This is a genomic window from Pseudomonas sp. GNP014 (assembly GCF_054344005.1).
This window is the reverse complement of the sequence record NZ_JBTGUS010000001.1, coordinates 5,175,468-5,629,495: the sequence shown is the minus strand read 5'-3', so window position 1 is coordinate 5,629,495 and position 454,028 is coordinate 5,175,468. Positions and strand designations below refer to the sequence as shown.

The following is a 454,028-nucleotide window of genomic DNA, read 5'->3' as shown; positions in this document are numbered from 1 at the left end:
TACTGTGCGGTGCGCAGTGTCAGGTAGCGGCATGAAGCCCGCAACTTCCTGATTTTTATAGTGGGTGCCGGAGAGTGGAGTCGTGCAGAATGCAAGCCTTGTCAGTCGAAAGGCTGTCACGCAATGCTGGCATTATGACTCTGTTACGTGTTGCCAGCAGCTTTGGTATCGTCGTCACGAACCGCATTCTGTATGATCTGCAAGAACTTGCGGCTCGTCGCATAGAGCTCAATGGCGCACATGACACAGCAGGGCCTGGCAAAGGCTCTTTAATGGAGTTTAGAGGAATCGCATGAAAGCTATCGTTACTGGCATTACTGGGCAAGACGGCGCCTACCTGGCGGAATTGCTGCTGGAAAAGGGTTATACGGTGTACGGCACCTACCGTCGGACCAGTTCTGTCAATTTCTGGCGCATCGAGGAGCTTGGGATTGAAAAGAATCCCAACCTGCATCTGGTCGAGTACGACCTGACCGACCTGTCGGCCAGCATCCGTCTGCTTCAGACCACCGAAGCGACCGAGGTCTACAACCTCGCGGCCCAGAGTTTCGTAGGCGTGTCTTTCGATCAGCCGCTGACTACCGGCGACATCACTGGTATGGGCTGTGTGAATCTTCTGGAAGCGATCCGTATCGTTAATCCGAAGGTGCGCTTCTATCAGGCTTCGACGTCCGAAATGTTCGGCAAGGTGCAGGCGATTCCTCAGGTTGAAAGCACGCCTTTCTACCCGCGCAGCCCTTACGGCGTTGCCAAGCTGTACGCTCACTGGATGACCATCAACTACCGCGAGTCCTACGGTATCTTCGCGACCAGTGGCATCCTGTTCAACCACGAATCGCCACTGCGCGGCCGTGAGTTCGTGACCCGTAAAATCACTGACTCCGTTGCCAAGATCAAGCTCGGCCTGCTCGACAAGATGGAACTGGGCAACCTCGACGCCAAGCGCGACTGGGGCTTTGCCAAAGAGTACGTCGAAGGTATGTGGCGCATGCTGCAGGCCGATGAGCCGGACACCTTCGTATTGGCCACCAACCGTACCGAAACCGTGCGTGATTTTGTCACCATGGCCTTCAAGGCTGTCGGCATTGATCTGTCCTGGAGCGGCGTTGCAGAAGACGAGCAGGGTACTGATGCGGCCACCGGTAAAGTGCTGGTCACGATCAATCCGAAGTTCTATCGCCCGACTGAAGTGGAACTGCTGATCGGCAATCCGGCCAAGGCCAAGGCCGCCTTGGGCTGGGAGCCGAAAACCACGCTGGAAGAGCTGTGCCGCATGATGGTGGAAGCTGACCTGCGTCGAAATGAAAAAGGATTTTCGTTCTGATGAGTATTGCCGGTAAACGCGCGCTGATTACAGGTATTCAAGGTTTCACTGGGCGGTACATGGCTGCTGAGCTTCAAGCCAGCGGGTATGAGGTGATAGGGCTGGGATCCCAGCCTTCGGATGAGCCTGGATACTTTCAGGTTGATCTGGCCGACGGTACTGCTCTGCGTGACGTGCTGGCAACTATTCAACCGGATGTCGTCATCCATTTGGCGGCGTTGGCGTTCGTCGGGCATGGTGCTGCCGATACTTTTTATCGGGTCAATCTGATAGGTACGCGGCACTTGCTCGAAGCCATTGCGGCGTGCGGCAAAGTGCCTGACTGCGTACTGCTCGCCAGTAGCGCCAATGTCTACGGCAATGCCTCCGCCGGACTGTTGAGCGAAACCACGGCGCCTGCGCCGGCCAACGATTACGCCGTCAGCAAGCTGGCCATGGAATACATGGCCAGTCTCTGGCACAACCGCCTGCCGCTGGTGATCACCCGGCCGTTCAACTACACCGGCGTCGGCCAGGCTGAAAGCTTCCTGTTGCCGAAAATCGTCGCCCATTTTCGTCAGCGTGCTGACAAGATCGAGCTCGGCAATCTGGATGTCTCGCGGGATTTCAGTGATGTCCGGGCAGTGGTCAAGGCTTATCGCGGTCTGATCGAAGCCCGGCCTTTGGGGCAAACGGTCAACGTGAGTTCTGGCAAAAGCCACTCGCTTCGTGAAGTCATCGACATGTGTTCGGCGATCACCGGTCACCAGATCGAAGTGGAAGTTAATCCGGCATTTGTCCGCGCCAATGAAGTAAAAATCCTGTGCGGTGACAATTCCCGTCTTTGCGAACTGGTCAAAGGGTGGGATACACCCGGTCTGGACCAGACGTTGAGCTGGATGCTTTCGGCGGAATAAAATGAAGCTAGTCCTGTCTGTCGAGCCGATCCGCTTTCCGCTGACCGGCATCGGCCGCTATACCTATGAACTTGCGCTGAGACTTCAGCAAAGTCCTGAAATCACTGATCTGCAATTTTTTGCCGGTCGACGTTTTTTGCCTGAGCTGCCGACCGCTGCCAATGAATCCGGCAGTGGTTATGGCTTGAAGCGTGCGGTACAAAAGAACTTTCTCGCCGTAGAGGCTTATCGGTTACTGATGCCGATGCTGCGCAAGGCAGCCCTCAAGGGACATGGCGATTTTCTGTATCACAGCCCCAACTATTATTTGCCGCCCTTTGCTGGTCGAAGTGTGGCGACCTTTCATGATCTTTCGCCCTTCACCTGGGCCCATTGCCACGCGCCGCAACTGGTGCGTTATCTGCAAAAAGAACTGAAAACCACGTTGGTGAGGGCTGACGCGCTGATCACCGATTCGGAGTTCACTCGCCAGGAACTGGCGAGTTATTTCTCTTGGCCGGTCGAACGTATTCATACCGTGCCCCTGGCGAGTTCTCCAGAGTTCTACCCGCGGCCGCTCGAAGCGTTGCGCAGTGTTCTGGCTCGGCATGGTCTGGAGCCGGGTGGCTATACACTTTTTGTCGGCACCATCGAGCCGCGCAAGAACATCGAGACATTGCTCGTGGCCTATAGCCGCTTGCCGCTGGCGGTACGAACCCGTTGGCCGTTGATCCTTACCGGCTACCACGGTTGGCGCAATGACACGATTCACGAAAAACTTGAAAGCGCCAGGCGCGAAGGCTGGGCGCATTACCTCGGGTTCGTTCCCAGCGAAGACTTGCCTGTACTGTTTGCGGGCGCACGCCTGTTCGCCTTTCCATCGCTCTATGAAGGTTTTGGTCTGCCCGTTCTGGAGGCCATGAGCTCCGGTGTGCCGGTGGTCTGCTCCAATAGTTCCTCGTTGCCTGAGGTGGCGGGCAACGCCGCTCTGATGTGCGCCGCAATGGATGTCGATGAGCTGACGCGCTTGATCGAGCGAGGGCTGACTGATCAGGCCTGGCGTGAAATCGCCGTCGTCAATGGAATGAAACATGCCCAAGGCTTTTCCTGGGAGCGTTGCGCCAGAGAAACCTTGCAGGTCTATCGAAAGGTAATCGACGGAAAATGATCAAGGTTCTGCACTTTTTCAAAACCTACTATCCGGAAACGATGGGGGGCATCGAGCAAGTCATCTTCCAGATAGCCCAGGGCGGTGCCGAGCATGGATTTTCGTCCGAAGTGCTGTATCTCAGTGAGCGGGGCGCGGCGCGCAACGAAACGGTTGGTAATCACATTACCCATCGTTCAAAGCTTGATCTGCATGTCGCTTCGACCGGTTTCTCCCTGTCTGCGTTCAAGGACTTTGCCGAGTTGGCGAAAGCGGCGGACGTGGTGCATTTCCACTTTCCCTGGCCGTACATGGATCTGGTTCATTTTGCGACCCGCCATGGCAAGCCCTCAGTGGTCAGCTACCACTCCGATATCGTCAAGCAAAAGACCCTGCTCAAGCTGTATCAGCCGTTGATGAACCGCTTTCTTTCCAGTGTGGATTGTATAGTGGCGTCGTCGCCGAATTACGTGCAAAGCAGTCCTGTGCTGTCTCGGTTTCGCGACAAGGTCGAGATCATTCCCTATGGTCTGGATGCGAAAACCTATCCGGACGTTAGCGCTCAAAAACTCTCGGAGTGGCGTGCAAGGTTGGGTGACAGGTTTTTCCTTTTTGTCGGTGCTCTGCGTTACTACAAGGGTCTCGACGATTTGCTTGAGGCTGCCCGGATCACTGGTTTTCCGGTGGTAATAATGGGACAGGGGCATCAAGAGGTCGAGCTTAAGGAAAAGGCATCGCGTCTTGGCTTGAGGAGTGTGCATTTTGTCGGTGGCTTGGATAACGACGACAAGGCTGCATTGTTGACGCTATGCCATGGTTTTGTGTTCCCTTCGCATCTTCGTTCGGAATCGTTTGGGATCTCTTTGCTTGAGGCTGCCATGTATGGAAAACCTTTGATTTCTTGTGAAATCGGATCTGGCACTACGTTCATCAACATAGCCAATGAAACCGGTCTGGTGGTTGCGCCGAGGGATTCTTCGGGGCTGGCCCAGGCCATGAGCAAACTTTGGCATGACCCTGTTCTCGCCGGTGAGTTGGGCCAGCGTGCCAGGCAGCGTTATCTGGAAATCTTTTCGGCGGATGAAATGGTCAAGTCTTACGCCGCTCTTTATCGAAGGATCTGCAACAAATAAGTGTCGCGACTTTTTATATCTTGGCTCGAGTACCCTGAAACAGGCCAGTTCACTCGCTGTTTTTGTTTGGGCGCGAAGGCATATTTTTGCCTGAAATTCTGAGCTTTGTCAGTAACTCAGTGACAGCGGCCCTACTGTCACTGAGTTCACCCCCCCCTCAGTTGTTACTGGTGGGAGGCATTATATTGAACAGGACCACGGCACCATCCGCGCGGGTAAGGGATGGCGGGCCTAAAAGCTTAATGAAGTCCTTGATGAGCGCGTCAGCGCCATCGGTGTATCCGCGCTTATCGATATAAATGGCAGAAAATCCCATCTTTCGAACCGCGTCGAGTTGCTCCGATGCTGACTTTTGCTCAAGCGCTCGATAGTACAGGTCACCCTCACGCCCTTTCATCCCGCCAAAGCTCCAGCGCAACTGTTCAGAGTTGAAAAAGGCCGAGCTTAATGAGTAAACGGATAACAGGTTCTTAGGACCGGATTCTGGGAATCCGAAGTAGGGGAGCTGGTAGATAGCAGACTTTGCAGGAAGTTTGCTCTCTATCTCCTTGATGAACCCTGAGTCAATATCATAGGTCGCAAATGCACTATTCACAATTGTGCGGTAGGACACTGGGGTTTGGTCAAGGAAGCCAATTATTAATATTGCAGCGGAGAGGGCCAGTGGCGCGTATTTCAGTTTTAAGAGTTTTTTACTCTCGTTGAGTGCTAGCGCCAGTGCCAGCAGGCAGCCAAAGTTGACGAATATCGCTATGCGATCCCAACCCCTGATGGCTGGTGTTACCAGCATCGCGAAGACAACGCTAAAACCGCCCGGTGAGGCTATGAGCAATATAGCCAGTACGGCGATTGCAGCGAGGCTTTTCCGTGGATCGACACCTTTGCCCGCAAGAGCCTGGCAAACAGTAAATATCGCTACCAGAAGCCCCAGTATGCCGACAATACCAACCGATGATGTGGTGTTGGAAAGGGGGAACGTACGTTGATAAGTACGAGTGTAGTCAGCAAGGGCGGCGATTCGGTGATCCGGTTGGGGCAAGAGCAGGTGAATCGTTTTCAGGCTGAACAGTTCAGATTCCTGAGCAAAGCGCTGAGCGACTTCCGGATTCGCTTCACGAGTGAAGCGTTCGACGATATTAGGTGCAAGATTGGCCAGTACCCCTATGAAAATGACTAGGGTAAATAGTCCGCCTGTGATAATCGGCTTGGCACTGTTGCCACGAATACTGCCGTGAATTGCGCTGACTATCAGCAGTATTGCTCCAAAGAATGCGAAATAAACTCCAAATGAACTGAGAATTGCGGCGACAAAAAACAACGACAAAATACTGCTGATTTTCCTCGGGTTAAAAAGCTCTTCCCCGGCTGAAATCTTGTGACCGTAGTAGAAAAAGAGTGGAACGCTGAAGTACCAGGTGTAAAAAAGGTGGCCATAAAAGAAGCGGGCAAAATGGAAGGGGGCAAAGGAAAAAAGCATGGCAAAGCATGCAGCATAAGAGCGGTGAATCTGAAAGTATCTAAGAACGGAAAATGAGACTAGAAACGCTATTGGAAAGCTCAACAGGAAATAAAGATTTACGGCGGATACAGCGGACCCGCTGATTTTCCCCAGGATTTTCAGTATCAGGAAACTTCCAGCGTCAGAGCCGGGGTAGTCCAGGAAATTCGAGCCAAAGGGGAATCCGCTTCGCGGATTATCAAATATCCAGCCTTCAATGGCTCTTTGTGCTAGCCAGTCGCTCGCCAGGCCATCGCCTGAATAGATGTAAGGCTTGTCCAGAGATATTGGCAGGAAGTGAGGCCAGCCAAATAAAACGAGGCATGCAAGCGCTACAGAGGCCAGGCTCCCGGCGACAAGGCACTTCCACTCTTTGCGACATACAGATAATAGGTTGCTCCGGTTCATACAATTCACTTTGTAGAAAAACTGTTGGGGGTGTCAGGCGGTGCCGTCCTTTCACCGTGATGCTTTAAAGGCTGGGGAGGTAATCTCGCCGTGGCGTACCCGGGAAATCGTATTCAATTCAGGCGAAGAGGTAATGACCTCTTCGCCTGAATTTCAAGTCGTGGGCTCGATCTGCGCTGACAGCTAGTCAGCGGCTCTGTTTGACGATCTTCACCCAGTCCAGTCTGGCCGAGAGGCCGTAGTAGTTGTCGTCAACCTCAGAAACGAACTCGATGACGTTTTTGCCGGTTTTGAGCAGGTCGGGATTCAGATCCCCTCCGAAGCCGCCGTCCGCATTCCATTGCACCGGAATCGAGGTGCCATTTACCAGTACCTGCATCCCGCCACGAATTTTTTCGTTGGCGAACGCGTTGAACAAGCCGCTGATGCTGTAGGCGCCGGGCGTTGGCTGCAAATCAAAGATCAATGACGCGCGAGGGGCATTTTTCCAGACTGATGAGGTGTGGGAGAAGCGTTTGGCTTCCCATTCAGTATTGCGCCAACCTGAGCCGGATATAGGTGCATCGAGGCTCCACCAGCGGCCGAAATCGTTGAGGTACTCATCCTTGTGTTCTTGGCTGCGAAATTTGAAGAAGTCGAGCCAAGGTGTCGTATCGGTCAGGCCTCGCAGGCGCGCGGTGATTGGCAGCGTGTTCGAAGCAAGATTGCGGCGATAGGTCTCCAGCTCCGGGCTGACGGGCGTTATTTTCCCTTGACCAACTACCACGGTGACAACCTCGGCATTAGAGAGCTTTTTGCTTGCTTGTTGCGGGGTAGGTTCGATGCCCGGGCCGCCGGTGGGGGTTGGGTAGTCGAATGTCCAGCCATCAGCGGTTTGTGTGCATTTTCCCTTGCGTAATAACGAGTCTGACTGTTGCCATTCGCCGCTAGGCATGTAGCAAACCTCAAGTGTGTCTACCGGTTTTCCATAGATATGGAAAAGTACAGACGAGAGGTTTGGATTCAGAAACATCCAGTCATGGTTTAGTTCGTTAGAATAATCAAGAATGATCAATGTTTTATTGGCGGCATTGCCATTAAAGTTTTCGACAATGTCCCTCAGTACCGTTTGTTGTCTTTTCGAAATATCGATGTAGTGCTGGAACTGAAACAACTGGGCAGCCAGGCCGGTGTAAAAAAGGATGGCGGCCAGGACAGCGCTGGTGATTTTCGAGTAGCGATCAACCGCAACCAGCAGCGCCAGGAAGAACAATGTTGCGCCAGGCGCCGCGTACAGGAATGTCCGCTGGCTCACTGACATGTGGGCAAGGTTGAAGATGAAAGGCAGGTAGCCCAGGCAAATCAGCAAAAGGCCAACGACGATCATGCGACTCAGCGTGGACCAGCTTCTTCCGCTTTCATCTGCTGTAGTCAGGGTAGTCGACATGCGGGCGACGCACTGGATCAGCGCCAGTAACGCCAGTGTGGCGATGGCGAGATACCAGTAGCTGCTGATTTCGGTGAGGGTAATCCTGATGGCATCGATCCAGCCGCCGACAATGCTGTGCCCCAGGCCCAGCGTGAAAATTTTGCTGTAATGGCTTTTCAATGACGTCAGGGCACTGTCACCCACCACTGCGCCTTGATAAGTCTGCACCAGTGGCGCTGTGTGGATGACGTAGGCAATGTAGGCGAGGGCGCCGGCGGCCCAGATTACGTACTGCGCAAAAAAGCGTTTGATGTGTGGAATCAGTCCCTTGAAGCCGAGTTGGATGAAGATCACCAGCGCTGGCGTGGCTGCCAGCAGCAGCGAAACTTCATACATTGCGCAGCCGGCAGCCAGCAGCAGGGTGGCCAGGGTACTGAGTGCAAAAGAGCGCACCCGGCTAGGCTGATCAAGTGCCTGTAGAAAGACGACGCTCGCCAGCAAGACCAGGCTCAAGGCCCAGTTGATGTGAATCGATCTGAACGACAACTGCATGGTGTCGGCCGGGAAAACGATGACCAGAATACTGGCCAGCATGCCCCACTTGAGTGCGCCAGTGACTCGCGTGGTGATGACGCTGAGCGACCAGCCTTTGATCACCAGAGCGATGATCAGCAATACGTGCCAATAGTTGAACGTGTCGGGATCAAGAAAATAGCCCACGGCGTGTGGGAAGATGGTCAGCGGGCGCAACGCATGCGCTGGCATTGCGCTGGATACATCGGTCAGGAAAAACACGCCGATTCGGCTGAACAGTCCAATGACGCCCCATTCTTCGAGGAGGCCGGTCAGTGCGAAACCAAAAGGCAGCCACATGAAGAATACTGTCAGTATCGCCGGCCCCAGATGGGCCAGCCAGGTCAGCGTTTTTCTATGCCGTAACGACGACGTCGGCGTGAACGCCAGTTTAGAAGATGTCATGGGGCGCCTGTTAATCCTTCGCGGGCTTTGTTTTGTGAGTTGCCTTAAGAACGATTTTGTTTAAAAGGTAACTTGAGGGTAGGAGCAGCAAGATGACGAGAATCGGGGCAATCGCCTTGTGCAGGTGCAAGTGCTCGACCAAAAGGTTAAGGAGCAGTGCGCCAAAAATGTATTGCACAAGATAAATGGTCGGATAAATGAGCATGCCAAGCAGCGAGTGTTCGACCTTGAATACCACTTTTGAGTTGAAAAAGTAGGCGAAGACGATCCCGGCCACGTAAGCAATTGCATAAGCTATCTGATAGTCGATCAGATAACTGAGCAATAAATAAAGGCAGTAAGTCAGTCCGGTATTAAGTCCGCCGCCGATCAGAAAACTGATCCAGCGGCGAACTTGCGGATTGTTTTTCAGTGTATTCACAGTGGGGATTTTTTTGCGGTCAGCTTGGTGAACTCTGAATAGTCACGGATGTAGTCGTCCGCTTCGTAGTAGTCGGAGGTGAACACCAGCAAGACCGCGTCTTCAGAATATTTGTACTGAATGCCCCAGATCAGTGGTGGCAGGTAGATGCCTTTGTTCGGGGCGTCCAGCATGACTTCTGCACGGTTGGTGCCGTCATCCACGACCACGGCGCAACTGCCTTTCACGCAAATCAGAAACTGGTGGCATTTGTGGTGAGCGTGCTCGCCACGGGTTTTCTGGCTTGGAACGTTGAAGACCAGGAAGTAGCGCTTGGGCGTGAAGGGGATTTCCTTGTGGAATTCACCGACGGAGAGATCGCCACGCATGTCCGCGATGTATTTGAAGCGGTGAGTGGTGACATCGCCCACGCCGAGGCGGACAACTGCGTCTTCCTGCTCTTGCGGCTTTTGTGTCGGGGTTTTGCTGGCATCGCTGGAGGCGGAATTTTCCACGTAGCCGGTGATGCGCGCCGGAGAGCCGGTAACGATGGCGTACGGTGGCACGGATTTGGTCACGACCGCACCTGCGCCAACCATGGCGCCGGTACCGATGGTGATGCCAGGCAGAATCACTGCGCCGCCGCCAATCGAGGCGCCGTCCTGGATGACTGTCTGCGAGAACGACTCGGGGTAGACCTTGGAGCGCGGAAACTTGTCGTTGGTGAACGTGGCGTTCGGCCCGATGAACACGTCGGAGCCGATGCGCAGGCCGTCCCACACGTACACACCGGATTTGATGGTAGTGCGATCGCCGATGACCACATCGTTTTCGATCAAGGAGTGCGAACAAACGTTCACGTCGTCGCCGATCACTGCGTCCGGGAACACCACCACGTACTGCCAGATGCGCGTGTTTTTACCGATGTTCTTGCTTTTTACGTCAGCGCTGGCATGGATGAAAGGCTCAGACACTTGGGTTCTCCTTGTTATCGAGTTTCATGCAAACGATCGCCAGAGGCCGTTGTTTGCTGTTTTCGTAGGCGCGCCAGGCATATGTGCCCACCAGGCCTATCCCGAGTAGATTCAGTGTGCCGAGCAGCAGCACCACCGACATGGTCGCGGCATAACCTGGCACTTCAATGGCACCTGACAGTTTTGCAACGATCACCATCAAGCCGATAAACAGCGAAATCAGCGAGCCCATCGCGCCCATGCGCGTCAGCAGGCGGATCGGGTAGTCGGTGAACGCGAACACGCTGTCCATCATGTATTCGAGTTTTTTCTTGAAGGTCCAGGCCGACTTGCCTTCGAGTCGGGTCTGGCGCTCGTACTCGATAAACTTGCGGCGAAAGCCCAGCCAGAAAATCAGGGCGATCAGCGACGAGCGCGATTCGTTCAGTTGCAGCAGTTGTTCGCGGAAGGCTTTGTTGCAGCCGAAGATGTCGACGCCGCCCTTGGGCATGTCATGGACCACCAGGCGGCGGTACAGGCCCCAGAAAATCGACGAGGCCATGCGGCTCGAGAGCGGATCCTGGCGGGCATTGCGGGTGCCGATGGCGACGTCGCACTCATCGTTGGACAGCGATTTGAAAAAGCTGATCAATAGCTCGGGCGGCTCTTGCAGGTCGGCCGCCATCACTCCGAAATAATCGCCTTTGGCGGCCATCAGCCCGGTACGAATAGCGGGGAACGAACCGAAGTTTCGCGAATGGGCCAGCAGTTGGGCCGAGAAATGCATGCTGCCCAATGCCTGTTTGAGCAGCAGGAACGAGTCGTCAGGGCTGCCATCCACCACAAACACCACCTCGAGCTGGTTCTCGAGCGCGGTGTTCATGTCCGTCAGGGCCTGGATCAATCGGGGAATCGAATCAGCGTTTTTATAGACGGGAACGATGACGGAATATCTCATGCAGTCCATCCGTTGACTGCGGTGATCACGTTGCTGACTTCCTCGTCGGTCATTTCCGGGTAGCAAGGCAGGGTCAGGATCAGCGAAGCCAGTTGTTCGGTATTGGCCAGGCTGAGCCCGGCGAACTGCTGGCCGAATACCGGTTGCTTGTAGTCCGGGATCGGGTAGTGGACGTCGGAGGCGATCTGCGCCTCGCGCAGGTGCAATTGCAGAGCGTCGCGCTTCGGCGACTTGATCACATACAGGTGGGCAACCGACGCCAGGCCTGCGTCCTGCGCATGACTGATGTCGCTGTGGCGGATTTCGTTGCGATAGCGCGCTGCAATCTCGCGACGGCGGGCATTGCCTGCATCAAGGTGCGGCAGGAATTCGGACAAAATTGCTGCCTGCATTTCATCGAGGCGGCTGTTACGGGCGCCGTCCAGCTCAACGCAATACTTGGAAGACCAGCCGTACTGGCGCAATTGGGCCACGCGCTGAGCGATGGCCGCAGAGTTGGTCACAACGGCACCGCCATCGCCGAGTGCACCAAGGTTTTTGGTCGGGTAGAAGCTGAAGCTGGACGCATCGCCGAACGTGCCGACGCGCTGACCATCGCGTTCGGCGCCATGCGCCTGGGCGCAGTCTTCCAGCAGCGGAATGTTGTGCGTGGCGCAGTAGTCGGCGATCGCTTTGATTTCCGGTACTGCCAGGCCATACAGGTGGGTCACGACCACGGCTTTGGCGCCGGCCTCGATAGCCTGTTTGACGCCGTCCAGGGTGACGACGTGGGTGTGCAGGTCGACATCCATGAACACAGGCGTGGCGCCGATGGCCAGCACTGAGGTGGTGGTGTACATGCCGGCGTTGGCAACAGTGGCCACGGAGTCGCCTTTCTCGATGCCGAGCGCCTTGAGCGCCAGTTCGATGGCGTCGGTACCGTTGGCGACGCTGACGCAATGACTGGCGTTCAGGTATTGCGCAAAGGCTGCTTCAAAGCGTTTGACTTCCGGCCCCAAAATCACCCAGCCGCTGGCGACCACCCGTTGCACCGAAGAGTTAATTTGCGACTGAAACTTGTCTATCTTCGCTGCAAGGTTGTTGATTTGCTGCATGGGTGCTCTCCATTTCGAAGCAAAAAGCGTCTGATATCTGATTTTTTGGCGGTGTTAGCCGAAATTCTGCATGAAGGGAAACTGAAATCCTAAATCAGGAAAGCGCTCTGATCCCTTTTCCGCACGGATTCTATCTGTACCCTGAGCCCGCTCCAACCAGCAAAGTGCATTTAGAGGAAGTTGGCTGTTTTAGCGATGATGTTGCCGCGCATTTGCAGGCGGTGTGCGAGAAGTGGCTAACCCGGCGTCGATTCAATAAACTGCCCCCCTCAAGCCGTTCTCCCTTTCAATCTTCTGACCTGCGCGGCAGAAACGGGTGATCGCCACTTTACGAAAGGACTGGCTGCAGTCTCTTTGCAGCATTCATTTTTCCCAAGGGACGCCCGTGAGCACCAAGACATTTCTGGTAACTGGTGGCAGTGGTTTTGTGGGGCGGGCACTGATCAAGCAACTGGCGGCGTCAGCGCAGCGATGCGTGGTTGCCCCGGTGCGACATAGGGAGGCATCCCTTGCGCCGGGCGTGCGTCAGGTTCCGTGGGCCGGTCTGGGGAGCGGGGAGGACCTGACTGAAGCCTTGCAGGGCGTCGATTGCGTCATTCATGCCGCGGCACGGGTCCACGTCATGAACGAGGCGGTCGCCGATCCGCTGGCAGCGTTTCGTCAGGTCAATGTCGAAGGCACTCTGGAACTGGCGCGTCAGGCCGCAGCGGCGCAGGTCAGGCGTTTCATTTTCATCAGTTCGATCAAGGTCAACGGTGAAGGCACGCCACCCGGCCGTGCGTATACGGCCGACGACGTGCCGGCGCCAGTCGATCCTTACGGGATTTCCAAGTACGAGGCTGAGCAGGCTTTGCTGGCGCTGGCCGGGGCGACCGGGATGGAGGTCGTCATCATCCGTCCGGTGCTGGTCTACGGACCCGGCGTCAAGGCCAACTTTCTCAGCATGATGCGCTGGCTGGAACGCGGGGTGCCACTGCCATTTGGCGCTGTCGACAACCGGCGCAGCCTGGTGGCTCTCGATAACCTGGTCGACCTGGTGTTGACTTGCACTGAGCATCCGGCTGCGGCAAATCAGGTTTTCCTCGCCAGTGACGGCGAAGACGTGTCGACCACGCGCTTGTTGCGCTCGCTGGGTGTGGCGCTGGGCCGGCCCGCCCGCCTGCTGCCGGTGCCGGTCTGGCTGATGCGTGGCGTTGCCCGTTGGCTGGGGCGTGAGGCGCTGTCGCAACGGCTCTTCGGTTCGCTGCAGGTCGATATCAGCAAAAACCGCCAACTATTGAACTGGGTGCCTCCGGTCACCTTCGATCGCGCCTTGAGTCTGACGGCGCAGCATTTTCTGGATACTCGCCAAACATGAAGTACGGATGGTTCATCGCGTTCATCGCGCTTCTCTCCCTGGCGCTGACCTGGGCTCTGCGTCATTACGCACTGTCGCGCAGCCTGATGGATATTCCCAACGCTCGCAGTTCGCACTCAGTGCCAACCCCGCGTGGCGGTGGGGTGGCAATCGTCCTGACGTTCACTCTGGCGCTGGTGTTCCTGTGGTGGCGGGATCTGATCGCGGTCTCGCAATTCTGCGCGATTGCCGGGGCCGGGGCGCTGGTCGCCGTGATCGGTTTCATGGATGACCACGGCCACATCGCCGCGCGCTGGCGGCTGTTGGGCCATTTTGTTGCGGCTGGCTGGTTGCTCGTATGGCTGGGAGGCTTGCCTGCCCTGCAGTTCGCAGGCGTGGTGGTTGATCTGGGCGTGGTCGGCCATGTGCTGGCGGCGTTTTACCTGGTCTGGCTGCTCAACCTTTATAACTTCATGGATGGCATCGACGGCATCGCCAGTGTCGAAGCCATTTGCGTGTGTCTCGGTGCCTGCCTGCTTGGCTGGCTCGGCGGCTGGCCGCAACTGGTCTGGGCACCGCTGTTGCTGGCGGTTTGCGTCGGTGGCTTCCTGTTCTGGAACTTCCCGCCCGCGAGGATTTTCATGGGCGACGCCGGCAGCGGCTTCCTCGGCATCGTGCTGGGAGGTCTGTCGTTACAGGCAGCCACCCAGAGTGCCGAGTTGCTGTGGGGTTGGCTGATTCTGCTGGGCGTCTTCATTGTCGATGCAACATTTACCCTGTTTCGGCGTCTGTTGCGGGGCGACAAGGTGTATGAAGCGCACCGCAGCCATGCCTATCAATATGCCTCTCGTCGGTTCGGCAGTCATCTGCCCGTCACTATGGCCGTTGGCGTGATCAATATGTTCTGGCTGCTGCCTATTGCTGTCGCGGTCACCCGTTTCGGGCTGGACGGCAGCCTGGGCGTCATTGTCGCCTATGCTCCATTGCTGGGCCTTGCAATCAGGTATCGCGCAGGTGAGCTCGAAAAAAGCTGAACAACAACCCGGTAACAGATTTGTCATTTGGGTTTAAAGTGCATGGCATTCAAGCGGATCGACCACGGGAATACGGCAGTTGAAGGGAGGAGACTGAGTGTTTGAAGAACTGATGGACAAGGTCCGGGAGCGGCTCGTCGCGCTGCCGAGACGACGCAAGCGTCTGATACAGGTGGCGACGGACATTGTTCTGGTCTGGGCCGCCCTCTGGCTGGCGTTCATCGTCCGTCTGGGCATTGATGACATGTATAACCCCTTCAGAGTGCACTTCTGGCTGTTTGTCTGCGCGCCGGTCGTGGCCATTCCCCTGTTTATCCGTTTCGGCATGTATCGGGCGGTGATGCGGTATTTCGGTAACGATGCCCTGATCGCCATTATCAAGGCTGTCAGTCTGTCTTCGCTGATTCTGGCGGTCGTCGTGTACTGGTACAGCAACCACGAAGCCGTGGTTCCTCGCTCGATCATCTTCAATTACTGGTGGCTGAGTATGGTCATCATTGGCGGCCTGCGTCTGTGCATGCGCCAGTATTTCATGGGCGACTGGTTTACGGCGGCTCAGCATGTGCCATTCACCAGTCGCGAAAACGGTTTGACCAAAGTGGCCATTTACGGTGCCGGCGTCGCTGGCAACCAGTTGGTGGCGGCGCTGCGCATGGGCAAGGTCATGCGGCCGGTGGCGTTCATCGACGACGACGCCAGCATTGCCGACCGATCAATCTCGGGGTTGCATGTCTACAAGCCCAAGCACATTCAGGAAATGATCGACGTCACCGGCGCTCAGGAGATCCTGCTGGCCCTGCCTTCCTCCACGCGGGCCCGGCGCCGGGAGATCCTTCATCTGCTCGAAGGCTTTCCGCTACACATCCGCAGCGTGCCGAATTTCACTGACCTGGCCAGTGGCAGGGTCAAGGTCGAGGATATCCAGGAAGTGGATATTGCCGACTTGCTGGGGCGTGACGCGGTGCCCGCACAACCGGACCTGCTGCAACGTTGCATCAAGGGCAAGACGGTCATGGTCACCGGTGCCGGTGGTTCGATCGGTTCGGAGCTTTGCCGACAGATTTTTGCCTTGGGGCCGACCACGCTGCTGCTGTTTGACCACAGTGAATTCAATCTCTACAGCATTTTGTCCGAGCTGGAGCAGCGTGGATGCCGGGAGTCGGTAGCTGTGCATCTGCTGCCGATCCTGGGGTCCATCCGTCACCCGCACAAATTGCTCGACGTGATGAAAACCTGGCGTGTCGATACCGTCTATCACGCTGCCGCGTACAAGCATGTGCCAATGGTCGAGCACAACATTGCCGAAGGCGTGCTGAACAATGTGATGGGCACGCTGAATACGGCGCAAGCGGCGCTGCAATCGGGCGTCGCCAATTTTGTGCTGATTTCCACCGACAAGGCTGTCCGCCCGACTAACGTGATGGGCAGTACCAAACGTCTGGCCGAACTGGTCCTGCAGGCATTGAGCCGCGAGATCGCCCCGGTATTGTTCGGTGACAAGGGTAACGTGTCGAGGGTCAATAAAACCCGTTTCACCATGGTGCGCTTTGGCAATGTGCTGGGCTCCTCCGGCTCGGTGATCCCGCTGTTTCACCGGCAGATCAAATCCGGCGGCCCGTTGACCGTCACCCACCCGAAAATCACCCGCTATTTCATGACCATCCCCGAAGCGGCGCAACTGGTCATCCAGGCCGGGTCGATGGGGCAGGGGGGGGATGTGTTCGTACTGGATATGGGTGAGCCGGTGAAGATTGTCGAACTGGCGGAAAAGATGATCCACCTGTCCGGTTTGAGCATCCGCTCCGAGCGTAATCCCCAGGGCGATATCTCTATCGAGTTCACTGGGCTGCGCCCGGGCGAGAAACTGTATGAGGAATTGCTGATCGGTGACAACGTGGCGGCGACCCCGCATCCGATGATCATGACCGCCAATGAAGATCACTTGCCCTGGGAAGTCCTGAAGGCGCGGCTGGGTGATTTGCTCGCGGCGGTCGAACTCGATGATTATGCTCGTGTCAGGCAGCTTCTGCGCGAAACCGTCAGCGGCTACACCCCCGACGGTGAAATCGTTGACTGGATCTATCAGCAACGTCGTCTCGAACCCTGATTGTTTCACATCCTGTAACGCACGCATTTTTGACATGGGCGCACCATGACCTAAGTTTGGAGAGCAGCTTCGGAAAAGCTGCTTTCTCAAACGATGATGGAGCGTCACAAATGCGTACCGGTTACTTCTACTCTCTGATTTTCGCTTTCCTCACCAGCGCCTCGATTGCCGCAATCGCCGCACCTGTCGCGCCTTCCGATTCACCCAAGGCGCCTCTGGTGATGGAAGTGCCAGCGGCCGCCCAGAGTGCCAGGATTGATCTCAACGACGCCGATGCGGTAACGCTGCAGAAAGAGCTCTCAGGCGTGGGTGAAGCCAAGGCGAAGGCGATTGTTGCATATCGCGAAACAAATGGACCCTTTGCCTCGGTGGATGAGCTGCTGGAAGTGAAGGGAATCGGCAAGGCAATCCTGGATCGCAATCGCGAGAAGCTGGAAGTCAACTAAGCTGAAGGTTCAACGCCAAGGGGCCGGTCATTGACCGGCCTTTTTCGTTTTGCAATGCGAACACCTGCGGCAGGCAGGCGAGGTGTTCTCCAGCAGGGTAAAAATTACGACTATCATATTGGCTTGGTATTATGCCTATAATAATTCGCCACCCCTGAGCTGCCCGGCTCGGGGGTTATTTACCCACTCACAAGTGTTTCAGGAGCAAAGTCATGAATTCTGTGCAGTCTCAAGGTACGGCTCTGATCACTGGCGCCTCGTCCGGTATCGGTGCGATTTACGCCGAGCGTCTGGCGGCGCGTGGTTTTGATCTGTTGCTGGTGGCCCGTGACAAGGCCCGTCTGGACAGCGCCGCCAGCCAATTGCGTGACGCTCACGGTGTGCAGGTCGAGGTGTGGAAAGCGGATCTGACCCAAAAGGACGATGTGATCAAACTCGAACATCGCTTGCGCAGCGATTCGAGCATCAGCCTGCTGGTTAACAATGCCGGCGTGGCCGCCGACGGCCCGCTGGCCAATGCCGACATGGATCAACTGGAACGCCTGATCCAGTTGAACATCACCGCCGTCACGCGTCTGGCGTCGGCCGCCGCTGCCAGTTTCGCCAAGGCAGGTCGCGGCACGATCATCAACATCGCCTCGGTCGTGGCGTTGTTCCCCGAGCGCTTCAATGCGACCTACACCGCCAGCAAGGCCTATGTGTTGAGTCTGACCCAATCGTTGAACGCGGAGCTCGAAGGCTCCGGCGTGCAGATCCAGGCCGTGCTGCCGGGCGTGACCCGCACTGAGATCTGGGAGCGCTCGGGGATCGACGCCAGTGGCATTCCGGCGGAAATGGTCATGGACGCCGGGGAGATGGTGGATGCCGCCCTGGCCGGTCTGGATCAGGGCGAACTGGTCACCATTCCATCGCTGCCCGATGCCGGCGAATGGCAGTCGTTTGTGGCGGCGCGCCATGTCATGGCGCCGAACCTTTCGCGCAGCGCTGCAGCCCAGCGCTACAAATCAGGTCATTGAATCGAACAGGGGTAATTACGGTATGAGTCAGCGTCGAGTAGTCGTCACCGGTATGGGCCTGGTGTCTCCGTTGGGCAGTGGTGTCGAAGCGGTCTGGCAACGTTTGTTGGCGGGACGTTCGGGTTTGCGTGCGCTGCCTGACGCGGTGGTCGCCGATTTGCCGGCACGGGTCGGTGGCAGCGTGCCGACACCGGAAGAAGACGCCGAGGCCGGATTCGATCCGGATCGTGCCACACCGCCCAAAGAACAGAAGAAAATGGATCGCTTCATTCTGTTTGCCATGGAGGCAGCACGCCAGGCGCTGGAGCAGGCCGGATGGCACCCTGCCGAAGCCGCCGAGCAGGAGCGTACGGCGACCATCATTGGCTCCGGTGTCGGTGGCTTTGGTGCCATCGCCGACGCGGTGCGCACCACAGACAGTCGAGGGCCTCGGCGTCTGTCCCCATTCACCATTCCATCTTTCCTGGTCAATCTCGCCGCCGGTCATGTGTCGATCCAGCATGGCCTCAAAGGACCATTGGGGGCGCCGGTGACGGCGTGCGCCGCCGGGGTCCAGGCGATTGGGGATGCTGCGCGGCTGATACGTGCCGGTGAAGCGGATATCGCCGTGTGCGGCGGTGCCGAAGCGGCAATCGACCGGGTCAGCCTCGCCGGTTTTGCTGCTGCCCGGGCGCTTTCCAGTGCTTTCAACGATACTCCCGAGCGCGCTTCACGACCGTTCGATCGCGACCGGGACGGTTTCGTCATGGGCGAGGGCGCCGGTCTGCTGGTGATCGAATCACTGGAGCATGCTTTGGCCCGTGGCGCGCAGCCACTGGCCGAGCTGGTCGGTTATGGCACCACTGCCGATGCCTATCACCTGACTGCCGGGCCGGAAGACGGCAGCGGTGCGCGGCGGGCGATGGCACTGGCGCTGGCGCAGGGTGGAATCACGCCGGATCAGGTGCAGCATCTCAATGCGCATGCGACTTCGACCCCGGTGGGCGACCTGGGTGAACTGGCAGCGATCAAAGCGCTGTTCGGCACGCAGAATAAAATTGCCGTGACCTCAACCAAATCAGCCACCGGCCACCTGCTCGGTGCTGCCGGGGGGCTCGAAGCGATCTTCACGTTGTTGGCGATTCGCGATCAGGTGGTGCCGCCGACCCTCAACTTCGATAACCCCGACCCTGCCAGCGAAGGGGTGGACATTGTCCATGGCCAGGCGCGGTCGATGCCGATCGAATACGCATTGTCCAACGGCTTCGGTTTTGGCGGAGTCAATGCCAGCGTGCTGTTCAAGCGCTGGCAGGCTTAATCTTCGGTGTGCTTGAGGTGTTCGCGGGTAACGTCGAGGATGCGTTGCGCAAACCCGGCATCCGCGACACTGCGCGACAGCAGCAACGCGCCGACGAGCGTCGACATGATCACAATGGCGCGGTCGGCGCAGTTGTCTCCCTCAAGGTTGTCCTCGATTTGTTCCAGTCGGGCATTGAGGACCTGATCGCTGGTAGGGCTCGGTTGACCGCGCAGGCCCAGTTCCGAAGAAATGGTCAGCAGCGGGCAACCTTCATCGGGCGATGTCCTGTGCCATTCCGACAAATAGGTATCTATGAACGCCTCGAGGGGGTTGTCTGCGGCAAAGATTTGCGCACAGACCCCGGCGACTTGTTCACCCGCCTCCTGCAAGGCTTTCTCGACCAGTTCGTCCTTGGACTTGAAGTGCGAATAGAAACCGCCGTGGGTCAGCCCCAAGGCTTTCATTAACGGTTGCAGGCCGATCGCGCCTATGCCGTCCTTGCGAAATCGTGCCGAGGCCTCCTTGATAATGCGCTGATGGGTCTGGGCTTTATGGTCTTGCGAGTAACGCATGTGTAGCTCTCCGCAACAATGCCCCATCTTAACCAAGGAAAATTACATGGTGACTGTACTTCAACTTCTAAAAACGGCGCGGATAAGTCCCACGGGTTACTGAAATGAAAACCCCGCCAGTCAGGCGGGGTTCGGGTTCAGCGGTCTTGGGCTTCTTTGGCGTCCGCTTCGGCGTTGCGCTCGGCCACGCGTTTGCGTTCTTCATCGGTCAGTTCGACTTTGTTGGCGGTGTCGCGCAGCATCATCAATCCACCCACGATCGAGCCGATTGCAACGACCAGAATCAACCAGGCATACCAGGGCATAACGGCTCTCCTTAATGGCAGATCGACGGGCGAGAATTTCGCCGTACGAAGCTGCATACCACTTTTGAGCGAAGTGACGTCGCAGTGGTTCCATTCTAGGCCGGTTATGCCGGATGCACCTTAGTTCCTTGCAGGTGCAGCCCGCGCCTGCTTGAGCTTTACAAACCGGTGAGCATTGCGTCGGCCGGTGCGTTGGCGCGCAACTGGCCGGTGAGCAGGAAGTAAGCGAAACCAACGGCCATGAAGCCGAGGAAAATCAGCCCGATCAGCGCGTTGAACCAGGCCATTGCCACCAGGCATACCACCGCCAGTACCAATGCAATCATCGGCACCAGCGGATAGCACGGCGCGCGGAAAGTGCGCTCCAGATTCGGCTCTGATCGACGCAGTTTGAACAGACTGAGCATGCTCATGATGTACATCACGATTGCCCCGAACACCGCCATGGTGATCATCGCGGCAGTGAGCGTCATACCGCCAAGGTTGATCAAGCCGTCGCTATAGATGGCAGCGATGCCAATGATGCCGCCCACGATAATCGCGCGGTGCGGCGTCTGGAAACGCGAGAGTTTTGCCAGCGAGGCCGGCAAGTAACCGGCGCGGGCGAGGGCGAAGAATTGTCGCGAGTAACCGAGGATGATCCCATGGAAGCTCGCCACCAGGCCGAACAGGCCGATCCACACCAGCATGTGCAACCAGCCGGAGTTGTCGCCGACCACGGTTTTCATCGCCTGTGGCAACGGGTCGTTGATGTTGGCCAGTGTGCGCCAGTCACCGACGCCGCCGGCGAAGAACATCACGCCCATGGCCAGCAGCACCAGGGTCAGAATGCCGCTGATATAAGCCTTGGGAATCGTGCGTTTCGGATCCTTGGCTTCTTCGGCGGCCATCGCCGCACCCTCGATGGCCAGGAAAAACCAGATCGCGAATGGAATCGCCGCGAACATTCCGGCAATCGCCGGCGCGCCGAACACGTCCGAACCGGCCCAGCCATTGAGGGCGAAATGGCTGAAGCTGAACGCCGGCGCGACCACCCCCATGAACACCAGCAGTTCGGCGACGGCCAATACGCAGACGATCAGCTCAAAGGTCGCGGCCAGTTTCACGCCGAGAATGTTCAACCCCATAAAGACGATATACGCGCCAACCGCCGCGTGTTTCGGATCCAGCGCAGGGAACTGCACATTCAGATAAGCGCCAATCGCCAGCGCAATCGCCGGTGGCGCGAACACGAATTCAATCAGCGTCGCCAGCCCGGCAACCAATCCGCCTTTTTCACCGAAGGCGCGGCGGCTGTAGGCGAACGGCCCGCCGGCGTGGGGAATGGCGGTGGTCAGTTCGGTGAAGCTGAAGATGAAGCAGGTGTACATGGTCGCGACCATGAATGAGGTCACCAGAAACCCCAGCGTTCCGGCCACGCCCCAGCCGTAACTCCAGCCGAAGTATTCCCCGGAAATCACCAGCCCGACGGCGATGCCCCACAGGTGCAACGTGCCCAGTGTGGGTTTGAGTTGTGTGTTCATGCGCTTGCTCCCTGAACGGTTTGGACAGCTTCGGAGGAGGGCGTGTGCAGTGGGCGTGCCATTGCCGTGAAACAAGTCGTAATGAGTTGAAAGCTGTCGTATCGGGGATGTTCGCGGTGGGATAGCTGCTTTTTGTGCGCCAGTTGAGTGCGATGTTGCTCGTTATGCCGTCTTCGCGAGCAAGCTCGCTCCCACATTTTTGAAATGCGCTCGCCTGAACAACGCCGACACCTGTGGGAGCGAGCCTGCTCGCGAAGAGGCCCGCCCATACGGCGCAAAACCCACCTGTAACGCCGGCATAAACTCACTCTTTACGCTTTCTTTATGCACAGCCAACACCCTCGCTCTCGTTCCTTTACAGCCTCCTTTCCGACAATGCCTCCACACGCGGCAATACGCCGTAACACGGAGATCTTCCATGAGCGTTCTGGACGGGGTGTCACTGCTATTGGCAGTGGGGCTGTTCATTTATCTGTTGGTTGCGCTGTTGCGCGCGGATCGGAACTAGGAGCGGCTATGCACAGTTATGACTATTGGCTGATCCTCGCGTTTTTCGCGGTGGTCTTGCTGCCGGCGCCGTTCCTCGGGCGCTTTTACTACAAAGTGATGGAAGGGCAGCGCACCTGGCTGACGCCGATTCTCGGCCCGGTCGAGCGCGGTTGCTATCGCGTTGCCGGGGTTGATCCGAACGCCGAGCAGAGCTGGCAGAAATACACCCTGGCGCTGCTGGCGTTCAACCTCGCCGGTTTTCTCCTGTTGTTCGCGATCCTGTTGTTTCAGGATCACCTGCCGCTGAACCCGCAAAACCTGCCGGGCCAGGAATGGACCCAGGCGTTCAACACTGCGGTCAGTTTCATGACCAATACCAACTGGCAGTCCTACAGCGGTGAAGCGACCCTCAGCTACCTGAGCCAGATGGTCGGTCTCACCGTGCAGAACTTCGTCAGCGCCGCCACCGGTCTGGCCGTGCTGGTTGCGCTGTGCCGTGGTATCGGCCGCAAGTCGACCAAGACCCTCGGCAACTTCTGGGTCGACATGACCCGCGCCACCCTCTACGGCCTGCTGCCAATGTGCCTGCTGCTGGCGCTGTATCTGGTGTGGCAGGGCGTGCCGCAGACCTTCGCGCAATACGTCAATGCGGTGACCATGCAAGGCGTTGATCAAGTGATCCCGCTCGGCCCGGCGGCCAGCCAGATTGCAATCAAGCAACTGGGCACCAACGGTGGTGGCTTCTTTGGCGTGAACTCGGCGCACCCGTTCGAGAACCCGAGCGCCTGGAGCAACCTGTTCGAGGTGTCTTCGATCATTCTGATCCCGGTGGCACTGGTGTTCACCTTCGGTCACTACGTCAAAGACCTGCGTCAAAGCCGCGCGATCATCGCCTGCATGCTGGCGTTGTTCCTGATCGGTGGCGCGACTTCGCTGTGGGCCGAATATCAGCCTAACCCGGCGCTGAACAACGTCGCCGTCGAGCAGACTGCGCCGCTGGAAGGCAAGGAAGCACGCTTCGGTACCACCGCCACCGTGCTGTGGTCGGTGACCACCACCGCCGCATCGAACGGTTCGGTCAATGGCATGCATGACAGCCTCAACCCGCTCAGCGGCATGGTCGCGCTGGTCAACATGATGGTTGGCGAAGTGATCTTCGGCGGCGTCGGTGCCGGGCTCTACGGCATGTTGCTCAACGTGCTGATCGCGGTGTTCCTCGCCGGTTTGATGATCGGCCGCACCCCGGAATACCTCGGCAAGAAACTCCAGGCGCGGGAAGTGCAACTGCTGGTGGTGACCTTGCTGGTGATGCCGATTGGCGTGCTGGTACTCGGCGCCATCGCGGCGACCCTGCCAGGCCCGGCGGCGACCATCAGCAACCCCGGCCCGCACGGTTTCAGCCAGTTGCTGTACGCCTACACCTCGGCCAGCGCCAACAACGGTTCGGCGTTCGGTGGTCTGAGCGCGAACACACCGTTCCACAACCTGATGCTGGGCTTGGGCATGTTGATCGGTCGCTTCGGCTACATCCTCCCGGTACTGGCCTTGGCCGGTAGCCTGGCGATGAAGAAAACCGCACCGATCGGCCAGAACAGCTTCCCGACCCACGGCCCGTTGTTCGTGACCCTGTTGACCGTGACCATTTTGCTGGTGGGCGGCTTGACCTTCCTGCCAACCCTGGCGCTCGGTCCAATCGCCGAACACCTAAGTATGGGCTTCTAAGGAATCCATCATGAATATGCATGTTCCTGCAAAACCTGCGGTGCCGGCCAAGTCGGCAGAAGCACCGAAAACCGCGATCTCGGCGCTGTGGCGTCCGGCGCTGGTGCAAGCCTTCGTCAAGCTCGACCCGCGCCAGCTGGTGCGTTCGCCCGTGATGCTGGTGGTCGAACTGACGGCGATTTTTACCACCGTGCTGTGCTTCATCCCGGACAACGTCGTGCCGACTTTCGTCGCCGCGCAGATTGCCCTGTGGCTGTGGTTCACCGTGCTGTTCGCCAACTTCGCCGAAGCCTTGGCCGAAGGTCGCGGCAAGGCCCGCGCCGACAGCCTCAAGGCTGGCAGCGAAGGCCTCAGTGCGCGGCGCAAACAGGCCAATGGCAGCTTCCAGGTGGTGCCTGCCGCCAGCCTGCGCAAAGGGGATGTGGTGCGCGTCGAAGCGGGGGAGATGATCCCCGGTGACGGCGAAGTCATCGAAGGCATCGCCGCGGTCAACGAAGCGGCAATCACTGGTGAATCGGCGCCGGTGATTCGCGAGTCCGGCGGCGACCGTTCCGCCGTCACCGGCAACACCCGGCTGGTGTCCGACTGGTTGCTGGTGAAGATCACCGCCAACCCCGGTGAGTCGACCCTCGACCGCATGATCGCGCTGGTCGAAGGCGCCAAGCGCCAGAAAACCCCGAACGAAGTGGCGCTGGACATCCTGCTGATCGGCCTGACCCTGATCTTCCTGTTGGTGGTGGTGACCCTGCAACCGTTCGCCCACTTCGCCAATGGCAGCCTGCCGCTGGTGTTCCTGGTGGCGCTGCTGGTCACGCTGATTCCGACCACCATCGGCGGCCTGCTGTCCGCCATCGGGATTGCCGGGATGGATCGCCTGGTGCGCCTGAACGTGATCGCCAAGTCCGGTCGCGCCGTGGAAGCGGCCGGTGACGTGCACGTGCTGCTCCTGGACAAGACCGGCACCATCACCTTCGGCAACCGTCGTTGCAGCGCGGTGCATGCCGCCCCCGGTGTGAATGGTCGCGAACTGGCTGAAGGTGCGTTGTTCGCCTCGCTGGCGGACGAAACCGCTGAAGGCAAATCCATCGTCGAATACCTGCGCGGTCTGCACCCGCAGTCCGAGCCGGCCCTGGATACCCTGACCGCCGTACCGTTCAGTGCCGAAACCCGTTTGTCCGGTGTCGACTATCAGGGCCGGGTTTATCGCAAAGGTGCGGTGGATTCGCTGCTGAGTTTCATCGGACAAAAACGCGCTGATCTGGCCCCGGCCCTGTCGCGGGAAATCGACAAGATCGCCCAGAGCGGCGGCACCCCGTTGCTGGTCTGCGTCGACGGCAAACTGCTTGGTGTGATCCACCTCAAGGACGTGGTCAAACCAGGCATTCGCGAACGTTTCGCCGAGCTGCGCAAATTGGGAATTCGCACTGTGATGGTCACCGGCGACAACCCGTTGACCGCTGCCGCCATCGCCGCTGAAGCAGGCGTCGATGACGTGCTCGCCGAAGCCACTCCGGAGAAAAAACTGGCGCGCATCCGTCACGAACAGAATGACGGTCGTCTGGTCGCCATGTGCGGCGACGGCGCCAACGACGCCCCGGCGCTGGCCCAGGCTGACGTCGGCATGGCGATGAACGATGGCACCCAGGCGGCGCGCGAAGCGGCGAATATGGTTGACCTCGACAGCGACCCGACCAAGCTGCTGGACGTGGTGCAGATCGGCAAGGAATTGCTGGTGACCCGTGGCGCGCTGACGACCTTTTCCATCGCCAACGACGTAGCCAAGTACTTCGCGATCCTGCCGGCGCTGTTCGCGGCGATCTATCCGCAACTGGGCGTGCTGAACATCATGCACCTGACCAGTCCGCAGAGCGCGATTCTTTCGGCGATCGTGTTCAACGCCTTGATCATTGTCGTACTGATTCCGTTGGCCCTGCGCGGTGTGCGAGTGCAGGCGGCGAGTGCGGCGGCGTTGTTGCGGCGCAATCTGCTGATCTACGGACTGGGCGGGATTCTGGTGCCGTTCGTGGGGATCAAGGCGATCGACATGCTGCTCACGGCGCTGCATCTGGTGTGAGTTTGATATCGCAGCCCCTCACCCTGACCCTCTCCCAAGGGGAGAGGGTCAGGGTGAGGTGATTACGGAAGCTGCATCGACCTGAAATACCGAGCCGAATTCAGGTCTTGAACGATACAGAAATCGGCTCCCTTTCCCCCTCGCCCCCTTGGGGGAGAGGGCTGGGGTGAGGGGGGAAGAAGTCTCCCTGACACTCCACCCAAGTTGCCCAACGAATTCGAGGATTTTGCAATGTCCACAATGATACGTCCGGCCCTGAGCCTGCTGGTGCTGATGACCCTGATCACCGGCGTCGCCTATCCACTGGTGGTCACCGGTGTCGCGCAGGTTGCCTTTCCCGAGCAGGCCAATGGCAGCCTGGTGCATGACGCTGCCGGTAAAGTCCGCGGCTCGTCGCTGATCGCCCAGGATTTCGTCGGTGATGCGTGGTTCCATCCGCGTCCTTCGGCGGGCGCGTTTGCGACCGTTTCCAGCAGTGCCAGCAACCTGGCGCCGAGTAATCCGGCTCTGGCGACACGGGTCATCGACGACGCCAACAAGTTGCAAGTGCCCGGCCAGGGGCCAGTGCCTCTGGCGCTGCTGACCACCTCCGGCAGCGGCCTCGATCCGCACTTGCCACCGGCCGCAATTGCCTATCAACTGGCGCGAGTTGCCGCAGCGCGAAACTTGCCGGTGTCTACCTTGCAGCAACTGCTCGATGCGCATACCGAACAGCCGCTGGTGGGACCGCCAGTGGTGAATGTGCTGGCGCTGAACATGGCACTGGAAAAACTGTAGTTCTGTGATGTTGCCATTCGCGAGCAAGCTCGCTCCCACAGGAGGACGCGTTCCAAATGTGGGAGCGAGCTTGCTCGCGAAGGGGCCATAACGAACACCGAATCAACATCAGCAAGAGAGAACTCCCAGCATGAGCGACTCCGGCCGCGCCGATGCGCTGTTAGCAGACCTGCCCCGCGACGGCCGTGGCCGGCTCAAGGTTTTCCTCGGTGCCGCCCCCGGCGTCGGCAAGACCTACGCCATGCTCCAGGCCGCCCACACCCAACTGCGCCAAGGCGTGAAAGTCATCGCCGGCGTGGTCGAAACCCATGGCCGCGCCGAGACTGAAGCGCTGCTTGGCGGTCTGCCGCAGCAACCGCTGGTGCGCTCGGAATACCGTGGCGTCATGCTTGAAGAAATGGACCTTGACGGTCTGCTCGCGGCGAAGCCGAAACTGGTGCTGGTCGATGAACTGGCCCACAGCAACGCCCCCGGCAGTCGCCACGCCAAGCGCTGGCAGGACATTCAGGAGCTGCTCGCCGCCGGCATCGACGTGTTCACCACCGTCAACGTCCAGCACCTGGAAAGCCTTAATGATCAGGTGCGCGGCATCACCGGTGTGCAGGTACGCGAAACCCTGCCGGACTGGGTGCTGCAGGAAGCCTACGAACTGCTGCTGATCGACCTGCCTCCCCGTGAACTGCTCGAGCGTCTGCGCGAGGGCAAGGTCTACGTGCCGGAACAGGCGCGCGCGGCGATTGATGCGTTTTTCACCCAGACCAACCTCACTGCATTGCGTGAGCTGGCGATGCAAACGGCGGCCGCGCAGGTCGATAACGATCTCGCCCAGGGTTATCGCCAGCTCGGTCAGGCGGCCCCGGCAGTGCGCGGCCGTTTGCTGGTGGGCGTCGATGGCGATGCACAGGCTGAACGTCTGGTGCGTCACGCCAGTCGCGTCGCCCAGCGTCGGCATTTGCCGTGGAGTCTGGTGCATGTCGACAACGGCACGGTGCGCGATGAACAGTCGCGCCTGCGCCTGCAAAGCGCGCAGCAATTGGCCGAGCGTCTGGGCGGTGAAGTGGTGTTGCTGCGTGCCGGTGAAGTGGCGAAGACCCTGATTCAGCATGCCGCCGAACGCCGTGCGAGTCTGGTGTTGGTCGGTCAGTCGCGGCCGAGTCTGCGTCGTCGGCTGTTCGGTGGCGGGCTCGCCGCACGTTTGCTGCGGCAGGCGCATGGCCTGGAAATCAACGTCCTCGATAACGACCGTGAACACCCCCAGCAACGCCTGCAAGTGACGCCGACGCTGGTCTGGTTCGACTATCTGCTGGCATTGGTTGCCACGGTACTGGCCTGTGCGCTGGCGTGGGCGGTATCGAGTATTTTGCCGTTGCCGAACATCTCGCTGGTGTTCCTCGCCGCGGTGTTGCTGGTGGCGGTGCGCAGCAGTCTCGGGCCGGCCCTGGCCTGCGCCGCGCTATCGTTTCTGACCTACGATTTTCTGTTTATCCCGCCGAATTTTTCCTTCGCCATCCAGCGTGAAGAAGACGTCCTGACCTTGCTGTTTTTCCTGCTGATGGCGGCGCTCACCGGCAACCTCGCGGCGCGTCAGCGTCGACAACTGCAGGCGCTGCGTGACACCCAGGAAGAGACCACCGAACTGCTCGACTTGTCGCGCAAACTTACTGCCGCGACGGATCGTCAGGCCGTGGTCAGCGCCGCAGCGCAACACCTCAACGGCTGGAGCGATCTGCAACTGTGCCTGCTCAATCGCGACGGCCAGGGCGGCTGGAAAGTCGAGACCGGCGGGCCGCTGGAGTTCAGCGAAGCCGAACGCGCCGCCGCCGACTGGGCCTGGCAACACGATCAACCCGCCGGCATGGGCACCGGCACGCTGCCGTTCGGACGTTGGTGGTGGTGGCCGTTGTCGGTCGAGGATGGGCCGCTGGCGCTGCTTGGGGTCTGCGCCAAAGAAGGCCAGACCTTGAGCGGTCAGCGTCGTCGCTTGCTCACTGCGTTAAGTCAGCCGCTGGCGCAGGCGCTGGCCCGGGCACAACTGGCGGATGATCTGGAAGCGGCGCGCCTGCATGGCGAAACCGAGCAGTTGCGCAGCGCGTTGCTGGCCTCGGTGTCCCACGATCTGCGCACGCCGCTGACCGCCATGCGCGGCAGCATCGACAGCCTGCTGGCGCTCGGTGAAGCGATCCCGCTGGAGGACCGTCGCGAGTTGCTCGAAGGTACCCGCGATGAGGCCGAGCGCCTCGACCGCTACATTCAGAACCTGCTCGACATGACCCGCCTCGGCCACGGTGCACTGAAACTGGCGCGCGACTGGGTGTCGCCGGCAGACATCGTCGGCAGTTCGCTCAATCGCCTGCGCGCAGTGCTGGCGCCGTTGCAGGTCAGTGCCGATGTGCCCGGCGAGTTGCCGTTGCTGTACGTGCACGCCGCGCTGATCGAACAGGCGCTGGTCAACGTGCTGGAGAACGCAGCACGGTTCTCGCCGCCCCACGGTCGGTTGCAACTCATCGCAGGCGCCAATGACCAAGAGATTTTCTTTTCGGTCAGCGATGAAGGACCGGGGATTCCCGAGGACGAACGGGCGAAGATTTTCGACATGTTCTACACCGCCGCACGCGGTGATCGTGGCGGCCAGGGCACCGGCCTGGGGCTGGCGATCTGTCAGGGCATGGTCGGCGCCCATGGCGGGCGCATCAGCGTCGCCGACGGTATCGACGGCCGCGGCACCTGCATCACCTTGCACCTGCCGTTGCAGACGCAGCCGGGGATGGACGATGAAGCCTGATCGCTACTGCGCTACTCTCTTGCCAATCTTTTGTGTTGATGTGAATTCATGAGCCAGACCGCGACCATTTTGGTGATCGACGACGAACCGCAGATTCGCAAGTTTTTGCGCATCAGCCTCGCGTCACAGGGCTACAAAGTGCTGGAGGCCGGCACGGGCGCCGAGGGCCTGGCGCAGGCGGCGCTGAACAAGCCGGACTTGCTGGTGCTCGACCTCGGTCTGCCGGACATGGACGGCCAGCAAGTGCTGCGCGAATTTCGCGAGTGGGCCACGGCGCCGGTGCTGGTGCTGTCGGTGCGCGCCAGTGAAGGGCAGAAGGTGCAGGCGCTGGATGGCGGCGCCAATGACTACGTGACCAAGCCGTTCGGCATTCAGGAGTTTCTCGCACGAATCCGCGCGCTGTTACGCCAGGCGCCGGCGGGAGAAGCGCAACAGGCGGCGTTGAGTTTCGGCCCGCTGACCGTCGACCTCGCCTATCGCCGGGTGCTGCTCGACGGGGTCGAAGTGGCGCTGACCCGCAAGGAATACGCCGTGCTGGCGCAACTGGCACGGCATCCGGGACGGGTGATCACCCAGCAGCAATTGCTCAAGGACATCTGGGGGCCGACCCATACCGAGGACAGTCATTATTTGCGGATTGTGGTGGGGCATTTGCGCCAGAAACTCGCGGATGATCCGACGCAGCCGCGGTTTATCGTGACGGAGGCGGGGGTTGGGTATCGCTTGTTGAGTGAGAACAGTCTGTAGGTTTTGTGTTGGCTGGTCTGGCCTCTTCGCGGGCAAGCCCGCTCCCACAGGGTTCTCGGGTGTTTCTGAAATGTGTGCTGCACACCGTCCACAGTGGGAGCGGGCTTGCCCGCGAAGAGGCCCGGTCAGGCTGCCGGGATTTCAGCCCTGCTCGCTGTCATAGCGATCCAGCGTATCCCGGGCAATCTCCCGTCCCAGTGCGATCAACTCCGGCGCCTTGTAAAACTCGAAAAACCGGCACACCCGTTTCGGCACGTTGATCAGGATATCCGGCGGATACCCGGCGATCTTGTACTGCGCCAGCGAGGTCTGCATCACCTCGAAACTCTGGTTGATCAGGTCGAGCAACGACGCCGGGCCGACGTTGTCGATGATGAACGAACCGGTCGCCGACTTCGGTGCGCCTTCACGCTCGGGGGCGGCCGCCGGTTGCTGGCTCTCCGGCCCGACACCTTCGAGCCACGGGTTGATGTCTGCCGCCTCGGCGCGCAACGCTTCCTGCTCAAGCATCAGTAATTGCTCGGCCTGTTTGCGGCGGAATGGCATCTTCGAACCCAGTGACGCGATCAGACTGTCAAACCGCGAGCGGAACGCGGCGGGGCGCTGGATCACCGGCAATTGGTAATGGCGCTGGTTGGTCGAGTTGAGATTGACCGCGATGATCAGATCACAATGGCTGGACACTACCGGCACGATCGGCAACGGGTTGAGGATGCCGCCGTCGACCAGCATGCGATTGCCTTGCATCACCGGGGTGAACAGGCTGGGAATCGCCGCCGATGCGCGCATGGCCTGGTGCAGGCAACCTTCCTGAAACCAGATCTCCTGCTGGTTGGTAAGGTCGGCGGCGACAGCGGTGTAGGGGATGCGCAGGTCCTCGATATTGATTTCGCCGACGATCTTGCGGATCTGCCCGAAGACTTTCTCGCCACGAATCGCGCCGAGGCGAAAACTCACGTCCACCAAGCGCAGCACATCGAGGTAATCCAGGCTTTCGATCCAGTTGCGGTACTCGTCGAGTTTGCCGGCGGCGTAAATTCCGCCCACCACGGCGCCCATCGAACAACCGGCAATACAGGCGATGTCGTAACCGCGTCGTTCGATTTCTTCAATGACCCCGATATGGGCATAACCCCGGGCGCCCCCGGAGCCCAGCACCAGCGCGACACGTTTTTTCATCAAGCTTCCTCCCGACAAGGTCCCACAATGCACCCTTCGACAGACGGGCTCAATCGCCGAGGTCGCTCAGTGCGCCGATGGCGTCGTTTTTCACAATGGCGTGATGTTTCAGCGCTATCCTTTTCGCCAGCGCAGATTCGAGTCGGGCAAGGCACTTTTTTGCAGCCCGACCGTCTTACCTGCACGTCTGTTGACCTATCGTTGAGGTGTGAGTGATGAAAGCCTGGATCTGTGTGCCGTTGATGGCTCTGGCATTGGCCGGTTGCGCCGGCAAGACCGCGTACCGTGACACCTGCGGCAGCCAGCTCGATGCGGCGTGGCATGAGCTGGACCTGGCCAAGGCCGAAGGGTTTGCCGGTACGGTCAGTTATTCCAAGGCGCTGTCGTTACTGACGGCGGCGAAAACCCAGCAGCAATTCGAAGGTTTCGAAGGGTGCAGCAACAAAGCCGAGAAGGCGCGCTTCTACATTCGCGAATCCCGCGCCGGACGCTAAGCTGCTGACGTGAAGCAAGGATGCTGAGTTCGCAAAACATCAGACTCGTCCCGCAAGCCATTTGAATCAGGAGCAAGTGATGTCTGTGTTGGTTGACCGGTTGGTAGCTCATGTTCTGAGCCTGGAAGTGCGGTTGCTGGCCTGTCAGGCGCGCCTGACGGCGCGCACCGACCCCGAGGCGTTGCACGACTTGCGCACCACCGTGCGACGCTTGCGCAGCCTGTTGCGGCCGTTGCGCGGCTTGCCCGGCGTCGAGCAACTGGAAAACGCCGCGTCAGCGGTTGGCCAGGTGACGACGCCGTGGCGCGACCGTGAAGTGCTCGCGGCGTATCTGCTGCAACACCATCAGCCTGACGCCGCGCAACGGCGCATGGCGCAAATGGCCGAAGCCTACCCGGCGCTGGCGGCGAGCGCGGAGCTCAATGCGTTGCTGATGATTCTCGACGCGTTCCCGCGCTTCCTGCGGGCGTCCCAGCGGCAAGGATTGCTCAAGGACCTGGATAAACGCATTGAAAAACGTCTCGGCAAGCAATGGGAGAAACTCGACGAGGCACTGCACGATCCGGCCCACGATCGTCATCGCCTGCGCTTGCTGATCAAGCGTGTGCGCTATGGCATCGAAGCCTATCCCGAGCTGGATCGCTTGCCGAAGGCGGCGCTGAAACACTTGAAGGCCACGCAAGGGGCATTGGGTGACTGGCACGATTGCTGGCAATGGCTGGCCAAGGCGCAGCAGGAATCCGATCTGCAACCCTGCGTCGCCACCTGGCAGGCCGGGCTGATCGCGGCCGAACTCAAGGCCGACCGCGTGCTCGAAAAATTCAGCGCGACCTGCTTCAAATCCTGAATTCCCCTCGGATCCCCCCGAGGGAGCGGGCTGGCAAATCGGTGTAAGGCCTTTCTGTCAGCCCATTTGACCGGAATAGACGCTGCGGCGCTCTGCCATGCTGGTTAAGATCGCGGCATTCATTTCTTGATTGCCGAGGTTGTCATGCGCTTTTCCGATCTGCTGGAGGCGGTCCGCCGTCAACCGGAACTGACGATTCCCGCCGAGTGGGGTCAGGGCCGCGCCAGTTTTGGTGGCCTGGTGGCGGCGCTGCAATATGAAGCCATGCGCGCGAAGGTGCCGGCAGATCGCCCGGTGCGGTCGCTGGCGATCACCTTTGTCGGCCCGGTCGAGCCGCAAGTGCCAGTGAGTTTCGAAGTCGATGTGTTGCGCGAAGGCAAAGCGGTCAGCCAGGTGCTGGGGCGGGCCATGCAGAACGGGCAGGTAGTGACGATCGTGCAAGGCAGCTTCGGTGCTTCGCGCCCTTCGGAAGTGGCCGTTGCGGCCTATCCGGCCGTTGACATGAAGCACTGGGAGGAATGTCAGGAATTGCCCTATATCAAGGGCGTGACCCCGGAGTTCATGCGTCATCTGGCGATGCGCTGGAGTGTCGGCGGCATGCCGTTCACTGGCACTCAATCGCGGCAGATGGGCGGCTGGGTGCGGTTGCGTGGGGACGTCAAGGAAGAGCCGGTCAATGAGGCGCATCTGCTGGCGCTGGTGGATGCATGGCCTCCGGCACTGTTGCCTTATCTGAAGAAACCGGCACCGGGCAGCACGTTGACCTGGACCATTGAATTCGTGCAACCGTTACACGATTTAAGCACGCTGGACTGGTGCAAATACCTCGCCGACATTGAGTACGCCGCCGACGGTTACGGCCATGTGGCCGCCAAGCTCTGGAGCGCGCAAGGGCAATTGATTGCCATGAGTCGCCAGACCGTCACGATCTTCGCCTGAATCAATGCCGACGGTGGCGCTCACGCCAGGCGCGCCACCAGCCGCCGCTGAGGAAAAACCGTGGAAAGGTCAGGAATTGTTCGACCAGCAAGCGCGACACGGCATCCTTGCGGTCACTGAACGGCTCGGAGGCTTGCGCCTCCAGGCTGTGGCCGTGGCGCTGCAGACCCAGCGCCGCGATGATGCCGATCACACCGATAGCCACGCTGGCCAGGCTCAGGCTGAACACGCCGGAGACGATCAGCAGAAATGCCACGATGAACAGCGGTACGGCAATCAGGTGCAGCACCAGATTGGTCGGGTGCTGATGATTGTTCGGGTACGCGCGCCATTGCCACGCGGGAAGATTGGGGTGACGTTTGCCCATGTTGACTACTCCTCGATCCATGTTGAACACAAGGTTGAAGAATAGGCCGGGGCGGGTGGGGCGGCGAATCGAGGTTGGCTATGGCGGTGATAGGCACTATGGCTGGATTCGCTGGTGTCTCGGCAGGCGCCAGCGCGGGCAAGCTCGCTCCCACAGTGCTCTTCAGTGAGCAGCCATTTTGTGAGCACCCATGAAACCTGTGGTAACCGGCTTGCCCGCGATGAGTCCTTCAGAGTTTGAGTTGGCCTATCGCCTTGCTTAACTCCCCAGCCAACGTCGCCAATTCATTACTGGTCGTCGCTGAATCCACGGTCTGCTGCACAGTGTTCTCGGTCACATCCCGAATGCTCACCACCGCCCGATTCATCTCTTCCGCCACCTGACTCTGCTGCTCCGCAGCCACCGCAATCTGCGTGTTGCTCTCGCGCATCTGCGCCACGGCACCGGTGATTTCCGCCAGCGCTTCACCGGCCGCTTGCGCCTGTTGCACACAGTCATCGGCCTTGTACGAACTCTCCTGCATGAAATCCACCGCGTCGCGTGTGCCGGCCTGCAACGCCGAGACCATGGTGGTGATCTCGTCCGTCGAGGTCTGCACCCGTTTCGCCAGATTGCGCACTTCATCGGCGACCACGGCAAAGCCACGGCCCATCTCGCCGGCACGCGCGGCTTCGATGGCGGCGTTCAGCGCCAACAGGTTGGTCTGTTCGGCGATGCTGTGGATCACGCTGACCACGCCGTTGATCTTCTGGCTGTCTTCGGCCAGACGCTGAATCATCTCGGCGGTCTGCTGCACGCCGCTCGATAACCCGGCGATCGAATGCTGCACCCGGGCCACCACTTGCTGGCCGCTGCCGGCCAGGCCATCGGCGGTCTGCGACAGGTCACGGGTGGCACCGGCGTGTTGGGCGATGTGGTAAACGGTGGCGGTCATCTCGTTGATGGCGGTGGCGGCCTGATCGGTTTCGCTCTGTTGCCCGAGCATGCCGTGGCGCACTTCGTTCATGCTCGACGCCAGCCGCGCCGCGCCGACATCCAGTTGCCGCGCCGTGTTGGCAACGGTGGTGACCACCCGTTGATAACCGGCCTGCATCGCGTTGAACGCATTGGCCATCTGCCCGACTTCATCTTTGCAGGCCAGCGGCACCCGAGCGGAGAGGTCACCGCTTTTCTCGACATGCAGCATCACGTCTTTCAACGTGTTGAGCTGGCTGAGCAGAAAGCGGATCAGCAACTGCGAAGCGCCGAGCATCGCCAGCATCAGGATAAACACCGCCACCGCGTAGTTGGCGAATCGCTCGCTGAACACCTGACTCAGGCTCGGGCCATAGGCAATCACGGCGACGTGCTGACCGTCGGCGCGGCTGAACACTTCGGCGCCCATCAGCGGGTTGTCACCGAACAGCGGCATCGGATTGATCTCGTTCCAGCCGTTGCTGTCGGTGACCTCCAGCAGCGGCTGATCATTGAGGCGGGGCGCTTCGCCGCGTTTGAAGGTCAGTACCTGATCGGCCTTGGGCAGGGCTTGCCCGGCCGGCCAGGCCTTGAGCAACTGCGCCTGAGCCTGAGCGGACGCTTGCGCGGCGTGGCTGCGAGCCTGCTGTTCAAGTTGCACGGCGTACAAGACCAACAGCAGGGTGGTGACAAAGGCGACCGCGTTAACCGCCCAGAATTTGTATTTCAGCGAGATATTGCTAAGCCAGGCACCCATGGAGGTCTTCTCTGATAGCGGAAACAGCATTGGCAAGGTGCCATTATTGTGCCGCTATGCAGACTGGAAGATCTTGATATGAGTCAACAGACGATCAGGTCCCGCCCGTGTAGGAGTGAGCCTGCATTGAGTTTTTAGGGTGTCAGGGAAGTGTGGGTAAACCGTAAAACACGCGGGCACACGCCGTGGTATGCGCCGCCAGATCTTCCTCGGTCTCACCTCGATGCAACGCCACTTCGCGCAACACCTCGGTCAGGTAGGCCGGTTCATTGCGGCCGTTTTTCGGTTTCGGCCGCAGGGTGCGCGGCAGCAAGTACGGCGCGTCGCTTTCCAGCATCAGCCGTCCGCGCTTGATCTCTTTGACCAGCGGGTGCAAATGCGTGCCCCGGCGCTCATCGCAGATCCACCCGGTGATGCCGATGTGCAGATCCAGATCGAGGTAACTGAACAACGCCTTTTGCTCGCCGGTGAAGCAGTGCACCACGGCGGCCGGCAGTTGATCGCGGAAGTCTTTGAGAATCTCCAGCAGGCGCTGGCTGGCGTCGCGCTCATGCAGGAACACCGGCAACTGCAGTTCAGCGGCCAGCGCCAGCTGTTCTTCGAGGACTTTTTCCTGCTGTGGGCGCGGCGAGAAATCACGGTTGAAATCCAGTCCGCATTCACCCACGGCGACCACGTTGTTCTCTTGCAACAGACTGCGCAAACGGCGGGCGCTGTCGGCGTTCCAGTCGCTGGCCGAATGCGGATGGATGCCGGCGGTGGCGAACAGGCGCTGAGCGCTTTCATCCAGTTGCTGGCACAGTTCCAGGGCCTGTTGGCTACCCTCGACGCTGGTGCCCGTCAGTACCAGTTGGCAGACCCCGGCAGCGTAGGCGCGGTCGAGTACGGCCTGGTGTTTGTCGGCGAAACTTGGGTTGGTCAGGTTGACGCCGATATCGATGAGTTGCATGGTTGCTACCTCGGGCCGAAGGCCGGAAAGCATACCAGAGCTGTAGATTCATAAGAAAAGCCAAGAACTACAACGAGTTATAGCTGTCTTTTGATGCCGCGACGCAGTCCGGGTTGGCAGCAATGCCATCACTGTGCCAGTCTCTCGCACTTTGTCAGCGCTCCAGGCGCTCTGTTTTCGTCGGTGATTTCGACCGTTCAGCGGTGAAATTACCCCGTATTCTTTCCGGAGAGTGGATGGTTCGTCCCTCGATGTTGCTCCTGTTGTGTGGTTCGCTGCTGCTGCCGATGACGGCGGTTGCGCGCCTGCCCGGGCCGCTGCAAGCCGTACCGGCGGCCAAGGTGCGTGACTTGTCCGAGATTCGCAGCAGCCGCGTCTTGCGCGTGCTGGTCAACCAGAGCCGCAACAGCTCCGGTGAAGTTCAAGGGCAGTCCATCGGTGTCGAATACCATCGCCTGCGCGCCTTCGAGCAATACCTCAATGGCCACGCCCGTGACGGCCAGGAAATCACCCTCAAGATCATTCCCAAGGCCAAGGATCAGCTGCTGGGCGCGTTGCAGCGCGGCGAGGGTGATCTGGTCGCACCGGGTGAGTTGCTTGAACTGCAACCGGGCCATGCGGTGGCCAGCAGTGAGCCGATCGCCAGCAACGTGCCACTGGTGCTGGTCGGGATCAAGGGCGAGCGGCGTTACACCAAGGTCGAACAGCTCTCCGGCAAGACCCTGGCGTTGCCGACCGGCAGTGCGGCGGGGGAGGCGGTCAGTCAGCTCAATCAGAAACTGGCGCTGCACAAACTGGCGCCAATCAAGATCGAATGGGTCGACCCGACGCTGGCGGTCGAAGATGTGCTGGAGATGGTGCAGGGCGGCATCTTCCACCTGACCATTGTCGAGCAACCGATTGCCGAGCGTTGGGGCAAAATCTTGCCGAAGCTGCGTTTCGACCGGCAACTGATGATCAGCGAGCCGGGAGAGGAATACTGGTTCGTGCGTCGCGATGCTTCGATGCTGCGGGCGAGCGTTGATCGTTTCCTCAGCGGTTACAAAAAACCGTCGAACGAAGATGCGGCGTTTCTGCGTATCTATCGGCGGCTTTACCAGGTTCACTATCCACTGGCCAGGGCTGATCGCCAGCGCCTGGAAAAACTGCGCCCGACCCTGCAAAAACATGCCCAGGCGCAGAACATGGACTGGTTGAACCTTGCCGCGCTGGCGTTCAAGGAATCGGCGCTGCAACCCAGCGCCCGCAGCGGCAGCGGCCCGACCGGGTTGATGCAAATCACGCCGTCCGCCGCCCAGCGCGTGGGTGTCAACAATATTCAGAATCTAGATGCCAACGTGCAGGCCGGCGCCAAGTACCTGGCGATGATCCGTCGCAAGTTCTTCAACAGCCCCAAGCTCAATGAGCGCGAGCGCATGGCCTTCACCCTGGCGGCCTACAACATCGGTCCCGAACGTGTGCAGGGCATGCGCGCCGAAGCCCGGCGGCGTGGGCTGAACCCCAATCAGTGGTTTTTCCAGGTCGAACGCATCGCCATGGAGCAAGTAGGAATGGGGCCTGTCAGCTATGTTAATAGCGTGAACAAGTATTACTTGGCGTTCGACCGGGAGCGGGAGTCGTTGGAGCCCGGGGCGCAAAAAATCGTCTCACGGAAATGATCTAATAAACTGATTGTTATGGCGGAATATTTGCGCTTTTAACATGAAATTTACTGATTAATATAGCGGCCAACCAACACACACAACTTCTCGCAAAAACAAGGAATGCCCCATGAGCTCTCTGATCAACAAAGTTCTGTTCACCCGCGCCGGCTACGGTCTGACCATCCTGCGCATCGCTGTCGGCGTGATCTTCGCGGCTCACGGTTCGCAAAAACTTTTCGGTCTGTTCGGTGGTTACGGTCTGGCGGGCACGGCGCAGTACATGGACAGCATCGGTCTGCACCCGGGTTACCTGATGGCCACACTGGCCGGCGGTACCGAGTTCTTCGCCGGGCTGGCGCTGATCATCGGTCTGCTGGTGCGTCCGGCAGCGCTGGGTCTGACCTTCCTGTCGCTGGTGGCCATCTTCACCGTGCACATCAGCAACGGTCTGTTCATGGCCAACAACGGCTACGAGTTTGCCCTGGCGTTGCTCGGTGGCAGCCTCGCAGTACTGATTGAAGGCGCCGGCAAGCTTTCGGTGGATCGCGCCATCGCCGGTTAAGCGCTCTGGCTCAAGCAACAGGCCCGCATTGTGCGGGCCTTTTTTGTTGCGGCTGATTCTTGACACCCATCGGTCACGTTCTCTAGGATGTTGCTCATGCGCCGATTTAAACAGCTACTTGCGGGGCGCCAGGTGACTCAGACAGTTGCCGTCAGAAGCCGGAACAGGGCTTCGAAATACCGCTAAAGCGCTGGTTCGGTGTTGCCTCTCACCTGCCATGCAGACTTTTGAGGCAGAGACACAACACGATGAATGCACTACGCCCTCCAGCACGTCCAGCGCCGATCACCGCGCATATCACCCAGCGCAACCCGAAAATCCTGCTTGGTGGCAAACATCAGCCGACGCTGTTGCGTTATCTCGATGGCTGGCCACGTCGCAGCGGCGGTCCTGCCGCGTTCCTGATCCAGTTTGTCGAAGACGGCGAGTCACTGGCACGCTTTGCCAGCGACAGTTTCGACCTGGCCGTGATTCAGGCGCCCAGCGCGGCAGATGCTGCGGAAATGATCAAACAGCTGACCCGTGTTGCGCGGCAGGGACTGATCACCCGTGGTTGAAATGCGTTACGGGTAGTCGATCGCCACGACATAGACGAATTGCTCGCCAGTCGGCGTCTGCACCCGCACTTCGGCGTCCAGCGCCTTGCCGATCAAGGCGCGGGCCAGCGGTGAGTCGATGCTGATCAAACCCAGCTTCAGATCCAGTTCATCCGGACCGACGATGCGGTAGCGCGACTGCTTGCCGTCTTCGTCTTCGATGGTGACCCAGGCGCCGAAATAGACCTTGTTCGGATCGCTGGGTTTTTCGCTGACGACCTTCAAGGCTTCCAGGCGCTTGGTGAGAAAACGCACGCGACTGTCGATCTCGCGCAGCATCTTCTTGCCGTAGGTGTACTCGGCGTTTTCCGAGCGATCACCCTGCGCCGCCGCCTCACTGACCGATTGCGTCACCTGCGGGCGGCGCACATGCCACAACTCATGAAATTCGGCGCGCATCCTTGCTTCACCTTCAGGGGTGATCAGCGCGGTGCCGGCGGTGCGGGGAGGGCGATAACGGCTCATGGCAAGTTCTTGTGATGGAGAGTGCTTGAGTCTATCAACCCTCGCGCAACACTGTCAGCGGGCTCGCGTTCAACGCGCGCCGGGTGCCGAACACTCCAGCACCGCCAATCAAGGCCGCGCCAATCAGTGGCAATAACAGCAACCACGGGTGCGGATGCCACGGCAGATCGAAGGCGTAGCGGTACAGCACCAGGCTCACCACTTCCGAACCGATGGCCGCCAGCAAGCCGCTCACGGCGCCGAGCAAACCGAACTCGATGCGCCGCGCCTTGATCAGCAACCGCCGTTCCGCGCCGAGTGCGCGCAGCAACGCACCTTGGCGGATACGTTCGTCCAGGGTTGCCTGCAATCCGGAAAACAGCACCGCCATCCCCGCCGCCAGCACGAACAACAACACGTACTCCACCGCCAGCGTGACCTGGGCGAGGATGCTGCGCAGATGTTCGAGCAGCGCTTCGACCTGCAGAATAGTCACTGCCGGGAACGCCCGCGACAGCTCGATGATCTGCTGATCGTGGCCGGGAGCCAGATAGAAACTGGTCAGGTAGGTCGCAGGCAGATCCCTCAAGGTGCCGGGCTGGAAGATCATGAAGAAGTTTGGCTGGAAGTTGTCCCAATTGATTTCACGCAGGCTGGTGACTTTCGCCTCTCGGTTGACCCCGCCAACGCTGAACACCAGGTGATCGCCCAGTTTCAGCTTGAGGCTCTCGGCGACTTTGCCTTCCACGGAAACGCCAGGAATCTCGTCGCCCGGCTGATCCTTCCACCATTCCCCGGCGGTCAGCTTGTTGCCGGCCGGCAGGTCGGCGGCCCACGTCAGACTGAGATCGCGCTGAATGGCGCGGTCGCCGGCCGAATCCTTGCTGACGATCTGCTGCACCGCTTCGTCGTTGATGCTGATCAGGCGTCCTGGCACCACCGGGTACAGGGGCGCTGCTTGCGCGGACACATTGACCAAACGATCGGTGAAGGCCTGTTTGTCCGCCGGCAGGATGTTCAGGGCAAAGTAGTTCGGGGCGTTTTTCGGCAACTGGTTCTGCCAGGTGTCGAGCAGTTCACCACGCAGCAGGGCGATCAAGGCCATCGACAACAGAATCAAACCGAACGCCAATGCTTGCCCGGCGGCGGCCAGTGGATGACGCAACAACTGGCCAAGGCCCAGGCGCCACGGCAGGGAGGCGCGGGCCAGCAGGCGGCGCAAACTGTTGAGCAGCAACAGTAGCAATCCACCCAGAATGACCGCCGCTACCACACCGCCGCCGAGCAGGGCGAAGGTCAGCAGCAGGTCCAGGCTCAGGCGCCACATGATCAGGCCGAGGGCGCCCAGGGCTGCGCCGTAAACCATCCAGGTGCTGGAAGGAATCGGCAGCATGTCGCGGCGCAGTACGCGCAGCGGCGGTACACGTCCCAACGCGGCGAGCGGTGGCAGGGCGAATCCGGCCAGCGCCACCAGTCCGGTGCCGATCCCGGCAATGGCCGGGAACACTCCGCCCGGTGGCACATCACTCGGCAGCAGGTCATGCAGCAGCGCGAACAGACCCAGTTGCGCCAGCCAGCCGAGCAGCGCGCCGCTGAGGGCGGCAAGCAGCCCGAGCGCCGTCAGTTGCAGGCTGAACAACACCATGGTTTCCCGGCGCGACAGACCCAGGCAGCGCAACAAGGCACTGGCGTCGAAGCGGCGACTGGCAAAGCGATTCGCCGACAACGCCACGGCCACCCCGGCCAGCAGCACCGCCACCAGACTGGCCATGTTCAGATAACGCTCGGCTTTGCCCAGCGCGCCGCCAATCTGCCGATTGCCGTCACGGGCATCCTGAATCCGCTGGTTCGCCGCCAGCCCCGGTTTGATCAATTGCCGATACGTTTCCAGCGCCTGCGGTTCACCGCGCCAGAGTTCGCGGTAGCTCACGCGACTGCCGGGCTGGACCACGCCAGTGGCGGCGAGGTCATCGAGGTTGATCATGACCCGTGGCGTCAGGCTGTAGAAGTTGCCGGCGCGGTCCGGTTCGTAGGTCAGCACGCGCGTCAGCTTCAACGTCTTCATGCCGACGTCGATGCTGTCGCCGATCTTCAGGTCCAGTGCGGTCAGCAGGCGCGCCTCGACCCAGGCCTCACCGGGTTGCGGTTCACCGCCGGACGCTTCGACAGCGAATGGCGCCGGGGCGCTCTTCAGTTCACCGCGCAAGGGATAGGCGCGATCGACCGCTTTGATGCTCGATAGCTGAATGCCGTTGTCGGTAGCAATGACGCTGGAAAACTCCACGACCTGCGCGTGATTCAAGCGCAGCTCGGTGCCGCTGCGGATCTGTTCCTCGCGTGCCGGCGAGCTGCCTTCCAGCACCAGGTCGGCGCCCAGGAACTCGGTGGCGCGCATCATCATGGCGCCATTGAGGCGGGCACCAAAGTAGCCGATGGCGGTACTGGCCGCCACGGCGACCACCAGTGCGAAGAACAACACGCGCAACTCCCCGGCGCGGGCATCGCGCAGCAGTTGGCGAATGGCGAGGCTGAACAGGCGCAACAGCGGCAGACGTGCCATCAAGGCTCCAGAGGGGCGACCAACAGCCCGGCTTCAAGTCGGATCAGACGCCGGCAGCGATGGGCCAGGCGTTCGTCATGGGTCACCAGCACCAGGGTGGTGCCGCGTTCCTTGTTCAATTCGAACAGCAAGTCGCTGATGCGCTCGCCGGTGTGGCTGTCGAGGTTGCCGGTGGGTTCGTCGGCGAACAGCACATCCGGCTCGGCAGCGAACGCACGGGCAATGGCTACACGTTGCTGTTCGCCACCGGAGAGCTGGCGCGGCGAATGTGTCAGGCGCTGGCCGAGACCCACGCGCTGGAGCAATTCGGTCGCACGTTCACGGGCGTCTTTGCGGCCATCGAGTTCCAGCGGCAGCATGACGTTTTCCAGTGCGTTGAGGCTGTCGAGCAACTGGAACGACTGAAAGACGAAGCCGACGTGCTCGGCACGGATGCGCGCGCGCTGGTCTTCGTCGAGATTGCTCAGGCCCTGGCCGGCGAGAATGACTTCGCCGCTGCTCGGCAGGTCGAGGCCGGCGAGCAGGCCGAGCAGGGTGGATTTGCCGGAACCGGACGCGCCGACGATGGCCAGGCTGTCGCCCTTGTTCAGTTCCAGGCTGAGTTCGTGCAGGATAGTCAGTTCACCTTCCGCGCTGGGAACCACTTTGCTGAGGTTCTTCGCGGTGAGAATGCTTGCGCCCATGGAGAATCCGATGCGTGTGTGGTTTTTGAGTGCTGGCCTGGCCCTGACGTGCATGGCCCAGAACGCAGCGGCGGGTACTGTCCTGATCGTTGGCGATAGTATCAGCGCCGGTTTCGGACTGGATACCCGGTTGGGGTGGGTATCGCTGCTCGAGCAACGGCTCAAACAGGAGGGTTTCGACGATAAAGTCGTTAACGCCTCCATCAGCGGCGACACCAGTGCCGGAGGCCAGGCACGGCTGCCGGCGCTGCTTGCAGAGCATAAGCCGGAACTGGTGATCCTCGAGTTAGGCGGCAACGATGGCCTGCGCGGAATGCCGCCAACGCAATTGCAACAAAACCTTGCGGCGATGATCGACAGCTCGCGCCAGAGTGGCGCCAAGGTGCTGTTGCTCGGCATGCAGCTGCCTCCCAACTACGGCAAGCGCTACACCGATGCCTTTGCCGAGGTTTACGGCAAACTCGCCGACGAGAAGAAGATCCCGCTGGTACCGTTTTTCCTCGACGGCGTCGGCGGTCATCCGGACCTGATGCAGGCCGATGGTCTGCACCCGGCAGCCGGGGCTCAGGGCAAGTTGCTGGAAAATGTCTGGCCGACGCTAAAACCGCTGTTATGAGGCTTTTCTAGTGGCAGGCTTTCGGCTAATGTGGCGCCCCCTTATTTGGAGCCCCCAATGCCGCGTTCTGCCTGGTCCCTGTTTGCCTACCAACTGATCGAGCCTGACGAACAGCTGGATCTGTTCGCCTGCCAGGAAGTGCGGGTGCATCTGGTGACCCGTCAGCTGGAACTCGGCGGCTCGGCGGATCGCACCTTGTGCGGCAGTCTGCTGCCGGCGCAACCACGCTGGTCGAGCGTGGATCGCCGGGTGTTCCAGGATCAGCGCCTGTGTTCGTTGTGCCGGGCAATTCTGGAATCGCAGAAGCGCGGCACCTCGCCGATCTGGCCCGAGTTGCGTTTCGAACTCTAAGCTGCCCGGCGAGGCGTCCGGTGCGGGAGCGGGCTTGCTCCCATCCAAAGCACCTTGTCGCCTGCTGCGGGGTGGTCTCCCCGAATTCCCAAGGTGCGGTGTACAATCGCGCACTTATACCCTTGATGATCATGCAAAGGATTTTCCGGATGTTGCCGCGCTTTCCTGCCGTCACCCGCTGCCTGTCACTTGCCGCCCTGTGTGTGGCCGGTCCCGTTGCTGCATTGGAGTTTCCCCTGCCACCCCCCGGTGAAGACATCATCGGTCAGGTCCAGGTGATCAAAGCCAAGTACGAAGACACCTTCGCTGACCTGGGAACCAAATACGATCTGGGTTATTCGGAAATGGTCGCGGCCAACCCGGGCGTCGATGCGTGGTTGCCGGGCGCCGGTACCGAAATCGTCCTGCCGACGCGCTTCATCCTGCCGCCGGGGCCGCGCGAGGGCATCGTGATCAACCTCGCCGAATACCGCCTCTATTACTACCCGAAAGGCCGCAACGTGGTGTACACCTTCCCGTTGGGTATCGGTCGTGAAGGCTGGGGTTCGCCAATCGCGCACACCTCCATCACTGCGAAGACGCCGAACCCGACCTGGACGCCTCCGGCCTCGATCAAGGCCGAGCACGCCGCTGACGGCGATCCGTTGCCGAACGTGGTGCCGGCCGGCCCGGATAACCCGCTGGGGCCGTTCAAGTTCACCCTCGGCACGCCGGGCTACCTGATCCACGGTTCGAACAAGAAGTTCGGTATCGGCATGCGCACCAGTCACGGCTGCTTCCGCATGTTCAACAACAACGTGCTGGAGATGGCCAGCATGGTGCCGGTCGGTACTTCGGTACGCATCCTCAACGATGCCTACAAGTTCGGCCGCAGTGGCGGCAAGGTCTACCTGGAAGCGCACACGCCGATCGACGACAAGGGCAACCCGTCGGTGGTCGACAAGCACACCGCGGTGATCAACGCGATGCTCAAGCGTGACGACATCACCAACAACCTGCGTATGAACTGGGATGTGGTGCGTGATGTGGTCGCGGCTGAAGATGGCTTGCCAACCGAGATCGGCACGCCGAATACCTCGGCGCCGATTGTCTCGAGCGCGCCGATCGACCTGCAGCAGTAAGGTCTGGTCCGAACCCGTCGATGCGTCAGGCGTCGACGGGTTTTTTATTGCCCGGACGAAAGTGCGGGCAATAAAAAAGCCGACCCAAAAAATGGGTCGGCTTGATAACAATCCCGAGGGATTATTACTTGCGGCTAGCTTTGTCCAGCATACGCAGAGCACGCTCGTTAGCTTCGTCAGCAGTCTGTTGTGCTTTTTGAGCAGCAGCCAGAGCTTCATCAGCTTTACGGTATGCTTCGTCTGCACGAGCCTGGGCGCGAGCAGCTGCGTCTTCAGTAGCGGTCAGACGTGCTTCGGTTTCTTTCGATGCGCTGCTGCAACCGGTAGCCAGAACTGCGGCCAGAGCCAGAGCAGAGAATTTCAGAACGTTGTTCATCGTGTTCCCCTTCAAGGACTTTCAAATTAAGTGGCTGTCTCCTCACGATTGAGGAAATAGCCGGCGTACATACTACCCATTACTTGTAGTAAGTAAACTGACGTAGCGCAAGAAGCAAAAAAAATTGTAGGCGTTGATTCTTTTTCGAGCAACTTTTAACAGGTTGTATAAAAAACACCCAGCTGCAAGCCCCGCGCCGAGCGAGTTAATGAGAAAAAGTTCCCTTGGCCGCGTGCTGTTTTCGCAGTCTTGGCTAAAGTCTGACTAGATGACTTCGTCTACACTTTTGTTTCGGTTTTGCGTGCTGCTTCGCTTATCTTTGTCCATGTTGAGGTGACTTTAAAAAAGGCGCTGCGTCTTAAGTCTCAACATCCGGCAATGTTCAGGTGCATCGATCGGGATGAGGGTCTCCCGCACGATCCCTGCGTCCAACGGAGCAACCCCCCGTCAACCACCCGTGATGACGAGTGCACCTTGAGCATTTTTGCCAATGGTGCCTACTATTTATCAGGTGCTCGGTTGCGCGAGATCGGTGTGGCTCTTCTCGGTGTCCATCAGGCACGGGGTGGCGTAGTTGTTCCTTCGCCGGAAAAACATCGGTAAGGTAGGGGTCAGAATCCAAGACCCGCGAGGAGTAGTGATGAGCGAGGCGTTGTCCATCCACCATGACCAGGCTGGTCATCAGTTCGAGACCAATGTGGACGGTCATCGTGCCTACCTGACATACATGGATCTGGGGAAACAGACCCTGGATATCTATCGCACGTTCGTGCCCAATGCCTTGCGTGGTCGTGGCATTGCCGCAGCGCTGACGGAAAGCGCGCTGCAGTACGCCGAAGAAATGGGCTACACGGTGATTCCGTCGTGCTCCTACGTCGAGCGCTACATGGAACGTCATCAGCGCCGCGCCGCGAAGATCTAATCGAACACACACAAAAACGCCGGGCAATGCCCGGCGTTTTTTTATGCCTGCGAAACCTGGATCAGCTGCGCTGACGTTTCGGCAACACGTCCTTGAGCTTGGCGTGCATGCTGCGCAGGGTGTTCTCGGTGGCGGACCAGTCGATGCAGGCATCGGTGATCGACACGCCGTATTGCAGGTCGGCGAGGTCTTTTGGAATCGCCTGGCAACCCCAGTTCAGGTGACTCTCGACCATCAGGCCGATGATCGACTGGTTACCTTCGAGGATCTGGTTGGCGACGTTTTCCATCACCAGCGGCTGCAAGGCCGGATCCTTGTTGGAGTTGGCGTGGCTGCAATCGACCATGATGTTCGGCTTGATCTTCGCCTTGTCCAGCGCCTGCTCGCACAGGGCGACGCTGACCGAATCGTAGTTCGGCTTGCCGTTACCACCGCGCAGCACCACGTGACCGTAGGCGTTGCCCTTGGTGGTGACGATCGACACGCCACCTTCCTGGTTGATACCGAGGAAACGGTGCGGGCTGGACACCGACTGCAGCGCGTTGATCGCCACGGTCAGGCCGCCATCGGTGCCGTTCTTGAAGCCAACGGCCGAAGACAGGCCGGAAGCCATTTCACGGTGGGTCTGGGATTCGGTGGTGCGCGCGCCGATGGCCGACCAGCTGATCAGGTCCTGCAGGTACTGCGGGGAGATCGGGTCGAGGGCTTCGGTGGCGGTCGGCAGGCCTTTTTCGGCCAGATCCAGCAACAGCTGGCGACCGATGTGCAGACCGTCCTGAATCTTGAACGAGTCGTCGAGGTACGGATCGTTGATCAGACCTTTCCAGCCGACGGTGGTGCGCGGCTTCTCGAAGTACACCCGCATGACCAGATACAGGGTGTCGGAGACTTCCTCCGCCAGCACCTTGAGGCGATCGGCGTATTCGTGGGCGGCCTTGATGTCGTGGATCGAACACGGGCCGATCACTACGAACAGACGGTGATCGGTGCCATCAAGAATGTTGCGAATGACTTCGCGGCCCTTGGTGACGGTGCGCAGGGCAGCGTCGCTCAGAGGAATATCACGCTTGAGCTGATCGGGAGTGATCAGGGTCTCGTTAGAGGCGACGTTTAGGTCGTTGATCGGTAAATCAGCCATCGTTTACTCGTCAGGTCACGGGTGCCGGCCGCCAGCGATCCCCGCGCGGCGGAGCACAGCAGATTTAAGCGCGTCGGGGAGCGGAACCTTAGCGCGTCAGACGCTGCTCGACAATGGGCACGTAACGCTTTAGAAAACTGCGTCAGTCCGGCACAGGCTGGGCGAAAGCCTTGCGCACGCTGTCGTGGGAGAACTCGTCGGCATGCTGTTCGACCCATTGCAGGGCCAGTGCCTGAATATCCTGCAGATCTTCGTGGGCGTCGTTCATGCGGCAGAAACGCTCGATCTGACACACTTGCTCACCCATTCTTGCGCTGAACAGCGTCTGTTCGTCAGTGAAGGCGATCCCCACCAGATAACCTTTTTTGCGCCGCAGACACCACGCCACGTAGCCCGGATAGCAGATATCGGCATTGAGCGTCGGCATGCGCACTTGCAGCGCCGTGCCGTGGCGCCAGGCGCGGTGGTAATTGCAAGCGATGCCGCCGAGGCTGATAGTGTGCAGCTGTTGCCTGGAAATACACTCAGGCTTGAGCAAGGTTAATTCAACCGGCACCTCGTCCGGATGAGGAATGAAACGTCCCATGAGCACAGACTCCCTGTGTCGGCCATTTGACATTGTTTCCCCCAGTATAGTGGTCGAATCCGAGCTGACCGATTTCGACGCCGACCAGCGGCTGCTGGCAATGAGCGGCGTTTCCCTGGTGATTTTCACCAGTGTCGGCTGTGCCAGTTGCCGTTATGCCCGCGAGGTGTTGCCGGGACTCGATCTGGCAATCGATCAGTTGTGCTGGATCGATGCCGGCGACAACGGCGGGTTGGTCGAGCGTTATCAGGTCTTTCATTTGCCGGCGTTGTTTGTGGTGCGCGACGGCGAGTTCTTTGGAGCATTGCACACGCGCCTGACGGCCGATGCTCTCAACGGGGCATTGGTGCAGGCACTGGGTCGAATTGCAGAGGAGTTGCCATGATGGGGGCAGTGAACAAACCGGTGGTGGGGATTATCGGTACCGGTGCGATTGGCGGTTTCTACGGTGTGATGCTGGCGCGGGCCGGCTTCGATGTGCACTTTCTGTTGCGCAGCGAGTTCTCGGCGGTGGCCGAGCGCGGCTTGCAGGTGAACAGTGCGGTGCATGGTCCGCTGACGTTGCATCCGGTACAGGCCTATGCAGCGGCCGAAGACATGCCCCAGTGCGACTGGCTGCTGGTCGGCGCCAAGACCACCAGCAATGCCGGTCTGGCACCGTCGATCATTCAGGCGGCGAAGCCTGACGCGAAGGTGCTGGTGCTGCAAAACGGCCTCGACGTCGAAGACAGTTTGCGTGAGCTATTGCCCGAGTCCCTGCATCTGCTGGGTGGGCTGTGCCTGATCTGCGTGCATCGCGAGGAGCCGGGGCAGATCACGCATCAGGCTCTGGGCGCGGTCAACGTCGGTTATCACAGCGGTCCGGCGCTGGAGAATGCCGCACGCATGGCGCTGGTCGAGGAGGGCTCCAGCCTGTTCCGTGCGGCGGGCATCGAGTCGCAAGCGATGCCCGATCTGCATCAGGCGCGCTGGCAGAAGCTGGTGTGGAATATTCCCTACAACGGTCTGTCGGTGCTGCTCGGCGCCGGCACCGCACCGCTGATGGCCGATGCCGACAGTCGCGTGCTGATTCAGGCATTGATGGCCGAAGTGGTGCAGGGCGCCAAGGCCTGTGGCCACGACATGCCGCCGGGCTACGCCGACTACCTGTTCACGATGACCGAGAAAATGCCTGACTACTGGCCGAGCATGCACCACGACTTTGTGCACAAACGTCCGCTGGAGCTTGAGGCGATCTACGCCCGGCCACTGGCGGCGGCCAAGGCGGCGGGTCTCGAACTGCCGCGTATCGACGCGCTGTATCGCAGTCTTTGTTTTATCGACCGACGTAACGTTTAGGTCGATTTTTGTGTAAGGGGTGGGGGAAGGCATGGCCAAGAACATCGATGACAAACTGGTGCTGGCGATCTCGTCGCGGGCCCTGTTCGACCTGAGCGAAAGCCACAAGGTTTACCTGTCGAGCGGCGTCGAAGCCTATCGGCAATATCAGATCGAACACGAAGACGAAATCCTCGCGCCGGGCGATGCCTTCCCGCTGGTGGAAAAGCTCCTGAGCCTCAACAGTCGCCTCGGCCGCGCGCGGGTCGAGGTGATTCTGGTGTCGCGCAACAGCGCCGACACCGGCTTGCGGGTGTTCAACTCGATTCACCATTACGGCCTGGCCATTTCCCGCGCAGCCTTCGTCGGCGGGCGCAGTCCTTATCCGTACCTGAAGGCCTTCGGTTGCGACCTGTTTCTCTCCACTCACGCCGAGGACGTGCGCGCGGCGCTGGATGCCGGGTTCGCGGCGGCGACGATTCTGTCCGGCGGCGCCAGCCGTGCGGCGAGCGACGAATTGCGCATCGCATTCGACGGTGACGCAGTGATTTTTTCCGACGAGTCGGAGCGCGTCTATCAGTCTGGTGGGCTGGAAGCGTTTCAGGCCAAGGAGCGTGAGTCGGCGCGTGAGCCTTTGCGCGGCGGACCGTTCAAAGGCTTTCTCGCTGCGCTCAATCTGTTGCAGCGCGAGTTTCCCGACGACGCGTGTCCGATTCGCACGGCGTTGGTCACCGCACGTTCGGCGCCGGCCCATGAGCGCGTCATCCGCACCTTGCGCGAATGGGATATCCGTCTCGATGAATCACTGTTTCTCGGCGGCCTGAGCAAATCGGCGTTTCTTGAAGCGTTTGCTGCCGATGTGTTTTTCGACGATCAGACCGGTCACTGCGAACTGGCCCGTGAAGTGGTCGCCACGGGCCACGTGCCCCATGGCATCAGCAACGAACCGCCGGTCTAAAGCCCTGTGGTTCAAGACGTTGCGTCGCCCGTCGTAGTCGCCAAGGCACTGCTAAGCTGAATCAAATCTCCGCCATGTTGGCACGCGAGGAGGTCATATGATTCGTTCGATGTTGTATGCCACTGACCTCGGTCTGTACGCACCGTTAGTGATGCAGCATGCCCTGGCGCTGGCGCGAACGTTCAATGCCGACCTGTATGTGGTGCATGCCGTGGAGCCGATGGGGCTGTTCGCCGAATCGGTGTTGCAGAGTTATCTCGACGAGCAGGCACTGAACGAATTCCACAGTCAGGGTCTGAAAACCGTCATCGCCAGTATCGAGCAGCGCGTGCTGGAAAGTTTTCGCGAAGAACTGGGTGAAGAGGGCGAGCAGGATCTGCAGCGCATTTGTGCCGTGCGTGTGCTGCAGGGCGATCCGTCGCAGGTGATTCTGGACCAGGTGCAGAAACTCTCTGTCGATTTGCTGATCGTAGGAAGTCACAGCCACGGGGTGGGCGCAGAAACGCCATTGGGGCGCACGGCGGCCCGGGTCCTGCAATTGGCCAAGGTGCCGGTGTATCTGGTGCCCTTGGTGGAGCGTCGGCGGCGGGAGGATCGCTGAGCAGGAATAATGGTCTTTTGATAAAAAAGTTCTAGATTTATTCTTCAAACCATTAATATAGTTATATACCAACGCTGATGCCCGTGGCGTCTACCTGCTTTGAGGGATTCATATGAAGCTTCAACAATTGCGCTACATCTGGGAAGTGGCGCACCACGACCTCAACGTTTCCGCTACAGCCCAAAGCCTTTACACCTCGCAACCGGGCATCAGTAAACAAATCCGCTTGCTGGAAGACGAACTCGGCGTCGAAGTGTTTGCCCGCAGCGGCAAACACCTGACTCGCGTCACGCCGGCCGGCGAGCGCATCATCACCACTGCCGGTGAGATTCTGCGCAAGGTCGAAAGCATCAAACAGATTGCCCAGGAATTCTCCAACGAGAAAAAGGGCACCCTGTCGATTGCCACCACGCACACTCAGGCGCGTTATGCGCTGCCGCCGGTGATCAGCAATTTCATCAAGCAATACCCGGACGTGGCGCTGCACATGCACCAGGGTTCGCCGATGCAGATCGCCGAGATGGCCGCTGACGGTACCGTCGATTTCGCTATTGCCACCGAGGCGCTGGAGTTGTTCGGCGATCTGGTAATGATGCCGTGCTACCGCTGGAACCGTTGCGTGGTCGTGCCGCAGGGTCACCCGTTGACCAAACTGCCGAAACTGACGCTTGAAGCGCTGGCCGAATACCCGATCGTGACTTACGTGTTCGGGTTTACCGGCCGTTCGAAACTCGACGAAGCCTTCAGCCATCGTGGCCTGACGCCGAAAGTGGTGTTCACCGCCGCCGACGCCGACGTGATCAAAACCTACGTGCGTCTGGGTCTGGGCGTGGGCATCGTGGCGAAGATGGCGGTCGACACCAAACTCGACAACGACCTGGTAGTGCTGGATGCCAGCGAGCTGTTCGAGTCGAGCATCACCAAGATCGGTTTCCGTCGCGGCACCTTCCTGCGCGGCTTCATGTGCGACTTCATCGAGAAGTTCGCGCCGCACCTGACCCGCGAAGTGATGGCCAAGGCCATTCAGTGTCACAACAAGCAGGAACTGGAAGAACTGTTCGACGGCGTCGAACTGCCGGTTCACTAAGCGGTTGTCCTACAGCACCTCGGTGACAGCGAACTGTTGCCGGGTGCCCGCCACCAGAATCTCCACCTCATCGCCCTCGAATTTGCCCAGCAGGTTGTTGCCCAGCGGCGAGCGCGAGGTGATGACGGTTATCGGCTGACCCACCACATCGACTTTCAGGCCCGCCGCATCCGGCGCCAGAAACAGCCATTGTTCGCGACCCTTTTCGTCCTCCAGACCGAGCAGGGAGCCGACCTCGATGCCACGGCTTTCGTCGTAGGCACGCAACGTCAGGTTCTGGCACAGCGCCAGTGACTGGCGAATTTCCTCGACTCGTTTCGCCTGACCTGCTGCCAGATACGACGCTTCCAGTCCGAGGGTGTCGTACTTGTTTTCGGCGATGTTTTCTTCGTGGGTCGCGGTTTCGTAAGCGGTTTGCGCGGCGCGCTCGGCGATGTCGAGGTCAACGCGCAGTTTGTCGAGAATCAGTTGGTGGACGATGTGTTTGTTCATGATCAATCGCAGAATTGCAAAACATTGGCGCGGCTCTTTTCGCTCGGCGCGGTCTGGTCCTGTTGCAGCCAGAACTGGCATTTAGGATTTGACTGGTTGCGCGTGTTACCGCGTGCCTGATCCAGTCGCGCCTGTTGTTCGTTCTTGCGCAGGTTCTCTTCGTACTGCTCGAACAGCGGGCTTTGCGGTGGACTCTCCGGTTGGACCTGGACGGCCGGCGGATTGGCCAGTTGCTGTACCGCCTGGGCGACCGGCGCCAATTGTTCCTTGAACAGCACAGGCGCGAGCAGCCAGCAGGTCAGCGCAATGGCCAGGAACCCCAGCCACATGCCCAGGGCAATACTGCCGGTCAGGCGCAGCGCGCTAAGCTGGACAGGCAAGGGGCGACGCGGATTGGGGCGATAGGGCATGGCTGCCTCCTGGCGGATGGTTGCGGGCAAGTGGCGATTGTCGCACGAAGATTAATCGCCGTCGGCTCTTCTGCGCGAGGTCATTTATGCGGACAATCGCGGCTTTTGCCAACGGGAGTCTTGAATGTCGGATCTGAAAACCCGCTGGGATATTTTTTGCACCGTGGTCGACAACTATGGCGACATCGGCGTGACCTGGCGTCTGGCCCGGCAACTGGTGGCCGAGCATTCACTGACGGTGCGCTTGTGGGTCGATGATCTGCGTGCCTTCGAGCGTATGTGCCCCGAGATCGATATCCATGTCGCGCAGCAATGGCAAGAGGGCGTCGAGGTGTGCCACTGGCCGAGCGAGTGGACACAGGCGCAAGCCGCAGACGTGGTGATCGCCGCGTTTGCCTGTCAGTTGCCGCCTGCGTACATGGATGCCATGGCCGAGCGCCAACAGCCGCCGCTGTGGATGAACCTCGATTACCTCAGTGCCGAAGACTGGGTCGTCGGTTGTCATGGTTTGCCCTCGGTGAAATACAAATCGGTGCAGAAGTTTTTCTTCTTCCCCGGGTTTCAGCCGGGCACCGGTGGCTTGCTGCGTGAACGCGGTTTGCTTGAGCGGCGTCGGCAATTTCAACAGGACGCCGCTGCACAGCGGCAATTCCTCGACAGTCTGGGGATCGTTCGCGCACCGGGCGCACAATTGATTTCATTGTTCGCCTACGAGAACACCGGTCTCGCCAGCTGGCTGGATGTGCTGGCCGCCGATGACGAGCCCACCCACCTGCTGGTGCCGGAAGGGCGAATTCTCGGTGATGTTGCGCAATGGCTCGGGGTCGATTCGCTGGCCGTCGGCGACCTCAACGTGCGTCAAGCGCTGACCGTGCAGGTGCTGCCGTTCGTCCGTCAGGATCAATACGATCACCTGCTCTGGTGCTGCGATTTCAACGCGGTGCGGGGTGAGGACTCGTTCGTGCGGGCGCAGTGGGCGGGGCGGCCGATGCTCTGGCACATCTATCAGCAGGACGAAGACATCCATCTGGACAAGCTCGACGCGTTCCTCGCGCTGTATACGAAAGGGCTTTCACCGGCCGCCGCTGAGGCGATGAACGGTCTGTGGCGGGCGTGGAGTGCCGGTCAGCCGATTGGCGATCACTGGCTCAACGCCCGCAAACATTGGCCAGAACTGCAGGAAAACGCCGAAGTGTGGTGTCTGGAACAAGGCTTGCAGGCCGATCTTGCCGCAGCGCTGGTAAGGTTTTACCTAAATTGGATATGATACGCGGCCTAGATTTTTGTAAATCCCATCCAAATTCGGATATTCGCAATGAAAACTGGTAAAGAACTCAAACCCGGTACCGTGATCCGTATCGACAACGATCCTTGGCTGGTTCAGAAAGCTGAATTCACCAAGTCGGGCCGTAACAGCGCGATCATGAAGACCAAGCTGAAGAACCTGCTGACCGGTTACAAGACCGAAACCGTTTACGGTGCGGACGACAAACTGGACGACGTGATCCTGGATCGCAAAGAAGCCACCCTGTCTTTCATCAGCGGTGACTCCTACACGTTCATGGACACCACCGACTACACCATGTACGAGCTGAACGCTGAAGACATCGAAGCTGTTCTGCCATTCGTGGAAGAAGGCATGACCGACGTTTGCGAAGCCGTGTTCTTCGAAGAGCGTCTGGTTTCCGTAGAACTGCCGACCACCATCGTGCGTCAGGTTGACTACACCGAAGGTTCCGCTCGCGGTGACACTTCCGGCAAGGTGATGAAGCCTGCCAAACTGAAGAACGGTACCGAGCTGTCGGTTGCTGACTTCATCGAAATCGGTGACATGATCGAGATCGATACCCGCGAAGGCGGTTCCTACAAAGGCCGTGCCAAATAAGCATCGCTTTTCGCGGAAAGAAAAAGCCCGACCATTGAGTCGGGCTTTTTTGTGGCTGCGATTTGAGTTTCACGCAATCCCCTGTAGGCGAAGGCCGACATTGGGATTTGCGTATGGCTTCAGACGGTGGTGTGCAGACGCACGTCAACGTTGCCACGGGTAGCGTTGGAGTACGGGCAGACCTGATGCGCCGCTTCGACCAGGCTCTGTGCATCGGCCTGTTCCAGACCCGGCAGGCTGATGTGCAGGTCGATGTCCAGACCGAAACCGCCCGGGATCTGGCCGATACCAACGTGCGCGGTGATCGAGGCGTCGTCAGGGATCTTGCGTTTGGTCTGGCTGGCGACGAATTTCAGTGCGCCGATGAAGCAGGCCGAGTAGCCGGCAGCGAACAGTTGCTCAGGGTTGGTCGCAGCACCGCCGGCACCGCCGAGTTCTTTCGGGGTGGCGAGTTTGACGTCGAGGATGTTGTCGCTGGAGATCGCACGACCATCACGGCCGCCGGTGGAGGTTGCGATTGCGGTGTAGAGCGTTTGCATGGTGTGAGCCTCGTTGAGTGTATTTGTGCGCTAATTGTTTGCGCGCTAACTAAGTGCGAGGTGAATGTAGCTCGCTAATATTTAGTGCGCAAGATATTTTTTTGAGAAATGTTCGCTTCGACGCTAAAGCACGCGCCCGGTTATCCTGGAAAGCGCTGTTTAGACGGGTTGGCGGGGAAGTCAGGCGTGAAAAAATATTTTTCAGACAACGAAATCACAGGTAGGAGCGAGCCTGCTCGCGATATCGGTGTCACAGTCAGTACGATGGCGCTACTGATATCGCGAGCAGGCTCACTCCTACAGTGGAACTAATGGCGGGTCAGATCAGGCTGCCCTGCAGATGGCTACGCAGCGCCTGTAACTCCGCTTGCAGCTTCTGCAGGCGTTCCAGGGTGAAGCCGCTGGCGCCCAGGATGCATTGCGGAATGGTTTGCGCCTTGTCGCGCAGCGCACGACCCTGTTCCGTCAGTTCGACGATCACCACGCGCTCATCTTCGCGACTGCGTGTGCGGCTGAGCAAGCCTTCGCTTTCCAGGCGCTTGAGCAATGGCGTCAGCGAGCCCGGATCGGTCAGTAGTCGAGCGCTGATTTCTCCGACGGTCAAACCATCCATCTCCCACAGCACCATCATCGCCAGGTACTGCGGATAGGTCAGGTTCAAGACCTGCAACAGCGGCTTGTAAACCTTGGTCATCATCAGCGAAGTGGAGTGCAGGGCGAAGCAGGCCTGGTTATCCAGCAGCAGGTCCTCGCAGGTATCGCGTTCGGAAGTCATGTCAAAGCCTTGTTCGAGAATGGTCATGAATCTAGCGCCCGAACCTTTAATGCGCCAGATAATTTTCCCGTCCTAGTGCCGGCCCAGCTCGCGCTGCAGCGCCAGATCCCAGGGCGGCACCGGGCTAAACCGCGTTTTGAGGTATTCCAGCAGCAAACGGCTGCGCGAATGGGTTTGCTGTTCCATGCGTAATGCGTAGATACCGGTGGATTCCGGTTCCGGCAGACCGTGTTCGCAGAACAGCGGCAACAACTCACCGCGCAGCAGGTATTCGCTCGCCAGCCAGGTCGGCAGGTGTGCAACGCCCAATCCGGCCAGAGCGCCACACACCAGCGCTTCGGCATTGTTGGCACTCATGCGGATGCGACCCGGCCGATGCAGTTGCATCTGGCCGTCCTGCTCGAAGCGCCAGGCGAAAGGCGGGGCGAGGCCGTCCCAGTCGAGGCCGTCGTGTTCGGATAACTGTGCCGGAGCACTCGGTAAGCCTCGGCGCTTGAGATAGTCCGGGCTGGCACAGGCGATGCGCGCAATACTCGCCAGCGGGGTGGCGACCAGTCGGGTGTCAGCCAACTGCCCGGCTCGCAACACCAGATCGACCTTGCCCAGATTCGATCCGGCCATATCGACAAAGCTGTCGATCAGGTGCAATTGCACATCCAGCCCCGGGTAGAGGACGAGAAAGTCGGCAATCACTGGCGCCAGATGCCGTCGTCCGAAGGCTGCCGGCGCGTCAATACGGATCAGGCCTTCCGGCGCGCTGCTCAGGGACACGGCCTCGGCCCGGGCCAGTTGCAACTCGGCAATGATGCGCCGCGCCCGTTCGGCGAACGCCAGACCCGCGGGGGTGGCCAGCACGGCGTGGGTGCTGCGGATGAATAATTGGCTGCCGACTGCACTTTCGAGGCTGTCGATACGCCGCGCGACCGCCGATGGTGTCAGCGGATGGCGCCGCGAGGCGGCGGAAAAGCTCCCGCTTTCCAGTACATCGAGAAACAGTCCGAGTTGCTCGGTCAATTGGTTGGGGTTCATGAAAAAGCTACGCCTGTGCGAAATCTGCATAGCCATTGTGCGTCGCTGTGCGTTTCCCCGCCAGCCGTGACTGCGTAGGATGATTCGCCTGACGTAAGAGGAATTCGCCTGTGATGGAGTTTTTGTTGTACCTGTTGTTCGGTGCCGCCCTCGGTACGCTTGGTGGCATCTTCGGCATTGGTGGCGGCTTGATCGCGATCCCGCTGCTGGGCGTGTGGTTCGGCCTTGATCAGCAGATCGCTCAGGGCACCGCATTGGTCATGGTGGTGCCGAATGTGATGCTGGCGTTGTGGCGCTATCACCAGCGCAATCGCATCGAACTGCGTCATGCGATGCCGTTGGCGGTCATGGGCTTTTGCTTTGCCTGGCTCGGCTCGATCTGGGCGGTGGGTATCGACGCGCAAACCATGCGCATCGGTTTTGTCGCATTTCTTGTGGTGCTGTCGGCCTATAACTTGCTGAAGATGTTCGGCAAGCGTCCGGCGGCGACGTCCGAAATGCGTTACTCCTGGCCTTGGCTCGGCGTGCTGGGAGCGGCCTCCGGGACCATGGGCGGTTTGTTCGGTGTCGGCGGGGCAGTGGTGGCGACGCCCGTGCTGACCAGCCTGTTCGGCACCACTCAGGTGGTCGCTCAGGGTTTGTCGCTGGCCCTGGCATTGCCGAGCACCGGGGTCACGCTGGTGACGTACGCGGTGCATCATGAAGTGGACTGGATGATCGGCTTGCCGCTGGCCATCGGTGGTCTGGCCAGCATCAGTTGGGGGGTGAAGGTCGCCCACGCGATGCCGGAAAAGCTCTTGCGCGGGCTGTTTTGCGGTTTTCTGGTGCTGTGTGCGGTGATGCTCGCGTTTAAAGTTTGAAGCCTTCGACGATGTGCTCGGCCAGGCACTCGGTGATCGGCGACGGATTGTTCAGGTTGCGGATCAGCATGATGCTTGCCTCGGGTAACAGTGGCAGATCTTCGTTGGCGCCGAGAATGCGCATGTCCGGAGTGATCAGGCTTTCCAGCTGCGCGGTGATCGCCAGGCCGGCGCTCACCACCGCCATCAGCGCCGACAGGCTGGTGCTGTTATAGGCGATGCGGTATTCGCGGCCCATCGCGTCCAGTGCGTTGCAGGCCCACAAACGGCAAAAACAGTCACTGTTGAACATCGCCAGCGGCAGCGGCGTCTGTTCGTGAGCACTGAAGTTCTGTGCCTCGGCCCAGACAAAACGCTCCTTGCGCAACAACTGGCCAATCTCGTTGCCCGGCTCGCGAGTCACGATCGACAAGTCGAGATCGGTGCGCTGCAGCAGCTGTCGGGTCGATTCGCAATGCACTTCGATCTGGATCAGCGGATAGAACTGCGCAAACCGCGAGAGGATCCCCGGCAGAAAACGCATCACGTAATCATCCGGCGTGCCGATGCGCACCGTGCCGACCATGTGCGGCTCGCGCAATGTGTTGAACACTTCGCTGTGCAACTTGAGGATGCGCCGCGCATACCCGAGCAAGACCTGGCCCTCGGCAGTCAGGCGCACCTGGCGACCATCACGCTCGAACAACTGGCGCTGCAACACGTCCTCTTCCAGACGCTTCATCTGCATGCTCACCGCCGACTGTGTGCGGTTGACCATTTCGCCGGCGCGGGTGAAACCGCCCTGATCGGCAATCGCGACAAAGGTGCGCAGGACATCGGTATCAATACTGGGGTAGGCCGACAATTGATGAATCTCCGTGATGCATGCCATCAGAAACATTCGTTGGATTGATCTTAGCGTCGGCGCGAGACTTGAGCCATCCACAAGGAGGGCAACACGATGAAAGGTCAAAGAGAGTATGTAGACGAAACAAAATTTTCCGGTCACGGCCATATCGTTTCCGACCTGCTGCACAAGTTTAGCCGCTGGTACGAACTTCACCGTGAACGCGAGTTGCTCGCCAGTCTGAGTGATGAAGCGTTGAAAGACATCGGCGTCAGTCGGGCCGACGTCGAGCACGAAGCGGTGCGGCCGTTCTGGGACGATCCGATGCATAAATGATCAGGCACTTACTACACAAACCCCTTTCCGGTGAGGTAGGTTGCGAGCAGACAAGGAGATGTTCATGCCCGCGACGCTGTCCTTTTCCCTCAAACAGGCGCGACGACTGGCGCTGGCTGCCCAAGGGTTCAACGGGCGCCAGCCGCCGACCGTCAAGGCGCCACATCTCAATCGTCTGATCGAACAGCTGGGTCTGCTGCAGATCGACTCCGTCAACGCCGTGGTGCGCTCGCACTACCTGCCTTTGTTTTCTCGTCTCGGTTGCTATTCCTCTGACCTGCTCGACCAGGCTGCCTGGAGTTCGGGTAGACGTCGCACGCTGTTCGAATACTGGGGCCATGAAGCGTCGTTGCTGCCGCTGGAAATGTATCCGCTGATGGGCTGGCGGATGCAGCGCGCCAAACGTGGTGAGGACATCTATCAGCAACTGGCAACGTTCGGACGTGAACAACAGGAGACGATTCGCCGGGTTCTGGCCTCGGTCGAGGAGCGGGGCGCATTGGGCGCCGGCAGTTTGTCGACCCGCGAAGACAAGGCCGGGCCCTGGTGGGACTGGAGTGCGGAAAAGCATGCGCTGGAATGGTTGTTCGCCGCCGGCGAGGTCGCCGTGGCCGGCCGCCGGGGTTTTGAGCGTTTGTATGATCTGCCGGAGCGGGTCATCCCGTTGTCGATTCTGCAGCAGCCGCTGCCGGATGAAGCCGAAGCGCAGCGCGGTTTGCTGCTGCACGCGGCCCAGGCATTGGGCGTGGGGACGGAAAAGGATCTGCGCGATTATTTCCGCTTGAGCCCGGGGGACGCCCGGCCGCGTCTGGCGGAGCTGGTCGAGGACGGGCAGTTGCAGACCTGCGAAGTCGCCGGTTGGCGACAGATCGCCTATTGCCTGCCGGAGCCGCAAGTGCCGCGCAAAGTCGTCGCCAGTGCGCTGTTGTCGCCGTTCGATTCATTGATCTGGGAGCGCAGTCGCACCGAGCGGTTGTTCGATTTCCGCTATCGCCTGGAGATCTACACGCCGCAGCACAAACGGGTCTACGGCTATTACGTGCTGCCCTTTTTGCACAACGAGCGCATTGCCGCGCGGGTCGATCTGCGCGCCGAGCGGGCGACGGGACGCTTGGCGGTGCATGCGCTGCACGAGGAAGCGCCGGGGCTGGAGGATGAGGGGATGCTGGCGCTGGCTTTGAATTTGCGGCGCATGGCGGATTGGTTGGGGCTGGAGCGGGTGCAGCTCAATTGTCAGCGCCAGAGTGCAGGGCGGTTGCGGGTGGCATTGGCGCAGATCGGCGGTGACTGAACTGGCCTCTTCGCGAGCAAGCTCGCTCCCACAGTGGATTTGTGAACGACACAGATCCTCTGTGGGAGCGAGCTTGCTCGCGAATGCGGCCTCTCAGGCGCGAGATACCTGACTGATTCAGCGCCGGACTTGTTTCAACGTTTCGGCAATCAAAAACGCCAGTTCCAGCGACTGATCGGCATTCATCCGTGGATCGCAGTGGGTGTGATAACGGTCCGACAACCCATCCTCAGTGATCGGCCGCGCACCACCGATGCACTCGGTCACATTCTGCCCGGTCATCTCGATGTGAATCCCGCCGGCATAACTGCCTTCGGCTTCGTGCACCTGGAAGAACTGCTTCACCTCGCCAAGGATCTGCGCGAAGTCGCGGGTCTTGTAGCCGCTGCTCGCCTTGATCGTGTTGCCGTGCATCGGGTCGGAACTCCACAGCACCTGCTTGCCCTCACGCTGTACGGCGCGAATCAGCGCCGGCAGGTGATCGCCGACCTTGTTCGCGCCCATGCGAGCGATCAGGTTCAGGCGGCCCGGGTCGTTGTCCGGGTTGAGCACGTCGATCAGGCGGATCAGGTCGTCCGGGTTCATGCTCGGGCCGACTTTCACTCCGATCGGGTTGTGCACCCCGCGCAGGAATTCGACATGGGCGCCGTCGAGCTGACGGGTGCGGTCGCCGATCCACAGCATGTGCGCCGAGCAATCGTAGTAATCGTTGGTCAGGCTGTCGCGACGCACGAAGGCTTCTTCGTAGTTCAGCAGCAGCGCCTCATGGGCAGTGAAAAAACTGGTTTCGCGCAGTTGGGGCGAGCTGTCCATGCCGCAGGCGCGCATGAACGCCAGGGTTTCATCAATGCGATCGGCAAGGTGGCTGTACTTTTCGGCGAGTGCCGAGTTGGCGATGAAGTCCAGGTTCCACTTGTGCACCTGATGCAGGTCGGCAAACCCACCCTGGGCGAAGGCGCGCAACAGGTTCAGGGTGGCGGTGGACTGGTGATAGGACTGCAGCAGGCGCTCCGGATCCGGCACGCGGCTCTTTTCGTCGAAGCCGATGCCGTTGACGATGTCGCCGCGGTAGGCCGGCAGGGTCACACCGTCGAGGGTTTCATCGTTGGCCGAGCGCGGCTTGGCGAACTGACCGGCCATGCGCCCGACCTTGACCACCGGGCAACCGGCGGCGAAGGTCATGACGATCGCCATTTGCAGCAACACTTTAAAAGTGTCGCGAATCTTCGCCGCAGAGAACTCGGCAAAGCTTTCCGCGCAATCGCCGCCCTGCAGCAGGAACGCCCGGCCCTGGGTTACTTCGGCAAACTGCCGGCGCAGCTCGCGCGCTTCGCCGGCAAACACCAGCGGCGGGTAGCTGGCCAGGGTCTGCTCGACCTGACGCAGATGCGCGGCGTCGGGGTATTGGGGTTGTTGCTGGATCGGCAGGGCACGCCAGCTGTCAGGGCTCCACGGTTGGCTCATCACGGTCTCGAGTTTTCTACGCACGGAAGGGCATGGTATCAGCAAATTAGTGCGTGACCTGTTCCCGCCCCATCGCCGACAATCGCCGCTTTGCCACGGCACCATAGCGGTGCCATCGCGTCACCGCGCCCGGTGACCATCAGGAGACGAAATGACTGAGGAGCGCGTCGAGCATCTGCTCGCCGAAGTACAGGATGAGTTCGGCGTGATTCGCGTGCTGGAAGTGGCTGATTACCGCTTTCTGGAGTTCGGTGATGCCATCGAGCAAAGCTGCGTGTTTACCGCCGATCCGAGCTGGCTGGAATACGACTACACCCGGGCGATGCTGATTGGCGCGCTGTGCCACGCGCAACCGGAGAGCGCGCTGTTCCTCGGCCTCGGTGCTGGCACGCTGACCCAGGCCTGCCTCAAGTTCCTGCCGCTGGAGGACGTCGAAGCCATCGAACTGCGCCCGGACGTACCGCGTCTGGCGATAGAATACCTCGGGCTGGACGACGATCCGCGACTGTACATTCGTGTTGGCGATGCGCTGGAGTTGTTGCCGACGGCCGAGCCTGCAGATCTGATTTTCGTCGATCTGTATACCGATGTCGGTCCTGGCGTCGGGCATCTGGCCTGGAGTTTCCTCGGTGACTGTCAGAAACGCCTGAATCCGGGTGGCTGGCTGGTGATCAACCAGTGGGCCACCGATGACGGCAAACCGTTGGGCGCCGCGCTGTTGCGCGGGCTCTATCACCGGCATTACTGGGAACTGCCGGTGAAGGAGGGCAATGTGATTCTGATTGTGCCGGCGGAACTGGATCAGGAACTCGACATGCAGGCGCTGACTGCGCGGGCTGCAGCCCTGGCGCCGAAGTTGGGGTATTCGTTGCAGTCGTTGATCAACAGTATTCGCCCGGCCACCTGAGGCGTCAGTGCTGGCCCCATCGCTGGCAAGCCAGCTCCCACAGGGTTCGCGCCGTACGCAAAATGTGTGAACGACTCGGTCATTGTGGGAGCTGGCTTGCCAGCGATGGCGCCCTGACAGGCGACATAATTCTCAGATCCCCTTGAATATGCCGGGTCGCCGCTCCACCAGCGACCGTACTCCCTCTTTGGCATCTTCACTGGCCAGCAACTTCTTCACCAGCGCCGGCAACCCTTGCGCCGCCGCTGTCTCACCTTCATAGCGCGCCTGCCGTGCCGACATCAACGTCGCCTGCACCCCCAGCGGTGCCTGCCGGGCAATCCGTTCGGCCAGTTCAATCGCTCGCGGCAACAAGTCTTCGCTGGCCATCACTTCCTGCACCAATCCCAGGCGCAGGGCATCGTGGGCATCGAACTCATCGCCGGTCAGCAGCCAGCGCATGGCATTGCCCCAGCCGGCGACCTGATGAAAACGTAACGTCGCGCCACCAAAAGGAAAAATCCCACGCTGCACTTCCATTTGCGCGAAGCGGGTATTGCTCGCGCAGAGGTTGATGTCCGCTGCCAGCATCAGCTCGATGCCGATGGTCAGGCAATAACCCTGCGCGGCGACAATCACCGGTTTGCTGACCCGTGGTCCGACGAAAACACCCCACGGGTCGCAACCGCCGGTCGGAACCTGCCAGCCTTCGGCCAGTGCGGCACTGGCGTTGACCAGATCCAGGCCGGCGGTGAAGTGCTCGCCGTGACCGAACACCACGGCCACCCGTGCTTCGTTGTCGGCCTCGAACTCGCCGTAGGCCAGGCTCAGTTCGTTGAGCAGGTCGAGGTCGAAGGCGTTGCGTTTGGCGGCTCGATCCAGGCCGATCAGGTGGACATGACCACGACGTTCACGGCTGACGCGGCCGGCGCAGGGCTGATTCATGGCTAAATCCTCGGACGGGAAGGGCGGGTACAGCGACGGTATGTCGCAGCTCGGTGAATCGTTTAAGCGTCATCGCCCGCAGGGCCGGGCCCTTGAAAAATAGACCTTCGCCCGATTATCCGCAAAACCCCGTTACACGGCGGTGACACACGGATTCAGGCAATAAAAAAAGCTCCCTTTTTGGGCAAATTCCGGTATAGTGCGCGCCGGCCTTTAACCGGGCCGCGTTTAGGTAGCGCAATTCCCCGAAGTCAGCTTCGGCTGCACGTCCGCACTGCGGGCTCTTCCTTGACGATTCTTTTTCATTCATACGTTTTCGCAAATCCCCGCCGACAAAGCTGCCAGGGCGACTCTTGAGTCTCAACACGGCATGTGCAGCTTTGGAGCATGGGTCTTTGCGGATGCACTTAGAGGCAGACCCATGACCCAGGAAATCGGCGGCTTCGCCGCTCTTGAACTTCATCCTAATATTGTCGCTGCAGTAGTCGCTACCGGCTATGAAGAGCCTTCGGCCATTCAGCAGCAGTCGATCCCGATCATCCTCGCCGGTCACGATATGATTGGTCAGGCGCAAACCGGTACCGGTAAAACCGCTGCCTTTGCCCTGCCTATCCTGCACCGCATTGATCCGTCCAAGCGCGAGCCGCAAGCTCTGATCCTGGCCCCAACTCGTGAGTTGGCGCTACAAGTTGCAACCGCTTTCGAAACCTACGCCAAGCAAATGCCGGGCGTAACTGTTGTGGCTGTCTACGGCGGCGCGCCGATGGGCCCACAATTGAAAGCAATCCGTAATGGCGCACAGATCGTTGTCGCCACGCCGGGCCGTCTGTGCGACCACCTGCGTCGCGACGAAAAAGTCCTCGCTACCGTGAACCACCTGGTTCTGGACGAAGCAGACGAAATGCTCAAACTCGGTTTCATGGACGACCTGGAAGTGATCTTCAAGGCCATGCCGGAAACCCGTCAGACCGTATTGTTCTCGGCGACCCTGCCGCAGTCGATCCGTGCCATCGCCGAGCGTCACCTGCGCGATCCGAAGCACGTGAAGATCCAGAGCAAGACCCAGACCGTTACCGCGATCGAACAGGCTCACCTGTTGGTTCACGCTGACCAGAAGACTTCGGCCGTTCTCAGCTTGCTGGAAGTGGAAGATTTCGACGCTCTGATCATGTTCGTACGCACCAAGCAAGCGACCCTGGATCTGGCCAGCGCCCTCGACGCCAAAGGCTACAAAGCCGCGGCGCTGAACGGTGACATCGCCCAGAACCAGCGTGAGCGCGTGATCGACTCGCTCAAGGATGGCCGTCTGGACATCGTTGTCGCGACCGACGTTGCTGCCCGTGGTCTGGACGTTCCGCGCATCACTCACGTGTTCAACGTGGACATGCCGTACGACCCGGAATCCTACGTGCACCGTATCGGCCGTACCGGCCGTGCCGGTCGCGAAGGTCGTGCGCTGCTGCTGGTGACTCCACGTGAGCGCCGCATGCTGCAAGTGATCGAGCGTGTCACCGGTCAGAAGGTGGCTGAAGTTCGCCTGCCGGACGCTCAAGCCGTTCTCGATGCACGCATCAAGAAACTGACCAACAGCCTGTCGCCGCTGGTCGCTGATGCCGAATCGACTCACGGTGAGCTGCTGGATCGTCTGACCGCTGACATCGGTTGCACCCCGCGTGCACTGGCTGCAGCCCTGCTGCGCAAGGCTACCAACGGTCAGGCGCTGAACCTGGCAGCGATCGAGAAGGAACGTCCACTGGTGCCGAACAACGCACCGCGTGGCGACCGTCCTGAGCGTTCCGGTGACCGTCCTGATCGTGGTGATCGCGAGCGTCGCGCGCCAATGCCTCTGGGCGAAGGCCGTGCCCGTTGCCGTACCGCGCTGGGTGCGCGTGACGGTATCGCCGCCAAGAACCTGCTGGGCGCCATCCTCAACGAAGGCGGTCTGGCCCGTGAAGCGATCGGTCGCATCCAGGTGCGTGACAGCTTCAGCCTCGTCGAGCTGCCGGAAGATGGTCTGGACAAGCTCCTGACCAAGCTGAAGGACACTCGCGTTGCTGGCAAGCAGTTGAAGCTGCGTCGCTATCGCGAAGATTGATCCGCCCTTGGGCTGATTGATCGAACAAAAAAATCCCCGACTGGTTCGGGGATTTTTTTTGCCTGCTGCCCGGGTTCACACCAAACCCTGTGGGAGCTGGCTTGCCAGCGATGACGTCAGCCGAAGCGATAGATATCCATCCCCAGCGCACCCATCGTGAATCCCTGATGCGCCACACTGAATTCACCCCCCGCGCCCCGGGCGAAATACAACGGCAACAAATGCTCATCACTCGGATGGCTGCGCACCGCATTCGGTGCTTGCTGACGGTAGTCTTGCAGCGCCGCCTCATCATTTGCCGCCAGCTTGTCGATCATCCAGTCGCGAAAATCCCGTGCCCATGGCGCGACGCTCTCCGGACCCGCATGCCAATCCAGTTCCCGCAGGTTATGGGTGATGCTCCCGGACCCGATCAGCAAAATTCCCTGATCACGCAGCCCTGCCAGCGCACGGCCGACCCGGGTTTGCAGTGCCGGACCGCCACGAGTCGGTAGTGAAACCTGCACCACCGGGATATCCGCCTGCGGGTACATCAGCGACAACGGCACCCACACGCCGTGATCGAACGGCCGTTGCGGGTCGAGGCGTGCAGGCAGATGCGCGGCGTTCAGCAGTTCGGTGACTTCGGTCGCCAGTTGCGGATCGCCCGGTGCCGGGTACTGCACTTCAAACAGCGCCCGAGGAAAGCCGCCGAAGTCGTGCCAGGTTTCGGGCTGTGGATGACTGCTGACCAGCAATTCGTCGCTCTCCCAATGGGCAGAGACGATCACGATGGCTTTGGGACGGGGCAGCTCGGCGGCCAGTCGGGCCAGTGCCGGACCGCTGGCGCCGGGCTCGAGAGCGAGCATGGGCGAACCATGGGAAATAAACAGGCTGGGAAACATGGAGGGATTCCTGAGCGTTAAGATGAGCCATCTTCGGTCAGTACATTGATCTAAATCTAATATAAGTTTTAACGCGTTTTGATCGGTTTTTTGGGAGTGATGCATGCAGCCTGAGTTTTGGCACAAAAAGTGGGCGTCGAATCAGATCGGCTTTCATCTGTCGGAGGTGAATCCGTATTTGCAACGGCACTGGCCGGAACTGTCGATGCCGGCAACGGCGCGGGTGCTCGTGCCTCTGTGCGGAAAAAGTCTGGATCTGACGTGGCTGGCCGGGCGCGGTCATCAGGTGCTAGGGATCGAACTGTCGGAAAAGGCCATTGAGGACTTTTTCAGCGAGCACCAGATACAGCCGCAGATCAGCGAGAAGGGCGCATTCAAGGTCTATCGCAGTGATGCCATCGAGTTGTGGTGCGGCGATTTCTTTGCGCTGACGGCGAGCGATGTGGCGGATTGCGTGGCCTTTTACGACCGCGCCGCGCTGATTGCCTTGCCCGCGCCGATGCGTGAGCGCTATGCGGCGCATCTTCAGCAGATCCTGCCGCAGGGTGTGCAAGGGGTGTTGATTACGCTGGATTACGATCAGGCGCAGATACCAGGTCCGCCATTTGCGGTGGGGGATGATGAGGTAAAGCGGTTGCTCGGGGATCTCTGGCAGGTGCAGGCGCTGGAAGAGCGGGATGTGCTGGGTGAGAGCTGGAAGTTTCTGCAGGCAGGCGTGACGCGGCTGGAGGAGCGGGTTTACCGGGTTTCTGGCCGATAGATTTTTTATTGGCAGGGCCGGCCTCATCGCTGGCAAGCCAGCTCCCACGGTGATCCGTGTTGTATCAGAGATCCAGATAACAGCACAAAAGCGTGTGGGCGCTGGCTTGCCAGCGATGGGGCCAGAACAGGAAATCCATTATCCCGAGCACAAAAAAGGCCCGCATCGCTGCGGGCCTTTTCGTTACAGATTGATCAACCGCGACGACGCAGCGCGTCGATACGCTCTTCCAGCGGCGGGTGGCTCATGAACATACGGGCAAAGCCCTGTTTGATGCCACCGTTGATGCCAAAGGCGTTCAGGGTGTCCGGCATGTGCACCGGCAGGCCCTGTTCGGCGCGCAGGCGTTGCAGGGCGCCGATCATGGCGTTGGTGCCAGCCAGGCGTGCACCGGCTTCGTCGGCACGGAATTCGCGTTTGCGCGAGAACCACATGACGATCGCGCTGGCGAGAATGCCCAGCACCAGTTCGGCGAAGATGGTCGCCACGTAGTAGGCGATGCCCTGGCCTTCTTCGTTCTTGAAGATCACCTTGTCGACGAAGTTACCGATGATCCGTGCGAAGAACATCACGAAGGTGTTCACCACGCCCTGGATCAGTGCCAGGGTAACCATGTCACCGTTGGCCACGTGACCGATTTCGTGGGCCAGCACCGCTTTCACCTCGTCGGGCGAAAAACGCTCCAGCAGGCCCTGGCTGACCGCGACCAGCGCGTCGTTCTTGTTCCAGCCGGTGGCGAAGGCGTTTGCTTCGTAGGCCGGGAAGATACCGACTTCGGGCATCTTGATCCCGGCTTCGCGGGACAGTTGCTCCACCGTTTGCAGCAGCCATTGCTCATGCCGGGTACGTGGCTGGCTGATGATCTGGGTGCCGGTGCTCATTTTCGCCATCCACTTGGAGATGAACAGCGAGAACAGGGAGCCGGCGAAACCAAAGACCGCACAGAAAACCAGCAGCTGACTAAGGTCGAGATCAACCCCGTTGGCCGCCATGAACCCGTTGAAGCCGAACAGGCTCAGGGTGATGCTGGCTATCAGCACGACCGCCAGGTTAGTGGCCAAAAACAGCAGGATGCGCATCATGGTTATAGAAATCTCCTCAAGCTAAAGATGTAGCGTACTGCGGGGTATATAAGGTGCTGCACCGGGCTATTCAACCGAGTGACTATTTCAAACTGTGTCCTACAGCCAATTCCCCGGTATGAAGGACAATTCTCACCGCCAATATCGAAACGGATGACGCACGGCAGCGACCCGTCGCCATTACGCCAGGTGCGGATTAGCTGTTCGAATCGCAAGTGTAGAAGGGCGGTGGAAGTGCGGTTCACAGAAGTGTTGCTGAATCAGACAGTGCGCAACGTTCGGGCCGTTGCGCACTGCTGGCCAGTTACTGGCGGTACGACTTGAGGAAGTTGCCGATGCGGCCGATGGCCATTTCCAAGTCATCGACGCGGGGCAGGGTGACGACACGAAAGTGATCCGGCCACGGCCAGTTGAACGCCGTGCCTTGCACCACCAGCAGCTTTTCCGAGAGCAGCAGGTCGAGGACGAATTTTTCGTCGTTGTGGATCGGGCAGACCTTCGGGTCGATTTTCGGGAACGCGTACAGCGCGCCCATCGGCTTGACGCAGCTCACGCCCGGAATGTCGTTGAGCAACTCCCAGGTGCGATTGCGTTGTTCCAGCAGGCGACCCTGCGGCAACACCAGGTCGTTGATGCTCTGGTAGCCGCCCAAGGCGGTCTGGATGGCGTGCTGGCTCGGTACGTTGGCGCACAGGCGCATGTTGGCGAGCATGTCGATGCCTTCGATGTAGCTCTGGGCGTTGTGCTTCGGTCCGGAAATGGCGATCCAGCCGGAGCGGAAACCGGCCACGCGATAGGACTTGGACAGGCCGTTGAAGGTCAGGCACAGCAGGTCGGGCGCCAGCGAAGCGGTGCAGATGTGCACGGCGTCGTCGTACAGGATCTTGTCGTAGATTTCGTCGGAGAACACCACCAGGTTGTGCGCCCGGGCAATTTCCAGCATGCCTAGCAGGACTTCCTTCGAATACACCGCACCGGTCGGGTTGTTCGGGTTGATGATCACCATCGCTTTGGTGTTCGGGGTGATCTTGGCCTTGATGTCGGCCAGGTCCGGGAACCAGCCGGCGCCTTCGTCGCACAGGTAATGCACGGCGTTGCCACCGGCAAGGCTCACGGCAGCGGTCCACAGCGGATAGTCCGGGGCCGGCACCAGCACTTCGTCACCGTTGTTGAGCAATGCCTGCAACGACATCACGATCAGCTCGGAAACACCGTTGCCCAGGTAGATGTCTTCGATGCCGACACCTTCGACCTGCTTCTGCTGGTAGTACTGCATCACGGCCTTGCGCGCGCTGAACAGGCCTTTGGAGTCGCTGTAGCCTTGCGCGGTCGGCAGGTTGCGGATCACATCCTGAAGGATTTCGTCCGGCGCTTCGAAACCAAATGGCGCCGGGTTGCCGATGTTCAGCTTGAGGATGCGCTGGCCTTCCTCCTCCAGTCGTTTGGCGTGCTTGAGCACCGGGCCGCGAATGTCGTAGCAGACGTTGGCGAGCTTGTTCGATTTGCTGAACTGCATGGCGATGTGATCCCGAAAATGAACGATCCAGACGGCGAATGGACAACCGTACTGGGATTCCTGCGTCTTCGCACAGGCGGAGTCTTGCGCCGTGGCGCCGAGAATCCGTTTGAATGCGCCCGGTCTGACTGCCAGACTGGCGTGTGACGAGGCGCAATCATACGTGCCACCCGATCCGTGGAAAAGGTACAGATCGGGCTTTTTCAGCCGCTGAGGTGTGATGATGGAAAAGTTGGAAAAAACCCTGGAAGAATGGCGTGCGATGCTCGACCCCGAGCAATACAACGTGTGCCGTCTGAGTGCCACCGAACGACCGTTCTCCGGCAAATACAACGCCACCAAAACCGACGGTGTTTATCACTGTGTCTGCTGTAACGAGCCGCTGTTCGATTCCACGACCAAATTCGATTCCGGCTGCGGCTGGCCGAGCTTCTACGCGCCGATCGGCGCAAGCGCCATGACCGAAATCCGTGACACCAGCCACGGCATGATTCGCACCGAAGTGAAATGCGCCCGTTGCGATGCGCACCTGGGGCACGTATTCCCGGACGGCCCGCCGCCGACCGGTTTGCGTTATTGCATCAATTCGGTGTGCCTGAACCTTGAACCGCGCGAATGAACTTCACGTTTGAACGGTTTGATTGAACCTCGGCAGGAGCTGCCGAAGGCTGCGATCTGTTGATCTTCAAGACAAATCGAAAGATCGTCCGAATGCGGCCCGAGCCTTTGGCGGTTCCTGCGGGGAACGATTTCAAATATTAAATTGCACACAATTTAATTGCTCGCTATGTTTGGCCTTCGCCGATAACCCGAGGACCTCGTGCCATGAGCGACAACCTGCTGAATATTCCGTGCACCACCATCAAGGGTGAGCAAAAGACCCTGGCTGATTTCGCTGGCAAAGCGGTGCTGGTGGTCAATACCGCCAGCAAATGCGGTTTCACTCCGCAATACAAAGGCCTTGAGCAACTTTGGCAGACCTACAAGGACCAGGGCCTGGTCGTGCTGGGTTTCCCGTGTAATCAATTTGGCAAGCAAGAGCCGGGCAATGAAGGCGCGATCAGCGAGTTCTGCGAGCTTAACTACGGCGTCAGTTTCCCGTTGTTCAAGAAGATCGACGTCAACGGTGCCGAGGCCCATCCGCTGTTCGTGCAGTTGAAAAAACGTGCCCCGGGTGTGCTTGGCTCCCAGGGCATCAAGTGGAACTTCACCAAGTTCCTGATCGGCAAGGACGGCCAGTTGGTCAAGCGTTTCTCCCCGGCCACCAAGCCGCAGGACCTGACTGGCGAGATCGAAGCCCTGCTCAAATGAACCGCCTGCCCGTCGATTCGCTGAAGCTCGACAGCCAGTTGTGCTTCAAGTTGTATGCCGCGTCCCGGGCGGTGATTCGTGCTTACAAGCCGATGCTCGATGAGCTTGGCCTGACCTATCCGCAATACCTGGCGATGCTGGTGTTGTGGGAGTGGCAGGATTGCGCGCCGGAGCAACCGACGGTCAAGGCGCTGGGTGAGCGCCTGGCCCTGGATTCCGGGACGCTGACGCCCTTGCTCAAGCGGCTGGAGCAGTTGCAACTGGTGCAGCGTCGACGCTCGGCGCGCGATGAGCGTGAAGTGCACTTGAGCCTGACCCCGGCAGGTCAGGCACTGCGCGAGCAGGTCGGGCCGCTCAAGGCGCGCCTGCTATGCGACAGCGGGGTCGATCTGGATCGCCTCAACGACTTGCGCCACGGTCTCGATCATCTGCTGGGGCAGATCAAGGCGCTGTCGTAGCCGGAATCCATTGATCGAGCAGGGCTGCCAGTTCTTCCCGGCGGAACGGCTTGGCCAGATAGTCGCTCATGCCCGCTGCCCGGCAGCGTTCGCGTTCCTCGGACATGGCGTTGGCGGTCAGGGCGATGATCGGCAGGTCCGGCCAGCGTCCGCTCTGGCGGATCTGCCGGCTGGCTTCGTAGCCGTCCATCACTGGCATGTTGCAGTCCATCAGCACCAGATCGAACGAGTGATACTCCAGTTGATCCAGCGCCTCGGCGCCGTGGGCAGCCACCACGACGTCGCAGCCCAGTTTGCCGAGCATGCCCTTGGCCACCAGTTGGTTGACCGGATTGTCTTCGACCAGCAGCACCAGCCCGCGCCGCACGTTGGGGGTTGTCTCCAGGCGAGTATCGTGGATGGCCGCGGTGTCGGGTTGCAGGGTGCGGCGCAGATTCTGATAGAGCGCATTGCGTGCCAGCGGACGCGCCTGTTGCTGCAGTGGCGCAAGGGCCGCCGCTTCTTCGCTGGGCAGGAAACTGCCGTAAGCGGTCACCAGCAGGATCGGGGCGGTGAGGGTCGGACGCAGCCCGAACAGGCATTCCGGGCAATCGGTGATCAAAACGTCAGGCGTCAGACCCAGCAGTGAATCCTCGATGGTGCGCTGCTCGTATTCAAGGCCCCAGGCCGGCAGCAGGCTTTTCAGCAATTCGGCCAGGCCACTGCTGGCGGCGGTGATGGCCAGTACTTTGCCGTGCAATGGCGCGGGGGGCAGAGCCCGGGTGTGGCAGGGCAACGGCAGTTCGGCAGAGAACTGGCTGCCGAAGCCGGTCTCGGAGCTGATGGTCAGGCGTCCTTGCATCGCTTCGCACAGGTTGTACGTCAGCGCCAGTCCGAGCCCGGTACCACCGTACTGGCGCGTAATGCCGGCACCGGCCTGGGTGAACGGCTGGAAGATCCTGACCTGCGCTTCCTGGGCAATGCCGATACCGGTATCGCAGACTTCGATGCGCACGCCGTCGTTACAGGTCGACAGGCGCACATCCACGCGACCGAAACGGGTGAATTTCAGCGCGTTGGACAACAGGTTGCTGACGATCTGCCGCACGCGGGTCGGGTCTCCCAGCACCAGCGCCGGGAAGTACGGATCGATCAGGCAGGTCAGTTCAACGCTCGGTGCGGCGTTCTGCGACAACAGGTTGGCCGTGTCCTCGATCAGCGAACCCAGATCGAACGGGATGTGCTCGAGCTCCAGTTGCCCGGCATCGAATTTCGACAGGTCGAGAATATCGTTGAGCAGTTCCACCAGCACCTTGCCCGAGTCGTGGGCGATCGAAAGCTGTTGCTGTTGCTCGGCATTCAACGGCCCGTCGAGGGACAGTGCGATCATCCCCAGCAGACCGTTGAGCGGCGTGCGGATTTCATGGCTCATGTTGGCGAGGAACGCCGATCGCGCTTCGGCCATTTCCAGTGCGGTGCGGCGGGCGACTTCGAGCTCCTCGTTGGACTGACTGAGCCGGGCATTGATTGCCTTGAGCTCGGCGGTGCGCGCCGAGACAATGTGTTCCAGTTGGCCGAGGTAGTCGGTCAGACGGTTTTCGGCGTTGCGCCGCTGCTGGATCTCGGTGGCGATATTTTCGAATTGTTGATTGGCCACTTTGACCAGCACACCGATTTCGTCATTGGCGTGTCCGCCCGGACAGATCAGTGAGGTCGGTTCGGCGCTGCGTGGATCGCGCCCGCTGAGTTCGCGAATCACCCGCACCAGCGGTTTGGTCAGCATCACGTAGAACAACGCCAGCAACAGGCCGGTGAGGATCAGGCTGCGGGCGAAACCGTTGAACAGGGTAATCTCGGCGCGGCGCAGAAAGCGGCTGCCGAATGCGTAGGTATCGACTTCAAGGCTCAACACCCCCAACGATTCGTTGGGCAGATGATCCAGGTACAGGCGATCCTCGAACTGGCGCTTGGCGCCGAACAGAAAATCGCTGATCACCCGGTAGCCGCTTTGCAGTTCCGGACGTTTGACGCTGGCCAGCACGTTACTGTTGTTGTCGGTCAGCTGCGCGGAGATGATCGCCGGTGAGCGCAACAGGCCCAGGGTGAGTTCCTGCGCGAGTTCGGCGTCGATGTTGTAGGCGATGCGTGATGCCGGATTGTGGCTGATTTCCAGCAAGGACAGGATTTCACGGTTGATGGAGGCGTCTTCGCTGGCATAATCGATGCCTATTTGCAGCAGACTGAGCAGCGTGCCCAGAATAAACCCGACCAGCACAGTCAGCCTGGCTTGCTTGTATGACAGCCGGTGGGTGAATTTGATATCCATGGGGTGTTGAACCACTTCCGTTTCCCTTCGCTGCTCAAGCATAGTCGATCATGTCTCGAAACCGAGGTTCCCGAATCGCCTTGTAACAAGGCGCGGCGCGGGATTATTGATCTGATTGTCGTCGCTGGATCACCATCATCACTGTGAACGTGCCCGAGGAGAAGACGTGGATTCCCGATTGAATGCTTTTCTTGAGCGCGCCGAGTCCGTTCTGGCGCGGATCGAGCCGCTGTTGCCGGCACCGCGTCCCGTCATTGACTGGAGCACCTGCCTGGCGGCGCGCTGGCAGCGCGACGGGCGCAGCGGGTATCTGCTGCCGCTGGAAGTCAGTCTCGACATGCGCCTGAGCGACCTGATCGGTGTTGATCGGCAGCTTGAGCAACTGGGTCGCAACACACAGCAATTTCTTGACGGCATGCCGGCCAACCATGCCTTGCTCTGGGGCTCGCGCGGTACCGGCAAATCGTCGCTGGTGCGGGCGCTGCTCGCCGAACACGCCGGGGCGGGTCTGCGCCTGATCGAAATCGAGCGTGACCATCTGGCCGACCTGCCGCGTGTGGTCGAGCAGATCGCCAAGTTGCCGCAACGGTTCGTGCTGTTCTGTGATGACTTGTCGTTCGAGTCCGGTGAAGGCGATTACCGCGTGCTCAAAAGTGTGCTCGACGGCTCGCTGGAGCAGGCGCCGGATAACGTCTTGCTGTACGCCACTTCCAACCGCCGCCATCTGGTGCCGGAGAAGGAAAGTGACAACGAAAACTGGAAACGCGTCGATGGTGAGCTGCACCCCAGCGAGGCCGTGGAAGACAAGATCGCGCTGTCGGACCGTTTCGGTCTATGGCTGTCGTTTTACCCGTTTACCCAGGAACATTTCCTTAACGTCGTCGAGCACTGGATCGGTCAGTTGGCCGCCAAGGCCGGTTTGAGCTGGCAGCGCGACGAAGCACTGGACATCCTCGCCGTGCGTTGGGCCACCGGCCGCGGTAACCGCAACGGACGTTGCGCGTACCAATTCGCCCGTTACTGGGTGGGACTGAAATTGTTGGAGCACAAGGCATGATTGATTTGCAACAAAGCGGCCAGGGCCTCGAAGGCTATGGCATGTTGGCCGCGCAACTGGAATCGCTGCTGGCGGACGAGCGCGATTTCATCGCCAACGCCGCGCAGTTTTCGGCGTTTCTGTTCAACCAGCTCGAGGACCTGAACTGGGCCGGTTTCTACCTCAACCGCAACGAAGAGCTGGTGCTCGGCCCGTTTCAGGGCCAGATCGCCTGCGTGCGCATTCCGTTTGGACGCGGTGTGTGCGGCGCGGCAGCTGCCAGTCGGCAAACCCAGCGGGTGGAAGACGTGCATGCGTTTCCCGGCCATATCGCCTGCGACAGCGCCTCGAACAGTGAGCTGGTGGTGCCGTTGGTCAAGGATGGCCGTTTGATCGGCGTGCTCGATCTCGATAGCCCGAAGCTGGCGCGCTTCGGCGTCGACGATCAGGCCGGCATCGAGCAACTGGCGGCGATTTTCCTGCGTCTGACCGACTGCTGATCAAGCGCTGAGGCCAGCCTTGCGCAACAGGCTGGCGGCATCCACGGCATCAATCTGCTGTGGATCGAGAAAGCGCGTGGCGTACTGCAGGTAGACGCCATCGCTGATGAACAGGCCGAACAGCGGCGCATCAATGTGCGCTTCGCGACACATGGTGGCCATGATCCCCAGCGCTTCGCTGAGGGTCTTGGCCTTCTTGTAGGGGCGATCGGCCGCCGTTAACGCTTCGAAAATATCGGCGATCGCCATCATCCGCGCCGGCAGGCTCATGTCTTCGCGCTTCAGGCGTTTCGGGTATCCGGTACCGTCCATTTTTTCGTGATGACCGCCGGCGATTTCGGCGATGCTGTCCAGATGGCCGGGGAAGGGCAGGTGGCTGAGCATCATGATCGTCTGCACCATGTGATGATTGATGATGTAGCGCTCCTCACGGGTCAGTGTGCCGCGGGTGATGCTCAGGTTGTACAGTTCGCCGCGATTGTATTTATAACGTGGCACGTCCAGCTTGAACCCCCATGGATTGTCGTCGGGAATCAACTCGTTCTTGTCTCGTTCGAACAAATGTTCGGGCTTGTCCGCCAATAACTTTTCGCGAACCGGCAGGGTCGATGCCGGTGTTTGTGCCTGACGTCTGTTTTCTGCCCACGACACCCCCAGACGGTCATCCAGGGTGCGCATCCAGGTACGTTGGGCAAGGTCGTTGAGGCGTTCGAGATCCGCTTCGGCCATCGCCTCACTGCCAAGATTGCAGCGCGCGACGAAGGCAAAATCGTCGTCCAGCGCGCTCAGCGTGGCGTCTCGCTCTTGCGCCAGTGTTGTCGCGTCAGCACCGAGCGCCAGTGCCTGCCAGTAGCTGATCCACGCATCGCGCTTGAGCACCTCGAAGCGGGTGCGGATCTCGTGGATGCGGTCGTTGATGGTTTCCAGTTTGGTGGCTTTATCGACGACGTATTCCGGCGTCGTGACCTTGCCGCAATCGTGCAGCCAGGCAGCGATGTGCAGGGCTTCCCATTCATCCTCGGTCGGCCGATAGGCGCTGAACGCCGGGGCCTGACTGGCCGCGGCGGCCTGGGCCAGCATCAGGGTCAGCTCCGGCACGCGTTGGCAATGGCCGCCGGTGTAGGGGCTCTTGGCATCAATGGCGCCGGCGAGCAGTTGAATGAACGCATCCAGCAATTGTTTCTGTCTGGCTTGCAGTCGCTGGCTTTCGATACTCACGGCGGCGGCACCGGACACCGCTTGCAGGAACGCGATGCGGTCAGGCTGCAGTTTTTCCAGATCCGCCGCCGTGCCGCTGTCGTTGACCAGCAGAATCAGCAGGCCGATGGTTTCATCGTGGCGGTTGTGCAGGCGGATGCCGATCATATGAACGCGCGGCGCTTGCATGGCCAGCAGGACTTGCTGCAGATCCGCCGCCTGATCGAAACCCAGATCGCTGACCAGGCTGTTCGCACCGATCAGTTGCCTGAACCACATCGGGCCGTGGTCCTGTTGCAGGTCATGCGCCTGAATGTCGAAGTTCTCCAGGGGCTGCGGCGTGCCATTGATCACCAGCCCGTAAGGCACCATGCGCGTGTCGTCATTGTCGCGCAGATAAATCAGGCCGGCCTGGGCCTGGGCGATTCCCACGGTTTCGAACAGCACCCTGTGCAGCAACGGTGCGAAACGGGTTTCCGCGCACAGGCTATCGGTGATGCGGAAGAAGCTCGCCAGCGTGTCTTTCATCTGCGCCATCGACACGCTCAACTGATCGACTTCCAGCACGGGCGAGCGTCGGCTCAGGGGAAAGTTGAAATCGAAGCTGCGGATTGCGTCTGCTTCCTTGACCAGCGCATGCAAGGGTTTGACCAGAATCCGCGAGATCAGCCAGCCCAGCGGCAGACACAGCAACAACGTGGCCAGGGTCACCAGTGCGCCTTGCCAGCGCATGCGATAGGCGTCGACCAACAGTTCGTCTTCGGGCACCAGCAGCGCCAGTTGCAGGCCCTTCGGCCCACCTTCCTGCATGCTGCTGCGGGCGACGATCCATTGCCGGCCATCGGCCTGCAGGCGCTTGCCGGGGTTGTCTGTCGTCAGCAACACGTTCAGCCCGGGGCTCAGATCAGCCACTCTGGCCTGGCGTGCGTTGCGATCATCGACAATCAAGCGGTCGCTGTCGGGGTAAGCCACGACGTTGCCATCGGCATCGAACAAGGCAATCTCGGTCGACGGGGTGACCCGGTGCTTGATCAGAGTGGCCGACAGTGTGGCCAGGGTCAGATCGGCACCGATTACGGCGTTCTCTCCACTGCGCCGGGCCAGCGTGGTGCCGATATTGTGGGTGGAGAAAAACACGTAGGGTTCAGTGGTGATCTGACCGGGTTGCCGGCGTGCATCGGTAAACCAGGCACGACTGCGCGGATCGTAGGCGTCGTCGCGGTTCTCCAGGCGGCTGACCGGCTGCAAGGCCTGATCGAAGAACAGCGATTGCGAGTGCGGCGTGCCCTGCGCGTCATGCTCGATGCTCCAGACTTGATAGCTTGCAGTATCCGGAGCCTTGAACCGTGTTTTCAGGGCGGCGTCGCGCAGCGGCCGGACCATGAAAAAATCGCCGTTGCTGTAACCCAGGTACAAGGAGGCGAGGTTGGGGTTGTCCGTCAGTGACTGGGCGAAGGGTTTGAGCAACGGCAAGCGTTCTTCAAGGCGCTGGGCCTGAGTGGCCGGGTTGTCCGCCAACAGACTGAGCACGTGGCGGATCGGCTGATAGGTTGCACGCAGGTCCAGGCGTACATCCTGTTCGATACGGTTGAACAGTTGTTCGCTGCTCGACAGGATGATTTTCGTGGTCTGGTGATAATTGAACAGGCCCAGCACGATGCCAGTGAGCAACAGGAGAAACGTGAACATGACGCTGATGTGCACGTGCAGCGGGAACCGGCGTTGCTCCGGGCGCAGTGGGCTGGGCATTTCAGGCTCTCCATGATGGTTAACTCACTGCTCAGCGTTCAAGCATAGTTAAGGCAGGCTCATCGTGCTTCGATCCGCGAGGGCAAGTTGTTGCCGTAACGCCTGTTCGAGTTCGAGCATGGCCCGGTCAGTCGCCGCGCAATGGCGGGCGATGTCTTCGCTCGACATTGCCTGCGCGCAGGCCTGTTCGAGTGCATCGCAACAGGCGATCACCCGCGCAGCCTGGGCGATGCGGGCAGCGCCCTTGATTTTGTGGGCGACGATCGCCAGTGCGCCGAGATCGGAGGCGGACGACAGCGCGAGCAGTTCCTCCCGGTCAAGACGACTGCTCTTGAGCAGTTCAACCAGCAGGCGCCGAGCCTGCGTCGGGTCGCCACCGCACAGCAGATTCAGACTTTGCAGGTTAAAGGCCGGCGGTTGTGCCTTCGGGGTCATGCCATCGACCCATTGGCCGAGCACGCTCAGACTCAAGGGTTTGAACAGGCAGTCGTCCATGCCGGCCTGTTTGCAGCGCTGAACTTCCTCGGGCTGCGCATTGGCCGTGAAACCCAGCACGGTGCAGGGCGAGCAGCGCGTGAGCAGCTCATGCTGACGAATGGCGCGAGTCAGTTCATAGCCGTTCATCAAGGGCATGTTGCAGTCAACGATGACCAGGTCGAACTGGCCGGCCTTCCATTGCTCAAGGCCAATGCTGCCGTTCTCGGCAATGCTGAAACGATGCCCGAGAAACTCCAGTTGCTGACACATCAACAGGCGATTGGCGGGGTGATCGTCCACCACGAGGACGTTCAGCGGCGTCGGCGCAGTCTTGATAGATGGCACCTGTTGAGGGGGGCTCGCCTGGGCCGGCAGGGTTTGCAGGGGCAGAGAAACGCAGACCTGCGTGCCGATGCCTGGCTGGCTGCTCAATTGCAGATGGCCTCCCATCATTTCGCAGAGGTTGCGACTGATCACCAGACCGAGGCCTGCGCCACTTCTGGCCTGCTGACTGCTGTTTGGCGCCTGGGCAAAGGGTTCGAACAAGCGCTGCTGATCCTCGGCACTGATGCCGACGCCGCTGTCCTGCACGGTCAGTTGCATCAGCGCATGGGCAGGGGCCTCGGTTTGCATGAGGTCGAGGGTGATTCTGATCTGGCCTTGCTCGGTGAATTTGATGGCGTTGCTGATCAGATTCGACAGGACCTGCTTGAAACGCAGGGGATCCAGTTGCACGTCGACCGCGAGGTCCGGCGGATTGAAGTACGTGTGCAGGGCCAGGCTCTTCTGGCGTGCAAGACCGTCGAAGATTCGGGTGACGGACGCCACGGTTTCGACCAGGTTGACCCGCTCCGGGCACAGGCTCAGGCGTCCGGATTCGATCCGGGCAATGTCGAGAATGTCGCCGATCAGACCGAGGAGGTCTTTGGCCGAGTGGTAGGCGGTATCGATGGACGTGCGATCCGGGTGTTGTTGATCCATGCGTCGGAGTGTCAGTTCGAGCATGCCGATCACCGCATTCATCGGTGTGCGGATCTCGTGGCTCATGGTGGCCAGAAACGTGCTTTTCGCCCGGTTGGCTTCATCGGCGCGCTCTTTGGCCGCGCGCAGTTCCTCGAAGAGCTGGCGGCGCTCACTGATGTCGATCCAGCCACCGATGACGCCTTTGACGGCTCCACTGGAATCACGATACGGGAGAATCCAGTGATAGATGGTCAGGCGGCGGTTGCCGATGTGCAGGGGGCGGTCAAGTATCAACGGCGTGCCTTCGGCTACGACGCGGCGGTAATCGGCCTCAAAGGCCTGGGCTTCGAACGCGTTGCTCAGGGAGCCCTCAATCACGCTTTTGCCGATGACGTCCTCGCGCCTGGCGTTGAATGCTTCGAGGTAGCTGTCATTGCAGCTTTGCAGCAGGCCTTCGCGATCGCGAACGTAAATGGGGTGCGGTGTGCCGTTGACCAGCGAGCGCATGAACTCGAACTGATCGTTCAGGGCGCGCTCGGCTGCCTGGCGTTGCTTGATCTGGTGACGCATGTAGGCGTTCCACGCCAGTAACAGCAGGAGAACCAGCCCGGCGGCGCCGATCACTTGATAAAACAGGCGCTGATAATTGCGCCAGATATTCTGCGAGGTGGAGTAGCCGCGCCAGCGACCGTTGATCACCCCCAGTTCCTCGGGGGCGATGCTCAGCAACGCCTTGTTGATGATCGAGACCAGTTCGGTGTTGTCCCGCGCTGTTGCCAATGAGAACGCGGCCTGGCTGGTGCCGATGGTGGTGGTGATTTGCAGCGCCTGATCAAAGATCCGCGAAGAGATGAAGTAGTTGGCGATCACCAGTGAGTTCACCGCGCCATCGACATGCTTTTCGGCGAGCAGCGAGACCGCGCTGAAGGTGTCCGGCGTCTCGATCAACTGGATGAGGGGAAACTCCCGGCGCAAGTACTCGACCATTGGATTGCCTTGGGCAATCGCCAGTTGTTTGCCCTTGAGCTGGCTCAGGTTTGTCGGACCATCGGCGCTCTTGCGGGTCAACAGGACATAGGAATTTTCCAGGTACGGGCGACTGAAGTTCAGGGTTTGCTCGCGTTCGGCGGACGGCAACAACGCGGCAATCAGATCGGCCTGGTGACTGTCTATTTGCCGGATCATTTCCGCGTCGTTGCGACTGCGCCGGATGTCGAAGCGCAGGCCTGTGCGCAAACGGATCAGTTCGAGCAGGTCGGCGCTGATACCGCGTAAATTGCCGCCGCTGTCGAAGAACGTCAGCGGTGCCAGCGCTTCATTCACCACCACACTCACCACGGGGTGCTGTTTGATCCAGGTTTCTTCACGCTGGGTCAGTTGCAGTTTCTGGTCGGTCAGCAACAGGTCACTGCCGGCACTCCAGCGCTTGGCGATGTTATCGCGTTCGCTCCTGGGTACGGCATTGAGTACGGTGTCGATGATCGACAGCAACTGCGGATTGTTGCGCCGTATGGCAAAGCTGAATCCCCGGGTTTCCTGCTTGCCGAAATTGGCCATGCGCACGTTATTCAGGTAGCCCTTGTTGACCATGTATTGGGTGGAAACGATGTCGCCGAGAAACACGTCGGCCTGATCGAAGGCAACCGCATTGATGGCATTCTGGTAGGAGGGATAACAAGTGATGAGCGCTTTGGGGTACAGCGCCTTGACCTCGTGCAACGGCAGATAGTGATAGACCATGCTCAGGCGCAGTCCGGCCAGGCCTTGGGCCAGGGAGCGGGTTTCGTCTTCACGGGTGACCAGCGCCGGCTGATCCCTCGCGTAGGGCACCGTCAGCGCGAGGTTCGCGTTGCCCGCCTCGAAAGCGTTCGCGGTGCCGAGCAGATCGATCTGGCCATCGACCAGGGCGCGTATCGCTGCGTCCCGGGAGGCAAAGCGCATGACACGGATCGGCAAGCCGGTGGCCTGACTGAGGAGTCCGGCGTAGTCGGCCGTCAGACCTTCGTAGTCCTTGCCGCTGACAGTCATGTCAAAAGGCGGATAGTCGGGTGCAGAGGTGCCCAGTATCAATTCTTTACGAGCACTCAGCCACACGCGTTGGGACTGTTCGAAGATGACCGGCACCGCCTCGCCTGAAGACCGGCTGAGCAGGGCATAGTCCGGTGCCGCGTTGGGCATGGCAAAGGCGTAGGTACTCAAAAAAAGAGCAACGCTCAACGCAACTAAATAGTCCTTTAAACGACTGGGCATGCGGGGTCTCACACGAGTGCGTTTCGTTTGGCCATCTCGATAAGTTCGACAAGGGATCTGGCTTTGAGCTTTTGCATCAACCGCTTCTTGTAAGTGCTGACGGTCTTGTTGCTCAAGAACATGCCCTTGGCGATTTCCTTATTGGTGCGGCCTTGTGCAAAGAGTTGAAGCACCATCAATTCGCGATCGTTGACGGACTTGAATAATTCCAGTTCGGCATAACGAATATCGTCGCTGCGAACCGGGTTCAATGCCTGGCTGGGGAAATAGTTGTAGCCAGAAAGTACGGCTTTGATTGCACTGACCAGTTCGCTCAAGTCCTCTTGTTTACACACATAACCTGATGCGCCGGATTGCATGCAGCGAACGCCGAACAGCGTTGGACATTGAGCAGTGAGTACCAGGGTTTTCAATGGCGAACTCATGGCGTTGAATCGGGCCAATACCTCAAGGCCGTCGAGCTTGGGAATGCTGATGTCGAGAATGATCAGGTCTGGCATGCACTCGCGCACCATCTGCATGGCATCGACCCCGTTATCGGTTTCACCGACGACCTTGTAACCCTCATGCTCCAGCAGCATTCGAACGGCGAGACGGATGACCGGGTGGTCGTCGACAATAAAAACGGAGTTCATAATCAAATCCCATACAAGCACGAATAAAGGGCGCACCTTAGCTCAGATGAATGAGCACTCGCATGAACTGTCATGAACTCACTTGCGTTATCAGATAATTCCTACAACTAATGAGGAAAGGGACTACGACTAATCCGGGTTTGGCGTAAGGATGCTCAATTTTTTAATTGGCTTATAGTTGGCATTGGATGTTTTGCAAATGCGGCGGATTAATGGTTTTAGAGGGGCGGTTGGTGTTGTGTCAGTTGTTTATTATTTGTTTGTGTAAATGTCTGGGCGGTGAATAAAAATACCGCAGCCCTGGGGAAACAACGTTGACCACATTAACGCTGTACATGAAACAGCCCGTATTCAACCGGCCAAGAGCGCCGGCTGAATACGTCAGGATCAATGACTGGAGCGCCCGGTCATCTCCATGGCCATGTCGCTGGCGTAGCTGTCGGTCATGCCGGCGATAAAGTCGATCATGCGCAGAAACGAGGTGTGCAACGAACCGTGTGGGTCCGGCGCATTGTTGCCCAGCAAGTCGAGGATGCGCCGGCTCTTGAAGGAAGGCGTACGGCCGTTGTGTTGCTCCAGGGCAGCCCCGCAGAAGGCATTCAGCAGGATTTCCAGCGTCGTATAGGCGCCGATTTCGTGCAGGGTCTTGCGTTTGTCCTGGAAGATCTTCTTGCGGGCGATGTCCTTGGCGTTCAACACGCAGCGCTTGGCCGGTCCGTGCATGTGCTCAACCAGATCGCCGTGCAGCGTGCCGTCGAGCAGGGCATCCTGCTGCTCGACGAAGGCCCGGGCCGCAGCATTGGTCAAATGTTCGATGGCCTTGCCGCGCAGAATCGCCAGTTTGCGTCGGCGCGAATCCTGCGGACCGAGTTGCCGGTAGGTTTCCGGCAGGTCGTCACCGACCAGCCCCAGCAGCAGCGATTCGACTTCGCTGTAATCGAGCAGGTCCATCTCCAGACCATCTTCGAGGTCAATCAGCGCGTAGCAGATATCGTCGGCGGCTTCCATCAGGTACACCAATGGATGCCGCGCCCAGCGCTGGTCTTCCAGTTGAGGCAGGCCGAGCTTGTGGGCAATCTGCTCGAGTAACGGCAACTCGCTCTGATAGCAGCCGAACTTGTGCTTCTTGTAGCCGAGGGAGTCGGCGTGACGCGCGGTCCACGGGTACTTCAAATACGTGCCGAGGGTGGCGTAGGTCAGTCGCGTACCGCCGTCAAACTGATGGTACTCAAGCTGCGTGAGCACCCGGAAGCCTTGGGCATTGCCTTCGAAATTGAGGAAGTCAGCACGTTCTGCCTCGCTCATGCCATCGAGCCAACCGCGCCCGGCGGCCTGCTGGAACCAGTGGCGAATGGCATCTTCCCCGGAGTGGCCGAAGGGCGGATTGCCAATGTCGTGGGCCAGGCAGGCCGATTGCACGACCATTCCCAGATCGCTGGGATCGCACCATTCGGGCAGGGCATTGCGCAGGGTTTCGCCAACGCGCATGCCCAGCGAACGGCCCACGCAACTGACTTCCAGTGAATGGGTCAGGCGTGTGTGGATATGGTCGTTGCTCGACACAGGGTGCACTTGGGTCTTGCGCCCGAGGCGGCGAAAGGCACCGGAGAAAATGATGCGGTCATGGTCTTTGTGAAAAGGGCTGCGACCCAGTTCTTGCGGGCTGTGCAGCGGTTTTCCGAGGCGTTCGCGGTTGAGCAGGGTTTGCCAATCCAAGGCTGGTTCTCTCCGTCAAAGTGACTGTTGCCCTAGCTTCCCGGTTCATGCTGCCACCTGCAAGCGGAACTACAGCCCCGCCGCATCAATATCGATCAACAGCAGCCGCTCGCCGTTATCGAAAAACTGCCCGGCCGTCAGGCAGTACTGATTGCTGGTGGCATCGCGGTAGGTGCTGGACAGGGTCAGGCGACGTTCTTCCCAGCCCTCGGCCAGCAAATGATAGAAGTAGGGTCGCCATGACCAGTTATGCCCCAGGTACCGGTTGTCGGCGACCCAGCCATGGTGCCGCCACTCCAGGTTCGGAGTCAGCTGCGTACCGTGGCGGTCGCATTGGTAAAACCGCAGCAGCCAGGGAAACGCCTCCAGATGGGGCAGGGCGCTGAGAGGTGCATGGGCCTGCGCCCAGCCCTGCAGGATCGCCATCAATTCCGCCAGTTGCTGGCGCATCCGCATCAAGCGCCCGCGCTCAGCGAGTTTCTGTTGGACATAACGCTGGCGCAACTCGGCGAAGCGCGGCACAAACGCGTCGGTAGCAAAAAAGGCTTCCTGCGCCCGCGCGAACAGAAAACCCTGCACATAACGTGAGCCGCACTCGAGGGCGAAATTCAGTTGGGCTTCAGTCTCGACGCCTTCGGCGATGATCCAGCAACCCGTCTTCTCGGCCATCTGTGCCAGCGCCTTGACCACGTCACTGCTCGGCCCGCCTCGTGCGGCGGCCTGGAACAGGCGCATGTCGAGTTTGAGGATGTCCGGCTGTAGCGCGAGCACGCGATCGAGTTGCGAGTAGCCGGCACCAAAGTCATCAATGGCGATTCTCGCCCCGGCCTCGCGGTAGCGGGCGACCACTTCGGCCAAACGCTGACTGTTGCCACCCAACTCGGTGATCTCGAACACAATGCGCTGCGCATCGACTCCGTGACGCGCCAGTTGCTTGAGGCTGGGCAAGGCTTGATCGGGGCGCAGGCGACTGATCCAGCGCGGCGACATGTTCAGGCTGAGAAACCAGTCCGCCGGTGCTTGGTGCAAACGGCTCAGAGCGTTGTCGCGGATTTGCCGGTCGAGACGCCGCAGGGCGACTGCCGGCGTACGCGGATCGGCGAACAGCGGTCCGACCGAGGTCAGTTGACCGTCATTCTGGCGCAGACGACCCAGTGCTTCGACGCCTGCTATACGGCCGGTGGCGGTGTCGATGAAAGGCTGAAAGCAGGCGAGCGGTTGCCCGTCGATCACGGGGCCTCCTTAGTCGTTCTTGTTCTGATTGAACCCTGTCGACCGGGTAGGCGTGCAGGGATCGAACCTCTCGATAAAAGAGGTTCATCCCGGTGATATTGCAAGAATGCAGCCAGATGTGTCGGTTTAACGCTTGGCCGAGCTTTGCATGACCAGTTTGATCAGTGGTCCGAGGCTGGTCCCGAGTCGGATCAACCGCGTCAGGCCACTGATACCACCGCTTTTCGCGCCTTTGCCGGTAATGAAGCCCAGCAGAGTGACAGCGGCTACGCCCCATAACGGCGCGTGTTTGATGCCGAAGCCGTCGTGCAGGTTTTGCGTCATGCCGCGCACGCGCTGCAACGGTTGCAGGACCTGTCCGGCTTCGTGGCGGATTTCCTGGCGATGCATTTCCATGCGCAGGCGAATCAGCGCCTTGCGCATTTCCCGGCGCGAGCTGTTGTGAGGCAGTTCAGGCAGGCTCATGGCAACAGGCGCTCCCGGTCGTTGGCCAGCTCTTCCAGCGTACCGTGGAAGGGTGAGGATTCATCGAAGATTGCTGCCTTGAGGCGCAGCCCGCAGAAGATTGCCGCCAGGGTGTAGAACACGCACAGGCCGATAATCCCGGCCAGCCGGTAGGTGTCCCAGAGCAGGATCAACACCAGGGCTGACAGGCCGACCAGCAACAGCAGCGCAAACACCAGCGCCAGACCCGCAAACAACAGCAGGCTGACGGTACGGGATTTCTGCTCCTGCAACTCGATGCCGAACAATTCGACATGGCTGTGCAGCAAACCAAGGACAGCGGCGCCCAGACGCCGTGTGGAGGAGGCGGTGCCCGCAGTCGGGCCGGATTCACCGATCGACATGATCAGCGCCGAGTGGCCAGCAGGCCAATCAGGAAGCCGACGCCAGCAGCGATACCGACCGACTGCCACGGATTGGCCGACACGTAATCCTCGGTGGCGTTGACCGCTGCCTGACCGCGATCACGCAACGTCTCTTCAGTCAGTTTCAGGGTCTCGCGGGCACGCAGCAGGCTGTCGTGAATCTGCTCACGCAACTCATCCGCCTGATCACCGGCCAGGGTCGCGGTGTGCTCGAGCAACCGTTCGGTGTCGGCAACCAACGTCTGGAAGTCGTTCATCAGGATTTCTTGAGCAGTCTTTGCCTTGATGCTGGCCATGGGTGGATCTCCGTAAGTGGCGTCTGAAGCGTTCGAGTATGAGCCTTGCGCGAAGGTTCATTACAAATGACTGGTACAACTTTTGCTGTGTGCTGGTGCGTCGTCCGGCAGTCGTGCGCTGTTGCCGGGCGTGCATGCCGGAAAACCTTAACTCAAATAATCCCGGTTCGTGTCAGGACATCGACCTCGTGCGCCAAAACGGTACAGCGAATCTGCGGATCCCTGACCGGGCGGTCGCAACTTGGTGCATGAAATGCCCGCATGAACCGCTTTGGTGCTCTTTTTTCCTTCAGGTCTGCCTCTCCATGGAAAATCTGCAAAGTGCTGTGGACACACTGGTGCACAGCTCCAATACATTGTTCATTCTGATCGGTGCGGTGATGGTGCTGGCGATGCACGCCGGTTTCGCTTTTCTGGAGGTCGGTACGGTTCGCCAGAAAAACCAGGTCAACGCGTTGTCGAAAATCCTCAGTGATTTTGCCGTCTCGACCCTGGCCTATTTCTTTATAGGCTATTGGATCTCCTACGGTGTGACGTTCATGCAGCCAGCGGCCGTTTTGAGCGCTGATCATGGGTATGGGCTGGTGAAGTTTTTCTTCCTGCTGACTTTCGCGGCAGCGATCCCGGCGATCATTTCCGGCGGCATCGCCGAGCGTGCCCGGTTTGTTCCGCAGTTGTGTGCCACGGCGTTGATTGTGGCGTTCATCTATCCGTTTTTCGAGGGGATGATCTGGAACGGCAACTACGGCCTGCAAGCCTGGTTGACCGCGCAGTTTGGCGCAGCCTTCCATGATTTCGCCGGTTCCGTGGTGGTGCACGCCATGGGGGGATGGCTGGCGCTGGCAGCGGTGCTGCTGCTCGGCCCGCGCAACGGCCGTTACCGCGATGGAAAACTGGTGGCGTTCGCGCCGTCAAGCATTCCGTTTCTGGCGCTGGGCTCGTGGATTCTGATTGTCGGCTGGTTCGGCTTTAACGTGATGAGTGCGCAGACCCTGCAGGGCGTCAGTGGCCTGGTGGCGGTCAACTCGTTGATGGCAATGGTCGGCGGCACGGTGGCGGCGTTGATCGTCGGACGCAATGACCCGGGTTTCCTGCACAACGGCCCGCTGGCCGGACTGGTGGCGGTTTGCGCGGGCTCCGATCTGATGCATCCGGTCGGCGCGCTGCTGACTGGGGCGATTGCCGGGGCGCTGTTTGTCTGGTGCTTTACCGCCGCGCAGGTGAAATGGCGCATCGACGACGTGCTGGGCGTGTGGCCATTGCACGGTTTGTGCGGGGTGTGGGGCGGCATTGCCTGTGGCATCTTCGGTCAGACGGCGCTTGGCGGTCTGGGCGGTGTCAGCCTGATCAGCCAGTTGATCGGCAGCGCCCTCGGTGTGGCAGTGGCACTGATCGGCGGCTTCGCCGTTTACGGCGTGATCAAGGCGCTGCACGGATTGCGCCTGAGTCAGGAGCAAGAGTATTACGGCGCCGATCTGTCGCTGCACAAAATTGGCGCGGTGAGTCAGGATTAGGTTTCCACATCGTCGGCACCGGGATAAAAACCGTGCAACAGACGGTAGCGATCGATGCGCACCTGATCGACTTTCTCCTGCACCTGATGCGCCGGCAGACCCAGCATGATCAAGGCATGTGAGGCGAGCATCAGGCTCGACTCCAACAGCTCCGGCACCACCTCGGTGGCGCCGGCAGCTTTCAGTTCCGCCCATTGGCTGTCGTCGCGCGTGCGCACCAGAATCGGTACATGGGCGTTGAGCCGGCGTGCTTGCGTGAGGATGCGCAGCGCGACGTCACTCTGGTCCACGGCGATCACCAGCAACCTGGCACGCAGCAGGCCGACGGCGGTGAGTAGATCGCCGCGTGTCGAATCGCCGTAGTGCACGTCGCTGTCCCCGCTTGCGGCTTCCTGAACGCGCACCGGATCGTTGTCCAGCGCAATGTAAGGCTGTTGCGCGTTACGCATGAACCGGCCGATCGACTGGCCGACCCGTCCGTAGCCGCAGATCACCACATGCTTGTCGAGGTCGGCATTGAGCGCACTGATTTCTTCGATCTGCGCTTCCTGATTGGGCTTGCGGTGCAAGGTCGCGGCAATGCGCGGGGCTGCGCGCAGTAACAGCGGCGTCAGTACCATCGAGCAAAAGGTGGTTGCCAGCAGCAGGGCGCCCAACCTGTCGGGCAGCAGGCTGTTTTGTTGCATTTGCGCCATCAGCGCGAAACAGAACTCGCCACCCTGGGCGAGGGCCAGACCACTGCGCCAGGCCGTTTCGCTGTCGCTGCCGCGCCACTTCACCAAAAGGGCCACGACGAGGCCCTTGATCACCATCAAGCCCAAGGTGAGACCGAGGATCAGCAAGCTGTGACTGACGAACAGTTGCAGGTCGATCAGCATGCCGATGCTGACAAAAAACACCCCGAGCAAAATGTCGCGGAAAGGCCGGATGTCCGCCTCGATCTGATGGCGATAATGGCTTTCGCCCAGCAACATGCCGGCGAGAAATGCGCCGAGGGCCGGCGACAGCCCCAGCAGGTGAGTCAGCCAAGCGGTCAGCAGCACGATCACCAGCGCCAGCAGCACGAACAATTCTGCCGAGCGTGACGCCGCCACTTCATGGAAAAGACGCGGCAACAACCAGCGGCTGGCCAGCAGCAGGCCGACAAACAGCAGCACGGTTTTCAACAACGTCAGTGGCAAGGCCCAGTACCACGCCTGAGTGCTGCTGCCAGCGAACACCGGCACCAGCGTCAACAGCAGCACCGCGACCACGTCCTGAAACAGCAAGACACCCACGGCGTTCTGCCCGTGGCTGCTGAACACTTCACCGAGGCTGCCAAGTTCCTTGGTGACGATCGCCGTGGAAGACAACGAAAGCCCGGCGCCGAGCAGCAGCGCGGGCGTCGCGGACATGCCCAGCAGCATCAGCAACAGACCGAGCAGCGCCGTACTGATCAGCACCTGCTGACTGCCGAGACGGAATACCACCTGACGCAGGGCAATCATTTTCGACAGAGAGAATTCCAGGCCCAGCGAAAACAGCAGGAACACCACGCCCAGCTCCGCCACATCCGGCAGGTGTTCGCTCTGGTTGACCCAATCGAATGCGCTGGGCCCGACCAGCAAACCCACGCACAGGTAACCCAGCACGGGTGGTAGCCGCAGCCGACGAAACAGGGCAATCACCACGAGGGACGAGGCGAGGATAATCAACAGATTGGCAAACACTGGGCGCTCCGATGTCAGGTTTTGACCTCTCAAGCGTAGAGGCAAAAAGTCCGGGAGCATCGTGTAATTGGCTTCTGGGCGAACTGATTTGCGTCAGGGTTTTGCGCGCCAACCCCCTGCAGGAGGGTTGCAGCCTTTGAGCGGCGGTGGCTCGACGGGTTTTCAGGCGCGGCCTAGAATAAGCCCACGAATTTTTGGTTGAGCGATCATGCTTCCTGAATGTCAGTTGTTCGGCACCCTGGGGTGTCATCTGTGCGAAGTCGCGGAATCCATGCTGATGGAGTTCGTCCAGCGCGGCCTGCTGGTGGAACTGGTGGATATCGCTGACGACGAGTCATGGTTTGAGGCCTACAGCCTGCGGATTCCGGTACTGCGCCGGGTCGATACCGGCGCAGAGCTGGGCTGGCCGTTCAGCGCGGATGAAGTCGTGGCCTTCTTGCGTTAATCATTCACCCCGCTGGTCGCAACGCTTATCCATCCCTTGGCACCTCGCGGCTTATTCGGTTACTGTATGTTCATACAGTAATTGAGTCAGAGGGACGAACCGTGGTCAATGTCGAACAGTTGAAGAACAGCGTGAACCGGATGTCGGTTGACGTGGTGCGCGAGGCCGTCCTCGAGTTGCGCCTTGACGGGCTGGTCACGGAAGGCAAGACGCCGTTCAACAAACTGCATTTCAACACCTGCTTTGCCGAGATCGAGGCCTTGTTTCAGCGGGCCGGGTACCACAAGCAGCTGGATGTGGTCGGCTATCAGGGCTTGCTGTACGCCTTGTATGATCCGGGGCGCTGGGAGGCTGTCGACGTGCTGCGCTGGCTCAAGGAGTTCACGGAGGCGGCTGCGCTCAAAACGATTCCGGCCTGAGGAATCTGCGCTAGGTTCGTGGCCTCCCGTGCTGGATAATGCCGGCCTGCATTGAGGGTTCGAATTTCCGTATGTCCACATCTCCATTTTCCGCTGCGCAGAATCAGGCCAGCACGCTTTATCTGCCGCCTGGTCACTGGCTGACCGTACTCGACTGCCTGTGCGATCACTTCAGCGCCATCGGCCGCGAGCAATGGCTGGACCGGATCGCCCGGGGCCGCGTGCTGGATGGTCAGGGACAGCCGATTGCAGTGGATCTGCCCTATAAGGAAGGCCTGCGGATTCATTACTTTCGCGAAGTGCCGGACGAAAAACCGATTCCGGTGATCGAGTCGATTCTGTATGCCGATAACCATCTGGTGGTGGCCGACAAACCGCATTTCCTGCCGGTGACGCCGGCCGGCGAGTATGTGGAACAGACATTACTGCGCCGTTTGATCCGACGCCTCGACAATCCCCATCTGGTGCCGCTGCACCGGATCGACCGGCATACGGCGGGACTGGTGATCTTTTCCGCCAATCCGCAGTCCCGTTCTGCGTACCAGTCACTGTTCCCGACGCGGCAGATCGACAAACGCTATGAAGCCATTGCGCCGGCGCTGCCCGGACTGGAATTTCCCCTGATCCATAAAAGTCGCCTGGTCGATGGCGAACCGTTTTTCCGCATGCAGGAAGGGCCGGGCGTCAGCAACACCGAAACAGCGGTTGAGGTGCGTGAGAAAAACGGCGATCTATGGCGTTATGGCCTGTATCCGGTCACTGGCAAGAAGCATCAACTGCGGGTACACATGACCGCGTTGGGGGCGAGTATCTGCAACGATCCGTTTTATCCGGAGGTATTGAAAGATGTTGAGGATGACTACGCCAATCCGTTGAAGCTGCTGGCGCAAGGGCTGCGGTTTGTCGACCCGGTGACCGGTGAGTTGCGTGAGTTCGAGAGTCGAATCACCCTGCAGTGGTGATATCACCGGATTTTCCGAGCGCCCATGAAAAAGCCCGCATCGAATGCGGGCTTTTCTGTATCGGGTGTCGACCCGGAGCTTACAGCTCCTTAACGGTACGAACCTGATCCTTGTTGATGCGAGTTTCTTTGCCGTCCAGCTGTTTGAACTCGTAGAAGCCCGAATCATCATCGTATTTCGGGGTGTCGACGGCCTGGATTTCGCGACCGTCATTCAAGGTGATCACTGTTGGCGACGAGCAACCTGCGAGGGTAGCCAGGCCCAGTGCGAGCATGAAAGTGGCGAGGGTCCGTTGAGTCATGAGTGTGTCTCCGAATGGGAATTCTTTTGGTTACTGAGCTTGAGACGTATACAAGGCGTGAGAGTTCCTTGAATGGTGTCAGTCTGACACAGTGTTGTGCGAACTTAACAGTTCAGGGGTGTTGAGGTTGGCCAGCCGCGGGTCATTGTCCGGGCATTGCAACGCGGTGGCACCGAGACCGCGCATCACCCGGCCGGGGCTGCGTTCACCGGCGTTCCAGGCGGTTTCGAAGGCCGGCAGAAGCGCAACCGGAATCACGCAGAGCAAAGGTTCCCAATGTTCATCGTGGCGCAACATTAAAGGTTTTTCAGGTTGCAATTGAGCGGCTTCGCGCATGCTTTGCACGAGTGCCGCGTCGATTCGCGGCACATCGCACGGCAATACCAGCAAATGCGAATGGTGCGCGACTTTCAGGCCGGCACGAATGCCGGCCAGGGGGCCCGGAAAATCGCCTTCGTCATCCACCACCAATTGATCGGCGAACGGTGCGTACCGCTCGCGATTGCGATTGCAGGAAATGATCAAGTCATCGGTCAGTTCACGCACCTTGCGCTGCAAATGGGCGATCAAAGGCTCGCCCAGCCACTCGACCAACCCTTTGTCCTGGCCACCCATGCGTTGGCCGCGTCCACCTGCCAGGAGCAGGATGGAGCAGGGCGGCAATTGGGTATTCAGCGTCATGGCAGCTCTCCGGTAGGGCGGCGGGAAATGGGGGCGCTGTGATATAACACCGGGCTGTTTCCCCTACAACTGGACGAGCCTATGAAAGCCAAGGCTGATGTACCTTTCGTGCCGCTCAATATAGCGGTGTTGACGGTCAGCGATACCCGAACTCTGGAAACCGACACTTCAGGCCAGGTCTTCGTCGACCGCTTGACGGCCGCCGGCCATCTTTTGGCCGAACGGGTTCTGCTCAAAGATGATCTCTACAAAATTCGCGCGCAAGTTGCCAACTGGATTGCCGACGACGTTGTGCAGGTGGTGTTGATCACCGGCGGTACCGGTTTTACCGGGCGTGACAGCACGCCGGAAGCCGTTGCCTGTCTGCTCGACAAGCAGGTCGACGGGTTCGGTGAGTTGTTCCGGCAGATTTCGGTGGCGGATATCGGCACCTCGACCGTGCAATCGCGGGCGTTGGCCGGTCTGGCCAATGGCACGCTGGTGTGCTGCCTGCCGGGTTCGACCAACGCGGTGCGTACCGGCTGGGACGGGATTCTGGGTGAGCAACTGGACGCTCGTCACCGTCCGTGGCAATTTCGTCACCCACCTGAAGCAGGCGGCGCCTTGTGAATCCCGTGGGTAAGCCGGGCAAGACCGGTAGCTTGCTGCCTGTCGAGGTGGCGTTGGCGCGGTTGCTGGAAATGGCCGAAGCCACGCCCATCGCAGAGCATGAGTATTTGCCTCTGGCGCAGGTCGAGGGGCGGGTGCTGGCTGAAGATCTGGTGTCGACCCTCGATTTGCCACCTTGGCCCAACAGTGCGATGGATGGTTATGCCCTCAACCTGGCGGACTGGACGGGGGAAGCCATGCCGGTCAGTCAAAAGGTGTTCGCCGGACAGGCTCCGCAGCCATTGACCCCGGGGACCTGTGCGCGAATCTTCACGGGCGCACCAGTGCCACCGGGCGCCGATTGCGTGGAAATGCAGGAAAACGCCGAGGTTGGGGCGGATGGTCGCGTACGTTTCATCGAGACAATGGCGGTCGGGCAGAACATTCGTCCGCAAGGCCAGGAAACCACCGTCGGCGAGCTGATCCTGACGGCGGGGACCCGACTTGGCCCGATCGAGCAAGGTCTGTGCGCGTCCCTGGGGCGCGCCGGACTGAACGTCGTGCGCAAGGTATGCGTGGCGGTAATCTCCACCGGCGATGAGTTGGTCGAACCGGGTCAGGCGCTGGGGCCGGGGCAGATTTACAACAGCAATCGGGTGGTGCTCTGCAGTTGGCTGCAGCGCTTGGGCTGTGAGGTGGTCGATGCCGGTATTCTTCCGGATGACCTGGCCGCGACCCGCGCCCGCCTGGGTGAGCTGCAGGATGTCGATCTGATTCTTTCCACCGGCGGCGTATCGGTGGGTGAAGCGGATTTTCTGGGTATCGCCTTGCGCGAAGAGGGTGAACTGGCGCTGTGGAAACTGGCGATCAAGCCCGGCAAGCCCCTGACGTTCGGTCATTTCCGCAACGTGCCGGTCATTGGTCTGCCGGGTAATCCGGCCTCGACGCTGGTGACCTTTGCGTTGTTGACCCGGCCTTATCTGTTGCGACGCCAGGGTGTGCAGGATGTCGAGCCACTCAAGTTCACGGTGCCAGCAGGTTTTGTCTGGCCGGTGGCGGGCAGTCGGCGTGAATACCTGCGGGGCCGGCTCGAACAGGGACGGGCGATTATTTATCGCAACCAGAGCTCCGGTGTGCTTCGCAGTGCCGCGTGGGCAGACGGCTTGGTGGAAGTGCTGGAGGGCAGAACGTTGCTTGAAGGCGATGCGGTGGTCTTCATTCCGCTGAGCGACCTTTTGGGGTGACTCCCGTCTTGCAAAGGCAGGCTTCGATCAATACCAGCGAAGCCTGCCACGATTGACCCGCTCAATGGCTGATCAAGGTTACGAGCTGGTCGAACCGACTATTGGCTACCCAGCCCAGCAGTGCCAGCACAACAGCGGTTGCTCCCGCCGAGTAGGCCAATCGGTGCTTGATCGTTTTGACGTCACCGCGAACCTCGTCCATGTCCCGCCGAATGTATTTCAGGTGGGTTTCCAGCTCGGTCACACGAGGTTCCATATTCACTTCTCCAGCGGTTCTGGTGTTTTGCCCAAAACCGGATTTGATGTTCGCGTGTTGTTCTTCCAGACCGGGCACCGAACACACCGGTATTCTCGCCTCAAGGCTTCCCATGGGAAAAACCACCGGCAGTTTCAACGGTACGCTTGCTGACGCTTCCGGCGCTCGAACGCCAGGAGGTATTGGGGGTGTATCCACTCATTAAATGCACATCCGTGTGGTGTTGAATTGAAAATTGATACCGCCTGCGCACGTTGAAGCATTGGTCGAGTTGGGTCAATTAAGCCGATTCCGTATGTTTTGTACGAAAAAATACCGCTGTGTAGGACGCGGTGCTCCGATGGGCGAATTAATTGCGGTGCCTGTGGCTTTTTTGCGTGTCTGAGTGGTCAAGATGTTTCAACCGATTCATTTCAGGGAGTGACGCTATGAGTGAGCGCCGGGCGCTGTTGATTCTGCATGGCAAGCAAGCGTTGAACGAGGCGGTCCGTACCGCCGTCGAGCAAAAGCGCCAACAAGGCTGGGAACTGGCGGTACGTCTGACCTGGGAAGCGGGCGACGCCCAGCGATGGGTCGAGCAGGCGCTGGCTGACGGCTACAGGACGATTATTGCCGGTGGCGGCGACGGCACTTTGCGCGACATCGCCGAGGCCTTGGCGGCGCATCCGGGCAAGGCCAGCCTGGTTCTGCTGCCGCTGGGTACTGCCAACGACTTTTCACGCGCAGCGGGTATTCCGCTGGAGCCGGCTGAGGCGCTTGAACTGCTGGATGTGCCGCCCAAGGATATTGATCTGGGTGAAGTAGGCGGGCAGATTTTTCTCAATATGGCCACCGGCGGTTTCGGCAGCCAGGTGACGGCCAATACCTCGGAGGATCTGAAAAAGGTGCTGGGCGGCGCGGCTTATCTGTTTACCGGTCTGTCGCGTTTCAGTGAGTTGCATGCCGCGTACGGCGAATTGCAGGGCCCGGACTTTCACTGGAGTGGCGAGTTGCTGGCCCTGGGGATCGGCAATGGTCGCCAGGCGGGTGGCGGGCACGTGTTGTGTCCCCAGGCGCTGGTCGACGACGGCTTGCTGGACATCAGCATCCTGCCGGCGCCGCAGGAACTGGTGGGCACCTTGAAAAACCTGCTCAGCGACGGTTTCGGGATCGACAATATGTTTGTCCGGACCCGTTTGCCGTGGGTCGAAATCAAAGTGGCCGAAGGGCTGTACATCAATCTCGATGGCGAGCCGCTGGAGGGCGACAGCATGCGGTTCGAGGCGCGACCGGCAGCGTTGCGCGTGCATTTGCCGGAGCACTCGCCGCTGTTGAGCGGCGTGCCTGCGGTCAGTCGTCCAGACTGATGATCTGTTCACGTACGGCGAACAGCACCAGGCCCGCCACGTCGTAGATCTGCAGGCGTTTCATGATCTGCGAGCGGTGGGTTTCTACCGTTTTGATGCTCAAACCCAGGCCGTTGGCGATTTCCCGCGTGGATTTTCCACGCACGATCAGGCGCAATATTTCCAGCTGTCTGGCGGTCAGGTTGTGCGAGTCGCTGGTTTCCGGCGCCTGCTTCTGATTGCGGGTCAGTGCCTGGTTGATCACCGTGTGGGCGATGGCCGGACTCAGGTAGCGTTCGTTGTTGCGCAACGCTTCCAGCGCGTGTTCGAGTTCGGTGGCCGTGGTGTCCTTGAGCAGGTAGCCGTGGGCGCCGGACTCCAGCGCCTGCATGATCAGGGCGGGGTCGGTGTGCATCGACAGGATCAGCACTTTGCTCTGCGGGCGCACGCGTTTGAGCCGTTGCAGGGCTTCCAGGCCGCCGGTTTCTTTCATGGAGATATCCAGCAACACGATATCGGGATTCAGTTGCTCGACCATTTCGAGCAACTGCGAGCCGTCATTGGCTTCGCCAATCACCGCGTAACCGGGAATATCCAGCACCAGAGCGCGCACGCCGGCCCTGATCAGCGAGTGGTCATCCACCAGAAGTAAGTTGCAAGTCAACGCATAACCTTATTCGTACTGGCCCGCTCGAGTGCCCGCGGCGCCCAGGGGAAGAGTGCTTCGATTCGAGTGCCTTTGCCAGGCTCACTGCTGACGCTCAGGGTGCCACCCAGTTGCTCGATCCGTTCGGCCATCCCGGCCATGCCGCGTTGTCCTTCTCGCCCGGGATCGACAGCCGGGGCGAACCCCTGACCGTCATCGCTGATCAGCAACGTCAGGCCTTGCGGCAACCGTTGTACACGAATCAGCAGATTTTTCGCCTGGGCGTGACGCAGAATATTGGTGACCGCTTCCTGGGTGATTCGAAAGGCGGCGACCGCCATTTCTTCCGGAATGCCATTGAGCCGCTGCTGGCAATCAAGGCTCCAGTGCACATTGGTGTTGGCCATGGTCTTGAGCAAGTGCGCACGCAGGCTGGCTTCAAGACCGAGACTGGTCAACTGTCGTGGATTGAGAATGGCCGAAACATCGCGCACTTTGTTCAGCGTTTCTTCCAGGGTGTCGCACAGGGTTGTGCAGTGTTCCTGCAGATCTTCCGGTATTCGCCTTTTCAGCCACTCACTCTGCAGCTTGGCGGCCGTCAGCAATTGACCGATATCGTCGTGCAGTTCGCGACTGAGTCGGTGACGCTCGTTTTCCTGAACTTCCAGCAAGCGGTCGGCGAGTTCCTGTGGCTGGAACTTGATCGATTTGCGCGACAGTCGATATTGCACCCAGACACACGCGGTCGCGGCGAAGTTGAGCAGCAGCAGCCCGACGTGAACGGGCGCGGAAAAACCATAGGTCAGCAGACTGCCAAGCGCTGCCGCGATACACAGTATGAGTGTGAACCGGCGGGCGTTTTCCCGGGAAGGTGGCCATGTGATGATTGACTTGAGGCTGGCGTACATAACGGATGGAGCCAATGGATGTTCGCTGCGGGTAGATCGACCGGTCGCGGGCGGATCTCTGTCTGGAAATACTGTCAATAATGTTATTGGTTTCAATGCGGATCAGTAAGCGATAGTTGACGGCAAACTTTGCATGATTGTCGATCACTGAAGTCACTGTGCCATTAATTGAAAGCAACTAATGGGCGGCATAATACCACTTAAGATACCGTTGGTCGCGTTTGCTATATATGTCCAATGAGTCAGGAATTACGCCGTGTTGGACGCGAGTTCCATTATGGAAACCCCGTTTAATTGTCTTGCGTGGATATCGCCGGCAGCGCAAGTTGATGGCTTTAGCTGCACACAGGAAAACCCTGAGGTCGCCGGAAAAGATCCGTCTCGGTCAGGCGCAATTATTTAATTCGTTATGTCGCTGGCAGGTATGAACTATTCATTTGCGACATGTGGCATGGCAGTCTCACTGAGCAGCTCAGTGTGTACTCGCGCCGGTCAGGCCTGTCGCTCCGACCAGGAAAGGGGCGCCAAACGTTTGCCCGTCATGGCTGGCTGGAACCGGGTCTGGCCGACCTGGAAGGCAAATGCCTCGATCAGCGAAGCCTGTTCGCTTTCATCGAGGCTCAGCTGGCCGGTGCTTGGATCGACCAGCTCAAGCTGCCAGGCCATCAAGGTCAGGCAGTCCTGCAAGGCTTGCAGCGCCTGTTCGTGCAGGTCGATCTGATCCTGGGCCTGAATGAGCAGATCGTGGATATTCAGGGAAAACTCGGACACCGCCTCAAGCGCCAGGGCCTGGGCCCGGCTCGCGAGTTTGAGCAGCGTGCTGAGCATGCAGTCGATGGCGTCCTTGTCATTGCTGATCAGTTGCAGGTGACTGAGGCATTCTTCGGACTTGGCCAGGAGCGTTTCGGCCTCGACAAGAAATTCGGGGAACCGCTGGGTCCACTCTTTACGGTCGATAGGCATGCTTATCTCCACAACGTCATGTCTGATGAGGGAATGCCGTGTGTGCCGACGATCATGCACCGTCGCGAGATCGCGCCCCACTGCGCAGGTGCACAGATCCGGGGTTTCGAGAGGATGTGTTTCCACTGACCTGCGATCGCACACAATAGCCTGACTCCGTTCATGCAATGAGAATGGCGTCACATTAATGGCTATTGGATATTGCGAACATCAGGTTGGGCCTGATTGTGACTAGGGGAATCCCTTAGGCGCGGGAACCTAACGTGCGAACCGAGGTCGCGCCGTCAGGACTGTAGCAGATGAAATCACGAGAGCCAGTAAAGCATGATGTTAATGTGACATCAATGCCCAGCTGTGGCATTTTGATGGCGAATTTTGCGGGAATCAAGATTCGTTATTTACCGCCGATAACCCTTCTTAGTGAATTCAACAGAACAAGCCCAGGAGTCATTGATGGCCGGCATTCTCGACACGGTAGACCAACGCACGCAACTGGTGGGTGAGAATCGCCTGGAAATTCTCATGTTTCGACTGGCCGGACGCCAATTGTTCGCAATCAACGTGTTCAAGGTGCAGGAAGTCCTGCAACTGCCGAAACTGACCTTGATGCCACAACGTCACCCGTTCGTGTGCGGTGTGGTCAATCTGCGCGGGCAGACCTTGCCGGTGATCGACCTGTCCCAGGCGATCGGCATGCGTCCGTTGGTGCCCGGGCCGAACAGCACGATTATCGTGACCGAGTACAACCGTTCGGTGCAGGCGTTCCTGGTCGGTGGCGTGGACCGCATCGTCAACATGAACTGGGAAGCGATCCTGCCGCCGCCGACCAGCGCCGGCCGCCAGCATTACCTGACGGCTATCAGCAAGGTCGACGATCAACTGGTGGAAATCATCGACGTCGAGAAAGTGCTCGCCGAAATCGTCCCGTACAACGCCAAGGTGTCCCGCGACAAACTCGATGATCCGGTGCTGGAGCGCGCCCGTGGCCGTGAAGTGCTGCTGGTGGACGACTCCAACGTGGCGCTCTCGCAATTGCGCGACACCCTCGGCCAGCTCGGGGTGAAAATGCACATTGCCAGCGACGGTCTGAAAGCGCTGAACATGCTTAAGGCCTGGGCTGACACCGGCGTGAACATGACCGACAAATTGCTGATGGTCTTCACCGACGCGGAAATGCCGGAAATGGACGGCTATCGCCTGACCACCGAAATCCGTAATGACCCGCGCCTGCGTGGGCTGTACGTGGTGTTGCACACGTCGCTGTCGGGCAGTTTCAACGACTCGATGGTGAAGAAGGTCGGCTGTGACAACTTCCTCTCCAAATTCCAGCCGGACAAACTGGTCGATGTAGTGCGTCAGCGTCTGATGCTGGATGAAGTGCCGGCCTGATCACACCACCCCACGGCATGCGTAGGCGCTGTCGAGTGAAGCGACGCTGCGCCTGCGTTGTCGTGCAGTGCCCGATCTCAGGCTTTGATTCGCAGATAAAGCTCGTATAGGGTGGCTTTCTTTAGCCACCAGGGAGCTGGCCATGCTGCGTCTGAGCGCGCTTTATCGTTACCCGTTGAAATCCGGCAAGCCCGAGATTCTGCAATCGATTGGCCTGGACAAACTGGGCCTTGAAGGTGACCGCCGCTGGATGCTGGTGGACGAGGCCAGCGGACGGTTCCTGACCCAGCGCGCCGAAGCGAAAATGAGCCAGCTGGCGGCGCTGTGGAATGCGCAGGGCGGGTTGACCCTGAGCGCTCCCGGGCATGCAGCGCTGGAGGTGCCATTGCCTGAGGCTGATTCCGACCTGCGCGGCGTGACCATCTGGCGCGATACCTTGCGCGTTCCGGATGCCGGCGACGACGCGGCCCGCTGGGTCAGCGAGTTCATTGGCAAACCCACGCGGCTGGTGCAGGTGCCACTGAGTCGCGCTCGCATGACTCAATCCGGTTATGGCCATGAGGACGACCAGGTTGCGTTTGCCGACGGCTTCCCGTTGTTGCTGATCGGTGAGGCGTCGTTGCAGGACCTGGTACAAAAGGTTGGGCGGCCGCTGGAGATGCTGCGTTTCCGACCGAATCTGGTGATCGAGGGCAGCGAGGCGTTCGCCGAGGATGGCTGGAAGCGGATCCGTATCGGTGATGTTGAGTTCCGGGTCGTGAAGCCGTGCTCGCGGTGCATTCTGACCACCATCGATCCGCAGACCGGCGAGCGCAGTGCCGATCGCGAACCGCTGGCGACCTTGCAGAAATACCGTGCCCAGGCCGACGGCGCAATGTTCGGGCAGAATCTGGTCAACGACAGCAAGGGTCAGCTGCAAGTCGGAATGCCGGTGGAGATCCTCGAGTAACCGGCCCTGAAATGAAAATGCCCGTGTCCTTGGACACGGGCATTTTTTGCGCCGGGAAAAACCGCAGTATCAGCCGCGGTATTCGCACAGGTAAGCGGTGTCGACGGCGACTTTCAGCTGGAACTTGCTGTTGGCCGGAACTTTGAACTGGCTGCCGGCGGCGAAGGTTTCCCAGTCGTTGCTGTCCGGCAGTTTGACCGTCAGAGCGCCGGAAACGACGTGCATGATTTCGCGCTGGCTGGTGCCGAATTCGTATTCGCCCGGGGCCATGACGCCGATGGTCGCCGGACCTTCAGCAGTGCCAAAGGCGATCGACTTGACGGTGCCGTCGAAGTACTCGTTGACTTTAAACATGGGCGATTCCTCGAAAAAGGGCTAAAAAATGGAGGCGGCCAGTATGCACAAGGCTTCTGGCGCCGTCACCTGCCTGGCGACTGTCCAGTGAGTTCTCGAATTGACCCTAGAGTGGCAAGACCAGCGGCAGCAACCGCGCAGTGTTGCGCGCATCTTCCAGGGCGCGATGCTGTTGGCCACTGAACTGCAAGCCGGCCAGTTGCAATGCACCGTTGAGGCCCAGCGGTCGCTCCAGGCGTCGCGCCTTGGCAAAGCGCTGCTTGAGGTTCATGTGCGGCACCCGGCTCAAACCGCTGTCGAGTTGCAGGCGCTGCCACTCTTGCAGCAATTGCTTTCGGTCGTAATCGCCCCAACTGGCCCAGCCTTCGAGCCGCGCCTGATGCTGGGCGAGCCAGCGTTCGAACGCCGGCCAGACTTCGCTTAACGGCTGCGCAGCGTCGATATTGGCCTGGGTGATGTGCGTCAGTTCACGGCAAAACGGCGTCAGCAAGGGCCGCCGAGTCGGTTTGACGAAGCGCTGAAAGTGATCCTGCTCGCGTCCGGCGCGATCGACGAGTGTTGCGCCGATCTCGATAATTTCCATCTCGGTGACCGGCCAGCCCCCCTCATCGGTAGTGGCTTCCAGATCTATGACCAGCCAGTGTGGCATCGCAGGGTTCCTGATTTCCGCGTCCTGATTCATCAGAGCGTAGTCAAACCCGGCGTTTGTGTCTGGGCGACTACTCGACCTGCAACAGAACCTGACGATTTTTTACCTGATCGCCAACCTTGACCTGCACCCGCTTGAGCACGCCGTCGATGCCGGCCTTGAGCGGATGCTCCATTTTCATTGCCTCCAGCACCACCAGCAGCTGACCTTTGCTGACCGCGCTGCCTTCGCTGACCAGGACGTCGACGATGGCGCCGTCCATCGGTGCCTTGAGGGTGCCGGAACTGACGCTGATCTGACTGCTGATGATGGCGTGAGTTCGATCCTCCAGATGCAGACTGCCGGGATGGACGAACAGCCACAGTTGATCGGCCGCCAGGCGAAAAGCATGGCGTTGCTGCAGGCCATCGATTTCCAGGGTCACTGAACGTGCATTGCAGTCGATGAGTTTCAGTTCGAATGTGCGCTCAAGCACCTGTACCTGAAAACAGCCATCGCGCCCGGCATGCAGCTGCAGCGTCCAGTCCTGGTCGTCGAGGCCGAGGCGATAATGCAGCGGCACACTGGCGTTGTTGCGCCAGCCTTTCAATGAGGTGCGATGCCCTTGGGCGGCGGCCTGGTAAAACAGGACGGCGGCCATTGCCAGTTGCTCGGCACTCGGCACGTAGCGATGCAGGCTGGGGTGATCGCTGAAATACTCAGGGATGAACGCCGTGCTGAATTCGCCACGGATGAACTGCGGGTGCTGCAGCAGGCTGGCCAGCAACCGCTGATTGCTTTGCACACCCAGCAACACGCTGTCCTGTACCGCCCGCAACAGTTTGCGCCGGGCTTCGTCGCGGGTCGCGCCGTGGGCGATCAGTTTGCCGAGCATCGGGTCGTAGAACGGGCTGATCGACTGGCCTTCGTACAGGCCATGATCGATGCGGGTGCCGGGTTGCAGCGCCGGTTCCCACGCGGTGACGCGACCGGTCTGCGGCAGGAAATCCTGCGCCGGATCTTCGGCATAGAGGCGCACCTCCAGGGCATGGCCGTCGAGCACGACCTGGTCCTGCGTCAGCGGCAGTGGTTGCCCTTCGGCGACCAATAGCTGCCAGGCGACCAGGTCCAGCCCGGTGATCAGTTCGGTCACCGGATGCTCCACCTGCAGCCGGGTATTCATCTCCAGAAAATAAAACTGCCCACGTGCGTCGAGCAGAAACTCCACGGTGCCGGCGCCGACATAGTTGACAGCGCGTCCGCCCTTGAGCGCCGCTTCCCCCATGGCCTGACGCAGCTCGGCGGTCATCACCGGGCACGGTGCTTCTTCGATGACTTTCTGATGGCGGCGCTGGACGGAGCAGTCGCGTTCACCGAGGTAGATGAGCTGGCCATGTTGATCGCCGAACACTTGCACTTCGACGTGCCGCGGTTCGATCAGCGCCTGTTCGAGTATCAACTCGTCGCTGCCGAACGCGCTCATCGCTTCCGAACGGGCGGTGCGCAGTTGCGCCGGCAAATCGGTTGCGCTGTGCACCAGGCGCATGCCGCGACCACCACCGCCGGCACTGGCCTTGATCATCAGTGGATAGCCGATGTGTTCGGCTTCGCGCAGCAAAGTCGCATCGTCCTGCGCGGCGCCCTGGTAGCCCGCGATGCACGGCACGCCGGCGTCGAGCATGGCGATTTTCGACAGGCGCTTGCTGCCCATCAGCTCGATGGCCTCGGCACTCGGGCCGATAAAGGTCAGGCCAGCCTCTGCGCAGGCCCGGGCGAACCCGGCATTTTCCGAGAGGAAGCCGTAGCCGGGATGGATCGCGTCGGCGCCGCTACGGCGCGCGGCGTCGAGGATCGCCGGGATGTTCAGGTAGGACTGCTGCACCGGTGCCGGGCCGATGTTCACTGCCTGGTCGGCCATCTGCACGTGCAGAGCATCGGCGTCGGCGTCGCTGAACACGGCGACCGTGCGATAGCCCAGAGCCTGGGCGGTGCGCTGGATGCGGCAGGCGATTTCACCGCGGTTGGCGATCAGGATTTTGTGGATGGCGGGCATAGTCATGTTCCTGAAATTGTGGCGGTGAATGTGTTGGCCTCATCGCGTGCAGGCTCACTGCTACAGATAGTGTGAGTGACGCAAATCCCCTTGTAGGAGTGAGCTTGCTTACGATGCTTTTAAAGGGCCCACCCGGGTTTACGCTTTTGCACAAAGGCCATGGTGCCCTCGATCCCTTCGGCCCCGGTTACCGCCTCGCTGAACCACTGCGCCGCCTCATCCAGCAATTCACTCGACGGTTGCCCGGCGCTGGCCAGCAGTAACTTCTTGGTCATGGCGTTCGCCTCCGGTGCGCAACACAACACATGCTGCAGAACCTCATCGAGGCGCTCGGCCAGCGCCTGCGGGTCCTGCTCGACAAAGTGCACCAGCCCCAGGCGTCGCGCCTGATGGCCGTCGAAGCGCGCCGCGGTCAGTGCCAGTCGGCGGGTTTCGGTGAGGCCGATGCGCTGCACCACGAACGGGGCAATCTGCGCCGGCAGCAGGCCGAGGCTGGTTTCCGGCAGACCGAACTGCGCCTGGTGATCGGCGATGGCGATGTCACTGACGCAGGCCAGGCCGAACCCGCCGCCCAGCACTGCGCCCTGTAGCACGGAGATCAGCACTTGCGGCGCGTGCTGAGCTTCCTCCAGCAGAGCGCCGAAAGCGCGGTTCAACTCGCGATAGGCTGCAGCCCCTTGGGCGCGGGCATTGGCCATGTCTTTGATGTCGCCACCGGCACAGAAATGGCCGCCGGCGCCACTGAGCACCAGAGCGCGAACACGGCGGTCATCCCGCACAGCCGCCAACACCGCACGCAGTTCCGCAACCATCTGCAGGCTCATCGCATTGCGGCTGTCCGGGCGATTGAGGGTGATGTGCAACACGCCGCCATGCTCTTCGAGCAGCAGGGTCTGGCAAGTGGGCAGGGGGCTCATTTGTTTTTCCCTGGCAGGATGCCCATCAGTTTGCAGATGATCCCGAGCATGATTTCGTCGGCGCCGCCGCCAATCGACACCAGCCGCACATCGCGATAGGCGCGGGCTACCGGGTTGTCCCACATGAAGCCCATGCCGCCCCAATATTGCAGGCAGCTGTCGCTGACTTCGCGGCCGAGGCGTCCGGCCTTGAGCTTGGCCATCGACGCCAGACGCGTGACGTCCTGGCCCCTCACATACTGCTCGGTAGCCTGATAGACCAGCGCGCGCAGGCATTCGATTTCAGTCTGCAACTCGGCAAGGCGGAAGTGGATCACCTGATTGTCGATCAGTGCGTTGCCGAAGGTCTTGCGCTCCTTGCAGTACTCGATGGTGCTGTCGACGCAATATTCCAGGCCCTTGATCATGTTCGCCGCACCGAACAGGCGTTCTTCCTGAAACTGCAGCATCTGCATCATGAAGCCGGCGCCTTCGTGGCCGATGCGGTTGCGTTGCGGCACGCGAACGTTATCGAAAAACACCTGGGCGGTTTCCGAACTGCGCATGCCGAGTTTGTCCAGGTGCGAACTGAGGCTGATCCCCGGGGTGTTCATCGGCACCATGATCAGTGACTTGTTGATGTGCGGCTTGTCGTCCGAGGTGTTGGCCAGCAGGCAGATAAAATCGGCGCTCGGCGAGTTGGTGATCCACATCTTGCTGCCGTTGATCACATAGTCGTCGCCGTCCTTGCGCGCGCTGGTTTTCAGCCCGGCGACATCGGAGCCGGCGCCGACTTCCGAGACGCCGATGCAGCCGACCTGCTCGCCGGTAATCGCCGGCCGCAGGAACTCTTCACGCAGTTCATCGGAGCCGAAGCGGGCCAGCGCCGGGGTGCACATGTCGGTCTGTACGCCGATCGACATCGGTATGCCGCCGCAATGAATGGTGCCGAACTCTTCGGCGGCGACAATCGAGTAGCTGTAATCCAGGCCCATGCCGCCGAACTTTTCCGGTTTGGAAATCCCCAGCAGACCGAGGTCGCCCGCCTTGCGGAAAATCTCGTGGATCGGAAAGCGTCCGGCCTTTTCCCACTCGTCGACGTGCGGATTGATCTCGTGTTCGACGAACTGGCGAACGGTGCGGCGCAGGGCTTCGTGTTCCGGGGTGAAGATCATTTTTATTGTTCTCCTTGGGGTCCGTGGCAGTCAGAAGCGGCTGACGCCGAAGCTGTTGGGTTGCAGCGTGCGAATGTCGGCTTCGTGGCAGATGTCCAGCAGGTAGCCGAGCAGGGTGCGGGTGTCGCGCGGATCGATCAGGCCGTCGTCCCACAGGTTGGCGCTGCCGTAGAGTGCGGTGGACTGGCTGTCGAGTTTCTGCGCAGTGACCTGCTCGAGCATGTCGAGCATCTTCGGGTCTGGCGTCAGGCCATCCTTGAGCTGTTTGGCTTCAGTGACGATGCGCAGGACTTTACCGGCCTGCGCGCCGCCCATCACCGCCGTGCGGCTGTTCGGCCAGGCGAAGATGAAGCGTGGATCGAGGCCGCGCCCGCACATCGCATAGTTGCCCGCACCGTAGGAGCCGCCGACGACAATCGTCAGTTTAGGCACCCGCGCATTGGCCACTGCCTGAATCAGTTTCGAACCGTGCTTGATCACGCCTTGCTGTTCGGATTCGGTGCCGACCATGAACCCGGTGGTGTTGTGGAAAAACAGCAGCGGCGTCTGGCTCTGGTCGCACAACTGAATGAACTGCGCGGCCTTGCTCGCGCCATTGGGCGTGATCGGGCCGTTGTTGCCGATGAAGCCGCAGGCGCGGCCCTGGATCTTCAACTGGCCGCAAAGGGTTTGCTGGTCGTACTCGCCCTTGAATTCGAGGAAGTCCGATTCGTCGGCGATCCGCGCAATGATTTCGCGCACGTCATACGGCTTTTTCGCATCGTCCGGAATCAGTCCGAGCAACTCCTCGATGGGGTACAGCGGTTCCTTGTATTGCGGCTCCGGCAGCCACGGCAGTTGCTCGTTCCACGGCAACATACGGAGGATTTCACGCACCTGACGCACGCCGTCGGCGTCGTTCTCGGCCAAGTATTCGGCAGTGCCGGCAATTTGTGCGTGCATCTCCGCGCCGCCCAGCTCCTCATCGGTGGCCACTTCTCCGGTCGCGGCTTTGAGCAGCGGTGGCCCGGCGAGAAACAGCTTGGCCTTGCCGCGCACCACCACGACGTAATCCGACAGCCCCGGCTGATAGGCGCCACCCGCCGTGGCCGAACCGTGCACCACGGTAATCTGCGGCAAACCCATTGCCGACATGCGCGCCTGATTGGCGAAGCTGCGTGCGCCTTCGACGAAAATTTCTGCGGCGTAATTAAGGTTGGCGCCACCGCTTTCGGCAAGGGTGATCAAAGGCAGTTTGTTTTCCTGGGCGATCTGCTGCAGGCGCAGGGACTTTTTCAGGCCGCTCGGCGAAATGGTGCCGCCCTTGATCGCACTGTTGTTCGCCACCACCATCGCGCGCACGCCGCAGACGTAGCCGATACCGGCAATCAAGCCGCCACCGGCGGCGCTGCCGTCCTTGTCGTCGTGCAGTTTGTAGCCGGCCAGGCTCGCCAGTTCGAGGAACGGTGCGCCGGGGTCGAGCAACAGGTTCAGGCGTTCGCGGGGTAGCAATTGCCCGCGCTTGTCGAATTTCGCCTTGGCTTCGGCGGCTTTGTTCAACAGGTTCTGTTCGAGTTGCTGGACGTGCTCGATGGCCGCGAGCATCGCCGCGCGGTTGCGGGCGAAGTCTTCGCTGTGCGGATCGAGTCGGGACTGGATCTGCGCCATGGTTTATTCCTTATCCTTGAGCACGTCGGGCAAGTACGCCCGGTGGAACCCGTTGAATGATTCGCTGTGGGTCGCCTTGTGCAACGGCCACGCACGGCTGCCGAGGCTGGCGGCACCGTCGATTTTCAAGGTGCTGCCACTGATGAACGCCGCCGCCGGGCTGAGCAGGAACACAATCGCCGCACTGACTTCCGATTCGGTGCCGATGCGCTTGAGCGGCACGTGTTCGCGCAAGGTCGGGATCACCGCTTTGAAGGCGCCTTCGTAGGTGTCCATGCCGCTGGAGGCGATCCAGCCCGGTGCTACCGCGTTGACCCTGACCCCGGCGTAACCCCACTCGACGGCGGCAGTCTTGGTGAAGTTGTCCATGCCCGAGCGCGCCGCGCCGGAGTGGCCCATGCCGGGCATGCCACCCCACATGTCGGCGAGCATGTTGACGATGTTGCCACCGTGCTTGCTCATCGACTGGTTGAACACTTCCCGGGCCATCAGGAAGCCGCCGACCAGATTGGTGCGCAGTACGGTTTCAAAACCTTTCTGATTGATCGAGGCCAGGGGGAAGGGGTACTGGCCGCCGGCATTGTTGACCAGTCCATGAATCGGCCCGTGTTCGGCGATCAGTTCGCGGACCCTTTGTTTCACCGCTTCTTCGTCACGGATGTCGCAGGCTTTCCAGTGCACCCGGCCGCCGTCTTCGGCGATTTCGGCGGCGACTTTTTCGAGCTTTTCCGGTTTGCGCCCGACCAGTAGCACATTGGCGCCGAGCGCCGCCAGTTCATGCGCGGTACAACGCCCGATGCCGCTGCCACCACCGGTGACGATGAGGGTCTGGCCGCTGAACAGATCGTTTCTGAAAACCGACGCGTAAGCCATGCACACCATCCTCTAGTCGAACTGTTCGGCGATGCTCTGCGGCACCGGTATCTGGATTTCCAGCAGTTGCTGGGCGAAGGCTTTGCCTTGCGGGTCGATGCGCAGGCTGGCCACGCCGCCGCCACCGAGGGCGTTTTCCAGGAGGAAATTCAGGCTGTGGGTGCCGGGCAGGTACCAGCGCTCGACGCGGCCATGGATCGGATCGAGCACGTGGCTCATCCAGTCGACGATGACGGCCGGGGTCAGCGCCTCGGCGATCCACGGCAGGTAGTCGGGTTTACGCGGCATGACGCCGATGTTGCTGTGGTTGCCCTTGTCACCGGAGCGCGCCACGGCCAGTTTCACCAGCGGCACACTGGCGTCGGCCCGGCCTTGAGGCCTGGGTGGCTGGTCGGGCGCTGGCAGCGCCTGGCTGTCGAGAGGCATGGGCGCCGGCAGGGCGCAGGGGTGCCGTTCGCCGGCGATATCGACTTCGAGGTTGCAGACACTTTTATCGATCAGGAACGAGAACAGGCGGATCACCGGGTATACCGTCGGCCGGCCGCCGACAATACCGGTCAGTCCCGGCGCCATGCCGGTGGCCGCTTGGGCGATTTCCCGGGAGAACAGGACCAAGGCATGTTTGTCCGCATGGCGCACGGCGATCTTGATCACCACTTCGCGGCTGTCGCGGCGCCGCCCGTGGGGGCCATAGGTGGCTTCGCTGCCGAGCAGTTCGATATCGGTTTCGCTGTAGGGCCCCCAGCCGCGCTGGCTGAACATCCCGGATGTCTTGTCGATGATCGCCTGACTGACGCGCCTGGCCTTCTCCACCGCGTCGATACCGGCGATCAGGCAGCTGGCGGTGCAGCGAAAACCGTCCGGGTAGGTGGCGCTGACCTTGTACTTGTCGCTTGGTGGCAGGCCTTTGGCACCGTGCACATGCACGGCGTTTTTGCCTTGTTGCTGGAGTTTGACCTGTGTGAAGTCACAGACCACATCGGGCAACAGATACGCCTGCGGGTCGCCGATTTCATAAAGCATCTGCTCGCCAACGGTGAGCGGCGTGACCAGTCCACCGGAACCTTCGGGTTTGCTGACGATGAACTGGCCGTCGCTACTCACCTCGACGATCGGGAAACCGATGTGTTCGTAATCCGGCACGTCGCGCCAGTCGGTGAAGTTACCGCCGGTGCATTGTGCGCCGCATTCGATGATGTGCCCGGCCAGAGCGGCCTGGGCAAGTTTGTCGTAGTCATGCCACGACCAGCCGAACTCATGCACGAGGGCCGCGCTGACCACCGCACTGTCGACCACTCGCCCGGTGATGACGATGTCGGCACCCAGTCGCAGCGCTTCGACAATCCCCGGTGCGCCGAGGTAGGCGTTGGTCGATACGCACATCGGCGGCAACGGCGCACCACTGAACATTTCACTGACGCCGCCGAGTTGTTTGAACTGCGGTTGCAGGTCATCGCCAAGTAATACGGCGATTTTCAGCGCGACCCCGGCCTTGTCGCAGGCGGCTTGCAGAGCGGCGGCGCAGGCTTGCGGGTTGATGCCGCCGGCATTGCTGATCACGCGGATTTTCTGCTTCGCCAGTTGTGACAGCAGTGGCGTGAGGACTTCGATGAAGTCACCGGCAAAACCCGCTTGCGGATCCTTCATGCGAGCGCCCGCCATGATCGACATCGTGATCTCGGCGAGGTAATCAAACACCAGATAATCCAGGCGTCCACCGCCTACAAGCTGCGCGGCGGCGGTGGAGGTGTCTCCCCAGAATGCGCTGGCGCATCCGATGCGGACGGTGGTGGGCATTTTTATCTCCGACTCAGAAACCTGCGACAGAAGTGTCTGGAGGCTACCAAGCAAGCGCTTGGTTTGTAAACAGCTGAAATATCTTCTGCCCAAGCGCTTGCTTGGTCGTCGTCGGCGGCTTAAATTGCGCGCAACCCTGTGGTTTCAGGGGGCAACAGACTGATCGACTGTAGGAGAGAACGGGTGGACGAGCAAAAAGCCCTGAGGGTCATGCGCGAATTGGTCGATCAAGGCCAGTTGACCGACCCGGACAGCGCCCGCGGCAAATTGCTGCAAGTGGCGGCTCACCTGTTTCGCAACAAAGGCTATGAGCGCACCACAGTGCGCGATCTGGCCGGCGCGGTCGGTATCCAGTCGGGCAGCATTTTTCATCACTTCAAGAGCAAGGACGAAATCCTCCGTGCGGTGATGGAAGAAACCATTCGCTACAACACGGCGTTGATGCGAGCGGCGCTCGCCGAAGCGAGCAATGTGCGTGAACGCGTGTTGGCGCTGATTCGCTGCGAATTGCAATCGATCATGGGCGGCAGCGGTGAAGCCATGGCGGTGCTGGTGTACGAATGGCGTTCGTTGTCCGAGGAGGGCCAGGCCAAAGTCCTCGCGTTGCGCGATATTTACGAAGCGATCTGGTTAGAGGTGCTGGGTGAGGCCAAGGACGTCGGGTTTATTCGCGGCGATGTATTTATTACCCGACGTTTCCTCACTGGCGCGTTGTCCTGGACCACCACCTGGTTCCGTGCCGGCGGCAGTTTGAGCCTCGATCAACTGGCTGACGAGGCATTGATTCTGGTGCTCGAAGAGCGTTGAGCCACTTTCTATCGGGCCGGGAAACTGGCTAACTGGGCGAAACCGCCTAGCTTGAATGCATTGATCGGTATTTTTTCGGGGAGTGGGGTGTTTTGAAGTCTTCGCCAGTTCGGACGGCCGCTGGGCTGATGCTCGCAGCGCTGGCTGCATTATGGGTTTTGCCCGCGCAGGCAGCGCAATTGGTTCGGGTGGGTGCAGCGCATTTTCCGCCTTACACCATTCGCCCGGAAAACGGGGCCGACACCGGCCTGTTGCCGCAACTGGTCGAGGCGTTGAATCGGTTGCAGAGCGACTATCAGTTTGTCCTCGTGCCGACCTCGATTCCCCGACGGTTCGGTGATTTCAAACAAGGCCGGATTGACATGGCGATCTTCGAGAACCCGGAGTGGGGCTGGAAGGACATTCCCCACTCGGACGTCGACATGGGCCTTGAGGACGCGGAGATTTTCGTCGCGCAACGGGAGGACGGTCGCCAGCAAAACTATTTCGCCGATCTGTCGGGCAAGCGTCTGGCGCTGTTCAGCGGTTATCACTATGAATTCGCCAACTTCAATGCCGACCCGAAGTATCTCGCCCAGAACTACAACGCCACACTGACCTATTCCCACGACAGCAACCTGTTGATGGTTCTGCGCGGCCGCGCCGATATCGCACTGGTGACCCGTTCCTATCTGTTCGATTACCTGCTGCGCAATGAAAAGGTGCGCGAGGCGTTGCTGGTCTCGCAGCGTATCGATCAGGTTTACCACCACTACGCCATTCTTCGCCCGACCGCACCGATCACCGGTGAAGCGTTCGGCAAGTTGCTCAAAGGCCTGCGCGACAATGGTGAAATGCTGAAAATTTTCGAGCCGTACAAGATTGCGGTGGTGCCGGTACCCCATCACTGATTGTCCTGCTGGCCTAAATTTCCACTCTCGGCTCACGTCCCATCGTTGAACTGTCGACGAATATCGTGAGCCCGACCCATGCCCAATCTGAATGACCTGACTGCCCTGGCGTTGCCTTCGGGCCGTCACCTCGCAGCCGATGCCACTGAAAGCCGTTTGAGCCTGAGCCTGGACGGACAGCCGCTGATTCGTCTGCGCCTCGAACGTGATGGCAAGGGACCGATCCAGCTCGATGAGCGTTATGCGCTGCCTGTGGGGCAAGCGCTGTGGGCAGCCTGTTACTGGTTGTTCGCCCGCGATCCCGCGTGTCAGCAATTGACCTGGCAACTGGATCAACCGCCGACCGACGCCTTGCGCAGCGGTTTGCTGGTGAGCACCGAGGTAGCTGGCGAGTACCGCTGCCAGCGCACGCTGTTCTGGCAACTGCCGCAACCGTGGCTCGGCACTTCACTGGCTGGCAGCTATCCGCAGCACATGGTCATCAGCCAGGGCAGGCGCCATCCGCTGCGTCCGGTGAAGCCGCGCGGTGAAGTCTATCGGCGTTTCGATGCGCGTCTTGGCGCGTGGATTTCCCTGCGTTCGCTGGAAATCGAAGAGGATTTGCCACGCTTCCATCGCTGGCAGAACAGCCCGCGGGTCGCCCGTTTCTGGCAGGAAGAGGGCAGCATCGAGCAGCACCGCGAGTACCTGAGCAAACTCGAAACCGATCCACACACCCTGACGCTGATCGGTTGTTTCGACGATCAGCCGTTTGCCTATTTCGAGGCGTATTGGGCGAAAGAGGATCGCATCGCGCCGTTCTACGACGCCGATAATTACGACCGCGGCATTCATATGCTGGTGGGGGAGGAGGAGCATCGCGGGCCGCACAAGGTGGCGAGCTGGCTATCGGCGCTGGTGCATTACCTGTTTCTCGATGATCCGCGCACGCAACGCGTGGTGGCCGAGCCGCGTGCCGACAACGCGAAGATGATCGGGCATATGCAGAACCAGTGCTTCCACTGCGAGAAGGAATTCGACTTTCCGCACAAACGCGCGGCGCTGATGCTGCTGGGGCGCGAGCGGTTTTTTGATCGGTGCACGTTGGCGTAAAAGCAAAAGATCGCAGCCTTCGGCAGTTCCTGCATGAAACGTATTCCTCTGCAGGAGCTGTCGAAGGCTGCGATCTTTTTTGGCCGCGAGCCGGGCTTAGCGACGACCCAACGATGCCGCATCCCCACGACTGCCCGACACCTTGCGGCAGTGCACCAGGGCATCACGAATCATGAAGTTGACCAGGGTCGGCGAGACGCCGAGTTCCTTGGCGATGTCCTTTTGCGGCACGCCGTGCAGGCGGTACATCTCGAACGCATAACGGGTGCGGCTGGGCAGCTCGGTCAGCGCGTCGGCAATGTGTTCCAGGGTCGAGAAGTTGATGTGTGAGGTTTCTGGCGAAGCGCCCTGAATGACCACATTCAACCCTTCCTCTTCGGGGCCCGAATACTTCTGCTCCAGCGCTTGTTTGCGGTAGTGATCAATGGCGAGGTTGCGCACGATCTGGAACAGATAACTCAGTTGAGCCTTGATCGAGGACGTGATCGGTGGCGCCGATTGCAGTCGGAAAAACGCATCCTGCACCACGTCTTCGGCACGCGACCGGCACCCGGTAATGCGGGCGGCGATTTTGACCAGAATCAGTCGATTGTCGACAAAGGCCTGAAGTAGCGGTGAATCGCACCTGCTTGTGGATACTTGTTCCGTCATGGAAATCACCTTGCTGCCAATAGGTTAGTGGGACGGCTGGGGGAGGGGCCGTCCTACACATCGAGCGACAAATTATGTTGAATGATAATGATTGTCAATTGAGAAAGAGAAGTAATGCGCCACAAAGGTGCGTTCTGAGAACTGCGACACGCCGCCACACCCCAGCCCTGTTGGCGCTCCCGCCCGCTGACTAATTATTTCCAGACGTCATCCGTTCTCATTGGTGAATGGCTCCGGCTGCACAGCCCCGGCCAGCCAGCATTCCCAAGCCTTGCGTGGTCGGCACAGACCGCGCCCTGCATGCCCTTGAAGGGGCGTGACGCAGCAACCCGATTCCACTAGCAAGCCGACTTCAGGCAGGAAACCTCATGACCGACGCGTTCGAACTCCCCAGCACCCTGGTCCAAGCCCTCCAGCGCCGCGCGGCCCTGACGCCGGATCAACTGGCCTTGCGTTTTCTCGCTGAAAACCCAGAGCAGGCTGTGGTACTCAGCTATCGCGAACTCGATCAGCGCGCCCGCAGCATCGCGGCCGCGCTCCAGGCTGAAGCCGAATTCGGCGATCGCGCGGTGCTGCTGTTCCCCAGCGGCCCGGACTACGTTGCGGCGTTCTTTGGTTGTATGTACGCCGGAGTGATTGCGGTCCCGGCCTATCCGCCGGAGTCGGCGCGTCGCCACCATCAAGAGCGTCTGCTGTCGATCATTGCCGACGCCGAGCCGCGTTTGCTGCTGACCAGCGCCGACCTGCGCGATGCCTTGCAGCAGATCGACGGCGCGCCGCCGCTGTTGTGCGTCGACACCCTCGACAGCGCACTGGCCGAGCGTTGGGTTGAACCGACGCTGCCGCCAGAGCACATTGCTTTCCTGCAATACACCTCCGGTTCCACCGCGTTGCCCAAAGGCGTGCAGGTCAGCCACGGCAATCTGGTTGCCAACGAGCTGTTGATTCGACACGGCTTCGGCATCGACGTGAACCCCGACGACGTGATCGTCAGCTGGTTGCCGCTGTACCACGACATGGGCCTGATCGGCGGTTTGCTCCAGCCGATTTTCAGCGGTGTGCCGTGCATTCTGATGTCGCCGGCGTACTTCCTCGGCCGACCATTGCGCTGGCTCGAAGCGATCAGCCAATACGGCGGCACCATCAGCGGCGGACCGGATTTCGCTTACCGCTTGTGCAGCGAACGGGTCAGCGAATCGGCACTGGAACGGCTCGACCTGAGCCGCTGGCGCGTGGCCTATTCCGGCTCGGAACCGATCCGTCTCGACACCCTTGAACGCTTCGCCGAGAAGTTCACCGCGTGCGGCTTCAGCGAAGACAGTTTCATGGCTTCTTACGGTTTGGCCGAAGCGACGCTGTTCGTGGCCGGTACTGCGCGTGGCACCGGCATTCCGGCGCTGCGCGTGGACGATCAGACATTGGCGCAAAACCGCGCCGAGCCGGGCGACGGCAGCCCGATCATGAGTTGCGGCATCAGTCAGCCAGAGCACGCGGTGCTGATCGCCGACCCCGTCACGCTACAGGAGCTGGCTGACAACACTGTCGGCGAAGTCTGGGCTGCGGGCCCGAGCATCGCCCGCGGTTACTGGCGCAACCCCGAAGCCAGCGCCAGGACTTTCGTCCAGCACGCCGGCCGGACCTGGCTGCGCACCGGCGATCTGGGCTTCGTTCGCGATGGTGAACTGTTCATCACCGGGCGTCTGAAAGACATGCTCATCGTGCGCGGTCACAACCTGTATCCGCAGGACATCGAGCAAACCGTCGAGCGCGAAGTCGAGGTGGTGCGCAAGGGCCGGGTCGCGGCATTTGCGGTTTCTCAGGACGGCGAGGAAGGGATCGGCATCGCTGCGGAAATCAGCCGCAGCGTGCAGAAAATTCTCCCGCCCGAAGCGCTGATCAACGCCATTCGCCAAGCGGTGGCCGAGGCGTATCAGCAAGCGCCGAGCGTGGTGGTGCTGCTCAATCCGGGCGCCTTGCCGAAGACCTCCAGCGGCAAGCTGCAACGTTCCGCCTGCCGCAATCGTCTGGCCGATGGCAGCCTCGACAGCTATGCGCTGTTCCCGTCCACGCAGGCCTCCAGCATCGAATCGGCCGTGCAAACCAACGAACTCGAAGCCCTGATCGGCAGGATCTGGGCCGAGCAGCTCAACGTGCAACAGGTCAGCGCCGACGACCACTTCTTCCTGCTCGGCGGTAATTCCATCGCCGCCACGCAAGTGATTGCCCGGGTGCGTGAGGCGCTGTCGCTGGAGCTGAATCTGCGCCTGCTGTTCGAGGCGCCGACCCTGTGCGCATTTGCCGCCGCCGTGGCGCAACAGCAACAGGACGGCGGCAGCGCTCAAGGGCAAATCAACACGCTCTCGCGCAGCGAGCCAATCGTGCAATCCCTGGCACAAAACCGTCTGTGGATCACCTGGCAGCTCGACCCGCACAGCAGCGCCTACAACATTCCTGGTGCCCTGCGTCTGCGCGGCGAACTGGACCAGGACGCCGTGCGCGCCAGCTTCCAGCAACTGATCGAACGCCACGAATCGCTGCGCACGCGCTTTTTCGAACGCGACGGCGTGGCCCTGCAACAGGTCGAGGCGGCGACTGAATTCAATCTGCAACTGATCGACATCAGCGACCTGCCAGCCCACGAGCGTGAAGCCCGCGCGCAACAGATCCGTGAAGACGCAGCGCGCACCCGGTTCGACCTGGAAAAAGGCCCGCTGCTGTGGGTGACGCTGGTGCGGCTCGGCGACGAAGATAATCAACTGCTGGTGACACTGCACCACATCATCGCCGACGGCTGGTCGCTGAACCTGCTGATCGACGAGTTCTCGCGCCTGTACGCCGCTGCCACCCAAGGCCAGCGCGCCGACCTTGCGCCGCTGCCGACCCAATACGCCGACTACGGCAGCTGGCAGCGCCAATGGCTGGCGCAAGGCGAGGGCGAGCGACAACTGGCGTACTGGAAAGCACAACTGGGCGACGAACAGCCGGTGCTGGAACTGGCCACCGATCATCCTCGCTCGGCCAGACAGTTGCACAGCGCCGCCCGCCACAGCGTGCGCCTCGGCGTCAGCCTCAGCGATGCGATCAAACAGACCGCCCAGGCCCACCAAGCGACGCCGTTCATGCTGTTGCTCGCGGCCTTGCAGAGCCTGCTGCACCGCTACAGCGGTCAGCGCGACATTCGCATCGGCGTGCCCAATGCCAACCGTCCGCGCCTGGAAACCCAAGGCCTGATCGGCTTCTTCATCAACACCCAGGTGCTGCGTGCCGAGGTCGATTCGCACCTGTCGTTTGTCGAGTTGCTGACGCAGACCCGCGAGGCCACGCTTGGCGCTCAAGCCCATCAGGACTTGCCGTTCGAACAACTGCTCGAAGCCTTCCCGCAGGCTCGCGAACACGGCCTGTTCCAGGTGATGTTCAACCACCAGCAACGCGATCTCGGCGCGCTGAAACGCTTGCCGGGGCTGCTCGCCGAAGAACTGCCGTGGCACAGCCGCGAGGCCAAGTTCGACCTGCAACTGCACAGCGAAGAGGATCGCAACGGGCGCCTGACCCTGTCCTTCGACTACGCCGACGAGTTGTTCGAAGCGGCGACCATCGAGCGTCTGGCCGAACACTTCAGCAACCTGCTGCGCGCCGTCTGCGAACAGCCGCAACAGGCGATCGGCGACCTGCAATTGCTCACGCCGTGCGAGCACGAACAGCAACAGGCATGGAGCGTCGCGCCATGCACCCCGGCGCCACAATGGCTGCCGGAACGGCTCAACGATCAGGCGCGCCAGACTCCGGAACGCACTGCGCTGGTGTGGGACGGCGGCAGTCTCGATTTCGCCGAATTGCATGCCCAGGCCAACCGCCTCGCGCATTACCTGCGCGACAAAGGGGTCGGCCCGGACGTATGTGTGGCGATTGCTGCCGAGCGTTCACCGCAACTGCTGATTGGCCTGCTGGCGATTCTCAAGGCCGGCGGTGCCTATGTGCCGCTGGACCCGGATTACCCGGCCGAGCGTCTGGCCTACATGCTCAGCGACAGCGGTGTCGAACTGCTGCTGACCCAGACCGCATTGCTCGATCGTCTGCCGGCCCGCGACGGCGTCAGTGTGATCGCGATGGACGCGCTGCACCTGGAAAACTGGCCGAGTCAGGCGCCGGGTCTGCATCTGCACGGCGACAACCTCGCCTACGTGATTTACACCTCGGGTTCCACCGGCCAACCGAAGGGCGTCGGCAACACTCACGCCGCCTTGGCCGAACGTCTGCAATGGATGCAAAACACCTACGGCCTCGATGAAACCGACGTGCTGATGCAAAAGGCCCCGATCAGTTTCGACGTGTCGGTGTGGGAGTGCTTCTGGCCGCTGATCACCGGCGCACGGCTGTTGATTGCCGCGCCGGGCGAGCACCGCGATCCGCATCGCATCGCCCAACTGGTTCAGCAATATGGCGTGACGACGTTGCACTTCGTGCCGCCGCTGCTTTCGCTGTTCATCGACGAACCGCTCAGCGCCGAATGCACCAGCCTGCGTCGGCTGTTCTCCGGTGGTGAAGCGCTGCCGCCAGAACTGCGCAACCGCGTGTTGGCGCAACTGCCGGCGGTGCAATTGCACAACCGTTATGGCCCGACCGAAACCGCGATCAATGTCACCCACTGGCATTGCACAGCGGCTGATGGCGAGCGTTCGCCGATCGGCCGGCCGTTGGGCAACGTGATCTGCCGCGTACTCGATGCCGATCTCAATCCGGTGCCGGCCGGGGTGCCGGGTGAACTGTGCATCAGCGGCATCGGTCTCGCTCGCGGTTATCTCGGTCGCCCGGCGCTGACTGCCGAGCGTTTCGTGGTCGATCCGCTGGGTGAGCAGGGCGCGCGTTTGTACCGCACCGGTGACCGCGCACGGTGGACCTCGGACGGTGTGATCGAATACCTCGGTCGTCTCGATCAGCAGGTCAAACTGCGTGGCTTCCGTGTCGAGCCGGAAGAAATCGAAGCGCGCCTGCTGGCTCAGGAAGGCGTTGCCCAAGCCGTGGTGCTGGTGCGTGAAACCGCTGCCGGCGCGCAACTGATCGGCTATTTCACTGCCGCCGATGGCAGCGAAGATCAGGACGCACTGATCGCCCGTCTGAACACCGCATTGGCCGCCGAGCTGCCGGAATACATGGTTCCGGCGCAACTGATGCGTCTCGAACAAATGCCCCTGAGCCCCAGCGGCAAACTCGACCGTCGCGCCTTGCCCGAGCCGCAGTGGCAAGTCCGCGAGCATGTCGAGCCGGTCACTGAGCTGGAACAACAGATCGCCGCGATCTGGCGCGAAGTACTGGGGCTGGCGCAAGTCGGTCTGCGCGACGACTTTTTCGCCCTCGGCGGGCACTCGCTGCTGGCCACGCAAATCATCTCGCGCAGCCGTCAGGCCTGTGACGTCGAGTTGCCGCTGCGCGCCTTGTTCGAACACAGCGAACTTGGCGATTTTGCCGAGCAGATCCGCCTGATCCAGGCCAGCGGCAAGACCAACCAGCAGCCACCGATTGCAAAAGTCGACCGCAGCCAACCGGTGCCGCTGTCCTATTCGCAACAGCGCATGTGGTTCCTCTGGCAGATGGAACCGGACAGCCCGGCGTACAACGTTGGCGGCATGGCGCGCCTGCGTGGCGTGTTGCATGTCGAGCGTTTCGAGGCGGCGTTGCAGGCATTGATCCTGCGCCACGAAACCCTGCGCACCACCTTCCCGAGCATCGACGGCGTGGCCCGGCAGCAGGTGCATGCCGAGACGGGCGTACGCATGGGCTGGAAGGATTTTTCGAAACTGCCGGCTGACCAGCGTGAGCAGAAGGTGCAGCAACTGGCCGATGCCGAAGCGCACCTGCCGTTCGATCTGGAAACCGGGCCGCTGTTGCGCGCCTGTCTGGTAAAGACCGCCGAACATGAGCACTACTTTGTCCTGACCCTGCACCACATCGTCACCGAAGGCTGGGCGATGGACATCTTCGCCCGCGAACTCAGCGCGTTGTACGAAGCGTTCGTCGATGACCGCGACTCGCCGCTGGAGCCGTTGCCGGTGCAGTACCTTGATTACAGCGTCTGGCAGCGCAACTGGCTGGAGTCCGGTGAACGTCAGCGCCAACTCGACTACTGGACCGCGCAACTCGGACGCGAACATCCGCTGCTGGAGCTGCCCGGCGACCGTCCGCGTCCGCCGGTGCAAAGCCACCAGGGCGAACTGTTCCGTTTCGACCTCAGTGATGATCTCGCCGCCCGTGTCCGTGCCTTCAATGCGCAAAACGGTCTGACCCTGTTCATGACCATGACCGCCGCGCTCGCCACCTTGCTCTACCGCTACAGTGGCCAGACCGACCTGCGTATCGGTGCGCCGGTGGCCAACCGTATCCGCCCGGAAAGCGAAGGGCTGATCGGCGCGTTCCTCAACACCCAGGTGCTGCGTTGCCAGCTCGACGGCCAGATGTCGGTGGGTGAGTTGTTCGAGCAGGTGCGCCATACCGTGATCGAGGGCCAGTCGCACCAGGACCTGCCGTTCGATCATCTGGTCGAAGCCCTGCAGCCACCGCGCAGCGCCGCGTACAACCCGCTGTTCCAGGTCATGTGCAATGTGCAGCGCTGGGAGTTCCAGCAGAGCCGCCTGCTCGCCGGGATGACCGTCGAGTATCTGGCCAACGATGCGCGGGCGACCAAGTTCGACCTCAACCTGGAAGTCACCGACCTCGACCATCGCCTCGGTTGCTGCCTGACCTACAGCACTGATCTGTTCGATGAACCGACCATTGCACGCATGGCCTGCCATTGGCGCAATCTGCTCGAAGCGCTGATCAGCGATCCGCATCAACGCCTCAGCGAGTTGCCGCTGCTGGCGGCGCCGGAACAACAGCAACTGATCGACAGCCTCGGTGCGGAGCCGGGCGAGCATCGCCTCGATCAGTGCATCCATCACCTGTTCGCCGAGCAGGCGCTGGCCCGTAAAGACGCGCCGGCCCTGACGTTCGCCGGGCAGACCCTGAGCTACGCCGAACTCGACGCCCGCGCCAATCGGCTGGCCTGGGCCCTGCGTGAACGCGGCGTCGGTCCGCAAGTGCGGGTCGGTCTGGCGCTGGAGCGCTCGCTGGAAATGGTTGTCGGCCTGCTGGCGATTCTCAAGGCCGGCGGTGCTTACGTGCCGCTGGACCCGGAATACCCGCTCGACCGTTTGCACTACATGATCGAAGACAGCCGCATTGGTCTGCTGCTCAGCGATCGGGCAATGTTCAATGCTCTTGGTGATCTGCCGCCGAGCGTGGCGCGCTGGAGCCTGGAAGAAGACAGTCCGGCACTGGCCGGCTACCCGGCCACCGAGCTGCCATTGATCAGCTTGCCGCAGCATCAGGCGTACCTGATTTACACCTCCGGTTCGACCGGTAAACCGAAGGGTGTGGTGGTTTCTCACGGCGAAATCGCCATGCACTGCCAGGCCGTGATCACGCGTTTCGGCATGCGCCCGGACGACTGCGAACTGCACTTCTATTCGATCAACTTCGACGCCGCCACCGAGCGGCTGCTGGTGCCGCTGCTCAGCGGCGCGCAGGTGGTGCTGCGGGCGCAAGGGCAGTGGGATGCCGAAGAAATCTGCGGTTTGATCCGCCGCCACAAGATCAACGTCCTCGGTTTCACCCCGAGCTACGGCAGCCAGCTGGCGCAGTTCCTCGCCACGCAAAATCAAACGCTGCCGGTGCGGATGATCATCACCGGCGGCGAAGCGCTGACCGGTGAACACCTGCAGCGGATTCGCGCTGCGTTCAAACCGAGCCTGTTTTTCAACGCCTACGGCCCGACCGAAACCGTGGTCATGCCACTCGCCAGTCTGGCCCCGGAAGTGCTGGAAGAAGGCGCCGGCAGCGTGCCGATCGGCAGCGTGATCGGCGACCGCCTGGCGTACATCCTCGACGCCGATCTGGCGCTGGTGCCGCAAGGCGCGACCGGTGAGTTGTTCGTCGGCGGCGCCGGTCTGGCGCAGGGTTATCACGACCGCCCGGGCATCACGGCCGAGCGTTTTGTCGCCGACCCGTTTGCCGCGAATGGCGGGCGCATGTACCGCACCGGCGATCTGGTGCGCCAGCGTGCCGATGGCTTGGTGGAGTATCTGGGGCGGATCGACCATCAGGTGAAAATTCGTGGTTTCCGCATCGAACTGGGCGAGATCGAAACCCGCCTGCTTGATCACGCTTCGATCCGTGAAGCGGTGGTGCTGGCGCTGGATGCGCCGAGCGGCAAACAACTGGTTGCCTATCTGGTCAGCGAAGTCGCCGAGCAAGGTGAAGTACAACAGGCCGAACTGCGCGACGCATTGAAGGCGCACCTCAAAGCGCAACTGCCGGACTACATGGTGCCGACGCACCTGATCCTGCTGGCGCGCATGCCACTCACCGCCAACGGCAAACTCGACCGTCGTGCTTTGCCCGCGCCGGATCCCGAGCTGAATCGTCAGGACTATGTCGCCCCGAGCAACGAACTGGAACAGGCCCTGGCGCAGATCTGGTGCGAAGTGCTCAACGTCAAGCAGGTCGGCCTCAACGACAACTTCTTCGAACTCGGTGGCGACTCGATTCTGTCGATTCAAGTGGTCAGTCGGGCGCGGCAGCAAGGCATCCATTTCAGCCCGCGGGACCTGTTCCAGCATCAGACCGTGCAGACCCTCGCCGGAGTCGCCAGCCGCAGCGAACGGGTGACTGCCGAACAGGGGCTGGTCAGCGGTGACTCGGCGCTGACGCCGATCCAGCACTGGTTCTTCGACACTGAAATCCCGGAGCGTCAGCACTGGAACCAGGCCTTGCTGCTGGAGCCGAGCGTGGCGCTGGAACCGCAGCGTCTGGAGCAGGCGCTGCTGGCGGTGATCGAGCAGCACGACGTCTTGCGTCTGCGCTTCACCCAGGCCAACGATCAGTGGCAGGCCACGCATCAACCGGTGTCCGATGCCAATGTGTTGTGGCAGGTGCGGGTGCCCGCGATGGAGCAGTGCCAAGCGTTGTACGCCGATGCCCAGCGCAGCCTCGAACTGCAACACGGCCCGCTGTTGCGCGCGTTGCTGGTCGATGGACCCGAAGGTCAGCAACGGCTGTTCATCGCGATCCATCACTTGGTGGTCGACGGTGTCTCGTGGCGCGTGCTGCTCGACGATCTGCAAACCGTGTATCGCCAACTCGACGCCGAACAAGCGGTGAAGCTGCCGGCGAAAACCAGTGCCTTCAAGGACTGGACGGCACGCTTGCAGGCCTACGCCGGCAGCGAATCCCTGCGCGAAGAACTGAGTTGGTGGCAGACGCAACTGGCCGGGCCGAGCGCCGACCTGCCATGCGAAAACCCGCAGGGTGGACGGCAGAACCGGCATGCGCAAACCGTCAGCGTGCACCTCGATGCCGAGCGCACTCAGCAACTGCTGCAACAGGCGCCGCGTGCCTATCGCACGCAGGTCAACGACCTGTTGCTGACTGCGCTGGCCCGCGTCTTGTGCCGCTGGAGCGGGCAGCCGTCGGCGCTGATTCAGCTCGAAGGCCACGGCCGCGAAACCCTGTTCGACGAGATCGACCTGACCCGCACCGTCGGCTGGTTCACCAGCGCCTATCCATTACGCCTGACTCCGCACAACATTGAAGAAGCGGCCGGGCAGGGCGCTTCGATCAAGGCGATCAAGGAGCAACTGCGCGCGGTGCCGCACAAAGGCCTTGGCTATGGCGTCCTGCGTTATCTGGCCGATGACCTCAGTCAGCGCAGCATGGCGGCGTTGCCCAACGCACCGGTCACCTTCAACTACCTCGGCCAGTTCGACCAGAGTTTTGGCAGCGATGCGCTGTTCCGTCCTCTCGATGAACCGGTCGGCGCCGCCCACGATCCGCAGGCGCCGCTGCCCAACGAGTTGAGCATCGACAGTCAGGTGTATGGCGGTGAACTGCTGCTGCGCTGGACCTTCAGCGCCGAGCGATATGACGCGCAGACCATCGTTGATCTGGCCGACGCCTACCTCGGCGAACTGCAAAGCCTGATCGCCCATTGCCTGCAAGACACGGCCGGCGGGTTGACGCCGTCGGACTTCCCGCTGGCGAAACTGACTCAGGCGCAACTCGATGCGTTGCCGGTGCCGGCGGCGCACATCGAAGACGTCTATCCGCTGACGCCGATGCAGGAAGGCATGCTCCTGCACACCTTGCTCGAACCGGGCACGGGCCTGTACTACATGCAGGATCGCTACCGCATCAACAGCGAACTCGATCCCGAGCGTTTTGCCCAGGCCTGGCAAGCGGTGGTCGCCCGTCACGAAGCGCTGCGTGCGTCGTTCTGCTGGAACGTCGGCGAAGACATGCTGCAAGTGATTCACTCCCCGGGGCGCACGCCGATCGAGTACCTGGACTGGAGCAACGTTGCCGAGGCCGAGCAAGAACCGAAGCTGCAGGCGTTGCTCAAAAGCGAACGCGAGGCCGGTTTCGATCTGCTCAATCAGGCACCGTTCCACCTGCGCCTGATCAAGGTCGGCGCGGCGCGTTACTGGTTCATGATGAGCAACCACCACATCCTGATTGATGCCTGGTGCCGCTCGTTGCTGATGAACGATTTTTTCGAGATCTACACCGCCCTCGGTGAAGGTCGTGAAGCGCATTTGTCGGTGCCGCCGCGCTACCGCGATTACATCGGCTGGCTGCAACGCCAGAGCCTGGCCGAGGCGCGCCAGTGGTGGCAGCAGAACCTGCAAGGGTTCGAGCGCACCACGCCGATCCCGAGCGACCGGCCGTTCCTGCGTGAACATGCCGGCGAAAGCGGCGGCATGATCGTCGGCGACTGCTACACCCGCCTCAATGTCGAGGACGGTGCACGTCTGCGTGAACTGGCCCAGGCCCATCAACTGACAGTGAACACCTTCGCTCAAGCGGCGTGGGCCTTGGTGCTGCGCCGCCTGAGCGGTGATCGTGACGTGCTGTTCGGTGTGACCGTGGCCGGGCGTCCGGTGGACATGCCGGAGATGCAACGCACCGTCGGCCTGTTCATCAACAGCATTGCCCTGCGGGTGAAAATGCCCGAGGACGATCAGCGCAGCAGCGTGCGCCAGTGGCTGAGCGCGCTGCTCGACAGCAACATGCAACTGCGCGAGTACGAATACCTGCCGCTGGTGAACATTCAGGAACAGAGCGAACTGCCGAAAGGCCAGCCGCTGTTCGACAGCCTGTTCGTGTTTGAAAACGCGCCGGTGGAAGTCTCGGTACTGGACCGTGCGCAGAGCCTCAACGCGACCTCGGATTCTGGCCGCACCCACACCAACTTCCCGTTGACGGCGGTGTGTTATCCGGGCGATGACCTTGGGTTGCATCTGTCGTATGACCAGCGCTACTTCGACGAGTCGACCATCGAGCGCATGCTCGGCGAGTTCAAGCGTCTGTTGCTGGCGCTGGTCGATGGCTTCCATGGCGACATGGCCGAACTGCCGTTGCTGGGCCGTGAGGAGCAGGACTTCCTGCTGCACGGTTGCAACCGGAGCGCACACGATTATCCACTGGAGCAGAGCTACGTGGCGCTGTTCGAAGCGCAGGTGGCGGCGCACCCGCAACGCATCGCTGCCACATGCCTGGATCAGCAACTGAGCTATGCCGAGCTGAACCATAACGCCAACCGCCTCGGCCATGCCCTGGTCGCAGCCGGGCTGCAGATGGATCAACCGGTGGCGTTGCTGGCCGAGCGTAACCTCGATCTGCTCGGGATGATCATCGGCAGCTTCAAGGCCGGTGGCGGTTACCTGCCGCTGGATCCCGGCCTGCCGGGCCAGCGCCTGCAACGCATCCTTGAGCTGAGCCGGGCGCCGGTGCTGGTGTGCAGTGCCGCCTGCCAGGCACAGGCGCAGGCCTTGCTGGATGAATTCAGCTGTGCCAACCGTCCGCGTCTGTTGGTCTGGGAAACGCTGCAAGCGCAGACGACATCGGTGGAAAACCCGGGTATTCACAGCGGCCCGGACAACCTCGCCTATGTGATCTACACCTCGGGTTCGACCGGCCTGCCGAAAGGCGTGATGGTCGAGCAGCGCGGCATGCTCAACAACCAGTTGAGCAAGCGTCCGTACCTGGATTTGAGCGAGGCCGATGTGATCGCGCAGACCGCTTCGCAAAGCTTCGATATTTCGGTCTGGCAGTTCCTCGCCGCAGCGTTGTTCGGTGCGCGGGTGGACATTGTGCCGAACGCCATCGCCCACGATCCGCAGGGGTTGCTGATGCATGTGCAGGCGCAGGGCATCACCGTGCTGGAGAGCGTGCCGTCGCTGATACAAGGCATGCTTGCCTCGGAGCGCCTGAGCCTCGACGGCCTGCGCTGGATGCTGCCGACTGGCGAAGCGATGCCGCCGGAACTGGCGCATCAGTGGCTGTTGCGTTATCCGCAGATCGGGCTGGTCAATGCTTACGGTCCGGCAGAATGTTCCGATGACGTGGCGTTTTTCCGCGTCGATCTGGCCTCGACCCGCGGCAGCTACTTGCCGATTGGTACGCCGACCGACAACAACCTGCTCTATCTGGTCGATGGCGCGCTGGAATTGGTGCCGTTGGGTGCGGTGGGTGAGTTGTGCGTGGCCGGTACTGGGGTCGGTCGCGGTTACGTCAGCGATCCGCTGCGCACCGCGCCGGTGTTCGTACCGAACCCGTTCGGCGCGCCGGGCGAGCGTCTGTACCGTACCGGTGACCTGGCACGGCGCCGCAGTGACGGTGTGCTGGAATACGTCGGGCGGGTCGACCATCAGGTGAAGATTCGCGGTTACCGCATCGAACTGGGTGAAATCGAGGCGCGTCTGCACGAGCAACCGGAAGTCCGTGATGCGGCCGTCGGGGTGCAGGAAGGGGTCAATGGCAAGCACTTGGTCGGCTATCTGGTCGCGGCGGATTCGGCGCTCAATCCGAGCGAACGCCTGGAACGGATCAAGCAACGCCTGCGCAGCGAACTGCCGGAATACATGGTGCCGCTGCACTGGTTGTGGCTGGATCAGCTGCCGCATAACGCCAACGGCAAACTCGACCGCAAGGCCCTGCCGGCGCTGGAGATCGGCCAGTTGCAGAGCGCGGATTACCTGGCCCCGCGCAACGAGCTGGAGCAGACCCTGGCCGATATCTGGGCCGAGGTGCTGAAGGTCGACAAGGTCGGCGTGCGCGACAACTTCTTCGAGTTGGGCGGGCATTCGTTGCTGGCTACGCAGATCGCTTCGCGGGTGCAGAAAACCCTGCAACGCGATGTGCCGCTGCGGGCGATGTTCGAGTGCAGCACGGTGCAGGAACTGGCCGAGTACATCGAAGGCCTGGCGGCCAGTGACATCACCGAGGACAAGGTGGATCGGTTGAATGACCTGATGGCGGAGCTGGAAGGGTTGTAATCTGCGGCCCCATTGCTGGCAAGCCAGCGCCCACAGTGATCGAACGTGTTCACAACATTTGTGTGCAGCGTAGAACCTGTGGGCGCTGGCTTGCCAGCGATGGCGTCAGTGAATTCAACACAAGTAAACCGGCACATTCACGTACATTTCCCAGGTTGACGACAAACTACCGGCAGCTCAGGCTGCCGGTTCTCTTTTTCTACCGCGGGGGTGGTCGATGGCTTTTTTCACGGTTGACGGACAAGCGTTGCACTACATTGATCAAGGCACCGGCCCGGCCGTGTTGCTGGCGGGCAGTTATCTGTGGGACACCGCCATGTGGGCGCCGCAGATTGCTGCACTGTCGCCGCACTATCGGGTGATCGCCCTGGATCTTTGGGGCCACGGTGAGTCCGGCGCGTTGCCGCAAGGCACCACTTCGCTGGACGACATCGCCCGTCAGGTGCAGGCGTTGCTCGATCACCTGGAGATCGACCAGGTCACTCTGGTCGGGTTGTCGGTCGGAGGCATGTGGGGCGTACGCCTGGCATTGTCGGCGCCGCAACGGGTCAACGGCCTGGTGCTGATGGACACTTACGTCGGCGTCGAGCCAGAGCCTACCCGCCAGTACTATTTTTCGCTGTTCAAGCAGATCGAAGAATCCGGCGAAATCTCTGACCTCTTGCTCGACATCGTCGTGCCGATCTTCTTCCGTCCGGGCATTGATCCGCAGTCGGCGCTTTACCAGGATTTCCGCGCGAAACTGGCGGCGTATTCGTCTGACCGTCTGCGCGACAGCATCGTGCCAATGGGGCGTATCACCTTCAGTCGGGATGATCTGTTGCCACGCCTGGGCGAGTTGAATGCACAGGCCACGCTGGTGCTGTGCGGCGATCAGGACAAACCACGGCCACCGGCGGAAACGCAGGAAATGGCTGAGTTGATTGGTTGCCCTTGGGTGTTGGTGCCGGAGGCCGGGCATATCTCCAGTCTGGAGAATCCGGCGTTTGTGAACGAGGTGCTATTCAGCTTCTTGAGCGAGCGCAACCGCCACACCGCGTAAACGTTCTTTGCGAGCAAGCCCGCTGCCACAGAGGATTTCAATCCAGGGTGGGAGCGGGCTTGCTCGCGAAAGGGCCGCCAGGTTTCGAAAGGTTCGGAGCTATTTTGGGCCGAGAATCTTCGCCAGCTTGTCCGGCGAAGGCGCCCCTTGCTGTTGTTGCAGCTCACCCTTGTCGTCCATGTAGAAAATCGCCGGGGTCGCCTGCAAGTCCAGGTCCTCCATCAACTGCATGTTGGCCGCCAGTTTGGTCTGCACCGCCGCCGGAATGTCCTTCAAGGCCTTGAGCGAACTGGCCTTGCCAGCCTTCTCGTGATCCTCCAGCGCCTTGGCCGGATCCTTGGCCGCCAGCAGCGCGGCGGACTTGCCCGGGCTGTCTTCGCGAATGATCCCGACCATGATGTGCCGCAACTGCACTTTGCCGGCCTTGACCCAAGGGCGTGCCTGTTCCCAGAACATGTTGCAGTACGGGCAGTTCGGGTCGCTGAACAGGTACACCGTGCGCGGTGCATCCTTGTTGCCGTCCTGAATCCAGTTGCTCGCCTCGAACTTGGCCCAGACTTCCTTGGCCATCGGCGCATACACCAGTTTCTGCAACGGTTCGCTGCTCAGGTCTTTGCCGTCGGCGTCGTACAGGTTGCCGAGCAGCACGTGCTTGCCATCCGGGGTCAGGTAGAGCGCCATGCCACGGTTCTGGTATTGCGCCGCGTAACCACGCAAACCATCAGGCGCATCGAACTGGCCGACGATTTTTGCGCCTTTGGCCTCGATCTGCTTGATCGCGGCAGGCAGTTCTTCAGCAGCCTGCAGCGACGGCAAATGCAACAGGGCAGCGCCCATTGTCAGCGTCAGCAGGTGGCGGAGGCGGGGCATGGCAGTTTCCTTGCAGAGGTGGCCGGAGCAATGGCCGGGTTCGATTGGGAGTGTGGCGCATCGAAATTTTCCAGTGCGCGAGCCAGACTGGCATTGGACAACTCACCCAGGTGGCTGCTCAGCAGGCGACCGTCGGGGCTATAGAACAGGGTAGTCGGCAATGCCATGGAGCCCACGGCCTGGCCCACTTGGCCGCTGCGGTCGAACAACACGTTGGTCAGGCTCAGGCCCTGGGTTTCGAGAAATGTCGCCACGCTTTGCATGCTTTCGCCCTGATTGACAAACAGGAAGGTCAGGTCAGGCCGTTGCTGTTGGGCATTTTCCAGGACCGGCATCTCGCGCCGGCACGGTGGACACCAGGTTGCCCACAGGTTGATCACCAGCGGACCGCCCTGATAATCGCTGAGCTTGATGGTTTCACCGGCTGCGTTACGCAGGGCGATGTCCGGCAGACGGGTGCCTTGTTCGTAGATGTTCAGTGACAGGGTCGCCAACAGCCAGAACAGCACACCACTGGCCACGCCAAAACCCAGCGGGCGCCGTAACCCCGGGCGCCGCCAGCCGCGATACAGCGCAACGAGCAGCAACACGATCACCCCCGGCCAGGCGAGGAAGCCGCCATCGCGCAGGTCGACGATCTGCCACGGGTCATTGCGATAATGCGACCAGTACACCGCCACGAACGCGATACGCGCCGCCAGCATGCCCAGCAGGAACAGACTGAACAGCGCAGACTCGGGGTTCTCGCCACCGCGTTTGGCCACCCGCCAGCCGACAAAAGTCGCCAGCGCCAAGGCACTGATCAGCAGCAGATGGTTCAGCGCGATGGCAAAGGTGCCGAGGGTGAAAGTCAGCATTAATGAGCGTCTCGGGTGGTGGTCCAGCGTTGCAGGAACGTCTCGGCATCGACTTCGCCGGTGATGCGCTGGCTGCGGCGCTCTTCACCGTCGGCGCCGATCCAGACGAAACTCGGTGGGCCCGGAACCTTGTAACGGCCAAGCAGTTCGCGGCTGGCCGCATTGTCAGCGGTGACATCCAGCCTGAGCAGGCGCACATCGCTCAGCGCCTGCATCACCTTGGCCTGGCCAAACACCTGCTTCTCCATGACTTTGCACGACACGCACCAGTCGGCGTAATAATCGAGCAGCACCCACTGGCCCTGGGCCGTGGCGGCATCCAGTTCGCGTTGCAGTGCTGCGGGGTCCTTGATCGTGGTGAACGCTTCATGACCGTTCGGTGCCGCGCTGGCCACACGGCCGGCGCTGTATACCTGCAAGGGTTGATACGGATCGTCGCTGCCGCCCGCCGCGCCGATCATCAGCAGGCTGCCCCACAGTCCCAACAACAACGAGATGGCGCCGAACACCTGCGCGACCCGGCCATACCCTTCCGATTGCTTCCAGGCGCAGAACGCGGCGATCAGCAGCAGCGCGCCGCACAGGCCCAGCCACAACGACGAATCCAGTACCGGGCGCAACATCAGCAACGCGGTGGCGAGGAACAGGAAACCGAAGATGCCCTTGAGCAGATTCATCCAGGCGCCGGGTTTGGGCAGGAAGCGATTGCCGACGGTCACCAGCAACAACAACGGCACACCGATGCCGATGCCCAGCGCAAACAGAATCAAGCCGCCGTGCAGCGCGTTACCGCTCTGGGCGATATACAACAGGGCCCCGGCCAGTGGTGCGGTCATGCATGGGCCGACCAGCAGACCGGACAAGGCGCCCAGCACACCGGCACCGATCAGGCTGCCACCGCTGCGGCTGCGCGAGGCGTGTTCGAGGCGATCGCGCAACGCCACCGGCAATTGCAGTTCAAAGAAGCCGAACATCGGTAGTGCCAGCACCACAAATACCGCAGCGAACGCCCCCAGCAGCCACGGGTTCTGCAACCAGGCCTGAAGGTTGGCACCCAGCAGCGCGGCAATCACGCCCATGGCGGCGTACACCAGTGCCATGCAGATCACGTAACTGCTGGCGAGCGCAAAACCACGACGGGGTGTCGCGCCACTGCCGACGATCATGCCCGCCAGAATCGGCAACATCGGCAACGAACACGGGGTAAACGCCAGCAACAGGCCAAGGCCGAAAAACACCAGCAGACTCCAGCCCAGCGCCCGCTGTTGCAGGCTGCTGGCCAGGGCTTGATCCGGTGCTTCGTCGCTCGCCGTGGTGGCGGATGCCTTGCCGCCCAGATCAATGACCCGGGTTTGCGGCGGATAACACAGTCCGGCATCGGCACAGCCCTGGTAACTGACCTTGATCTGCCCGCTGGCCGTCGCCGGGATTTTCACTTCCAGGCCTTGGCGATACACCGGCTGTTCACCGAAAAACTCGTCGCTGTGGGACTCACCCTCAGGCAGCGCCGGTTGTTGCGCCGCCGCCAGACCGTCGAATTTCAGGCGTTTCTGGTACAGGTAATAGCCGTCGGTGATCTGCCAGAACAACTGGGTTTCCCCAGACTCCAGACGTTCGGAGGTGAGCACGAATGCCTTGTCGACCGGCAGAAACTCCGGTTTTGTATCAAAAGGATTGTTTCCAGCCTGGGCCAGGCTGGACATCAGCAGAGCAAACAAAAGAAAAAAATGACGCATGGAGGAGCCTTGTCCCTGTGCAAGTGAGGTGCACAATGGGCGGCGGCGATTAACCGATGATTAACCGGCCGAGGCGCCCGGTTCAAGGCAGGCCGCAGAGCAAACCGGGCCAGCTGTCTTCATCCACATCGATAGGGCCGTATTCCACCCGATTGCGCTGCATGTTGTAGCAAATGTATTGGTTGTTGTTCAGGAAAATGTAGAAGTAACTGGCCGCGAACGTACGATCATTCTGCACCGCCGTGATGATCCTGTCCCGGTAAGGCTCAAGGCCCGGCCAGGATTCGGCGTTGATGCTCTCGTGCTGGATATCGCTGTTGGACAGGTTGATTGCGACGGTATGGCCGTCATTCATGAGAAACCGGAACACCTGGCTACTGGAACCGGTCATTTGCCACCAGGTACCGGCAACGATGCGCTCAAAGTAAGGGCGAAGTCGTGCCCAGACGGTATTTTCCAGAGGCTCCATGCTGCGGACCTTATCCAGGTCCTGATCGTATTTACACACCATCGGTCGGCCATTGTCGCTATAAAAAAGCCACAAGACATCGTCGTCGAAGCCACTTTGCGCGTCAGGAATGATTCCCGTGGTGGTAAAACCAAAGCGCAGATTGCGCACGTGTCGATGAAACTCGCCCCAGTTATCGGCGTTGGCTTCGGCGGGATATTCGGCGGGCACCCGGTTGGTGCCGATGTTGAAGCGTGAATAGGTATTGGAGTCCTTGAAAAAAAAGTAGATCCGGTCAGGCCCCGAGCGCCAATCCACGGCGACGACATTTTTTAAATGAGGCATTGTTCTTAAATCCGTTTAAGGGTTGTAGTAGCAGTCAGTTTCGACCGCAGGCTAAACCAGCACCAAACGGATAGACAGGCGCAAACTGTTTCAGTGTTGGTAATCAAACTGATGGCAAGTCTGACCTGGTCGAATTCCAGGTCACACAGCGAGCGGGTTACCGTGCGGCGCGCTTTCCGTCAGCCGGCGCGGCGGCCATAATTGCCACTTAATCCTCGCCTGTTTGACTCGCCTTTTTATTCATGGAGCGCCCATGCACGTATTGGTTTGCGAAGACGACGAGTTGATCGCCAGCGGGATCGTTGCCGGTCTGACCGCTCAGGGCCTGACGGTCGAACACGTCAACACCGCGTCCAAGGCGCGGGCGATGCTCAAGGTCGCCGAATTTGACGTGATGGTGCTCGATCTCGGCCTGCCCGACGAAGATGGCCTCAAGTTATTGCAACAACTGCGTCAGAGTGGCCTGGAGATTCCGGTGCTGATTCTGACCGCGCGCGACTCGGTCACTGACCGGGTCGACGGTTTGCAGGCGGGGGCCGACGATTACCTGCTCAAGCCATTCGATCTGCGCGAACTGTTCGCGCGCCTGCAAACCCTGCTGCGGCGGGTGGCCGGGCGCAGTGTCAACCTGATCGAACACGGTGCGCTGACTTACGACCCGAGCAGTCGTGAGACCACTCTGGCCGGGCAACCGGTGGACTTGTCGCGGCGCGAGCAATCGCTGCTTCAAGCGTTGCTGCACAACCGTGGCCGGGTGCTGTCCACCGAGCAATTGAAGGACAGCGTCTACGGCTTCAACGATGAACTGGAGAGCAATGCGCTGAACGTGCATATCCATCACCTGCGCAGCAAACTCGGCAAGGGCATCGTCGAAACGGTGCGCGGCCTCGGCTATCGCCTGGGCCCGGCCGACGGTGGAGATCAAGGCAAGTGATGAGTCTGCGACTGCGCCTGAGCCTGACCCTCGGCGCCGCGTTTGCGCTGATCTGGGCGCTGGCGGCGGCCTGGATGCTCAGCGATCTGCGCAATCAGATGATGTTTTCCCTCGATCAGCGGCTGGTAGCCTCCGCACGCATGGTCGCCGGGCTGCTGGAGCAATTGCCGGCCTTGCCGAGCAAGGGCGAGGGCACGCATTTCAGTGCCGAACAGTTGAACATTCCCGGCGGTATGGCGTGCCAGGTCAGTTCGTTGCGCGGGGAAATTCTCGCCCGCAGTCACAGCAGTCCCGAGCAGGCTCTGGAAGCCGAGAAAATGGGCTTTCACGATCAGATGATCGATGGTGCGCCGTGGCGCAGCTTCACCCTTGCCCGGGGCGATGTCCGCATCACCACAGCCGATCGGCAAATCGAACGCGAAGCGTTGAACATGTCGATTCTGCTGGCCGCTTCGGTGCCGGTGGGCGTGGCATTGCTCGGGTGTCTGTGCCTGCTATGGCTGGGGATCGGACAGGGCCTGGCGCCGCTCAACCGACTGCGCGAAGCCTTGATGCGGCGCAATGCCGATTCGCTTGAACCGCTGCAATTGCAATCGTTTCCCAGTGAATTGAAACCGTTGCTCGACACCCAGAATCAACTGTTCCAGCGCATTGGCAAAACCATCGAGCGTGAACGCCGCCTCACCGGTGACGCCGCCCACGAACTGCGCAGCCCGCTGACCGCAATCAAGACCCACCTGCAAGTGGCGCGCATGACCGAGGGCAGCGCCCGTGATCAGTCGCTGGCGCGGGCCGAGGAGGGCGCCGACCGCCTGCACCGCACCCTTGAGCAATTGCTGTTGCTGGCGCGGGTCGAGGGCAGTCTGTCGTTCGATGACGGCTCGCAGTGCAGCGCCGAGCAAGTCGCCAGGCTGGCGATTGCCGACGCCACCGGCGGTGAGCGCCTGCGCATCCAGTTGAAACTGCCGGCCGATCTGTCGACCGCTGCGCTGCAGATGCCGGCGGTGCTGTCGATTGCGGCACTGCGCAACCTGCTCGACAACGCCCTGCGTCATACGCCGCAGGACTGTGCAGTCGAACTGAGCCTGGAAACTATCGGCAACCGTGTGCGCTTTGTCGTGCGCGACCATGGCCCGGGCATCCCCCCGGACGATTTGCAGCATTTGACCCAACGCTTCTGGCGCAACGGCCAGAGCACCGGTTGCGGCCTCGGTCTGGCGATCGTTCAGGCAATCGTTCAGCGTTGCGACTGCGCGCTGCACTTCGACAGCCGCCCGGACGGCTTGCGCGTGGAGTTGACCATGCCGTTGCAAGCGGTCTGAGTTCACCCCGTCAGCACTGTGTATTGGCACATCAAATGTAACTTCTCTCCATTAGTCATCCGGCCGCTGCGGGGTTAAGGTCGCTGCAGCTTTGACTCAATGGATTGAGGGGATCGCGCCATGGAAGCACCCATCTGTATTCGTCCGGCCACCCTGGCCGACACCGGCATTATCAGCCGCATCATCGAACGTTCGATCCGCATCGGTTGTGCACTCGACCACCGCAACAATCCCCGGCAAGTCGATGCCTGGGTCCGCCAGCAGTCCGCCGGACACCTCTGTACGTGGCTCGCCGATGCACGTTTCTACCTCAACCTCGCCCTGTTGCGGGACAAACCGGTGGGGGTCGGCATGGCCCTGGCCAGTGGCGACATCACCCTGTGCTACGTGCAGCCGGAGTGCTTCCGCCGTGGCGTCGGGCGGGCGCTGATGGATGATCTTCAAGGCTGGTTGCGCCTGCGCGGGGTGCAGCGGGTCAGTCTCAACAGCACCCGTACCGGCGAGGCGTTCTATCGACACCTGGGCTATCGCCAAGCGGCGCCGCCCTTGACCCATGAAGGTTTGCAGACTCTGCCCATGGTCCGGTCGTTTCCCGCCTGCGCCTGACAAACGATCAAGGGCCTAAATCCTCGGGACGCTTAAGCGTTTCCAGAACAGGAAAACCTGCATGTGCGCTCCGCGACCGGAACGCGCACCTGTCCAGTGTGCTGTTTTGGTCACTATCCATAGCGTATTGAGGGGTCGAGAGATGTCAGTCGCCACCAGCCTTATCGAACAGTCGTCGGCCCGGGTCGCCTCGGCGCCGGCCGAAACGTTGTACCAGTTCCATGAATCACCGTTGCTCGCTCGCCAAAGCCAGCAGGAATCCAATGCGCGCAGTTATCCACGGCGCATTCCCCTGGCGCTCAAGCGTGCCAGGGGCCTGTATGTCGAAGATGTCGAAGGACGCAGCTTCATTGACTGTCTGGCCGGTGCCGGCACGTTGGCGCTGGGGCATAACCACCCGGTGGTGATCGAGGCGATCCAGCAAGTGCTGGCCGATGAGTTGCCGCTGCACACCCTCGACCTGACCACGCCGGTCAAGGATCAGTTCGTGCAGGATCTGTTCGGTCTGCTGCCGCCGGCGCTGGCAGCGCAGGCGAAAATCCAGTTCTGCGGCCCGACCGGCACCGATGCCGTGGAAGCCGCGCTGAAACTGGTGCGCACCGCGACCGGGCGCAGCACCGTGCTGTCGTTCTCTGGCGGTTACCACGGCATGAGTCAGGGGGCGTTGAGCCTGATGGGCAGCCTGGGGCCGAAAAAACCGTTGGGCGCCTTGCTCAGTAACGGCGTGCAATTCATGCCGTTCCCTTACGACTACCGCTGCCCGTTCGGCCTCGGTGGCGCTGCCGGTGTCAACGCCAACCTGAGCTACCTGGAAAACCTGCTCAACGATCCGGAGGCCGGCGTGCAGTTGCCGGCGGCGGTGATTGTCGAAGCGGTGCAGGGCGAGGGCGGTGTGATCCCGGCGGACATCGAGTGGCTGCGCGGTTTGCGCCGTATCACCGAGAAGGCCGGCGTGGCGTTGATCATCGACGAGATCCAGAGCGGGTTTGCTCGCACCGGCAAGATGTTCGCCTTTGAACATGCCGGCATCACCCCAGACGTGGTGGTGCTGTCCAAAGCCATCGGTGGCAGCCTGCCGCTGGCGGTGGTGGTCTACCGCGACTGGCTCGATACCTGGCAGCCGGGCGCCCACGCCGGCACGTTCCGTGGCAACCAGATGGCGATGGCCGCCGGTTCTGCGGTGATGCGTTATCTGGTCGAACACAAGGTGTGCGAGCACGCCGAAGCCATGGGCGCACGCCTCAGCGAGCATCTGCGCATTCTGCAGCGCGACTTCCCGCAACTGGGCGATATCCGTGGGCGGGGCCTGATGCTCGGGGTTGAACTGGTCGATCCAAGTGGCCCGGTGGACGCGCTCGGTCATCCACCGGCCTTCGCTCGCCTGGCGCCGCTGGTGCAGCGCGAGTGCCTCAAACGCGGCCTGATCCTCGAACTGGGCGGTCGTCACGGCGCGGTGGTGCGCTTCCTGCCGCCGCTGGTGATCACTGCCACCGAAATTGATCGCGTCGCCGAGATCTTCGGTCGCGCGTTAGCCGCTGCCACCGCTGCGCTGTAAATTTTTTGCCGCGCCGCACGTTCTTTCTACATACCCGGCTGCACCTGTGGTGCGGCCCACCCTTACAACGATGGAGAACCAGCATGACGTCAGTATTCGACCGCGAGGACATCCTCTTTCAGGTCGTGGTCAACCACGAAGAGCAGTACTCGATCTGGCCGGACTACAAAGCCGTGCCGCAAGGCTGGCGCACCGTGGGCAAGAGCGGCCTGAAAAAGGAATGCCTGGCCTACATCGAAGAGGTCTGGACCGATATGCGCCCACTGAGCCTGCGGCAGAAAATGGAAGCGCAGGTTGCCGCGCAATAAGCTGCCGGGCAAAAACAAACCCGCTGAACCGGAGACGGTCAGCGGGTTTTTTCATGCCCCGGATTTGTGTTGGCTGGGCAGGCCCTATCGCTAGCAGGGTAGCGATGAACGGTAACGCGGTTTCGGCTGAAACTAAGCCCCGCTCAGACCTTTGAGCAGCAAATCCACATTACCCTCAAGCTCCGCCACCGGATCCGCCGCATCGGTGCTCAACACCACCAGACGACTACCCGATTCGGCAATCGCCGCTTTCACCGGCTCCGAAGGCTGGCGATGATGTAGCACCACCGCGACATCGTTGTCCTTGAGCGTTGTCGTGAGTTTCTTCAGATCCTCTGCCGTCCACTCCGCATCCGGTCGAGGATCCTGGCCGATCAGCTCCAGATTGAGGCTGCCGATCAGATAACCGAAGTGATCGCTGAGGCTCATCACGCTCAGATTGTCAGCGCTGGCCAGACGCGCCTCACTGTCGGCGCTCAGTTTCAGCAGGCGCTGTTTCAATGCCGCCAGATTCGCCTCAATGGCAGGCTTGGCGCTAGGGGCCAGGCGCACAAGGTCCGCCGCCATCACGTCGGCCATGCGCCCCATGTTATTGCTCGCCAGCCAGGGCTGACTGTTCAGGCCATCAACCTTCAGGCCCGGTTGCACGGCAATGCCGGGCAGGGCGCCGTCCACCGGGCGCGCGGCGTCGACTTCAACGATGCGGATATTGCTGCGCCGAGCGATCGGGTACAGCGGATCATCGGCCCACAGCGAGCGCACGCCGATCACGGCATCGGCATCGGTCGCCAGTTTGCTCAGCGCCGGAGCACCACGACCGGTGAAGTACGCGGTCTGACGACTGCCCGGCAGATTTGCCGGCGCCGCACGTTCAAGGTTGACGTCAGTGCCTTTGAGCAGCACTTCGCTCAAGCCGTAAGTGATCGGCAACGAGGCCAGCACGCGCAGGGGCTTGGCGTTTTCGGCCGCCAGCAACGGTGTGCCGACCACACCGCACAGCGTGATGGCCAGGGTCAGGTGTTTCAGTGAAAACATCATTTATCCAAGATTCCCTTTCAGACTCGGGACAACCCCGCGCGCGATGGCGGCGAGGGCGAAGGCAATGCCGGCGACCAGAATGATCGCGGCGCCGGACGGAATCGGCAGATCGAACACGATCGGCGCCAGAATCCCGCACAAGGTGCTGACCGTGGCGATCAGTACCGAGCACCCGAAAAAGCCTTTCATCGACTGGCTGAGCAACCGCGCAGCGGCGGCGGGAATCACCAGCAGGGCGCCGACCAGAATCGCACCGATCACTTTCACTGCGGCGACGGTGATCAGCGTCACCAGAATCACGAACAGATAATCCAGGGTCTTCACGGCCACGCCACGTACCGCCGCCAGTTGCGGGTTGAAACTGGCGAGCATGATGCGGTTGTACAGCGGCAGCGCCAGGGCCATGACCAGCGAACCGACGATGGCCAGCACCGCCAGATCATTGCCATTGACCGTCAGTACCGAGCCGAACAGCACGTTTTCCAGAATGTGCACGTTGATCTTGCCCGCCAGAATCAGCAGCAGGCTCGCCCCCAGGGCCAGCGATACCGAGAGGAACACGCCGATCAAGGTGTCCGGCGCCAGACCCGTGCGGTTGCGCAGGTAGTTGAGCAGGATGCCGAACAACAGGCAGTAACCGAACAGGCTGCCGTACGGCCCGGTGTAGGGTTCGCCAAGCAGAATGCCGATGGCCACGCCGGTCAGCGCCGCGTGGCCGACCGCTTCAGAGAAAAACGCAAAGCGCTTGACCACCACCAGCGTGCCAAGGCCGCCGAGTACCGGACCGATCAACAGCCCGGCAAGCAGCGCATTGACGACAAAACCGTAGGCCAATGCTTCCGGCAGATAACCGGACGAGGCCCAACCCTGGACCATCAAACGGAAGGCTTCGTAACTCATCATGCAGCACTCCGTGGATGGGTCGAGAACAAGGTCAGCAGGCGTTCCGGGGTCAGCGCCTGTTGCGGCGTGGCATCGAACAGCACGCGACGGTTGAGACCGGTGACGCGATTGGCCAGACGGCCAACGGCTTCCAGGTCATGCTCGATCCACAACACGGTAATGCCTGCGGCACGCCAGTCTGCGAGCAGGCGTTCGAACACCTGAATCCCGGCTTCATCGAGGGCTGACATCGGCTCATCGAGGACCAGCAATTGCGGCGCCGGGATCAAACCCTGGGCGAGAAGCACGCGCTGCCGTTCGCCGCCGGACAAGGCGCCCATGCGGCGTTTGCGTTTGTCCTGCATGCCGACGCGTTCCAGTGCTTCACCGATGGCGCCGGCGTAGTGCTTGCTCAAACCGAGAAACGCCGGGCGACGCTGGCACATGGCGGCCATGAAATCGTCGACCGTCATTGGCAAGCCGCGATCGAACTCCAATGCTTGTGGCACGTAACCGATGGTGCCGGGCGCTCCGGGCCATTGCAGGCTGAGCTGGCCCTGATGCGGCATCTGCCCGAGCAAGGTCTTGATCAGCGAACTCTTGCCGCCGCCGTTGGGGCCAACTAATGCGTGCACGCTGCCGGGCTGCACCTGGAAGCTGACGTTGTCGAGAATGGTTGTGCGGCCGAGCGTCAGACTGACCTGCGCAAATTCCAGCGTCGGTCCCGAAACCTGTGGGAGCGACGGTGCAACGATTCGACTTGCCCGCGAATGCGGAGTGTCATTCAACAATGATGTCGGCAGATCCGGCGCCTTCGCGAGCAAGCTCGTTCCCACCGGGGTTTCGGTGTTGTCGGCGATCAGGTTTTCTTTGGAAGTCATGCGCCGGACTCCTGAATCGCCCGCACCACGGTGTTGAGGTTGCCGGTCATTTCCTTTTCGTATTTGTCGGCGGTGTATTCGCCATAGGAAATGTGCGACAGCGGGTACAGCTTGACGCCGGACTCACGCTGGATGGTTTCGACGTACGTCGACGGGAAGTCCATCTCCGAGAAGATCACTTTCACGTCGAGTTCGCGCAGTTGATCGATGGTCTTTTTCAATTGGCTCGGACTCGGCTCGATGCCGTGAGCCGGTTCGACCACGGCGGTCACTTCCAGACCAAACTCGCGCAGCAGGTAGTCGTAAGCCGCGTGCACCGTGGCCACGCGCAGTTCGGCGTTCGGCGCCTGGGTCAGTTTGGCCAGTGCGTCGGCGCGCATCTGTCGCAGGCGTTTGCCGTAGGCGCGGGCGTTCTGGGTGTAAGTCTTGGCGTTGTCCGGGTCGAGCTTGCCCAGTTCGCGGGCGATGTTGTTGACCTGGGCAATGGACGCGCTGATCGACAGGAACGTGTGCGGATTCACCACTTTGCCGGCCCCGCGCGCGGCGGTGCCGGTGGCGGCCAGCAGCGGCACGTTTTCGTTGGCTTCGATGGTCTTGATGTTCGGCGTTTCACTGGCGGCGATCATGCGGTCGGCGAAGTCGTCATGGCCGACCCCGTTGAGCACGATCACGTCCAGTCCGCTGATGCGTTTGATGTCTTCGGCCCGGGGCTCGTAGGCGTGCGGGTTGAAGCCGGCGGGAATCAGCGGCACCACGTCGGCCTTGTCGCCGACGATGTTCGCCACGTAGCTGTAATAAGGGTGCAGGGTGATGCCGATGCGCAGGCGCTTGGCCGGATCGGCGCTGACCAGCGGGCTCAGCAGGCAGGCGCAAAGGCCAGCCAGAAACAGACGCAACAACGGACGGCGAGGGGATGAAATAGACATGGGCAAACGGTCTTCTCTCGAATGCGGGCGAAGGATCAATGGCGATGTTCGCGGGTAACCCCGGCATCGAATTGCGCGACGATCTGTTTCCAGCCGGCAGCGGACAGGGCGGCGGCGTCCAGCTGTTTCGGGGTTTGCACGGCCGCGTCACGGTTGAGCCAGATGTCCGGCGCGGCCTGCGCGTCGGCGCCGGGCAGCATCACGAACGAACCGGCGACGGCAGGCGTCTGGCTATGGCCGAAATAGGCGCTGTCCGCCAGCAATTGCCAGGCGTGGCCGCCGCGACTGACCGAACTGGCATCCTGGGCAAACGGCGCGAATCCTTCATCGGCAAGATTTTGCGGAGTCGGCAGGGTGTGCTGTTCTTCGCGCAGCAGGCGAATTTCGTCCAGCGTCACCCGCAGGTCGGCATAGATGCCTTGCTCGGCGGCGCTGAGATCGCGGCGGGCGTCCAGCTGGTTGCTGGCGACCGGCTCCGGCTCATGGTCCACCCCGCGCCACGCCACCACCGAACCGGCAATCGCCAGAATCAGCAGGCACAACAGCAGCACATTGAGGGTTTCATGCCCGGCGCCGGCCGGGCGCACGATGTGTATGGTTGGCTTCGTCATGGGGCCTCGATATCGGCTTGGTCGATCTCGACCACGTGGCCGGGGCCCGCGTCGAACAGCACGTAGAATTCGGCACCGGGCTTCTTGAAGGTCAGGGTCGAATCGGCACCCAGTTTGCCCGGTACCAGAATGGTCTCGTCATAACCGATCACATCGAGGGTCACCCCTGGCGCACCGCTGCCGTCGGAAAAACCGCCGGTGCATCTGATCTGCTCAGCGTCGATGGCTTTGCACTCGCACATCGGGTTATGCGCCAGGGCGCCGGTACTGAAACCGGCGCCGAGCACCAGCAGGGCGGCACTCAACCGCAGGCGCAGAGAGCGTTGAGAGCGGGTCATGGTTTGGCTCCTTGTTTGTTCAGCCAGGCCAGCGTGGCGGGGGAGGCCTGGCTCAATGGGATCGAGGCCTGATGCATGCTGCCGTCCCAGCCTTCCATGGTGATCCACAGTTCGGCGTCGGGACGGGTCTTTTCCGGGATCGGCATTTGCGTGCCCATGCGGTAGGGGGTGCCGAAGAAAATGGTGCCGGCGGCGCGCAGGCTGCGTGGCTTGCCGATGCGCAGGTAGGTGGCCTTGACCTGCTCGATGCAGGTGTCGCAGAGCGCGGCGCTGAAGTTCTTCATGTAGCCGGCCGGGCCAGTGAGTACCGGCGCTTCGTTGCGCAGTTCGGCCAGGCGCAGGCTCCACGGACCGACCTGGATGTCGCCGATTTCCCGTTGCCCGAGACCGCTGTCGCCGCGAAACAGCGAGGCGTCGGCGAAGTACTTGGGCATGAAGCCCAGCGGGATCAACAACAGCAGCACATTGATGTGGAAACGCCATTTGCGCCACAAGCGTGACAGGGGCGAAGGTGGCGTGGTCGCCTTGGACTTGCTCACAGGCTGGCCTCCGAAGGTTCACGGCTCATGACCGGTTGCGCCTTGATGCGGTTTTTCTTGTCCTCGCGCTTGAGCGCGTTGGCCGTGGCCAGGGCGGTGCGCTTGGTCCAGATCAGCAGGCCGCTGAGTACCATCAGGCTCAGCAGCAGGCCGAAGAAGAACCAGATCAACTTGATCCAGATACCGCCGAAGTCACCGGTGTGCAGCGGGCGCATCGACTCGGTGACGAACTCCAGCGAGGAACGATCGGAGAGCAACCGTGAAGCGGCCATGTCGCCGTTGTACGGGTTGAGCGTGGCGGTCTGGAACATCAGCGGATACCAGCCGCGTCCACCGACGCTCATGTGGCTGTAGGCATTGCCCGGCAGGCTGACGAAACTGGCTTCCAGCCCGGGAATTTTCTGCTGGGCGATTTCGACGGCCCGGTCCAGGCTGATCCGTGGCGGCGGTGTGCCGGCCGCGGAAATCGGCACGCTCTCACGGGACATCGCCGGAATGATCGGCTCGCTGGAGATGGAAATCTGGTTGTCGAACAGAATCGCGCGAATCAGGAACCAGATGCCGGTGATGGAGATTACCGCGATGAACCAGATCGACCAGATGCCGCACAACCGATGGAAGTCGCCCCAGAAGATCCGGGCGCCATGGCGCACCCGCAGGGTCGGGCGCAGGAAGCCTTTCCAGAATTTTTTGTAGACCACCAGGCCGGTGATCAACGACACCAGCATCGGCACGCCGAGGAATGACACCAGGTACCAGCCCCAGCTGTAGCCGTTGGTGAACGGCACCAGCCACCAGCCATGCAGGGCGCGGGTGAAGGCTTTGAAATCGAAGCTGGGCGCGGTGCCCTGGATCACCCCGGTGTATGGATTGACGTAGACCGTCAGCGAGCGCCCGTCGGGGTAGCTGACTTCAACGTCCAGGGCAAAGTGCGACTCGTCCGGCCGGCTGATGCTTTGCACCAGGGTTTGCGGTTCGGCGGTTTTGATCGCCGCCAGAACCTCGTCGTAGCTGAGCCGTGGGGCGTCGTCCGACGGTGGGCTGGCGCGCATTTGCGGGTTGGCCAGCCAGACGATTTCCTGACTGACCACCGCCAATGTGCCGGTGACACAGACGATCAACACAAAAAACCAGATCGGTAACGCCAGCCAGCTATGCACCAGGAACCACAGTTTGGAGCGGGATTTCTTCGACATGATTGCGCGTCTTGATAGCGGTGAAAGGGCGCGTGGCTACGGGCTTCGCAGCACGGCATTCCCCGAAAGACCGGTCGTGGCTTTTGCCTACGCGAACGGCCTGCATCTCTATAGGACGGATGAGCGAGGCAAATCCCGATAAAGGATATGAAAGTAAATGTTTCGCAGTTCGCTCGATGCCCTCCCGCAAGGGGCGTTCGAGGCCGGGATTGAACACGATTCATGATCTGCGCCATCACTGTCCGCCGATTGATGGCCAGCCCCCGCTCCCTATGATGGAAACCACACGGTTTCCTTGAGTGAGCGCTTTGATGACCCCCAGAACCCTCTACGACAAACATATCGACTCGCACACGGTGTGCCGCCTCGACGATCAGGGCCACGTGCTGCTCTATATCGACCGGCAGGTGATCAACGAATACACCAGCCCGCAGGCCTTCAGCGGTTTGCGGGCTGCCGGCCGCACGGTCTGGCGGCCGGGCACGGCGCTGGCGGTGGTCGATCACGTCAACCCGACGGCGCCGCTGCGGGTCGCCGCTATGCCCGATGCCGGCGGGGCGCGGCAGGTGTCGTATCTGGCGGAAAACTGCCGTGACTTCGGGATCGAACTGCTCGACATCCTCGACAAGCGCCAGGGCATCGAACATGTGATCGCCCCGGAGCAGGGTTTCATCCTGCCGGGCATGGTCATTGCCGCTGGCGACAGCCACACCACGACCTACGGTGCGCTGGGTGCATTCGGTTTCGGCATCGGCACCTCCGAGATCGAGCACCTGCTGGCCTCGCAGACCCTGGTCTATAAACGCCTGAAAAGCCTGCGAGTGACCGTCGATGGCGAACTGGCGCCGGGCCTGACGTCGAAAGACCTGATCATGGCGCTGATCGGTCGGATCGGTGCGTCCGGGGCCTCCGGTTACGCCATCGAGTTCTGCGGGGCGACCATTGATGCCCTGAGCGTCGAAGCCCGCATGACCATCTGCAACATGGCGGTTGAGGCCGGCGCCCGCGGCGCTTTCATGGCCCCGGATGAGAAAGTGTTCGCTTATCTCAAAGGCAAACCGCGTGCGCCGCAAGGTGAGCTGTGGGAACAAGGCCTGAAGACGTGGCGCGAATTGCGCAGTGATCCCGGGGCGCTGTTTGACCGGGAAATCTACCTCGATGCCCGTGAACTGGAACCGATGGTCACTTGGGGCACCAGTCCGGACCAGGTTGCCCCGATGGGCGCGCGAGTGCCCGATCCGCAAACCGTCAGCGATCCGATCCTGCGTCTGGACATGCGCCGCGCCCTCAACTATATGGGCCTGGAACCGGGCATGGCGCTGAGCGATATCGTCATCAGCCACGCTTTCATTGGCTCGTGCACCAACGCCCGGATCGAAGACCTGCGCGATGCCGCCAGTGTTGTGCGTGGTCAGCAAGTGGCCGGGCATGTGCGGGCGATGATCGTGCCCGGCTCCAGTGAGGTGCGCGCCCAGGCCGAAGCTGAAGGCCTGGCGCAGATCTTTATCGACGCGGGGTTCGAATGGCGTCAGTCCGGTTGTTCGATGTGCCTGGCGATGAACGATGACGTGCTCGCCCCCGGCGACCGCTGTGCTTCCAGCACCAACCGCAATTTCGAAGGCCGCCAGGGTGCCGGTGCGCGTACCCACCTGATGAGCCCGGCGATGGTCGCCGCCGCCGCGATCCGCGGTCGTCTCACCGACATCCGCCACTTTGGAGAACGCCCATGAGCCTGCAACCCTTCACCCACGTCAGCGGCCAGGCCGCGCCATTGCTGGCGGCCAACGTCGACACCGACGTGATCATGCCCAAGCAGTTTCTCAAAGGCATCGACCGTCAGGGGCTGGATCGCGGATTGTTTTTCGACCTGCGATTCCGGCCAGATGGCACGCCCGATCCCGCATTCGTGCTGAACCAGCCTGCGTGGCAGGGTGCGAGTTTCCTGGTGGTCGGTCCTAACTTTGGCTGTGGTTCCAGCCGTGAACACGCGGTGTGGGGCTTGCAGCAAATGGGCATTCGCGCGCTGATCGGCAGCAGTTTTGCCGGGATCTTTTTTGATAACTGCCAGCGCAACGGGGTGTTGTTGATTACCCTGGACGGCGCGCAGGTACAGCGGATCGGAGCGCTTGTCGGGCAGCCTGAAACGGCGCGGATCAGCATTGATCTGGAGGCGCAACACATTGCCCTGGCGGATGGCAGCGTGATCGGGTTCCAGATCGACACTTTGCGCAAAACCGCGCTGCTGCTGGGGCTGGACGCCATCGGCAGCACCTTGCAACGCCGCGAACAGATCAAAGATTTCGAACGCCAACACCTGGCCAACAACCCTTGGCTTTCCTGATATCCCTTGTAGGCGTGAGCCTGCTCGCGATGGCGGTGTGTCAGGTACAACAATTCTGACTGATCCATCGCTGTCGCGAGCAGGCTCACTCCTACAGGGAGGGTTGTGGTGTCGGGGCTACAGCGATAACCCTTTGAAATGTTCCTGCAAGAACTCTACGCACGCGCGCAATTTTCCCGAATGCGCCAGCCGCGTCGGGTACACCGCCCAGACGTTCGCGCTCTGGCTGTAGTCCTCCAGCACCTGCACCAGCCGCCCTTGCGCCAGCAGCGGTTTCACATCCCACAGTGAGCGCAGCAACACCCCGCGTCCGTCCAGCGCCCATTGCAAGACAATCTCGCCGTTGTTTGACGACAATGGCCCACTGACCCGCACGCTCTCTTGTCCGCCATCGCGATCCAGATTCCAGATGCCGAAGGCGTTGTCGCGCTCCTTGATCACCAGGCAATCGTGCTGTTGCAGTTCATCCAGGGTCTGCGGTGTGCCGCGACGTTGCAGATAACCGGGGGCGGCGCACAGCACCCGCCGGTTACTGGCCAGACGCCGGCCGAGGTGCTGGCCGGGAATGTCATCGCCAACGCGGATCTCCAGGTCAAAGCCTTCGTTGATGATGTCCACCACCCGGTCGAACAGGTCGAGGCGAATTTCCAGGTGCGGATAACGTTCCGCCAGCAACGACACCGCCGGTGCCACGTGATTGCGCCCGAAACCGAAACTGCTGCAGATGTGTAAACGCCCACGTGGGCTGTCGTGCGCGTCGGACAGCTCGTCGTGCAGTTGCTGAAAGTCATCGAGAATGCGCAACGCCCAGCGCTGCACCCGTTCGCCGTCCTCGGTCAGCGAGACACGCCGACTGGTGCGGTGCAGCAGGCGAGTGCCGAGGGTGGTTTCGAGAATCTGGATGCGTTTGCTGACGTAGGCCGGTGACAGGCCCAACTCATCGGCCGCGGCGGCGAAGCCGTTCTGGCGGATCACGGTGAGCAGCACACGCAGGTCTTCGGGCAGGGGCACGGTGTCTTTCTTCTGGGACATGTCAAAAACGAACACTGGCGGCACAAGCCGCCAGAATAGCATTGCCGTTGGCGGCGATTACTCGGTGGCAACTCTGGCTTTGGCGGCACGGGCATGACGGCCGGACTTGAGGGCGATGGGCGCGAGTTTGTCGCGATCCAGTTCACCCTCCCACGCGGCGATGACCAATGCAGCAACCGCGTTGCCAATGATGTTGGTCAGTGAACGGCATTCGGCCATGAAACGGTCGACGCCGAGGATCAGCACCATCGCCGCCACCGGCACGGTCGGCACCACGGCCAGGCTCGCCGCCAGCGCGACAAATCCGGCACCGACCACGGCGCCTGCACCTTTGGAGGTGAGCATGGCCACCGCCAACAAGGTCAGCTGCTGTTCCAGCGACAAGTCGATATTGGTCGCCTGGGCAAGGAACAACACCGCCAGGGTCATATAGATGTTGGTGCCATCCAGGTTGAAGGTGTAACCGGTCGGCACCACGATGCCGACCACGCCTTTCGAGGCGCCCAGGCTTTCCAGTTTCTGGATCAGTTGTGGCAACGCTGATTCGGAAGAGCTGGTGCCGAGCACGATCAGCAGTTCAGCCTTTATATAGCCGAGCAGTTTGAAAATGCTGAATCCGGCGTACCGCGCGATCGCGCCGAGCACGCAGGCCACGAAGATAAACGCGGTCAGGTAGAACGTGCCGATCAGCTTCAACAACGGCAGCAGCGAGCCGACCCCATACTTGCCAATGGTGAAGGCAATCGCGCCGAACGCGCCAATCGGTGCCACCCGGGCAATCATGCCGACAATGCGGAAGAACACTTCACTGGCCTGATTGATGATGCCCACCAGCGGCCGGCCCTTTTCACCGACCATCACCAGCGCCACGCCAAACAGCACCGAAACGAACAGCACCGGGAGAATTTCTCCCTTGGAGAACGCGTCGAAAAACGTCGTCGGGATCACATGCAGGAGAAACCCGGTGATGCCCTCGCCGTGCTCGGCCTGACCGACAATACCGGCAATCGCCGAGGAATCGAGGGTCTTCACGTCAATGTTGAAACCGGCGCCGGGATGCAGCAGATGCGCGGCAAGGATGCCGATCACCAGGGCGAGGCTCGACACCACTTCGAAGTACAGCAACGCTTTGCCGCCGACCCGGCCGACCTGTTTCACGTCGTGCATGCTGGTGATGCCGGAGACCACCGTGCAGAAGATGATCGGGCCGATGATCATCTTGATCAGTTTGATGAAACCGTCACCCAGCGGCTTGAGTTCGACTCCGGCCTGCGGCCAGTAATGGCCGATCAGCACGCCGAGGGCGATGGCGACGAGCACCTGTACATAAAGGGTTCCCAGTAGTTTTCGAATAGTCATTGTTATTATCTCGAGACGGATTTCGGGCATGACGATCCCGCACGGGCCAGTCGAGGCCCGTGGCAGGAAACGGTTCAGGTCAGGGCGAAGCGGCGGTCAGCGCAAAAAGGTCAGCGCTTCGGCGAGCAACAGTTCCGGGACTTCTTCGGCGAGGTAGTGGCCGGCGGGCAACGCCTGGCCGCTGACGTTGGCTGCCACCTGCTGCCATTCCTTGAGCGGATCGAAGCAACGCCCGACGGTGCCTTCGGCGCCCCACAACACGCGCAGCGGCAACTTCAGGTGGTGTCCGGCGGCGATGTCGGCGCGGTCGTGCTGCAAGTCGATGTCGGCGCTGGCGCGATAGTCTTCGCAGATGCCGCGGGCACTGCCCGGTCGTTGCAGACAGCGTCGATATTCCGCGAAAGCCTCGTCGGTGAACGGCTTGAGCCCGGCACTGCGGCTGCCCATCACGCTGCGCAGATAAGCCTCGGGATCGGCTTCGATCAGGGTTTCCGGCAATGGCGCCGGGCGGATCAGGAAGAACCAGTGCCAGTAGGCGCGGGCAAATGCTTCGTTGGTCTGCGTGTACATCGACAGGGTCGGCGCGATATCGAGCAGCATCATGCGCTGCACGGCATCCGGGTGATCGAGGGCCAGGCGGTGGGCGACCCGCGCGCCCCGGTCGTGGGCGAGTATCGAAAACCGCTCGAAGCCCAGCGCTTGCATCAACTCGACATTGTCGCGGGCCATTTCGCGTTTCGAGTAATTGCGGTGCAGCTCATCGGCGGCGGGGCGAGCGCTGTCGCCATAGCCGCGCAGATCGGCGGCGACCACGGTGAAGTGTTCGGCCAGTTGCTCGGCAATCTTGTGCCAGATCACGTGGGTTTGCGGGTGACCGTGCAGCAGCAACAGGCCCGGTCCGCTGCCGCCGACGCGGCAGGCAATGTCAACGCCGTTGACGTGGCGCAGGTCCTTGAGAAATCCGGCAAACATCGGGCTGATCCTTTTTCAGGGTTCTTGTTGGATGCATCCTGAAAGGGTGTGGCGCCGGGGGCAATACGGGAAGCGTGGTGTGGCGGTTCATGAAGTGTGTTGCGTGTGCCGGCCTCTTCGCGGGCAAGCCCGCTTGTATGGTAGGACTTGAAGGGAGGAGGAGGGACAAAGCCCGATTCTGACTGTTGACGCAGTACAGATCCGTGGGAGATTTCGCCCCTCCTCCTTTCACCCAAGCGCCGATAAAGAATGCATCTGGCTAGACCGACGATAGGAACAAGCCTGCGCCTCTGGGTGAGCCCTTCAAGTGCTCAAAACCATATCCCGGAGGAAAACCAATGGCAATGCCGGTTTCTGTCACAAAGCCGATCGTAGGCGTGGATGTCGCCAAGAACGAACTGGTGATCTATCACGCCGAACTTGACCTGCTTGAAGAGATCCCCAACAACAAAACAGCCATCAAGCAATGGTTGAAGGCCTTGTCGGGGACCGTCGCTGTAGCCATTGAGTCGACTAATATCTATCACCTGGAGTTCGCCGATCTGGCCTATGAGGCCGGCTGCGTGATTTACATGGTGGGTGGCTATGAACTTAGCCATTACCGCAAAGGGGTGAATATCCGCGCCAAAACCGATGCGCTGGATGCCAGGCTGCTCGCTCGCTATCTGAAGAACGAAGGTGATGATCTTCACCCTTGGACCCCGCCATCACCGCTGTACCGCCAGCTCTTGAGCCTTTTTCGTCGTCGCGCAGCCTTGGTCCAGGCGCGGGTCGCTCTGGTGCAAAGCTGGGCGAATGAGCCGCTGCTGAAATCTGCGTTTGCCGAGCAAGTGAAGTCCATGCAAAAGCTTGAAACGCTGGTCGAAAAGACGATTAATGATCGTCTGAAAGAAGCTGGTTTGCTCGGTCAGTTGAAGCGTTGCCTGAAAGTTGAAGGCATTGGATTTCTGACCGGAGCCCGTTTGCTCACGACGTTTCAGCGGGGCGAGTTCAGAAGCGCGGATGCGTTTATCGCCTTTCTGGGGATGGATTTACGAGTGTCGAAGTCAGGACAAAAAGACGGTCGTCGGAGTTTGACCAAGCGAGGTGACCCTGAAGCCCGCCGGCTTCTGCACAACGCGGCCATGTCGGCCAGCCGAACACCAGCCTGGAAAGGCTTTTACGAAGAGCAAAGAACTCGAGGTTTTAGCACCACTCAGGCGCTGGTGATACTGGCTCGCAAGCTTGCTCGGATCGTATTCGCCCTACTGAAGAGGCAGAGCGAATACCAACCAAAAGCCGGTTGAGGGCTTCCCCTCAACCATAGAATCTCCCACATTTGGAATGCGTTCCCTTGTGGGAGCGGGCTTGCCCGCGAAAAGGCCATTGCTGGCGCCGAACAAACTCAGGCTTGCTGAAACATCTCCATCGCCCGCTGCCGAATCTGCGCTTCGGTCAGATCTTCCTTGCGCGAAGCGAGAAACCACAGGTGCCCATAGGGATCCTTCAACGTCCCGCTGCGATCCCCGTAAAACTGATCCTTGACCTCGGACACCGTCGTCGCCCCGGCGTCGAGTGCCCGTTGAAATGATTTGTCGACATCGGTGACATACAGATGCAAACCGACCGACACCGCGTTGTCCGGGCCGCTCAACGGCCCCTGATCGCAAGGCGTACCGAGCATGATCGCGCTGTCGCCGATGCGCAGCTCCGCATGGCCGATTCGGCCGTCGGGCATGTCCAGACGCATGACTTCGGTGGCACCAAAGGCTTTCTTGTAGAAGTCGATGGCTTCGGTGGCCTTATGGATGCCGAGATACGGGGTAATGCTGTGATACCCCTCGGGAATGGGTTTGACGCTCATGACGTTCTCCCTGATTGTTGTTCTATAAATGGGCTTCACCGGTTTTCCGGAAGAATCACTATAGAACTGTCCTGACGGCCAGGATTTTCAACCGACGAGCAGCACCCGCAAGGCCACGCTCACGTTGACCTTGTGGCAAGCTCCCTCGCCACAACGAACGATTAAGGCTCGACGGGAAAATGCGCCCCCGGCCCCTGTTCCCCCAGCACATCGCCCTGATTGCGCAGCGGACACGCCTCCATCGACAGACACCCACAGCCGATGCAACCGGTGAGCCGGTCGCGCAGCAGGGTCAGTTGGTTGATCCGCTCATCCAGTTCCTGCCGCCATTGCTCGGACAAAACCTTCCAGTCCGCCGCCGTCGGGGCGCGATCCTCCGGGAGCCGCTTCAGCGCCTCGCCAATCTCCGCCAGGGGGATGCCCAGACGCTGGGCGACTTTGATCAATGCCACCCGCCGCAACACCGCCCGTGGATACCGCCGCTGATTGCCGGCATTGCGCTGGCTCTTGATCAGTCCCTTCGATTCATAAAAGTGCAGGGCCGTGACCGCGACGCCGCTGCGGGCCGCGACTTCGCCGACGGTGAGCGGCTTGTGTACGTTTTCCTTGGTGATCATTGCAAAATGCTCTTGACCTTGACTTAACTAGAGGTTTTACCCTGCAGGCCTTCGAGTCGCAAGATTCGTCTAACGCCGAGTGGGGGCTTTCCATGAAAAACCGCAGCTTTACCCAATTGATCGAATTTGAAATCGAACCCCGTCAGCAACCGGCTCTGGTCAGCGCGCTGTCGGTGCAGACCGAACGCCTGGCCCAGCGTTACGACGGTTTCGTCAGCGCCAGTGTGCAGGCCAGCGATGATGGCCGGCGCGTGCTGAGCTTTCTGCAATGGCAGAGTCGTGAGGCGGGAGAGGCCGCGTTTCGCAGTTTCGAAAGCGGCGAGCAAGACTTCTGGCAACTGATCCACGCCCATCACGCGCGAACCATCACGTTCAACTCCTTCCAGGTGCTGAGCAGCATCGCCCGCAGTCACGACGATGCGCTGCACTGCAACCTGGTCGGCTAGATCGACAACTGGATCAAACGCTCACCTTGCAGGTTGTCGCAATGTCGCCGCTTGTTCACCGCCAGTTCACCGATCTTGATCAGGCGCGTGCGCGTGACGTTGCGGCTCAGACCGAGCAGCGCCGCCGTATGCACCTGGTTGTAATGGCAGAAGCGATAAGCGGCGCGCAGCAAGGCGTCTTCGACTTTTTCGTGCAACGCACCGGCCTGTTGCGCGAAGAGTTTTTCAAAGGCTTGTTCCAGCAAGGCTTCCGGTGAATCGTCGGCACTGCTGTGGTGATCGTCCGGTCGCTCGATGCGCAGGTTCGACAGGCGTAGATCATCACGCTCGATCACGCCGTTGCGGCAGATCAACAAGGTGTGATGGATGACGTTTTCCAGCTCGCGGATGTTGCCCGGCCAGCCGTAGGCGCGCAGTTTTTGCTCGGCGCCGGGGCTGATATTGACGCGGCCGTAACCCAGACGCTGGCTGTAGGCCTCGATGAAATGCCGGGTCAGCGGCAGGATATCGCCGGGCCGTTCGCGCAACGGACTCAGTTCCAGATTGACCACATTGAGCCGGTAATACAGATCTTCGCGAAAGTTGCCGGCATTAATGGCCTTCTCCAGTTGCACGTTGGTGGCCGCCAGCACCCGCACGTCGATGGGAATGCTCTTGCGCGAACCGAGGCGCACCACCTCGCGCTCCTGCAACACGCGCAACAACTTCACCTGAATCGCCATCGGCAGATCGCCGATTTCGTCAAGGAACAAGGTGCCGCCATCAGCTTCCTCGAACCACCCGGCCTTGGCGCTCAGGGCGCCGGTGAACGCGCCTTTTTCGTGACCGAACAATTCGGCTTCCACCAGCGATTCGGAAAACGCTCCGCAATTGACGGCGATGAATGGGCGATGACGGCGATGGCTCAGGTTATGAATATGCCGCGCCACCAGTTCCTTGCCGGTACCGGTCTCGCCGATGATCAGCACGCTGGCCTCGCTCGGCGCGACCTGTTGCAGGTGCGCGAGCAATGCCTGGGATTTCGGGTCTTCGAACACCTGCGCGGTAGCGCGAATCGACGTCGCCAGGGCGGGTGAGGGCGGTAGGGTCAGCAGTTGCATGGGCGCGTCCTTATAGAGGCAGGATCAGGAATAGAACGTCGGCACTGGCAGGGACTGGTTCAGCGCCCAGTCGCCCAACTCGTGGAGTTTGTAATCCAGCGGGTCGTGCAGGGTTTGCGTACGCAGGTTGCGCCAGTGGCGGTCGAGGCGCAGCGAGGCATGGGTGGAACGCGCGCCGGTCACCTCGAACAGATGGCTGCAGATATCCAGGCCCTGGCGGCTGGCCGCGACTTTGGCCGTGGCAATCGCGGTGGCGACATGGCCGCGCTCTTCAGCGCTGAGGCTCGCACCCTTGGCCCACGCGGCATCGAGCAATGCCGCGGCGCGCTCGACCAGCAGGCGGATGCCTTCCAGGGCGACCCAGAATTCGCCGTAATGGGCGAGCACGTAAGGATCTTCGCGCACATCGCGGGCGGACGATTTGTGCCACAGCCGGGTTTCCTTGAGGGTGTAGTGCCGCGCTTCCTCGAAAGCGCCTTCGGCGATGCCGAGAAACATGTGGGTGAAGGTCAGTTGCGCGATCAACGGCCGCAGGCAGGCGAACGGTGTGCTCAGCGGGCCGGGATCGAGGAGCAATTCCGACTCCTCGACCCGCACCCGTTCGAACGTGGCGCTGCCGCTGTCGGTCTGGCGCTGGCCGATGTTGTTCCAGTCATCGTGCAGGGTGATGCCACTGCGCCCGCTGGGGATCGCTGCGATCAGCAACTTGCCGCCGGCGTTTTCATCCACCGCCGAGGCGATCAGCATCTGCGAGTCGCTGGCGCCGGAGCAGAAGCTTTTCTTCCCGGAAAACTCGCGCCAGCCGCCGAGATCCTTGACCACGGTGCGGGTGTCGAGGGGATTGAGCGCATTGCCCCAGAACCAATTCTGCCGTGCCGTCTGTTCGAACCAGGGTTGCCATTGTTCCGGACGGGAAAACAGGCGCACGGTGGCGAGCATCAAGTGATGAAAACCGAAGACGTGGGCGATGGAGCTGTCGACCTTGGCGAACTCGCGCACGATCTGCAGGGTTTCGCTCCAGCTCGCGCCGAGGCCGCCGTAGCGAACGGGAATGCTCAGCGCCAGCAGGCCACTGTCGCGCAGGGCATCGCGCTCAGCTTTCGGCGTGCCGCCACGTTCGTCGCGCTCGACGGCTGTCAGGGCAAATTCGGCGGCCAGTTGGCGGGCGGTCTGAAGTGGGGAAAGCAGGGTACTTTGCGGTTTGGCAGTCACACGGTGTTCCTCGAAATCGATTGCAGTCCCTCTGTGGGCGCGGGTCAGGACTTGGTGGGCAGCACATCATTGGCGATCATTTCGCCAAACGGCCCGGTGAGGTTGGTCACGCCGCGCCCGGCCAGGCTCGCGTAAGGTTCCGGCAACAGTGGGAACACCAGTTCGGCAAAACGGTAAGCCTCTTCCAGGTGCGGATAACCGGAAAAGATAAAACTCTCGATGCCCAGGTCCGCGTATTCCTTGATCCGCGTCGCCACTTGTTGCGGATCGCCGACCAGCGCGGTACCGGCACCGCCGCGCACCAGACCGACACCGGCCCACAGGTTTGGCGCGATTTCGAGGTTGTCGCGACGGCCATCGTGCAACGCCGCCATGCGCCGCTGACCCTCGGAGTCGAAACGCGAGAAGGATTTCTGCGCGGCTTCAATGGTTTCGTCACTGATGTGTTCAATCAGCTTGTCCGCGGCTTTCCACGCCTCTTCGGCGGTCTCGCGCACGATCACATGCAGGCGAATGCCGAACTTGACCTTGCGTCCGTGCCGCGCGGCGCGCTCGCGCACATCAGCCAGTTTTTCCGCGACGGCGGCGGGTGGTTCACCCCAGGTCAGGTAGACATCGACCTGTTCGGCGGCCAGGTCATGGGCCGCGTCGGACGAACCGCCGAAGTACAGCGGCGGGTAAGGTTTCTGCACCGGTGGGTACAGCGCTTTGGCGTTCTGCACCTTCAGGTGCTTGCCTTCGAAATCCACCGCCTCACCTTGCAACACCCGGCGCCAGATCTGCAGGAATTCGTCAGTGACTTCATAGCGTTCGCTGTGACTGAGGAAACTGCCGTCACCACGGTTCTCATCCGGGTCGCCACCGGTCACGACGTTGATCAACAGGCGGCCGTTGGACAGTCGGTCCAGCGTTGCCGCCATGCGCGCCGAGACAGTGGGTGAAATGATCCCCGGTCGGATCGCCACCAGATAGCGCAGGCGTTCGGTCAAAGGCACCAGCGCCGACGCGATCACCCACGAGTCTTCGCAGGAGCGCCCGGTGGGAATCAACACGCCGTGATAGCCGAGGCTGTCAGCGGCCTGGGCCACTTGTTTCAGATAATTGAGGGTGACCGGGCGGGCGCCTTGTGTCGTGCCCAGATAATGGCCGTCACCGTGGGTCGGCAGGAACCAGAAAACATCCATGAACAGCTCCTTAAGCGATCTTCAGCAACGGTTTGATTTGTGTGGCAAACAGCGGCGCGGCGCGTTCGGCGGCGAGACGGATACGTGCCTTCAGCGGTTCGCTGGTGATCTGGTAATCGACAAAATCGGCCTCGGTGGCATAAACGCCGATCGGCAGGGTGACTGCCTGGAAGAAGCTGAACAGCGGGCGCAACTGGTGATCGAGGACCAGCGCATGGCGTTCGCTGCCACCGGTGGCGGCTAACAGGACGGGGGTGTCGATCAGTGCGTTGAGGTCGATCAGGTCGAACAGATGCTTGAGCAGACCCGGGTAGGACCCGCGATAAACCGGCGCAGCAACAATCAACAGGTCGGCCTGTTCGATGGCGCGCAGTTCGGCCTCGACTTCGGCGCTCAACTCCTGACGCGAAAGGGCGCCGCCGAGCGGACGGGCGATGTCGCCGAGTTCGATCAGATGACTCTCGATCGACAAATGCCCGGCCAGTTCGGCGAGCAGCGCCTGGGTCAGCACCAGGGTACGGGACGGACGCCAGGTGCCGCCGGAGAGGGCGACGACTTTCAGGGGACGCGACATGTTCAGTTCCTTTTTCAACAGTTGCTCAACGAGCAGTGAGTAAGTCACCGGACTTGAGCAAACGCTGTACCAATTCCTGGAGAGCCCGGTTTAAGGGGCGTTGAGCGTTATCGTGATGATCTGCTGTGTGAGTTTCAGGTGGCTTTGTTGAATGACTGTTGGCTAGGCAACAGTTGCTGGAGCAACAGTCGCCAAGGCATGCAGGGATTTATAAAGGCTGTTTGTTATTCCGCAAAAGAACCTTAATTGATATTTATAGAGCTTTCGGAGATATGCGACGCCTCTGTGGATTTTCTGATAGCCACTATTGAGCGTGTTGATTTTTGCGCGAGCGGGGGCGGGCGTAGCCTTTGTCCATCGACTCCGATTGTTCGCCAGGACGCTCCCCATGAATCGCTTACTGACTGTTTCCCTGTTGCTCGCTGTCTCCGTACTCGCCGGTTGTGCCAGCCATGTATCCCCGGAACTGCGCCCCTACACCGCAGAAGAATCCCGAGAACTGGCGATGGAGGCGCTCAATCGCAGCGGCCTGTCCTTCGACGAATACCACGCGAAAAAAGCGCAATTAGTCGGTCAGCCACAGAAGACGCTCGGTTTCGACCAGAAGGGTGAGATGAGCGCCGGGCGTGCCGTACAGTTGCACGGCCGTCCAAGCTGAAAAGAAATTGTACTGCTCGAAATTTTCGCTAACTGTCCGTGGGTTTGCCGCGTCGCGTGGGATAGGGTCAACACCTGAATGACCCTGCCGGATTGCTGCCATGACCCTCTCGCTTGATCTTTTGTTGGGCTTTGCCCTGTTTGCCCTTGTCACCTCGATTACCCCGGGGCCGAATAACACGATGTTGCTGGCATCGGGCGTTAACTTCGGGTTCAACCGCACCATCCCTCATATGCTCGGCATCACCTGTGGATTCTTCGTGCTGGTGCTCGCGGTGGGCTTTGGCCTGGGCACGGTGTTTCAGACATATCCACTGCTCTACAGCGTTCTGCGTTACGTCGGCGCAGCGTATCTGCTGTACCTGGCCTGGAAAATTGCCCATTCGGGGCCGGTCGCAGACAACGCTGACGGCGAGGCAAAACCGATCAGCTACCTCGGCGCAGCAGCCTTTCAGTGGGTCAATCCCAAGGCATGGATCATGGCCATCGGTGCCATCAGCACTTACACGCCAATGCAGGGTTACTTCACCAATGTCGTGGTCATTGCAGCGGTGTTCGCCATCATCAACCTGCCGAGTGTCGGCCTCTGGGCGGCGTGCGGCACGCTGTTGCGCAATGTGCTGAAGGAGGCGCGCTGGTTGCGTGTGTTCAACTGGGGCATGGCGGCGTTGTTAGTGATCTCGTTGTATCCGTTACTTCTCGAAAGCTTTAGCTGACGCATTGCTTCAACCGCCGGCCCGATGCCTGTTAAGCTCGGCTTCAGGAGCGTTCCTACGCACTTTTAAATGAAGTTGTTCTTCTTTAACGGCATCCGATCAGGTATTGATGACGCTCTCGAACCGACGCGCAGCTCACAAGGCTGCGCTTTGCCGTTTGCAGACACGAGCCTCCTGATCCCGGAACACGCTCTGCGAGTCTTTTATGAACATACGTCCGTTGTATTTCGATTACGCCGCCACCACCCCGGTGGACGAGCGGGTCATCCAGGTGATGATCGAGTGTCTGGGCTTTCACGGTAACTTTGGCAACCCGGCCTCCAGCTCCCACGCCTTCGGCCAGCAGGCCCGGCACACGGTCGAGCAGGCGCGGCGGCAAGTCGCCGAACTGGTCGGCGCCGAGGCCCGGCAGATTGTCTGGACTTCCGGTGCCACTGAATCCAACAACCTCGCCCTCAAGGGTGTCGCCCAGGCTCGCGGCGTGTCCGGCGGTCACCTCATCACCAGTCAGATTGAACACAAGGCCATCCTCGATACCGCTCGCCAGTTGCAGGACGCCGGCATCGCCGTGACTTATCTGGTGCCGGACGCCGATGGCCTGATCACCCCGCAAGCGGTCAGCGAAGCGATGCGCGATGACACCTTTCTGGTGTCGCTGATGCTGGTCAACAACGAACTCGGCACGGTCAACGATGTGCAGGCCATTGGCGAAGTCGTGCGCGGCCGCGAGGCGTTGTTCCATGTCGATGCGGCGCAGGGTGCGGGCAAAGTGAAAATCGACCTGGCGCGCTGGCCGGTCGATTTGATGTCCTTTTCGGCACACAAACTTTATGGCCCCAAGGGCATTGGTGCGTTGTACGTCGGCCCGCGGGCGCAGCAGCGTTTGCAGGCACAGATTCATGGTGGCGGTCACGAGGGCGGCTTGCGCTCCGGCACCCTGGCGACCCATCAGATTGCCGGCATGGGCGCTGCATTCGCCCTGGCTGCAGAAGCATTCGATGAAGAAAAACAGTCCATCGTTGCCCTGCGCGAGCGTCTGCTTGAGCAATTGCTGAGCCTGCCGGGCGTGCGCCTCAATGGCAGCGCCAGCCAACGCATTCCGCATACCTTGAGCCTGACGTTCAGCGAAGGCGAGTTCAACAGCACGGCGCTGAGTCATTCGATTGCATTCTCTGCGACCTCTGCCTGCAACTCCGCGAGCAACGCACCTTCCCACGTGTTGTTGGCGCTGGGGCATGACGCGCAACTGGCCGCGCGTACCCTTCGCTTGAGCCTCGGCCGTTTCACCACGGCCGAAGATATCGACAAGGCTGTCGAACTGATCAAGACCGCCTGCGCCAGTGCTCCGGCATTCTGGGCGACCGGGCTTTAACCAGCCGCCTGACGGCGACGAACAATAACGATGAAGTGATTAGCAGGAGACATGATGAGTACCCAGACCTCGACCGAAGGATCGGTGCCCCAGCGCCTGGCGCACACCCGTGAACTGATGCGTCGCGAAGGCATCCACGCGCTGCTGGTGCCGTCCGCCGACCCGCATTTGTCGGAATATCTGCCGGGTTACTGGCAGGGCCGCCAATGGCTTTCGGGTTTCCACGGATCGGTTGGCACCTTGATTGTCACTCCTGATTTCGCCGGTATCTGGGCCGACAGTCGTTACTGGGAGCAGGCGACCAAGGAACTCAAAGGCAGCGGTATCGAGCTGGTCAAATTGCAACCGGGTCAACCGAGCCCGCTGGACTGGCTGGCCGAGCAGACCCCGGAAGGGGGCGTAGTCGCGGTCGACGGTGCGGTCATGGCTGTGGCCTCGGCGCGTACCTTGAGCAGCAAACTCGAGGCGCGTGGCGCCCGTCTGCGTACCGATATCGACCTGTTGAATGACGTCTGGAGCGATCGCCCGAGCCTGCCAAACGCACCGATCTATCAACATCTGCCGCCGCAGGCGACCGTCAGCCGTGGCGAAAAACTCGCCAGGTTGCGCGAAACCTTGCAGGAGCGCGGGGCTGACTGGCATTTCATCGCCACCCTCGACGACATCGCCTGGCTGTTCAACCTGCGCGGCGGCGACGTGTCGTTCAACCCGGTGTTTGTTTCGTTTGCGTTGATCAATCAACAGCACGCCACGCTGTTCGTTGCACTGAGCAAAGTCGATGCTGATTTGCGCTCGGTGTTGGAGAAGGATGGCGTGACGCTGCGCGATTACAGCGAAGTCGCCGACGCGATGCGCGCTGTGCCGAGTGGTGCAAGCCTGCTGGTGGACCCGGCGCGAGTCACCTGCGGTTTGCTGGATAACCTCGACAGCGGTGTGAAACTTGTTGAAGGCCTCAACCCGACGACACTGGCCAAGTCGCAAAAGAGTGAAGCCGACGCGCAGCACATCCGCAAAGCGATGGAGCAGGACGGTGCCGCGTTGTGTGAGTTCTTCGCCTGGCTGGAATCGGCGTGGGGCCGCGAGCGCATCACCGAACTGACTATCGACGAAAAACTCACCGCAGCCCGTGAACGTCGTCCGGATTATGTATCGCTGAGTTTCAATACCATTGCCGCCTTCAACGCCAATGGCGCGATGCCGCACTATCACGCCACCGCAGAAGAACACGCGGTGATCGAGGGGGATGGGCTGTTGCTGATCGACTCCGGGGGGCAATACCTGGGCGGCACCACCGATATCACGCGGATGGTGCCGGTCGGTACGCCGACCGAAGAGCAGAAACGCGATTGCACCCGTGTGTTGAAAGGCGTCATCGCATTGTCGCGGGCACATTTTCCGAAAGGCATTCTGTCGCCGCTGCTGGACGCCATCGCCCGTGCACCGATCTGGGCGGAAAGCGTGGATTACGGTCATGGCACCGGTCACGGTGTCGGCTATTTCCTCAATGTTCACGAAGGCCCGCAGGTGATTGCCTATCAGGCGGCGCCCGCTCCGCAGACGGCAATGCAGCCGGGGATGATCACTTCCATCGAGCCCGGTACTTATCGTCCAGGTCGTTGGGGCGTGCGCATCGAAAACCTGGCGATGAACCGCGAGGCCGGGAGTAGCGAGTTCGGCGAGTTCCTCAAGTTTGAAACCTTGACGCTGTGCCCGATCGACACGCGTTGCCTGTTGCCGTCACTGCTGAGTCAGGAAGAAAAGCAGTGGTTTAACGCTTACCACGCCGAAGTGCGCGAGCGTTTGAGCCCGCTGCTCGAGGGCCCTGCGCTCGAGTGGCTGAACACCCGCACCGCTGCTATCTGACAGGCTGAAGCTCAGGCGCTGACACCAGCGCCTGAGTCACCGGTTTGGGCTAAAGCTGGCGCAATGCCTGCTCGACAAAGTCCAGACGATCCTGGCCAAAAAACATCTGATTGCCGATAAACATGCTCGGTGCCCCGAAAACTCCGCGTTTAACGGCGGTTTCGGTATTTTCCTTCAGCGCAGCCTTTACCGTTTCGTCATTGGTCAACGCCAGGACTTCGGCGGGATCGAAGCCGTGCTCGCTCAACAGCGCCGCGACGGTCGCCGGCTCATCGAGAGGACGGCCCTCGACCCACAACGCGTTGAACAGGCAATCGATAAACGCGTGAAAGCGTTCAGGCTGGCGCAACTGGATGCCGGTGACGGCGCGCATCAACATAAGCGTGTTGATCGGAAAGTGTGGATTGAATGTCAACGGCACGCCGTAGCGTTTGGCGTAGCGATCCAGATCCTGAAACATGTAACGGCCTTTGGCCGGAATCATCGCCGGAGAGGCGTTGCCGGTCGCTTTGAACACACCTCCCAGCAACATCGGGATGTAAATCAACTCGCTGTCGGTTTCGGCACACAGTTTCGGTAACTGGGTATAAGCCAGGTAAGTGGCCGGGCTCCCTAGGTCGAAATAGAACTCAACGGTTTTACGCATCGTCGCTTCTCTTTATTTATTGTTATGAAGTAGGGCTTACCAGCGCTCGTTCCATGGGCGCAGATCCAGCTCGAATGTCCACGCGTCCCGTGGCTGGTTGTGCAGATACCAGTAATTCTCGGCAATGTGTTCGGGATTGAGTATGCCGTCCTGATCCTTGGTGGCGTATTTTTCGGGGAAGCTGTTGCGGATGAAGTCGGTGTCGATGGCGCCGTCCACCACCACGTGAGCAACGTGGATGTTCATCGGCCCCAACTCCCGCGCCATGCTTTGCGCCAGAGCGCGAATGCCATGCTTGGCACCGGCGAAGGCGGCAAACCCGGAAGCGCCGCGCAGCCCGGCGGTCGCACCGGTGAACAGAATCGTGCCGCGTTGGCGGGTGACCATGCGTTTGGCCACTTCACGGGCATTGAGGAAACCTGAGAAACAGGCCATTTCCCAGATCTTGAAATACTTGCGTGCGGTTTCTTCGAGAATGCTGCAAGGCACATTGGCGCCGATGTTGAAGACGAACGCTTCGATTGGGCCCAAGCGGGTTTCGATGTCTTCAATCAGTGCGATGACGTCTTCTTCCTTGCGCGCATCGCAGGCAAATCCGTGGGCTTCGCCACCTTCGGCATTAATCGCCTCTACCAGTGGCTGCAATTTGTCGGCGCTGCGTCGGGTCAGACAGGCGACGTAACCTTCCCTGGCGAAACGCCTGGCAATGGCGCCGCCTGTCGCATCGCCTGCACCGACCACCAATACGACCTTGTTGTTATTCATGGGGGATTCCCTTTAGTAAACGATCGTTAAGTGAACGAACGTTATGCTAGGATCCGGGCAACGTCAAGACGAGCAATTCGGGGCACATTCATGCGTTACTCTGCCAGTCACAAACAGGAAACCCGGGACAAGCTATTGCACAGCAGTGCGCTCTCGGCGAAGCGTTCCGGGTTTTCCACGGTAGGCGTCGATGGCTTGATGAAGGCGATTGGACTGAGTGGCGCGGCGTTCTACAGTCATTTCTCTTCGAAGGATGCGTTGTTTACGGCCATCGTTGAGCGCGAACTGGGTCAAAGCCTGGAGCGCCTGGGCGGGCAGGGCACGCAGGACCGGACGCGACTGGAGCGCTGTCTCAAACACTATTTGAGCATGTCTCATGTTGAGCAGCCCGAGGCCGGCTGCGCGTTGCCGGCGCTGGGCGCGGAAATCGCCCGTTCCGAATTGCAGGTGCGCGAGCAGGCCGAGTTGTGGATCTGTCGGCTGCAGAAAAGCTGGGCGCAAATACTGGAAAGCGACAGCCTCGCGTGGTCGATTCTGTCGCAGTGTGTCGGGGCATTGGTGGTGGCGCGGATGCTGGCCACGCCGGACATTCAGCGCGAAGTGCTGAAGTCCAGCCATGAAGAAATCGGTCGCCAGCTCGCCGGGCAGGGCTGAACTATTTGCAAATGACGATCATGCTGCGGCTGGTATAACCGGCAGGGTTGAGGCCAAACGGATAATCACCCGGCTCTTCTACGGTGTCTCCGGACTTGGCGATGACTTTGTAGCCTTTCGGAGCGCAGGAGTTGGCTGCGCTGGTGTAGCACTTGTCCCAAGAGGACGACAGTCCAGAACAATTGATATGCAGCCCTTTTTTGCCGTGTTTTACCTGGGTCTTCGACGTCGCCGCACAGCCCGCAATCGCGAGTACAGCGATAAGTATCAAAATTCGTTTCATTACCGTCCTTATAGCGGCCGCGAGTCTGACGCTCGGGTCTGCCTGTCTTCGCTTGCGCTCTGAGCGCTTTCAAATCCCTGCTCGAAAAATCCATGTATGGCATCAAGTTAAGGCCTAAACATGGCCTAAATGAGCGCCAATTGCCAGACCTTCGTGAAATCCCGCTTCAATCTGCCGCAATGGCAGGTTTGGCGGCGCTGCCCATGGTCAGGGTGGCGCCGACGGAAGCCAGAATAATGCAGAGGATGGCCATCCATTGTGACAGTGAGAGGTATTCCTGCAGGAATAACAGGCCAGACAAGGCGCCGAATGCAGGCTCGATGCTCATCAACGTACCGAAAGTACGGGCGGGCATGCGCGTGAGTGCAACCATTTCCAGGGTGTAGGGCAGGGCGGTGGACAAGATGGCGACGCCAATGGCGACAGGTATCAGTGACGGTGTCAGCAGCGCAGCGCCGGCATGCACGATACCGATCGGCGCAACAAACAGTGCCGCGATCATTACACCTAGAGCCGCGGTGGTGACGCCGTTGTCAGCCCCAGCCTTTTGACCGAACAGAATATAGAGCGCCCAGCAGACGCCGGCCCCTAACGCATAACCGGCACCCAGCAGATCAATCCCGCTGGAGGTTGCGCCCGTCGGAATCAAGAGCAGCAATCCGATGGCGGCGAGGCCGATCCATAGAAAGTCGATGGCTCGACGCGATGCATAGATGGCAACCGCCAATGGACCGGTGAACTCAAGCGCAACCGCGATTCCCAGCGGCACGGTGCGCAGGGACATATAGAAGAGGAAGTTCATGCCACCCAATGCCATGCCGTAGACGATCACGGTGCGCAATGATCTGGAGGTCAGCCTGGCACGCCATGGGCGCAGCAGTAGCAACATGATTACACTGGCGAAGACTAATCGCAGCGTGGTGGTGCCTTGGGCGCCTACCACCGGGAACATGCTCTTGGCCAAAGACGCGCCGGACTGGATTGACCCCATGGCTATTAACAGCAGGCCAACCGGGAACAGCATTGAGGCAAGAGAGCGAGGTTGGTCATTCATTGCGCGGCATCGTCCAAGGTAAGAGCAGGGTATTGTTGTAGATATTGGGCAATATACTGCGCATTCACTGCGGTGGCGTCTATATATAGGTCGTTTTTTCTTAGAACGATAGAAAAACAGAATTAAGTGTTGACGGCAGATTCTGGAAGTCTATAATTCGCCCCACTTCCGGCGCAGTCGAAACGGAAAACTCCTTGAGATTCAATGAGTTACGCAGTTTTCGGCAGTGGCTTGCTTCAGTTTATCGAAGCCTGGAAGGAGTTGGAGATGCCGGTTGATCTGGTGCTTTCAACGGTTCGATCTTCTCGGTCGAAAGCGGAGAAAAAGAGGTGTTGACAACAGCGAGTAACGCTGTAGAATTCGCCTCCCGCTAACGAGAGATCGGAAGCGCAAGTGGTTGAAGTTGTTGAGGAAATCTTCGAAAACTTCTGAAAATAATCACTTGACAGCAAGTGAGGCTGCTGTAGAATGCGCGCCTCGGTTGAGACGAAAGATCTTAACCAACCGCTCTTTAACAACTGAATCAAGCAATTCGTGTGGGTGCTTGTGGGGTCAGACTGATAGTCAACAAGATTATCAGCATCACAAGTTACTCCGCGAGAAATCAAAGATGTAACCAACGATTGCTGAGCCAAGTTTAGGGTTTCTTAAAAACCCAAAGATGTTTGAACTGAAGAGTTTGATCATGGCTCAGATTGAACGCTGGCGGCAGGCCTAACACATGCAAGTCGAGCGGATGAAGTGAGCTTGCTCATGGATTCAGCGGCGGACGGGTGAGTAATGCCTAGGAATCTGCCTGGTAGTGGGGGACAACGTTTCGAAAGGAACGCTAATACCGCATACGTCCTACGGGAGAAAGCAGGGGACCTTCGGGCCTTGCGCTATCAGATGAGCCTAGGTCGGATTAGCTAGTTGGTGAGGTAATGGCTCACCAAGGCTACGATCCGTAACTGGTCTGAGAGGATGATCAGTCACACTGGAACTGAGACACGGTCCAGACTCCTACGGGAGGCAGCAGTGGGGAATATTGGACAATGGGCGAAAGCCTGATCCAGCCATGCCGCGTGTGTGAAGAAGGTCTTCGGATTGTAAAGCACTTTAAGTTGGGAGGAAGGGTTGTAGATTAATACTCTGCAATTTTGACGTTACCGACAGAATAAGCACCGGCTAACTCTGTGCCAGCAGCCGCGGTAATACAGAGGGTGCAAGCGTTAATCGGAATTACTGGGCGTAAAGCGCGCGTAGGTGGTTCGTTAAGTTGGATGTGAAATCCCCGGGCTCAACCTGGGAACTGCATCCAAAACTGGCGAGCTAGAGTATGGTAGAGGGTGGTGGAATTTCCTGTGTAGCGGTGAAATGCGTAGATATAGGAAGGAACACCAGTGGCGAAGGCGACCACCTGGACTGATACTGACACTGAGGTGCGAAAGCGTGGGGAGCAAACAGGATTAGATACCCTGGTAGTCCACGCCGTAAACGATGTCAACTAGCCGTTGGGAGCCTTGAGCTCTTAGTGGCGCAGCTAACGCATTAAGTTGACCGCCTGGGGAGTACGGCCGCAAGGTTAAAACTCAAATGAATTGACGGGGGCCCGCACAAGCGGTGGAGCATGTGGTTTAATTCGAAGCAACGCGAAGAACCTTACCAGGCCTTGACATCCAATGAACTTTCCAGAGATGGATTGGTGCCTTCGGGAACATTGAGACAGGTGCTGCATGGCTGTCGTCAGCTCGTGTCGTGAGATGTTGGGTTAAGTCCCGTAACGAGCGCAACCCTTGTCCTTAGTTACCAGCACGTAATGGTGGGCACTCTAAGGAGACTGCCGGTGACAAACCGGAGGAAGGTGGGGATGACGTCAAGTCATCATGGCCCTTACGGCCTGGGCTACACACGTGCTACAATGGTCGGTACAAAGGGTTGCCAAGCCGCGAGGTGGAGCTAATCCCATAAAACCGATCGTAGTCCGGATCGCAGTCTGCAACTCGACTGCGTGAAGTCGGAATCGCTAGTAATCGCGAATCAGAATGTCGCGGTGAATACGTTCCCGGGCCTTGTACACACCGCCCGTCACACCATGGGAGTGGGTTGCACCAGAAGTAGCTAGTCTAACCTTCGGGGGGACGGTTACCACGGTGTGATTCATGACTGGGGTGAAGTCGTAACAAGGTAGCCGTAGGGGAACCTGCGGCTGGATCACCTCCTTAATCGACGACATCAGCTGCTCCATAAGTTCCCACACGAATTGCTTGATTCATTGAAGAAGACGATAGAAGCAGCCCGAAATTGGGTCTGTAGCTCAGTTGGTTAGAGCGCACCCCTGATAAGGGTGAGGTCGGCAGTTCGAATCTGCCCAGACCCACCAATTTTGTGTGGGAAACGCCTGTAGAAATACGGGGCCATAGCTCAGCTGGGAGAGCGCCTGCCTTGCACGCAGGAGGTCAGCGGTTCGATCCCGCTTGGCTCCACCACTACTGCTTCTGAAGTTTGAAAGCTTAGAAATGAGCATTCCATCAGTGTGATGATGAATGTTGATTTCTAGTCTTTGACTAGTTCGTTCTTTAAAAATTTGGGTATGTGATAGAAAGATAGACTGAACGTTACTTTCACTGGTAACGGATCAGGCTAAGGTAAAATTTGTGAGTGACTCTTAAGAGTTTTGCGAATTTTCGGCGAATGTCGTCTTCACAGTATAACCAGATTGCTTGGGGTTATATGGTCAAGTGAAGAAGCGCATACGGTGGATGCCTTGGCAGTCAGAGGCGATGAAAGACGTGGTAGCCTGCGAAAAGCTTCGGGGAGTCGGCAAACAGACTTTGATCCGGAGATGTCTGAATGGGGGAACCCAGCCATCATAAGATGGTTATCTTGTACTGAATACATAGGTGCAAGAGGCGAACCAGGGGAACTGAAACATCTAAGTACCCTGAGGAAAAGAAATCAACCGAGATTCCCTTAGTAGTGGCGAGCGAACGGGGACTAGCCCTTAAGTGGCTTTGAGATTAGCGGAACGCTCTGGAAAGTGCGGCCATAGTGGGTGATAGCCCTGTACGCGAAAATCTCTTAGTCATGAAATCGAGTAGGACGGAGCACGAGAAACTTTGTCTGAATATGGGGGGACCATCCTCCAAGGCTAAATACTACTGACTGACCGATAGTGAACTAGTACCGTGAGGGAAAGGCGAAAAGAACCCCGGAGAGGGGAGTGAAATAGATCCTGAAACCGTATGCGTACAAGCAGTGGGAGCAGACTTTGTTCTGTGACTGCGTACCTTTTGTATAATGGGTCAGCGACTTATTTTCAGTGGCGAGCTTAACCGAATAGGGGAGGCGTAGCGAAAGCGAGTCTTAATAGGGCGTCTAGTCGCTGGGAATAGACCCGAAACCGGGCGATCTATCCATGGGCAGGTTGAAGGTTAGGTAACACTGACTGGAGGACCGAACCGACTACCGTTGAAAAGTTAGCGGATGACCTGTGGATCGGAGTGAAAGGCTAATCAAGCTCGGAGATAGCTGGTTCTCCTCGAAAGCTATTTAGGTAGCGCCTCATGTATCACTGTAGGGGGTAGAGCACTGTTTCGGCTAGGGGGTCATCCCGACTTACCAAACCGATGCAAACTCCGAATACCTACAAGTGCCGAGCATGGGAGACACACGGCGGGTGCTAACGTCCGTCGTGAAAAGGGAAACAACCCAGACCGTCAGCTAAGGTCCCAAAGTTATGGTTAAGTGGGAAACGATGTGGGAAGGCTTAGACAGCTAGGAGGTTGGCTTAGAAGCAGCCACCCTTTAAAGAAAGCGTAATAGCTCACTAGTCGAGTCGGCCTGCGCGGAAGATGTAACGGGGCTCAAACCATACACCGAAGCTACGGGTATCACCTACGGGTGATGCGGTAGAGGAGCGTTCTGTAAGCCTGTGAAGGTGAGTTGAGAAGCTTGCTGGAGGTATCAGAAGTGCGAATGCTGACATGAGTAACGACAATGGGTGTGAAAAACACCCACGCCGAAAGACCAAGGTTTCCTGCGCAACGTTAATCGACGCAGGGTTAGTCGGTCCCTAAGGCGAGGCTGAAAAGCGTAGTCGATGGAAAACAGGTTAATATTCCTGTACTTCTGGTTATTGCGATGGAGGGACGGAGAAGGCTAGGCCAGCTTGGCGTTGGTTGTCCAAGTTTAAGGTGGTAGGCTGGAATCTTAGGTAAATCCGGGATTCTAAGGCCGAGAGCTGATGACGAGTTACCTTTCAGGTGACGAAGTGGTTGATGCCATGCTTCCAAGAAAAGCTTCTAAGCTTCAGATAACCAGGAACCGTACCCCAAACCGACACAGGTGGTTGGGTAGAGAATACCAAGGCGCTTGAGAGAACTCGGGTGAAGGAACTAGGCAAAATGGCACCGTAACTTCGGGAGAAGGTGCGCCGGTGAGGGTGAAGGACTTGCTCCGTAAGCTCATGCCGGTCGAAGATACCAGGCCGCTGCGACTGTTTATTAAAAACACAGCACTCTGCAAACACGAAAGTGGACGTATAGGGTGTGACGCCTGCCCGGTGCCGGAAGGTTAATTGATGGGGTTAGCTAACGCGAAGCTCTTGATCGAAGCCCCGGTAAACGGCGGCCGTAACTATAACGGTCCTAAGGTAGCGAAATTCCTTGTCGGGTAAGTTCCGACCTGCACGAATGGCGTAACGATGGCGGCGCTGTCTCCACCCGAGACTCAGTGAAATTGAAATCGCTGTGAAGATGCAGTGTATCCGCGGCTAGACGGAAAGACCCCGTGAACCTTTACTATAGCTTTGCACTGGACTTTGAATTTGCTTGTGTAGGATAGGTGGGAGGCTTTGAAGCGTGGACGCCAGTTCGCGTGGAGCCATCCTTGAAATACCACCCTGGCAACTTTGAGGTTCTAACTCAGGTCCGTTATCCGGATCGAGGACAGTGTATGGTGGGTAGTTTGACTGGGGCGGTCTCCTCCTAAAGAGTAACGGAGGAGTACGAAGGTGCGCTCAGACCGGTCGGAAATCGGTCGTAGAGTATAAAGGCAAAAGCGCGCTTGACTGCGAGACAGACACGTCGAGCAGGTACGAAAGTAGGTCTTAGTGATCCGGTGGTTCTGTATGGAAGGGCCATCGCTCAACGGATAAAAGGTACTCCGGGGATAACAGGCTGATACCGCCCAAGAGTTCATATCGACGGCGGTGTTTGGCACCTCGATGTCGGCTCATCACATCCTGGGGCTGAAGCCGGTCCCAAGGGTATGGCTGTTCGCCATTTAAAGTGGTACGCGAGCTGGGTTTAGAACGTCGTGAGACAGTTCGGTCCCTATCTGCCGTGGACGTTTGAGATTTGAGAGGGGCTGCTCCTAGTACGAGAGGACCGGAGTGGACGAACCTCTGGTGTTCCGGTTGTCACGCCAGTGGCATTGCCGGGTAGCTATGTTCGGGAAAGATAACCGCTGAAAGCATCTAAGCGGGAAACTTGCCTCAAGATGAGATCTCACTGGAACCTTGAGTTCCCTGAAGGGCCGTCGAAGACTACGACGTTGATAGGTTGGGTGTGTAAGCGCTGTGAGGCGTTGAGCTAACCAATACTAATTGCCCGTGAGGCTTGACCATATAACACCCAAGCAATTTGCGTCGAAGAGAGCAGATTGCGGTGTGTGAAGACGAAACGAACCGAAAGTTCGCGCAACTCACAAGACACCTGTATCACATACCCGATTTGCTGAAGCGAGACCAGATGGTCACGAGTCAGTACCCGAATTTCTTGACGACCATAGAGCGTTGGAACCACCTGATCCCATCCCGAACTCAGAAGTGAAACGATGCATCGCCGATGGTAGTGTGGGGTTTCCCCATGTGAGAGTAGGTCATCGTCAAGATTAAATTCCGAAACCCCAATTGCGAAAGCAGTTGGGGTTTTGTTTTGCCCGCAGGAAAGTTTCAGGTCAGATCCAGCCGTCGCAAGAGCTGCCATTGGGAAAAATCGTTCTGAAGTGACCGGGTAGTTTTTGGTATGGTGCAGCTCGTTTTTTAACGGACTGATGTCATGCCCACGGATCGGCACTCATTTATGTAAAAGAGTCGCTGTAGAAATGCCTGAAGCCATCCCGATCAAGGACCACGAAAAAGAGACGCGTCTGGTCAACAAGCGGTTGATCGCCTGCGCCTTGTTCGTCTTCGCCATTAGCTGCGCCCTGGTGGTACGCCTTTACATCCTGCAAGTGGTGGAGTTCGACTACCACTCCACCATCTCAGAAAACAATCGTGTCCACGTCTTGCCCATCCCGCCGACACGCGGCCTGATCTACGACCGCAATGGTGTGCTGCTGGCCGACAACCGCCCCAGCTACAACCTGACGATCACCCGTGAACGCGCCACTGACGTCAATCGGGAGCTGGACGAGGTCATCAATCTGCTGCACCTGCCTGCCGAAGATCGCACGGTGTTCGACAAGGCCATGAAGCAGTCCCGCCATCCCTTCACGCCAGTAACACTGTTCTATGAGCTGACGGAAGAGCAGATCGCTGTGCTGGCGGTCAACGAATTCCGCCTGCCAGGACTCGACGTTGAACCGCAGTTCGTCCGCCATTATCCGCTCGGCGCCCATTTCGCCCATTCGATCGGTTACGTCGGCCGGATCAACGAAAAAGAATCCAAGGCCCTCGATTCGGTTGAATACCGCGGCACCCAGTCCATCGGTAAAACCGGTATTGAACGCTTCTATGAAGCTCAGCTGCACGGTCACGTTGGCTACGAAGAAGTGGAAACCAACGCCCAGGGGCGTGTGCTGCGGGTGCTCAAACACACTGATCCTGTGCCCGGCAAAAACATCGTTCTGAGCCTCGACGTCAAACTGCAGGAAGCCGCCGAAGCTGCTCTGGGCGATCGTCGTGGCTCCGTCGTCGCGCTCGACCCGTCCACGGGCGAAGTGCTCGCCATGGTCAGCAACCCGAGTTTCGACCCTAATCTGTTTGTCACGGGCATCAGTTCCAAGGAGTACTCGGCGCTGCGTGATTCCATCGACCGGCCGCTGTTCAACCGCGTATTGCGCGGCTTGTACGCGCCGGGCTCAACAATCAAGCCAGAGGTGGCAATCGCCGGTCTCGATGCGGGTGTGGTGACCCCACAGACCCGCGTCTTCGACCCGGGTTACTATCAGCTCCCGGATTTCGATCACAAGTACCGTAACTGGAACCACAGCGGCGATGGCTGGGTAGACATGGACGCCGCGATCATGCGCTCCAACGACACCTACTTCTATGATCTGGCGCACAAGCTCGGCATTGATCGCCTGCACGATTACATGGCCATGTTCGGCCTCGGTGAGAAAGTCTCGCTGGACATGTTCGAAGAGTCGCCAGGCCTGATGCCATCCCAAGCCTGGAAGCGCGCCACTCGACGCCAGGCCTGGTTCCCCGGTGAAACCGTGATCCTTGGCATCGGCCAGGGCTATATGCAGGTCACGCCGCTGCAACTGGCCCAGGCCACTGCGCTGATCGCCAACAAGGGCGTATGGAACCGGCCGCACCTGGCCAAGACCGTCGATGGTGTCGCACCGGTCGACGAGCATCCCATGCCGAACATCCTGCTCAAGGATCCGCGCGACTGGGAACAGGTCAACCACGGTATGCAAATGGTGATGCACGACGCCCGCGGCATCGCCCGTGCGGCCGCTGCAGGGGCGCAATACCGCATTGCCGGCAAGAGTGGTACTGCGCAGGTGGTGGCGATCAAACAGGGCGAGCGCTACAACCGCGAGAAGACCCTCGAACGCCATCGCGACAACGCCTTGTTCGTCGGCTTCGCCCCGGCCGAGCATCCGAAAATCGCGATCTCGGTCATGATCGAAAACGGTGAGGCCGGTGGTCGGGTTGCCGGCCCTGTCGTGCGGCAGATCATGGACGCCTGGCTACTTGATCAGGACGGCCATCTCAAGCCGCAGTACGCGGCGCCAACCAAGGCGCCGGGTGATCCGCACGTTTGAACGACAACGGCTGCGCGGGGCAATCAGACTTTTTCGTCGATTCTTTTGGCATTGATAGCGGCCTCGCGTGCGGCGACGATGGCGGCATCCGACGCCGGTGTCCCCAGTTCGCCTTTACGCCACAACTGATGAGAGAACAGGCCGTCGATGGCTTCAGCGCTCGGCGCTTTGCCCTTGGGTATAAACAGGGCCGCCAGATCAATGGTGTTGGCGAAGTTTTCTTTGGTCAGGTTGTACTTGCCCAAGTGGCTGCCTCCCCACCCGGCATCGGCCGCGACCAGTTCGATGGAGGTGTCGCGGTAGCTGTTCGCCGCGGTTTTGAGTGCGCCAGAGGCATTGAGCAGGGCGTTCAATTGCTCCATGTCTGAGGCGCTCAGCTCGCTATTGGAATTCAACGCCTTGAGGCTGCCATCGGTTTCAACGGTAAAGCCGAATTTCTTGTTGGCCAGATCCGGAAAAGTGTCACTCAACGCCGACTTGAAGTCCTCGAACGCCAGCTTCAGCGATTCGTGGGCATTTCTATGCTGTTCGGCGATTTTCGGGAAGTCTGCAGCCTGGGGGCGGCCAAGCCAGACGTCGATCGCTTCGAGGGTCGGGCTGACAGTCTGGGCGTCATCACTGGGATGATAAACCGCCGCCGGATTGAGGTTGACCGCCGTCTTCTGGAGGTCTTCGCTGAGCGACTTTATGTTCAGCGGTTGTGCGGATTTGGTCAGTTCAGCGGCTGAAGGCTGAATAAATGCAGAGTTTAAAGAGATCGCCATGTCGTCATTCCCTGATCGTTGGTTGTAAGTCATTTATCGGCGATCTGAGGCTGTGCTTAAGTCATGCGCTGGCAGTAGGCGTTTCAGGATGTGTCATGGATCTATGCTGGTCGCTGTCATCGCTGCAACGTGGTGGTCTTCACTCAATACTGGATTGAAAACCGCCACCAGCGAATCCACTACAACCTCAGGCCCCTGGTACCGGGCAACTCATATCCCCTTCCTCACACTTCAAATACTGCTTCAGCGCCTCGACCCGGACCTTGGTCACCGCCGTCAGGCAATTGCTGTAAACCCAGGGATAAACACTTCCGCCCGTTACACCCGACGATGAAAACTTGCACTCGGCATCGCGAAATCCGATCCACGCCCGCTGCGCGTTGACCAACAACTTCTTGCCCTCCGGGTTGTCCTTCAAGCGCCCGGTGATCTGCTGATACAGCGCATTCAATTCTTTGTCCGCTGCCTTGAAGTCCTGTCCGGCACACTGATTCATCGTCGCCTGATCGCTGGCATTGGCGCAGTCGACGGCGGCGTGGGCTAGGGGGGTGAACACCAGGGGCGACAGGGCCAGGAAAAAACGTGGGGACATAGGGGGGGCTCACTGTAGATGACGGGAATAACCGGCATTGTAGCGATCAGACTCAACTCCCGCTGTAACCGCGCAGGCGCATGCAGTCATTGGTCAGGTCGATCTGTTTCTCCGCCACCACAATTCCGTCACCCACTCCGGCGCCGACCGCCGCTTCCATGCTCTTGTCCGACGGCGTGCTGTTGTAACTGGCAGTCGCCGACTTGGCCTGATACTGGCACTCGGCTTTGTCGTGCTCCACTGTCGCCTGGGACGCGCCAGGCTTGCTCCAGTGGTCTACGGAACTGATGCAGGCTGACAGCGTCAGCAGTGATGCCCAGAGGGCGGCATAGTGCGGAGACTGCATGGTCTGCTCCAATGTCTGCCGGAATAACCGCTGAGTTTAGACGCAACGGTCAAAGGTCGAGCCCGGGCCGTTGACCGTTTGATACAACTTCAGGTTGGACATGTGGTCATACGAGCCTAGTGTTCAGAACAGGAGGTGACGTATGAAACCAGTACCCAATAGTTTCGAACGCAAAATCACTCTCAAGGCGCCACGTTCCCATGTCTGGCGTGCCTTGGTCGATGCCGAGGCGTTTGGCCAGTGGTTTGGGGTGGCGCTGGAGGGCAGGCGGTTCATTGCCGGCGAATGGACGCAAGGGCAAGTCACGTATCCGGGTTATGAACATGTGTTGTGGAATGTGCTGATCGAGCGGGTCGAACCGCAGCAGTTGTTCTCGTTCCGCTGGCATCCGTATGCCGTGAATCCGAAGATCGACTATTCCCAGGAGCCGACCACGCTGGTCAGGTTCGAACTGGAAGACTTCGAGAACGGCACGTTGCTCAAGGTGTCAGAGTCCGGCTTCGCGCACATTCCCGATGTCCGCCAGAAAGAGGCCTATTACATGGACAGCCGTGGCTGGGAGGAGCAGTTGAGCCGGCTCGAACAGTTTCTTGCCGAGAGCGCCCGGGCACGTGAGCGTGACGGCGGCTGAGGTTTTCCAGCCCTGGTTGAAACGCTGGGTACTGGCGGTTTTTCGAAAATGACCAGCAGGCGCAAACGTCGCGGCCGCTGAAAGTCGCGCAGATATCCGCTGCCATGCTCGACGACTGACAGGGCTAAGGGTTTTCGGAAGGGGGTCTATAGCGAATGTCTTACACGCACTGGTAGCTTTTACGACTATTGCCGATTGGATCCAGAGCGTAATCTACACCCATCAACTGAGACACAGGGAGTGTTTCAGGATCATGGATGATCGACCATTTGCAAGGATCGCTGCCGACAGGGAGTCGATAATGGTCTTGGGAAAAACCCGCTTCGGCGGGTTTTTTTTCGTCCATGGAAAAGTAAACCCCCTGTAAGAGTTGCCGAAGGCTGCAATCTTTTGATCTTGATCTTAAAACCAAATCTAAAGATCGCAGCCTTCGGCCGTTTCTACAGAGGGCGCGCGTTATGAGGCGATCAGTTGGCGCAGGACGTAATGCAGGATCCCGCCCGATTTAAAGTATTCAACCTCGTTCAAGGTATCGATCCGGCACAACACCTCGATCTTCTCCTGACGCCCGTCTTCACGGGTGATCACCAGCGGCAAATTCATCCGCGGTGTCAGCTCGACGCCGGTCAGGCCCTGAATCTCGAAGGTTTCCTTGCCAGTGAGATTGAGGCTCTTGCGGTTCTGATCGAGCTTGAACTGCAGCGGTAACACGCCCATGCCCACCAGGTTGGAACGATGGATGCGCTCGAAGCTTTCGGCGATTACCGCTTTGACGCCCAGCAGATTAGTGCCTTTGGCCGCCCAGTCGCGGCTGGAGCCGGTGCCGTATTCCTGACCGGCAATCACTACCAGTGGCGTGCCGTCGGCCTGATAACGCATGGCGGCGTCATAGATCGCCATCTTCTCGCCACTCGGGATGTAGAGGGTGTTGCCACCTTCTTCGCCGCCGAGCATTTCGTTGCGGATGCGGATGTTGGCGAAGGTGCCGCGCATCATCACTTCATGGTTGCCACGGCGTGAACCGTAGGAGTTGAAGTCCCGTGGTTCCACACCTTTTTCGCGCAGATAACGCCCGGCCGGACTGTCGGCCTTGATGTTACCGGCAGGGGAGATGTGGTCGGTGGTCACTGAATCGCCGAGCAATGCCAGCACCTTCGCCGCTTTGACATCGCTGATCTCCGGCAACGGCCCGCCAATATCGTCGAAAAATGGCGGATGCTGGATGTACGTCGAATCGTCCTGCCAGACATAGGTCGCCGCTTGCGGCACTTCGATTGCTTGCCACTGTTCATCACCGGCAAACACTTCGGCGTATTCCTTGTGGAACATTGCGGTGTTGACCTGATTTACCGCAGCGGCGATTTCCTGGCTGCTCGGCCAGATGTCACGCAGGTACACCGGATTGCCTTGCTGATCGTTGCCCAGTGGCTCGCTGCTGATGTCGGTGCGCACGCTGCCGGCCAGTGCGTAAGCGACCACCAGCGGCGGCGACGCCAGCCAGTTGGTCTTGACCAGCGGATGCACCCGGCCTTCGAAGTTGCGGTTGCCGGACAGCACCGACGCCACGGTGAGATCGGCTTTCTGGATAGCTTTCTCGATCGGCTCCGGCAGCGGTCCGGAGTTGCCGATGCACGTGGTGCAGCCGTAGCCGACCAGCGAGAACCCGAGTTGATCGAGGTATTGCGTCAGCCCGGCGGCCTTGTAGTAGTCGGTGACCACTTTCGAGCCGGGCGCCAGCGAACTCTTCACCCACGGCTTGCGCGTCAGGCCCTTCTCTACGGCTTTTTTCGCCAGTAGACCGGCCGCCATCATTACGCTCGGGTTGGAGGTGTTGGTGCAGGAGGTGATCGCGGCGATCACCACCGCGCCGTTCTTCAGGCGATAGGTGTGGCCTTCGTATTCGTACTCGGTTTCGCCGACCAGATCGGCGTTGCCCACGGCCACGCCACCACCACCTTCGCTTTCCAGGCGACCTTCTTCCTTGCTGGTGGGTTTGAATTGCAGGTCCATGAAATCACTGAAGGCTTGTGCGACATTCGGCAACGAGACCCGGTCCTGCGGGCGTTTCGGCCCGGCCAGGCTGGCTTCGACGCTGCCCATGTCCAGCGCCAGGCTGTCGGTGAACACCGGTTCCTGACCGGGCAGGCGCCACAGGCCCTGGGCCTTGGTGTAGGCCTCGACCAGTTTCACCACTTCAGGCGGACGACCCGACAGGCGCAGGTATTCCAGGGTCACATCATCGACCGGGAAGAAGCCGCAGGTGGCGCCGTATTCCGGGGCCATGTTAGCGATGGTCGCGCGATCCGCCAGCGGCAGGTCGGCGAGGCCGTCACCGTAGAACTCGACGAATTTGCCGACCACGCCTTTTTTGCGCAGCATCTGCGTGACGGTCAGCACCAGGTCGGTGGCGGTGATGCCTTCCTTGAGCTTGCCGGTGAGTTTGAAACCGATGACTTCCGGAATCAGCATCGACACCGGCTGCCCGAGCATCGCCGCTTCCGCCTCGATGCCGCCGACGCCCCAGCCGAGCACGCCGAGGCCATTGATCATGGTGGTGTGGGAGTCGGTGCCGACCAAGGTGTCGGGGAATGCGTAGGTGCGCCCGTCCTCATCCTTGGTCCACACCGTGCGCCCGAGGTATTCGAGGTTGACCTGATGACAGATCCCGGTACCCGGCGGCACCACGCTGAAGTTGTCGAAGGCGCTTTGACCCCAGCGCAGGAACGCATAACGTTCGCCGTTACGCTGCATTTCGATGTCGACATTCTGTTCAAACGCGCTGGCGCTGCCGAATTTGTCGACCATCACCGAGTGGTCGATCACCAGGTCCACCGGCGACAGCGGGTTGATCCGCTGCGGATCGCCGCCGGCCTTGGCCATCGCCGCACGCATCGCGGCGAGGTCGACTACGGCGGGTACGCCGGTAAAGTCTTGCATCAATACGCGGGCCGGGCGGTACTGGATCTCGCGGTCGGAGCGGCGCTCCTTGAGCCAAGCGGCAATCGCCTTGAGGTCGGCGCCGGTGACGGTTTTTTCATCTTCCCAGCGCAGCAGGTTTTCCAGCAGGACTTTCAGCGACATCGGCAACTGGTCGATATTGCCCAGGCTTTTCGCGGCATCCGGCAGACTGAAATAGTGGTAGGTCTTTTGGTCGATCTGCAGGGTTTTGAGGGTCTTCAGACTATCGAGGGACGGCATTACGATCACTCCTTTGAGTCCGCACGGCTACGGACGGAGGGGACGGGCAGAGCTATCAACGTAGCCCTGTTTTCAGTAGCTGGCTAATAACTGGACTCTATCAATAAGTCCAAGGTTCCGAACTCGGCTATCATGCGCCGGTTTTCGTGACAGGCTTTGCTTCATCGCAAGGCTTGAGCAGCGCGCAGGGGCCGAATGTCCGCCCTCTGCCCAGGAGTAAGAATGAACACCCTATTCATGCATTGCCGGCCAGGCTTCGAAGGCGAAGTCTGTTCGGAAATTTCCGACCTCGCCGCCCAGCTCAACGTGGCCGGTTACGCCAAGGCCAAAGCGGCCACTGCGTACGCCGAGTTCGTCTGCACCGAAGAAGACGGCGCCGAGCGCCTGATGCGCGGTCAGCGTTTTGCCGAGTTGATTTTCCCACGCCAGTGGGCGCGCGGGCTTTTCATTGATCTGCCGGAAAACGACCGCATCAGCGTGATCCTCGCGCACATGGCCGATTTTCCGGTATTCGGTAGCCTGTGGCTGGAAGTCGTCGACACCAACGATGGCAAGGAGCTGTCGAACTTCTGCAAGAAATTCGAAGGTCCGCTGCGCAAGGCATTGACTGCTGCCGGCAAACTGGTGGAGGACGCCAGCAAGCCGCGTCTGTTGCTGACCTTCAAGAGTGGCCGCGAAGTGTTCCTCGGCATGGCTGATGCGGGTAACTCGGCGATGTGGCCAATGGGTATTCCACGCCTGAAGTTTCCCCGAGAAGCGCCCAGCCGTTCGACGTTGAAACTGGAAGAGGCCTGGCACCACTTCATTCCGCGGGATCAGTGGGAAGATCGCTTGCACAGTGACATGACCGGTGTGGATCTCGGCGCCGCGCCGGGCGGCTGGACCTGGCAACTGGTCAACCGCGGCATGCTGGTGACCGCCATTGATAACGGTCCGATGGCTGAAAGCCTGATGGACACTGGCCTGGTTCAGCACCTGATGGCCGATGGTTTCACCTTCAAGCCCAAGCAACCGGTGGACTGGATGGTCTGCGACATCGTCGAGAAGCCGGCGCGTAACGCGGCGATGCTCGAAGAGTGGATTGGCGAGGGCCATTGCCGCGAGGCGGTGGTCAATCTGAAACTGCCGATGAAGCAGCGTTATGCTGAAGTGAAACGTTTGCTCGAGCGCATCGCCGATGGTTTCAAGGCCCGTGGGATCAAGGTCGATATCGGCTGCAAACAGCTGTATCACGACCGCGAAGAAGTGACGTGCCACCTGCGCCGTCACGACATCAAGAAAGCCAAATCCCGCTGAAATATGTAACTGGCCGTTATGGCGAGTGACTTGCTCCCGCAGGGCTGCGAGGCGGCCCTGAATTCAGCATCCATGTTAGTTCCGGCGCACCGGGCAAAAAGGTTTTACGACGGCTACGCCGCCGAGCGGGAGCAAGCTCCCTCGCCACACGCTCGGCAATGCGCGACAATGCCGGCCAGTTTCAGGAGTGAATCATGAGTGAAATGATCGATACCCCGGTCGACGGCACCCTCGACGCCACCGGCCTCAATTGCCCGGAGCCGGTGATGATGCTGCACCAGCACATTCGCGATCTGGTGCCCGGCGGCCTGCTCAAGGTGATCGCCACCGATCCCTCGACCAAGCGCGACATTCCCAAGTTCTGCGTGTTTCTCGACCACGAGCTGGTCGAGCAGCACGAAGAGTCCGGTACCTATCTGTACTGGATCCGCAAGAAACACGCCTGAAACCAAGGCAGCGCACAAACAACTGTGGGAACCAGCAGGCTGGCTCCCACATTTTTTGTTCCGCTGTAAAGAGAAGACTCAGCCCAGCGAACGACTGATCCGGATACGCTTGCGCGCACTGCGGGTCAGACGGATCGACAACATCAGTGCCGCACAGCTCAAACCGACGATCAAACCCTGCCACAAACCACTCGGGCCCCGTGGCGCGCCGAGCCAGTCGGTCAAACCGAGGGCGTAACCCACCGGCAAACCGATACCCCAGTAGGCGAACAAGGTCAGGATCATCGTCACCCGCGTGTCCTGATAACCGCGCAGGGCGCCGGCGGCAGTGACCTGAATCGCGTCGGAAAACTGGAACAGCGCCGAGTACACGATCAGCATCGCCGCGATATGAATCACGGTCGGATCAGCGGTGTAGATCGCCGCAATCGGCTCGCGCAACAACAGCATCATGCTCGCCGACAGACAGGCGTACGCCAGCGCGGTGCCCATGCCGACGCCGGCGGCGAAACGTGCTTCCCGAGGCTCTTCACGACCGAGTGCCTGGCCGACGCGGACGGTCACCGCCATGCCGAGGGAATACGGAATCATGAACACCAGCGAGCTGACGTTCAGCGCAATCTGATGCCCGGCCACCACAGTGGCGCCGAGGCTGCCGATCAACAGCGCGATCACGGCGAAGATGCTCGACTCGGCAAACACCGCGATGCCGATCGGCAGACCGACCGCCAGCAGACGCTTGATCACTGCCCATTGTGGCCAGTCGAAGCGGCTGAAGATCTCGCTCGAACGATAGGCCGGGGCCCAGCGCTCGTAACCGGCCAGACCCAGCGCCATGACCCACATCACGATTGCCGTGGCCCAACCGCAGCCGACGCCGCCCATGGCCGGCACGCCGAAGTGGCCATAGATGAAGATGTAGTTCAGCGGAATGTTCAGTGCCAGACCGCACAGGCCCAGCACCATCGCCGGACGGGTGCGGCCGATACCGTCACTTGTGCAGCGCAGCACGTGATAGATCGCAACCGCTGGCAGACCGCTGGCGATACCGTGCAGGTACTGCATGCACGGGCCGATCAATTCCGGATCGACCTTCATCAGGTGCAACACCGGCTCGGCGGCGACCAGCATCGACGTCGCGATCAGGCCGACCACCAGCGCCAGCCACAATGCCTGACGGACGATCGGGCCGATTTCGCGGTGGGTGCCGGCGCCGAACCGTTGGGCAACCTTGGGGGTGGTGGCCAGCAGGGTGCCAGTCATCAGCAGAAACACCGGGACCCAGATCGAGTTGCCCAGTGCCACCGCCGCCAGATCCCGTGGTCCGACGCGGCCGGCCATGACTGCATCGACGAAGCCCATGGCCGTGGTCGCCAGCTGCGCGATGATGATCGGCAGCGCCAGGGCGAGCAGGGTCTTGAACTCCAGGCGGATACGCGCGGGGCGGGTGAGGGAGACAGCGACAGGTTGGTCAGTTACGGAATTCACAGGCGAAGCGTCCAAAGGTGTTGATGCGCAAGGCGCCGCATTCTACGCCGCTGACACCTTGGTCAGGAAAAATCCTCTGTTGCAGATTTGTAATCAACAGACCCGTCAACTATGGCGAGGGCGCCTGCTCCCGCTGGGGACGAAGCGCCCCCGAGACTATCCAGCGCGGTAGCTCAGGGAAAACCCGAGGGCAGACTTTCCGCCCGCTGCGCAGTCTGGCGCGAGCAAGCGCCCTCGCCACGATGCAGTCTGCACTGGCCCAACGGTGGATCTGCACCTAAACTGCCGATCCGCCAAAGGAGCCCGCCATGCTGATTGTTGCCGACGAAAATATCCCGCTGCTCGATGCCTTTTTTGCCGGTTTCGGCGAGATCCGCCGGGTGCCAGGCCGTTCCATCGACCGTGCGACGGTCGAGCAGGCCGACGTGCTGCTGGTGCGCTCGGTGACCCAGGTCAACCGGGCGTTGCTGGAAGGCAGCCGGGTGCGCTTTGTGGGCACGTGCACCATCGGCACCGATCACCTGGACCTCGATTATTTCGCCGAAGCGGGGATCACCTGGTCCAGCGCGCCGGGTTGCAACGCTCGGGGGGTGGTCGATTACGTGCTCGGCACTCTGATGACGCTCGCCGAAATCGAAGGCGTCGATCTGACGCAACGCACCTATGGCGTGGTCGGTGCCGGCGAGGTCGGTGGTCGGCTGATCAAAGTGCTCAAAGGTCTGGGCTGGAACGTGAAAGTCTGCGATCCACCACGGCAGGCGGCCGAGGGTGGCGATTACGTCAGCCTGGAGCAGATCCTTGAGCAGTGTGACGTGATCAGTCTGCATACCCCGTTGACCCGCAGCGGTGACGGCGCGACCTGGCACCTGCTCGATCAGGCGCGATTGCATCAGCTTAAACCCGGAGCCTGGCTGATCAATGCTGCGCGCGGTCCGGTGGTCGATAACGCTGCGTTGCGTAAAGTGCTGCTGGAGCGTGAAGACCTGCAAGCGGCGCTCGATGTCTGGGAGGCCGAACCCGAGGTCGATGTCGCGCTGGCCGAACTCTGCGTACTGGCCACGCCGCACATTGCCGGTTACAGCCTTGATGGCAAACAGCGCGGGACGGCGCAGATCTATCAGGCCTACTGCAATTTCATTGGCCAACCGGCGAGCATCCAGCTCAGTGACTTGCTGCCGGCGCCGTGGCTGTCGCAAGTCACCCTGCACGCCGACAGCGATCCGGCCTGGGCGCTGGCGATGTTGTGCCGTGGCGTGTACGACCCGCGCCGGGATGATGCGGATTTCCGCCGCAGCCTTGTAGGCAATGGCGCTGAGCAGCGTGCGGCCTTTGATGTGTTGCGCAAGCAGTATCCGGTGCGACGTGAGATTGAGGGGCTGAAGGTGCGGATCGAGGGGGATTCGCCAGTGTTGCAGCAGATTGTGGCAGCGCTTGGGGCGGTGGCTGTCTAGCGATCAAATCGGCTCTATCACGGGCAAGCCAGCTCTCCCAGGTTCTCTGTGTTACTCAAGACTTGAACTAGCCACTGGACTTGTGGGCGCGGCCCTGCCCGCGATGGTCGCACCACAATTGGCAATTTGCGGGCAGAAAAAACCCGGCCAGAAAGGGGCCGGGTCGGAAGACGCTGGCTATATCACTTTTGTTCGGCAGGCTTGACCAATCGCTTCTCCAGTTCGCGGCAGGCGTCCTGGATCATGTCTTCAGTGATCGGTACTTCACGCCCCTCCTTGTCAATGATGGAGCAACCAAGAGGTTGGCCGGGCTTGGTGCGGATCACTTGAATCTTGTCATCGCTGCTGTGTTGCAAGGACATGGCCTGTCTCCTCATCAGGTTGTGCGCGTAGATTAAAACCGCCACGTGACCAGGCTGTGACAACTCCCTGGGGACTGTCAAAAGCGGCATCTCCACTCAAACAGAAATGACCGCTCGTCTCAACCGGCACTTTAGACCGATAGCAACTATGGCCTAGTCTTTGGGGGCATATTTAACCTGACTCATTGTGATTTACAGAGTTCCACCCCATAGAAGGTTTAGGCTAGCCCCTTTCATCAACACGGATGTGTACCTGAATGACCCCGAAGCTTTCTTCCCGGCACCGTCGCGCCCTGCGCCTGACCAGCCGATTCCTGGCCCCCTACCGTTGGCAGGTCATCGGTGCGCTGCTGGCGTTGATCGTCACCGCCGCTGTCACGTTGTCGATGGGGCAGGGGATCAAATTGCTGGTCGATCGGGGCTTCATGACCCAGTCGCCGCACCAGTTGAACCAGAGCATCGGCATTTTCATGTTGATGGTACTGGGCCTGGCAGTCGGCACGTTCGCGCGGTTTTACTGGGTGTCGTGGATTGGCGAGCGCTGTGTGGCGGATATCCGGCGTGAAGTGTTCAACCACCTGGTCTATCTGCACCCCGGCTTTTATGAGAACAACCGCAGTTCGGAGATCCAGTCACGCCTGACTGCCGACACCACACTGCTGCAGTCGGTGATCGGCTCCTCGCTGTCGATGTTCCTGCGTAACCTGCTGATGGTTATCGGCGGCGTCGTGTTGCTGTTCGTGACCAATGCAAAGCTCACCAGCATCGTGGTGATTGCCTTGCCGTTCGTGGTCGCACCGATCCTGATTTTCGGCCGGCGTGTACGCAATCTCTCGCGGCTGAGCCAGGACCGCGTCGCCGATATCGGCAGCTACGTTTCCGAAACCCTCGGCCAGATCAAGACCGTGCAGGCCTACAACCATCAGGTGCAGGATGAGCAGCGTTTCGCGACAACCGTCGAGGACGCGTTCGACACCGCGCGTAAACGCATCTTTCAGCGTTCATGGATGATCACCGTGGTGATCGTGCTGGTGCTGGGCGCGGTGGCGGTGATGTTGTGGGTGGGCGGCATGGACGTAATTGCCGGGCGTATCACCGGTGGCGAACTGGCGGCGTTCGTCTTCTACAGCCTGATCGTCGGCAGTGCGATCGGCACCTTGAGCGAAGTCATCGGTGAACTGCAACGTGCGGCGGGTGCTGCCGAGCGTATCGCCGAACTGTTAAGTTCGCAGAACATCATCCAGCCCCCGACCACTGGACTGGTGACCTTGCCGGAACGAGTCAAGGGCGAACTGCAATTGCAGGATGTGCGTTTTTCCTACCCGTCGCGTCCGGAAAGCTACGCCGTCAACGGCTTGAATCTGACTATTCGCGCTGGCGAGACTCTGGCGCTAGTCGGGCCGTCCGGCGCCGGCAAGTCCACGGTTTACGATTTGCTGTTGCGCTTCTACGACCCGATTGAAGGGCGGATCCTGATCGACGGCGTGCCGCTCACCAGCCTTGACCCATTGGACCTGCGCCGCAATTTCGCCCTGGTCTCGCAATCGCCTGCGCTGTTTTTCGGCAGCGTCGAAGACAACATCCGTTACGGTTGCCCGGGCGCGACGCTGGAACAGGTCAAGGAAGCGGCGAAAATCGCCCACGCCCATGATTTCATCGAAAAGATGCCGCAGGGTTATCAGACGCATTTGGGCGACGCTGGCCTCGGCCTCTCTGGCGGCCAGCGTCAGCGTCTGGCGATCGCTCGGGCGTTGCTGGTCGATGCGCCGATCCTGCTGCTGGACGAAGCCACCAGCGCCCTCGATGCGCAAAGCGAACACCTGATTCAGGAAGCGCTGCCAAGCCTGATGCACAACCGCACCACGCTGGTGATCGCGCATCGTCTGGCTACCGTGAAAAATGCTGACCGGATCGCGGTGATGGACCAGGGAAAACTGGTGGCAATCGGCACCCATCAGGAGCTGATCGTCAGTAATCCGCTGTACGCGCGGTTGGCCGCGTTGCAGTTCAACGACGGCCACGCGATCGCCGTGTAGACGTTGTCGCAGGCGGCGATCTTTTGATTTTGCTGCAAAAAAATGCCCGCATCCAAGTGCGGGCATTTTTTTGCAGCAAAAGATCACCGCCTGCGGCAGCGTCTACAGATCATTGGTCATCGAAATACCGCTCATGCCAATCCACCAGCGGCTGCGGCGAGTTGAGCTTCTGGCCGTAGATCACCGAATAAGACAGCACGTTCTGCACATACTGGCGGGTTTCGTCGAACGGGATGCTTTCCACCCAGACGTCGAAGCTCAGGTGGTCGGCGCCGCGCAGCCATTGGCGAACGCGGCCCGGGCCTGCGTTGTAGGCGGCGGAGGCGAGGACGCGGTTGCCGTTGAACTGGCTGTGCACCTGGCTCAGATAAGCGGCGCCGAGCTGGATGTTCTTGTCCGGGTCAAGCACTTGCTGCGGCGAGGCCAGCGGGATGCTGAACTTGCGCGCGGTTTCCTTGGCGGTGCCGGGCATCAGTTGCATCAGGCCGCTGGCGCCGACGCCGGAGCGGGCGTCGTCCATGAACGCGCTTTCCTGACGGGTGATGGCGAACACCCAACTGGAATGCAGGCCGCGCACCTTGGCTTCGCGCACGAGGGTGTCACGGTGCGCCATCGGGAAACGGATATCGAGATCATCCCAGTATTGCGCCTGACTGATGGTGCGGATTGCCGGGAAGTACCATTTCAGGTCGTAGGCCAGTTTGGCCTGGGCGACCATTTCGTCGCGGTTGAAATGGCGGCTGACGTGGTACCACTCACGGCGACCGTCGACGATCTGCCCGCGGGCATGGAATTCCAAGGCGCGTCGCACGCCGGGGGTGTTACGCACTTTGTTGATGGTCGCCTGGCTCAGTACCAGCGGCTTGTTCATCACCGAGTACGGCAGTTGCGAGCGGTCGGCGGCGAGGAAACCGTAGAAGTCGCGTTCCTTGGCCAGATTCTTGTACAGCGTCTGCGCTTCCGGGTTCCGTGGCTGCGCCAGTTCCAGACTGCGGGCCTGCCAATAGCGCCAGCGGTTGGTGGTGGCCAGATCCTGCGGCAGACGGCGGGTCAACTGATAGGCGTCGTCCCAGCGGGCCAGACGCAGCAGCAGGCGCAGGCGCCATTCGGAAACGGTGTTGTCGCGCAGCTCCGGGTCGTACTTGGTCATCACGTCCAGCGCCCGGCTGTCGAAACGCCGAGCCAGCGTCAGGCCGATTTCCCGGGCGATCGCGACTTTCTCGTCACGGGAGAAGTGCATGCTGCTGGCGTAACCATCGAGCAGGGCCATGGCCTTGTCCGGATCCTGACGGGCGAGGCGACGCAGGCCGAGGCTGACCACGTCGGACATCGGCTCGTCGGCCGGGGTGAAGCGCGACGGCTGGTTGAGCAGTTCGGGCTTCTGCGCGACATCCACCAACAAGCGACCGCGTGGGGCGAGGGTGGTCAGGCCGTTGACCAGACTGTTGGCCAACGGATAGTTACGCGCCTGGGCGGCCAGTTTGGTGCGCTCCCAGCGTTTCTGTTCGGTCAGTTGGCCATCGGCGGCCCAGATCCCGAACAGCCCGACACAGGCCGCCGGTTGCGATTTGCCGGTCAGCCACAGTTTGTCGGCGTTGGCGTAACCTTCGGCCTTGTGGCCGCTGCTGATCTGGTTCTGCGCGTTGAGGCAGTCCAGTTCGGTAAAGTTCAGTTTAGGGTCGTAATACCTGGTGAAGGTCGCCCAGTCGCCGCGGTCGGCCAGCCAGCGCAACCAGCGCAGTTTCATCCAGTTGGCCTGCGGCAGGTCGCCGTGCTCGGCGAGGAATTTCTCGATCTCGGCGTTGCTCGCGGTCTTCAGACGGGCGGTCAACTCGTCGTAAGCCAGATACGGTTCCAGCGGATAATCGGCCAGGGCCTGGCTGTAACGGAAGTACGGGCCGGTGTCGCCCTTGGCCAGGGCGCGCTTGGCTTCATCGTAATACTGGCGTTGGGTGGACAGGTCCACCGCCTGGGCGGATTGAGCGGCAGCGGCGGTAAGTAGCAAACAGGACAAGACACTGAAAAGGCGACTGCGCATGAGACATCCGGGCAGAGAAATCATGACAAGCACCGGCCGCGGCCAGCACTGAATTGTCTGTAGCTTAGCCTTTTGCCAGCAACGGGCGAAAGCTTTGCGACCCATGCAGCACAAGTTCGCAACAAATGTTGTGCAGAGTGCTTCGACAGACAAATTGCCGGCCTGTTGAAGTCCTAAGTCAGGTAGAATGCGCGCCCGGTTTTTGGAGAAGCTCATGACCCTGCTCAAATTCAGCGATGTGTCCCTTGCATTCGGCGCGATGCCGTTGTTGGACAAGGTGTCCTGGCAGATCGCCCGTGGTGAGCGGGTGTGCATCATCGGCCGCAACGGCACTGGCAAGTCCAGCATGATGAAACTGGTCAAGGGCGACCAGAAGCCCGATGACGGCTCGGTGTGGCGTGCCCCCGGTCTGAAAATCGGCGAATTGCCACAAGAATTGCCGGTGGCCGACGAGCGGACCGTGTTCGACGTGGTTGCCGAAGGCCTCGATGGCGTTGGCGCCTTGCTCGCCGAATACCATCACCTGAGCCAGAACATCGTCACCGATGCCGATCTGGACAAGCTGATGCACGTCCAGCACGACCTCGAAGCTCGTGACGGCTGGCGCTTGCAGACCCTGGTCGACAGCACCCTGAGCCGCCTGCAACTGCCGGCCGACAAGACCCTCGCCGAATTGTCCGGCGGCTGGCGTCGTCGTGTGCTGCTGGCGCAGGCGCTGGTGTCCGAGCCGGATCTGCTGTTGCTCGACGAACCCACCAACCACCTGGACATCGGTGCAATTGCCTGGCTCGAAGAAGCCCTGAAGGATTTCCAGGGCGCCGTGCTGTTCATCACGCACGACCGTTCTTTCCTGCAAAACCTCGCCACACGCATCCTCGAGCTGGACCGCGGCGGCCTGATCGACTGGAACGGCGACTACGCCAGCTTCCTGGTGCATAAAGAAGCCGCGCTGGCTGCTGAAGAAACCGCCAACGCGCTGTTCGACAAGCGTCTGGCCCAGGAAGAAGTGTGGATCCGTCAAGGCATCAAGGCCCGTCGTACCCGTAACGAAGGCCGTGTCCGCGCCCTGAAAGCCCTGCGTGTTGAGCGCAGCGAGCGTCGCGAGCGCACCGGCAAGGCGAACATTCAGCTGGAAACCGCCGACAAGTCCGGCAAGCAAGTGATGGTGTTGGAAAATGTCAGCTTCCATCACCCTGACGGCCCGTTCCTGATCAAGGACTTCTCGATGGTCCTGCAGCGCGGCGACCGTATCGGTCTGCTCGGCGCCAACGGTACCGGCAAGACCACCTTGCTCAAGCTGATGCTAAACGGCCTGCAACCGACCAGCGGCACAGTGGAAGAGGGCACCCGGATCGACGTGGCCTACTTCGACCAGTTGCGCCATCAGCTGGATCTGGAAAAGACCGTGATCGACAACGTCGCCGAAGGTCGCGATTTCATCGACATCGACGGCCAGAGCCGCCACGTGCTGAGCTACCTCGGCGACTTCCTGTTCAGCCCGCAGCGTGCGCGCACGCCGGTGAAGGCACTGTCCGGTGGTGAGCGTGCGCGCTTGCTGTTGGCGAAGCTGTTCAGCAAGCCGGCGAACCTGCTGGTGCTCGACGAACCGACCAACGACCTCGACGTGGAAACCCTCGAACTGCTCGAAGAAGTGCTGCTGACCTTCAACGGCACCGTGCTGATGGTCAGCCACGACCGGGCATTCCTCGACAACGTGGTGACCAGCACCCTGGTCTTCGAAGGTGAAGGCAAGGTACGTGAATACGTCGGTGGTTATCAGGACTGGATCCGTCAGGGCGGCTCGCCGCGCCTGCTGGGCGTGACCGAGAGCAAGTCGGGCAAGGCTGACCTGAATTCGGCGGTGGTCACCGCTGAGCCTGCTGTGGTTGCTGAGCCTGCCGCTGTCGCGCCGGCGGCCAAGAAGAAACTGAGCTACAAGCTGCAGCGCGAGCTGGAAGCGTTGCCGGGTGACATCGACGCCAAGGAACAGCAGATCGCTGCGGTCGAGGCTGAAATGGCCGAAGCTGGTTTCTATCAGCGCCCGCCGACCGAGACGGCCAAGGTAATTGCTTCGCTGGAGCAGTTGCAGGCTGAGCTGGATGCACTGGTGGAGCGTTGGGCCGAGCTGGATGCCTGACTGATCCGGTGACAAAAAAGCCCGGCCTCATTTGCGTGAGGCCGGGCTTTTCACATGCGGATCGAGATTCAATAGGCGTGGGCCTGGTGTTTCAGCGTTTGACCAGGTGCACCGCCAGTACATCGCAAGGCGCGCCGTGCAGTACGTCATTGGCCGTGGAGCCAAGCAACAGCGCCAGGCCGTGACGGCCATGGCTGCCGACGACGATCAGGTCGCAATGGTTTTCCTTGGCGAAATGATGGATTTCCTGGCGTGGCTGACCATAGGTCAGGTGGCAATTGGCGCCCTCAAGCTCTGCGTATTTGGTTTTCAGACGCTCGAGACGCTCCTTGGCCTGATCGAACTGCTGTTGTTGCAGTTGTGACAGATCCATCGGCACGTCGCCGCCGAACGCCATCGCCATTGGTTCGACGATATGTACCAGCGACAGCTTGGCGCCGTTGCTCGCCGACAGCTCTCGGGCGCGGTGAATCACAGGGTCGCACTCTTCGGTCAGATCTACGGCGACCAGGATATGGGAGTAGGGCATGAGGTGCTCCTCGTGAGGTTTCAATATTGTTAAGTATGGCTGGTTTCAAGCGCATTGGTTCCAAAGTGACACAATGCGCTCACCAAGAATTGGGAATAGAGATATGACGGTCTGGTTAGTGGTGTCAATCCTGCTGGTGGTATTAAGTCCGCTGGCCTGGTTGCGCCCTTCGCGTGTTCAAAGCGGTCGCATGGCCCTGCGCATGGAGGCGCGCCGCATTGGTCTGGCCATGCAACTGGCGCCTCAGGAATGGCCGCACTGGCTGGGGCAGGAGCCGCCCAATCCGTGCGCGCAATACCATCGGCCGCGCCGTGGCAATCAACCGGCATGCTGGGCTTACTGGCAGAAAGCGCCGGGGGTGTGGGTCAATCAGTGGCAGGAAGTCTGCGAAGACCGGGCGCTGCTTAATCATTTCGAAAAGTTGCCGGGCAACGTTTTCAAAGTCGAGGCCGACAAGCAGATGATCGCCTTGTATTGGGGCGAGAAGGGCGAAGCCACGGTCTTGCAGGATATCGACGCGACTCTGAAAGCGCTGGCGTGATGCGCGGAATTTTCGCACTGCAACGGTGTGAAGCGTCCGGCAGACGAGCAATAAAAAGCCCGACATGATTCGTCGGGCGGGTTTGGCCAGGCAGGCCGGAAATTCTTTTCGAGGCTGTATCGGGCAATCTCTGATCAGCACATCTCACTGTAGTCCAGCCAGCGTAGCCTTTTAAACAGGGTTCGTTGTGAATTAGGGCGAATTTTCTAACTATTGATTCTATGAATGGCTTCACATGCAGGCGTGTGTTGCACGTCTGCGTGGTACGGAAATGACCGCAAAGTCGCATTTGAACCCGTATTTTGGGCGATTGACAATTGTCGGAAATTCCGTGAAGGTGACGTACCCAAATCAAACGGGCGTATGAATTGAGCGTTTGTCTTACAGACTGCTCCTACAGAATCCCGACTATCGCGTTGGCGGGTGTGCCGGGTGGATTGGCGTTAGCATCGACGAAAAAGCGTCCTGCCGAGCCATTCGCCTGCGTCCGACGTGTACTGTTCAGCTTCCATATCGTGGAGATCAGTTGATGATTTACGAAGGTAAAGCCATCACGGTTAAAGCTCTTGAAAGTGGCATCGTCGAATTGAAATTCGACCTCAAGGGTGAGTCCGTCAACAAGTTCAACCGTCTAACCCTGAACGAACTGCGTCAGGCCGTAGACACCATCAAGGCAGATGCTTCGATCAAGGGCGTGATCGTCAGCAGTGGCAAGGACGTGTTCATCGTCGGCGCCGACATCACCGAATTTGTCGACAACTTCAAGCTGCCGGATGCCGAGCTGGTTGCTGGCAATCTCGAAGCCAACAAGATCTTCAGCGATTTCGAAGACCTCAACGTTCCTACCGTAGCGGCCATCAACGGCATCGCGCTGGGCGGCGGTCTGGAAATGTGCCTGGCGGCTGACTATCGCGTCATGTCGACCAAAGCCAAGATTGGTCTGCCGGAAGTCAAACTGGGCATCTACCCAGGCTTCGGTGGCACTGTGCGTCTGCCGCGTCTGATCGGTGTCGACAATGCCATCGAGTGGATTGCCGCCGGCAAGGAAAACCGCCCTGAAGACGCCCTGAAAGTCAGCGCCGTTGACGCCGTGGTTGCTCCAGAGAAGCTGCAGGAAGCTGCCCTTGAACTGATCAAGCGCGCCATCTCCGGCGAGTTCGACTTCAAGGCCAAGCGTCAGCCGAAACTTGAAAAACTCAAGTTGAACGCCATCGAACAAATGATGGCTTTCGAAACCGCCAAAGGTTTCGTCGCCGGTCAAGCAGGCCCGAACTACCCGGCGCCGGTCGAAGCGATCAAGACCATCCAGAAAGCCGCGAACTTCGGTCGTGACAAGGCGCTGGAAGTCGAAGCCGCCGGTTTCGTCAAACTGGCCAAGACCTCTGCCGCGCAGAGCTTGATCGGTCTGTTCCTGAACGATCAGGAACTGAAGAAAAAGGCCAAGGCCTACGACGAAATCGCCAAAGACGTGAAGCAGGCTGCCGTACTCGGCGCCGGCATCATGGGTGGCGGTATCGCCTATCAGTCGGCCTCCAAAGGCACGCCGATCCTGATGAAGGACATCAACGAGCACGGTATCGAGCAGGGTCTGGCCGAAGCCGCCAAACTGCTGGTTGGCCGCGTTGATAAAGGTCGCATGACCGCTGCGAAAATGGCTGAAGTGCTGAACGGCATTCGTCCGACCCTGTCCTACGGCGACTTCGGTCACGTCGATCTGGTGGTTGAAGCGGTCGTCGAGAACCCGAAGGTCAAGCAAGCTGTACTGGCCGAAGTTGAAGCTCAGGTCAAAGAGGACACCATCCTCGCGTCCAACACCTCGACCATTTCCATCAGCCTGCTGGCCAAGGCCCTCAAGCGTCCGGAAAACTTCGTCGGCATGCACTTCTTCAACCCGGTGCACATGATGCCGCTGGTGGAAGTGATCCGTGGTGAGAAGTCCAGCGAACTGGCCGTTGCCACCACCGTTGCCTACGCCAAGAAAATGGGCAAGAACCCGATCGTGGTCAATGACTGCCCGGGCTTCCTGGTCAACCGCGTACTGTTCCCGTACTTCGGCGGCTTCGCCAAGCTGGTCAGCGCCGGTGTCGACTTCGTCCGCATCGACAAGGTCATGGAAAAATTCGGCTGGCCAATGGGCCCGGCATACCTGATGGACGTGGTCGGCATCGACACCGGTCACCACGGTCGTGACGTGATGGCTGAAGGTTTCCCGGACCGCATGAAGGATGACCGTCGTTCGGCCATCGACGTGCTGTACGAAGCCAAGCGCCTGGGTCAGAAGAACGGCAAGGGCTTCTACGCCTACGAAGCCGACAAGAAAGGCAAGCAGAAGAAGGTTGCCGATCCATCGGTGCTGGAAGTGCTCAAGCCGATCGTTTACGAGCAGCGCGAAGTCACTGACGAAGACATCATCAACTGGATGATGATCCCGCTGTGCCTGGAAACCGTGCGTTGCCTGGAAGACGGCATCGTTGAAACCGCCGCCGAAGCCGACATGGGTCTGGTCTACGGTATCGGTTTCCCTCCATTCCGTGGCGGTGCGCTGCGCTACATCGATTCGATCGGTGTTGCCGAGTTCGTTGCCCTGGCTGACCAGTACGCTGATTTGGGCGCGCTGTACCACCCGACCGCGAAGCTGCGCGAAATGGCCAAAAACGGCCAGAGCTTCTTCGGTTAAGCGCCCCCAACTAGAGTGAGAGTGAACTTATGAGCTTGAATCCTAGAGACGTCGTGATTGTCGACTTCGGTCGTACTCCGATGGGCCGCTCCAAGGGCGGCATGCACCGCAACACCCGCGCCGAAGACATGTCGGCGCACCTGATCAGCAAGCTGCTGGAACGCAACGCCAAGGTCGATCCTGCTGAAGTCGAGGACGTGATCTGGGGCTGTGTGAACCAGACTCTGGAGCAGGGCTGGAACATCGCGCGCATGGCGTCGCTGATGACCCAGATCCCGCACACCTCGGCCGGCCAGACCGTCAGCCGTCTGTGCGGTTCGTCGATGAGTGCCCTGCACACTGCCGCGCAAGCGATCATGACCGGCAACGGTGACGTGTTCGTGGTTGGCGGCGTCGAGCATATGGGCCACGTCAGCATGATGCACGGTGTCGATCCGAACCCGCACATGTCCCTGTACGCGGCGAAAGCCTCGGGCATGATGGGCCTGACCGCTGAAATGCTCGGCAAAATGCACGGCATCACTCGCGAACAGCAAGACGCTTTCGGCGTGCGTTCCCACCAGTTGGCCCACAAGGCAACTGTGGAAGGCAAGTTCAAAGACGAAATCATCCCGATGCAGGGCTATGACGAGAACGGTTTCCTGAAACTGTTCGACTACGACGAAACCATTCGTCCGGAAACCACCCTGGAAAGTCTGGCGGCCCTCAAGCCGGCCTTCAATCCAAAGGGCGGCACCGTGACTGCGGGTACTTCGTCGCAGATCACCGATGGTGCTTCGTGCATGATCGTGATGTCGGCGCAGCGTGCGCAGGACCTGGGCATTCAGCCGATGGCGGTGATCCGTTCGATGGCTGTGGCGGGTGTGGATCCGGCGATCATGGGCTATGGTCCAGTTCCGGCCACACAAAAAGCCCTGAAGCGTGCGGGCCTTGGCATCAACGATATCGACTTCTTCGAGCTCAACGAAGCTTTCGCTGCACAGGCCCTGCCAGTGCTGAAAGATCTGAAAGTACTCGACAAGATGAACGAGAAGGTTAACCTGCACGGCGGCGCGATCGCCCTGGGTCACCCGTTCGGTTGCTCCGGTGCGCGTATTTCCGGCACCTTGCTGAACGTGATGAAGCAGAATAGCGGCACCTTCGGGGTGGCCACTATGTGCATTGGTCTCGGCCAAGGCATCTCCACCGTCTTCGAACGCGTTTAAGCGTCTCGTCGATGGAAGCCGGGGCCAAGTGCCCCGGTTTTTGTTTTTGTGGATTTATTTTGTTTTTATTTTGAAAAAATTTGAGTGAGGGCCGAAGCATGCCGATACAACCTGGGCTCTACCAACATTACAAAGGTCCGCAGTACCGCGTATTCAGTGTTGCGCGGCATTCCGAGACCGAGGAAGAAGTGGTCTTTTACCAAGCCCTGTATGGCGATTACGGCTTTTGGGTGCGCCCTTTGAGCATGTTCGTCGAGTCGGTCGAGGTTGACGGCGAGCAGGTGCCACGCTTTGCTTTGGTGCAAGCCGAACCGAGCCTTTTTACCAAGGCATGAGGCGAGTGCGCACAGAACCCTGTGCTTGACCTCACCTTGTATCAACTATATATAGCGGTGCCGCGTCAGGCGCCAACCGCCTTTCACTTCTAGAATTCAGGAATTTTCTGATCCATGGGCAAATCGCTGGTCATTGTGGAATCCCCGGCTAAGGCCAAGACCATCAACAAGTATCTGGGTAACCAATACGTGGTGAAGTCGAGTATCGGCCATATCCGAGACCTGCCCACCAGCGGTTCGGCTAGCGCCAGCAAAGAGCCAGCCGCCAAGCGTGGCAAGGCCGCTGCAGGCGAAGGTCCGGTGCTCACGCCGAAAGAGAAGGCGCGCAAGCAGTTGGTCTCACGTATGGGTGTCGATCCCGATCATGGCTGGAAGGCCAAGTACGAGATCCTCCCGGGCAAGGAAAAGGTCATCGAAGAGCTGCGCCGGCTCGCCAAGGATGCTGACACCATCTATCTCGCAACCGACTTGGATCGCGAGGGGGAAGCCATTGCCTGGCACCTGCGCGAAGCCATCGGTGGTGACGACAGCCGCTACAAGCGCGTGGTGTTCAACGAAATCACCAAGAAGGCGATTCAGGAGGCCTTCTCCGAGCCCGGCGAGCTGGACATCGACCGTGTGAATGCCCAGCAGGCGCGTCGTTTCCTCGACCGCGTCGTGGGCTACATGGTCTCGCCGCTGCTGTGGGCCAAGATTGCCCGTGGCCTGTCCGCCGGTCGCGTGCAATCGGTTGCCGTGAAGCTGGTGGTCGAGCGCGAGCGCGAAATCCGTGCGTTCAACCCGGAAGAATACTGGGAAGTGCACGCCGACCTTGGCACTGCCAAGGGCTCGACCGTGCGTTTCGAAGTGGCGCGTGAAAAGGGTGAAGCCTTCAAGCCGCTGAATGAAGCACAGGCCACGGCTGCACTGGAGAAACTCAAGTCCTCCAGCTACAGCATCGTCAAGCGCGAAGACAAACCGACCAGCAGCAAGCCGTCGGCACCGTTCATCACGTCCACCCTGCAACAGGCCGCAAGCAACCGCCTGGGCTTTGGCGTGAAGAAAACCATGATGATGGCCCAGCGTCTGTACGAAGCTGGCTACATCACTTATATGCGTACCGACTCGACCAACCTGTCGGCCGATGCCGTGGCGATGGCGCGCACTTACATCGAAGATGAGTTCGGCAAGAAGTACCTGCCGGAAACGCCGAACGTCTACAGCAGCAAGGAAGGCGCACAAGAGGCTCACGAAGCGATTCGTCCGTCCGACGCCAACACCACGCCGAGCAAGCTGGCTGGTATGGAGCGTGATGCTGAGCGTCTGTATGAGCTGATCTGGCGCCAGTTCCTCGCTTGCCAGATGCTGCCGGCGCAATACCTGTCTACCACCGTCAGTGTGGCGGCGGGTGACTTCGAGCTGCGTGCCAAGGGCCGCATCCTCAAGTTCGACGGTTACACCCGCGTTCTGCCGCAGATCGCCAAGCCTGGCGATGACGATGTTCTGCCGGACATGGCGCAAGGCGACGTGATGAAGCTGATCAAGCTCGATCCGTCCCAGCACTTCACCAAGCCGCCGGCGCGTTACTCCGAAGCCAGTCTGGTCAAGGAAATGGAAAAACGCGGCATTGGTCGTCCTTCGACCTACGCTGCGATCATTTCGACCATTCAGGATCGCGGTTACGTGACCCTGCACAACCGTCGTTTCTATTCGGAAAAGATGGGCGACATCGTCACCGAGCGTCTGTCGGAAAGCTTCTCCAACCTCATGGACTACGGCTTCACTGCCGGCATGGAAGAGAACCTCGATGACGTGGCCCAAGGCGAGCGTGACTGGAAAAACGTGTTGGACGAGTTCTATGGCGATTTCAAGAAGAAGCTCGAGGTAGCCGAGAATCCGGACAATGGCATGCGTGCCAACCAGCCGGTCATGACCGACATTCCGTGCACCACGTGCGGCCGTCCGATGCAGATCCGTACCGCCTCGACCGGTGTGTTCCTCGGTTGCTCAGGCTACAGCCTGCCGCCGAAGGAGCGCTGCAAGGCCACCGTCAACCTGGTGCCAGGCGACGAAATTGCTGCGGACGACGAAGGTGAGTCGGAATCGCTGGTGCTGCGTGGCAAGCATCGCTGCCCGATCTGCAGCACGGCGATGGATGCCTACCTGCTCGACGAGAAACGCAAACTGCACATCTGCGGTAACAACCCGGATTGCGCGGGCTACGAGATCGAAGAGGGTAACTACCGCATCAAGGGCTACGAAGGTCCGAGCCTGGAATGCGACAAGTGTGGCAGCGAGATGCAACTCAAAACCGGCCGTTTCGGCAAGTTCTTCGGTTGCACCAACCCGACCTGCAAGAACACCCGCAAACTGCTCAAGAGCGGTGATGCGGCGCCGCCGAAGATGGATCCGGTGAAGATGCCTGAGCTGAAATGCGAAAAGGTCAACGACACCTACATCCTGCGCGACGGTGCTTCCGGTCTGTTCCTCGCGGCCAGTCAGTTCCCGAAAAACCGTGAGACCCGTGCTCCGCTGGTGATTGAAATTCTGCCGCACAAGGACGAAATCGATCCGAAGTACCACTTCCTGTGTGAAGCGCCACAGAAGGACCCTGATGGCCTGCCGGCGGTGATCCGCTACAGCCGCAAGACCAAGGAGCAATACGTGCAGACCGAAGTCGACGGCAAGCCTACCGGCTGGAAAGCGTTCTACGACGGTGGCAAGTGGACCGTTGAAGACAAGCGCACGAAAGCCAAGGCTGAGTAAGCGCCGGTCCGATACACAAAAGGCCGCATGATGACCCTCGGGTTTCATGCGGCCTTTTTGTTTTATGCTTGCGGTCGGCTCCGCTGATCCATGACACTGTCAGGTCTGTGTGACGTAATTATTTCGCTGTGGAGACTGCCGGCATGGCGCACGAACTCTATACCCGCACCAATCAGAAGATCTATTTTGCCGGCTTGTCGCTGGAAGCGCTGGCGCGCGCCGAAGAGGGGCGAGCGATGAACGCGTTGGCGTTGATTCAGGCGGGACGTGAATCCGCGTTGTTCCACCTCTATGGCGCGCTGTTGGGTTTATGCCATGAGATTGCCGGGTTCTATCGTTTGCCCCAGGCCAGCGCGCCTCGAGCCGAGGTTTTGCTGACCCGCGAAGTGCTGGAAACGATTGCGATCCCCGAATTGGCCGAGATGATTGAGCTGGCAGGTAATCCGGAAACCTGGCTGGCGAAACTGTTGGCGGCGCATTCGGCGCTGTTCCAGCCACCACGGGTGCCGCACAAGCCCAAGGGCGATGTGACGCAGCCGTTGATTCAGGCCGTTAATCTGGATGAAGAGGAGGCGCCGCAGGAACTGACTCGCGAAGAGCTGGAGAGCTGGCGGCAGAATCTCAAAGGCTTGGCCATTCGTTTTCGCGAAGGATTGAACGAGTGTTGAGGTCGATTGACACGGTGGCAATATGAAACATGCTGCTGGTCAAGATCCCGAGCGAAGCCTGAATGATGTCTATATAATCCCTGCCTTTCGTGGAGAACAGACCTATATGCCAACGTCCTTTCTAGAAATTGTCGAGTTACCAGACGGCCGAATCGAACTGCGCAGGGCTGAGGACGAGGGTTCTCTGGTGACGCTGGATTTCTCCGAGGATGCCAAGACGTTCCTGCAGGGGCAGCATGTCGAGATCGCCAAGGCGATGTTGAGTGTTGGCGTGCAGATGGCGGGTCGGATGATCGAAGGTGAGTTTGATAAAGATGAGGGGCCACGGGTTCTTCATTGATCCCTGCCTGTTTTGTCGGTACCGCTTCAGATCGGCTTCTCTGTCCCTGGAGAAGCCCTGCGCTCCAAACAGCGCGCGTTGTCAGTGAGTCAACCCAATCGGATGTTCAGGCTTTGAGCGTCGCCCGTGCGTGCAGCGCTGATCAGTTGTTGCCGCGATTGGGCATTCAGCGGGTTGAGCCAGGTCACCACCGTATGACTGCGCGCCAGGCGCAGTGCTTCGCAGGCCAGTTGCTGGGCGCTCTGAGTGCCGCGTGGTTGCAGCAGTAGAATCCGTTCACGATTCAGGCCCGCATCCCGAAGCCATGCCTGGGTCAGGCTGGCCGGTGGCGCAATCAGCGTCAGCCAGCGTGCGTCCTGGTCCTCGCTGAGTTCGCGCAGGATCGGGGCGAGCAGGTTCAGGCAGTTCCCGGCCGCACCGCGCAGTGACAGCTCACTGAATACTTCGGGTTCGGCATTCCAGGGACGCTCGACCACTTCTTTCAGGATCGGCGCCATCGGTTGCGCCAGAAACGCTTCGAATAAAGGCAGTTGTGTTTGCTGAGGTGTGTGTGGGAACTGCATAAAGCCTCCTTTAGCGGCGGATTACGCCGACACTCAAGCCTTCGATCACCAGTTCCTGATCTTTCAGGTCAACTTCGATAGGAGCGAACTCAGGGTTTTCGGCGATCAGCCAGACCTTGCTGCCTTCACGCTTGAAGCGTTTGACGGTCACTTCATCACCGATTCGCGCCACGACAACCTGGCCGTTACGGGCTTCGCGGGTGGTATGAACCGCCAGCAGGTCACCGTCGAAAATACCGATGTCCTTCATGCTCATGCCGTGAACGCGCAGCAGGTAGTCGGCGCGTGGATGGAAGAAGGCAGGGTTGATGTTGCAGGATTCTTCGATGTGCTGCTGGGCGAGAATCGGTGCGCCGGCAGCGACCCGGCCAATGATCGGCAGGGTGGAGTCGTCGGCCTTGGCTTCGAAGCCCGGGATGCGAATGCCGCGGGAAGCGCCAGGCGTCATCTCGATGGCGCCCTTGCGGGCCAGTGCTTTCAGGTGTTCTTCTGCCGCGTTGGGCGACTTGAAGCCCAGCTCCTGAGCGATTTCCGCACGGGTTGGCGGGTAGCCGTTGTCTTCGAGGCAGCGTTTGATAAAGGCCAGAATCTCGGCTTGGCGTGGCGTCAGCTTTAGCATATTGATCGCTCTGTCTTTTTATACAGTGACTGGGATTATATACAGTGAAGCGGTCTTGGCAATGCCCGTTTTTTTACCGGCCGCCAGACGGTCGGCAAGGGTGTTTATTAATGCGATGGGCTTGTGTGGTTAAATAGCTGACCGACCATTCCCAAAACGAACCGGCAGGCTTGACAAGGCACAGGCTGAAACGTATGTTTCAAACAAGTGTTTGTCAGGCGGAGTAGCCATGGCCCAGTCGGAAACCGTTGAACGCATTCTTGATGCTGCCGAGCAGTTGTTCGCGGAGAAAGGTTTCGCTGAAACCTCATTGCGTTTGATCACCAGCAAGGCAGGCGTCAACCTGGCAGCGGTGAACTATCACTTCGGTTCGAAAAAAGCGTTGATCCAGGCGGTGTTCTCGCGTTTTCTCGGGCCGTTCTGCATCAGCCTCGATAAAGAACTGGAGCGGCGTCAGGCCAAGCCTGAAAACAAGCCGACCCTCGAAGAGCTGCTGGAAATCCTTGTCGAACAGGCTCTGGTGGTTCAGCCACGCAGCGGCAATGACCTGTCGATCTTCATGCGTTTGCTGGGTCTTGCGTTCAGCCAGAGCCAGGGTCACCTGCGGCGTTACCTTGAAGACATGTACGGCAAGGTGTTCCGTCGTTACATGCTGCTGGTTAATGAGGCCGCACCACGCATTCCACCGATCGAACTGTTCTGGCGCGTGCACTTCATGCTCGGCGCTGCAGCGTTCAGCATGTCCGGTATCAAGGCGCTGCGTGCAATTGCCGAGACCGATTTCGGCGTCAACACCTCCATCGAACAGGTCATGCGCCTGATGGTGCCGTTCCTGGCGGCCGGCATGCGCGCCGAAACCGGTGTCACCGATGCGGCGATGGCCACCGCACAACTGCGTCCGCGCAGCAAATCGACGCCGGTCGCCGCCAAGGTTTGACCGCACACGGGTGGGCGCAGCAGCTTGTATCCGCTAAGCTAGCCGCCCATGCCGACTCTCGTTCTGAACCCGATTCTGATGAAAACCGCTGACCTGCCGGGCACTGCCCACGGCAGCGATTTCATGCGGATCGGGTTTTTCGTTTTCAAGGAATCTCTATGACTGCTGGCCTGCAAGGCTCGTTGATGGTGGACGTCGCCGGTACCTGGCTGACGGCCGAAGATCGCCAATTGTTGCGCCAGCCCGAAGTGGGTGGCCTGATCATTTTTGCCCGCAACATCGAGCATCCACGGCAGGTGCGTGAGCTGAGCGCGGCCATTCGCGCCATTCGCCCGGATCTGTTGCTGGCGGTGGACCAGGAGGGTGGTCGCGTGCAGCGCCTGCGTCAGGGCTTTGTGCGTCTGCCGGCCATGCGCGCCATCGCTGACAATCCGAATGCCGAATACCTCGCCGAGCAATGCGGCTGGATCATGGCCACCGAAGTGCTGGCGGTCGGCCTCGACCTGAGCTTCGCCCCGGTGCTGGATCTGGATTATCAGCGCAGTGCGGTGGTGGGTACCCGTTCGTTCGAAGGTGATCCGGAGCGCGCAGCACTGCTCGCCGGGGCGTTCATTCGCGGTATGAACAGTGCCGGCATGGCCGCCACTGGCAAGCACTTCCCCGGTCATGGTTGGGCCGAAGCCGACTCACACGTTGCGATCCCGAACGACGAGCGCAGCCTCGACGAGATCCGCGCCCATGACCTCGTACCGTTCGCCCGACTCAGCCAACAACTGGCCGCTGTCATGCCGGCCCACGTCATTTATCCGCAAGTGGATTCGCAGCCTGCCGGTTTCTCCCGGCGCTGGTTGCAGGACATCCTGCGTGGCGAGTTGCAGTTTGACGGTGTGATCTTCAGCGACGATCTGTCGATGGCCGGTGCCCATGTGGTGGGCGATGCTGCCAGCCGTATCGAAGCGGCCCTGAGCGCCGGCTGCGACATGGGCCTGGTGTGCAACGACCGTGCAGCGGCCGAACTGGCCCTGAGTGCCGCGCAACGGTTGAAGGTCAAACCTTCTGCCCGCATCGCGCGCATGCGTGGCCAGGCGTTCGCCAGCACCGATTACCGCCAGGATCCGCGCTGGCTCACCGCCATCGGCGCGCTCAAAGACGCTCAACTGATTGATTAAGGACGTTTCGCTATGACGGTATACGCGATCATCGGTGGCACCGGCCTGACCCAGCTCGAAGGCTTGAGCATTCGTCAGTCGCTGGCCGTGGACACGCCTTATGGCGCGCCTTCGGCCGAGGTGCAGGTCGGTGAGTATGCCGGCAAGGAGGTGCTGTTCCTCGCCCGTCACGGCCACCCGCATCGCTTCCCGCCGCACAAGGTCAACTACCGCGCCAACCTGTGGGCGTTGAAGCAGGCCGGGGCTGAAGCGATCATCGCGGTGAATGCCGTAGGCGGGATTCACCCGGCGATGCGCACCGGGCATTTCTGCTTGCCACATCAGATCGTTGACTACACCAGCGGCCGTGAACACACGTTTTTCGCCGACGATCTCGAACATGTCACCCACATTGACTTCAGCTTCCCCTACAGCGAACCGCTGCGTCAGCAGTTGATTGCCGCAGTGGCCGCCGAGGGTTGCGAATACAGCGATCAAGGTGTGTATGCCTGCACCCAGGGCCCGCGTCTGGAGACTGTGGCCGAAATCGTGCGTCTGGAGCGTGATGGCTGTGACATCGTTGGCATGACCGGCATGCCGGAAGCGGCGCTGGCGCGTGAACTCGAACTGGATTACGCATGTCTGGCGCTGGTGGTCAATCCGGCGGCGGGCAAGTCCACCGCGGTGATCACCATGGCCGAGATCGAACAGGCGTTGCAGGGCGGCATGGGCAAGGTGAAATCAGTGCTGGCACGGGTATTGGCTGGGTGAAAGGCTGACAGCGCCATGACGATAATCATCAGTCAGCTTCACTCGCTGCCGTGGACTGAGGCCTTCAACCGTAATGCTTTGGCCAAAGCCCGCGTTTACGCCATCGAGGACCGGATAAAAATCCATTTGGTCGATGACGAGATGATTGAGGCGGCCTGCGCGGGTTCTGAAAGTCACGTTTATCAACAGGTCATCTATCTGGTTAAAGATGAGCAGGAGCGATTCGGCCTGCGATGCTTTTGCTCCTGCCCGGTGGAAATCAACTGCAAGCACAGCGCTGCGGTGCTCTTTCACTTACAGGATCGCGCGGCTGAAGAGACTGACCGTGATGCCCCGGTTCAGTTGAATAGAGCACTGGAGCACTGGCTTTCCACTATTCCTGTGGCGACCCAGTCTTTTGAAGAGGCCTCGCAAGCGGCCAGTACGCGACTGTTTTACAAACTCAAGGCCACGCCGGTTTCGGGCAAATGGCTGGTCGAAATATTCAAGGTTTACCAGCTCAAGAGTGGCGAGCTGCGCGACGTTAAGCCGTTGTTTTCGCTATCAGACATGCTGATGCGCCAGCCCGGTTATCTGAACGAACTGGACCTGCGGATTGCCAGGCTGTTGGTGGCCACGCACTCCCATCATGCGTATTACAGCGGCTATCCGCTGGACGGTCGCAGTGGCGCCGAATTGCTCGAAATGTTGTTGAACACGCGGCGCCTGTATCTGGATTTTGAAACATTGCAGCCGCTGACTTCGGGCGCGAGCAGAAGCGCGCAGTTTGCCTGGGCCGAACAAGCCAATGGCAGTTTTCGCCCGCAGTGGAGCAGTGATGAAGCGTCAGTGGAAACAGTGCTCGCGCTGGAACCTCTTTATTACCTGGATCGAGAGCGGCAACAAATCGGCCCGCTATGCAGCGAGTTCGATGAAAAGCTCGCCTGTCATCTAGCATTGGCGCCAGAGATTCCGGCACGTCAGGCCATGCAGTTCAGCCATCGAATGAGTGTGGCTACTCAGGTCGCCCCACCGCACAAGTTGACGGAGCGGATCATCGACGATGTTTTGCCCAAGGCTCATCTGACCCTCGCCAGCGGCAAGCGCTACACTCGCTGGCAGTACGAGCCGGAGCACCGAGCCGCTTTGCTGTTCACCTACGGCGGTCTTCCCGTACAGGATCGCAACCCGGAGGTGGTGGTTCTTTCGGGCGTTGAAACCCAGCGTATCCAGCGTCAGCCCGCCGCCGAAAAAGCCCTGCGTCAGCAATTGCAGAAACACGGTTTCAAAAAGGCCACGCGCAAAAGCAGCGTTGATCATCCGGGTGAACGGTTTGATCTGCCCGATGATTCAGCCTGGCTCACATTTGCTCAGAATGGCATTCCCGCGCTGCGTGAAGCAGGCTGGCAGATTGACGTCAGCCATAACTTTCATTTCAACGTGGAGAAAGTCGAGCACTGGTACGCCGAGGTTGAGGAAGAGTCGGGGCGGCAGTGGTTTGATCTGCAGTTAGGGATTGTCGTCAACGGTGAGCGCCACAGCCTGCTGCCGATTTTTCTGCACCTGTTACGCGCCCAGCCGATGCTTCTCGATCCAGCCAACCTCGCTCAGCGCGGTGATGATGAGTTGCTGTTGGTCGAGTTGGGGGCCGGGCGCTTCAGCGCTAACATCAGTGGCAAAGTCGCCCTGCCTTTTGGTCGGGTCAAACCGTTGCTGGCCACACTCAGCGAGTTGTATCTGGGCAATCATCATGGCGATAAGTTGCGCTTGAGTGCTCCCGATGCAGCACGCCTGAGTTTGCTGGAAGGTGTATCGCTGGAATGGCAGGGCGGCGAACGGTTGCGCAATTTTGCCCGGCGCCTGCGTGAATCCACTTACACGCAAGTCGTAGCACCGCTCGGTCTCAATGCGCAGATGCGGCCCTATCAGCTCGAAGGCTTGAGCTGGATGCAAACCCTGCGTGAGCTGGAGGTTGGCGGTATCCTCGGCGATGACATGGGGCTGGGTAAAACGCTGCAAACCCTGGCGCACCTGTTGACGGAAAAGCAGGCGGGGCGGCTTGATCGTCCTGCGCTGGCGGTAATGCCCACCAGTCTGATCCCTAACTGGCTGGACGAGGCGTTGCGTTTTACGCCGCAGTTGAGGGTGCTGGCGCTACATGGCGCGGGGCGGAAAAAAGACTTCGCCAGTTTTGCCGAATACGATCTGGTGTTGACCACTTACGCCTTGTTGCCGAGGGACCTTGAGGTTCTGCAGCCGCAGTTGTGGAGTGTGCTGATTCTCGATGAGGCGCAGAACATCAAGAATCCGGTCAGTAAGGCTGCTCAAGCCGCACGTGATTTGCAAGCCCGGCAGCGCTTGTGTTTGAGCGGCACTCCAATGGAAAACCACTTGGGCGAGTTGTGGTCGCAGTTTCACTTCTTGATGCCCGGTTGGCTGGGTGACAGTAAAGCGTTCAATCGTGATTACCGTACACCGATTGAAAAACATGGCAACGCCGAGCGCATGCAGCATCTGACGGCGCGAATAAAGCCGTTCTTGCTGCGACGCAAAAAGGACCAGGTGGCGACCGAGTTGCCACCGAAAACCGAAATTGTGCATTGGGTCGATCTCAGCGACGGTCAACGCGACGTGTATGAAACGGTTCGCGTGGCGATGGACAAAAAAGTCCGCGACGAAATTGCCCGCAGTGGTGTGGCGCGCAGTCAGATCATCATTCTTGATGCCTTGCTCAAGCTGCGTCAGGTCTGTTGCGACTTGCGCTTGATCAATATGCCGCTGACTGCGAAAGCGCTGCGTTCGGGGAGTGGCAAGCTGCTCAGTTTGATGGAGATGCTTGAAGAGCTGATTGGCGAGGGTCGCAGGATCCTGCTGTTCTCCCAGTTCACGTCGATGCTGGCTTTGATTGAGCAAGAGTTGCAGCAACGTGAAGTCAGCTATTCGCTGTTGACCGGTGAAACCGCAGATCGGCGCACGCCAGTGAAAGACTTCCAGAGCGGCAAGGTGTCGCTGTTTCTGATCAGTCTGAAGGCCGGGGGCACAGGTTTGAACCTGACTGCGGCAGACACGGTGATCCACTTCGACCCTTGGTGGAACCCGGCAGTGGAGAATCAGGCCACCGATCGCGCATATCGAATCGGGCAAAACAACCCGGTATTCGTTTACAAGCTGATTGCCCGCGGCACGGTAGAGGAAAAAATCCAGGCACTGCAGCAGGAAAAGGCTGCGCTGGCCGGGGCGGTGCTTGAAGGTGGCACGACAGGTGGGTTCAAGCTGGAGCAGACTGACATTGAGGCGCTGTTTGCGCCGCTGCCGGTTTCCACGGGTTGATGATTTAAGCCTGGGCTCGATATCTGAGGGCCCCATCGCTGGCAAGCCAGCTCCCACAGGTTTTTGTGCTGTTCACAAAAACAGTGTTCAACCCAGATTGCTGTGGGACCTGGCTTGCCAGCGCTGGCAATTTGTCTGAAAAGCGCATCTCAGCGCTTGTCGAGCTTATCCGGCAACGGCGCAAACAGCGCTTCAATATCATCACTCTGCAGTTTCCAGTCCCCGGCCTTGCGTCCATCCAGCACGCCCGCTGCCAAGTCGGATTTTTCCTTCTGCAGGTGCTGAATTTTCTCTTCCACCGTGCCCCGGGCAATCATCTTGTAGACGAACACCGGTTTCTCCTGGCCGATCCGATACGCACGGTCAGTGGCCTGATTCTCGGTCGCCGGGTTCCACCATGGGTCGTAGTGAATCACTGTATCCGCTTCGGTCAGGTTCAATCCCACGCCGCCGGCCTTCAGGCTGATCAGAAAGATCTGACGATTGCCACTCTGGAACTCCTTCACCGGTGTGCGTCGGTCCCGGGTCTGGCCGGTCAGCAGCGCATAGGCGATCTTGCGTTTTTTCAGTTCCTCTTCGATCAATGACAGCATCGAGGTGAATTGTGAAAACAGCAGTATCCGCCGACCTTCCTCAAACAGCTCCTCGAGCATTTCCATCAGGCTGTCGAGCTTGCCCGACGTGCTGCCGCGAGCGGGCAGGGTGGCGTCATTGACCAGGCGCAGGTCGCAGCAGACCTGACGCAATTTCAGCAGTGCTTCCAGAATGATGATCTGACTGCGCGCCACGCCTTTGCGCGTGATTTCATCGCGGACCTTCTTGTCCATCGCCAGGCGCATGGTTTCGTACACATCGCGCTGCGCTTCGTTGAGGTCGACCCAATGGATGATCTCGGTTTTCGGTGGCAACTCGGTGGCCACCTGTTCTTTGGTGCGGCGCAGCAGAAACGGTTTTATCCGGCCGTTGAGGTGCTGAAGCCTGACTTCGCTGCCGCGTTTTTCAATCGGCACGCGGTAGTCGGCGTTGAAGCTTTTGACGTCGCCAAGCCAGCCGGGCAGCAGGAAGTGGAACAGCGACCATAGCTCTCCCAGATGGTTTTCCAGCGGCGTACCGCTGAGGCACAGACGCTGCCGCGCATTCAACTCTCGCGCCGCTTGGGCGGCTTTGCTGTTCGGGTTCTTGATGTACTGCGCTTCATCCAGCACCAACACATGCAGGGGTTGCTTGGCCAGGCGCTCGACATCCTTGGGCAGCAATGCATAGGTGGTGAGGATCAGGTCGAAGTCAGCGAGGTGGTCAAAGTGCTTTTTGCGGCCGGCACCGTACAGCGCCACCACTTTCAGTTGCGGGGTGAAGTGCGCCGCTTCATCGAGCCAGTTGGGAATCAGGCTGGTGGGCATGACCACCATGCACGGCCGGTCAAGGCGTCCGGCGTTTTTCTCGCTGAGAATGTGCGCCAGCGTTTGTAGGGTTTTGCCCAGTCCCATGTCGTCCGCAAGAATTCCGCCAACTTGCAGCTGTCGCAGCGATTGCATCCAGCTCAAGCCTTCGAGTTGGTACGGCCGCAACGTCGCGTTCAGCCCCTGCGGCGCATCGGCGCTGAAATCGCGAATGTCGCGCAGGCGCTGAGCAAACGTACGGATCTGCTCACCGCCTTCCCACAGCAGCGGAATGCCTTCCAGCGAATTGAGACGCGTGGCATCGGCCTTGCTCAGGCGCAGGGTGGTTTCCCCCGGCTCCTGGAGATAAAACTCGCCGAGGGTCGTCAGCACCGGTTTCAGTCGGCCCAGCGGCAGCGCCACCTGCAATGGCCCGTGCTCGCTGTTGCGCTGCGGAATATTCACCAGAATCAGTTCGTCATCGCGCCGGCGCGCCAGGCGTTCCGGGTTGAGTATTTCCGTGTGCGAGCGCATCAGGTTGAGCAGGATCGGCAGCAGGCTCAGGCGTTCACCGTTGACGATGATGCCCAGTTCCAGATCGAACCAGTCGCGTTCCGGTGCCTGTTCGACGGTGGCGTACCAGTCATCCACGGCCGTCAGGTCGAAGCCGAACTCTTCGTCGATCTGCAATTCCCAGCCCTGCGTGCGCAGCTTCGGCAGATCATTGAGGGTGAAGGTCAGCCAGGCACTGTCGTTGACCATCTCATACAGCTCACCGGCGCTTTCCGGCAGGGCTTTGCTCTGGCGGGTGGCAATACGAAAGCCGAGGATTCGTAACTGTTCGCGGTAGGACTGTTCGACGTCCGGGTGGCGTTTTATCCGTAATGTCTGGCTTTCCTGACGTATCAGGATGTCGCTGTTTTTCTGCCCGCTGACGTATTCGTCGAGATAGCTGAACGACAGCGCCGCGCGGTGCTGAATGTAGCGCTGCATCTTGCCGTTGCGCGGTTCGAAAGCGCTGAATTCGACACTGGCCAGCCACAGGCGCGGGACCGGCTGAACGTTATCCACCAGCACTTGCGGCGGGGCTTTCGGGCTGCGGTTTTCCAGCACGGCCTGGAGTTTTTCCAACAGTTCGGCGTCTTTGGCGGCAGCCGGGTATTCGAGGGTTTCCTGCACTTGCAGCAGCACCGCTGCGCAATGTTTGCAGTTGCTGCGAACCGGGCAGGTGCACGCGGCCTCCACCAGCAGCAAGGTGCCTTTGGCCGACTCGCGCAGCGTAATGGTCTGACGGTAGACATTGCCGCCAGAGCCTTCGCAACTGGCGGTGATGGTCGCATCGCCGACCTGGGCGATACGGACCCGGTTCTCCAGGGCGTAGCGACGGCCACGCTCCAGGCTCTGTTCCTTGAATCGGCTGACCCAGGAGGGTGCCAACGGTTTACTCAGGGGCGGGGGCATAAGGACTTCGATCAGTCCGGAATGGCTTCAGGCGCTTCCCGCGGCGCCGGCGCCGTCAGGGAAGTGATCTTGATCAGCAGGGCCAGGTGGCCGTTGTCGAGATAGTTGAGTTGGCCGTTCTTGGTGTGGCTGTCCTGCTTCAGGCGTTCGCTGGCGGTGACCATGCCGTTGGCGTCGATCTGGTTGACCCAGAAGTCGGCATTCACATCGGTGAAGCGTCCCAGCTTCATTTCCAGCGTGCCCTCGATCGGGAACTGGCCGAACTGTTCCTTGCCGTCGCTGACGGCCACCTTGGTCGGCGTCTCGCCGAGGGTCTGTTGCCAGGCCTTGTGCAGCAGCACACTGTAATCGCCGCTGGCAGTGAGTTTGTTGGCCACTTCATTCAGCGCGGGTGTGCGCTGGCTGTCGTCGCCCAGACGCTGGGCGCCGGCGGCCCAGTCTTCCGGGGCGGCGCGGCTGACGATCGCCGGCACCGCGTTCTGGCGGACCAGAATCATCTCGACCATATAGGTGTCATCGGCAAACGCCGTGGGTGCGACCAGAGTCAGCAGCAAGGTCAGCGAACGAAACAGGCGCATTGGGCGTCCTTCAAGCAGTTTTCGGGATGAGGCGCTCGAACAGCGCCTCTACAGTATTAAAGCGCTCTTCCGCGCGCTCCATCGGCACCTGGAACTTGAACATCGTGGCGCCTTCGAATTTGTAGCGTTTTGGCTGGCTCTGGATCAGTTTGATCAACGTCATCGGGTCGACCGGCGTCTGCGCGGCGAACTCGATACGTCCGCCCTGCGGCCCGCCATCGACCTTTTTGATGCCCAACTGTTCGGCCTGCAATTTCAAGGCAGTGATGCGCACCAGGTTCTTGGTCGGTTCCGGAAGCAGGCCGAAGCGGTCGATCATCTCGACCTGCAGATCCTTCAGGCCCTCTTCGTCGGTGGCCGAGGCAATGCGCTTGTACAGAATCAGGCGCGCATGCACATCCGGCAGGTAGTCTTCCGGAATCAGTGCCGGCACCCGCAGGTTGACCTCCGGGCCACCGCCGAGCGGTTGATCGAGGTTCGGCTGCTCGCCCTTGCGGATCGACTTCACCGCACGCTCCAGCATCTCCATATACAGCGTGAAGCCCACGGCCTGGATCTGGCCGCTCTGGCCATCGCCGAGCAATTCACCGGCGCCACGGATTTCCAGGTCGTTAGTGGCCAGCACGAAACCGGCGCCAAGGTCCTGGGTATTGGCAATCGCCTCCAGGCGCTTTTCCGCATCCGCGGTGATTTGCTGGCGCGGCGGGGTCAGCAGGTAAGCGTACGCCTGGTGGTGACTGCGACCGACGCGACCGCGCAACTGGTGCAGTTGCGCCAGGCCGAATTTGTCGGCGCGCTCGATGATGATGGTGTTGGCGCTCGGCACGTCGATGCCGGTCTCGATGATGGTCGAGGCGATCAGCACGTTGAAGCGCTTGTGATAGAAGTCGCTCATCACCTGTTCGAGTTCGCGTTCGCGCATCTGCCCGTGACCGATGCCGATCCGTGCTTCTGGCACCAGTTCGGCGAGATCTGCCGCGCACTTTTCAATGGTCTTCACGTCGTTGTGCAGGTAGTAAACCTGTCCGCCGCGCAGCAGTTCACGCAGCAGGGCTTCTTTGACCGTGCTCTTGTTCTGCTCCATGACGAAGGTGCGCACCGACAGGCGTCGTGCCGGCGGCGTGGCGATGATCGACAGGTCGCGCATGCCCGACACCGCCATGTTCAGCGTGCGCGGAATCGGCGTGGCGGTCAGGGTGAGGATGTCGACTTCGCTGCGCAGGGCCTTGAGCTGTTCTTTCTGGCGCACGCCGAAACGGTGCTCTTCGTCGATGATCACCAGCCCGAGGTTTTTGATCTTGACGTCGTCCTGCAGCAATTTGTGCGTGCCGATGACGATGTCGATCTTGCCTTCGGCCAGATCGGCGACGGCGGCGTTCACTTCCTTGGCCGATTTGAAGCGGCTCATCACTTCCACGGTCACCGGCCAGTCGGCGAAGCGGTCGCGGAAGCTGTTGTAGTGTTGCTGGGCGAGCAGGGTGGTCGGCACCAGAATCGCCACCTGCCGACCGCCATGCACGGCGATGAACGCGGCGCGCATGGCCACTTCGGTCTTGCCGAAACCGACATCGCCGCAGACCAGTCGATCCATCGGCTTTGGTGCGAGCATGTCTTCGCGCACGGCCTCGATGGTGGATTGCTGATCCGGGGTTTCTTCGAACGGGAAGCCGGCGCTGAACGTCGCGTAATCGGCTTTCGGGTCGGCGAACGCATAACCTTCGCGAGCGGCACGGCGGGCGTAGATGTCGAGCAGTTCGGCGGCGACGTCGCGCACCTGCTCAGCCGCCTTGCGCTTGGCTTTCTGCCAGGTTTCGGAACCGAGGCGATGCAGCGGAGCCAGGGAGTCGTCACTGCCGGTGTAACGCGCGATCAGGTGCAGGTTGGCCACCGGCACGTAGAGCTTGGCGTTCTCGGCGTACTCGAGGGTGAGGAATTCCGCGGCCTGATTGTCGATTTCCAGAATCGTCAGGCCCAGATAGCGCCCGACACCGTGATCGATGTGCACCACCGGCGCGCCTTCGCGCAGCTCGGTGAGGTTTTTGATCACTGCATCGTTGGCGACATCGCTGCGCTTCTCGCGGCGGCGCCGCTGCATGACCCGCTGACCGAACAGCGGGCTTTCCGCGACCAGCGCCAGCGCCGGGTCGTCGAGCATCAGACCTTCGTCAAGCGGGGCAATGGTGATCGCCAGGCGGTCTTTGCCCGCGACGAAGTCCGGCCAGTTGTCGACGGTTTTCGGCCGCAGCTTGAGGCGTTCCAGCAGCTCCAGCAGCACTTCGCGCCGGCCCGCGGATTCGGCGGTGAACAGCACGCGCCCAGGGAATTCGTCGAGGAATGCCGAAAGCGCGGCCAGCGGTTGCGTGGCCTTGGCCTCGATCGCCAGATTTGGCAGGGATTGCGCCGGGAAGCGCTCACGGCCGACGCCGGTGTCCACATCCTGTTGACTGGCCACCACGCGCGGCCAGTTCTTCAGGCGGGCGAAACAGTCTTCCACCGGCAGGAACAGCTCTGCCGGTGGCAATAAAGGACGCGATGGATCGACGCGGCGCTCTTCATAGCGATTGCGCACGTCGTTCCAGAAATTTTCCGCCGCTTGCTCGATGCCCGGCAGCGAGAACACCTGGGTGTCCTGGGGCAAGTAATCGAACAGGGTCGAGGTTTCGTCGAAGAACAGCGGCAGGTAGTACTCGATACCGGCCGGAGTAATCCCGCTGCTCAGGTCCTGGAAGATCGGGCAGCGACGGAAGTCGACATCGAAGCGTTCGCGGAAACGCGCCTTGAAGCGGGTGACCGCATCTTTCTGCAGCGGAAACTCACGGGCCGGCAGCAGCTTGACTGAATCGACCTTGTCGATGGAGCGCTGGTTTTCCGGATCGAAGGTCCGCAGGGTCTCGATTTCGTCGTCGAACAGGTCGATGCGGTAGGGCAGCTTGCTGCCCATCGGGAACAGGTCGATCAGCGCGCCGCGCACGGTGAACTCGCCGTGCTCGTAGACCGTGTCGACGTAGCGATAGCCGCTGGCTTCGAGCCGCGCGCGCATCTGCTCGACATCGAGTTTCTGCCCGACATCCAGCACCAGGCTGCTGCCGAGCAGGAATTTGGTCGGCGCCAGTCGATGCAGGGCGGTGGTGATCGGTACCACCAGCACGCCATGCGCCAGTTCCGGCAGTCTATAAAGGCTGGCGATACGCTGGGAAATGATGTCCTGGTGCGGCGAGAACAGGTCGTAGGGCAGGGTTTCCCAGTCGGGGAAATGCAGAACGGGCAAATCCGGGGCGAAGAAACTCAGCTCCTGTTCCAGCCGTTCGGCACTCTGGCTGTCGGCGGTCAGTAGCAGGGTAAAGCGCTTGGCAGCGCTGGCAGCCTCGGCAATCGCGAGACTCAGGGCAGCACCGGGCAGATTGCCCCAGTGCTGTTTACCTGCCGCAGCAGGGAGAAGCGGTAGACGCAGAACAGGCACGGAAGGTTGAGCTCCAGGCGTTGCGACAAAGTCGGTAATTGTAGCGGCGTCGGGTGCCGCCTGTCAGTTGCAGACTACGTCTATCTTCGTTGTTTGCGCGAAATGTAGTGGTAACCATAAAAACGAGCACTTTTTTCAGGGTTATGTAGTGCCGAAATCGGATGGTGTTACGGAGGGTTACAGACATCGTCTAACAGTAGTCGAAAAATTGACTGCGCTGGAGGCCCCGGTTTTACTGGGCTCGCGGAGGGTGTGATTTTTTTGGAGGAAATTTTGTTACCGATTGCGCGACAAGCGCGCATTGCTGAAAGAGGTTGTCGGCGGCATAATGTAGCCCCTTTTTTCTGCCCCTACATGTGGAAGGTTACCGTGACTCAGAAGCCCGACCAGTGTCTTGGTGAATGGATCGACCGTGAAGCACTCGCAGAAGCGATGATTCCGCTTATCGGTCAGCTCTACCGCAATAACAACGTGGTGAGCTCGATCTATGGCCGCAGCCTGATCAACCAGTCTGTCATCGCGATTCTCAAAGCTCACCGCTTTGCGCGCCACCGCTCTTCCGACGACAGCGAACTCTCCGTCCACGAAACATTCCCACTGCTCAAAGCCATGAGCGAGCTCAAGCTCGGCGCGGCTTCGGTAGACCTGGGCAAGTTGGCGTTCAAATTCCGCAGCGAAGGCAATGGCCGCAGCGCCGAGCAGTTCGTACGTGAAGAACTGGCTGACGTGGTTGGCCAGCAAAACGCTTCGGCCCGCAAAGGCACTGACGTTGTGCTTTACGGCTTCGGTCGTATCGGCCGTCTGCTGGCGCGCATCCTGATCGAGAAAACCGGTGGTGGCGACGGTCTGCGTCTGCGTGCCATCGTCGTGCGCAAAGGCGCCGACAACGACCTGACCAAACGCGCCAGCCTGCTGCGTCGCGACTCGGTGCACGGTCCGTTCAACGGCACCATCGTCATCGACGAAGAAAACAACACCATCACCGCCAACGGTAACCTGATCCAGGTGATCTACGCGAAGAACCCGACCGAGGTGGATTACACCCAGTACGGGATCAAAGACGCGCTGCTGGTGGACAACACCGGTGTATGGCGTGACGCCGATGGCCTGGGTCAGCACCTGCAATGCCCGGGTGTCGCTCGCGTTGTTCTGACCGCGCCTGGCAAAGGCAAGCTGAAGAACATCGTTCACGGTATCAACCACAACGAAATCACTGCTGACGACAAGATCGTGTCCGCCGCTTCCTGCACCACCAACGCCATCGTGCCGGTGCTGAAGGCTGTGAATGACAAGTTCGGCATCATCAACGGTCACGTCGAAACCGTTCACTCGTACACCAACGACCAGAACCTGATCGACAACTTCCACAAGGGCGATCGTCGTGGCCGTAGCGCCGCGCTGAACATGGTGATCACCGAGACCGGTGCTGCCACCGCTGCTGCCAAGGCCCTGCCTGAGCTGGCCGGCAAGCTGACCGGTAACGCGATCCGCGTTCCGACGCCAAACGTGTCGATGGCCATTCTCAACCTGAACCTTGAGAAAGCCGCCACCCGTGAAGAGATGAATGAGTACCTGCGCTACATGGCGCTGCACTCCGATCTGCACAAGCAAATCGACTTCGTCAACTCGCAGGAAGTGGTGTCCACCGACTTCGTGGGTTCGCGTCACGCCGGTGTGGTCGACGCTGAAGCGACCATCGTTCAGGACAACCGCGTTGTACTGTACGTCTGGTACGACAACGAGTTCGGCTACAGCTGCCAGGTGGTTCGCGTGATGGAAGACATGGCCGGTGTAAACCCGCCAGCGTTCCCGCGCTAAGCACTCGTTGCAAATGAAAACGCCCCGACTTAGGTCGGGGCGTTTTTGTTTGTGTGGCTGGATCAATCTCTATTGCCTGTGCCGGCCTCATCGCTGGCAAGCCAGCTCCCACAGGTTCTTGGGAGGTTGCACAATTGTGTTCACGCCCGAACTCCCTGTGGGAGCTGGCTTGCCAGCGATAGCGTCTTATCTGGCGCCGCCGACGATCGAGGCCTGCGCAGTACGCAGCTCATGCCGGTTACCGCGGAACAACACCAGCGTCGCAATCAATCCCAACACCGCCGCACCACTCAGCCAGATCCCCGGCGCTGCCTTGTTGTCCAGCACATGAATCAGGTAAGTACACGCCGCCGGGGTAAACCCGCCGAACGTCGCGGTTGCCAGGCTGTAAGCCAGTGAGAAGCCGGTCGTACGCACTTCAACCGGCATGATTTCGGTCAGCGCCACCACCATCGCGCCGTTGTACGAACCGTAGAGGAACGACAGCCACAATTCGACAATCAGCAAATGGCTGAAGCTCGGGTTCGCCACCAGCCACGACAGCGCCGGGTAGGCGGTCAGGATCGCCAGAATGGTCGCCGCCAGTAGTAAGGGTTTACGGCCGATCTTGTCAGACACCGAGCCCATCACCGGCAGCCAGAAGAAGTTCGACAGACCAATACACACCGTCACCAGTAACGCATCGAAATCCGACAAATGCAGTTCAGCCTTGCCGAAGGTCGGGGTGTAGGCGGTGATCAGGTAGAACGACACCGTAGTCATCACCACCAGTGCCATGCCGGCGATGACGATGCCAAAGTTCTGACCGATCGAGCGGACAATTTCCCGCAGGGTTGGGCGATGTTTCCTGGCTTGGAACTCTGGCGTTTCCTCCAGCGAGCGGCGAATGACAAAGATCACCGGCACAATCATGCAGCCGATCAGGAACGGCACGCGCCAGCCCCAGTCACCCATTTGTTCCGGGCTCAGCCAGTGGTTGAGGCCGACGCCGAGCAGGCCGGCGAAAACCACCGCCGCTTGCTGACTCGCAGACTGCCAGCTGACGAAGAAGCCCTTGCGGCCTGGTGTGGCGATCTCTGCCAGATAGACAGATACGCCGCCCAGTTCTACACCAGCGGAAAAGCCTTGCAGCAACCGACCAAACAGCACGATCAACGGCGCAGCGACGCCGAGGGTGGCGTAGCCTGGAACACAGGCGATGAGGATCGTACCGGCTGCCATCAACGCCAGCGTGATGATCAGCCCTTGGCGACGGCCATGACGGTCAATGTAGGCGCCGAGGAAAATCGCCCCGAGCGGACGCATCAAGAAGCCGGCCCCAAAAGTGGCCAGTGAAAGCATCAGCGAAGCGAAGGCGCTGTCGGTGGGGAAGAAGGTCTTGGCAATGGCTGTGGCGTAAAAGCCATAGACCATGAAGTCGAACATTTCGAGGAAGTTGCCGCTGACAACGCGAAAAATCGCTTTGCCTTTGCCCGTGGTGGAGGACATGTTCAGGTACTCGCTATTGGATTTTGTATAAAGATGTTGCAGATCCTTTAATTCATAATGGCCGTCGCGGTTTTACGGAGAGATGAATAATTGTTCACTAGACGGTTGCTTGGGCTTGTGATTCTGGCTGGCTTATTGGCAGGCTGCGGCAATGGCGATTCCATGGAAAGCCTTGGTGGGGCGACCATGGGCAGCACGTATTCAATCAAGTATGTGCGCCGCGCCGGCTTGCCCGAACCGAAGCAAGTTCGCGGTGAAGTGGAGGGGATCCTCGGCGAAGTCGATCGGCAGCTATCCACCTATCGCAACGATTCGGACATCGAGCGCTTCAACGCTTTACCCGCCAATAGCTGTCAGAAAATGCCTGCAGCGGTACTCGAATTGGTCCGCACGGGCGAACAACTGTCAGCGCAAAGCGAAGGCTCCTACGACCTGACTGTCGAACCGCTGATGAATCTCTGGGGGTTCGGCCCGCAGGGGCGCGAAGAGAAAGTCCCTGGCGCCGCCGCACTCGCCGAGGTGATGTCGCGCGTCGGTTATCAGCACTTGCGCATCAATGGCGAGCAGTTGTGCAAGGACGCCGCCGTCGAAGTCGATTTCAACAGCATCGCCGCCGGTTATGCCGTCGACACCATTGCCGCCAGACTCGAAGCCATGGGTATCCATGACTATCTCGCTGAAGCCACGGGCGAACTGAAGGCCAAGGGCAAAAAACTCGACGGCTCGGCATGGCGCATCGCGCTGGAGGAGCCGCGTGACGATCAACAGGTGGCCGAGCGCATCATTAATGTCGATGGCTACGGTGTGTCCACGTCCGGGGATTACCGTAACTATTTCCTGCAGGACGGTCGGCGTTATTCCCACACTCTCGATGCGCGCAGCGGGGCGCCGGTCCTACACGATCTGGCGTCAGTCACGGTGATTCATCCTTCAGCGTTGATGGCCGATGGACTCTCCACGCTGTTGCTGATTCTCGGGCCGGAAAGGGCGTGGGACTATGCCGAAAAACATGGGATTGCTGCATTCTTCGTGATTCGTGCCGATACAGGTTTCGTCATCCGCACCAGTCGGGCGTTCGAGCGGCTCAATGGCGCAAAAGTTGACTGAAAACAGTACGAAGGCTGGCGTTGTAGTGCAGGCAAAAGTAGCCTACGACGCGACCAAGGGTTAATGTGCGCGGCGTTGACGCTTCTATAGACTGTGTCCGGGTTCTTCATTGGCCCCCAATTGTTCCTTCGCGCCGCGATTCGGCGTGATTTAGCCGTCGGTGCTGCTGGCATCGCGGCCTGTTCTGAGGAGTACGCATGGCTGTCTACAACTACGACGTGGTGGTGTTGGGTTCCGGCCCGGCGGGAGAAGGCGCGGCAATGAACGCCGCCAAAGCAGGGCGCAAGGTCGCGATGGTCGACAGCCGTCGCCAGGTCGGCGGTAACTGCACCCACCTCGGTACCATCCCGTCCAAGGCCCTGCGTCACTCGGTGCGGCAGATCATGCAGTTCAACACCAACCCGATGTTCCGGGCGATCGGCGAGCCGCGCTGGTTCTCCTTCCCGGACGTGTTGAAAAGCGCCGAGAAAGTCATTTCCAAACAAGTCGCTTCGCGTACCGGCTACTACGCCCGTAACCGCGTCGACGTGTTCTTCGGCACCGGCAGCTTCGCCGACGAGCAAACCATCGAAGTGGTCTGCGCCAACGGCGTGGTCGAGAAACTGGTGGCCAAGCACATCATCATCGCCACCGGTTCGCGCCCGTATCGCCCGGCGGACATCGATTTCCACCACCCGCGCATCTACGATAGCGACACCATCCTCAGCCTCGGCCACACCCCGCGCAAACTGATCGTTTACGGCGCCGGCGTGATCGGTTGCGAATACGCCTCGATCTTCAGTGGCCTGGGGGTATTGGTTGAGCTGGTGGACAACCGCGGTCAGTTGCTGAGCTTCCTCGACTCGGAAATCTCCCAGGCGCTGAGCTACCACTTCAGCAACAACAACATCACCGTGCGCCACAACGAAGATTACGATCGCGTTGAAGGCGTCGATAACGGCGTGATCCTGCACCTCAAATCCGGCAAGAAGATCAAGGCCGACGCCTTGCTCTGGTGCAACGGCCGTACCGGTAACACCGACCAGCTCGGTCTGGAAAACATCGGCGTCAAGGTCAACAGCCGTGGCCAGATCGAAGTCGACGAGGCCTACCGCACCTGCGTGCCGAACATCTACGGTGCCGGCGATGTGATCGGCTGGCCGAGCCTGGCCAGTGCCGCCCACGACCAGGGTCGTTCGGCAGCCGGCAGCATTGTCGATAACGGCAGCTGGCGCTTTGTGAATGACGTGCCGACCGGTATCTACACCATTCCGGAGATCAGCTCGATCGGCAAGAACGAGCAGGAACTGACCCAGGCCAAGGTGCCGTACGAAGTCGGCAAGGCGTTCTTCAAGAGCATGGCGCGTGCACAGATCGCCGGCGAGCCGCAAGGCATGCTGAAGATCCTGTTCCACCGTGAAACCCTGGAAGTACTGGGCGTGCACTGCTTCGGTTATCAGGCGTCGGAGATCGTGCACATCGGTCAGGCAATCATGAGCCAGCCGGGTGAGTTGAATACGCTGAAGTACTTCGTCAACACCACGTTCAACTACCCGACCATGGCCGAAGCCTATCGGGTAGCGGCGTACGACGGCCTCAACCGGCTTTTTTGACGGGCTCCGGCCGGTGGCCTGAGCCGGCCGGGGAGACCGATTTCAGCAATTCTCGAGGGTGGCAGTGGCCAAACCGGGAAAGTCTGTAATCAGGCTGTCAACGCCGAAGTCGGCGAGTCTGCGCATCAGCGCAGGCTCGTTGACGGTCCACACCGACACATGCAGCCCCTGACGCTGCGCCTTCTGCAGGCGTTCCGGCGTACACAGCGTCCAGTTCAGCGCCAGAATCTCACAGCCATAGTTGGCCGCGACCTTCAACGGGTCGAGCCAGGCGTATTCGGCTACCAGTCCGCGTGACACGTCCGGCACCAGGTCCAGTGCCGCTTTCAGCACTTCCCTCGAACTCGAAGTAATGGTCACCTTGTCGAGCAAGCCATGGCGCTGGGCCATTTCGCGAATCGCCAGCACGGTGGTTGCAGCGCGGGTGCGCGACGCACTTTTGACTTCCAGTTGCCAGTGCTCGAAATCACACTGCTCAAACAATTCTTCCAGCGTTGGAATCGGGCACGGCTTGATCCAGCCCGGGCCGCCCTTGCGCGCGTCGTAGGTCACAAGTTCCGCGGCGCTGTGCTCGACGACCTTGCCACGGCGGTCGGTGGTGCGCTTGAGGGTCGGGTCGTGGATGACCATCAACTCGCCGTCCTTGGACAGGTGCAGGTCCAGTTCGCAACGGCGCACGCCGTGTTTGAGACATTCCTGAAAACTGGTCAGGGTATTTTCCGGTGCTTCGCCCTTGGCGCCGCGGTGGCCGTAGATGAGGGTCACGGTGCTTCCTTAAATTAAATGCCAGATTCGTTCTGTTCGCGGGCCAGGCGTCGTTCCTGGGCCTGCTTCTGCAAGATATAGCGCGCGAGCAACTGGCGCTGGGCGTCGGTCAAGTGTTCGAACTCGGTGCCGACGTCGTAGCCGTCGCCCTTGCGATCGCAATGGGTGACGCGGGCGCGCAGCAACAGGCCGAGCGCCTGCGGCATCAGCACCAGTTTCACCGACAGGTGCGCGCCAGCGGCGAGCGCGGTCGGGTGCTGAAAGTCGATCCCGCCTTCGGAGATGATTACCGGTTGCGGCTCGCCGATGTGGCCGAGCACGGTCAGGGCGACCACCTGGCTGAGCAGGTCGATGCGCTTGTTCTGTGATTTGAGGAACGCGGCGATGGCCCGGTCGCGCTCGCTGATCTGGCGCAACAGGTGTTGCGACTCGAATTCACTCAGGTGCAGTTCACTGAGCAGGTTGAAGAGCGGGGAAGCATCCTGCAACACTTCCTGGCCTGCGGCTTCGAGAGCGGACAGGGGCTGAATTTCCAGTGCGATCGTGTCCTCGATACGGTAGTATTCGCGGCGATCTTCTTCATCTAATGTCGACATGGCGAACCCATGGTAGCGGCGGTGGTCTGAGTGTAAAGCTGGTTATCGACCCCCGCCACAAGGACGTTCTTTTTCCCTCCGAACAAGCCCCGACATGTTCAGACCTCTCTTCGTATTTATCGGCACGCGTTATACCCGTGCAAAGCGTCGCAATCATTTTGTGTCATTCATTTCCCTGACTTCGATGATCGGGCTCGCCCTTGGCGTGGTCGTGATGATCGTGGTGCTATCGGTGATGAACGGCTTCGATCATGAGATGCGCACCCGTGTGCTGGGCATGGTGCCCCACGCGACCATCGAATCCACCGAGCCGATCAACGATTGGCAAGGCCTTGCCGCCAAGGTCAAGCAGAACCCGCAGGTGACGGCCGTTGCGCCATTCACCCAGATGCAGGGCCTGCTGACCAATAACGGTCAGGTGTCCAAGGTGTTGCTCAACGCCATCGACCCTGCGCTCGAGCGCAATGTGTCGATCATCGACAACTTCATGCAGCAGGGCAAACTCGACGATCTGACGCCGGGCAGCTTCGGCATTGTGATCGGCGACAAGGCCGCGACCAAGCTCGGGGTGGGCATCGGTGACAAGATCACCTTCGTCGCACCGGAGGTCAGTCTGACCCCGGCGGGGATGTTCCCGCGTATGAAGCGCTTCACCGTTGTGGGCATTTTCCATGTCGGCGCCGGTGAGCTCGACGGTTATCTGGGCGTGACCAACCTGCAGGATCTGGCGAAGATGCACCGCTGGAAACCTGATCAGGTGCAGGGCATCCGCCTGAAGTTCGACGACCTGTTCCAGGCGCCGCGTGTGGCGTGGAACATCGCCCAGCAACTCGGTGAAGACCATTATTACGCCCGCGACTGGACCCGTACCCACGGCAATCTGTATCAGGCCATCCGCATGGAAAAAGCCATGATCGGCCTGTTGTTGCTGCTGATCGTCGCCGTGGCTGCGTTCAACATCATTTCCACGCTGGTGATGGTGGTCAACGACAAGAAGGGCGACATCGCCATTCTGCGCACATTGGGCGCCACGCCGGGCACGATCATGCGCACGTTCATGGTGCAGGGCACGGTGATCGGCGTGGTCGGCACGGCGATCGGTGCCGTGGTGGGGATTTTCGCCGCGCTCAACGTCAGCGCGGCGATCTCGGCCCTCGAAGGGCTGATCGGCCATAAATTCCTGAATGCCGACGTGTATTTCATTGATTACCTGCCGTCGCAGGTGCAGAGCCAGGACGTGGTCATGGTCTGTGCCGCTGCGTTGGTCCTGAGTTTCCTCGCCACCCTGTATCCCGCCTGGCGTGCCGCGCGCACCCAGCCGGCGGAGGCGTTACGTTATGAGTGAGTCGGGCATGAGTGAACAAGCAATCCTGAGCTGTCGCAACCTGGGCAAATCCTATGAGGAAGGCCCGGAATCGGTGGAAGTGCTGGCCGGTCTGCAACTGGAGTTGCACCCGGGCGAGCGTGTGGCGATCGTCGGCAAATCCGGTTCGGGCAAAAGTACTTTGCTCAACCTGCTCGGCGGCCTCGATACGCCGACCCAGGGCAGCGTCTGGCTCGACGGCGAAGAGTTGTCGGCCCTGAGCGAGAAGAAGCGTGGCCTGCTGCGTAACCGTGCCCTCGGGTTCGTGTACCAGTTCCACCACTTGCTGCCGGAATTCACGGCGCTGGAGAACGTCTGCATGCCGCTGCTGATCGGCAAGACCGCGATCCCAGAGGCGCGCCAGCGCGCCACGGCCTTGCTGGAGCGAGTCGGCCTCGGGCACCGTCTGGAGCACAAACCGGCCGAGTTGTCCGGTGGCGAGCGTCAGCGTGTGGCCATTGCCCGCGCCCTGGTGAACAACCCGGGTCTGGTGATGCTCGACGAGCCCACCGGCAACCTCGACTCCCACACCGCCGAAGGCATTCAGGACCTGATGCTGGAGCTGAGCACGTCGATGCGCACGGCGTTCCTGGTGGTGACTCACGACATGAACCTGGCTCGTCAGATGGATCGCGTCCTGCAGTTGCAGGAAGGCTGCCTGACGCCTATCTGACCGGCTGAAACCCGGTGCCTGTAAAGGCGCCGGGTCTTTTATTTTTATACGGTGCCCCAGCGAATGTTCAGACCGTTATCGATCTTTATCGGCACGCGCTATACCCGCGCCAAGCGCCGCAATCGCTTTGTTTCGTTCATTTCGATGACCTCGATGATCGGCCTCGCCCTCGGCGTGCTGGCGATGATCGTGGTGTTGTCGGTGATGAACGGCTTTCAGCGCGAAATGAGCTCGCGCATCCTCGGCATGGTGCCCCACGCGACCATCGTCGGCGTCAAGCCGATTGATGACTGGCAGCCGGTGGCCGCCGCCGCGATGAAAAATCCCGAAGTCACCGCCGCCGTACCGTTCACCGAGATGGAAGGCATGCTGTCCTACAAGGGCTTGATGCAGCCGATCCAGATCAGCGGCATCGACCCGGCCCAGGAAGGCAAGGTGTCGATTGTGGCGCAGCACATCGTGCAGGGGCGTCTCGATGCCCTGAAGCCGGGCGAGTTTGGTGTGGTGATCGGTGAAATCACCGCGCGGCGCTTTCGCCTCAACGTTGGCGACAAGTTGACCCTGATCGTGCCGGAAGTCAGCACCGCACCGGGCGGCATCACCCCGCGCATGCAACGGCTGAATGTGGTCGGTGTGTTCAAGGTCGGCGCTGAGCTGGATGGCTCCATGGGCCTGATCCACATGGCCGATGCGGCAACCATGCAGCACTGGGAACCGAATCAGGTGCAAAGCGTGCGGCTGGCGGTCAAAGACTTGTACACCGCACCGAAAGTGTCTTCGGACATCGCCACAGGCCTTGGCGCCGAGTTCAAGGCTGACGACTGGACCCACACCCAGGGCAGCCTGTTCAGCGCCATGAAAATGGAAAAAACCATGATCGGCCTGCTGTTGCTGATGATCGTCGCCGTGGCGGCGTTCAACATCATCGCGACGTTGATCATGGTGGTGAACGACAAGGGCGCGGACATCGCGATCCTGCGCACCATTGGCGCCACGCCCCGGCAGATCATGGCGATCTTCATGGTGCAGGGCACGGTGATTGGCATCGTCGGCACCCTCATTGGCGGCGTACTGGGGGTGATCGCCGCGCTGAATGTCAGTGAGATGGTCGGCTGGGTCGAGCGGGTAACCGGGCAGCATATCTTCAGCTCCGACGTGTATTTCGTCAGCAATCTGCCGTCGGAATTGCAGGGTGGGGATGTGCTGTTGATCTGTTCGGCGGGCTTTATTCTGAGCTTCCTGGCGACGCTGTATCCGGCGTGGCGGGCGGCGAAGATCGAGCCGGCTCATGCATTGAGATATTCGTAAGCGCTGAAATCGTCATCGCGGGCAAGCCCGCTCCCACAGGGTTTTGGGTCGTTCACAAATGGTGATTCAACTCAATACCTGTGGGAGCGGGCTTGCCCGCGATGGGGCCGGACCTGCCGGCCTCATTTCCCCTTGGGCAACTCGATCACAAACCGCGTCCATCCCGCTTCTGATTCGCAATGAATCTCCCCACCATGGGCCCGGACGATAGATTGCGTAATCGCCAGCCCCAACCCCGCATGCTCGCTGCTGCCTTCCTGCCGCGCCGGATCTGCGCGATAAAAGCGGTCGAACAACCGCGGCAACAGTTCGGCTGAAATCCCGTCACCACTGTTCTCGACTGACACCTGCACGGCGTGCGGCTGATCGACAATGGACAGGTGCACGCTGCCCGCCGCCGGGGTAAAGCGCAGCGCGTTATCGAGCAAATTCGACAAGGCCCGACGCAGCATGCTGCGATCACCTTTTATCTGCGCGTTACCCTCGCGACTCAGCGTCACCCCGGCGTCCTCGGCCAGTGGCGCGAAAAACTCCAGCAACACGTCGCTCTCGTCCGCCAGTTCCAGCGCCTCACGCTTGGGCATCAACAAACCGTGATCCGCCTTGGCCAGGTACAACATGTCGTTGACCAGTTGCGCCATCCATTGCAGTTCTTCGAGGTTACTGTGCAGAGCTTCGCGGTAATCCTCGATCGGCCGTGGGCGGGTGAGGGTGACCTGGGTGTGAGTCAGCAGATTCGACAGCGGCGTGCGCAGTTCATGGGCGATGTCGGCCGAGAATGCCGACAGCCGTTGAAACGAGTCGTCGAGGCGTCCGAGCATGGCGTTGAAGCTGTGGGCCATTTCCGCAAGCTCGGGCGGCATTTGCCCTTCCGGCAGGCGGGCATTCAGCGATTGGGCGGAAATCCCGCGGGCCACCGCGCTCATGCGCCGCAAAGGGCGCAAGCCGCTGCGTGCCGCCCAGGCGCCGAGCAGCGCGGTGGCCAGTGCCGAGAGGCCGACGGTCAGCCAGATCAGATGCTGCATGCGTTGCAGGAAGTGTTGGTGGTGGGTGATGTCCAGCAACAGTGTCAGTTGCGGCGAATCGCTTTTATCCGGGTAGAGCGGGGCGTTGAGCACGCGGTAATCGGTGCCATCCTGACGGAGGGTTGCCAGCCCGGGTTGTTGCGGCAACTCCTTGGGGATGTGCGTCGAGCTGTCGTACCAGCGTTGGCCGTCGCTGCCGGTGATGCGCAGAGACAGATCGGCCTGCCGGCTCATTTCATCCGCCAGCCGCGCTTCGCCGGTGCCCGGTTGGACAGCCTGCAAGGCGCGGCGCAGGCCGATCAGTTTGCCGTCCAGTTGTTGCTGATCGAGTTCGATAAAGTGCGCCTCGCTGGCGCGGTTGAACAACACCCCGGCGAACAGCGAGACCACGGCGGTACACGCGGCAAACAACAGGGCCAGACGCGAACTCAAGGACAAGCGGCGCATCAGGCACCACGCTCTTCAAGCACGTAACCCATGCCGCGCACGGTGTGGATCAGTTTGTTCGGGAACTCATCGTCGATCTTCAGGCGCAACCGGCGGATCGCCACTTCGATGACATTGGTGTCGCTGTCGAAATTCATGTCCCAGACCTGCGAAGCGATCAGCGACTTCGGCAGCACTTCACCCTGGCGGCGCAAGAGCATTTCCAGCAGGGCGAATTCCTTGGCGGTCAGGTCGATGCGCTGGCCACTGCGCTCGACCCGGCGGCGGATCAGGTCCAGGCGCAGGTCGGCCAGTTGCAGGCTGGTTTCCTGTGGCGTGGCGCTGCCGCGGCGCAACAGGCTGCGTACCCGGGCCAGCAGTTCGGAGAAGGCGAAAGGCTTGACCAGATAATCGTCAGCGCCGAGTTCAAGGCCGTGCACCCGGTCTTCCACGGCGTCCCTGGCCGTCAGAAACAGGACCGGGGTATCCAGTCCGGCGCTGCGCACCGCTTGCAGAATCTGCCAGCCACTGCGACCGGGCAGCATCACGTCGAGGATCAACAGCGCATAATCACCACTCAACGCCAGGTGCTGGCCGCTGTTGCCGTCGGCCACCAGTTCCGTGTTGAAACCGGCCTCGGTCAGGCCCTGGCGCAGGTATTGGCCGGTTTTCGCTTGGTCTTCGACGATCAACAGTTTCATGGGCGACTCGGGGTGATAGACACGAAGGCTTTATACCGTGCGCAACGGCAACACGCGCCAACCTGACAAAGTTGTAATCTGCCTGTCAGGTAGCTGCCAGCGCAGGCCGGCTAAAGTTTCCCACAGGCTGAACTTTATCTTGTTGGAGTACGACCATGTTTTTGCGCAAATCCCTGGCGCTGAGCGCCTGTTTGTTGGCGTTGAGCGCGCCGGTGTGGGCCGCGCCAGCGCACACCTATGACTTCGGTCAACCGGCACCGGCCGCCAAGGCCACCCGCAGCATCGAGGTGGTGATGGGCGATATGTCGTTCGATCCCAAGGCGATTCAGGTCAAGGCCGGTGAGACCGTTCGTTTTGTGCTAGTGAATAAAGGCCAGTTACTGCATGAATTCAACCTGGGTGACGCGGCGATGCACGCCAGGCACCAACAGGAAATGTTGCAGATGCAGCAAAGCGGCATGCTTACGCCGACCGGCATGAAGGATATGTCTCACGATATGGCGGGCATGGATCACGCCGCGATGGGCCACGGCATGAAGCACGACGACCCGAACAGTGTGCTGGTCGAACCGGGTACAACCGCCGAACTGACCTGGACCTTCAGCAAGGCCACCAGCCTGGAATTTGCCTGCAATATTCCCGGTCATTACCAGGCCGGCATGGTCGGCAAACTGACGGTCAGTCAGTAAGCACTCAAAGGCGGGCGCAAAGGCTGGTAGAATCCGCTGATTCTTCAGTCAGGTTTCCGCCATGCATCCCGCAGCCGAACATTCGCCGCTGGGCAAATCCAGCGAATACATCGCCACGTACACGCCGTCCCTGTTGTTCCCGATCCCGCGCACCGCGAAGTGGGCCGAACTGGGCCTGACCGCCGACACCCTGCCGTATGAAGGTGTGGATTTCTGGAACTGCTTCGAACTGTCGTGGTTGCTGCCGTCGGGCAAACCGGTGGTGGCGATCGGTGAGTTCAGCATTCCGGCCGATTCGCCGAACATCATCGAGTCGAAGTCGTTCAAGCTGTATCTGAACTCGCTGAACCAGACGCCGTTCGCCGACATCGCCGCGCTCGAAGCAACACTGGTCAAGGACCTGTCGGCGGCTGCCGGCAAACCGGTAGGCGTGCGGGTGCGCAGTCTGAAGGAGGTCGAAGCGGAAGGTGTCGTGGCGTTGCCCGGCGTGTGCATCGACGACCTCGACATCAGCGTCAGCAACTATGAGCATCCGCGTCCGGAACTGCTGCGTTGCGATGATTCGCGGGTTGTCGAAGAAAGCGTGCACAGCCATCTGCTCAAATCCAACTGCCCGGTCACCAGCCAGCCGGACTGGGGCAGCGTGGTGGTGCAATATCGCGGTGCGGCACTGGATCACGCCAGTCTGCTGGAGTACATCGTCAGCTTCCGCCAGCATTCGGACTTCCACGAACAGTGCGTGGAGCGGATTTTCCTCGACCTGCAGCGCCTGCTGAAGCCGGAGAAACTCACGGTATTTGCACGTTACGTGCGTCGCGGCGGTCTGGATATCAACCCGTATCGCAGTACTGAATCTGTACAACTGCCGAACCACCGTCTGGTCCGTCAATAAACAACCTCTGTAGGCTCACTCCTACATGGGAAAACGTTTCAAATCACGAAAATGAAAAAGCCCTGCCGGTGATGGCAGGGCTTTTTGCATTGCCGTGGGAGGGTGATCAGATCCCCATGCTGCCCAGCGCATTGAAGATATTGCGCAGGGTGCCGGCAATAGTCGGGTGTTCCACTTCAAAGCGTTCCACCGCCAGGTTCACGCCATCAGCGATGCTGGCGTACTGCGTGGCGCTCTCCAGTTTGATTTCCGATTCGATCTGCGCCATCAGGGCATGCAGATCTTCACGCTCTGCTTCGGACAGCGGTGGATTCTGCTCCAGTTGCTCGCGCAGGGTATCGAGTTGTTTCTGCAGTTCTTGAGCGGGCATGACGTGGTTCCTTTTATCTAGAGGCACTGGCATTGACCGCAGCCGCGCGCCAAAGGTCTATGGCTGACCTTTAGATTAATCCACTCGCGTCGAACCTGCATGATCCCGATCAGGGCTTTTCACCTTTGAGGCGACGCAGGCGGATGTCTGCCAGGCAGGTGTCGAGCTCACCCAGATGATCAATCACCGAATGCACCCCGAGGCTGAACAGTTGCACGGTCGCTTTGCCGCGCCGTTGTTCGCGTTCTTTCTGCGTCAGCGCCTGCCATTCGCTCGGCGCCAGGCCGCACAGTGAGCCGCAGGAGGCCAGGCCAATCGTCCACAATCCGGCATTCAGGCCCGCTTGCAGCAGGCGCGGTTCGCCGCTGACCAGCACGCAGCCGTCCAGGCTGGCGACGTTCAGCTCCATCAGCGCTTGCCAGCAAGCGTTGGGCGACGGCCACGGATTGAGGGTTGCCGAGTGTTGTGCAGGTTTGATCCAGGCCGGCAGCGCAGCCGCCAGCGCTTGAGTGAGGGCAGGGGGCAGTTCATCGAGCCACGCACAGGGAATCTGTTGGCGCTGCAAACTGTGCAGGCTGTCGAGCGCACCGGGTGTGGCTTCGACGTGTTCGGGCAGGACGCCGCTCTGTTGTTGCGCGCGGGCACCGAAATCCACCAGGCAACCGCTGAGACCGAACAGGACGGCGGTCAGACCGGGCTCGGCGAAGGGCAAGGTTTCGGCATGTGACATGGCAACGTCCCTGAAATAGCGATAAGGCTAGAGACTGTAGGTGACAGTTGCGTGACGGGTGCATGAAGGGCGGCGTGGGAACGTTCCTACAAGTTTGCACAATTGGCGGACTGCCCAAACGGCCTTTTACGCTTATACTAACGGCCTTAATGCCCGGGCCCCGACGCCCGCGACAGTACAAATCCAAGGAGTTTTCTATGCGCTGGAGCAATCCGCTCGCTCAGCTTTGTGTATGTGCCGGCCTGTTGCTGGCTCCGTTCGCCACTCAGGCCGCAACGGAAGAAGACCCTTGGGAGAGCGTCAACCGTCCGATCTTCCAGTTCAACGACTTCGTCGACACCTATGCACTGAAGCCTTTGGCCCAAGGCTATGAGTTTGTCACGCCGCAGTTCCTTGAAGACGGCATCCACAACATGTTCCGCAACGTCGGTGACGTCACTAACCTGGCGAACAACATTCTGCAGGCCAAACCTGCCGCCGCCGGTGTCGACACCGCGCGGATCATTTTCAACACCACCTTCGGCCTGCTCGGTTTCTTCGACGTCGGCACCAAGATGGGTCTGAACCGCAGCGACGAAGATTTCGGCCAGACCCTTGGCTACTGGGGTGTCAGCAGTGGCCCGTACGTGATGCTGCCGTTGCTTGGCCCGAGCACACTGCGTGACGCACCTTCCAGGTACGTCGACAGCTACACCGGCCCGTACCGCTACATCAACGACGTGCCTGTGCGTAACTCGGTGTTCGGCCTGAACATCGTCGACACCCGTGCCAGCCTGTTGTCGAGCGAGAAGCTGATCAGCGGCGACAAGTACACCTTCATCCGCAACGCTTACTTGCAGAATCGCGAGTTCAAAGTGAAGGATGGCAAGGTCGTAGACGATTTTTAATTTCGACCGGTAAAACAGAAAGGCGACCTCAGGGTCGCCTTTTTTGTGTGTAGTTATTTCATCTTCAGGATGCTCAGGCCGAGCTTCTGGCTATCGCCTTCCTGAGCCTTGACCCAGACCACCTCAGTCTCGGCTTCCAGGCCGCTGAGTGCCGCATGGTCGGAATCTATGCGCACGCGCAAGCGGTCGCCGACCGCGAACTGCCGCGGCGCTTCAACCTGCATGCCGCTGCTGGAGAGGTCGATGCACACCGCGCTGATCTGATCACCTTCATGAATCAGCACGACATCGGCATCGACCCGCATGCGGATGAAATCGCGCTTTTCGCTGTAGTCCCGACTGGTTTGACTCATAGGTTCGTCCTTCCATTGGGTTACGGTTTGAGCTGTTCTTATAACTCTCGGTGATTTGACAAGTAAAGTCGTCAAGCGACCATCGGCGTATGCTTGAAACGCTCTGCGGATGGGAGTACCGTCTGCGCCTTAGAAGGGCACCTCTGGTGCAACCGTGTGCAGAGCCAATGCTCGAAAGCGGTGCAGCAGAGAGGCTAGAAAGCGAATCCAGTAGTCTGCGCAGGGCCCGATGCCTGCCCACTACGCCAACCTAATTCTGGCGCCGTTTGCCCACATGCCAAAAACCAGTGCCACGCTGCTGATAATCGATGATGACGAGGTAGTGCGCGCGAGTCTCGCGGCCTATTTGGAAGACAGTGGTTTCAGCGTCCTGCAGGCCAGCAATGGCCAACAGGGTCTTCAGGTATTCGAGCAAGAAAAGCCCGACTTGGTCATCTGCGATCTGCGCATGCCGCAGATGGGCGGTCTCGAACTTATCCGTCAGGTTACCGAGCGATCACCGCAGACGCCGGTGATCGTGGTTTCGGGCGCCGGCGTGATGAACGACGCGGTCGAGGCGCTGCGCCTGGGCGCGGCGGATTACCTGATCAAGCCTCTCGAAGATCTGGCCGTGCTCGAGCACTCCGTGCGCCGGGCCCTGGACCGTGCGCGTCTGCTGCTGGAAAACCAGCGCTATCGCGAGAAGCTGGAAAAGGCCAACCGCGAGCTCGAAGCCAGCCTGAACCTGCTCCAGGAAGACCAGAACGCCGGTCGCCAGGTGCAGATGAACATGCTGCCGGAAAGCCCGTGGAGCATCGACGAGTTCAACTTTGCGCACCAGATCATCCCGTCGCTGTACCTGTCGGGTGATTTTGTCGACTATTTCCGAGTTGACGAGCGCCGGGTGGCGTTTTACCTGGCGGACGTATCGGGTCACGGCGCTTCTTCAGCCTTCGTCACCGTGCTGCTGAAGTTCATGACCACGCGCTTGCTGTTCGAATCCAAGCGCAACGGCACCTTGCCGGAATTCAAGCCTTCGGAGGTCCTTGGTCATATCAACCGGGGGCTGATCAGTTGTAAGCTGGGCAAACACGTCACAATGGTCGGTGGAGTCATCGACGAGGAGACCGGTTTGTTGACCTATAGCATCGGCGGCCATCTGCCGTTGCCTGTGTTGTACACGCCTGACAGTGTTCGTTACCTGGAGGGGCGCGGTCTGCCGGTGGGGCTCTTCAATGAGGCCACCTACGAAGATCACGTGCTTGAGCTGCCGCCGACGTTCAGCCTGACGCTGATGTCTGATGGCATTCTGGATCTGTTGCCAGAACCCACGCTCAAGGAAAAAGAAGCTGCTTTGCCCCAGCGGGTGAAGTCGGCGGGCGGCAGCCTGGATGGTCTGCGGCAAGTATTTGGATTGGCCACGCTAGGGGAGATGCCGGATGATATCGCCCTGTTGGTGTTGAGCAGGAATCTTTAATGAGTACCGGTAGAATCCAGTTCGCCGAGCAGGACGGCACCTTCGTCCTGAAGTTCGTCGGTGAAGTTCGCCTGACCCTGTGTTCGGCGTTGGATGCGACTATTGAGAAAATCTTCACCGCGTTGAATTTCAACGCGATCGTGATCGATTTGACCGAAACCCGCAGCATCGACAGCACCACGCTGGGCCTGCTGGCCAAGCTGTCGATTCTGTCGCGGCAGAAGGTCGGCCTGTTGCCGACCGTCGTCACCACCCACGATGACATCACCCGTTTGTTGCAGTCGATGGGCTTCGAGCAGGTGTTCAACATCGTCAACCACCCGGTGCCTTGCCCGGAGTGCCTGGACGACCTGCCGGATCAGGATCAGTCGGAAGAAGTGGTGCGGATCAAGGTGTTGGAAGCGCACAAGATCCTCATGGGGTTGAACGACTCCAACCGGGAAGCGTTTCATGACCTGGTCAATGCCCTGGAAAGACACTGATCTGATGAAGTGATGTTGTCTGGGCCGGCCTCTTCGCGAGCAAGCTCGCTCCCACACTGGATCAGCGTCGATCACCAATCCCCTTGTGGGAGCGAGCTTGCTCGCGAAGGCGTTAGATCAGACGATACATTTTCCATGGCGGACTGAATAAAAAAGGGCGAACCCTCACAGGTTCGCCCTTTTTGCATTTCACCAGCTCAGATCACAGCTTGGCCTGCAACAGCGCCTCAAGCTTCTCCTGATCACGGGCAAACTGACGAATGCCCTCAGCCAGTTTCTCGGTCGCCATCGCATCTTCGTTCGACAACCAGCGGAACTGCGCTTCATTGAGGCTCAGGCGTGCTTCACCGGCGTGGCCCGGGGCGAGTTTGCGCTCCAGTTTGCCGTTGTCTGCCGCCAGCTTGTCGATCAGGTCCGGGCTGATGGTCAGGCGGTCGCAACCGGCCAGTTGCTCGATCTGGCTGAGGTTGCGGAAGCTCGCGCCCATGACCACGGTCTTGTAGTCATTGGCCTTGTAGTAGTTGTAGATGCGCGTCACCGACTGTACGCCCGGATCATCGGCGCCGGTGTAGTCGTTGCCGTTGGCCTTCTTGTACCAGTCGTAGATGCGGCCCACGAACGGCGAGATCAGGAACACCCCGGCGTCGGCGCACGCGGCGGCCTGGGCGAAGGAGAACAGCAGGGTCAGGTTGGTCTGGATGCCTTCCTTCTCGAGGATCTCCGCCGCGCGGATGCCTTCCCAGGTCGAGGCGATCTTGATCAGCACGCGGTCACGGCCGATACCGGCCTTGTCGTACAGCTCGATCAGGCGGTGTGCGCGTTTCAGAACGGCGTCCTGGTCGAACGACAGGCGCGCATCCACTTCAGTGGAAATACGCCCTGGAATCACTTTGAGGATTTCCTGGCCCACCGCGACGCCGAAACGGTCGCTGGCCAGGCCGACATCGCCCTTGCAGTCGCTGACGCAGGCGTTCAGCAGTTCGGCGTAAGCCGGAATGGCCGCGGCTTTGAGCAGCAGGGAAGGGTTGGTGGTGGCGTCGACCGGCTTGACCCGGGCAATCGCTTCGAAGTCGCCGGTGTCGGCAACCACGGTGGTCATCTGTTTGAGTTGTTCCAGCTTGGAAGTCATGTGTGTGCTCTGTCCTGTGGGTTTGACGACATTACCCGAGCGCTGACAGTCACTCAAGGGTATCCGGGCGTATCGACGGCCCCGCTGGCAACAACCTGAGAAGGGTTGCTTGATGGGCGGGGCGCGGTAGTGATCAATACGATGCCAAAACCGGTCACAGGTTCAAAGCAACTGACAGCTAACCCCGGTTGAGCACTCAGGGTCAGGGCTAATGCTGGCTCAACTGGGTTCTGACTGCGGTTTCCGCCGGTTTCGGCTGGCCGTCGGCGGTCAGAAGACCGAAATTCTTCTCGCGATCATTGCTGCCTGTGTCGCTGTTTTTCCATTCGTAGATCGACGTCAGTGCAATGTTGCGGGTTTTGATATCGGCGACGAAGGCACTGATTTTACTGGCCTGACCCTCCATACCCCCGTTGGACGCGAGCGCCGAGATACCCCATTCGCTGATCACCCCCGGCAGATGGAAGTTCTGCTGGATAAACGCTTGGGCATTGCTGATCTGCGTGCCGGTCATGCCATAAGGATGATAGGAAATCGCGCTGAGGCATTTTGGGTATTCGCTGACGATGCGGTTGAGCGCCACCGTGGACGCCGATCCGGCGGTGGGTGGTCGGGCGAAACCGAAGCCGATCACCGGGGTGGCCTGAGGTTTGTCCTGCAGCGTCTTGCACGCGGCACTCATGAACGGCACGAACGTCGTATCGAAATTCCCGGTCGGCCAGTAAGTGTTCAGATCCGGCTCATTCCATAACTCGATCGCCACCAGTTGCGAGCCGTAGGTCGTTGCCAGGCTGGTCAGCGCGTTGGCGTACGCGACGCCGGCGTTCGTCAGATCATTGGCCGGCAACGGCTTGGTCGCGCGCAAGGTCATCAGCACCGGCAGGCCAGCGGCACGGGCCACAGCGAAGGCGTCGCTGATCTGCTTTTGATAGGCCGCGCTGCCCAGGCTGTCAGTCCACACGCCAAAGCGTACGAAACTGAAGCCGGTGCTTTTGACCTTTTGGGCGTCGGCGGCGGAGAAGGTCTGGACCTTGACCTGAACACCGATGGTTTTATCGGCAGGCAGTGCCGGGAACAGTTCATTGGCGTGACTCTGGCCGGTTGCCGCCAGCAGCAACAGGGTAAGGGCGCCGAGTGGTTTCAGAGGTGCTGTTTTCATGTCGGTTCTCCGGGTGAGAAGTGACAACGGCGAAAAGTTTCCAGTGATAACCGATTGGAAACTGACAATCGCATTAAGTGCGCGAATGTTAGTTTTTGTCAGGAAGCCAGAGTCTGAAAATCACAGTTATTTTTAGTCCGGTAATTCCGTTTGGGCGACTTTTGGTGCTGTGGTACTTAATACGCTGGTACTAACAGGGCGAATCTGTTTCTGAGTGCAGGATGATCTAGTGGGTTCATTAAGATTTGTTCTGAGTGTTGGCAGAATGATATTACACAGGAAAGTAAACCTTGTTCAGAAATATCCTGGTTGTGTGCGTTGGCAATATTTGCCGAAGTCCGACTGCAGAACTTCTGTTGCGTAACGCGCTGACCGCATCAACCATCTCGGTGACCTCTGCAGGCCTCGCGGCGCGAGTTGGCGAAGGCATGGAGGCGTCGGCACGCCAGGTCCTGGAAGACCGCGGCCACAGCGCCGAGGGTTTCAGGGCGCGGCAATTGACCGCCGATATCGTCAATGAGTCGGACCTGATTCTGGTCATGGAAAAACAGCATGTAAATCAAGTCCTGAAGATTGCCTCTCACGCCAGAGGCAAAGTGTTTCTGCTCGGCAAGTGGCAGAGCGAGCGTGAAATACAAGACCCGTATCGTCAAGGCAAGGCCGCTTTTGTTCATGCACATGCATTGATTGAAGATGCCGTTAGTTCATGGGCGCAGCGCCTCGGGCATTGATCAATATTCTTCAGAACAGTGAATGGTAAGAACAGACTTATGCAGTTACCGTCAGTAATCGGCACCCGTGACAACGATCAAGACAGTATTGATCTGCTCGGCATATTCGGCAGTCTGATTGACCAGAAATGGCTGATCGGCGCATTCACCGGTGCCTTCATGGCCGCCGGCGTTGCCTATGCGGTTCTCGCCACACCGGTGTATCTGGCGAACGCGCTGGTACAGGTGGAGCCGAAAAAGAACGACATGCTCGGCTTTTCCGATCTCAACAGCATGCTCGGCGGCCAATCGCCGTCGGTGACCGAAATCGGCATCATCAAGTCCCGCGCGGTGATCGGCAAAACCGTCGATGACCTGCGTCTGGACATCGACGTCACGCCTAATACGTTCCCGATGATCGGTGGGTTTTTCGCCCGGCGTTATCGCGGCGAAACCGAAACCAGCGTGGCGCCGCCGCGTTTCGGCCTGAACAGCTATGCCTGGGGCGGCGAGCGTCTGGAGATCACCCGGCTCAACCTGCCCAAAGAACTGCTGGGGAAAAAACTTACGCTGATCGCCGGCGAACAGCAGCACTTCCAGTTGCTCGACGACAACGACAACCTGCTGGCGGAGGGCGTCACGGGTGAAGCCTTTGCCCAGGACGGCGTGGAAGTGCTGGTCGCCCAGTTGGCGGCGAACCCCGGCACCCGCTTCGAAGTGGTGCGCAATCCACGGATCGTGACCATTCAGGGGTACCAGGACGCTCTGGATATTTCCGAGCAAGGCAAAGAGTCGGGGATCATTCGTCTGGCGCTGGCCAGCGCCGATGCCGCTGAAGCGGTGAAGATCCTCAACAAGATTGCCGCGCTGTACGTGGATCAGAACGTGCGTCGCACTTCGGCGGAAGCTGCGCAGAGCCTGGCCTTCCTGCAAAGCCAGTTGCCCCAGGTCAAGCGTGATCTGGCCAAGGCCAGCGATGCGCTGAACGCCTATCAGACCCACGGCAAGACCGTGAACATTTCCCTCGAAACCCAATCGGTACTGGGCCAGTCGGTGGCGCTGGAAACACGGATCTCCGAGCTGAAAATGCAGCAGGCGGAGATGGATCGCAAGTTCACCAGCCAGCACCCGGCCTATCGCGCGTTGATGAGCCAGATCGGCGAATTGACCCAGCAACAGAAGTCGCTGGCAGGCAAAGTCCAGGACTTGCCGGCCACGCAACAGGAATTGCTCAACCTGACCCGCGATGTCGAAGTGGCGTCGCAGATCTACACACAACTGCTGAACAAGTCCCAGGAACTGGACATCGTCCGCGCCGGTGCGGTGGGCAATGTGCGGCTGGTGGACACGGCGGATGTCGACCTGAGCAGCCCGGTCAAGCCGAAGAAGGCGCTGATCGTGCTGATCGCCACGTTGCTCGGCGCGTTCGTCGGTGTGGCGCTGGTGTTGCTGCGCAAATCCCTGAGCCGTGGCCTGGAAGGCCCGGAAGCCATCGAGCAACTCGGCTTGCCGGTGTACGCCTCGATTCCCTACAGCACCTTGCAGCAGGAAGAGGATGGCAAAAAGGGGCGCGCCCGCGATGGCGTCGACAAGCCGGCCTACCTGTTGGCCCTGCGCAATCCGACGGACCTGTCGATCGAGTCGATCCGCAGCCTGCGCACCTGCCTGCACTTTGCCGGGCTGGACTCGACCAATAACCGCATCATGATTTCCGGGCCGAGTCCGCAGGTCGGCAAGACCTTCGTCTCCTCCAACCTTGCCGCCGTCATGGCGCAAAGCGGTCAGCGCGTGGTGCTGGTCGATGCCGACATGCGCAAGGGCCATCTGCATAAAACCCTCAACACGCCGATCGTCAACGGTTTGTCGGACCTGCTGGTCAAGCGCTGCAGCATCGAGCAGGCGATCAACAAAATCGAAGGCGCGAACCTGCACTTCATCAGTCGCGGCCAGGTGCCGCCCAACCCGTCCGAGCTGCTGATGCACGCCAACTTCCGTGAGCTGCTGGCGCAACTCAGCGAGCTGTATGACGTGGTGATCATCGACACGCCACCGCTGCTGGCGGTGACCGATGCGGCGATTGTCGGTCGTGAGGCCGGGATCAGCCTGATCGTGACGCGCTTCGGGGTGAACCCGGCCAAGGAAATCGAACTGACCATCCGCCGCTTCGCGCAGAACGGCATCGAGTTGAAAGGGGCGGTGTTCAACGGCGTCGAGAAGCGCGCGGCCAGCTACTACGGCAACGGCGGCTACGGTTACTACAACTACGAATACGCGTCCGACAAATCCTGAATGGTCCTTACATGTTTGAAGTGGGTGAGTTGTGAAAAAAATACTGCACGTGGCTGAGACGATCAAAGGTGGCGTCGCGACGGTGATCCGCACCATTTCGGTTTCGCCCGACGGCGACGCGGCGCGCTACGAGCTGGTTTACCTGGTGCCCCAGGATCAGGAAAAGGAACTGCACGGCATCGCGCCGCATCAGATCCGCACTTTCGCTCGCAGCGGGCGCAACGTGCCCTCGCTGCTGCGTTTTGCCTGGCGCCTGAGCCAGGTGATGCTCAAGGAAAAGCCCGACGTGGTGCATTTGCACAGCACCTTTTCCGGGGTGATCGGCCGCGTCGTGTGCGTACTGTTGCGACCGTGGCGCAAGCCGAAAATCGTCTATTGCCCGCACGCCTTTTCGTTTCTGATGGAAAGCTCGCCAACCAAGCAGAAGGTGTATGCGTGGATCGAGCGGGTGCTGCAGAAGGTCACCGACGTGATCATTTGCGTCAGCCAGTACGAGCTCGATAAAGCGGCGCGATTCGGCATCGAGCGCAAGCGCATGAAGCTGATCTACAACGGCATTCATCAGCGCGACGAAGCGCCGAAAGCCCAAAGCCCCGAGCCGATTCATCTGCTGTTTGTCGGCCGTCTCGATTACCAGAAAGGTTTCGACGTACTGCTCAAGGCCTTTGCCAAGGTGCAGCGCAACGACTTGAAACTGACGGTGGTCGGCAGTGCGGTCAACGAAGACTCCGTCGAGTGTCCGCCGATGGACGCCGTGGAATACCTGCCGTGGGTCACGCCAACGGAAGTGCACGCGCTGTACCAGAAGGCCGATGCGCTGATTGTCCCGAGTCGCTGGGAAGGCTTTGCCATGGTGCCGCTGGAAGGCATGGCCATGGGGCTGCCGGTGATCGCCAGCAACTGCACCTCGCTGCCGGAACTGGTCACCGACGAGGTGTCCGGTTACGTCTTTCCCTCCGGTGATCACCAGGCGCTGGCCGACGTGCTGGCGAAAATCCAGAAGCCGCGCTTGCTCGACCTTGGCAACGAAGGTCGCAGCATTGTCCGCGAGCGTTTCAGCGCCGCGTTGATGATCCGCCAGACCTACGACCTGTATTGCGCTCCCACTTATTAAGTAGAACTCAGCTTATGAACGTAACGATTTTGCATGGCTACAGTGCGTCCAACTCCGGTGACGGTCTGCTCGTCGACCTGGCTATTGCCTTGGTGCAGCGCAACTTTGGCGACGACACGGCGATCAGTGTCGTGGCGTCCGATCCCGAGTCTTTCAACTACTTGCCGCACCCGCGTTTCGACGCACCGGTGATGGCAGCCAAGGGGCTGGGGCGGGTAAAGCAAGCGGTGTTCCTCAACCAGTCCTACGCCGGGCTGGCTGATCTGTTGAAGAAAACCGACCTGATCGTTGGCGTCGGCGGCGGCTACATGCGCTCGAAAAGCGCCTTCGAACACATCAAGCTGAAACTCGGCCACGCCAAGCAACTGGAAACCGCGATCCTCAGCAAAGTGCCGTCGGTGTACCTGCCGCAAAGCATCGGTCCGTTCCATGGCGAGAGCCGCAAGATCGTCGAACATTACGCCAGCGCAGACGCGGTGTTTGTCCGTGACAATCGTTCCTCGGCAATGTTTGACGCCTGCGAAAACGTTTACCGCGCACCGGACCTGGCCGTGCAGTCGCTGGCGAGCAAAATCCTTGCGCAACCGAAGTTCACCCGCTGCGCCGCGTCGCCGGCCACCGTGTGCGTGGTGCTGCGCAAGCCGCCGGAGTGGAGCAAGGAAAAGAAAGTCGCCTACGTGGCCAACCTGAAGCTGCTGCTGCAGCGCCTGAAGAACAAAAGCAAAGTGGTGTGCGCCGTACAAAGTGCCGTGCGTGGCAACGATGACGGTGCGTTCTATCGCGAACTGGGCATCACCGAAGACCTGTTGTCGTTGAAGGCGACGATTGCCAAATACCAGCCGGACCTGGTGATTTCCGTGCGTCTGCACGGTGCCATTGAATCGCTGCTGTCCGGCGTGCCGGCGTACCACATCAGCTACGAGCGCAAAGGCTTTGGCGCCTATCAGGACATGGGTGTCGAGGACTGGGTGATCAACGGCGGCGACATCAACGTCGACACCATCATCGACACGGTTTACAAACCGAACGCACTGGCCGATTTCGGCAAGCGCCTGACCGACACCTGTCGCGAGATCGAGGCAAAAACCGTGGCCATGGACGAGATCATCAAAGGTATCGTTCGATGATATTGCGGCTGTTGCTTCGCGGCGGAGCCTTAGGCGCGAAGTTCTTGCTGGTGCTGGCGATCACTCATTACCTCGGTTATGAGGCGCTGGGTTTTTACGGTGTGGTGGTCGCCGCGTCGTTGATCGCGTCGAAGTTCTACAGCGTCGGTTTCAGTTCCGAGATCAACCGGCTGATCAGCGTCGGCGGCAGTTCGCGGCGGGTGGTCGACCGGGTCCTGCTGCTGTATCTGGCAGTGGGGCTGCTGTTGTCGGTGCTGACCGTGCTGATTTACTCACTGTTCCAGACGGTGGATGCGACGGTTGCGCTGATTCTCTGCGTGACGCTGGTACTGCTCACCGAACACCTGTCATTCGAAATCAACTCCTTCGTCTTTTCCGCGCAGAAAGCCACCGCCGGCGCGTTGCTGTTCTTTATCAAGACCGGCCTGTGGGCGCTGTTGGCGGTGGGCGGGATGATGCTCGGCTGGGTGCCGGGGATCGCCAGTGTGTTGTGGCTGTGGGTCGCCGCCAACGTGCTGGTTATCGTCGCCGGTTACCTGATCGTGGTGAACGTGCACAAGGGCCGCGTGGCCGGGCCGTTGGCCACCGCTACTGTGTGGAGGGCCGGGTTGCCGTTCTATCTCGGCACTGGCTTGATCGCCTTGAGTCAGTACGCCGAGCGCTTTCTGATCGTCGATCTGGAACCCTATGCCAGCCTCGGTAAATACGTGTACGCGTGGTCGGCAGCCAACACCTTGCAAGCGCTGTCGTATGCGGTGGTGGCGGTGGTCGGTATCCCGGTGCTGGCCAAGCGGTTTCAGGCTGATCAGCAGGCGTTCACGCTCCGGCAACTGTTCGTCAACAAGTGGGTCGCACGGTCGCTGGTGGTCTCGGTGGCGGTGGCGGTGGCGATTTATCTGTTCTTCAACGTGGTGCTCGATTACGTCGCCACCAGCGTGCCGCGTCCGGATAACGGAATCCTCGGTGTGCTGATCGTTTCCTTCGCCCTGCGCGCGATTGGCGACATCGTCTGGGGCGGTTTGATCGCCTCGAAAAACAGCCGGGTGTCGCTGGCCAGCGCGGCCATTTGCGTGCTGGTGTCGGTGCCGGTCAGCTACCTGCTGATCAAGCACTATTCGATTTACGGCGCGGCGTGGGGCAACGTCTTCGCGATCATCGTGCAACTGGCGGTGATTGCCGTGTTGACCCGCGTGACCGGGGCGAAAAAGGCTGCGCTGTCATGGGCCTGAAATTGCCGTGCATCGAGTTTCGCGGCAAAAAACTCGATTCCTCGCTTTCGTTTTTGATCCTGTTCACCGGGCTGTTTCTGTCGGTGGCCATGCCGTTGCTGATTCCCCGCGATCCGGGCCCGGATGCCATGACCTTGTGGTCGTCCTATGCCAGGGCGGACAACTGCAATTTCTGGAACCCGTTCTCGCCGGATCGCTCGTCCTACGAGTGTTCGGCGTTCCTGCTGCGGCCCACCGGGATCAACCTGACCAACGCCTGGGCCTACGGGATGTTCTGCAATTTTTTCCTCACGGCGATTCCGGTGGTGGTGTTTCGGCGCATGCCATTGGCGATCTTCGGCACCTTGTGTCTGTGGGGCATTGTTCGCTCGTTTTTTCTGGAGAACCTGACCAAGGAAATCATTGTGTCGGTGGCGGTGTTGAGCATTCTGCTCAGCGCGTTGACGCGCAAATATCGCGGCGGTTTTTTCCTCTCGGCGGTGATCTACGGCGTGCTGATCCGGCCTTACTGGATTCTGTTTTCGCTGTCGTGGGTCGGCGTCTGTGTGATGAAGAAGTACGTGTCACGCACCACGTTTTTCCTGATGTTGTTCCTGTTCTACCTCGCGGTGGCCATGGCGATCCAGATAGCGCTGGGCTTTCCGGTGTCGTCGATTCGCGCGAGCAACAACGAATTGCGCACGGCGGGGGAGGAGGGCTCGAAATCGTTGATCGTGTCGTGGCTCAGCGGCAGCGACTTCGTTTCGCAAGCGTTGGACTCGATGATCATCTTCTTCCGGCTGTCGTTTCCGGTGGAGCTGATTCTGCTGTCCGGACCGGGGCAGGTGATCTTCGTCGCGTTGATGATCATGACCGCGCTGCTGCTGTTCAAGGTCATCACCTCGACTGATTACAAGGGCGCACCGATCCAGACCAAACCCAAGGAACTGATCGCGATTCCGCTGGCGTTTCTGCTGGTGCAGGGCTTGTTCGAGCCGGACTTCGGTTCCTTCGCCCGGCACTTCTCCATGGTGGTGCCGGTGTTGTTCGTCGGGCTCGGCTTGATGCTGCGCGCGAACAAACCGGTGCGGGTTGAATCACGCATTCTGAATTGAGGCAGGTGCTTTATGTCGAGCAAGAAAAAGTCCCTGGAGATCGAAACCCTGCGCGGGCTGGCGTGCCTGTTGCTGGTGCTTTATCACGTCATCGGGCCGCTGGGCGGTGGTTTGAAAATCGACATCGGCTCGCCGTTCCGGGTGATTGCCGACTCGATGGTGTACGTGCGCATGCCGTTGTTCACCTTCATCTCCGGGTACATCTATTCGATCTACAAAATCCGTGGCAATGACTTTTCTGCGTTCTTCAGCGGGAAGGTGCGACGCTTGATCGTGCCGCTGTTTTGCGTCGGCGTGCCGTTTTCGGTGTTGCAGGCGGTGGGCCCCGGGGTGAACAAGGAGGTCGGGGTAGTCGACGCGTTGCTGTCGTTCTGGGTGCCGATCAACCACTTCTGGTTCTTGCAGGCGGTGTTCATCATTTTCATGTTTGTCGGGTTGCTGGAGTGGCGCGGGATGCTGCGCTCGGCGACACGGCTGTATGGGTTGTTCGCGTTGGCGGCGCTGTTGTTTCTGTTGCCTCCGTTCAAGCTCGATGCGTTCGGTATCAATGGCGCGATCTACCTGTTGCCGTTTTTTGTGGCGGGGATGATTGGCCAGGAGAACGTCGACGCGCTGAAGCAGCGCTTCAAGGTGATCGGGCCGGTGCTGTTTGTATTGATCTCACTGACGTTGCTGTACGTCGCGGCAATTGATCGTGAGTTGATTGTCGATCGTCGCAGTCTGATCGGTCTGACCGTGGGTTGCCTGTCGTGCATCGCTTTGCTGTCGAGCGATGTGCGCTCGAAGGCGCTGACCTGGCTCGGTGGTTATTCCTATGCGATCTTCCTGTTCCATGTGCTGTTCGCGGCGACGTCGCGGTTTGTGCTGGGGCGGTTGGGGGTGAAGGATGAAAGCTTGCTGGTGCTGGGTGGGCTGAGCTTTGGCTTGCTCGGGCCGGTTGTGTTGTCGATGATTTTCAGTCGATTCAATTTCACTTCTGTGTTGTTCCTGGGGGAGCGGGTGGCGAAGAAGAAACCGGCGGCGCCCATCGTCCCGGTGGTGCAGACGCAAAACAGCTAAGAGCTTCGCGAGCAAGCTCGCTCCCACAGTGGATATCTGCAAGTCATACCATCCCTGTAGATGACCACAATCCCTGTGGGAGCGAGCTTGCTCGCGAAGGGGCCATTCCAGACTGAAGGAAATTTTGCATGTTGGCAGTAGATGATGCGCATCCCGTCGCAGCGTCGGTGGTTCAGGTAGGCGATGCCCGCGAGCGTTTTGCCCAGTGGCGTGAAGGCAAGGCTGGCAAGGTGTTGTCGGTCTCGGTGATCGGCGACAGCTACAGCGCCGGGCAGGATTTCTACCTGAACAAACTGGTGCAGCGCGTGGCAGGGGAGGTGGGGTTTGCCGGGCCGGGTTACGTCGGTTTCAACCACGGTGCGGCGCTCGGCGGCACGCATTTCAAATACACCCGCAGCAGTGACAAGTACTTTGCCGGCGACTGGAAGGTTTCAGACCTGGGACAAGCGAGTCCGGACAGCCGCACGGTGACCGGCCGGCCCGGCGCATGGCTGCAGGTGGATGCGAGCCCGACGCCGCGTATTGATACGGCGGTCACTCAGGCGAAACTGCTTTACCTGGGCAACGGCGAACCCAGCGAGATCCGCTACCGCTGGACGCCTGCGCAAGACTGGCAGCCGTTGACGCTTGAAGGTTCGGGGGTTCAGGAAGTCCCGCTGACAGGTCTCTCGGCAGCGAAAGACTGGTCCTTCAAACTGGAAGTGGTGAAGGGCACACCGACGTTGTTTGGCCTGTGGATGAGCAACGATCAGAACGGCGTGCGAGTCTCCAAACTGGCGGCATCAGGCGCGGCCTCTGCGGATTTCTATCACCAGGATCCGCAATGGCAGGTGCAGTGGAAAGCTGCCGTGTCGAAGATCCCCGCTGATGTTTACTTGATCATGCTCGGCGGTAACGATCAGGGTTTCGGCGTGAAGCCAGCGCAGTATTTGCAGAACGTTCAGGGGCTGGTGGGGATGCTGCGCGAGATTCAACCGAAGGCGAGCATCAACCTGATCATGCGCCAGGACACCACGCGTTCCAGCGCCTATCCGATGTCAGCCTATGCACAGGTGCTTGAGCCTTGGGCGCGCGCGCAGCATCTGGGTTACGCCAATCTGCAATGTGCGTTCGGCCCCGACGTCAAACGCTACGCGGCGGCAATGATCGGCCCGGACAAGATTCATCCGGTGCCGGCCACGGGCGGGAAGGTGATTGCCGATTACTTTTATGGCTGGATCATGGGCGTCAAGGATCGGTGCGACGCCCTCCTGAAATAACCACAAACCCCCTGTAGCTCCTGCAGGGGGAATGGGTCAGGCATCAGACGTCCTGCGTGAAGGCGTCGACCTGCTCGAGCAACTCCGCAATCTTCTGCGGCATCAGCCGTGTATCACAACGGGTTTCCACGTTGATGATGATCGCCGGGTCGTTGCAGCAGATACGCACGCGAAAGCGCCAGTGGCTGAAAATGACTTTCAGACCATCGCGATCATCCATTTCCAGCGCCTGCTCGCCATACAGCTTTTTCAAATGCGCGAGCAGCGGATACGGATCGCGCAGCGGCCGGCGAATGTCCCCGGACGCCGGAAACACACCAATCCGCTCCACCAGCAGAATCGTGCCCAGCCAGGACTCGTTGGCGCTGGGCAACGGCTGATGGCGGGACAGCCAGCTCATCACCCCGAGGTTACCCACCTCGCGTTCAATCTCTACGGAATGTTGTGCAATGTTCATGGTGGCCTCGTTGGGTGAAGGGCGCCGTCTCAGCGACCCTTGAGGTAAACGTTTTCGTAGCAGAAGTTGGTCGCCTGCAGGTAACCCTCGGCGTCGCCGCAGTCAAAGCGCAGACCTTTGAATTTGTAGGCCAGTACGCAACCGTTCTGCGCCTGTTTCATCAGCGCGTCGGTGATCTGGATTTCGCCACCCTTGCCCGGCTGGGTGTCGGCGATCAGGTCGAAGATGTCCGGCGTGAGAATGTAGCGGCCGATGATCGCGAGGTTCGACGGGGCGTCCTGCGGCGCCGGTTTTTCCACCATGTTGTTGACCCGGTAGATGCCGTCGGACATCAGCTCGCCGGCAATCACCCCGTACTTGTGGGTCTGGTCGGCCGGCACTTCCTGGATGGCAACGATCGAGCAGCGGAATTTCTTGTACAGCTGAATCATCTGCGAGAGCACGCCGTCGCCTTCGAGGTTCAGGCACAAGTCATCGGCCAGGACCACGGCGAAGGGTTCGTCGCCGATCAGCGGGCGGCCGCTGAGAATCGCGTGGCCGAGGCCTTTCATTTCCACCTGGCGGGTGTAGGAGAAGGTGCAGGTGTCGATCAGCTCGCGAGTGCCGGCAAGGAACTTTTCTTTCTCGGTGCCGCGGATCTGGTGTTCGAGTTCGTAGCTGATGTCGAAATGGTCTTCCAGCGCACGCTTGCCCCGGCCGGTGACGATGGCCATGTGTTGCAGGCCGGCGTCCCGTGCTTCTTCAACGGCGTACTCGATCAACGGCTTGTTGACGATCGGCAGCATCTCTTTCGGCATGGCTTTGGTGGCCGGCAAGAAACGCGTGCCATAGCCGGCAGCGGGAAACAAACATTTACGAATCATAAAAGTATCCTGGACAGTCATGGAACACAGGCAACAGATGCGCGCACTCATACAGGGCGTGCAAGTTTCAATAATATTGTTGAACGACTGCTTTAATACCTGAGTCAGGTTGTTGATGGCAATTAGTCGTAGCGGTAAAACATGACAATGTTATGAGATGTCGGTAAGTGCGGTATTAGTTATTTTTAGTCGGTATCTGTTGATAGTGATGAGTGCGCGGGGAGTGCTAATAAGTAGCGGGCAATACAGTGTGACCTGCAAAAATATTTATTGCCAGTCATTGAACTAGTTTTGTTTCCGGTTGTTGTCGCCTTATTTATGTGGGGTGTGACACATCTTCAATAAATCAGGCTTGACACGCTACTTGTCACTCATCCAAAGACGGATCGCGCTATGAAGATTCTGGTAACGGGTGGTGCCGGTTATATCGGCTCGCACACCACACTTGCGCTGCTTGAAGCAGGTTATGAAGTTGTCGTACTGGATAACCTTTGCAACAGCAGCGAAGCCGCGTTGCACGCCGTTGAAAGCATTTGCGGCAAGAGTGCCTGGATGATCCGCGGCGATGTCTGTGACCGGGCACTGCTCGAGCGGATTTTCCGCGAGCACACCATCGAAGCCGTCCTGCATTTCGCCGGGCTCAAGGCCGTGGGCGAGAGCGTGCGCAAGCCGCTCGAATACTACGAGACCAACGTCAGCGGCAGCATCAACCTGTGCCAGGCGATGGCGGCGGCGGGGGTGTTTCGCCTGGTGTTCAGCTCTTCGGCGACGGTGTATGGCGAGCCTGAGCAGATGCCGATCCGTGAGGATTTCCCCACCGGCAACCCGACCAATCCCTACGGCCAGTCCAAGCTGATCGTCGAGAACGTGCTGCGTGACCTGAGTCAGGCCGAGCCGCGCTGGAGCATCGCCTTGCTGCGCTACTTCAACCCGATCGGCGCCCACGCCAGCGGCCATATGGGCGAAGACCCCAGCGGCATCCCCAACAATCTGGTGCCGTATATCAGCCAGGTGGCGGTCGGCAGCCTGCCGGAGTTGTCGATCTTCGGTAACGATTACCCGACAGTGGATGGCACCGGCGTGCGTGACTACATCCATGTGGTCGATTTGGCGGACGGGCACTTGAAGGCGTTGCAGTCCATCGCTGAACGCACCGGCATTCATACCTGGAACCTCGGCACGGGCGATGGCTACAGCGTGCTGCAAGTGCTCCACGCGTTCGAACAGGCCTGCGGGCAACCGGTGCCGTATCGCATGATGCCGCGCCGTTCCGGGGATATCGCCGAGAGTTGGGCCGATGCCTCCAAGGCCGCCAAAGAGTTGGGCTGGAAAGCCACGCGCAACTTGCAGGACATGGTCACCGACACCTGGCGCTGGCAATCGAACCATCCTCGCGGTTATCTCGAATGATGTCGTTCTAATACTGAATGTTAGTTTCGGTCAGGTGTTAGATATCGTCGGGAAAATACGCTGGAAATGCCTTTTGCAAGTCCGTAGATATAAACCTGCCGTTCGACTTTTATCAGTTGGGTAAGACTGTGAAAGAACAACGGATCTTGTTCGCGCTTTTTGCGGACTTGAACGCTACCACCTCTAACTCAGGCCGGTTTTTTTAACAGGTCGAATGTTAGAAAGGAGTTGATATGAAAAAAGTAATGGCAGTTGCCCTGTTGACGATGTTGAGCAACTGGGCTGCCGCCGCTGAAGCGCCGCTGACAGCGGTGACCAATGTAGGTGGCAATGTAGCGGCTTCTCAAGCGCCTGCAGCCAGTACTGCAATGGTCGCCAGTGCTGTAGCGGCGTCCAACAGCGGTGGCAGTGCCAACGGCGGTACTACCGGTACCACAGGTACCACCGGTACAACCGGCACGCATAACTAACAGGAACATTTGTTAGTGCAGTACAAAGTCGCCCGACGCAAGTCGGGTGACTTTGTTTTTAGATTCGCCCTTGAATAGCGTAGTGCCATTATGACTCGTAGTGTTTATCTTTTAATGTTGGCAAGTCTCGCTCTGCAAGGTTGCATGTTTTCCCCCGGTCAATACCTGAGCACCGGTGGCATTACCCGCCAGGGTGCCAGTGAAAGCAGCCGGGTCGAGCTGATTCCGATCACGCCCAAGCTGATCTCGATGAACCGCGCCACGCAAAAGCGTGAGTCGTTGCCGCCGGAACTGTTGGCGACGCCCGCCGAGTACCGCATCGGCAACAACGATGTCCTGTACATCACGGTGTGGGATCACCCGGAGCTGACGGCCCCCTCCGGCGCGCAACAACAGATCGACGCCAACGGCCGACTGGTGCGCTCCGACGGCACGCTCTACTACCCGTTTATAAAGGAAGTCCAGGCCGCCGGCCGGACCATCCAGCAACTGCGTTCGGACATCGAACAACGCTTGTCGGCGTTTATCGCCGAGCCACAAGTAGACGTGGCGGTGTTGCGTTTCGCCAGCCAGAAAGTCGTGGTCACCGGCGCGGTGGCCAAGGCCGGCCCGCAAGCGATTTCCACCAATCCGCTGAGTGTGGTCGAAGCCCTCGGTTCGGCCGGCATCGACACCAACAATGCCGACTTGTCCGGGCTGTTGCTGACGCGCAACGGGCGCACCTATCCGCTCAACCTCGACTCGCTCAATCAGCAGGATTCGCAGTTGCAGAACGTCTACCTCAAGGGCGGCGACCAGTTGTACCTGCCGTATAACGACAACAAGCGCATCTACGTCATGGGTGAAGTCAATCAGCCGCGCGCGCTGAGCTTCAAGACCGCGACCATGAACCTCACCGATGTCCTCGGTTCGGTCGGCGGCTTGAGCCAGACCACCTCCAACGGCAATGCGGTGTATGTCATTCGCGGCGTGGAAAACCTCGACGTCGAGCCGGCGAAGATCTATCAGCTCGAAGCCGAATCGCCGACCGCCATGGCGCTCGCTTCGCACTTCGAAGTGCGTCCCCAGGACGTGGTGTATGTCGGGCCGGCCAACGTGACTCGCTGGAACCGTCTGATCAGCCAGTTGGTGCCGTCGGCATCGATTGTCGGCACTGGCGCTTCCGCTGCGAAGAACTGGAGCGAATACAGTAACAACAGCAAATAAGGTCGCCGACTTTGAACATTTTGAAAGTTGGCCTGTGCCTGATGGCGACCTCGTTGCTGTGTGGCTGTAACCCGCTGATGAGCGCTTCGTTGAATAACCTTAAAGCGGCGGTTGTTGGCCCGGATGAAGTCGACGTGTCAGCGGCCGAAGTGGCCGCGGTCAACTACCCGCAGCTGAAACTGACCACGCCGTCCGGCTCCGGGGTGCTGGCGCTGGTGCGCGAGCGTGAAGACCTGCAGTTCTGGGTCGCCTCCGGCAAACAGGTGCTGCTACTGCGCAATGGCCTCGCCGTGCGCAGCATTGGCCTGGGCCTGGAAGGCGATCTCGATGGCACGCGGCTGGCCGATGACTCGCCGTTCAAACAAGGCCTGCATCACGTCGCCGACGGTTTCACCACGCGGCGCTGGATCGACCTCTACAAGGGCCAGGAAGTCGGGGTGATCGTCAACAGCCGCTTCTCGCGCCGATCCGAACAAACCCTGCAGATTCTCGACAAGGAATACACCGTGCTGCGTGTCGATGAGCAAATTGACGCCCCGGCCATCGGCCTGCGCGCGACCAATCGTTACTGGGTCGACCCGCGTGACGGTTTCATCTTGCAGAGCGAGCAGCAACTGACCTCGCAGTTGCGCGTCAAGGTTGTGCAACTGACCCCTGATCGCAGGCACCTGCCGTGATGCGCCTGAAATTGTTATCGGCGGGCCTGATGCTGGTCGCCAGTGTGAGTCAGGCGGCCGTCACGGTGACGGGCGATGTCGCCAATCCCGGACCGGTCGAGTTGCCACCGGGCGGGCGCTTGCTCGATGTGATCGGTGAAGCGGTGCCGAATGCCGAAGGCTATTGGCTGGCGGGCGGGTTGCTGCGGCAGTCGTTGATTGAGGAGCAGACACGGCTGAAGGTTGGCGTGCTGTTTGACCTCGACGTGCTGCAGCGCATGGCGACGTTGTTTGATCGACCGAGTCGTGTGGCGCTAGCCCGGCGTCTGGCCGAAGACGTGCGGCAGATGCCGGTAACGGGCCGGCAGATTGCCGACCTCGATCCGGTGGCGCTGGAGGTTGGTTTCGCCCGCAACATTCGTCTCGATGACGGCGATCGTCTGGTTTATCCGAAACGTGTCGATGAAGTGCAAGTGCTGGGCGCAGTCGCCGAGCCGTGCCACTTGCCGTATCAGCCGTTGCAGGAGGCTCGTGAATACCTGCAAGGCTGCGCGATTCTGGCCGATGCCGAAGCCGATTACCTGTGGCTGATCCAGCCCAATGGCGTGTCGCGGCGTGTCGGCATCGCGCACTGGAATCGCGAGTCCGGGCAATTCCCGGTGGCCGGCAGCAAGATTCTGGTGCCGGTGAAAAATGATGATCTGGATCCGCCTCTTCCTGAACTGAATCAGCAGTTGGCCGAATTCATTGCCACGCAGCTGGCCGAGGTGGTTCGTTGAAGTTACGTTTTGCAGCTGTGTTGTTATTGCCTTGTGGTCTGGTGCATGCCGAACCGCGCATTACTCAGAACGACTTCGGCGGCACCGGTCTGTTGCAGACGCCGACCGCGCGCATGGCCCCGGCCGGCGAGTTGAGCGTCAACGCCAACCGCACCGAACCGTACAGCCGCTATAGCGTTTCGCTGCAGCCGCTGGACTGGCTCGAGGGCTCTTTCCGCTACACCGCGATCACCAACCGGCCGTACGGCTCGGAGGCCCTGAGCGGTAGTCAAAGCTATAAGGACAAGGCGGTCGACGTCAAAGTCCGGCTGTGGCAGGAGAGTCACTGGCTGCCCGACGTGGCGCTGGGCTTCCGAGACATCGGCGGTACCGGTTTGTTTTCCAGTGAATTTTTCGTCGCCAACAAGCGCTACGACAATTTCGATTTCAGCGCCGGGATTGCCTGGGGTTACCTCGGTAATCGCGGCGACATGGACAACCCGTTGGGCTACGTCAGTGATCGCTTCGATACCCGTCCGGCCCTCGAAGGCACCGGTGACGTTAACTCGGGTTCGTACTTTCGCGGCCGGCCGTCGTTCTTCGGCGGCGTGAGCTATCAGACGCCGTGGGATCGTCTCAGCCTGAAACTCGAATTTGAAGGCAACGACTACAAGCACGAGCCGAAGGACAATGAGATCAAGCAGGACTCGCCGATCAACCTCGGCGCGGTGTTCAAGGTCACCGATTCGGTTGATGTCAGCGCGGCGTGGGAGCGCGGTAATACGGCGATGTTCGGCGTGACTTTCCACACCAACTTCGTCAGCCGCAAGGCGCCGGCCAAGACCTACGATCCGACTCCTGAGCCGCTGCCGGCGAAGGCGCCGACCACGGCGCCGGATCAGGTCGACTGGGCCAACGTCTCGCAGCGCCTGCAGCAGAATGCCGGCTATAAAGTCGAGCGCATCGCGCAACGTGATTCCGAGCTGATCGTGTATGGCGAACAGCAGCGCTACTTCCACTCGTCCAAAGCGGTGGGGCGTGCGAGCCGGGTTCTCGATAACAGCGTCAACGACGACATCAACTGGTTCACCGTGGTCAACAAACGCTACGACCTGCCACTGGAAGAAACCAGCGTGCCGCGTCAGACCTTTCGCGAAGTGATCAACAACGAAGAGCCACTGGAGTCGCTGCACCGCACCACCGAGATCAACCCGGCCATGCCGCACAACGAGAAAACCCTCTACACCGAAGCGCCGCAGCACTTCAGCTATGGCGTGGGGCTGGGCTTCAAACAGAACGTCGGCGGCCCGGATGGCTTGCTCTATCAGTTGAGTGCCGATGCTGACGCTGAGTACCGCTTCAATCGCAATACCTGGTGGAGCGGTTTGCTCAGTGCCAACCTGGCCAACAACTTCGACAAATTCACCTATGACGCGCCGAGTGGTTTGCCGCGTGTGCGTACGGATTTGCGTCAGTACCTGACCACGTCCAACACGACCATGCCGTTGTTCCAGGTCAGCCATGCCGAGCAGCTGGATAAAGACCTGTATGGCATGGTTTACGGTGGGTATCTGGAGTCGATGTTCGCCGGGGTCGGCGGTGAAGTGCTGTTCCGTCCGACCGGTGAGCGCTGGTCGGTGGGCGCGGATCTGAACTGGGTGCGCCAGCGCGATTTCGATCAGGGTTTTGCCCTGCGTGATTACTCGGTGGTGACCGGGCATGTCACGGCGTATACCGATTTGCCGTTCGATACGCTGGCGGCGGTGAGCGTCGGGCGTTATCTGGCTGGGGACTGGGGCGGCACGCTGGATATCTCGCGAGAGTTTTTCAACGGCGTGCGCTTTGGTGCGTGGGCGACGATCACCACCGCTGGTAGTGCCGAGTATGGCGAGGGTAGTTTCGACAAGGGTATCTACCTGTCGATTCCGTTCGACGAAATGATGAGCATGTCGACCATGCGCCGCGCCAACCTGGTATGGGCACCGCTGACCCGTGACGGCGGCGCGCGGCTCAATCGCGGCTACCAACTGCACTCCATGACCGATAGCCGGGAAGGGGACATGTTCTATCGCAATTTCGGGAAGATTACCGAGTAAGCGCGGATCTTCGAAACACCCGAAAACCTGTGTGAGCGAGCTTGCTCGCGAAGGCGTCAGCCCAGTCAGCATCCTAGTTGCCTGAACCACCGCTTTCGCGAGCAAGCTCGCTCCCACATTGGTTATCTGTCGCACCCCAAATCCCGAATCATTCCCGAATCCCTGTGGGAGCTGGCTTGCCAGCGAAGAGGCCGGCACCTGCAACATTGATGCTGCCTGACCCACCGCCATCGCTGGCAAGCCAGCTCCCACAGTTATGTGTCTAGCCATAAGGCCTGAGCCAAGCACAGCTTCCCCAGGTTATTTGTCTAGCCATAAGGCCTGAGCCAAGCACAATCCCCTGTGGGAGCTGGCTTGCCAGCGAAGAGGCCGGCACCTGCAACATGGATTTTGCCTGACCCGCCGCCATCGCTGGCAAGCCAGCTCCCACAGTTATGTGTCTAGCCATAAGGCCTGAGCCAAGCACAGCTTCCCCAGGTTATTTGTCTAGCCGTAAGGCCTGAGCCAAGCACAGCTTCCCCAGGTTATTTGTCTAGCCATAAGGCCTGAGCCAAGCACAAGTCCCCTGTGGGAGCTGGCTTGCCAGCGATGAGGCCGGCACCTGCAATATTGATGTTGCCTGACCCACCGCCATCGCTGGCAAGCCAGCTCCCACAGTTATGTGTCTAGCCATAAGGCCTGAGCCAAGCACAGCTTCCCCAGGTTATTTGTCTAGCCGTAAGGCCTGAGCCAAGCACAGCTTCCCCAGGTTATTTGTCTAGCCATAAGGCCTGAGCCAAGCACAAGTCCCCTGTGGGAGCTGGCTTGCCAGCGATGAGGCCGGCACCTGCAATATTGATGTTGCCTGACCCACCGCCATCGCTGGCAAGCCAGCTCCCACAGGTTATGTGTCTAGCCATAAGGCCTGAGCCAAGCACAGCTTCCCCAGGTTATTTGTCTAGCCGTAAGGCCTGAGCCAAGCACAAATCCCCTGTGGGAGCTGGCTTGCCAGCGAAGAGGCCGGCACATTCAACATTGACGTTGCCTGACCCACCGCCATCGCTGGCAAGCCAGCTCCCACAGGGATTTGCATTTACCCGCAATCCAGCTCCACTCCCAAATCCCGGGCACAAAAAAGGGGACTTTCGTCCCCTTGCAGTGCGTCGCACCCAACCTCAGTAAATATCCTTCGACAACAACGTAAACGGTGTCTTCACCAGGATCTTCAGGTCCAGCCACAACGACCAGCTATTGATGTACTGCAGGTCAATCTCCACGCGCTTCTGCATCTTGTCGAGGGTGTCCGTTTCACCGCGGCAACCGCTGATCTGCGCCAGCCCGGTGATCCCCGGTTTAATCCGGTGACGCGCCATGTAGGCGAGGATTTTCCCCGAGTAGAAGTGGTTGTGCGCAACCGCATGCGGACGCGGACCAACCAAGGCCATATGCCCCTGCAACACGTTGAACAGCTGCGGCAATTCATCCAGCGACGTGCGGCGGATAAAGCGCCCGACCGCGGTAATACGCGAGTCGTTACGGCTGGCCTGCTTCACGTCACGGTCATCGTGGACGCGCATCGAGCGGAATTTCCAGACCTTGATCACCTTGCCATTCCAGCCATGCCGATCCTGTTTGAAAAACACCGGGCCGGGCGAGTTGATCTTCACCGCCAGAGCAATGATCAGCAGGATCGGGCTCAGCGCGATGATCGCCAGCAAGGCCACGGCTTTTTCCACCAGGCTTTTGCTCAACGCAGCGGTCGGGCGACTGGTCAGCGGGCTTTCGTTCAGATAGATCGCCGGCAGACCGTCCACGACTTTCACCGAGTGATTGAGCAGTGTCAGACTGTTCAAGTCCGGCACCCAGACCACATCGACGTTGGCCCCCAGCAAATCGACATACATCGCTTCGATTTTCGCGGCCTCGCACAGCGGCAGGGTGATGTACAAACGGCGGATGTCATGGGCTTCGATCAGCTCCAGCAACTCCTCCTGGGCACCGACGACGCGCGGTGCATCGGCATCCAGTGCAGGCACGTCGCCGTTGCTGACCAGGCCAACCAATGGCAGGTTTTCCAGTTGGCTGAGTTTCTTCGCCAGCCCCAGCGCCAGCTCGCCGGTACCGACGATCAGGGTTTTGTGCTCGCTCTTGCGGGTGCGCTGATAGAACTTCGAAAACGCATGCAATGGCGCATACAGCAACGCCTGACCGAGGAAACCGTACACCGCCCAGCTCAGAATCACCTGCCGTGAAAACAGCTCATCGGCCTGGCAGACAAACGCGATACACGCCAACGCTGCCATGGTCATCGACCACCCCATGAACAGCCGTCCCAACCCGCTCAGGTAGTTATCGCGTTTGCGATAAACACCGCTGAACGTGTAAGCCGGCACCGACGCCAGTACCGCCAGGGTGGCGCACATTCGGTAGTAGAACGCGACCGTCCCGGTGTGCTGTTCCGCGAGGATGAACAGCAGCGTCACGACAAAGCCTTGTGCCAGCGCCCATTGGCCCCAAAAGGTCAGTCCCTTGAGGCCCGTGCTTCGATTGATACTAAGAGAAAGATCCATACGATATCCCCAAAAGACGTCCATTCAGGTTTCAACAGTTGAAAGCCGAGTTGTTATGCAGACTTATTGTTTTTGTTGTAGCGAGTGTCCTGAGGTAACAACGTCGATATGCCGAACTGTCGTCAGTCAATAGACTAAGTTATTGCCGGGAATGGTGTCTGACGAGTTCTAACAAGATGGCACAGTGCCAACTTTTAATAATTAAATAGAGGGGTGTTAGAAAAGGTCGCAGAGCAGGGGGTGAATAAATGATGTTGTATTTGTTACTGTTTGAGGGGTGGCGGCAGGGAATGTCGAAATTAACCAGGGGAGGTGTAACCAAACAGAGTGCTCTTGTTGTTTTTGTTGTCGCACTGTTTTCTGTTGGTGTTGATCGCGGTGGTCAGTAGCGTTTACGCGACGATTTCCTGGATCAGGCAATAACCGCGATTTCGTACGGCACGAAACAATCGTTCGCCGTTACTGGCACTTTTGAACTTGTCTTGCAAACGACTCAGGCACATTTCCAGGCCGCGGTATTGCTCCGGCTCTCGACCGATGCTGAGGATCAGTTCTTCACGGCTGACCACACGCTCTTCATGGTTGAGCATTTTCCTGACCAATGCTGTTTCCAGGCCGGTCAGGCTAATCTCGACACCTTCTTTGATCAATGCACCCTGATCATTGTCGAGTTGCCAGGTTTCGTTGCAAGGCGTGGCGCCTTCGGAAGCCGGTGGCATGTTGCCGCTTTCAGCGTTTATGACCGTAGCACTGTGAAAAGGATTCGCCGCTTGTGCGGCCAGCCATTCCGATTCAAGCGTGGCTAATATGCGCTGGGTATCATGCTCGATACTGCGAGCGACGTTTTTACGACTGATGCTTGGATATGTGAACTCCATCACCATTGGGGCGGAAGAGGGCGAAGCAACACCTTCAACAAACATTTGTGCCTGAGACGTGCCGAACGAGTTGAAACGCTCACTGGACAAGATGCTCTCCAGTTCGCGCTGCGACGTTGTACTGTGAGTCACGACAACAAAATATTTCCTTGGGAGGGTTGTACTAGTTTCCATGTCTCTCTCCTAAATACACACCAAAATTGGCTAAAAGATAAATCGGCAGGCGAGCAATGACTTCCTCGGAAGTAATCGAAAGGCAGGGTCTGGGCCCAATAATGGCCCTCGATAAATTCCACTCGATCTGCTGCTATGTTATGGAGTTTTATTGTTATGGGACGTGTTGACGCGCTCATTCAAGTGCTTGTTATTTAATGGGCGTAAAGCAGAACTGGAGCTATATGGTTGCATTAGACGATCCTTCGTACGTATGCAAAAGAGATTGACTGCCCGAGACTCAGGCAGTCGATATCAGGCCCCGCGTCAGGCGATAGCCGTAGCCGCGGATGCTCTGAATCGCGTTTGTACCATACATGTCCTTGATTTTTCCACGCAAGCGGCTTATGGATTTCTCCAGTGCGCGAGGGTCGTAGAAATTGCTGTTGAGGCCCATGATATTGGCGATTTCATCATGGCTCAGAATGTGATTACTGGTTTGCGCAAAGGCTTCCAGGATCTTCATCTCGGCAAACGAGATGTCGAGTTTCTTGCTGGTGCCCAACAGGCAGATACGTGTCGGGTCAAGCGTCAGGTCAATATCGCGTTGCCATTCTTCACTGTTGAAGAACTCGCCAAGCAGCTCGGCGCTATCATCGGAAAGGGTATTGAGCTTGATACAAAAGTCCGCGCCAGCCAGATAATACTTGATCTTGTTGAAAGCGCCGCGCCCGGTAATGACCGCGCAAATGATCGGTTTCAAGTTATCGCTACGCAGGTTTTCCACCAGCGCAAGATTGTCTTCCAGCGCCTGTGGGCTGTCGATAACAAGGAAGATGGCGCGATAGGAACCGAGATGTTCATACTGCTTATATGAACTAGTGTAGGCGTTGGCATCCAGAGCCATATCAGGGCGCACGTGCCGGGCGACCAGTGCTTTAAAATGTTCAGCCACGCCACGGGTTCGACCCAGAGTGAGAACACCGGGTTCGTCGTTTGTCGGGCGCGGACTACTAGTCGCCAAGTTCCCTGAGAGCATCATGCATTGACTCGAATTAGGTGCTGACATCGGGATGTTAAAGCACCGGTTCTCATCTGTGACTGACAATTGGTAACATTCACGCGATTTTTAGACGTGGCTCCCGAGTTTTCTAACAATAATTAAGCTTTTCAAGCTTTTAGTTGATTTTCTCGGGATGGTGAACTAGTGCTTAGATGGTGGCGATATGCAATGGTGCCACTATTTTGAGGTGATTGCGATAGCGTAGTTTGTGTCCTTTGGCCACTGTATGGCCATCCCTGAATAATGTGATTCTGATCACAATTTATCGGCAGAGCAAATTTTTTTGTACTAAACGCCTAAATATTTTTCGATTAGTTCGTCGGCCGACGATTACTAACATGGCTTGAGTGTGTCTTTTGATAAGTCATATTCTGCCAGCGCAAAGATCATCCGATCGCGGCCCGAATCTTCGGCCGCTCCTACCTTTGAAATGCGTTGGCGTAGGCGCTGCCGAGGTTTGGGCCGCGATCGAACGATCTTTTGATCTTCAATTGTGTAACTTCAGATACTCGACCCCTGAGTGTTATAAAACCGGTCGCTCGCCAAGAGCGCGCCGACGGAGGATTAATGGATTTCTGGACCCTTTTCCAGGTGTTAATATTAGGTGCCGTAGAAGGCCTGACCGAGTTCCTGCCGATCTCGAGTACAGGTCACCAGATCATCGTTGCCGACTTGCTGGAGTTCGGCGGCGAACGCGCCATGGCGTTCAACATCATTATTCAACTGGGGGCCATTCTTGCCGTTGTCTGGGAGTTCCGACCCAAGATCTTCGAAATCGTCAAAGGCCTGCCCACCCAACGTAATGCCCAACGCTTCACCCTCAACTTGCTGATTGCCTTTCTACCCGCCGTGGTCTTGGGCGTGTTATTCGCCGATGCAATCCACGAATACTTGTTTAACCCGATCACCGTCGCCGTGGCACTGGTCGTTGGCGGCATCATCATGTTGTGGGCCGAGCAGCGCAGCCATGTGATCAGCGTCGAACACGTCGACGACATGCGCTGGTCTCACGCACTGAAAGTCGGTTTCGTACAATGCCTGGCGATGATTCCCGGCACCTCACGCTCCGGCTCGACGATCATCGGCGGTCTGCTCTTCGGCTTGTCGCGCAAAGCCGCCACCGAGTTCTCGTTCTTCCTCGCCATGCCGACCATGGTCGGCGCCGCCGTGTACTCCGGCTACAAATACCGCGACCTGTTCCAGCCCAACGACCTGCCAGTCTTCGCCCTCGGCTTCGTCACCGCGTTCATCTTCGCGATGATCGCCGTACGCGGCTTGCTCAAGTTTATTGCCAACCACAGCTACGCCGCGTTCGCCTGGTACCGGATCGCGTTTGGTTTGTTGATTCTGGCAACGTGGCTGTTTGGCTGGGTCAACTGGACCGCCGCAGCGGCCGCCTGATCACTGAGCGCTGATCAACGCCGCAACGGCGAGATCGTTTAACGTCGAATCCGACGACTCCTGGCGAAAACGCTGCAAGGCCGAGGTGAAATACGCGGCCTGCAGCATGCCGTCGCTGGCGAGGTACAGACGTGCGTCTTCCTGTTCTGCAGCAGAGTAAACACGCTTGTGACTGTCAGTCGTTTCCTGGCTAGCCGAAAAAGGCGCGAGGAATAAAGACAACAGAGTGAAGCCGGACAACTGCGTGGCCTCCCACGGTGTATCGGTGCTCCCGATGCAAAGACCGTCGCAGTGCGCATAAACGTTTGAGGTGACGCTTAACAAGGAGAGGAGGGTGAAACGCTGGAAACCAGAGAAATTAAACGCGGGCATAAACAAAAGACATCCTGTCAGTACAGCAAAACACCGGGCAACGCTCATGCGTCGCCCGCACACTCAAGCCATCAATCAACGACCTTCAAGCAACTCAGCCGCCTGATCCAGCAACGCCAGCGGATCCTTGGCCTTGTGAATATCCACCGACAACAACTGACGGAATTTCCGCGCCCCCGGGAACCCCGTGCCCAGGCCCAGCACATGCCGCGTGATGTGATGCATCGCCCCACCGGTCTGCAAATGCTCGGCTATATAAGGCCGCAACTGCGCCAACGCCTCAGCCCGGCTGATCACCGGCGCTGAACTGCCAAACAACTGCTGATCCACCTCCGCCAGCAAATACGGATTGTGATAAGCCTCACGCCCCAACATCACACCGTCAAAGGTCTGCAAATGCTCATGGCAGGCCTCCATCGTCTTGATCCCGCCGTTCAGCACAATCTCCAGCTCCGGAAAATCCGCCTTCAGCTGCGCCGCCACGTCATAGCGCAACGGCGGAATGTCACGATTCTCCTTCGGCGACAACCCCTCCAGAATCGCAATCCGCGCATGCACGGTGAAGCTGGTGCACCCGGCATCACGGACGGTGCCGACGAAATCACACAACTCCGCGTAACTGTCCCGACCGTTGATCCCGATGCGGTGCTTTACCGTCACCGGAATCGACACCGCATCACGCATCGCCTTCACACAATCCGCCACCAGTTGCGGATGACCCATCAGGCACGCGCCGATCATGTTGTTCTGCACACGATCACTTGGGCAGCCGACGTTCAGGTTCACCTCGTCGTAACCGTGCTCCTGGGCCATGCGGGCGCAGGCGGCCAGATCCAACGGAACACTACCGCCCAACTGCAGCGCGAGAGGGTGCTCGGCTTCGTTGTGACGGAGGAAACGTTCGTGATCGCCGTTGAGGAGTGCGCCGGTAGTGACCATTTCGGTGTAGAGGAGCGCGTTCTTCGATAGGAGGCGTAGGAAGAAACGGCAATGGCGGTCGGTCCAATCCATCATTGGGGCGACGGAGAAGCGGCGGGAGAGTGGGGCAGATGTAGCGGTGATCGGAGACATTGGCGGTTCTGGATTTGCTGAGGCTGGGAGGCGCAGGAGTTTATCAGGATCGGTGGGGAAGAGTTGAGGCACGATCATCCTCTAAAACAGTGGTGCGTGCACTGGGAACTCCGGTACAGAGCATGATATTGTAGCTTCGTGAGATGATTTGGTTGGCTTAAATAACTCATGTGAAATGGATGTAAAAATTGTCTAAAACATTAATTAGAACTCAGGGATTCGCATGAGCAGTGAAGAATACGAATATAAAACGCTTAACTTATACCCGATTGACTATCCTTTTGAGACGCTAGTTGGTCGTATTGAATCTGATAAGTTGCTGTTGAATCCTGAGTTTCAGCGAAAATATAAATGGGATAAGGAAGGCTGGGAGAGATCGTCGCGCTTCATTGAGTCATGCTTGATGCGTATACCACTTCCTTCTTGTTATTTTGCTGAAGATGAAGTTGGTCGTCATGAAGTTATAGATGGTGTTCAGCGACTGACAACTATCACAAAGTTTTTTAATGATGAGTTCGCTCTTGCCGGGTTGACAACCTTTGTCGAACTCGAGGGGAAGAAGTTTTCAGAGCTGGGTAGTTATCAATCTGAGTTGGAGGCCACTACAATTCGTTGTATTGTTCTTCGTAAGGAAAACCCTAAGTCACTTATTCGTGAAATTTTTGCGCGACTGAATCAGGGCGCAGTTAGACTGTCAGATCAAGAAATCAGACATGCAATCTTCCCCGGAGCATTTAATGACCTTTTGCGCCAATTAGCGAGGCATGAGGTGATTTCCGAGTTTGGACGCGGCGCGAAAGGAGTGGCTAAGAAGGATAGTCTTGAGAGCGAGGAGCAAGTATTACGGTATTTCGCGCTCAAGGGTGACTTAGATGGCTATCAGGACAAGCTGTCACGTTACTTAGATAGTTTCATGGCTAGCCAGCAGCAGTGCTCAAAAAAAGATGTTTCGATTCGAAAGAAGGATTTTGAGTCGACCTTGGATAAGTGCACTGCGGTCTTTGGCGATTCCGTTTTTATAGACACTAGCAAAAAGGTGCCCCGCCAAAGCATGGTGCACTATGATTTGCTGATGTTTAGCTTCAGTGACGTTGATAAAGAAGTGCTTCTGGAAAAAATTGAAGAAATCCGAGAAGGCTTCTTGACTTTGTGCAAATTGCCCCAATTTCAGAAGACACTATCATCCGGCCTGCAAAATAAGGGATCAATTCTGAAGCGGCGTGCGCTGTGGGCAGAAATCCTCACGGCGGTGCTAAATGGATGAAGCGAGGATTCATCAAAAATACACAGAATTATTACATTCTATTAATGAAATTATTGGAGTAACTGAGCAGCGACTTTTCGCTGGGGAACCAGACAAGTTTTTTCAAGATAATATGAATTTTTTTGTTAAGGCTTACTTGATCACCATATGTACTTATCTTGAGTCTTATTTAAAGGATATTGCATATTGCAGAGTTGAGGTGGTTGAGGGGAAGCTTAGGCAGGTCTATATTCCAAGCAATATCGTGCATTGGTGCGTCTCCGGCTTTAAAGATGTTAAAGTTCCGAAGTATGAAACCCTTACTCTTCAAATTAAGAAGAAAGATCTCGGTGAACAGTTGTCTGCACAGCCATATAAAACTGTGGAGGTTTTCAAGCTAATCGGTGTCGAGCTTGAGAAGGTTGCGGGGTTTGTTGAGCAAAAAGATCACATTAAGTCAATGGTCAATAAGCGGAATAATGTGATACATCATAATGATGATGCTTCCGACGTTACCTTGACGGATTTACGAGGTCATATTGATAGGGTTTATTTGTACATGGCTGCAATAACTGCTGAGGTGAAAAATCATAATCTGAGGTGAGTTGTGGAGCGCTTGATGCGCTCCCGTTTGCGTTGCGCAACTTTCAAATGAATTTTCGACCTCGCTAATTTAGTAAAGAGGCGTGGAATTGCTCTTCTGTTTTTTTAACTAGATGCGACAGGGGCCGTGCAGTCTTACGGCTTTTTTTAGATTTTTTTCGCGGGTTAACGCCCGCTGTCAGAAATGGAATGAGTTTTTTACATTATGTCTAGGTAAGCGCAACAGGTTATCAACAGTTACCTCTGATTTTGTTTAAGTTTCAATAATCAGTGATCTCCATTACCTACACCACCTTGCGCCTCCCCCTACACCTAAGACAGAATCCCCCGGCTTGTGCGTCTAGCCCGCAGGTTCTATCGTCCCTACGTCACTGAAAACCAGTGATCGGGTTTGGTAGCCCGTCTCCGTCAGAAGCACAAGACTACTGTCTTGCGAGGGCGTTTTTCGTCTTCGTTTTATGGTGGTCATGCGCGGGGCGTCTTCGGATGCGCCGGGGTTCCTGACGACCGGTCTACCAACCTGCGTATGGCCTCCACCCTTCGTTTGGTAGCGAGAGTGATGGCTCCTTTTCGTTCATCCGTCAGGAGTTACACCATGTTCAAACCAACACCGAATCCGCCAGAAACCGACCCCGCATCCCCCTACGAATCCCTCAACTCCAAAAAACTCCACGAAGCCGCCGAGCGCGCCCTCGATCACTATCTCCTTCCCGCCAGCCACATCATGGCCAGCACCAACGAACCCGAGCGCATGTACCTCGCCAATCCGAAGTACGACTCGGAATCCCTGCTGGCCAACGCCAGTGAAACGCTGGGTTCCGCCTCGGAAATGCTCAATAACTTCGCCGCGACGCTCGAACCCTCGCAGCGCAAGACTGCGCTGGGCATTGCGCAGGTGGTGATGTTGGGGGAGTTGGCGGTGAATCAGGCTTTGGATAAGGTCGAAATCAAGCCGTAAACCCCTCGCTCCTCTGTGGCGTGCAGCCACTGCTCGCCGCAGAGGGGCCAGCACCTGAATCCGCATTTTCAACCCCGTTTTACGTCAATAGCGATGTGCCACAAATCATGATGGCAATGCGTCATCACGCCGCTCGAAAAGTTCAACGATTATACAAAAATATAAAGTTGTACAAGTTTTCGCAAAATTAATAGCATCCCTCCAGACACCTTTGCTGAAACGATAAATCCAGCGTGCAGACGCTCTGTTTGCGACGTGACGGGTTTGTCTGCCGGTGCTCGCGTCGGGTTGTTTTCGACGCTTCACCAGGATCCGCATCGGCATTTGCATTTCAGGGACAGCTGGAGCGTCCCGTATTACGCCTTGGATGACGACCCCCGAATGTCTGGACGGTGACTGCGGTTGCCGGAGATCTATTTTTTTGTGCCCGGCGTTTCGCGTCTGGGCGTTTGAGGCTGAATATGGCAGTAGCATCGAATTTCCTGGGTGACATCAAAGTTTCCCGCAAGCTGGGCGCTGGCTTTGGCATTCTTTTGCTGGCTGTTTTGGCGGTTGCCTTCATTGGCTATAACAGCAACGGCGTGCTGGTTGATCGTTTGAGTACGACGCGTCTGATCGGCACGCTGAATGACGCGACGCAAGATATGCGTTTGTCCGAGAAACAGTACGAAGCCGCCGCTGACGCAGCGTTCGCCGATTCCTATAACGCTCAGTTGAATGTCTTGCAGGGCCTGGTGAGCAAGGCGCTGGACACCTTGACCCGCGCTGAGAACCAGCAAGCTCTGAAGGCTTTGCAAGCCACGATTGTTGCCTACGACCAGAAGGTCAAGCGGCTGATCGCTGCCGATCAGTCGACCACGGATGCCCTGAAACCGCTGACGGCGCTGTCGGACAAGTACGCGCAGACCTTTGCCGGCATGCTTGAAGGCACCACGACCAGTGCGCTGGCGTCTGCCGATGGCGAACGCGTGCGGGAGCTGCGCACGGTGGCCGACTTGCGCAATGGCATGACCACGTTTCGCCTGATGTTGCGTCGTTACATTGCGGTGCCCAACGACGTGAATAAAAAACTGATGATGGAGACCATTGATACCTTCCTGGGTGATATCACCAAGGCGCGCACCAGCCTGCCGACGGCCCTGTCGAGCCAACTGGAGGAAGCGCACGCCGGCATGCGTCGTTATCGCGAAGTATTGGTGGAAGTGGCCGGGCTGTTTGAGCAGAAGCAGACCATGCGCGAGCAGGTCGATCAGGAAAGCAAGGCGATGGACAAGATCATGACTGGCCTGATGGACACCCAGCAGCGCCTGGCGCGTGAAGATCAGCGCTCAGCCTTTATCCAGATGGCGGTATTGACCGTGTTGGCGCTGGTGATCGGGCTGTTTGCTTCGGTGGTCATCTCGCGTCAGATCACTGCGCCGCTGGCGCTGACGGTTGATCTGGCTCGACGTATTGCCAAAGGCGACCTGACGGTACAGGCCAAGTCTGCGCGCAAGGATGAGTTGGGCGATCTGCAAAATGCGATGCAGGACATGGCGCAGAACCTCAACACGCTGGTGCAAGGGATCGGCAATGGCGTCACGCATATTTCGACCTCTGCGGAAAAGCTCTCGGCCATGAGCGAGCAGACCAGCGCGGGCGTACGTCAGCAAAAAAGTGAAGTGGATCAAGTCGCCACGGCGATGCACGAAATGGCTTCGACGGTGCAGGAAGTGGCGCGTAACACCACCGATGCCTCCGCTGCCGCGACCCTGGCCGATCAGCAGGCGCGCCACGGCAGTACGGTGGTGAAGCAGGCGACGGTGCAGATCAGCGAACTTGCGGTGGCCATTGAAGAGTTGGGCGGTGCGATGAACGTGCTGACTCAGGACAGCGAGCAGATCGGCAAAGTGATAGACGTGATCAAAGCCGTTGCCGAGCAGACCAATCTGCTCGCGTTGAACGCCGCGATCGAAGCGGCGCGGGCGGGTGAGCAGGGGCGTGGTTTTGCGGTGGTGGCAGACGAAGTGCGCTCGCTGGCGCAGCGCACGCAGGACTCGACCAAGGAAATCGAAGCGCTGATCGTCACCCTGCAACAAGGCACGCAAGCGGCCGCGACGTTGATGGCCTCCAGCCGCGAGCGCACCCTCGATACGGTGGCGTTGGCGCAGAAGGCCGACTTGGCAATTACCGAGATCAACCATTCCATCGGTACGATCCAGGAGATGAGCCTGCAGATCTCGGCCGCCGCCGAACAGCAAAGTGCCGTGGCCGACGAAATCAATCGCAGCATCGTCAGTGTGCGTGATGTGGCTGACCAGTCGGCTGTCGCCAGCGAAGAAAGTGCGGCGGCGACGATTGAGTTGGCGTCGCTGGGGCAGGATCTGCAGCGAATGACCGCGCATTTCCGCACCTGATCATTTGCACGTAGAGCACGCGGCGCCTTCAACTATTCCGGCGCCGCAGGGCTACAGTTATTGCCTTGTTTGCAGATAACTAAGTCCAGTAGCTGTTTTTTTATCACCATGGAAGGTTGCACGCCGTCATCAGAGTGGTTCATGTCCGACTTTCCAACATCATCGACCTCTTCCGCAGGGTGCCACGGTTGTAAAAACAAAGGCGTGCCGGATATGGATTTCGCTTTTGCCTTTCAGCCCATCGTCGATCTGCGCGATCAAACGACGTTTGCCCATGAAGCCTTGGTTCGAGGGGTGAATGGTGAGGGCGCCTTTTCAGTCCTGGAGCAGGTGGACGATCACAACCGTTATCGATTCGATCAACTGTGTCGGGTGCGGGCGATTTCCACGGCGGCTGAGTTAGGGATGACCCAGTACCTGTCGATCAACTTTCTGCCGAATGCCGTGTACCGGCCGGAGGTGTGCATTCGCAGCACGCTGGAAGCGGCGCGTACTTACGGCTTCCCGTTGGAGCGGCTGATCTTCGAAGCGGTGGAAAGCGAGCACGTTGAAAACAACAAGCATTTGATGAACATATTGCGTGAGTATCGTGAGTTTGGTTTCAAGACGGCGATCGACGATTTTGGCGCCGGCCATTCCGGCCTTAACTTGTTGGCGGATTTTCAGCCGGACTTGATCAAGCTGGATATGGCGCTGATCCGGGATATTCACCGTGACCGAGTGCGCCAGATCATCGTGCGTAACGTGGTGAATATGTGTAGAGAGTTGGGCGTGGAGGTGATCGCCGAGGGCATTGAAGGTGCCGAGGAACGAGATTTTCTCGCCGATTGCGGCATTTATCTGATGCAGGGTTACTGGTTCGCCAGGCCTGCCTTCAAATCATTGGCGCAGATCCCTGCGAGTGCGTGGCTGCAGCGATGAACACGTTCAGCTCGCACTGATCCGCTCGATCACGGGGACCAGCGTCGGACGTTTGCCAAGCCATTCAGCTTTGGTCATCCCCAACAACACCACATCGACCCGCACCCCGTCCTTTACCACGTTCTGCCGCCGCACACCTTCAACCTCAAACCCGAACCTCTGATGCATCTTCACCACTGCGGTGTTCATCGCCAGCACTTCGCAATTCAGCTTTTCCAGACCCGCGACATCAAACGCGTAATCGAGCAGCCAGAACTCGACTACGCTGCCCAAGCCTTTCCCTTGCAAACCGACATCCAGATAAAACGCCCAATCGGCGGTCTTGTGCAAAGCGTTGATCGCATTCAACGAAACTACGCCCACCGCTTGCTCATCCTTGATCACCACAAACACTTGCTGCCGTGGATTGCCGTGCAAGGACGCTAGCCAGTTGGCATGTTCGTGTTCGCTGATTTCATGCGACGTGTACATGAATTTGCGCACGTCCGGTTGGTTGCGCAGGGTGCGGACGTGGGCCTGGATCGCAGGGGCGATTTCGGTGAGGGGGAGGAATTGCATTCGGCGGTCCTTGTCTCGCAGGGGTTGCAACTGAACCTGCGCTGTCGATCTGTAAAGTTTCATGTTGCCGTTTGAGGCGTGGGCCTAGGATGGTGGTATCAGTCGGTGTTGTCTCGTTTTTTCATCCCCTAGGGAGTCGTGCCATGCGCGTCGATGTCGTCAAAGTGCTGTTGATTGCTGCCGCTGTATCGGCGTTGAGTGCTTGTTCGGGGGCGGGTGGGTTGACCACGACCAGTTGTTTTTCGGCGGATTGTCAGTCGCCGCAGGGGCGCAACAATGCGACGACCCTGAAGTTTGGCGGGAACAGTATTGGCAGCAGTCTTAACCAATACAGCTCCGGGATGTTGCACGACGACTGAAATACGGCGGGTGTTGAGTGGCAAATAGTTTGTGGCGAGGGAGCAAATTCTCTCGCCACAGGAATAGCCTCAGGGTTTTTTACTGCGGCACGGCCAGCCACTCGCCAATGACCTTCTGATACTGGCCGGTAACCTTGCTCAGGTGCAGCCACTGATCGACATACAGTTTCCAGCTGATGTCATCGCGCGGCAGCAGGTACGCCTTCTCGCCGTATTGCATGTATTGATGCGGATTCACCGCGCACAACCCTGGTTTGAGTTTCTGCTGATACAGCGCTTCCGAGGCATCGGTGATCATCACGTCGGCCTTGTTGTCGAGCAGTTGCTGGAAGATCGTCACGTTGTCGTGCAGGGCCAGTTGCGCCTTGGGCAGGAAGGCGTGGACGAAGGCTTCGTTGGTGCCGCCGGCGGGTTCGACCAGGCGCACATCGGGCTGGTTGATCTGTTCCACCGTCTGGTACTTGCTGACATCGGCGCAGCGCACCAGCGGAATTTTGCCGTCGGTGTCGAGGGTGTTGCTGAAGTAGGCTTTTTTCTGCCGTTCGAGGGTGACCGAAATGCCGCCCATGCCGATGTCGCACTTGCCGGCCTGCATGTCCGGCATCAGGGTTTTCCAGGTGGTTTGCACCCATTGGACTTTGACCCCGAGGCTGTCGGCCAGCGAGCGGGCCATGGCGATGTCGATGCCTTCGAAGTCGCCGTCCGGGCGTTTGAAGGTATAGGGCTTGTAGTCACCGGTGGTGCACACGCGCAACTGGCCTTGTTGCTGGATGCTGTCGAGGTGTGAAGCACTTGACTCGGCGTGGGCGCTGGCGGCCACGGTCAGCAGGCCGCAGAGGATCATTGTGCTTTTTAGTGTTGTCATTGTGATCGGGCTTCCGGGAAGGACGGTGGCCCAGTGTAGTGAAAGGCTTTGTCGGGTGTCATCCCGGGGCCGGACTCAACGTGCCGAGCCACGCCACCAATGCAACGATCAGTAAGGCCATTGCTAGTTCAACCACCACGCTGCGTCTGAGCGCATTGGCCGCGACGGCATGCCGCCCATCGCGCAACGATTGTTGCAGCGAAGGGCCAAGGTGAAAGCGGTTCAACGCCGCCAACACCAACATCCCCGCAAACAGTAGAACCTTGATCGCCAGCAGCATCCCGTAAGTGCCGAGCAACACGTCGTCAAACCTCGGCCCGACGATAAACAGGTAATTCACTGCACCGGTAATCGACAGTGTCAGCACGATCACCGCGCCGATCCATTCAAAGCGCTTGACCGATAACACCAGCAGGCGAATGCGCGCCTCATTGACAAGCCCCCGCGCCATCAACACCAGCGCCAACATCGCACCCAGCCACGCGCCCGCCGCGAGCAGGTGCAGAATGTCGCTGAGAAAATGCCAGAACCGCAGCACTCCCTCGTCCATCGCCCCATGCCCGCTCCACGCGAGAGAGGCGAGGGCGACGGCGCCGGCCATCGTTGCAAGCCCTGCGCCGGGCCTGATCAACACCACGATCAGCGCGCTCATCCGCAGCGCCCACGCCAGCCCAAGGTCGGTTTCCAGCAGCATCATCTGCAGATGCGGCCACAGCGCCGCGAACGTCGTTTCGCCGCTCATGGCGCGGGTCATCAACACCAATCCGGCGACTGACAACAGCGCCCCGATCAACGCCATCCCGCGCAACATCGGCCGAAAGCGCAGCAACGCCTCAGCGCTGTACAGCGCAAACAACGCCAGCCCGAACAACAGCAGCAAATCTACATACAACGCAAACCGCAGGAAGATGTTGATCAGGTCAGCCATCGCTCACTTCACTTTGAACGTGACATTGCCGGTGATCGGGTGCGTGTCGCTAGACACCGCGCGCCATTGGACTTGGTAGGTGCCGGCGGGCAGCGGCGCGAGCGGGGTGATCAGCATGCTTTTCGGGTCGCTGCCGGCACTGACCTTGGCTTTCATCGGCATCGGCGAATGGGCCATGCCGGGCATTTCGGTCATCACCAGTTTGGCGCCGGAGAACTGGGTCAGCAGGTTCTCGGAAAAGTGCAGTTCGATCTTGCCGGGTGCGCCGCCGTCGGCACCTTCGGCCGGGCTCGACGAGAGCAGTTTCGGATGGGCCTGGGCGAGGCCGCTCAGGAGCAAGCCGCTGGCGAGTGCAAGGGTGATGTTCAATGTGCGCATGCAAGACCTCTGGGTTGTTTTCTAATGGGATTCAGAACCACATCCGCACGCCAAGCACGAGGCGCGCTTCGCTGCGATCCTCGCCTTCTTCGCGGGCGTAATCGGCGGTGTTGCCGTAAGTACGGTTCCACGTTACGCCGATGTAGGGGGCAAATTCGCGGCGGACTTCATAACGCAAGCGCAGGCCGAGCTCAGTGTTGGAAAGGCCGGAACCGATGCCCCGTTGCGCATCGTTCTTGCCGTAGACGTTAACTTCGGCGGTGGGCTGCAGGATCAGGCGATTGGTCAGCAGGATGTCGTAGTCACCCTCGAACCGCAGCGCGCTCTGGCCGCCTTCACCGATAAACGCAGTGGCCTCGGCTTCGAAGTTGTAGAGCGCCATGCCCTGTAAACCGAACGCGGCCCAGGTCTGCGGCGCGCCGGGTTTGAAGTCCTGACGCACGCCGCTGACCACGTCCCACCAGGGCGATATCGCATGGCCCCAGAGCGCCTGAAGCTCGGCGTCTTCGGTCTTGCCGTTGCTGCGTTCGCCTTCGGAGCGCAGCCACAGACGATCGATATCGCCACCGATCCAGCCGGACAGATCCCAGGCCAACGCGCTGCCGTCATCGGCGTCCTGCCATTCGAGTTTGTCGGCAAGAAAGTAGCTGTTGATCGCGCTGTCGTGGACCTGATGGCCGCCGGGGCTGGTGAACACGGCGGCGCGGTCGGCGTCGGTCAGGGGCGGGATCGGCGTGCGGCTTTCGGTCGGCGCGGCGGGCTGCATCATGCCGTCGTCCATGCTTTGCATGGCCGAGTGATCCATGCCGGCCATCTGGCTGTGATCCATGCCCGGCATGTCGCTGGCGGCCATCGCCGAACTGCCGATGAGCAACAAGGAAAACGTGGTGAGTCGAGTCATCAGCGGCCCCTTCATTCCTCCACCCGCACTTCACGGAACATGCCCGTTTCCATGTGGTACAGGAGGTGGCAGTGATAGGCCCAGCGGCCTAGTGCGTCGGCGGTCACGCGATAACTGCGGCGCGTGCCGGGCGGCATGTCGATGGTGTGTTTGCGCACCTGGAAGTCGCCGTTTTCGTCTTCCAGATCGCTCCACATGCCGTGCAGGTGAATCGGGTGGGTCATCATCGTGTCGTTGACCAGCACCAGGCGGATGCGCTCGCCGTACTTCAGACGCAAGGGCTCGGCGTCGGCGAATTTGATGCCGTTGAACGACCAGGCGAATTTCTCCATGTGGCCGGTCAGGTGCAGTTCGATTGTGCGGCTCGGGTCGCGGCCATCCGGATCTTCGAAGGTGCTGCGCAGGTCGGCGTAGGTCAGCACACGACGGCCGTTGTTGCGCAGGCCGAGGCCGGGGTCGTTGAGTTTGGGGGCGGTGGTCATGGCTTGCATGTCTACCAGCGGATTGTCTTTCTCGCTGTCGGGATGGGATTGCATCGGGCCCATCGCCGAGTGATCCATGGCGCTCATGTCCATCGAACCGTGATCCATGCCGCCCATACCCATGTCGTCCATGGTCACCAACGGGCGCGGATCCACAACCGGTACCGGCGCAGATAGCCCGGCGCGAGTGGCGAGGGTGCCACGGGCATAACCGCTGCGATCCATGGCCTGGGCAAACAGCGTGTACGCGTCGGCGTCCGGCTCGATGATGACGTCGTAGGTTTCGGCCACGGCGATGCGCAGTTCATCGACGCTGACCGGTTTGACATGCAAGCCATCCGCCGCCACCACGGTCATTTTCAGCCCGGGAATGCGCACATCGAAGTAGGTCATCGCCGAGCCGTTGATCAGGCGCAGGCGCAGCTTTTCGCCGACGCGGAACAGCCCGGTCCAGTTGTTATCCGGCGCATGGCCGTTCATCAGGAAGGTGTAGGTCGCGCCACTGACGTCGGCAATGTCGGTGGGGTTCATCTTCATGTCTGCCCACATCTTGCGATCGGCGACGGTGGCCCCCCAGCCTTTTTCGCTGACGTCCTCGATGAAATCGCCGACGGTGCGTTTGTGGAAATTGTAGTAGTCGGATTGTTTTTTCAGGGTCTTCAGCAGGTTGGCCGGGTTTTCGTCGGTCCAGTCGCTGAGCATCACCACGAACTCGCGGTCGTAGTGGAACGGCTCGGGTTCTTTCGCGTCGATCACCAGCGGCCCGTAAACACCGGCCTGTTCCTGTAAACCGGAATGGCTGTGATACCAGTAGGTGCCGTTCTGCCGCACCTTGAATTGATAGACGTACACGCCGCCCGGCTCGATGCCGTGAAAGCTCAGGCCCGGCACGCCGTCCATGTTCGCCGGCAGCAGAATGCCGTGCCAGTGAATCGAGGTGCTGGCGCTGAGCCGGTTACGCACCCGCAGCGTCACGGTGTCGCCCTCGCGCCAGCGCAGCAACGGGCCGGGCAGGCTGCCGTTGATGGTCATCGCCGTGCGTGGGCTGCCGGTGAAGTTGACCGGGGTTTCGCCAATGAACAGCTCGAACTCGCTGCCGCTCAGTTCATGCAATTGACCGGGAGCGTTCAGCGCCCAGACCGGCGTGCGCCACAGGCCAAGGCCACCGAGCAGGCTGCCGGCGGCGAGGCCTTTGACGAAGGTGCGTCGTGATGGGTTGGAAGGCATGCGCTGGAAATCCCCGTTTGACTCATGACGGGAAGGCTAACCAGCGCCAGCTTTCAGTTGGCTGAGGCGGAGATTACAGTTTTGACAGCTTCATTCGCGGCGAGATGATCGGCCAGATCCCGCGCCTGTTGTGACGCCGCGAGCCGCGCCTGACGATCAACGTCTTCGCCGAGAATGGTCTTCTCGACGCTCAACTCATGCACATCGCTGATGCCGATAAACTCGAGCCACGCGGCCACGTAGGGTTTCTGAAAATCGAAGCGTTCGGCGGGTGTGGCCGATTGCGCAGAGAAATCCATCCCGCAGGCATAGGCGCCCACGGCGGTTTTGTTTTTCAGCAAACCTTGCAGGCCGTGTTGCGGGTCGAAACTGAAGAGGATGTCTTTCTGCGACACCAGGTCGATGAGGTGCTTGAGTTTGTATGGAATGCTGAAATTCCACAGCGGCACCGACAGCACCAGAATATCGGCGCGATGCAGATGCGCGGCGAGGTGTTTGAGCTGATCCCACGCCGTTTGCTGGCGCGGCGACAGCGGTGTGCCATTGAGTCCGGCGTACTTGGCATTCAGCATCTCTTCGTCGAATTCCGGAAGCTGCATGCCCCATAAATCCAGGGTTTCGAGGCGCGTCTGCGGGTGATGCTGTTGATAGCGGTCGATGAACTGGCGCGCGACCTCCAGTGAGGCGGAGCGCTGTTTGCGCGGCGAGCATTCGATGTGAAGAAGAGTGGTCACGTTAAGGCCTCGGCATTCGGTGGGGGAGTGCGAGGCATTGCAACATAGCGAGGATCTAACTATAAATTGTAAATAAATCATCCATTGATCACGTATCTCACTATGTTTGACGCCCTGTTGCTCAAGACCTTTGTCACCGTTGTCGATGAGGACGGCTTCAGTCGTGCCGCGGAAAAACTGCATCTGACTCAATCGGCGGTGAGTGGGCATTTGCGCCGGCTGGAAGAGCAAGTCGGCAAGCCGCTGCTCAAGCGCACGACGCGATCGCAACAACTCACCGCCGATGGCGAGCGCCTCATGGCCTATGCGCGGACGATTCTGGCGCTGAACCGCGATGCCTGGGCGCAGCTCACGCGCACGCCGTTTCAAGGGCGGGTGCGGATTGGTGTGTCCGAGGATTTTGTCGAGGCACGGTTACTGCGCGCGTTGCAGGATTGCGCGGCGCAGCATCCGGGCATGGAGATTGATGTGCAGGTGAATATTCCCGGGACCTTGCTGAGCCAGATGCAACAGGGTGATCTGGAAATGGTCATCGGTTCGCTGTGCGAAACCGGTGAATCTGGCGTTTTGCTGTGGCAGGAGCCGCTGGTGTGGGCCTGGGCCGCGCAACCTGTCGCGCATTTACCGACGCCACTGCCGCTGGCGCTGTTTCCAGAGCCGTGTCCGTATCGCGAAGCCGCATTGACGCGTTTGGCCCGGGCCGGCATTTCTCAGCGCACGGCCATGCTGTGTTCGAGCACGGCCGGGTTGCGCGCAGCGGCGGCATCCGGATTTGCCGTGGCGCCGATGCCGGCGAGTCAGTTGGGGCAGGGGGTGGCAGCGCTGGCAGCGGAACAGGGTTTGCCGGCGTTGCCGGATGCGCAGTTCCGCTTATTTGTCGCAGCGCATGCCGATCCGCAGATGCTCGATGCCGTTTCGCAGGTGATCGTCGATTTCTGTTCGACGCGGCGCCAGTAAAAGGCTTACAGACCGAGGCCTTCCTGCACCGCCAGCAAAAGATTGTTTTCAGTCAGCGCGATGGCATCCAGTTGCTGACCTGTTTCAATCGACTGCACCCACCAATGGCTTTCACCGTGTTCATCCACGGTACGCAGCAGATAGGTGTCCGTGGCTGAGGGGATGATTTGCACCCGCCCGGCGCCATCCTCGGTAAACCGCGCAATGGGATCGAATGTCAGGGTTTGATGATTGGCCTCGATCACCAGTTGGTCGATGGCGTAATCGTGGGATTCACCATCCGGAGAACGTTCGCAAACGTGGGTCGGATTGCGCCGAATTTTCAGGCCGACTTCGGTGACCGGCTGCAGCCACGCCTCGATGCGGTGGTACAAGTCGTACACCTGCGCCGGCCAGCAATCGATCTCCAGCGCGGCATCCGCGTGGGTGTGCCGGGTTTGCTTGAGTTTGGCGGCGAGTTCGTCTGCTTTACTCATTTCGGATCCCTTGGTTTGATGGCTGCCTGTTAATCGTAGACCTTTCAACGGGGTACGGCGTTGCCTTGCGTCATGCACTTGCAACACAAGCGTGTCGAAATCAGCGCTGGCCAAGTCTGGCCAGGATCGAAAACCACGGACGCAGGCGTCCCAAGGAGCGGGTAGATGAAAAAGCTGTTTACAATTTTGGCGGTGATTGCGCTGACGGCCGGTAGCATCGGTTTGAGTTCGGCGCGCCAGTCGCAGTCGAGCAAGGCGCAGGCGGAATCGGTGGCGGGGGTGTTCGATTACTACCTGCTGGCGTTGTCCTGGTCGCCGACGTTCTGCCTGACCCACAAAGATGACGCGCAATGTTCCGGCAAGGGCTACGGCTTCGTGCTGCACGGTTTGTGGCCGCAATACGCCAAGGGCGGCTGGCCGGAATCCTGCCCGCCGCTGACCACCCTGTCGGCTGCGGAAACCAGCAAGGGGCTGACGCTGTTCCCGACCAGGAAACTGCTCGACCACGAATGGTCCAAGCACGGCACGTGCAGCGGCCTCGGCGCGATGGGTTATCTGGATGAGGCGGACAAAGCCGTTGGCGCCGTCAAAATCCCGCAGGCGCTGCAACCGTTCAGTTCTTCGTATTACTTCGAAGCCCAGGAAATCGCTGACCTGTTCCGCAAGGCCAATCCGGGGATTCCGGCTGATGGCATCGCGGTGATCTGCAGCGGCCCGGAACTGTCGGAAGTGCGGGTGTGCATGGGTAAGGATCTGCAATTCGGCGCGTGCGGCAAAGGCGTGAAGACGCAGTGCCGGGCGGGGGATATTCGGGTGCCGCCGTCGCGTTGAACTGATTCAAGGTCGAAAGGACCACACGGACCTGGTGGCAAGGGAGTAAGCGCCCTCGCCACAGGTTTTTGGTGAACCCGAGTACGCATCTCCCGGTCAGGCTTTGACCGCCGGCCACCCGCCACGGGTGCATCTATACAGTGCGATGCGCCGTCTGGCCCTTCACAACGGATTAACCGCAAAGCAGGCATCGAAAATAAATCGGCGAACAGCGATCATCCAAATGCGCTGTGCGCCGATACATCTGGGCGGGAGCGTGGCGTTTGCCCCGTGCATCCCGGTGGGCTACGCTCACAAAATATAAGGGTTACGGGCATTTGCCCTTGTCGTACCTGCCCAGGACACGTTTTTGCCTATCCCCATTCATGATCCGCATCAAGCCCCTGGAGGCGCCCTTAAACGCTTGCCGCTGCGTAAAGCCGCCGCGTGGTTTATCGTTGCGGTGGGGTTGTGCCTGCTCGGTTTACTGTATTTGCAACTGGAACAGTCACGGCGTCAGGATCTGGCGGTGGCGCAAGTGGCCTCCAGCAACCTGACGCGGGCCATGGCGCAACAGGCCGAGGACACCTTTCTGGCGGCGGACCTGGTCATGACCAGCCTGGTCGACTGGATTCAGAATGACGGTTACGGTGCGGCGCAACGGCCTCGGCTGCAGCAAACCTTCGCCCGGCGGGTGCAGCAACTGAACCAGTTGCACGGCATCTTCCTGTTCGATACCCAGGGGCAGTGGGTAATTACCTCGTTTACCGATCTGCCCCGTGGCAATGGCGTGGCCGACCGCGAGTATTTCAAGTATCACCAGCAGAACGCCTCGACGCTGGCGCACATCGGCCCGGCCATCCGCAGCCGCGAGAACGGCGAGTGGATCATCCCGATTTCCAAACGCGTCAATGATCGCGCCGGCCGTTTTCAGGGGGTGTTGCTGTCCGGGATCAAGATGTCGTATTTCGATCACTTCTTCGAAAGCTTCAGCCTCGACGACAACGGCATCATGTTCATCGGATTTACCAACGGCACGTTGCTCGCCCGCCGACCGTTCGATGAAAGCCTGATTGGCACGTCGCTGGCGCAAGGCCAGATCTATCGGGAGTTGCTGCCCGAGGCGTCGGCCGGTACCGCAATGATCAATTCGGTGGTCGACGGCGTCGTGCGTTTGTATGGCTACCGGCGGTTGGCGTCGTATCCGTTGGTGGTGGCCGCCGCCACGTCAAAGGACACGATCCTCGAGGGCTGGTACGCGCGGGCGGTTCAGTCCAGCGTGATCGTGGCGCTGGTCACCCTGGGTGTCGGCCTGTTCGGCTGGGTGTTCATTCGTCAGGTGCGCGATGGTGAGCGCATCGAGAAAAACCTGCGCAAGGCACAGCAGGCGCTGGAACAGATCGCGACCCATGACAGCCTGACCGGACTGGCCAACCGGCGTCTGTTCGAGCGTTCCCTGGAAATCGAGTTTGCCCGAGGCGCGCGACAGGTCAGCCCGGTGAGCCTGATCATGCTCGATATCGACTTCTTCAAGCGTTACAACGACGCCTATGGGCATGTCGCCGGTGACCATTGCCTGACGCAAGTGGCGCAGGTGCTCATGACCTGCTGTCAGCGCAAGGCCGATCTGGCGGTGCGCTATGGGGGCGAAGAGTTTGCGGTGCTGTTGCCGAACACCGATATCAACGGTGCCCTGGCCATTGCCGGGCAGATTCGTCGCAGCGTCATCGACAAACACATCACCCACAGCGGTTCGCCCACCGGCTATCTCACCGTGAGCCTGGGCTGCTATTCGTTTATTCCGAGCGGCAATGACAGCCCGGAAGTATTTATCCAGCGGGCGGATGAGGCGCTGTATCAGGCGAAAAATGCCGGACGCAACCGCGCCGCGGTGTTTTCGCCGGAGAGCGATGTGGCCGAGCTGATGCGTTCCGACCGCTGACAATCAACCCTGTGGGCGCCGGCCGCGTCGTTAGGCCGGTTGCACAGGGCAACGCCCTTACCACGGATGACTCTTGTGCGTTCAGCCGCCCGTGCCACCGCCTGCACCGCCAGTCCCGCCGCCAGCCGAACCGGTGCCGCCACCCGCACCGGAGCCCGATCCGCTGGCGCCGCCATTGGTGCCGGTGCCCGACCCCGAACCACCCGAACTGCTACCGCCGGACGGCGCGCCCGGCGTGTTGTCCGGTGGCATGGTCGAGCCGGTGGCACCGCCGGATCGGGTGCCGGTGGCATCCGCGCCATCGTTGGCGGCGAAGCTGGCCGCCGAGGCGGTGGCGAGCAGGCCGGCGAGGAATAATGAAGTGAATTTGCGCGTGATCATGGTGCGTCTCCAGAAAGGGAATTGACCTGATATTGGTCTGACGCGCCGACGCCTTGGTGCCGATTGGCTGACCAGTGGTCAACGCCGGGTGCGAGTGGCCTCCTGATCTTCGCGAATATTGGCTATTTGCCGAGAGCAGAGCGGGGGCTAACGTAGCCACACCTTCACTTGCTGCCCGGAGTCACCATGAAACCTCGTACCGATTTCTACACCGCCTCCCCAGACGCGCTGAAAGCGATGATCGCCCTGGAAACCGCCGTTTCCAAACTGCCACTGGAAAAGAGCCTGATCGAACTGGTCAAGCTGCGTGCCTCGCAAATCAATGGCTGTGCGTTCTGCATCGACATGCACACCGCCGACGCGATCAAGGGAGGCGAAACCCCGCGGCGTCTGTTTGCCGTGACCGCCTGGCGTGAAGCACCGTTCTTCAGTGACCGCGAGCGCGCCGCGTTGCTGTGGACCGAATCGCTGACCCAACTGAGCCTGACTCACGCTCCGGACGAAGACTATGACGTGGTGGCCGCGCAGTTCACGCCCAAGGAAATGGTCGACCTGAGCGTGGCGATCAGCACCATCAATAGCTGGAACCGCCTGGCCGTGGGTTTCCGTAAAACCCCGCAGGCTTAAGCTTCAACACATAGCCCCTGTGGGAGGGAGCCTGCTCGCGATGGCGTTGTGTCAGTCGACAGCTGCTTCGCTGATACACCGCCATCGCGAGCAGGCTGCCTCCTACGGGGGGGAAGTGGGTGAACGTAAAATACGGGATCAATGCGCATCGGCACTCGGCGCGGCCGGTGGTTGCACCTTGCGCATCAAGGGCACCATCGCCGTGGCGATGATGAAGCACAGCATGATCATCAGGAAGGTGTCGCCGTAGGTTTGTGTCTGCGCCTCGCGGTAGGTCAGCAGCCACAATTGGCGCAAGCTGGCGGTGACCCCGACGTCGCCACTCTGGCCCAGCGCGGCGAGGTTGCCGCCGACCTGGGACAGCCACTGATTCATCGCCTCATTGCTGCTGTTCAGGTGCTCGGCCAACCGCGTGAAATGCAGGTTGGTGCGGTCATTGAGAATGGTCGCACATGCAGCGATGCCAATCGCGCCCCCCAGATTACGCATCAGGTTGAACAGGCCCGACGCATGCTTGAGCCGCGCCGGCGCCAACCCGCCCAAGGTCAATGTCACTGCTGGCGGCACTGCCAGTTGCTGGGCGATCCCGCGTAACGCCTGCGGCAACATCAATTGCCCCGCGCCCCAGTCGTGAGTGATCGGGCTGAATTCCCACATCGACACCGCGAACAGGCCCAGACCGATCATCATGATCCAGCGCAGGTCCATGCGATTGGCCAGAAAGGCATACAGCGGAATCGCCATGATCTGGAACACGCCCGTGGAGAACACCGCCAGGCCAATGTCCAGCGCGCTGTAGCCGCGCACCCGGCCGAGAAACAGCGGCGTGAGGTAGATCGTCGCGAACAGGCCGATGCCGGTGACGAAGGAAAAGAAGCAGCCGAGGGCGAAGTTGCGATCCTTCAGGGCGCGCAAATCGACTATAGGATTGGCCACGTACAAGGTGCGGCCGATGAAGGCCAGTCCGGCGAGGCCGCTGATCCACGCAGTGGTCAGGATGGTCCGGTCGCTGAACCAGTTCCAGCGCGGGCCTTCTTCGAGGGTGTATTCCAGGCAGCCGAGAAACAGCGCGAGAAACACCATGCTCAAATAGTCCGCACCCTTGAGCAGGGACAATTCCGGCTGGTCGATTTTCACCAGCATCGGCACCGCCACGGCAACGAAAATCCCCGGCACCAGATTGATGTAGAACAGCCAGTGCCACGAGGAAATATCGGTGATCCAGCCACCGATCACCGGGCCCAGTGTCGGTGCCAGCGAGGCGACCGCGCCAATGGTCGCGGCGGCGATCACCCGTTGTTTGCCGGTGAAGAAAAAGAACGCGGTGGTGAACACCAGCGGAATCATCGAACCGCCGAGAAACCCTTGCAGCGCGCGAAAAGCGATCATGCTCTGGATGTTCCAGGCCACGCCGCACAACAGGCTGGCGACGGTGAAACCGACGGCCGAAGCGCAGAACAGCCAGCGCGTGGAGAACACCCGCGACAGCCAGCCCGACAGCGGAATCACGATGATTTCGGCGATCAGGTAACTGGTCTGCACCCATGCGGTTTCGTCGGTGCCGGCGGACAGTCCGCCGCCGATATCGCGCAACGAAGCCGAGACGATCTGGATGTCCAGCAGCGCGATGAACATGCCGATGCACATCGTCGCGAAGGCGAACACCTTGGTCGCGGTGGCCATGTCCGCCGCGTTGAACGGTTGCGCCGGGGCGGTGAGGGTGGCGCTCATGGTGCAACGGCCACGGCGCGGTTTTCAGGCTGGGCGCGGGTGTCGACTTCGGCGGTCACCGACAGGCCTGGACGCAGATGGCCCAGCACGCCGTCGGCGGGGTCGAGAAGGATGCGCACCGGTACGCGCTGGACGATTTTGGTGAAGTTGCCCGTGGCGTTCTCTGGCGGCAGCACGCTGAACTGCGAACCGGTGGCCGGGGCGAGGCTGTCGAGGCGGCCGTGGAATTCCTGACCGGACAACACGTCGGCGCGGATGCTCACGCGTTGGCCGGGTTTCATCCGCGCCAGTTGGTCTTCCTTGAAGTTGGCATCGACCCACAAACCGCTGGCAGGCACCACCGACAACTGTTGTAAACCGGCCTGGGCGTAGGCGCCGACGCGTGCGCGGCGGTTGCCGATCACACCGTCGACCGGGGCGCGCAATTCGGTGTAGCTCAGGTTCAATTGCGCCAGATCCCGCTCGGCGCGGGCTTGCTGGAGGGCGGCGCGGGCCTGTTGTTTTTGCGTGTCGATCACCGCGAGCTGGCGTTGCGCGGCGAGCAGTTCAGCCTGCGCGCGGGCACTCAAGGCTTGCGCGGTCTTGAAGGTGGCGTCGGCGCGTTGGGCGCTTTCCACCGACACGGCATTGGTTGTCACCAGACGTTTGTAGCGTGCGTTGTCATCCCGCGAGCGAGCGGTCTCGGCGCCGGCGGCGTCGATGCCGGCACGGGCCTGGCCGATCACCGCCTGTTGCAGTTGCTCGGTGGCGTCGAGGTTGGCCAGCAGGGCTTCTTCGGCCGCCACAGCGCCTTCAGCCTTGGCGAGATTGGCGCGGTAATCGCGAGCGTCGAGGCGAATCAGTACGTCGCCGGCCTTCACCGGCTGATTGTCGCTGACCAACACTTCTTCGATATAGCCGGCGACTTTTGGCCCGATCACCGTGACGTCGCCACCGATATAGGCATCGTCGGTTTCTTCGAGAAAACGTCCGGCGCCCCACCAGTGCATGGCGTAAATACCGGCGAAAATCAGCGCGAGCAATCCTGCGCCCGGAAGCAAAACGCGTTTGAGCAGGGGCGGCTTGGTCTTTACCACAACAGGTTCGAGGGTGGGCATGCTAGTCATGGCGGATTACCTGCGTAAGCGGATCGTTATTACGGCTGTAATATGATGCAGGTAATATTTGGTGGCAAATTATTTCTGGTGCCAATCGTCAGTTGTTCACTTGAGCCAGTGGCCCGGTGTACTGCCGGTCATGGTTTTGAAGAAGGCGATGAAAGCGCTATCGCTGGCAAAACCTGATTCGAACGCGCAGTAACTCAGGCTGCGCCCGGTGGCGAGCAATTCCATCGCGCGCATCAAGCGCCACTGCTGGCGCCATTGCTGATAACTCATGCCGGTTTCGCGCTGGAAGATTCGCCCGATGGTGCGGCTGCTGGCGCCGACCTGCTGCTCCAGCACTTGCAACTCCGGAGGCAGACGTTCAGGCGTTTTCAACAGGGGTGCCAGGCGCTTGTCCTGAGGTAACGGCAGCAGCATCGGTTGCTGCGCCGCTTCAGCGATTTCGCTCAGACACAGGCCGAGCAGTTGGGAGAGTTTGCCCTGCTGCCAATCGCTGGCGAAATCCGCCAGCGCCATCGGTTCCAGCACCGCACGCAACAACGGGCTGACTTCAATCACGCAGACCTGCTGCGGCAGTGCAGCGCACAGTTCGGGGATCAAATAGATCGAGCGGTAGTCGACGCTCTGTTGCATCACCGCGCGATGGCTGACACCCGGTGGAATCCACGCCGCCCGCGACGGCGGTAGCAGGCACAGTTGCTGCGCCAGGGTAATTCGCGTGCAGCCTTGTCGCGTGTACAGCAGCTGCCCGCGTTGATGGCGGTGCAAACCAGAGTCGTGATCGCCCAGGGTCGAAGCAATACCGATCACCGGTGCCTGATAGCGATCTGCGTCAAACGTTGCGTGGGCATCGAGCCAGGCCATGGATTGTCCGATTTCAGTGATTAGTTGGCAGGGTCTGGATAATACGCCACTGCGCAATTCTTAAACTCCTCGGCGGTTTATGCGAGGAGTGATGAAGAATGAACAACAGACATTTCCTGTGGCTGGCGATTGCGTTGCTGATGTTTCCGCAGATCGCGCAAACCCTGTACAGCCCGGCGCTCGGTGATATCGGGCGGGTATTTGACGTTGGCCCGCAAGCCGCCGCGCAGACGTTGTCGGTGCATTTCCTCGCGTTTGCCGTCGGGGTGGTGGTGTGGGGGCGTTTGTGCGATCGCATCGGTCGACGCCCGACGATGCTCGCGGGCCTGGCAATCTTTGCAATTGCCACGCTTTTAGGCCTGCGGGTCAGCAGTTTCAACGGTTTGTTACTGGCGCAGATGTTGGCGGCCTTCGGTGCGGCGGTGGGGTCGGTGGTCACGCAGACCGTGTTGCGCGACCGCTTCAAAGGCGCCGAACTGGCGCAGGTGTTTTCCCTGGTGGGCATCGCGCTGGCGGCCAGCCCGGCGCTTGGCTTATTCAGTGGCGCCAGCCTGGTGCAGGCCTTTGGGTATCGCGGTGTGCTCGCCGCGTTGCTGTTGCTGGCCACGTTGTTGTGGTTATGGAGTTGCTACACCTTGGTGGAAACCCGGCCAGCGCCGACTGGCCATGTTGCTCTGTTCAAAACGCTTGGGCGCATGTTGCGTGACGCGGGTATCTGGCGCTCGGCGCTGTGGATCGCCTCATTCAACGTGGCGCTGTTCAGCTATTACAGCGTCGCTCCGTTCATGTTTCAGCGGTTGGGTGTGGACGCCAGTGTGTTCGGTTACAGCGGTGTGATCCTCGCACTGGGCTCAGGTTTTGGAGCATGGCTGAACCGGCGCTTATTGACGGTCGGGTTCAAGGCATTGCAGTTGATTCGCCTCGCGGCTGGCATCGCCTTGCTCGGTGGTCTTGGCGTGTGGTCGCTGCAGGGCAGTGTCGCGTTCGTGCTGCCGATGCTGCTGGTGGTGTTGGCGTTTGGCCTGGCGATCCCGAACATTCTCGGTTCGGCCCTGGCCGATTACGCTGATCGGTTGGGCACCGCCGGGGCGTTGTTGGGCTTGATGTATTACCTGCTGATCGGCGCGGGGCTGATGCTCGCTGGCTGGTTTCAAGCCCTCGGGGAAACCCTGATAGCCAGTAGCGCCGTGGCTTTGCTGCTGACAATAAAGCCAGGCAAAGCAATTGTTTAAGAAATGTAAGCGCTGTAGGAAGCGTCTTGCTTTTGTTTGGAATGGCTCCGACTATCACGATCATTGATGACATGGCATTGCGCCATTTGATGATCGCAAGGAAGTTGCGTGCCGTTTCCGTTTTGCGCTTTTTTTCGTCGTTGTTCCACGCTTTGCCCGCTGCTGTCGGCCTTTGTGTTGAGTGTGTGTGCCTCCTCGATTGAAGCTGCCGAACCTGTCGCGCCGGGCCAGGAAGTGCTGCGCCAGCAACAACAGCAGCAGCGCGATTTGCAACAGTTGCAACTTGAGCAAAGAAAGCGGCAGTTGGAGCGCGGCGCGTTCGGCCCGGCGCCGGTCACCCCGGCCATACCGCCAACCTTCACCGCCGATGAACAGTGCTGGCCGTTAAGCGGCACGCGCATCGGCGGCGTCACGCTGATCGACAGTGACAAACTCAACGCGCGGATCAAACCGTTGCTCGCGCCGTGCATGGGCGTCAGGCAGATCAACCATCTGCTGGCGACCATCACGGCGATTTACGTCGAGAAGGGCTACATCGCCAGTCGCCCTTATCTGCTCAGCGCGCCGGCGGCGGGGCAGTCGCTGGACATCAGGGTCGACGAGGGCTACATCGAGTCCATCGAGCTGGCCGATCAGCGTTTGCCGCTGTCCCTCGGCGGTGCGTTCCCCGGCATGCTTGGCGAGCCGCTGAACCTGCGCGATCTGGAGCAAGGCCTTGATCAACTCAATCGCCTGCGCTCGGTCGATCTGACCGCCGACATCGCCTCCGGCAGCCAGCCCGGCGCTTCGCGGATCATCCTGCGTTCGCGCACTGCCGGGCAGTCGCGCTGGGCCTTGAATGCGGGCATCGACAACCTCGGCAGCGCCAGCACCGGACGTGATCGCGACAGCGTCAGCCTGAGCTTCGACAGTCCGCTGCAACTCAACGACTTGTTGAGCCTTAGCGCCAGCGACACGTTGAATCAGGGCGACCGCTATAACCGCAACGCCAGCCTGTATTACGCGATCCCTTACGGCTACTGGACCTACAGTGTGTTCGCCAGCCATGCCGAATACCGCGCGCCATTCAAACTGCCGAGCGTGACCTTCCACAGCACCGGCATCACCGACCAGATCAGCCTGCGCGCCGACCGCGTGTTGTGGCGCGACCAAAGCCGCCAGCTCAGCGCCAACCTGCAACTGGCGCACAAGGATGTCGATAGCTACCTGCAAGACGTGCGGCTCGGCATTCAGAGTCCGACCCTGACCGTGGCCGAGGCCGGACTCAATCTGTTCTGGCTTGACCGTGCGGTGTGGAACCTCGACGTCAATTACGCGCAGGGCCTGCGCTGGCTCGGTGCCGATGACGACGCGCAGCAACCGATCAACAACCTGCCCAAGGCACAGTTTCGCAAGTACCGCGCCGGCCTCAGTCAGTGGCGTAACGGTCAACTCGGCGAGCAGGCGTGGCAGTGGCAGAGCCAGCTCAACGTGCAGTACAGCCCCGATCCGTTGCCGGCGATCGAACAACTGCTCGGCACCGACGATTCGGCGGTGCGCGGCTATCGGGTCAGCAGCGCTTCGGGCGCCAGCGGCGCAATCTGGCGCAACACCCTGCGCCTGCCGCTGCGCAGCGCATGGCCGGTGCAGATCACGCCGCGCGTGGGCCTCGACCACGGCTGGATCAAGGCTGATCACGGCGCTCAAGGCCAACGCCTGAGCGGCGCCAGTGTCGGCCTGAACCTGGGCTGGAAAAACCTGCAGGTGGACGTCGATTACCAACGCAGCCTCAACACCCCAAGCGGTCTGCTGCACGAGCCGCAAACCTGGCTGATGCGCGTAGGGCTGCAGTTATGACCGCTATCCATACAAACAACGCAGTGAACGAACAGCCGTCGGACCTGAGCGCGACAGCCACGGCCAAGACTAAAACGCGCGACGTGATGCCGTACTTACATGGAGACGTTTTTATGCCAGCACACACTTTTGCATTTCATCTTTCGCCTCGGGGCAAATTGCGCTGGGCGATTGCCAGCCTGTTCTTCGCCGTGCACCTGCCAAGTGCTCTCGCCGGTGGTGTCGTCGTCGCGCCCGGGCCGGGCGGTACCGCGCAATTGCAGACCCAGGGCGGTGTGCCCATCGTCAACATCGTCGCGCCCAATGGCTCGGGCCTGTCGCACAACCAGTTTCTCGATTACAACGTCGATCGTCAGGGTGTGGTGCTGAACAACGCCTTGCAGGCCGGGCAATCGCAGCTCGCCGGGCAACTGGCGGCCAACCCACAACTGCAAGGGCAGGCCGCGAGTGTGATCCTCAACGAAGTGATCAGCCGCAACCCGTCCGCCATCAACGGCGCGCAGGAAATCTTCGGTCGCCCCGCCGATTACGTGCTGGCCAACCCCAACGGCATCTCGGTCAATGGCGGCAGTTTCATCAACACGCCGAACGCCAGTCTGGTGGTTGGTCGCCCGGAATTGAATGACGGCAAACTGCAAGGTCTGAACACCCGCGACGCCAGCGGTCAGTTGCAGATTCAAAACGGTGGCCTGCGCAATGGCGAGGGCTCGATCAACCTGATTGCGCCGCGTATCGACAGCCAGGGCGCGCTCACCGCCCGCGATCAACTGAACCTCACGGTCGGGCGCAATCAGGTCGACTACGCCAGCGGTCAGGTGAAAACCGTGGATCCGGCGGGCAACACTTCTGATCAACGCATCGACGCCAGCCTGTTCGGCGCGATGCAGGCCGGGCGCATCAATATTGTCAGCACCGCCGAAGGTGCCGGCGTGCGGGTGGGTGCGGTACAAGTCGCCGGGCGTGACGGTGTGCAGATTCGTTCGGCCGGCGACCTTAGTGTCAGCGGTGAAGCCGTGGCCAACAGCCTCAACGTCAACCGCGCCGGGATTCGCAGCAATCAGGGCGATATCGGTCTGCACAGTGGCAAGGACCTGACGTTGGCCGCCACCGATGTCAGTGGCCGTGACGTCACCGTCGAGGCCAAACGCAATCTGACCCTGAGCACGGTCGAAAGCCGCAAGCTCCAGGAAAAACGCGAGAACTGGAACAACAGCACCATCGGTATCACCTGGGAAACCTATGACCGCACCCAGACCGATAGCGAAACCCGTCAGCACGGCAGCCAGATCGTCGCCAGTCGCGACGCGAAATTGGCCTCCGGTAAAGACACCGAACTGAAAGCCGCCAAGGTCGACGCGGCGCGGAAGCTCGACGTGCAGAGCGGTGGCGATCTGCGCCTGACTGCCGCCACTGAAAGCCACACCCAGACCGATCAAGGCAACCACCGCAAACACCTGTGGAAAGCCGACTGGAACAGCAGCAACGAGGAGCAGCGCAGCGTCACCAGCCAGTTGAAGGCTGGCAACATCGCCCTGCAAACCGCCGCCTTGCTGCGCTCCGACGGCGCCGAACTGAACAGCGCCGGTGACCTGCATCTGGCGGGCAAACAGGTGGACATCAGCACCGCCACACGGACCAGCCGCAGCAGTGACAACCGCTATTCCGGTGACCTCGTCGGCGGTGGTTTCTTCGGCAAGACCGGCGATGCCGACAAGGGCCAGACCCGGCATCAGGGCAGCAAGGTCAACGCCGGCGCAAAACTGATCGTCAAGGCTGACGACGTGCGCATCAGCGGCAGTCAGGTGCGCGGCGGCACCGACGCCAGCGTGATCAGCGACAAGGGTTCGCTGATCATCGACGGCGTGCAGGACACCACGCACAGCAATAACCACGACAAGGACAGCAAGTTCTTCGGCATCACCAAGGACGAATCGCGCCAGAACAGCAAAGACAGCACCACGGTGCGCAGCGAACTGGTGTCCGATAGCAACCTCAAGCTCAAGAGCGCCAAGGACATTGAGGTCGCCGGCTCGACGGTCAAAGCCGGTGGCGCGCTGACGGCGGATGCGACGGGGGATGTGAATGTGCATTCGGCGCAGAACACTCACGACAGCACTGACACCACGCAAACCCGTGGCTTCGATGCTTACGCCAAAGAACAAACGCCAGAGCAATATCGCGCCGGGATTCACTACGAAGACAAACAGCAAACCGTGACCCGTAATGATGTCACTCAGCAAGGCTCCAGCCTCAGCGGCGGCAGTGTGCAGGTGAAGGCTGGCGGTGACGTCACGCTCAAAGGCGCGGAGGTGAAATCCACCGCTGGCGACACAACGTTGAGCGGCAAAAACGTGTCGTTGCTGGCCGAGGCAGACAGCCACAAAACCTCCACCGACACCTCCAGCACCGGCGGCGGTTTCTACTACACCGGCGGCCTCGACCGTGCTGGCAGTGGCGTCGATTTCGCCCACGGCACTGCGCAGGATTCGACCAGCAAAACCACCGCACAGACCACCAGCGTACAGAGCAGCGGTGGCTTGACCATCAATGCCGACAAACTCGCCACCGAAGGTGCGCAGGTCAAGGCCGGTAACGGTCTGAATATTGCCGCCAACGAGATCGACAACCGTGCGGCCAGCAACACTGACAGCAGCACGCATAGCGAGAGCAACTGGTCGGCGGACATCGGTGCCAACGTCGAATACAAAGATATTGCTCGGCCGATCGCTGGCGCGGTGAAGGACGTGCTCAACGGCAAGGTGCCGGACAAGGACTCGCTGGCCAATCTCGGTCAGCCGAATGTCGGTATCGACGTTGCGGTCGGTCATGGCAGCGCCAGCAAATCCGAGCAGAGCAGCAACGCTGTGGTCAGCCGTTTTGACGGCGGCACTGTCGATGTGAAAACCACTGGCACGCTGCACGACCAAGGCACGCAATACAACGCCAGCGCCGGCCAGGTGAACATCAGCGCTGACAAACTGCTTGCCGACGCCGCGAGTAACACGCACAACAGCAGCGCTGATGCGGTGGATGCCAAGGTCGATGTGCGCGTCTACACCAAGACCGGTGAAGACGTGAACGTCGCTGGCAGCGGCGCGGGTGGCAGCAGTGCGTCGAGCAAGGACAGTTCCACCGCCGTCGTCGGCGCTTATGCCGGCAGCCAGGGTGTGAATATCAAGGTCGGTGGCGATGCGCAGTTCGAAGGCAGCCGTTTCGATGGCGGGCAGGGCGGAGTGAGCATCAACACCGGCGGTGATCTGGCGCTGAATCAGGCCAACAACCGCCAGCACAGCAACGACAGCAGCCTGCGTGGCAGTGGCTCTCTGACGGTCGGCACCTTGCCGGGGACCGACGGCACCAACGTCGACCTCGGCGCCGGTTTCCAGCTCGATCACACCGGCAAGCAGACCACTGACACCCAGGCCCATGTGGCGAGCATCACCAGCAACGGTCCGGTGCAACTCGGCAGCGGCGGAAATCAGCTGCAGCAAGGCAGCAAGATCGACAGCGCTGGCGCCATCGTACTGCACGCCGACGGCAAGCTTGATCTGCAAGCGGCCGCCGATACTCACACCGCCACTGGCAGCAATCTCGGCGGCGGCTTGAAGGGTGGCGGCAGCAAAACCAGCAGCGAGAAGAGTCGCGATCAGGCCGGCAATCTGAGCGGCAACTTCAATATCGGTCGAGTCAATGAGGATTCGCAAACCCTCAGCGGTGGCCAGCTCAACAGTCAGAGCGGCATCGCACTAAGCGGTGATTCGATTCACCTGCAAGGCACGCAAGTCAGCGCACCGAACGTCAGCATCGACGCGCAGAAGGGCGGTTACGTGCAGGAATCGGCGCAGTCCACCGACAACCGCAATAACTGGAATGTCGCGCTGAATGCCGGCGGCAACTTGAGCCGCAAAACCCCGACCGCCGCGGATGAGAAGGCCAGCAGCGACCACGGTTTCAATGCCGGCGCCAAGGTGGGTGTGGATTACTTGCAGGGCAGCACCCAGCAGAACAGCCAGATCAAGGCTGACCATGTGGTGTTGAACAGTGCCGGTGATGCGCAGCTGGCGGGTGCGCGGATCGACGCTAAAGATGTCAGCGGCACAGTCGCGGGTGATCTGAAGGTCGAGAGTCGCCAGGATTCGAGCAACCATGCCAAGGTCGATGTCGATCTGGGCCTGACCGCGAAGAAAAACCCACCGAGCGACAAGGAACAACTCGCCGGCACCGACTACAAGCCGACGCTGAAAGCGCAGGGCGAGTATGCGCACAAGGACAGCGTTGCGCAGACGTCTGGGATCAGTGGCAGCCAAGGGGTGAACCTCGCAGTCGGCGGCGCGACGCAGCTGACGGGCGCGCGGATTTCGGCTACTGAAGGGAAGGTGGATCTGGGCGGATCGAAGGTCAGTCGCGCTGAGCTGAGCAACCGTGACTATGGCGTGAAGGCCGGACTTGATCTGCCACATAAAGCCGAGGAAAACGCACCCAAGGTTTCCTTGGAGAACGGCAACCTGAAAGTCGGCCCGGTCACCCTGAGCGGGCATCTGGACACCCAGACCCTGCAAGCCGGGATCGACGAAAAAGGCTGATCCAATGGCCGGTGGTGGATGCACTTGAACCTGCATCCACCACCGAACCCTGTGGGAGCGCGCTTGCTCGCGAAAGCGTCCGCTCAGTCAATGCAATAAGTGACTGATGTTGCGCATTCGCGAGCAGGCTCGCTCCCACATTGTTTTGCGCCAGGCGCTAAATCTCGCGCATCATGCGCGACCTTAAAGACGCCAGGGAGGCAAACAATGAAAACCGCATTCGTCGCTGTACTCGGGGCTTTGTTGATCGCTCAAACCTCCGTGTCCTTCGCGGATAACAGCAATGGAAAAAATCTCTATTCGCAGCGCTGCGCTGTGTGCCACGGCGCCGATATAAAGGGCACCGGGCCGTTGGCGCATAAAAGCAATCCGCCAACACCTGACCTGACAACGCCCGCGTTCAAAAAACGCCTGAATGAATATCCGGGCGTGATTGTGTCGTCGATCATCCTTCGCCCGAACGGCAACCTGATTCCGAAAACATTGCAGGAGAACGGGGTAAAAATACCGCCGCATGCCTGGAGCGTTAAGGATCTGCGCGATCTGCATGACTACATGAGTGGTGTGATTTCGATAAAACGCTGAGCTGCAAAGGCGACCCGGACGGTCGGTCGAGGAATCCATTGCTTCGGCTTAATGGTAACCATTACTATTCACATCCTTTCCTCAGCACGCCGCCCATATCCCCCATGCGTCCCCGCAGACCCGGATTTTTCGAGCATTACGAAGAGTTGATCGGCACCTGGACTCGTCGCCTGCGCAATCGTGCGCAGGCCGAGGATCTGGCGCACGACACCTTTGTGCGGGTGCTTGAGTCCGATTCGGCGGCGGTGCAGCAGCCGCGGGCGTATTTGCACCAGACCGCACGCAATATCGCGGTCGACGGTTATCGGCGTGAGGATCGGCGGGGCGTCATGGAATCGGAGGCCATGGATCACGCTGAGTCGTTGTCCGGCGACCCGGAGCATTACATGCATGCGATTCAGTTGGCGGATTCCATCGAACGGGCGCTCAGTGAACTGCCGGTCAATTGCCGCAAGATTTTTGTCTGGCAGAAGATCGAAGGCCTGACTCAGGCGGAAATCGCCGAACGCCTGGGGTTGTCCAAGAACATGGTCGAAAAGTATATGATCCGCACCCTTCGGCACTTGCGTGATCGCCTCGACGGGTTGCAGTCATGAACGACCGTGCTTTTTCATCCCCGGCCAAACAGGACATTCCATGATGGATACCCGTGATTGCGCGTGCGGGCCAACAACGGTGCGTGACGACGCGGCTCGCTGGTTTGTGCGTTTGCAGGAGCCAACGATCAGCGCCGACGAGCAGCAGCGCTTCGACGCCTGGCTGACTGAGCATCCGCAGCACCGTGACGAATTCCAGTTGCTGCAGGGCTTGTGGTCGGCGGCGGATCTGCTGCCGGTGCCACGCCTCAAAGCTCTGGTTGAAAACCCGCCAGCCCGCCGCGCACGCCGGCCGTTGCTGCGTTATGCCGTGGCCGCCAGTGTGCTGGCGGTGGCGCTCGGGCTGGGCCTGTTCAGCGGTTTGAATCATCCGGGCAGTTACCGCGCCGAGTTCGCCACGGCGTTGGGCGAGCGCAAGCATGTGGCGCTGCCGGACGGTTCGGTGATTGATCTGAATAGTCGCAGCCGCTTGCAGGTGCGCTTTGAACAGGATCGTCGGTTGATCGAATTGAGCGAAGGCGAGGCAATGTTCAGTGTTCAGCACGACACCGCGCGCCCGTTCGTGGTCGAGGCCGGCAGCGGCAAGGTCACGGTCACCGGCACCCGTTTCGATGTGCGCCGCGACGTTATGCAAACCCGCGTCGCGGTGGAGCAGGGCACGGTGAAAGTGCAGGGGCGGGGGGCGCCGGATAATCAATTCATCAGCCTGACCGCGGGCCTCGGCACTGATGTCGATGCTCAGGGCAAAGTCGCGCAGGCCTACGCGGTCGACTCGGCGCAAGTGACGGCATGGCGCAGCGGCAAACTGGTGTTCAACAACGCCAGCCTCAGCGAAGTTGCTGCCGAAGTGTCGCGCTATCGTGAGAAGCCGTTGACCATCGCCAACCCGTCCGTGGCCAGTCTGCGCCTGACCAGCGTGTTCAAGTCCGACAATACCGACGCCTTGCTCAAGGCCTTGCCGAGCATCCTGCCGGTGGCCGTGCGCACCCTCGCGGACGGCAGTCAGGAAATAATTTCAAAATAGCGTTCAGGTTTTTTTCGAGTTCATCGTCTTCCTGTTCAACTGCAACTGGTTTGCATTAACAGACGCACACTCTTGCGATCCACAGGACTCCGTACGACGTGAACACCCCCACTGCCAACAACAAAAAATCCCCTTGGTTGCCGCTGGCCCTTGCGCTGGCGGTCAACGCTGCCATGCCGCTGGCGTTCGCTGGCGAAGCGATCCACATCCGCGCACAGCCACTGGGCCAGGCCCTGAGCGAGCTGGGCCAGCAGACGGCGCTGCAAGTGTTTTTCAGCCCGGACCTGGTCGCTGGCAAACAGGCGCCGGCAGTCGATGGTGATATCTCGCCGGAGCAGGCTTTGCGCCAGTTACTGCAAGGCAGCGGTCTGGAGTATCAGATCAACGAAGGTTCGGTAACCCTTGCGCCTGCCGCGACTTCCGCCGCCAGCAATGGCCCGCTGGAGCTCGGCGTGACCGACATCAAAGTGGTCGGCGACTGGCTCGGTGACGCCGACGCCGCTGTGGTGCAGAACCACCCCGGGGCGCGCACGGTGATCCGCCGCGAAGCGATGGTCGAGCAGGGCGCGATGAACGTCAGCGACGTGCTCAAGCGTGTGCCGGGCGTGCAGGTGCAGGACTCCAACGGCACCGGTGGCAGCGATATTTCCCTCAACGTCGGCGTGCGCGGTCTGACTTCGCGTCTGTCGCCGCGCTCCACCGTGTTGATCGACGGCGTACCGGCAGCCTTCGCCCCGTACGGTCAGCCGCAACTGTCGATGGCGCCGATTTCCGCCGGCAACCTCGACAGCATCGACGTGGTACGTGGCGCTGGTTCGGTGCGTTATGGACCGCAAAACGTTGGCGGGGTGATCAACTTCGTCACCCGCGCGATTCCGGAAAAAGCCACCGGGGAAATCGGCACCACCCTGGAAACCACTCAGTACGGTGGCTGGAAACACATCGACACGGCGTTTCTTGGCGGCACCGCCGACAACGGCATGGGCGTGGCTTTGCTGTATTCCGGGGTCAACGGCAACGGTTACCGCGAGCGCAACAACGGCAACGACATCGACGACGTGCTGCTCAAGACGCACTGGGCGCCGACCGATCAGGACGATTTCAGCCTCAACTTCCACTACTACGACGCCACGGCCGACATGCCCGGTGGTTTGACGCAAAAACAGTACGACGACAAACCGTATGACTCGGTGCGTGACTACGATCAGTTCACCGGTCGGCGCAAAGACGTGTCGTTCAAATGGATCCGCCAGATCGACGAACGCACTCAGGCGGAAATCCTGACTTACTACACCGACAGCTTCCGTGGCAGCACCATCGCCGCCCGCGACCAGAAAACCCTCAGCTCGTACCCGCGTTCGTATTACACCTTGGGCATCGAACCACGGGTGTCGCGGATTTTCGATGTCGGCCCGACCACCCAGGAAGTCAGCGTCGGCTATCGCTACCTGAAAGAAGCGATGCACGAGCAGTCGAGCCGCCTGGCGCTGGTCAACAATCAGCCGGTGGCGACACCGACGTCCGATGGCCACGTGTTCCAGGATCGTACGGGTGGCACTGAAGCCAATTCGGTCTACGTCGACAACAAAATCGACGTCGGCAACTGGACCGTCACCCCAGGCATTCGCTTCGAACACATCAGCACCGACTGGCATGACCGTGCCGTGCTCGACACCGCCGGCAAACCGGTACAGGCGAAAAACCGCAGCATCGAAAGCAACGAACCGTTGCCGGCGCTGAGCGTGATGTATCACCTGTCGGATGCGTGGAAGCTGTTCGCCAACTACGAAACCTCGTTCGGCAGCCTGCAGTATTTTCAGTTGGGGCAGGGCGGCTCGGGTGACCAGACCGCCAATGGCCTGGAGCCGGAAAAAGCCAAGACCTACGAGATTGGCACGCGCTACAACGATGATGTGTGGGGCGGTGAGGTGACGCTGTTCTACATCGACTTCGACGACGAACTGCAATACATCAGCAACGACGTGGGCTGGACCAACCTCGGCGCGACCAAGCACCAAGGCATCGAAGCCTCGATGCACTACGACATGGCGGCGCTGGATCCGCGTCTTGACGGCCTGACCGCCAACGCCGGTTTCACTTACACGCGTGCGACCTACGAAGGCGAAATTCCGGGCTTCAAGGGCCGTGATCTGCCGTTCTATTCGCGTCAGGTGGCGACCGTCGGTTTGCGTTACGACATCAACCGCTGGACCTACAACCTCGACGGTTTCGCCCAGTCCAAACAGCGTTCGCCGGGCACCGGTGTGAATGCCGACGGCAGCTTCAACGGCAACTACATCACCGAAGGCACGGCCGACGGGCAGTACGGCGATATCCCGGGTTACGTGACCTGGAACGTGCGCGGGGGTTATGACTTCGGGCCGCAGGTGTCGAACCTGAAGTTGGGGGCCGGGGTGAAGAACGTCTTCGACAAGCAGTACTTCACCCGTTCGAGCGATAACAACTCGGGGATGTATGTGGGGGCGCCGAGGACGTTTTTTGTGCAGGCCAGTGTGGGGTTTTGATTGATTGGCTGATTGGGTGAATATCCGTTGCTGCGGGTGTTGCTGCTGGCGGTTCCGCCCTTACGGCGGGTCACTTTTTCCAGACGCCGGAATGCCGGCCCAGCGAAAAAATAACCAAAAAGGCTTTACCCTGACGTTCGGCCCTCGCCGTGGCTCGGGTCCCTTCGCTCCGGGATCCATCCGGGGGGCATCGCCTCCGGTTTGCTGCGCTGCACCTCCTCTCGATGTGTTTGGCTGCGCCAAACGGTCGCTACGCTCCCACCCCCGGATCAATCCCTCCACTCAGCCTGCCGACGGGCCCTGAGATCAAAAGCGGTACTCGAGCTAACGCTCATTGTGTTGAGTGGTGAGAAGCAAAGGCTATGTGCTGCCTTTGCTTTTCTGTGGGAGCTGGCTTGCCAGCGATGGCGGCCTGACAGCCGACCAAGTTCTGGCGGGGGTACTCAACCTTACTGTGGGAGCGAGCTTGCTCGCGATGGCGGCCTGACAGCCGACCAATCTTTGACCGATGTACTCAACCTCCCTGTAGGCGCTACCGAAGGCTCGGGCCGCGATCGGACGATCTTTTGATCTGCTTGGCTTTTGCTTACTTTTCGCTGGGCCGGCATTCCGGCGTTTGGAAAAGTGAGTAACCGCCAGCGGCAACACCCGCAGCAACGGATATGCCCCCAACCCCAACCCCAACCCCAAAACAACAATCTGGCAGGTGCACTAAGTTCAGACTCTCAATACCTTCCCACCAATCGCCACCGCCACCAGCAGCACTGCCATCAGCCCAAAAGCAAAACTCAAACTACTGGCATGGGCAACAAAACCAATCACAGCCGGTCCCGCCAGAATCCCCGCATAACCCAACGTAGTAATCGCCGGCACCGCGATGCTTTCCGGCATCACCGTCTGCTTGCCCACCGCCGTATACAGCACCGGCACGATGTTCGAACAGCCGGCGCCGACCAGTGCGTAACCGACCAGTGCAGCCTCCCAACTCGGTGCGAACGTCGCCAGAAACAGTCCGGCGGATGCCAACAGACCGCCAAACAGAATGATCCGCGTCGCCCCGACAATCCGAACAATCCGGTCACCCATCAAACGTCCGGCGGTCATGGTCAGGGCAAATGCCGCGTAACCGAGTCCGGCATAGGCGGTGTCGATCCCGCGCTCTTGCGCCAGGAATACCGCGCTCCAGTCCAGCGCCGCGCCTTCAGTGAGGAAGACGATAAAGCACATCCCGCCAATGAACAGCACGATGCCGTGGGGAATGGCGAATGCGGGACCTGAGCTTTCGCTGCCGTAGGGCAACATGTGCGGCACGCACTTGAACAACGCGGCGACCAGCACCGCCACCACCACCAGCATCGCGCCCAGCGGCGACAGGCCGAGGCCGAGCAGGGCACTCACGCCGGCGGCGCCGACGATCCCGCCGAGGCTGAACAAGCCGTGAAAGCCCGACATCATGTTTTTGCCGCTGGCCCGTTCGACGATCACCGCTTGCAGGTTCACTGTCGAATCCACCGTGCCAAGCCCGGCACCAAACATGAACAGCGTGGCGATCAACGCCGGAATCGACGACACCGTCGCCAGCAGCGGCAATGCCAGACAGATCAGCAAGGTGCCGCCAGTCGCCACTCTGCGGCAGCCGAAGCGCGCGGCGAGAATCCCCGCCATCGGCATCGCCAGAATCGAACCGACGCCGAGGCACAACAGCAACAAGCCGAGCGTGCCTTCATCGAGCCCGGCGCGGGCCTTGGCGTATGGCACCAGTGGCGCCCACGCGGCAATGCCGAGGCCGGCGATGAAAAAGGCGATGCGCGTCGACATCTGTTGCAGGCGTCCGGGGACGAAGGTGTCTTGGGGGGTGAGGCTGGTCATATCGTTCCTTGGCAAAAAACATCGCGTCCCCGAAGGACAGTGATAGCGCGTCGAGGTTCGATCGCAGGTTCCGGGGGAGTGCAGTCGACATCCTAACCCGTAGGCGTTCGCCTGCTCGCGAAAACGCTGATTCGGGTAATGAATATGGCGATTGACACACCGCCTTCGCGAGCAGGCTCGCTCCTGCAGGGGATTGCGTTTTACAGTGGCAGCTTCAGAGGGATTGAACGGTAAGGGCGGGTGATGACGCGATTTTACGATGCACGGGGCAATATTTACGGGGTGGTTTCGCCTCACGCACTTCGCGAGGCGGGGATCGGTCTGCCGATGACGGCCGCGCAGTGTGCCTTGTCGAGACAGGCGTGGAGCCGCGTAGCCATCACGCTGTGCTGCGACTGGCCCGAAGGGCAGCGTCCCGCGGGGAGCAAATCCCACCGTAGCGACGGCCTGCTGATCGGCTCGTTCCAGACGTCGCCGCCATTCGACGTACTGATCGTCAACACCGACGGCACACTTGCCGAGCGCAGTGGCAATGGCCTGACGATTTTTTCGCAGGCGCTGACCGAGCAAGGCGTGATGCCGGAGGAGGGCGCGTTGTTGCGCGTACATCACGACAAGGGTGATGCCGTGGAAACCTCGGTGAAACCGGCCGAAGTCGAAGGCGTTCAAGGCTTTTGGCTCGATCTTGGCCAACCCGGTTTCGGGGCGCGCGCAGTGGGTGCGCAGAACGTCGAAAGCGCCGACTTCAATGGGCGAGAAGTGAGTGTGGTAAAGCCACTGGCGACACTCGATCCGGCATGGTCACATAGCCAGTTTGTGCGTATCGGCAATCCGCATTGCGTGACGCTGCTGGATGACCGGGCGGCATTGCCGAGCAATCAACAGATGCGTGAGTCACCGCTGAACCAAGGGTTGACCGCAATCGCCTACGCCATGCCCACCGGTGCCGGAAATCCATGCCCGGCCGGCGTCAATCTGCAATGGGCGGTGCTCGACTCACCACAGAAAATCCTCGCCCGAGTGTTCGAACGCGGCGAGGGGCCGACGGCGTCTTCCGGCACCAGTGCCAGTGCCGTGGCATCGGCGGCGTGGCGGGTGGGTTGGGTGGCGGCCGGTGAAGTGCAGGTGGTGATGCCCGGCGGCACGGCGCCGATATTGCTCGAAGAAGCAGGCGGTGAATTGCACAGGGTCAGGTTGTTTGGTACAGCGCGGTTGATGGGCTGAATTCTAAGACGCCATCGCTGGCAAGCCAGGCTCCCACAGGGTTTGTGTTGAACACCTCATTTGTGTACGCCACTGAACCGCTGTAGGAGTGGGTGTACCCGGTTTTTGTATTCACCACAAACCCCTGTGGGAGCCTGGCTTGCCAGCGATGGCGCCATGAGCTCCAACACAAATCTCAGCTCAGCTCACCACTGAACTCCACCACCGGCATCTGCCGCTTCATCAACACCTCGCCGCCGCGAATCGAATACAACGGCAAGCCCTGACTGCGAATCACCTCGTAATCGCTGTCCGCTGAAAGTATCAACAGATTCGCCGGGCGCCCTTGTTCCAGCCCGTATCGCTCGCCCAGGTGCATGGCCTTGGCGCTGTTGTCCGTCACCAGATCCAGTGCGTTCTGCAGGTTGCGATAACCGAGCATATGGCAGATGTGCAACCCGGCTTCGAGTACGCGCAGGATGTTGCCGTTGCCCAGCGGATACCATGGATCGACGATCGAGTCCTGGCCGAAACACACGTTCATCCCGGCCTCCAGCAACTCGTTGACCCGGGTCACGCCCCGACGTTTCGGGAAGTTGTCGAAGCGCCCCTGCAGGTGGATGCTTTCGGTCGGGCAGGAGACGAAACTGATCCCGGAGTGGCCAAGCAGGCGGAACAGTTTGGCGCAGTAAGCGTTGTCGTAAGAACCCATCGCCGTGGTGTGGCTGGCGGTGACCCGTGCGCCCATGTCACGGCTGCGCGCTTCTTCGGCGAGCACTTCGAGGAAGCGCGAATGTGGGTCGTCGGTTTCGTCGCAGTGCACGTCCACCAGGCAACCGGTGCGTTCGGCCAGGTCCATCAGGAATTTCACGGAACTGACGCCCTGATCGCGGGTGTATTCGAAATGCGGAATGCCGCCGACCACGTCGGCGCCCATGCGAATCGCTTCTTCCATCAGCTCGCGACCGTTGCGGTAAGACTCGATGCCTTCCTGCGGGAACGCGACGATTTGCAGGTCGATCAGGTGTCGGCTTTCCTCGCGCACTTCGAGCATGGCCTTCAGCGCCGTGAGTTGCGGATCGGTGACGTCGACGTGGGTGCGCACATGCTGGATGCCGTGGGCGGCCAGCGCCTGAATGGTTTTCTTGGCGCGGGTCTTGGTGTCTTCTTCGGTGATGGTGACCTTGCGCTCGCCCCAGCACTCGATGCCCTCGAACAGCGTGCCGCTCATGTTCCAGCGCGGCTCGCCGGCCGTGAGGGTGGCGTCGAGGTGGATGTGCGGCTCGACGAAGGGCGGCACCACCAGATTGCCGCCGGCGTCGAGGTCGCCGGGGTTGAGGTTCGGGGCTTCGGTCTGGCGACCGATGCTGCGGATCAGACCGTCTTCCAGGTGCAGTTCGTGCAAACCGTCCTGGTTGCGCAGTCGGGCGTTGATGATGTGCATCAGGCGAATCCTTCTTATAGGTCTTGTAGTGGCGCACTGGCGCGACGGGCGCCGAGCAGGCCGGTGACGATGACATACGTTAGCGCGGCGGCGGCAATCCCTACCAGCGGCGCGACCCACGGCGAGTGGAATGCGGCGAGCGTACCGACCGCGTAAGCCCCCAGGCCCGGCCAGTTGAACGCCGGCAGCCGGGTGTCGGCCAGACGCGGATAGCGCCCGCGCCAGCGGAAGAAAAAGTCGGCCATGATCACCCCGCCAATCGGCGGAATGACGGTGCCGAGCAGGATCAGGTACGGCACCAGCATGTCGTACATGCCCAGCAGGGCGAGCAGGGTGCCGATCACTGCACCGGCGAGGGTCACGGTTTTGCGTCGGCCGGTGCGCAGCAGGTTGCAGCCGGCGACGGCGAAGTTGTAGATGGTGTTGTCCTGGGTGCTCCAGATGTTCAGCAACAGCATGGCCATCGCGGCCATGGCGAAACCTTGCAGCAGCAAGACTTCGACCACGTCCGGCTGTTGATAGACGATCGCACCGTAGGCGCCGATCAGCACCATCAGGCCATTGCCGACGAAGAAACCGATCAGGCTGGCCAGCACCGCCACCCGCGCCGAACGCGAGAAGCGGGTCCAGTTGGTGGCCTGGGTCGCGCCGCTGACGAAGGTGCCGAACACCAGGGTGATCGCGGTCGACCAGTCCAGCGAACCGCTCGGCACCACGGCCAGCAAACCATCGAGGCCACCGACTTTAACGGTCGCGACCCACATCGACAGCATCAGCAGCAACATCATCGCCGGCACCGCGATATAGGACAGAATCTCCAGGCCGCGATAACCGACATACGCCGTGGCGCAGAACATCAGGCCGAACAGCACCATCAAACCGAGCACGGTGCCTTCATCGAGATCGAAGTATTTGCCGAGCACCACGGCGGCGGTCGCAGTGCCCCAGGCGTACCAGCCGATCTGGGTGAAGCCGAGGATCAGGTCACTGAGCTTGCTGCCGACTTCACCAAAACAGAAACGGCCCATCAGCACCGAATTGAGACCGCTCTTGAAGGCGATGTAACCCAGGCCGGCGGCGTATAGCCCGAGCAGCAGGTTGCCGACGATGATCACCACGAGCATCTCGCTGAAACTGAACGCCACACCGAGCTTGCCGCCGGCAAACATGGTCGCCGTGAAGAAGGTGAACCCGAGCAGCACCATGGCGGTCGAGGCCAGGCCTTTGCGAGCGTGCATCGGGACTTCGCTGAGGGGGTAGTCGTTGCCGGGATCGTTCTGCGTCATGGGGCGTTCCTTGCTGAAGAGGGAAGACTCGAAGCAGGTTGCAGTGGTCGTGCCAGATGTCGGTTATGCGGACTATGTATAGACGAGTTGCCGGCAATGGCTCGAAAGCGGTGCATCTGAATGCACCCGAGCCCCATGTGGGCGCCAAAAAACACAGGCATAAAAAAACAGCCGTGAAGGCTGTTCTCTATTTTCCTGACAAACACCGATCCTTTGTAAGAATGAGCCTGCTCGCGATAGCGGTTTGTCGGACACATTGATTTTGAAGGTGCCGAAGCTATCGCGAGCAGGCTCACTCCTGCACGCAGATCTGCGTTGAATCACTCACCGCGATAGATACAACCGCTGGTGCAGGTTTCGTGAATGCGGATCGCACTGAGTTCCGGCAGCAGCGGCTTCATTTCATTCCAGATGAATTTGGCCAGGACTTCGCTGGTCGGGTTTTCCAGGCCGGGAATGTCGTTCAGGTAGTTGTGATCCAGACGCTCGTACAGCGGCTTGAAAATCGCCTTGATCTCGGAGAAGTCGCGGATCCAGCCCGTGTGTGGATCGAGGTCGCCGCTCAGGTGAATCGCCACCTTGAACGAGTGACCGTGCAGGCGTCCGCACTTGTGGCCGTCCGGTACGTGCGGCAGGCGGTGGGCGGATTCGAAAGTAAATTCCTTGAAGATTTCCACAGTATTTTCGGCTCTGTTCAGGTGGCGTTCGCCGCAGCGATTCGGGCAGGCGGCGAGTTTACCAGCTTGTGTTTGGCGATGCGGGAAAACACTGACTAAAGGGTCAGCAAGCGCTCGGCGAGACGACCGTTGGCGGTCAGTTCGAGAAACTCGTCGCCCAGCCGGCGACTTTCGTCCATCGCCGCGTGCCAGTACTTTTGGCGGCTCGGTGCATCACCCATGAAGCGTTTGAAGTCGTTACGGTCCGGCAGTTTGCCGTAGGGCAGGCGCGCCAGATATTCCTTCGATGGTGCCAGCAACAGCACGTCCTGCAAGCGCTCCACCGAGGCCTTGCGCCAGGGCAGGGTCTTGTCGAACCAGCCCGGAATCACCCGGTCGGTGAAGTGCGGATAGAGCACGATGCCGTCGCCGCTGTAGGGCAGGTCGAGGTGATAGTCGAGCAAACCGCCATCGCGGAAGGTGCCGGCACCGGCGCCCGGCAGGTCGCGCACACCCTCCATGACCATCGGGATCGAGCCGGACGCCAGCAGCGCCTGTCGCAGGTTGCCGGCATTGAGCGCGACGAAGCGCGACGGAAAGTCGTTCAGCGCATGCACCGGCGGGGCCAGGCGCGGGTCATGGATGATCAAGCGTTCGAAGTGCCGCGACAGCCGCGCCCGCCCGCGCAGGTTGTCGGCAATCACCGAACCCAGCGCCAGCCCGAGGCGGCCGCGGTGGTCGTCGGCCAGGCGCCCTTGGCTTTTCACCACCATGATGTTCAGGCGGTAGTCGGCGTTGTTGAGGATGCTGGCGTCGCGGCCGTCGAGCAGGTCGTTGAGCATGCGTTGCGAGCTCTGGCTGATCTCGGCCATGGTCACGCCTTTGTTGAAATTCTGCTCGGCGTACAACTGGCCGAGACGGCGGATACCTTCGGCGGCGTCCGGCAGGCAGGCGCTGGCGAAGCGCCAGGAACCCACCGACGCACCAATCAGCGAACGCTCACGAGGCGCGCTCGGCAGCCATTCGCCGAACAACGCCAGATCCAGCCCCTGAATGCCCAACGCCTTGGGACCACCGGCAGCACCGGGCAGGGTGCCGACGTCCTTGGCGTTCAGGCCCTGGGCACGAATGCGCGCCATGGCCCGAGGGCCGGCCTTGAGGGTGAGGGCGGGGAACTTGATGTGGATGGCGGTCATACCGGTCTCGATCGTTAGCAAGCTGGCAATTATAGGTTAACCACTGAACCCTGTGTGCGGGCTTGCCCGTGATGACGGGACAGCTTGCATCCCGGTGGCTGAAAGGACGCTATCGCGGGCAAGCCCGCTGCCACAGGGTTTTGCATGATTCAACGGATCCGGTATTGCCTTGAAACAATGATGGCAATTCAGTTTCAGTTAAGTTCATCCCGCTAAGGTGCCCATCGTAGCAACACATAAGAATACGGAGATCCCATGAAAACCCTGACTGCCCTGTCCATTGCCTCGATCATCGGCCTGACCGCCAGCATCGTTCACGCCCGCGATCTAGGCCCCGACGAAGCCCTGCGCCTGCGCGACGCTGGTACTATCGTGTCCTTCGAGAAGCTCAACGCCACGGCACTGGAAAAACACCCGGGTTCGACGATCACCGACACCGAGCTGGAAGAGCAGTACGGCAAGTACATCTACCAGATCGAAATGCGTGACCCGCAGGGGCTGGAGTGGGATCTGGAATTAGACGCGGTCAGCGGGCAGGTTCTCAAGGATCATCAGGATACGTAATGAAGGTTAATGTTCGCGCCACCCGTCGCACGGCGTTGGCGCTTGTGCTGTTTTGCTCGATGGCCCAGGCCCGCGACCTCGATCAGGACGAAGCCCTGAGTCTGCGCCAGCAGGGCGTGATTCTGCCGCTCGAGCAGGTCCTGCAGCAGGCGATGGACCGCTACCCCGGTTCGAAATTGCTGGAAGTCGAGCTGGAAGAAAAACACGACGTCTACATTTACGAAGTCGAGCTGCTCACCGCCGAAGGCGTCGCCCGCGAGCTGCATTTGAAGGCCGATACCGGCGAGCTTGTGAAAGACAAGGAAGATTGACCGATGCGTTTGCTATTGGTGGAAGACCACGTACCGCTGGCCGATGAATTGCTCGCCGGCCTGCAACGTCAGGGCTACGCGGTGGACTGGCTGGCCGATGGCCGTGATGCGCTGTATCAGGGCAGCAGCGAGCCTTACGACCTGATCATTCTCGACCTCGGCCTGCCCGGTGTACCGGGGCTCGACGTGCTGGCGCAGTGGCGCGCGGGCGGTCTGGCGATCCCGGTGCTGATTCTCACGGCGCGGGATTCCTGGGCCGAGCGCATCGAAGGCCTGAAAGCCGGCGCTGACGATTACCTGACCAAACCGTTTCACCCCGAAGAGCTGTTCCTGCGCATTCAGTCGTTGTTGCGTCGCTCCAAGGGCCAGGCCAATCAACCGACGCTGCAGGCCGCCGGCCTGCATCTGGACGAGGGCCGGCAATGCGTGGTGCGTGACGGCAGCGATATTCAACTGACTGCCGCCGAGTTTCGACTGCTGCGTTATTTCATGCTGCACCCGGAACAGATTCTGTCGAAAAGCCACCTCGCCGAGCACCTCTATGACGGCGAAACCGAACGCGATTCCAACGTTCTGGAGGTCCACGTCAATCACCTGCGGCGCAAGCTCGGCAAAAGCGTGATCGAAACCCGTCGCGGCCAGGGTTACCTGTTCGGCGGGCAAGCTTCGTGAGGTCGATCCAGCGCCGTTTGAGCCTGGGCTTGATCAGCGTGATGGTGATCGTCGGCGTGGTGCTGGCGCAAATCAGCCTGTGGTTGTTCGAAGTCGGTTTGCAGCGTTATCTGGAAGCCGGTCTGCGCAACGACAGCGAAAGCCTGCTGGTGGCGCTGGTGCGCGGTCCGCAAGGGTTGCAGCTGGATGAGCGGCATCTGTCACCGGCCTATCAACGGCCGTTCTCCGGGCATTACTTTCGCATTGATTTCGCCGACAGCCACTGGCGCTCGCGTTCGCTGTGGGATCAGGATCTGCCGCTGCTCAACCATCCAGGCCTGCACAGCAATCTGCAACTGGGGCCGGACGGTCAGCAGTTGCTGGTGCTGCGTTCGGACTATCGGCGGCTGGGGCAGTCGATCTCGATCAGCGTCGCTCAGGATTACACCCCGGTGCGCGAGAGCTTCCAGCGCATGCGCCAGATCGGCCTCGGCCTCGGGCTGGCCGGGTTGCTGCTGATTTTGCTGTTGCAGCGAATCACTGTGCGTCGCGCCTTGAAGCCGCTGGAAAGCGCTCGCGAACAGATCGCCCAGTTGCAGCAGGGCCAGCGTTCGCAACTCGACGATCAGGTGCCGGTGGAGCTGGAGCCGCTGGTGGCACAGATCAACCATCTGCTCGCCCACACCGAAGACAGCCTCAAGCGTTCACGCAATGCGCTGGGCAATCTCGGGCATGCCCTGAAAACGCCGCTGGCGGTGCTGTTGAGCCTGGCCTCCAGCGAAAAACTCGATGCCCATCCCGAGTTGCGCAAGATCCTCAAGGAGCAACTGGAGCAGGTGCAACAGCGGCTTAATCGCGAACTCAATCGCGCGCGTTTATCCGGTGATGCGCTGCCGGGTGCGCTGTTCGACTGTGATGCGGAACTGCCGGGGCTGCTGGCAACGCTGAACATGATTCACGGCGAGCATCTGGCCTTGAGCTACGTCGCGCCGCCGGGGCTGCAATTGCCGTGGGATCGTGAGGACTTGCTGGAACTGCTCGGTAACCTGCTGGACAACGCCTGCAAGTGGGCGGACGCCGAGGTGCGCCTGAGTGTGATCGAGCGTACGGATGGCTTTGCCCTGTGCGTCGAGGACGATGGGCCGGGGATTCCCGAACAGCAGCGGACTCAGGTATTCAGTCGCGGGACGCGGCTGGACGAGCAGACCCACGGGCATGGCCTGGGGCTGGGGATTGTGCGCGACATTGTCGAGGCGTGGGGTGGCTTGCTGGTACTGGGCGAGAGTAAGTGGGGCGGGTTGAAGGTGGTGATCGAGTTGCCTCGGCGGTGAGCCTCTAAATGCCCCTCACCCTAACCCTCTCCCGGAGGGAGAGGGGACTGACCGAGGTGTCTGTTCGAGCTACACCGACCTGAAATACCGGATCGAACTCAAGTTTTGAAAGCGTTCCCGTGGCCTGAAATACCGGATCGAACTCAGGTTTTGAAAGCCTTTCCGTGGCCGGAGATACCGGGGCGAACTGAGGTTTTGAAAGCTTCTTCGTGACCTGACATGCCGAGCCGGGCTCAGGTTTTGAATGACATGCAGATCGGCTCCCTTTCCCCCTCGCCCCCTTGGGGGGAGAGGGCTGGGGTGAGGGGGGAATCCAACTGACACCCCACCATCCGGAATCAGACCCGGAACTGATCCATCAGACTCTGCTGCTGATTCGCCAGGCTGTTCAGCGACTGGCTCACCCGCGCCGATTCGTTCGCTTGCCCCGACAACGACTCGGTCACGTCACGAATGGTCGCCACGTTGTTGTTGATCTCCTCGGCCACTGCGCTCTGTTCTTCCGCCGCGCTGGCGATCTGCAGGTTCATGTCGCTGATCACCGTCACCGCCTCACCGATCTGGCGCAGCGCAGTCACCGCTTGCCCGACCTGCTCAACGCTGCCCTGAGCCTGGCGATGGCTGTTGCCCATCGAACCGACTACGTCCTGGGTACCGGTCTGCAACTGCTCGATCACCTGGCGGGTTTCTTCCACCGACTCCTGTGTACGGCGGGCGAGGTTGCGCACTTCGTCGGCGACCACGGCAAAACCACGCCCGGCTTCACCGGCACGTGCGGCTTCGATGGCCGCGTTGAGGGCGAGCAGGTTGGTCTGTTCGGCGATGGCGCGGATGGTTTCCAGCACCGTGCCGATCTTCTCGCTGTTGGCGGCCAGGCCTTCGACTTGCACCATCGCCGCGCTCATGTCGGCGGCGAGGGTGTCGATGCTCGCGGTGGTGCGGTCGATCACGGTCAGGCCCTGGCGAGTGGCGCGGTCGGCGTCTTTGGCCGCTTCGGCGGCTTGTGCGGCACTGCGCGCGACGTCCTGCGCGGTGGCGCTCATTTCGTGGGACGCGGTGGCGACCTGATCGACCTGACGATATTGCTGTTCCATGCCGGCGCTGGTCTGGGTGGCGATGGCCGAAGACTGGTCGGCGGTGTTGCGTGCGTCCTGCACCGAGCGTTTCACTTCGGCAATGATCGGCTGCAACTTGTCGAGGAACTTGTTGAACCAGCCAGCGAGTTGACCGAGTTCGTCCTTTTTGTCGTAGGCCAGACGGCGGGTCAGATCGCCCTCACCACTGGCGATGTCTTCGAGCATATTGGCTACGCCGAGGATCGGTTTGGTCACGCTGCGCGCCATCAGCCACACCAGCAGCAGGCCGACCAGCGCGGCCAACACGCCGAGGCTCAGTTCGATCAGGGTGCCCGAGTTGTTGCTCGCATCCAGTTGCTGCTTGAGTGCCTCGGCGCGTTCTACCAGAACCTTTTCCGGCACGTCGAGCAGTACGCCCCACGACGGACCGCCGGGGATCGGCTGGAACGGCGACAGCACTTTCAACTGGCCGTTGCTGTGCAGGCTGCTGACGCTGCTGCTGGTACCGAGTTGGCGCAGCAGTTCGGCGCCGCTGACGGTGTCAATGGCATCCAGACGCTGGCTCAGCTTGCTGGCGTCCGGGCTGTAGCCGGCGAGCAGGCCGGTGGGGCTGATGATGCTCACGGCGGTCTGGCCGTCATAGAGCTTTTTGCTCGCGCCCTGGCTGATCGCTTGCAGGCTGTTGAGGTTGATGTCCACCGACAGCGAGGCGATGACCTTGCCGTTGACCATCAGCGGGAAGACGATGCTGGTCATCAGCACGTTTTGCCCGTCGATCACATAAAAGTACGGTTCGATCACGCACGGCTTGAGGGTGGTGCGCGGGCAAGTGAACCAGGCGTTGGCCGCCTGACCGCTGGGGCCGGTGCTGGTGTCGGCCATGTCGCTTTCCGGCAGGGCCATCGAGGTGACTTTGCCCGGGGTCGGCTGCGACCAGTACAGGGCGAAACGGCCCTTGTCGTTGCTGCCCAGTTCAGCCTGGCCGGCAAACAGTTCGTCCTTGCCGTCCAGCGCGTTGGCTTCGAACACCAGCGACAGGCCGAGCAGGTCAGGGTTGGCCTGCAGCGCGGACTTGACCTGACGGGTCATGTCTTCACGCAGGTCGAAGGCATCGAGGAAGCGTTTTTCCGCCTGTTCACGCAGGAACAACACTTGCCGCGAGAAACCGTGGCCGTACTGATAGGCATCCATGAATTGCTGCCGAATGCCTGCGGCCTGCACTTCACCTTGCGATTCGATGCGCGCCTGGGCCGATTCGGTAAGCATCTCCATGCTCGACGCTTTCACCAGTTCGGAACTGTGCTCCATGCGATACAGCGAAAGACCCACCAACAGGGTCACGATACCGGCCAGGCACAGCCCGGCGAGCAGGGTGATTTTCCATTGGATGGAAAGTTGTCTGAGCGACATGGAAACGTCCTTATTCGATAAATATCTGAGACTTTGCACTGTAACGGCCCAGGAACAGCTTTCTTGAGCTTCGAGCCGCAAGCTGCAAGAGAAAAAACGCAAAAGCTTGCAGCTTGCGACTTGCAGCTTGCCGCTGCTTCATTCACAGTGCGCGCCCTTCTAATAAGACCCTCTTTGCAAATCCGCCGGTGCTCCATGGGCGGACTCATCCTGTCTGGCGATGTGTTTCCATCGCAGTGTTTTTTGAGGTAGTGAAATGAACGCAGTCATAGCGGCAGTCGGCATCATGCTGATCCTCAGCCTGTCCCGCGTGCACGTAGTGATCGCCTTGATCGTCGGCGCGCTGGTCGGCGGCCTGACCGGTGGTCTGGGCATCGACGCCACGCTCAAGGCGTTCAACAGCGGCCTGGGCGGCGGCGCGACCGTGGCGTTGTCCTACGCCTTGCTCGGCGCGTTCGCCGTGGCGATTGCCAAGTCCGGCCTGGCTCATGCGCTGGCCGACAATGCGCTGGCGATGGTCGATCGCCAGCATGCGAGCGGGGGCGGCAGTGTCAAATGGCTGCTGATCGGCCTGTTGTGGGTGGTGGCGATTGCCTCGCAGAACATCCTGCCGATCCACATTGCGTTCATTCCGCTGCTGGTACCGCCGCTGCTCTATGTCCTGACCAAGCTGCAACTCGACCGGCGCCTGATCGCCTGTGTCATGACCTTCGGCCTGATCACCCCGTACATGTTCCTGCCGGTGGGCTTCGGCAACATCTTCCTCAATGAAATCCTGCTGGCCAACATTGCCCGCAGCGGCGTCGACATCAGCGGCATCAACGTCACCCACGCGATGGGCATTCCGGCGCTGGGCATGGTGTTCGGGCTGGCGATGGCGTTCATCAGTTACCGCAAGAAGCGCGTATACGACCTGGCGAAGATCGAGCAGGTCGAGCAGGTGGCGGTGCAGTACAACCCGCTGAGCCTGATGATTGCCGGTGTGGCGATTGCCGCCGCGTTCATCGTGCAGTTGCTGCTGGACTCGATGATTATCGGCGCGCTGGTCGGCTTCCTGATCTTCTCGGTGTCCGGCATCGTCAAGTGGCGCGAGACCGATGACCTCTTCACCGAAGGCATGAAGATGATGGCGATGATCGGCTTCATCATGATCGCCGCGTCCGGTTTCGCCGAAGTGATGAAGGCCACCGGCCAGGTGCAGACCCTGGTCGAATCGTCGGCGTCGTGGATCAATCACAGTAAAGGCATCGGTGCATTGTTGATGCTGCTGGTCGGCTTGCTGGTGACCATGGGCATCGGTTCGTCGTTCTCCACCGTGCCGATTCTGGCGGCGATTTTCGTGCCGCTGTGCGTGCAACTGGGCTTCAGCCCGATCGCCATTGTCTGCATCGTCGGCACCGCCGGGGCCTTGGGCGATGCCGGTTCGCCGGCCTCGGACTCGACGCTGGGCCCGACCTCTGGCCTGAACATCGACGGCCAGCATCACCATATCTGGGACACCGTGGTGCCGACCTTCCTGCACTACAACCTGCCGTTGTTGGCGTTCGGCTGGGTGGCCGCGATGGTCCTCTGAACCTCACCGATCTCCTGTGGGAGCGAGCTTGCTCGCGAAAGCGGTGTATCAGCGACTTAATGGTTGACTGACACGACGCCTTCGCGAGCAAGGTCGCTCTCACAGGGGCGCGGAGTAATCCCTTTGCTCAACTTTTGTGATGGTGTGCCGTTAAAGCCTTTAACCACGCCAATAAAACCAAAAGAGTGAGCTCCCCCCATGCGCTTGAGTCTCAAGGCCAAAGTCCTGTCCCTTGCCGTCCTGCCGGTGCTGCTCTTTGCGCTGGTCATCAGCCTGACCACGTTGTTTATCCTCCAGCAACAGGCTCACACTGAGGTCGAACAGACCCGCGAGCGCCTGCTCGGCGATGCCAAAGCCACGCTGCAAAGTTACGTCGCCGTGGCCATGACCACGATCAAGCCGCTGTACGACGCTGCCGCACCGGGTGACAACGCGGCGCGGGCGCAGGCGATCAAGCTGCTGTCGGGCATCCGCTACGGCAAGGACGGCTACTTCTTCGGCTACGACTCCGAGACCGTGCGCCTGTTCAAGGCCAACGACCCCGAAGGCGTGGGCAAAAGCTTCAAGGACAACCGCGACCCCAATGGCGTTTACGTCAACCGCGGCCTGGTGAGCGTGGCGAAGGACGGCACCCACTATCTGCAATACAGCTCGCCGCTGCCGGGCAACGCCAACGTGCTGGTGCCAAAACTCGGCTACACCGAGTACCTGGCGAAGTGGGACATGGCGGTCGGTACCTCGGTCAACCTCGACGGCATCGAAGCGCAGGTGGCGCTGGTCGAGGCGCAGGTGCAGGAACGCATGCAAGGCGTGGTGCTGAGCATCGTTGGCGTGGCGGTGGTGGTGCTGCTGGTGATTGCCATCGCGGGGATGCTGCTGGCCAATACCATTCTGCGGCCGCTGACCCTGATGAAAGCCAACCTCGATGACATCGCGGCGGGCGAGGGCGATCTGACCCGCCGCTTGAACATCACCAGCCAGGACGAACTCGGCGAACTGGCCGGCTCGTTCAACCGCTTCGTCGACAAGATCCACGGCCTGGTGCGGCAGATCACCGAGATGACCACGCAACTGACCGGCCTGGTGACCCAGGTGTCGGATCAGGCCCAGCGCTCCGACCAGGCGATGGAGCGTCAGCGCCACGAAACCGATCAGGTTGCCACGGCGATCAATGAAATGTCCGCCGCTGCCCAAGAGGTGGCGAAGAGCGCGCAGAACGCCGCCGTCGCCGCCCAGCAGACCGATGAAGAAGGCCAGAGCGCCAAACGCGTGGTGGCCGGCAGCATCAAACAGATTCATGCGCTGGTGGATGACATTCGCAGCAGCGGCGTGTCTCTCGACAGCCTGCAACAGGACGTGTCGTCGATTGTCGGCGTGCTCGGGGTGATCCGCTCGATTGCCGAGCAGACCAACCTGCTGGCGCTCAACGCCGCGATCGAAGCGGCGCGGGCCGGGGAGGCCGGGCGCGGCTTTGCGGTGGTGGCGGACGAGGTGCGGGCGCTGGCCAGCCGGACGCAGATCAGTACCCAGGAAATCCAGGGCATGATCGATCGCTTGCAGGCGGGCACGCAGTCGGCGGTCGAGGCCATGCGCCGTTCCAGCGAGGCGGGCGATGGCACCTCGGCGCAGGCCAATCAGGCCGGGGCGTCGCTGGATGCGATGGCGGAACTGATCGCGACGATCAACTCGATGAACGCGCAAATTGCCAGTGCCGCCGAAGAACAGACCGCCGTGGCGGAAGAAATCAACCGCAGCGTGCATCAGATTGCGGTGGCGGTGGACAGCGTGGCCGATGAGACGCAGTTGGGTGCGCAGACTTCGCGCAGTCTGGCGGAGCTTGGGCAGCGGCTGGGCAAACTGGTGGGGCAGTTCCGGATCTGAACACTGGAAAAGCACCTGACCCTCCCGAAACGTCGGACCGCCCGTAGGGAGAGGGGACTGACCGAAGTGTATTGCTTCCTGCATCGACCTGAATGGTTTGGTCGATTATGGATTCGGCAAGACCGGTTCAGGTCGGTGTGTTTCTTCAGCATCCCCCAATCAGTCCCCTCTCCCTCCGGGAGTGTATGTACCGGACACATGGTGGACAGGTGTTCGGAGACATGGTGGACACTTTTTAATAGGCACATTGCTCATCACTAAGGAGATGACCTGTGTCTTGGGAAGAGGTGTCCACTGTGCAGCTTCGTTCAGAATTCGTGCTTTTGGCTCGGCAAGAAGGGGCCAATGTCCGGCAGCTTTGCCGTCGATTTAATATCAGCCCAAGCACCGCCTATAAATGGCTTAACAGGTTTGAAAACCTGGGTGCAGAAGGACTGAACGATCAGTCTCGACGACCGAAGACATCACCCAAGCGATGTGCTGATGAGGTTGAACAGCAGATTCTGACCGTGAGTCAGGAGTACGCGGCCTGGGGCGCTCGCAAGCTCAAACGTGTGTTGGAAGACAATGGCTTAGTGATGCCTTCAGTCAGTACCGTGCATGCGGTTTTACAGCGTCATTCACGCGTTGATCCAAAGGCCGCCGACATCAAACCGTTTATCCGTTTTGAGCATGAAGCGCCCAACGATCTTTGGCAGATGGACTTCAAGGGGCATATCAGTCTGGGTCAGGGGCGTTGCCATCCGTTGACGATACTGGACGATCATTCGCGGTTTTCACTGTGCATCGCGGCGTGTATCAATGAGCAGCGCGACACCGTCCAGGAGCATCTGGTCCGGGCCTTTCGGCGCTATGGCCTGCCTTTGCGCATGACGATGGACAACGGCTCTCCATGGGGTGATCAGACAGGCGTTTATACCGCGCTGGAGGTCTGGCTGATGAGTCAAGGCATCAAGGTCGGCCACTCTCGACCTTATCATCCGCAAACCCAAGGAAAGCTGGAACGCTTCCACCGCAGTCTGAAAAATGAAGTCCTCCAGGGTCAGCACTTTAACGATCTCAACAGCGCGCAACGGGCGTTTGATATCTGGCGTGATATTTACAACCAGAAGCGCCCGCATCAAGCGCTGGACATGCAGGTTCCTGCTACTCGGTACAGCAGCAGCTCAAGGGAATATCAGGAGCAACCCGCAGCGCCGGAGTACGACGATGGTGATGTGGTCAGGAAGGTTCAGGTAAAGGGCGAGATCTACTGGAGGAACCGTGAATACACAGTCGGGAAAGCTTTTTTCGGGAAGTCAGTAGCTATCCGGGAAACGACGGAGGACGGCATCCACGATGTCTACTGGAGTAGACATCGCATCGCCCGAATCGACTTGAACTTGCAGATCGTTACGGCAGGTAAGAAGATCTAAAACCGTCCACCATGTCTCCGAACATGTGTCCACCATGTCTCCGGTACATACAGGGAGAGGGCTAGGGTGAGGGGCTTTTGATTTTCAGCTTCAAGGTCTGTCCCAGTACGGCACTTCGCCAAAGCACTCGACAAAGAAATCAATCACCGTCCGCACCTTCACCGACAGCCGCCGGCTCCCCGGCCACAGCACCGCAATCTGCTGCGGCTCCAGACTGTTCGACACCTGATAGTCCCCCAGCACCGGCACCAGCGTGCCTTCGCGCACCGCCTCACCGATCAGCCACGACGGAAACATCACCAGCCCCAACCCTTGCATGGCCGCCTGGGTCAGGGTGTCGGCGTGGTTGCCGGTGATCGGTCCCTTGACGGCGTACGGCGTCCAGTCCTTCTGACCCTGGCGGAAAAACCAGCGCTGCTGGCCGGTCGCGCCTTTGTAGGCGAGGCACTGGTGTTGCGCGAGATCTTCAGGTTTCTGCGGCGTGCCGTGGCGCTTGAGATACGCCGGGCTGGCCGCGACCTGAAAGCGGTGCGGCGCGAGAATCCGTGCCTGCATGCTCGAATCGTGCAACGCGCCGATGCGAAACAGCAGGTCGGCGCCTTCCTGCAACGGGTCGACGTAATGGTCGGTCTGCTGGATGTCCAGTTGCAGCTTCGGATAGCGCGCGCACAACAGGCCAAGCCACGGCGTCAGATGCCGTTGGCCGAACACCACTGGCGCGTTGATCCGCACCAGCCCGGTGGGCTCGCTTTGTTGTTCCTGCAAGGCCTGTTCGGCTTCCTCCAGTTGCACCAGCAGCAGCCGCGCGTGGTGGCCGAGCAGGCGCCCGGCCTCGGTCGGGGTCACGGCGCGGGTGTGGCGATACAGCAATTGCTGATTCAGCGCCTGTTCCATCAACTGGATCTGCCGCGAAATCGAAGAGGGCGCCACGCCCTCGCGGCGGGCGACTTCGGAAAAACTGCCGTGATCGAGCACCGCCACAAACAGCCTGAGTGCCTTGAATCCCAGCTCATTGAGCCCGTGCATGAATTGTCCTGCTGTGCGAGTTGCGCAAAAGTGTTGTCCGGATGCTCCCATTTATCGCACAGCGGCGCCAGCCGATAATCCGCGCCATCGTTGACTTGTACAGGTTTTGGTTATGCAGACGTTGGATGAAGTGAGTGGGACGGCCCCGGTGGCCAAACCGGGATTGCGCCTGTTGTTGCTGCCGCTGGTGATTCTGGCCGGCATGGGCTTGTCGGTGGAGGCAGGCTTGCTCGGGCCGTTGGGGGCACAGGTCGGGCATTTGTGGGCGACCTTGAGCATCTTTGGCGTGGGTTCGGCGATCCTGTTTTTGCTGCTGTTGTTCGCCGGCCCACAGAAAGGCCCGGCGCTGACCGATCTGCCGCGCTGGCAATTGATTGGCGGCTTTTTGGGGCCGATGTATGTGGTGGTATTGACCCTGGCGACGCCGCATATCGGGATTGCGATGACCATGATTGCGATTCTGTCGGGGCAGGTCGGCAAGAGCGTGTTGATTGACCATTTCGGCTGGTTTGGCGCGACGCGCAAGAAGGTCAATGCCGAGCGGTGGCTGGCGTTGGGTCTGATTGTGGTGGCACTTGTTCTGATTGCGCGGGGTTGAGTGATGAGTCTGGTTATTTTGTTGGCGGTGGTGGTGTTGGCTGGCGCGGTGTTGAGTGTGCAGGCGGCGATCAATGGGCGTCTGGGTGAGACCGTCGGGGTGTTGCGCAGTAGTTTGCTGACTTTTTTTGTCGGGGCTGTGACGACCGGTTTGTTGATTGTGTTTTTCGAACCGGCCCATGCGGTGAGCCTGCTCGATGTGCCGAAGTGGCAGGTCTGCGGGGCGCTGTTTGGTGTGGTGTACATGATGGTCATGGTCGGGGCGGTGCCCGTGGTGGGGACGGCGGTGGCGACGGTGGCGGTGATTGTCGGGCAGTTGGGGATGGGGATGTTGATCGACAATTTTGGCTGGCTGGGGAATCCGGCGATCGAGCTTTCGTCTTCCCGGGTGTTGGCGATGGTTTGTCTGGGGTTGGCTTTGGTCTTTATGTATCGCAGTAGTGTTCGTCGAGTTGATTGAGATTGGGGGCAGATCCGTTGCTGCGGTAACGGCGACTTAGGGTTCCGCCCTTACGGCGGGTCACTTTTTCCAGACGCCGAAAAAGTAACCAAAAAGGCTTTACCCTGACGTTCGGCCCTCGCCTAGGCTCGGGTCCCTTCGCTCCGGGATTCATCCGGGGGGCATCGCCTCCGGTTTGCTTCGCTGCACCTCCTCTCGATGTGTTTGGCTTCGCCAAACGGTCGCTACGCTCCCACCCCCGGCTAAATCCCTCCACTCAGCCTGCCGACGGGCGCTGAGATCAAAAGCGGTACTCGAGCTAACGCTCATTGTGTTGAGTGGTGAGAAGCAAGGGCTGTGTGCTGTGTACTGCCTTTGCTTTTCTGTGGGAGCTGGCTTGCCAGCGGTGGCGGCCTGACAGCCGACCAAGCTCTTGCAGACCGCTCGCGATCCACCTGTAGGAGTGAGCCTGCTCGCGATGACGGCCAGCCAACTGACCAACTTCTGCCCCGCTGAACTCAATCCCTGTGGGAGCTGGCTTGCCAGCGATGACGGTCTGACAGCCGACCATACTCCCTCAGATGTACACATCCCCTGAGCTGCCGAAGGCTGCGATCTTTTGATTTCGCTGTTGCTCTGGCTTTTGACGTTGCTTTTGATCTGCCACCCCATCGGCAGGCCGAGCGAAGGTGTTCATCAGGGGGGAGGCGCGCAGCGCCGTGCGGCGAAGCCGCATACATCGAGAGGAGGTGCAGCGAAGCAAACCGGAGGCGATGCCCCCGGATGGGCACCGTAGCGAGGGAACACTGAGCCTCAGCGAAGTGCCGTACGCCGGGGGCAGCCTTTTTGGTTACTTTTTCGGCGTCTGGAAAAAGTGACCCGCCGTAAGGGCGGAACCCTAATCAGCAACACCCGCAGCAACGGATATGCCCCAAACCCCAACCCCAACCCCCACAGCCACCAGCAACTCCTACACTGTAATTACGGCTTACCCCACAAGCCCCAGACAACCACCAAAAAAGGAGTCTGCCCCCATGCCCGATAGAAAATGCGACTGCCCCAACTGCAAATGCACCATCAAAGAAGGCGAACACGCCTACGCCGTACACGGCAAACACTATTGCTGTGAGGCCTGCGCTCACCACCACAAAAACGGTGAAGCGTGTTCAAGCAAAGGCTGCCACTGCGCCCACCCCAAATAAAAGCGCCCATAAAAAAGTGGAGCCTAATCAGGCTCCACTTCCAGTTTCAGGCTCTCATCATCCAGCCGTTCGGTATGCCGCACCGTGCCTTGCAACCGTCGCCCCTCCACCCGGACCACCACGGTTTTCGCCTGGTCCAGGTCTTCCGGTAACGGCGCGGGCACGCGCAGGGCGAAGCGATAGGGGTCGCCTTCGACAGCCTCAAGACCCACCCGACAGTCCACGCTTTTGGTGATACGGCCAAACAGGGTGTCCAGGCCATAATCCAGATGCGCCGGGCTGAAGATGCTGGTCATTGTGTACGCCCCCAAAGAGTCCCCATCGCCGACGAGAGTCTAGCTCGCCGGTCGCCACGTGACGTTTTCCACGCCGAATTTTTCCGCCATCGGTTTGCTGGTCTTTTGCACTTTCTCCCGGCCGAAACGCGGGATGCGACCCACGCCGGCGTCGCAGCTTGCCCAATGCCACGCCTCCGTGTTGTCCATTTTGTCCGAGCGGATAATGAACGACTTCGGCGTGCCGTGAAGGGTGTAATCGATGACAAACAGTTTTGCGTTGTTCATAAAGCCCGTATTCCTCCCTGTGGTAATAGAAGGATCACTGCGCCCCGGGAAAATTCACTCGGATTGTCCGACGGTATCTATCGTTGGCGACGCGGTGACCGACTGGTTACCATGCGGCTTCCGCCAACCCCAATGAATGCTCGCCATGGCCCTTGCCGCGCCCCCCGATCTGAGTGATACCGATGTGCCGGTGCAACCGCTGGCGCGCACTTATCCCCGTGGTTTGTATATCGAGCCGCACGAGCACGTCTGGGGGCAGTTGCTGTATGCGATGAGCGGAGTGATGTGGGTCGAGACGCCGCATGAGGCGCTGGTGGTGCCGCCACAGCGCGCCGTGTGGTTGCCGCCCGGGGTGCCGCACGGGATTCGTGTGGTCTCGGACTTGCAGATGCGCAACATTTACCTGCGCCCGGCGCTGGCGGCGACGCTGGATGAGACGGTGCAGGTGATCGAAGTCGGCGGGTTGCTGCGTGAACTGATCGTCGGGTTGGTGGAGCAGGGCGACAGTGGCGATCCCGGGTATTACGACGCCCTGGTCGGGTTGGCGTTGCTGGAGTTGAAACGCGCCCGGCGTTCGCCGTTGAAGATTCCGCTGCCGGACGATTCCGACCGGCGCCTGATGAACCTGTGTCAGGCGGTGATGGCCGCGCCGTCGCTGGAGATTGCGTTCGAGCAGCACGCGGAAAATGCCGGCGCCAGCGTGCGCACGCTGGCGCGGTTGTTCAAGGACAGCCTCGGCATGGGCTTCGCCGAATGGCGGCGGCAGGTGCAACTGGCGACGGCGGTGGCGGCGTTGATTCAGGGCGTGGCAGTCAGTGTCATTGCCCGAGAGCTGGGTTATTCGCCGAGCAGTTTCAGTGACATGTTCCGCCGTGAGCTGGGCGTGGCGCCTTCGCAATTCCCCGCGGCCTGAACACCATCCCTGTAGGCGTGAGCCTGCAGGGTTGTGTGGTGACTTGCCGATATTTGGCTGAAATTCAGAAGTCCTTGGCCGACGCCTTCTCCACCGATTCCCTAGACTCTGCCCATTCCTTTTAGCGGCGGAGTTTTCCCCATGAACTACCTGATTTCGCTGGCCATCGGCCTGGGCGTCGGCCTGCTCTATGGCGCGCTGAATTTTCGTTCGCCGGCGCCACCGGCCATCGCCCTGGTGGGGCTGCTCGGCATGCTCGCGGGTGAGCAGTTGTGGCCGATGGGCCGGCAACTGGTCGCCGGTTGGTTCTCGTGAATTTTCCTTTCTCTCTTCGGTGGATGTCCTCATGAAAGCACTGCAATTCGATAAAACCGGCGACCTGTCTTCCCTGCGTTTCGTCGACGTCGCCACTCCGCGGCCCGGCGCCGATGACGTGCTGGTCGAGATCAAGGCGGCCGGTCTGAACCCCAGCGACGTGAAGAACGTGCTCGGGCGTTTTCCGTACACCACGTTGCCGCGGATTCCCGGGCGCGATTTCGCTGGCGTCGTGGTTGAAGGCCCGCAGGCGTTGCTCGGCCAGGAAGTCTGGGGCACCGGCCGTGAGCTGGGCTTTTTTGCCGATGGCTCGCACGCGCAGTTCGTCAAGCTGCCGGCCAGTGGCGTGGCGCACAAACCGTCGCACCTGAGTTTCGCCCAGGCCGCCAGCCTCGGCGTGCCGTACACGACGGCGTGGGATGCGCTTGAGCGCAGCGATGTGAGTGCTGAAACCCGTTTGCTGGTGATCGGCGGTGGCGCGGTGGCGACGGCGGCATTGGCACTGGCCAAGGTCCGTGGGGCGCAGATACTGGCGGCGGCGCGGCGACCGGAGCAGGTCAAAGACTTGCAGGCCCAGGGCTTCGCGACGATCCAGCTGGATAAACCCGAAGAGCTCGGTGCCCAAGTCCACGCGGTTTACAGCGGCGGCGCCGATGTGATCTTCGACACCACCGGTTTCTGGCTGCCCGCCTCGGTGGCGGCGCTGGCACCGTTCGGCCGCATCGCGATCATCGCGGCACCGGTCGACGGCCATGTGCAGTTGCCGGCGCTGGCGCTATACCGCAAGGGCGGTTCGGTGGTCGGGATCAATTCGCTGCTGTATGGCGTTGAGGCCTGTGCGGCAATGCTCGAGCAGTTTGGGCGGTTCTTCGATGAGGATCGGCTGCCATTGCCGCAGGGGCTGGTGGAGGTGCCGCTGGCGGAAGGTCTGGCACGTTATGCCGAGGTGAATCAGGGCAGCGGCGATAAGATTATCCTCATCCCTTGATCTCACCAACACCGCATAACCTGTGGGAGCTGGCTTGCCAGCGATAGCGGTGGAACAGTCGATGAAGATGTTGACTGCTCTAATGCCATCGCTGGCAAGCCAGCTCCCACAAGGTGCTTTGGTGGGTTCAGGAGTGCGGCACGCCGTTTTCCCACGCCGACCAGTTTTTCAGGATGTCCTGCACCAGCGGATTGCCTGCTCGATAGAGGTTTTCCAGCGCCGGCACGAAGCCGCCCTGATCGGCGTACTTCAGCAAATTGTCCACTTCGCTGCCGCCCGGAGCAGGACGGTCGAAGTCGGAGCCGGCGCGCACCACCGCGAGGCGCTGCACATCCACCAGGCCTTCACGGCTGGCGCGCAACAAAGCCTCATAGGTCGAGTTGTCTTCCTGTTGCGTGGTGCAGTATTCGCCCTTGTTGTCGGTCAGCAGCCTGGTCCAGACCTCGGCGCGTTCGCTCAGGCGAGTGCCGGAGAACCAGGTGTTGCCTGCCAGCGTGTCGCAACGGGTGACGACGGGCGGCTGGTTGGCCGGAGCTGACGGGTATTTCCGGCGCCACGCCGCCGATTCCTTGCTCTCGCTCAGCGCGACCTGGTGGCTCAGCGCAAAGGCCTTGGCCTGCAGTTTCGGGTTGAGTTCGAAGACTTCGGTCTTGTAGTCCAGCGGCGGTTTTTCGTTCGGGCCTTTGGTGTTGATGCCCAGGTAACCGGTTGGCCAGCTCGACGGCGCGTCGCGAGAGTCCAGTTCCCACTGCGTGCCGAACTCCACCAGGTAATGCGCCCACGCGGCGGTGCCGATGGTCCCGTGCTTGGGGCTGATGCCGGCAATCCCGGCGATCAGGAAATAACTTTTGCGCAGGTCGAATTTCGGCGACAGGGCCAGTGCCAGGGTCGAGGCGGCGGCGTTGGTCTGGCCCATGCCGGTGGTCAGCAGGCACACCTGCTGAGCGTTGCAACGGATGGTCGGGTACTCGGCGGACAGGCCCGGTACACGGATTTCCTGCTTGAGATTCAGGCGCTCGATCCAGTTCTGTGCCTCGGGGGCGAACATGGTGATCAGCACGACTTTCGGCTGGATCGGCGCTTGCGCCGCCCAGGTGGTGGAAGAGAGCAGGGCCGCAGCGGCCAGGGTCAAACGCATCATTGCTTGCATGAATATCTCCTCAATTCAGAACTGGTAACCGATGCCGGCGTAGTAACCCCAGCCGTTGGAACGCGCGCGGAAATTGCCGTCGCCGAAGTTCAGCTCGCTGCCATCCTCCCAGTTACCGCCGTTATGGAAGTAACGGCCGACGAGGGTGAAGCGCAGGTGGGTGAACGAGTACAGCAACACGTTGGTCGCCACCGTGGCGTTGGCGGTACGCGCCGGGTTGTCCTTGTGCAGGTCCGAGCCGAAATCAAAGTTGGTGAAGCCGATGTAGGTCAGCGACGCGCCGTTGCTGAATTTGTCGATGGGCACGATGTACTTGAGCTGCGCGCGGTAGCCGTCCCACGAATACTCGTTGCTCGCGCCGTAGTTTTCCCACTGGTAGCGCCCGTAGAGGTTGGCCGACAGGTTGACCCGTGAGTGGGTGTCGATGTCGGTGCCGAAGCCACTGTAGAGGGTGTTGGCGCGGTTCTCCTTGCGGCTGCCGTGGTCGTAGATCCAGTCGAACGCTACATACCATTCCTTGAACGGGCCGATGGCCAGGCTGCGCCCGGCGAGGTAGTCGATGGAGATGCGCGGTTCGTGTTCCATGAACACCGGTGAACCGTGGTCCCACACCCCTTTGTCGTGGCTGTTGCCGATGTTGAAGATCTTCGGGATGTCGACGTAGCCGTAAAGCTCGAACGGCCCTTTACGCCCGAAGTACTCGTACTCCAGATAGATATCGTCAGCCGGTTGCGGACCGAAACTGATGTCCTTGCTGCCGATCAGCGTCAGGTCCTGGTTGTACCAGTCCGACAGGTACGCACCTTCCTTGGGCGGGCTGGCTTCGGGGCTGAGGGTTTCGCCCTGGGCGGATTCTTCGGGCAAGGCCGGCTGAGCGACAGCGCTGTGGCTGAGAACTCCGGTAACGCCGGCCAGTAGCAGGGAAACAGCAAACGTGCGCGCAAACGGGGCGCGAAGCGGGGAAGCAGCGTGCATTCAAAGTCCTTTTTTGCGGATCGAGGCCCGGGTTCTGCGGGCCTGTATGGTTTTGTTACGAAAAAGCCGTTACAGGCAGGTCGCAAACGTTTGCACAAGGCGTACCAAGTCTCCCGGCCACACCGCGTTCCCCTTGTAGGCTTGGGCCTGCTCGCGATGGCGGCGTATCAGACAAAATCGAGTGATCTGACACGACGCCATCGCGAGCAGGCTCACTCCTGCAGGGTTCGTTGGGCGATCAGAGCTAGTGTCTGCTGGCCGAAACCCGCGGTTTAGAAGGCCCTAGTATTAAAGTATTAACACCATTTAATCCGTGCTCCATCGCGGGGCGTCTACTAGCGTTGTCCCCAATCAGCGGTTTTGTGATGACCGTCGCAGTCTTGATTCGCGTGTGGAATAAGCGCGGCTTTGCACGCTTTCAAGGAAGAAATTGGCCACGACAAGGAGTAGTTGCCCGTGGAAGCAAGGTTCGGTGTCGCCCTCGTTTCGCGTTTTTCCCCTCTTTCTCTTGCTGTGCACCTGAGCGTTGCCGGGTTGTTATTTGGCGGTGTCAGCGCACCTGCATTGGCCACCTGCTCCACGGCCGGTTCCACCGTGACTTGTAGCGGTGTGCCGACTCTGCCGCTATTTCTCAACAACTTTTCCAGCGCCACCAGCGGCCTGACGGTCAACGTCAACTCCAGCGCGCAAATGAACGCGACCCTCGGCGGCCATGTGATGGACCTGACCGGGGTCAACATCACTCTGAACAACTCCGGCACGATCGACCCGGCGCTGCTGGGGCTGGTCTCGGTGTTGAGCGGCGGTGCCTTCATCGGCTCAGGCGCAACCAGCACGGTCAGCGTGCTCAACAACGCCAGCGGGATCATCCGCGGCACCGGCATGTTGCTCGGGCTTAACCTGACCAGCATCGACGGCCTGGGCATCGCGGTGAACAACGCCTCAGCCGGCACCACTACCATCACCAACAACGGCACCATCACCTCGACCGGGCTCTCGATCGGCGGCATCACCCTGGCCGACACCCCGGTGGTCGGCGTGTATGGCGGTTCGCAGGTCAACATGACCAACAGCAGCACCGGCACCATCAACGGCCGGATCGCCTTCGAGACCTCGGCGGCGGGCAACACCTTCACCAACGCCGGCGCCATCACCGGCGGCGTGTCGATGGGCGCGAGCAGTACCAACACCTTCACGGCGATCACCGGCTCGTCGGTCAGTGTCGGTGACGGCGTGCAAATCAGCGTCGGCCTCGGCGGACTGATCGGCATCAACCTGACTTTCGCCCCGACCGGGACCGTCGATGGTGGCGCGGGCGGCACCAACAGTCTGATCCTGCAGAACCCGATCGGCGTCGGCGGCGGCACAACCGGCGTCGGCACGGCGTCGAGCGCCAACTACGTCAACTTCAACAACCTGACCATCAACAGCGGCACCTGGACCTTGCAGGGGCCACTGGTCAGCGGCGCGACCACACTCAATGGCGGTGTCGCCCAGTTCAACAACAACGCCACGTTCGGCAGCGGTGTCCTCACCTCCAATGGCGGGATCCTGCAGGCCAGCAATGCCGGCTTGAACGTCAGCAACCTGATCTCCCTCGGCGCCGGGGGCGTGACCGTGCAAGGCACCAACGCCACCACCTTGAGCGGCGTGATCTCCGGCAGCGGCGGTCTGACCAAAGTCGGTTCCGGGCAACTGAGCCTCAGCGCCGCCAACACCTACCTGGGCAACACCACGCTCAACGGCGGCACCGTGCAGTTGGGCAACAACCTGGCGTTGAGTACCGGCACCCTCAACGTCACCGGCGCGACAACCTTGAGCGCGCCCGGCACGATCAATCTGAACAACGCCATCAGCCTCGGCGGCACATTGACTGCCGGCGGCACCGGCGCATTGACGCTCGGCGGCTTGATCACCGGCAGCAGCGGCCTGACCAAGACCGGCACTGGCAGCCTGACCCTCAGCGGCGCCAACAGCGGTTACACCGGCACTACCACCCTGAGCGCCGGCAGCCTGCTGGTGACCAACAACGACGCGCTGGGCAGTGGCGCGCTGAACACCGCCGCCGGCACAAACCTGGACAGCACCGCCAACGTCACCCTGGCCAACAACATCGCGATGACCGGCGCACTCAACGTGCTCGGCAGCAACGCCCTGACCCTCGGCGGCGTGTTGAGCGGCACTGGCGGCATCACCAAATCCGGCAGCGCCAGCCTGACTCTGAGCGGCAACAACACCAACGCCGGCAACACGCTCCTCAACGCCGGCAGCCTGTTCGTCGGCAGCAACACTGCGCTGGGCACTGGCGCGTTGAACGCGGCCGCAGGCACTACGCTGGATGCCACCACGGCGGTGACCCTGGCCAATGCCGTCGCGCTGGCGGCGGATTTGACCATCGGCGGCACGCAGGCATTGGGCCTGAGCGGCATCGTCAGTGGCGCCGGCAACCTGATCAAGAACGGCACCGCGAGCCTGACCCTCAGCGGCAACAACACCTTCGTCGGCGGCACTGCGCTGAATGCCGGCACGCTGATTGTCGGCTCCAACACCGCGCTGGGCACCGGCGCATTGACCACTGCGGCGGGCACCACCCTCGATACCAGCACCGCCGTGGCGCTGACCAACGCGATCAGCCTCGGCGGCAATCTGGACATCGGCGGCAGCGCCAATCTGACCCTCAGCGGCGTCGTCAGCGGCGGTGGCGGACTGACCAAACGCGGGTTCACCAACCTGGTGCTCAGCGGTGCCAACACCTTTACCGGCGGCACCACGCTGGCGGCCGGCACCCTCACCGCAGGCAACGCTGCGGCGCTGGGCACTGGCGTCTTGTCGGTCACCGATACGGCAACGCTGGACAGCAACACCGCCGTCAACCTGAACAACACCATCAACCTCAACAGCAGTGCCCTGACCATCGGTGGCAGCAGTGGCCTGACCCTGTCCGGTTTGGTCAACGGTGCCGGTCAGTTGATCAAAAATGGCACGGCCAACCTGACCCTCAGCGGCGCCAACACGTTCAGCGGCGGCACCACGCTGAACGCCGGCAGCCTGACCGTCGGCGACGGCGCGGCACTCGGTACCGGCGCACTGACCGTGGCCGGGGCGGGCACCCTCAACAGCAGTTCGGCGGTGACGTTGAACAATGCGATCACCCTCAACGCCAACCTCACCGCTGGTGGCGCCAACGCGCTGACCCTCGGCGGGGTCATCAGCGGCAGCAATGGTCTGATCAAGAACGGCGCGTCGAGCCTGACCCTCAACGGCAACAACACCTACACCGGCACCACGGCGCTGACCGCCGGTTCGCTGATCGTCGGTTCCAGCACTGCGCTGGGGACGGGCGCACTGAACGCCTCGAACGGCACCACGCTGGATGCCGGCACGGCGGCGACGCTGACCAACAACGTCAACCTCGGCGGCACCCTGACCGTCGGCGGCAGCAATGCGCTGACCCTCGGCGGTGTGGTCGCGGGCATCGGTGGCCTGATCAAGAACGGCGCGGCCGACCTGACCCTCAACGGCGCCAACACCTATTTTGGCAACACCGCGCTGAATGCCGGCACACTGATTGTCGGCGCCAACGGCGCGCTGGGCGCCGGTTCGTTGAACGCGGCGGCCAACACCACGCTGGACGCCAACACGGCGGTCAGCCTGAACAACGCGGTGAGCCTGGCCGGCGCGCTGAACGTCGGCGGCACGGCCGACCTGACCCTGACCGGTCTGGTCAGCGGCGCTGGCAGTCTGGTGAAAAACGGCACGGCCAACCTGATTCTCAACGCGGCCAACAACTACCTCGGCGGCACCACGCTGAATGCCGGTACCGTGACTGTCGGCAACAGTTCGGCGTTGGGTTCCGGGGCCCTGACCGTGGCTGGCGCGGCGACGCTGGACAGCAATTCGCCGCTGGTCAGCCTCAACAACAACGTCGCCCTGAATGCCGCGCTGACCGTAGGCGGTACGCAGAATCTGACCCTCGGTGGCATCACCAGCGGCACCGGCCCATTGATCAAGAACGGCGCGGCCAACCTGACACTCAACGGCAACAACACCTTCAGCGGCGGCACCACGCTCAACGCCGGCACCCTGACCCTGGGCAATGCCAACGGTCTGGGCAGCGGCGGCTTGACCGTCGGCGGTGCGGCGACCCTCGACAACAGCGCCTCGTTCGGCATCGGCAACGCGATCACCCTGAATGCCGGACTAACCGTGGCAGGCAACAACGACCTGGCCCTCAACGGCATCATCGACGGCGCCGGCAGCCTGACCAAAAACGGTCTGTCCGACCTGACGCTGGCCGGCAGCAACACCTTCAGCGGTGCACTGAATATCGTCTCCGGCAGCGTCACCACCCTCAACAGCGGGGCACTGGGCAATACCTCCGGGGTGAACATCAGCGCCGGCGCCAGCCTGAATCTGGGCAGCGATGCCAGCCTCGGTGCGCTGACCGGCAGCGGCAGTGTGCAACTGACCGGCAGCAACACCTTGACCGTCGGTGGCGGCAACCTCACCAGCACGTTTGATGGTGATCTCAGCGGCAGCGGTGGCCTGACCAAAATCGGCACCGGCACGTTGAATCTCACTGGAATCAACGGCGTCACCGGCAACACCGCGATCAATGGCGGCACCGTGAACCTCAGCGGTTCGCTGGCCAGCGCGCAACTCAACGTCAATACCAGCGGCACCCTGACCGGTACCGGCTCGGCGCTCGGCGCGGTGAACATCAACAACGGCGGGCATCTGGCGCTGTCGTCGGGCAACACCTTGTCGGCGAGTGCGCTGACCCTCGGTGCCGGCAGCAACGTCGATGTGGCGCTGGGTACACCGTCGACCGCCTCGCTGATGAACATCGGTGGCAACCTGACCCTCGACGGCAATCTCAACGTCACCGATGCCGGTGGGTTCGGCGTCGGCGTGTATCGCCTGTTCAACTACACCGGCAGCCTGAGCAACCTCGGTCTGGACGTGGCCAGCGTGCCGGTCGGTTATGCGCTGGGCGATCTGGTGGTGCAAACCGGGGTGGCCAATCAGATCAACATTCAGGTGTCGGCACCCAACAGCAACATCCGTTACTGGGACGGCAGCCAGACCATCGCCAACGGCCTGGTCGACGGTGGCAGCGGCACCTGGAACGCGGTCGGCACCAACTGGACCGATGCCAACGGGCTGGTCAACCAACCGTGGGCCAGTGACTTCGCGGTATTCCAGGGCACCGCCGGTACGGTGACGGTGAATGGCACGCAATCGTTCACCGGCCTGCAGTTCATCACGGATGGCTACAGCCTGGTCAACGGTGCGGCAGGGCAGCTGACCGCCGTCAACGGCACCGGCGGGACTACGGCGGTGCGCGTCGATCCGGGCGTGACCGCCACTGTCGGCGTCAATATTGATGGCAGCGGCATCCTCAATAAACTCGATGCCGGCACCCTGGTACTCACTGGCGCCAACACTTACAGCGGTGGCACGCAACTGGACGGCGGCAAGATCATCGTCGGCAGCAACACCGCGCTGGGCAGCGGTACGCTGACCGCCAACGCCGGCACCCAACTGGACAGCAACACCGCCGTGACCCTCGGCAATGCCGCGACGCTCAATGGCAATCTGACCGTGGTCGGCAGCAATGCACTGGCCCTCAACGGGGTGATTGGCGGCACTGGCGGATTGATCAAAAACGGCGCGGCCAACCTGACCCTCGGCGGCAACAACGCCTTTCTCGGCCCGGTAGCGTTGAACGCCGGCGGGTTGATTCTGGCGTCGAACTCGGCACTGGGCTCTGGCACGCTGAACGCCGCAGCGGGCACCAGTGTCGATGCGAGCACTGCGGTTTCGCTGAACAACGCGGTCAACCTCGCCGGCAACCTGGGCATCGGCGGCACGGCGGACCTGACGCTGGCGGGTACGGTCAACGGCGCCGGCAGCCTGACCAAGAACGGTGCGGCCAACCTGACCCTGAGTGGCAATAACAACTTCCTTGGCGGCATCGCGCTGAACGCCGGTACCCTGACTGCCGGCAGCAACTCGGCGCTGGGGCTGGGCAACCTGAGCGTGGCGGGCGCCTCGGCGCTCGACAGCAGTAGCGCCGTGAGTCTGGGCAACAACGTGGTGCTCAACGCCAACCTGAGCAACACCGGCAGCAACAACTTGAGCCTCGCTGGCGTGGTCAGCGGTGCGGGCGGGCTGATCAAGAACGGCGCGTCGAACCTGACGCTCAACGGCATCAACACTTACACCGGTGGCACCACGCTGAACGCCGGTACGCTGACCCTCGGCACAGGTGCTGCGCTCGGCAGCGGCGCACTGACCGTGGCCGGCGCCTCGAGCCTCGACAGCAGCGCGCCGCTGGTGCTGGCGAACAACGTCAACCTCAATGCCAACCTGAGCCTGGCCGGCAACAACAACCTGACCCTCGGCGGCGTGATTGCCGGGGCGGGCACCCTGACCAAGAACGGTCTGGCCGACGTGACCCTGTCCGGCAACAACACCTTCAGCGGCATTTTCGATGCGCTGTCCGGCAGCCTTACCACCCTCAGCGCCAATGCCCTGGGCAACAACGCCACGGTCAATCTGGCTGGCGGCGCGGCGCTCAACCTCGGCGCTTCGGGCAGTCTCGCCAGCCTCACCGGCAGCGGCACGGCGCTGGTCGGCACCGGCAACACCTTGAGCCTTGGCGGCAACAACGTCAGCAGCACCTTCGCCGGTGTCCTCAGCGGCGACGGCGGGCTGAGCAAGCTTGGCACTGGCACGCTGACCCTCAGCGGCATCAGCGACCTGACCGGCGACACCAACGTCAACGCCGGCACCTTGCAGGTCAACGGTTCACTGGCCAGCAGCAACGTGCTGGTCAACAACGGTGGCACCCTCGGCGGCAGCGGCACCTTGACCGGTGCGGTGACGGTAGCCGATGGCGGGCATCTGGCGGGCGCGACCGGCAGCACCTTGTCGGTGGATTCGCTGGTGTTCAACGGCAACTCGAACTTCGACGTCGGCCTCGGCGCTCCGGTCGTCGGTGGCGGCACTGCGCTGGTCAACGTCGGCGGCAACCTGACCCTGGACGGCACCCTCAACGTCAGCGACATCGGCGGTTTTGGCAGCGGCGTGTATCGCCTGATCAACTACACCGGTGGCCTGACCGACAACGGCCTGCTGATCGGCACGGTGCCGGGCAGCGTCACCCCCGGTGACCTGACTTTGCAGACCGCGCTGGCCAACCAGATCAACCTGCTGGTCACTGCGCCGGGCGTCACCGTGCAGTTCTGGGACGGCAACCAACTGGTGGCCAACGGCTCGGTGGAGGGCGGCAGCGGCACCTGGGGTTCCGGCACCACCAACTGGACCGACGTCAACGGCACCACCAATCAGGCCTGGACCAATAACTTCGCGGTATTCCAGGGCACGGCGGGCACGGTGACGGTCAACGGCGCGCAAACCATCACCGGCATGCAGTTCGTCACCGACGGCTACAGCTTGCAGAACGGCACGGCGGGTTCGCTGAACCTGGTCAACGGCTCGATGGGCAATGCTTCGGTGCGCGTCGATCCGAACGCCACCGCAACCCTCGGCGTGGCGCTCAACGGCACCGGCACCCTCGGCAAATACGACAGCGGCACGCTGGTGCTCAACGCCGCCAACGGGTACACCGGCGGTACTGCGCTGAATGGCGGCAAGATCGTTGTCGGCAACAACGCCGCGCTCGGCACGGGTGTGCTGACCGCAGCGGACGGCACCGCACTGGACAGCAATGCGGCGATCAGCCTCGCCAACAACGTGCTGCTCAATGGCGGTCTGACCGTCGCCGGCAGCAACGCCTTGACCCTCGACGGTGTCGTCAGCGGTGCCGGCAGCCTGATCAAGTCCGGTGCGTCGAGCCTGACCATCAACGGCAGCAACACCTACAGCGGCGGCACGCAACTGGCTGGCGGCACGCTGGTGCTGGGCAACAACAGCGCAATCAGCAGCGGCGCCCTGAGCGTGACCGGCAACGGCACCCTCGACAGCACCTCGGCGCTGCAACTGGCCAACGCGGTCAACCTCGGTGCGCAACTGACCCTGGCCGGCAACCAGAACACCACGCTGCTCGGCGCCATCACCGGCACCGGCAGCCTGGTGAAAAACGGCAGCGGCGACTTGCTGCTCAGCGGTGCCAACACCTACAGCGGCGGCACCACGCTGAACGGCGGCAGCACCACTGGCGACACCAGCAGCCTGCAAGGCGCGATCGTCAACAACGCGGCGCTGACCTTCGCGCAGAACGCCGACGGCAGCTACACCGGCAACCTCACCGGCAGCGGTACGCTGAACAAAACCGGCACTGGCCAGTTGCTGCTCAGCGGCAACAACACCTTCACCGGCGACACCTCGGTGCAGGCCGGCAACCTGATCGTCAACGGTGTGCTCAACAGCGCCAACGTCAACGTCGCCAGCGGCGCGAAAGTCGGCGGCAGCGGGCAACTGGGCGGTAACGTGCAACTGGCCAGCGGCGCAACGCTGACCGGTGGTGGTACCGCCACGCCGTTGTCGGTCGGCGCGCTGGCGTTGTCCTCGGGCAGCAATCTGGACTTCAGCCTTGGCTCGGCCAGCAGTTCGACCACCGTGGTCAACGTCGCCGGCAACCTGACCCTCGACGGCACGCTGAACATCAGCAACGCCGGCGGTTTCGGCACCGGGGTCTACCAACTCTTCAGCTACGGCGGCAGCCTGACCGACAACGGCCTGATCTACGGCAGCCTGCCGGTGTCGGCGGCCAACCTGACCCTGCAAACGGCGATTGCCAATCAGGTCAACCTGCTGGTGCAGGGCACGCCGGGTGAAGTGCAGTTCTGGAACGGCGGCACCACCAACCCTGACGGCAGCATCGGCGGCGGCAGTGGCGTGTGGGGCCCGGCGACCAACTGGACCGATCCGAGCGGCACGCAAGCGTTGGCTGCCAACGGTCAGTTCGCCGTATTCGGCGGGCAGGGCGGCACGGTCACGGTGCAGGGCAATCAGAACTTCACCGGCCTGCAGTTCCTCGTCGGTGGCTACAGCCTGGTTCTGGATGCCGGCGATACACTGACTCCGGTCAACGGCCCCGGTGGCACGCCAGCGCCGATCCGGGTAAATGCCGGCGGCAGTGCCGAAATCGACGTGCCGCTGATCGGCACCGGCGGCATCGAAAAACTCGACGCCGGCACATTGCTGCTGAGCGCTGCCAACACCTACAGCGGTGGTACCACGGTCAGTGGCGGTACGCTGGTCGGTAACACCACCAGCCTGCAAGGCAACATCACTAACAACGCCTCACTGGTGTTCCTGCAGAACACCAATGGCCGGTTCAATGGCGCCATCAAGGGCGCCGGAGCGCTGGCCAAACGTGGCGCCGGTACCTTGTTGTTGACCGGTGATCAACCGTTCACTGGCACGGTTGCGGTCGATCAGGGCGTGCTGCAAGTCGACAACCGTGCGGCCCGGGCCTCGCTGGGCGGGCAGGTCACTGTCGCCAACGGTGCGGGCTTGAGCGGCAACGGCAGCGTTGGCTCGGTGGTCAACCACGGTGTAGTGGCTTCCGGTGGCGCCGACGGCACCTTGAGTGTGGCCGGTAACCTGAGCAACGCGGCGGATGGTGTCTTGGCGTTGACGGTCAGTTCGCCGACCGCCACGCCGCTGGCGGTGGGGGGCACGGCCACCCTCGGTGGCGGGCTGGTGGTCAACAGCCTCGCGCCGTTCACCGGTAACACCAGATACTCACTGATCACCGCAGGTGGCGGCGTGACCGGCACCTTCAGTTCAGCCGATCTGCCGCAGTATGCGTTCCTCGACAGCTCGCTGATCTATGGTGCCGACTCGGTCACCCTGGCCGTCAGCCGCAACGGCAACTCGTTCGCCGACGTCGCCGCCACGGGTAACCAGCGCGCCACCGCCACGGCACTCACCCATAACGGCCCGGCGGGGGCGGCCCTGCAGAATCAGATCGTCAACCTCAGCGTGGCCGGTGCGCGTAACGCATTCGACAGTCTGTCCGGGGAAATCCACGCCAGCACGGCCAGCGCCATGCTCGAGGATTCGCGCTTCATCCGTGAGGCGGTCAATGACCGCATGCGCCAGCCGTCGTGCAGCGCCTCGGACGATCCACGCCGGACGCTGGCACCGAGCGACACCCAGCTGAGCAGCAACGGCTGTCACGGGGAAATGGTCGGCTGGATCCGGGCCATCGGTGCCTGGGGGGACATGGGCGGCGACAGCAACACGGCGAAAGTCGATCGCAACCTTGGCGGTTTCATGCTCGGCACCGACAAGGCGCTGGACGACACCTGGCGTGCCGGGATGGCCGCCGGCTACACCCGCAGCAACCTCAACGCGCATGATCGCAACTCCGATGCCAAGGTCGACAGCTACCACCTGGCCGGCTATCTGAACTCGCAGTTCGATGCCTTGGCCGTGCGCCTCGGCGCGGCATACAGCTGGCACAGCATCGAGAGCAAACGCGATGTCAGCGTCGGCAGCTACAACGACCGCCTGAAGGCAGATTACGACGCGCGCAGCGCGCAGGTGTTCGGTGAAGTGGGGTACGCGATCAGCGCGGCGGGAGTGGCCATCGAGCCGTTCGCCGGGCTGGCCTACGTCAACTACGACAGCGATACCGCCAAGGAAAAAGGCGGAGTGGGGCGCCTGAAGGCCGACGCCGATCAGGACATCACCTACTCGACCCTCGGGGTGCGCGTCGGCAAGCGTATGACCCTGGCCAACGGCAGCCAGTTGACGCCCCGCGCAGCCATCGGCTGGCGCCATGCGTACGGCGACACCAAGCCTGACGCCGACCTGAGCTTCATCGACGGCGGCGCCTCGTTCAGTACCCAGGGCGTGCCGATCGCCAAGGACAGCGCCTTGCTCGAAGCCGGCATCGACTTCCAGGTCACCCCGACCGGCAAGCTGGGTATCGGCTACTCGGGCCAGGTGTCGAGCGACAACAACGACAGCGCCTTCAACATCAGCTTCAGTCAAAGCTTTTGATTCAGGTTTAGGGTCGAAGCACCTTCAGCCGCCCGCGAGGGCGGTTTTTTTTTGCTGGGCACAATGGCAAGGTTGTTTGCGTCCGGCCTTGAGTCGGCGGGGAGCGTTCGATAGCTGTCGCGAGCGAGCTTGCGATGAGGTCCTGTCATCCAGCGCAAAAATCTGCCCGCCCGCGCTCTGCTAGAATCCGCCCCATCCATTGCCAGAGACTCCCCTGATGAGCGAGCCGATTCGTCTGACCCAATACAGCCACGGCGCCGGTTGCGGCTGCAAGATTTCCCCGCAGGTGCTGGAGGTGATTCTGGCCGGCAGCGGGGCGCAGAACCTCGATCCGAAACTGTGGGTGGGCAATGCCTCGCGCGATGATGCGGCCGTGTACGAGATTGATGCCGAGCGCGGTGTGGTATCGACCACGGATTTCTTCATGCCGATCGTCGACGACCCGTTCGATTTCGGCCGCATCGCGGCGACCAATGCAATCAGCGACATCTACGCGATGGGCGGTGATCCGTTGATGGCGATTGCGATCCTCGGCTGGCCGGTCAATGTGCTGGCCCCGGAAGTGGCGCGTGAAGTGATTCGTGGCGGCCGTGCGGTGTGCGACGCAGCGGGCATTCCACTGGCGGGCGGGCATTCGATTGATGCGCCGGAGCCGATCTTCGGCCTCGCCGTCACCGGTCTGGTGGAAAAGCGTCATATGAAACGCAACGACACCGCCACCGCCGGTTGCCTGCTGTACCTGACCAAACCCCTGGGCATCGGCATCCTTACCACCGCCGAGAAAAAGGGCAAGTTGCGTCCTGGCGATGTTGGCGTGGCCCGCGACTGGATGTGCACGCTGAACAAACCCGGCAGCCGCTTCGGCAAACTCGCCGGCGTGACGGCGATGACCGATGTCACCGGTTTCGGCCTGCTCGGCCACCTGGTGGAAATGGCCGACGGTAGCCAGCTTACCGCACGCATCGCCTACGACCGCGTGCCGCGTCTGGACAGCGTTGAGTATTACCTCGATCAGGGCTGCGTCCCCGGCGGTACGTTGCGCAACTTCGACAGTTATTCAAGCAAGGTCGGCCGCGTGCAGGAATTGCACAAACGGCTGTTGTGCGACCCGCAAACCAGCGGCGGTCTGTTGATTGCCGTCACGCCTGAGGGCAATAACGAGTTCCTCGCCGTCGCCGCCGAACTGGGCCTGAACCTTGAGCCAATCGGCGAACTGGTTGAGCGACAGACGAACGCAGTCGAGGTGATTTGATGCACCGCGATTGCACCGACTACCGTGACATTTTCCTCAACGACCGGCCGCTGATGGACGCCCGCGCGCCAGTCGAGTTTCACAAGGGCGCGTTCCCCGGCGTGATCAATCTGCCGCTGATGAATGACATCGAGCGGCAGAAGATCGGCACCTGTTACAAGCAGCATGGGCAGCAGGCTGCTATCGAACTGGGCCATCAACTGGTGTCCGGCGCGGTCAAGGCCGAGCGTATTCAAGCCTGGGCCGATTTTGCCCGGGCCCACCCCGATGGTCTTATCTATTGTTTTCGAGGCGGTTTGCGTTCGCAGATCACCCAACAGTGGCTGCACGACGAGGCCGGCATCGACTATCCGCGTGTCGGCGGTGGCTACAAGGCGATGCGCACCTTTCTGATCGACACCCTGGAGCAGGCCATCGACCAATGTGATTTCGTTTTGCTCGGCGGCATGACCGGCACCGGCAAGACCGAAGTGCTGGTGCAACTGCGCAATGGTCTGGACCTTGAGGGGCACGCCAACCATCGCGGTTCAAGCTTTGGCAAACGGGCCACCGGGCAGCCGTCGAACATTGATTTCGAGAACCGTCTGGCCATCGACATCCTCAAGAAACGCGACGCCGGGATCGAGCAGTTCGTGCTCGAGGACGAGAGCCGGGTGGTTGGCAGTTGCGCCTTGCCGCTGCCGCTGTATCAGGGCATGCAGCAGTACCCGATGGTCTGGCTCGAGGACCGTTTTGAACATCGCGTAGAGCGGATCCTGCGCGATTACGTGGTGGACCTGTCCGCGGAGTTTGCCACGGTGCATGGCGAGGACGGTTTTTTGCTGTTTTCCGAGCGGCTGCTCGAAAGCCTCAACAATGTGCAGAAGCGCCTGGGTGGCGAGCGGCATCGGCGGATGTTGATGCTGATGGAAGACGCGCTGGCCGAGCAGGGGCGTAGCGGGGCGGTGGATTTGCATCGCGGCTGGATCGAAGGCTTGCTGCGTGAGTATTACGACCCGATGTATGTATTTCAGCGCGAGAAGAAGGGCGGGCGGATCGAGTTTGCCGGGGAGCGCGGGGCGGTGCTTGAGTATCTTCGCGAGCGCTTGAATCAGAAAGATTCATAGCGTTTTTGCCGGCCGCATCGCTGGCAAGCCAGCTCCCACAGGTATCGCGGATGTACATGAAATTTGTGTACGTCCTGCAACCCTGTGGGAGCCGGCTTGCCAGCGATGAGGCCCGCATGAATCAGCAAGATTCAGGTAGGACAGGTTTGCTTGCCATGATCCAGCCCCTGCTTGTAGCTGTGGCTCTGCAGACTGGCCTTGCCGTTGTGCCAGGTCAGGGTCAGCACATACAGCGAGTCGAAATCGTTGGCCGCCCAGTCGTCGGTGATGTTCTGTTTCTCGCCCAGCGCTTTCCCGGCGACCTTGTTGATCAGCTCTGGCAGATAGCCGTGGGACCACGCGGTGTAGATCGTCGAGTTGTGGTACTTGTCCTCCAGCAGTTCGCGGGCCAGGTCGCTGGTGTCGTTGGCCGAAAACTCAATGTTCACCGGCAGGCCGAGTTTGATGGCGGCGGGGCTGATGGTCATCAGAGGCCGAATGTAGCTGTAGGAGTTGTCCAGCTCGCCTTCCTCGACATTGCGCGTCGGGTCGGCGGCGAACACGTAATCGGCCTTGCCGAACTTTTCCGGCAGCAGCGTCGACAGCTCGATCGCACGGTTCAGGCCCTGGCAATTAAGCTGGCCGAGCCCGCCATCGGGCTTCTCCGCGTGGCGCAGAAACACCAGCGTCTGGGTGCCGTCCACCGGTTGCGCGCGAATCTGGCTCGATTCCAGCGACAGGAACAGCGCACTGACCGCCAGCAGGGAGGGCAGGGCCATGTACGCGCGATGGTTGAAGCGTTTGGCGAATCTCATGAGGTTCGTCATTGGATAAAGGATTCTTCAGCAATGTCGGTTGAGGCTGACAAACCGTTCCACCGCGGGCTCCCAGCTCCGGGTGTTTTCCCTGTCGTGTCGTGCTTCCTTTGCGAATGGCATAGCTCAGAGTCCCTGAGGCCGGTTTGGTTCATGCACCGTAGACGAGGGATGTTACGGTTCGTGCAGAAGCGGCTGGCGGCGGCGAATTTTTGATTTTGTTTTGCAACAGCGCGCTCAAAAACATCGCAGTCCGTGGCCGCGCCTACATTATGATCAGGCTTTAAATTGTGACTGGATGCTTCCCATGACCGATCTGTCCGCGTTCCCGATCACCCGGAAATGGCCCGCGCAGTACCCTGACTGGATTCAGCTCTATTCCCTGCCAACGCCCAACGGCGTCAAAGTCTCGATCATGCTCGAAGAGATCGGCCTGCCGTACGAACCGCACCGCGTCGGCTTTGACACCCAGGACCAGTTGTCCGCCGAGTTCCTGTCGTTGAACCCGAACAACAAGATTCCGGCGATCCTCGACCCTCACGGTCCCGGCGACCAGCCGCTGCCGTTGTTTGAATCCGGGGCGATCCTGATTTACCTGGCCGACAAAAGTGGCCAGTTACTGGCTCAGGAAGGCGCACTGCGTTACGAAACCATTCAGTGGCTGATGTTCCAGATGGGCGGCATCGGCCCGATGTTCGGCCAGCTCGGTTTCTTCAACAAATTCGCCGGCAAGGACTACGAGGACAAGCGTCCCCGGGATCGCTACGTCGACGAAAGCACACGCCTGCTCAAGGTGCTCGACGGTCGGCTGGAAGGCCGCGACTGGATCATGGGCGAGCGCTACACCATTGCCGACATCGCAACGTTCCCGTGGGTGCGCAACTTGATCGGGTTCTATGAGGCCGGGGATCTGGTCGGCATCCAGAACTTCCCGAACGTCACCCGCGTGCTCGAGCGCTTCCTGGCCCGGCCGGCGGTGATTCGAGGCCTGACCATTCCGTCGTAATCGACACACGACCCTGTGGGAGCTGGCAAGCCAGCTCCCACAGGGTTTCAGGGTGAAGCTGACGGATTATTACGCCCCCGGTAATGCACTCTTGATTGATCCAGGTTTGTACCCCGCCCGCCGCAAGGCATAAGCTTCGCCCCCTACGACTTTCGTCTCATCTTCCGATTTCAGGAAAGGCCCCATGTCCAGTCAGTTCCCCGAAGCACGTCCCCGCCGTCTGCGCCGCAATGCGAGCCTGCGCAGTCTGTTCCAGGAAACCGAATTCAGCCTGAACGATCTGGTACTGCCGATTTTCGTCGAAGAAGACATCGACGATTTCGTGCCGATCAAGAGTATGCCGGGGGTGATGCGCATTCCCGAGCGCAAACTGGCCAGCGAGATCGAGCGCTATGCCCGTGCCGGGATCAAGTCGGTGATGACCTTCGGTGTATCCCACCATCTGGACAGCAACGGCAGCGACACCTGGCGCGAAGACGGCCTGGTCTCGCGCATGTCGCGCATTGCCAAGGACGCGGTGCCGGACATGATCGTGATGTCCGACACCTGCTTCTGCGAATACACCGATCACGGCCACTGCGGCGTGCTGCACAACCATGAAGTGGACAACGACCAGACCTTGATCAACCTCGGCAAACAAGCGGTGGCGGCCGCGCGCGCCGGTGCTGACGTGATCGCGCCGTCGGCGGCGATGGACGGTCAGGTGCGGGCGATTCGTCAGGCCCTCGACGCGGCCGGCTTCACGCAGATCCCGATCATGGCCTATTCGACCAAATTCGCCTCGGCCCTCTACGGCCCGTTCCGCGAGGCCGGTGGCAGCGCGCTGAAGGGCGATCGCAAAAGTTACCAGATGAACCCGATGAACCGCCGCGAAGCCCTGCGCGAATCGCTGCTCGACGAGCAGGAAGGCGCCGATGCACTGATGGTCAAACCGGCCGGTGCGTACCTGGACATCATCCGCGACATCCGTCAGGCCTCGAACCTGCCGCTGGCGGCGTATCAGGTCAGCGGCGAGTACGCGATGATCAAGTTCGGCGCGCAGGCCGGGGCGATTGACGAGGACCGCGTGGTGCGTGAAAGCCTCGGCGCCATCAAGCGAGCGGGTGCGGATCTGATCTTCACCTACTTTGCGATGGATCTGGCGCTGGCCGGGATCTGACAAACACCGAAGTGCCCTTGTGGGAGCTGGCTTGCCAGCGATTGCGGTAGCTCAGTCAACGTTGATTTTGACTGTGCCGGCCTCATCGCTGGCAAGCCAGCTCCCACAGGTTTTTGGGTGTTTTTGGGTCAGGGGCAGGCGAAATACGGCCGGATCCCGTGATCGCGAAAATAGCGTTCGATCACCTTCGGATCGGCGCTGTTGTCCGCTATCGCCACATAGGTGTCCGGGCGCAACAGATAAAATCCGTTACGCCCCAACCCCGCTGTTTCAAACGCCGGACGCCAGTCGAACACATGCAGCGGCAGATGGTGTGCGTGGCACCAGGCGATCATCTCGTCGCTGGTGTCGCCGTACACGTGCACCTGCCAGCACGGCTGCCGTAGTGGCTCGTAATTATCGCCTTCACCGTCATGCGCCCACGGCAGGCGATCGCCGCCGTGCACGTGGCCGGCCACGCCCTGGCTGAGCGGCATGCCGCGGTAGTTGAGGGTGACCTGCGACACAGTGCGAAAGAGAAATTCGCGGCTGGCCTCGAACGCCGCCAGTTTCGGGATCAGGAACGGTGCCACCCGCATGCGCAGCAGATCGGCCATGCGCCCCTCGGCGGTGACGAAGCTGAACACTTTGTCGGTGGTCGACACCAGTCGACGGGCGAAGGCAATGCGTTCGGTTTCGTAGCTGTCGAGCAGGCCCGGTTCGGCGCCGCCGCCGAGCACCGCCGCGAGTTTCCACGCCAGATTGATCGCATCGCCGATGCCGGTGTTCATGCCCTGACCACCGGCCGGACTGTGCACGTGCGCGGCATCGCCGAGCAGGAACGCGCGACCGCTGCGAAAGTGTTCGGCCACCCGGTGATGCACGCGGTAGGTGGAAAACCAATGCACGTCCTCGATGTGGACTTTCAGGTGTTCGATGGCGCGGCTGCTGACATCGGAAAACGCCAGGGTGTCGGCGCGATCCGCACGCTCGTCGCGCACCGTGCCGATCAGCCGCGCGCGGCCTTCGCCAGCCAACGGGAACACTGCGAGAAAGTCTGCCTCATCCAGATCCAGGTGCAGCTCGCCATTCATCGCCGGGCCGCTGGCCTTGACGTCTGCCACATAGAAGATCTGTTGATACGTGCCGCCAGGAAAACCGGCGTCGAGGGATTTGCGCACCACCGAACGGGCGCCGTCGCAGCCCGCCAGATAGCAGGCCTGACAGATTTCCTGCTCGCCGTCGGGCAAGCGCAGATGCGCGGTGAGGCCGTCGCTGGTTTCCTCGAAGCTCTCCAGCGTGGTGTTGCGTTCGACACTGACGCCGTAATCTTCCAGGCGCTCGATCAGCAGCCGTTCATGCTCATCCTGGGGGAAGATTTCGACGAACGCGTAGGGTGTCAGCCCTTCGCCAATACGGTTCAGCGGCAATTGCGCGACCGGTTTGCCGTTGACCCAGAAGTTCGCCGCCGCCACCCGATGGCCCTTGCGCACTACGGTGTCGGCCAGGTCCAGCTGACGATACAACTCCAGGGTTCGCGCCTGCACCGCCAGCGCCCGGGACGTGGTGCCGGGGGCGGAGGTCTTGTCGAGGATGCGCACGCGCACACCGAGTTTGCTCAGCCACAGGGCCAGCACCAGGCCGGTCGGGCCGGCGCCGATGATCAGTACGTCGCTGCGGTTCATGGCCTGTCCTCCTTCAGCTGTGCAGCAAGTATGGATCAGCAGGGCGGCGCGGCCAGTTTCTCAGCCAGACGGAAAAGGCCCCGCAGCGGTGGCGCTGCCGGGCCTTTGCATTTTTGCCGAGATTGTGTGGCGAGGGCGCTTGCTTGCGCTGGACTGTGCGGCAGTGCGCTTGTATCAGAGAAGCAGGGGCCGCTTCGCGACCCGGCGGCGGCAAGCGCCCTCGCTACAAAGATCGCGATACTCACGGGAACAGTGTTTCGTTGCGGCAGTCCTAGCCTGCGCCACACCTTTGATCGTATGGTGAACCGGCTCAACGCACGCCAAGGAGCACTATGTACAGCCCTCGATTACTGATCTCTCTCGCTGCACTGCTGGTGCTCGCCGGTTGCGCGGGCCAGCGCAGCAGTGAACCTGCCCCGCGTGCGCCCGCCGAAGTGAAGGCCGAAATCGTGCGGCTGATGCCGGCAAAAGTGCCTGACCGCCAGGGCTGGGCCACCGATATTTATGCCGCGTTCGCCGCGCAGAACATCAGTCCGACCACGCAAAACCTGTGTTCGGTGCTGGCAGTGGCCGAGCAGGAATCGACCTTTCAGGTTGACCCGACGGTGCCGGGCCTGGGCAAGATCGCCCGTGACGAGATCGACCGCCGCGCCGGCAAGGCGCACATCCCCGGGATGCTGGTCAGCGCCGCGCTGGCGGTGCGTTCGCCCACCGGCAAGACCTACAGCGAACGCCTGAACGCCGCGCGCAGCGAGAAAGACTTGAGTGCGGTGTTCGACGACTTCATCGGCATGGTACCGATGGGGCGCACCTTGTTCGGTGGCTTCAACCCGGTGCACACCGCCGGGCCGATGCAGGTCAGCATCGAATTCGCCGAGCAGCACGCCAGGGACTACCCGTACCCGGTCAGCGGCACGATCCGCCACGAAGTGTTCACCCGCCGTGGCGGCATGTACTTCGGCACCGCGCATTTGCTCGGTTATCCGGTGAGTTACCGCGAGCCGTTGTACCGCTTTGCCGACTTCAATGCCGGGTGGTACGCCAGCCGTAATGCGGCGTTCCAGAACGCGGTCAGCCGTGCCTCGGGCATTCCCTTGGCGCTGGATGGCGACCTGATCCGCTATGACTCGATCCTGCCCGGCAGCACCGAGCTGGCAGTGCGCACCCTCGGCAAGTCGCTGGGCATGCGCAATCCGACGATTCGCGATCAACTGGAGAAAGGCAAGACCCTGGAATTCGAGGAGACGAAGCTCTATCAACGGGTGTTTGAGCTGGCGGACAAGGCCGAGGGCAAAACCCTGCCGCGCGCCGTGCTGCCGGGGATCGTGCTGCAGAGCCCGAAAATCACCCGCAAACTGACCACCGCGTGGTTCGCCAAACGTGTGGATGAGCGCTACAAACGCTGCATGGCCAAGGCCGGTTGATGCGTGCTCAAAGCACTTTGACGGCTCTGCCGATGGCCTGAATCGGTCCGGTCGGTTTGCCGATCGGCGAGCCGTTGGCGCCTTCGAGGGTGAGTTCGAACAGCTGGTTCGGTTGCAGCGGCGGCAGTTTGTCCAGCGGCACCTTCAATGCCTGCCCCGGTTTGACCAGCCCCAGCGACACCGGCCCTTGCCAGCCGTCAGCTTTGGTCCAGAACTCCAGCGCCTTGTCCGCCGGCACTTCGACCACTCCCAGCGGAATCAACTGGATCTCCCGTGCATTGTTCGCCTGGATCACCCAGCCTGGCGCCTTGTCCTGCGGGGCGACCAGTACCACCAGATAGCTTGGTTTCGGCGCGGTCTGGGTCACCAACAACGTCCCCAGGATCAGCGTCGCGGCCAGCCCGGCGGCGCTCAGACTCCGCCACAACGGCAGCAGATTCCACCACGAAGGACGCGCCGGCTCAGGTGCCTTGCGCGAGAGTCGCTCGACACTGCGTTCGATGCGTGGCCACAAGTGCGGCGAGGGCGGATGCGTTCCGGCCAGGTCCGTCAGGTCCAGCAATCGCCGCTCCCAGGCATCCACCGCGGCTTGCAGTTCGGGCTCGTTGCGCAAGCGCTGTTGCACCGCTTCGCGCTCCGGCGCTGACAGGGTGCCGAGCACGTATTCGCTGGCCAGTTCATCAAGTTGCTGCGCCGATTCAGTGGTCATCCCATGCACTCCCGCAACGCATTGAGGCTGCGTTTGATCCAGGCTTTGACGGTGCCCAGTGGCGTGTCGAGACGGGTGGCGATCTGCGCGTGGCTGTAGCCGTCGACGTAGGCATGCAGGATGCAACTGCGCCGTTGTGGTTCCAGTTGTTCCAGACAGCGGTGGATGCGCGCCGAATGCGCGTGGGCGTCGAAACCGTCCTCATCCACAGCCACTTCGTGAGCTTCGTCAAAGGGCGTTTCCCGGCCCTGATCACGTAACAGATTCAGCGCCAGATGCCGGGTCACGCTGAACATCCAGCCACGCGCCGAACCACGCGCCGGATCAAATCCCGCCGCGCCGTTCCAGATCTTGATGAATGCCTCATGAACAATGTCCTCCGCCAGCGCCGTGTCGCGCACCAGCCGTTTGGCCACACCGAGCAGGCGTGGGCCTTCCTGTACGTACAAATCGTGCAGGGCCAGGCGCTCGCCTCGGGCACAGGCAGCGAGGCGGGCTTCGTAATCGAAAACGGATTCGGCTAAAGGCATGTCGTGCAATCTAGCTCACATTCCGCAAACATCCACACAACTCCATTCCCTTTGCAGGAGAGAGCCTGCTCGCGACAGCGGTGCGTCAGTGAAGCCTGTGTTGGCTGACACTCCGCTGTCGCGAGCAAGCTCACTCCTACAGGGGATTTGCGATGAGTCAGGAAATCAGTTCGCCGCCCAGAAGATGTAATCCGCCTGATATTTCACCACTTCCTGCTTGCCCTTGTTCGCCGCCGTGCATTCACTGCCGGGCGCCACGCCACCCTTGAGTGCGACCCGCTGGATGTAGCTGACGCCGCTCATCGCGCCTTTGCCCTCGGCCGGGTTGGCCTTGACCAGTTGATAAGGCAGGTTGCCCGGACTCGACGGCGCCACGGCCAATTGCGTGCCGGTGACTTTCGAACCGTCCTTGGCCTGCCAGGTGGCGGGTGGGCCGAAGTAGGTGCCGACTTGCTTGCCGCTGCGATCATTGAGCACCGCTTTGGGGCCGACAAAGGTCCACTCGGTCTGCCCGGCGGCATTGGGTTTGTCGCGGCATTCGTAGGTGATCTCGCCGACACCGGTGGTTTCCATTGCGACTTTGTGGCCATCCGGGACTTTGATGCTGTCCGGCAGGCCGCTTTGGGCGAAAGCGCCGGCGGAGGCTGCGAGCAAACCGGTGAAGCAAATCAGCTGTGTGGTGTTCATCAGTGTGTTCTCCGAAAAGGGTAGATCGCTGGCAGCCATCAGTGGCTGTTACAGGGACTACCCGTGGCGGAGACGTTTGGATGCAGTGGCTGGAAAATATTTTTCTGGATCACCTCTATACCTGTGGGAGCTGGCTTGTCAGCGATGGCGTCGTGTCAGCCAACATCGTTTTCTCTGATACACCGCAATCGCTGGCAAGCCAGCTCCCACAGGGTTCCTTATTGGGTTTGAGGCCGGAGGCGTTCAGCAACTCCTGGGTGTAAGGATGTTGCGGCGCGGCGAAGATCTCCCGCGACGATCCTTGCTCGACCACCTTGCCGTCCTTGATCACGATCAAGTCATGGGCCAGTGCGTGCACCACTGCCAGGTCATGGCTGATGAACAGATAGGTCAGACCATGCCTGATCTGCAATTGCCGCAATAATTCCACCACCTGCTTCTGCACCGTGCGATCCAGCGCAGAGGTCGGTTCATCGAGCAGAATCAGCGCCGGCTCCAGCACCAAGGCGCGCGCGATGGAAATGCGCTGGCGCTGGCCACCGGAAAACTCGTGTGGGTAACGATGGCGGCTTTGCGGGTCGAGGCCGACCTCCTCAAGCACGCGAATCACCGCCGCTTCGCGTTCGGCCGCAGTGCCGATACCGTGGGTCAGCAGGCCTTCGGCAATGATCTGCTGCACCGACATCCGAGGGCTGAGGCTGCCGAACGGATCCTGGAACACCACTTGAATCTGCCGCCGCAACGGTCGCATCAAGCGTTGATTGAGCAGGCTCAGCTGTTTGTTGCCGAAACGGATACTGCCCTCCGATTCCACCAGGCGCAGGATCGCCTGACCCAGCGTCGACTTGCCCGAACCCGACTCACCGACAATGCCCAGGGTCTTGCCGCGTTGCAGGGTGAAACTCACGCCATCCACGGCTTTGATGTAATCCTGCTGGCGACTGAAAAACCCTTTGGGCAACGGGAACCAGACCTTCAGATCGTCGACCTCAAGCAAGTTGTGATCGTACTCACTCGGCACCGGCGCACCGCTGGGTTCAGCCTCGATCAACAAACGACTGTAAGGATGCTGCGGTGCCCGAAACAGCGCTGCGCAATCGGCCTGTTCGACGATCTCGCCATGGCGCATCACGCACACCCGCTGAGCGATGCGCCGCACCAGATTGAGGTCGTGGCTGATCAGCAACAGCGACATGCCGAGGCGCTGCTGCAGCTCGATCAGCAATTCGAGAATCTTCTGCTGCACGGTCACGTCGAGCGCCGTGGTCGGTTCATCGGCGATCAACAATTGCGGCTCGTTGGCCAGCGCCATGGCGATCATCACCCGTTGCCGCTGACCGCCGGAGAGCTGATGCGGATAGGCTTTCAAGCGCTGCAGGGGCTGGCGAATACCGACCAGCTCCAGCAGCTCCAGCGTCCGTGCGCGAGCGGCGCGGCCCTTGAGGCCTTTGTGAATTTCCAACACTTCGCTGACCTGCTTTTCCACGGTGTGCAGCGGGTTCAGCGAAGTCATCGGCTCCTGGAAAATCATCGCGATCCGGTTGCCGCGCAAACCGCGCATCTGCTGCTCGCTGGCCTGCAACAAGTCCATGCCGTGGTAGCGGATCGAGCCGCTGCTGCTGACACTCTTGTCCGGCAACAAGCGCAGGATCGAATGCGCCGTCACCGACTTGCCCGAGCCGGATTCGCCGACCAGTGCCAGGCATTCGCCACGGCGAATATCGAGGTTCACACCATGCACCACTTGCTGCCCGGCGAAGGCGACGCGCAGGTCGCGGATTTCAATCAGGTTGTCGTTCATGTCAGCTCCGGGGATCGAATGCGTCACGGCAGGCCTCACCGATAAACACCAGCAACGAAAGAATCAGCGCCAGCGCGAAAAACGCCGTCAGCCCCAGCCATGGCGCTTGCAGATTGCGCTTGGCCTGGCCGATCAGTTCGCCCAGCGATGCGCTGCCCGCCGGCATGCCGAAGCCGAGAAAATCCAGTGCGGTCAGGGTGGCGATGGCACCGGTGAGAATGAACGGCAGGTAGGTGAGGGTGGAGGTCATCGCGTTGGGCAGAATGTGCCGGCACATCAGTGCGGTGTCAGTCAGGCCCAAGGCCCGTGCGGCTTTGACGTATTCCAGATTGCGCCCGCGAAGGAATTCGGCCCGCACTACATCCACCAGTGCCAGCCAGGAAAACAGCGCCATGATCCCCAGCAACCACCAGAAACTCGGCGAGACGAAACCGGACAGGATGATCAACAGATACAGCACCGGTAGCCCCGACCATATCTCCAATAGCCGCTGCCCGAGCAAGTCGACCCAACCGCCGTAATAACCCTGCAATGCCCCGGCGACGATGCCCACCAGCGCACTGATGCCGGTGAGGATCAGTGCAAACAGAATCGAAATCCGTGTGCCGAAAATCACCCGCGCTAAGACGTCCCGTGCCTGATCGTCGGTGCCCAGCCAGTTGCTCGCCGAGGGCGGGCTCGGTGCCGGCTCGTCGAGGTCGTAGTTGACCGTGTCGTAGCTGAACGGAATCGGCGGGAACAGCATCCAGCCGCCCTGATCCTCGATCAGCCGGTGTACGTAGGCGCTGGCGTAATCCGGCTGGAACGGCAGTTCGCCGCCGAAATCGGTTTCCAGATAATCGCTGAGAATCGGGAAATAGAAGGCGTCGTGATAGCGGATCACCAAGGGTTTGTCATTGGCAATCAGCTCACCGCCGAGGCAGACCAGGCACAGGCCGATAAACAGCCACAGCGACCAGCGTCCACGCCGGTTGGCCTTGAATTGCGCAATGCGGCGCTGGCCCAGAGGGGAAAGTGTGAACATCAGGCAGTCCTCGCCGAGAAGTCGATGCGCGGGTCGAGCAGGGTGTAGCAGAGGTCGCCGATCAGCTTGATCAGCAGGCCGAACAGGGTGAACAGAAACAGCGCGCCGAACACCACCGGATAATCACGCGACACCGCCGCTTCGTAGCTCATGCGCCCGAGGCCATCGAGGTTGAAAATGGTTTCGATCAGCAAGGAGCCGGCGAAAAACACCTCGATCAACGCCGACGGCACACCGGCCACCACCAGCAGCATCGCGTTGCGAAACACATGGCCGTAAAGCACGCGGCGCTCGGTCAAACCCTTGGCCCGCGCAGTGATCACGTACTGGCGGCTGATTTCGTTGAGGAAGCTGTTTTTGGTCAGGATGGTCAGCGTGGCGAAGCCGCCGATCACCAGCGCCGTCACCGGCAATACCAGATGCCAGAGGTAATCGCCGACTTTGCCGAGGGGGCTGAGGCTGTCGAAGTTGTCCGAGACCAGGCCCTGCACCGGAAACCAGTTGACGTAACTGCCACCGGCAAACACCACGATCAACAGAATCGCGAACAGAAACGCCGGCATCGCGTAGCCGATGATGATCGCCGTGCTGCTCCAGACATCGAAGGCGCTGCCGTTGGTGATTGCTTTGCGAATGCCCAGCGGGATCGAAATCAGGTAGGTGATCAACGTTGCCCACAAGCCCAGCGACAGCGACACCGGCAACTTCTGCGCGATCAGGTCGGTGACCTTGGCGCCACGAAAGAAACTGCTGCCCAGATCCAGTTGCGCGTAGTTTTTCAGCATCAGCCACAGGCGTTCGTGCATCGGTTTGTCGAAGCCGTAGTGGTGTTTGATTTCTTCGATCAGCGCCGGGTCGAGGCCACGGCTGCTGCGCCCGGCACCGCCCGTCGCGGCCACTTCGCCACCGCCGCCCATGCTGTGTCCGCCGAAGCCTTGCAGGCGCGCAATGGCTTGTTCCACCGGGCCACCCGGTGCGGCCTGCACGATGAGGAAATTGACCACCAGAATGCACAGCAGCGTGGGGATGATCAGCAGCAAACGCCTACTCAGATAACGCAGCATGTCACTGACCCCCCGCGAGCCGGGTGTGCATCTGTTGCGTGGTCAACGGCTTGGCCGAGACCTCCCACCAGGTGTTGAGGCCTTCGTCGTATGCCGGTTGCACAGACGGCATGCCGAAACGGTTCTGATACACCGTCGGTGTGCCTTTGGAGTAGTAGTTGGGAATCATGTAGTAACCCCATTGCAGCACCCGGTCGAGGGCGCGGGCGTAATGCACCATGGCTTCGCGAGTGTTGGCCTGGACCAGCCCGTCGATCAGTCGATCGACCGCCGGGTTGGCCAGCACCATTGAGTTGGAACTGCCGACCTGTGTGGCACTTTGCGAGGCGTACAGGTTGTACAACTCACGGCCGGGAGAGACGATCGGATCGCCGCTGCGCGGGAACGCGGCGACGATCATGTCGTAGTCCCGGGCGTTGAGGCGGTTGATGTATTGCGCTGAGTCGATCCGGCGCAAATTCAGGGTGATGCCGATCTGCGCGAGGGTGCGCTTGAACGGCAGCAGCATGCGGTCGAAGCCGCCCTGACCGTCGAGAAACGTGAATTCCAAAGGCTCGCCGGCAGCATTGACCAGCCGATTGTGTTGCGGTGTCCAGCCGGCCTCGGCGAGCAGTTTCAACGCTTGCAGTTGCTTGTCGCGGATGTAGCCGCTGCCATCGGTTTTCGGTGCCTGATACACCGCGGTGAAGACCTCGTCGGGGATCTGCCCGCGCAGCGGTTCGAGGATCTTCAACTCGTCGGCATCAGGTAGCGCGGTGGCGGCCATTTCACTCTTTGGCCAGAAGCTGTTCTGGCGCACGTAGAAGCCGCGCATCATCTGCTTGTTAGTCCACTCGAAATCCCACAGCAGGCTGATGGCCTGACGCACGCGACGATCCTGGAAAATCGGGTTTTGCAGGTTGAACACGAAGCCCTGCGCCGCCGTCGGTTTGTCCGGGGCAAGGATCGACTGCTGCAAGCGACCGTCACGCAATGCCGGGCTGTCATAGCCGACCACATAACCGGACGAGGAAAATTCGCGGTTGTAGTCGAAGGCGCCGGCCTGCAACAACTGACGGGCGACGTCAGTGTCGCCGTAAAAATTCACCGTCAGGGTGTCGAAGTTGTACATGCCACGACTGACCGGCAGGTCTTTGCCCCACCAGTCCGGATCGCGTTCGAAACTGATGCTGCGCCCGGCATCGACCTTGCTCACGCGGTACGGGCCGCTGCCCAGCGGCGGCTCGAAACCGCCGCCATTGGCAAAGTCGCGGGTTTGCCACCAGTGTTCGGGCAGCACGCGCATCGTCGCCAGGTCCAGTGCCAACGTGCGGTTGAGATTGTTCTTGAAAGTGAAGCGCACCTGCCGCGGGCCTTCGATCAGCACGTCCTGCACGTCGGCGTATTGCTGGCGATAGCTGAGGCTGCCCTTGGTCATCAGCAGGTTGAAGGTGTAGCGCACGTCCTCGGCGGTGATCGGCGTGCCGTCGGCGAAGCGTGCCTTTGGATTGAGGGTGAAGCGTACCCAGAGTCCCTCGGGATCGCGTTCCATTTGTTGCGCGACCAGTCCGTAAACGGTGTAGGGCTCGTCCAGCGAACGGAACGCCAGCGGCGCATACACCCAGTCGTTGACCTGCACCACGGAAATGCCCTGATCGGCATACGGGGTGATGTAGTTGTATTGACCGATTTCCATCGACGCCCGGCTCAGCGAACCGCCCTTGGGCGCCTTGGGATCGACGAAGTCGAAATGCTCGAAGTTCGCCGGATACTTCGGCGCTTCGCCGTAAACCGTCAGCGCATAACTGCCGCCGGCCAGCGCCGAAGTGCCAGTGCATAGCAGCGCACTGCCGAGCAGCAGGCCAGCCATGTTGCGCAAAAAACTCATGAAGTCACTCCTGAAAATCCCTGAAGAAGCCCGAATCCCTGTGGGAGCGAGCTTGCTCGCGAATGCGGTATGTCAGCGAAGGATGTGTTGACTGACACGACGCCTTCGCGAGCAAGCTCGCTCCCACACTGGGGTTGTGGTATTTCCGGTTAGAAGTGGTACGTCATGCGCGCAAACAAGGTACGGCCCAGCGGATCGGTGTAGCGCGGGTCATAGCCGCTCTGGAAGTTGTAGGCCTGGTTGGTGAACGGCGGGTTGCGGTCGAACATGTTCTTCAGCCCGGCATCGACGTCCAGCACCTTGTCGAAGGTGTAGCCGGCCGACAGGTCCCACACCGAATACGACGCCACGCGTGCGTGGGTGTCGCGGTCGTAGTCGTTGTAACCGGTGGTGAAGCGGTTGGTCAGCGACGCCCGCGCCGCGCCGAAGGTCCAGCTGCCGGTGAGGTTGTGTTTCCAGCGGGCAATCACGCCGTCACCCTGGAAGTCGCCGACCTTGTCGGTGAACGGGCCTTTGATGGTGCTCTGGAAGTCGTACTCGTCAACATAGGTGCCTTGCAGGCCCAGGCCGAACTGGCCGTACGGCGTGTTCGGGAAGCGATAGTCCAGCGACACGTCGACCCCGTTGGTTTCGACGATGCCGAGGTTGGCGTTGCCAGTGACGATGTAGTTGAGCGTGCCGTCGGCATTGCGCACGAAGCGGTCCTGATAGGCACCGGCCTGATCAAACACGGTGGATTCCGGGAACGGCTGGATCTGGTTGGAAATGTGAATCCACCAGAAATCCAGGCCCACCGACAGGTTGTTCACCGGTTGATAAACGAAGCCCAGGGTGACGTTGCGGGCTTTCTCCGGCGCCAGATCCTCATTGCCGCCGATCTGGTTGAGGAACTGCTGACCGCAATCGCGCCCGCCGTTGCCGCCTGGTTGCACTACGCCGCCGGTACACAGCACCGGGTCGTTGTAGTAGCCCTGGGTGAAGGTGATGCTGCGCGGTGAATAAAGCTCGTACAGCGACGGCGCACGGAAACCTTCGCTGTAGGCACCACGTACCACCAGCTCTTTCAACGGCTGGTAACGGAACGAGTATTTCGGGTTGGTGGTGCTGCCGAAGTCGCTGTATTTGTCGTGACGCACGGCGGCGGACAGTTCGAGGCTATCGAGCACCGGCACGTTGATTTCGGCGTACGCGGCTTTCACGCTGCGGTCGCCTTCGACGCTGCCGTTCGGGTCGATGCCGAGGCTCTGGATATCGCCGGCAAACTGCTCGAAGTCCTGGTGGAATTTCTCTTTGCGGTACTCGCCACCCAGCGCCAGGCCGGAAGGACCGGCGCCGAACCAGTCACCGATTTCGCGGCTGATCCGGCCGTCGAACCCGGCCACGCGGCCGACAGCCGTGGTGTAGGCGCCGTGGTACGCCGCCGCGTCGATGTACTGCTGGCCGGCAGCGGATTGCGGGCCGAACGGGTTGAGCAGGCCGCTGGCCAGACCATTGATCATCGCCTGGTCGCTGACATAACCGCTGGTGACGCTGGAGACGATTTTGTTCTGGTTGTACGAGGCGCCGACATTGTAATCCCAGCCGCCGACCAGACCGTCGAAGCTGAGCAAGAAGCGCTGGCTGGTGTTCTGGTCTTTCGATTCGCGGGGACCGGCGGCGGTTTCGCGCCAGTTGACGTCCACCGGTTGCGTCGGGTCGAGGGCGAAACCGGTGGGCGCCGGGGTGATGCCGTTGCCGGGGTAGTAGGGCGATGAGGCATCCAGGCTCAGGCCGGTGAGCGGAGCCGGGCCGACCGCCGTGGCGTTGTTGTTGCGCGACCAGAAGTATTCGAGGTTGACGTTGTGGTCGTCCGCCAGCTTGCCGGTGGTCTTGCCGAAGAACGAAGTCTTTTCAGTTTGCGGAATCAGGTCGATGTATTCGCGGGTGCTGAAGCGGCACAAACCGTCGCGGGCCACAAGGTTGGGACCGTTGCAATTGCTGTTGGCCAGTGGGTTGGTGGCGTTGCCGTTCTGGCTGTAGTTGCCGGGGAATGCGGTGCCGGAGGTCTGGTCCAGGCCGCGGCCGGGCACGTAGTCGCGGGCAAAGGAGCGGTCGTTGGCGTCGAGGTTCTGCTGCTTGTTGTAGTTGAACACGCCGAGCACGTTGAAGCGGTCCTGCTCCAGATCGCCGTAACCCCAACTGGCGCTCATGTCTTTGGTAGCGCCACCGCCGCTGTGGGTCGGGGTTTCGCCGCCGAGGCTCAACTGGCCGTCGGTCATGGATTTCTTGGTGATGAAGTTGATCACGCCGCCGATGGCGTCGGTGCCGTACAGGGCTGACGCGCCGTCGCGCAGGACTTCCACGCGTTCGATGGCGGCAAACGGGATCATGTTCAGATCCACCGCGCCACCGGCCGAGTTGGTGCCGGACAAGGCGTTGTTGGCCAGGCGTCGACCGTTGAGCAGCACCAGCGTCTTGTTCGCGCCGATGCCGCGCATGTCGGCAAACGACGCGCCGCCGGTGGCCGCGCCGACCGAGCCGGCGCTGTTGTTGATCGACTGGCTGCCGGTGATGCGCTGCACCAGTTCGGCGGTGGTGGTCACGCCTTGTTTGCGCAGTTCATCGGCCTTGAGAATGGTGATCGGCACCGCCGTCTCGGCATCGACCCGGCGAATCGCCGAACCGGTCACTTCCACCCGTTGCAGTTGCGTGGTCGGCGCAGCCACCGTCGCCGCAGCCGGTACGGCAGCATTGTCGTCCTCGGCGGCTTGCACGGTGCCGGCGCCCATCCCCATGGCCACCAGATACAACGGAACAAAACGGCGACGAGAAATCGTTGCCACCAAAGGTTTGAGCGTGAAGCGTGGAGTGTTCATCAGCATGGTTGTTTCCGACTTTGTTAGACGTTATCGAATTGGCCTTGTGAGCCCCTCATTGCTCCGCTTTCGGTGATACCGCGTGCGGAAAACCACTTTCTTCAAGCAAGCCGATCCCCTCCGAAGACGCTTTGCGTTTTTCGGTCGGCTGATTGCGACGGGAGGCGGTCCGCGGTGTCGGGCGCGTTTTTTAACGCGCGCCCGACACCGCACTCAGTGGGTGGTCATCACCGATATTTTGGTAATGCCCGAGCGTTCGATGGACGCCATGGCCTTGGCCACCTGGCCGTAATTGACGGCGGAGTCGGCCTGCAACTGCACGCGGACTTCGCTGTCCTTGGCCTTGACCTCCTTGAGGCTGGCCTCCAGCGATTCCGGAGCCAGTTCGGTCTTGGCCAGATAGAACTTGCCGTCCTGATCGACGCTGACCACTACCGGATCCTTCTTTTCGGCGGGGGCGACGGCGTCGGTTTTCGGCAAGTTGACTTTGATCGCGTTGGTCATCAGCGGTGCGGTGACGATGAACACCACCAGCAGCACGAGCATCACGTCCACCAGCGGCGTGACGTTCATTTCGCTGAGCACTTCATCGCTGTCTTGAGTGGAAAAGGACATCAGCTGGCCTCCCGCACGGCGGCTGTGGTTTTGCTGGCGATGGCCTGGCGGCTGATGGAAAACGCGCTGCGCGAGGCGAGGGCGTCGAAGTCGTGGGCGAAGTCGTCCATGTCCGCCGAGGCGAGCTTGAGGCGACGCAGGAAGAAGTTGTAAATCAGCACCGCCGGCACCGCGACGGCGATGCCGACGCCGGTGGCGATCAGTGCGTGACCGATCGGGCCGGCGACCGCTTCAAGGCTGGCCGAACCGGTTTCGCCGATGCTTTGCAAGGCTTCCATGATGCCCCACACGGTGCCGAACAACCCAATGAACGGCGCGGTGCTGCCGATACTGGCGAGGATCGCCTGACCGTTTTCCAGCGAGCGGCGTTCCTTCTGGATCTGCTGGCGCAGGTTGCGTTCCAGGCGATCCGAGCGATTGATGGTGTGCGCCAATTGCTGGGTGGTGCGCGGCGAATCCTCCACCAGCAGGGCTTCGAAACCGCTGCTGGCAATGCGCGCCAGCGAGCCCGGGTACTGGCTGGCGTGCTCGGCGGCGGTGAGCAGGTCCGGCGCGCCCCAGAAGGCTTTGCTGAACTGTTTGTTCTGGGCTTTCTGGCGCAGGTATTGCGCCGACTTGACCAGCAGGATCGCCCAGCTGACCACGGAAAACAGCACCAGCCCCCAGAGCACACCGGGGACAATCATCGAAGACAGAGAAGGGTTCATGGCTACACCTCGCTTGCATTAAGTCGGTTGTGAGTTCGTCGGGTTGTGCCGTTATTGCGGCAATTTGAAATCAATGGTCTGGGTGGCGAAGCCGTCGATCGGCGTGTCACCGCGTTTGGCCGGAATAAACTTCCAGTTCTTCACCGCCGCGACGGCCGCGTCATCCAGTTGCGGCTTGCCGCTGGACTTGGTCACCGTCACCGAGCCGGCGCGTCCGTTGGCCAGTACCTGAATGCGCAACACCACGCTGCCTTCCCAATTGCGCCGCAGCGCCAGCGACGGGTATTCCGGCGGCGGGTTGCCGAGGCTGGCGAGGCCGGAAATCGCCGCCGACTCTTTCACCGGCGCGGGCGCGGCGGCAGGTGCTGGTGGCGCGCTCGGGGTCGCCGGTGCTGCGGGAGCGGCCGGTTGTGCCGGGGCGGGGGGCGCTTTCGGCGGCTCGACCTTTTTCAGCGGTTTCGGCTTCTCGACCGGTTTCGGTTTTTCGATCGGCTTGGGTTTCTCCACCGGTTTCGGCGGTGGCTTGACCGCGTCTTCGTCTTCCACCGGTTGTTCAGGTTCCGGCGGTGGTGGAGGAGGCGGTGGTGGTTCCGGGGTGGGCGGTGCCGGTGGTGTCGGGCTGGTCAGCTCGACAGTCATTTCCGGAATCTGCGGCGGTGTCGGCAGTGGCTCGGGCCGGGTCTGCTGGAGAAACCACCAGGCGCCGCCGTGTATCAGCGCCGATACCGCCACCAGCAACAGCATCTGCTGTTTATTCAACCCGCCGGGTTGCGAGGTGTTGGCTTTAAAGGCCGGCCCGCCCAACGCCGGCGGGAGTGGCGCTTCCCGTAATGGCCCCGGCAGGGTTTTGTGCTTTACCGCATCGTTCATTAAAGCTCCCTCGGGTTGATGAAGGGCAATAAGGTGCCGTCCGAACATATGGGTGATGTTCGAGTGGGTGGGTGTAACTTTCTTCTAGGTGTGCGCAGGCCGATAGTTGAACTATCTATTAATAGGCTTGTGCAGGCTTACTGGCTTAGTGTCATCGACTTTTTATGTTCATTAGCCGTTCCCTGGTGTTGTTTTATCTAGGGCCTGCCGAGCCTTCGGCAGCTCCTGCAGATGTTGCGTTCGAAGTTCGTTTTGCAACCGCTGTGCCAAATATTGCTGAAATGTAGAGCGGTTATTTCACCACTGTTACCCATGTCGCATTTATATAAGTTTTATCGGTTGCCCCGTTTTTCTTTAGTGCAGGGTTGTCCACGGCCCCGAATGCCGGGGCTTTTTTACAGGCGAGTCAGACCGCGCGCAGTATCAGGCCGATTAGCGAGATAGAGCAGCTGAACTCGGGTCCGCCAGGGCGCTTGATGGTGCGCGGCGGACTGATTTGGTGCGGGTCAATGTATTAGCGGGTCACAGGCCGTATTCCTTGTTCTTGTTGATTTGAAATGTATGCTTCAATTATTTGTTAGTTATGGTTGCGAGCGCATTTTTGGTGCAATTAAAAATATTCAAGTTATTGTTCGACAATCCTGCTGTCGAGCATTCATGTAGCGCTTGCGCAATAACTTCATGGGTTATATTTAAAAAATAAATAGTGCCGTGGCGCAGGCGCAATCAATGCCGCCAACGCAGTGCGTGACGCTTGGGTTCAGGTAATAAAGTAAATGTATGGGTGGCCAGAGCTGTTCCGGCTAACTCGGCTTTGCGCCAATGGATACCAACGGGACGTGATGCGGCAATACGTTTGAAGATTCACGCGGTGAACTCCTTGTTGCCAGCTCGGATACACGAACTTTTGGTTCGGTATCGCACCTTACAAGAACGCGGATAGCGTTCGATGATTGCTCTTGGTGCGGGATGGGCACCGCCAGCGCTGTTTTGCGAGGTTTGAATTCGCAAGTCGCGAATGCATGGGAAAACCGTGCCAAAACCGATACACAGACAGATTTTTTCTACACCCACGCTACAGCCATCTACTCTGTGGCAATGGTCTTTTCGGGGGGATTGGATATGTACCAGCTCTACGGGCACAGAAACTCAGGCGCAGCCGCCATCGAAGCGGCGCTGGAACTGTGCCAGATCGCTTACCGTTTTATAGATATCGAAGCCAGCACCGAAGCCGCCGAGGCGTTGGCCCAGCTCAATCCACTCAAGCAGATACCGACCTTGCAACTGCCTGACGGCAGTGTCATCACCGAGAGCGCGGCGATCCTGATTCATCTGGGCCTGACGTTTCCCAAGTCCGGTTTGCTGCCGGCCCAGGCGGAGGATCGTGATCAGGCGATTCGCGGCCTGGTCTACATCGTCAGCAATTGCTACGCGGCGATCGGTGTCATCGACTACCCCGAGCGCTGGCTGCTGATGCCCGACGAAGCCTCGCGGCAGAACCTGGTGGCTGGCACGCGTGAGCGTTTGCATTGGAGTTGGGAGGTGTTTGCCGACCAGTTTTCCGCCGAGTTGTACCTGGATGACGAAACGCCCGGCGCGCTGGATGTGCTGGCGGCGGTGGTCACACGCTGGGCCGGCAGCCGTGAGCATTTGCGTCAGACGCGACCGGGGTTTTATGCGTGGTTGCAGCGGATTGACCGGCATCCGGTGCTGGCGCCGGTATTCGCCCGGCATTGGCCTTCTTGAACACACCGCAAAACCAAATGCAGGAGTGAGCAGGCTCACTCCTACAGGGGGCTTCGGGGATTATTCCCCGCGAATGTACTGCTCCAGCTGCCTGATCAGCTCGGCCTGTTCGGCAATGGCTTCCTTGACCAGGTCACCGATCGACAGCAAGCCGATCAGCTTGCCGTTCTCCACCACCGGCAAATGGCGCAGGCGTTTGTCGGACATGATGCCCAGGCAGGTGTCGACGGTTTGATGGGTGTCCACGGTGATCACGTTCGCCACCATGATGTCGCGCACCGGTGTGCCCACCGACGAGCGTCCATGCAGCACCAGTTTGCGCGCGTAATCGCGTTCACTGATGATGCCGACCACTTTGTCGTCTTCGACCACCAGCAGGGCGCCGACGTTTTTCTCGGCCATCTTCATCAGCGCTTCGAGCACCATGTGATCAGGCTTGATCTGATGCACTTCCTGATTTTTCTGATCTTTGAGCTTGAGCAGTTGGGCGACGGTCTTCATGGCGGTTACTCAGGTGTTGTCGTTGTTATTCAAGCATCGTAGACGCAAGCGCGCAGGGCAAGGTGGCAAAGCGGCAGATAGCACGCAAAAAACGTCATATGCGGAAAAAATCCCCATTCAGTGTTGTGAAGTGCAAACCCACAAGGTTCTTCCATGCCAGCGGAGCGTAGAATGCGGCTCTGTTTCAATTCCTGAGGTCGCAGTGGTGGATTTACAGCAGGGTTTCGTCCTGACCCGGCATTGGCGCGATACCCCAGCGGGCACTGAAGTCGAATTCTGGCTGGCAACCGACGCCGGGCCGCGCCGCGTGCGGTTGGCGCCGCAGACCTCGGTGGCGTTTATCCCTGCCGCACAGCGCGAAGCGGCCGAGCGCCTGCTGCACGACGAAAAGCACGTGGAACTGCGCCCGCTGGCTCTGCAGGATTTCGAACATCGCCCGGTGCTCGGCCTGTATTGCCAGCAACACGGCCAGTTGATGCGCCTGGAAAGCGCGCTCAGCCGCGCCGGCGTCGACGTGTTCGAGGCTGACGTGCGCCCGCCGGAACGCTACCTGATGGAGCGTTTCATCACGGCGCCGGTGCTGTTCAGTGGCACGCCCGATGCTGACGGCGTCTTGCTCGACGCCCACCTCAAACCAGACCCGACATACCGGCCGAACCTGCGCCTGGTCTCGCTGGACATCGAAACCACGGAAACCGGCGAGCTGTATTCCATCGCCCTCGAAGGCTGCGGCCAGCGGCAGGTATACATGCTCGGCGTGCCCAACGGTGATGCGAGCAGCGTCGATTTCGACCTTGAATACTGCGACTCACGCACCGTCATCCTGAAAAAACTCAACGACTGGTTTGCCCGCCACGACCCTGACGCAATCATCGGCTGGAACGTCGTGCAGTTCGATCTGCGCATTCTCCACGAGCACGCGCGGCGTCTTGGCGTGCCGCTGAAAATCGGCCGTGGCGGTGAAGAGATGCAATGGCGCGAGCACGGCAGCCGCAACCATTATTTCGCTGCGGCGGCGGGGCGGCTGATCATCGATGGCATCGAATCTCTGCGCTCGGCGACCTGGAGTTTCCCCTCGTTCAGCCTGGAAAACGTCGCGCAAACCCTGCTCGGCGAAGGCAAGTCGATCGACAATCCGTACCAGCGCATGGACGAAATCAACCGCATGTTCGCCGAGGACAAACCGGCGCTGGCCAAATACAACCTCAAGGACTGCGAACTGGTCACACGGATCTTTGCCAAGACCGAGCTGCTGACGTTTTTGCTCGAACGCGCCAGTGTTACCGGGTTGCCGGCGGATCGCAGCGGCGGCTCGGTGGCGGCGTTCACCCATTTGTATATGCCGCTGATGCACCGCCAGGGTTTCGTCGCGCCCAATCTGGGCACCAACCCACCGCAGGCCAGCCCCGGCGGTTTCGTCATGGATTCGCAACCGGGGCTGTACGAGTCGGTGCTGGTGCTCGACTACAAGAGCCTGTACCCGTCGATCATCCGTACATTTCTGATCGACCCGGTGGGGCTGATCGAAGGCCTGCAGCACCCGGACGATACCGCATTCGGTGCCCGGGTTTCCGTGGCGCCCGCTTCTCGCGTACCCGGCATTGCCTGCCGTCCATCGTTGCGCGCGTGGCCGAAGGGCGCGAGACCGCCAAGCGCGAGCACAATGCGCCGCTGTCGCAGGCGCTGAAAATCATCATGAACGCCTTCTACGGCGTGCTCGGTTCCAGCGGTTGCCGGTTTTTCGATACGCGGCTGGCGTCGTCGATCACCCTGCGCGGCCACGAAATCATGCTGCGCACCCGCCAGCTGATTGAAGCGCAGGGCCACGCGGTGATCTACGGCGACACCGATTCGACTTTTGTCTGGCTGCGTCGCCCGCATGGCCAGGAAGAAGCGGCGAACATCGGCCACGCGCTGGTCAAGCACGTCAACGACTGGTGGCGTGCCCATGTGCGTGATGAATACGGCCTGGAAAGTGCTCTCGAACTGCAATTCGAAATTCATTACAAGCGCTTCCTGATGCCGACGATTCGGGGCGCGGAGGAGGGCAGCAAGAAGCGCTACGCCGGTCTGGTGAGCCGCGCCGACGGCAGTGAGGAAATGGTCTACAAAGGCCTGGAAACCGTGCGCACCGACTGGTCGCTGCTGGCCCGGCAGTTCCAGCAGGAACTGTACGAGCGCATCTTCCAGCGCAAGCCCTATCAGGATTACGTGCGCGACTACGTGCGCAAAACCCTTGCCGGAGCGTTCGATGATCGGCTGGTCTACCGCAAGCGCCTGCGGCGTACCCTCGATGACTACGAGCGCAACGTGCCACCGCATGTGCGCGCCGCCCGGCTGGCCGATGAATACAACGCCGGGCACGGTCGCCCACGGCAGTATCAAAACGGCGGCTGGATCAGTTACGTGATCACCCTGGCCGGGCCGGAGCCGTTGGAAGTGCGTCGTGCCGCGATCGACTACGACCACTACATCACCCGCCAGCTGCAACCGGTGGCGGACGCGATCCTGCCGTTTGTCGACGACGATTTCTCAACCCTGATCGGGGGGCAACTGGGCCTGTTTTGAGTCCAGCAGTTGCAGGGTCCATTCGTCGAGGATGCCGTGGAAGTAGCGTTCGAGTGCCTGATTGAACGGACAGTCCTCGGCGCTGAACTGCGCAAACAGAGTCATCGAGGAGTGAAATTTCAGGTCATCGGGGTGGCCGAAAATTTCGGCAATCGAGCGCTGATGCACCTTCAGCACCAACTGCGTACAGGTTCGCAGCCGCGCGCCGAGCAGGTCGTGGGCCAGATAGGCCTGTGCTTCCTCGGCGGACTGAATGGCGAAGCGTCGGGACATCTCGCTGCCTCCCAGGCCGGCGAGCTGCGGGAACACAAACCACATCCAGTGGCTGCGTTTGCGGCCCTCGTCGAGTTCGCGTTGGACCCGTTCGAACACCGGGTCCTGGGCCTGGACGAAACGTTGCAGGTGGAACGGGTCGTACTGATCAGTGCTTCTCATGACGAAGCCCTCGCCAGCGGCCAGCGACTCAGACCATCGCCAGCCGCTGCTTGCGTTGTGGCGCCTTGAATACCTCGTCCAGCGCCGCCAGATCCCCGGCCTCCAGTTGCAGCTGCGCCGCTTGTGCATTGAGTTGCACGTGTTCCGGGCGGACAGCCTTGGGAATCGCAATCACACCATCCTGACGCAGAATCCACGCCAGCGAAACCTGCGCCGGGGTCACGCCGTGACGAGCGGCAACCGTGTTCAGCACCGGCTCGGCGAGCATCGCACCAGCCTGACCGATCGGGCAGTAGGCCATCAGCGGCAGGCGCTGTTGCTGTGACCACGGCAGCAGGTCGAATTCGATGCCGCGCTCTTCCAGGTTGTACAGCACCTGATTGGTGGCGCAGGCCGAACTGGACAGTTCTTCGAGGTCGTCGACATCGAAATTCGACACGCCCCAACGGCCGATCTTGCCGTCCGCGCGCAGACGTTCGAAGGCTTCGACGGTTTCTTCCAGTGGGTACTGGCCGCGCCAATGCAGCAGATAGAGGTCGATGTAATCGGTGCCGAGCCGCCGCAGGCTGCGCTCGCACGCCTGGGGGATACCTGTGCGACTGGCGTTGTGCGGGTAGACCTTGCTGACCAGAAATACCCGGTCGCGCAGGCCGGCGATGGCTTGGCCGACGACTGTTTCGGCACCGCCCTCGGCATACATTTCTGCGGTGTCGATCAGGGTCATGCCCAGTTCGATACCTTGGCGCAACGCAGCCACTTCACGCGTGTGCGCCGCACGGTCTTCGCCCATGTGCCAGGTGCCCTGGCCAATCACTGGAACCTGCACGCCTGCGAGTTCGAGGGTACGCATGCCAACCTCCTGTGCTGATGGTCGATACCTTAGTGGGCAGCAGGATAGCGCAGGGGTTCCATGGGGTTCAAAAGCAAGAGCTCGCAGCCTGTATTTTGCATTTCGCTCTCTTTCTTTATTCCTCTACCCGTACAAGTGCGCAAGAAGTTGCGCAGTGCTTTGCCTGTTTTCCAGCCGGTAAGTCTCTGCAGGCCACGTAGATCGTTACTCATGACAAAATGCAGGCACATCACCTCATCCCCGAGGAAGTATGGGGACGGCAAGCAAGCTTCTTCTCGGACATCGGGATGGGCGGAGAGCGGGATAAAAAGGAAAACGGCCTGTTGATGCCTGACAGTGCGGATCAGGCTAAGAAAACCAAGCGCGTTTTTTACCGTTGCGGATCGCATGGTAAGGTCTATAGCCCGATGGTTAACAACATGGTAACGACCGTCAGGAGCAAATATGAGGCTGGTGTCATCGACGAAGCACAGGCGCGAACTCAGATATCCGCGATACAGACAAGATTAAGAGCAAGCCTTTCGGTGCCTGGCACTAAACAACGCCGACTTAGATAAGCAAGGAGAAGGGTTTATGGAATATTACGTGCTTTCTCAAAAGGAAGAGCCTGGTTGCCCGGCTGGCTTCTTACAGGCAGATCTCTACGATAAATTTTACTCAGATACCAAAGGTGTCGAGCATGGCTTTTTTCCTTGGTATGCGGAGAAAATCCATTACAAAACACACTCGCCCTATCCAGAAGGTATGGTGCTTATTTCTAAAGATAAGTTCTATGATTTCGATATACGCAGTGTGGCGCGTTTCTACATAGTCAGTGATGATTTCATGTCTGTTTGTAGCGAGCTGGACGTAGGTGTTACTGACGCTGTGCCTATTCAAGTGGTTTCCAAAGGTGGGGAAACTATTTCATCAAAAAGCTACAATGCCGTACTTTTTGAAGAGTTGGATGCGCGCTCGGAGACTGATCCTGCTTCTACTTTCATAGAAGAGGGTGGGTTGATTTTCAGGTTCAAAAAATTGGTATTACCTCCCGACTTCAAGCGTGATCTGTTCAAATTCAAGGGGTTGATTTCAGGAAGTAATACACTTATTTGCTCGCGCATATTCAAAGAGCTTGCAAAAGATATTAAAGGAGTAAATTTTACGCCTTTGGAAAGCGTGCTTTGGTCGGCTATCAAGCCAATTTGAATGTGAAAGGTTGACGCAGTTGCAATCACCAGTGAATTCCGCGCGGCTTGCTTACGGATTGCGAGCCTTCGTGAAGGTCAAGCAGTTTGTCATTGCGATCAACCAGCGTGATTTTCAACTGGCGAAAAATTCATCACCGATACCCATTGGTAAGAAGACATTTGGATGCCTGAGTAACTTGGTCAAAGGAGTGACAACATGAAAGACGCAATCCGCTTGGGCGACTCCACTACCCATGGTGGCAAGGTGCTCGAAGCCTTCTCCCGAACCGACCTCAACGGCAAGCCCATCGCCGGGCTTGGTCACAAAGTCAGCTGTCCTCTGTGCAAAGGCATTTTTCCGATAACCGAAGGTAGCAGCACCTACACCGTCGACGGCACGCCTATCGCGCTGGACGGCATGAAGACCGCCTGCGGGGCCGCGCTGATTGCCAGTGGCCCGAAAGGAGCGGTGGTCAGTTGAATTCGCGAGGGTGAGCTCTTCGTTCGCCCTCATGAATACCGCAAGTAAACAACCTGGCTTCATCCATTAAAGGAATAAACATGAAGAACACCGCTTTGATCCTCGCACTGATCGCCGCTATCGGCACTGTCAATGTCGCTCACGCAGAAGAGCTGGATGCCGCTACGTTGAAAGGGATGTACGACACTGGGCGCAACATGTCCGGGCTGATTAACCATTGCGTGGACAAGGGCTTCCTGAAAGCTGAAAGCACAGTGAACGCCAATAAAATGGTGGCGTATGTTGCCGGTGTTCCAGGTCAGATGGACAAAAGCGATGGCGACAAGAATGAGGCCCATGGTCGTAAGGGTGAGGTGTTTGCCGATGGTGAATACAAAAGCCTGGAGGCCAATCTGCCGCCGAGTCTGACGCTCAAGCAATGGTGCGCGCAGGCGGATCAAGGCATGCGCCAGGGATTGGAGCGTGTGGGTCTGTAATCCATTGATCGTTCCCACGCTCTGCGTGGGAACGATCAGCGTTGGAGGTTATTTAGCGGAGAACTTCAGCACCACGCTCTGCGTATAAGCCTGCCCCGGATCAAGCCGAGTACTCGGGAAACTCGGCTGATTCGGCGAATCCGGATAGTGCTGTGTCTCCAGGGTAAACGCGCCCCAGTGCGGATAGACCTTGCCTCCCTTGCCCTTGACCGTGCCGTCGAGGAAGTTACTGGTGTAGAACTGCACGCCAGGTTCCGTGGTGAACAGCTGCAGAACGCGACCGGACTGCGGGTCACTCACCTCAGTGGCAACCTTACGGATATCGCCCTTGGTATCCAGCGCCCAGTTGAAATCAAACCCACCCTGTTTTGGCTCGGCAAATTTCAGCTGCGGATGATCAGCCTTGATGTGCGTACCGATCGCGGTTGGTTTGCTGAAATCCATTGGCGTGCCCGCCACGGGGGCCAGTTCGCCGGTCGGGATCAGCTTGGCGGTGACCGGGGTGTAATGACTGGCGTGCAAGGTCGCGACCTGTTTGAGAATGTCGCCATTGCCGGCGCCGGCGAGATTGAAGTAGCTGTGGTTGGTCAGGTTGAGCACGGTCGGCTTGTCGGTGCTGGCCTTGTAGTCGATGCGCAGTTCGTTGTTGTCGGTGAGGCGATAGGTCACCTCGGTGGTGAGGTTGCCGGGGAAACCCATTTCACCGTCCGCCGACAGATAAGTCAGGGTCACGCCCACTGAATCCTTGTCCCGGGTTTCCTGCGCCTGCCAGACCTTCTTGTCAAAGCCCAGCGGGCCACCGTGCAGCGCGTTGGTCTTGTCGTTTTGCGGCACTTGATAGCGTTTGCCGTCAAGTTCGAACGCGCCGTCAGCCAGGCGATTGCCGAAGCGCCCGATGGTCGCGCCGAAGTACGCGGTGCCTTTCTGATAGCCCTGCACATCGTCGAAACCAAGCACCACATCGTCGAACTTGCCGTGCTTGTCGGCGACTTTCAGCGATTGCAGGGTCGCGCCGTAGGTGATGACGGTGGCTTGCATACCGTGGCTGTTGCGCAAGATGTATTGCTCGACGGGCGTGCCGTCATTGGTTTTACCGAAAGCCTTGTGTTCAGCGCTGAGGCCGGCTGCGTTAGCGGAAAGGGTGGCGATCATCAGGGACAGTCCGAGGCCGGATAACAGGTGACGTGATTGAAGCATGGTAGACCTTCCTTTTTTGTTGTTGTTTTCAAATGGCGGATGACCCTGTGCAGGTGCCATCGTCATTAGTCATTCTAATTGAGGTTAAACAGAAGGTTTATAGTTGATTAGTCGGTTATTTCAATAATAAAGACAGACTAATTGCTGGGAGGGGCAGTGCCGAAGGTCGGCTGGTGACGCGCATCACTGCACTTTTGCGCAATCAGCGGCTCTATCCATGGCCAGGATGCGGCGACGCCCGCCGCTCAGGAATGTGTCTGTTCGAGTATTCATGCCGAGAGTTTTTCATCCGATCACTGCGTTTTTTCGTCGCCCATGCCTGCTGCTGGTCTGCCTGTCGTCGCTGATGTTCAGCGGTTGCAGTCATCAGGACGGCAACGGTTTCTTCCATCAGATGCGTGAAGGTCAGCCGCAGGAATTTCTGCAGACCAGTGTCGACCGCATGGCGACCCTGGCAATGCGCGACAACCTCAACAGCCTTTATCGCCTGATGGGCAAGTTGTACTTGCGCAACCCGGAAGAGCTGCGCAAGTCCGGGTTTCTCGACATCAACACTGCCGTTAAACAGGTGCGGCTGGCCATCGAGCAGCAGCAACCGTTGCCGGTGCTCGGCAATCGCAAGGATCTGGCGGCGCTGAGCTATGCGATGAGCCCGGAGTTTCTCGGCGACCGGGTCGGCGCGTTCATCTATGCGATCGGCAGCATGCTGGTCACCGCCCATGGCAATCGCACTGAGTTCTACATGACCGACGCGATCAATCCGACGTTCGTTCACAATGCTGCGCGCAATATCGAAAAAGCTACGTGGATTTTGTCTCAGCGGCAGAACAAGGAAGGTCAGCCGCTGCTGTTTTCCAATGAGATCTCGGAGGAGGGCACCAATCTGAGTTTCGCCACCGAATTCAGCAAGATCGTTGCACGCCTGGATTTGCTCACGCAGATGCTCGATGAGCGGTATCGGCGGATCGGACTTAATTACGCGCAGAGTTTGCTGTTCCTGAATTTCCTGCCGGTGCAGTGAGTTCGGCGCGGTGATGGCAATCAATGCAGCACAACACCTGCGGGAGCTGGCTTGCCAGCGATTGTGGCGTGTCAGGCAACGGAACAGCTGACTGATACGACCTCATCGCGAGCAAGCCCGCTGCCACAGGTTCCTGCGTCGAGGTCGATATGGCATAACCATAGACCGCATTGATATATGTGGTTATAAGAAAAATCGCTATGCTGCGGGCCAGATTTTTCCTGTCGTTTTTCTGGACGTCTTAATGGAATTGGCAAATTTCGGCCTGGTGATTGCCGGGCTGGTGGTGGGTTTTATTGTCGGCATGACCGGTGTCGGCGGTGGTTCGTTGATGACGCCGATCCTGCTGTGGTTCGGCATCAACCCGGCAACGGCGGTGGGCACTGACCTGTTGTACGCGGCCATTACCAAATCCAGCGGCGTCCTCGTTCACCGCAAGAACAAAAACATCGACTGGGCCATCACCGGCTGGCTGACCCTCGGCAGCGTGCCGGCGGTGGCCATGACCTTGTGGTTTCTCAGCACCCTGCACACCGCCCCTGAGGCGATGAACGCGATCATCAAGCAAGCGCTGGGCTACGTGCTGTTCGCCACGGCGTTAGCGATTCTGTTCAAGAAACGCTTGCTGGCATTCGCCCACAAACGCGCGGGCGGCAACTACAACCCGAACGGTGTGCGCCTGAACGTGATGACGGTGATCACCGGTCTGATCCTCGGCACCATGGTCGCCTTGACCTCGATCGGCGCTGGCGCCCTCGGCACGGTCGCGTTGTTCATTCTCTATCCGCTGCTGCCGACCCGGCGTCTGGTCGGCACCGAAATCGCCCACGCCGTACCGCTGACCCTGGTCGCCGGCCTTGGCCACGCGAGCATGGGCAACATGGATTGGGGCGTGCTGGGCTTCCTGCTGATGGGCTCGCTGCCGGGCATCTGGCTCGGCAGCCACCTGACCGGGCGCATTTCCGATGAAGTGCTGCGCCCGTGCCTGGCGACCATGCTGTTGTTGATCGGCTACAAGCTGGCGTTCTGAACCGGCCATGCCTGAAACCACCGTCCATTGCGAAGGTCGTCTCGCCATCACCGTTGAACCGCGTGAGATGCGCATGAGCCATTGGCTGTATGCGCCGCGCGTAGTCGATGTGCAGCGTCAGCGAGTGCTGCTGGATCTGAGTGAGGGCCTGTGGGATTTGCTCGGTACCGCCGATGAGGTTGCCGATAGCATCGTGCTGGTGCTGCGCAAGTACCCGGGCGATCGGGCGTCGGTGATGCTGAGCGTTGAACTCGACAGTGGTGAACTCAAGCTCGGCGGACAACCCGTCGCCCCTTCGCAATTACTCTCGGCGCTCGATTCAATCCTCGCCTGATGCTGCACTCAACTGTGGCGAGGGAGCTTGCTCCCTCACCACAAGGTTAGTGTTTGATCACGTACTTCATGACCGTCACTGGCAGGTCGTCGTACACCAGTTCCTCTATCACCTCCCAACCCAGCTGCGCATACAGCGATTGCGCCGCGTCGGTGTACAGATACAACTGCGACACGCCGAGCGCCGCCGCTTCATCGACGATCCTGTTGACCAATTGCGATGCGACCCCGCGTCCCCGATCTTCAGCCTTCACATAAACCCCTGCCAGCCACGGCGTCAGTTGCGGGCGGATCTTCATGTCGCTGTCGATCAGCAGCGCACCACCGAGCAATCTGCCATCCTCGATGGCCACCACCACGCTGGGAATCGCGCCCTTGCCGCAGGCCGCGCGCATCCGTTCGGTGCGGGCCTCAAGGGTATCGCCGGGGCGGAACTCGCCCCATTCCTTGAAATTGAGTTCGGCCAGTTCTTCAATCAGATGCGGGTGATCGCACAGGTAGTCGATGTACATACGCAGAACTCCTTTTCGTCGGTGAACAGCCACCCTAATGCGGTCATCAAAGGTAATCAAATCCACGTCACGATTGCGCGCAGCTGGTTGCGCAATGTCGTGGCTGTCCTAAGCTTCTGACAAGGCGAAACATATTTGCCGGGCGTGCCCGGAACAATCGCCACGATGCGCAATCATTAGAGCGTGGATATCAAAAGGAGATGCGCATGCTCATCAGGTCACTGACCCTGACACTCTTGCTGGCGATTGCCGGCCCCTTGTTCGCCGCAGATAACGATTCGCCCATCGCCGGGGATATGGGCAGATCCCGACCATTGATCGTGATTGCCTCCAGTACCGTCGATCCGGTATGGGTAGGCCTGAAAAAGTCGCTGGAAGATCCCGCGAACAAGAAGGGCATCGCCGACCGCAATATCAAGGTCTACACCATCCTCAATATGGCCGGTCAACTCGACGGCAAGGACCTCGGCCAGCAGGACACCATGGCCTTGTTGCGCTCGCTGAAGCTGGGCGCCGGGGCTTATCCGAAAGTGTTCCTGTTGGGCAAGGACGGGGAGACCAAGCTCTCGGCCTCGGGCGATGAAGCAAAATCGGTGGACCTGAAGAAAATCTTCGACACGGTCGATGCACTGCCAGCCACCGAGAAGGACATCGCCCCACCGTCTGTGGCGACGACCCCCGCGACTACCGAACCGGCCACGACGAAAGGCGCCAAAAACGCCAAGCCGACCAAACCGGCCAAGCCACCTGAAATGCCGGATGATTGATGAGTAGCACCCTGTGGGAGTGGGCTAGTCCGCGAAGAGGTCCGTACAGTCGACATCACCCTTGACTGACAAGGCGCCTTTGCGGGAACTGGAAAATGGGCGACCTGTGCAGGTCGCCCATTTTTTATTGCCTGGTACAAAGCCCGTGGCTCGCGGTCAGTCAGTGACCGCGCTGAGGATCTTGTGGGCAATCTTCACCCGCTCAGGAATCGGAAAGTTCTTGTTGGCCATGATCACGATGCCAACATCCCTGGCTGGCACAAACGCCACGTAAGTCCCGAATCCACCGGTCGAGCCGGTCTTGTTGATCAGCACGTCAGCCGGTTGCGGTCGCGGTGGATTCAGCCACTGCACCTTGTGCGCTTCCATGGCCATTTCCGTCGAATTGCCCGCGAGCAAGCGATCGAGGCTGATCGGGTAGCGATACATTTCCCAACCCAGGCCCTGGGTCATATCGCCGACGGTGTAATAACCGGTGTGGGTGTTGGCGATGGTTTTTTGCAGGGACGCTTCAAGGGTTTCAGGTTTCAGGTTGGCCTGAACGTAACGCAGCATGTCCACCGCACTGGTTTTAACGCCATAGGCTTGCGAGTCCAGCGCACCGGACGTGACGCGAACCGGTTTGTCATGCTTGTCATAGCCCTGCGCATACAGGTCCATTTGGCTGGCGGGAACGCTGAGGTAGGTGTGTTGCAGGCCCAGTTTCGGCAGCAGGGTTTGCGTCATCGCCTGATCAAAAGGCTGGCCGAGGGTTTTCGCCGCCAGATAGCCGAACAGGCCCAGGCTCGGGTTGGAGTACTGGCGATGGCTGCCGGCAGGATAGACCGGTTTCCATTGCTGGAAATAGCCGAGCATCTGCTCAGGGGAATCCGCTTCGCTCGGGAATTGCAGAGGCAAGCCGCCGGCGCTGTAGGTGCCCAGTTGCAACACGCTGATGTTGTCGAAGGCACTGCCTTGGAGCGCGGGCCAGAGCGTGCTGGCCTTGGTCGCCAGGTCGAGTTTGCCGTTGGCCTGGGCGTAACCGGCGAGGGTGGCGGTGAAGGTTTTGCTCACCGAGCCGATTTCGAACAGGGTGTTTTCGCTGACTTTTTGTCCGGTATCTTTGGTGGCGACGCCGTAGTTAAAGTAATGCGCTTGGCCGTTGGCCGTCAGCGCCACGGTGAGGCCGGGGATGTTCTGTTGTTGCATCACCGGTGTCACCGCCGCGTTGACCAGCGCTTGCAGTTGCGCATCGGAAGGCGGTGCGGCCATGCAGGTCGTCGCGCCAAAAAACAGTCCGAAAGTACTGTAGGAAAAGAGTTTGCCAGGGTTGATGAATGACATGAATGAACCACTCTCCATGAGTGTTGATGATGGTATCCCGCTACACTGCGGGCGATTTCCCCGTCGGGCGACTGATCAGCGCCGCCAATTTAGTCAGCGCGGCGCCAATCGACAAACGACGAAAACTCGCAGCAGCCATTAGAAAAATTTGGGACTGAGCATGATTCGACCACAATTGCCGCTCAACGCGCTGCGCGCCTTTGAAGCGTCCGCACGCCATTTGAGCTTCACCCGTGCGGCCGTCGAGTTGTGCGTGACCCAGGCGGCAGTCAGTCATCAGGTGAAAAGCCTCGAAGCGCAGCTCAACGTCACCCTGTTCAAACGCCTGCCCCGCGGGCTGATGCTGACCAGCGAAGGCGAAACCCTGTTGCCGGTGCTGAACAGTTCATTCGATCGCATTGCGCAGATTCTCGAACGTCTTGCCGGTGGGCAATACCGCGAAATGCTGACGGTCGGCGCCGTCGGTACGTTCGCGGTGGGGTGGCTGTTGCCGAGGCTGGCGGACTTCCGGGCGAAACATCCGCTCATAGATTTACGGCTGTCGACCCACAACAATCGCGTGGACGTCGCTGCTGAAGGGCTGGATTACGCGATTCGCTTTGGCGCGGGGGCGTGGCACGGCATTGAAGCGACGCGGTTGCTTGATGCGCCGCTGTCGGTGTTGTGCGTGCCGGAGATCGCCCGGCAACTGCGCACGCCGGGCGATCTGTTGCAGCACACGTTGCTGCGTTCCTATCGCACCGATGAATGGCCGCAATGGTTTCACGCGGCAGGCCTGGCGACCCACGCGGCGCCACCACAGAGCATTGTCTTTGACTCGTCGCTGGCGATGATGGAGGTGGCATTGCAGGGCAGCGGGGTGGCGCTGGCGCCGCCGCTGATGTTTGCCCGGCAACTGGCGGCCGAGACGATCTGTCAGCCGTTTGCAATCGAGATCACCACCGGGAGTTACTGGTTGACGCGGTTGCAGTCGCGGCCGGAAACGGCGGCGATGCTCGCCTTTAAAAACTGGCTGCTGCAAATCTCTGGTTAATGCAAAACCCCTGCAGGAGTGAGCTTGCTCGCGATGGCGGTGTGTCAGTCAACATTGATATCAACTGACACGCCGCCATCGCGAGCAGGCTCACTCCTACAGGGCGGCTGGACGACTCAAAAGCGTCAGCGCACCAGACACGGCCGCTTGTTATCGAATCGCCACCCCGGAATCAGAAACTGCATCGCCACGCTGTCATCCCGCGCGCCGAGGCCCATGCCTTTATACAGTTCGTGGGCCTTGGCCACCTGATCCATATCCAGCTCCACGCCGAGCCCCGGCTTGTTCGGCACCTGGACACAGCCGTCGACGATTTGCAGCGGTGCCTTGGTCAGGCGCTGACCGTCCTGCCAGATCCAGTGGGTGTCGATGGCCGTGATCTCGCCGGGCGCGGCAGCGGCGACGTGGGTGAACATCGCCAGAGAGATATCGAAGTGATTGTTGGAGTGCGAGCCCCAGGTCAGGCCCCACTCATGGCACATCTGCGCCACGCGCACCGAACCTTGCATGGTCCAGAAGTGCGGGTCGGCCAAGGGAATGTCCACTGACTGCAGCTGGATGGCGTGGCCCATTTCGCGCCAGTCGGTGGCAATCATGTTGGTCGCGGTTTTCAGCCCGGTGGCGCGGCGGAATTCAGCCATGACTTCGCGCCCCGAATAACCGTTTTCCGCACCGCACGGGTCTTCGGCGTAAGCCAGCACGTGGTGTTGATCGCGGCACAGGCGGATCGCTTCTTTCAAGGACCAGGCGCCATTCGGATCGAGGGTGATGCGTGCATCCGGGAAGCGTTCGGCGAGGGCGGTGACCGCTTCGATTTCCGCATCGCCGCTGAGCACGCCACCCTTGAGTTTGAAGTCCTTGAAACCGTATTTCGCATGGGCCGCTTCGGCGAGGCGCACCACCGCTTCGGCGGTCATGGCGTGCTCGTGTCGCACGCGAAACCAGTCATTATCGGCATCCGGTTCGCTGCGGTAGGCGAGGTCGGTTTCGCGCTGATCACCGACATAGAACAGGTAACCGAGCATTTTCACTTCATCACGTTGCTGGCCTTCGCCAAGCAGCGCCGCAACCGGTACGTCGAGGTGCTGGCCGAGCAGATCGAGCAGGGCCGCTTCAAGACCGGTGACGGCGTGAATGGTGATGCGCAGGTCAAAAGTCTGCAGGCCGCGGCCACCGGCATCGCGGTCGGCGAAGGTCTGGCGCACTTGATTGAGGATCTTCTGATAGGTGCCGATCGGGCTGCCGACCACCAGGCTGCGCGCATCTTCCAGGGTCTGGCGAATGCGTTCGCCGCCGGGCACCTCGCCGACGCCGGTATGGCCGGCGTTGTCTTTGAGAATGACGAGGTTGCGGGTAAAGAACGGCCCGTGGGCGCCGCTCAGGTTGAGCAGCATGCCGTCGTGGCCGGCCACCGGGATGACGTGCATGTCGGTGATGATCGGGGCTTTGGCAGTGTCGTGTGCGGTCATGTTTTTATCCTTCTGATACAGCGTTCAGGCGTGCTTTGGCGCGGCCTCGGCCACGGCGAGGTCAGCAGCGGGTTTGGGCGTGGTGCGCGCAGCGAAGACGATGATCGCGGCAATGATCGAGGTCGCGGCCAAACCGTAGAGGCCGCCCTGAATCGAGCCGGTGTGTTCTTCGAGCAGGCCGAAGGTGGTCGGCGCGACGAAACCGCCGAGGTTGCCCACCGAGTTGATCAGCGCAATCACCGCTGCGGCGATGCGAGCATCCAGATACGCCTGGGGAATCGGCCAGAACAGCGACGAGGCGGATTTGAACCCGAGTGCCGCAAAGCAGATGGCGACGAAGGCGAAAATCGGCCCGCCGGTAGTGGACATGAACATTCCTGCGGCGGCGATCAGCAGCGCGGTGGCGACCCACGCCTGCTGGTGTTTCCACTTGGCCGAGAACGCAGCGAAGGTGTACATGCCGATGATCGACAGCAGCCACGGAATCGAGTTGAACAGGCCGACCTGGAAGTCGCTCATCTCGCCCATTTTCTTGATGATGCTTGGCAGCCAGAAGGTCGCCGCATAAATGGTCAGCTGGATGAAGAAGTAGATCAGGCAGAACAGCAGGATCTGCCGGTCCTTGAGCAGTTTGCCCAGTGAAGGACGGATGGGCGTTGCGGCTTCGCGGGCCTTTTGTTCATCGTCGATGGCATTGACCAGCGCATCCTGTTCGGCGCGGGTCAGCCATTTGGCGTCGTGGGGTTTGGCGTCGAGCCAGAACCAGACAAATACACAGAGCCCGACCGAAAACATCCCCTCAATGAAGTACATCCATTGCCAGCCGTGCATGCCCAGGCCATTGATTTGCAGGAGCAGGCCGGACAGCGGACCGGAGATCAGCGAGGCCACGGCGGAACCGCTGAGGAAGATCGCAATCGCCTTGCCGCGCTCGACGCCGGGCAGCCAGCGGGTGAAGTAGTAGATCACCCCAGGGAAGAACCCGGCTTCGGCCACGCCGAGTAAAAAGCGCAACACATAGAAGTGGGTTTCGTTCTGGATGAACGCCATGCCGGCTGCGACCAGGCCCCAGGTGAGCATGATGCGAGTCAGCCAGATGCGTGCGCCGACTTTCTGCAGAAGCATGTTGGACGGCACTTCGAACAGCGCGTAGCCGATGAAGAACAGACCGGCGCCGAAGCCGTAGGCGGCGGCACCAATGCCCAGATCGTGTTCCATGTGAGTGCGGACGAAACCGATGTTCACCCGGTCAATGTAATTGACGATGAACATGATCACGAAGAGCGGCAGGACGTGGCGTTTCACTTTCGAGATGGCGGACGCGAGCGTCGAATCGACGCCCTCGTGCATCCCGGAGACGGAGGTTTTCACTTGGTTTTCTCCCACTGATTATTTTTATGCGGGGTAGGGCTGGTGCTGCTTTGTTGATAGACATCATACAACCTGAAATTTTTGTCCTACAAGTGGGCCGATGCAATTAAATTTGTCTGGCGCCGGTTCTTTTTATGCTTTTTTGCTTTCTTAAGGCGTATCTATTGGGATTTCTCGCAGTGAGTGGAGCGCTGAAGCTGCACGCTATCGTCTTTTGTTGACGTGAACGCGCTGGTTTTTTCGCAACTTCCATAAAGATATTTGAGTGTTGTCATACAAGTGGTTCAGGATTTTTAGCGCTAAAATCAACCTCGTCCCGCACTGCGCGATGCTACGATCCGCTGGCCCCGATCATCGGAACCGACCATGCAAGAAGACCTCGACGCCCCCGCCCGTAAACGCGCCCATAACCTGGCGCATGACCTGGTGGAGAAACTCACCCAGAGCATCCTGCTCGGCCAGTTGTCGCCCGGCGACAAGCTGCCGTCGGAGAACGCCATCGTTCAGGAACACGGCGTCAGTCGCACGGTGGTGCGCGAAGCGATTTCCAAATTGCAGGCGTCGGGGCTGGTGGAGACGCGGCACGGCATCGGCACCTTCGTCATTGAGCGCGCTGCCGAGCAGGGTTTGCGCCTGAATGTCGATACCGCGCTCGGTGTGCGCAGCATTCTTGAGTTGCGCATGGGCCTGGAGACGCAGGCCGCCGCGTTGGCAGCGCAACGGCGCAGTGAGCAGCAACTGCTGCAGATGCGTCAGGCGCTGGATGACTATCAGCGTCTGCTGGACAGCAACGATAGTTGCGTCGAGGCTGATCGGCGTTTTCATCTGCTGATCGCCGAGGCCACTGGCAACGTCTGCTTCAGCGAAATCATGCAGCACCTGGGCAACGCAATGATTCCGCGCAACCGGCTCAATGCTGCCGAACGCGGAGCGGCAGATCTAAGCAAGCTGGGGCAGTTGGCCAACCTCGAACACGAGGCGATCCTGAATGCGATCAAGCGTCAGGACCCCGATGCGGCACGCGCAGCGATGTGGCTGCACCTGACCAACAGCCGCGACCGCTTCAGTGCGCAGGGCTGATCGCCGCTGGTCCGTTCAATAGCACGCCTCCCGCCAGCACGCTTCCAATCAGTACGGCCCGGATGTTCCGGACCTCCTGTGTGAGGTGTGTCATGGCGAATGATTTGCTGTTTCAGGGTGGTGTGTTGCCGACTGATCCGACCCGGCCGGTGCCCGGCACGGAGGAGCCGACATTGGCTGATCATGATGCGCCGCCGGGTATGAGCCCGGGGCGCGATCCATTGAGCGACGCCGATCGGCCGGAAGACTGGAAGGACCCGGCGGCGGACGATGATGTGCCACCGGCGGATGTTCCGACGCCGTTGTCGGATGATCGCAGGTAATAAAACCCCGGGTTTTGGTGCCGGGCTTTTTTGTCGGTGGTCAGTTGCAGTGTGTGTTGTTCATGCCGGCCTCATCGCAGGCAAGCCCGCTCCCACAGTGGTGTCATGGAATTTGGTGTTCGACACCTGCCCTGTGCGAGCTGGCTTGCCAGCGATGGCGGCGGCAATGCCGCTGAAGATCAGTTCCCCCCGACAGGGTAGTGCATGCCCTCATAGGGGATTCGTAGCTACATCCCGCATCAGCAACCCAAAGCGCAAATCCACCGCATCCGGAATCGGCAGGTACACCGTGTGCCCGTCCCCCGGCGCAACTTCGATCGCTTCCCCCTTGGCACTCTGCAACTGGTGCAGATCAAAGTGGAAATTGCCCTTGGGCGTCATCAATTCCAGATGGTCGCCCAGTGCAAAACGGTTCTTCACCTTGACCTCGGCCAGCCGGTCGCGGCGTTCGCCGGTCAGTTCGCCAACGAATTGCTGACGTTCCGACACCGAACTGCCGTGCTGATAGTTCTGGTATTCGTCGTGCACATGCCGGCGCAGGAAGCCCTCGGTGTAGCCGCGCTGCGCCAGTGATTCCAGGTCGCTCATCAGGCTGCGATCGAATTCGCGCCCGGCGACTGCATCGTCGATCGCCCGGCGATAGACCTGCGTGGTGCGTGCGCAATAGAAGTGCGACTTGGTGCGACCTTCGATCTTCAGCGAGTGCACGCCCATGCGGGTCAGGCGCTCGACGTGCTGGACGGCGCGCAGGTCCTTGGCGTTCATGATGTAGGTGCCGTGCTCGTCTTCAAACGCGGGCATCAACTCACCTGGGCGATTGGCTTCCTGCAGCAGGAACACCTGATCGGTCGGCGCGCCGATGCCCAGGGTCGGCTCGGGCTGGAAGGTCTGGACGATGTCGCCGAGCTGGTTTTCCGTGGCTTCCTGCGCCGAGTATTTCCAGCGGCAGGCGTTGGTGCAGGTGCCCTGATTGGCGTCGCGCTTGTTCATGTAGCCCGACAGCAGGCAGCGCCCGGAGTAGGCCATGCACAGCGCGCCGTGGACGAACACTTCCAGTTCCATGCCCGGCACCTGCTCGCGGATTTCGCCGATTTCCTCCAGCGACAGTTCCCGCGAGAGGATGATCCGGCTCAGCCCTTGTTGCTGCCAGAACTCGACGCTCGCCCAGTTCACGGTGTTGGCCTGCACCGACAGATGAATCGGCATCTGCGGAAAATGGCGGCGTACCAGCATGATCAGGCCCGGGTCGGACATGATCAGTGCATCCGGCGCCATCTCGATCACGGGCGCCAGGTCCTTGAGGAAAGTCTTCAGCTTGGCGTTGTGCGGCGCGATGTTGACCACCACATAGAAGCGCTTGCCTTGTGCCTGTGCCTCGCGAATCCCCAACGCCAGGTTGGCGTGGTCGAATTCGTTGTTGCGCACCCGCAGGCTGTAACGCGGCTGACCGGCATACACCGCATCGGCTCCGTAGGCGAAGGCATAACGCATGTTTTTCAGGGTGCCGGCGGGGGCGAGCAGTTCCGGGGCGGTGAGGGCTTGGGTGAGAGTCATGGCGGCGTCGATGGCAAAAGCGCGGCAGCGTAAGGCGGATGTCCGCGCGGGTTATTGATCTGGATCTATGTTTCGGCGCGTTGCGCCGATCTGTGCAAAAGCAGCACAGATGATGTGCTGCTTGTCGTGTTTTCTGCCCGGCGGCGAGTGCTTAACCTTTGCCCATCATTCAACCGAGCAAGGACATTCCCATGCAGCGCTTCACCCGCCGTTTCCTCAGTGCCTGTGCATTTTCCGGGGTGCTGGCCAGCACTGGCGCAGTTGCCGACAGTCAGCCGACCCTTCGGGCGATGTCCGGCGCGACTCCGCTCAGCCAATTGCCCACCGGCAAAACCGCCTTGCTGGTGATCGATTTCCAGAACGAATACTTCAGCGGCAGGCTGCCGATCCCGGACGGTGCTGCTGCACTGGCGAAAACCCGTGAGCTGATCACTTTCGCCGACCGCCACCACATTCCGGTGTACCACGTGCAGCACGTTGCGCCGGCCGGTTCGTCGGTGTTTGCCAGCGATGGCGATACGGTGAAGTTTCACCGGGACATGCAGCCACGGGCGCAAGACGTCGTGCTGCAAAAGAACACCGTCAGCGTATTTGCCAGCACCGATCTGAACCAGCGCCTGAAAACCTCCGGCATCGACACGCTGATCGTCTCGGGCCTGATGACTCACGCCTGTGTGGCTGGAGCCGCGCGGGATGCAGTGCCGCTCGGTTACAGCGTGATTGTCGCCGCCGATGCCTCGGCAACCCGCGCCATTACCCGTGCCAATGGCGCGGCCATCGACAAGGACTCCCTGCACAAGGCTGCGCTGGCGGAAATCGAGGACACGTTCGGCGACGTCTTGAGCACCGGACAAATCGTCCGTTTGCCGGTTCGATAAGCGGGCTCAAGCTGATCCGCAACTATGCTCCATGAATAAAGATGGCACTCGTGCAGGCCCCGATTGACTAAGGTTCGGGGCGTGCATGACGCCTGACTGACATGGATCGGACATGAACCAAAAAAATCTTCAATTCAAATCCCTCACCGTGCTGCTGTTGCTGGTCACGGTGGCGTTTATCTGGATCCTGCTGCCGTTTTATGGCGCGGTGTTCTGGGCGGTGATCCTCGGCATCCTGTTTGCGCCGATGCAACGCCGGTTACAGCAGAAATTCGGCTGGCAACGCAACCTGACTGCTTTGTGCACCCTGGGCATTTGCCTGATCATTGCGATTCTGCCGGTCATCATCCTCAGCGTGTTATTGGTCCAGGAAGGCGCGACGCTGTACAACAACATCGAAAGCGGCCAGCTGGACATCGGCGCCTATCTGGCGCAGTTCAAACACAGTCTGCCGCCTTACTTTCAGCATTTGCTTGATCGCTTCGGCATGGGCGAACTCAACGGTCTGCGCGAGAAAATCGTCAAGGCGTCGATGCAGGGCAGTCAGGTACTGGCCACTCAGGCCTTCAGTTTCGGTCAGGGCACGTTCGAGTTCGTGGTCAGCTTCGGCATCATGCTGTACCTGCTGTTTTTCTTTCTGCGCGATGGCGCCGAGCTGGTGCGCAAGGTGCGTACCGCCGTACCGCTGGAAGAGAGTCACAAACGGCGTTTGCAGTTGAAGTTCAATCGGGTAGTGCGGGCAACGGTGAAGGGCAACCTGGTGGTAGCGGTCACTCAGGGCGCATTGGGCGGGGCGATTTTCTGGTTTCTCGACATCCCCAGCGCACTGCTGTGGGCCGTGCTGATGGGTTTTCTGTCGCTGTTGCCGGCGGTGGGGGCGGGAATTGTCTGGGCGCCGGTGGCGGTGTATTTCCTGCTCAGCGGGATGATTTGGCAAGGCGTGGTGTTGGCGTTGTTCGGGGTGTTTGTGATCGGCTTGGTCGACAACGTGCTGCGCCCGATTCTGGTGGGCAAGGACACGCGTATGCCCGATTACTTGATCCTGATCTCGACCCTTGGTGGCCTCGCGGTGTTCGGCCTCAACGGCTTTGTCATTGGCCCGTTGATCGCGGCCCTGTTCATGTCCAGTTGGGCGCTGTTCATCGAGACCAAACCGAAAGTCCAGTTGCCTTAGGCTTGAAACGGCTCGCCAACGATTTTCTGCGACAAGGCCTGCGCCGCCGGCAGCGAGGTGAGCGGGCCGCTGATCGGCTCGCCATCGCGCACCAGATACCAGCAGGCGAGCAGGCCCGACGCTCTGAGCGCGGCGGGAACGGCGCTGCCGATAACGGACATGATTTGAACCTGAGCCATGACAAGGACCTCCATCAAACGATGGGGCTACCTTAGGGATTCAACGGTTGCAGGGACAATCAACGCTTTCGATAGTAGTCATTGATGCCGTTGAGGGCTGATCAATCGACCACTTGATCGAGCATGTGCATGACCTCGCGCTCGTTGAGCAAGCCCTTGTGCACGAGGTTCTCCGTCAGTAGCGAGAGAAACTTGGCACAACGGTGACCTTCCAGGTGCTTGAGCTCGGTCAGGGCGCTGTACACCTTGCTGGAGGTGCAGAGGCCGACAATGCGGTGCGGGTTTTGTGTAGGCATGTAATCGTCCTTGTTCTTATCAACCTGTTGTTTGCGGACGGATTCAGATTGCGGTTCCGTCATGACAAAAAGATGACCGTTGTGTGCAAAAGACCATAACGCTCGCAACCATCATGCCGACTTTAGCGGGTGAGACTGTCTCCACAGCGACCTTGGCGAGATTTTTTCAGACCCTGGCCGACCGGCGGTCATAAAAAAGCCCCGCTCTATAAAGCGGGGCTCTGTGTTTTCGGTTACCAGCGTGGGCCACCGTAATAGTGCGGGCGACCGTAATAACCACGCGGTGGGCCGTAATACACCGGAGCCGGTTGCACGTACACCGGTTGTTGCACATACACCGGCGCTGGCTGGTAGTAGACCGGTGGCGGTGGTTGCTGCACATAGACCGGTGGCGGCGCATACACCGGCGCCTGTTGCACATAAACCGGGCGATCCTGGTTGATAAGCGCCGAACCGATGATGGCCGAGCCGACGATTGCGCCAAACACTGCCGGCCCCTGCCAGCCACCGCCATGGGCTTCTGCTTGCCCTGTGACAGCAAAGGCACCGATCAGCAGGGCGACGATAGGGAGTTTACGAATCATGGTAATTCCTCGGTTCTTCAACCCGGCATCGGGGCCTGCACCAGGCCCACAGTTGTCGCGGGGATATCTCTAAGACAGCGAAATCCGGAAAATCAGCACAGCCGTTGGGTAAATTTTGTGTAAGGTCTGTACCGGCTTCTTTACTGGGCCATGCGCTGGCCACGGCACACGTTTAAAACAGGCCGCTATGATCGTTCAGAACCTGATGGGCTGGCTAATCCCGTCCATCCGAAAGTGCGTTTGAAGGAGAAATTTCATGCAGATGAACCCGAACAAAGACACCCAGCTGTGCATGTCCCTGTCCGGCCGGCCGGGGAATTTCGGTCTGCGTTTTCATAATCATTTGTATGAGCAGTTGGGCCTTAACTTCTACTACAAGGCGTTCAGCAGCCAGGACCTGCCCGGCGCAGTCGGCGGCATTCGCGCCTTGGGCATTCGCGGTTGCGGCGTGTCGATGCCGTTCAAGGAAGCCTGCATCGCATTGGTCGATGAGTTGGACGCGTCGGCGGCGGCGATCCAGTCGATCAACACCATCGTCAACACCCAGGGGCATCTCAAGGCCTACAACACCGATTACATTGCGGTTGCGCAACTGTTGGAAACCCACGCCGTGCCCAAGGATTCGACTTTTGCCTTGCGCGGCAGTGGCGGCATGGGCAAAGCGGTGGCCAGTGCCTTGTGCGACGGTGGCTATAAAAATGGCTTGATCGTCGCCCGTAACGAGCGCGCCGGGCGGGCACTGGCCGAATCGCTGGGCTATCGCTGGCAAGCCGAACTGGGCGATGAACGCCCGCAGATGCTGATCAATGTCACACCGGTGGGGATGGATGGCGGGCCGGAGGCGGGGCAACTGGCGTTCGAACCTGAAGTGATCAACGCGGCGGACACGGTGTTCGATGTGGTGGCGATCCCGTCAGAAACGCCGCTGATCGTGCGTGCTCGCGCTGAAGGCAAGCGGGTGATTACCGGGCTGGAAGTGATTGCGATCCAGGCGCTGGAGCAGTTTGTGCTGTACACCGGGGTGCGGCCGACGGAGGAGCAGTTTGCGGCGGCGGTGAATTTCGCACGGAGCTGATTGTTTCGCTGAGCGGGCGGGCCTGATCGCCAGCAGGCGGTGGGAGCGGGCTCGTTCCCACCGTAAAACTGCTGTGTTTATTCGAGGCGTGCCAGGCGTTCTTCCAGCGCAGCAATCCGCGCTTCCAGCTCTTCGATGCGTTCTACGGAAACGCCTGTGCCCGCACGTTCCTGCGGATTCTGCCGCGCGGCCATGATCGCCTCGATGTCTGCCGGATCGCCCAGCGCATGGGTGTAACGGTCTTCGCGCTGCCCGGCCTGACGCGGGATCAACACCGCCAGTCCGCGTGCGATCAGGCGCTCGAGCTGGTGCACCACTTGCTCGGCATCTTCAAAGTCATGCATGCGGCCGCTGCGTGTCAGCAGCTCATTGACGGTTTGCGGGCCACGCAGAAACATCAGTCCGCTCAGCACTACTTGGGCTGGCACCAGTTCCAGCGCCTTGTCGACCTTGTGCTCCCAACGGTCGGCACGACTGCCCATCACCAGCTTGGCGAAACCACGGCCCTCAAGGGCACGCAGGCTCTGGCCGACCTGACCCTGGGTCAGGTTCATCACCGGTTCACGGCTGGTTTTCTGGTTGCACGCGAGTACCAGCGCATTGAGCGTCAGCGGATAGGTTTCCGGGCTGGTCGCCTGTTTCTCGATCAGCGCACCGAGAATGCGGATTTCCGTGGCGTTGAGCCGTGGCTCGTCGAAGGTTGCTTCAAGTTCTGTGGTCATCGCGCGTTCCCTCTGCAGTCGAAGGCGCCTAGCCTAATCCTTGCCAAACAAAAGGCAAGCCGTGCGGTCATCAAGCATGGCTATAATCGCCTCCACGTTCCACCCAGCCATCACACGAGACTGCCATGACCATTTCCCTGTACGCCGCATCCGTCCCGGTTTTTCAACAAATGCTCAACGCCATGAGCGATGTGCTGAAGAAAGCTGAAGCCCACGCCACCGAGAAAAACATCGACCCGAACGCCTTCCTGCAGGCACGCCTGTACCCGGACATGTTTCCGCTGATCCGTCAGGTCCAGATCGCCGTTGATTTCGCCAAAGGCGTTTCCGCGCGTCTGGCCGAAGTCGAGTTGCCGAAGTACGACGACAGCGAAACCACCTTCGCCGAGCTGCAAGCGCTGATCGCCAAGGTTCTGGCCTTCATCGGCGAGATCAAGCCTGAGCAGATCAATGGCAAGGAAGGCATCGAGATCGTGACCCGTCCGGGCACGCCGAAAGAGAAGCGCTTCAGCGGTCAGGCTTATCTGCTGACCTACGGCCTGCCGCAGTTCTTCTTCCACGTCACCACCACCTACGCACTGCTGCGTCACAACGGTGTTGAAGTGGGTAAACGCGATTACATGGGCGCGTTCTAAAACACCCGGCAACAAAAAAGCCCGCCAAGGTTTGCGCCTTGGCGGGCTTTTTGTTTTTCTGGGTAGGGGCGAGCCTGCTCGCTCCTGCAAGGTCGGGTGTCAGGCGGTGCGTTGGGCTTTCGCTTCTTCGCCCAGGCACGCTGCTGCGGTAAACAGTACGTCGGTAGACGAATTCAACGCCGTCTCTGCCGAATCCTGGAGCACGCCAATGATGAAGCCCACTGCCACTACCTGCATGGCAATCTCGCTCGGGATACCGAACAGGCTGCACGCCAAGGGGATCAACAGCAGCGAACCGCCGGCCACACCCGAAGCGCCGCACGCGCAGATCGCCGCGACGACGCTGAGCAGGATTGCGGTCGGAATGTCTACGGCAATGCCGAGGGTGTGCACGGCCGCCAGGGACAGCACAGTGATGGTGATCGCCGCACCGGCCATGTTGATGGTCGCGCCCAGCGGGATCGACACCGAATAGGTGTCTTCATGCAGGCCCAGGCGCTTGCTCAGCTCCAGGTTGACCGGAATGTTCGCCGCCGAACTGCGGGTGAAGAACGCGGTGATGCCGCTTTCGCGCAGGCACTTGAGGGTCAGCGGATACGGGTTGCGACGCAGCTTCCAGAACACGATCAGCGGGTTCATCACCAGCGCCACGAACAGCATGCAACCGAGCAGCACCGCCAGCAGGTGCGCATAGCCGATCAGTGCGTCGAAACCGGAGGTGGCCAGGGTCGACGCCACCAGCCCGAAAATACCCAGCGGTGCAAAACGAATCACCACGCGCACGATCAGGGTCACGCCGTTCGACAGGTCGCCGAGCACTTCACGGGTGGTGTCGCCGGCATGGCGAATCGCGACGCCCATGCCGATCGCCCAGGCCAGAATGCCGATGAAGTTGGCGTTGATCAGCGCGTTGACCGGGTTATCCACCACGCTCAGCAACAGGCTTTGCAGCACTTCGCCAATGCCGCCCGGTGCGGTCACCGAAACGTTATCGGTGGACAGCACCAGATGCGAGGGAAAGGTCATGCTGGCAATCACCGCCACAACGGCTGCCGCGAAGGTGCCCAGCAGGTACAGGAACAGAATCGGCCGGATATGGGTTTCCTGGCCGTGCTTGTGGTTGGCGATCGAGGCCATCACCAGCACGAATACCAGAATCGGTGCCACGGCTTTCAGTGCCGAAACAAACACTTTGCCGATAAACGCAGTGCTTTTCGCCGCTTCCGGGGCGAACAGCGCCAGGGCGATACCGGCGATCAGGCCGATCAGGATCTGCGTGACCAGGCTCAGGTTCTTGAGGCGTTGCAGGAGAGAAGGGGATGAAGCGGTCATAACGGCATCTCTGATTTTTTATAGGGGTGCAAGGTGCATGAGGGTAGCGTTAAAGCGGGGGCAGGCCACCGTCATGCCGCGAACGTGCTGATGCGATATCAACGCTAATAAACTCGGCGTTGAACAAGCTGTACGTTTTTCAGGGCGCGGACTTTATCACAGCGCAGGCCTTATCCTTCAGGCCTGTGACGATCTGCCACCGATCATGTCGGCAAGATCGACAGGTTTGTGCAAGTCAGTGCGGACACTCTCTGTTAAGATTCTCCATCCTCATTTTCAAACTCTGCCAGCGGACCTCCGGGTCAACGCTGGTGTCGTCGTTTTGCTGGAGTTGCGCATGCTGTTGCCCATTCTTCTGTTGTCCGCCGCCGGTTTCACGGTGCTGACCACAGAATTCGTTATCGTCGGCCTGCTGCCGGCGATTGCCCGAGACCTTGAAGTCACCATCCCGCAGGCCGGATTGCTGGTCACTCTATTCGCTTTTACGGTCGCGATGTTCGGGCCATTCCTTACTGCGTATTTCGCCCGATTCGAGCGCCGCCGGCTGTTTATCACCATCCTGATCATGTTCGGTCTGGCCAATACCGTGGCCGCGCTGGCGCCGAACATCTGGGTCATGGCGATTGCCCGATTGATCCCGGCGCTGGGGCTGCCGGTGTTCTGGGCGCTGGCCAGTGAAACGGCGGTGGACATTGTCGGGCCGGATTACGCCGGTCGCGCCATCGCCAAGATCGGCTTCGGGATTGTCTGTGCCACGGTGTTCGGCATTCCGGTCGGTACGCTGATTTCCGATGCGTTCGGCTGGCGCAGTGCCTTTGGCATTCTGGCGGTGATCGCGTTTGCCAAGGCCTTGCTGTTGTTTGTTTACCTGCCCAAGACCAGCCTGCACCAGCATCAGGTCGGTTTCCGCTCGCAGTTCAAGATCCTGCGCAGTCCGTTGATGATCGGGCACATCCTGCTGTCGATCCTGGTGTTTAGCGGCATGTTTACTGCTTATACGTATCTGGCGGACATCCTTGAACGCCTGGCCGGTTTCAATGGCACCGTGGTCGGCTGGTGCCTGATGGGCTTCGGTGCGGTCGGCTTGATCGGCAACTCGCTGGGTGGCCGTGCGGTGGATCGTCATCCGCTCGGTGCGTCGGTGTTGTTCTGCGCGTTCATGATTGCCGGCATGGTGTCGCTGGTGCCGAACATCCATTCGCCACTGGGCCTGGCGGTGGCTATGGGAATCTGGGGCGTGACTCAGGCTGCGTTGTTCCTGGTCAGCCATGTGCGCCTGATGAAAGCCGCACCGGAAGCGCCCGCGTTTGCCGCTTCGTTGAACATCGCCGGGGCCAACCTGGGGATCGGCCTGGGCGCGATGATCGGTGGACGGGTGATTGACAGTGCCGGTCTGGGCTTCCTCGGGTTCGCCGCCGCCGGGTTCATCCTGCTGTCGGTGTTCCTCGCCATGGTGCTGATGACCCTCAAGCCGCGCGACGCCTGCGCGCAAGCGTCATAACGCGGTAAACAGCTCGCGTCGGGCACCTTCGGTAATCGCCACAATGCCGGGGTGCTTGACCTTGCGTTCTACCGAAATCGCGTAGAACGACTCGGTCACCGCGTCCGTCTGGCCAATCAATTCCACGCCGTACTGGCGCTTCACTTCATCGGCAATCACGCTCGGGCCGATAAAAATCCCGCTGCCGGACTGGCCGAACGCCTGCATCAAGGCACTGTCATCGAATTCGCCGACGATTTGCGGCTGGATCTGCTGCTCGGCGAACCAGCGCTGCAAACGGCTGCGCACCACGGTTTCCGCTCCGGGAATCAACAAGGGTGCGCCGTGGAGGCTGCGCGGGAAGTCTTGTCCGTATTGAGCCGCCAGATGCGCGGTGGCGAAGAAACTGATCCCGCATTCACCGAGTTTCTGACTGTAGCCCTTGATGTCGAGGTGCGAAGGCATCGGGCTGTCGGAGATCACCAGATCCAGACGCTGGATCGCCAGGTCCGCCAGCAAACGTTCGAGTTTGTCTTCGCGGCAGGTGATGCGCAGCGGCTCGTTCAGCTCCATGGTCGGCGCGATCAGCCGGTAGACGATGGACTTGGGCACCACGTCCGCCACGCCGACCCGAAACAGGATCTGCTGTTCATTGGGTTGCGCGCGCAGCATCAGTTCCAGCTCACCGCCGAGCTGGAACATCTGCTCGGCGTAGGGCAGGGCCTGGCGCCCGGCTTCGGTCAGTTCAAGTTGCCGGCCGACCCGTCGGAACAACTCTATGCCGTAGGTTTGTTCGAGCAGCGAAATCTGCCCGCTGATGGTCTGTGGCGTCAGATTCAGCTGTTCGCAGGCGCGCACGATGCTGCCGGTCTTGGCGACCACCCAGAAATAATGCAGTTGTCGGTAATTGAGCATAAGCCCGCAGTCCTTGTGTAGGCGCTGCCGGAGGCTTTGATCTTTTCATCCTGTTTTTCAAGAAGCAAAGATCGCAGCCTGCGGCAGCTCCTGCATGAATGTTTGGGTTCGTAAAAACCGAAGTATAGCCGCTAAAAATACGAATTTTCCTGAAGTGTCCGCTTGCCTAGAATGCCCAGCCATCGACGGCCGGTCTGCGACCCTGTCTGTTCATTCGAAGGAAAGCCCAATGAAATACACAATCCCTGCGTTGATGTTTACGTCTTTACTGCTCATGGCCGGTTGTGATCAGGCGGAAAAGAGCGCCCAGCAGTTGATGGGCAAAGCGGCCGAAAGCGCCAAGCAGGCCATCGACGACACCCACAAGGCAGCCGAACAAGCGCTGAGTGACGCCACGGGCGGGTTGATCGAGAAAAAAGAAACACCGGAAAAAGACGCGGAAAAATCCGAATCTTCCTCCAAGACCATTTAAACCGTCGTACAACGAGTCAGGACTGACCCATGGAATATCTATTAGAACTCGCCGCCAGCCCTGCCGCCTGGGTTGCTTTGGCCACACTGGTGGTGATGGAGATCGTGCTCGGCATCGATAACCTGATCTTTATCTCGATCCTGACCAACAAACTGCCCGAGCAGCATCGGCAGAAAGCCCGTCGCATCGGTATCGGCATGGCGTTGATTCTGCGTCTGGCCCTGTTGAGCACCATCGCCTTTATCGTGCAGTTGACCGCCCCTGTGATTGAAATCATGGGCCAGGCATTCTCCTGGAAGGACATGATCCTGATTGCCGGTGGTCTGTTCCTGGTGTGGAAAGCCACGACCGAGATCCATCACAGCATGGACCCGGCGCCGGAAGACCCGAAAACCGCGACATCGACCGTGACTCTGGGTTTTGCGGCCGCCATCGGTCAGATCTTGATGCTGGACATGGTGTTCTCCATCGACAGCATCATTACTGCGGTGGGCATGACTGAGCACTTGCCGATCATGGTGATCGCGGTGGTGGTCTCGGTGCTGGTGATGCTGTTCGCGGCTGAGCCTCTGGCCAAGTTCATCAACGACAACCCGACGGTGGTGATGCTGGCCCTGGGCTTCCTGATCATGATCGGCATGACGCTGATCGCCGAAGGCTTCGGCGCCCACGTACCGAAAGGTTATGTGTATGCGGCGATGGCGTTCTCGGCAGCGATTGAAGTGCTGAACATGCTGTCGCGCCGGACGAAGCAGAAGAAGCTCGCTCAGCAGGCTTAATCGGCAACCAAGTAAAAAGGCCGGCTGGACTCCTGGAGTCCAGCCGGCCTTTTGCTTTATGCAGGAACTGCCGAAGGCTGCGATCTTTTGACGTTCATGATCAATGGATCGCAGTCCGCAGCAGCGCTTGCATCGGGTTTATGTCAACGACCTGTCAGTGCGCAGTCGCGTGGCGCACGCGTTGTTTTTCCGGTTTGTGAATCGGCGCCAAATCGACAGGATGATGGTGGCGCCGGGCAATACGCAGCACGCCCCACAGCATGGCGGTGGCAACGGCCAGCCAGCCGGCAATCAACATCACGATGGTCATGGTCAGGCTCATCAGTGCCTCCTCTTCGCCCTGCATCGGGCGCACACTTATTCAATTCGCTCTGTTTCAGTGACAGTCTAGACAATGCGGTGTTTCAGGCTATTGACCAAAGGTCGCTGGTGACCAATCAGTTCGCTCTATGCAAACGCTGCCGCTACGGTTTAAGGCTATACCGCAGCCGTGCGCGGCCCTATGATCGCTGGCGTTGCCGGAACACGATGACCGGCGTCTGAACAGAGAGTAACGATGGTCCAGGTATTTTCTCGAATTCGTGTGGCGCTGCTGACGGCCGGTTGCGCGGCGCTGCTGGCCGGTTGTGCGGGCAGTGTGGCGCCAGAGGTCAAGCGTTTGCCGGAGCGGGTCGAACTCAGTGGTACGTTCTATCGGGGCGACGCCCATCAGAGTGGGCCGCAAGTGTTGGCGAGCCTGTTGTCGCAGCAGGGCATCGTGACCACCCCGGGCCTGCTGGAAAAACCGCTGCACCTGCCCGGTGGCGAAGACAAGCTGCAAGAGAATATCCAGAACCTGGCCCGCGAGTACGGCATGGTGGTCTACCCGCTGGATGCCAACCTGCCGGCGCTGCTGACGCAGGTCGCGGCGGGATACCCGGTGATGGTGCGTTTCAGCGAGGGCGCGGCGTTCTGGGCGGAACCGCGTTACGCGATCCTGTCCGGCTATGACCGCAATAAACAGAAGGTGCTGCTGCGTGCCGGTATGAACCGTCGCGAACTGATGAGCTTCAGTTCCTTCGAATCGGCGCTGGAGAAGTCAGGTGGCTGGGCGATCCTGATCCAGAAACCTTCGCAGATTCCGGCGGCAGTCGACCGTGGCCGTTGGCTCAAGGCGGCCGATGAGCTGGCTCAGGCCGGTCAGGAAAACGAAGCGGCACAGGCGCGCAAGGCGCTGGCTGCGCACTGAGGCTCCGTTCGTCATTTGCCGGGCACGACTGCGCCCGGCAACCCTCCAAATCATAGAGCCCGCTTTTCGCGGGTGAACCAGGAGGCGACATGACAGATTCCCCATCACCGAAAGGCCCGCATTCTTCCGAGCATTCCTCGGGAGATGATCTGGGGTTTGATCCGGACTCGCCTGACCTCGATGATCCGCAGGTCGACCCTGTCGGCCCGGCCAAGGCGCCTCTCGATGTGGTGCCCGGCGAGGACCCGAAAAAACCTGCCAGGCCCTACGATCCCTTAGCCAATCTGAAACCTTGATGTGAGGTGCGTATGAGTACCGATTCAAGCTTCGATGACCAAAAACCGGACAGCGTGCCGACCACGCCCGAGACCGATATCGACCCGGTGCTGGACCCGGACAGCGTGTTGCGCGACCCGTTGGCCCGACCGTTGGTGGCGCCCGGACTGTTACCAGATCCGCAAAAGGGCGATGGCATCCCGGATGATGATCAGATGCCATTGCCCAATGATTGAGCAAGGCTGACCGGCGGACTGCCTTTGTAGTGAGGGAGCTTGCTCCCTCACCTCGGGCAAATCTGTCTGAAAGCGTGTTGAATTACTTCGAAGCCTCAACCACGCCGCTCTGCCGCGACTTGAGGTTTTTATCCGCTTTGTATTGCTGCGCCACTGCCGGAACGCTGGCGCTTCTGCCGGTTTCCACCCAACTGCGGATGCGGCTGGCATCGGCAAAATGGGTGTATTTGCCAAACGCGTCGAGAATCACCAGGGCGACGGGGCGATTGCCCATCTTCGTCACCAGGACCAGGCAATGACCGGCCGGGTTGGTGAAGCCGGTTTTGGTGATCTTGATGTCCCAGTCGGCTTTGTTCACCAAATGATCGGTGTTGCGAAAGCCCAGGGTGTAATTGGGTTTGCGGAACGAAACGGTCTTTTCCTTGGTAGTGGTCAGCTCGCTGAGAATCGGGTGTTTGCTCGCCGCTACCAGCAGCTTGCTCAGGTCGCGGGCCGTCGAAACGTTGCGCTCCGACAGGCCGGTCGGTTCAACGTAGTGGGTGTGGGTCATGCCCAGTGCCTTGGCCTTGGCGTTCATCGCAGCAATAAACGCTGCATAACCACCGGGGTAGTGATGGGCGAGGCTGGCGGCGGCGCGGTTTTCCGAGGACATCAGGGCGATCAGCAGCATTTCGCGGCGCGGCAGTTCACTCTTGAGTTTGACTCGGGAGAACACGCCCTTCATTTCCGGCGTGTTGCTGATATCGACATTGATCCATTCGTCCATGTTCTGCCGGGCTTCGACCACCACCAAACCGGTCATCAGCTTGCTGACGGAGGCGATCGGGACGATCACGTCAGGGTTGCTGGAATAAATGACTTTATTGGTCTGCATATCCATGAGCAGGGCGCTGCCGGAGGCGATCTTCAGTGTCGAAGCATCGCGAGGGGCAGCGGTGGTTTCCGCAGCGTTGATCGTTGGCGTGATGAATGTGCCTGTAAAAGCGAAAAACAGGCTCAGAATCGAAAGACGAATTTTCACGCGGGCGAACTCATAAAGGTTGGATATTCCGTTAGTTTGTAACGGGTTATTTCTTCAAAGCGTCGCATTCTAGGAGTATGGCTGAAGATCTGTCGATGGTTGTTTGAATGACCTGAAAAACTCGTGAAAAGGCCTGTAAAAAGAGGGGTTTCCGGCGAACGGTTAGTGTTTTTTCTCAGGCATGAAAAAACCCGCACGAGGCGGGTTTTTCAACGGTGCAAAATACGCCTCAGGCGTGCAGGGTTTCCGCTGCGTAGAGGGTGTTTTCCAGCAGGCAGGCACGGGTCATCGGGCCAACGCCGCCCGGTACTGGTGTAATCCAGCCGGCGCGGGGCAGGGCGGTGTCATACACCACGTCACCGACCAGTTTGCCGTCGTCCTGGCGGTTGATGCCGACGTCGATCACGATCGCACCTTCCTTGATCCACTCGCCCTTGACCAGACCCGGCTTGCCGGCGGCCACGACGACCAGATCGGCACGGCCGACGTGTCCGGCCAGATCCTTGGTGAAGCGGTGCGTGACAGTGACGGTGCAACCGGCCAGCAGCAGTTCCATCGCCATCGGGCGACCGACGATGTTGGACGCGCCAACCACCACCGCATCCAGACCATAAAGGTCCACACCCGTGCTTTCCAGCAGCGTCATGATGCCTTTGGGGGTGCATGGGCGCAGCAACGGAATGCGCTGTGCCAGGCGACCGACGTTATAAGGATGGAAGCCGTCGACGTCTTTGTCCGGGCGGATGCGTTCCAGCAGTTTGGAAGCGTCCAGGTGCTCGGGCAGCGGCAGTTGCAGCAGCACGCCGTCGATTGCCGGATCGTCGTTGAGACGATCGATCAGATCGGTCAATGCTTCTTGCGTGGTTTCGGCGGGCAGGTCGTAGGCTTGAGAGAGGAAACCGACCTCTTCACAGTCTTTACGCTTGTGCGAGACATAAACCTGAGAGGCAGGATCGCTGCCGACCAGGATCACCGCGAGGCCGGGCGTGCGCAGGCCTTGCTGGCGACGCTCGGCAACACGTTGGGCGATCTGCTGGCGCAGGCTGGCGGCGATCGATTTGCCGTCGATTAGTTGTGCAGTCATTGCGCGTGATTAACCATCGAGAGGGGAAAAAATGAGAACGCATTCTCGCATGTCGAGCGATGAGGGCAAAGGCGCTTGGTCAGCAAATTCCCCTAACTCCTTTAATTAAATGAATTTTTTTCAAAAAGGATTTGACGACCTTCAGAGCGCTCTATACTATTCGTCGCACTTGTCGGGCACAGCCTAGCACTGGTTAAGAAGGTGAAGCGGAATTACGATTCTGTGACACTGGAAAGCACTTAGTTTGTAGTCCTTTAAGAGTACAGATTAATAAGGCGCCCGTAGCTCAGCTGGATAGAGCATCCGCCTTCTAAGCGGATGGTCGCAGGTTCGAGTCCTGCCGGGTGCGCCATTAGGCAGCTTTGGCACAAGTAACGCGATATGGTGGGCGTAGCTCAGTTGGTAGAGCACGGGATTGTGACTCCCGTTGTCGTGGGTTCGATCCCCATCGTCCACCCCATATTTCGAAAGGCGCCGGATGTAACAGTCTGGCGCCTTTGCTTTAAAAGCTTCATCTGCGGATGTGGTGGAATTGGTAGACACACTGGATTTAGGTTCCAGCGCCGCGAGGCGTAAGAGTTCGAGTCTCTTCATCCGCACCAATTAAAGCTTCATTCATGCCTTGTGCCGGGTGGGGTTTCAACAAAGAAGTTATTTGGCTTTTTTGTTACGCAATATGGTGGGCGTAGCTCAGTTGGTAGAGCACGGGATTGTGACTCCCGTTGTCGTGGGTTCGATCCCCATCGTCCACCCCATATTTCGAAAGGCGCCAGATTTAACAGTCTGGCGCCTTTTTTGTTTTAGCGGTTTGGAAATCCGGCGCTTGCCGGTTTCAGGTCGCAGGAGCAGGGCAGTTCGTCGTATTTGTGCACTTCGACGACGCTGCGCTGCTTGCCGGTCCTGCTTGCGGGAGCGGTCGTCAGGGAGTGATTGGCAGTCTCTTCTATATATAGAAGAGGTTGGCGCAGAGCCCTGGCGTGATTGGTTGTATTCGCCTGTGGGGCGCGCTGTATTCGTGCGGCGGTCCCGATAAATTGCCTGCTGTTTTTTTACCCGTTTTCGAGTAGGGTGACTTCTTGAGTTTGACCCACTAGAATGCATGCCCTTGATTCTGGGGTCGGAAACGGCCGGCTAACGTCTGTGCAACGAGGAATATCCATGCAAGTTTCTGTTGAAAATACTACTGCTCTCGAGCGCCGCATGAGCGTCACCGTGCCGGCTGAGCGCATCGAGACTCAGGTCAACAAGCGTCTGCAGCAGACCGCCCAAAAGGCCAAGATTGCTGGCTTCCGTCCAGGCAAAGTGCCAATGAGCGAAATCAAGCGCCGTTTCGGTGCTGATGCTCGCCAGGAAGCTGTAGGCGACGTGATCCAGTCCTCCTTTTACGAAGCTGTGGTTGAGCAGAAGCTGAACCCGGCCGGTTCGCCGTCGATCGAGCCGAAGTCGCTCGAAGCTGGCAAAGACCTGGAATACGTAGCTGTATTCGAAGTGTTCCCTGAGTTCACCGTTGCCGGTTTCGAAGGCATCACCGTTGAGCGCCTGAGCGCTGACGTGGCTGACGCTGACCTGGACAAAATGCTCGACATCCTGCGCAAGCAGAACACCCGTTTCGAAGTGGCCGATCGTGCTGCCCAGAACGAAGATCAGCTGAACATCGATTTCGTTGGCAAGGTTGACGGCGAAGCATTCGCTGGCGGCTCCGCCAAAGGCACTCAGCTGGTGCTGGGTTCCGGTCGCATGATCCCTGGCTTCGAAGAAGGCCTGGTTGGCGCTAAAGCCGGTGAAGAGCGCGTTCTGAACCTGACCTTCCCAGAGGACTATCAGAACCTGGACCTGGCTGGCAAAACCGCCGAGTTCACCGTGACGGTCAACACCGTTTCCGAGCCAAAACTGCCAGAGCTGAACGAAGAGTTCTTCGCTCAATTCGGCATCAAGGAAAGCGGCATCGACGGTTTCCGCACCGAAGTTCGCAAGAACATGGAGCGTGAACTGCGTCAGGCGATCAAGTCCAAGGTCAAGAATCAGGTCATGGACGGTCTGCTGGCCACCAACCCGATCGAAGTGCCAAAGGCGCTGCTGTCCAACGAAGTTGACCGTCTGCGCGTGCAGGCTGTTCAGCAGTTCGGTGGCAACATCAAGCCTGACCAACTGCCGGCCGAGCTGTTCGAAGAGCAAGCCAAGCGCCGCGTCGTGCTGGGCCTGATCGTGGCTGAAGTGGTCAAGCAGTTCGACCTGAAGCCTGACGAAGCTCGTGTTCGTGACATGATTCAGGAAATGGCTTCGGCTTATCAAGAGCCTGAGCAGGTCGTGTCCTGGTACTACAAGAACGAGCAGCAACTGAACGAAGTGCGTTCGGTTGTGCTGGAAGAACAAGTTGTGGATACTGTTCTGCAGAAAGCTAGCGTGACCGACAAATCGGTCTCTTACGAAGAAGCGGTCAAGCCGGTAGAAGCTCCAAAAGCCGACTGATTGTTTTTGCGTTAGAAGTGCACACCATAAGCCAGCTCTCGAGCTGGCTTATGCGTATTCAAGACATAACTATTTGGGAGTGACTGCAGAGCATGTTCCGTAATTCGTATATTCAGCAGAACTCTGATATCCAGGCCGCAGGCGGCCTGGTCCCGATGGTTGTCGAGCAATCTGCTCGTGGCGAGCGCGCCTATGACATCTACTCGCGCCTTCTGAAGGAGCGTGTAATCTTTCTGGTGGGTCCTGTAGAGGACTACATGGCCAACCTGATCTGTGCGCAATTGCTGTTCCTTGAAGCGGAAAACCCGGACAAGGACATCCATCTCTATATCAACTCCCCGGGCGGTTCGGTGACAGCGGGCATGTCGATCTACGACACCATGCAGTTCATCAAACCCAACGTATCGACCACTTGCATCGGTCAGGCCTGCAGCATGGGCGCGTTCCTGCTGACTGCCGGTGCGCCGGGCAAGCGTTTCTGCCTGCCAAACTCGCGCGTGATGATTCACCAGCCACTGGGCGGTTTCCAGGGCCAGGCGTCGGACATCGAAATCCATGCCAAGGAAATCCTCTTCATCCGCGAGCGTCTGAACACGCTGATGGCCAAGCACAGCGGCCGTACTCTGGAAGAAATCGAGCGCGATACCAATCGCGACAACTTCATGAGTGCAGAAGCTGCGAAGGAATACGGTCTGATCGATGAAGTGATCAATCAGCGTCCAGCTTAAAAATAAGCAGCTCAAAACAGGCTTGGTCGGCTGGTCTGATCACCAGCGGGCTTGAAAAAGCCCGCAATAGCCTTCATCTTGTGTTGCAAGCCTATCGGATTTGGATCGAACGAATGACTGACACCCGCAACGGCGAGGACAACGGCAAGCTGCTCTATTGCTCCTTCTGTGGCAAAAGCCAGCATGAAGTGCGCAAATTGATTGCCGGCCCCTCGGTCTTTATCTGCGACGAGTGCGTCGACCTGTGCAATGACATCATCCGCGAGGAGGTGCAGGAAGCCCAGGCCGAAAGCAGCGCGCATAAATTGCCTTCGCCTAAAGAAATCAGCGGCATCCTTGACCAGTACGTCATTGGTCAGGAGCGTGCAAAAAAGGTTTTGGCCGTAGCGGTGTACAACCACTACAAGCGCCTGAATCAGCGTGACAAAAAGGCTGACGACGTCGAACTCGGCAAGAGCAACATCCTGCTGATCGGCCCGACCGGCTCGGGTAAGACCCTGCTGGCCGAAACGCTGGCCCGCTTGCTGAACGTTCCGTTCACCATCGCCGACGCAACCACCCTCACCGAGGCCGGTTACGTAGGTGAAGATGTCGAGAACATCATTCAGAAGCTGTTGCAGAAATGTGACTACGATGTAGAAAAAGCCCAGATGGGCATTGTCTACATCGACGAAATCGACAAGATTTCCCGCAAGTCCGACAACCCGTCGATCACCCGCGATGTTTCCGGTGAGGGCGTGCAGCAGGCCTTGCTCAAGTTGATCGAAGGCACGGTCGCTTCCGTTCCGCCGCAAGGTGGTCGCAAGCATCCGCAGCAGGAATTCCTGCAGGTCGACACCCGTAACATCCTGTTCATCTGCGGTGGTGCGTTCTCGGGTCTCGAGAAGGTTATCCAGAACCGTTCCACCAAGGGTGGCATCGGTTTCAAGCGCAGAAGTGCGCAGCAAGGAAGAAGGCAAGAAAGTCGGTGAATCCCTGCGTGAAGTCGAGCCTGACGATCTGGTCAAGTTCGGTCTGATCCCGGAGTTCGTCGGTCGTCTGCCGGTTCTTGCAACGCTCGACGAGCTCGACGAGGCTGCGCTGATGCAGATTCTCACTGAGCCGAAAAATGCTCTGACCAAACAGTATGCCAAGCTGTTCGAGATGGAAGGCGTGGATCTGGAGTTCCGGACCGACGCACTGAAATCGGTCGCCAAGCGAGCCCTGGAGCGTAAAACCGGTGCCCGTGGCCTGCGTTCGATTCTCGAAGGTGTACTGCTCGATACGATGTATGAAATCCCCTCGCAGTCCGAGGTGAGCAAAGTCGTGATCGATGAAAGCGTCATCGAAGGCAAGTCCAAGCCACTGTATATCTACGAAAACAGTGAGCCGACGGCCAAGGCAGCGCCGGACGCCTAAGCGTCCACTCTGCTGCAATAAGGAAGGGGCCTTCGGGCCTCTTTTTTTTTATGTTGTTTTTTACATCCGCTTTGCGCTTGTTTTTTTTCAAGGCAGACCCCATCTTGGTTTCAAGCTTAATTCCATCTGATTACGGCCATATGGCCGCCGTAGAGGCGAAATCATGAAGACAACCATCGAATTGCCTCTCCTGCCATTGCGTGATGTCGTGGTGTATCCGCACATGGTTATCCCGCTGTTCGTGGGGCGCGAGAAATCCATCGAAGCTCTCGAGGCAGCGATGACGGGCGACAAGCAGATCCTCCTGCTGGCCCAGAGAAATCCGGCTGATGACGATCCCGGTGAAGATGCTCTACTATCGCGTAGGTACCATTGCCACTGTTTTGCAGCTGCTCAAGCTGCCTGACGGCACCGTCAAGGTGCTGGTCGAAGGTGAGCAGCGCGGTACCGTTGAACGCTTCAGCGTGATTGACGGGCATTGCCGTGCCGAAGTCTCGCTGATCGAAGAAGTCGATGCCGCCGAGCGCGAATCCGAAGTGTTCGTGCGCACGCTGCTGTCGCAGTTCGAACAATATGTGCAGTTGGGCAAGAAAGTACCCGGCTGAAGTCCTGTCGTCGCTCAACAGCATTGATGAGCCGGGTCGCCTGGTCGACACCATGGCGGCGCACATGGCGCTGAAAATCGAGCAGAAGCAGGAAATCCTCGAAATCATCGATTTGTCGGCCCGGGTCGAGCACGTTCTGGCCTTGCTGGACGCCGAGATCGACCTGCTGCAGGTCGAAAAACGCATTCGTGGTCGTGTCAAAAAGCAAATGGAGCGCAGTCAGCGCGAGTACTACCTGAATGAGCAGATGAAGGCCATTCAGAAAGAGCTGGGCGACAGCGACGAAGGCCACAACGAGATCGAAGACCTGAAAAAGCGTATCGACGCTGCCGGTCTGCCGAAAGACGCATTGGCCAAGGCCACTGCGGAGCTGAACAAACTCAAGCAGATGTCGCCGATGTCTGCAGAAGCCACCGTGGTGCGCTCCTACATCGACTGGCTGGTGCAAGTGCCGTGGAAGGCGCAGAGCAAGGTACGCCTTGACCTGGCGCGCGCAGAAGACATTCTCGATGCCGATCACTACGGTCTGGAAGAGGTCAAGGAGCGTATCCTTGAGTACCTCGCCGTGCAGAAGCGCGTGAAGAAGATCCGTGGTCCGGTGTTGTGCCTGGTCGGTCCTCCGGGCGTGGGTAAAACCTCGTTGGCCGAGTCGATCGCTCATGCTACCAACCGTAAATTCGTGCGGATGGCCCTGGGTGGCGTGCGTGACGAAGCGGAAATTCGTGGTCACCGCCGGACTTACATCGGTTCGATGCCAGGAAGATTGATTCAAAAGATGACAAAAGTAGGCGTGCGCAACCCGCTGTTCCTGCTCGATGAAATCGACAAAATGGGCAGTGACATGCGTGGCGATCCGGCGTCGGCGCTGCTGGAAGTGCTCGATCCGGAGCAGAACCACAACTTCAACGATCACTATCTTGAAGTCGATTACGATTTGTCGGACGTGATGTTCCTGTGCACCTCGAACTCGATGAACATTCCGCCGGCATTGCTGGACCGGATGGAAGTCATTCGCCTGCCGGGCTACACCGAAGACGAAAAGATCAACATTGCTGTCAAATATCTCTCGCCGAAACAGATCGCTGCCAATGGTTTGAAGAAGGGCGAGCTGGAATTCGACGAAGAAGCGATCCGCGACATCATCCGTTACTACACCCGTGAAGCCGGTGTGCCGGGGCCTCGAACGTCAGATCGCCAAGGTCTGCCGCAAGGCCGTGAAAGAACACGCGCTGGAAAAACGCTTCTCGGTGAAAGTGACAGCTGATCTGCTGGAACACTTCCTCGGTGTGCGCAAGTTCCGCTACGGTCTGGCCGAGCAACAGGATCAGATCGGACAGGTGACGGGCCTCGCCTGGACTCAGGTTGGCGGCGAATTGCTGACTATCGAAGCCGCAGTCGTACCGGGCAAGGGTCAGTTGATCAAGACCGGTTCGCTGGGCGATGTGATGGTCGAATCGATCACAGCAGCGCTCACCGTTGTCCGCAGCCGTGCCAAGAGCCTGGGCATTCCCCTGGACTTCCACGAGAAGCGCGACACGCACATTCACATGCCGGAAGGGGCGACCCCGAAAGACGGTCCTAGCGCCGGTGTAGGCATGTGCACGGCGCTGGTGTCGGCATTGACCGGCATTCCGGTGCGCGCCGATGTGGCCATGACGGGTGAAATCACTTTGCGTGGTCAGGTACTGGCAATCGGTGGCCTGAAGGAAAAACTGCTCGCGGCTCACCGCGGCGGGAATCAAGATTGTGATTATTCCGGAAGAGAACGTGCGTGATCTGAAGGAGATTCCTGACAATATCAAGCAGGATCTGCAGATTAAACCGGTTAAATGGATTGACGAGGTCCTGCAAATTGCGCTGCAATATCGCGCCGGAGCCCTTGCCGGATGTGGCTCCGGAGATAGTTGCCAAGGACGAAAAACGTGAGTCTGACTCTAAGGAAAGAATTAGCACGCATTAATACGTTTTTGCCTGGGGGGCTTCCTTGACAGCTTTTTAGAGCCCTTGTTATAAAGCGGCTCTTAAGTGTCTGTAGGCCATTCAGCACTCGTTTTTGCTTTCACCAAAAAACTTAGAATCATCTCAAAATAGATATAAGGGGACTTAGAGTGAACAAGTCGGAACTGATTGATGCTATCGCTGCATCCGCTGATATCCCGAAAGCTGCTGCTGGCCGTGCGCTGGACGCTGTAATCGAATCCGTCACTGGCGCTCTGAAGGCTGGCGACTCCGTTGTTCTGGTTGGTTTCGGTACGTTCTCCGTAGACTGATCGCCCGGCTCGTACCGGTCGTAACCCACAGACTGGCAAGACTCTGGAAATCCCGGCTGCCAAGAAGCCAGGTTTCAAAGCCGGTGAAGAGCTACTGAAAGAAGCTGTTAACTAAGTTTCAGGTTTTCTACCCATCCGGGTCGGGGTCATGCCTGACTTGGCAGCGGAGCGGTAGAGCAGGTAGCTGATGCAGTTGCCTGTAACGCCGGGATCGAGGGTTCGAGCCCTGTCCGCTCCGCCAGTTACGAGAAGGCGCATCCTCGGATGCGCCTTTCTTCTATCCGGATTCTACCCACGCTCCACGGTTGCCAAATTTTGAAGTTCAACCGTTTCTGGGGGACGCATGCTGCAGAATATCAGGGACAATTCACAAGCGCTGGATTGCCAAGACCATTATCGGGGTCATCGTTGCACTGATGGCTCTGACCGGTTTCGATGCCATTTTCAAGGCCACCACTCACAGCAATGAGGCGGCCAAAGTCAATGGTGAAGAAATCAGCCAGAACGAGCTGAGCCAGGCCGTTGATATGCAACGCCGTCAGCTGATGCAACAGCTGGGCAAGGATTTCGACGCTTCGCTGCTCGACGAAAAAATGCTCCGCGAATCGGCCCTCAAGGGTTTGATCGATCGCAAGCTGTTGCTGCAAGGCGCCGAACAGTCGAAATTCGCTTTCTCCGAAGGCGCACTGGATCAAGTGATCCTGCAGACACCTGAGTTTCAGGTGGATGGCAAGTTCAGTTCCGAGCGTTTCGATCAGGTGATCCGTCAACTGGGCTACAGCCGTATGCAATTCCGCCAGATGCTGGCCCAGGAAATGCTGATCGGCCAACTGCGCGCCGGTGTGGCGGGCAGTGGTTTTGTCACCGACGCGCAAGTGCAGGCATTTGCTCGTCTGGAAAAACAGACCCGCGATTTCGCCACGCTGAACGTCAAGGCCGATCCGGCGGCGGTCAAACTGACCGACGACGAGGTCAAGGCTTACTACGACGAGCACGCCAAGGAATTCATGACCCCGGATCAAGTGGTCATTGATTACCTGGAGCTGAAGAAGTCCTCGTTGGCTTCGATCAGGTTGCCGTCAAGGACGAAGACCTGCAGGCCGCGTATCAGAAAGAGATCGCCAACCTGTCGGAACAGCGTCGTGCGGCGCACATCCTGATCGAAGTCAACGACAAGACCACCGAAGCTCAAGCCAAGGCGAAAATCGAAGAAGTCCAGGCGCGTCTGGCCAAGGGCGAGAAGTTCGAAGCATTGGCCAAGGAGTTCTCGCAGGATCCGGGTTCGGCCAACAATGGCGGCGACCTGGGTTACGCAGGTCCTGGCGTGTATGACCCGGCTTTCGAAAAAGCCTTGTACTCGCTGGCCAAGGATCAGGTGTCCGGTCCGGTTCGCACCGACTTCGGCTACCACTTGATCAAGCTGCTGGGCGTTGAAGCGCCGGAAGTGCCGACCCTGGCCAGCCTGAAAGACAAGCTGACTCGCGAGCTGAAAGCTTCGCAGGTCGAGCAGCGTTTCGTCGAGGCGACCAAACAACTGGAAGACTCCGCATTCGAAGCGTCCGACCTGGCCCAGCCAGCGGCGGATCTGAAGCTGACCGTGCACACCTCCAAGCCGTTTGGCCGTGAAGGCGGCGAAGGTGTTGCGGCCAACCGTGCCGTGGTCACTGCAGCCTTCAGCACCGAAGTGATCGATGAAGGCGCCAACAGCACCGCCATCGAACTCGATCCGGAAACCGTGATCGTCCTGCGTGCCAAGGAACACTTGAAGCCTGCTCAACTGCCGCTGGAAAGCGTCGCTGCGGCCATCCGCACTCAGTTGACCAAAGAGCACGCCAGTGCGGCTGCCAAGACCAAGGCGGAGAAGCTGATCGCTGATCTGCGTGAGGGCAAGGCGCCGCTGGACAAGGCGGTTGACGGTCAGAGCTGGAAAGCCACCGCTGCGGCCACTCGTGCGCAAGAGGGGGTTGATCCTGCGGTGCTGCAGGCGCTGTTCCGTATGCCGAAGCCGGCTGCCAAGGACAAGCCGACGTTAAGCAGCGTGACGCTGTCGGATGGCAGTCTCGTGATCGTGCGCCTGAACGGCGTTAACGAAGCGGCTGCGCCGACGGATGAAGAGAAGGCGCAGTATCGTCGCTTCCTGGCTTCCCGTGAGGGGCAGCAGGACTTTGCGGCGTATCGCAAGCAGTTGGAGAGTCAGGCGGATATCAAGCGGTTCTGATGTTTGCTTGAGCTGTCATGAGAAAGCCCCGGCTCGTTGGTCGGGGCTTTTTTTTGGGCTGTGAATCGTGGCGGCCTTTGGGCCGGCCATGCTTTGGGTGGGATGTGTGTATATCCGTTGCTGCGGGTGTTGCTGATTGGGGTTCCGCCCTTACGGCGGGTCACTTTTTCCAGACGCCGGAATGCCGGCCCAGCGAAAAAATAACCAAAAAGGCTTTACCCTGACGTTCGGCCCTCGCCGTGGCTCGGGTCCCTTCGCTCCGGGATTGATCCGGGGGCATCGCCTCCGGTTTGCTGCGCTGCACCTCCTCTCGATGTGTTTGGCTCCGCCAAACGGTCGCTACGCTCCCACCCCCGGATCAATCCCTCCACTCAGCCTGCCGACGGGCGCTGAGATCAAAAGCGGTACTTGAGCTAACGCTCATCGTGTTGAGTGGTGAGAAGCAAGGGCTGTGTGATGTCTTTGTTTTTCTGTGGGAGCTGGCTTGCCAGTGATGGCGGCCTGCCAGACAACCAATCCCTAACAGACTGCACTCAACCCCTGTGGGAGCTGGCTTGCCAGCGATGGCGGCCTGAAAGCCGACCAAGCTCTAGGGCGCAAGACCGAAGCGAGGCCACTCCATCGAAGCCGTCAGTCATGCGGCGCTGGCCGGGATCATCTGCCAGCCGGACTTCATGACACACGAGGATGTGGCGCGGTCGGCTAAAGCGGGCGCTTGATGCGCATCTGCAGCATGTCGGTCAGTTCTGGGTATTGTGGCCGTCCAGTCGTCATGACTGCGCCAAATTGCGCGTCGTCATTGATCACTTGTCGTTGCGACTTTTCCCGGCAAACGATGGTCAATAGGGTTGTAACGGCTTTAAGACACAATCCATGCGCCGCAGGGCCAAGTTCTGTTGCACAATATGCCCCGGACTGTTTTCCCTCAGGATGTTTAATGTTGATTTCAACTCCCATGCGTGTCGTTGGGTTGGCGCTGTTGTTGACCGCTGTCGCTGGCTGTTCGAAGGACAAGCCGATGTATGAGCATGAGAACTTCGATGATTCCGGCACGTTCTCGCGCAATTATCCGGTGGCTGACACCGCGAGTTGCGAGGCGGCCCGTCGCGCGTTGCTCAGCCAGGGTTACATCATCACCAGCAGTGACCCGAAACTGATCAGTGGCCACAAAAGCTTCCAGCAAACCGGTGAAACCCACATGGAGATCAGCTTCAACGTGGTGTGTACCGAAGATGGCAGTTCCAAACACCATGCCACGATGTTCGCGAATGCCTTGCAGGACCGCTACGCACTGAAAAAAACCAACAATTCCGCCAGCCTCGGGGTTGGCGTGTTGGGTTCGGTGTCGATGCCGATCGGCTCATCGGACGATTCGATGGTCAAGGTCGCCAGCGAAACCGTAACTTCGCAAAAGTTCTATGAGCGTTTCTTTACCCTGGTGGAACTGTTCCTGCCGGCGGATGCGAAGAAAGCCGCACATATCGAAGAAAAGCCCAAGACTGATCTGGGTATGCCGGAGCCGAAGCCCGCCGCAGTCGCGCCGGCAACACCGGCACCGGCGGTAGAGGCGGCGCCCGCGCCGCCGCCGGCGGGGATTGTCGAGCCAGCACAGAGCATGACGCCGGCAGCCCCTGCAGCGACTCCAGCGCCCGCTTCGGTGTCACCGACGCCAACGGGCTCCGAGCCGGTCGTGCCGCCGGTCGAGTCCGCGCCGATCACCCCGGCACCGAGCGCAGAGCCTGCGCCGGCCACCGACACGATCACGCCGCCGGCGAACCCGAGCAATATCCCGCCGCCGTCCGAGCCGATTCCGGCGCTGCAGTAAACGCAGACGGCCCTTTGTGGGCGTGAGCCTGGTCGCGAAGACGGAGTATCAGTCGACATTCATGTTGTCTGGTTCACCGCTTCGCGAGCAGGCTCGCTCCCCCATCAGTTTTGCGGCGTACTCAAATCTCGTTTACATTCCCCCGACAAAAATCCCGCGATAAATTCCTGACCGCCTGCTACGTTTTATTCATGAAGGCCGGGTTTCACTTTTCCTTCATACGGGCACGTTATGCTCGAGGCACTGGTTATTTGACCGGGCCCATTCGAAGAGACCGGCAGGGGGATTGCACGATGGACGACTATCAAGAAGAACTGCTCGAGTTTCAGGCCTTTGAACTGGACCAGCCAGAGGCCGCCGAAGACGCCACTGAGCTTTAAGGCTTCAAGCCGTTTTGCGGTGACTGCGGCGGAATTCGCCCGGGGTCTGACCGCTCCAGCGTTTGAATGCGCGCTGGAAGGCTTCGGCTGAGGCGAACCCGAGCAGGTAGGCGATCTCGCCGAAGGCCAGTTCGGTATCGCGGATGTAGGTCATCGCCAGATCACGGCGAGTGTCATTGAGGATTGCGCGAAACTGCGTGCCTTCCTCGGCGAGTTTGCGCCGCAACGTCCAGGTCGGCAGCTTCAGGCGTGCCGCCACTTCTTCCAGGTCCGGTTCGCGACCACCATTGAGCAATGGCCCCAGTAATTGCGTGATGCGTTCGCGCAGGCTGCGGGTGCGCGTCAACTGCTCCAGTTCTCGTTCGCACAAAGCGAGTAAATGCTTCCAGGTGCTGGGGCAGTGCTCGGGATTGCGCTGGGCCAGACTGCTCAGGCTCAGGCGCAGTTGGTTGCGCTCGGTACCGAACTGAATCGGGCAATCACCCAGTACGGCGTAGGCTTCGCGGTAATCCGGTTCGTCGAATTCAATCTCGATGCGCTCCGCCGGCAACGTCTGCCGGCTGACACTGGACAACTGATGCAGCCACCCGGCGATGATCGAATCCACCACGAACCGGTTGTAGGCGTTGTACGGGCTGATCGAATAGAAACGCAGCCAGGCGCCATGGGCGTCTTCGTGGAAGCTTGACTGGCCACGATAGTTGGAACCGTACAGCGGTTCAAAACAGAGTCAGGCAACGGGCGGCTTCGCGCACGGTCGGGGCTTGAGCGGCAGTCACCCCGGCCAGTCCGGCCTGGCTCAAGCGACTGAGCTGGCCCATGCGCAGACCGAGTGCCGGGTCGCCGGTCAACTGAATCGCCGCGTGGCCCAGGCGCATGTAACGCGGTATGGATAAACGCGCCCCGGCCTCGGCCAGGCGGGCGGCATCCAGTCCATATTGCTCCAATAAGGGCTGCGGATCGACACCGTGACTGTGCACCGCGTCGGCGAGGCTGTGCACGAAGCCTACCGACAGATCGCCCAGACGCATCGGCAGCGGTTTCATGGCTTACAACCAGATATTCAATAAACGCGCGCCACGGGCATCGCCGTCGGCGAACTGCTGACCGTTGCTGCTGAGAAAACTCTGACCCGAACCCGCCAGGTTCCAGAACTGCCCGCGCAGGAACACGCTCATACCGGCAAGCGCCCGGCTGCTCGGTGGTTGCGCGGTCAGGGTCAGGCGATGCCAGGCCTGGCCCTCGCTGACTTCACCAGGCTTGAGGCTGACCGAGCCCGGCGTACTCGAACCCTTGTAGCCGCGCCACGGTTGGTCCCACGCGCCATGGCCGAATACTTGCGCCGGCACGGCCACCAGTTGCACGCCTTGTTCGTCGAGTTTGCGGTAGTTGTCCGGGTACCAGCTGTCGCTGCCGATCAGCACGCCGAGGCGTCCGGCCGGGGTGTCGACCGCGTTGATGGTTTGATCGGTTTCGCCGGCCAGCACTTCCCGTTGATCGAAGACCGGGTGCATCTGCCGCTGCGGTTGCCCGAGCGGTACACCGTCACGCCCGAACACCACGCTGCTGTTGAACAGGGCACCGCTGCCGGGTTTGAGCTGGCCGTCGCGGATGCTCGGTTCCGGCAGCACGATAGTGCCGGCCACCAGGGTTACATTGAATTCTTTGGCCAGGCCACCGAACAGCGCCTGGTAATCCTTGGCCATGGATTTGGACTTCATCCGCAGGTGCGCGTCGTTGAGCCGGTCGCTGCCCTTGGCGCTGAGCCAGGCGCGGGCGAACAGCAGCGGATTGCTCGCCGCCAGCCAGTTCATCGCTTCGGTGAGGGTCGGTGCCTGATACAACTCGTCCTTCTCGCCGCTGATCATCAACCAGGTGCCGACATGTTCCGGTAACACCACCACGGTTTTTTCATTCAACAGGCCCTGATCCTGTGCTTGCTGCAAATACGCCGCGAGTTTGCGGTGCGGGCAGGCGGTCGGGGCTCTGGTAGTCGGTGGGAAACAGCTCGGGCTGGATGCCCAGCGACGTTGCCTCGGTCGGCCGGCGTACCCTGATCGACCGCCAGTTTGATGCGCAGGTCCGACAGGTAATGCCCCGCCGGCCGGTCCGCCGCCCACATGGCGTAGGTGGTCAGGGCGGCAACAATGGCCATGGAGAAAAACAGGTACAGAAGTTTGCGCATGAAAACCAACAACAGCCGGGTACAGGGTGTGACGACTAGGGTAGGGCCCATGACGCCGGTTGCCAAGGGGCGCTGCGCATTTGGATCAATAAGTTGTCAGTTACGGTCATTGAGTGACAGCGATGCGACTCTTAGTCTGTCGAACATGACTGACGGGGGACGCAGAGCTCCCGCACTTTTTCCGTGATCGCTCGTTGTGGAGTTACCGATGACCGCCGCTCATTACCCGCACCTGTTGGCCCCGCTGGACCTGGGATTCACCACACTGCGCAACCGCACCCTGATGGGCTCGATGCATACCGGCCTTGAAGAAAAGCCGGGTGGTTTCGAGCGCATGGCGGCGTACTTCGCCGAGCGTGCCCGTGGCGGCGTCGGCCTGATGGTCACCGGGTGGTATTGGCCCGAACGATGAGGGCGGGGTGTATTCCGGCGCGGCCAAGCTGACCACCGAGGAAGAGGCGCTCAAGCACCGCATCGTCACCCGCGCGGTGCACGAGGCCGGCGGCAAGATCTGCATGCAGATCCTCCACGCAGGGCGTTATGCCTACAGCCCGAAACAGGTCGCGCCGAGTGCGATCCAGGCGCCGATCAACCCGTTCAAGCCCAAAGAGCTGGACGAGGAAGGCATCGAGAAGCAGATCAGCGATTTCGTCACCTGTTCGGTACTGGCGCAGACCGCCGAGTACGACGGTGTCGAGATCATGGGCTCGGAAGGTTATTTCATTAACCAGTTCCTCGCCGCCCACACCAACCACCGCACCGACCGCTGGGGTGGCAGCTACGAAAACCGCATGCGCCTGCCGGTGGAAAATCGTCCGCCGCGTGCGTGAAGCGGTTGCGCCCGAACTTCATCATCATTTTCCGTCTGTCGATGCTCGACCTGGTCGAGGGCGGCAGCTCCTGGGAAGAAATCGTGACCCTGGCCAAGGCCATCGAGCAGGCCGGCGCGACGATCATCAACACCGGCATCGGCTGGCACGAAGCGCGGATTCCGACCATCGCCACCAAAGTGCCGCGCGCCGCGTTCAGCAAGGTCACCGCCAAGCTGCGCGGTTCGGTGAACATTCCGCTGATCACCACCAACCGCATCAATACCCCGGAAATCGCCGAGCAGATTCTCGCCGAAGGCGACGCCGACATGGTCTCGATGGCGCGGCCGTTCCTCGCCGACCCGGACTTCGTCAACAAGGCCGCTGAAGGCCGCGCCGACGAAATCAACACCTGCATCGGCTGCAATCAGGCCTGCCTCGATCACACCTTCGGCGGCAAGCTCACCAGTTGCCTGGTCAATCCGCGTGCCTGTCATGAAACCGAGCTCAATTATCTGCCGGTGCAGCAAATCAAGAAGATCGCCGTGGTCGGTGCCGGTCCTGCCGGCTTGTCTGCCGCGACCGTGGCCGCCGAGCGCGGGCATCAGGTGACGTTGTTCGATTCGGCCAGCGAGATCGGCGGCCAGTTCAATATCGCCAAGCGCGTACCGGGCAAGGAAGAGTTCTTTGAGACCCTGCGTTACTTCAAGCGCAAGTTGCAGACCACCCACGTCGAGGTGTGCCTGAATACCCGCGTCGATGTGGCGAAGCTGGTTGAAGGCGGTTACGACGAAATCATCCTCGCCACCGGCATCGCGCCGCGTGTGCCGGCGATTCCGGGCGTGGAGAATGCCAAGGTGTTGAGCTATCTGGACGTGATTCTGGAGCGCAAGCCGGTTGGCAAGCGTGTCGCGGTGATCGGCGCCGGCGGTATCGGTTTCGACGTCAGCGAATTCCTCGTGCATGAAGGCGTGGCCACCAGTCTGGATCGCGCCGCGTTCTGGAAAGAGTGGGGCATCGACACCCATCTGGAAGCCCGGGGTGGCGTGGCCGGTATCAAAGCCGCGCCGCATGCACCGGCCCGCGAGGTGTTCCTGCTGCAACGCAAGAAGTCCAAGGTCGGCGACGGTCTGGGCAAGACCACCGGCTGGATTCACCGCACGGGCCTGAAGAACAAGCAGGTACAAATGCTCAACAGCGTCGAATACCTGAAGATCGACGACGAAGGCCTGCACATCCGCATTGGCGAAACCGGCGAGCCGCAAGTGCTGGCGGTGGACAACATCGTGATCTGTGCCGGTCAGGATCCGCTGCGTGAGCTGCACGACGGCCTGGTCGAAGCGGGGCAGAACGTGCACCTGATCGGCGGTGCCGATGTGGCGGCGGAGCTGGATGCCAAGCGTGCGATCAACCAGGGCTCGCGCCTGGCGGCTGAACTGTAATCCAGCGATAACCCCTGAGGGAGCGAGTAAGCCCGCTCCCTCAGCGGGATGTGTTGTGGCTGTTAAGATGGCGGTTCTTGTTCCGGAACCGCCTGCATGTTTTTGCCTTCCTCCGACTGGCTGCCCCAAGCCTCTCTCGAACCCCTTCAACTCGACTGGCTCACCCGTGCCGGCATTGAGGTCGCGATCCTGCGTCTGGACCGGATCGACCCGCTGATCAGCGGCAACAAGTGGTTCAAACTCATCGAACACCTCAAGGCGGCCGATCTCGCGGGCGCCGAAGGCATCATCAGCCTTGGGGGCGCGCATTCCAATCATCTGCATGCGTTGGCGGCGGCAGGCAAGCGGCTGGGGTTCAAAACCGTGGGGCTGCTGCGTGGCCATGCGCAGCAAACGCCCACGGTGAAGGACCTGCAGGCGTTCGGCATGCACCTGCACTGGCTGGGTTTTGCCGGTTATCGCGCGCGGCATGCAGCGGATTTCTGGGTGCCGTGGCAGGCGCAATATCCGACGTTGCAGGCGGTGCCGGAGGGCGGCGGAGGATTGGCGGGCGCCTTGGGCTGCAAGGTACTAAAGGCGCAGGTTTGCGCACAATTAAGCAATCTTGGCTGGGACGATTACCACGGCTGGTGGCTGGCCTGCGGCACCGGAACCACCCTGGCCGGGCTGGTGTTGGCCGAGGCGGGCGAGCACCCGGTATATGGCGCTCTCGCGGTGCCGGAGGATCATGGCGTCGCGCCGCAGGTCGAGACGATCCTTCACGAAGCCGGCCTGGGCCCTGGCGGGTACGAGCTGATCGACGCCAGTCGGGGTGGATTTGCCAAGGTCGATCCAACGTTGCTGGCATTCATCGAGCAGACCGAACAGGTCAGCGGTGTACCGCTGGAACCGCTGTATACCGGCAAGGCCTTGCTGGCGCTCAAGCAACGCATTGAAGCGGGCCGGTTTGCACATGGCACTCGGCTGGTCTTCGTGCATAGCGGTGGGTTGCAGGGACGTAGAGGATTCAGCCCCCTGCCATCGGGCGAATAACTTTCTGTGGCGAGGGGGCTTGCTCCCGCCGGGCTGCGCAGCAGCCCAAAACCGAATGACGCGGGTTGCTGGATTAATCCCGACCTCAGGGTTTACGACGACTGCACCGCCGAGCGGTAGCAAGCTCCCTCGCCACAGGTAAATCCCCTCAGCGCCAAGCCAATCGCCCGCCTGGAGATCAGCGTTCGACCCGTTTGGGCATCATCCGCAACAACGTGTTATCACCCACCACATAGTGGTGATAAATCCCCGCCAGTGCATGCAGCCCGATCAGCCAGTAACCGATTGTGGCGATCAGCACGTGCCAGCCTTCCACTTGTTTGGCGAACGCCTTGTTTTCCCCCACCAGCAGCGGCAGGTCGAAACCATAGAACATCACTTGATGCCCTTCGGCGCTGGTAATCAGCCAGCCGAGAATCGGCATGCTGATCATGAACAGGTACAGCGCCCAGTGCATCAGCCGCGCCACGGCGATTTGCCAGCGTGGTGACGCGGGGAAAATTTTCGGCGCCGGGCCGAGGCTGCGCGCCAGCAGGCGAAACCACACCAGCACGAACACGGTCAGGCCGAGCATGTAATGCACTTCGCGGATCAGCGTGCGGCCGCCGCTGCCTTTGGGGAAGATACCGCGCAATTCCATGCTGGCGTACACCAGCACCAACAACACCAGCATCAGCCAGTGCAGCAGGACCGACACGGTGCTGTAGCGTGATTCGGAACTTGTCCACGGCATACGGTGTTTCCTCACAGATCAGGGTCGAGTCGTGCCGTTCTTGTGCGACGGCCTGCTTTAACTGTAATCCGCTTTGGCGGATTTGCCTGACGCTGATCGGTCTTTCACGGCTCTGAATCAAGGGGTGGGGCAATAAAAAACGCCAGTGTCGGGCAGACACTGGCGTTTTTTGTTTGTCGCGAGCGACAGCATCAGCTCGATTGCGGCATTTCACCGTTGGCCAGACGCTTGTTGATGTCGGCGATCACTTGCGGCAGATCGCTGATGGTGTCGATCATGTAGTGCGGGCGCGAGCCTGCGAACAGGGCGTGGATACGCTTGCGCTCACTGGCCAGCACGTCGCTGCTCAGGGCGCGGAACCCTTGGTAATCCAGGCCCAGCGCATTGCCGGAGCAAATCAGCGCGACGGTCCACATGCCGGCACGACGACCTTCGAGAATGCCCGGCACGGTGTCGTCGATCTTCACGCACGCGGCCACGTCGTCGATGCCCAGCGCAATCACGTTGGCCAACGCCTGTGCCGGCCAAGGGCGACCGTTCGGCACTTCGTCGGTGGCGACCACGTGGTCGGCGATGTAGCCGTTGGTGGCGGCCAGCTCCACAACTTTATCCATCACCTGCTTCGGATAGCCCGAGCAGGAACCGATCTTGATCCCCTGCTGACGCAAATTGGCGATGGTCTCCAGGGCGCCGGGAATCAGCGCCGAGTGCTCGGCAATCTTCTCGATCTGCAGTGGCATGAAGCGGTTGTAGATCGCGGTGACGTCATCGTCGGTCGGTGTGCGGCCGAATGCCTTGCGATAGCGCTCGGCGACCTGCGGCTGATCGCACAGGGTGCGGATGTGGTCCCACTTGCCCATGCCCATCGGGCCACGGGCCTCTTCGATGGAGACCTGTACATCGAATTCGGCGAAGGCCTCGACGAAGATCTGGGTGGGTGCGAAGGAGCCGAAATCGACCACGGTGCCGGCCCAGTCGAGGATGGCGGCTTGCAGTTTGTCTGGATTTACATAATTCATGGCAATCAATTCCTGAGTTGGCAATGCAATTCAAACGGTAGGAGTGAGCCTGCTCGCGATAGCGGTTGATCATTCAACAACGTCATCGACTGACGCGGCCTCATCGCGAGCAGGCTTACTCCGGCAGGGGATTTTTGTGTGGAGCTTAGATGTCGAGAACTTCCATCTCGCGCAGCACTTCACCGACTGCCGCCACGGCCTGGCGCATGTCGTCGGGGCTGACGTGGCCGATGCAGCCGACGCGGAAGGTTTCGACCTGGGTCAATTTGCCGGGGTAGAGGATGTAGCCCTTGGCCTTGACCCGCTCGTAGAAGTCCTTGAACTGGTAGCGCGGGTCTTTCGGCGCATGGAAGGTGGCGATGATCGGTGCCTGAATCGCGGCGGGCAGGAAGCTGCGCAGCCCCAATCCAGCCATTTCTTCCATCAGTGCCTGGCAATTGGCGACGTAGCGCGCATGGCGTGCCGACAGGCCACCTTCTTCGTTGTATTGCAGCAGGGCTTCGTGCAGTGCGGCGACCACGTGGGTCGGCGGGGTGAAACGCCACTGGCCGGTCTTCTGCATGTAGGCGTGCTGGTCATACAGGTCCATTGCCAGCGAATGCGAATTGCCGGCCGCTGCAGCCAGTGATTCTTTGCGGGCGAAGACGAAACCCATCCCCGGTACGCCTTCCAGGCATTTGCCGGACGCGGCGATCAGCGCATCGAACGGCACTTTTTGCGCATCCACCGGCAGTGCGCCGAACGAGCTCATGGCGTCGATGATCAGGCGCTTGCCGTGTTGCGCAACCACGTCGGCAATGTCCGGCAGCGGGTTGAGAATGCCGGTGCTGGTTTCGCAGTGAATCAGCGCGACGTGGGTGATGGCGCCGTCGGCGCCCAGCAGCCGGTCAACATCGGCGGCGGTGGTCGGTTCGTCTTCGGCGGTTTCGAAGGTGCTGAAGGAGCGGCCGAGCACTTCGCAGATCTTCGCCAGACGCTTGCCGTAGGCACCGTTGATCAGCACCAGGACTTTGCCGTCTCGGGGCACCAGGGTGCCGATCGCCGCTTCGACGGCGAAGGTGCCGCTGCCCTGCAACGGTACGCAGTGGTGAGTCGCCGCGCCGTTAAGAATTGCCAGCAATTGTTCGCAAAGGCTGGCGGTCAGTTGATTGAAGCGGTCATCCCATGACCCCCAGTCGACCATCATCGCCTGACGGGTGCGGGCCGATGTGGTCAACGGACCGGGAGTGAGCAGGATGGGTTCGGCAATACTCATTCGTGTGTCCTCGGATTGCGCTGTGGGATGAAGCTACGGGGCATACGTTGCAATTCGCCGGTCTATCAATCAAATTGTTTGTTGTTATGCCAGCCATCAGTGAGAGTTATTCATGAACCTGTTCCAGTTGCGTGCCTTCGACGCCGTGGCCCGCGAAGGCAGCTTCACCCGCGCCGCTGCGCGGTTGTTCATCAGCCAGCCAGCCGTCACCGGGCACATCAAGGCGCTGGAGGAGCACTACCAGATCACCCTGTTGCGGCGCACGGCGCGACGGGTGGAACTGACGGAGGAGGGCACCAAACTCGCGGCGATCACCCGGGCAATGTTCGGTCTGGCCGAAGAGGCGCAGACCTTGCTCGAGGCGAATCGGCAGTTGCTGACCGGGCGCCTGGAGGTGGCGGCGGATGGCCCGCACATGGTCATGCCGATGCTCGCCAGCCTGCGTGCGCGTTATCCGGGGATCACGGTGAACTTGCGTCTGGGCAATGCTCAGGAAACCCTCGCGGCGCTGATATCGGAGCATGCGGACGTAGCGGTGCTGACCGAGGTCGAGCCGCGCAAGGGCCTGCATCTGCAGGCGCTGAGCGAGTCGAGGATCTGCGCGCTGGTGCCGGCGGGGCACCCTTGGGCGGCGCGCTCCGGGGAATTGAAGCTCAAGGCGCTCGATCAGGTGATCATGGTGCTGCGCGAACCGGGTTCGATCACTCGCCGCACCTTCGACCAGGCGTGCGCGCAGGCGGCGGTCAATCCACGGGTGCTGCTGGAACTCGATAGCCGCGAGGCGGTGACCGAGGCGGTGGCGGCCGAGCTGGGGGTTGGCGTGGTGTCGTCGGTGGAGGTCAGCCATGATCCGCGGGTGGTGGCGATTCCGATTGTCGGGGAAGGGCTGGTCAATCGACACATGATCGGCTGTATGGAGCGGCGGCAGGAGTTGCGCTTGATTCGGGCGTTCTTTGGTCTGGCATCGGCCTGATACACCGCGGTGCGCTCATCGCTGGCAAGCCAGCTCCCACAGGGATGGCGTCGTACATCAAATCGGGGCCACTACCCATTCTGTGGGAGCTGGCTTGCCAGCGATGGGGCCAGACCTGTTCACACCAGACTCTTGCGAACCATATCCAGGAACGTCGCCACCACCCGCCGCGAACTCTGCTCACGCAAACACACCAGCGTCTCGGTCAAGCGCCGGGTGCAATCGGTAATCGGCAACGCGCACACCCGTGAGTCCGCACCAAACTCCGCCGCCGACACCACCCCGACACCAATCCCCACCACCACCGCCTCGCGCGCTGCTTCCCGGCCTTCAACCTGAATCGCCGGGCGAATGCGGAACCCCGCCCGGGCCATTTCTTCTTCCAGGGTCTGGCGCGTTACCGAGCCGTGTTCGCGCAGCACCAGCGGTGTGTCATCCAGGTCCGCCAGGCAGATCGACTCACGTTCGGCCCACGGGTGATGGCGAGAGACGAACGCCACCATCGGGTCGTTGCGCAGCGGTACACACAGCAGGCGTTCATCGCTGACATCACGCCCGAGCAAGGCCAGGTCGGCCTGGTAGTTGAACAGGCGAAACAGTGATTCATCGGTGTTGCCGGTCTCGATCTTCACGCTGATGCCCGGGTAGCGCTCGCAAAACCGCGCAATCTGCGGCAACACGTGCACCGGCGCATCCACTGCCAGAATCAGGCTGCCGGTCTGCAAGGCCTGGGATTCCTGCAACAACTCCTGTGCTTCAGCCTCAATCACGAACAGGCGCTGGGTGATTGCCAGCAGGCGTTCGCCAAGATCCGTCAGGCGCACGGAACGTTTATTGCGATGAAACAGCAGCACGCCGAAGCGTTCTTCGAGTTTGCGCACCTGGTCGGAAATAGCCGGTTGCGTGAGGAAAAGGCGCTCGGCGGCTTTGGTGAAGCTTCCATGGACGGCCACGGCGTGGAAGGCTTTGAGCTGGGCGTGGGACACCGACATGCAACCTCCAGTAATAAGCTGAGCTTATGTGTGAAATACGATAAATCGACTTTATTTATTAAACAGTAATTGCTTTGATCCGCTCACGCCATCGCTGACTGCCCGTTCGGGCAGCACGCTGGCGATGAGCCTGTGCGTGCAACCGCAGGACTCATCTGACCGCTATCGCCTTAGGGATGGGGCGTTGGCGAAGTGCTCAACAATAAAAAACACAGGCGTTTACTTAACGATTCTGCCGGCACACTCACACCCTGAGGTCAGAACCACAATGAACAAGCACATCGGCACCCTTGCGCGTTGGCGCATGCAGATTTTCGCTATCACCTGGCTCGCGTACGCCGCTTTCTACTTCACCCGCAAAGCGTTTTCGGTGGCCAAGCTGGGCATCGCCGAAGACCCGACCTTCATGCTCGACAAGATGGCCATGGCCAACCTCGATGCGATCTATCTGGCGGCTTACGCCATCGGCCAATTCACCTGGGGCATGCTCGCCGACCGCTTTGGCCCACGGGTCGTGGTGCTGGGCGGCTTGCTGATTTCCGCCGCTGCGGCGTTGGTGATGGGCAGTTTCGCCACGCTGCCGATCTTTGCCACCTGCATGTTGATTCAGGGCCTGGCGCAATCCACCGGCTGGTCGGGACTGTGCAAAAACCTCGGCAGCTTTTTCCCGGCGCAACAGCGGGGGCGGGTGCTCGGCTTGTGGAGTTCCTGCTACGCGTTTGGCGGTCTGGTGGCGTCGCCGTTCGCCGGCTGGTGGGCGTATACACTGATCGGCACCTGGCACGCTGCGTTTATTTCCAGCGCGGTGGTGGTCGCCGTGGTGGCGGTATTGTTCTTTATTTTCCAGCGTAACAAACCGGAAGATGTCGGCCTGCCGGCCGTGGAGCCGGAGCCGGTCCTGTCCGCCGAGGAAACCGAAGCCAACAGCAAGCTCAGCGTCTGGGAGCCGTTGAAGGAAATCCTGCGCAACCGCACGGTGCTGGTGCTGGGCCTGGCGTACTTCATGTTGAAACCGGCGCGTTACGCGATTCTGCTGTGGGGCCCGGTGATCGTGTTTGAACAGATGCCCAGTGTCGGCAAGGTCGGCGCGGCAATCATTCCGACGTCGTTCGAGCTGGCCGGGTTGCTTGGGCCGATCATGATCGGCCTGGCTTCGGACAAACTGTTCGGCGCCCGGCGCATGCCGGCCTGCGTGTTGAGCCTGCTGGCGCTGACCGTGACCCTGGCGCTGTTCATGGGCGCCTTGCACACCGGCAGTGTGTTGCTGGTGGTGGCGCTGCTGTTTGTCATGGGCCTGACCCTGTACGGCCCCGACTCGATGATCAGCGGCGCGGCCGCCATCGACTTCGGCAAGGCCAAGGCCGGCGCCACTGCCGCCGGATTCGTCAACGGTTGCGGTTCGGTCGGTGCGGTCCTTGGCGGCTTGCTGCCGGGTTATTTCGACTCGGTGACGGTGTTCATCGTGTTTGCCGGGTGCGCGCTGTTCTCGGCGCTGGTGCTGATCCCGCACTGGAACAGCCGCCCGGTCGGCGTGATGGAGCCGCGTGCGTCCATTCCCAATTGCCCGCTGAAGATCAAACCCCTGCGTTCCTGAACCCCCTTTGCCTCGCGGCCTGCTGCGGTGTTCGCGGCAGGCTGTGTCGTGGCCATCTGACTGGAGATATCCCATGAGACCGTTTTGGCTGGCGCAGGCCCTGCAGGCCGACACCTCCGACGCTTGCCCGGCGCTGCAAGGCGAAGTGCGCACCGACGTGTGCATCGTCGGCGGTGGTTACACCGGGTTGTGGACGGCAATCATGCTCAAGCAACAGAACCCCGAACTCGCTGTGTTGTTGATCGAGGCCGACATCTGCGGCGCCGGGGCCAGTGGCCGCAATGGCGGGTGCGCGCTGTCGTGGTCGGCCAAGTACTTCACCCTTGAACGTTTGTTCGGTATTGAAGAAGCGGTTCGCCTGGTCAAGGAATCGGAACGCAGCATCCACGCCATTGGCGAGTTCTGTGAACAGTACGGCGTCGATGCCGATTACCGCCTCGACGGCACGCTGTACACCGCCACCAACGCCGCGCAGGTCGGCTCGACCGATGCGGTGATCGCGGCGCTGGAACGCAACGGCATCAACTCGTTCACCCAGCGCCCGGTGGCCGACGTGCAGCGCATGGCCGGTTCCAGCAAGCATCTGGAAGGCTGGTTCTCGCCGGCGGCGGCCAGTGTGCAACCGGGCAAACTGGTGCGCGGCTTGCGCCGGGTGGCGTTGCAACTGGGGGTGAAAATCCACGAACACACTGCGATGACCGGGCTGGAGGAGGGGCGTGCGGCGCGTATCCAGACGCCGGACGGCTGCGTCATCGCCGATCGTGTGGTGCTGGCGATGAACGCGTGGATGGCTCGTGCCTTCCCACAGTTCGAGCGCAGCGTAGCAATTGTCTCCAGCGACATGCTGATCACCGAGCCGCGCCCGGACCTGTTGCAGGACATCGGTTTGACCAGCGGTGTTACCGTGCTTGATTCGCGGATCTTCGTGCACTACTACCACAACACCCCGGACGGCCGGATCATGCTCGGCAAGGGTGGCAACACCTTTGCCTATGGCGGGCGGATGCTGCCGGTGTTCGATCAGCCGTCGCCGTATGCCGGCCTGCTCAAGCGCAGCCTCGACGATTTCTTTCCGGCGTTTGCCGATGTAAAAGTGGACGCAACCTGGAACGGCCCGTCGGATCGCTCGGTTACCGGTCTGCCGTTTTTCGGCCAGATGAGCCACAGCGGTAACGTCTTCTACGGTTTTGGCTATTCCGGCAGCGGCGTCGGCCCGTGCCATATGGGCGGGCAGATTCTCGCCTCGCTGGTGCAGGGGCTGGATAACCCGTGGACACGCTCACCGCTGGTCAACGGGCCGTTGGGCTATTTCCCGCCGGAGCCGATTCGTTACCTCGGCTCCTTGATGGTGCGCAACGCCATCCGCCGCAAGGAACGCGCCGAGGATCACGGTCGCCGGCCACGGCATCTGGATGTGCGCCTGGCCAGGTTTGCCGCGGCGGCGGGCAAGGCCGATAAAGGCTGACCACCCCTCCTGCTGGAAGAGGTCAGGGTGCATTCATTAGCCAGTCGAGCAGCAAGTCGTCGTTGTGCGTGATGTCCCGGGGCGGGGGCTGACGTGAATCGGCGAGGCACAGGATCGGCCGGTCGGGATCGCCGTCGAGGAAACTCACCCATACCTCGCTGCCGGCGCAGGGCAAATCGTCGGCGCTGATGCGGCTACTGGCGCGGGTCATGGCGATGGGCAGCCACAGCGTGGCGCTTGCGTCGCAGGGGGCACCGTGCTCGGGCCAGAGCGTGACAGCCATGCGGCCTTGCTCGTCGAGTTGCGCCGGTCGCCCCGGTATTCCCGACACCTGCGCCAGGTGATAGCCGGCAATGCCGGGGCGCCGCTGCTTGAGTGGCGGACGGAAATCGGTTGACCAGGGCTGCGCGGTGAAGTCGTTGTAATAACGGTGTGCGGTCGAGGCCGGTTCGAGTATCGACGGGTGCTGCCCATGATGTTGCAGGTGGGTGATCAGCCATTGTTCGTTGAATTGGCTGAGCGGGTGTTCCAGCACTTGCAGCAAATGCCCGCTGAGCAAACTCACGCAGTCGCTGCGACCGTGAACCGAGCGCTGCTGACAGCGTTGCCGTTCGAGGTGCCGACGGCTGCGTTGCTCGGCATGGCGTTGTGCCGGTGAAGTGGATAACGGCTGCGGATTCGTCGCGGTCTGATTGGCCGCCGCCTCACCGCCCGCCTGCTGGCCGCGATTGCGCACGGCATGCAGGGGCACAACGGGCGCACCATGATGCTGCTGATACAGCGAACTGATCCGGGGTGACGGAGTCGGCTCATCGGCCTCGAACGGCAGCAACGTGGGCGACTGCGGCAGGCTCAGGCTGTCGTCGGCAAACACCACGACATGGCCATCCGGCCGGTGTTCGAAATGGTAGTGGATGCCTTCTTCTTCGCACAGGCGCTGCAGCAACGCCAGATCGCTTTCCTCGTACTGAATGCAAAACGGCCGCACCGGGTAATGGCCCACGGTCGTTTCAATCCGGTAATTGCCGCTCGGCAGCGCGCTTTCGAGTAACCGCTGGAGAATCTGCGGCACGCTCAGTTGCACGAAGACCCGGCGTTTGCCCGGCGCTGCCAGCCCGTGCAGGTGCGGCACCAGCTCCAGTCGGTAGCCGACCCGGTGCGTGCCGCGATGTTCGCAGCTGGCGCTGTGGATCACGCCGTGAATCCCGTGTCCTGAGTCAAGGCGCAGAAAGGCCTGTTGCTGCAACAGCGCTCCCGGCGGTATCGCGGGGGCGAGGCCGATCAGTTCGACGTCGAAACGATAAGGCTGGTTGAGGGCCTCTTCGCCGTCGAAGCGCAATACCGGCAGGATCAACCCGCTGGTGGTCAGGGTCAGGGTGAAGGGACTTTCCTTGTCATTGAGCATTCGCACGGGCTCTGTCAGGCAAAACGAAGCTCAGAGGGTACGAAACCACAGCGCTGATGGGGCAGGTTAAAGCTGCTTTTCAGAATCGCCCTACAAGGTGTGGTGAAGATCTCGATTTCGCAGGACGATTTTTTTGGTCGATTGACGACTTTAGGCCGTATAAACTTGGCGCCACGCGTCGGCCAATAGATGTCTCGGCGCCACAGATCAAGAGAGTGAGTAATGGGCGCACAGTGGAAGGTTAAACACAAAGAAGCGGCAGCCAACGCCAAGGGCAAGATCTTCGGCAAACTGGTGAAGGAAATCACCATCGCTGCCCGCAACGGTGCCGATACCGCCACCAACGCACACCTGCGTCTGGTGGTTGAACAGGCCAAGAAAGCCTCGATGCCGAAGGAAACCCTGGACCGCGCCATCAAGAAAGGCGCGGGCCTGTTGGGCGAGACCGTGCAGTACCATCGCGTGACCTACGAAGGGTTTGCCCCGCACCAGGTGCCGCTGATCGTCGAATGCGTCACCGATAACATCAACCGCACCGTCGCCGAGATTCGCGTCGCGTTCCGCAAGGGTCAACTGGGCGCCTCCGGCTCCGTGGCCTGGGACTTCAACCACGTCGGGATGATCGAAGCGTCGCCGGACACCCCGGACGCCGACCCGGAAATGGCCGCGATCGAAGCCGGAGCCCAGGATTTCGAAGCCGGCGAAGACGGCGCGACCCTGTTCCTGACCGACCCGACCGACCTCGACGCCGTGCAGAAAGCCCTGCCGGAGCAGGGTTTCACCGTGTTGTCGGCCAAGCTGGGTTACCAGCCGAAGAACCCGGTCAGCGGCCTGAGCGACGAGCAGATGGCTGAAGTCGAAGCGTTCCTGGAAGGCCTCGACAACCACGATGACGTGCAGGACATGTTCGTCGGCTTGGCTGGCTGATTGGTTGTATCAGTAAGTGCCTCATCGTGAGCCGGCTCGCTCCCACCGTTGCAATGCATTCCAAGGTGGGAGCGAGCGGGCTCGCGATTGACCGCGCAGCGGTCACTGCTTCGCCAATACCTCGATGACTTCACTGAAGCCCGGCCGCGCCAGCACATCTGCCTGACAGCAGCGCCGCTCCAGATCTTCCAGCACGCCGCGCCGTTCATCACTCAGGCCCGAGTCGATGCGCGCCAGCAGTTCCCCCAGCAAGACGCCGAACGCTCGCACTTCGAGGCGTTGCAGTGCGCGGGTTTCCAGGGTGTCGGTGGTGGCATGAAACGACGCTGCACCGAAATCCCCGAGCAGGCAGTCACCGTGCTCGTTCAACAAAATATTGTGCCCGTACAGATCACCGTGAGTGATGCCTTGCCGGTGCAGGTGTTCCGCCGCCGACGCCACGCCTTGGGCAATGCGCAACGCCACGTCGGCGCTGAACCGGCAATCCTCGGCGTAAACATCCCGTGAGCACGACGCCAGGCTCGGCAGACTCGCGAGGTTGCGGTAGCTCGGGTCGATCAGTTGCATTACCAGCCCTTGCTGGTCGTCGGGGTGGGCGCTGATGCGACCTTCCACCCGAATCAGATTGGGGTGCAGTCCGGCAGTGATGCAGGCATTCATTTCGTGCAGCGGCGAGCCGTCGCTGGTCATCTCGCCTTTGTACAGTTTCACCGCCACCGGTTGCGCTGCACCGTCGTCGCGCTGCCAGAGCGCCCGGGAAATCACCCCGGAAGCGCCTTCGCCCAGTTGTTGTTCCAGGCGCAGCGCCGACCAGTCGATCGACGGCGTGGCATCCAGGGCGCTGGCGTCTGCCTCGGTTTCCAGCGGGTTACCGGCGTAGGCCAGCCAGGTCAGGCTCGGCAGCGTCAATAGCCACTGCGGCAGTTCGGTCAACCGATTGGCGGCGATGCGAATCAGCTCCAGGCGATGGCAACCACTCAGCGCTGCGGGCAGTGCCTGCAGGCGATTGCCGGCCAGCATGAGCTTTTGCAGGTGAGGACGTTCGCCGAGCGCGTCAGGCAGGGTTTCGATGTGGTTGTCGGTGAGGATCAGCCAGCGCAACAGGGGCGGCAGGGCGGCAGCGGGCACATCGACGATTGCATTGGCCTTGAAGCCGATCATCGTCAGCGCCGCGCATTGGCCGAGGCAGGCCGGCAGTTCGGTGAATTGATTGTCCGAGCAAAACAGCACGCGCAAACGCTTCAGGCGATGCAGGTCATCCGGCAGGCGGCTCAAGGCGTTGCCGCTGAGGTTGAGGATTTCCAGGGTATCGGCCAGGTCGAAGATCTCCGCCGGGAACTCGGTCAGTCCGCAAGACAGGTCCAGACGGGTGATGCCCGACAACTCGCCGGCACGCAATTGAGCAAGGGTGTGCATAGAAATATTCGCATCAGAGTCGCAAGAATGGCCGCCATCATAACGGCAGCGCCGACGCCGGTGGAATTTCCTGTAACTGGCCCAGACGGCTGCGGGTGCGGGCCAGGTCGATGGCGTGGCCGGCGAGGCTTTCGCGCAGCGGCAGGCGGCCAAGCAGGGTCAAGTGTTTGTCCTGGTCGTAGAGCACGTCGATCAGGTTGATGAAGCGTTGTTGGGCGGCGATCGAGCATTCGTCCAGGAGCGGCAGGTCGTCGATGACCCAGTGGTCGAAACGCCGGCACAACTCCAGATAATCCATCACCGCCGTGGGTTGTTCACACAGATCGTTGAAGGTAAAACCCACGCGGCTGCCCTCGCACAAACGGGCCTGAAAATGTCGGGTGCCGACCGGCAGTGCCAACGGCGGCGCATCCTGTTGCGGCAGGTTGAGGTCACGGCGCTGGGCTGCGGTGGCTGGCCATACGTAATGGCCCTGAGTAAACAGCTGATGCGCATGGTTGCGCGCATGACTGCGGTAATCATGCGGACCACCGACTTCCATGACCTGCATGCGCGCGTTGATCAGCTCGATCACCGGCTTGAAGCGAGCGTGGTACAGCGGATTGGGCAGCAGGCCCTCCGGTGCATAGTTAGAGGTGACCAACAGCAGGGTCCCGCGCTGGAACAGGGCCTTGAACAGCCGGGTAATGAGCATCGCATCGCCGATGTCATGCACATGAAACTCGTCGAAACACAGGACCTGACAATCCTCCAGCAATTCATCCAGGGTCATGGCGAGGGCGTCGTCGTGCTCGCGATGCCGGAACATGCCCTGATGCAGTTGCGCGAAGAACTCATGGAAATGCAGGCGGCGTTTGCGGCTGATCGGCAGCGCCTGGAAGAACCCGTCGAGTAACCAGCTCTTGCCGCGTCCAACGGCGCCATGCAGGTACAGGCTCGGCGGCGTGTGTGCCGGGGTCGCGCACAACAGACTGGCTTGCTGCGCCATGCAGTCGATCACGCGCTGCTGACTGTGGCTGAGGGTGTAACCCTGGCTCTGGGCCTTGAGCCGGAAATAATCACGGATCGACTGGGCGCTGGCGTCTTGCCCTGCGTGCGCCGGCAAGCCTTTGCCGAACCAGCGGCGTAACGCTGGCCAGCGTTGGGTCAGACGCGATCGTTTGGACGGTCGGGCGGGCACTTCAGGATCACTCCGTATTTATCGGGCCGGATCCCCGGAGTGGGGCGTCGTAGTGTAACCAGAGGTCGGTCCGGCCATCCACCGCGGCTCGTCGAGAGAGGGCGGTCACTGAACAAGTCTGGCGGGGTTGTACAGTAATTTGCAGCGACATTACTGGCGTGTTTGCCAACGTTTCGAAACATATCCCGGGAAAAGCGTGGATCCAATCGACTGGCGGAATCGTCGACCGTTGCTAGTCTGAAGCACAGTAACGACCGTGCGAGTGATCGCTGACAAGGAAAAGCGCCGTGAATGTACGTGGGGTCATCTGTCTGCTGGGGGCGCTCGTCGCGCCGGTCGAGGCGGCAGATCTGCAGGTCGAAGTGCGTGTCGATGTGCAGCGCGGTTGCCAGTTGATCGGCCAGCAACGCGAGGCGGGCATGCAACAACTGGGCGTGCTCGACTTTGGCAGCAGCGCACGCCTCGACGATCCTGCCGGGCCTTTGGCGGCGGCGCTGACCAATCAGCGTTTGCCACGCCTGGAGTGCAACCCGGACACGCCTTATCAGATGCGCGTCGACGGCGGTTTACATGGCGGTATCGGTGAGGTGCGCTACATGGTCGGTGCTGCGGGCGGCAAGCCGATTCCTTACCGCCTGTTTCAGGATGCCGCGCGGCGGGTGCCGCTGGTGGTGGATGTACCGGTCAGTGGCCGGGTGCCCGACAGCGGCACGGTGGAGTTGCCGCTGTATGCGCGGATCGAGCGGCTGGCCGAAGTGCCGCGGGTCAGCCGCTACTCGGATCTGCTCAAGGTGACGGTCACTTGGTGAGCACACGGTTGCAGTCGGCAACCCGCTGGAATGGATTACGCAGGGAAGGGCGTTCGATGATGAGCGCGGTGGTCAAGTCAACCTGAAGGAGTAGGGCGGGCGCAATGGCAGGTAAACACTGGATGGTTCTGGCGGCAGGGACGCTGGCGCTGCTCGCTGACAACGCACAGGCAGCCGTGAGTGGGCAGATTCATGCGCGGCTGATCCTGATCGCCGGCTGCGAGGTGACCCATGCATCCAGTCCCGCCAGCCCGGTCAGCCATCTCGGCACCCTCGATTTCGGTCCTCAGGGGCCAACCTGGAATACACCGATCAAGGCCAGTCTGGATGGCGACAGCAGCGGCAAACTCAATGTGGCCTGCAATCCTTCGGTCACCGGTTTCACTGTCACCATCGACGGTGGCACCCACGGTGACGGTAACACCCGGCGCCTGAGCAATGGCCGCCAGACCCTTCCCTATGAGCTGTTCGTCGATCCCTCCGGCGCCCGCAGCTACAGCATCGGCCAACAACACAATTTCGCTGTCACCAGCGGTGCGCAGATACCGATTCCGGTCTTTGGCACGGTGGTGGCGAATACCCGCGCGGTGCCGGCAGGTGTCTATACCGACACGCTGACGGTGACGCTCGACTGGTAACCCGAAGAGGACGGACACCATGCGCAGGATTGCTTCAACACTCGGTTTGTCGCTGCTGGGCCTGACACTGGCATCCAGTGCCAATGCAGCCACGACGGTCACCGGCCAGATCACCTCCAGCCTGATCCTGATCAGCAGTTGCCAGGTCAATGGCGCCGGCGGCTCCAGCGGGTTGAATTTCGGTGCGTTGAACTTCGGCACCGCCAACAGCCTGTTCACCACCGCCACCGGGCAAGTGCTCGGCGGTGGCGGCGGGGCGCTGTCGATTCTGTGCTCCAGCGGCACCACGCCGACAGTGAAGGTGCGGGCCGGCTCCCATGACGGCATGTCACCGGGCGGTACGCGAGCCTTGTACGACGGGGTGGCCAACTACGTGCCTTACGATCTGTATACCGATGCCGGGCACTCGCAGCTGCTGGCAATTGACGGGACGATCAACCTCGCCGCCAGTACCGGTGTGGCGCAGACCGTGAACATTTACGGTCAGGCGGTGGGCAAGGCCGGTTTGCCGGCCGGGACGTACACCGACACCGTCGCTGTTGAACTGACGTTCTGATGCCATGGGCCGCTCTGGCGCTGTCGCCTTGCTCCTGTTGTGCGCGGGCAGTGCGCCGCTGCCGTTGACGGCGGCCACCAGTCAGAGCTTTCAGGTCAGCGCGACGGTGACGGCGGGCTGCCTGGTGGTGGGCGGGGTGTCGAACTATGGCGGGCTGAATTTCGGTTCGCGCTCGGCCCTGGCCACCGACATAGTGCAGGTGGCCCTGACCGGGGGCGTGCAATTGCAGTGCACACCGGGGGTGACGCTGAACATGAGTGTCGACGGCGGCCAGTACAACAACAGCGGCCGGCACATGCAGCTCAACAGTGGCAGTGCACGGGTGGCGTATGCGCTGTTTCGCGATGCGGCGTACAGCCAGAGTCTGGGCATTGGTCAGAGTGTGGCGGTGGCGTACAGCGACGCGAACAACATCAGCCTGCCGATTTACGGCCAGGTGCAATTGCCGGGCAATCAGCCTGGGGGGACGTACAGCGACGTGTTGCAGGTGCAACTGTCGTGGTGAGGCGAAGTCTGGATGGCCGACAAGGAGCAGGTTTATGGGGTGTTACACGTCACGGCGGTCGCTCGGGCAGGGCGCGGTAGCGGCGTTGCTCATGATGGGAATGAGTCATGTACAGGCCGCCAGTTCGGTGTTGATCTGGCCCATTGATCCGGTGCTGGAAGCCGATCAACAGGCCAGCGCACTGTGGCTGGAGAACCGCGGCAACGAAACCGCCAACCTGCAGATCCGCGTGTTTGGCTGGAGCCAGAACGGCTTCCAGGAGCAATACCAGAACCAGCGCGACGTGATCGGCAGCCCGCCGGTGGCGAAAATCGAACCGGGGCAGAAACAGCTGGTGCGCCTGACACGGACCAAAGACGTGCCGCCGGGGCAGGAACTGGCTTACCGAATCATCATCGACGAAATCCCTTCTGCTCAACCCCCCGTCGCTGATGGTGGCAAGACTGCCGCGGCGATCCGCTTCCAGATGCGCTATTCAGTACCGCTGTTCGCCTATGGCGCGGGGCTGTGGAGCAAGGAAGACAGCACCCGCGCGCGCGATCCCAAAGGCATTGGCTTGCCGCAATTGAGCTGGCGCACGGTGGCGGTGGACGGCAAGCCTTACGTGGAAGTGCGTAATCAGGGCGCGGTGCACGCGCGGTTGACCGATGTGGCAATCAAACAGGGCGGGCAAAGCAAACCGTTGGCCGAAGGGCTGCTGGGTTACGTGCTGCCGGGGGCGGTGATGCGCTGGCCGGCACCGGGTGGATTGGCCGGTGATTCGGCGTTGCAGGTGCGGGTCAATGGTGCGACGCAGGTGCAGAGCATTACGCCGGCACGCTGACTTCGTGTGGTGAAGGGGGGATCCGAGATGAAGGCATTTCTCTGAGGTGAGCGAATTGATCTGTGGAGCGGATTGATCTGTGGCGAGGGGATTTATCTGTGGCGAGGGGATTTATCCCCGTTGGGCCGCGAAGCGGCCCCGTCCTTTCTTCCATTGAGCCGGGCACCGCCGGGCGACTGCTGTGCAGCCGAACGGGGATAAATCCCCTCGCCACAGATAATCCCGTCGCGACAAGGAATGAGTCACCTCGCAATCCCCGGTTTCGGCAAAGCAATATCAGGAGGATTCAGTCCATTGACGGACGTCAAACGTGTATGAGCCCAGGATGGGCTCGCCGTCTCCAGCGTCCGTTGTGGCTCATGACCGGCGCGTGTTGCCTGGTGTTCGTTCAACCGGCTGGGGCCGGCGAACTGCCGCCGCCCCCCAGCGGCATGGAGGCCGTCAGTGATGCACAGTTGTTTCTGGAACTGGTGGTCAACCAGATGAATACCGGGCGTGTCGTGGCCGTGGAACAGCGTGGCGGGCGCCTGTTTCTGCCAGCCACTGCGTTGCGCGAAACCGGCATGAAATTGCCGGACAACATCAGCGCTGAAGTCGACCTCGACGGCTTGTCCGGGCTGCACAGTGATTACGACAGCGTCGGCCAGCGCCTGCTGCTGGACGTGCCGCCGGAGTGGTTGCCGGAGCAGTTTATCGGCAATCGCGAGGCCTATCCGCGGACGCCGGCGCTGAGCAGTTTCGGCGCGTTGCTCAACTATGACCTGTACTTCAACGACACCGATGATGCCGGTACTTACCTGGCCGCGTGGAACGAAGTGCGGCTGTTTGACAGCTGGGGCACGCTGTCCAATACCGGGCAATACCGGCGCACCTTGTCGGGGGATTCGCTCAGCACGCTGAACGATGGTTACCTGCGTTACGACACCACATGGCGTTATTCCGATGACGAGCGAATGCTCACCTACGAAGCCGGTGATGTGGTCAGCGGCGCCTTGCCATGGAGCAGTTCGGTGCGCCTGGGTGGCGTCCAGTTCTCTCGCGATTTCGCCGTGCGTCCGGATCTGGTCACCTATCCGTTGCCGCAGTTCGCCGGCGAAGCAGCGGTGCCGTCTTCGGTGGACCTGTTTATCAATGGCTATAAGTCCAGCAGTGCGCAGCTGCAACCGGGGCCGTACACCCTGACCAATATTCCGTTCATCAACGGTGCCGGGGAAGCGGTGGTGGTGACCACCGATGCGCTGGGGCGGCAGGTGTCGACCACGGTGCCGTTCTACGTCACCAGCAGCCTGTTGCAGAAGGGCTTGAGTGACTTTTCCGTGGCCGCCGGGACCTTGCGTCGTGACTACGCCCTGAAAGATTTCAGCTACGGCCCGGGCGTGAGCGCTGGCAGCCTGCGCTATGGCGTCAGCGACAGCTTCACCCTCGAAAGCCATGCCGAGGCCGCCGACTCGCTGACCCTCGGCGGTCTGGGCGGCAACCTGCGCCTGGGCAATTTCGGCGTGCTCAACAGCGCCGTCAGCGAAAGCCGTTTCGACGGCGAGGGCGGTCAGCAGTTGAGCCTCGGCTATCAGTACAGCAATCAGCGTTTCAGCTTTTCTTACCAGCGCCTGCAACGTCACGCTCAGTACGCCGACCTGACTGTGGTCGACAGCCCTTACATCAGTCTCAGCCGCCGCAGCGAACAGGCCACCCTGAGCCTCAACCTCGACCGCTGGGGCAGCCTCGGTGCGGGTTATTTCGACGTGCGCGCCGCCGACGATTCGCGCACGCGCCTGCTTAACCTCAGCTGGAGCAAGCCGCTGTGGCGCAACAGCAGTTTCTATCTGTCGGCCAATCGCGAAATCGGCGATAGCAACTGGGCCGTGCAGGCGCAACTGGTGATTCCGTTCGATCTGCGTGGCAGCCTGGCGCTCAGCAGCGAACGCAGCAAGACCGGGCAGACCCAGCAGCGCGTCAACTACAGTCGTGCGGTGCCGACCGAGGGCGGAGTGGGGTTCAATCTGGGCTATGCCAAGGGGGACGGGCCGGATTACCGACAGGCCGACGTGACCTGGCGTCTGCAATCAGTGCAATTGCAGGCCGGTGTCTACGGCACCTCCGACGCCGAAACTCGTTGGGCTGATGCCAGCGGTTCGCTGGTGTGGATGGATCGGCAGGTGTTCGCCGCCAATCGCATCGACGATGCGTTTGTCGTGGTCAGCACCGACGGTTTCGCCGACATTCCGGTGCGCTATGAAAACCAGCGGGTCGGCCAGACTGACAAGAACGGTCACTTGCTGGTGCCGTGGAGCAGCGCCTATTACCGCGGCAAATACGAAATCGATCCGCTCAACCTGCCAGCGAACGTGCGCAGCCCCAACGTCGAGCAACGTATCGCGGTGCGTCGTGGCAGCGGTTATCTGCTGGAGTTTGCGCTGACCCGGGTCAGCGCCGCGAGCATCGTTCTGGTCGACGCGCAGCAGCGCGAACTGCCGCTGGGCGCAGGCGTGTTGCATGCCCAAAGCGGCACGCGGACGGTGGTCGGTTGGGACGGACTGGTGTATCTGGAGAACCTGCAGGCGCAGAATTCGCTGCAGGTGACATTGGCCGACGGCAAGACCTGCCAGGTGCAGTTCAGCGTCGATCTGAATCAGGACCAGGTGCCGTTGATTGGCCCGTTGGTGTGTCAGTGATGGCCGCGCGGTTGTGCCTGTGGCTGATGTTGATGCTGCCGGGCGCGGCGCAGGCGCTGTGTTCGGTGGTGGGCACCACACCGGCGGCCTTCGGCACGATCAGTTCGATTGCCGTGCGCACCGTTTCGCAGCCCAGTTCCACACTCAATGGCGGATTGAGTTGCACCGGTTCGCTGTTGGCGCTGTTGACCAGCAGTGATCATTTCTGGGGCACGGTGTCCTCGACGCAAAGTGGGCTGGTCGGCCCCACGGGTGACGTCATCAGTTACACGATCTACGCCAACAACAGCACCAGTTACCCGCTGACGCGCGGCACCGCCTTCGACTTTGCGCGTAATGGCATCATCGACGCCCTCGGCCTGCTCAACGGCACGACACCGAAAACCGTGCCGTTGTACCTTGGCACGACCATCGGCAGCAATGTGGCGGCCGGGGTGTACACCGAGACCCTGAGCATTTTCTGGAACTGGAATTACTGCTCGGGCATCGGCATCGGTTCGGTGTGTGTCGGTCGCGACATCAACAGTGGCACGACGACGTTGACGGTCAACCTGACCGTGTCCAACGATTGCACGATCACCGCGCCGAACATTGCCTTCGGCAGTGCCCCGGTGGTCAGCGCTTTCACGCCGGTCACCGGGCAGACCATCAACCTGGCCTGCACCAAGGGCAGCGCCTACACCGTGGGTTTGAGCGACGGGCAGAATCCGCTCAGTACCGGCGGGCGGCGGCGGATGATTTCCGGGAGTAATTATCTGGCCTACGACATCTTCAAAAGCGCCGGCAGTACCCGCTGGGGCAGCGTCGGCGCGGCACGGCGGGCGAGCACCGATGCCGAGGTCAATCCTGGCAACGGGCTGGGCACGGGCAGTCAGATTTTCAATTACAACGCGAAGATCTACACCGACCAGGCCACGCCGCCGGCGGGGACGTATGTGGACAACGTGGTGCTCGACGTGGGGTTCTGAGCAGACACGGACTTCTCCTGGGGAGTAGAAAGTGTGGCTGATCCGACGCCATCGCCAACAGGTCGGCTCCCACCGGTTTTTCGGCATTTTCAGAAGGATTGGGACTGCTTGAGCAATGAGGTGACCGGTGTATCGACCGGGCTGACCATCGCATAGTTGTACCCGCCGCCCGACCAGTATTGGGCCTGCAAATCCCCGTCACTGCGGCTGCCTCGTGGCAAAAAGGTGTTTTTCGGTCCCGGCGGGCGCACATAGAAACTCACCTTGTGCCCGCCACCGTCCTCATAGATCACCATCGCCGCGGGGCCCTCATCGGTGCTGAGCAGTCGCCCGCTGACCGGTTGAAAGCCTGCTGCCGTCAGGTCCGGCAGGCGACTGGCCCGGGCGAAATAGCGGTCGAGCCAGCGCTGCATATCACCGTTGTCAGCCACCTTGTAGTCCGCCGGCAACATGCCTTGCTGGGCAATCAGTCGATACGCCTGCAGCGCGTCGGTCATCGGTAGCAGGGACGGGCGCACAAGGGTCATTTCCCGCGCCTGCCAGCCACTGAAACCGCCAATGCCCACGGCCATCAACAAGACGGCGGCGCTCGCCAGGTGCCGCTGCGTTTGGCGCTTGCGGCGCTGCCGGATCATCGCCGGGTCGAGGGCCGGATTGGCCGGTTGCAGCAACGCTCCCCCCAGCGCCGCCCGCAATTGCTGGGCATCCTGTTGCCAGGCGCGAACCTGGGCCGCTTGATCCGGGTGACTGGCCAGCCAGGTGTCCAGTGCACGCCGGTCGGCGTCGCTGAGCTGGTGGTCGACATAAGCGTGCAAATCACGCTCGCTGGGAGGCAGGCTGATCATTTGAGTATCCGCAAAGAAGGGCTATTGATTTCGCCGTCGCTGAGGAGGCGCAAGGCCTGGCGGGCACGGGACAGACGCGACATCACGGTGCCGATCGGGGCGTCGAGAACCTCGGCGACCTCTTTATAAGTCAGGCCTTCCACCGAAACCATGAGCAGCAGGGCGCGTTGCTCGGTGGGCAGGCGATCAAAGGCTTGCAGCGTCGATTGGGCGATGACCGTGCGTTCGACCGAAGGTTGGGCATCGTCCCGGCCGGTAAAGAAATCGAGCATCCGCGCATAGCGTCGGGAGCGCCGATAGGCATCGAGAAACTGCCGGTAGAGGATCGCAAACAGCCAGGCACGCACATCACCGTCGGCGCGTTTGTCGCCCCAACTCGACAGGGCCCGTTCAAGGCTCGCCTGGACCAGATCGTCGGCGCTGCTGCTGTTGTGCGTCAATGACACGGCAAAGCGGCGCAATCTGGGGATGAGTTCACGCAGTTGTTCGTCGAGTGCGTTCATGCCGAAGTCTTCATGGAAGGTAATGCTCTGAGGCGCAAAAAAACAGCGTCGGGAAGCAAGACGCTCCTCGTCGAAGGTTATTCCAGAGAAGGTGCTGTAAATCTTTTTCCTTTGCTTTGTAGGATAGTTCGTCGCGATTTGTAGTGCGTGTAATGGTTTTCGGATTCCCGGATCAACCCGTTTGAAAGGCGCGTTTCCCGACGGTGCAGCCAATGCCCCCGACGGACGTGACCACCAAAAATGGTTGAAATCAGAAAACGGGAGTTTCCTCATGCAAGCGTTCGCGATATCTAGCCGGTCCCTACGAGGCTTTGCACCCGAGGTGACCGTTGAGCCCAATCCCTGGCAGCGTTTCGGTCGAGGCCCGCAAGTCGCGCCGGAGGCGCCATTGATTCATCGCGCAATCGAAGCGCAAGCCGTTGAACGGCCCGAAGCTGTCGCGGCGCAGCATCAGGGCCAGTCCATCACTTACGGCGAGTTGAACCGCCAGGCGAATCGGCTCGCAACGACGCTGCTCGAACACGGTGTATTTCCTGGCGACCACGTGGCGCTGTTTGTCGAGCGCTCGATTCCGATGCTGGTGGGCATGCTGGCGGTGTTGAAAGTCGGCGCTGCTTACATTCCTCAACACGTGAGCATTACTCCCGCTGCGCAGTTGCGCCACATCATGACGGTCGCCCGGGTGCGGGTCGTGCTGACTCTGTCTGAGCTGGCGCAGGCGATTCCCTTGGACTCGGAGCAACAGTGCATTCATCTGGATGAAGTCATCCGTGCTGACACCGTGGCCGCCGACGAACTGAACATCGGTGGCGCAACGTCGTCAGCGGATTCACTGTGTTTTGTCCTGTTTACCTCGGGCACCACCGGACTGCCCAATGGCGTGCGCGTGACTCAACGCAACGTGTGCAATATTTTGCTGACCAGCCCCGGTGATCTCGGGATGCGCCCGGGGTTGAAAGTCGGTCAGATCCTCAACATCGCGTTCGATATGGCGGCCTGGGAAGTACTGGGTTGTCTGGCCCACGGTGCAACCCTGCTGATCCGGGGCAAAGACATCGCGCAGACCGCTGAACACTGTGATGTGCTGATTGCGACGCCGTCGATTCTCGCCACCCTTGATCCCGCCCGTTGCACCCGGGTGAAAGTCGTCGCTCTGGCGGGTGAACCTTGCCCGCAACCGCTGGCAGATCGCTGGGCGAAGTTCTGCATGTTTTACAACGCCTGTGGGCCCACCGAAACCACCATCGTCAATACCATGCAGCACTATCGGGGTTCGGGGGCGCTGACGATCGGCAAGCCGACGCCCAATAACACGGTGTATGTGCTTGATGAAGCAGGGCAGCTGTGCGGACCGGGCGAGCAGGGTGAGATGTGGGCGGGCGGGGATTGTGTGACGGCGGGTTACCTGGGCAATGCTCAATTGACCCGCGAGCGGTATCAGCCCGATCCGTTTCTGGGCCAGGGACGCATGATGTTTCGCACGCGTGACCTGGGGCGCTGGACCGCAGACGGTGAGCTTGAACATCTGGGGCGTGTCGATGATCAGGTCAAGGTCAGAGGCTTTCGGGTTGAACTCGACGCGGTGTCGGCGGCGCTGGAGTCCGCGCCGACCTGCGAGCGGGCGGTCACGCTGAAGCTCGACAGTCGTCATCTGGTGGCCTTCGTTTATCCCGCCAGTACAGATGTCGATGCAGCGCGTGCCTGTTGTGAAGCGCGGCTTGCCTACTATTGCGTGCCGTCGTTGATACTCGCCGTTGACGAGATTCCGCTGACGTCCCGGGGCAAGGTCGACAAGCGTTTGCTTCTTGAGTGGGCAGTGGCGCATCAGGCCGAACAAACAGACGGCGGGCAGCCAGTGCGGGTGCAGGCATGAGTGCGCCACAGGTGAGCATCGTCCTGCCTGCCCGGCGGCCACTCTGGCAACGTCTGGGAACACTGCCGATGTTCTCGCATTACAACCGTCTGGTGGTGTTAGTGCTGGCCTGCAACATCGCCGTGCTGGTGTACGGCATCACGGTCGGGCAGTGGTGGTCCACCGCCGGTGTGAATTTGCCGATGTTGTCGGCACTGGTGGTGGCGAATCTGTCCCTGGCGATACTGATTCGTCAGCAGTACCTCATCAATCTGTTGTTCTGGCTGGCCACCCGGGCGCCCACGACCTGGCCGTTGGCGGTTCGCCGGTCGCTGGCCAAGGTTTATCACTTCGGCGGCCTGCACAGTGGTGGCGCAATGGCCGCGATTGCGTGGTTTGCCCTGTTGTTCGGTTCGATGATCTGGCAGCGGCTCGAAGGGGCGGGGGGCGTTTCGCTGACGCTGATCGGGCTGAGTGGCGGGTTGTTGGGGCTCCTGTTACTGGTGGCAGTCATGGCGATGCCAACCTTGCGCGGGCGTTTTCATAATGCGTTCGAACGCACCCACCGTTTCGCCGGGTGGGCCGCGTTGGCGATGTTCTGGGCGATGACGCTGGTTTCTGCGCGGGAACAGGATCGCGCGGCTGCGCTGATCGATGTACTGGCGCAGTCCGCCTCGTTCTGGATGTTGCTGCTGGTCACGATGAGCATTGCCTTGCCGTGGCTGCGATTACGCAAAGTGCCAGTCAGCCTCGTGCGGCCTTCGTCGCATGCGGTGATAGTGCGTTTGGAACACCACACCCCGTTTGCCGGCTCCGCCACAGCGATCAGCCGTAATCCGCTGTGGGAATGGCATTCGTTCGCCAACATTCCCACACCGGGAAAGGAGGGTTTCCGCCTGATCATTTCCCGGGCCGGCGACTGGACCGGGGCGTTCATCGAGCAGGCGCCAACACATGTCTGGGTCAAGGGCATCACCACGGCCGGCGTGGCGCATATCGAAACGCTGTTCAAATCGGTGGTGTATATCGCCACCGGCAGCGGTATCGGACCGGTGTTGCCCCATTTACTCGCTAGGCAGGTGCCCATCCGCCTGATCTGGTCGACCCGCAGTCCGAGAGCCACGTATGGCGATTCGCTGGTGGACGAAATCCTCGAGGCCCAGCCTGATGCGCTGATCTGGGACACGGATGTGTCCGGCAAACCCGATCTGGTGACATTGGCCTATGCCGCTGTGCAGTCGTTCGGCGCTGAAGCGGTGATTTGCATCTCAAATCAGCGGCTGACTGAACGTGTGGTCGAAGAAATGGAAGCGCGTGGCATACCGGCCTACGGCGCCATCTGGGATTCCTGAGCTCGCGGCGACTGTTTTCCTCCCGACACTTTTTACCGACATGAGATGAATATGAATCTGTTGATCGAAAGACAGGGCCGAGTCGTGTTGATCCGGCTCAACCGCCCGCAAGCCCGAAATGCCCTGAACACCGAAATGATGCGTGAACTGTTGGAAACCCTGCACGGGCTGGACACTGATCCGGGCGTCGGGTGCTTTGTGATTACCGGGACCAAGGATTACTTTGCCGCCGGCGCCGATATCAAGGAAATGCATGAAAAATCCTGCCTGGACATGATTGAGCAAGATTACTTCGCCGGATGGGATGCCTTTGCCCGGCTCCGGACGCCGAAGGTGGCTGCTGTCGCGGGCTACGCCTATGGCGGTGGTTGTGAGCTGGCGATGATGTGTGACCTGATCATCGCCGCCGAATCCGCGACGTTCGCCTTGCCGGAAATTACCCTCGGGGTGATGCCGGGCATGGGTGGGACTCAACGGCTGACGCGCCTGATTGGCCGGGCAAAAGCCATGGACATGATCCTGACCGGGCGTTCGATCAGTGCTCGGGAAGCGGAACAGGCGGGGTTGCTGTCGCGGGTGACGGCCGCCGATCAATTGCTTGAGCAGGCGCTGGCCGTTGCGCAGCGCATCGCCGGGTTTCCACGAACGGCGACATTGGCAGTCCGTGAAGCGGTGGATCGAGCGCTGGAGTCGGGGTTGAGCGATGGCATCCTGTTCGAGCGCAGAGTGTTTCATGGCTTGTTTGCCACCCCGGCGCAAAAAGAGGGCATGCAGGCGTTTCTGGAGAAGCGCGAACCCCGTTTTGATCAGGTGTAGCCTGCCTGCACGCGGCATCACACGCAGAGCCATGAAAGAAACTACAGTGCAAAGGGAATAACCCTACGAGACGGGCGTCTTATAGCACCTTCCCCTATGGCCATTGGCCCTGGAGTCTTTCATGGTTGATCCCACCTCACCCAACGCTTCTCCGCCTGGCAGGCCGCAGCGTCCGCCCTTGAGTGCCGCGAGCCTGCTATTTCGACTGGCCGGCATTGCCGTTGTGGTCGGCGCTGTAGCCGGGGCGTTTGCCTACGTGCACGGTAACTTTGAGCCACAACGGCTGACGCCCAAGGCGTTGGTCGATGTGCTGGAGAAAAACAACGGCGTGCATCCCGGTTTCCGCCGCAATCACGCCAAGGGCGTGTGCGTGATCGGGCATTTCGAGAGCAGCGGTGAGGCGCGCGCGTTCTCCACGGCGCAGGTGTTCAACGATCCGCGGACCCCGGTGGTCGGACGTTTCGCCTTGCCGGCGGGCAATCCCTATGCGCCGGACAACAGCGTGCCGATTCGCAGTCTGGCGTTGCGCTTCACCCAGGCCAACGGTCAGCAGTGGCGTACCGGGATGAACAGCATGCCGGTGTTCCCGGTGGGCACGCCCGAGGCGTTCTATCAGTTGCAACAGGCGCAGTCGCCGGACCCGGCCACCGGTAAACCGGACCCGGCCAAGGTCCCGGCGTTCTTTGCCGCGCACCCGGAGGCGGTGCCATTTTTGACATGGATCAAGACCGCCAGACCGTCAGCCAGTTACGCCACTGAAACCTACAACAGCGTCAACGCGTTCTATCTGGTGGATGCCAGCGGCAAGAAGCAGGCCGTGCGCTGGAGCATGAAACCGTTGGCCCAGGACACGGCGGGCGCGACCGCGCCTGAGGGCAGCGATTTTCTGGAGAAAGACCTGGTGCAACGCCTGGCCGCGGCGCCCCTGCGTTTTCAGTTGAACATCACCCTGGCCAATGCCGATGACCCGGTGAACGACGCCAGCAAAATCTGGCCCGAGGGGCGCAAGGTGTTGAACGCCGGCACCCTGGTGCTGGAGAAAACCCAACCGCAGTTGAGCGGCGAGTGCCGTGACATCAACTATGACCCGCTGGTGCTGCCAGCCGGTATTCAAGGCACCGACGACCCGCTGCTCGCAGCACGCTCCGCCGGTTACGCCAATTCCTACCTGCGTCGCACCAGCGAAGTCAGCCAGTTGCCCGCCGCCAGACAGGAGGCTCGTCCATGAGCACTCAACCGACACATTTCGCTTTGTTGGCGCGGCTGCTGCACTGGTTGATGGCGCTGATGATCATCGCGATGCTGTTTATCGGTGCCGGTATGGTGACTTCGGTTTCCGAGCGGCATGAATGGCTGATTCATCTGCACAAACCGTTGGGCATAGCGATTCTGGCGCTGGTGATTGTGCGCTTGCTGGTGCGCATTTCCACTCGACAGCCGCCATTGCCGGCGGACCTGCCGGGTTGGCAAGTGATGGCGGCGAAGGCATCGCACGTGCTGCTCTATGCCTTGATGCTGGTGTTGCCGTTGCTCGGCTGGGCGATGATCAGTGCATCGGGCGAACCGGTAATGCTCAGCACCACAATGCAACTGCCGTCGATCGTGCCGGCCGATGCGCAGCTGTTTGCGTTATTGCGCAAGGCCCACGGGTATCTGGCGTACCTGTTGTTCCTGACGGTGCTGTTGCACCTGGCGGCGGCGCTGTTTCATGGCTGGGTGCGCCGCGACGAGGTGCTCGACAGCATGTTGCGCGGACGCGATCGCGGCTGATTTGCCTGAGTGGCGCATTGTGCCGATGCGCCACTTTGCAGGGGCAGCCACCCGTATCCCACAGCGGTTGTGCGTTGTACACGTTACCCGGGAACTGCCCTGAAGATCGCAGACGCGCTGCGATCTTCAGGGCACGCGGGGAGGGGGTCAGCGCAAGATATCGACCATGTCGGCGAGGGTGGTCAACACGTCTTTACCCAGTTGTTTCGAGCGTTTGCCCGACCAGCCGGTCAGGGGGTTCGGCGCATCGTCGTGGTCCTTGAATGGCATTTCCAGGGTCTGCGACAGGCAATCGTATTTCTGACCAACGGCGTTGCAGGCCAGGGTCATATTGGCCTGGCCCGGTTCGTCGCGGGTGTAGCCGTATTTGGTCTGGAAATCTTTGGTGGTGCGCTTGAGGTGCGTGCGGAAATGCTCTTCAAGCTTCTCTATCCGTGGCGTGTATCCCGGATTGCCTTCGCTACCAGCGGTGAACACATGGGGGATTTCTTCGTCGCCGTGTACGTCGAGGAACATGTCGACGCCGTACTTTTCCATCTGCTGTTGTACGAAAAGTACCTCGGGGCTGAGTTCCTGACTCGCGTTCTGCCAGGCGCGGTTCAAATCCTGGCCCATGGCGTTGGTGCGCAAGTGACCGTGGAAGGCACCGTCCGGGTTCATGTTCGGCACCAGATACAGGTCGGCGCTGGCCAGCAGCGTGTTCAACACCGGGTCGTCGTGGCGCTCCAGTCGCTCGATCACGCCTTCCATGAACCATTCGCCCATGTGTTCGCCGGGGTGTTGTTGCGCGATGATCCAGACCTTGCGCTGGCCTTCGGCGCCGCTGCCCTTGCGCAGCAACTGAATGTCGCGGCCCTCGACGCTTTTGCCGGTGGCCAGCAGTTCGGTGCCAGCCTTGGTCTGCGCTTGATCGATCAGCCAGTCATGGCGACCGCGGCTGTAGGGTTCGAAGTAGGCGAACCAGGCGTGCGTCTGCTCGGCTTCGAGGCAAAAGCGCAGGCTGTCACCTTCAAAACTGGTAGGAATGCGGAACCAGTTGACGTGGTCGTAGGACGCGACGGCCTGATAGCCGGTCCAGGCCTTGTTGTAAGAGGACTGGCTGGCGTTGACCAGGCGAAACCAGTGTTCTTGATGAACATGCAGGCCGCTGGCCTTGAAGTGAAACCACTGGAAGTGCGGGCTGCGAGTGTCCGGGCGGATGGCCAGGACCGGATTGAGCGGATTGGAGATGTCGATGACTTGAATGTTGCCGCTGTCGAAATTGGCACTGATGTCGAACGAAGATTTGGCCACGGTCATAATCGTTTCCTGAATATGATTTTTATGGCTGTTACTTTACACGCAAGCTTGAAGTGAGACCGAGGGGATTTGCAGGGCTGTAGCGGGGGGCGTCTTCCATGACGCGAATGCAGCTTAGAGACTGTGTAGTTGATTCTCAAGTGCTAATTATCTGAAGTTCGCCCCAATGTGGCCGGGCTTCGCTTGCCAACCGATATTCTTTTGATATTATCCGCGCCATCGAATTTGCAGCACTCAAAGACTTCATTAGCCTGAAGCCATAAGCCCGAAAAACGGGTAAAAAAAGACCCGGCAAAAAGCCGGGTCAAAAACCGTGATTAGCCTGATGAGGAGATAGTCCAGAAGACCGACCTAAGGTCTCTGGCCCATCGACTGATCTCGCGACCAGTTGCTTGCAATAATAATCATTATCATTTGCAAGTCAAATGTTTTTATCTGCGCGATTGGAAAATTCTTTTCCGTCCGTTCCACTCAAGGTCGTTCAGACCTCATCGCCATCGAGCGAATGGTCGACCATTGCCCGCGCCATATCCACCATGTGCACCACTGAAAACGCCAGGTCGCGACTCGCGCCCTGCAGGTTCTCTGCGGCCTTGAACGCAGTGGCGGCGGCGCAACGCAACAGATCCGAGGCGTGCACCAGGGCTTCTTCGCCACTGAGATGGTGCCTGACATTGAAAAAACGCTCGCCCGACTCGGGTTCTGACACAGCTGGTTTCAAGTAGTAATCCAGGGCGCGCTGCGCCGCGGCATTGCCTTGAGGCGAGGTGAACATGGTGTCCATTTGCAGATCGGGCAAGTCTTTGCTGCTGATATTCATGATGATGGGCCACTCCTTGTTTGATTGAAAATCCGTGCTTGCAGAATAGTACGATGCGTAGTTGTGACCAGAATTTAAATACTACAATATGTGTTTTGCTAGCCGAAGGCGTCCGCGTAAGGTGCCGCACATGGATAAATGGATTGAGTTGGTCAAGGCCAAGATGAGTGAACTCAAAATCACTCAAACAGAGCTCGGAGAGCGCGTCGGCATGTCCCAGGGCGGGATCGGCCATTGGCTGAACAAACGTCGTGAACCTGGGATCACGGAAATGAACCGTGTGTTGCAGGCACTGGGCATGGACTTCCTGGAAGTGGTGCTGGTGATTCGCGAGCCGCCGCTGACCCCGGATGACGAAATGCCGCTGGCGCAGAAGTACAACCCGTACTTCCGCTACCCGGTCAGTGACTGGCACATGCCCTGTGAGGTGCGCGAAAGCGGGGAGTCAGCTTATGCCGCATCGGACAAGCAGCGTTTCGAACTGACGGATTACCACGCCCGTGGTGCGGCATTCTGGTTGACGGTGGCGGGGGATTCGATGACCGCGCCCAGCGGCCCGAGCATCGCCGAGGGCATGCTGATTCTGGTCGATCCGGAGGTGGAGGCAGTGCCCGGCAAACTGGTCATCGCCCAGTGGGCGGACAGCGCTGAAGCGATCTTTCGCAAACTCGACGAAGAGGGCGGCCAGCGTTACCTGGTGCCGCTCAATCCGACCTGGCCGAAAGCCTTGTTGACCGACGAGTGTCGCATCATTGGTGTTGTGGTGCAGGCAACGGCACGTTACTAGTCAGATCGATCCTCGCTCGGCGCAGGATCGATCGCTCACTCAGACTTCTTCCAGTTCAACCAAAGCGCTGCCTTCGCCAACCATCTCGCCTTCCTGGCAATACAGCGCTTTGATCACCCCGGCGTGCGGCGCACGAATGCTGTGCTCCATTTTCATGGCTTCCAGCACCACCAGTTGCGCGCCGGCCTCGACAGATTGCCCGGCCTCGACCAACACCCGCACGATACTGCCGTTCATCGGTGCCGTCAGGCCGCCCTGATGACTGTGGCTGGCTTCCACGGCGCTGATCGGATCGTAAGCCTCGATGCGACGCAACTCGCCTTCCCATTGCAGGTACAGCGCATCGCCCTGGCGAATCGCCCGCAATGTCCGGCGTACGCCGTCGTGCTCGATGATCAGCGTTTCACCTGACAGCGTGGCGTTGCCAACAGCCCCCAGCGTCCGCGCGCGATCCTGACCCTCGCAACTCAAATGCAGGGTCAGTTCCCGAGGCAGACCTGCTCGCAAGCCGCTGTTGAGCGACCACGGCGACGCGGGATCATCCGACCGTGCAATCGCCGGCAGACTCTGCGCAAACGCCTGCCCGGCGGCGGCCCAGAACTCATCGCTCAAGGGTTGTGGAGCAGGCAGCAGCTGCTCCTGGTAACGCGGAATAAACCCGGTATCCAGTTCCGCTGCGGCAAACGCCGGGTGCGCAATGATCCGCCGCAAAAAGTTGATGTTGGTCTTCAGTCCGCCAATCGCGAACTCATCGAGCATGCTCAACAACCGCAGACGCGCCTGTTCACGGTCCTCGCCCCAGGCAATCAATTTGCCGAGCATCGGGTCATAGAACGGTGAAATCTCGTCCCCTTCCTCAACGCCGCTGTCCACCCGCCGCCCCGGCCCTTGTGCCGACTCGCGATACAGCGCCAGACGCCCGGTCGCCGGCAGAAAATCATTTGCCGGATCCTCGGCATACAACCGGACTTCAATCGCGTGGCCATTGAGCGGCACTTGATCCTGAGTCATCGGTAACGCTTCACCACGGGCCACGCGAATCTGCCAGGCCACCAGGTCCAGACCGGTGATGGCTTCCGTCACCGGGTGCTCGACCTGCAGCCGCGTATTCATCTCCATAAAGAAGAATTCGCCGCGTGCATCCAGCAGGAATTCCACCGTGCCGGCGCCGACATAGCCGATCGCCTGGGCCGAACGCACTGCCGCTTCACCCATGGCGCGGCGCAGTTGCGGCGACAGCCCCGGTGCCGGCGCTTCCTCGACGACTTTCTGATGCCGACGCTGAATCGAGCAATCGCGCTCGTTGAGATACAGGCAATGGCCATGCTGATCGGCAAACACCTGGATTTCCACGTGACGCGGCTTGAGCAGGTATTTCTCCACCAGCATCCGCGAATCGCCGAACGATGACTGCGCCTCACGCTGGGCCGAGGCGAGGGCTTCGGCCAACTGGCTGACGTCCTCGACTACTTTCATGCCTTTGCCGCCGCCGCCCGCGGTGGCTTTGAGCAACACCGGATAACCGATGCGCTCGCAGGCCTCGCGGAAGGTGTCCAGATCCTGCGCCTCGCCGTGATAGCCGGGCACCAGCGGCACGCCGGCGGTTTCCATCAAGGCCTTGGCGGCAGACTTGCTGCCCATGGCGTCAATGGCTGCGGCGGGCGGGCCGAGGAAAATCAGCCCGGCCGCTTCGATGGCGCGAGCGAACCCGGCGTTCTCCGAGAGAAAGCCATAACCCGGATGAATCGCCTGGGCGCCGCTGGCCTTGGCCGCGGCGATCAGTTTGTCGATCTGCAGATAGCTCTCGGCGGCTTTGCTGCCACCCAGATCGACCCGGATATCGGCTTCGCGGCTGTGCCGCGCCTCACGGTCGGTGGCGCTGTGCACCGCCACGGTGGTCAGGCCCAGCGCCTTGGCGGTACGCATGACCCGGCAAGCGATTTCGCCGCGGTTGGCCACCAGCAGGGTAGTGATAACAGGTGCGTTCATCAACGCGACTCCTTGGTGATGGCTTGCCAGCTCGGCGGACGTTTTTGCAGAAAGGCACGCAAGCCCTCCTGGCCTTCCGGGCTGACGCGGATCCGGGCGATGGCGTTTTCGGTGTAGCGCCGCAGCGCCGGAGTCAGGGCGCCGTTGCCGACCTCACGCAGCAAATCCTTGCTGGCGCGCATCGCGGCGGGGCTGTTGAGCAGCAGGTTGTCGATCCATTGCTCGACGGCCTGATCAAGCTCGGCGGCCGGGTAGCTCTCGGACAGCAAGCCGATTTCGCGTGCCCGCTGCCCGCCAAAACGCTCGGCGGTCAACGCGTATCGACGCGCAGCACGTTCGCCGATGGCCTGCACCACGAACGGACTGATCACTGCCGGCGCCAGACCGATGCGCACTTCCGACAGGCAGAATTGCGCGTCATCGGCGCCAATTGCCATGTCGCAGCAACTAATCAGGCCCAGCGCACCGCCGAATGCCGCACCTTGCACCACGGCCACGGTGGGGATCTTCAGTTTGGCCAGGTTGTACATCAACTCTGCCAGTTCCCGGGCGTCGTCGAGGTTGGTGTGGTAATCGAGTTCAGCCGACTGCTGCATCCACGCCAGATCGGCACCGGCACTGAAATGTTTGCCACGCCCGCGTACCAACAGAAAGCGCAGGCTGGCATCGCTGGCGACCTTGTCCAGCGCCAGGATCAGCTCACGGATCATCTCGGCATTGAAGGCGTTGTTCTTTTCGGCGCGGTTGAGCCACAGGGTGGCGAAGCCTCGTGGGTCGCGCTGCAGTTCCAGGGTGTTGAAATCGCTCATGAGATTCTCCCGATCACATCCGGAACACGCCGAAGCGGCTCGGTTCGATAGGCGCGCTCAGCGACGCGGACAAGGCCAGGGCCAGCACATCGCGGGTCTGCGCCGGGTCGATGACGCCGTCGTCCCACAGCCGTGCGCTGGAGTAATAGGGGTGACCCTGCTCTTCGTACTGGTCGAGTATCGGTTGCTTGATCTCGGCTTCCTGTTCGGCGCTGAAGCCCTGACCGCTGCGTTCGGCTTGTTCACGCTTGACCTGCACCAGCACGCCGGCAGCCTGCTCGGCACCCATCACGCCGATGCGCGCATTCGGCCACATCCACAGGAAACGCGGATCGTAAGCCCGCCCGCACATGCCGTAGTTGCCGGCGCCGAAGCTGCCGCCGATGATCACGGTGAACTTCGGCACCTTGGCGCAAGCCACCGCCGTCACCAGTTTTGCACCGTGCTTGGCAATGCCGCCGGCCTCGTATTTCTGGCCGACCATGAACCCGGTGATGTTTTGCAGGAACAGCAGTGGAATGCCGCGCTGGCAAGCCAGTTCGATGAAGTGCGCGCCTTTTTGCGCGGCTTCGGCGAAGAGGATGCCGTTGTTGGCGAGGATCGCGATCGGGTAACCGTGCAGGTGCGCAAAACCGCAGACCAGCGTGGTACCGAACAGCGCCTTGAATTCATCGAACACCGAGCCATCGACCAGCCGCGCGATCACTTCACGCACGTCGAACGGCTGCTTGGCGTCGGCCGAGACCACGCCATACAGCTCGTCGCTGGCGTAAAGCGGCGCAATCGGAGTGCGTTGTTGCACCTCGCCCAGCTTGCGCCAATTGAGGTTGGCCACGCTGCGGCGGGCGAGGGCGAGGGCGTGTTCGTCGCTCTCGGCGTAATGGTCGGCCACACCGGAAACCTTGCAGTGCACATCGGCACCGCCGAGGTCTTCGGCGCTGACCACTTCACCGGTCGCCGCTTTCACCAGTGGCGGGCCGGCGAGAAAAATCGTCGCCTGATTGCGCACCATGATCGCTTCGTCGGCCATCGCCGGCACATACGCGCCACCGGCAGTGCACGAGCCCATGACCACGGCAATCTGCGGAATGCCCATCGCGCTCATGTTGGCCTGGTTGAAGAAGATCCGGCCGAAGTGTTCGCGATCCGGAAACACTTCGTCCTGACGCGGCAGGTTGGCGCCGCCCGAGTCCACCAGATAGATGCACGGCAGGCGATTCTGCTGGGCGATGGTCTGCGCGCGCAGGTGTTTTTTTACGGTCAGCGGATAGTACGAACCGCCTTTCACCGTCGCGTCGTTGGCGACGATCATGCATTCGACGCCTTCGACCCGGCCGATCCCGGCGATCACGCCGGCCGCCGGTACGTCTTCGCCATACACAGCGTGGGCGGCCAACTGACTGATTTCGAGAAAGGGCGAACCCGGATCAAGCAAACGGTTGATCCGCTCGCGCGGCAGCAATTTGCCCCGCGAGGTGTGGCGTTCCTGGGCTTTTGCGCCGCCACCCTGCGCCACTTGGGCGAGCAGGGTGTGCAGGGCGTCGACCTGTTCAAGCATCGCCGCGCTGTTGGCAGCGAACTCCGCTGAACGGGGATTGAGCTGAGTGTGCAGAATCATGGGCTACTCCGTAGCAGCTTGAAGTTTCAAGCTGCAAGCTGCAAGTTGAGGCAAGAGCGCATGTCTCTTGTCGCTTGAGGCTCGCAGCTTGCCGCTGACGAAATTCATTTCGTTTCGTTGAACAGCTCGCGGCCGATCAGCATGCGGCGGATCTCACTGGTGCCAGCACCGATTTCGTACAGCTTGGCGTCACGCAGCAAACGGCCCGCCGGGAATTCGTTGATGTAGCCGTTACCGCCGAGAATCTGGATCGCGTCGAGGGCCATTTGCGTGGCGCGCTCGGCGGTGTAGAGGATCACCCCGGCGGCATCCTTGCGGGTGGTCTCGCCGCGCTCGCAAGCCTGGGCCACCGCATACAGGTAGGCGCGGCTGGCGTTGAGTTGGGTGTACATGTCGGCGACTTTGCCCTGGATCAACTGGAACTCGCCGATGCTCTGGCCGAACTGTTTGCGGTCGTGGATGTACGGCACGATCAGGTCCATGCACGACTGCATGATCCCGGTCGGGCCGCCGGACAGCACCACGCGTTCGTAATCGAGGCCGCTCATCAGCACTTTCACACCGCCGTTGAGCACGCCGAGGATGTTCTCTTCCGGTACTTCAACGTCATCGAAAAACAGCTCGCAGGTGTTGGAGCCGCGCATGCCGAGCTTGTCGAACTTGTTGCTGCGGCTGAAGCCTTTCCAGTCGCGCTCGACGATGAACGCGGTGATGCCGTGCGGGCCTTTTTCCAGGTCGGTCTTGGCGTAGATCACGTAGGTGTTGGCGTCAGGGCCGTTGGTGATCCAGGTCTTGCTGCCGTTGAGGACGAAGTGGTCGCCGCGTTTGTCGGCACGCAGTTTCATCGAAACCACGTCGGACCCGGCGTTCGGCTCGCTCATCGCGAGGGCGCCGACGTGTTCGCCGCTGATCAGCTTCGGCAGGTATTTGCTTTTCTGTTCGTGATTGCCATTGCGATTGATCTGGTTGACGCAGAGGTTGGAGTGCGCACCGTAGGACAGTGCCACCGAGGCCGATCCGCGGCTGATTTCTTCCATCGCCACCACGTGCGCCAGGTAGCCCAGACCTGCGCCACCGTACTCTTCCGGCACGGTGATGCCGAGCAGGCCCATATCGCCGAATTTGCGCCACATGTCGGCAGGGAACAGGTTGTCGTGGTCGATCTGCGCAGCACGTGGAGCGATCTGATCGGCGACGAAGGACTGAACCTGATCGCGCAGCATGTCGATGGTTTCACCGAGGGCGAAGTTCAGGGATGGGTAGCTCATGGGTCACCTTTTGGCTTTTTTGTAGGGTGGGGAGGGCGGTCGAACGGCTCTCACCTTTACGTTAACGTAAGCCTGCGGCGGATGGCTGTCAATCACCCTTTACGTTAACGTCAACTTGAGCGAGAGTAAGGGCAGTTCAAGATTGAAACGGAGCAGACCTTGTGGGAGCGAGCTTGCTCGCGAAAGCGTCAGATCAGTCAACATGGATGCTGAATCCGCTGGCCTCTTCGCGAGCAAGCTCGCTCCCACCGGGATTAAATCCGACAAACCCATAAATAAAGACAATAGGGGTCGTCATGGATCAACCCAGTGCAAACCCGCAGCGCAGCTACACCCGTGGTTCTCAGGACAAAGCCCTGCTGGCGATGACCATCGGGCAGAAGTTCGATCACACCGCCGCGCAATATCCTGACGGTGAAGCGCTCGTCGTGCGCCATCAGCAACTGCGCTATTCCTGGCGACAACTGGCCGATGCGGTGGACCTGCACGCCAGAGCGCTGCTGGCGCTGGGGATGCAGGCGGGCGATCGGCTCGGAATCTGGGCGCCAAACTGCGCGCAATGGTGCATCACGCAAATCGCCACGGCGAAGATCGGCGTGATTCTGGTCAACATCAATCCGGCTTACCGCAGCACCGAACTCGAGTACGTGCTCAAGCAATCCGGCTGCCAATGGCTGGTCTGTGCCGGAGCGTTCAAGTCCTCCAACTACCACACCCTGTTGCAAGGGTTGGTGCCGGAACTGGCCGAGCAATCCATTGGCCAGTTGCGCAGCGAACGCCTCCCCGAACTGCGAGGGGTAATCAGTCTTGACGCGCAACCACCGTCAGGTTTTCTGCCGTGGTCGCAACTGGCTGATCTGGCCACCAGCATCTCTCCCGAACAACTACACGAACGCAGTGACAGCCTGCACTTCGATCAAGCGGTCAACATTCAGTACACCTCCGGCACCACCGGTTTCCCCAAGGGCGCGACCCTCAGTCATTACAACATCCTCAACAACGGCTACATGGTCGGCGAAAGCATCGGCCTGACGCCTGCCGATCGCCTGGTGATCCCGGTGCCGCTGTATCACTGCTTCGGCATGGTCATGGGCAATCTCGGCTGCATTACCCATGGCAGCACGATGATTTACCCCAACGACGCTTTCGATCCGTTGCTGACCCTGCACGCCGTGGTCGAAGAGAAAGCCACCGGTCTGTATGGCGTGCCGACCATGTTCATCGCCATGCTCGACCAGCCGCAACGTGGCGAATTCGATCTGTCGAGCCTGCGCACCGGGATCATGGCCGGCGCCACGTGCCCGATCGAAGTGATGCGGCGAGTCATCAACGAGATGCACATGAGCGAAGTGCAGATCGCTTACGGCATGACCGAAACCAGCCCGGTGTCGCTGCAGACCGGGCCAAACGATGAGCTTGAATTGCGCGTGACCACCGTCGGCCGCACCCAGCCGCAGCTGGAAAGCAAGATCATCGACGAAGCCGGCAATCTGGTGCCGCGTGGCACCATCGGTGAACTGTGCACCCGCGGTTACAGCGTAATGCTCGGCTACTGGAACAACTCGCAGGCCACTGCCGAAGCCATTGATGAGGCGGGCTGGATGCACACCGGCGACCTGGCGAGCATGAACGCCGAGGGCTATGTGAACATCGCCGGGCGCAACAAGGACATGATCATTCGTGGTGGCGAGAACATCTACCCGCGTGAGCTGGAGGAGTTTTTCTTCACCCATCCGGCCGTGGCGGATGTGCAGGTGATCGGCATTCCGTGCTCGCGCTACGGTGAGGAGATTGTTGCCTGGATCAAATTCCACCCGGGCCACAGTGCCACCGAGCTGGAATTGCAAACCTGGTGCAAGGAGCGCATTGCGCACTTCAAGACGCCGCGTTACTTCAAGTTCGTCGAGGATTTTCCGATGACGGTCACGGGCAAGATCCAGAAATTCAGGATGCGTGAAGTCAGCATCGAAGAACTACGCGAAAAGCAGGCTTGATAGGGATCAAATGTAGGAGTGAGCCTGCTCGCGATTGCGGTGTGTCAGTCGATGCAAATATTGACTGATACACCGGCATCGCGAGCAGGCTCACTCCTACAGGGGATTTGGGGGGATTCAGGAATCGCAGAAAGCACAAAGGGGAGCCGAGGCTCCCCTTTAATTTTGTCGTCGCGTGCTCTTTTTATTATTGAGGGGCGGTCTGTTGTTGTTTTTGGCAACCGTTGCCCTTTACCGCTGTTTTTGGCGACCCCCATCCGGGATCAAGAGCAAACGTATTTTTTTGAGCGCTGATCTGCTTTCTCGTTAAACGATCCAACCGATTCGGGAGCTACCTGAAGGTAGTTTTATTGTTCTCTGCCCGGTTGCGGGTCACTCCTGAGAGCACCCTGAAAAGCACACCTTCTCCAAAAAAATCTGTTAGCTGCGTCTCTGCCGTGTTGTTTTTGTTATGTCAGAGTCGGTACGTCTTATTTTTATTGGTTTGCTGCTTTTTATTCTTGTTATGCCATAGAGATAGCAGAAGCCGTGCCAACTTTTAAAATACCTTATAAATCAATGTCTTAAGATTTTTCAGGATTTTTCGATCAGGCAGAACCAGACAATTTGTTTCCGTGTTACCCGCTTGCGTCCACATTTCGGACACAGCGGTAACACCCATCCCCTCACTGTGCGCTACGGGCCTTGGCCACGCGCGAACCGCTCGGGCGACCGAGCACGGCACTGATTTGCTGACCCGCAGCAATCAAGGCGTCCAGGTCGATACCGGTCTGAATACCGAGGCCATTGAGCAGGTACACCACATCTTCGGTGGCCACGTTACCGCTCGCGCCTTTGGCGTACGGGCAGCCGCCCAGCCCTGCGATAGAGCTGTCGAACACGGCAATACCTTCGAGCAGGCTGGCATAGATGTTGGCCATGGCCTGGCCGTAGGTGTCGTGGAAGTGCCCGGCGAGTTTTTCCCGTGGCACTTGCGCCGACACCACCTCGAACAGACGGCGAGTCGCGCCCGCCGTGCCGGTGCCGATGGTGTCGCCGAGGGACACTTCATAGCAGCCCATCGCATACAGCTCGCGGGCGACCATCGCCACTTGCTCGGGGGCGACCGTGCCTTCGTACGGGCACCCGAGCACGCAGGACACGTAACCGCGCACGGTAACGCCGTGCTGTTTTGCGGCTTCCATGATCGGTGCGAAGCGCGCCAGGCTTTCGCTGATCGAGCAGTTGATGTTGCGCTGCGAGAACGCTTCGGAGGCGGCGGCGAACACCGCGACTTCCTTGACCCCGGCGGCGAGGGCGTCTTCAAAACCGCGCAGGTTCGGCGCCAATGCACCGTAGGTGACGCCGGGCTTGCGCTGAATCTGCGCGAACACCTCAGCCGAACCGGCCATTTGCGGTACCCACTTGGGCGAAACGAAACTGCCGACTTCTATATAGCCAAGACCGGCAGCGCTGAGTGCATCGACCAGTTGCACCTTGTCGGCCACGCTGATCGGTTGGGCTTCGTTCTGCAGGCCATCGCGCGGGCCGACTTCGATCAGGCGTACTTGGGAGGGGAGGGACATGGGCGGACCTGCTCTGGTGAATTCGTGGAGAACCCCTGTAGGAGTGAGCCTGCTCGCGATCGCGGAGTGCCAGATAAAAATTGCTTGACTGATACACCGCTATCGCAAGCAGGCTCACTCCTACAGGGGGATTTGTGTTGTTTGTCAGATGGCCTGCTGGCTCTTGAGCGTCTGCTCCAGCGCCTGCACGCAGCGCTCTTCCGCCGTATCGAGCTCCAGCTTCATCTGTTCGATGTCGAGCAACTGTTGCTCCAGTTGTTCGCGGCGCTCGCTGATTTTCGCCAGCATGCTGTTGAGCTGTTTGGTGTTACCGCTGGAGGGGTCGTAGAGTTCGATCAGTTCGCGGCATTCGGCCAGGGAAAAACCGATGCGCTTGCCGCGCAGGATGAGCTTCAGGCTGACCTTGTCGCGGGGCGAATAGATGCGTTCCTGACCGCGACGCTCGGGGCTGAGCAGGCCTTGTTCTTCATAAAAACGGATCGCCCGGGTGGTGATGTCCAGCTCGCGGGCGAGGTCGGAAATACTGTAGGTCTGACTGCTCATGAAAGCGCTCGAAAGAAGGTCTTGGCGCTAAGCTAATGGCTGGTTGACGTTTACGTCAAGCAAGAAAAGGATCGCAGCCTTGGGCAGCTCCTGCACCTGTCTGTGCAGGAGCTGCCGAAGGCTGCGATCTTTTACTCTTTCTTCAAACCGCCTGCTTATCCAGCTTCTTCTCCTGCGCCGTCACCTGCTGGCACAACTCGATCATCTGTTCACGCATCCAGCGGTTGGCCGGATCCTGATCGGTGCTTTCATGCCAATACAGGTGCGTTTCCACCGGCGGCACATCATTCACCGGTAAATTGAACGCCTGCAGTTCATGGCGTCGGGCAAACCGCTCCGGCACCGTCATGACCATGTCGGTCTGCTGCATCACCTGCGATGCCATCAGATAGTGCTGCGAGCGCAGGGCAATCTTGCGCTGAATGCCCATTTTGCCGAGGGCCAGATCGACATACCCCAGGCCGCTGCGGCGGCTGGAAATATGGATGTGGGTCAGCGACAGGTAATCATCCAGCGACAGTTTTTCCTTGCCCGCCATGGGGTGACCCTTGCGCATCGCGCAGACGTAACGGTCTTCCATCAATTTGACGTGGCGCACCTGCGGGTCGGTGTTGAGCGGCGCATCCACGGCGAAGTCGAGGCGCCCGGCGGCCAATTCCTTGGTGGTTTCCCGGCGTTTGGACAGAAAACTTTCGATGATCACCGTCGGCGCCAGACGACGCAGGCGCTGGAACAGCGGCGGCAGAATCACCGCTTCGGTGAGGTCGGTCATGCTGATGCGGTAGGTCTTGACCGCTTGCGCCGGGTTGAAAATGCGGCTTTCCTGAACCGATACGCGCAGCAGCGACAGGGCGTTGCGCACCGGGCCGATGATGTTCTGCGCCATCGGCGTCGGCACCATGCCCTGGGCTGTGCGCACGAACAGCGGGTCGTTGAAGGTTTCACGCAACCGCGCCAGGGCGTTGGACACCGCCGGCTGGGTGATGCCGACAATCTGCCCGGCGCGGGTCAGGTTGGCTTCGGTGTAGATCGCGTCGAAGACGATGAAAAGGTTGAGGTCGACCTTACTCAGATTCATAACGCGGCTTCTCTTGTTTTTAGGGGCGAGTGTTCAGGGGCTGATGATCAGTGAATCATATATCGGTGATGAATGTTTATACACGCCGAGAATAGGCTAGGTAAATTATCAGCGCTGTTCTAGCATCGAATGCATGACTTAAACAACCTCTGCCACAGAAGGTATTCGCTCATGGATTTCGCTTATTCGCCCAAGGTGCAAGAACTGCGTGAGCGCGTGACCGCGTTCATGGACACTTACGTTTACCCGGCCGAAGCCGTGTTCGAACGCCAGGTTGCCGAAGGCGATCGGTGGCAGCCAACGGCGATCATGGAAGAGCTCAAAGCCAAGGCGAAGGCTGAAGGTCTGTGGAACTTGTTTCTGCCCGAGTCAGAGCTTGGCGCCGGCCTCACCAACCTGGAATACGCACCCCTGGCGGAAATCATGGGCCGCTCGTTGCTCGGTCCTGAGCCGTTCAACTGCTCGGCGCCGGACACCGGCAACATGGAAGTGCTGGTGCGCTACGCCAATGAAGAACAGAAACAGCGCTGGCTCGAACCGCTGCTGCGCGGCGAGATCCGTTCGGCGTTCGCCATGACCGAACCGGACGTTGCCTCGTCCGACGCCACCAACATGGCCGCCCGCGCCGTGCGCGATGGCGACGAGTGGGTGATCAACGGCAAGAAGTGGTGGACCTCCGGCGCGTGCGATCCGCGTTGCAAGATTCTGATCTTCATGGGCCTGAGCAATCCCGACGCTCCGCGTCACGCCCAGCACTCGATGATCCTCGTGCCGGTCGACACCCCCGGGGTGAAAATCCTCCGTCCGCTACCGGTATTCGGTTATGACGATGCGCCGCACGGTCACGCCGAAGTGCTGTTCGACAACGTGCGAGTGCCGTACGAAAACGTTCTGCTCGGTGAGGGCCGCGGTTTCGAAATCGCTCAGGGGCGGCTTGGCCCAGGCCGCATTCACCACTGCATGCGTTCGATCGGCATGGCCGAGCGTGCGCTGGAATTGATGTGCAAACGTTCGGTGAGTCGCACCGCGTTCGGCAAACCCTTGGCGCGTCTGGGCGGGAATGTCGACAAGATCGCCGACTCGCGGATGGAAATCGACATGGCACGCCTGCTGACATTGAAAGCGGCCTACATGATGGACACCGTCGGTAACAAAGTGGCGAAGAGCGAGATCGCGCAGATCAAGGTGGTCGCGCCGAATGTGGCGCTGCGGGTGATCGACCGGGCGATCCAGATGCATGGTGGGGCCGGGGTGTCGAACGATTTCCCGCTGGCCTACATGTACGCCATGCAGCGCACCCTGCGCCTGGCCGACGGCCCGGACGAAGTGCACCGCGCAGCGATTGGCAAGTTCGAGATCGGCAAGTATGTGCCGAAAGAGATGCTGCGCAGCGAGCGCTGATCCTGGACTGAGTTATCGTTCATCGCTGGCAAGCCAGCTCCCACAGTGTCCGAGTCGTACACAAAACCCATGTACGCTCAAAAAACCTGTGGGAGCTGGCTTGCCAGCGATGACGCAAGCAGGTTCAACACATCAACATCAGGCTCAATACACCCAAACCTCAACCCGCCGATTCTTGATCCGCCCCTCATCCGCGCTGTTCGCCGCCACCGGCATCAACGCGCCAAACCCGCGCACCTCACGCAACACCACGCCGTTCTTCACCAACTCCCGTCGCACCGCCATCGCGCGCAGTTTCGACAACAAGTCCGCCCGCGCCGGGTCATCCTTTTCATCACCAAAGCCCACCAGCGTCACCGCCCGGTCGGTTTTTTCATGGCGTTCTATATAGTCGAGTACGCGGGCGAGATCCTGACGCGCCTTGTTGTCCAGGTTCGCGCTGCCTTCCTCGAAACGGAAGTTCACCGTCAGACGTTGGGCGTGGCGGCTGAGGGATTGATAACCCTCGGGCATCAGTGCATTCGGCGCGACGCTCATGGCGTGTACGGTCTGGCTGATAAAACCGTTGGCTGCGACGATTGCCTGCCCCTGCGGACTTTGTGCAAACGCAACCAACGCCTTCGCCCATGGATGGTTGCTGTCGGGCGGTAGATAGAAGAACAAGCGCCGCGACAGCGGATAGTCCTCGGTGGCGATCAGGCTGTTGAAGGGGAGCATTGATTGCGACGCGCCATCGGCAATCGCCACGGCTTTGGCCTGACGCACATAGGGCAAACCGATAAAGCCAATGCCCTGCGGATCGGCGCTGACCGCGTCGGACAATTGCTCGCTGGATTCAAAGCGTTTCGCCGCGTTGTTCAGACTTTTCCCGCGACGATTGAGGACCAGTTCCTTAAACGTGTCGTAGGTGCCGGACTGGTCATCACGCGCATATAAATGAATCGGCCCGCCACGCCCGCCGAGCGCTTCCCAGGTTTTCACCTCGCCGGCGAAGATCCGCGCCAGTTGCTCGGTGTCGAGCTGCTGCAGCGGATTGTCGGGGTGCAGGATGATTGCCAGGCCGTCGATGGCGATGACTTGCTCGGCTTCAGGACTCTTCATGTCGCCGAGCGCTTGCAGACTGAGCAGTTCGCTGTCCTTGATCGGACGGGATGACGCGGCGAGGTCGGCAGTGGCCGCTTTCAGCGCCGTGAAGCCGGTGCTGGAACCGTGAGCGGCGATGTCCACGACCACGCGTTTACCTTGCGCGGTCTGGCCGACGACGCGTTGTTCGTTGGCGGTGTCCGGGGTTTCGCGGTGGACTTTGAGCAAGCCTTGTTCCTGCAACAGGCCCTCGACCAATGCGGGGCCAAGCGCCGCGCCGATGGTGTTGGAACCCTGAATGCGCAACACCGGGCCGTTTTCAGAGATGGGCAGGGTGGCGGCAGACACCGACAGCCATGCACTCGACAGAAAAACGAACAGAACACGCAGGGTCATGCCGGCACCGAATCAAGCCAAGGGGATTGCCGGGGAGATTAAGTCAGGCGCATGACCGAAACATGACACCGATGAAACTGTGGGAGCGAGCTTGCTCGCGAATACGGAGTGTCAGTCACCCGATATGTTTCTGATGCAACGCATTCGCGAGCAAGCTCGCTCCCACAGGCGATTCGAAGGTCAGGCCAGTTCCAGCCAGATCGGCGCGTGATCCGACGGTTTTTCCATCCCGCGCAATTCATAGTCCACGCCCGCGTCCTTGACCCGTGGCAACAGACCGTGGGAGGCGAGGATCACGTCGATGCGCAGGCCACGCTTGGGCTCATCTTCAAAGCCACGGCTGCGGTAGTCGAACCAGCTGAACATGTCGGTGACGTCCGGGTTCAAGTGGCGATAGCTGTCGGTCAGGCCCCAGTTTTTCAGGCGGGCCATCCACTCGCGTTCTTCCGGCAGGAAGCTGCATTTGCCGGTTTTCAGCCAGCGCTTCATGTTGTCCGGGCCGATGCCGATGTCGCTGTCTTCCGGGGAAATGTTCACATCGCCCATCACCACCAGCGGCTGTTCGTTGTGGAACTGGCTTTCCAGCAGGGCCTGCAGATCACTGTAGAAACGCTGTTTGGCGGGGAATTTGGTCGGGTGGTCGCGGCTTTCGCCCTGCGGGAAGTAGCCGTTCATGATGGTCACCGGCACGCCATTGGCGTCGGCGAACGTACCCCAGATGAAACGGCGCTGGGCGTCTTCTTCATCGGTGGCGAAGCCTTTGTGAACAGCGATCGGCTCGTTGCGCGAGAGCAGGGCGACGCCGTAATGGCCTTTCTGGCCGTGGAAATACACGTGGTAGCCGAGGGCGCGCACTTCTTCGAGCGGGAACTGGTCGTCGTGGACTTTGGTTTCCTGCAGGCCGATCACGTCCGGCTGGTGTTTTTCGATCAGCGCTGCCAGCTGATGCGGACGGGCGCGCAGTCCGTTGATGTTGAAGGAAACGATCTTCATGGTCGGCAGTCCTGGCAAAAGGGCGATGCTAGCTGACATGGGGGAGATGGGCCAGCGTGGGGCGGGAGAAATCATTTTTGGCGGTAGGATTTGTGTTGCCTGGGCGGGCCCCATCGCTGGCAAGCCAGCTCCCACAGGTTTCTCGGGTGCACATGAATGTTATGAACGACGCGGACACTGTGGGAGCTGGCTTGCCAGCGATGGGCCCCACCCGGTCGATGAAGATCCAGCCTTGGTCTATACCTGTGGGGAACTGCGCCAGCCGCAAAAGGTTCGTACCAACAAGAGCGCCGCCATTTGGACGCGCCTCGGGGAGAATCATCGTCATGCCTGAAACCCAGACCGCCATCGCCGATATTCACATGCTCGACCGCGGTTATTCCCGCGAAGCCCGATCGCTGCTGTATCAGGCCTATCGCCACGAACCGACCTTCGGTTACCTGTTCGAGGCCGAGCGGCCCGGCTATGAGCAACGGGTGCGCGCCACCGTGCGGGAGCTGGTCAAACAGCATTTTCTACAGGACCTGCCGGCCATCGGCCTGTTGGTCAACGACCGGTTGATCGGCATCGCCCTGATCGCACCGCCACAGCGTCGCCTGGGGATTACCGAAAGCTGGGCATGGCGCCTGCGCATGGTGCTCAGCACCGGTTTGCGCTGCACTCGGCGTTATCTGGAGTACCACAATGCCGTCGCCGCCTGCGTGCCCGGCGATTCGGTACACATGCTGCCGCTGCTCGGGGTGCACCCGCAGTTCCAGGGCAAACATTTCGGCGAGCAACTGCTGACCGCCGTGCACAACTGGTGCGCCGTCGATGAAACCTCTCAAGGCGTGGTGCTCGACACCGGCAACCCGCGATACCTGGAATTCTATAAACGTCAGGGTTATGAGGAGATTGGCGAAGTTGCCGTCGGCCCGGTGCGTGAACACGTATTTTTTCACGCCAATCCACAGCTGTTACAAACAGCAATGGCTTGACCATCGAACTTTTTCGGAAATTTCCTGTTCTATCACGCTCCCAAGCCCGTGATAGCATCCGCGCCTATGAAGTTTCCAGGAAGATTTACCAGTGGCGTGCTCATGCTGTTAACCAGCTGCGCGGCGCTGGCGCAAAGTGAATTGGATGTGCGGATCAAACCGTCCAACGATGAACTGAAGGCCAATATAGAGGGCTATATCGGCAGCCTCGGCGATCGTGACGAAGCAGCGTTGCTGCGCTTCAGTCGCGGTGCCGAGGAGCAGGCGCGCAAGGCCGCCCAGGCCTTGGGCTACTACCAGCCGCAGATCGACAGCGACGTCAAGGGCGGGGACAAACCGCGGCTTGTGCTGAAGATTGATCCCGGCGAGCCGATTCGCCTGCGTAACGTCACCATCCGTGTCGACGGCCCGGCGGCCGCTCTCAAATCCTTTCGTGTACCGAACAGCGACGTGCTCAAGTCCGGCGCGGTGCTCAACCATGGTCGCTACGAAGACGCCAAACGGCTGATCCAGAACCAGGCCTCGCGTTTCGGCTTTTTCAGCGGCCATTTCACCAGCCAGAAACTCATGGTCGACCCGCGCGCGGGGGTGGCTGACATCGAACTGATCTACGACAGCGGCCCGCGCTATGCACTGGGCAAAGTCAAATTCGAAGGCGACACGCCCTTCGACGAAGACCTGCTGCAACGCATGGTGCCGTTCAAGGAAGGCGAGCCGTATGACTCCGAACTGATCGCCGAACTCAACCGCGACCTGCAATCGAGCGGTTATTTCGAAGGCGTGCGCGTCGATGCCGCGCCCACTTCGGCGAAGAATGACGTGATTCCGGTGGACGTCAAACTCGACACGCGCAAGCCGCGCACCATGGGCCTGGGCCTCGGTTATTCGACCGACGTCGGCCCACGGATCAAGGCCAACTGGACCCGCCACTGGGTCAATCCGCAAGGCGACAGCTACGGCTGGGAAGCCGAACTGTCGGCACCACGGCAGAACGTCGGGCTGTTCTATGACATCCCGCTCGACCCGCCGCTGACCGACAAACTGCGCTGGGCCGGCGGTTATCAATATGAAGACATCGACGGTTCCGACACCCTCAGCAAGCTGCTGACGTTCGGCCCGGAATGGCACAGCAAGCTGCCCAGCGGCTGGCAGCGGGTCATTTCGTTGAAATGGCAGCGTGAGGAATACCAGCTCGGTGACGACTCCGGTCTCAGCACCTTGCTGATGCCCGGTATCAGTTACTCGTACCTGAAAAGCGACAACCGCATCGACCCGCACAATGGCTATCGCCTGACGTTTGAAAGCAAAGTGGCGAAGGAAGGCCTCGGCTCGGACAACAACCTGCTCTATGGCACCGCGTTGATCAAAGGCCTGACCACCGTATTCGACAACCATCGCTTCCTCGGGCGGGTGCAGGTCGGCGGCAGTGCCACCAACGGCTACACCTCGGTACCGCCGTCGCTGCGCTTCTTTGCCGGTGGTGACCAGAGCGTGCGCGGTTACGACTACCAGAGCCTGTCCCCGGAAAACGCCAAGGGCGACCGTATCGGCGGGCGCTACATGGTCGCCGGCAGCGTCGAGTATCAATATTCGATCGCCGAGAAATGGCGGGTGGCGACCTTCGTCGACCAGGGCAACTCCTTCAACAAACTCGAACTGCCGAACCTCAAGACCGGGGTCGGTATCGGTGTGCGCTGGGTCTCGCCGGTGGGGCCGATCCGCCTCGACCTGGCCCACGCGCTGGACGACGATGGCGGCATCCGGCTGCACTTTTCCATGGGGCCTGAGCTGTGAAGCGTGGTTTGAAAATATCCGCAGTGGTGCTGTTAGCGCTGCTGCTGTTGATTGTCTTGAGCATCAGCGCCGTACTCGGCACCCAAGCGGGCAGTCGCTGGGCGCTGGGGTGGGTGCCCGGTCTGAGCGTGGAGAATTTCCAGGGCCGCCTCGGCGGGCAGTGGAGCGCCGATCATCTTGTATGGCAGCAGGACAGCAGCCGGGTCGAGCTGGACAAGCCGATCTTCGCCTGGTCGCCGCTGTGCCTGACCCGCATGACCCTGTGCATCGACCAGCTCAAGGCGGATCAGGTCATTCTGCAATTCCCGCCGAGCGAGGAGACGACTGACAGTGGCCCGATCAAACTGCCGGACCTGCAACTGCCGGTGGCTATCGAACTCGGTGACGTGCAGGTCGGCAGCCTGCTGTTCAACGGCAGCGAGCAGCTCAAGGGCCTGCAACTGGCGGCGCACTGGACCGCCAAGGGGATGCAGATCGACAGCGTCAAACTGCAGCGCGACGATCTGAGCCTGAACCTCTCCGGCCTGCTGCAACCGACCGGCAACTGGCCGTTGAACATCGCCGGCGACCTGAGCCTGCCATCGGTCGGCACAAGCCCCTGGACGCTGGCGCTCAAGGTTGACGGCGACCTGCTGAAAACCCTCAACCTGCACGCCGACAGCCGCGGTTACCTCGATGGCCAGTTGAACGGCGAGCTGCAACCACTGGCGGAAAACCTGCCGGCCAAGGTGCGCATCACTGCGGAGGCGTTCAAACCGAGCGCCGATCTGCCGGACACCCTGCAACTCAATCAATTGGTACTGACCGGCGAAGGCGATCTGAAAAACGGCTATCAGCTAAACGGCAATGCCACGTTGCCCGCCGACAAAGGCCCGGTGGCGCTGCTGCTCAAAGGCAAGGTAGACGCCAGCGGTGCGCAGATCGCCGGCCTCGACCTGACGGCCAACGACAAGCAAAGCCTCGCACTCACCGGCAGCGTCGACTGGAGCAAAGGCCTCACGGCTCAGGCCAATATCAATTGGCAGGATTTTCCGTGGCATCGGCTGTATTCCGAGATCGACGAGCCGCAAGTCGCCTTGCGTACCTTCACTGGCGAAGTTTCCTACACCGACGGTCAATACATCGGTAACTTCGCCGCCGCACTGGATGGCCCGGCGGGGGCGTTCAGCCTGAGCAGTCCGTTCAGCGGCAGCCTGAAACAGATCGCTTTGCCGCAACTGAAAATGGAAGCCGGGCAGGGCAAGGCCGAGGGGCATGTGAACGTGCAGTTCGCCGACGGCATCGCCTGGGACACTGCGCTGGAACTGTCAGCGTTGAACCCGGCGTACTGGGTCGCCGAGTTGCCGGGCACGTTAGCTGGACCGCTGAAAAGTAAAGGCGAGATGAAGAACGAGCGCCTGAGCCTGACCGCCGACCTCGACTTGAAAGGCAAACTGCGCGGTCAGCCGGCGATCCTGCAAGCCAAGGCTGACGGTGCCGGCGAGCAATGGAACCTCAACGCCCTGCAAATCCGCCTCGGTGACAACAGCATCAACGGCAAGGGCAGCCTGCAACAGAAACTCACCGGGCAGATCGACATCAAGCTGACACGGCTGGCCCAGCTCTGGCCGCAGCTGCGCGGGCAGGTCACTGGCCAGGTCAACGTCGCCGGTACGCTGAAAGCACCGCAAGGCAAGCTCGACCTGCAAGGTGCGCAACTGGCATACCAGGACAATCGCCTGCAAAGCCTCAACCTCGATGCCAGCCTCGATAATGCGCAACGGGCGAAGGTCAATCTGAAGGGCAGCGGGATTCAGGCCGGCGACACTAACCTCGGCGTGTTGACCGCCAGCGCCCAGGGCGACATCAAAAGCCAGAAGCTCAACCTCGACCTGATCGGGCCGAAACTGAAACTGGCCTTGGGGCTGGACGGCAATCTGGACAAGGGCAACTGGCGCGGACGTCTGGCCAGTGGTGACATTCAGGCCGGTGGGCAGGACTGGAAACTGCAAAACCCGGCCAGGCTCGAACGCCTGGCTGACGGCAAGATCAACTTCGGCGCGCATTGCTGGATGTCCGGCAATGCCAGCCTGTGCGGCGAAGACCAGCGGCTGCTGCCCGAGCCGAAATTGCGCTACCACCTCAAG

383 protein-coding genes, 6 tRNA genes, 3 rRNA genes and 13 pseudogenes (1 of these 405 only partly in view) are annotated in these 454,028 nt (G+C 60.3%); 218 read left to right on the top strand and 187 right to left on the bottom strand.

The genetic code is table 11. From position 1 onward, the window contains the following. The first annotated feature begins 292 nt into the window (after positions 1-292). Genes gmd through ACXX9E_RS25245 form a run of 4 tightly spaced genes read left to right on the top strand, consistent with a single transcriptional unit; the run spans position 293 to position 4,479 of the window. Positions 293-1,324, top strand: coding sequence for a GDP-mannose 4,6-dehydratase (gmd, locus tag ACXX9E_RS25260; RefSeq protein ID WP_123466621.1), 1,032 nt, complete (start codon positions 293-295; stop codon positions 1,322-1,324). Continuing rightward, on the top strand, positions 1,324-2,220 hold the full coding sequence (locus ACXX9E_RS25255; RefSeq protein ID WP_222832333.1) for a GDP-mannose 4,6-dehydratase: 897 nt from the start codon (positions 1,324-1,326) through the stop codon (positions 2,218-2,220). Before gmd ends, ACXX9E_RS25255 begins: the two co-directional genes overlap by 1 nt. A 1-nt stretch (position 2,221) precedes the next feature. Beyond that, positions 2,222-3,367, top strand: a complete 1,146-nt coding sequence (locus tag ACXX9E_RS25250) for a glycosyltransferase family 4 protein (protein WP_322375730.1) — start codon at positions 2,222-2,224, stop codon at positions 3,365-3,367. Further along, the gene (locus ACXX9E_RS25245) at positions 3,364-4,479 is read left to right on the top strand and encodes a glycosyltransferase family 4 protein (RefSeq protein WP_458556380.1); all 1,116 of its coding nucleotides are present in this window, start codon (positions 3,364-3,366) and stop codon (positions 4,477-4,479) included. The genes ACXX9E_RS25250 and ACXX9E_RS25245 overlap by 4 nt, the downstream gene beginning before the upstream one ends. A 157-nt stretch (positions 4,480-4,636) precedes the next feature. Here the strand turns inward: ACXX9E_RS25245 and ACXX9E_RS25240 are convergent, their stop codons facing one another. The 6 genes from ACXX9E_RS25240 to ACXX9E_RS25215 all read right to left on the bottom strand — a co-directional run bounded on the left by ACXX9E_RS25240 (position 4,637) and on the right by ACXX9E_RS25215 (position 12,176). Continuing rightward, positions 4,637-6,385 (bottom strand): DUF7024 domain-containing protein, encoded by a 1,749-nt coding sequence (locus tag ACXX9E_RS25240; protein WP_458556379.1) that lies wholly within the window; start codon positions 6,383-6,385, stop codon positions 4,637-4,639. Positions 6,386-6,572: 187 nt separating this feature from the next. After that, positions 6,573-8,771, bottom strand: a complete 2,199-nt coding sequence (locus tag ACXX9E_RS25235; protein ID WP_458556378.1) for a hypothetical protein — start codon at positions 8,769-8,771, stop codon at positions 6,573-6,575. A 10-nt stretch (positions 8,772-8,781) separates the two neighbouring features. Beyond that, positions 8,782-9,192, bottom strand: coding sequence for a GtrA family protein (locus ACXX9E_RS25230; protein WP_225931032.1), 411 nt, complete (start codon positions 9,190-9,192; stop codon positions 8,782-8,784). Beyond that, complete coding sequence (locus ACXX9E_RS25225) at positions 9,189-10,145, bottom strand: WxcM-like domain-containing protein (protein WP_324287517.1); 957 nt, start codon at positions 10,143-10,145, stop codon at positions 9,189-9,191. Before ACXX9E_RS25225 ends, ACXX9E_RS25230 begins: the two co-directional genes overlap by 4 nt. After that, positions 10,138-11,082 (bottom strand): glycosyltransferase family 2 protein, encoded by a 945-nt coding sequence (locus ACXX9E_RS25220; RefSeq protein WP_458556377.1) that lies wholly within the window; start codon positions 11,080-11,082, stop codon positions 10,138-10,140. The genes ACXX9E_RS25225 and ACXX9E_RS25220 overlap by 8 nt, the downstream gene beginning before the upstream one ends. Then, on the bottom strand, positions 11,079-12,176 hold the full coding sequence (locus tag ACXX9E_RS25215) for a DegT/DnrJ/EryC1/StrS family aminotransferase (RefSeq protein ID WP_336347373.1): 1,098 nt from the start codon (positions 12,174-12,176) through the stop codon (positions 11,079-11,081). Before ACXX9E_RS25215 ends, ACXX9E_RS25220 begins: the two co-directional genes overlap by 4 nt. 385 nt (positions 12,177-12,561) lie before the next feature. On the opposite strand from ACXX9E_RS25215, the gene ACXX9E_RS25210 reads away from it, so the two are divergent. The 6 genes from ACXX9E_RS25210 to fabF all read left to right on the top strand — a co-directional run bounded on the left by ACXX9E_RS25210 (position 12,562) and on the right by fabF (position 19,412). After that, complete coding sequence (locus ACXX9E_RS25210) at positions 12,562-13,533, top strand: UDP-glucose 4-epimerase family protein (RefSeq protein WP_458556376.1); 972 nt, start codon at positions 12,562-12,564, stop codon at positions 13,531-13,533. Continuing rightward, positions 13,530-14,546 carry an MraY family glycosyltransferase gene (locus ACXX9E_RS25205; RefSeq protein ID WP_222832338.1) on the top strand — a complete coding sequence of 339 codons (1,017 nt, stop codon included), beginning with the start codon at positions 13,530-13,532 and terminating at the stop codon, positions 14,544-14,546. The genes ACXX9E_RS25210 and ACXX9E_RS25205 overlap by 4 nt, the downstream gene beginning before the upstream one ends. Positions 14,547-14,658: 112 nt before the next feature. Continuing rightward, positions 14,659-16,653: a polysaccharide biosynthesis protein gene (locus ACXX9E_RS25200; RefSeq protein ID WP_123467306.1), complete on the top strand. Its 1,995-nt coding sequence runs from the start codon at positions 14,659-14,661 to the stop codon at positions 16,651-16,653. A gap of 110 nt (positions 16,654-16,763) precedes the next feature. Then, a complete protein-coding gene (locus tag ACXX9E_RS25195) occupies positions 16,764-17,099 on the top strand; it encodes a ComEA family DNA-binding protein (protein WP_123466599.1) in 336 nt (111 codons plus the stop codon). 212 nt (positions 17,100-17,311) lie between these two features. After that, positions 17,312-18,115 carry an SDR family NAD(P)-dependent oxidoreductase gene (locus tag ACXX9E_RS25190; RefSeq protein WP_322375719.1) on the top strand — a complete coding sequence of 268 codons (804 nt, stop codon included), beginning with the start codon at positions 17,312-17,314 and terminating at the stop codon, positions 18,113-18,115. A gap of 22 nt (positions 18,116-18,137) precedes the next feature. After that, positions 18,138-19,412, top strand: a complete 1,275-nt coding sequence (fabF, locus tag ACXX9E_RS25185) for a beta-ketoacyl-ACP synthase II (protein ID WP_128615967.1) — start codon at positions 18,138-18,140, stop codon at positions 19,410-19,412. Here fabF and ACXX9E_RS25180 read toward each other — a convergent pair. From ACXX9E_RS25180 to eat, 3 genes are all read right to left on the bottom strand, one after another. After that, the gene (locus ACXX9E_RS25180; protein ID WP_458556375.1) at positions 19,409-19,966 is read right to left on the bottom strand and encodes a TetR/AcrR family transcriptional regulator; all 558 of its coding nucleotides are present in this window, start codon (positions 19,964-19,966) and stop codon (positions 19,409-19,411) included. The genes fabF and ACXX9E_RS25180 overlap by 4 nt on opposite strands. Before the next feature lie 137 nt (positions 19,967-20,103). Further along, positions 20,104-20,271 (bottom strand): DUF2897 family protein, encoded by a 168-nt coding sequence (locus ACXX9E_RS25175; RefSeq protein WP_064503201.1) that lies wholly within the window; start codon positions 20,269-20,271, stop codon positions 20,104-20,106. Between the two features lie 158 nt (positions 20,272-20,429). Then, positions 20,430-21,794, bottom strand: coding sequence for an ethanolamine permease (eat, locus tag ACXX9E_RS25170; protein ID WP_186744840.1), 1,365 nt, complete (start codon positions 21,792-21,794; stop codon positions 20,430-20,432). Positions 21,795-22,212: 418 nt separating this feature from the next. Here eat and kdpF point away from each other — a divergent pair, with 418 nt between their 5' ends. The 6 genes from kdpF to ACXX9E_RS25140 all read left to right on the top strand — a co-directional run bounded on the left by kdpF (position 22,213) and on the right by ACXX9E_RS25140 (position 30,385). Then, positions 22,213-22,302, top strand: coding sequence for a K(+)-transporting ATPase subunit F (gene kdpF / locus ACXX9E_RS25165; protein ID WP_007899818.1), 90 nt, complete (start codon positions 22,213-22,215; stop codon positions 22,300-22,302). 8 nt (positions 22,303-22,310) lie between these two features. Continuing rightward, positions 22,311-24,005 (top strand): potassium-transporting ATPase subunit KdpA, encoded by a 1,695-nt coding sequence (gene kdpA / locus ACXX9E_RS25160; protein ID WP_447807196.1) that lies wholly within the window; start codon positions 22,311-22,313, stop codon positions 24,003-24,005. A gap of 10 nt (positions 24,006-24,015) precedes the next feature. Beyond that, a complete protein-coding gene (gene kdpB / locus ACXX9E_RS25155) occupies positions 24,016-26,079 on the top strand; it encodes a potassium-transporting ATPase subunit KdpB (RefSeq protein WP_186744835.1) in 2,064 nt (687 codons plus the stop codon). Positions 26,080-26,310: 231 nt separating this feature from the next. Next, entirely contained in the window at positions 26,311-26,856 is a 546-nt protein-coding gene (gene kdpC / locus ACXX9E_RS25150) for a potassium-transporting ATPase subunit KdpC (protein WP_447807193.1), read from the top strand. 130 nt (positions 26,857-26,986) lie between these two features. Further along, entirely contained in the window at positions 26,987-29,638 is a 2,652-nt protein-coding gene (locus ACXX9E_RS25145; RefSeq protein WP_123466583.1) for a DUF4118 domain-containing protein, read from the top strand. Between the two features lie 48 nt (positions 29,639-29,686). Then, positions 29,687-30,385, top strand: a complete 699-nt coding sequence (locus tag ACXX9E_RS25140) for a response regulator (RefSeq protein WP_123466581.1) — start codon at positions 29,687-29,689, stop codon at positions 30,383-30,385. Between the two features lie 141 nt (positions 30,386-30,526). Here ACXX9E_RS25140 and ACXX9E_RS25135 read toward each other — a convergent pair whose 3' ends face one another. Next, positions 30,527-31,564 carry a patatin-like phospholipase family protein gene (locus ACXX9E_RS25135; protein WP_186744831.1) on the bottom strand — a complete coding sequence of 346 codons (1,038 nt, stop codon included), beginning with the start codon at positions 31,562-31,564 and terminating at the stop codon, positions 30,527-30,529. A 215-nt stretch (positions 31,565-31,779) separates the two neighbouring features. Between ACXX9E_RS25135 and ACXX9E_RS25130 the strand changes: the two genes are divergently transcribed. From ACXX9E_RS25130 to ACXX9E_RS25120, 3 genes are all read left to right on the top strand, one after another. Beyond that, on the top strand, positions 31,780-32,058 hold the full coding sequence (locus ACXX9E_RS25130; protein ID WP_123466578.1) for a hypothetical protein: 279 nt from the start codon (positions 31,780-31,782) through the stop codon (positions 32,056-32,058). 79 nt (positions 32,059-32,137) lie between these two features. After that, positions 32,138-32,905, top strand: a complete 768-nt coding sequence (locus tag ACXX9E_RS25125; RefSeq protein WP_458556374.1) for a CHAD domain-containing protein — start codon at positions 32,138-32,140, stop codon at positions 32,903-32,905. 144 nt (positions 32,906-33,049) lie between these two features. Beyond that, positions 33,050-33,844, top strand: a complete 795-nt coding sequence (locus ACXX9E_RS25120) for an acyl-CoA thioesterase (RefSeq protein ID WP_123466576.1) — start codon at positions 33,050-33,052, stop codon at positions 33,842-33,844. A 1-nt stretch (position 33,845) separates the two neighbouring features. Here ACXX9E_RS25120 and ACXX9E_RS25115 read toward each other — a convergent pair whose 3' ends face one another. From ACXX9E_RS25115 to ACXX9E_RS25105, 3 genes are all read right to left on the bottom strand, one after another. Continuing rightward, the gene (locus ACXX9E_RS25115; RefSeq protein WP_123466575.1) at positions 33,846-34,211 is read right to left on the bottom strand and encodes an Mpo1-like protein; all 366 of its coding nucleotides are present in this window, start codon (positions 34,209-34,211) and stop codon (positions 33,846-33,848) included. A gap of 229 nt (positions 34,212-34,440) precedes the next feature. Continuing rightward, complete coding sequence (locus ACXX9E_RS25110) at positions 34,441-35,922, bottom strand: methyl-accepting chemotaxis protein (RefSeq protein ID WP_123466573.1); 1,482 nt, start codon at positions 35,920-35,922, stop codon at positions 34,441-34,443. Between the two features lie 142 nt (positions 35,923-36,064). Beyond that, entirely contained in the window at positions 36,065-36,871 is an 807-nt protein-coding gene (locus ACXX9E_RS25105; RefSeq protein WP_128616469.1) for a TatD family hydrolase, read from the bottom strand. Between the two features lie 236 nt (positions 36,872-37,107). Here ACXX9E_RS25105 and ACXX9E_RS25100 point away from each other — a divergent pair, with 236 nt between their 5' ends. From ACXX9E_RS25100 to ACXX9E_RS25090, 3 genes are all read left to right on the top strand, one after another. Further along, positions 37,108-38,529 (top strand): MltF family protein, encoded by a 1,422-nt coding sequence (locus tag ACXX9E_RS25100; RefSeq protein ID WP_123466570.1) that lies wholly within the window; start codon positions 37,108-37,110, stop codon positions 38,527-38,529. A gap of 112 nt (positions 38,530-38,641) precedes the next feature. Continuing rightward, entirely contained in the window at positions 38,642-39,076 is a 435-nt protein-coding gene (locus tag ACXX9E_RS25095; RefSeq protein ID WP_007908568.1) for a DoxX family protein, read from the top strand. Positions 39,077-39,324: 248 nt separating this feature from the next. Next, the gene (locus tag ACXX9E_RS25090; protein WP_123466568.1) at positions 39,325-39,633 is read left to right on the top strand and encodes a class I SAM-dependent methyltransferase; all 309 of its coding nucleotides are present in this window, start codon (positions 39,325-39,327) and stop codon (positions 39,631-39,633) included. A 6-nt stretch (positions 39,634-39,639) separates the two neighbouring features. On the opposite strand, the gene greB is transcribed toward ACXX9E_RS25090, so the two are convergent. From greB to ACXX9E_RS25075, 3 genes are read right to left on the bottom strand one after another with little or no spacing between them, the layout of a single operon-like run. After that, positions 39,640-40,137 (bottom strand): transcription elongation factor GreB, encoded by a 498-nt coding sequence (gene greB / locus ACXX9E_RS25085; RefSeq protein ID WP_123466566.1) that lies wholly within the window; start codon positions 40,135-40,137, stop codon positions 39,640-39,642. A 34-nt stretch (positions 40,138-40,171) separates the two neighbouring features. Next, positions 40,172-42,676, bottom strand: coding sequence for an ABC transporter permease (locus ACXX9E_RS25080; protein WP_458556373.1), 2,505 nt, complete (start codon positions 42,674-42,676; stop codon positions 40,172-40,174). Then, the gene (locus tag ACXX9E_RS25075) at positions 42,676-43,359 is read right to left on the bottom strand and encodes an ABC transporter ATP-binding protein (RefSeq protein ID WP_007908572.1); all 684 of its coding nucleotides are present in this window, start codon (positions 43,357-43,359) and stop codon (positions 42,676-42,678) included. The genes ACXX9E_RS25080 and ACXX9E_RS25075 overlap by 1 nt, the downstream gene beginning before the upstream one ends. Before the next feature lie 10 nt (positions 43,360-43,369). Here ACXX9E_RS25075 and ACXX9E_RS25070 point away from each other — a divergent pair, with 10 nt between their 5' ends. The 3 genes from ACXX9E_RS25070 (at position 43,370) to ACXX9E_RS25060 (ending at position 45,447) form a co-directional block, all read left to right on the top strand. Then, positions 43,370-43,975 carry an arylesterase gene (locus tag ACXX9E_RS25070; protein ID WP_186746473.1) on the top strand — a complete coding sequence of 202 codons (606 nt, stop codon included), beginning with the start codon at positions 43,370-43,372 and terminating at the stop codon, positions 43,973-43,975. A 57-nt stretch (positions 43,976-44,032) separates the two neighbouring features. Then, entirely contained in the window at positions 44,033-44,326 is a 294-nt protein-coding gene (locus tag ACXX9E_RS25065; protein WP_007955656.1) for a hypothetical protein, read from the top strand. Between the two features lie 149 nt (positions 44,327-44,475). Next, positions 44,476-45,447 (top strand): L,D-transpeptidase family protein, encoded by a 972-nt coding sequence (locus ACXX9E_RS25060; RefSeq protein ID WP_123466563.1) that lies wholly within the window; start codon positions 44,476-44,478, stop codon positions 45,445-45,447. Between the two features lie 124 nt (positions 45,448-45,571). On the opposite strand, the gene oprI is transcribed toward ACXX9E_RS25060, so the two are convergent. Beyond that, positions 45,572-45,823 carry an outer membrane lipoprotei OprI gene (oprI, locus tag ACXX9E_RS25055; RefSeq protein ID WP_025113130.1) on the bottom strand — a complete coding sequence of 84 codons (252 nt, stop codon included), beginning with the start codon at positions 45,821-45,823 and terminating at the stop codon, positions 45,572-45,574. 640 nt (positions 45,824-46,463) lie between these two features. Here oprI and ACXX9E_RS25050 point away from each other — a divergent pair. Continuing rightward, positions 46,464-46,745, top strand: a complete 282-nt coding sequence (locus ACXX9E_RS25050; protein ID WP_003226804.1) for a GNAT family N-acetyltransferase — start codon at positions 46,464-46,466, stop codon at positions 46,743-46,745. A gap of 61 nt (positions 46,746-46,806) precedes the next feature. On the opposite strand, the gene ACXX9E_RS25045 is transcribed toward ACXX9E_RS25050, so the two are convergent. Continuing rightward, a complete protein-coding gene (locus ACXX9E_RS25045; RefSeq protein WP_102900377.1) occupies positions 46,807-47,883 on the bottom strand; it encodes a 3-deoxy-7-phosphoheptulonate synthase in 1,077 nt (358 codons plus the stop codon). A 142-nt stretch (positions 47,884-48,025) separates the two neighbouring features. Next, positions 48,026-48,469, bottom strand: a complete 444-nt coding sequence (locus tag ACXX9E_RS25040; RefSeq protein WP_123466561.1) for a PilZ domain-containing protein — start codon at positions 48,467-48,469, stop codon at positions 48,026-48,028. Between ACXX9E_RS25040 and ACXX9E_RS25035 the strand changes: the two genes are divergently transcribed. The 5 genes from ACXX9E_RS25035 to cysB all read left to right on the top strand — a co-directional run bounded on the left by ACXX9E_RS25035 (position 48,468) and on the right by cysB (position 52,432). After that, the gene (locus tag ACXX9E_RS25035; RefSeq protein WP_222832349.1) at positions 48,468-48,854 is read left to right on the top strand and encodes a thioredoxin family protein; all 387 of its coding nucleotides are present in this window, start codon (positions 48,468-48,470) and stop codon (positions 48,852-48,854) included. The genes ACXX9E_RS25040 and ACXX9E_RS25035 overlap by 2 nt on opposite strands. Continuing rightward, positions 48,851-49,807 carry a putative 2-dehydropantoate 2-reductase gene (locus ACXX9E_RS25030; protein ID WP_458556372.1) on the top strand — a complete coding sequence of 319 codons (957 nt, stop codon included), beginning with the start codon at positions 48,851-48,853 and terminating at the stop codon, positions 49,805-49,807. The genes ACXX9E_RS25035 and ACXX9E_RS25030 overlap by 4 nt, the downstream gene beginning before the upstream one ends. A gap of 31 nt (positions 49,808-49,838) precedes the next feature. After that, positions 49,839-50,744 (top strand): 5'-nucleotidase, encoded by a 906-nt coding sequence (locus ACXX9E_RS25025; RefSeq protein WP_458556371.1) that lies wholly within the window; start codon positions 49,839-49,841, stop codon positions 50,742-50,744. Positions 50,745-50,841: 97 nt separating this feature from the next. Continuing rightward, positions 50,842-51,345 (top strand): universal stress protein, encoded by a 504-nt coding sequence (locus tag ACXX9E_RS25020; RefSeq protein WP_123466554.1) that lies wholly within the window; start codon positions 50,842-50,844, stop codon positions 51,343-51,345. A gap of 112 nt (positions 51,346-51,457) precedes the next feature. Beyond that, a complete protein-coding gene (cysB, locus tag ACXX9E_RS25015; protein WP_007908591.1) occupies positions 51,458-52,432 on the top strand; it encodes an HTH-type transcriptional regulator CysB in 975 nt (324 codons plus the stop codon). A gap of 9 nt (positions 52,433-52,441) precedes the next feature. On the opposite strand, the gene ACXX9E_RS25010 is transcribed toward cysB, so the two are convergent. Together ACXX9E_RS25010 and ACXX9E_RS25005 are read right to left on the bottom strand one after the other, a co-directional pair. After that, on the bottom strand, positions 52,442-52,924 hold the full coding sequence (locus tag ACXX9E_RS25010) for a GreA/GreB family elongation factor (RefSeq protein ID WP_458556370.1): 483 nt from the start codon (positions 52,922-52,924) through the stop codon (positions 52,442-52,444). A gap of 2 nt (positions 52,925-52,926) precedes the next feature. After that, the gene (locus ACXX9E_RS25005) at positions 52,927-53,334 is read right to left on the bottom strand and encodes a hypothetical protein (protein ID WP_222832352.1); all 408 of its coding nucleotides are present in this window, start codon (positions 53,332-53,334) and stop codon (positions 52,927-52,929) included. A 124-nt stretch (positions 53,335-53,458) separates the two neighbouring features. Between ACXX9E_RS25005 and earP the strand changes: the two genes are divergently transcribed. Both earP and ACXX9E_RS24995 read left to right on the top strand, forming a co-directional pair. Continuing rightward, positions 53,459-54,601, top strand: a complete 1,143-nt coding sequence (earP, locus tag ACXX9E_RS25000) for an elongation factor P maturation arginine rhamnosyltransferase EarP (RefSeq protein ID WP_458556369.1) — start codon at positions 53,459-53,461, stop codon at positions 54,599-54,601. 48 nt (positions 54,602-54,649) lie between these two features. Continuing rightward, positions 54,650-55,219 (top strand): elongation factor P, encoded by a 570-nt coding sequence (locus ACXX9E_RS24995; protein ID WP_123466546.1) that lies wholly within the window; start codon positions 54,650-54,652, stop codon positions 55,217-55,219. 119 nt (positions 55,220-55,338) lie between these two features. Here ACXX9E_RS24995 and ACXX9E_RS24990 read toward each other — a convergent pair whose 3' ends face one another. The 3 genes from ACXX9E_RS24990 to ACXX9E_RS24980 form a co-directional block, all read right to left on the bottom strand. Beyond that, positions 55,339-55,758, bottom strand: coding sequence for an organic hydroperoxide resistance protein (locus ACXX9E_RS24990; protein WP_007964807.1), 420 nt, complete (start codon positions 55,756-55,758; stop codon positions 55,339-55,341). Between the two features lie 319 nt (positions 55,759-56,077). Further along, the gene (locus ACXX9E_RS24985; RefSeq protein ID WP_458556616.1) at positions 56,078-56,533 is read right to left on the bottom strand and encodes a MarR family winged helix-turn-helix transcriptional regulator; all 456 of its coding nucleotides are present in this window, start codon (positions 56,531-56,533) and stop codon (positions 56,078-56,080) included. A gap of 72 nt (positions 56,534-56,605) precedes the next feature. Further along, a complete protein-coding gene (locus tag ACXX9E_RS24980) occupies positions 56,606-57,562 on the bottom strand; it encodes a LysR family transcriptional regulator (RefSeq protein WP_458556368.1) in 957 nt (318 codons plus the stop codon). A 110-nt stretch (positions 57,563-57,672) separates the two neighbouring features. On the opposite strand from ACXX9E_RS24980, the gene ACXX9E_RS24975 reads away from it, so the two are divergent. Continuing rightward, on the top strand, positions 57,673-58,422 hold the full coding sequence (locus ACXX9E_RS24975) for a sulfite exporter TauE/SafE family protein (RefSeq protein WP_177490676.1): 750 nt from the start codon (positions 57,673-57,675) through the stop codon (positions 58,420-58,422). On the opposite strand, the gene ACXX9E_RS24970 is transcribed toward ACXX9E_RS24975, so the two are convergent. Continuing rightward, positions 58,412-59,266 (bottom strand): LysR substrate-binding domain-containing protein, encoded by an 855-nt coding sequence (locus tag ACXX9E_RS24970; protein WP_177490677.1) that lies wholly within the window; start codon positions 59,264-59,266, stop codon positions 58,412-58,414. The two genes, ACXX9E_RS24975 and ACXX9E_RS24970, sit on opposite strands and share 11 nt — an antisense overlap. A 96-nt stretch (positions 59,267-59,362) precedes the next feature. Between ACXX9E_RS24970 and ACXX9E_RS24965 the strand changes: the two genes are divergently transcribed. Together ACXX9E_RS24965 and ACXX9E_RS24960 are read left to right on the top strand one after the other, a co-directional pair. Then, positions 59,363-59,584 carry a DUF1127 domain-containing protein gene (locus ACXX9E_RS24965; RefSeq protein WP_123466535.1) on the top strand — a complete coding sequence of 74 codons (222 nt, stop codon included), beginning with the start codon at positions 59,363-59,365 and terminating at the stop codon, positions 59,582-59,584. A 64-nt stretch (positions 59,585-59,648) separates the two neighbouring features. Further along, complete coding sequence (locus ACXX9E_RS24960) at positions 59,649-60,875, top strand: winged helix-turn-helix domain-containing protein (protein ID WP_458556367.1); 1,227 nt, start codon at positions 59,649-59,651, stop codon at positions 60,873-60,875. A gap of 117 nt (positions 60,876-60,992) precedes the next feature. On the opposite strand, the gene ACXX9E_RS24955 is transcribed toward ACXX9E_RS24960, so the two are convergent. Beyond that, complete coding sequence (locus ACXX9E_RS24955; protein ID WP_322375698.1) at positions 60,993-62,339, bottom strand: class II 3-deoxy-7-phosphoheptulonate synthase; 1,347 nt, start codon at positions 62,337-62,339, stop codon at positions 60,993-60,995. 151 nt (positions 62,340-62,490) lie between these two features. Here ACXX9E_RS24955 and ACXX9E_RS24950 point away from each other — a divergent pair, with 151 nt between their 5' ends. After that, a complete protein-coding gene (locus tag ACXX9E_RS24950) occupies positions 62,491-63,246 on the top strand; it encodes a spermidine synthase (RefSeq protein WP_458556366.1) in 756 nt (251 codons plus the stop codon). 132 nt (positions 63,247-63,378) lie between these two features. On the opposite strand, the gene ACXX9E_RS24945 is transcribed toward ACXX9E_RS24950, so the two are convergent. Continuing rightward, positions 63,379-64,170 (bottom strand): crotonase/enoyl-CoA hydratase family protein, encoded by a 792-nt coding sequence (locus ACXX9E_RS24945; RefSeq protein ID WP_123466527.1) that lies wholly within the window; start codon positions 64,168-64,170, stop codon positions 63,379-63,381. Between the two features lie 421 nt (positions 64,171-64,591). Here ACXX9E_RS24945 and ACXX9E_RS24940 point away from each other — a divergent pair, with 421 nt between their 5' ends. Beyond that, positions 64,592-66,265, top strand: coding sequence for a DEAD/DEAH box helicase (locus ACXX9E_RS24940; RefSeq protein WP_007964821.1), 1,674 nt, complete (start codon positions 64,592-64,594; stop codon positions 66,263-66,265). 116 nt (positions 66,266-66,381) lie between these two features. Here ACXX9E_RS24940 and ACXX9E_RS24935 read toward each other — a convergent pair whose 3' ends face one another. Then, positions 66,382-67,149: a DODA-type extradiol aromatic ring-opening family dioxygenase gene (locus ACXX9E_RS24935; RefSeq protein ID WP_429540635.1), complete on the bottom strand. Its 768-nt coding sequence runs from the start codon at positions 67,147-67,149 to the stop codon at positions 66,382-66,384. 103 nt (positions 67,150-67,252) lie between these two features. On the opposite strand from ACXX9E_RS24935, the gene ACXX9E_RS24930 reads away from it, so the two are divergent. Further along, positions 67,253-67,909 carry a thiopurine S-methyltransferase gene (locus ACXX9E_RS24930; protein WP_458556365.1) on the top strand — a complete coding sequence of 219 codons (657 nt, stop codon included), beginning with the start codon at positions 67,253-67,255 and terminating at the stop codon, positions 67,907-67,909. A gap of 194 nt (positions 67,910-68,103) precedes the next feature. Here ACXX9E_RS24930 and htpX read toward each other — a convergent pair whose 3' ends face one another. Together htpX and ACXX9E_RS24920 are read right to left on the bottom strand one after the other, a co-directional pair. Then, positions 68,104-68,991 (bottom strand): protease HtpX, encoded by an 888-nt coding sequence (gene htpX / locus ACXX9E_RS24925; RefSeq protein WP_123466521.1) that lies wholly within the window; start codon positions 68,989-68,991, stop codon positions 68,104-68,106. A gap of 304 nt (positions 68,992-69,295) precedes the next feature. Beyond that, complete coding sequence (locus tag ACXX9E_RS24920) at positions 69,296-70,507, bottom strand: pyridoxal phosphate-dependent aminotransferase (protein ID WP_123466519.1); 1,212 nt, start codon at positions 70,505-70,507, stop codon at positions 69,296-69,298. 223 nt (positions 70,508-70,730) lie between these two features. On the opposite strand from ACXX9E_RS24920, the gene msrB reads away from it, so the two are divergent. From msrB to ACXX9E_RS24905, 3 genes are all read left to right on the top strand, one after another. Further along, positions 70,731-71,126 (top strand): peptide-methionine (R)-S-oxide reductase MsrB, encoded by a 396-nt coding sequence (gene msrB, locus ACXX9E_RS24915; RefSeq protein WP_123466517.1) that lies wholly within the window; start codon positions 70,731-70,733, stop codon positions 71,124-71,126. 206 nt (positions 71,127-71,332) lie between these two features. Beyond that, positions 71,333-71,818, top strand: coding sequence for a glutathione peroxidase (locus tag ACXX9E_RS24910; protein WP_123466515.1), 486 nt, complete (start codon positions 71,333-71,335; stop codon positions 71,816-71,818). Further along, entirely contained in the window at positions 71,815-72,276 is a 462-nt protein-coding gene (locus tag ACXX9E_RS24905; RefSeq protein ID WP_123466513.1) for a MarR family winged helix-turn-helix transcriptional regulator, read from the top strand. Before ACXX9E_RS24910 ends, ACXX9E_RS24905 begins: the two co-directional genes overlap by 4 nt. On the opposite strand, the gene ACXX9E_RS24900 is transcribed toward ACXX9E_RS24905, so the two are convergent. Continuing rightward, entirely contained in the window at positions 72,260-74,581 is a 2,322-nt protein-coding gene (locus ACXX9E_RS24900) for a hybrid sensor histidine kinase/response regulator (RefSeq protein WP_340133998.1), read from the bottom strand. The two genes, ACXX9E_RS24905 and ACXX9E_RS24900, sit on opposite strands and share 17 nt — an antisense overlap. 166 nt (positions 74,582-74,747) lie before the next feature. Here ACXX9E_RS24900 and ACXX9E_RS24895 point away from each other — a divergent pair, with 166 nt between their 5' ends. Both ACXX9E_RS24895 and msrC read left to right on the top strand, forming a co-directional pair. Further along, positions 74,748-75,638: an ATP-binding protein gene (locus tag ACXX9E_RS24895; protein WP_123466509.1), complete on the top strand. Its 891-nt coding sequence runs from the start codon at positions 74,748-74,750 to the stop codon at positions 75,636-75,638. Further along, on the top strand, positions 75,635-76,117 hold the full coding sequence (gene msrC, locus ACXX9E_RS24890; protein ID WP_123466508.1) for a free L-methionine (R)-S-oxide reductase MsrC: 483 nt from the start codon (positions 75,635-75,637) through the stop codon (positions 76,115-76,117). Before ACXX9E_RS24895 ends, msrC begins: the two co-directional genes overlap by 4 nt. Here the strand turns inward: msrC and ACXX9E_RS24885 are convergent, their stop codons facing one another. From ACXX9E_RS24885 to ACXX9E_RS24850, 8 genes are all read right to left on the bottom strand, one after another. Beyond that, complete coding sequence (locus tag ACXX9E_RS24885; protein WP_458556364.1) at positions 76,118-79,063, bottom strand: HD domain-containing phosphohydrolase; 2,946 nt, start codon at positions 79,061-79,063, stop codon at positions 76,118-76,120. It abuts the gene before it with no gap. A 48-nt stretch (positions 79,064-79,111) separates the two neighbouring features. Then, positions 79,112-82,753 carry a transporter substrate-binding domain-containing protein gene (locus ACXX9E_RS24880; RefSeq protein ID WP_458556363.1) on the bottom strand — a complete coding sequence of 1,214 codons (3,642 nt, stop codon included), beginning with the start codon at positions 82,751-82,753 and terminating at the stop codon, positions 79,112-79,114. Between the two features lie 8 nt (positions 82,754-82,761). Then, positions 82,762-83,388 carry a response regulator transcription factor gene (locus ACXX9E_RS24875; protein ID WP_123466502.1) on the bottom strand — a complete coding sequence of 209 codons (627 nt, stop codon included), beginning with the start codon at positions 83,386-83,388 and terminating at the stop codon, positions 82,762-82,764. A 387-nt stretch (positions 83,389-83,775) separates the two neighbouring features. Then, positions 83,776-85,104, bottom strand: a complete 1,329-nt coding sequence (locus ACXX9E_RS24870; protein ID WP_123466500.1) for a deoxyguanosinetriphosphate triphosphohydrolase — start codon at positions 85,102-85,104, stop codon at positions 83,776-83,778. A gap of 69 nt (positions 85,105-85,173) precedes the next feature. Beyond that, the gene (locus tag ACXX9E_RS24865) at positions 85,174-86,337 is read right to left on the bottom strand and encodes an EAL domain-containing protein (RefSeq protein ID WP_123466498.1); all 1,164 of its coding nucleotides are present in this window, start codon (positions 86,335-86,337) and stop codon (positions 85,174-85,176) included. 126 nt (positions 86,338-86,463) lie between these two features. After that, positions 86,464-86,802 carry a hypothetical protein gene (locus ACXX9E_RS24860; protein WP_186746440.1) on the bottom strand — a complete coding sequence of 113 codons (339 nt, stop codon included), beginning with the start codon at positions 86,800-86,802 and terminating at the stop codon, positions 86,464-86,466. Then, positions 86,799-87,185, bottom strand: coding sequence for a phage holin family protein (locus tag ACXX9E_RS24855; protein WP_123466494.1), 387 nt, complete (start codon positions 87,183-87,185; stop codon positions 86,799-86,801). Before ACXX9E_RS24855 ends, ACXX9E_RS24860 begins: the two co-directional genes overlap by 4 nt. A 2-nt stretch (positions 87,186-87,187) precedes the next feature. Continuing rightward, the gene (locus ACXX9E_RS24850; protein WP_123466492.1) at positions 87,188-87,502 is read right to left on the bottom strand and encodes an ElaB/YgaM/YqjD family protein; all 315 of its coding nucleotides are present in this window, start codon (positions 87,500-87,502) and stop codon (positions 87,188-87,190) included. Positions 87,503-87,807: 305 nt separating this feature from the next. Here ACXX9E_RS24850 and ACXX9E_RS24845 point away from each other — a divergent pair, with 305 nt between their 5' ends. Then, positions 87,808-89,016, top strand: a complete 1,209-nt coding sequence (locus ACXX9E_RS24845) for an ammonium transporter (protein ID WP_128615823.1) — start codon at positions 87,808-87,810, stop codon at positions 89,014-89,016. On the opposite strand, the gene ACXX9E_RS24840 is transcribed toward ACXX9E_RS24845, so the two are convergent. After that, positions 89,013-90,725, bottom strand: coding sequence for a cation:proton antiporter (locus ACXX9E_RS24840; RefSeq protein WP_336347392.1), 1,713 nt, complete (start codon positions 90,723-90,725; stop codon positions 89,013-89,015). The genes ACXX9E_RS24845 and ACXX9E_RS24840 overlap by 4 nt on opposite strands. A 208-nt stretch (positions 90,726-90,933) precedes the next feature. Here ACXX9E_RS24840 and ACXX9E_RS24835 point away from each other — a divergent pair, with 208 nt between their 5' ends. From ACXX9E_RS24835 to ACXX9E_RS24825, 3 genes are all read left to right on the top strand, one after another. Next, a complete protein-coding gene (locus ACXX9E_RS24835) occupies positions 90,934-91,170 on the top strand; it encodes a glutaredoxin family protein (protein WP_458556362.1) in 237 nt (78 codons plus the stop codon). 101 nt (positions 91,171-91,271) lie between these two features. Then, complete coding sequence (locus tag ACXX9E_RS24830; RefSeq protein ID WP_123466484.1) at positions 91,272-91,589, top strand: transcriptional regulator; 318 nt, start codon at positions 91,272-91,274, stop codon at positions 91,587-91,589. Between the two features lie 71 nt (positions 91,590-91,660). Continuing rightward, positions 91,661-92,551 (top strand): pseudouridine synthase, encoded by an 891-nt coding sequence (locus ACXX9E_RS24825; protein ID WP_128615825.1) that lies wholly within the window; start codon positions 91,661-91,663, stop codon positions 92,549-92,551. 79 nt (positions 92,552-92,630) lie between these two features. Here ACXX9E_RS24825 and ACXX9E_RS24820 read toward each other — a convergent pair whose 3' ends face one another. Next, positions 92,631-92,852, bottom strand: coding sequence for a YgdI/YgdR family lipoprotein (locus tag ACXX9E_RS24820; RefSeq protein WP_007908660.1), 222 nt, complete (start codon positions 92,850-92,852; stop codon positions 92,631-92,633). A 78-nt stretch (positions 92,853-92,930) separates the two neighbouring features. Continuing rightward, positions 92,931-93,533 carry a molybdenum cofactor guanylyltransferase MobA gene (gene mobA, locus ACXX9E_RS24815; RefSeq protein ID WP_123466482.1) on the bottom strand — a complete coding sequence of 201 codons (603 nt, stop codon included), beginning with the start codon at positions 93,531-93,533 and terminating at the stop codon, positions 92,931-92,933. 81 nt (positions 93,534-93,614) lie between these two features. Here mobA and moaB point away from each other — a divergent pair. Next, positions 93,615-94,155 (top strand): annotated as a pseudogene (gene moaB, locus ACXX9E_RS24810) (molybdenum cofactor biosynthesis protein B). Then, on the top strand, positions 94,139-95,365 hold the full coding sequence (locus tag ACXX9E_RS24805; RefSeq protein ID WP_458556361.1) for a molybdopterin molybdotransferase MoeA: 1,227 nt from the start codon (positions 94,139-94,141) through the stop codon (positions 95,363-95,365). Before moaB ends, ACXX9E_RS24805 begins: the two are co-directional and overlap by 17 nt. A 61-nt stretch (positions 95,366-95,426) precedes the next feature. Here the strand turns inward: ACXX9E_RS24805 and ACXX9E_RS24800 are convergent, their stop codons facing one another. Continuing rightward, complete coding sequence (locus tag ACXX9E_RS24800; RefSeq protein ID WP_259741330.1) at positions 95,427-95,735, bottom strand: hypothetical protein; 309 nt, start codon at positions 95,733-95,735, stop codon at positions 95,427-95,429. A 314-nt stretch (positions 95,736-96,049) separates the two neighbouring features. On the opposite strand from ACXX9E_RS24800, the gene yegS reads away from it, so the two are divergent. Continuing rightward, a complete protein-coding gene (yegS, locus tag ACXX9E_RS24795) occupies positions 96,050-96,967 on the top strand; it encodes a lipid kinase YegS (RefSeq protein WP_123466474.1) in 918 nt (305 codons plus the stop codon). On the opposite strand, the gene ACXX9E_RS24790 is transcribed toward yegS, so the two are convergent. The 3 genes from ACXX9E_RS24790 to ACXX9E_RS24780 all read right to left on the bottom strand — a co-directional run bounded on the left by ACXX9E_RS24790 (position 96,951) and on the right by ACXX9E_RS24780 (position 99,463). Then, positions 96,951-97,610 (bottom strand): response regulator, encoded by a 660-nt coding sequence (locus ACXX9E_RS24790; RefSeq protein WP_123466472.1) that lies wholly within the window; start codon positions 97,608-97,610, stop codon positions 96,951-96,953. The genes yegS and ACXX9E_RS24790 overlap by 17 nt on opposite strands. After that, positions 97,607-98,500 (bottom strand): sensor histidine kinase, encoded by an 894-nt coding sequence (locus tag ACXX9E_RS24785; RefSeq protein WP_123466469.1) that lies wholly within the window; start codon positions 98,498-98,500, stop codon positions 97,607-97,609. The genes ACXX9E_RS24790 and ACXX9E_RS24785 overlap by 4 nt, the downstream gene beginning before the upstream one ends. Positions 98,501-98,992: 492 nt before the next feature. Further along, the gene (locus ACXX9E_RS24780; protein ID WP_123466468.1) at positions 98,993-99,463 is read right to left on the bottom strand and encodes a hypothetical protein; all 471 of its coding nucleotides are present in this window, start codon (positions 99,461-99,463) and stop codon (positions 98,993-98,995) included. 453 nt (positions 99,464-99,916) lie between these two features. Between ACXX9E_RS24780 and ACXX9E_RS24775 the strand changes: the two genes are divergently transcribed. After that, the gene (locus tag ACXX9E_RS24775) at positions 99,917-100,852 is read left to right on the top strand and encodes a chemotaxis protein CheV (protein ID WP_003226705.1); all 936 of its coding nucleotides are present in this window, start codon (positions 99,917-99,919) and stop codon (positions 100,850-100,852) included. Positions 100,853-100,994: 142 nt separating this feature from the next. Then, positions 100,995-101,801 carry an MOSC domain-containing protein gene (locus tag ACXX9E_RS24770; RefSeq protein WP_458556360.1) on the top strand — a complete coding sequence of 269 codons (807 nt, stop codon included), beginning with the start codon at positions 100,995-100,997 and terminating at the stop codon, positions 101,799-101,801. A 69-nt stretch (positions 101,802-101,870) separates the two neighbouring features. Here the strand turns inward: ACXX9E_RS24770 and ppnP are convergent, their stop codons facing one another. The 8 genes from ppnP to ACXX9E_RS24730 form a co-directional block, all read right to left on the bottom strand. Beyond that, the gene (gene ppnP, locus ACXX9E_RS24765; RefSeq protein ID WP_458556359.1) at positions 101,871-102,155 is read right to left on the bottom strand and encodes a pyrimidine/purine nucleoside phosphorylase; all 285 of its coding nucleotides are present in this window, start codon (positions 102,153-102,155) and stop codon (positions 101,871-101,873) included. Between the two features lie 106 nt (positions 102,156-102,261). Continuing rightward, positions 102,262-102,804, bottom strand: a complete 543-nt coding sequence (locus tag ACXX9E_RS24760) for a 3'-5' exonuclease (RefSeq protein WP_128615830.1) — start codon at positions 102,802-102,804, stop codon at positions 102,262-102,264. Between the two features lie 70 nt (positions 102,805-102,874). After that, complete coding sequence (locus ACXX9E_RS24755) at positions 102,875-104,836, bottom strand: acetyl/propionyl/methylcrotonyl-CoA carboxylase subunit alpha (protein ID WP_458556358.1); 1,962 nt, start codon at positions 104,834-104,836, stop codon at positions 102,875-102,877. 119 nt (positions 104,837-104,955) lie between these two features. After that, positions 104,956-105,753, bottom strand: a complete 798-nt coding sequence (locus ACXX9E_RS24750) for an enoyl-CoA hydratase/isomerase family protein (protein WP_128615832.1) — start codon at positions 105,751-105,753, stop codon at positions 104,956-104,958. Continuing rightward, complete coding sequence (gene atuD, locus ACXX9E_RS24745; RefSeq protein ID WP_186746422.1) at positions 105,750-106,907, bottom strand: citronellyl-CoA dehydrogenase; 1,158 nt, start codon at positions 106,905-106,907, stop codon at positions 105,750-105,752. Before atuD ends, ACXX9E_RS24750 begins: the two co-directional genes overlap by 4 nt. Before the next feature lie 30 nt (positions 106,908-106,937). Further along, positions 106,938-108,554, bottom strand: coding sequence for a geranyl-CoA carboxylase subunit beta (gene atuC, locus ACXX9E_RS24740; RefSeq protein ID WP_186746419.1), 1,617 nt, complete (start codon positions 108,552-108,554; stop codon positions 106,938-106,940). A 3-nt stretch (positions 108,555-108,557) separates the two neighbouring features. Next, complete coding sequence (locus ACXX9E_RS24735) at positions 108,558-109,427, bottom strand: SDR family oxidoreductase (protein WP_458556357.1); 870 nt, start codon at positions 109,425-109,427, stop codon at positions 108,558-108,560. Positions 109,428-109,439: 12 nt separating this feature from the next. After that, positions 109,440-111,224 (bottom strand): acyclic terpene utilization AtuA family protein, encoded by a 1,785-nt coding sequence (locus tag ACXX9E_RS24730; RefSeq protein ID WP_458556356.1) that lies wholly within the window; start codon positions 111,222-111,224, stop codon positions 109,440-109,442. A gap of 183 nt (positions 111,225-111,407) precedes the next feature. Between ACXX9E_RS24730 and ACXX9E_RS24725 the strand changes: the two genes are divergently transcribed. The 3 genes from ACXX9E_RS24725 to ACXX9E_RS24715 all read left to right on the top strand — a co-directional run bounded on the left by ACXX9E_RS24725 (position 111,408) and on the right by ACXX9E_RS24715 (position 114,013). Continuing rightward, positions 111,408-112,031: a TetR/AcrR family transcriptional regulator gene (locus ACXX9E_RS24725; RefSeq protein WP_457237194.1), complete on the top strand. Its 624-nt coding sequence runs from the start codon at positions 111,408-111,410 to the stop codon at positions 112,029-112,031. A 92-nt stretch (positions 112,032-112,123) separates the two neighbouring features. After that, positions 112,124-112,921, top strand: coding sequence for a substrate-binding periplasmic protein (locus ACXX9E_RS24720; protein ID WP_222832372.1), 798 nt, complete (start codon positions 112,124-112,126; stop codon positions 112,919-112,921). A gap of 78 nt (positions 112,922-112,999) precedes the next feature. Then, complete coding sequence (locus tag ACXX9E_RS24715; RefSeq protein WP_123466441.1) at positions 113,000-114,013, top strand: GNAT family N-acetyltransferase; 1,014 nt, start codon at positions 113,000-113,002, stop codon at positions 114,011-114,013. A gap of 96 nt (positions 114,014-114,109) precedes the next feature. Here the strand turns inward: ACXX9E_RS24715 and ACXX9E_RS24710 are convergent, their stop codons facing one another. Then, complete coding sequence (locus ACXX9E_RS24710) at positions 114,110-114,664, bottom strand: RNA polymerase factor sigma-70 (protein ID WP_123466439.1); 555 nt, start codon at positions 114,662-114,664, stop codon at positions 114,110-114,112. Between the two features lie 368 nt (positions 114,665-115,032). On the opposite strand from ACXX9E_RS24710, the gene ACXX9E_RS24705 reads away from it, so the two are divergent. After that, a complete protein-coding gene (locus tag ACXX9E_RS24705) occupies positions 115,033-128,031 on the top strand; it encodes a non-ribosomal peptide synthetase (protein ID WP_458556355.1) in 12,999 nt (4,332 codons plus the stop codon). Positions 128,032-128,248: 217 nt separating this feature from the next. Continuing rightward, entirely contained in the window at positions 128,249-129,073 is an 825-nt protein-coding gene (locus tag ACXX9E_RS24700) for an alpha/beta fold hydrolase (protein WP_123466436.1), read from the top strand. A 99-nt stretch (positions 129,074-129,172) separates the two neighbouring features. On the opposite strand, the gene dsbG is transcribed toward ACXX9E_RS24700, so the two are convergent. The 4 genes from dsbG to ACXX9E_RS24680 form a co-directional block, all read right to left on the bottom strand. After that, on the bottom strand, positions 129,173-129,943 hold the full coding sequence (gene dsbG / locus ACXX9E_RS24695) for a thiol:disulfide interchange protein DsbG (RefSeq protein ID WP_123466433.1): 771 nt from the start codon (positions 129,941-129,943) through the stop codon (positions 129,173-129,175). After that, a complete protein-coding gene (locus ACXX9E_RS24690; RefSeq protein ID WP_458556354.1) occupies positions 129,919-130,800 on the bottom strand; it encodes a TlpA family protein disulfide reductase in 882 nt (293 codons plus the stop codon). The genes dsbG and ACXX9E_RS24690 overlap by 25 nt, the downstream gene beginning before the upstream one ends. Next, the gene (dsbD, locus tag ACXX9E_RS24685; protein WP_458556353.1) at positions 130,800-132,536 is read right to left on the bottom strand and encodes a protein-disulfide reductase DsbD; all 1,737 of its coding nucleotides are present in this window, start codon (positions 132,534-132,536) and stop codon (positions 130,800-130,802) included. Before dsbD ends, ACXX9E_RS24690 begins: the two co-directional genes overlap by 1 nt. 82 nt (positions 132,537-132,618) lie before the next feature. Then, positions 132,619-133,302, bottom strand: a complete 684-nt coding sequence (locus tag ACXX9E_RS24680; protein WP_336347405.1) for a hypothetical protein — start codon at positions 133,300-133,302, stop codon at positions 132,619-132,621. A 280-nt stretch (positions 133,303-133,582) separates the two neighbouring features. On the opposite strand from ACXX9E_RS24680, the gene ACXX9E_RS24675 reads away from it, so the two are divergent. The 5 genes from ACXX9E_RS24675 (at position 133,583) to ACXX9E_RS24655 (ending at position 138,054) form a co-directional block, all read left to right on the top strand. After that, the gene (locus tag ACXX9E_RS24675; RefSeq protein ID WP_007908710.1) at positions 133,583-134,263 is read left to right on the top strand and encodes a response regulator; all 681 of its coding nucleotides are present in this window, start codon (positions 133,583-133,585) and stop codon (positions 134,261-134,263) included. Continuing rightward, positions 134,263-135,585 (top strand): ATP-binding protein, encoded by a 1,323-nt coding sequence (locus ACXX9E_RS24670; protein WP_123466424.1) that lies wholly within the window; start codon positions 134,263-134,265, stop codon positions 135,583-135,585. Before ACXX9E_RS24675 ends, ACXX9E_RS24670 begins: the two co-directional genes overlap by 1 nt. Positions 135,586-135,705: 120 nt before the next feature. Beyond that, complete coding sequence (locus ACXX9E_RS24665) at positions 135,706-136,191, top strand: GNAT family N-acetyltransferase (RefSeq protein WP_458556352.1); 486 nt, start codon at positions 135,706-135,708, stop codon at positions 136,189-136,191. Between the two features lie 142 nt (positions 136,192-136,333). Continuing rightward, positions 136,334-137,746: an aspartate aminotransferase family protein gene (locus ACXX9E_RS24660; protein WP_458556351.1), complete on the top strand. Its 1,413-nt coding sequence runs from the start codon at positions 136,334-136,336 to the stop codon at positions 137,744-137,746. A gap of 83 nt (positions 137,747-137,829) precedes the next feature. Beyond that, on the top strand, positions 137,830-138,054 hold the full coding sequence (locus ACXX9E_RS24655; protein ID WP_123466418.1) for an MbtH family protein: 225 nt from the start codon (positions 137,830-137,832) through the stop codon (positions 138,052-138,054). A gap of 132 nt (positions 138,055-138,186) precedes the next feature. On the opposite strand, the gene ACXX9E_RS24650 is transcribed toward ACXX9E_RS24655, so the two are convergent. Genes ACXX9E_RS24650 through ACXX9E_RS24615 form a run of 8 tightly spaced genes read right to left on the bottom strand, consistent with a single transcriptional unit; the run spans position 138,187 to position 144,465 of the window. After that, on the bottom strand, positions 138,187-139,092 hold the full coding sequence (locus ACXX9E_RS24650; protein ID WP_322375663.1) for a metal ABC transporter substrate-binding protein: 906 nt from the start codon (positions 139,090-139,092) through the stop codon (positions 138,187-138,189). Beyond that, positions 139,093-139,992: a metal ABC transporter permease gene (locus ACXX9E_RS24645; protein ID WP_458556615.1), complete on the bottom strand. Its 900-nt coding sequence runs from the start codon at positions 139,990-139,992 to the stop codon at positions 139,093-139,095. It abuts the gene before it with no gap. Then, positions 139,992-140,855, bottom strand: coding sequence for a metal ABC transporter ATP-binding protein (locus ACXX9E_RS24640; protein WP_458556350.1), 864 nt, complete (start codon positions 140,853-140,855; stop codon positions 139,992-139,994). Before ACXX9E_RS24640 ends, ACXX9E_RS24645 begins: the two co-directional genes overlap by 1 nt. Continuing rightward, positions 140,852-141,781: a metal ABC transporter substrate-binding protein gene (locus tag ACXX9E_RS24635; protein ID WP_222832381.1), complete on the bottom strand. Its 930-nt coding sequence runs from the start codon at positions 141,779-141,781 to the stop codon at positions 140,852-140,854. Before ACXX9E_RS24635 ends, ACXX9E_RS24640 begins: the two co-directional genes overlap by 4 nt. Positions 141,782-141,816: 35 nt before the next feature. Beyond that, positions 141,817-142,392 carry a DUF6162 family protein gene (locus ACXX9E_RS24630; protein WP_123466410.1) on the bottom strand — a complete coding sequence of 192 codons (576 nt, stop codon included), beginning with the start codon at positions 142,390-142,392 and terminating at the stop codon, positions 141,817-141,819. Next, the gene (locus ACXX9E_RS24625) at positions 142,389-142,730 is read right to left on the bottom strand and encodes a hypothetical protein (protein ID WP_123466408.1); all 342 of its coding nucleotides are present in this window, start codon (positions 142,728-142,730) and stop codon (positions 142,389-142,391) included. The genes ACXX9E_RS24630 and ACXX9E_RS24625 overlap by 4 nt, the downstream gene beginning before the upstream one ends. Next, complete coding sequence (locus ACXX9E_RS24620; RefSeq protein ID WP_186746382.1) at positions 142,727-143,269, bottom strand: PA2404 family protein; 543 nt, start codon at positions 143,267-143,269, stop codon at positions 142,727-142,729. Before ACXX9E_RS24620 ends, ACXX9E_RS24625 begins: the two co-directional genes overlap by 4 nt. Then, positions 143,266-144,465, bottom strand: coding sequence for a PepSY-associated TM helix domain-containing protein (locus ACXX9E_RS24615; RefSeq protein WP_186746380.1), 1,200 nt, complete (start codon positions 144,463-144,465; stop codon positions 143,266-143,268). Before ACXX9E_RS24615 ends, ACXX9E_RS24620 begins: the two co-directional genes overlap by 4 nt. A gap of 311 nt (positions 144,466-144,776) precedes the next feature. Between ACXX9E_RS24615 and leuC the strand changes: the two genes are divergently transcribed. After that, positions 144,777-146,195 carry a 3-isopropylmalate dehydratase large subunit gene (gene leuC / locus ACXX9E_RS24610; RefSeq protein WP_458556349.1) on the top strand — a complete coding sequence of 473 codons (1,419 nt, stop codon included), beginning with the start codon at positions 144,777-144,779 and terminating at the stop codon, positions 146,193-146,195. Next, the gene (gene leuD / locus ACXX9E_RS24605; protein WP_222832383.1) at positions 146,192-146,806 is read left to right on the top strand and encodes a 3-isopropylmalate dehydratase small subunit; all 615 of its coding nucleotides are present in this window, start codon (positions 146,192-146,194) and stop codon (positions 146,804-146,806) included. Before leuC ends, leuD begins: the two co-directional genes overlap by 4 nt. 117 nt (positions 146,807-146,923) lie before the next feature. Here leuD and ACXX9E_RS24600 read toward each other — a convergent pair whose 3' ends face one another. The 3 genes from ACXX9E_RS24600 to ACXX9E_RS24590 form a co-directional block, all read right to left on the bottom strand. Next, positions 146,924-147,838: a LysR substrate-binding domain-containing protein gene (locus ACXX9E_RS24600; RefSeq protein ID WP_185015805.1), complete on the bottom strand. Its 915-nt coding sequence runs from the start codon at positions 147,836-147,838 to the stop codon at positions 146,924-146,926. Between the two features lie 57 nt (positions 147,839-147,895). Then, the gene (locus ACXX9E_RS24595; protein ID WP_458556348.1) at positions 147,896-149,197 is read right to left on the bottom strand and encodes a dicarboxylate/amino acid:cation symporter; all 1,302 of its coding nucleotides are present in this window, start codon (positions 149,195-149,197) and stop codon (positions 147,896-147,898) included. 96 nt (positions 149,198-149,293) lie between these two features. Continuing rightward, the gene (locus ACXX9E_RS24590) at positions 149,294-150,169 is read right to left on the bottom strand and encodes an alpha/beta fold hydrolase (protein ID WP_458556347.1); all 876 of its coding nucleotides are present in this window, start codon (positions 150,167-150,169) and stop codon (positions 149,294-149,296) included. Positions 150,170-150,507: 338 nt separating this feature from the next. Between ACXX9E_RS24590 and ACXX9E_RS24585 the strand changes: the two genes are divergently transcribed. Further along, entirely contained in the window at positions 150,508-151,455 is a 948-nt protein-coding gene (locus tag ACXX9E_RS24585) for an IS110 family transposase (protein WP_458556346.1), read from the top strand. A 98-nt stretch (positions 151,456-151,553) separates the two neighbouring features. Here ACXX9E_RS24585 and ACXX9E_RS24580 read toward each other — a convergent pair whose 3' ends face one another. Both ACXX9E_RS24580 and soxR read right to left on the bottom strand, forming a co-directional pair. After that, entirely contained in the window at positions 151,554-152,012 is a 459-nt protein-coding gene (locus tag ACXX9E_RS24580; protein ID WP_458556345.1) for a VOC family protein, read from the bottom strand. A gap of 161 nt (positions 152,013-152,173) precedes the next feature. Next, positions 152,174-152,629, bottom strand: a complete 456-nt coding sequence (soxR, locus tag ACXX9E_RS24575; RefSeq protein ID WP_123466391.1) for a redox-sensitive transcriptional activator SoxR — start codon at positions 152,627-152,629, stop codon at positions 152,174-152,176. Between the two features lie 92 nt (positions 152,630-152,721). Here soxR and ACXX9E_RS24570 point away from each other — a divergent pair, with 92 nt between their 5' ends. Next, complete coding sequence (locus ACXX9E_RS24570) at positions 152,722-153,075, top strand: antibiotic biosynthesis monooxygenase (protein WP_123466389.1); 354 nt, start codon at positions 152,722-152,724, stop codon at positions 153,073-153,075. Here the strand turns inward: ACXX9E_RS24570 and ACXX9E_RS24565 are convergent. From ACXX9E_RS24565 to msuE, 4 genes are read right to left on the bottom strand one after another with little or no spacing between them, the layout of a single operon-like run. Further along, positions 153,072-154,175, bottom strand: coding sequence for a sigma-54 interaction domain-containing protein (locus ACXX9E_RS24565; RefSeq protein WP_458556344.1), 1,104 nt, complete (start codon positions 154,173-154,175; stop codon positions 153,072-153,074). The two genes, ACXX9E_RS24570 and ACXX9E_RS24565, sit on opposite strands and share 4 nt — an antisense overlap. A 24-nt stretch (positions 154,176-154,199) precedes the next feature. Beyond that, complete coding sequence (locus ACXX9E_RS24560; RefSeq protein ID WP_128615667.1) at positions 154,200-155,387, bottom strand: acyl-CoA dehydrogenase family protein; 1,188 nt, start codon at positions 155,385-155,387, stop codon at positions 154,200-154,202. Positions 155,388-155,431: 44 nt separating this feature from the next. Beyond that, entirely contained in the window at positions 155,432-156,571 is a 1,140-nt protein-coding gene (ssuD, locus tag ACXX9E_RS24555; protein WP_222832388.1) for an FMNH2-dependent alkanesulfonate monooxygenase, read from the bottom strand. 10 nt (positions 156,572-156,581) lie between these two features. Beyond that, positions 156,582-157,145 carry an FMN reductase gene (msuE, locus tag ACXX9E_RS24550; protein WP_267804523.1) on the bottom strand — a complete coding sequence of 188 codons (564 nt, stop codon included), beginning with the start codon at positions 157,143-157,145 and terminating at the stop codon, positions 156,582-156,584. 388 nt (positions 157,146-157,533) lie between these two features. On the opposite strand from msuE, the gene ACXX9E_RS24545 reads away from it, so the two are divergent. From ACXX9E_RS24545 to ACXX9E_RS24530, 4 genes are all read left to right on the top strand, one after another. Then, positions 157,534-157,803, top strand: a complete 270-nt coding sequence (locus ACXX9E_RS24545) for a hypothetical protein (protein WP_186746360.1) — start codon at positions 157,534-157,536, stop codon at positions 157,801-157,803. 100 nt (positions 157,804-157,903) lie between these two features. Further along, positions 157,904-158,518, top strand: coding sequence for a LysE family translocator (locus tag ACXX9E_RS24540; RefSeq protein ID WP_123466376.1), 615 nt, complete (start codon positions 157,904-157,906; stop codon positions 158,516-158,518). A gap of 205 nt (positions 158,519-158,723) precedes the next feature. Beyond that, positions 158,724-159,890 carry an aminotransferase class V-fold PLP-dependent enzyme gene (locus tag ACXX9E_RS24535; RefSeq protein WP_458556343.1) on the top strand — a complete coding sequence of 389 codons (1,167 nt, stop codon included), beginning with the start codon at positions 158,724-158,726 and terminating at the stop codon, positions 159,888-159,890. 54 nt (positions 159,891-159,944) lie between these two features. Continuing rightward, a complete protein-coding gene (locus tag ACXX9E_RS24530) occupies positions 159,945-161,753 on the top strand; it encodes an aminopeptidase P family protein (protein ID WP_458556342.1) in 1,809 nt (602 codons plus the stop codon). A 49-nt stretch (positions 161,754-161,802) separates the two neighbouring features. Here the strand turns inward: ACXX9E_RS24530 and ACXX9E_RS24525 are convergent, their stop codons facing one another. Both ACXX9E_RS24525 and ACXX9E_RS24520 read right to left on the bottom strand, forming a co-directional pair. Further along, positions 161,803-162,399 (bottom strand): 2-hydroxychromene-2-carboxylate isomerase, encoded by a 597-nt coding sequence (locus ACXX9E_RS24525; protein WP_128615672.1) that lies wholly within the window; start codon positions 162,397-162,399, stop codon positions 161,803-161,805. Positions 162,400-162,435: 36 nt separating this feature from the next. Then, complete coding sequence (locus ACXX9E_RS24520; RefSeq protein WP_123466368.1) at positions 162,436-163,164, bottom strand: SDR family oxidoreductase; 729 nt, start codon at positions 163,162-163,164, stop codon at positions 162,436-162,438. A gap of 90 nt (positions 163,165-163,254) precedes the next feature. Here ACXX9E_RS24520 and ACXX9E_RS24515 point away from each other — a divergent pair, with 90 nt between their 5' ends. Beyond that, positions 163,255-163,818 carry a TetR/AcrR family transcriptional regulator gene (locus ACXX9E_RS24515; protein ID WP_267804527.1) on the top strand — a complete coding sequence of 188 codons (564 nt, stop codon included), beginning with the start codon at positions 163,255-163,257 and terminating at the stop codon, positions 163,816-163,818. A gap of 1 nt (position 163,819) precedes the next feature. On the opposite strand, the gene ACXX9E_RS24510 is transcribed toward ACXX9E_RS24515, so the two are convergent. After that, on the bottom strand, positions 163,820-164,101 hold the full coding sequence (locus ACXX9E_RS24510) for a hypothetical protein (RefSeq protein WP_123466364.1): 282 nt from the start codon (positions 164,099-164,101) through the stop codon (positions 163,820-163,822). A 166-nt stretch (positions 164,102-164,267) separates the two neighbouring features. Further along, positions 164,268-165,155, bottom strand: a complete 888-nt coding sequence (rhtA, locus tag ACXX9E_RS24505; protein ID WP_458556341.1) for a threonine/homoserine exporter RhtA — start codon at positions 165,153-165,155, stop codon at positions 164,268-164,270. Between the two features lie 667 nt (positions 165,156-165,822). Here rhtA and ACXX9E_RS24500 point away from each other — a divergent pair. The 6 genes from ACXX9E_RS24500 (at position 165,823) to mrdA (ending at position 173,135) form a co-directional block, all read left to right on the top strand. Then, positions 165,823-167,359, top strand: a 16S ribosomal RNA gene (locus ACXX9E_RS24500). An 81-nt stretch (positions 167,360-167,440) separates the two neighbouring features. Continuing rightward, positions 167,441-167,517 (top strand) — tRNA-Ile (locus ACXX9E_RS24495). Positions 167,518-167,547: 30 nt separating this feature from the next. Further along, a tRNA-Ala gene (locus ACXX9E_RS24490) sits at positions 167,548-167,623 on the top strand. A 246-nt stretch (positions 167,624-167,869) separates the two neighbouring features. After that, positions 167,870-170,763: ribosomal RNA gene (locus ACXX9E_RS24485) — 23S ribosomal RNA — on the top strand. 150 nt (positions 170,764-170,913) lie between these two features. Then, positions 170,914-171,029: ribosomal RNA gene (rrf, locus tag ACXX9E_RS24480) — 5S ribosomal RNA — on the top strand. The 16S, 23S and 5S rRNA genes sit together here with 2 tRNA genes alongside, the layout of an rRNA operon. Before the next feature lie 213 nt (positions 171,030-171,242). Beyond that, positions 171,243-173,135 (top strand): penicillin-binding protein 2, encoded by a 1,893-nt coding sequence (mrdA, locus tag ACXX9E_RS24475; RefSeq protein WP_186748441.1) that lies wholly within the window; start codon positions 171,243-171,245, stop codon positions 173,133-173,135. 23 nt (positions 173,136-173,158) lie between these two features. Here mrdA and ACXX9E_RS24470 read toward each other — a convergent pair whose 3' ends face one another. The 3 genes from ACXX9E_RS24470 to ACXX9E_RS24460 form a co-directional block, all read right to left on the bottom strand. Beyond that, positions 173,159-173,899 (bottom strand): hypothetical protein, encoded by a 741-nt coding sequence (locus ACXX9E_RS24470; RefSeq protein ID WP_222832395.1) that lies wholly within the window; start codon positions 173,897-173,899, stop codon positions 173,159-173,161. A 187-nt stretch (positions 173,900-174,086) separates the two neighbouring features. Beyond that, positions 174,087-174,491: a lysozyme inhibitor LprI family protein gene (locus tag ACXX9E_RS24465; RefSeq protein WP_123461899.1), complete on the bottom strand. Its 405-nt coding sequence runs from the start codon at positions 174,489-174,491 to the stop codon at positions 174,087-174,089. Positions 174,492-174,543: 52 nt separating this feature from the next. Beyond that, positions 174,544-174,837 (bottom strand): hypothetical protein, encoded by a 294-nt coding sequence (locus tag ACXX9E_RS24460; RefSeq protein ID WP_458556340.1) that lies wholly within the window; start codon positions 174,835-174,837, stop codon positions 174,544-174,546. Between the two features lie 142 nt (positions 174,838-174,979). Between ACXX9E_RS24460 and ACXX9E_RS24455 the strand changes: the two genes are divergently transcribed. Then, positions 174,980-175,468 carry an SRPBCC family protein gene (locus ACXX9E_RS24455; RefSeq protein ID WP_123461903.1) on the top strand — a complete coding sequence of 163 codons (489 nt, stop codon included), beginning with the start codon at positions 174,980-174,982 and terminating at the stop codon, positions 175,466-175,468. Positions 175,469-175,924: 456 nt separating this feature from the next. Here ACXX9E_RS24455 and acnA read toward each other — a convergent pair whose 3' ends face one another. Further along, positions 175,925-178,666 carry an aconitate hydratase AcnA gene (gene acnA, locus ACXX9E_RS24450; protein ID WP_123461905.1) on the bottom strand — a complete coding sequence of 914 codons (2,742 nt, stop codon included), beginning with the start codon at positions 178,664-178,666 and terminating at the stop codon, positions 175,925-175,927. Between the two features lie 222 nt (positions 178,667-178,888). Between acnA and rlmM the strand changes: the two genes are divergently transcribed. Both rlmM and tusA read left to right on the top strand, forming a co-directional pair. After that, on the top strand, positions 178,889-179,962 hold the full coding sequence (rlmM, locus tag ACXX9E_RS24445; RefSeq protein WP_123461907.1) for a 23S rRNA (cytidine(2498)-2'-O)-methyltransferase RlmM: 1,074 nt from the start codon (positions 178,889-178,891) through the stop codon (positions 179,960-179,962). Positions 179,963-180,156: 194 nt separating this feature from the next. Beyond that, positions 180,157-180,408 (top strand): sulfurtransferase TusA, encoded by a 252-nt coding sequence (gene tusA / locus ACXX9E_RS24440; protein WP_123461909.1) that lies wholly within the window; start codon positions 180,157-180,159, stop codon positions 180,406-180,408. Positions 180,409-180,486: 78 nt separating this feature from the next. On the opposite strand, the gene ACXX9E_RS24435 is transcribed toward tusA, so the two are convergent. After that, the gene (locus ACXX9E_RS24435; RefSeq protein ID WP_267805236.1) at positions 180,487-181,896 is read right to left on the bottom strand and encodes an MATE family efflux transporter; all 1,410 of its coding nucleotides are present in this window, start codon (positions 181,894-181,896) and stop codon (positions 180,487-180,489) included. Positions 181,897-182,204: 308 nt separating this feature from the next. Between ACXX9E_RS24435 and pdxB the strand changes: the two genes are divergently transcribed. Beyond that, complete coding sequence (gene pdxB / locus ACXX9E_RS24430; protein ID WP_186748439.1) at positions 182,205-183,347, top strand: 4-phosphoerythronate dehydrogenase PdxB; 1,143 nt, start codon at positions 182,205-182,207, stop codon at positions 183,345-183,347. Between the two features lie 182 nt (positions 183,348-183,529). Here pdxB and ACXX9E_RS24425 read toward each other — a convergent pair whose 3' ends face one another. Beyond that, a complete protein-coding gene (locus ACXX9E_RS24425; RefSeq protein WP_123461915.1) occupies positions 183,530-183,709 on the bottom strand; it encodes a PA1571 family protein in 180 nt (59 codons plus the stop codon). 257 nt (positions 183,710-183,966) lie between these two features. On the opposite strand from ACXX9E_RS24425, the gene ACXX9E_RS24420 reads away from it, so the two are divergent. Further along, complete coding sequence (locus ACXX9E_RS24420; RefSeq protein ID WP_458556339.1) at positions 183,967-185,745, top strand: ABC transporter transmembrane domain-containing protein; 1,779 nt, start codon at positions 183,967-183,969, stop codon at positions 185,743-185,745. 109 nt (positions 185,746-185,854) lie between these two features. Here ACXX9E_RS24420 and ACXX9E_RS24415 read toward each other — a convergent pair whose 3' ends face one another. Continuing rightward, positions 185,855-187,783: a transglycosylase SLT domain-containing protein gene (locus tag ACXX9E_RS24415; RefSeq protein WP_458556338.1), complete on the bottom strand. Its 1,929-nt coding sequence runs from the start codon at positions 187,781-187,783 to the stop codon at positions 185,855-185,857. 214 nt (positions 187,784-187,997) lie between these two features. Here ACXX9E_RS24415 and ACXX9E_RS24410 point away from each other — a divergent pair, with 214 nt between their 5' ends. Continuing rightward, positions 187,998-189,920: an ATP-binding cassette domain-containing protein gene (locus ACXX9E_RS24410; RefSeq protein ID WP_123461920.1), complete on the top strand. Its 1,923-nt coding sequence runs from the start codon at positions 187,998-188,000 to the stop codon at positions 189,918-189,920. Between the two features lie 91 nt (positions 189,921-190,011). Here the strand turns inward: ACXX9E_RS24410 and ACXX9E_RS24405 are convergent, their stop codons facing one another. Beyond that, positions 190,012-190,449, bottom strand: a complete 438-nt coding sequence (locus tag ACXX9E_RS24405) for a universal stress protein (protein WP_123461922.1) — start codon at positions 190,447-190,449, stop codon at positions 190,012-190,014. A 103-nt stretch (positions 190,450-190,552) separates the two neighbouring features. Here ACXX9E_RS24405 and ACXX9E_RS24400 point away from each other — a divergent pair, with 103 nt between their 5' ends. The 7 genes from ACXX9E_RS24400 to ACXX9E_RS24370 all read left to right on the top strand — a co-directional run bounded on the left by ACXX9E_RS24400 (position 190,553) and on the right by ACXX9E_RS24370 (position 198,960). Continuing rightward, positions 190,553-190,990, top strand: a complete 438-nt coding sequence (locus ACXX9E_RS24400; protein WP_123461924.1) for a hypothetical protein — start codon at positions 190,553-190,555, stop codon at positions 190,988-190,990. A 529-nt stretch (positions 190,991-191,519) separates the two neighbouring features. Next, positions 191,520-193,667: a fatty acid oxidation complex subunit alpha FadB gene (gene fadB, locus ACXX9E_RS24395; protein WP_123451295.1), complete on the top strand. Its 2,148-nt coding sequence runs from the start codon at positions 191,520-191,522 to the stop codon at positions 193,665-193,667. Between the two features lie 29 nt (positions 193,668-193,696). Then, a complete protein-coding gene (fadA, locus tag ACXX9E_RS24390; protein ID WP_007910465.1) occupies positions 193,697-194,872 on the top strand; it encodes an acetyl-CoA C-acyltransferase FadA in 1,176 nt (391 codons plus the stop codon). A 98-nt stretch (positions 194,873-194,970) separates the two neighbouring features. Beyond that, positions 194,971-195,207 (top strand): DUF1653 domain-containing protein, encoded by a 237-nt coding sequence (locus ACXX9E_RS24385; RefSeq protein ID WP_123461926.1) that lies wholly within the window; start codon positions 194,971-194,973, stop codon positions 195,205-195,207. 114 nt (positions 195,208-195,321) lie between these two features. After that, entirely contained in the window at positions 195,322-197,952 is a 2,631-nt protein-coding gene (gene topA / locus ACXX9E_RS24380) for a type I DNA topoisomerase (RefSeq protein WP_123461928.1), read from the top strand. Positions 197,953-198,095: 143 nt separating this feature from the next. Then, positions 198,096-198,620, top strand: coding sequence for a DUF6586 family protein (locus ACXX9E_RS24375; protein WP_123461929.1), 525 nt, complete (start codon positions 198,096-198,098; stop codon positions 198,618-198,620). 106 nt (positions 198,621-198,726) lie between these two features. Further along, positions 198,727-198,960 carry a hypothetical protein gene (locus tag ACXX9E_RS24370; RefSeq protein ID WP_064392830.1) on the top strand — a complete coding sequence of 78 codons (234 nt, stop codon included), beginning with the start codon at positions 198,727-198,729 and terminating at the stop codon, positions 198,958-198,960. Between the two features lie 89 nt (positions 198,961-199,049). Here the strand turns inward: ACXX9E_RS24370 and sulA are convergent, their stop codons facing one another. Next, a complete protein-coding gene (gene sulA, locus ACXX9E_RS24365) occupies positions 199,050-199,523 on the bottom strand; it encodes an SOS-induced cell division inhibitor SulA (RefSeq protein ID WP_123461931.1) in 474 nt (157 codons plus the stop codon). 10 nt (positions 199,524-199,533) lie between these two features. Continuing rightward, on the bottom strand, positions 199,534-200,142 hold the full coding sequence (gene lexA / locus ACXX9E_RS24360; RefSeq protein WP_003226590.1) for a transcriptional repressor LexA: 609 nt from the start codon (positions 200,140-200,142) through the stop codon (positions 199,534-199,536). Positions 200,143-200,371: 229 nt separating this feature from the next. On the opposite strand from lexA, the gene ACXX9E_RS24355 reads away from it, so the two are divergent. The 4 genes from ACXX9E_RS24355 (at position 200,372) to ACXX9E_RS24340 (ending at position 206,307) form a co-directional block, all read left to right on the top strand. Next, on the top strand, positions 200,372-201,079 hold the full coding sequence (locus ACXX9E_RS24355) for a TetR/AcrR family transcriptional regulator (RefSeq protein WP_007910473.1): 708 nt from the start codon (positions 200,372-200,374) through the stop codon (positions 201,077-201,079). Between the two features lie 170 nt (positions 201,080-201,249). Next, positions 201,250-202,248 (top strand): beta-N-acetylhexosaminidase, encoded by a 999-nt coding sequence (gene nagZ / locus ACXX9E_RS24350; RefSeq protein ID WP_177490500.1) that lies wholly within the window; start codon positions 201,250-201,252, stop codon positions 202,246-202,248. Positions 202,249-202,260: 12 nt separating this feature from the next. After that, a complete protein-coding gene (locus ACXX9E_RS24345; protein WP_458556337.1) occupies positions 202,261-202,998 on the top strand; it encodes an S-methyl-5'-thioinosine phosphorylase in 738 nt (245 codons plus the stop codon). Between the two features lie 15 nt (positions 202,999-203,013). Further along, positions 203,014-206,307 (top strand): DEAD/DEAH box helicase, encoded by a 3,294-nt coding sequence (locus tag ACXX9E_RS24340; protein ID WP_458556336.1) that lies wholly within the window; start codon positions 203,014-203,016, stop codon positions 206,305-206,307. 149 nt (positions 206,308-206,456) lie between these two features. Here ACXX9E_RS24340 and ACXX9E_RS24335 read toward each other — a convergent pair whose 3' ends face one another. From ACXX9E_RS24335 to mfd, 3 genes are read right to left on the bottom strand one after another with little or no spacing between them, the layout of a single operon-like run. Beyond that, entirely contained in the window at positions 206,457-209,147 is a 2,691-nt protein-coding gene (locus ACXX9E_RS24335) for a DEAD/DEAH box helicase (protein WP_457237852.1), read from the bottom strand. Positions 209,148-209,158: 11 nt separating this feature from the next. Then, positions 209,159-209,725 carry a CsiV family protein gene (locus ACXX9E_RS24330; protein WP_123461941.1) on the bottom strand — a complete coding sequence of 189 codons (567 nt, stop codon included), beginning with the start codon at positions 209,723-209,725 and terminating at the stop codon, positions 209,159-209,161. Positions 209,726-209,735: 10 nt separating this feature from the next. Then, positions 209,736-213,185: a transcription-repair coupling factor gene (gene mfd, locus ACXX9E_RS24325; RefSeq protein ID WP_458556335.1), complete on the bottom strand. Its 3,450-nt coding sequence runs from the start codon at positions 213,183-213,185 to the stop codon at positions 209,736-209,738. A gap of 354 nt (positions 213,186-213,539) precedes the next feature. Here mfd and ACXX9E_RS24320 point away from each other — a divergent pair, with 354 nt between their 5' ends. Further along, positions 213,540-215,003: a glyceraldehyde-3-phosphate dehydrogenase gene (locus ACXX9E_RS24320; RefSeq protein ID WP_123461946.1), complete on the top strand. Its 1,464-nt coding sequence runs from the start codon at positions 213,540-213,542 to the stop codon at positions 215,001-215,003. Between the two features lie 186 nt (positions 215,004-215,189). Here the strand turns inward: ACXX9E_RS24320 and ACXX9E_RS24315 are convergent, their stop codons facing one another. Next, positions 215,190-216,491, bottom strand: a complete 1,302-nt coding sequence (locus ACXX9E_RS24315) for an MFS transporter (RefSeq protein ID WP_186748427.1) — start codon at positions 216,489-216,491, stop codon at positions 215,190-215,192. A 162-nt stretch (positions 216,492-216,653) separates the two neighbouring features. Between ACXX9E_RS24315 and ACXX9E_RS24310 the strand changes: the two genes are divergently transcribed. Further along, entirely contained in the window at positions 216,654-217,598 is a 945-nt protein-coding gene (locus ACXX9E_RS24310) for an FAD:protein FMN transferase (protein WP_458556334.1), read from the top strand. A 197-nt stretch (positions 217,599-217,795) separates the two neighbouring features. Further along, the gene (gene sthA / locus ACXX9E_RS24305) at positions 217,796-219,190 is read left to right on the top strand and encodes a Si-specific NAD(P)(+) transhydrogenase (RefSeq protein ID WP_064117858.1); all 1,395 of its coding nucleotides are present in this window, start codon (positions 217,796-217,798) and stop codon (positions 219,188-219,190) included. 42 nt (positions 219,191-219,232) lie between these two features. Here the strand turns inward: sthA and ACXX9E_RS24300 are convergent, their stop codons facing one another. Together ACXX9E_RS24300 and ACXX9E_RS24295 are read right to left on the bottom strand one after the other, a co-directional pair. Next, positions 219,233-219,955 carry a glycerophosphodiester phosphodiesterase gene (locus tag ACXX9E_RS24300; protein ID WP_222832405.1) on the bottom strand — a complete coding sequence of 241 codons (723 nt, stop codon included), beginning with the start codon at positions 219,953-219,955 and terminating at the stop codon, positions 219,233-219,235. Between the two features lie 14 nt (positions 219,956-219,969). Further along, the gene (locus ACXX9E_RS24295; protein ID WP_458556333.1) at positions 219,970-220,551 is read right to left on the bottom strand and encodes a PilZ domain-containing protein; all 582 of its coding nucleotides are present in this window, start codon (positions 220,549-220,551) and stop codon (positions 219,970-219,972) included. A gap of 94 nt (positions 220,552-220,645) precedes the next feature. Here ACXX9E_RS24295 and ACXX9E_RS24290 point away from each other — a divergent pair, with 94 nt between their 5' ends. From ACXX9E_RS24290 to ACXX9E_RS24280, 3 genes are all read left to right on the top strand, one after another. Then, entirely contained in the window at positions 220,646-221,896 is a 1,251-nt protein-coding gene (locus tag ACXX9E_RS24290; RefSeq protein ID WP_123461954.1) for a lipoprotein-releasing ABC transporter permease subunit, read from the top strand. Next, the gene (gene lolD / locus ACXX9E_RS24285) at positions 221,889-222,587 is read left to right on the top strand and encodes a lipoprotein-releasing ABC transporter ATP-binding protein LolD (protein WP_123461955.1); all 699 of its coding nucleotides are present in this window, start codon (positions 221,889-221,891) and stop codon (positions 222,585-222,587) included. Before ACXX9E_RS24290 ends, lolD begins: the two co-directional genes overlap by 8 nt. A 63-nt stretch (positions 222,588-222,650) precedes the next feature. Then, entirely contained in the window at positions 222,651-223,895 is a 1,245-nt protein-coding gene (locus ACXX9E_RS24280) for a lipoprotein-releasing ABC transporter permease subunit (protein ID WP_457238076.1), read from the top strand. A gap of 122 nt (positions 223,896-224,017) precedes the next feature. On the opposite strand, the gene ACXX9E_RS24275 is transcribed toward ACXX9E_RS24280, so the two are convergent. Further along, positions 224,018-225,367, bottom strand: a complete 1,350-nt coding sequence (locus ACXX9E_RS24275; RefSeq protein WP_322373720.1) for a heavy metal sensor histidine kinase — start codon at positions 225,365-225,367, stop codon at positions 224,018-224,020. Continuing rightward, complete coding sequence (locus ACXX9E_RS24270) at positions 225,367-226,047, bottom strand: heavy metal response regulator transcription factor (protein WP_128614505.1); 681 nt, start codon at positions 226,045-226,047, stop codon at positions 225,367-225,369. The genes ACXX9E_RS24275 and ACXX9E_RS24270 overlap by 1 nt, the downstream gene beginning before the upstream one ends. 155 nt (positions 226,048-226,202) lie before the next feature. On the opposite strand from ACXX9E_RS24270, the gene copI reads away from it, so the two are divergent. Together copI and queF are read left to right on the top strand one after the other, a co-directional pair. Continuing rightward, positions 226,203-226,736 carry a copper-resistant cuproprotein CopI gene (gene copI / locus ACXX9E_RS24265; protein WP_128614506.1) on the top strand — a complete coding sequence of 178 codons (534 nt, stop codon included), beginning with the start codon at positions 226,203-226,205 and terminating at the stop codon, positions 226,734-226,736. A 61-nt stretch (positions 226,737-226,797) separates the two neighbouring features. Beyond that, complete coding sequence (queF, locus tag ACXX9E_RS24260; RefSeq protein WP_123461965.1) at positions 226,798-227,628, top strand: NADPH-dependent 7-cyano-7-deazaguanine reductase QueF; 831 nt, start codon at positions 226,798-226,800, stop codon at positions 227,626-227,628. A gap of 106 nt (positions 227,629-227,734) precedes the next feature. On the opposite strand, the gene ACXX9E_RS24255 is transcribed toward queF, so the two are convergent. Together ACXX9E_RS24255 and pcrP are read right to left on the bottom strand one after the other, a co-directional pair. Further along, entirely contained in the window at positions 227,735-227,998 is a 264-nt protein-coding gene (locus tag ACXX9E_RS24255; RefSeq protein WP_128614507.1) for a DUF4404 family protein, read from the bottom strand. A gap of 109 nt (positions 227,999-228,107) precedes the next feature. Next, entirely contained in the window at positions 228,108-228,728 is a 621-nt protein-coding gene (pcrP, locus tag ACXX9E_RS24250) for an HAD superfamily inactivated hydrolase PcrP (RefSeq protein ID WP_267805207.1), read from the bottom strand. Positions 228,729-228,925: 197 nt separating this feature from the next. Between pcrP and ACXX9E_RS24245 the strand changes: the two genes are divergently transcribed. After that, positions 228,926-229,615: an MlaA family lipoprotein gene (locus tag ACXX9E_RS24245; protein ID WP_123461971.1), complete on the top strand. Its 690-nt coding sequence runs from the start codon at positions 228,926-228,928 to the stop codon at positions 229,613-229,615. Between the two features lie 53 nt (positions 229,616-229,668). Here ACXX9E_RS24245 and ACXX9E_RS24240 read toward each other — a convergent pair whose 3' ends face one another. After that, a complete protein-coding gene (locus ACXX9E_RS24240) occupies positions 229,669-229,968 on the bottom strand; it encodes a PilZ domain-containing protein (RefSeq protein ID WP_128614509.1) in 300 nt (99 codons plus the stop codon). 274 nt (positions 229,969-230,242) lie between these two features. On the opposite strand from ACXX9E_RS24240, the gene rssB reads away from it, so the two are divergent. Continuing rightward, a complete protein-coding gene (gene rssB, locus ACXX9E_RS24235) occupies positions 230,243-231,424 on the top strand; it encodes a two-component system response regulator RssB (RefSeq protein ID WP_123462941.1) in 1,182 nt (393 codons plus the stop codon). Then, a complete protein-coding gene (gene rssC / locus ACXX9E_RS24230) occupies positions 231,424-231,906 on the top strand; it encodes an anti-sigma factor antagonist RssC (protein WP_042560140.1) in 483 nt (160 codons plus the stop codon). The genes rssB and rssC overlap by 1 nt, the downstream gene beginning before the upstream one ends. A gap of 202 nt (positions 231,907-232,108) precedes the next feature. Here the strand turns inward: rssC and tal are convergent, their stop codons facing one another. Then, positions 232,109-233,035: a transaldolase gene (tal, locus tag ACXX9E_RS24225; RefSeq protein WP_123461976.1), complete on the bottom strand. Its 927-nt coding sequence runs from the start codon at positions 233,033-233,035 to the stop codon at positions 232,109-232,111. Between the two features lie 208 nt (positions 233,036-233,243). Then, positions 233,244-234,194, bottom strand: coding sequence for a glycosyl hydrolase family 5 (locus ACXX9E_RS24220; protein WP_458556332.1), 951 nt, complete (start codon positions 234,192-234,194; stop codon positions 233,244-233,246). Between the two features lie 290 nt (positions 234,195-234,484). On the opposite strand from ACXX9E_RS24220, the gene ACXX9E_RS24215 reads away from it, so the two are divergent. The 8 genes from ACXX9E_RS24215 (at position 234,485) to ACXX9E_RS24180 (ending at position 244,075) form a co-directional block, all read left to right on the top strand. Further along, the gene (locus tag ACXX9E_RS24215; protein ID WP_123461980.1) at positions 234,485-234,925 is read left to right on the top strand and encodes a low molecular weight protein-tyrosine-phosphatase; all 441 of its coding nucleotides are present in this window, start codon (positions 234,485-234,487) and stop codon (positions 234,923-234,925) included. 39 nt (positions 234,926-234,964) lie between these two features. Continuing rightward, positions 234,965-237,193 carry a polysaccharide biosynthesis tyrosine autokinase gene (locus ACXX9E_RS24210; protein ID WP_322376347.1) on the top strand — a complete coding sequence of 743 codons (2,229 nt, stop codon included), beginning with the start codon at positions 234,965-234,967 and terminating at the stop codon, positions 237,191-237,193. 31 nt (positions 237,194-237,224) lie between these two features. After that, positions 237,225-238,307, top strand: coding sequence for a glycosyltransferase family 4 protein (locus tag ACXX9E_RS24205; protein ID WP_324287529.1), 1,083 nt, complete (start codon positions 237,225-237,227; stop codon positions 238,305-238,307). A gap of 14 nt (positions 238,308-238,321) precedes the next feature. After that, positions 238,322-239,434: a polysaccharide pyruvyl transferase family protein gene (locus ACXX9E_RS24200; protein ID WP_123461986.1), complete on the top strand. Its 1,113-nt coding sequence runs from the start codon at positions 238,322-238,324 to the stop codon at positions 239,432-239,434. Continuing rightward, positions 239,431-240,663, top strand: coding sequence for an MATE family efflux transporter (locus ACXX9E_RS24195; RefSeq protein WP_458556331.1), 1,233 nt, complete (start codon positions 239,431-239,433; stop codon positions 240,661-240,663). The genes ACXX9E_RS24200 and ACXX9E_RS24195 overlap by 4 nt, the downstream gene beginning before the upstream one ends. Then, entirely contained in the window at positions 240,654-241,757 is a 1,104-nt protein-coding gene (locus tag ACXX9E_RS24190) for a hypothetical protein (RefSeq protein ID WP_186748635.1), read from the top strand. Before ACXX9E_RS24195 ends, ACXX9E_RS24190 begins: the two co-directional genes overlap by 10 nt. 12 nt (positions 241,758-241,769) lie before the next feature. Next, the gene (locus ACXX9E_RS24185) at positions 241,770-242,816 is read left to right on the top strand and encodes an acyltransferase family protein (RefSeq protein ID WP_128614885.1); all 1,047 of its coding nucleotides are present in this window, start codon (positions 241,770-241,772) and stop codon (positions 242,814-242,816) included. 128 nt (positions 242,817-242,944) lie between these two features. Continuing rightward, positions 242,945-244,075 carry an SGNH/GDSL hydrolase family protein gene (locus ACXX9E_RS24180; protein ID WP_458556330.1) on the top strand — a complete coding sequence of 377 codons (1,131 nt, stop codon included), beginning with the start codon at positions 242,945-242,947 and terminating at the stop codon, positions 244,073-244,075. 43 nt (positions 244,076-244,118) lie between these two features. On the opposite strand, the gene ACXX9E_RS24175 is transcribed toward ACXX9E_RS24180, so the two are convergent. Then, positions 244,119-244,532: a phosphohexomutase domain-containing protein gene (locus ACXX9E_RS24175; RefSeq protein ID WP_458556329.1), complete on the bottom strand. Its 414-nt coding sequence runs from the start codon at positions 244,530-244,532 to the stop codon at positions 244,119-244,121. 29 nt (positions 244,533-244,561) lie between these two features. Continuing rightward, positions 244,562-245,395: a UTP--glucose-1-phosphate uridylyltransferase GalU gene (galU, locus tag ACXX9E_RS24170; protein ID WP_123461999.1), complete on the bottom strand. Its 834-nt coding sequence runs from the start codon at positions 245,393-245,395 to the stop codon at positions 244,562-244,564. A gap of 393 nt (positions 245,396-245,788) precedes the next feature. On the opposite strand from galU, the gene galE reads away from it, so the two are divergent. From galE to ACXX9E_RS24140, 6 genes are all read left to right on the top strand, one after another. Beyond that, positions 245,789-246,805 carry a UDP-glucose 4-epimerase GalE gene (gene galE, locus ACXX9E_RS24165; RefSeq protein WP_336346262.1) on the top strand — a complete coding sequence of 339 codons (1,017 nt, stop codon included), beginning with the start codon at positions 245,789-245,791 and terminating at the stop codon, positions 246,803-246,805. Between the two features lie 233 nt (positions 246,806-247,038). After that, complete coding sequence (locus ACXX9E_RS24160; RefSeq protein ID WP_007910552.1) at positions 247,039-247,275, top strand: hypothetical protein; 237 nt, start codon at positions 247,039-247,041, stop codon at positions 247,273-247,275. 90 nt (positions 247,276-247,365) lie between these two features. After that, positions 247,366-248,481: a polysaccharide biosynthesis/export family protein gene (locus ACXX9E_RS24155; RefSeq protein ID WP_185015755.1), complete on the top strand. Its 1,116-nt coding sequence runs from the start codon at positions 247,366-247,368 to the stop codon at positions 248,479-248,481. Positions 248,482-248,492: 11 nt separating this feature from the next. Next, complete coding sequence (locus ACXX9E_RS24150) at positions 248,493-249,158, top strand: YjbF family lipoprotein (protein WP_458556328.1); 666 nt, start codon at positions 248,493-248,495, stop codon at positions 249,156-249,158. Next, positions 249,158-249,916, top strand: coding sequence for a capsule biosynthesis GfcC family protein (locus ACXX9E_RS24145; protein WP_447808475.1), 759 nt, complete (start codon positions 249,158-249,160; stop codon positions 249,914-249,916). The genes ACXX9E_RS24150 and ACXX9E_RS24145 overlap by 1 nt, the downstream gene beginning before the upstream one ends. After that, positions 249,913-251,991, top strand: a complete 2,079-nt coding sequence (locus ACXX9E_RS24140; RefSeq protein ID WP_128614878.1) for a YjbH domain-containing protein — start codon at positions 249,913-249,915, stop codon at positions 251,989-251,991. Before ACXX9E_RS24145 ends, ACXX9E_RS24140 begins: the two co-directional genes overlap by 4 nt. A gap of 1,154 nt (positions 251,992-253,145) precedes the next feature. On the opposite strand, the gene ACXX9E_RS24135 is transcribed toward ACXX9E_RS24140, so the two are convergent. From ACXX9E_RS24135 to ACXX9E_RS24125, 3 genes are all read right to left on the bottom strand, one after another. Next, the gene (locus ACXX9E_RS24135; protein ID WP_123462011.1) at positions 253,146-254,540 is read right to left on the bottom strand and encodes an undecaprenyl-phosphate glucose phosphotransferase; all 1,395 of its coding nucleotides are present in this window, start codon (positions 254,538-254,540) and stop codon (positions 253,146-253,148) included. Positions 254,541-254,932: 392 nt separating this feature from the next. Then, positions 254,933-255,592 (bottom strand): winged helix-turn-helix domain-containing protein, encoded by a 660-nt coding sequence (locus tag ACXX9E_RS24130; RefSeq protein ID WP_123462013.1) that lies wholly within the window; start codon positions 255,590-255,592, stop codon positions 254,933-254,935. A gap of 280 nt (positions 255,593-255,872) precedes the next feature. Then, a complete protein-coding gene (locus ACXX9E_RS24125) occupies positions 255,873-256,613 on the bottom strand; it encodes a winged helix-turn-helix domain-containing protein (RefSeq protein ID WP_128613962.1) in 741 nt (246 codons plus the stop codon). Positions 256,614-257,201: 588 nt separating this feature from the next. On the opposite strand from ACXX9E_RS24125, the gene ACXX9E_RS24120 reads away from it, so the two are divergent. Next, entirely contained in the window at positions 257,202-258,035 is an 834-nt protein-coding gene (locus tag ACXX9E_RS24120) for an undecaprenyl-diphosphate phosphatase (protein ID WP_110720582.1), read from the top strand. Here the strand turns inward: ACXX9E_RS24120 and ACXX9E_RS24115 are convergent, their stop codons facing one another. Continuing rightward, a complete protein-coding gene (locus ACXX9E_RS24115) occupies positions 258,036-258,407 on the bottom strand; it encodes a DUF2388 domain-containing protein (protein WP_458556327.1) in 372 nt (123 codons plus the stop codon). It abuts the gene before it with no gap. 75 nt (positions 258,408-258,482) lie between these two features. Continuing rightward, positions 258,483-259,478: a tRNA dihydrouridine(20/20a) synthase DusA gene (gene dusA, locus ACXX9E_RS24110; RefSeq protein ID WP_458556326.1), complete on the bottom strand. Its 996-nt coding sequence runs from the start codon at positions 259,476-259,478 to the stop codon at positions 258,483-258,485. Positions 259,479-259,701: 223 nt separating this feature from the next. Here dusA and ACXX9E_RS24105 point away from each other — a divergent pair, with 223 nt between their 5' ends. The 6 genes and pseudogenes from ACXX9E_RS24105 (at position 259,702) to rimA (ending at position 265,599) form a co-directional block, all read left to right on the top strand. Beyond that, entirely contained in the window at positions 259,702-260,742 is a 1,041-nt protein-coding gene (locus tag ACXX9E_RS24105) for a DUF262 domain-containing protein (protein ID WP_458556325.1), read from the top strand. Further along, complete coding sequence (locus ACXX9E_RS24100; RefSeq protein WP_458556324.1) at positions 260,735-261,325, top strand: HEPN domain-containing protein; 591 nt, start codon at positions 260,735-260,737, stop codon at positions 261,323-261,325. The genes ACXX9E_RS24105 and ACXX9E_RS24100 overlap by 8 nt, the downstream gene beginning before the upstream one ends. A gap of 594 nt (positions 261,326-261,919) precedes the next feature. Continuing rightward, positions 261,920-262,282 (top strand): DUF6124 family protein, encoded by a 363-nt coding sequence (locus ACXX9E_RS24095; protein WP_458556323.1) that lies wholly within the window; start codon positions 261,920-261,922, stop codon positions 262,280-262,282. Between the two features lie 461 nt (positions 262,283-262,743). Further along, a pseudogene (locus ACXX9E_RS24090) lies at positions 262,744-263,820 on the top strand (methyl-accepting chemotaxis protein); the annotation flags it as partial. Next, complete coding sequence (locus ACXX9E_RS24085) at positions 263,806-264,678, top strand: methyl-accepting chemotaxis protein (protein ID WP_458556614.1); 873 nt, start codon at positions 263,806-263,808, stop codon at positions 264,676-264,678. The pseudogene ACXX9E_RS24090 and the gene ACXX9E_RS24085, both read left to right, overlap by 15 nt. 141 nt (positions 264,679-264,819) lie before the next feature. After that, a complete protein-coding gene (rimA, locus tag ACXX9E_RS24080) occupies positions 264,820-265,599 on the top strand; it encodes a S6 modification regulatory phosphodiesterase RimA (protein ID WP_458556322.1) in 780 nt (259 codons plus the stop codon). 6 nt (positions 265,600-265,605) lie between these two features. On the opposite strand, the gene pseH is transcribed toward rimA, so the two are convergent. After that, positions 265,606-266,157: a UDP-4-amino-4,6-dideoxy-N-acetyl-beta-L-altrosamine N-acetyltransferase gene (gene pseH, locus ACXX9E_RS24075; RefSeq protein WP_458556321.1), complete on the bottom strand. Its 552-nt coding sequence runs from the start codon at positions 266,155-266,157 to the stop codon at positions 265,606-265,608. A gap of 143 nt (positions 266,158-266,300) precedes the next feature. Here pseH and ACXX9E_RS24070 point away from each other — a divergent pair, with 143 nt between their 5' ends. Continuing rightward, positions 266,301-266,516, top strand: a complete 216-nt coding sequence (locus ACXX9E_RS24070) for a hypothetical protein (protein WP_123462135.1) — start codon at positions 266,301-266,303, stop codon at positions 266,514-266,516. Positions 266,517-266,595: 79 nt separating this feature from the next. Here the strand turns inward: ACXX9E_RS24070 and ACXX9E_RS24065 are convergent, their stop codons facing one another. Genes ACXX9E_RS24065 through ACXX9E_RS24040 form a run of 6 tightly spaced genes read right to left on the bottom strand, consistent with a single transcriptional unit; the run spans position 266,596 to position 272,031 of the window. Continuing rightward, on the bottom strand, positions 266,596-267,381 hold the full coding sequence (locus ACXX9E_RS24065; RefSeq protein ID WP_123462137.1) for a transporter substrate-binding domain-containing protein: 786 nt from the start codon (positions 267,379-267,381) through the stop codon (positions 266,596-266,598). A 58-nt stretch (positions 267,382-267,439) separates the two neighbouring features. Then, positions 267,440-268,309 carry a copper homeostasis membrane protein CopD gene (gene copD / locus ACXX9E_RS24060; RefSeq protein WP_447808661.1) on the bottom strand — a complete coding sequence of 290 codons (870 nt, stop codon included), beginning with the start codon at positions 268,307-268,309 and terminating at the stop codon, positions 267,440-267,442. A 3-nt stretch (positions 268,310-268,312) separates the two neighbouring features. Continuing rightward, positions 268,313-268,687 (bottom strand): copper homeostasis periplasmic binding protein CopC, encoded by a 375-nt coding sequence (gene copC / locus ACXX9E_RS24055; RefSeq protein WP_447808662.1) that lies wholly within the window; start codon positions 268,685-268,687, stop codon positions 268,313-268,315. A gap of 31 nt (positions 268,688-268,718) precedes the next feature. Beyond that, on the bottom strand, positions 268,719-269,588 hold the full coding sequence (locus ACXX9E_RS24050; protein WP_458556320.1) for a copper resistance protein B: 870 nt from the start codon (positions 269,586-269,588) through the stop codon (positions 268,719-268,721). 11 nt (positions 269,589-269,599) lie between these two features. Then, complete coding sequence (locus ACXX9E_RS24045; RefSeq protein ID WP_123462144.1) at positions 269,600-271,297, bottom strand: copper resistance system multicopper oxidase; 1,698 nt, start codon at positions 271,295-271,297, stop codon at positions 269,600-269,602. Between the two features lie 53 nt (positions 271,298-271,350). After that, positions 271,351-272,031 (bottom strand): FMN-dependent NADH-azoreductase, encoded by a 681-nt coding sequence (locus tag ACXX9E_RS24040; RefSeq protein ID WP_458556319.1) that lies wholly within the window; start codon positions 272,029-272,031, stop codon positions 271,351-271,353. Positions 272,032-272,133: 102 nt separating this feature from the next. Here ACXX9E_RS24040 and ACXX9E_RS24035 point away from each other — a divergent pair, with 102 nt between their 5' ends. Further along, complete coding sequence (locus ACXX9E_RS24035; RefSeq protein ID WP_123462148.1) at positions 272,134-272,988, top strand: LysR substrate-binding domain-containing protein; 855 nt, start codon at positions 272,134-272,136, stop codon at positions 272,986-272,988. Positions 272,989-272,993: 5 nt separating this feature from the next. Here ACXX9E_RS24035 and ACXX9E_RS24030 read toward each other — a convergent pair whose 3' ends face one another. Then, positions 272,994-273,464: a hypothetical protein gene (locus ACXX9E_RS24030; RefSeq protein ID WP_123462150.1), complete on the bottom strand. Its 471-nt coding sequence runs from the start codon at positions 273,462-273,464 to the stop codon at positions 272,994-272,996. Positions 273,465-273,629: 165 nt separating this feature from the next. Between ACXX9E_RS24030 and ACXX9E_RS24025 the strand changes: the two genes are divergently transcribed. Together ACXX9E_RS24025 and ACXX9E_RS24020 are read left to right on the top strand one after the other, a co-directional pair. Next, positions 273,630-274,295: a ribonuclease T2 gene (locus ACXX9E_RS24025; protein WP_123462152.1), complete on the top strand. Its 666-nt coding sequence runs from the start codon at positions 273,630-273,632 to the stop codon at positions 274,293-274,295. A gap of 349 nt (positions 274,296-274,644) precedes the next feature. Continuing rightward, on the top strand, positions 274,645-276,216 hold the full coding sequence (locus tag ACXX9E_RS24020) for a sensor domain-containing diguanylate cyclase (protein WP_123462154.1): 1,572 nt from the start codon (positions 274,645-274,647) through the stop codon (positions 276,214-276,216). A gap of 81 nt (positions 276,217-276,297) precedes the next feature. Here the strand turns inward: ACXX9E_RS24020 and ACXX9E_RS24015 are convergent, their stop codons facing one another. Continuing rightward, positions 276,298-276,597, bottom strand: a complete 300-nt coding sequence (locus ACXX9E_RS24015; protein ID WP_123462156.1) for a hypothetical protein — start codon at positions 276,595-276,597, stop codon at positions 276,298-276,300. A gap of 186 nt (positions 276,598-276,783) precedes the next feature. Between ACXX9E_RS24015 and ACXX9E_RS24010 the strand changes: the two genes are divergently transcribed. Then, positions 276,784-277,224 (top strand): carboxymuconolactone decarboxylase family protein, encoded by a 441-nt coding sequence (locus tag ACXX9E_RS24010; protein WP_123462158.1) that lies wholly within the window; start codon positions 276,784-276,786, stop codon positions 277,222-277,224. 138 nt (positions 277,225-277,362) lie between these two features. On the opposite strand, the gene ACXX9E_RS24005 is transcribed toward ACXX9E_RS24010, so the two are convergent. The 3 genes from ACXX9E_RS24005 to ACXX9E_RS23995 all read right to left on the bottom strand — a co-directional run bounded on the left by ACXX9E_RS24005 (position 277,363) and on the right by ACXX9E_RS23995 (position 280,922). Beyond that, positions 277,363-278,955, bottom strand: coding sequence for a DHA2 family efflux MFS transporter permease subunit (locus ACXX9E_RS24005; protein ID WP_458556318.1), 1,593 nt, complete (start codon positions 278,953-278,955; stop codon positions 277,363-277,365). After that, positions 278,952-280,061, bottom strand: a complete 1,110-nt coding sequence (locus tag ACXX9E_RS24000) for an HlyD family secretion protein (protein WP_458556317.1) — start codon at positions 280,059-280,061, stop codon at positions 278,952-278,954. Before ACXX9E_RS24000 ends, ACXX9E_RS24005 begins: the two co-directional genes overlap by 4 nt. Before the next feature lie 96 nt (positions 280,062-280,157). Continuing rightward, complete coding sequence (locus ACXX9E_RS23995; RefSeq protein ID WP_458556316.1) at positions 280,158-280,922, bottom strand: AraC family transcriptional regulator; 765 nt, start codon at positions 280,920-280,922, stop codon at positions 280,158-280,160. Positions 280,923-281,020: 98 nt separating this feature from the next. On the opposite strand from ACXX9E_RS23995, the gene ACXX9E_RS23990 reads away from it, so the two are divergent. From ACXX9E_RS23990 to ACXX9E_RS23960, 7 genes are all read left to right on the top strand, one after another. Beyond that, the gene (locus ACXX9E_RS23990) at positions 281,021-282,154 is read left to right on the top strand and encodes an MFS transporter (protein ID WP_340134104.1); all 1,134 of its coding nucleotides are present in this window, start codon (positions 281,021-281,023) and stop codon (positions 282,152-282,154) included. 108 nt (positions 282,155-282,262) lie between these two features. Continuing rightward, complete coding sequence (locus ACXX9E_RS23985; RefSeq protein ID WP_458556315.1) at positions 282,263-283,990, top strand: ShlB/FhaC/HecB family hemolysin secretion/activation protein; 1,728 nt, start codon at positions 282,263-282,265, stop codon at positions 283,988-283,990. 113 nt (positions 283,991-284,103) lie between these two features. After that, a complete protein-coding gene (locus ACXX9E_RS23980; RefSeq protein ID WP_458556314.1) occupies positions 284,104-288,573 on the top strand; it encodes a hemagglutinin repeat-containing protein in 4,470 nt (1,489 codons plus the stop codon). A gap of 207 nt (positions 288,574-288,780) precedes the next feature. Further along, complete coding sequence (locus ACXX9E_RS23975) at positions 288,781-289,158, top strand: c-type cytochrome (protein ID WP_128614333.1); 378 nt, start codon at positions 288,781-288,783, stop codon at positions 289,156-289,158. A 104-nt stretch (positions 289,159-289,262) separates the two neighbouring features. Further along, positions 289,263-289,754: a sigma-70 family RNA polymerase sigma factor gene (locus ACXX9E_RS23970; RefSeq protein ID WP_411353459.1), complete on the top strand. Its 492-nt coding sequence runs from the start codon at positions 289,263-289,265 to the stop codon at positions 289,752-289,754. Between the two features lie 40 nt (positions 289,755-289,794). Continuing rightward, a complete protein-coding gene (locus ACXX9E_RS23965) occupies positions 289,795-290,778 on the top strand; it encodes a FecR family protein (protein ID WP_458556313.1) in 984 nt (327 codons plus the stop codon). A gap of 98 nt (positions 290,779-290,876) precedes the next feature. Then, positions 290,877-293,303 carry a TonB-dependent siderophore receptor gene (locus ACXX9E_RS23960; protein ID WP_222832480.1) on the top strand — a complete coding sequence of 809 codons (2,427 nt, stop codon included), beginning with the start codon at positions 290,877-290,879 and terminating at the stop codon, positions 293,301-293,303. A gap of 717 nt (positions 293,304-294,020) precedes the next feature. Here the strand turns inward: ACXX9E_RS23960 and ACXX9E_RS23955 are convergent. Continuing rightward, positions 294,021-295,172: an MFS transporter gene (locus tag ACXX9E_RS23955; RefSeq protein ID WP_267805601.1), complete on the bottom strand. Its 1,152-nt coding sequence runs from the start codon at positions 295,170-295,172 to the stop codon at positions 294,021-294,023. 243 nt (positions 295,173-295,415) lie between these two features. Here ACXX9E_RS23955 and ACXX9E_RS23950 point away from each other — a divergent pair, with 243 nt between their 5' ends. After that, positions 295,416-296,396 carry a diaminopimelate epimerase gene (locus tag ACXX9E_RS23950; RefSeq protein WP_458556312.1) on the top strand — a complete coding sequence of 327 codons (981 nt, stop codon included), beginning with the start codon at positions 295,416-295,418 and terminating at the stop codon, positions 296,394-296,396. Between the two features lie 175 nt (positions 296,397-296,571). Here the strand turns inward: ACXX9E_RS23950 and codA are convergent, their stop codons facing one another. From codA to ACXX9E_RS23930, 4 genes are all read right to left on the bottom strand, one after another. After that, positions 296,572-297,819 carry a cytosine deaminase gene (gene codA / locus ACXX9E_RS23945; RefSeq protein WP_458556311.1) on the bottom strand — a complete coding sequence of 416 codons (1,248 nt, stop codon included), beginning with the start codon at positions 297,817-297,819 and terminating at the stop codon, positions 296,572-296,574. A 14-nt stretch (positions 297,820-297,833) separates the two neighbouring features. Next, positions 297,834-299,105 carry a cytosine permease gene (gene codB / locus ACXX9E_RS23940; protein WP_458556310.1) on the bottom strand — a complete coding sequence of 424 codons (1,272 nt, stop codon included), beginning with the start codon at positions 299,103-299,105 and terminating at the stop codon, positions 297,834-297,836. 320 nt (positions 299,106-299,425) lie between these two features. Next, on the bottom strand, positions 299,426-299,782 hold the full coding sequence (gene queD / locus ACXX9E_RS23935) for a 6-carboxytetrahydropterin synthase QueD (RefSeq protein WP_003223505.1): 357 nt from the start codon (positions 299,780-299,782) through the stop codon (positions 299,426-299,428). 95 nt (positions 299,783-299,877) lie between these two features. Then, on the bottom strand, positions 299,878-300,957 hold the full coding sequence (locus tag ACXX9E_RS23930) for a patatin-like phospholipase family protein (protein ID WP_123462190.1): 1,080 nt from the start codon (positions 300,955-300,957) through the stop codon (positions 299,878-299,880). Between the two features lie 255 nt (positions 300,958-301,212). Between ACXX9E_RS23930 and ACXX9E_RS23925 the strand changes: the two genes are divergently transcribed. From ACXX9E_RS23925 to ACXX9E_RS23910, 4 genes are read left to right on the top strand one after another with little or no spacing between them, the layout of a single operon-like run. Beyond that, on the top strand, positions 301,213-301,521 hold the full coding sequence (locus ACXX9E_RS23925; protein ID WP_123462192.1) for a PepSY domain-containing protein: 309 nt from the start codon (positions 301,213-301,215) through the stop codon (positions 301,519-301,521). Further along, entirely contained in the window at positions 301,521-301,832 is a 312-nt protein-coding gene (locus tag ACXX9E_RS23920; RefSeq protein WP_222832485.1) for a PepSY domain-containing protein, read from the top strand. Before ACXX9E_RS23925 ends, ACXX9E_RS23920 begins: the two co-directional genes overlap by 1 nt. A gap of 3 nt (positions 301,833-301,835) precedes the next feature. Further along, entirely contained in the window at positions 301,836-302,504 is a 669-nt protein-coding gene (locus ACXX9E_RS23915) for a response regulator transcription factor (RefSeq protein WP_123462196.1), read from the top strand. Continuing rightward, positions 302,501-303,814, top strand: a complete 1,314-nt coding sequence (locus tag ACXX9E_RS23910; RefSeq protein WP_123462198.1) for a sensor histidine kinase — start codon at positions 302,501-302,503, stop codon at positions 303,812-303,814. Before ACXX9E_RS23915 ends, ACXX9E_RS23910 begins: the two co-directional genes overlap by 4 nt. A 338-nt stretch (positions 303,815-304,152) precedes the next feature. Here ACXX9E_RS23910 and ACXX9E_RS23905 read toward each other — a convergent pair. Beyond that, positions 304,153-304,746 (bottom strand): annotated as a pseudogene (locus tag ACXX9E_RS23905) (methyl-accepting chemotaxis protein); the annotation flags it as partial. Positions 304,747-305,010: 264 nt separating this feature from the next. After that, positions 305,011-305,979 (bottom strand): annotated as a pseudogene (locus ACXX9E_RS23900) (PDC sensor domain-containing protein); the annotation flags it as partial. A 577-nt stretch (positions 305,980-306,556) separates the two neighbouring features. On the opposite strand from ACXX9E_RS23900, the gene ACXX9E_RS23895 reads away from it, so the two are divergent. From ACXX9E_RS23895 to ACXX9E_RS23880, 3 genes are all read left to right on the top strand, one after another. After that, positions 306,557-307,873: a Na+/H+ antiporter family protein gene (locus tag ACXX9E_RS23895; RefSeq protein ID WP_458556309.1), complete on the top strand. Its 1,317-nt coding sequence runs from the start codon at positions 306,557-306,559 to the stop codon at positions 307,871-307,873. A 198-nt stretch (positions 307,874-308,071) separates the two neighbouring features. Next, positions 308,072-309,754, top strand: coding sequence for a methyl-accepting chemotaxis protein CtpM (ctpM, locus tag ACXX9E_RS29845; protein ID WP_123462203.1), 1,683 nt, complete (start codon positions 308,072-308,074; stop codon positions 309,752-309,754). Positions 309,755-310,026: 272 nt separating this feature from the next. Continuing rightward, entirely contained in the window at positions 310,027-311,169 is a 1,143-nt protein-coding gene (locus ACXX9E_RS23880) for an IS481 family transposase (RefSeq protein WP_458556308.1), read from the top strand. A gap of 90 nt (positions 311,170-311,259) precedes the next feature. On the opposite strand, the gene ACXX9E_RS23875 is transcribed toward ACXX9E_RS23880, so the two are convergent. Further along, on the bottom strand, positions 311,260-312,195 hold the full coding sequence (locus ACXX9E_RS23875) for a LysR family transcriptional regulator (RefSeq protein WP_123462206.1): 936 nt from the start codon (positions 312,193-312,195) through the stop codon (positions 311,260-311,262). Positions 312,196-312,307: 112 nt separating this feature from the next. Between ACXX9E_RS23875 and ACXX9E_RS23870 the strand changes: the two genes are divergently transcribed. The 3 genes from ACXX9E_RS23870 (at position 312,308) to ACXX9E_RS23860 (ending at position 314,433) form a co-directional block, all read left to right on the top strand. Continuing rightward, positions 312,308-312,793, top strand: coding sequence for a DMT family transporter (locus ACXX9E_RS23870; protein WP_123462208.1), 486 nt, complete (start codon positions 312,308-312,310; stop codon positions 312,791-312,793). 3 nt (positions 312,794-312,796) lie between these two features. After that, complete coding sequence (locus ACXX9E_RS23865) at positions 312,797-313,252, top strand: DMT family transporter (protein WP_123462210.1); 456 nt, start codon at positions 312,797-312,799, stop codon at positions 313,250-313,252. A gap of 1,013 nt (positions 313,253-314,265) precedes the next feature. Then, the gene (locus ACXX9E_RS23860; protein WP_123462212.1) at positions 314,266-314,433 is read left to right on the top strand and encodes a metallothionein; all 168 of its coding nucleotides are present in this window, start codon (positions 314,266-314,268) and stop codon (positions 314,431-314,433) included. A 23-nt stretch (positions 314,434-314,456) separates the two neighbouring features. On the opposite strand, the gene ACXX9E_RS23855 is transcribed toward ACXX9E_RS23860, so the two are convergent. Together ACXX9E_RS23855 and ACXX9E_RS23850 are read right to left on the bottom strand one after the other, a co-directional pair. Next, positions 314,457-314,729, bottom strand: a complete 273-nt coding sequence (locus tag ACXX9E_RS23855) for a hypothetical protein (protein ID WP_123462214.1) — start codon at positions 314,727-314,729, stop codon at positions 314,457-314,459. 39 nt (positions 314,730-314,768) lie between these two features. Beyond that, positions 314,769-314,996 (bottom strand): DUF6555 family protein, encoded by a 228-nt coding sequence (locus tag ACXX9E_RS23850; RefSeq protein ID WP_123462216.1) that lies wholly within the window; start codon positions 314,994-314,996, stop codon positions 314,769-314,771. A gap of 145 nt (positions 314,997-315,141) precedes the next feature. Here ACXX9E_RS23850 and ACXX9E_RS23845 point away from each other — a divergent pair, with 145 nt between their 5' ends. The 3 genes from ACXX9E_RS23845 (at position 315,142) to ACXX9E_RS23835 (ending at position 317,212) form a co-directional block, all read left to right on the top strand. Next, a complete protein-coding gene (locus tag ACXX9E_RS23845) occupies positions 315,142-315,909 on the top strand; it encodes an AraC family transcriptional regulator (protein ID WP_256591694.1) in 768 nt (255 codons plus the stop codon). A gap of 141 nt (positions 315,910-316,050) precedes the next feature. Further along, the gene (locus tag ACXX9E_RS23840; RefSeq protein ID WP_127652207.1) at positions 316,051-316,224 is read left to right on the top strand and encodes a DUF1427 family protein; all 174 of its coding nucleotides are present in this window, start codon (positions 316,051-316,053) and stop codon (positions 316,222-316,224) included. A gap of 31 nt (positions 316,225-316,255) precedes the next feature. Continuing rightward, positions 316,256-317,212 (top strand): quinone oxidoreductase family protein, encoded by a 957-nt coding sequence (locus tag ACXX9E_RS23835; RefSeq protein WP_322376306.1) that lies wholly within the window; start codon positions 316,256-316,258, stop codon positions 317,210-317,212. Positions 317,213-317,339: 127 nt separating this feature from the next. Here the strand turns inward: ACXX9E_RS23835 and ACXX9E_RS23830 are convergent, their stop codons facing one another. Both ACXX9E_RS23830 and ACXX9E_RS23825 read right to left on the bottom strand, forming a co-directional pair. Next, complete coding sequence (locus ACXX9E_RS23830; RefSeq protein WP_458556307.1) at positions 317,340-318,362, bottom strand: purine-nucleoside phosphorylase; 1,023 nt, start codon at positions 318,360-318,362, stop codon at positions 317,340-317,342. A 15-nt stretch (positions 318,363-318,377) separates the two neighbouring features. Next, positions 318,378-319,337 carry a nucleoside-specific channel-forming protein Tsx gene (locus ACXX9E_RS23825; RefSeq protein ID WP_222832494.1) on the bottom strand — a complete coding sequence of 320 codons (960 nt, stop codon included), beginning with the start codon at positions 319,335-319,337 and terminating at the stop codon, positions 318,378-318,380. Between the two features lie 456 nt (positions 319,338-319,793). On the opposite strand from ACXX9E_RS23825, the gene ACXX9E_RS23820 reads away from it, so the two are divergent. The 3 genes from ACXX9E_RS23820 to mnmH all read left to right on the top strand — a co-directional run bounded on the left by ACXX9E_RS23820 (position 319,794) and on the right by mnmH (position 332,678). Continuing rightward, a complete protein-coding gene (locus ACXX9E_RS23820) occupies positions 319,794-330,320 on the top strand; it encodes an autotransporter-associated beta strand repeat-containing protein (RefSeq protein WP_458556306.1) in 10,527 nt (3,508 codons plus the stop codon). Positions 330,321-330,537: 217 nt separating this feature from the next. After that, positions 330,538-331,572, top strand: coding sequence for a selenide, water dikinase SelD (gene selD / locus ACXX9E_RS23815; RefSeq protein ID WP_123462230.1), 1,035 nt, complete (start codon positions 330,538-330,540; stop codon positions 331,570-331,572). Further along, positions 331,572-332,678, top strand: a complete 1,107-nt coding sequence (mnmH, locus tag ACXX9E_RS23810) for a tRNA 2-selenouridine(34) synthase MnmH (RefSeq protein ID WP_186748139.1) — start codon at positions 331,572-331,574, stop codon at positions 332,676-332,678. The genes selD and mnmH overlap by 1 nt, the downstream gene beginning before the upstream one ends. Before the next feature lie 131 nt (positions 332,679-332,809). Here the strand turns inward: mnmH and ACXX9E_RS23805 are convergent, their stop codons facing one another. Further along, positions 332,810-333,484 (bottom strand): histidine phosphatase family protein, encoded by a 675-nt coding sequence (locus ACXX9E_RS23805; protein WP_123462233.1) that lies wholly within the window; start codon positions 333,482-333,484, stop codon positions 332,810-332,812. A 295-nt stretch (positions 333,485-333,779) separates the two neighbouring features. On the opposite strand from ACXX9E_RS23805, the gene ACXX9E_RS23800 reads away from it, so the two are divergent. Together ACXX9E_RS23800 and hemB are read left to right on the top strand one after the other, a co-directional pair. Beyond that, positions 333,780-334,478 carry a glutathione binding-like protein gene (locus tag ACXX9E_RS23800; protein WP_123462235.1) on the top strand — a complete coding sequence of 233 codons (699 nt, stop codon included), beginning with the start codon at positions 333,780-333,782 and terminating at the stop codon, positions 334,476-334,478. Positions 334,479-334,662: 184 nt separating this feature from the next. Further along, positions 334,663-335,637, top strand: a complete 975-nt coding sequence (hemB, locus tag ACXX9E_RS23795) for a porphobilinogen synthase (protein WP_222832496.1) — start codon at positions 334,663-334,665, stop codon at positions 335,635-335,637. A 128-nt stretch (positions 335,638-335,765) separates the two neighbouring features. On the opposite strand, the gene ACXX9E_RS23790 is transcribed toward hemB, so the two are convergent. Then, positions 335,766-337,301: an FAD-dependent oxidoreductase gene (locus ACXX9E_RS23790; protein WP_458556305.1), complete on the bottom strand. Its 1,536-nt coding sequence runs from the start codon at positions 337,299-337,301 to the stop codon at positions 335,766-335,768. A 332-nt stretch (positions 337,302-337,633) separates the two neighbouring features. Between ACXX9E_RS23790 and ACXX9E_RS23785 the strand changes: the two genes are divergently transcribed. Further along, on the top strand, positions 337,634-338,725 hold the full coding sequence (locus tag ACXX9E_RS23785) for a DUF1615 domain-containing protein (RefSeq protein ID WP_429540705.1): 1,092 nt from the start codon (positions 337,634-337,636) through the stop codon (positions 338,723-338,725). A 7-nt stretch (positions 338,726-338,732) separates the two neighbouring features. Here the strand turns inward: ACXX9E_RS23785 and ACXX9E_RS23780 are convergent, their stop codons facing one another. From ACXX9E_RS23780 to ACXX9E_RS23730, 11 genes are all read right to left on the bottom strand, one after another. Continuing rightward, positions 338,733-339,434, bottom strand: a complete 702-nt coding sequence (locus tag ACXX9E_RS23780; protein ID WP_336346299.1) for an anti-sigma factor — start codon at positions 339,432-339,434, stop codon at positions 338,733-338,735. Continuing rightward, positions 339,431-339,964 (bottom strand): sigma-70 family RNA polymerase sigma factor, encoded by a 534-nt coding sequence (locus ACXX9E_RS23775; protein ID WP_123462244.1) that lies wholly within the window; start codon positions 339,962-339,964, stop codon positions 339,431-339,433. The genes ACXX9E_RS23780 and ACXX9E_RS23775 overlap by 4 nt, the downstream gene beginning before the upstream one ends. A gap of 165 nt (positions 339,965-340,129) precedes the next feature. Beyond that, positions 340,130-340,651, bottom strand: coding sequence for a DUF3455 domain-containing protein (locus tag ACXX9E_RS23770; RefSeq protein ID WP_128616392.1), 522 nt, complete (start codon positions 340,649-340,651; stop codon positions 340,130-340,132). 115 nt (positions 340,652-340,766) lie between these two features. Then, complete coding sequence (locus ACXX9E_RS23765; protein WP_458556304.1) at positions 340,767-342,452, bottom strand: ABC transporter ATP-binding protein; 1,686 nt, start codon at positions 342,450-342,452, stop codon at positions 340,767-340,769. 1 nt (position 342,453) lies between these two features. Continuing rightward, complete coding sequence (locus ACXX9E_RS23760; protein ID WP_186748133.1) at positions 342,454-343,476, bottom strand: ABC transporter permease; 1,023 nt, start codon at positions 343,474-343,476, stop codon at positions 342,454-342,456. Continuing rightward, entirely contained in the window at positions 343,476-344,540 is a 1,065-nt protein-coding gene (locus tag ACXX9E_RS23755) for a microcin C ABC transporter permease YejB (RefSeq protein WP_123462253.1), read from the bottom strand. Before ACXX9E_RS23755 ends, ACXX9E_RS23760 begins: the two co-directional genes overlap by 1 nt. Position 344,541: 1 nt before the next feature. Further along, positions 344,542-346,407: an extracellular solute-binding protein gene (locus ACXX9E_RS23750; RefSeq protein WP_458556303.1), complete on the bottom strand. Its 1,866-nt coding sequence runs from the start codon at positions 346,405-346,407 to the stop codon at positions 344,542-344,544. A 149-nt stretch (positions 346,408-346,556) separates the two neighbouring features. Next, positions 346,557-349,268: a TonB-dependent receptor gene (locus tag ACXX9E_RS23745; protein WP_458556302.1), complete on the bottom strand. Its 2,712-nt coding sequence runs from the start codon at positions 349,266-349,268 to the stop codon at positions 346,557-346,559. Positions 349,269-349,475: 207 nt separating this feature from the next. After that, entirely contained in the window at positions 349,476-349,877 is a 402-nt protein-coding gene (locus ACXX9E_RS23740) for an ExbD/TolR family protein (protein ID WP_093433931.1), read from the bottom strand. Further along, a complete protein-coding gene (locus ACXX9E_RS23735; RefSeq protein ID WP_123462257.1) occupies positions 349,877-350,584 on the bottom strand; it encodes a MotA/TolQ/ExbB proton channel family protein in 708 nt (235 codons plus the stop codon). Before ACXX9E_RS23735 ends, ACXX9E_RS23740 begins: the two co-directional genes overlap by 1 nt. A gap of 51 nt (positions 350,585-350,635) precedes the next feature. Next, complete coding sequence (locus tag ACXX9E_RS23730) at positions 350,636-351,454, bottom strand: energy transducer TonB (RefSeq protein WP_123462259.1); 819 nt, start codon at positions 351,452-351,454, stop codon at positions 350,636-350,638. A gap of 1,122 nt (positions 351,455-352,576) precedes the next feature. Here ACXX9E_RS23730 and ACXX9E_RS23725 point away from each other — a divergent pair. Beyond that, complete coding sequence (locus ACXX9E_RS23725; RefSeq protein ID WP_458556301.1) at positions 352,577-353,200, top strand: glutathione S-transferase; 624 nt, start codon at positions 352,577-352,579, stop codon at positions 353,198-353,200. 60 nt (positions 353,201-353,260) lie between these two features. On the opposite strand, the gene ACXX9E_RS23720 is transcribed toward ACXX9E_RS23725, so the two are convergent. After that, positions 353,261-353,701, bottom strand: coding sequence for a CBS domain-containing protein (locus ACXX9E_RS23720; protein ID WP_123462262.1), 441 nt, complete (start codon positions 353,699-353,701; stop codon positions 353,261-353,263). A gap of 205 nt (positions 353,702-353,906) precedes the next feature. On the opposite strand from ACXX9E_RS23720, the pseudogene ACXX9E_RS23715 reads away from it, so the two are divergent. Continuing rightward, positions 353,907-356,269, top strand: a pseudogene (locus ACXX9E_RS23715) (DNA polymerase II). Here ACXX9E_RS23715 and ACXX9E_RS23710 read toward each other — a convergent pair. Then, positions 356,234-356,704, bottom strand: a complete 471-nt coding sequence (locus tag ACXX9E_RS23710; protein WP_123462266.1) for a DUF1810 domain-containing protein — start codon at positions 356,702-356,704, stop codon at positions 356,234-356,236. The pseudogene ACXX9E_RS23715 and the gene ACXX9E_RS23710 overlap by 36 nt on opposite strands. A gap of 28 nt (positions 356,705-356,732) precedes the next feature. After that, entirely contained in the window at positions 356,733-357,554 is an 822-nt protein-coding gene (locus tag ACXX9E_RS23705) for an aldo/keto reductase (protein WP_267805144.1), read from the bottom strand. A gap of 218 nt (positions 357,555-357,772) precedes the next feature. Between ACXX9E_RS23705 and ACXX9E_RS23700 the strand changes: the two genes are divergently transcribed. From ACXX9E_RS23700 to ACXX9E_RS23685, 4 genes are all read left to right on the top strand, one after another. Further along, positions 357,773-358,111 (top strand): AHH domain-containing protein, encoded by a 339-nt coding sequence (locus ACXX9E_RS23700; protein WP_458556300.1) that lies wholly within the window; start codon positions 357,773-357,775, stop codon positions 358,109-358,111. A 16-nt stretch (positions 358,112-358,127) separates the two neighbouring features. Next, positions 358,128-358,742 carry an Imm43 family immunity protein gene (locus tag ACXX9E_RS23695; protein ID WP_458556299.1) on the top strand — a complete coding sequence of 205 codons (615 nt, stop codon included), beginning with the start codon at positions 358,128-358,130 and terminating at the stop codon, positions 358,740-358,742. 198 nt (positions 358,743-358,940) lie between these two features. Then, a complete protein-coding gene (locus tag ACXX9E_RS23690; RefSeq protein WP_128615138.1) occupies positions 358,941-359,204 on the top strand; it encodes a PAAR domain-containing protein in 264 nt (87 codons plus the stop codon). Between the two features lie 80 nt (positions 359,205-359,284). Then, positions 359,285-359,680: a hypothetical protein gene (locus ACXX9E_RS23685; RefSeq protein WP_123462278.1), complete on the top strand. Its 396-nt coding sequence runs from the start codon at positions 359,285-359,287 to the stop codon at positions 359,678-359,680. Between the two features lie 48 nt (positions 359,681-359,728). On the opposite strand, the gene ACXX9E_RS23680 is transcribed toward ACXX9E_RS23685, so the two are convergent. Next, the gene (locus tag ACXX9E_RS23680) at positions 359,729-360,877 is read right to left on the bottom strand and encodes an aldose epimerase family protein (RefSeq protein ID WP_458556298.1); all 1,149 of its coding nucleotides are present in this window, start codon (positions 360,875-360,877) and stop codon (positions 359,729-359,731) included. A 271-nt stretch (positions 360,878-361,148) separates the two neighbouring features. On the opposite strand from ACXX9E_RS23680, the gene ACXX9E_RS23675 reads away from it, so the two are divergent. The 3 genes from ACXX9E_RS23675 to ACXX9E_RS23665 all read left to right on the top strand — a co-directional run bounded on the left by ACXX9E_RS23675 (position 361,149) and on the right by ACXX9E_RS23665 (position 363,262). After that, entirely contained in the window at positions 361,149-361,898 is a 750-nt protein-coding gene (locus ACXX9E_RS23675; RefSeq protein WP_123462282.1) for a hypothetical protein, read from the top strand. A 244-nt stretch (positions 361,899-362,142) separates the two neighbouring features. Beyond that, a complete protein-coding gene (locus ACXX9E_RS23670; RefSeq protein WP_186748121.1) occupies positions 362,143-362,928 on the top strand; it encodes a sulfite exporter TauE/SafE family protein in 786 nt (261 codons plus the stop codon). Positions 362,929-362,935: 7 nt separating this feature from the next. Continuing rightward, positions 362,936-363,262, top strand: a complete 327-nt coding sequence (locus tag ACXX9E_RS23665; RefSeq protein WP_458556297.1) for a hypothetical protein — start codon at positions 362,936-362,938, stop codon at positions 363,260-363,262. A 46-nt stretch (positions 363,263-363,308) separates the two neighbouring features. On the opposite strand, the gene ACXX9E_RS23660 is transcribed toward ACXX9E_RS23665, so the two are convergent. After that, positions 363,309-363,773, bottom strand: a complete 465-nt coding sequence (locus ACXX9E_RS23660) for a GNAT family N-acetyltransferase (RefSeq protein ID WP_128615135.1) — start codon at positions 363,771-363,773, stop codon at positions 363,309-363,311. A gap of 206 nt (positions 363,774-363,979) precedes the next feature. On the opposite strand from ACXX9E_RS23660, the gene ACXX9E_RS23655 reads away from it, so the two are divergent. After that, complete coding sequence (locus tag ACXX9E_RS23655) at positions 363,980-364,540, top strand: DUF4174 domain-containing protein (RefSeq protein WP_458556296.1); 561 nt, start codon at positions 363,980-363,982, stop codon at positions 364,538-364,540. A 156-nt stretch (positions 364,541-364,696) separates the two neighbouring features. Here ACXX9E_RS23655 and ampC read toward each other — a convergent pair whose 3' ends face one another. Continuing rightward, on the bottom strand, positions 364,697-365,791 hold the full coding sequence (gene ampC / locus ACXX9E_RS23650; RefSeq protein WP_458556613.1) for a class C beta-lactamase: 1,095 nt from the start codon (positions 365,789-365,791) through the stop codon (positions 364,697-364,699). 232 nt (positions 365,792-366,023) lie between these two features. On the opposite strand from ampC, the gene ACXX9E_RS23645 reads away from it, so the two are divergent. Then, complete coding sequence (locus tag ACXX9E_RS23645; RefSeq protein ID WP_123462290.1) at positions 366,024-366,896, top strand: LysR family transcriptional regulator; 873 nt, start codon at positions 366,024-366,026, stop codon at positions 366,894-366,896. Between the two features lie 125 nt (positions 366,897-367,021). On the opposite strand, the gene gudD is transcribed toward ACXX9E_RS23645, so the two are convergent. Both gudD and ACXX9E_RS23635 read right to left on the bottom strand, forming a co-directional pair. Further along, entirely contained in the window at positions 367,022-368,365 is a 1,344-nt protein-coding gene (gene gudD, locus ACXX9E_RS23640; protein WP_186748116.1) for a glucarate dehydratase, read from the bottom strand. A 24-nt stretch (positions 368,366-368,389) separates the two neighbouring features. Then, positions 368,390-369,736, bottom strand: coding sequence for an MFS transporter (locus ACXX9E_RS23635; RefSeq protein ID WP_222832509.1), 1,347 nt, complete (start codon positions 369,734-369,736; stop codon positions 368,390-368,392). Between the two features lie 366 nt (positions 369,737-370,102). Here ACXX9E_RS23635 and ACXX9E_RS23630 point away from each other — a divergent pair, with 366 nt between their 5' ends. Then, the gene (locus ACXX9E_RS23630) at positions 370,103-370,816 is read left to right on the top strand and encodes a FadR/GntR family transcriptional regulator (protein WP_123462293.1); all 714 of its coding nucleotides are present in this window, start codon (positions 370,103-370,105) and stop codon (positions 370,814-370,816) included. 92 nt (positions 370,817-370,908) lie between these two features. Continuing rightward, positions 370,909-371,139, top strand: a complete 231-nt coding sequence (locus tag ACXX9E_RS23625; protein WP_128615629.1) for a hypothetical protein — start codon at positions 370,909-370,911, stop codon at positions 371,137-371,139. Positions 371,140-371,349: 210 nt separating this feature from the next. Here the strand turns inward: ACXX9E_RS23625 and trhP are convergent, their stop codons facing one another. Beyond that, the gene (gene trhP / locus ACXX9E_RS23620; RefSeq protein ID WP_458556295.1) at positions 371,350-372,693 is read right to left on the bottom strand and encodes a prephenate-dependent tRNA uridine(34) hydroxylase TrhP; all 1,344 of its coding nucleotides are present in this window, start codon (positions 372,691-372,693) and stop codon (positions 371,350-371,352) included. Between the two features lie 191 nt (positions 372,694-372,884). Between trhP and ACXX9E_RS23615 the strand changes: the two genes are divergently transcribed. Continuing rightward, entirely contained in the window at positions 372,885-373,571 is a 687-nt protein-coding gene (locus tag ACXX9E_RS23615; protein ID WP_458556294.1) for a cysteine hydrolase family protein, read from the top strand. Positions 373,572-373,683: 112 nt separating this feature from the next. Beyond that, on the top strand, positions 373,684-374,745 hold the full coding sequence (locus ACXX9E_RS23610) for an AI-2E family transporter (RefSeq protein ID WP_123462297.1): 1,062 nt from the start codon (positions 373,684-373,686) through the stop codon (positions 374,743-374,745). Here ACXX9E_RS23610 and ACXX9E_RS23605 read toward each other — a convergent pair. The 3 genes from ACXX9E_RS23605 to ACXX9E_RS23595 all read right to left on the bottom strand — a co-directional run bounded on the left by ACXX9E_RS23605 (position 374,742) and on the right by ACXX9E_RS23595 (position 375,804). Continuing rightward, positions 374,742-374,924, bottom strand: coding sequence for a hypothetical protein (locus ACXX9E_RS23605; RefSeq protein ID WP_123462298.1), 183 nt, complete (start codon positions 374,922-374,924; stop codon positions 374,742-374,744). The two genes, ACXX9E_RS23610 and ACXX9E_RS23605, sit on opposite strands and share 4 nt — an antisense overlap. A gap of 101 nt (positions 374,925-375,025) precedes the next feature. Next, complete coding sequence (locus ACXX9E_RS23600; protein ID WP_123462299.1) at positions 375,026-375,220, bottom strand: hypothetical protein; 195 nt, start codon at positions 375,218-375,220, stop codon at positions 375,026-375,028. 233 nt (positions 375,221-375,453) lie between these two features. Beyond that, positions 375,454-375,804, bottom strand: a complete 351-nt coding sequence (locus ACXX9E_RS23595) for a hypothetical protein (protein ID WP_093434008.1) — start codon at positions 375,802-375,804, stop codon at positions 375,454-375,456. A 256-nt stretch (positions 375,805-376,060) separates the two neighbouring features. On the opposite strand from ACXX9E_RS23595, the gene ACXX9E_RS23590 reads away from it, so the two are divergent. Continuing rightward, a complete protein-coding gene (locus ACXX9E_RS23590) occupies positions 376,061-376,879 on the top strand; it encodes a shikimate 5-dehydrogenase (RefSeq protein WP_458556293.1) in 819 nt (272 codons plus the stop codon). 77 nt (positions 376,880-376,956) lie between these two features. Here the strand turns inward: ACXX9E_RS23590 and ACXX9E_RS23585 are convergent, their stop codons facing one another. Then, entirely contained in the window at positions 376,957-377,601 is a 645-nt protein-coding gene (locus ACXX9E_RS23585; protein ID WP_123462301.1) for a YceH family protein, read from the bottom strand. A gap of 125 nt (positions 377,602-377,726) precedes the next feature. On the opposite strand from ACXX9E_RS23585, the gene ACXX9E_RS23580 reads away from it, so the two are divergent. Beyond that, entirely contained in the window at positions 377,727-378,236 is a 510-nt protein-coding gene (locus tag ACXX9E_RS23580) for a DUF1993 domain-containing protein (protein WP_123462302.1), read from the top strand. A 99-nt stretch (positions 378,237-378,335) separates the two neighbouring features. Here ACXX9E_RS23580 and sstT read toward each other — a convergent pair whose 3' ends face one another. Next, positions 378,336-379,568: a serine/threonine transporter SstT gene (sstT, locus tag ACXX9E_RS23575; protein ID WP_186748111.1), complete on the bottom strand. Its 1,233-nt coding sequence runs from the start codon at positions 379,566-379,568 to the stop codon at positions 378,336-378,338. A 337-nt stretch (positions 379,569-379,905) separates the two neighbouring features. Between sstT and ACXX9E_RS23570 the strand changes: the two genes are divergently transcribed. After that, positions 379,906-381,069, top strand: coding sequence for an MFS transporter (locus tag ACXX9E_RS23570; protein ID WP_458556292.1), 1,164 nt, complete (start codon positions 379,906-379,908; stop codon positions 381,067-381,069). Here ACXX9E_RS23570 and nhaR read toward each other — a convergent pair. Continuing rightward, positions 381,064-381,963 carry a transcriptional activator NhaR gene (nhaR, locus tag ACXX9E_RS23565; RefSeq protein ID WP_458556291.1) on the bottom strand — a complete coding sequence of 300 codons (900 nt, stop codon included), beginning with the start codon at positions 381,961-381,963 and terminating at the stop codon, positions 381,064-381,066. The genes ACXX9E_RS23570 and nhaR overlap by 6 nt on opposite strands. Before the next feature lie 229 nt (positions 381,964-382,192). On the opposite strand from nhaR, the gene ACXX9E_RS23560 reads away from it, so the two are divergent. Both ACXX9E_RS23560 and ACXX9E_RS23555 read left to right on the top strand, forming a co-directional pair. Then, on the top strand, positions 382,193-382,435 hold the full coding sequence (locus tag ACXX9E_RS23560; protein WP_007965379.1) for a hypothetical protein: 243 nt from the start codon (positions 382,193-382,195) through the stop codon (positions 382,433-382,435). Between the two features lie 29 nt (positions 382,436-382,464). Beyond that, positions 382,465-383,214, top strand: coding sequence for a TerC family protein (locus ACXX9E_RS23555; protein ID WP_123462306.1), 750 nt, complete (start codon positions 382,465-382,467; stop codon positions 383,212-383,214). A gap of 154 nt (positions 383,215-383,368) precedes the next feature. Here the strand turns inward: ACXX9E_RS23555 and ACXX9E_RS23550 are convergent, their stop codons facing one another. Next, positions 383,369-383,536, bottom strand: coding sequence for a hypothetical protein (locus ACXX9E_RS23550; RefSeq protein ID WP_222832514.1), 168 nt, complete (start codon positions 383,534-383,536; stop codon positions 383,369-383,371). A 234-nt stretch (positions 383,537-383,770) separates the two neighbouring features. On the opposite strand from ACXX9E_RS23550, the gene ACXX9E_RS23545 reads away from it, so the two are divergent. The 3 genes from ACXX9E_RS23545 (at position 383,771) to ACXX9E_RS23535 (ending at position 384,954) form a co-directional block, all read left to right on the top strand. Then, a complete protein-coding gene (locus ACXX9E_RS23545; protein ID WP_458556290.1) occupies positions 383,771-384,442 on the top strand; it encodes a cysteine peptidase family C39 domain-containing protein in 672 nt (223 codons plus the stop codon). Positions 384,443-384,531: 89 nt separating this feature from the next. Continuing rightward, positions 384,532-384,738 (top strand): DUF6021 family protein, encoded by a 207-nt coding sequence (locus tag ACXX9E_RS23540; protein ID WP_123462308.1) that lies wholly within the window; start codon positions 384,532-384,534, stop codon positions 384,736-384,738. Positions 384,739-384,750: 12 nt separating this feature from the next. Next, positions 384,751-384,954 carry a hypothetical protein gene (locus tag ACXX9E_RS23535; protein ID WP_458556289.1) on the top strand — a complete coding sequence of 68 codons (204 nt, stop codon included), beginning with the start codon at positions 384,751-384,753 and terminating at the stop codon, positions 384,952-384,954. Between the two features lie 82 nt (positions 384,955-385,036). On the opposite strand, the gene pbpG is transcribed toward ACXX9E_RS23535, so the two are convergent. Further along, the gene (gene pbpG, locus ACXX9E_RS23530) at positions 385,037-385,975 is read right to left on the bottom strand and encodes a D-alanyl-D-alanine endopeptidase (protein ID WP_123462310.1); all 939 of its coding nucleotides are present in this window, start codon (positions 385,973-385,975) and stop codon (positions 385,037-385,039) included. 229 nt (positions 385,976-386,204) lie between these two features. Then, the gene (gene folD / locus ACXX9E_RS23525; protein WP_123462311.1) at positions 386,205-387,059 is read right to left on the bottom strand and encodes a bifunctional methylenetetrahydrofolate dehydrogenase/methenyltetrahydrofolate cyclohydrolase FolD; all 855 of its coding nucleotides are present in this window, start codon (positions 387,057-387,059) and stop codon (positions 386,205-386,207) included. A 275-nt stretch (positions 387,060-387,334) separates the two neighbouring features. Here folD and ACXX9E_RS23520 point away from each other — a divergent pair. The 12 genes and pseudogenes from ACXX9E_RS23520 to ACXX9E_RS23465 all read left to right on the top strand — a co-directional run bounded on the left by ACXX9E_RS23520 (position 387,335) and on the right by ACXX9E_RS23465 (position 398,572). Continuing rightward, positions 387,335-387,411, top strand: a tRNA-Arg gene (locus ACXX9E_RS23520). A gap of 32 nt (positions 387,412-387,443) precedes the next feature. Further along, positions 387,444-387,519: transfer RNA gene (locus ACXX9E_RS23515), tRNA-His, on the top strand. Between the two features lie 57 nt (positions 387,520-387,576). Then, positions 387,577-387,661, top strand: a tRNA-Leu gene (locus ACXX9E_RS23510). Between the two features lie 77 nt (positions 387,662-387,738). Further along, positions 387,739-387,814 (top strand) — tRNA-His (locus ACXX9E_RS23505). 403 nt (positions 387,815-388,217) lie between these two features. Then, entirely contained in the window at positions 388,218-389,528 is a 1,311-nt protein-coding gene (tig, locus tag ACXX9E_RS23500; RefSeq protein ID WP_123462312.1) for a trigger factor, read from the top strand. A gap of 92 nt (positions 389,529-389,620) precedes the next feature. Continuing rightward, entirely contained in the window at positions 389,621-390,256 is a 636-nt protein-coding gene (clpP, locus tag ACXX9E_RS23495) for an ATP-dependent Clp endopeptidase proteolytic subunit ClpP (protein ID WP_007951559.1), read from the top strand. Between the two features lie 113 nt (positions 390,257-390,369). Continuing rightward, a pseudogene (clpX, locus tag ACXX9E_RS23490) lies at positions 390,370-391,654 on the top strand (ATP-dependent Clp protease ATP-binding subunit ClpX). 163 nt (positions 391,655-391,817) lie between these two features. After that, positions 391,818-394,219, top strand: a pseudogene (gene lon / locus ACXX9E_RS23485) (endopeptidase La). A gap of 148 nt (positions 394,220-394,367) precedes the next feature. Further along, a pseudogene (locus tag ACXX9E_RS23480) lies at positions 394,368-394,644 on the top strand (HU family DNA-binding protein). A 228-nt stretch (positions 394,645-394,872) separates the two neighbouring features. Further along, positions 394,873-396,747: pseudogene (locus ACXX9E_RS23475) on the top strand (SurA N-terminal domain-containing protein). A gap of 617 nt (positions 396,748-397,364) precedes the next feature. Continuing rightward, positions 397,365-397,593, top strand: a pseudogene (locus tag ACXX9E_RS23470) (LysR family transcriptional regulator); the annotation flags it as partial. A 91-nt stretch (positions 397,594-397,684) separates the two neighbouring features. Next, complete coding sequence (locus ACXX9E_RS23465; protein ID WP_186744443.1) at positions 397,685-398,572, top strand: DUF2242 domain-containing protein; 888 nt, start codon at positions 397,685-397,687, stop codon at positions 398,570-398,572. Positions 398,573-398,956: 384 nt separating this feature from the next. Here ACXX9E_RS23465 and ACXX9E_RS23460 read toward each other — a convergent pair. Beyond that, a pseudogene (locus ACXX9E_RS23460) lies at positions 398,957-399,998 on the bottom strand (AraC family transcriptional regulator). A gap of 3 nt (positions 399,999-400,001) precedes the next feature. Continuing rightward, positions 400,002-401,137, bottom strand: a pseudogene (locus tag ACXX9E_RS23455) (carbon-nitrogen hydrolase family protein). 208 nt (positions 401,138-401,345) lie between these two features. On the opposite strand from ACXX9E_RS23455, the pseudogene ACXX9E_RS23450 reads away from it, so the two are divergent. Beyond that, a pseudogene (locus ACXX9E_RS23450) lies at positions 401,346-403,388 on the top strand (oxidoreductase). Between the two features lie 96 nt (positions 403,389-403,484). Next, positions 403,485-404,420 (top strand): 1-aminocyclopropane-1-carboxylate deaminase/D-cysteine desulfhydrase, encoded by a 936-nt coding sequence (locus ACXX9E_RS23445; protein ID WP_458556288.1) that lies wholly within the window; start codon positions 403,485-403,487, stop codon positions 404,418-404,420. 178 nt (positions 404,421-404,598) lie between these two features. Here ACXX9E_RS23445 and ACXX9E_RS23440 read toward each other — a convergent pair whose 3' ends face one another. The 3 genes from ACXX9E_RS23440 to ACXX9E_RS23430 form a co-directional block, all read right to left on the bottom strand. Beyond that, positions 404,599-405,153 carry a cytochrome b gene (locus ACXX9E_RS23440; protein WP_123462320.1) on the bottom strand — a complete coding sequence of 185 codons (555 nt, stop codon included), beginning with the start codon at positions 405,151-405,153 and terminating at the stop codon, positions 404,599-404,601. 191 nt (positions 405,154-405,344) lie between these two features. Beyond that, entirely contained in the window at positions 405,345-406,172 is an 828-nt protein-coding gene (gene phnX, locus ACXX9E_RS23435) for a phosphonoacetaldehyde hydrolase (RefSeq protein WP_123462322.1), read from the bottom strand. A 145-nt stretch (positions 406,173-406,317) separates the two neighbouring features. After that, positions 406,318-407,427 (bottom strand): 2-aminoethylphosphonate--pyruvate transaminase, encoded by a 1,110-nt coding sequence (locus ACXX9E_RS23430; protein ID WP_458556287.1) that lies wholly within the window; start codon positions 407,425-407,427, stop codon positions 406,318-406,320. Between the two features lie 112 nt (positions 407,428-407,539). On the opposite strand from ACXX9E_RS23430, the gene ACXX9E_RS23425 reads away from it, so the two are divergent. After that, positions 407,540-408,400 carry a LysR substrate-binding domain-containing protein gene (locus tag ACXX9E_RS23425; RefSeq protein ID WP_458556286.1) on the top strand — a complete coding sequence of 287 codons (861 nt, stop codon included), beginning with the start codon at positions 407,540-407,542 and terminating at the stop codon, positions 408,398-408,400. Between the two features lie 119 nt (positions 408,401-408,519). Here the strand turns inward: ACXX9E_RS23425 and ACXX9E_RS23420 are convergent, their stop codons facing one another. Next, positions 408,520-409,392 (bottom strand): LysR family transcriptional regulator, encoded by an 873-nt coding sequence (locus tag ACXX9E_RS23420; protein WP_123462326.1) that lies wholly within the window; start codon positions 409,390-409,392, stop codon positions 408,520-408,522. 268 nt (positions 409,393-409,660) lie between these two features. Between ACXX9E_RS23420 and ACXX9E_RS23415 the strand changes: the two genes are divergently transcribed. Continuing rightward, positions 409,661-410,986: an MFS transporter gene (locus ACXX9E_RS23415; RefSeq protein WP_123462327.1), complete on the top strand. Its 1,326-nt coding sequence runs from the start codon at positions 409,661-409,663 to the stop codon at positions 410,984-410,986. A 73-nt stretch (positions 410,987-411,059) separates the two neighbouring features. Further along, positions 411,060-412,451 carry an FAD-dependent oxidoreductase gene (locus tag ACXX9E_RS23410; RefSeq protein WP_458556285.1) on the top strand — a complete coding sequence of 464 codons (1,392 nt, stop codon included), beginning with the start codon at positions 411,060-411,062 and terminating at the stop codon, positions 412,449-412,451. Positions 412,452-412,473: 22 nt separating this feature from the next. Here ACXX9E_RS23410 and ACXX9E_RS23405 read toward each other — a convergent pair whose 3' ends face one another. Continuing rightward, entirely contained in the window at positions 412,474-413,856 is a 1,383-nt protein-coding gene (locus tag ACXX9E_RS23405; protein WP_458556284.1) for a type VI secretion system Vgr family protein, read from the bottom strand. A 222-nt stretch (positions 413,857-414,078) separates the two neighbouring features. Between ACXX9E_RS23405 and ACXX9E_RS23400 the strand changes: the two genes are divergently transcribed. Further along, positions 414,079-414,783 carry a YebC/PmpR family DNA-binding transcriptional regulator gene (locus ACXX9E_RS23400; protein WP_123462334.1) on the top strand — a complete coding sequence of 235 codons (705 nt, stop codon included), beginning with the start codon at positions 414,079-414,081 and terminating at the stop codon, positions 414,781-414,783. Between the two features lie 102 nt (positions 414,784-414,885). Here the strand turns inward: ACXX9E_RS23400 and ACXX9E_RS23395 are convergent, their stop codons facing one another. Further along, the gene (locus ACXX9E_RS23395) at positions 414,886-416,199 is read right to left on the bottom strand and encodes a protein kinase (RefSeq protein WP_340134157.1); all 1,314 of its coding nucleotides are present in this window, start codon (positions 416,197-416,199) and stop codon (positions 414,886-414,888) included. A 37-nt stretch (positions 416,200-416,236) separates the two neighbouring features. Next, the gene (gene zapE, locus ACXX9E_RS23390; protein ID WP_458556283.1) at positions 416,237-417,379 is read right to left on the bottom strand and encodes a cell division protein ZapE; all 1,143 of its coding nucleotides are present in this window, start codon (positions 417,377-417,379) and stop codon (positions 416,237-416,239) included. Positions 417,380-417,666: 287 nt separating this feature from the next. Here zapE and ACXX9E_RS23385 point away from each other — a divergent pair, with 287 nt between their 5' ends. From ACXX9E_RS23385 to ACXX9E_RS23355, 7 genes are all read left to right on the top strand, one after another. Continuing rightward, entirely contained in the window at positions 417,667-418,188 is a 522-nt protein-coding gene (locus ACXX9E_RS23385) for a Csu type fimbrial protein (protein WP_458556282.1), read from the top strand. Positions 418,189-418,292: 104 nt separating this feature from the next. Continuing rightward, on the top strand, positions 418,293-418,826 hold the full coding sequence (locus ACXX9E_RS23380; protein ID WP_222832526.1) for a Csu type fimbrial protein: 534 nt from the start codon (positions 418,293-418,295) through the stop codon (positions 418,824-418,826). Positions 418,827-418,845: 19 nt separating this feature from the next. After that, positions 418,846-419,382 (top strand): Csu type fimbrial protein, encoded by a 537-nt coding sequence (locus ACXX9E_RS23375; protein WP_123462345.1) that lies wholly within the window; start codon positions 418,846-418,848, stop codon positions 419,380-419,382. 4 nt (positions 419,383-419,386) lie between these two features. Further along, a complete protein-coding gene (locus tag ACXX9E_RS23370) occupies positions 419,387-419,887 on the top strand; it encodes a Csu type fimbrial protein (RefSeq protein WP_458556281.1) in 501 nt (166 codons plus the stop codon). 34 nt (positions 419,888-419,921) lie between these two features. After that, complete coding sequence (locus tag ACXX9E_RS23365; RefSeq protein WP_447807787.1) at positions 419,922-420,710, top strand: fimbrial biogenesis chaperone; 789 nt, start codon at positions 419,922-419,924, stop codon at positions 420,708-420,710. Positions 420,711-421,024: 314 nt separating this feature from the next. Beyond that, a complete protein-coding gene (locus ACXX9E_RS23360; RefSeq protein WP_458556280.1) occupies positions 421,025-423,382 on the top strand; it encodes a fimbria/pilus outer membrane usher protein in 2,358 nt (785 codons plus the stop codon). After that, on the top strand, positions 423,382-424,350 hold the full coding sequence (locus tag ACXX9E_RS23355) for a Csu type fimbrial protein (protein WP_267805355.1): 969 nt from the start codon (positions 423,382-423,384) through the stop codon (positions 424,348-424,350). The genes ACXX9E_RS23360 and ACXX9E_RS23355 overlap by 1 nt, the downstream gene beginning before the upstream one ends. Before the next feature lie 89 nt (positions 424,351-424,439). Here the strand turns inward: ACXX9E_RS23355 and ACXX9E_RS23350 are convergent, their stop codons facing one another. Both ACXX9E_RS23350 and ACXX9E_RS23345 read right to left on the bottom strand, forming a co-directional pair. Then, a complete protein-coding gene (locus tag ACXX9E_RS23350) occupies positions 424,440-425,195 on the bottom strand; it encodes an anti-sigma factor family protein (protein WP_128614790.1) in 756 nt (251 codons plus the stop codon). Then, positions 425,192-425,698: an RNA polymerase sigma factor gene (locus ACXX9E_RS23345; RefSeq protein ID WP_458556612.1), complete on the bottom strand. Its 507-nt coding sequence runs from the start codon at positions 425,696-425,698 to the stop codon at positions 425,192-425,194. The genes ACXX9E_RS23350 and ACXX9E_RS23345 overlap by 4 nt, the downstream gene beginning before the upstream one ends. Before the next feature lie 271 nt (positions 425,699-425,969). On the opposite strand from ACXX9E_RS23345, the gene ACXX9E_RS23340 reads away from it, so the two are divergent. The 5 genes from ACXX9E_RS23340 to ACXX9E_RS23320 all read left to right on the top strand — a co-directional run bounded on the left by ACXX9E_RS23340 (position 425,970) and on the right by ACXX9E_RS23320 (position 431,488). Then, positions 425,970-427,571, top strand: coding sequence for an amino acid adenylation domain-containing protein (locus ACXX9E_RS23340; RefSeq protein WP_458556279.1), 1,602 nt, complete (start codon positions 425,970-425,972; stop codon positions 427,569-427,571). Beyond that, on the top strand, positions 427,568-428,902 hold the full coding sequence (locus tag ACXX9E_RS23335) for an FNR domain-containing protein (RefSeq protein ID WP_458556278.1): 1,335 nt from the start codon (positions 427,568-427,570) through the stop codon (positions 428,900-428,902). Before ACXX9E_RS23340 ends, ACXX9E_RS23335 begins: the two co-directional genes overlap by 4 nt. Before the next feature lie 51 nt (positions 428,903-428,953). Continuing rightward, on the top strand, positions 428,954-429,718 hold the full coding sequence (locus ACXX9E_RS23330; RefSeq protein WP_458556277.1) for an enoyl-CoA hydratase-related protein: 765 nt from the start codon (positions 428,954-428,956) through the stop codon (positions 429,716-429,718). Between the two features lie 121 nt (positions 429,719-429,839). Next, positions 429,840-430,946, top strand: coding sequence for a catalase family peroxidase (locus tag ACXX9E_RS23325; protein WP_458556276.1), 1,107 nt, complete (start codon positions 429,840-429,842; stop codon positions 430,944-430,946). Beyond that, positions 430,943-431,488 carry a cytochrome b gene (locus ACXX9E_RS23320; RefSeq protein WP_128615418.1) on the top strand — a complete coding sequence of 182 codons (546 nt, stop codon included), beginning with the start codon at positions 430,943-430,945 and terminating at the stop codon, positions 431,486-431,488. The genes ACXX9E_RS23325 and ACXX9E_RS23320 overlap by 4 nt, the downstream gene beginning before the upstream one ends. A gap of 147 nt (positions 431,489-431,635) precedes the next feature. Here the strand turns inward: ACXX9E_RS23320 and ACXX9E_RS23315 are convergent, their stop codons facing one another. Together ACXX9E_RS23315 and ACXX9E_RS23310 are read right to left on the bottom strand one after the other, a co-directional pair. Further along, positions 431,636-432,787 (bottom strand): M14 family metallopeptidase, encoded by a 1,152-nt coding sequence (locus ACXX9E_RS23315; RefSeq protein WP_123462369.1) that lies wholly within the window; start codon positions 432,785-432,787, stop codon positions 431,636-431,638. 481 nt (positions 432,788-433,268) lie between these two features. Then, entirely contained in the window at positions 433,269-433,607 is a 339-nt protein-coding gene (locus ACXX9E_RS23310; protein ID WP_123462371.1) for a DUF6124 family protein, read from the bottom strand. Positions 433,608-433,737: 130 nt separating this feature from the next. On the opposite strand from ACXX9E_RS23310, the gene ACXX9E_RS23305 reads away from it, so the two are divergent. Next, positions 433,738-434,394, top strand: coding sequence for a LexA family protein (locus ACXX9E_RS23305; protein ID WP_123462373.1), 657 nt, complete (start codon positions 433,738-433,740; stop codon positions 434,392-434,394). A 39-nt stretch (positions 434,395-434,433) separates the two neighbouring features. On the opposite strand, the gene ACXX9E_RS23300 is transcribed toward ACXX9E_RS23305, so the two are convergent. The 4 genes from ACXX9E_RS23300 to ACXX9E_RS23285 all read right to left on the bottom strand — a co-directional run bounded on the left by ACXX9E_RS23300 (position 434,434) and on the right by ACXX9E_RS23285 (position 440,078). Further along, positions 434,434-436,383 (bottom strand): acetyl/propionyl/methylcrotonyl-CoA carboxylase subunit alpha, encoded by a 1,950-nt coding sequence (locus tag ACXX9E_RS23300; RefSeq protein ID WP_458556275.1) that lies wholly within the window; start codon positions 436,381-436,383, stop codon positions 434,434-434,436. After that, positions 436,383-437,192: a gamma-carboxygeranoyl-CoA hydratase gene (locus tag ACXX9E_RS23295; RefSeq protein WP_123462377.1), complete on the bottom strand. Its 810-nt coding sequence runs from the start codon at positions 437,190-437,192 to the stop codon at positions 436,383-436,385. The genes ACXX9E_RS23300 and ACXX9E_RS23295 overlap by 1 nt, the downstream gene beginning before the upstream one ends. 13 nt (positions 437,193-437,205) lie before the next feature. Then, positions 437,206-438,810, bottom strand: a complete 1,605-nt coding sequence (locus ACXX9E_RS23290; RefSeq protein ID WP_458556274.1) for a carboxyl transferase domain-containing protein — start codon at positions 438,808-438,810, stop codon at positions 437,206-437,208. 104 nt (positions 438,811-438,914) lie between these two features. Continuing rightward, positions 438,915-440,078, bottom strand: coding sequence for an isovaleryl-CoA dehydrogenase (locus ACXX9E_RS23285; protein ID WP_123462381.1), 1,164 nt, complete (start codon positions 440,076-440,078; stop codon positions 438,915-438,917). Positions 440,079-440,374: 296 nt separating this feature from the next. Between ACXX9E_RS23285 and ACXX9E_RS23280 the strand changes: the two genes are divergently transcribed. Continuing rightward, a complete protein-coding gene (locus ACXX9E_RS23280; protein ID WP_458556273.1) occupies positions 440,375-442,072 on the top strand; it encodes an AMP-binding protein in 1,698 nt (565 codons plus the stop codon). Between the two features lie 665 nt (positions 442,073-442,737). On the opposite strand, the gene ACXX9E_RS23275 is transcribed toward ACXX9E_RS23280, so the two are convergent. From ACXX9E_RS23275 to ACXX9E_RS23265, 3 genes are all read right to left on the bottom strand, one after another. Next, on the bottom strand, positions 442,738-443,637 hold the full coding sequence (locus tag ACXX9E_RS23275) for a hydroxymethylglutaryl-CoA lyase (protein WP_128616369.1): 900 nt from the start codon (positions 443,635-443,637) through the stop codon (positions 442,738-442,740). Positions 443,638-443,781: 144 nt separating this feature from the next. After that, positions 443,782-444,180, bottom strand: coding sequence for a MerR family transcriptional regulator (locus ACXX9E_RS23270; RefSeq protein ID WP_042559912.1), 399 nt, complete (start codon positions 444,178-444,180; stop codon positions 443,782-443,784). Positions 444,181-444,322: 142 nt separating this feature from the next. Further along, positions 444,323-445,258 (bottom strand): LysR family transcriptional regulator, encoded by a 936-nt coding sequence (locus tag ACXX9E_RS23265; RefSeq protein ID WP_128616368.1) that lies wholly within the window; start codon positions 445,256-445,258, stop codon positions 444,323-444,325. Between the two features lie 171 nt (positions 445,259-445,429). On the opposite strand from ACXX9E_RS23265, the gene ACXX9E_RS23260 reads away from it, so the two are divergent. After that, positions 445,430-446,659 carry an acyl-CoA dehydrogenase gene (locus ACXX9E_RS23260; protein WP_458556272.1) on the top strand — a complete coding sequence of 410 codons (1,230 nt, stop codon included), beginning with the start codon at positions 445,430-445,432 and terminating at the stop codon, positions 446,657-446,659. Positions 446,660-446,803: 144 nt separating this feature from the next. On the opposite strand, the gene ACXX9E_RS23255 is transcribed toward ACXX9E_RS23260, so the two are convergent. Together ACXX9E_RS23255 and xthA are read right to left on the bottom strand one after the other, a co-directional pair. After that, positions 446,804-448,138 (bottom strand): substrate-binding domain-containing protein, encoded by a 1,335-nt coding sequence (locus tag ACXX9E_RS23255; protein ID WP_458556271.1) that lies wholly within the window; start codon positions 448,136-448,138, stop codon positions 446,804-446,806. Positions 448,139-448,318: 180 nt separating this feature from the next. Beyond that, positions 448,319-449,131, bottom strand: a complete 813-nt coding sequence (gene xthA, locus ACXX9E_RS23250) for an exodeoxyribonuclease III (protein ID WP_123462390.1) — start codon at positions 449,129-449,131, stop codon at positions 448,319-448,321. A gap of 326 nt (positions 449,132-449,457) precedes the next feature. Here xthA and ACXX9E_RS23245 point away from each other — a divergent pair, with 326 nt between their 5' ends. The 3 genes from ACXX9E_RS23245 to ACXX9E_RS23235 all read left to right on the top strand — a co-directional run. Further along, the gene (locus tag ACXX9E_RS23245; RefSeq protein WP_123462394.1) at positions 449,458-450,108 is read left to right on the top strand and encodes a GNAT family N-acetyltransferase; all 651 of its coding nucleotides are present in this window, start codon (positions 449,458-449,460) and stop codon (positions 450,106-450,108) included. Between the two features lie 66 nt (positions 450,109-450,174). Continuing rightward, positions 450,175-451,902, top strand: coding sequence for an autotransporter assembly complex protein TamA (locus ACXX9E_RS23240; protein WP_458556270.1), 1,728 nt, complete (start codon positions 450,175-450,177; stop codon positions 451,900-451,902). Next, on the top strand, positions 451,899-454,028 hold the 5' portion of the coding sequence (locus ACXX9E_RS23235) for a translocation/assembly module TamB domain-containing protein (protein ID WP_458556269.1). 1,545 nt of this gene lie beyond the right edge of the window; only the first 2,130 of its 3,675 coding nucleotides appear in the window; it begins with the start codon at positions 451,899-451,901; its stop codon lies off the right edge, out of view. Before ACXX9E_RS23240 ends, ACXX9E_RS23235 begins: the two co-directional genes overlap by 4 nt.

What these genes read in the sequence shown, in the direction of transcription:
- gmd (WP_123466621.1), top strand. Translation starts at nt 293, where the DNA reads ATGAAAGCTATCGTTACTGGCATTACTGGGCAAGACGGCGCCTACCTG.
- ACXX9E_RS25255 (WP_222832333.1), top strand. Translation starts at nt 1,324, where the DNA reads ATGAGTATTGCCGGTAAACGCGCGCTGATTACAGGTATTCAAGGTTTC.
- ACXX9E_RS25250 (WP_322375730.1), top strand. Translation starts at nt 2,222, where the DNA reads ATGAAGCTAGTCCTGTCTGTCGAGCCGATCCGCTTTCCGCTGACCGGC.
- ACXX9E_RS25245 (WP_458556380.1), top strand. Translation starts at nt 3,364, where the DNA reads ATGATCAAGGTTCTGCACTTTTTCAAAACCTACTATCCGGAAACGATG.
- ACXX9E_RS25240 (WP_458556379.1), bottom strand. Translation starts at nt 6,385, where the DNA reads ATGAACCGGAGCAACCTATTATCTGTATGTCGCAAAGAGTGGAAGTGC.
- ACXX9E_RS25235 (WP_458556378.1), bottom strand. Translation starts at nt 8,771, where the DNA reads ATGACATCTTCTAAACTGGCGTTCACGCCGACGTCGTCGTTACGGCAT.
- ACXX9E_RS25220 (WP_458556377.1), bottom strand. Translation starts at nt 11,082, where the DNA reads ATGAGATATTCCGTCATCGTTCCCGTCTATAAAAACGCTGATTCGATT.
- ACXX9E_RS25215 (WP_336347373.1), bottom strand. Translation starts at nt 12,176, where the DNA reads ATGCAGCAAATCAACAACCTTGCAGCGAAGATAGACAAGTTTCAGTCG.
- ACXX9E_RS25205 (WP_222832338.1), top strand. Translation starts at nt 13,530, where the DNA reads ATGAAGTACGGATGGTTCATCGCGTTCATCGCGCTTCTCTCCCTGGCG.
- ACXX9E_RS25200 (WP_123467306.1), top strand. Translation starts at nt 14,659, where the DNA reads ATGGACAAGGTCCGGGAGCGGCTCGTCGCGCTGCCGAGACGACGCAAG.
- ACXX9E_RS25195 (WP_123466599.1), top strand. Translation starts at nt 16,764, where the DNA reads ATGCGTACCGGTTACTTCTACTCTCTGATTTTCGCTTTCCTCACCAGC.
- ACXX9E_RS25190 (WP_322375719.1), top strand. Translation starts at nt 17,312, where the DNA reads ATGAATTCTGTGCAGTCTCAAGGTACGGCTCTGATCACTGGCGCCTCG.
- fabF (WP_128615967.1), top strand. Translation starts at nt 18,138, where the DNA reads ATGAGTCAGCGTCGAGTAGTCGTCACCGGTATGGGCCTGGTGTCTCCG.
- ACXX9E_RS25180 (WP_458556375.1), bottom strand. Translation starts at nt 19,966, where the DNA reads ATGCGTTACTCGCAAGACCATAAAGCCCAGACCCATCAGCGCATTATC.
- ACXX9E_RS25175 (WP_064503201.1), bottom strand. Translation starts at nt 20,271, where the DNA reads ATGCCCTGGTATGCCTGGTTGATTCTGGTCGTTGCAATCGGCTCGATC.
- eat (WP_186744840.1), bottom strand. Translation starts at nt 21,794, where the DNA reads ATGAACACACAACTCAAACCCACACTGGGCACGTTGCACCTGTGGGGC.
- kdpF (WP_007899818.1), top strand. Translation starts at nt 22,213, where the DNA reads ATGAGCGTTCTGGACGGGGTGTCACTGCTATTGGCAGTGGGGCTGTTC.
- kdpA (WP_447807196.1), top strand. Translation starts at nt 22,311, where the DNA reads ATGCACAGTTATGACTATTGGCTGATCCTCGCGTTTTTCGCGGTGGTC.
- kdpB (WP_186744835.1), top strand. Translation starts at nt 24,016, where the DNA reads ATGAATATGCATGTTCCTGCAAAACCTGCGGTGCCGGCCAAGTCGGCA.
- kdpC (WP_447807193.1), top strand. Translation starts at nt 26,311, where the DNA reads ATGTCCACAATGATACGTCCGGCCCTGAGCCTGCTGGTGCTGATGACC.
- ACXX9E_RS25145 (WP_123466583.1), top strand. Translation starts at nt 26,987, where the DNA reads ATGAGCGACTCCGGCCGCGCCGATGCGCTGTTAGCAGACCTGCCCCGC.
- ACXX9E_RS25140 (WP_123466581.1), top strand. Translation starts at nt 29,687, where the DNA reads ATGAGCCAGACCGCGACCATTTTGGTGATCGACGACGAACCGCAGATT.
- ACXX9E_RS25135 (WP_186744831.1), bottom strand. Translation starts at nt 31,564, where the DNA reads ATGAAAAAACGTGTCGCGCTGGTGCTGGGCTCCGGGGGCGCCCGGGGT.
- ACXX9E_RS25130 (WP_123466578.1), top strand. Translation starts at nt 31,780, where the DNA reads ATGAAAGCCTGGATCTGTGTGCCGTTGATGGCTCTGGCATTGGCCGGT.
- ACXX9E_RS25125 (WP_458556374.1), top strand. Translation starts at nt 32,138, where the DNA reads ATGTCTGTGTTGGTTGACCGGTTGGTAGCTCATGTTCTGAGCCTGGAA.
- ACXX9E_RS25120 (WP_123466576.1), top strand. Translation starts at nt 33,050, where the DNA reads ATGCGCTTTTCCGATCTGCTGGAGGCGGTCCGCCGTCAACCGGAACTG.
- ACXX9E_RS25115 (WP_123466575.1), bottom strand. Translation starts at nt 34,211, where the DNA reads ATGGGCAAACGTCACCCCAATCTTCCCGCGTGGCAATGGCGCGCGTAC.
- ACXX9E_RS25110 (WP_123466573.1), bottom strand. Translation starts at nt 35,922, where the DNA reads ATGGGTGCCTGGCTTAGCAATATCTCGCTGAAATACAAATTCTGGGCG.
- ACXX9E_RS25105 (WP_128616469.1), bottom strand. Translation starts at nt 36,871, where the DNA reads ATGCAACTCATCGATATCGGCGTCAACCTGACCAACCCAAGTTTCGCC.
- ACXX9E_RS25100 (WP_123466570.1), top strand. Translation starts at nt 37,108, where the DNA reads ATGGTTCGTCCCTCGATGTTGCTCCTGTTGTGTGGTTCGCTGCTGCTG.
- ACXX9E_RS25095 (WP_007908568.1), top strand. Translation starts at nt 38,642, where the DNA reads ATGAGCTCTCTGATCAACAAAGTTCTGTTCACCCGCGCCGGCTACGGT.
- ACXX9E_RS25090 (WP_123466568.1), top strand. Translation starts at nt 39,325, where the DNA reads ATGAATGCACTACGCCCTCCAGCACGTCCAGCGCCGATCACCGCGCAT.
- greB (WP_123466566.1), bottom strand. Translation starts at nt 40,137, where the DNA reads ATGAGCCGTTATCGCCCTCCCCGCACCGCCGGCACCGCGCTGATCACC.
- ACXX9E_RS25080 (WP_458556373.1), bottom strand. Translation starts at nt 42,676, where the DNA reads ATGGCACGTCTGCCGCTGTTGCGCCTGTTCAGCCTCGCCATTCGCCAA.
- ACXX9E_RS25075 (WP_007908572.1), bottom strand. Translation starts at nt 43,359, where the DNA reads ATGGGCGCAAGCATTCTCACCGCGAAGAACCTCAGCAAAGTGGTTCCC.
- ACXX9E_RS25070 (WP_186746473.1), top strand. Translation starts at nt 43,370, where the DNA reads ATGCGTGTGTGGTTTTTGAGTGCTGGCCTGGCCCTGACGTGCATGGCC.
- ACXX9E_RS25065 (WP_007955656.1), top strand. Translation starts at nt 44,033, where the DNA reads ATGCCGCGTTCTGCCTGGTCCCTGTTTGCCTACCAACTGATCGAGCCT.
- ACXX9E_RS25060 (WP_123466563.1), top strand. Translation starts at nt 44,476, where the DNA reads ATGTTGCCGCGCTTTCCTGCCGTCACCCGCTGCCTGTCACTTGCCGCC.
- oprI (WP_025113130.1), bottom strand. Translation starts at nt 45,823, where the DNA reads ATGAACAACGTTCTGAAATTCTCTGCTCTGGCTCTGGCCGCAGTTCTG.
- ACXX9E_RS25050 (WP_003226804.1), top strand. Translation starts at nt 46,464, where the DNA reads ATGAGCGAGGCGTTGTCCATCCACCATGACCAGGCTGGTCATCAGTTC.
- ACXX9E_RS25045 (WP_102900377.1), bottom strand. Translation starts at nt 47,883, where the DNA reads ATGGCTGATTTACCGATCAACGACCTAAACGTCGCCTCTAACGAGACC.
- ACXX9E_RS25035 (WP_222832349.1), top strand. Translation starts at nt 48,468, where the DNA reads ATGAGCACAGACTCCCTGTGTCGGCCATTTGACATTGTTTCCCCCAGT.
- ACXX9E_RS25040 (WP_123466561.1), bottom strand. Translation starts at nt 48,469, where the DNA reads ATGGGACGTTTCATTCCTCATCCGGACGAGGTGCCGGTTGAATTAACC.
- ACXX9E_RS25030 (WP_458556372.1), top strand. Translation starts at nt 48,851, where the DNA reads ATGATGGGGGCAGTGAACAAACCGGTGGTGGGGATTATCGGTACCGGT.
- ACXX9E_RS25025 (WP_458556371.1), top strand. Translation starts at nt 49,839, where the DNA reads ATGGCCAAGAACATCGATGACAAACTGGTGCTGGCGATCTCGTCGCGG.
- ACXX9E_RS25020 (WP_123466554.1), top strand. Translation starts at nt 50,842, where the DNA reads ATGATTCGTTCGATGTTGTATGCCACTGACCTCGGTCTGTACGCACCG.
- cysB (WP_007908591.1), top strand. Translation starts at nt 51,458, where the DNA reads ATGAAGCTTCAACAATTGCGCTACATCTGGGAAGTGGCGCACCACGAC.
- ACXX9E_RS25010 (WP_458556370.1), bottom strand. Translation starts at nt 52,924, where the DNA reads ATGAACAAACACATCGTCCACCAACTGATTCTCGACAAACTGCGCGTT.
- ACXX9E_RS25005 (WP_222832352.1), bottom strand. Translation starts at nt 53,334, where the DNA reads ATGCCCTATCGCCCCAATCCGCGTCGCCCCTTGCCTGTCCAGCTTAGC.
- earP (WP_458556369.1), top strand. Translation starts at nt 53,459, where the DNA reads ATGTCGGATCTGAAAACCCGCTGGGATATTTTTTGCACCGTGGTCGAC.
- ACXX9E_RS24995 (WP_123466546.1), top strand. Translation starts at nt 54,650, where the DNA reads ATGAAAACTGGTAAAGAACTCAAACCCGGTACCGTGATCCGTATCGAC.
- ACXX9E_RS24990 (WP_007964807.1), bottom strand. Translation starts at nt 55,758, where the DNA reads ATGCAAACGCTCTACACCGCAATCGCAACCTCCACCGGCGGCCGTGAT.
- ACXX9E_RS24985 (WP_458556616.1), bottom strand. Translation starts at nt 56,533, where the DNA reads ATGACTTCCGAACGCGATACCTGCGAGGACCTGCTGCTGGATAACCAG.
- ACXX9E_RS24980 (WP_458556368.1), bottom strand. Translation starts at nt 57,562, where the DNA reads ATGAACCCCAACCAATTGACCGAGCAACTCGGACTGTTTCTCGATGTA.
- ACXX9E_RS24965 (WP_123466535.1), top strand. Translation starts at nt 59,363, where the DNA reads ATGAAAGGTCAAAGAGAGTATGTAGACGAAACAAAATTTTCCGGTCAC.
- ACXX9E_RS24960 (WP_458556367.1), top strand. Translation starts at nt 59,649, where the DNA reads ATGCCCGCGACGCTGTCCTTTTCCCTCAAACAGGCGCGACGACTGGCG.
- ACXX9E_RS24955 (WP_322375698.1), bottom strand. Translation starts at nt 62,339, where the DNA reads ATGAGCCAACCGTGGAGCCCTGACAGCTGGCGTGCCCTGCCGATCCAG.
- ACXX9E_RS24950 (WP_458556366.1), top strand. Translation starts at nt 62,491, where the DNA reads ATGACTGAGGAGCGCGTCGAGCATCTGCTCGCCGAAGTACAGGATGAG.
- ACXX9E_RS24945 (WP_123466527.1), bottom strand. Translation starts at nt 64,170, where the DNA reads ATGAATCAGCCCTGCGCCGGCCGCGTCAGCCGTGAACGTCGTGGTCAT.
- ACXX9E_RS24940 (WP_007964821.1), top strand. Translation starts at nt 64,592, where the DNA reads ATGACCCAGGAAATCGGCGGCTTCGCCGCTCTTGAACTTCATCCTAAT.
- ACXX9E_RS24935 (WP_429540635.1), bottom strand. Translation starts at nt 67,149, where the DNA reads ATGTTTCCCAGCCTGTTTATTTCCCATGGTTCGCCCATGCTCGCTCTC.
- ACXX9E_RS24930 (WP_458556365.1), top strand. Translation starts at nt 67,253, where the DNA reads ATGCAGCCTGAGTTTTGGCACAAAAAGTGGGCGTCGAATCAGATCGGC.
- htpX (WP_123466521.1), bottom strand. Translation starts at nt 68,991, where the DNA reads ATGATGCGCATCCTGCTGTTTTTGGCCACTAACCTGGCGGTCGTGCTG.
- ACXX9E_RS24920 (WP_123466519.1), bottom strand. Translation starts at nt 70,507, where the DNA reads ATGCAGTTCAGCAAATCGAACAAGCTCGCCAACGTCTGCTACGACATT.
- msrB (WP_123466517.1), top strand. Translation starts at nt 70,731, where the DNA reads ATGGAAAAGTTGGAAAAAACCCTGGAAGAATGGCGTGCGATGCTCGAC.
- ACXX9E_RS24910 (WP_123466515.1), top strand. Translation starts at nt 71,333, where the DNA reads ATGAGCGACAACCTGCTGAATATTCCGTGCACCACCATCAAGGGTGAG.
- ACXX9E_RS24905 (WP_123466513.1), top strand. Translation starts at nt 71,815, where the DNA reads ATGAACCGCCTGCCCGTCGATTCGCTGAAGCTCGACAGCCAGTTGTGC.
- ACXX9E_RS24900 (WP_340133998.1), bottom strand. Translation starts at nt 74,581, where the DNA reads ATGGATATCAAATTCACCCACCGGCTGTCATACAAGCAAGCCAGGCTG.
- msrC (WP_123466508.1), top strand. Translation starts at nt 75,635, where the DNA reads ATGATTGATTTGCAACAAAGCGGCCAGGGCCTCGAAGGCTATGGCATG.
- ACXX9E_RS24885 (WP_458556364.1), bottom strand. Translation starts at nt 79,063, where the DNA reads ATGCCCAGCCCACTGCGCCCGGAGCAACGCCGGTTCCCGCTGCACGTG.
- ACXX9E_RS24880 (WP_458556363.1), bottom strand. Translation starts at nt 82,753, where the DNA reads ATGCCCAGTCGTTTAAAGGACTATTTAGTTGCGTTGAGCGTTGCTCTT.
- ACXX9E_RS24875 (WP_123466502.1), bottom strand. Translation starts at nt 83,388, where the DNA reads ATGAACTCCGTTTTTATTGTCGACGACCACCCGGTCATCCGTCTCGCC.
- ACXX9E_RS24860 (WP_186746440.1), bottom strand. Translation starts at nt 86,802, where the DNA reads ATGAGCCTGCCTGAACTGCCTCACAACAGCTCGCGCCGGGAAATGCGC.
- ACXX9E_RS24855 (WP_123466494.1), bottom strand. Translation starts at nt 87,185, where the DNA reads ATGTCGATCGGTGAATCCGGCCCGACTGCGGGCACCGCCTCCTCCACA.
- ACXX9E_RS24850 (WP_123466492.1), bottom strand. Translation starts at nt 87,502, where the DNA reads ATGGCCAGCATCAAGGCAAAGACTGCTCAAGAAATCCTGATGAACGAC.
- ACXX9E_RS24845 (WP_128615823.1), top strand. Translation starts at nt 87,808, where the DNA reads ATGGAAAATCTGCAAAGTGCTGTGGACACACTGGTGCACAGCTCCAAT.
- ACXX9E_RS24835 (WP_458556362.1), top strand. Translation starts at nt 90,934, where the DNA reads ATGCTTCCTGAATGTCAGTTGTTCGGCACCCTGGGGTGTCATCTGTGC.
- ACXX9E_RS24825 (WP_128615825.1), top strand. Translation starts at nt 91,661, where the DNA reads ATGTCCACATCTCCATTTTCCGCTGCGCAGAATCAGGCCAGCACGCTT.
- ACXX9E_RS24820 (WP_007908660.1), bottom strand. Translation starts at nt 92,852, where the DNA reads ATGACTCAACGGACCCTCGCCACTTTCATGCTCGCACTGGGCCTGGCT.
- mobA (WP_123466482.1), bottom strand. Translation starts at nt 93,533, where the DNA reads ATGACGCTGAATACCCAATTGCCGCCCTGCTCCATCCTGCTCCTGGCA.
- ACXX9E_RS24800 (WP_259741330.1), bottom strand. Translation starts at nt 95,735, where the DNA reads ATGGGAAGCCTTGAGGCGAGAATACCGGTGTGTTCGGTGCCCGGTCTG.
- yegS (WP_123466474.1), top strand. Translation starts at nt 96,050, where the DNA reads ATGAGTGAGCGCCGGGCGCTGTTGATTCTGCATGGCAAGCAAGCGTTG.
- ACXX9E_RS24785 (WP_123466469.1), bottom strand. Translation starts at nt 98,500, where the DNA reads ATGTACGCCAGCCTCAAGTCAATCATCACATGGCCACCTTCCCGGGAA.
- ACXX9E_RS24780 (WP_123466468.1), bottom strand. Translation starts at nt 99,463, where the DNA reads ATGCCTATCGACCGTAAAGAGTGGACCCAGCGGTTCCCCGAATTTCTT.
- ACXX9E_RS24775 (WP_003226705.1), top strand. Translation starts at nt 99,917, where the DNA reads ATGGCCGGCATTCTCGACACGGTAGACCAACGCACGCAACTGGTGGGT.
- ACXX9E_RS24770 (WP_458556360.1), top strand. Translation starts at nt 100,995, where the DNA reads ATGCTGCGTCTGAGCGCGCTTTATCGTTACCCGTTGAAATCCGGCAAG.
- ppnP (WP_458556359.1), bottom strand. Translation starts at nt 102,155, where the DNA reads ATGTTTAAAGTCAACGAGTACTTCGACGGCACCGTCAAGTCGATCGCC.
- ACXX9E_RS24760 (WP_128615830.1), bottom strand. Translation starts at nt 102,804, where the DNA reads ATGCCACACTGGCTGGTCATAGATCTGGAAGCCACTACCGATGAGGGG.
- ACXX9E_RS24755 (WP_458556358.1), bottom strand. Translation starts at nt 104,836, where the DNA reads ATGCCCGCCATCCACAAAATCCTGATCGCCAACCGCGGTGAAATCGCC.
- ACXX9E_RS24750 (WP_128615832.1), bottom strand. Translation starts at nt 105,753, where the DNA reads ATGAGCCCCCTGCCCACTTGCCAGACCCTGCTGCTCGAAGAGCATGGC.
- atuD (WP_186746422.1), bottom strand. Translation starts at nt 106,907, where the DNA reads ATGATCTTCACCCCGGAACACGAAGCCCTGCGCCGCACCGTTCGCCAG.
- atuC (WP_186746419.1), bottom strand. Translation starts at nt 108,554, where the DNA reads ATGGCGCAGATCCAGTCCCGACTCGATCCGCACAGCGAAGACTTCGCC.
- ACXX9E_RS24735 (WP_458556357.1), bottom strand. Translation starts at nt 109,427, where the DNA reads ATGGCTTACGCGTCGGTTTTCAGAAACGATCTGTTCAGCGGCCAGACC.
- ACXX9E_RS24730 (WP_458556356.1), bottom strand. Translation starts at nt 111,224, where the DNA reads ATGCCCACCACCGTCCGCATCGGATGCGCCAGCGCATTCTGGGGAGAC.
- ACXX9E_RS24715 (WP_123466441.1), top strand. Translation starts at nt 113,000, where the DNA reads ATGCCCAATCTGAATGACCTGACTGCCCTGGCGTTGCCTTCGGGCCGT.
- ACXX9E_RS24710 (WP_123466439.1), bottom strand. Translation starts at nt 114,664, where the DNA reads ATGACGGAACAAGTATCCACAAGCAGGTGCGATTCACCGCTACTTCAG.
- ACXX9E_RS24705 (WP_458556355.1), top strand. Translation starts at nt 115,033, where the DNA reads ATGACCGACGCGTTCGAACTCCCCAGCACCCTGGTCCAAGCCCTCCAG.
- ACXX9E_RS24700 (WP_123466436.1), top strand. Translation starts at nt 128,249, where the DNA reads ATGGCTTTTTTCACGGTTGACGGACAAGCGTTGCACTACATTGATCAA.
- dsbG (WP_123466433.1), bottom strand. Translation starts at nt 129,943, where the DNA reads ATGCCCCGCCTCCGCCACCTGCTGACGCTGACAATGGGCGCTGCCCTG.
- ACXX9E_RS24690 (WP_458556354.1), bottom strand. Translation starts at nt 130,800, where the DNA reads ATGCTGACTTTCACCCTCGGCACCTTTGCCATCGCGCTGAACCATCTG.
- dsbD (WP_458556353.1), bottom strand. Translation starts at nt 132,536, where the DNA reads ATGCGTCATTTTTTTCTTTTGTTTGCTCTGCTGATGTCCAGCCTGGCC.
- ACXX9E_RS24675 (WP_007908710.1), top strand. Translation starts at nt 133,583, where the DNA reads ATGCACGTATTGGTTTGCGAAGACGACGAGTTGATCGCCAGCGGGATC.
- ACXX9E_RS24670 (WP_123466424.1), top strand. Translation starts at nt 134,263, where the DNA reads ATGAGTCTGCGACTGCGCCTGAGCCTGACCCTCGGCGCCGCGTTTGCG.
- ACXX9E_RS24665 (WP_458556352.1), top strand. Translation starts at nt 135,706, where the DNA reads ATGGAAGCACCCATCTGTATTCGTCCGGCCACCCTGGCCGACACCGGC.
- ACXX9E_RS24660 (WP_458556351.1), top strand. Translation starts at nt 136,334, where the DNA reads ATGTCAGTCGCCACCAGCCTTATCGAACAGTCGTCGGCCCGGGTCGCC.
- ACXX9E_RS24655 (WP_123466418.1), top strand. Translation starts at nt 137,830, where the DNA reads ATGACGTCAGTATTCGACCGCGAGGACATCCTCTTTCAGGTCGTGGTC.
- ACXX9E_RS24650 (WP_322375663.1), bottom strand. Translation starts at nt 139,092, where the DNA reads ATGATGTTTTCACTGAAACACCTGACCCTGGCCATCACGCTGTGCGGT.
- ACXX9E_RS24645 (WP_458556615.1), bottom strand. Translation starts at nt 139,992, where the DNA reads ATGAGTTACGAAGCCTTCCGTTTGATGGTCCAGGGTTGGGCCTCGTCC.
- ACXX9E_RS24640 (WP_458556350.1), bottom strand. Translation starts at nt 140,855, where the DNA reads ATGACTTCCAAAGAAAACCTGATCGCCGACAACACCGAAACCCCGGTG.
- ACXX9E_RS24635 (WP_222832381.1), bottom strand. Translation starts at nt 141,781, where the DNA reads ATGTCTATTTCATCCCCTCGCCGTCCGTTGTTGCGTCTGTTTCTGGCT.
- ACXX9E_RS24630 (WP_123466410.1), bottom strand. Translation starts at nt 142,392, where the DNA reads ATGACGAAGCCAACCATACACATCGTGCGCCCGGCCGGCGCCGGGCAT.
- ACXX9E_RS24625 (WP_123466408.1), bottom strand. Translation starts at nt 142,730, where the DNA reads ATGACCCGCTCTCAACGCTCTCTGCGCCTGCGGTTGAGTGCCGCCCTG.
- ACXX9E_RS24615 (WP_186746380.1), bottom strand. Translation starts at nt 144,465, where the DNA reads ATGTCGAAGAAATCCCGCTCCAAACTGTGGTTCCTGGTGCATAGCTGG.
- leuC (WP_458556349.1), top strand. Translation starts at nt 144,777, where the DNA reads ATGACCCCCAGAACCCTCTACGACAAACATATCGACTCGCACACGGTG.
- leuD (WP_222832383.1), top strand. Translation starts at nt 146,192, where the DNA reads ATGAGCCTGCAACCCTTCACCCACGTCAGCGGCCAGGCCGCGCCATTG.
- ACXX9E_RS24600 (WP_185015805.1), bottom strand. Translation starts at nt 147,838, where the DNA reads ATGTCCCAGAAGAAAGACACCGTGCCCCTGCCCGAAGACCTGCGTGTG.
- ACXX9E_RS24595 (WP_458556348.1), bottom strand. Translation starts at nt 149,197, where the DNA reads ATGACTATTCGAAAACTACTGGGAACCCTTTATGTACAGGTGCTCGTC.
- ACXX9E_RS24590 (WP_458556347.1), bottom strand. Translation starts at nt 150,169, where the DNA reads ATGTTTGCCGGATTTCTCAAGGACCTGCGCCACGTCAACGGCGTTGAC.
- ACXX9E_RS24585 (WP_458556346.1), top strand. Translation starts at nt 150,508, where the DNA reads ATGGCAATGCCGGTTTCTGTCACAAAGCCGATCGTAGGCGTGGATGTC.
- ACXX9E_RS24580 (WP_458556345.1), bottom strand. Translation starts at nt 152,012, where the DNA reads ATGAGCGTCAAACCCATTCCCGAGGGGTATCACAGCATTACCCCGTAT.
- soxR (WP_123466391.1), bottom strand. Translation starts at nt 152,629, where the DNA reads ATGATCACCAAGGAAAACGTACACAAGCCGCTCACCGTCGGCGAAGTC.
- ACXX9E_RS24570 (WP_123466389.1), top strand. Translation starts at nt 152,722, where the DNA reads ATGAAAAACCGCAGCTTTACCCAATTGATCGAATTTGAAATCGAACCC.
- ACXX9E_RS24565 (WP_458556344.1), bottom strand. Translation starts at nt 154,175, where the DNA reads ATGCAACTGCTGACCCTACCGCCCTCACCCGCCCTGGCGACGTCGATT.
- ssuD (WP_222832388.1), bottom strand. Translation starts at nt 156,571, where the DNA reads ATGGATGTTTTCTGGTTCCTGCCGACCCACGGTGACGGCCATTATCTG.
- msuE (WP_267804523.1), bottom strand. Translation starts at nt 157,145, where the DNA reads ATGTCGCGTCCCCTGAAAGTCGTCGCCCTCTCCGGCGGCACCTGGCGT.
- ACXX9E_RS24545 (WP_186746360.1), top strand. Translation starts at nt 157,534, where the DNA reads ATGAATCGCTTACTGACTGTTTCCCTGTTGCTCGCTGTCTCCGTACTC.
- ACXX9E_RS24540 (WP_123466376.1), top strand. Translation starts at nt 157,904, where the DNA reads ATGACCCTCTCGCTTGATCTTTTGTTGGGCTTTGCCCTGTTTGCCCTT.
- ACXX9E_RS24535 (WP_458556343.1), top strand. Translation starts at nt 158,724, where the DNA reads ATGAACATACGTCCGTTGTATTTCGATTACGCCGCCACCACCCCGGTG.
- ACXX9E_RS24530 (WP_458556342.1), top strand. Translation starts at nt 159,945, where the DNA reads ATGAGTACCCAGACCTCGACCGAAGGATCGGTGCCCCAGCGCCTGGCG.
- ACXX9E_RS24525 (WP_128615672.1), bottom strand. Translation starts at nt 162,399, where the DNA reads ATGCGTAAAACCGTTGAGTTCTATTTCGACCTAGGGAGCCCGGCCACT.
- ACXX9E_RS24520 (WP_123466368.1), bottom strand. Translation starts at nt 163,164, where the DNA reads ATGAATAACAACAAGGTCGTATTGGTGGTCGGTGCAGGCGATGCGACA.
- ACXX9E_RS24515 (WP_267804527.1), top strand. Translation starts at nt 163,255, where the DNA reads ATGCGTTACTCTGCCAGTCACAAACAGGAAACCCGGGACAAGCTATTG.
- ACXX9E_RS24510 (WP_123466364.1), bottom strand. Translation starts at nt 164,101, where the DNA reads ATGAAACGAATTTTGATACTTATCGCTGTACTCGCGATTGCGGGCTGT.
- rhtA (WP_458556341.1), bottom strand. Translation starts at nt 165,155, where the DNA reads ATGAATGACCAACCTCGCTCTCTTGCCTCAATGCTGTTCCCGGTTGGC.
- mrdA (WP_186748441.1), top strand. Translation starts at nt 171,243, where the DNA reads ATGCCTGAAGCCATCCCGATCAAGGACCACGAAAAAGAGACGCGTCTG.
- ACXX9E_RS24470 (WP_222832395.1), bottom strand. Translation starts at nt 173,899, where the DNA reads ATGGCGATCTCTTTAAACTCTGCATTTATTCAGCCTTCAGCCGCTGAA.
- ACXX9E_RS24465 (WP_123461899.1), bottom strand. Translation starts at nt 174,491, where the DNA reads ATGTCCCCACGTTTTTTCCTGGCCCTGTCGCCCCTGGTGTTCACCCCC.
- ACXX9E_RS24460 (WP_458556340.1), bottom strand. Translation starts at nt 174,837, where the DNA reads ATGCAGTCTCCGCACTATGCCGCCCTCTGGGCATCACTGCTGACGCTG.
- ACXX9E_RS24455 (WP_123461903.1), top strand. Translation starts at nt 174,980, where the DNA reads ATGAAACCAGTACCCAATAGTTTCGAACGCAAAATCACTCTCAAGGCG.
- acnA (WP_123461905.1), bottom strand. Translation starts at nt 178,666, where the DNA reads ATGCCGTCCCTCGATAGTCTGAAGACCCTCAAAACCCTGCAGATCGAC.
- rlmM (WP_123461907.1), top strand. Translation starts at nt 178,889, where the DNA reads ATGAACACCCTATTCATGCATTGCCGGCCAGGCTTCGAAGGCGAAGTC.
- tusA (WP_123461909.1), top strand. Translation starts at nt 180,157, where the DNA reads ATGAGTGAAATGATCGATACCCCGGTCGACGGCACCCTCGACGCCACC.
- pdxB (WP_186748439.1), top strand. Translation starts at nt 182,205, where the DNA reads ATGCTGATTGTTGCCGACGAAAATATCCCGCTGCTCGATGCCTTTTTT.
- ACXX9E_RS24425 (WP_123461915.1), bottom strand. Translation starts at nt 183,709, where the DNA reads ATGTCCTTGCAACACAGCAGCGATGACAAGATTCAAGTGATCCGCACC.
- ACXX9E_RS24420 (WP_458556339.1), top strand. Translation starts at nt 183,967, where the DNA reads ATGACCCCGAAGCTTTCTTCCCGGCACCGTCGCGCCCTGCGCCTGACC.
- ACXX9E_RS24415 (WP_458556338.1), bottom strand. Translation starts at nt 187,783, where the DNA reads ATGCGCAGTCGCCTTTTCAGTGTCTTGTCCTGTTTGCTACTTACCGCC.
- ACXX9E_RS24410 (WP_123461920.1), top strand. Translation starts at nt 187,998, where the DNA reads ATGACCCTGCTCAAATTCAGCGATGTGTCCCTTGCATTCGGCGCGATG.
- ACXX9E_RS24405 (WP_123461922.1), bottom strand. Translation starts at nt 190,449, where the DNA reads ATGCCCTACTCCCATATCCTGGTCGCCGTAGATCTGACCGAAGAGTGC.
- ACXX9E_RS24400 (WP_123461924.1), top strand. Translation starts at nt 190,553, where the DNA reads ATGACGGTCTGGTTAGTGGTGTCAATCCTGCTGGTGGTATTAAGTCCG.
- fadB (WP_123451295.1), top strand. Translation starts at nt 191,520, where the DNA reads ATGATTTACGAAGGTAAAGCCATCACGGTTAAAGCTCTTGAAAGTGGC.
- fadA (WP_007910465.1), top strand. Translation starts at nt 193,697, where the DNA reads ATGAGCTTGAATCCTAGAGACGTCGTGATTGTCGACTTCGGTCGTACT.
- ACXX9E_RS24385 (WP_123461926.1), top strand. Translation starts at nt 194,971, where the DNA reads ATGCCGATACAACCTGGGCTCTACCAACATTACAAAGGTCCGCAGTAC.
- topA (WP_123461928.1), top strand. Translation starts at nt 195,322, where the DNA reads ATGGGCAAATCGCTGGTCATTGTGGAATCCCCGGCTAAGGCCAAGACC.
- ACXX9E_RS24375 (WP_123461929.1), top strand. Translation starts at nt 198,096, where the DNA reads ATGGCGCACGAACTCTATACCCGCACCAATCAGAAGATCTATTTTGCC.
- ACXX9E_RS24370 (WP_064392830.1), top strand. Translation starts at nt 198,727, where the DNA reads ATGCCAACGTCCTTTCTAGAAATTGTCGAGTTACCAGACGGCCGAATC.
- sulA (WP_123461931.1), bottom strand. Translation starts at nt 199,523, where the DNA reads ATGCAGTTCCCACACACACCTCAGCAAACACAACTGCCTTTATTCGAA.
- lexA (WP_003226590.1), bottom strand. Translation starts at nt 200,142, where the DNA reads ATGCTAAAGCTGACGCCACGCCAAGCCGAGATTCTGGCCTTTATCAAA.
- ACXX9E_RS24355 (WP_007910473.1), top strand. Translation starts at nt 200,372, where the DNA reads ATGGCCCAGTCGGAAACCGTTGAACGCATTCTTGATGCTGCCGAGCAG.
- ACXX9E_RS24345 (WP_458556337.1), top strand. Translation starts at nt 202,261, where the DNA reads ATGACGGTATACGCGATCATCGGTGGCACCGGCCTGACCCAGCTCGAA.
- ACXX9E_RS24340 (WP_458556336.1), top strand. Translation starts at nt 203,014, where the DNA reads ATGACGATAATCATCAGTCAGCTTCACTCGCTGCCGTGGACTGAGGCC.
- ACXX9E_RS24335 (WP_457237852.1), bottom strand. Translation starts at nt 209,147, where the DNA reads ATGCCCCCGCCCCTGAGTAAACCGTTGGCACCCTCCTGGGTCAGCCGA.
- ACXX9E_RS24330 (WP_123461941.1), bottom strand. Translation starts at nt 209,725, where the DNA reads ATGCGCCTGTTTCGTTCGCTGACCTTGCTGCTGACTCTGGTCGCACCC.
- ACXX9E_RS24320 (WP_123461946.1), top strand. Translation starts at nt 213,540, where the DNA reads ATGTGGAAGGTTACCGTGACTCAGAAGCCCGACCAGTGTCTTGGTGAA.
- ACXX9E_RS24315 (WP_186748427.1), bottom strand. Translation starts at nt 216,491, where the DNA reads ATGTCCTCCACCACGGGCAAAGGCAAAGCGATTTTTCGCGTTGTCAGC.
- ACXX9E_RS24310 (WP_458556334.1), top strand. Translation starts at nt 216,654, where the DNA reads ATGGAAAGCCTTGGTGGGGCGACCATGGGCAGCACGTATTCAATCAAG.
- sthA (WP_064117858.1), top strand. Translation starts at nt 217,796, where the DNA reads ATGGCTGTCTACAACTACGACGTGGTGGTGTTGGGTTCCGGCCCGGCG.
- ACXX9E_RS24295 (WP_458556333.1), bottom strand. Translation starts at nt 220,551, where the DNA reads ATGTCGACATTAGATGAAGAAGATCGCCGCGAATACTACCGTATCGAG.
- ACXX9E_RS24290 (WP_123461954.1), top strand. Translation starts at nt 220,646, where the DNA reads ATGTTCAGACCTCTCTTCGTATTTATCGGCACGCGTTATACCCGTGCA.
- lolD (WP_123461955.1), top strand. Translation starts at nt 221,889, where the DNA reads ATGAGTGAGTCGGGCATGAGTGAACAAGCAATCCTGAGCTGTCGCAAC.
- ACXX9E_RS24280 (WP_457238076.1), top strand. Translation starts at nt 222,651, where the DNA reads ATGTTCAGACCGTTATCGATCTTTATCGGCACGCGCTATACCCGCGCC.
- ACXX9E_RS24275 (WP_322373720.1), bottom strand. Translation starts at nt 225,367, where the DNA reads ATGCGCCGCTTGTCCTTGAGTTCGCGTCTGGCCCTGTTGTTTGCCGCG.
- ACXX9E_RS24270 (WP_128614505.1), bottom strand. Translation starts at nt 226,047, where the DNA reads ATGAAACTGTTGATCGTCGAAGACCAAGCGAAAACCGGCCAATACCTG.
- copI (WP_128614506.1), top strand. Translation starts at nt 226,203, where the DNA reads ATGTTTTTGCGCAAATCCCTGGCGCTGAGCGCCTGTTTGTTGGCGTTG.
- queF (WP_123461965.1), top strand. Translation starts at nt 226,798, where the DNA reads ATGCATCCCGCAGCCGAACATTCGCCGCTGGGCAAATCCAGCGAATAC.
- ACXX9E_RS24255 (WP_128614507.1), bottom strand. Translation starts at nt 227,998, where the DNA reads ATGCCCGCTCAAGAACTGCAGAAACAACTCGATACCCTGCGCGAGCAA.
- pcrP (WP_267805207.1), bottom strand. Translation starts at nt 228,728, where the DNA reads ATGTCACATGCCGAAACCTTGCCCTTCGCCGAGCCCGGTCTGACCGCC.
- ACXX9E_RS24245 (WP_123461971.1), top strand. Translation starts at nt 228,926, where the DNA reads ATGCGCTGGAGCAATCCGCTCGCTCAGCTTTGTGTATGTGCCGGCCTG.
- ACXX9E_RS24240 (WP_128614509.1), bottom strand. Translation starts at nt 229,968, where the DNA reads ATGAGTCAAACCAGTCGGGACTACAGCGAAAAGCGCGATTTCATCCGC.
- rssB (WP_123462941.1), top strand. Translation starts at nt 230,243, where the DNA reads ATGCCAAAAACCAGTGCCACGCTGCTGATAATCGATGATGACGAGGTA.
- rssC (WP_042560140.1), top strand. Translation starts at nt 231,424, where the DNA reads ATGAGTACCGGTAGAATCCAGTTCGCCGAGCAGGACGGCACCTTCGTC.
- tal (WP_123461976.1), bottom strand. Translation starts at nt 233,035, where the DNA reads ATGACTTCCAAGCTGGAACAACTCAAACAGATGACCACCGTGGTTGCC.
- ACXX9E_RS24220 (WP_458556332.1), bottom strand. Translation starts at nt 234,194, where the DNA reads ATGAAAACAGCACCTCTGAAACCACTCGGCGCCCTTACCCTGTTGCTG.
- ACXX9E_RS24210 (WP_322376347.1), top strand. Translation starts at nt 234,965, where the DNA reads ATGCAGTTACCGTCAGTAATCGGCACCCGTGACAACGATCAAGACAGT.
- ACXX9E_RS24200 (WP_123461986.1), top strand. Translation starts at nt 238,322, where the DNA reads ATGAACGTAACGATTTTGCATGGCTACAGTGCGTCCAACTCCGGTGAC.
- ACXX9E_RS24195 (WP_458556331.1), top strand. Translation starts at nt 239,431, where the DNA reads ATGATATTGCGGCTGTTGCTTCGCGGCGGAGCCTTAGGCGCGAAGTTC.
- ACXX9E_RS24190 (WP_186748635.1), top strand. Translation starts at nt 240,654, where the DNA reads ATGGGCCTGAAATTGCCGTGCATCGAGTTTCGCGGCAAAAAACTCGAT.
- ACXX9E_RS24185 (WP_128614885.1), top strand. Translation starts at nt 241,770, where the DNA reads ATGTCGAGCAAGAAAAAGTCCCTGGAGATCGAAACCCTGCGCGGGCTG.
- ACXX9E_RS24180 (WP_458556330.1), top strand. Translation starts at nt 242,945, where the DNA reads ATGTTGGCAGTAGATGATGCGCATCCCGTCGCAGCGTCGGTGGTTCAG.
- ACXX9E_RS24175 (WP_458556329.1), bottom strand. Translation starts at nt 244,532, where the DNA reads ATGAACATTGCACAACATTCCGTAGAGATTGAACGCGAGGTGGGTAAC.
- galU (WP_123461999.1), bottom strand. Translation starts at nt 245,395, where the DNA reads ATGATTCGTAAATGTTTGTTTCCCGCTGCCGGCTATGGCACGCGTTTC.
- galE (WP_336346262.1), top strand. Translation starts at nt 245,789, where the DNA reads ATGAAGATTCTGGTAACGGGTGGTGCCGGTTATATCGGCTCGCACACC.
- ACXX9E_RS24160 (WP_007910552.1), top strand. Translation starts at nt 247,039, where the DNA reads ATGAAAAAAGTAATGGCAGTTGCCCTGTTGACGATGTTGAGCAACTGG.
- ACXX9E_RS24155 (WP_185015755.1), top strand. Translation starts at nt 247,366, where the DNA reads ATGACTCGTAGTGTTTATCTTTTAATGTTGGCAAGTCTCGCTCTGCAA.
- ACXX9E_RS24145 (WP_447808475.1), top strand. Translation starts at nt 249,158, where the DNA reads ATGCGCCTGAAATTGTTATCGGCGGGCCTGATGCTGGTCGCCAGTGTG.
- ACXX9E_RS24135 (WP_123462011.1), bottom strand. Translation starts at nt 254,540, where the DNA reads ATGGATCTTTCTCTTAGTATCAATCGAAGCACGGGCCTCAAGGGACTG.
- ACXX9E_RS24130 (WP_123462013.1), bottom strand. Translation starts at nt 255,592, where the DNA reads ATGGAAACTAGTACAACCCTCCCAAGGAAATATTTTGTTGTCGTGACT.
- ACXX9E_RS24125 (WP_128613962.1), bottom strand. Translation starts at nt 256,613, where the DNA reads ATGATGCTCTCAGGGAACTTGGCGACTAGTAGTCCGCGCCCGACAAAC.
- ACXX9E_RS24120 (WP_110720582.1), top strand. Translation starts at nt 257,202, where the DNA reads ATGGATTTCTGGACCCTTTTCCAGGTGTTAATATTAGGTGCCGTAGAA.
- ACXX9E_RS24115 (WP_458556327.1), bottom strand. Translation starts at nt 258,407, where the DNA reads ATGCCCGCGTTTAATTTCTCTGGTTTCCAGCGTTTCACCCTCCTCTCC.
- dusA (WP_458556326.1), bottom strand. Translation starts at nt 259,478, where the DNA reads ATGTCTCCGATCACCGCTACATCTGCCCCACTCTCCCGCCGCTTCTCC.
- ACXX9E_RS24105 (WP_458556325.1), top strand. Translation starts at nt 259,702, where the DNA reads ATGAGCAGTGAAGAATACGAATATAAAACGCTTAACTTATACCCGATT.
- ACXX9E_RS24100 (WP_458556324.1), top strand. Translation starts at nt 260,735, where the DNA reads ATGGATGAAGCGAGGATTCATCAAAAATACACAGAATTATTACATTCT.
- ACXX9E_RS24095 (WP_458556323.1), top strand. Translation starts at nt 261,920, where the DNA reads ATGTTCAAACCAACACCGAATCCGCCAGAAACCGACCCCGCATCCCCC.
- ACXX9E_RS24085 (WP_458556614.1), top strand. Translation starts at nt 263,806, where the DNA reads ATGCAGGACATGGCGCAGAACCTCAACACGCTGGTGCAAGGGATCGGC.
- rimA (WP_458556322.1), top strand. Translation starts at nt 264,820, where the DNA reads ATGTCCGACTTTCCAACATCATCGACCTCTTCCGCAGGGTGCCACGGT.
- pseH (WP_458556321.1), bottom strand. Translation starts at nt 266,157, where the DNA reads ATGCAATTCCTCCCCCTCACCGAAATCGCCCCTGCGATCCAGGCCCAC.
- ACXX9E_RS24070 (WP_123462135.1), top strand. Translation starts at nt 266,301, where the DNA reads ATGCGCGTCGATGTCGTCAAAGTGCTGTTGATTGCTGCCGCTGTATCG.
- ACXX9E_RS24065 (WP_123462137.1), bottom strand. Translation starts at nt 267,381, where the DNA reads ATGACAACACTAAAAAGCACAATGATCCTCTGCGGCCTGCTGACCGTG.
- copD (WP_447808661.1), bottom strand. Translation starts at nt 268,309, where the DNA reads ATGGCTGACCTGATCAACATCTTCCTGCGGTTTGCGTTGTATGTAGAT.
- copC (WP_447808662.1), bottom strand. Translation starts at nt 268,687, where the DNA reads ATGCGCACATTGAACATCACCCTTGCACTCGCCAGCGGCTTGCTCCTG.
- ACXX9E_RS24050 (WP_458556320.1), bottom strand. Translation starts at nt 269,588, where the DNA reads ATGACTCGACTCACCACGTTTTCCTTGTTGCTCATCGGCAGTTCGGCG.
- ACXX9E_RS24045 (WP_123462144.1), bottom strand. Translation starts at nt 271,297, where the DNA reads ATGCCTTCCAACCCATCACGACGCACCTTCGTCAAAGGCCTCGCCGCC.
- ACXX9E_RS24035 (WP_123462148.1), top strand. Translation starts at nt 272,134, where the DNA reads ATGTTTGACGCCCTGTTGCTCAAGACCTTTGTCACCGTTGTCGATGAG.
- ACXX9E_RS24030 (WP_123462150.1), bottom strand. Translation starts at nt 273,464, where the DNA reads ATGAGTAAAGCAGACGAACTCGCCGCCAAACTCAAGCAAACCCGGCAC.
- ACXX9E_RS24025 (WP_123462152.1), top strand. Translation starts at nt 273,630, where the DNA reads ATGAAAAAGCTGTTTACAATTTTGGCGGTGATTGCGCTGACGGCCGGT.
- ACXX9E_RS24015 (WP_123462156.1), bottom strand. Translation starts at nt 276,597, where the DNA reads ATGATCACGCGCAAATTCACTTCATTATTCCTCGCCGGCCTGCTCGCC.
- ACXX9E_RS24010 (WP_123462158.1), top strand. Translation starts at nt 276,784, where the DNA reads ATGAAACCTCGTACCGATTTCTACACCGCCTCCCCAGACGCGCTGAAA.
- ACXX9E_RS24005 (WP_458556318.1), bottom strand. Translation starts at nt 278,955, where the DNA reads ATGAGCGCCACCCTCACCGCCCCGGCGCAACCGTTCAACGCGGCGGAC.
- ACXX9E_RS24000 (WP_458556317.1), bottom strand. Translation starts at nt 280,061, where the DNA reads ATGACTAGCATGCCCACCCTCGAACCTGTTGTGGTAAAGACCAAGCCG.
- ACXX9E_RS23995 (WP_458556316.1), bottom strand. Translation starts at nt 280,922, where the DNA reads ATGGCCTGGCTCGATGCCCACGCAACGTTTGACGCAGATCGCTATCAG.
- ACXX9E_RS23990 (WP_340134104.1), top strand. Translation starts at nt 281,021, where the DNA reads ATGAACAACAGACATTTCCTGTGGCTGGCGATTGCGTTGCTGATGTTT.
- ACXX9E_RS23980 (WP_458556314.1), top strand. Translation starts at nt 284,104, where the DNA reads ATGCCAGCACACACTTTTGCATTTCATCTTTCGCCTCGGGGCAAATTG.
- ACXX9E_RS23975 (WP_128614333.1), top strand. Translation starts at nt 288,781, where the DNA reads ATGAAAACCGCATTCGTCGCTGTACTCGGGGCTTTGTTGATCGCTCAA.
- ACXX9E_RS23970 (WP_411353459.1), top strand. Translation starts at nt 289,263, where the DNA reads ATGCGTCCCCGCAGACCCGGATTTTTCGAGCATTACGAAGAGTTGATC.
- ACXX9E_RS23965 (WP_458556313.1), top strand. Translation starts at nt 289,795, where the DNA reads ATGATGGATACCCGTGATTGCGCGTGCGGGCCAACAACGGTGCGTGAC.
- ACXX9E_RS23955 (WP_267805601.1), bottom strand. Translation starts at nt 295,172, where the DNA reads ATGACCAGCCTCACCCCCCAAGACACCTTCGTCCCCGGACGCCTGCAA.
- ACXX9E_RS23950 (WP_458556312.1), top strand. Translation starts at nt 295,416, where the DNA reads ATGACGCGATTTTACGATGCACGGGGCAATATTTACGGGGTGGTTTCG.
- codA (WP_458556311.1), bottom strand. Translation starts at nt 297,819, where the DNA reads ATGCACATCATCAACGCCCGACTGCGCAACCAGGACGGTTTGCACGAA.
- codB (WP_458556310.1), bottom strand. Translation starts at nt 299,105, where the DNA reads ATGACGCAGAACGATCCCGGCAACGACTACCCCCTCAGCGAAGTCCCG.
- ACXX9E_RS23930 (WP_123462190.1), bottom strand. Translation starts at nt 300,957, where the DNA reads ATGACCGCCATCCACATCAAGTTCCCCGCCCTCACCCTCAAGGCCGGC.
- ACXX9E_RS23925 (WP_123462192.1), top strand. Translation starts at nt 301,213, where the DNA reads ATGAAAACCCTGACTGCCCTGTCCATTGCCTCGATCATCGGCCTGACC.
- ACXX9E_RS23920 (WP_222832485.1), top strand. Translation starts at nt 301,521, where the DNA reads ATGAAGGTTAATGTTCGCGCCACCCGTCGCACGGCGTTGGCGCTTGTG.
- ACXX9E_RS23915 (WP_123462196.1), top strand. Translation starts at nt 301,836, where the DNA reads ATGCGTTTGCTATTGGTGGAAGACCACGTACCGCTGGCCGATGAATTG.
- ACXX9E_RS23895 (WP_458556309.1), top strand. Translation starts at nt 306,557, where the DNA reads ATGAACGCAGTCATAGCGGCAGTCGGCATCATGCTGATCCTCAGCCTG.
- ctpM (WP_123462203.1), top strand. Translation starts at nt 308,072, where the DNA reads ATGCGCTTGAGTCTCAAGGCCAAAGTCCTGTCCCTTGCCGTCCTGCCG.
- ACXX9E_RS23875 (WP_123462206.1), bottom strand. Translation starts at nt 312,195, where the DNA reads ATGCACGGGCTCAATGAGCTGGGATTCAAGGCACTCAGGCTGTTTGTG.
- ACXX9E_RS23870 (WP_123462208.1), top strand. Translation starts at nt 312,308, where the DNA reads ATGCAGACGTTGGATGAAGTGAGTGGGACGGCCCCGGTGGCCAAACCG.
- ACXX9E_RS23865 (WP_123462210.1), top strand. Translation starts at nt 312,797, where the DNA reads ATGAGTCTGGTTATTTTGTTGGCGGTGGTGGTGTTGGCTGGCGCGGTG.
- ACXX9E_RS23860 (WP_123462212.1), top strand. Translation starts at nt 314,266, where the DNA reads ATGCCCGATAGAAAATGCGACTGCCCCAACTGCAAATGCACCATCAAA.
- ACXX9E_RS23855 (WP_123462214.1), bottom strand. Translation starts at nt 314,729, where the DNA reads ATGACCAGCATCTTCAGCCCGGCGCATCTGGATTATGGCCTGGACACC.
- ACXX9E_RS23850 (WP_123462216.1), bottom strand. Translation starts at nt 314,996, where the DNA reads ATGAACAACGCAAAACTGTTTGTCATCGATTACACCCTTCACGGCACG.
- ACXX9E_RS23845 (WP_256591694.1), top strand. Translation starts at nt 315,142, where the DNA reads ATGGCCCTTGCCGCGCCCCCCGATCTGAGTGATACCGATGTGCCGGTG.
- ACXX9E_RS23840 (WP_127652207.1), top strand. Translation starts at nt 316,051, where the DNA reads ATGAACTACCTGATTTCGCTGGCCATCGGCCTGGGCGTCGGCCTGCTC.
- ACXX9E_RS23835 (WP_322376306.1), top strand. Translation starts at nt 316,256, where the DNA reads ATGAAAGCACTGCAATTCGATAAAACCGGCGACCTGTCTTCCCTGCGT.
- ACXX9E_RS23830 (WP_458556307.1), bottom strand. Translation starts at nt 318,362, where the DNA reads ATGCAAGCAATGATGCGTTTGACCCTGGCCGCTGCGGCCCTGCTCTCT.
- ACXX9E_RS23825 (WP_222832494.1), bottom strand. Translation starts at nt 319,337, where the DNA reads ATGCACGCTGCTTCCCCGCTTCGCGCCCCGTTTGCGCGCACGTTTGCT.
- selD (WP_123462230.1), top strand. Translation starts at nt 330,538, where the DNA reads ATGAGCGAGCCGATTCGTCTGACCCAATACAGCCACGGCGCCGGTTGC.
- mnmH (WP_186748139.1), top strand. Translation starts at nt 331,572, where the DNA reads ATGCACCGCGATTGCACCGACTACCGTGACATTTTCCTCAACGACCGG.
- ACXX9E_RS23805 (WP_123462233.1), bottom strand. Translation starts at nt 333,484, where the DNA reads ATGACGAACCTCATGAGATTCGCCAAACGCTTCAACCATCGCGCGTAC.
- ACXX9E_RS23800 (WP_123462235.1), top strand. Translation starts at nt 333,780, where the DNA reads ATGACCGATCTGTCCGCGTTCCCGATCACCCGGAAATGGCCCGCGCAG.
- hemB (WP_222832496.1), top strand. Translation starts at nt 334,663, where the DNA reads ATGTCCAGTCAGTTCCCCGAAGCACGTCCCCGCCGTCTGCGCCGCAAT.
- ACXX9E_RS23790 (WP_458556305.1), bottom strand. Translation starts at nt 337,301, where the DNA reads ATGAACCGCAGCGACGTACTGATCATCGGCGCCGGCCCGACCGGCCTG.
- ACXX9E_RS23785 (WP_429540705.1), top strand. Translation starts at nt 337,634, where the DNA reads ATGTACAGCCCTCGATTACTGATCTCTCTCGCTGCACTGCTGGTGCTC.
- ACXX9E_RS23780 (WP_336346299.1), bottom strand. Translation starts at nt 339,434, where the DNA reads ATGACCACTGAATCGGCGCAGCAACTTGATGAACTGGCCAGCGAATAC.
- ACXX9E_RS23775 (WP_123462244.1), bottom strand. Translation starts at nt 339,964, where the DNA reads ATGCCTTTAGCCGAATCCGTTTTCGATTACGAAGCCCGCCTCGCTGCC.
- ACXX9E_RS23770 (WP_128616392.1), bottom strand. Translation starts at nt 340,651, where the DNA reads ATGAACACCACACAGCTGATTTGCTTCACCGGTTTGCTCGCAGCCTCC.
- ACXX9E_RS23765 (WP_458556304.1), bottom strand. Translation starts at nt 342,452, where the DNA reads ATGAACGACAACCTGATTGAAATCCGCGACCTGCGCGTCGCCTTCGCC.
- ACXX9E_RS23760 (WP_186748133.1), bottom strand. Translation starts at nt 343,476, where the DNA reads ATGTTCACACTTTCCCCTCTGGGCCAGCGCCGCATTGCGCAATTCAAG.
- ACXX9E_RS23755 (WP_123462253.1), bottom strand. Translation starts at nt 344,540, where the DNA reads ATGCTGCGTTATCTGAGTAGGCGTTTGCTGCTGATCATCCCCACGCTG.
- ACXX9E_RS23750 (WP_458556303.1), bottom strand. Translation starts at nt 346,407, where the DNA reads ATGAGTTTTTTGCGCAACATGGCTGGCCTGCTGCTCGGCAGTGCGCTG.
- ACXX9E_RS23745 (WP_458556302.1), bottom strand. Translation starts at nt 349,268, where the DNA reads ATGCTGATGAACACTCCACGCTTCACGCTCAAACCTTTGGTGGCAACG.
- ACXX9E_RS23740 (WP_093433931.1), bottom strand. Translation starts at nt 349,877, where the DNA reads ATGTCCTTTTCCACTCAAGACAGCGATGAAGTGCTCAGCGAAATGAAC.
- ACXX9E_RS23735 (WP_123462257.1), bottom strand. Translation starts at nt 350,584, where the DNA reads ATGAACCCTTCTCTGTCTTCGATGATTGTCCCCGGTGTGCTCTGGGGG.
- ACXX9E_RS23730 (WP_123462259.1), bottom strand. Translation starts at nt 351,454, where the DNA reads ATGAACGATGCGGTAAAGCACAAAACCCTGCCGGGGCCATTACGGGAA.
- ACXX9E_RS23725 (WP_458556301.1), top strand. Translation starts at nt 352,577, where the DNA reads ATGTACCAGCTCTACGGGCACAGAAACTCAGGCGCAGCCGCCATCGAA.
- ACXX9E_RS23720 (WP_123462262.1), bottom strand. Translation starts at nt 353,701, where the DNA reads ATGAAGACCGTCGCCCAACTGCTCAAGCTCAAAGATCAGAAAAATCAG.
- ACXX9E_RS23710 (WP_123462266.1), bottom strand. Translation starts at nt 356,704, where the DNA reads ATGAGAAGCACTGATCAGTACGACCCGTTCCACCTGCAACGTTTCGTC.
- ACXX9E_RS23705 (WP_267805144.1), bottom strand. Translation starts at nt 357,554, where the DNA reads ATGCGTACCCTCGAACTCGCAGGCGTGCAGGTTCCAGTGATTGGCCAG.
- ACXX9E_RS23700 (WP_458556300.1), top strand. Translation starts at nt 357,773, where the DNA reads ATGCAGGCACATCACCTCATCCCCGAGGAAGTATGGGGACGGCAAGCA.
- ACXX9E_RS23695 (WP_458556299.1), top strand. Translation starts at nt 358,128, where the DNA reads ATGGAATATTACGTGCTTTCTCAAAAGGAAGAGCCTGGTTGCCCGGCT.
- ACXX9E_RS23690 (WP_128615138.1), top strand. Translation starts at nt 358,941, where the DNA reads ATGAAAGACGCAATCCGCTTGGGCGACTCCACTACCCATGGTGGCAAG.
- ACXX9E_RS23685 (WP_123462278.1), top strand. Translation starts at nt 359,285, where the DNA reads ATGAAGAACACCGCTTTGATCCTCGCACTGATCGCCGCTATCGGCACT.
- ACXX9E_RS23680 (WP_458556298.1), bottom strand. Translation starts at nt 360,877, where the DNA reads ATGCTTCAATCACGTCACCTGTTATCCGGCCTCGGACTGTCCCTGATG.
- ACXX9E_RS23675 (WP_123462282.1), top strand. Translation starts at nt 361,149, where the DNA reads ATGCCGAGAGTTTTTCATCCGATCACTGCGTTTTTTCGTCGCCCATGC.
- ACXX9E_RS23670 (WP_186748121.1), top strand. Translation starts at nt 362,143, where the DNA reads ATGGAATTGGCAAATTTCGGCCTGGTGATTGCCGGGCTGGTGGTGGGT.
- ACXX9E_RS23665 (WP_458556297.1), top strand. Translation starts at nt 362,936, where the DNA reads ATGCCTGAAACCACCGTCCATTGCGAAGGTCGTCTCGCCATCACCGTT.
- ACXX9E_RS23660 (WP_128615135.1), bottom strand. Translation starts at nt 363,773, where the DNA reads ATGTACATCGACTACCTGTGCGATCACCCGCATCTGATTGAAGAACTG.
- ACXX9E_RS23655 (WP_458556296.1), top strand. Translation starts at nt 363,980, where the DNA reads ATGCTCATCAGGTCACTGACCCTGACACTCTTGCTGGCGATTGCCGGC.
- ampC (WP_458556613.1), bottom strand. Translation starts at nt 365,791, where the DNA reads ATGGCCGCACCGCCTTCCGATGCGCAACTGCAAGCGCTGGTCAACGCG.
- ACXX9E_RS23645 (WP_123462290.1), top strand. Translation starts at nt 366,024, where the DNA reads ATGATTCGACCACAATTGCCGCTCAACGCGCTGCGCGCCTTTGAAGCG.
- gudD (WP_186748116.1), bottom strand. Translation starts at nt 368,365, where the DNA reads ATGACCGCACACGACACTGCCAAAGCCCCGATCATCACCGACATGCAC.
- ACXX9E_RS23630 (WP_123462293.1), top strand. Translation starts at nt 370,103, where the DNA reads ATGCAAGAAGACCTCGACGCCCCCGCCCGTAAACGCGCCCATAACCTG.
- ACXX9E_RS23625 (WP_128615629.1), top strand. Translation starts at nt 370,909, where the DNA reads ATGGCGAATGATTTGCTGTTTCAGGGTGGTGTGTTGCCGACTGATCCG.
- trhP (WP_458556295.1), bottom strand. Translation starts at nt 372,693, where the DNA reads ATGACTCTCACCCAAGCCCTCACCGCCCCGGAACTGCTCGCCCCCGCC.
- ACXX9E_RS23615 (WP_458556294.1), top strand. Translation starts at nt 372,885, where the DNA reads ATGCAGCGCTTCACCCGCCGTTTCCTCAGTGCCTGTGCATTTTCCGGG.
- ACXX9E_RS23610 (WP_123462297.1), top strand. Translation starts at nt 373,684, where the DNA reads ATGAACCAAAAAAATCTTCAATTCAAATCCCTCACCGTGCTGCTGTTG.
- ACXX9E_RS23605 (WP_123462298.1), bottom strand. Translation starts at nt 374,924, where the DNA reads ATGGCTCAGGTTCAAATCATGTCCGTTATCGGCAGCGCCGTTCCCGCC.
- ACXX9E_RS23600 (WP_123462299.1), bottom strand. Translation starts at nt 375,220, where the DNA reads ATGCCTACACAAAACCCGCACCGCATTGTCGGCCTCTGCACCTCCAGC.
- ACXX9E_RS23595 (WP_093434008.1), bottom strand. Translation starts at nt 375,804, where the DNA reads ATGATTCGTAAACTCCCTATCGTCGCCCTGCTGATCGGTGCCTTTGCT.
- ACXX9E_RS23590 (WP_458556293.1), top strand. Translation starts at nt 376,061, where the DNA reads ATGCAGATGAACCCGAACAAAGACACCCAGCTGTGCATGTCCCTGTCC.
- ACXX9E_RS23585 (WP_123462301.1), bottom strand. Translation starts at nt 377,601, where the DNA reads ATGACCACAGAACTTGAAGCAACCTTCGACGAGCCACGGCTCAACGCC.
- ACXX9E_RS23580 (WP_123462302.1), top strand. Translation starts at nt 377,727, where the DNA reads ATGACCATTTCCCTGTACGCCGCATCCGTCCCGGTTTTTCAACAAATG.
- sstT (WP_186748111.1), bottom strand. Translation starts at nt 379,568, where the DNA reads ATGACCGCTTCATCCCCTTCTCTCCTGCAACGCCTCAAGAACCTGAGC.
- ACXX9E_RS23570 (WP_458556292.1), top strand. Translation starts at nt 379,906, where the DNA reads ATGCTGTTGCCCATTCTTCTGTTGTCCGCCGCCGGTTTCACGGTGCTG.
- nhaR (WP_458556291.1), bottom strand. Translation starts at nt 381,963, where the DNA reads ATGCTCAATTACCGACAACTGCATTATTTCTGGGTGGTCGCCAAGACC.
- ACXX9E_RS23560 (WP_007965379.1), top strand. Translation starts at nt 382,193, where the DNA reads ATGAAATACACAATCCCTGCGTTGATGTTTACGTCTTTACTGCTCATG.
- ACXX9E_RS23555 (WP_123462306.1), top strand. Translation starts at nt 382,465, where the DNA reads ATGGAATATCTATTAGAACTCGCCGCCAGCCCTGCCGCCTGGGTTGCT.
- ACXX9E_RS23550 (WP_222832514.1), bottom strand. Translation starts at nt 383,536, where the DNA reads ATGAGCCTGACCATGACCATCGTGATGTTGATTGCCGGCTGGCTGGCC.
- ACXX9E_RS23545 (WP_458556290.1), top strand. Translation starts at nt 383,771, where the DNA reads ATGGTCCAGGTATTTTCTCGAATTCGTGTGGCGCTGCTGACGGCCGGT.
- ACXX9E_RS23540 (WP_123462308.1), top strand. Translation starts at nt 384,532, where the DNA reads ATGACAGATTCCCCATCACCGAAAGGCCCGCATTCTTCCGAGCATTCC.
- ACXX9E_RS23535 (WP_458556289.1), top strand. Translation starts at nt 384,751, where the DNA reads ATGAGTACCGATTCAAGCTTCGATGACCAAAAACCGGACAGCGTGCCG.
- folD (WP_123462311.1), bottom strand. Translation starts at nt 387,059, where the DNA reads ATGACTGCACAACTAATCGACGGCAAATCGATCGCCGCCAGCCTGCGC.
- tig (WP_123462312.1), top strand. Translation starts at nt 388,218, where the DNA reads ATGCAAGTTTCTGTTGAAAATACTACTGCTCTCGAGCGCCGCATGAGC.
- clpP (WP_007951559.1), top strand. Translation starts at nt 389,621, where the DNA reads ATGTTCCGTAATTCGTATATTCAGCAGAACTCTGATATCCAGGCCGCA.
- ACXX9E_RS23465 (WP_186744443.1), top strand. Translation starts at nt 397,685, where the DNA reads ATGTTGATTTCAACTCCCATGCGTGTCGTTGGGTTGGCGCTGTTGTTG.
- ACXX9E_RS23445 (WP_458556288.1), top strand. Translation starts at nt 403,485, where the DNA reads ATGTTTTTGCCTTCCTCCGACTGGCTGCCCCAAGCCTCTCTCGAACCC.
- ACXX9E_RS23440 (WP_123462320.1), bottom strand. Translation starts at nt 405,153, where the DNA reads ATGCCGTGGACAAGTTCCGAATCACGCTACAGCACCGTGTCGGTCCTG.
- phnX (WP_123462322.1), bottom strand. Translation starts at nt 406,172, where the DNA reads ATGAATTATGTAAATCCAGACAAACTGCAAGCCGCCATCCTCGACTGG.
- ACXX9E_RS23430 (WP_458556287.1), bottom strand. Translation starts at nt 407,427, where the DNA reads ATGAGTATTGCCGAACCCATCCTGCTCACTCCCGGTCCGTTGACCACA.
- ACXX9E_RS23425 (WP_458556286.1), top strand. Translation starts at nt 407,540, where the DNA reads ATGAACCTGTTCCAGTTGCGTGCCTTCGACGCCGTGGCCCGCGAAGGC.
- ACXX9E_RS23420 (WP_123462326.1), bottom strand. Translation starts at nt 409,392, where the DNA reads ATGTCGGTGTCCCACGCCCAGCTCAAAGCCTTCCACGCCGTGGCCGTC.
- ACXX9E_RS23415 (WP_123462327.1), top strand. Translation starts at nt 409,661, where the DNA reads ATGAACAAGCACATCGGCACCCTTGCGCGTTGGCGCATGCAGATTTTC.
- ACXX9E_RS23410 (WP_458556285.1), top strand. Translation starts at nt 411,060, where the DNA reads ATGAGACCGTTTTGGCTGGCGCAGGCCCTGCAGGCCGACACCTCCGAC.
- ACXX9E_RS23405 (WP_458556284.1), bottom strand. Translation starts at nt 413,856, where the DNA reads ATGCTCAATGACAAGGAAAGTCCCTTCACCCTGACCCTGACCACCAGC.
- ACXX9E_RS23400 (WP_123462334.1), top strand. Translation starts at nt 414,079, where the DNA reads ATGGGCGCACAGTGGAAGGTTAAACACAAAGAAGCGGCAGCCAACGCC.
- ACXX9E_RS23395 (WP_340134157.1), bottom strand. Translation starts at nt 416,199, where the DNA reads ATGCACACCCTTGCTCAATTGCGTGCCGGCGAGTTGTCGGGCATCACC.
- ACXX9E_RS23380 (WP_222832526.1), top strand. Translation starts at nt 418,293, where the DNA reads ATGGCAGGTAAACACTGGATGGTTCTGGCGGCAGGGACGCTGGCGCTG.
- ACXX9E_RS23375 (WP_123462345.1), top strand. Translation starts at nt 418,846, where the DNA reads ATGCGCAGGATTGCTTCAACACTCGGTTTGTCGCTGCTGGGCCTGACA.
- ACXX9E_RS23370 (WP_458556281.1), top strand. Translation starts at nt 419,387, where the DNA reads ATGGGCCGCTCTGGCGCTGTCGCCTTGCTCCTGTTGTGCGCGGGCAGT.
- ACXX9E_RS23365 (WP_447807787.1), top strand. Translation starts at nt 419,922, where the DNA reads ATGGGGTGTTACACGTCACGGCGGTCGCTCGGGCAGGGCGCGGTAGCG.
- ACXX9E_RS23360 (WP_458556280.1), top strand. Translation starts at nt 421,025, where the DNA reads ATGAGCCCAGGATGGGCTCGCCGTCTCCAGCGTCCGTTGTGGCTCATG.
- ACXX9E_RS23355 (WP_267805355.1), top strand. Translation starts at nt 423,382, where the DNA reads ATGGCCGCGCGGTTGTGCCTGTGGCTGATGTTGATGCTGCCGGGCGCG.
- ACXX9E_RS23350 (WP_128614790.1), bottom strand. Translation starts at nt 425,195, where the DNA reads ATGATCAGCCTGCCTCCCAGCGAGCGTGATTTGCACGCTTATGTCGAC.
- ACXX9E_RS23345 (WP_458556612.1), bottom strand. Translation starts at nt 425,698, where the DNA reads ATGAACGCACTCGACGAACAACTGCGTGAACTCATCCCCAGATTGCGC.
- ACXX9E_RS23340 (WP_458556279.1), top strand. Translation starts at nt 425,970, where the DNA reads ATGCAAGCGTTCGCGATATCTAGCCGGTCCCTACGAGGCTTTGCACCC.
- ACXX9E_RS23335 (WP_458556278.1), top strand. Translation starts at nt 427,568, where the DNA reads ATGAGTGCGCCACAGGTGAGCATCGTCCTGCCTGCCCGGCGGCCACTC.
- ACXX9E_RS23330 (WP_458556277.1), top strand. Translation starts at nt 428,954, where the DNA reads ATGAATCTGTTGATCGAAAGACAGGGCCGAGTCGTGTTGATCCGGCTC.
- ACXX9E_RS23325 (WP_458556276.1), top strand. Translation starts at nt 429,840, where the DNA reads ATGGTTGATCCCACCTCACCCAACGCTTCTCCGCCTGGCAGGCCGCAG.
- ACXX9E_RS23320 (WP_128615418.1), top strand. Translation starts at nt 430,943, where the DNA reads ATGAGCACTCAACCGACACATTTCGCTTTGTTGGCGCGGCTGCTGCAC.
- ACXX9E_RS23315 (WP_123462369.1), bottom strand. Translation starts at nt 432,787, where the DNA reads ATGACCGTGGCCAAATCTTCGTTCGACATCAGTGCCAATTTCGACAGC.
- ACXX9E_RS23310 (WP_123462371.1), bottom strand. Translation starts at nt 433,607, where the DNA reads ATGAATATCAGCAGCAAAGACTTGCCCGATCTGCAAATGGACACCATG.
- ACXX9E_RS23305 (WP_123462373.1), top strand. Translation starts at nt 433,738, where the DNA reads ATGGATAAATGGATTGAGTTGGTCAAGGCCAAGATGAGTGAACTCAAA.
- ACXX9E_RS23300 (WP_458556275.1), bottom strand. Translation starts at nt 436,383, where the DNA reads ATGAACGCACCTGTTATCACTACCCTGCTGGTGGCCAACCGCGGCGAA.
- ACXX9E_RS23295 (WP_123462377.1), bottom strand. Translation starts at nt 437,192, where the DNA reads ATGAGCGATTTCAACACCCTGGAACTGCAGCGCGACCCACGAGGCTTC.
- ACXX9E_RS23290 (WP_458556274.1), bottom strand. Translation starts at nt 438,810, where the DNA reads ATGATTCTGCACACTCAGCTCAATCCCCGTTCAGCGGAGTTCGCTGCC.
- ACXX9E_RS23285 (WP_123462381.1), bottom strand. Translation starts at nt 440,078, where the DNA reads ATGAGCTACCCATCCCTGAACTTCGCCCTCGGTGAAACCATCGACATG.
- ACXX9E_RS23280 (WP_458556273.1), top strand. Translation starts at nt 440,375, where the DNA reads ATGGATCAACCCAGTGCAAACCCGCAGCGCAGCTACACCCGTGGTTCT.
- ACXX9E_RS23275 (WP_128616369.1), bottom strand. Translation starts at nt 443,637, where the DNA reads ATGTCCCTCCCCTCCCAAGTACGCCTGATCGAAGTCGGCCCGCGCGAT.
- ACXX9E_RS23270 (WP_042559912.1), bottom strand. Translation starts at nt 444,180, where the DNA reads ATGAGCAGTCAGACCTACAGTATTTCCGACCTCGCCCGCGAGCTGGAC.
- ACXX9E_RS23265 (WP_128616368.1), bottom strand. Translation starts at nt 445,258, where the DNA reads ATGAATCTGAGTAAGGTCGACCTCAACCTTTTCATCGTCTTCGACGCG.
- ACXX9E_RS23260 (WP_458556272.1), top strand. Translation starts at nt 445,430, where the DNA reads ATGGATTTCGCTTATTCGCCCAAGGTGCAAGAACTGCGTGAGCGCGTG.
- ACXX9E_RS23255 (WP_458556271.1), bottom strand. Translation starts at nt 448,138, where the DNA reads ATGACCCTGCGTGTTCTGTTCGTTTTTCTGTCGAGTGCATGGCTGTCG.
- xthA (WP_123462390.1), bottom strand. Translation starts at nt 449,131, where the DNA reads ATGAAGATCGTTTCCTTCAACATCAACGGACTGCGCGCCCGTCCGCAT.
- ACXX9E_RS23245 (WP_123462394.1), top strand. Translation starts at nt 449,458, where the DNA reads ATGCCTGAAACCCAGACCGCCATCGCCGATATTCACATGCTCGACCGC.
- ACXX9E_RS23240 (WP_458556270.1), top strand. Translation starts at nt 450,175, where the DNA reads ATGAAGTTTCCAGGAAGATTTACCAGTGGCGTGCTCATGCTGTTAACC.